The organism is Corallococcus caeni (assembly GCF_036245865.1).
GTDB lineage: Bacteria > Myxococcota > Myxococcia > Myxococcales > Myxococcaceae > Corallococcus > Corallococcus caeni.
Window position 1 is genome coordinate 114316 of sequence record NZ_BTTW01000003.1, and the last position, 461373, is coordinate 575688.

General features: G+C 70.9%; 353 protein-coding genes, 1 pseudogene and 1 riboswitch (2 of these 355 cut by a window edge). Of the genes and pseudogenes, 215 read left to right on the plus strand and 139 right to left on the minus strand.

The window, feature by feature from the left end; translation table 11 throughout:
* The 3 genes in view from AABA78_RS14745 to AABA78_RS14755 are tightly spaced (at most 47 nt apart) and all read left to right on the plus strand, a layout consistent with a single transcriptional unit that may run on beyond the window.
* On the plus strand, window positions 1-194 hold the 3' portion of the coding sequence (locus tag AABA78_RS14745; protein ID WP_171421875.1) for a hypothetical protein. The gene continues 322 nt to the left of window position 1, outside the view; the window shows 194 of its 516 coding nt (coding positions 323-516); its start codon lies beyond the left edge, outside the window; its stop codon occupies window positions 192-194.
* 47 nt (window positions 195-241) lie between these two features.
* Window positions 242-2266 (plus strand): glucans biosynthesis glucosyltransferase MdoH, encoded by a 2025-nt coding sequence (mdoH, locus tag AABA78_RS14750; protein ID WP_338263719.1) that lies wholly within the window; start codon window positions 242-244, stop codon window positions 2264-2266.
* 42 nt (window positions 2267-2308) lie between these two features.
* A complete protein-coding gene (locus tag AABA78_RS14755) occupies window positions 2309-3970 on the plus strand; it encodes a M28 family metallopeptidase (protein WP_338263720.1) in 1662 nt (553 codons plus the stop codon).
* 12 nt (window positions 3971-3982) lie between these two features.
* Here AABA78_RS14755 and AABA78_RS14760 read toward each other — a convergent pair whose 3' ends face one another.
* Window positions 3983-7132 (minus strand): ATP-binding protein, encoded by a 3150-nt coding sequence (locus AABA78_RS14760; protein WP_338263722.1) that lies wholly within the window; start codon window positions 7130-7132, stop codon window positions 3983-3985.
* A 376-nt stretch (window positions 7133-7508) separates the two neighbouring features.
* Here AABA78_RS14760 and AABA78_RS14765 point away from each other — a divergent pair, with 376 nt between their 5' ends.
* Genes AABA78_RS14765 through AABA78_RS14780 form a run of 4 tightly spaced genes read left to right on the plus strand, consistent with a single transcriptional unit; the run spans window position 7509 to window position 13777 of the window.
* Window positions 7509-8321: a hypothetical protein gene (locus tag AABA78_RS14765; RefSeq protein ID WP_338263724.1), complete on the plus strand. Its 813-nt coding sequence runs from the start codon at window positions 7509-7511 to the stop codon at window positions 8319-8321.
* A gap of 4 nt (window positions 8322-8325) precedes the next feature.
* Complete coding sequence (locus AABA78_RS14770) at window positions 8326-9138, plus strand: TIGR02452 family protein (protein ID WP_338263725.1); 813 nt, start codon at window positions 8326-8328, stop codon at window positions 9136-9138.
* Window positions 9139-9180: 42 nt separating this feature from the next.
* Window positions 9181-11445, plus strand: coding sequence for an MSCRAMM family protein (locus tag AABA78_RS14775; protein ID WP_338263727.1), 2265 nt, complete (start codon window positions 9181-9183; stop codon window positions 11443-11445).
* Window positions 11446-11500: 55 nt separating this feature from the next.
* Window positions 11501-13777, plus strand: coding sequence for a carboxypeptidase regulatory-like domain-containing protein (locus tag AABA78_RS14780; RefSeq protein ID WP_338263728.1), 2277 nt, complete (start codon window positions 11501-11503; stop codon window positions 13775-13777).
* Between the two features lie 53 nt (window positions 13778-13830).
* On the opposite strand, the gene AABA78_RS14785 is transcribed toward AABA78_RS14780, so the two are convergent.
* The 4 genes from AABA78_RS14785 to AABA78_RS14800 form a co-directional block, all read right to left on the minus strand.
* The gene (locus tag AABA78_RS14785) at window positions 13831-15426 is read right to left on the minus strand and encodes a sensor histidine kinase (protein WP_338263729.1); all 1596 of its coding nucleotides are present in this window, start codon (window positions 15424-15426) and stop codon (window positions 13831-13833) included.
* Window positions 15427-15494: 68 nt separating this feature from the next.
* A complete protein-coding gene (locus AABA78_RS14790; RefSeq protein WP_338263730.1) occupies window positions 15495-16760 on the minus strand; it encodes a hypothetical protein in 1266 nt (421 codons plus the stop codon).
* 125 nt (window positions 16761-16885) lie between these two features.
* Window positions 16886-19234, minus strand: coding sequence for a hypothetical protein (locus AABA78_RS14795; protein ID WP_338263731.1), 2349 nt, complete (start codon window positions 19232-19234; stop codon window positions 16886-16888).
* A gap of 120 nt (window positions 19235-19354) precedes the next feature.
* The gene (locus AABA78_RS14800) at window positions 19355-20158 is read right to left on the minus strand and encodes a GNAT family N-acetyltransferase (protein WP_338263732.1); all 804 of its coding nucleotides are present in this window, start codon (window positions 20156-20158) and stop codon (window positions 19355-19357) included.
* Window positions 20159-20283: 125 nt separating this feature from the next.
* Between AABA78_RS14800 and AABA78_RS14805 the strand changes: the two genes are divergently transcribed.
* Complete coding sequence (locus AABA78_RS14805) at window positions 20284-20712, plus strand: hypothetical protein (protein ID WP_338263733.1); 429 nt, start codon at window positions 20284-20286, stop codon at window positions 20710-20712.
* A gap of 40 nt (window positions 20713-20752) precedes the next feature.
* On the opposite strand, the gene AABA78_RS14810 is transcribed toward AABA78_RS14805, so the two are convergent.
* A complete protein-coding gene (locus AABA78_RS14810) occupies window positions 20753-22093 on the minus strand; it encodes a ferritin-like domain-containing protein (RefSeq protein WP_338263734.1) in 1341 nt (446 codons plus the stop codon).
* A 164-nt stretch (window positions 22094-22257) separates the two neighbouring features.
* On the minus strand, window positions 22258-23043 hold the full coding sequence (locus AABA78_RS14815; protein ID WP_338263735.1) for an SDR family NAD(P)-dependent oxidoreductase: 786 nt from the start codon (window positions 23041-23043) through the stop codon (window positions 22258-22260).
* A 112-nt stretch (window positions 23044-23155) separates the two neighbouring features.
* Between AABA78_RS14815 and AABA78_RS14820 the strand changes: the two genes are divergently transcribed.
* The 3 genes from AABA78_RS14820 (at window position 23156) to udk (ending at window position 25996) form a co-directional block, all read left to right on the plus strand.
* On the plus strand, window positions 23156-23608 hold the full coding sequence (locus AABA78_RS14820) for a winged helix-turn-helix transcriptional regulator (RefSeq protein ID WP_171413889.1): 453 nt from the start codon (window positions 23156-23158) through the stop codon (window positions 23606-23608).
* A gap of 34 nt (window positions 23609-23642) precedes the next feature.
* Window positions 23643-25289 (plus strand): MbnB/TglH/ChrH family RiPP precursor modification enzyme, encoded by a 1647-nt coding sequence (locus AABA78_RS14825; protein WP_338263736.1) that lies wholly within the window; start codon window positions 23643-23645, stop codon window positions 25287-25289.
* Window positions 25290-25357: 68 nt separating this feature from the next.
* On the plus strand, window positions 25358-25996 hold the full coding sequence (udk, locus tag AABA78_RS14830; RefSeq protein ID WP_338263737.1) for a uridine kinase: 639 nt from the start codon (window positions 25358-25360) through the stop codon (window positions 25994-25996).
* Here the strand turns inward: udk and AABA78_RS14835 are convergent, their stop codons facing one another.
* A complete protein-coding gene (locus tag AABA78_RS14835) occupies window positions 25997-27049 on the minus strand; it encodes an alpha/beta fold hydrolase (protein ID WP_338263738.1) in 1053 nt (350 codons plus the stop codon).
* A 35-nt stretch (window positions 27050-27084) separates the two neighbouring features.
* Here AABA78_RS14835 and AABA78_RS14840 point away from each other — a divergent pair, with 35 nt between their 5' ends.
* Complete coding sequence (locus tag AABA78_RS14840) at window positions 27085-28014, plus strand: hypothetical protein (RefSeq protein WP_338263740.1); 930 nt, start codon at window positions 27085-27087, stop codon at window positions 28012-28014.
* Between the two features lie 11 nt (window positions 28015-28025).
* Here the strand turns inward: AABA78_RS14840 and AABA78_RS14845 are convergent, their stop codons facing one another.
* Window positions 28026-30221: an outer membrane protein assembly factor BamB family protein gene (locus AABA78_RS14845; RefSeq protein ID WP_338263742.1), complete on the minus strand. Its 2196-nt coding sequence runs from the start codon at window positions 30219-30221 to the stop codon at window positions 28026-28028.
* A gap of 97 nt (window positions 30222-30318) precedes the next feature.
* Here AABA78_RS14845 and AABA78_RS14850 point away from each other — a divergent pair, with 97 nt between their 5' ends.
* The 6 genes from AABA78_RS14850 to AABA78_RS14875 are packed head-to-tail and all read left to right on the plus strand — an operon-like array spanning window position 30319 to window position 37095.
* A complete protein-coding gene (locus AABA78_RS14850) occupies window positions 30319-32550 on the plus strand; it encodes an HTH domain-containing protein (RefSeq protein WP_338263743.1) in 2232 nt (743 codons plus the stop codon).
* Window positions 32551-32604: 54 nt separating this feature from the next.
* Complete coding sequence (locus AABA78_RS14855) at window positions 32605-33522, plus strand: HEAT repeat domain-containing protein (RefSeq protein ID WP_171413883.1); 918 nt, start codon at window positions 32605-32607, stop codon at window positions 33520-33522.
* 3 nt (window positions 33523-33525) lie between these two features.
* Window positions 33526-34161 (plus strand): hypothetical protein, encoded by a 636-nt coding sequence (locus AABA78_RS14860; protein WP_338263745.1) that lies wholly within the window; start codon window positions 33526-33528, stop codon window positions 34159-34161.
* 13 nt (window positions 34162-34174) lie between these two features.
* Complete coding sequence (locus AABA78_RS14865) at window positions 34175-35173, plus strand: biotin--[acetyl-CoA-carboxylase] ligase (protein WP_370469462.1); 999 nt, start codon at window positions 34175-34177, stop codon at window positions 35171-35173.
* 12 nt (window positions 35174-35185) lie between these two features.
* A complete protein-coding gene (locus AABA78_RS14870; RefSeq protein WP_171413880.1) occupies window positions 35186-35956 on the plus strand; it encodes a type III pantothenate kinase in 771 nt (256 codons plus the stop codon).
* Window positions 35953-37095, plus strand: a complete 1143-nt coding sequence (locus tag AABA78_RS14875) for a hypothetical protein (RefSeq protein WP_338263748.1) — start codon at window positions 35953-35955, stop codon at window positions 37093-37095. The genes AABA78_RS14870 and AABA78_RS14875 overlap by 4 nt, the downstream gene beginning before the upstream one ends.
* 72 nt (window positions 37096-37167) lie before the next feature.
* Here the strand turns inward: AABA78_RS14875 and AABA78_RS14880 are convergent, their stop codons facing one another.
* The 4 genes from AABA78_RS14880 to ald all read right to left on the minus strand — a co-directional run bounded on the left by AABA78_RS14880 (window position 37168) and on the right by ald (window position 42063).
* Complete coding sequence (locus AABA78_RS14880) at window positions 37168-38940, minus strand: response regulator (RefSeq protein WP_338263749.1); 1773 nt, start codon at window positions 38938-38940, stop codon at window positions 37168-37170.
* 189 nt (window positions 38941-39129) lie between these two features.
* Window positions 39130-39981 (minus strand): anti-sigma factor family protein, encoded by an 852-nt coding sequence (locus tag AABA78_RS14885; RefSeq protein ID WP_120529959.1) that lies wholly within the window; start codon window positions 39979-39981, stop codon window positions 39130-39132.
* A gap of 53 nt (window positions 39982-40034) precedes the next feature.
* Entirely contained in the window at window positions 40035-40676 is a 642-nt protein-coding gene (locus AABA78_RS14890; RefSeq protein ID WP_120529960.1) for a sigma-70 family RNA polymerase sigma factor, read from the minus strand.
* Window positions 40677-40935: 259 nt separating this feature from the next.
* Window positions 40936-42063: an alanine dehydrogenase gene (gene ald / locus AABA78_RS14895; protein ID WP_338263750.1), complete on the minus strand. Its 1128-nt coding sequence runs from the start codon at window positions 42061-42063 to the stop codon at window positions 40936-40938.
* 181 nt (window positions 42064-42244) lie between these two features.
* Here ald and AABA78_RS14900 point away from each other — a divergent pair, with 181 nt between their 5' ends.
* Window positions 42245-43555, plus strand: coding sequence for a radical SAM family protein (locus AABA78_RS14900; protein WP_338263752.1), 1311 nt, complete (start codon window positions 42245-42247; stop codon window positions 43553-43555).
* A gap of 32 nt (window positions 43556-43587) precedes the next feature.
* Window positions 43588-44289, plus strand: coding sequence for a hypothetical protein (locus AABA78_RS14905; RefSeq protein ID WP_338263754.1), 702 nt, complete (start codon window positions 43588-43590; stop codon window positions 44287-44289).
* Window positions 44290-44304: 15 nt separating this feature from the next.
* Here AABA78_RS14905 and AABA78_RS14910 read toward each other — a convergent pair whose 3' ends face one another.
* A complete protein-coding gene (locus AABA78_RS14910; RefSeq protein WP_338263755.1) occupies window positions 44305-45180 on the minus strand; it encodes a response regulator in 876 nt (291 codons plus the stop codon).
* A 179-nt stretch (window positions 45181-45359) separates the two neighbouring features.
* Between AABA78_RS14910 and AABA78_RS14915 the strand changes: the two genes are divergently transcribed.
* The 6 genes from AABA78_RS14915 to AABA78_RS14940 all read left to right on the plus strand — a co-directional run bounded on the left by AABA78_RS14915 (window position 45360) and on the right by AABA78_RS14940 (window position 52673).
* Window positions 45360-45842 (plus strand): chemotaxis protein CheW, encoded by a 483-nt coding sequence (locus AABA78_RS14915; protein ID WP_171413952.1) that lies wholly within the window; start codon window positions 45360-45362, stop codon window positions 45840-45842.
* Window positions 45839-46255 carry a Frizzy aggregation protein FrzB gene (locus AABA78_RS14920; protein ID WP_338263756.1) on the plus strand — a complete coding sequence of 139 codons (417 nt, stop codon included), beginning with the start codon at window positions 45839-45841 and terminating at the stop codon, window positions 46253-46255. Before AABA78_RS14915 ends, AABA78_RS14920 begins: the two co-directional genes overlap by 4 nt.
* 5 nt (window positions 46256-46260) lie before the next feature.
* Window positions 46261-47520, plus strand: a complete 1260-nt coding sequence (locus tag AABA78_RS14925) for a methyl-accepting chemotaxis protein (protein ID WP_338263757.1) — start codon at window positions 46261-46263, stop codon at window positions 47518-47520.
* A gap of 62 nt (window positions 47521-47582) precedes the next feature.
* Window positions 47583-49904: a hybrid sensor histidine kinase/response regulator gene (locus AABA78_RS14930; RefSeq protein ID WP_338263758.1), complete on the plus strand. Its 2322-nt coding sequence runs from the start codon at window positions 47583-47585 to the stop codon at window positions 49902-49904.
* A gap of 37 nt (window positions 49905-49941) precedes the next feature.
* A complete protein-coding gene (locus AABA78_RS14935; protein WP_338264292.1) occupies window positions 49942-50943 on the plus strand; it encodes a chemotaxis protein CheB in 1002 nt (333 codons plus the stop codon).
* Complete coding sequence (locus AABA78_RS14940) at window positions 50937-52673, plus strand: CheR family methyltransferase (protein ID WP_338263759.1); 1737 nt, start codon at window positions 50937-50939, stop codon at window positions 52671-52673. Before AABA78_RS14935 ends, AABA78_RS14940 begins: the two co-directional genes overlap by 7 nt.
* 29 nt (window positions 52674-52702) lie before the next feature.
* Here the strand turns inward: AABA78_RS14940 and AABA78_RS14945 are convergent, their stop codons facing one another.
* Entirely contained in the window at window positions 52703-53026 is a 324-nt protein-coding gene (locus AABA78_RS14945; protein WP_120528923.1) for a polyhydroxyalkanoic acid system family protein, read from the minus strand.
* A gap of 100 nt (window positions 53027-53126) precedes the next feature.
* On the minus strand, window positions 53127-54599 hold the full coding sequence (locus tag AABA78_RS14950) for a deoxyribodipyrimidine photo-lyase (protein WP_338263761.1): 1473 nt from the start codon (window positions 54597-54599) through the stop codon (window positions 53127-53129).
* 95 nt (window positions 54600-54694) lie between these two features.
* Here AABA78_RS14950 and AABA78_RS14955 point away from each other — a divergent pair, with 95 nt between their 5' ends.
* The 4 genes from AABA78_RS14955 (at window position 54695) to AABA78_RS14970 (ending at window position 59074) form a co-directional block, all read left to right on the plus strand.
* Window positions 54695-55984 (plus strand): hypothetical protein, encoded by a 1290-nt coding sequence (locus AABA78_RS14955; RefSeq protein ID WP_338263762.1) that lies wholly within the window; start codon window positions 54695-54697, stop codon window positions 55982-55984.
* A 67-nt stretch (window positions 55985-56051) separates the two neighbouring features.
* Complete coding sequence (locus tag AABA78_RS14960) at window positions 56052-57197, plus strand: DUF1015 family protein (protein ID WP_338263764.1); 1146 nt, start codon at window positions 56052-56054, stop codon at window positions 57195-57197.
* An 8-nt stretch (window positions 57198-57205) separates the two neighbouring features.
* The gene (locus tag AABA78_RS14965) at window positions 57206-58000 is read left to right on the plus strand and encodes a tRNA1(Val) (adenine(37)-N6)-methyltransferase (RefSeq protein WP_338263765.1); all 795 of its coding nucleotides are present in this window, start codon (window positions 57206-57208) and stop codon (window positions 57998-58000) included.
* A gap of 105 nt (window positions 58001-58105) precedes the next feature.
* Window positions 58106-59074 (plus strand): DUF6268 family outer membrane beta-barrel protein, encoded by a 969-nt coding sequence (locus tag AABA78_RS14970; protein WP_338263766.1) that lies wholly within the window; start codon window positions 58106-58108, stop codon window positions 59072-59074.
* 13 nt (window positions 59075-59087) lie between these two features.
* Here the strand turns inward: AABA78_RS14970 and AABA78_RS14975 are convergent, their stop codons facing one another.
* The 4 genes from AABA78_RS14975 to AABA78_RS14990 all read right to left on the minus strand — a co-directional run bounded on the left by AABA78_RS14975 (window position 59088) and on the right by AABA78_RS14990 (window position 65221).
* Window positions 59088-62273 (minus strand): fused MFS/spermidine synthase, encoded by a 3186-nt coding sequence (locus AABA78_RS14975; protein WP_338263767.1) that lies wholly within the window; start codon window positions 62271-62273, stop codon window positions 59088-59090.
* 138 nt (window positions 62274-62411) lie between these two features.
* Entirely contained in the window at window positions 62412-63533 is a 1122-nt protein-coding gene (locus tag AABA78_RS14980; RefSeq protein WP_338263768.1) for a hypothetical protein, read from the minus strand.
* 3 nt (window positions 63534-63536) lie between these two features.
* Entirely contained in the window at window positions 63537-64376 is an 840-nt protein-coding gene (locus AABA78_RS14985) for an ABC-2 transporter permease (RefSeq protein WP_338263770.1), read from the minus strand.
* Complete coding sequence (locus tag AABA78_RS14990; protein WP_338263771.1) at window positions 64373-65221, minus strand: ABC transporter ATP-binding protein; 849 nt, start codon at window positions 65219-65221, stop codon at window positions 64373-64375. The genes AABA78_RS14985 and AABA78_RS14990 overlap by 4 nt, the downstream gene beginning before the upstream one ends.
* A gap of 384 nt (window positions 65222-65605) precedes the next feature.
* Between AABA78_RS14990 and AABA78_RS14995 the strand changes: the two genes are divergently transcribed.
* From AABA78_RS14995 to AABA78_RS15015, 5 genes are all read left to right on the plus strand, one after another.
* Complete coding sequence (locus tag AABA78_RS14995) at window positions 65606-65815, plus strand: hypothetical protein (protein ID WP_338263772.1); 210 nt, start codon at window positions 65606-65608, stop codon at window positions 65813-65815.
* Between the two features lie 63 nt (window positions 65816-65878).
* On the plus strand, window positions 65879-66847 hold the full coding sequence (hemB, locus tag AABA78_RS15000; RefSeq protein ID WP_171413938.1) for a porphobilinogen synthase: 969 nt from the start codon (window positions 65879-65881) through the stop codon (window positions 66845-66847).
* Between the two features lie 235 nt (window positions 66848-67082).
* On the plus strand, window positions 67083-67472 hold the full coding sequence (gene sglS / locus AABA78_RS15005) for a type IV pili motility protein SglS (RefSeq protein WP_338263773.1): 390 nt from the start codon (window positions 67083-67085) through the stop codon (window positions 67470-67472).
* Window positions 67473-67495: 23 nt separating this feature from the next.
* Entirely contained in the window at window positions 67496-68113 is a 618-nt protein-coding gene (locus AABA78_RS15010) for an RDD family protein (protein ID WP_171413954.1), read from the plus strand.
* Window positions 68098-70281 carry a D-alanine--D-alanine ligase family protein gene (locus AABA78_RS15015; RefSeq protein ID WP_171413937.1) on the plus strand — a complete coding sequence of 728 codons (2184 nt, stop codon included), beginning with the start codon at window positions 68098-68100 and terminating at the stop codon, window positions 70279-70281. The genes AABA78_RS15010 and AABA78_RS15015 overlap by 16 nt, the downstream gene beginning before the upstream one ends.
* Window positions 70282-70346: 65 nt before the next feature.
* Here AABA78_RS15015 and AABA78_RS15020 read toward each other — a convergent pair whose 3' ends face one another.
* Window positions 70347-71630 carry a phospholipase D-like domain-containing protein gene (locus tag AABA78_RS15020; RefSeq protein WP_338263775.1) on the minus strand — a complete coding sequence of 428 codons (1284 nt, stop codon included), beginning with the start codon at window positions 71628-71630 and terminating at the stop codon, window positions 70347-70349.
* Window positions 71631-71705: 75 nt separating this feature from the next.
* On the minus strand, window positions 71706-73136 hold the full coding sequence (locus AABA78_RS15025; protein WP_338263777.1) for a carotenoid oxygenase family protein: 1431 nt from the start codon (window positions 73134-73136) through the stop codon (window positions 71706-71708).
* 176 nt (window positions 73137-73312) lie between these two features.
* Between AABA78_RS15025 and AABA78_RS15030 the strand changes: the two genes are divergently transcribed.
* From AABA78_RS15030 to AABA78_RS15040, 3 genes are all read left to right on the plus strand, one after another.
* The gene (locus AABA78_RS15030; RefSeq protein WP_338263779.1) at window positions 73313-73978 is read left to right on the plus strand and encodes a TetR/AcrR family transcriptional regulator; all 666 of its coding nucleotides are present in this window, start codon (window positions 73313-73315) and stop codon (window positions 73976-73978) included.
* 65 nt (window positions 73979-74043) lie between these two features.
* Entirely contained in the window at window positions 74044-75426 is a 1383-nt protein-coding gene (locus AABA78_RS15035) for a DmpA family aminopeptidase (RefSeq protein ID WP_338263780.1), read from the plus strand.
* Between the two features lie 55 nt (window positions 75427-75481).
* Window positions 75482-75604, plus strand: a complete 123-nt coding sequence (locus AABA78_RS15040) for a hypothetical protein (RefSeq protein ID WP_014396669.1) — start codon at window positions 75482-75484, stop codon at window positions 75602-75604.
* 35 nt (window positions 75605-75639) lie between these two features.
* Here the strand turns inward: AABA78_RS15040 and AABA78_RS15045 are convergent, their stop codons facing one another.
* Window positions 75640-76152, minus strand: coding sequence for a hypothetical protein (locus AABA78_RS15045; protein WP_338263782.1), 513 nt, complete (start codon window positions 76150-76152; stop codon window positions 75640-75642).
* Window positions 76153-76244: 92 nt separating this feature from the next.
* Here AABA78_RS15045 and AABA78_RS15050 point away from each other — a divergent pair, with 92 nt between their 5' ends.
* From AABA78_RS15050 to AABA78_RS15060, 3 genes are all read left to right on the plus strand, one after another.
* Window positions 76245-77396, plus strand: a complete 1152-nt coding sequence (locus tag AABA78_RS15050) for an AI-2E family transporter (protein WP_338263784.1) — start codon at window positions 76245-76247, stop codon at window positions 77394-77396.
* A gap of 48 nt (window positions 77397-77444) precedes the next feature.
* Complete coding sequence (locus AABA78_RS15055) at window positions 77445-78488, plus strand: hypothetical protein (protein WP_338263785.1); 1044 nt, start codon at window positions 77445-77447, stop codon at window positions 78486-78488.
* A gap of 131 nt (window positions 78489-78619) precedes the next feature.
* Complete coding sequence (locus tag AABA78_RS15060; RefSeq protein ID WP_338263786.1) at window positions 78620-80407, plus strand: CotH kinase family protein; 1788 nt, start codon at window positions 78620-78622, stop codon at window positions 80405-80407.
* 45 nt (window positions 80408-80452) lie between these two features.
* Here the strand turns inward: AABA78_RS15060 and AABA78_RS15065 are convergent, their stop codons facing one another.
* Window positions 80453-81220: a polysaccharide lyase family 20 protein gene (locus AABA78_RS15065; RefSeq protein WP_338263788.1), complete on the minus strand. Its 768-nt coding sequence runs from the start codon at window positions 81218-81220 to the stop codon at window positions 80453-80455.
* Window positions 81221-81354: 134 nt separating this feature from the next.
* Window positions 81355-81424, plus strand: a riboswitch (guanidine-III (ykkC-III) riboswitch).
* A gap of 17 nt (window positions 81425-81441) precedes the next feature.
* Here AABA78_RS15065 and sugE point away from each other — a divergent pair.
* Together sugE and AABA78_RS15075 are read left to right on the plus strand one after the other, a co-directional pair.
* Window positions 81442-81771, plus strand: a complete 330-nt coding sequence (sugE, locus tag AABA78_RS15070) for a quaternary ammonium compound efflux SMR transporter SugE (protein ID WP_338263790.1) — start codon at window positions 81442-81444, stop codon at window positions 81769-81771.
* A 14-nt stretch (window positions 81772-81785) separates the two neighbouring features.
* Window positions 81786-82523 (plus strand): glutathione S-transferase, encoded by a 738-nt coding sequence (locus tag AABA78_RS15075; RefSeq protein WP_338263791.1) that lies wholly within the window; start codon window positions 81786-81788, stop codon window positions 82521-82523.
* On the opposite strand, the gene AABA78_RS15080 is transcribed toward AABA78_RS15075, so the two are convergent.
* From AABA78_RS15080 to AABA78_RS15090, 3 genes are read right to left on the minus strand one after another with little or no spacing between them, the layout of a single operon-like run.
* Window positions 82487-82783: a Carotenogenesis protein CarS gene (locus AABA78_RS15080; protein ID WP_171421274.1), complete on the minus strand. Its 297-nt coding sequence runs from the start codon at window positions 82781-82783 to the stop codon at window positions 82487-82489. The genes AABA78_RS15075 and AABA78_RS15080 overlap by 37 nt on opposite strands.
* On the minus strand, window positions 82780-83439 hold the full coding sequence (locus tag AABA78_RS15085) for an NrsF family protein (RefSeq protein WP_338263792.1): 660 nt from the start codon (window positions 83437-83439) through the stop codon (window positions 82780-82782). The genes AABA78_RS15080 and AABA78_RS15085 overlap by 4 nt, the downstream gene beginning before the upstream one ends.
* Window positions 83436-83978: an RNA polymerase sigma factor gene (locus AABA78_RS15090; RefSeq protein ID WP_171413234.1), complete on the minus strand. Its 543-nt coding sequence runs from the start codon at window positions 83976-83978 to the stop codon at window positions 83436-83438. The genes AABA78_RS15085 and AABA78_RS15090 overlap by 4 nt, the downstream gene beginning before the upstream one ends.
* A gap of 188 nt (window positions 83979-84166) precedes the next feature.
* Between AABA78_RS15090 and AABA78_RS15095 the strand changes: the two genes are divergently transcribed.
* Window positions 84167-84703, plus strand: a complete 537-nt coding sequence (locus AABA78_RS15095) for a DUF2378 family protein (RefSeq protein ID WP_338263793.1) — start codon at window positions 84167-84169, stop codon at window positions 84701-84703.
* A gap of 75 nt (window positions 84704-84778) precedes the next feature.
* Complete coding sequence (locus AABA78_RS15100) at window positions 84779-85267, plus strand: FKBP-type peptidyl-prolyl cis-trans isomerase (protein WP_338263794.1); 489 nt, start codon at window positions 84779-84781, stop codon at window positions 85265-85267.
* On the opposite strand, the gene AABA78_RS15105 is transcribed toward AABA78_RS15100, so the two are convergent.
* The 6 genes from AABA78_RS15105 to AABA78_RS15130 all read right to left on the minus strand — a co-directional run bounded on the left by AABA78_RS15105 (window position 85261) and on the right by AABA78_RS15130 (window position 91256).
* Window positions 85261-86535 (minus strand): DEAD/DEAH box helicase, encoded by a 1275-nt coding sequence (locus AABA78_RS15105; protein ID WP_338263795.1) that lies wholly within the window; start codon window positions 86533-86535, stop codon window positions 85261-85263. The two genes, AABA78_RS15100 and AABA78_RS15105, sit on opposite strands and share 7 nt — an antisense overlap.
* A 95-nt stretch (window positions 86536-86630) precedes the next feature.
* Window positions 86631-87485, minus strand: coding sequence for an S-formylglutathione hydrolase (gene fghA, locus AABA78_RS15110; protein WP_338263796.1), 855 nt, complete (start codon window positions 87483-87485; stop codon window positions 86631-86633).
* A complete protein-coding gene (locus AABA78_RS15115) occupies window positions 87482-88594 on the minus strand; it encodes an S-(hydroxymethyl)glutathione dehydrogenase/class III alcohol dehydrogenase (protein ID WP_338263797.1) in 1113 nt (370 codons plus the stop codon). Before AABA78_RS15115 ends, fghA begins: the two co-directional genes overlap by 4 nt.
* Before the next feature lie 100 nt (window positions 88595-88694).
* Entirely contained in the window at window positions 88695-89438 is a 744-nt protein-coding gene (locus tag AABA78_RS15120; RefSeq protein ID WP_338263798.1) for a response regulator, read from the minus strand.
* A gap of 21 nt (window positions 89439-89459) precedes the next feature.
* On the minus strand, window positions 89460-90743 hold the full coding sequence (locus tag AABA78_RS15125; RefSeq protein WP_171413215.1) for a sensor histidine kinase: 1284 nt from the start codon (window positions 90741-90743) through the stop codon (window positions 89460-89462).
* Window positions 90744-90833: 90 nt separating this feature from the next.
* Complete coding sequence (locus tag AABA78_RS15130; protein ID WP_338263799.1) at window positions 90834-91256, minus strand: hypothetical protein; 423 nt, start codon at window positions 91254-91256, stop codon at window positions 90834-90836.
* A gap of 151 nt (window positions 91257-91407) precedes the next feature.
* Here AABA78_RS15130 and AABA78_RS15135 point away from each other — a divergent pair, with 151 nt between their 5' ends.
* The 9 genes from AABA78_RS15135 to AABA78_RS15175 all read left to right on the plus strand — a co-directional run bounded on the left by AABA78_RS15135 (window position 91408) and on the right by AABA78_RS15175 (window position 96463).
* Window positions 91408-92184: a HesA/MoeB/ThiF family protein gene (locus tag AABA78_RS15135; protein WP_338263800.1), complete on the plus strand. Its 777-nt coding sequence runs from the start codon at window positions 91408-91410 to the stop codon at window positions 92182-92184.
* The gene (locus tag AABA78_RS15140) at window positions 92172-92411 is read left to right on the plus strand and encodes a sulfurtransferase TusA family protein (RefSeq protein WP_014396694.1); all 240 of its coding nucleotides are present in this window, start codon (window positions 92172-92174) and stop codon (window positions 92409-92411) included. Before AABA78_RS15135 ends, AABA78_RS15140 begins: the two co-directional genes overlap by 13 nt.
* 4 nt (window positions 92412-92415) lie before the next feature.
* On the plus strand, window positions 92416-92688 hold the full coding sequence (locus AABA78_RS15145; protein ID WP_171413218.1) for a MoaD/ThiS family protein: 273 nt from the start codon (window positions 92416-92418) through the stop codon (window positions 92686-92688).
* 9 nt (window positions 92689-92697) lie between these two features.
* Window positions 92698-93330, plus strand: a complete 633-nt coding sequence (locus AABA78_RS15150; protein ID WP_338263801.1) for a ThiF family adenylyltransferase — start codon at window positions 92698-92700, stop codon at window positions 93328-93330.
* Window positions 93331-93350: 20 nt separating this feature from the next.
* Window positions 93351-93782, plus strand: a complete 432-nt coding sequence (locus tag AABA78_RS15155; RefSeq protein ID WP_338264293.1) for a M67 family metallopeptidase — start codon at window positions 93351-93353, stop codon at window positions 93780-93782.
* A gap of 157 nt (window positions 93783-93939) precedes the next feature.
* Complete coding sequence (gene cysC / locus AABA78_RS15160; RefSeq protein WP_338263802.1) at window positions 93940-94710, plus strand: adenylyl-sulfate kinase; 771 nt, start codon at window positions 93940-93942, stop codon at window positions 94708-94710.
* A gap of 92 nt (window positions 94711-94802) precedes the next feature.
* A complete protein-coding gene (gene larE, locus AABA78_RS15165; protein WP_338263803.1) occupies window positions 94803-95705 on the plus strand; it encodes an ATP-dependent sacrificial sulfur transferase LarE in 903 nt (300 codons plus the stop codon).
* Entirely contained in the window at window positions 95702-96235 is a 534-nt protein-coding gene (locus AABA78_RS15170) for a hypothetical protein (protein ID WP_338263804.1), read from the plus strand. Before larE ends, AABA78_RS15170 begins: the two co-directional genes overlap by 4 nt.
* A gap of 63 nt (window positions 96236-96298) precedes the next feature.
* Complete coding sequence (locus tag AABA78_RS15175; protein ID WP_014396701.1) at window positions 96299-96463, plus strand: ribbon-helix-helix domain-containing protein; 165 nt, start codon at window positions 96299-96301, stop codon at window positions 96461-96463.
* Between the two features lie 9 nt (window positions 96464-96472).
* Here AABA78_RS15175 and AABA78_RS15180 read toward each other — a convergent pair whose 3' ends face one another.
* Complete coding sequence (locus AABA78_RS15180) at window positions 96473-97333, minus strand: tRNA pseudouridine synthase A (protein WP_338263805.1); 861 nt, start codon at window positions 97331-97333, stop codon at window positions 96473-96475.
* A gap of 43 nt (window positions 97334-97376) precedes the next feature.
* Here AABA78_RS15180 and AABA78_RS15185 point away from each other — a divergent pair, with 43 nt between their 5' ends.
* The 3 genes from AABA78_RS15185 (at window position 97377) to clpX (ending at window position 100470) form a co-directional block, all read left to right on the plus strand.
* Complete coding sequence (locus AABA78_RS15185) at window positions 97377-98288, plus strand: AgmX/PglI C-terminal domain-containing protein (RefSeq protein WP_338263806.1); 912 nt, start codon at window positions 97377-97379, stop codon at window positions 98286-98288.
* Between the two features lie 27 nt (window positions 98289-98315).
* The gene (locus AABA78_RS15190; RefSeq protein WP_171413226.1) at window positions 98316-98969 is read left to right on the plus strand and encodes a hypothetical protein; all 654 of its coding nucleotides are present in this window, start codon (window positions 98316-98318) and stop codon (window positions 98967-98969) included.
* Between the two features lie 223 nt (window positions 98970-99192).
* On the plus strand, window positions 99193-100470 hold the full coding sequence (gene clpX, locus AABA78_RS15195; protein ID WP_223761637.1) for an ATP-dependent Clp protease ATP-binding subunit ClpX: 1278 nt from the start codon (window positions 99193-99195) through the stop codon (window positions 100468-100470).
* A 92-nt stretch (window positions 100471-100562) separates the two neighbouring features.
* Here the strand turns inward: clpX and AABA78_RS15200 are convergent, their stop codons facing one another.
* Window positions 100563-102083, minus strand: coding sequence for an Hsp70 family protein (locus AABA78_RS15200; RefSeq protein ID WP_338263807.1), 1521 nt, complete (start codon window positions 102081-102083; stop codon window positions 100563-100565).
* 342 nt (window positions 102084-102425) lie between these two features.
* Here AABA78_RS15200 and AABA78_RS15205 point away from each other — a divergent pair, with 342 nt between their 5' ends.
* From AABA78_RS15205 to AABA78_RS15230, 6 genes are all read left to right on the plus strand, one after another.
* A complete protein-coding gene (locus tag AABA78_RS15205) occupies window positions 102426-104681 on the plus strand; it encodes a PrkA family serine protein kinase (RefSeq protein ID WP_338263808.1) in 2256 nt (751 codons plus the stop codon).
* A gap of 149 nt (window positions 104682-104830) precedes the next feature.
* On the plus strand, window positions 104831-105721 hold the full coding sequence (locus AABA78_RS15210; protein WP_338263809.1) for a S1C family serine protease: 891 nt from the start codon (window positions 104831-104833) through the stop codon (window positions 105719-105721).
* A gap of 84 nt (window positions 105722-105805) precedes the next feature.
* Window positions 105806-106264, plus strand: a complete 459-nt coding sequence (locus AABA78_RS15215) for a deoxycytidylate deaminase (RefSeq protein ID WP_171413230.1) — start codon at window positions 105806-105808, stop codon at window positions 106262-106264.
* A gap of 297 nt (window positions 106265-106561) precedes the next feature.
* A complete protein-coding gene (locus tag AABA78_RS15220) occupies window positions 106562-107182 on the plus strand; it encodes a histidine kinase dimerization/phospho-acceptor domain-containing protein (RefSeq protein ID WP_338263810.1) in 621 nt (206 codons plus the stop codon).
* Between the two features lie 72 nt (window positions 107183-107254).
* Entirely contained in the window at window positions 107255-108694 is a 1440-nt protein-coding gene (gene nla6 / locus AABA78_RS15225) for an enhancer binding protein Nla6 (RefSeq protein ID WP_120527285.1), read from the plus strand.
* Between the two features lie 336 nt (window positions 108695-109030).
* Window positions 109031-111007, plus strand: a complete 1977-nt coding sequence (locus AABA78_RS15230) for an ArsA family ATPase (protein WP_171420698.1) — start codon at window positions 109031-109033, stop codon at window positions 111005-111007.
* Window positions 111008-111026: 19 nt separating this feature from the next.
* Here the strand turns inward: AABA78_RS15230 and AABA78_RS15235 are convergent, their stop codons facing one another.
* Both AABA78_RS15235 and AABA78_RS15240 read right to left on the minus strand, forming a co-directional pair.
* Window positions 111027-111494, minus strand: a complete 468-nt coding sequence (locus tag AABA78_RS15235) for a hypothetical protein (RefSeq protein ID WP_338263811.1) — start codon at window positions 111492-111494, stop codon at window positions 111027-111029.
* A 104-nt stretch (window positions 111495-111598) separates the two neighbouring features.
* Window positions 111599-112288, minus strand: coding sequence for a tetratricopeptide repeat protein (locus tag AABA78_RS15240; RefSeq protein WP_338263812.1), 690 nt, complete (start codon window positions 112286-112288; stop codon window positions 111599-111601).
* Window positions 112289-112380: 92 nt separating this feature from the next.
* Here AABA78_RS15240 and AABA78_RS15245 point away from each other — a divergent pair, with 92 nt between their 5' ends.
* The 3 genes from AABA78_RS15245 to cmk are packed head-to-tail and all read left to right on the plus strand — an operon-like array spanning window position 112381 to window position 115146.
* Complete coding sequence (locus tag AABA78_RS15245) at window positions 112381-113349, plus strand: acetyl-CoA carboxylase carboxyltransferase subunit alpha (RefSeq protein ID WP_338263813.1); 969 nt, start codon at window positions 112381-112383, stop codon at window positions 113347-113349.
* A 13-nt stretch (window positions 113350-113362) separates the two neighbouring features.
* Window positions 113363-114454, plus strand: a complete 1092-nt coding sequence (gene hisC, locus AABA78_RS15250) for a histidinol-phosphate transaminase (protein WP_171420694.1) — start codon at window positions 113363-113365, stop codon at window positions 114452-114454.
* A complete protein-coding gene (gene cmk, locus AABA78_RS15255) occupies window positions 114451-115146 on the plus strand; it encodes a (d)CMP kinase (RefSeq protein WP_338263814.1) in 696 nt (231 codons plus the stop codon). The genes hisC and cmk overlap by 4 nt, the downstream gene beginning before the upstream one ends.
* Before the next feature lie 15 nt (window positions 115147-115161).
* On the opposite strand, the gene AABA78_RS15260 is transcribed toward cmk, so the two are convergent.
* On the minus strand, window positions 115162-117297 hold the full coding sequence (locus AABA78_RS15260) for a lytic transglycosylase domain-containing protein (protein ID WP_338263815.1): 2136 nt from the start codon (window positions 117295-117297) through the stop codon (window positions 115162-115164).
* A 295-nt stretch (window positions 117298-117592) separates the two neighbouring features.
* Here AABA78_RS15260 and AABA78_RS15265 point away from each other — a divergent pair, with 295 nt between their 5' ends.
* Window positions 117593-117826, plus strand: coding sequence for a hypothetical protein (locus AABA78_RS15265; protein ID WP_014396719.1), 234 nt, complete (start codon window positions 117593-117595; stop codon window positions 117824-117826).
* A gap of 114 nt (window positions 117827-117940) precedes the next feature.
* Here the strand turns inward: AABA78_RS15265 and AABA78_RS15270 are convergent, their stop codons facing one another.
* Window positions 117941-119557 (minus strand): CAP domain-containing protein, encoded by a 1617-nt coding sequence (locus tag AABA78_RS15270; RefSeq protein ID WP_338263816.1) that lies wholly within the window; start codon window positions 119555-119557, stop codon window positions 117941-117943.
* Window positions 119554-119853, minus strand: coding sequence for a DciA family protein (locus tag AABA78_RS15275; RefSeq protein ID WP_338263817.1), 300 nt, complete (start codon window positions 119851-119853; stop codon window positions 119554-119556). The genes AABA78_RS15270 and AABA78_RS15275 overlap by 4 nt, the downstream gene beginning before the upstream one ends.
* A gap of 184 nt (window positions 119854-120037) precedes the next feature.
* On the opposite strand from AABA78_RS15275, the gene AABA78_RS15280 reads away from it, so the two are divergent.
* Complete coding sequence (locus tag AABA78_RS15280; protein ID WP_338263818.1) at window positions 120038-122629, plus strand: carboxypeptidase-like regulatory domain-containing protein; 2592 nt, start codon at window positions 120038-120040, stop codon at window positions 122627-122629.
* Window positions 122630-122726: 97 nt separating this feature from the next.
* On the plus strand, window positions 122727-123605 hold the full coding sequence (locus AABA78_RS15285; protein WP_171413618.1) for a GGDEF domain-containing protein: 879 nt from the start codon (window positions 122727-122729) through the stop codon (window positions 123603-123605).
* 45 nt (window positions 123606-123650) lie between these two features.
* Here the strand turns inward: AABA78_RS15285 and AABA78_RS15290 are convergent, their stop codons facing one another.
* Window positions 123651-125765, minus strand: a complete 2115-nt coding sequence (locus AABA78_RS15290; RefSeq protein ID WP_338263819.1) for a 1-acyl-sn-glycerol-3-phosphate acyltransferase — start codon at window positions 125763-125765, stop codon at window positions 123651-123653.
* Window positions 125762-126733, minus strand: coding sequence for an SDR family oxidoreductase (locus AABA78_RS15295; RefSeq protein WP_171413616.1), 972 nt, complete (start codon window positions 126731-126733; stop codon window positions 125762-125764). The genes AABA78_RS15290 and AABA78_RS15295 overlap by 4 nt, the downstream gene beginning before the upstream one ends.
* A 102-nt stretch (window positions 126734-126835) precedes the next feature.
* Here AABA78_RS15295 and mutL point away from each other — a divergent pair, with 102 nt between their 5' ends.
* Window positions 126836-128722 (plus strand): DNA mismatch repair endonuclease MutL, encoded by a 1887-nt coding sequence (mutL, locus tag AABA78_RS15300; RefSeq protein WP_338263820.1) that lies wholly within the window; start codon window positions 126836-126838, stop codon window positions 128720-128722.
* A 4-nt stretch (window positions 128723-128726) separates the two neighbouring features.
* Here mutL and AABA78_RS15305 read toward each other — a convergent pair whose 3' ends face one another.
* Window positions 128727-129152, minus strand: coding sequence for a YciI family protein (locus AABA78_RS15305; protein WP_338263821.1), 426 nt, complete (start codon window positions 129150-129152; stop codon window positions 128727-128729).
* A gap of 191 nt (window positions 129153-129343) precedes the next feature.
* Here AABA78_RS15305 and AABA78_RS15310 point away from each other — a divergent pair, with 191 nt between their 5' ends.
* The 3 genes from AABA78_RS15310 to AABA78_RS15320 all read left to right on the plus strand — a co-directional run bounded on the left by AABA78_RS15310 (window position 129344) and on the right by AABA78_RS15320 (window position 131838).
* Entirely contained in the window at window positions 129344-130069 is a 726-nt protein-coding gene (locus tag AABA78_RS15310) for a hypothetical protein (RefSeq protein ID WP_171413613.1), read from the plus strand.
* A 176-nt stretch (window positions 130070-130245) separates the two neighbouring features.
* Window positions 130246-131229 carry a tetratricopeptide repeat protein gene (locus AABA78_RS15315; RefSeq protein ID WP_338263822.1) on the plus strand — a complete coding sequence of 328 codons (984 nt, stop codon included), beginning with the start codon at window positions 130246-130248 and terminating at the stop codon, window positions 131227-131229.
* A 99-nt stretch (window positions 131230-131328) separates the two neighbouring features.
* Window positions 131329-131838, plus strand: a complete 510-nt coding sequence (locus AABA78_RS15320) for a hypothetical protein (RefSeq protein ID WP_171413611.1) — start codon at window positions 131329-131331, stop codon at window positions 131836-131838.
* An 11-nt stretch (window positions 131839-131849) separates the two neighbouring features.
* On the opposite strand, the gene AABA78_RS15325 is transcribed toward AABA78_RS15320, so the two are convergent.
* The 7 genes from AABA78_RS15325 to AABA78_RS15355 all read right to left on the minus strand — a co-directional run bounded on the left by AABA78_RS15325 (window position 131850) and on the right by AABA78_RS15355 (window position 140847).
* Entirely contained in the window at window positions 131850-133487 is a 1638-nt protein-coding gene (locus tag AABA78_RS15325) for a collagen binding domain-containing protein (protein WP_338263823.1), read from the minus strand.
* Window positions 133484-134068, minus strand: a complete 585-nt coding sequence (locus AABA78_RS15330) for a hypothetical protein (RefSeq protein ID WP_120524407.1) — start codon at window positions 134066-134068, stop codon at window positions 133484-133486. Before AABA78_RS15330 ends, AABA78_RS15325 begins: the two co-directional genes overlap by 4 nt.
* A 20-nt stretch (window positions 134069-134088) precedes the next feature.
* Window positions 134089-135987 carry a sigma 54-interacting transcriptional regulator gene (locus AABA78_RS15335; protein WP_338263824.1) on the minus strand — a complete coding sequence of 633 codons (1899 nt, stop codon included), beginning with the start codon at window positions 135985-135987 and terminating at the stop codon, window positions 134089-134091.
* A gap of 23 nt (window positions 135988-136010) precedes the next feature.
* Complete coding sequence (locus tag AABA78_RS15340) at window positions 136011-137006, minus strand: tetratricopeptide repeat protein (RefSeq protein ID WP_338263825.1); 996 nt, start codon at window positions 137004-137006, stop codon at window positions 136011-136013.
* Complete coding sequence (locus AABA78_RS15345) at window positions 137003-139093, minus strand: serine/threonine-protein kinase (protein ID WP_338263826.1); 2091 nt, start codon at window positions 139091-139093, stop codon at window positions 137003-137005. The genes AABA78_RS15340 and AABA78_RS15345 overlap by 4 nt, the downstream gene beginning before the upstream one ends.
* Before the next feature lie 22 nt (window positions 139094-139115).
* Window positions 139116-140213, minus strand: coding sequence for a 6-phosphofructokinase (locus AABA78_RS15350; RefSeq protein WP_338263827.1), 1098 nt, complete (start codon window positions 140211-140213; stop codon window positions 139116-139118).
* Window positions 140214-140367: 154 nt separating this feature from the next.
* The gene (locus AABA78_RS15355) at window positions 140368-140847 is read right to left on the minus strand and encodes a hypothetical protein (RefSeq protein ID WP_171413605.1); all 480 of its coding nucleotides are present in this window, start codon (window positions 140845-140847) and stop codon (window positions 140368-140370) included.
* Window positions 140848-140917: 70 nt separating this feature from the next.
* Between AABA78_RS15355 and AABA78_RS15360 the strand changes: the two genes are divergently transcribed.
* From AABA78_RS15360 to AABA78_RS15370, 3 genes are all read left to right on the plus strand, one after another.
* Window positions 140918-141646: a hypothetical protein gene (locus AABA78_RS15360; protein ID WP_338263828.1), complete on the plus strand. Its 729-nt coding sequence runs from the start codon at window positions 140918-140920 to the stop codon at window positions 141644-141646.
* A 66-nt stretch (window positions 141647-141712) separates the two neighbouring features.
* On the plus strand, window positions 141713-143071 hold the full coding sequence (locus AABA78_RS15365; protein WP_338263829.1) for a S1 family peptidase: 1359 nt from the start codon (window positions 141713-141715) through the stop codon (window positions 143069-143071).
* Window positions 143059-144027, plus strand: a complete 969-nt coding sequence (locus tag AABA78_RS15370; protein ID WP_338263830.1) for an FHA domain-containing protein — start codon at window positions 143059-143061, stop codon at window positions 144025-144027. Before AABA78_RS15365 ends, AABA78_RS15370 begins: the two co-directional genes overlap by 13 nt.
* Window positions 144028-144050: 23 nt before the next feature.
* Here the strand turns inward: AABA78_RS15370 and AABA78_RS15375 are convergent, their stop codons facing one another.
* Both AABA78_RS15375 and lon read right to left on the minus strand, forming a co-directional pair.
* Complete coding sequence (locus AABA78_RS15375; RefSeq protein WP_171413602.1) at window positions 144051-145031, minus strand: aldo/keto reductase; 981 nt, start codon at window positions 145029-145031, stop codon at window positions 144051-144053.
* Between the two features lie 170 nt (window positions 145032-145201).
* Window positions 145202-147658: an endopeptidase La gene (gene lon / locus AABA78_RS15380; RefSeq protein ID WP_171413601.1), complete on the minus strand. Its 2457-nt coding sequence runs from the start codon at window positions 147656-147658 to the stop codon at window positions 145202-145204.
* Between the two features lie 269 nt (window positions 147659-147927).
* Here lon and AABA78_RS15385 point away from each other — a divergent pair, with 269 nt between their 5' ends.
* From AABA78_RS15385 to AABA78_RS15405, 5 genes are all read left to right on the plus strand, one after another.
* The gene (locus tag AABA78_RS15385; RefSeq protein ID WP_338263831.1) at window positions 147928-149145 is read left to right on the plus strand and encodes a vWA domain-containing protein; all 1218 of its coding nucleotides are present in this window, start codon (window positions 147928-147930) and stop codon (window positions 149143-149145) included.
* 258 nt (window positions 149146-149403) lie between these two features.
* Window positions 149404-150264 (plus strand): ImuA family protein, encoded by an 861-nt coding sequence (locus AABA78_RS15390; RefSeq protein WP_338263832.1) that lies wholly within the window; start codon window positions 149404-149406, stop codon window positions 150262-150264.
* 12 nt (window positions 150265-150276) lie between these two features.
* The gene (locus AABA78_RS15395) at window positions 150277-151830 is read left to right on the plus strand and encodes a Y-family DNA polymerase (RefSeq protein WP_338263833.1); all 1554 of its coding nucleotides are present in this window, start codon (window positions 150277-150279) and stop codon (window positions 151828-151830) included.
* A 57-nt stretch (window positions 151831-151887) separates the two neighbouring features.
* Window positions 151888-152421, plus strand: a complete 534-nt coding sequence (locus AABA78_RS15400) for a hypothetical protein (protein WP_338263834.1) — start codon at window positions 151888-151890, stop codon at window positions 152419-152421.
* 34 nt (window positions 152422-152455) lie between these two features.
* Window positions 152456-153430, plus strand: a complete 975-nt coding sequence (locus AABA78_RS15405; RefSeq protein ID WP_338263835.1) for an NAD-dependent epimerase/dehydratase family protein — start codon at window positions 152456-152458, stop codon at window positions 153428-153430.
* 89 nt (window positions 153431-153519) lie between these two features.
* Here the strand turns inward: AABA78_RS15405 and AABA78_RS15410 are convergent, their stop codons facing one another.
* The 6 genes from AABA78_RS15410 to AABA78_RS15435 all read right to left on the minus strand — a co-directional run bounded on the left by AABA78_RS15410 (window position 153520) and on the right by AABA78_RS15435 (window position 168252).
* On the minus strand, window positions 153520-157677 hold the full coding sequence (locus tag AABA78_RS15410) for a CARDB domain-containing protein (RefSeq protein WP_338263836.1): 4158 nt from the start codon (window positions 157675-157677) through the stop codon (window positions 153520-153522).
* Between the two features lie 216 nt (window positions 157678-157893).
* Window positions 157894-161613, minus strand: a complete 3720-nt coding sequence (locus AABA78_RS15415; protein WP_338263837.1) for a CARDB domain-containing protein — start codon at window positions 161611-161613, stop codon at window positions 157894-157896.
* A 226-nt stretch (window positions 161614-161839) separates the two neighbouring features.
* Window positions 161840-164728: a CARDB domain-containing protein gene (locus AABA78_RS15420; protein WP_338263838.1), complete on the minus strand. Its 2889-nt coding sequence runs from the start codon at window positions 164726-164728 to the stop codon at window positions 161840-161842.
* 163 nt (window positions 164729-164891) lie between these two features.
* Complete coding sequence (locus AABA78_RS15425) at window positions 164892-166400, minus strand: ATP-binding cassette domain-containing protein (protein WP_338263839.1); 1509 nt, start codon at window positions 166398-166400, stop codon at window positions 164892-164894.
* 272 nt (window positions 166401-166672) lie between these two features.
* Window positions 166673-167764 (minus strand): SPFH domain-containing protein, encoded by a 1092-nt coding sequence (locus tag AABA78_RS15430; RefSeq protein WP_338263840.1) that lies wholly within the window; start codon window positions 167762-167764, stop codon window positions 166673-166675.
* Window positions 167755-168252 carry an NfeD family protein gene (locus tag AABA78_RS15435; protein WP_338263841.1) on the minus strand — a complete coding sequence of 166 codons (498 nt, stop codon included), beginning with the start codon at window positions 168250-168252 and terminating at the stop codon, window positions 167755-167757. Before AABA78_RS15435 ends, AABA78_RS15430 begins: the two co-directional genes overlap by 10 nt.
* A gap of 126 nt (window positions 168253-168378) precedes the next feature.
* Between AABA78_RS15435 and AABA78_RS15440 the strand changes: the two genes are divergently transcribed.
* The gene (locus AABA78_RS15440; RefSeq protein ID WP_171421723.1) at window positions 168379-169221 is read left to right on the plus strand and encodes an alpha/beta fold hydrolase; all 843 of its coding nucleotides are present in this window, start codon (window positions 168379-168381) and stop codon (window positions 169219-169221) included.
* On the opposite strand, the gene AABA78_RS15445 is transcribed toward AABA78_RS15440, so the two are convergent.
* Entirely contained in the window at window positions 169218-169505 is a 288-nt protein-coding gene (locus AABA78_RS15445; protein ID WP_171421722.1) for a hypothetical protein, read from the minus strand. The two genes, AABA78_RS15440 and AABA78_RS15445, sit on opposite strands and share 4 nt — an antisense overlap.
* A 317-nt stretch (window positions 169506-169822) precedes the next feature.
* Between AABA78_RS15445 and AABA78_RS15450 the strand changes: the two genes are divergently transcribed.
* Window positions 169823-172837, plus strand: coding sequence for an error-prone DNA polymerase (locus AABA78_RS15450; RefSeq protein ID WP_338263842.1), 3015 nt, complete (start codon window positions 169823-169825; stop codon window positions 172835-172837).
* Window positions 172838-172995: 158 nt separating this feature from the next.
* Entirely contained in the window at window positions 172996-173733 is a 738-nt protein-coding gene (locus AABA78_RS15455; protein ID WP_338263843.1) for a hypothetical protein, read from the plus strand.
* 70 nt (window positions 173734-173803) lie between these two features.
* Here AABA78_RS15455 and AABA78_RS15460 read toward each other — a convergent pair whose 3' ends face one another.
* Together AABA78_RS15460 and AABA78_RS15465 are read right to left on the minus strand one after the other, a co-directional pair.
* Window positions 173804-174547: a phytanoyl-CoA dioxygenase family protein gene (locus AABA78_RS15460; RefSeq protein WP_338263844.1), complete on the minus strand. Its 744-nt coding sequence runs from the start codon at window positions 174545-174547 to the stop codon at window positions 173804-173806.
* A gap of 53 nt (window positions 174548-174600) precedes the next feature.
* A complete protein-coding gene (locus AABA78_RS15465) occupies window positions 174601-176262 on the minus strand; it encodes an acyl-CoA dehydrogenase family protein (protein ID WP_338263845.1) in 1662 nt (553 codons plus the stop codon).
* 66 nt (window positions 176263-176328) lie between these two features.
* Between AABA78_RS15465 and AABA78_RS15470 the strand changes: the two genes are divergently transcribed.
* Entirely contained in the window at window positions 176329-178206 is a 1878-nt protein-coding gene (locus AABA78_RS15470) for a DUF8689 domain-containing protein (RefSeq protein ID WP_338263846.1), read from the plus strand.
* On the opposite strand, the gene AABA78_RS15475 is transcribed toward AABA78_RS15470, so the two are convergent.
* Window positions 178146-178994, minus strand: a complete 849-nt coding sequence (locus AABA78_RS15475) for a WbqC family protein (protein ID WP_338263847.1) — start codon at window positions 178992-178994, stop codon at window positions 178146-178148. The genes AABA78_RS15470 and AABA78_RS15475 overlap by 61 nt on opposite strands.
* Before the next feature lie 20 nt (window positions 178995-179014).
* Window positions 179015-179812 carry a phytanoyl-CoA dioxygenase family protein gene (locus tag AABA78_RS15480; RefSeq protein ID WP_338263848.1) on the minus strand — a complete coding sequence of 266 codons (798 nt, stop codon included), beginning with the start codon at window positions 179810-179812 and terminating at the stop codon, window positions 179015-179017.
* A 126-nt stretch (window positions 179813-179938) separates the two neighbouring features.
* Between AABA78_RS15480 and AABA78_RS15485 the strand changes: the two genes are divergently transcribed.
* From AABA78_RS15485 to AABA78_RS15570, 18 genes are all read left to right on the plus strand, one after another.
* Entirely contained in the window at window positions 179939-180901 is a 963-nt protein-coding gene (locus AABA78_RS15485) for an alpha/beta fold hydrolase (RefSeq protein WP_338263849.1), read from the plus strand.
* Window positions 180902-181061: 160 nt separating this feature from the next.
* A complete protein-coding gene (locus AABA78_RS15490; protein WP_338263850.1) occupies window positions 181062-182984 on the plus strand; it encodes a lamin tail domain-containing protein in 1923 nt (640 codons plus the stop codon).
* A gap of 86 nt (window positions 182985-183070) precedes the next feature.
* A complete protein-coding gene (locus AABA78_RS15495) occupies window positions 183071-183856 on the plus strand; it encodes an exodeoxyribonuclease III (protein WP_171416555.1) in 786 nt (261 codons plus the stop codon).
* A 28-nt stretch (window positions 183857-183884) separates the two neighbouring features.
* On the plus strand, window positions 183885-184664 hold the full coding sequence (locus tag AABA78_RS15500; RefSeq protein WP_338263851.1) for a lysophospholipid acyltransferase family protein: 780 nt from the start codon (window positions 183885-183887) through the stop codon (window positions 184662-184664).
* Window positions 184665-184810: 146 nt separating this feature from the next.
* Complete coding sequence (locus AABA78_RS15505; RefSeq protein ID WP_338263852.1) at window positions 184811-186379, plus strand: ATPase domain-containing protein; 1569 nt, start codon at window positions 184811-184813, stop codon at window positions 186377-186379.
* A 2-nt stretch (window positions 186380-186381) separates the two neighbouring features.
* Complete coding sequence (locus AABA78_RS15510) at window positions 186382-186750, plus strand: response regulator (RefSeq protein ID WP_338263853.1); 369 nt, start codon at window positions 186382-186384, stop codon at window positions 186748-186750.
* 417 nt (window positions 186751-187167) lie between these two features.
* A complete protein-coding gene (locus tag AABA78_RS15515; protein ID WP_338263854.1) occupies window positions 187168-187953 on the plus strand; it encodes a hypothetical protein in 786 nt (261 codons plus the stop codon).
* A 50-nt stretch (window positions 187954-188003) separates the two neighbouring features.
* Complete coding sequence (locus tag AABA78_RS15520; protein WP_171416539.1) at window positions 188004-189230, plus strand: ROK family protein; 1227 nt, start codon at window positions 188004-188006, stop codon at window positions 189228-189230.
* The gene (locus AABA78_RS15525) at window positions 189227-190090 is read left to right on the plus strand and encodes a glycoside hydrolase family 16 protein (protein WP_338263855.1); all 864 of its coding nucleotides are present in this window, start codon (window positions 189227-189229) and stop codon (window positions 190088-190090) included. The genes AABA78_RS15520 and AABA78_RS15525 overlap by 4 nt, the downstream gene beginning before the upstream one ends.
* A complete protein-coding gene (locus tag AABA78_RS15530; RefSeq protein WP_338263856.1) occupies window positions 190087-191730 on the plus strand; it encodes an ABC transporter substrate-binding protein in 1644 nt (547 codons plus the stop codon). The genes AABA78_RS15525 and AABA78_RS15530 overlap by 4 nt, the downstream gene beginning before the upstream one ends.
* A 2-nt stretch (window positions 191731-191732) precedes the next feature.
* The gene (locus AABA78_RS15535; protein WP_338263857.1) at window positions 191733-192716 is read left to right on the plus strand and encodes an ABC transporter permease; all 984 of its coding nucleotides are present in this window, start codon (window positions 191733-191735) and stop codon (window positions 192714-192716) included.
* Window positions 192709-194472: a dipeptide/oligopeptide/nickel ABC transporter permease/ATP-binding protein gene (locus AABA78_RS15540; RefSeq protein WP_338263858.1), complete on the plus strand. Its 1764-nt coding sequence runs from the start codon at window positions 192709-192711 to the stop codon at window positions 194470-194472. Before AABA78_RS15535 ends, AABA78_RS15540 begins: the two co-directional genes overlap by 8 nt.
* Window positions 194469-195464 (plus strand): ABC transporter ATP-binding protein, encoded by a 996-nt coding sequence (locus tag AABA78_RS15545; RefSeq protein WP_338263859.1) that lies wholly within the window; start codon window positions 194469-194471, stop codon window positions 195462-195464. The genes AABA78_RS15540 and AABA78_RS15545 overlap by 4 nt, the downstream gene beginning before the upstream one ends.
* Window positions 195445-196815, plus strand: a complete 1371-nt coding sequence (locus AABA78_RS15550; RefSeq protein ID WP_338263860.1) for a GH1 family beta-glucosidase — start codon at window positions 195445-195447, stop codon at window positions 196813-196815. Before AABA78_RS15545 ends, AABA78_RS15550 begins: the two co-directional genes overlap by 20 nt.
* Complete coding sequence (locus tag AABA78_RS15555) at window positions 196812-200108, plus strand: glycoside hydrolase family 2 TIM barrel-domain containing protein (RefSeq protein WP_338263861.1); 3297 nt, start codon at window positions 196812-196814, stop codon at window positions 200106-200108. Before AABA78_RS15550 ends, AABA78_RS15555 begins: the two co-directional genes overlap by 4 nt.
* 13 nt (window positions 200109-200121) lie before the next feature.
* On the plus strand, window positions 200122-200676 hold the full coding sequence (locus tag AABA78_RS15560; RefSeq protein ID WP_171415638.1) for a hypothetical protein: 555 nt from the start codon (window positions 200122-200124) through the stop codon (window positions 200674-200676).
* Window positions 200673-201341, plus strand: coding sequence for a putative glycoside hydrolase (locus AABA78_RS15565; RefSeq protein WP_338263862.1), 669 nt, complete (start codon window positions 200673-200675; stop codon window positions 201339-201341). The genes AABA78_RS15560 and AABA78_RS15565 overlap by 4 nt, the downstream gene beginning before the upstream one ends.
* Window positions 201342-201660: 319 nt before the next feature.
* Window positions 201661-206064, plus strand: a complete 4404-nt coding sequence (locus AABA78_RS15570; protein ID WP_338263863.1) for a discoidin domain-containing protein — start codon at window positions 201661-201663, stop codon at window positions 206062-206064.
* Window positions 206065-206258: 194 nt separating this feature from the next.
* Here the strand turns inward: AABA78_RS15570 and AABA78_RS15575 are convergent, their stop codons facing one another.
* Window positions 206259-206924: an SRPBCC family protein gene (locus tag AABA78_RS15575; protein WP_338263864.1), complete on the minus strand. Its 666-nt coding sequence runs from the start codon at window positions 206922-206924 to the stop codon at window positions 206259-206261.
* Between the two features lie 191 nt (window positions 206925-207115).
* Between AABA78_RS15575 and AABA78_RS15580 the strand changes: the two genes are divergently transcribed.
* Window positions 207116-208102, plus strand: coding sequence for a WD40 repeat domain-containing protein (locus tag AABA78_RS15580; RefSeq protein ID WP_338263865.1), 987 nt, complete (start codon window positions 207116-207118; stop codon window positions 208100-208102).
* Between the two features lie 43 nt (window positions 208103-208145).
* Window positions 208146-210140 carry a PQQ-dependent sugar dehydrogenase gene (locus tag AABA78_RS15585; RefSeq protein WP_338263866.1) on the plus strand — a complete coding sequence of 665 codons (1995 nt, stop codon included), beginning with the start codon at window positions 208146-208148 and terminating at the stop codon, window positions 210138-210140.
* Between the two features lie 27 nt (window positions 210141-210167).
* Here AABA78_RS15585 and AABA78_RS15590 read toward each other — a convergent pair whose 3' ends face one another.
* Complete coding sequence (locus AABA78_RS15590; protein WP_216623453.1) at window positions 210168-210614, minus strand: phosphate-starvation-inducible PsiE family protein; 447 nt, start codon at window positions 210612-210614, stop codon at window positions 210168-210170.
* Window positions 210615-210820: 206 nt separating this feature from the next.
* Between AABA78_RS15590 and AABA78_RS15595 the strand changes: the two genes are divergently transcribed.
* The gene (locus AABA78_RS15595; protein ID WP_338263867.1) at window positions 210821-211468 is read left to right on the plus strand and encodes a cysteine hydrolase family protein; all 648 of its coding nucleotides are present in this window, start codon (window positions 210821-210823) and stop codon (window positions 211466-211468) included.
* Window positions 211469-211498: 30 nt separating this feature from the next.
* On the opposite strand, the gene AABA78_RS15600 is transcribed toward AABA78_RS15595, so the two are convergent.
* The 4 genes from AABA78_RS15600 to AABA78_RS15615 all read right to left on the minus strand — a co-directional run bounded on the left by AABA78_RS15600 (window position 211499) and on the right by AABA78_RS15615 (window position 215069).
* On the minus strand, window positions 211499-212086 hold the full coding sequence (locus tag AABA78_RS15600) for a hypothetical protein (protein WP_338263868.1): 588 nt from the start codon (window positions 212084-212086) through the stop codon (window positions 211499-211501).
* 48 nt (window positions 212087-212134) lie between these two features.
* Window positions 212135-214192 (minus strand): monovalent cation:proton antiporter family protein, encoded by a 2058-nt coding sequence (locus AABA78_RS15605; RefSeq protein WP_338263869.1) that lies wholly within the window; start codon window positions 214190-214192, stop codon window positions 212135-212137.
* Window positions 214193-214281: 89 nt separating this feature from the next.
* Complete coding sequence (locus AABA78_RS15610) at window positions 214282-214443, minus strand: hypothetical protein (protein WP_338263870.1); 162 nt, start codon at window positions 214441-214443, stop codon at window positions 214282-214284.
* Between the two features lie 146 nt (window positions 214444-214589).
* Window positions 214590-215069, minus strand: coding sequence for a hypothetical protein (locus AABA78_RS15615; RefSeq protein ID WP_338263871.1), 480 nt, complete (start codon window positions 215067-215069; stop codon window positions 214590-214592).
* Window positions 215070-215289: 220 nt separating this feature from the next.
* Here AABA78_RS15615 and AABA78_RS15620 point away from each other — a divergent pair, with 220 nt between their 5' ends.
* The 4 genes from AABA78_RS15620 to AABA78_RS15635 all read left to right on the plus strand — a co-directional run bounded on the left by AABA78_RS15620 (window position 215290) and on the right by AABA78_RS15635 (window position 220857).
* Window positions 215290-216165: a TonB family protein gene (locus AABA78_RS15620; RefSeq protein WP_338263872.1), complete on the plus strand. Its 876-nt coding sequence runs from the start codon at window positions 215290-215292 to the stop codon at window positions 216163-216165.
* Between the two features lie 27 nt (window positions 216166-216192).
* Window positions 216193-217545: a PepSY-associated TM helix domain-containing protein gene (locus AABA78_RS15625; protein ID WP_338263873.1), complete on the plus strand. Its 1353-nt coding sequence runs from the start codon at window positions 216193-216195 to the stop codon at window positions 217543-217545.
* A 294-nt stretch (window positions 217546-217839) separates the two neighbouring features.
* The gene (locus tag AABA78_RS15630) at window positions 217840-220137 is read left to right on the plus strand and encodes a TonB-dependent receptor (protein ID WP_338263874.1); all 2298 of its coding nucleotides are present in this window, start codon (window positions 217840-217842) and stop codon (window positions 220135-220137) included.
* A gap of 39 nt (window positions 220138-220176) precedes the next feature.
* Window positions 220177-220857: a Fe2+-dependent dioxygenase gene (locus AABA78_RS15635; RefSeq protein WP_338263875.1), complete on the plus strand. Its 681-nt coding sequence runs from the start codon at window positions 220177-220179 to the stop codon at window positions 220855-220857.
* Window positions 220858-220884: 27 nt separating this feature from the next.
* Here AABA78_RS15635 and AABA78_RS15640 read toward each other — a convergent pair whose 3' ends face one another.
* Window positions 220885-221346 carry a universal stress protein gene (locus AABA78_RS15640; protein WP_171420493.1) on the minus strand — a complete coding sequence of 154 codons (462 nt, stop codon included), beginning with the start codon at window positions 221344-221346 and terminating at the stop codon, window positions 220885-220887.
* 147 nt (window positions 221347-221493) lie between these two features.
* Here AABA78_RS15640 and AABA78_RS15645 point away from each other — a divergent pair, with 147 nt between their 5' ends.
* Complete coding sequence (locus tag AABA78_RS15645; protein ID WP_338263876.1) at window positions 221494-222366, plus strand: SDR family NAD(P)-dependent oxidoreductase; 873 nt, start codon at window positions 221494-221496, stop codon at window positions 222364-222366.
* Window positions 222367-222375: 9 nt separating this feature from the next.
* On the opposite strand, the gene AABA78_RS15650 is transcribed toward AABA78_RS15645, so the two are convergent.
* From AABA78_RS15650 to truD, 7 genes are all read right to left on the minus strand, one after another.
* A complete protein-coding gene (locus AABA78_RS15650) occupies window positions 222376-223173 on the minus strand; it encodes a trypsin-like serine peptidase (RefSeq protein WP_171420491.1) in 798 nt (265 codons plus the stop codon).
* Window positions 223174-223451: 278 nt separating this feature from the next.
* A complete protein-coding gene (locus AABA78_RS15655; protein ID WP_338263877.1) occupies window positions 223452-224942 on the minus strand; it encodes an FAD-dependent oxidoreductase in 1491 nt (496 codons plus the stop codon).
* The gene (locus AABA78_RS15660) at window positions 224939-226285 is read right to left on the minus strand and encodes a 2Fe-2S iron-sulfur cluster-binding protein (RefSeq protein ID WP_338263878.1); all 1347 of its coding nucleotides are present in this window, start codon (window positions 226283-226285) and stop codon (window positions 224939-224941) included. Before AABA78_RS15660 ends, AABA78_RS15655 begins: the two co-directional genes overlap by 4 nt.
* Window positions 226286-226495: 210 nt before the next feature.
* Window positions 226496-228040, minus strand: coding sequence for a DUF8173 domain-containing protein (locus AABA78_RS15665; protein ID WP_338263879.1), 1545 nt, complete (start codon window positions 228038-228040; stop codon window positions 226496-226498).
* Between the two features lie 8 nt (window positions 228041-228048).
* Window positions 228049-228555 carry a hypothetical protein gene (locus tag AABA78_RS15670; RefSeq protein ID WP_171422243.1) on the minus strand — a complete coding sequence of 169 codons (507 nt, stop codon included), beginning with the start codon at window positions 228553-228555 and terminating at the stop codon, window positions 228049-228051.
* Window positions 228552-229124, minus strand: a complete 573-nt coding sequence (locus tag AABA78_RS15675) for an RNA polymerase sigma factor (RefSeq protein ID WP_244982301.1) — start codon at window positions 229122-229124, stop codon at window positions 228552-228554. Before AABA78_RS15675 ends, AABA78_RS15670 begins: the two co-directional genes overlap by 4 nt.
* 96 nt (window positions 229125-229220) lie before the next feature.
* Window positions 229221-230843 (minus strand): tRNA pseudouridine(13) synthase TruD, encoded by a 1623-nt coding sequence (truD, locus tag AABA78_RS15680; protein ID WP_338263880.1) that lies wholly within the window; start codon window positions 230841-230843, stop codon window positions 229221-229223.
* Window positions 230844-230915: 72 nt separating this feature from the next.
* Between truD and AABA78_RS15685 the strand changes: the two genes are divergently transcribed.
* The 4 genes from AABA78_RS15685 to AABA78_RS15700 all read left to right on the plus strand — a co-directional run bounded on the left by AABA78_RS15685 (window position 230916) and on the right by AABA78_RS15700 (window position 237026).
* Entirely contained in the window at window positions 230916-231851 is a 936-nt protein-coding gene (locus AABA78_RS15685) for a hypothetical protein (protein ID WP_171422149.1), read from the plus strand.
* 127 nt (window positions 231852-231978) lie between these two features.
* Window positions 231979-233649, plus strand: coding sequence for an adenylate/guanylate cyclase domain-containing protein (locus AABA78_RS15690; protein WP_338263881.1), 1671 nt, complete (start codon window positions 231979-231981; stop codon window positions 233647-233649).
* A gap of 17 nt (window positions 233650-233666) precedes the next feature.
* Window positions 233667-236009, plus strand: a complete 2343-nt coding sequence (locus tag AABA78_RS15695; protein ID WP_338263882.1) for a serine/threonine-protein kinase — start codon at window positions 233667-233669, stop codon at window positions 236007-236009.
* Window positions 236010-236123: 114 nt separating this feature from the next.
* On the plus strand, window positions 236124-237026 hold the full coding sequence (locus AABA78_RS15700) for a hypothetical protein (RefSeq protein WP_338263883.1): 903 nt from the start codon (window positions 236124-236126) through the stop codon (window positions 237024-237026).
* 48 nt (window positions 237027-237074) lie between these two features.
* Here AABA78_RS15700 and AABA78_RS15705 read toward each other — a convergent pair whose 3' ends face one another.
* The 4 genes from AABA78_RS15705 to AABA78_RS15720 all read right to left on the minus strand — a co-directional run bounded on the left by AABA78_RS15705 (window position 237075) and on the right by AABA78_RS15720 (window position 243037).
* Window positions 237075-238877: a DUF4215 domain-containing protein gene (locus tag AABA78_RS15705; RefSeq protein ID WP_338263884.1), complete on the minus strand. Its 1803-nt coding sequence runs from the start codon at window positions 238875-238877 to the stop codon at window positions 237075-237077.
* Between the two features lie 131 nt (window positions 238878-239008).
* Window positions 239009-240430, minus strand: a complete 1422-nt coding sequence (locus AABA78_RS15710; RefSeq protein WP_338263885.1) for a sugar porter family MFS transporter — start codon at window positions 240428-240430, stop codon at window positions 239009-239011.
* Window positions 240431-240599: 169 nt separating this feature from the next.
* Complete coding sequence (locus AABA78_RS15715) at window positions 240600-242126, minus strand: sigma-54-dependent Fis family transcriptional regulator (protein ID WP_338263886.1); 1527 nt, start codon at window positions 242124-242126, stop codon at window positions 240600-240602.
* Between the two features lie 74 nt (window positions 242127-242200).
* Window positions 242201-243037 (minus strand): MBL fold metallo-hydrolase, encoded by an 837-nt coding sequence (locus AABA78_RS15720; protein ID WP_338263887.1) that lies wholly within the window; start codon window positions 243035-243037, stop codon window positions 242201-242203.
* A 212-nt stretch (window positions 243038-243249) separates the two neighbouring features.
* Here AABA78_RS15720 and AABA78_RS15725 point away from each other — a divergent pair, with 212 nt between their 5' ends.
* Window positions 243250-244011, plus strand: a complete 762-nt coding sequence (locus tag AABA78_RS15725) for a ParA family protein (protein ID WP_338263888.1) — start codon at window positions 243250-243252, stop codon at window positions 244009-244011.
* A gap of 9 nt (window positions 244012-244020) precedes the next feature.
* On the opposite strand, the gene AABA78_RS15730 is transcribed toward AABA78_RS15725, so the two are convergent.
* From AABA78_RS15730 to AABA78_RS15745, 4 genes are all read right to left on the minus strand, one after another.
* Window positions 244021-244446 (minus strand): hypothetical protein, encoded by a 426-nt coding sequence (locus AABA78_RS15730; protein ID WP_338263889.1) that lies wholly within the window; start codon window positions 244444-244446, stop codon window positions 244021-244023.
* Window positions 244443-245075, minus strand: coding sequence for a hypothetical protein (locus tag AABA78_RS15735; RefSeq protein ID WP_338263890.1), 633 nt, complete (start codon window positions 245073-245075; stop codon window positions 244443-244445). Before AABA78_RS15735 ends, AABA78_RS15730 begins: the two co-directional genes overlap by 4 nt.
* A gap of 159 nt (window positions 245076-245234) precedes the next feature.
* Window positions 245235-245852 (minus strand): dihydrofolate reductase family protein, encoded by a 618-nt coding sequence (locus AABA78_RS15740; RefSeq protein WP_338263891.1) that lies wholly within the window; start codon window positions 245850-245852, stop codon window positions 245235-245237.
* Window positions 245853-245972: 120 nt separating this feature from the next.
* Entirely contained in the window at window positions 245973-247367 is a 1395-nt protein-coding gene (locus tag AABA78_RS15745; RefSeq protein WP_338263892.1) for an alpha/beta hydrolase family protein, read from the minus strand.
* A gap of 70 nt (window positions 247368-247437) precedes the next feature.
* Between AABA78_RS15745 and AABA78_RS15750 the strand changes: the two genes are divergently transcribed.
* Complete coding sequence (locus AABA78_RS15750; RefSeq protein ID WP_338263893.1) at window positions 247438-248349, plus strand: glutaminase; 912 nt, start codon at window positions 247438-247440, stop codon at window positions 248347-248349.
* Window positions 248350-248364: 15 nt separating this feature from the next.
* Here AABA78_RS15750 and AABA78_RS15755 read toward each other — a convergent pair whose 3' ends face one another.
* The 4 genes from AABA78_RS15755 to AABA78_RS15770 form a co-directional block, all read right to left on the minus strand.
* On the minus strand, window positions 248365-248841 hold the full coding sequence (locus tag AABA78_RS15755; RefSeq protein WP_338264294.1) for an SMI1/KNR4 family protein: 477 nt from the start codon (window positions 248839-248841) through the stop codon (window positions 248365-248367).
* 13 nt (window positions 248842-248854) lie between these two features.
* Window positions 248855-249226, minus strand: a complete 372-nt coding sequence (locus AABA78_RS15760; RefSeq protein WP_338263894.1) for a hypothetical protein — start codon at window positions 249224-249226, stop codon at window positions 248855-248857.
* Between the two features lie 66 nt (window positions 249227-249292).
* Complete coding sequence (locus tag AABA78_RS15765) at window positions 249293-250219, minus strand: alpha/beta fold hydrolase (protein ID WP_338263895.1); 927 nt, start codon at window positions 250217-250219, stop codon at window positions 249293-249295.
* Complete coding sequence (locus AABA78_RS15770) at window positions 250206-250571, minus strand: MerR family transcriptional regulator (protein WP_338263896.1); 366 nt, start codon at window positions 250569-250571, stop codon at window positions 250206-250208. Before AABA78_RS15770 ends, AABA78_RS15765 begins: the two co-directional genes overlap by 14 nt.
* Before the next feature lie 108 nt (window positions 250572-250679).
* Here AABA78_RS15770 and AABA78_RS15775 point away from each other — a divergent pair, with 108 nt between their 5' ends.
* A complete protein-coding gene (locus AABA78_RS15775; RefSeq protein WP_338263897.1) occupies window positions 250680-251879 on the plus strand; it encodes an MFS transporter in 1200 nt (399 codons plus the stop codon).
* Window positions 251880-251882: 3 nt separating this feature from the next.
* Here the strand turns inward: AABA78_RS15775 and AABA78_RS15780 are convergent, their stop codons facing one another.
* Both AABA78_RS15780 and AABA78_RS15785 read right to left on the minus strand, forming a co-directional pair.
* Entirely contained in the window at window positions 251883-253256 is a 1374-nt protein-coding gene (locus tag AABA78_RS15780; protein WP_338263898.1) for a metallophosphoesterase, read from the minus strand.
* A 15-nt stretch (window positions 253257-253271) separates the two neighbouring features.
* Window positions 253272-254741, minus strand: a complete 1470-nt coding sequence (locus AABA78_RS15785; protein WP_338263899.1) for a C25 family cysteine peptidase — start codon at window positions 254739-254741, stop codon at window positions 253272-253274.
* A 379-nt stretch (window positions 254742-255120) separates the two neighbouring features.
* Between AABA78_RS15785 and AABA78_RS15790 the strand changes: the two genes are divergently transcribed.
* Both AABA78_RS15790 and AABA78_RS15795 read left to right on the plus strand, forming a co-directional pair.
* The gene (locus AABA78_RS15790) at window positions 255121-255318 is read left to right on the plus strand and encodes a DUF6229 family protein (RefSeq protein WP_338263900.1); all 198 of its coding nucleotides are present in this window, start codon (window positions 255121-255123) and stop codon (window positions 255316-255318) included.
* 131 nt (window positions 255319-255449) lie between these two features.
* Window positions 255450-258293 (plus strand): type 2 lanthipeptide synthetase LanM family protein, encoded by a 2844-nt coding sequence (locus AABA78_RS15795; RefSeq protein WP_338263901.1) that lies wholly within the window; start codon window positions 255450-255452, stop codon window positions 258291-258293.
* A gap of 55 nt (window positions 258294-258348) precedes the next feature.
* Here the strand turns inward: AABA78_RS15795 and AABA78_RS15800 are convergent, their stop codons facing one another.
* Together AABA78_RS15800 and AABA78_RS15805 are read right to left on the minus strand one after the other, a co-directional pair.
* Window positions 258349-260121: a DEAD/DEAH box helicase gene (locus tag AABA78_RS15800; RefSeq protein WP_171415754.1), complete on the minus strand. Its 1773-nt coding sequence runs from the start codon at window positions 260119-260121 to the stop codon at window positions 258349-258351.
* Between the two features lie 90 nt (window positions 260122-260211).
* A complete protein-coding gene (locus AABA78_RS15805; RefSeq protein ID WP_338263902.1) occupies window positions 260212-260982 on the minus strand; it encodes a sporulation protein in 771 nt (256 codons plus the stop codon).
* Window positions 260983-261136: 154 nt separating this feature from the next.
* On the opposite strand from AABA78_RS15805, the gene AABA78_RS15810 reads away from it, so the two are divergent.
* The 4 genes from AABA78_RS15810 to AABA78_RS15825 all read left to right on the plus strand — a co-directional run bounded on the left by AABA78_RS15810 (window position 261137) and on the right by AABA78_RS15825 (window position 264426).
* A complete protein-coding gene (locus AABA78_RS15810) occupies window positions 261137-262252 on the plus strand; it encodes a Gfo/Idh/MocA family protein (protein ID WP_338263903.1) in 1116 nt (371 codons plus the stop codon).
* Between the two features lie 71 nt (window positions 262253-262323).
* Complete coding sequence (gene sitA5 / locus AABA78_RS15815) at window positions 262324-263652, plus strand: SitA5 family polymorphic toxin (RefSeq protein WP_338263904.1); 1329 nt, start codon at window positions 262324-262326, stop codon at window positions 263650-263652.
* The gene (locus tag AABA78_RS15820) at window positions 263649-264017 is read left to right on the plus strand and encodes a DUF2019 domain-containing protein (RefSeq protein WP_338263905.1); all 369 of its coding nucleotides are present in this window, start codon (window positions 263649-263651) and stop codon (window positions 264015-264017) included. The genes sitA5 (AABA78_RS15815) and AABA78_RS15820 overlap by 4 nt, the downstream gene beginning before the upstream one ends.
* Before the next feature lies 1 nt (window position 264018).
* Window positions 264019-264426, plus strand: a complete 408-nt coding sequence (locus AABA78_RS15825; protein ID WP_338263906.1) for a PaaI family thioesterase — start codon at window positions 264019-264021, stop codon at window positions 264424-264426.
* A gap of 17 nt (window positions 264427-264443) precedes the next feature.
* Here the strand turns inward: AABA78_RS15825 and AABA78_RS15830 are convergent, their stop codons facing one another.
* A complete protein-coding gene (locus AABA78_RS15830) occupies window positions 264444-265259 on the minus strand; it encodes a nucleic acid/nucleotide deaminase domain-containing protein (RefSeq protein WP_338263907.1) in 816 nt (271 codons plus the stop codon).
* Between the two features lie 96 nt (window positions 265260-265355).
* Entirely contained in the window at window positions 265356-265865 is a 510-nt protein-coding gene (locus tag AABA78_RS15835) for a DUF2267 domain-containing protein (RefSeq protein WP_338263908.1), read from the minus strand.
* Between the two features lie 216 nt (window positions 265866-266081).
* Between AABA78_RS15835 and AABA78_RS15840 the strand changes: the two genes are divergently transcribed.
* Both AABA78_RS15840 and AABA78_RS15845 read left to right on the plus strand, forming a co-directional pair.
* On the plus strand, window positions 266082-266282 hold the full coding sequence (locus AABA78_RS15840; RefSeq protein ID WP_338263909.1) for a hypothetical protein: 201 nt from the start codon (window positions 266082-266084) through the stop codon (window positions 266280-266282).
* 29 nt (window positions 266283-266311) lie between these two features.
* Window positions 266312-266821 (plus strand): hypothetical protein, encoded by a 510-nt coding sequence (locus AABA78_RS15845; protein ID WP_338263910.1) that lies wholly within the window; start codon window positions 266312-266314, stop codon window positions 266819-266821.
* A gap of 80 nt (window positions 266822-266901) precedes the next feature.
* Here the strand turns inward: AABA78_RS15845 and AABA78_RS15850 are convergent, their stop codons facing one another.
* The 3 genes from AABA78_RS15850 to AABA78_RS15860 form a co-directional block, all read right to left on the minus strand.
* Window positions 266902-267474, minus strand: a complete 573-nt coding sequence (locus AABA78_RS15850; protein ID WP_338263911.1) for a deoxynucleotide monophosphate kinase family protein — start codon at window positions 267472-267474, stop codon at window positions 266902-266904.
* Window positions 267471-268379 carry a viperin family antiviral radical SAM protein gene (locus AABA78_RS15855; RefSeq protein ID WP_338263912.1) on the minus strand — a complete coding sequence of 303 codons (909 nt, stop codon included), beginning with the start codon at window positions 268377-268379 and terminating at the stop codon, window positions 267471-267473. Before AABA78_RS15855 ends, AABA78_RS15850 begins: the two co-directional genes overlap by 4 nt.
* An 82-nt stretch (window positions 268380-268461) precedes the next feature.
* Window positions 268462-269763: an RNA polymerase sigma factor gene (locus AABA78_RS15860; RefSeq protein WP_338263913.1), complete on the minus strand. Its 1302-nt coding sequence runs from the start codon at window positions 269761-269763 to the stop codon at window positions 268462-268464.
* Between the two features lie 271 nt (window positions 269764-270034).
* On the opposite strand from AABA78_RS15860, the gene AABA78_RS15865 reads away from it, so the two are divergent.
* Entirely contained in the window at window positions 270035-271495 is a 1461-nt protein-coding gene (locus AABA78_RS15865; RefSeq protein ID WP_338263914.1) for a hypothetical protein, read from the plus strand.
* Between the two features lie 9 nt (window positions 271496-271504).
* On the opposite strand, the gene AABA78_RS15870 is transcribed toward AABA78_RS15865, so the two are convergent.
* From AABA78_RS15870 to AABA78_RS15895, 6 genes are read right to left on the minus strand one after another with little or no spacing between them, the layout of a single operon-like run.
* Window positions 271505-272515 (minus strand): MlaD family protein, encoded by a 1011-nt coding sequence (locus tag AABA78_RS15870; protein ID WP_338263915.1) that lies wholly within the window; start codon window positions 272513-272515, stop codon window positions 271505-271507.
* A complete protein-coding gene (locus AABA78_RS15875) occupies window positions 272508-273251 on the minus strand; it encodes an ATP-binding cassette domain-containing protein (protein WP_338263916.1) in 744 nt (247 codons plus the stop codon). The genes AABA78_RS15870 and AABA78_RS15875 overlap by 8 nt, the downstream gene beginning before the upstream one ends.
* On the minus strand, window positions 273248-273994 hold the full coding sequence (locus tag AABA78_RS15880; RefSeq protein WP_338263917.1) for an MlaE family ABC transporter permease: 747 nt from the start codon (window positions 273992-273994) through the stop codon (window positions 273248-273250). The genes AABA78_RS15875 and AABA78_RS15880 overlap by 4 nt, the downstream gene beginning before the upstream one ends.
* Window positions 273991-274782, minus strand: a complete 792-nt coding sequence (locus AABA78_RS15885) for an MlaE family ABC transporter permease (protein ID WP_338263918.1) — start codon at window positions 274780-274782, stop codon at window positions 273991-273993. The genes AABA78_RS15880 and AABA78_RS15885 overlap by 4 nt, the downstream gene beginning before the upstream one ends.
* Window positions 274783-274789: 7 nt before the next feature.
* Entirely contained in the window at window positions 274790-275488 is a 699-nt protein-coding gene (locus AABA78_RS15890; RefSeq protein WP_338263919.1) for an ABC transporter ATP-binding protein, read from the minus strand.
* A gap of 2 nt (window positions 275489-275490) precedes the next feature.
* Entirely contained in the window at window positions 275491-277338 is a 1848-nt protein-coding gene (locus AABA78_RS15895) for a MopE-related protein (RefSeq protein ID WP_338263920.1), read from the minus strand.
* Window positions 277339-277546: 208 nt separating this feature from the next.
* Between AABA78_RS15895 and AABA78_RS15900 the strand changes: the two genes are divergently transcribed.
* The 4 genes from AABA78_RS15900 (at window position 277547) to AABA78_RS15915 (ending at window position 283832) form a co-directional block, all read left to right on the plus strand.
* Complete coding sequence (locus AABA78_RS15900; protein WP_338263921.1) at window positions 277547-278950, plus strand: TolC family protein; 1404 nt, start codon at window positions 277547-277549, stop codon at window positions 278948-278950.
* 5 nt (window positions 278951-278955) lie between these two features.
* Entirely contained in the window at window positions 278956-280131 is a 1176-nt protein-coding gene (locus tag AABA78_RS15905; RefSeq protein WP_338263922.1) for an efflux RND transporter periplasmic adaptor subunit, read from the plus strand.
* Complete coding sequence (locus AABA78_RS15910; protein ID WP_338263923.1) at window positions 280128-283247, plus strand: efflux RND transporter permease subunit; 3120 nt, start codon at window positions 280128-280130, stop codon at window positions 283245-283247. The genes AABA78_RS15905 and AABA78_RS15910 overlap by 4 nt, the downstream gene beginning before the upstream one ends.
* Window positions 283248-283373: 126 nt before the next feature.
* Window positions 283374-283832: a DUF2267 domain-containing protein gene (locus tag AABA78_RS15915; protein ID WP_338263924.1), complete on the plus strand. Its 459-nt coding sequence runs from the start codon at window positions 283374-283376 to the stop codon at window positions 283830-283832.
* Window positions 283833-283972: 140 nt separating this feature from the next.
* Here the strand turns inward: AABA78_RS15915 and AABA78_RS15920 are convergent, their stop codons facing one another.
* The gene (locus AABA78_RS15920) at window positions 283973-285523 is read right to left on the minus strand and encodes a flavin-containing monooxygenase (RefSeq protein ID WP_338263925.1); all 1551 of its coding nucleotides are present in this window, start codon (window positions 285521-285523) and stop codon (window positions 283973-283975) included.
* A gap of 99 nt (window positions 285524-285622) precedes the next feature.
* On the opposite strand from AABA78_RS15920, the gene AABA78_RS15925 reads away from it, so the two are divergent.
* Both AABA78_RS15925 and AABA78_RS15930 read left to right on the plus strand, forming a co-directional pair.
* The gene (locus AABA78_RS15925; protein WP_338263926.1) at window positions 285623-286219 is read left to right on the plus strand and encodes a TetR/AcrR family transcriptional regulator; all 597 of its coding nucleotides are present in this window, start codon (window positions 285623-285625) and stop codon (window positions 286217-286219) included.
* Between the two features lie 146 nt (window positions 286220-286365).
* On the plus strand, window positions 286366-287235 hold the full coding sequence (locus AABA78_RS15930) for an alpha/beta hydrolase family protein (RefSeq protein WP_338263927.1): 870 nt from the start codon (window positions 286366-286368) through the stop codon (window positions 287233-287235).
* 61 nt (window positions 287236-287296) lie between these two features.
* Here AABA78_RS15930 and AABA78_RS15935 read toward each other — a convergent pair whose 3' ends face one another.
* The 4 genes from AABA78_RS15935 to nhaA form a co-directional block, all read right to left on the minus strand.
* Complete coding sequence (locus AABA78_RS15935; RefSeq protein WP_338263928.1) at window positions 287297-288805, minus strand: hypothetical protein; 1509 nt, start codon at window positions 288803-288805, stop codon at window positions 287297-287299.
* On the minus strand, window positions 288805-289290 hold the full coding sequence (locus tag AABA78_RS15940; RefSeq protein WP_171417848.1) for a hypothetical protein: 486 nt from the start codon (window positions 289288-289290) through the stop codon (window positions 288805-288807). The genes AABA78_RS15935 and AABA78_RS15940 overlap by 1 nt, the downstream gene beginning before the upstream one ends.
* Window positions 289291-289414: 124 nt before the next feature.
* Window positions 289415-291100, minus strand: coding sequence for an ABC1 kinase family protein (locus AABA78_RS15945; protein ID WP_338263929.1), 1686 nt, complete (start codon window positions 291098-291100; stop codon window positions 289415-289417).
* Window positions 291097-292449: a Na+/H+ antiporter NhaA gene (gene nhaA, locus AABA78_RS15950; RefSeq protein ID WP_338263930.1), complete on the minus strand. Its 1353-nt coding sequence runs from the start codon at window positions 292447-292449 to the stop codon at window positions 291097-291099. Before nhaA ends, AABA78_RS15945 begins: the two co-directional genes overlap by 4 nt.
* 151 nt (window positions 292450-292600) lie before the next feature.
* Between nhaA and mutS the strand changes: the two genes are divergently transcribed.
* Complete coding sequence (mutS, locus tag AABA78_RS15955) at window positions 292601-295375, plus strand: DNA mismatch repair protein MutS (RefSeq protein WP_338263931.1); 2775 nt, start codon at window positions 292601-292603, stop codon at window positions 295373-295375.
* 120 nt (window positions 295376-295495) lie between these two features.
* A complete protein-coding gene (locus AABA78_RS15960) occupies window positions 295496-297772 on the plus strand; it encodes a hypothetical protein (RefSeq protein ID WP_338263932.1) in 2277 nt (758 codons plus the stop codon).
* 49 nt (window positions 297773-297821) lie between these two features.
* On the opposite strand, the gene AABA78_RS15965 is transcribed toward AABA78_RS15960, so the two are convergent.
* The gene (locus AABA78_RS15965; RefSeq protein WP_338263933.1) at window positions 297822-298181 is read right to left on the minus strand and encodes a helix-turn-helix transcriptional regulator; all 360 of its coding nucleotides are present in this window, start codon (window positions 298179-298181) and stop codon (window positions 297822-297824) included.
* 154 nt (window positions 298182-298335) lie between these two features.
* Here AABA78_RS15965 and AABA78_RS15970 point away from each other — a divergent pair, with 154 nt between their 5' ends.
* From AABA78_RS15970 to AABA78_RS15980, 3 genes are read left to right on the plus strand one after another with little or no spacing between them, the layout of a single operon-like run.
* Entirely contained in the window at window positions 298336-300156 is a 1821-nt protein-coding gene (locus AABA78_RS15970) for a protein kinase domain-containing protein (RefSeq protein ID WP_338263934.1), read from the plus strand.
* 24 nt (window positions 300157-300180) lie between these two features.
* Window positions 300181-301098, plus strand: coding sequence for a DUF2381 family protein (locus AABA78_RS15975; RefSeq protein WP_338263935.1), 918 nt, complete (start codon window positions 300181-300183; stop codon window positions 301096-301098).
* 41 nt (window positions 301099-301139) lie between these two features.
* Window positions 301140-302237 (plus strand): pectin acetylesterase-family hydrolase, encoded by a 1098-nt coding sequence (locus tag AABA78_RS15980; protein ID WP_338263936.1) that lies wholly within the window; start codon window positions 301140-301142, stop codon window positions 302235-302237.
* A 266-nt stretch (window positions 302238-302503) separates the two neighbouring features.
* On the opposite strand, the gene AABA78_RS15985 is transcribed toward AABA78_RS15980, so the two are convergent.
* The gene (locus AABA78_RS15985; RefSeq protein WP_338263937.1) at window positions 302504-302659 is read right to left on the minus strand and encodes a hypothetical protein; all 156 of its coding nucleotides are present in this window, start codon (window positions 302657-302659) and stop codon (window positions 302504-302506) included.
* Between the two features lie 316 nt (window positions 302660-302975).
* Window positions 302976-303731, minus strand: coding sequence for a hypothetical protein (locus AABA78_RS15990; protein ID WP_338263938.1), 756 nt, complete (start codon window positions 303729-303731; stop codon window positions 302976-302978).
* Between the two features lie 195 nt (window positions 303732-303926).
* Here AABA78_RS15990 and AABA78_RS15995 point away from each other — a divergent pair, with 195 nt between their 5' ends.
* The 3 genes from AABA78_RS15995 (at window position 303927) to AABA78_RS16005 (ending at window position 310150) form a co-directional block, all read left to right on the plus strand.
* Window positions 303927-304694, plus strand: a complete 768-nt coding sequence (locus tag AABA78_RS15995; RefSeq protein WP_338264295.1) for a DUF3592 domain-containing protein — start codon at window positions 303927-303929, stop codon at window positions 304692-304694.
* An 84-nt stretch (window positions 304695-304778) separates the two neighbouring features.
* Window positions 304779-306557, plus strand: coding sequence for an N-acetylmuramoyl-L-alanine amidase (locus tag AABA78_RS16000; protein WP_338263939.1), 1779 nt, complete (start codon window positions 304779-304781; stop codon window positions 306555-306557).
* Window positions 306558-306577: 20 nt separating this feature from the next.
* Window positions 306578-310150 carry a DEAD/DEAH box helicase gene (locus AABA78_RS16005; RefSeq protein ID WP_338263940.1) on the plus strand — a complete coding sequence of 1191 codons (3573 nt, stop codon included), beginning with the start codon at window positions 306578-306580 and terminating at the stop codon, window positions 310148-310150.
* Between the two features lie 348 nt (window positions 310151-310498).
* Here the strand turns inward: AABA78_RS16005 and thiD are convergent, their stop codons facing one another.
* From thiD to AABA78_RS16020, 3 genes are all read right to left on the minus strand, one after another.
* Window positions 310499-311308, minus strand: coding sequence for a bifunctional hydroxymethylpyrimidine kinase/phosphomethylpyrimidine kinase (gene thiD / locus AABA78_RS16010; RefSeq protein ID WP_338263941.1), 810 nt, complete (start codon window positions 311306-311308; stop codon window positions 310499-310501).
* A 44-nt stretch (window positions 311309-311352) separates the two neighbouring features.
* A complete protein-coding gene (locus tag AABA78_RS16015) occupies window positions 311353-312369 on the minus strand; it encodes an alpha/beta fold hydrolase (RefSeq protein WP_338263942.1) in 1017 nt (338 codons plus the stop codon).
* Between the two features lie 86 nt (window positions 312370-312455).
* The gene (locus AABA78_RS16020) at window positions 312456-313106 is read right to left on the minus strand and encodes an NADPH-dependent F420 reductase (protein ID WP_338263943.1); all 651 of its coding nucleotides are present in this window, start codon (window positions 313104-313106) and stop codon (window positions 312456-312458) included.
* 103 nt (window positions 313107-313209) lie between these two features.
* Here AABA78_RS16020 and AABA78_RS16025 point away from each other — a divergent pair, with 103 nt between their 5' ends.
* Window positions 313210-314112, plus strand: coding sequence for a LysR family transcriptional regulator (locus AABA78_RS16025; protein WP_338263944.1), 903 nt, complete (start codon window positions 313210-313212; stop codon window positions 314110-314112).
* Here AABA78_RS16025 and AABA78_RS16030 read toward each other — a convergent pair.
* A complete protein-coding gene (locus AABA78_RS16030) occupies window positions 314099-314839 on the minus strand; it encodes a TVP38/TMEM64 family protein (protein ID WP_338263945.1) in 741 nt (246 codons plus the stop codon). The genes AABA78_RS16025 and AABA78_RS16030 overlap by 14 nt on opposite strands.
* A gap of 317 nt (window positions 314840-315156) precedes the next feature.
* Here AABA78_RS16030 and AABA78_RS16035 point away from each other — a divergent pair, with 317 nt between their 5' ends.
* From AABA78_RS16035 to AABA78_RS16075, 9 genes are all read left to right on the plus strand, one after another.
* Window positions 315157-315603 carry a general stress protein gene (locus tag AABA78_RS16035; RefSeq protein WP_171418432.1) on the plus strand — a complete coding sequence of 149 codons (447 nt, stop codon included), beginning with the start codon at window positions 315157-315159 and terminating at the stop codon, window positions 315601-315603.
* Window positions 315604-315642: 39 nt separating this feature from the next.
* Window positions 315643-315978, plus strand: coding sequence for a hypothetical protein (locus AABA78_RS16040; RefSeq protein ID WP_120524190.1), 336 nt, complete (start codon window positions 315643-315645; stop codon window positions 315976-315978).
* A gap of 35 nt (window positions 315979-316013) precedes the next feature.
* Window positions 316014-317249 (plus strand): sodium:proton exchanger, encoded by a 1236-nt coding sequence (locus AABA78_RS16045; protein ID WP_338263946.1) that lies wholly within the window; start codon window positions 316014-316016, stop codon window positions 317247-317249.
* A 29-nt stretch (window positions 317250-317278) separates the two neighbouring features.
* Complete coding sequence (locus tag AABA78_RS16050) at window positions 317279-318544, plus strand: cation:proton antiporter (protein WP_370469468.1); 1266 nt, start codon at window positions 317279-317281, stop codon at window positions 318542-318544.
* A gap of 48 nt (window positions 318545-318592) precedes the next feature.
* A complete protein-coding gene (locus AABA78_RS16055) occupies window positions 318593-319213 on the plus strand; it encodes an L-threonylcarbamoyladenylate synthase (RefSeq protein ID WP_338263948.1) in 621 nt (206 codons plus the stop codon).
* 23 nt (window positions 319214-319236) lie between these two features.
* A complete protein-coding gene (locus AABA78_RS16060; RefSeq protein WP_171417020.1) occupies window positions 319237-320220 on the plus strand; it encodes a hypothetical protein in 984 nt (327 codons plus the stop codon).
* A gap of 67 nt (window positions 320221-320287) precedes the next feature.
* Window positions 320288-321226 (plus strand): site-specific tyrosine recombinase XerD, encoded by a 939-nt coding sequence (gene xerD / locus AABA78_RS16065; RefSeq protein WP_338263949.1) that lies wholly within the window; start codon window positions 320288-320290, stop codon window positions 321224-321226.
* 217 nt (window positions 321227-321443) lie between these two features.
* Entirely contained in the window at window positions 321444-322973 is a 1530-nt protein-coding gene (locus AABA78_RS16070; protein ID WP_338263950.1) for a hypothetical protein, read from the plus strand.
* Between the two features lie 101 nt (window positions 322974-323074).
* On the plus strand, window positions 323075-323818 hold the full coding sequence (locus AABA78_RS16075) for a glutathione S-transferase family protein (RefSeq protein WP_338263951.1): 744 nt from the start codon (window positions 323075-323077) through the stop codon (window positions 323816-323818).
* Window positions 323819-323830: 12 nt separating this feature from the next.
* On the opposite strand, the gene AABA78_RS16080 is transcribed toward AABA78_RS16075, so the two are convergent.
* Window positions 323831-324061, minus strand: coding sequence for a hypothetical protein (locus AABA78_RS16080; RefSeq protein WP_338263952.1), 231 nt, complete (start codon window positions 324059-324061; stop codon window positions 323831-323833).
* A gap of 631 nt (window positions 324062-324692) precedes the next feature.
* Between AABA78_RS16080 and AABA78_RS16085 the strand changes: the two genes are divergently transcribed.
* Complete coding sequence (locus AABA78_RS16085; protein ID WP_338263953.1) at window positions 324693-325076, plus strand: PAS domain-containing protein; 384 nt, start codon at window positions 324693-324695, stop codon at window positions 325074-325076.
* Window positions 325077-325083: 7 nt separating this feature from the next.
* Here the strand turns inward: AABA78_RS16085 and AABA78_RS16090 are convergent, their stop codons facing one another.
* Window positions 325084-325467: a hypothetical protein gene (locus tag AABA78_RS16090; protein WP_338263954.1), complete on the minus strand. Its 384-nt coding sequence runs from the start codon at window positions 325465-325467 to the stop codon at window positions 325084-325086.
* Window positions 325468-325495: 28 nt separating this feature from the next.
* Window positions 325496-326470 carry an RNA ligase family protein gene (locus AABA78_RS16095; protein WP_338263955.1) on the minus strand — a complete coding sequence of 325 codons (975 nt, stop codon included), beginning with the start codon at window positions 326468-326470 and terminating at the stop codon, window positions 325496-325498.
* An 81-nt stretch (window positions 326471-326551) separates the two neighbouring features.
* Between AABA78_RS16095 and sitA5 (AABA78_RS16100) the strand changes: the two genes are divergently transcribed.
* The gene (gene sitA5 / locus AABA78_RS16100; protein ID WP_440588505.1) at window positions 326552-327826 is read left to right on the plus strand and encodes a SitA5 family polymorphic toxin; all 1275 of its coding nucleotides are present in this window, start codon (window positions 326552-326554) and stop codon (window positions 327824-327826) included.
* 356 nt (window positions 327827-328182) lie between these two features.
* Here the strand turns inward: sitA5 (AABA78_RS16100) and AABA78_RS16105 are convergent.
* Window positions 328183-328551: pseudogene (locus AABA78_RS16105) on the minus strand (DUF4388 domain-containing protein); the annotation flags it as partial.
* Between the two features lie 138 nt (window positions 328552-328689).
* On the opposite strand from AABA78_RS16105, the gene sitA5 (AABA78_RS16110) reads away from it, so the two are divergent.
* On the plus strand, window positions 328690-329964 hold the full coding sequence (sitA5, locus tag AABA78_RS16110; RefSeq protein ID WP_338263957.1) for a SitA5 family polymorphic toxin: 1275 nt from the start codon (window positions 328690-328692) through the stop codon (window positions 329962-329964).
* Complete coding sequence (locus AABA78_RS16115) at window positions 329961-330323, plus strand: DUF2019 domain-containing protein (RefSeq protein WP_338263958.1); 363 nt, start codon at window positions 329961-329963, stop codon at window positions 330321-330323. The genes sitA5 (AABA78_RS16110) and AABA78_RS16115 overlap by 4 nt, the downstream gene beginning before the upstream one ends.
* Before the next feature lie 15 nt (window positions 330324-330338).
* On the opposite strand, the gene AABA78_RS16120 is transcribed toward AABA78_RS16115, so the two are convergent.
* Window positions 330339-331526 (minus strand): DUF4388 domain-containing protein, encoded by a 1188-nt coding sequence (locus AABA78_RS16120; protein WP_338263959.1) that lies wholly within the window; start codon window positions 331524-331526, stop codon window positions 330339-330341.
* A 243-nt stretch (window positions 331527-331769) separates the two neighbouring features.
* Between AABA78_RS16120 and trpS the strand changes: the two genes are divergently transcribed.
* From trpS to AABA78_RS16235, 23 genes are all read left to right on the plus strand, one after another.
* Window positions 331770-332783, plus strand: coding sequence for a tryptophan--tRNA ligase (gene trpS / locus AABA78_RS16125; RefSeq protein ID WP_338263960.1), 1014 nt, complete (start codon window positions 331770-331772; stop codon window positions 332781-332783).
* Window positions 332784-332985: 202 nt separating this feature from the next.
* Entirely contained in the window at window positions 332986-333798 is an 813-nt protein-coding gene (locus tag AABA78_RS16130) for a segregation and condensation protein A (protein WP_216623066.1), read from the plus strand.
* Entirely contained in the window at window positions 333785-334786 is a 1002-nt protein-coding gene (gene scpB / locus AABA78_RS16135; protein ID WP_338263961.1) for an SMC-Scp complex subunit ScpB, read from the plus strand. Before AABA78_RS16130 ends, scpB begins: the two co-directional genes overlap by 14 nt.
* A 30-nt stretch (window positions 334787-334816) precedes the next feature.
* Window positions 334817-337417: a pseudouridine synthase gene (locus tag AABA78_RS16140; protein WP_338263962.1), complete on the plus strand. Its 2601-nt coding sequence runs from the start codon at window positions 334817-334819 to the stop codon at window positions 337415-337417.
* 97 nt (window positions 337418-337514) lie between these two features.
* The gene (locus AABA78_RS16145; RefSeq protein WP_338263963.1) at window positions 337515-339632 is read left to right on the plus strand and encodes a HEAT repeat domain-containing protein; all 2118 of its coding nucleotides are present in this window, start codon (window positions 337515-337517) and stop codon (window positions 339630-339632) included.
* Window positions 339633-341681: a cyclic nucleotide-binding domain-containing protein gene (locus AABA78_RS16150; protein ID WP_338263964.1), complete on the plus strand. Its 2049-nt coding sequence runs from the start codon at window positions 339633-339635 to the stop codon at window positions 341679-341681. It begins immediately after the preceding gene.
* 160 nt (window positions 341682-341841) lie between these two features.
* On the plus strand, window positions 341842-342780 hold the full coding sequence (locus AABA78_RS16155; protein WP_338263965.1) for a hypothetical protein: 939 nt from the start codon (window positions 341842-341844) through the stop codon (window positions 342778-342780).
* A gap of 6 nt (window positions 342781-342786) precedes the next feature.
* Window positions 342787-344502: an acyl-CoA synthetase family protein gene (locus AABA78_RS16160; RefSeq protein ID WP_338263966.1), complete on the plus strand. Its 1716-nt coding sequence runs from the start codon at window positions 342787-342789 to the stop codon at window positions 344500-344502.
* A 13-nt stretch (window positions 344503-344515) separates the two neighbouring features.
* Window positions 344516-344902, plus strand: coding sequence for a DUF4280 domain-containing protein (locus tag AABA78_RS16165; RefSeq protein ID WP_171436489.1), 387 nt, complete (start codon window positions 344516-344518; stop codon window positions 344900-344902).
* Entirely contained in the window at window positions 344895-345998 is a 1104-nt protein-coding gene (locus AABA78_RS16170; RefSeq protein WP_338263967.1) for a type VI secretion system protein IglI family protein, read from the plus strand. Before AABA78_RS16165 ends, AABA78_RS16170 begins: the two co-directional genes overlap by 8 nt.
* 5 nt (window positions 345999-346003) lie before the next feature.
* Window positions 346004-346900 carry a type VI secretion system baseplate subunit TssG gene (locus AABA78_RS16175; RefSeq protein WP_338263968.1) on the plus strand — a complete coding sequence of 299 codons (897 nt, stop codon included), beginning with the start codon at window positions 346004-346006 and terminating at the stop codon, window positions 346898-346900.
* Between the two features lie 135 nt (window positions 346901-347035).
* Window positions 347036-347674, plus strand: coding sequence for a type VI secretion system contractile sheath small subunit (gene tssB, locus AABA78_RS16180; RefSeq protein ID WP_338263969.1), 639 nt, complete (start codon window positions 347036-347038; stop codon window positions 347672-347674).
* 43 nt (window positions 347675-347717) lie between these two features.
* Complete coding sequence (tssC, locus tag AABA78_RS16185; RefSeq protein WP_171416721.1) at window positions 347718-349205, plus strand: type VI secretion system contractile sheath large subunit; 1488 nt, start codon at window positions 347718-347720, stop codon at window positions 349203-349205.
* A 56-nt stretch (window positions 349206-349261) separates the two neighbouring features.
* Window positions 349262-349846 (plus strand): hypothetical protein, encoded by a 585-nt coding sequence (locus AABA78_RS16190; RefSeq protein ID WP_171416722.1) that lies wholly within the window; start codon window positions 349262-349264, stop codon window positions 349844-349846.
* An 86-nt stretch (window positions 349847-349932) separates the two neighbouring features.
* A complete protein-coding gene (gene tssK, locus AABA78_RS16195) occupies window positions 349933-351183 on the plus strand; it encodes a type VI secretion system baseplate subunit TssK (protein WP_338263970.1) in 1251 nt (416 codons plus the stop codon).
* Window positions 351184-351188: 5 nt separating this feature from the next.
* A complete protein-coding gene (locus AABA78_RS16200; RefSeq protein WP_171416733.1) occupies window positions 351189-351578 on the plus strand; it encodes a GPW/gp25 family protein in 390 nt (129 codons plus the stop codon).
* Window positions 351578-353251 (plus strand): hypothetical protein, encoded by a 1674-nt coding sequence (locus tag AABA78_RS16205; RefSeq protein WP_338263971.1) that lies wholly within the window; start codon window positions 351578-351580, stop codon window positions 353249-353251. The genes AABA78_RS16200 and AABA78_RS16205 overlap by 1 nt, the downstream gene beginning before the upstream one ends.
* A gap of 15 nt (window positions 353252-353266) precedes the next feature.
* Window positions 353267-353869 (plus strand): hypothetical protein, encoded by a 603-nt coding sequence (locus AABA78_RS16210; RefSeq protein WP_338263972.1) that lies wholly within the window; start codon window positions 353267-353269, stop codon window positions 353867-353869.
* A 43-nt stretch (window positions 353870-353912) separates the two neighbouring features.
* Entirely contained in the window at window positions 353913-355559 is a 1647-nt protein-coding gene (locus tag AABA78_RS16215) for a type VI secretion system baseplate subunit TssF (RefSeq protein ID WP_171416747.1), read from the plus strand.
* A 12-nt stretch (window positions 355560-355571) separates the two neighbouring features.
* Entirely contained in the window at window positions 355572-356213 is a 642-nt protein-coding gene (locus tag AABA78_RS16220) for a DotU family type IV/VI secretion system protein (RefSeq protein ID WP_338263973.1), read from the plus strand.
* Window positions 356210-356527: a hypothetical protein gene (locus tag AABA78_RS16225; protein ID WP_338263974.1), complete on the plus strand. Its 318-nt coding sequence runs from the start codon at window positions 356210-356212 to the stop codon at window positions 356525-356527. Before AABA78_RS16220 ends, AABA78_RS16225 begins: the two co-directional genes overlap by 4 nt.
* Window positions 356528-356529: 2 nt before the next feature.
* Window positions 356530-360351, plus strand: a complete 3822-nt coding sequence (locus AABA78_RS16230; protein ID WP_338263975.1) for a type VI secretion IcmF C-terminal domain-containing protein — start codon at window positions 356530-356532, stop codon at window positions 360349-360351.
* Window positions 360348-360854 (plus strand): hypothetical protein, encoded by a 507-nt coding sequence (locus tag AABA78_RS16235; RefSeq protein WP_338263976.1) that lies wholly within the window; start codon window positions 360348-360350, stop codon window positions 360852-360854. Before AABA78_RS16230 ends, AABA78_RS16235 begins: the two co-directional genes overlap by 4 nt.
* 1 nt (window position 360855) lies before the next feature.
* Here AABA78_RS16235 and AABA78_RS16240 read toward each other — a convergent pair whose 3' ends face one another.
* Genes AABA78_RS16240 through AABA78_RS16250 form a run of 3 tightly spaced genes read right to left on the minus strand, consistent with a single transcriptional unit; the run spans window position 360856 to window position 365664 of the window.
* Window positions 360856-362979 carry a hypothetical protein gene (locus AABA78_RS16240; RefSeq protein WP_338263977.1) on the minus strand — a complete coding sequence of 708 codons (2124 nt, stop codon included), beginning with the start codon at window positions 362977-362979 and terminating at the stop codon, window positions 360856-360858.
* A complete protein-coding gene (locus tag AABA78_RS16245) occupies window positions 362976-364901 on the minus strand; it encodes a hypothetical protein (RefSeq protein WP_338263978.1) in 1926 nt (641 codons plus the stop codon). The genes AABA78_RS16240 and AABA78_RS16245 overlap by 4 nt, the downstream gene beginning before the upstream one ends.
* Window positions 364902-364908: 7 nt before the next feature.
* Window positions 364909-365664, minus strand: a complete 756-nt coding sequence (locus AABA78_RS16250) for a GspE/PulE/PilB domain-containing protein (RefSeq protein ID WP_338263979.1) — start codon at window positions 365662-365664, stop codon at window positions 364909-364911.
* A 91-nt stretch (window positions 365665-365755) separates the two neighbouring features.
* On the opposite strand from AABA78_RS16250, the gene AABA78_RS16255 reads away from it, so the two are divergent.
* Window positions 365756-366595: a hypothetical protein gene (locus AABA78_RS16255; protein ID WP_338263980.1), complete on the plus strand. Its 840-nt coding sequence runs from the start codon at window positions 365756-365758 to the stop codon at window positions 366593-366595.
* Window positions 366596-366607: 12 nt separating this feature from the next.
* On the opposite strand, the gene AABA78_RS16260 is transcribed toward AABA78_RS16255, so the two are convergent.
* Complete coding sequence (locus AABA78_RS16260; RefSeq protein WP_338263981.1) at window positions 366608-367855, minus strand: ArsB/NhaD family transporter; 1248 nt, start codon at window positions 367853-367855, stop codon at window positions 366608-366610.
* Between the two features lie 70 nt (window positions 367856-367925).
* The gene (locus AABA78_RS16265) at window positions 367926-368390 is read right to left on the minus strand and encodes a hypothetical protein (RefSeq protein ID WP_338263982.1); all 465 of its coding nucleotides are present in this window, start codon (window positions 368388-368390) and stop codon (window positions 367926-367928) included.
* 296 nt (window positions 368391-368686) lie between these two features.
* Here AABA78_RS16265 and AABA78_RS16270 point away from each other — a divergent pair, with 296 nt between their 5' ends.
* A complete protein-coding gene (locus AABA78_RS16270) occupies window positions 368687-371107 on the plus strand; it encodes a DEAD/DEAH box helicase (protein ID WP_338263983.1) in 2421 nt (806 codons plus the stop codon).
* Between the two features lie 16 nt (window positions 371108-371123).
* A complete protein-coding gene (locus tag AABA78_RS16275; protein WP_338263984.1) occupies window positions 371124-372728 on the plus strand; it encodes a ribonuclease H-like domain-containing protein in 1605 nt (534 codons plus the stop codon).
* On the opposite strand, the gene AABA78_RS16280 is transcribed toward AABA78_RS16275, so the two are convergent.
* Entirely contained in the window at window positions 372729-373133 is a 405-nt protein-coding gene (locus AABA78_RS16280; protein ID WP_338263985.1) for a hypothetical protein, read from the minus strand.
* Complete coding sequence (locus AABA78_RS16285; RefSeq protein ID WP_338263986.1) at window positions 373130-374122, minus strand: hypothetical protein; 993 nt, start codon at window positions 374120-374122, stop codon at window positions 373130-373132. The genes AABA78_RS16280 and AABA78_RS16285 overlap by 4 nt, the downstream gene beginning before the upstream one ends.
* 220 nt (window positions 374123-374342) lie before the next feature.
* On the opposite strand from AABA78_RS16285, the gene AABA78_RS16290 reads away from it, so the two are divergent.
* Window positions 374343-374819 (plus strand): hypothetical protein, encoded by a 477-nt coding sequence (locus AABA78_RS16290; RefSeq protein WP_338263987.1) that lies wholly within the window; start codon window positions 374343-374345, stop codon window positions 374817-374819.
* A 17-nt stretch (window positions 374820-374836) separates the two neighbouring features.
* Here AABA78_RS16290 and AABA78_RS16295 read toward each other — a convergent pair whose 3' ends face one another.
* The gene (locus AABA78_RS16295; protein ID WP_338263988.1) at window positions 374837-375496 is read right to left on the minus strand and encodes a biotin/lipoyl-containing protein; all 660 of its coding nucleotides are present in this window, start codon (window positions 375494-375496) and stop codon (window positions 374837-374839) included.
* Between the two features lie 272 nt (window positions 375497-375768).
* Here AABA78_RS16295 and AABA78_RS16300 point away from each other — a divergent pair, with 272 nt between their 5' ends.
* The 3 genes from AABA78_RS16300 to AABA78_RS16310 all read left to right on the plus strand — a co-directional run bounded on the left by AABA78_RS16300 (window position 375769) and on the right by AABA78_RS16310 (window position 379683).
* Window positions 375769-377097, plus strand: a complete 1329-nt coding sequence (locus AABA78_RS16300; RefSeq protein ID WP_338263989.1) for an OmpA family protein — start codon at window positions 375769-375771, stop codon at window positions 377095-377097.
* Between the two features lie 75 nt (window positions 377098-377172).
* On the plus strand, window positions 377173-378528 hold the full coding sequence (locus AABA78_RS16305) for a WGR domain-containing protein (protein WP_338263990.1): 1356 nt from the start codon (window positions 377173-377175) through the stop codon (window positions 378526-378528).
* Between the two features lie 9 nt (window positions 378529-378537).
* A complete protein-coding gene (locus tag AABA78_RS16310) occupies window positions 378538-379683 on the plus strand; it encodes an STM4014 family protein (RefSeq protein WP_338263991.1) in 1146 nt (381 codons plus the stop codon).
* Here AABA78_RS16310 and AABA78_RS16315 read toward each other — a convergent pair.
* From AABA78_RS16315 to AABA78_RS16330, 4 genes are all read right to left on the minus strand, one after another.
* Complete coding sequence (locus tag AABA78_RS16315) at window positions 379650-380549, minus strand: STM4011 family radical SAM protein (RefSeq protein ID WP_338263992.1); 900 nt, start codon at window positions 380547-380549, stop codon at window positions 379650-379652. The genes AABA78_RS16310 and AABA78_RS16315 overlap by 34 nt on opposite strands.
* The gene (locus tag AABA78_RS16320; protein WP_338263993.1) at window positions 380546-381859 is read right to left on the minus strand and encodes an STM4012 family radical SAM protein; all 1314 of its coding nucleotides are present in this window, start codon (window positions 381857-381859) and stop codon (window positions 380546-380548) included. The genes AABA78_RS16315 and AABA78_RS16320 overlap by 4 nt, the downstream gene beginning before the upstream one ends.
* Window positions 381856-382668 carry an STM4013/SEN3800 family hydrolase gene (locus AABA78_RS16325; protein ID WP_338263994.1) on the minus strand — a complete coding sequence of 271 codons (813 nt, stop codon included), beginning with the start codon at window positions 382666-382668 and terminating at the stop codon, window positions 381856-381858. The genes AABA78_RS16320 and AABA78_RS16325 overlap by 4 nt, the downstream gene beginning before the upstream one ends.
* A 69-nt stretch (window positions 382669-382737) precedes the next feature.
* Window positions 382738-384126: a hypothetical protein gene (locus AABA78_RS16330; protein WP_338263995.1), complete on the minus strand. Its 1389-nt coding sequence runs from the start codon at window positions 384124-384126 to the stop codon at window positions 382738-382740.
* A gap of 235 nt (window positions 384127-384361) precedes the next feature.
* On the opposite strand from AABA78_RS16330, the gene AABA78_RS16335 reads away from it, so the two are divergent.
* Entirely contained in the window at window positions 384362-386662 is a 2301-nt protein-coding gene (locus tag AABA78_RS16335; RefSeq protein ID WP_338263996.1) for a DUF8729 domain-containing protein, read from the plus strand.
* 62 nt (window positions 386663-386724) lie between these two features.
* On the opposite strand, the gene AABA78_RS16340 is transcribed toward AABA78_RS16335, so the two are convergent.
* The gene (locus AABA78_RS16340; RefSeq protein WP_338263997.1) at window positions 386725-388194 is read right to left on the minus strand and encodes a TraB/GumN family protein; all 1470 of its coding nucleotides are present in this window, start codon (window positions 388192-388194) and stop codon (window positions 386725-386727) included.
* Between the two features lie 1160 nt (window positions 388195-389354).
* Here AABA78_RS16340 and AABA78_RS16345 point away from each other — a divergent pair.
* Window positions 389355-390422 (plus strand): CBS domain-containing anti-phage protein, encoded by a 1068-nt coding sequence (locus tag AABA78_RS16345; RefSeq protein ID WP_338263998.1) that lies wholly within the window; start codon window positions 389355-389357, stop codon window positions 390420-390422.
* Between the two features lie 122 nt (window positions 390423-390544).
* On the opposite strand, the gene AABA78_RS16350 is transcribed toward AABA78_RS16345, so the two are convergent.
* Both AABA78_RS16350 and AABA78_RS16355 read right to left on the minus strand, forming a co-directional pair.
* On the minus strand, window positions 390545-392020 hold the full coding sequence (locus AABA78_RS16350) for a TraB/GumN family protein (RefSeq protein ID WP_338263999.1): 1476 nt from the start codon (window positions 392018-392020) through the stop codon (window positions 390545-390547).
* A gap of 123 nt (window positions 392021-392143) precedes the next feature.
* Window positions 392144-392638 (minus strand): peroxiredoxin, encoded by a 495-nt coding sequence (locus AABA78_RS16355; RefSeq protein ID WP_120529432.1) that lies wholly within the window; start codon window positions 392636-392638, stop codon window positions 392144-392146.
* Between the two features lie 110 nt (window positions 392639-392748).
* Between AABA78_RS16355 and AABA78_RS16360 the strand changes: the two genes are divergently transcribed.
* Window positions 392749-394551 carry a sigma 54-interacting transcriptional regulator gene (locus AABA78_RS16360; protein WP_338264000.1) on the plus strand — a complete coding sequence of 601 codons (1803 nt, stop codon included), beginning with the start codon at window positions 392749-392751 and terminating at the stop codon, window positions 394549-394551.
* Window positions 394548-397199, plus strand: a complete 2652-nt coding sequence (locus AABA78_RS16370) for a bifunctional serine/threonine-protein kinase/formylglycine-generating enzyme family protein (protein ID WP_370469463.1) — start codon at window positions 394548-394550, stop codon at window positions 397197-397199. Before AABA78_RS16360 ends, AABA78_RS16370 begins: the two co-directional genes overlap by 4 nt.
* A 9-nt stretch (window positions 397200-397208) precedes the next feature.
* On the opposite strand, the gene AABA78_RS16375 is transcribed toward AABA78_RS16370, so the two are convergent.
* Window positions 397209-398795, minus strand: a complete 1587-nt coding sequence (locus tag AABA78_RS16375) for an ADYC domain-containing protein (protein ID WP_338264001.1) — start codon at window positions 398793-398795, stop codon at window positions 397209-397211.
* A gap of 300 nt (window positions 398796-399095) precedes the next feature.
* On the opposite strand from AABA78_RS16375, the gene AABA78_RS16380 reads away from it, so the two are divergent.
* Window positions 399096-401030: a CocE/NonD family hydrolase gene (locus AABA78_RS16380; protein ID WP_338264002.1), complete on the plus strand. Its 1935-nt coding sequence runs from the start codon at window positions 399096-399098 to the stop codon at window positions 401028-401030.
* Between the two features lie 104 nt (window positions 401031-401134).
* On the plus strand, window positions 401135-402211 hold the full coding sequence (gene rtcA / locus AABA78_RS16385) for an RNA 3'-terminal phosphate cyclase (RefSeq protein WP_338264003.1): 1077 nt from the start codon (window positions 401135-401137) through the stop codon (window positions 402209-402211).
* Between the two features lie 22 nt (window positions 402212-402233).
* On the opposite strand, the gene AABA78_RS16390 is transcribed toward rtcA, so the two are convergent.
* Window positions 402234-402587 (minus strand): hypothetical protein, encoded by a 354-nt coding sequence (locus AABA78_RS16390; protein ID WP_171417057.1) that lies wholly within the window; start codon window positions 402585-402587, stop codon window positions 402234-402236.
* Between the two features lie 79 nt (window positions 402588-402666).
* On the opposite strand from AABA78_RS16390, the gene sppA reads away from it, so the two are divergent.
* From sppA to AABA78_RS16510, 24 genes are all read left to right on the plus strand, one after another.
* Entirely contained in the window at window positions 402667-404355 is a 1689-nt protein-coding gene (gene sppA, locus AABA78_RS16395; RefSeq protein WP_338264004.1) for a signal peptide peptidase SppA, read from the plus strand.
* Window positions 404356-404402: 47 nt separating this feature from the next.
* Complete coding sequence (locus AABA78_RS16400; RefSeq protein ID WP_338264005.1) at window positions 404403-405146, plus strand: TFIIB-type zinc ribbon-containing protein; 744 nt, start codon at window positions 404403-404405, stop codon at window positions 405144-405146.
* A gap of 89 nt (window positions 405147-405235) precedes the next feature.
* The gene (locus AABA78_RS16405; RefSeq protein WP_338264006.1) at window positions 405236-405838 is read left to right on the plus strand and encodes a hypothetical protein; all 603 of its coding nucleotides are present in this window, start codon (window positions 405236-405238) and stop codon (window positions 405836-405838) included.
* Between the two features lie 154 nt (window positions 405839-405992).
* Window positions 405993-407081, plus strand: a complete 1089-nt coding sequence (apbC, locus tag AABA78_RS16410; RefSeq protein WP_338264007.1) for an iron-sulfur cluster carrier protein ApbC — start codon at window positions 405993-405995, stop codon at window positions 407079-407081.
* A 28-nt stretch (window positions 407082-407109) separates the two neighbouring features.
* Window positions 407110-407619: a hypothetical protein gene (locus tag AABA78_RS16415; protein ID WP_338264008.1), complete on the plus strand. Its 510-nt coding sequence runs from the start codon at window positions 407110-407112 to the stop codon at window positions 407617-407619.
* A gap of 4 nt (window positions 407620-407623) precedes the next feature.
* On the plus strand, window positions 407624-408073 hold the full coding sequence (locus AABA78_RS16420) for a hypothetical protein (RefSeq protein ID WP_338264009.1): 450 nt from the start codon (window positions 407624-407626) through the stop codon (window positions 408071-408073).
* 59 nt (window positions 408074-408132) lie between these two features.
* Window positions 408133-408981 carry a 3-hydroxyacyl-CoA dehydrogenase family protein gene (locus AABA78_RS16425; RefSeq protein ID WP_171412886.1) on the plus strand — a complete coding sequence of 283 codons (849 nt, stop codon included), beginning with the start codon at window positions 408133-408135 and terminating at the stop codon, window positions 408979-408981.
* A gap of 23 nt (window positions 408982-409004) precedes the next feature.
* Window positions 409005-409781 carry an enoyl-CoA hydratase-related protein gene (locus AABA78_RS16430; protein WP_338264010.1) on the plus strand — a complete coding sequence of 259 codons (777 nt, stop codon included), beginning with the start codon at window positions 409005-409007 and terminating at the stop codon, window positions 409779-409781.
* 1 nt (window position 409782) lies between these two features.
* Window positions 409783-410406, plus strand: coding sequence for a hypothetical protein (locus AABA78_RS16435; protein WP_338264011.1), 624 nt, complete (start codon window positions 409783-409785; stop codon window positions 410404-410406).
* Between the two features lie 35 nt (window positions 410407-410441).
* The gene (locus AABA78_RS16440) at window positions 410442-411584 is read left to right on the plus strand and encodes an acyl-CoA dehydrogenase (RefSeq protein ID WP_120530068.1); all 1143 of its coding nucleotides are present in this window, start codon (window positions 410442-410444) and stop codon (window positions 411582-411584) included.
* A gap of 9 nt (window positions 411585-411593) precedes the next feature.
* The gene (locus AABA78_RS16445) at window positions 411594-412070 is read left to right on the plus strand and encodes an AgmX/PglI C-terminal domain-containing protein (RefSeq protein ID WP_338264012.1); all 477 of its coding nucleotides are present in this window, start codon (window positions 411594-411596) and stop codon (window positions 412068-412070) included.
* Between the two features lie 31 nt (window positions 412071-412101).
* Window positions 412102-413247, plus strand: a complete 1146-nt coding sequence (locus AABA78_RS16450) for an acyl-CoA dehydrogenase family protein (protein WP_171412882.1) — start codon at window positions 412102-412104, stop codon at window positions 413245-413247.
* Window positions 413248-413527: 280 nt separating this feature from the next.
* On the plus strand, window positions 413528-415234 hold the full coding sequence (locus AABA78_RS16455) for a 30S ribosomal protein S1 (RefSeq protein ID WP_120563302.1): 1707 nt from the start codon (window positions 413528-413530) through the stop codon (window positions 415232-415234).
* A gap of 145 nt (window positions 415235-415379) precedes the next feature.
* A complete protein-coding gene (locus AABA78_RS16460; protein ID WP_338264013.1) occupies window positions 415380-416561 on the plus strand; it encodes a thiolase family protein in 1182 nt (393 codons plus the stop codon).
* Between the two features lie 12 nt (window positions 416562-416573).
* The gene (locus tag AABA78_RS16465) at window positions 416574-417275 is read left to right on the plus strand and encodes a CoA transferase subunit A (protein ID WP_014397004.1); all 702 of its coding nucleotides are present in this window, start codon (window positions 416574-416576) and stop codon (window positions 417273-417275) included.
* Window positions 417276-417279: 4 nt separating this feature from the next.
* A complete protein-coding gene (locus AABA78_RS16470) occupies window positions 417280-417942 on the plus strand; it encodes a CoA transferase subunit B (protein ID WP_338264014.1) in 663 nt (220 codons plus the stop codon).
* A gap of 75 nt (window positions 417943-418017) precedes the next feature.
* Window positions 418018-418410: a PilZ domain-containing protein gene (locus AABA78_RS16475; RefSeq protein ID WP_171412879.1), complete on the plus strand. Its 393-nt coding sequence runs from the start codon at window positions 418018-418020 to the stop codon at window positions 418408-418410.
* Between the two features lie 39 nt (window positions 418411-418449).
* Window positions 418450-419745 (plus strand): class I SAM-dependent RNA methyltransferase, encoded by a 1296-nt coding sequence (locus tag AABA78_RS16480; protein WP_338264015.1) that lies wholly within the window; start codon window positions 418450-418452, stop codon window positions 419743-419745.
* A gap of 4 nt (window positions 419746-419749) precedes the next feature.
* Window positions 419750-421147, plus strand: a complete 1398-nt coding sequence (locus AABA78_RS16485) for a VWA domain-containing protein (RefSeq protein ID WP_338264016.1) — start codon at window positions 419750-419752, stop codon at window positions 421145-421147.
* A 36-nt stretch (window positions 421148-421183) separates the two neighbouring features.
* Window positions 421184-421699: a hypothetical protein gene (locus AABA78_RS16490; protein ID WP_338264017.1), complete on the plus strand. Its 516-nt coding sequence runs from the start codon at window positions 421184-421186 to the stop codon at window positions 421697-421699.
* A gap of 73 nt (window positions 421700-421772) precedes the next feature.
* Complete coding sequence (gene miaB / locus AABA78_RS16495; RefSeq protein ID WP_171412875.1) at window positions 421773-423158, plus strand: tRNA (N6-isopentenyl adenosine(37)-C2)-methylthiotransferase MiaB; 1386 nt, start codon at window positions 421773-421775, stop codon at window positions 423156-423158.
* A gap of 36 nt (window positions 423159-423194) precedes the next feature.
* Window positions 423195-423710: a gamma carbonic anhydrase family protein gene (locus AABA78_RS16500; protein ID WP_171412874.1), complete on the plus strand. Its 516-nt coding sequence runs from the start codon at window positions 423195-423197 to the stop codon at window positions 423708-423710.
* 32 nt (window positions 423711-423742) lie between these two features.
* Window positions 423743-424213 (plus strand): cyclic nucleotide-binding domain-containing protein, encoded by a 471-nt coding sequence (locus tag AABA78_RS16505; protein ID WP_171412873.1) that lies wholly within the window; start codon window positions 423743-423745, stop codon window positions 424211-424213.
* Window positions 424214-424518: 305 nt separating this feature from the next.
* Complete coding sequence (locus tag AABA78_RS16510) at window positions 424519-425313, plus strand: DedA family protein (RefSeq protein WP_338264018.1); 795 nt, start codon at window positions 424519-424521, stop codon at window positions 425311-425313.
* 134 nt (window positions 425314-425447) lie between these two features.
* Here the strand turns inward: AABA78_RS16510 and AABA78_RS16515 are convergent, their stop codons facing one another.
* Window positions 425448-461373: the 3' portion of a non-ribosomal peptide synthase/polyketide synthase gene (locus tag AABA78_RS16515; protein WP_338264019.1), read on the minus strand. 1214 nt of this gene lie beyond the right edge of the window; only the last 35926 of its 37140 coding nucleotides appear in the window; its start codon lies beyond the right edge, outside the window; it ends in the stop codon at window positions 425448-425450.

Sequence of the window (461373 nt, forward strand, 5' to 3'; positions counted from 1 at the left end):
TGCTGATGCGCGCCCCGGCGTCGCTGCCGGAGGCGTGGCGCCGCGCGGTGTGTGAAGCAGTGCCCATGTCCGCCCCGGCGGAGGTGCCCTGCCAGATGCGCGAGCAGGTGCTCGTGCTCAATCCCTTCATGGACATGCTGCGCCGCTGGCTGCGCCCCGCCGCCAGCCAGGCCGGTGTGTCGCCGTCGCGCTAGGCGCGCGGTACCCCACACATGAAGCCGCACGGGAGCCCGGAGTCCGCATGAACGCCCAACCCTACACTCCGGCCCTGGCGCGGCCCCGCCGCGTGATGGTGCTGGGGCTGGCGGCCCTGTCCACCGGGTTCGCCTCCGTGGAGATGCACCGGCTGCTCGCGGCCCACGGCACCACGGTGCCGGAGTTTTTCGTGCTGGGGCTGTTCGCGCTGTGCTTCGCGTGGATCGCCCTGTCGTTCTGGAGCGGCGTCGCGGGCTTCCTCCAGCTGGTGTCGAACCAGCGCGTGCCGGGCCTGCGCTGGCCCACGGAAGAGGAAGCTGGAAAGCCGCTCACGCGCCGCACCGCGGTGGTGATGCCCGTCTACAACGAGGACCCGGCCGCGGTGTTCGCGCACGTGCAGGCCACTTACGAGTCCATCGCCGCGACGGGGCAGCTGGACGCGTTCGACTTCTACGTGCTCAGCGACTCCACGCGGGCGGAGTCGTGGGTGGCGGAGGAGCTGGCGTGGTCGGAGCTGTGCCGCCGGGTGGGCGGCCAGGGCCGCATCTTCTACCGCCGCCGCTCCGACAACACGGCCAAGAAGGCGGGCAACCTCGCGGAGTTCTGCGAGCGCTGGGGCCGCCGCTACGACTTCCTGCTGGTGCTGGACGCCGACAGCCTGATGGCGGGCGACAGCGTGGTGGAGATGGCCCGGCTGATGGAGCTCAACCCGGGCGCGGGCATCCTCCAGGTGCCGCCGCAGAACGTGGGGCGCTCCACGCTGTTCGCGCGGCTGCAGCAGTTCGCCGGGCGCGTCTACGGCCCCATCGTGGCAGCGGGCGCGGCGGCGTGGCAGCTGGGGGACTCCAACTACTGGGGCCACAACGCCATCCTGCGCATGGCGCCCTTCATCGAGCACTGCGGCCTGCCGGTGCTGCCGGGCCAGCAGCCCTTCGGTGGCCACATCCTCAGCCACGACTTCGTGGAGGCCGCGCTGATGCGCCGCGCGGGCTACACGGTGTGGCTGGTGCCGGAATTGGGCGGCAGCTACGAGCAGCCGCCGCCGGACCTGCTGGCGTACGCGCAGCGCGACCGCCGCTGGTGCCAGGGCAACCTCCAGCACCTGGGCCTGGTGATGGCGGGCGGCCTGCACCCGATGAGCCGGATGCACTTCCTGATGGGCGTGATGTCCTACGTGGCGTCGCCCCTGTGGCTCATCTTCCTGGTGGCGGGCCTGTTCGCCGCGCTGCACGAGTGGTTCTTCGCGCCCGCGACGCTGCTGGAGTTCCAGGCCACGCTGCCGGGTGGGGACGCGTTCGACACGGTGGGCGCGCTGCGGCTGATGGTGCTGTCGCTGGCGCTCTTGTGGATCCCCCGGCTGATGGGCATGGGCCTGATCCTCGCGAACCGCGAGGAGGCGGCGCGGCTGGGCGGCCGGTTCAAGCTGGTGCTGAGCGTGGCGCTGGAGGGCGTGGTGTCCACGCTGATGGCGCCGGTGATGATGCTCTTCCAGTCGCACTTCGTGTTCGGGACGCTGCTTGGCTACAAGGTGAACTGGTCCAGCCAGCAGCGCGAGGACACGGACCTGCCGTGGTCGGAGGCGCTGCGCCGGCACAAGTGGCACATGGCGATTGGCGCCGTGCTCGCGGCGCTGACGGTCGCGGTGGCGCCGGGCATGCTGGCGTGGCTGTCGCCGGTCATCCTGGGGCTGTGGCTGTCCCCGGCCATCTCCGTCTTCACCGCCCGCGCGTCGCTGGGCCTGTGGGCGCAGCGGCGCGGCCTGTTCCTCATCCCTGAGGAGGTCCAGCCGCCCACGGTGCTGGTGCGCGCGCAGGAGCTGGCGGAGGAGGGGATGGAGCCGGTGGATGACGCCCTGGACCACGTGCTGACCGACCCTCGCGCGCACGCGCTGCACCTGGCGCTGCTGGAGGCCCACCCGACGGGGAGCGTCCCCGTGGCGCTGGCCTCCGCGCGGCGCAAGCTGCTGGCGGGCGGGGTGGAGCCCCTGTCCCCGCAGGAGAAGTCCGCGGTGCTGCTGGACGCGCGCACGCTGTCGGAGCTGCGCGGTCGGCGGCTGGGCGTGCAGGCCTGATCGCGGTTGCATGACCCGGCTCCGCCCTGGATGCTCCGGGGCATGAATCGGGTCTCGTCCGTCGCCGCGCTCGCGCTGTTCGTCTCCTCCGGGGCCTTCGCCGCGGAGCCTCCTGCCTCCAAGCCCGCCGCGGAGGACCGCTGGTGGAAGCACGTGGAGGTGCTGGCCAGTGACGCGATGGAGGGACGCGACACGGGCAGCAAGGGCTACGCGACCGCCGCCGGCTACGTGTCCAAGGAGCTGGCCGCGCTGGGCGTGAAGCCGCTGCTGAAGACGGGCTTCCTGCAGCCCATGGCCTTGCAGTCGCGCCGCCTCATCGAGGCGAAGTCCAGCGTCGCGCTGGTGAAGGACGGCCAGACGCTGCCGCTGGTGCAGGGCGAGGACGTGGTGCTGTCCTCGCGGCAGGGGGACAACGGCACCGTGGACGCGCCGCTGGTGTTCGTGGGCTACGGCCTGTCCATCCCGGAGCTGGGCCACGACGACTTCGCGGGCCTGGACCTGAAGGGCAAGGTGGTGGTGCTGCTCCAGGGCGGGCCGGCGGACATCCCGGGCCCGGTGAAGTCGCACTTCTCCTCGTGGACGGAGCGGCTGAAGGTGCTCAAGGCCGGAGGGGCCGTGGGGTACGTGTACCTCCAGAACCCGAAGATGCTGGAGCTGCCGTGGGAGCGCATCGTGGGCTCCAGCAAGAACCCGACGGTGGTGTTCGCGGATCCATCGCTCAACGACTCGCGCGGGCTGAAGGTCGCGGTCGTCGCGAACGTGGCTCAGTCGCAGAAGTGGCTGGAGGGCGCGCCGCACACGTACGAGGAGCTGCTGGCGCTGGCCGACGCGGACAAGCCGCTGCCGAAGTTCGACATCCCGCTGCGCATGAAGGCGAAGCTGGCCTTCGACGTGAAGCCGCTGAAGTCCATGAACGTGGTGGGCGTCATGCCGGGCGCGGATCCGGTGCTCGCGAAGGAGTACGTGGTGCTCAGCGCGCACCTGGACCACGTGGGCATTGGCGAGCCGGTGAAGGGGGACCGCATCTACAACGGCGCCATGGACAACGCGTCCGGCGTGGCGGCGCTGCTGGAGGTCGCGCGGCGGCTGCATGACCAGGCGGAGAAGCCGAAGCGCTCCGTGCTGTTCGCGCTGGTGACGGGCGAGGAGAAGGGGCTGCTCGGGTCGAAGTACTTCGCGTCGCGGCCGCCGGTGCCCATCACCTCCATCGTGGCGGACTTCAACCTGGACATGTTCATGCCCCACTGGCCGTTCACCTCCGTGGTGGCGCACGGCAAGGACGAGTCCTCGCTCGCGGTGCCGCTGGCGGAGGTGGCGGCGAAGCAGGACATCCAGGTGCTGGAGGATCCGGAGCCGGACCGCAACCTGTTCGTGCGCAGCGATCAGTACTCGTTCATCCGCGAGGGCGTGCCCGCGCTGTTCTTCAAGTTCGGCTACACGCCGGGCTCGGAGGAGCAGAAGGTGTTCAAGCAGTGGCTGGCCGAGCGCTACCACGCGCCGTCGGATGACCTGGCGCAGCAGCCCGTGGACCACGAGGGCGCCGCGCGCTTCATCACCTTCCTGACCGCCCTGACGAACGCGGTGGCGGACGCCCCCCGGCGCCCGTACTGGAACGACGACAGCTTCTTCCGCCGCTTCGCGAAGCCGGCGCCCGCGGAGGCTCCGGCCGAAGCTCCGGCCGAAGCTCCGGCCAAGGGCAGGTGATGGGCCGCGGCTTCACGCGGCCGGGTGTGAGTCGGTGACGCCGGGGCGGGCCGCCAGGAAGCGGAGCGCGCCCCGGATGTCGGACGACGCGGTCTCGCGCGGGGCGTTCCGGGCCGCTGCGATGCGGCGGCGGGCGACGGCCCTGGCTTCGTGGGCCTGCGCGCTCCCGGCTGGCGCGGCGTCGGCCTCGGCCAGGTCGAGCGCCGCGCGGAGCAGATCCACGAGCTGGAAGAGGGCAGGGTCCTCGCGCAGCTCGGGGGCGCCCTCCAGCGCGGCGAACCCGTCGCGGGCGGCCCGCAGCTCTCCGCACGCGGCGTCCAGCGCCGCCCGGTACGCGATGAACCGCAGCGCCTGCCAGCGGGACGCGCGGCCCAGGATGGTGATCGCCTCCGCCAGCGCCGCGCGGGCCTGCGCCCAGTCCTCCCGGACGAGCGAGGCCCGGCCCAGCTCTCCCAGCGCGGTGCCTTCCAGCAGCCGCTGGCCCAGCAGCCGCGACAGGCGCACCGCGGACTCCAGGTGCTCGCAGGCCTCCGCGACGCCGCCCGCGTCCATCAGGTAGCAGCCCAGGTTGAGCCGCGCGAGTGCCTGCCCCGCGCGGTCCTCCACGCTCAGCGCCCGGCCCAGCGCCTCGCCCAGGAGCATCACCGCCTCGCCGCCGTCGCCCGCCTCGCCGATGGCGACCGCGCAGTTGGTGAGGAAGCCCACCTCGAACGTCACGTCACCTACCTCGCGGAACAGCGCCAGCGACGCGCGCAGGTGCGGGATGGCCGCCTCCGGCCCGCGACGCACCTGTTCGACGAGGCCCAGGTTGCCCACCGCGTAGGCCTCCAGCCAGCGGTCGCTCCCGGAGGGCAGCGCCTGCGCGTCGCGCATCAGCGTCCACGCGGCGGCCCCGTCCCCGGCGTGACGGGCGACGATGGACAGGTCCACGAGCACGCGCTTCTCCTGCGCCGTCTCGCCCAGCGTGTGGAAGACGGCGCGCGACTCCTCCAGGGCCTGGCGTGCGTACTCCGCCTGCCCCGCGTCCAGGTACGCGCGGCCCAGCACCGCCAGTGCCTCCGCGCGCTTCAGCGGCGCCACTGGTACGTGCGACGACGCCTCCAGCGCGCGCTCCAGCCGCTCCACCAGCAGCCCCACCGGCCCGCGCGTACGCGCATCCGGCTCCAGCGCCACCAGCGTCTCCAGCGCGCGGCCCAGGGACTCGGCGGTCGCGGGGCGCACCGCCATCGCGTTGTCGCACGCGGCCAGCAGGTTCTCGCGCTCCAGCGCCAGCCGCCGCAGCGCCGTCGCGCCCCCCGTCTTCTGCACGCGCTCGCGCAGCCGGCCCGCGACCTGGAGGTACGTGTCCGCGTGCCGGGCCTCGCAGGCCGCCTCGTCTCCCAGCTCTCGCAGCCGCAGCGCCGCGTACTCGCGGATGCTCTCGTACAGCCCCAGGCGCAGGAAGCCGCCGGGCGCCCCCACCTCGCGCGCGCACAGCAGCGACTGCGCGCGCAGCGAGTGCACCACCTCCAGCACGTCGGGCGACCCCTCCGGCAGCACCAGCACGGCCTCCGCGGCCTCCAGCGTGAAGCCGCCCCGGAACACGGAGCACTGAGCCAGCGCGGCGCGCTCGGCCGGCTCCAGCAGGTTCCAGGACCAGTCGATGGCACCTCGCAGCGTCGCCTGCCGCGCGGGCGCGTCCCGCCGGCCCACGCGCAGCAGGTCGAAGCGCTTCGACAGCCGCTCGCGCAGCTGCTCCACGCCCAGCACGCTCACGCGCGCGGCCGCCAGCTCGATGGCCAGCGCGATGCCATCCAGCTGCCGCACGATGTCCGCGACGCGGGGCGCCTCCGCGTCGCTCAGGATGAAGTCGCCGCGCGTCTCCCGCGCGCGCTGCACGAACAGGCGCACCGCGTCCGAGCGCAGGATGACGTCCCAGCGCGTCTCGTCGGGATCCGGCAGGCCCAGCGGGGCCAGGTCCAGTACGCGCTCTCCGGGCAGCCGCAGGGCCTCGCGCGTGGTGACGAGGAAGCGGGCGCGCGGCGCCAGCACCCGCCAGCGCCCCAGCGTCGCGGGCACGTGCCGCACCACCTGCTCCACGTTGTCCAGGATGACCAGCACGTCGCCGCACCCCGCGAGCGCCCGTCCCAGCCGCTCCGCCGGCGTGCTGCCGTCGCCGTCCGCCGCCAGCGGCACGCCCAGGGCCCGGCCCACCGCGTGGCAGAGGTCGTCCTCCGTCAGCGCCTCCTCCAGGTCGCACCGCCAGACGCCGCCCTCCCACGTGCCCGCGTCGGACTCCAGCGCGCCGAAGTGCGTGGCCAGCCGCGTCTTCCCCATGCCGCCCGGGCCCAGGATGCTGATCAGCCGCGCGCCCTCCGCCATCCACTGCCGGAGGGTGTCCAGCTCCTCGGCGCGCCCCACCAGGTCCTGCCGCAGCGTGGGCACGTTGCCGGGCCGCTCGCGCGGGGCGCGCAGGGGGCCGAAGCGGCGGTGCGCCAGGGACGCGGGCAGCAGCTCCACCAGCGCCACGCTGTCGCTCACGCCGCGCAGGCGGAAGGACCCCAGCGCGCGCGCGACGGGCATCCCCAGCGACGCCAGCTCCGGCTGGATGCGCGCCCAGGCCGCGCCGCTCAGCAGCACCTGTCCGCCATGGCCCGCGTCCGCGACCCGCGCCGCGATGTTCACCGGAGGCCCCAGGTAGTCCAGCCGGTGGGTGGAGGGATCCAGGCGGCAGTCGGGCTCGCCCACGTGCACACCCATGCGCACGCGCAGCCCCCGGTGCGACAGCCCCTCCGGCGCGTGCTCCTCCGCGGCGTCCGGCTCCTCCAGGAGCGACTCCGGCCAGCTCGCGTGCAGCAGCGCTTCCTGCGCGCGCAGGCACCAGTGCGCCGCCTCCACCGGGGACGCGAACGCGACCATGAAGGCGTCGCCCTGCGACTTCACCTCGTAGCCGCCGGTGCCCAGCAGGAGCGCGCGCAGCACGCCGTCATGCAGCTCCAGCGCGTCGCGCATGGCCTGGCCACAGCGCTCCCACAACCGCGTGGACCCCTGGATGTCGGTGAAGACGAGCGCCACCGAACCGGTGGGCGGCAGGCTCCGGGCAGGCGGCGGCGAAGCACGAGCGGAGGGCGCCTCGTCGGCCGGGGGCTCGACGACCGTGAGTCTTCGGAAGGCCTCTCCCATCTCCCGCTCTCCCCGATGCCAGGAACCCCCACCCGCTCCCACCCCTCCTGCTGCCCGTGAGGGTGACGCCCGTGCCGCTGGCGCTTCATATGGAAAGCAGTACGGGCCGGAACGGCAACGCGCACCTGCCGGGCGGGGTCGTGCGCTTCCAGTGAGCACTTGTGATCGCGCCGCGCGCGCATCCATCACTGGACGACACGCGCATGACCCCATGGGGCCTGTCACCCACGCATGCCATCTGCCTGCCCGCCTGCCCGGGCCGCCGGGGTCTGGCGGGCCCCATTCCAAGGAGGACGGGGGGCCGTGTTAGGACGGAGACACGTCCCGTCCCCGCGGCAGGAGCGCGAGGGCGCGACGCCTCTTCCTGGAAGGACTCATGCGTTCGACTTCGGCACTGGCGTTGATGATGGCTTCCCTCGCGGTGGGCGCGCTGTCGGCTTGCGGCGATGACAAGACGGACAACACGCCGGACTCGGGCACCGGGACGGACGCCGGCACGAGCACGGGCAACGGTCAGTGCCCGGCCTCCGCCATCTTCTGCGAGAACTTCGACAAGGGTGAGAACGGCTGGAAGCAGCCGGATGAGAACCACCACGCCACCATCACCATCGACGGCACGCGCACCCGCTCCGGCAGCGGCGCGGTGCACGTGAAGACGGACCCCGGCTACAACGAGGACACGGGCCAGGGGGACCAGCAGGCCATCGCGCACCTGCGCAAGGACATGCCCACGTTCGGCACGAAGCTCTACACGCGCGCGTACGTGTACCTGGGCCGGGCCTCGCCGGAGGGCGTGATGGGGACGTACTTCATCCTCTTCTCCCCGAAGGACAACGACTTCGGCGGCATCGAGCTCCAGGGGATGCACAACGGCGCCTTCGCGCTGGATGACTGGAGCGGCATCAAGGGCACGGGCTGGAACTACCAGGACGACCTGAAGGTGACGGTGTCGCCCAACCAGTGGACGTGCATCGAGTGGGGCGTGGAGCGCGAGAGCACCTCGGCCACCACGGGCCACGCGCTGGTGTGGGTGAACGGGCAGCAGGCCTTCGACTTCCCGAACGTGGGCATGCGGCCGTTCACCAACTTCGGGGTGGGCTACGGCTTCGTGCACCCGAAGGGCGACTCCGCGGCGGAGGCGTGGATCGACGACCTCGCGGTGGCGCCCGAGCGCATCGGCTGCGAGTGACGCCATGCCGCTGAACCGCGTCGCGGACGAGACCCTTCGCATCCTGGACGAGGGCCGCTACACGCCGCTCTCCGGGAGGGAGGTGTCCCTTCGCGACGCGGTGGCGCACGCGGTCCAGGGCACCGTGCTGGTGCGCCCCGGTGACTTCGAGCACCTGACGCGCCCCGCGCCAGTGCGGGGCTTCACCATCGAGGTGACGCCGGAGAAGACGGGCGACGCCGCGCGCCGGCTGGTGGAGCAGGAGGGGGAGCGGCGGGTGCTGGCGCTCAACTTCGCGTCAGCGGTGAACCCGGGGGGCGGCTTCCTCACGGGCGCGAAGGCGCAGGAGGAGGACCTGGCGCGGTGCTCGGCGCTGTACCCGTGCCTGCTGAAGTGGCCGGAGTACTACGACGTGAACCGCAAGCTGCGCTCGCCGCTGTACACGGATCACTTCATCTATTCGCCGGACGTGCCGTTCTTCCGCAACGAGCACTACGATCTCTTGGAGCGGCCCTTCCTCGTGTCGCTGCTCACGGCGCCCGCGCCCAACGCGAGGCAGCTGCCGGCGGGGGACCCGGAGGTCGCGCAGCAGCTGAGGGACGTGCTGTTCGCGCGGGCGCTCAAGGTGTTGCAGGTGGCGGCGCACCACGGGCACCGCACGCTCATCCTCGGGGCCTGGGGCTGCGGCGCGTTCCGCAACAACCCGCACGACGCGGCGGAGGCCTTCGCGCGAGGGCTGTCCACGATGGCGGGCGCGTTCAGCCGCGTGGTGTTCGCGGTGTACGAGCGCGATGGAAAGGGGCCCAACCTGAGCACCTTCCGCGAGCGCTTCGGCTGAGGGGCTGTCGTGTGTGCTCGCGCGCTTGCTAGCGTCGGGCGCATGCGATGGAGCTGGGTGGGGCTCGTGGCGGTGGTGCTCGCGTGCGCGGGCACGTCGAAGCAGGGACCGGTGTCCGAGCTGGCGCGCACCGAGGCCGCGACGGCGGTGCTCACGGTGCTGGCGAAGGACGCGGAGGACAGGCCGCTTCCTGGCATCCCGTTCCGGATCCGGCAGGCCATGGCGGATCCTCCCGAGGTGTACTGGGGCACGACGGACGCCCAGGGGCAGGCCCGGTTGACCGTGCCTCCTGGTTGGTACGTCTTCACCGCCGAGGCTTCGGGCTATCAGACCTTCGTGGATCCGGACGTGCGGATCTCGCGCGAACATCCCGCGTCGGTCACGATGACGCTGAGGCCGTCCGCCTCGGTTGCCGGGCGCGTGGTGGACGGCGCGGGTCAGCCCCTGCGGGCCGTGTCGCTCTCGTGGATCCCCGCGGACACGACGGCGCCTCGTCTGGACCTCGTGGGGAACCCGGACGGAAGCTTCCGGTTCGAAGGCATGGGGCCCGGCCCGGGCGTGTTGCTGGCGCGACGCAAGGGCTACAGCGACGAGCGCCAGGTGTTCGACGCCCGGCCCGTGGAGCTGGCGCTCGTGATGCGCGAGCAGGGGGCGCTGCGGGTGACGGCCTTCAGTCCGGGGGGCGGCCTCGCGCACCCGCCGGAGGTGAAGATCAAGGCGCTCGATCCCGTGTCGAAGGAGGGGGCCTGGATCGACGAGAAGGTGAAGGACGCCCGGGTGTACCGGGGCCTGGAGCCGGGGCGCTACCGGGTGACGGTCACGTGTCCGGTGGGGATTGGCGCGGCGTGGAGCGCGTCCTCGGACGTCGAGGTCGTGGCGGGAGGGACCCGCGAGCTGACGCTCCGCTTCGACAACGTGCCGGAGCGCGCACCGCTTCGGGGCCGGGTGGTTGGCGCGGACGGACAGCCCGTGGCGGGCGTGGAGCTGAGGGCCTCTTCGGGTGACCCGAAGAAGGATGCCTTCGTGAGCGAGTCCTCGGGCACGACCGACCTGGAGGGACGCTTCGCGGTGCATCAGCTGCTGGCGGGGCCTGTGCGCGTGGTGGTTCACAAGGGGAACACGAGGGTCGAGCTCGGCCCGGACGCGGGAGACGTCTCCGTGGAGGTCCGTTCCCATCCCATCGTGCAGGGACGTGTGCTGGGGCCGGATGGGACGCCCCTGACGTCCTTCCAGGTGAACTCGACGAAGCACGAGAGAACCGCGGGGCGCTACCTGTACACGCTGGAAGGTCCCTGGCCCGAGAGGCTGACCTTCTCGGCGGAGGGACTCGCGAGCACGCGCAGGAGGGTGGAGCCTCGGGAGGAACGGACCGTGCTGGCCGACGTGATCCTGAAGGCCGGGCGCGACGTGCGCGTCCGGCTCCTGCGGAAGGATGGGCAGCCGGCCCTGTCGAAGGGATGGGTGGACCTGAGCCCGCTGCCAGGGCACGAGTCGACGTTCGCCTGGGACCAGGCGTTCCTGAGGGTGGAGGCGGACGGGCGGTTCTTGCTGGAGAACGTGCCGCGTGAGCCGCTCATCCTCGAGGCAGAGACGGAAGAGGACGGAACGGCCTCCATGCCATTGAGTGCGGACGTGACGGACGTGACCGTGCCGCTCGTTCCGCCTGCCCACCTGGAGGGGACGGTGACGGATGAATCAGGACGTCCATTGCCGGGCACCTGCTTGATGATCGGGTGCGAAGTCTATCCCGACGAATTGCCAGTCACTGACGCGGAGGGACGGTTCTGGCGGGATGTCGTTTCCGGGCGCGAGTGCGTATTGAGCGTCTATGACACGGGCGGTCCATCCGGTTGGCCCTCGCCGCCGCTGCGCGTCTTCTGGCCCCGGCACTTCACCAGCGGCGGTTCGGGAGAAACGGTGCGGGTGGACCTGCGTCCGCGCACGGGGCCCGCATCCGTGCAGGTCCTGTTTCCAGGCAGGGGAGAGTGGCACCGGGTCCTGCTCGTTCCTGGAGACGTCCCGATGCCGTCGACGATCGACGCCATGCGGGCGTTGATGAAATCCGCGGGCGAGCCGGATCCAGGTCCCGCCGAACCACGGCCGGAGCGTAAGGACGCGAACTGGAGCGACCGCTCGTGGCATGAGCCCCGATTCAGCCACCTGCCCCTGGGGCGTTACACGGTGTTCGTGCTCGAAAGCAGTGCGGAGATCTTCGCGCTCCGCTACCCCGTGAACCTCACGGAGCCCGGCGTCCACCGCTTCGAGACGCCGCTCCCTGAAAAAGGCGGCGTGCACTTCGTCGACTGACAGGGACAGGGCTTCGTCGTGCGCTGCTAACCTGCGGGGCATGCGATGGAGCTGGGTGGGGCTCGTTGTCATGGTGCTCGCGTGCGCGGAGGCGCCGCGCCCGGTGCGGACGAAGACCCGGTGGCCCGTCGAAGAGGCGGCGTTCACCGTCCGGGTCGTGGATCCGGCGGGACAGCCCGTGCCCGGCGTGATGCTGGTGGCTCGCCGCGCGGACCATGGGAGCCTGGTCTCCCGGTCGGGCACTTCGGACGCGACCGGGACGGTGCGGCTGCACGTGATGCCGGGCTGGTACGTCGTCCAGGCCGAAGCGCCTGGCTTCGTGAACCTGCTCCATCCGGACGCACGGATCGCTCCCGGGGCGGAGACCCGGCTCGAGCTGACGCTGATGCGCGCGGTGCCGTTCGCGGGGCGCGTGGTGGACCTGGAAGGACGGCCCGTCGCGGATGCCCGGCTCCGGCTCACTCCGTCCGGAGATGGGGATTCATCGCTGCGTTCCAAGAGCGATACCGAGGGACGCTTCCACTTCGACAACGTTCCCGCGGGCGCCGTGAAGCTTCGCGCGGAGAAGGGCGGATGGAGCCCCACGCGGCTGGAGCTTCCAACGCCGCAGCCCGAGTTGACGGTGGTGATGGGTGGACTCGGCTCGCTGCGGGTCCGGGTGCTGGGGCCCGATGGCCTGCCATCGCCTGAAGGGTCCGCCTCGATCTCCTTGATGGATGAAGCGCCCCCCCTGCAGCTGTCCCCAGAGCGGACGCCCGAAGCGACCCTCTTCCAGGAGCTTCCCGCCGGGCGCTATCGCGTCACGGGCCGGTACGCACCCGCGCAGGACTGCTGGTGGGATCGTTCCGTCGAAGTCCAGGTCGCGCCGGGCGCACAGGCGGAGGCGACGGTGAGCTTCGAAGGGAGCCAGGGTCCGGGCACCTGGCGGGCGCGTGCCGTGGATGCCATGGGGCAGGGCCTTGGTGGCGCCAAGGGAATGCTGTGGACGTGGAATGCATCGCGCTCCGAACTGGAGCTGCACGGCGGATGCCACTTCCAAACGGGAAGGGATGGGGCGTTCGTCATCCAGGGCCTGTTGGAGGCCCCCTCCACCATGTCGCTGACGGTTGCCAACATGCGCTTCGATTGGAAGTCGCAAGGGCCACCGCCCCCGGGGACGGGCGAAGCGCTGGTGTTCCGCAATGCCTTCGGAGGTCTGGAAGGCCGTGTCATGCGTCCGGATGGGCTGCCCGTGGGGTACTTCGAAATCGACGGACTCTCCCAGCCCGATCGGGAAGGCAGGTACCTGCATTCCGTGTCGATGACCCACGTCTACCAATGGGTCATCGACGTGCTGGGCTTCGCCCCCGCCCTCGTGCGCACGGAAGGGCGGGATGGGGAGCTGCTCAAGGTCCCGGACGTCATCCTTGATGTGGGCCGCACCGTCCACGGGCGTGTCGTCGCCGAAGATGGTTCGACGGGCATCCCGATGCAGGACGTTGAACTCGTGGAGGTCTTCGACCTGGAGGGCCACGGTGGGCGTCACCCCTGGACGGCGCGGACCGACGCGGATGGGTACTTCCGGTTCGAGCACGTGGCGGGCCGGCGCCAGTTCCTGCGCGTGGACGCGAAGGCGCGGGGGACCGTCCTCCGTGAACTCGGACCTGATGAGGAATCAGTGAAGCTGCGGCTCGTGCCCGGTGTGGAGCTCGAAGGCTCCGTGACGGATGGTGCGCGCGTCCCGCTGGTCAGGGTGAACCTGAAGGTCCGCTGCGAGGGTGGGTTCAGGGTGAGCGCCGAGAGCGACATCGCGGGCAACTACGCGGCGCACATCCCGGGGAACCGTTCGTGCTTCGTGCACGCCGAAGGCAGTCCCCTGAACGTGCCGGTGCCCCGACCGCCTCCGATGTCCTTCTCGCCGAAACTGATCCGCCTGGCCCCGGCCACGCATCACCGGTTGGACCTCGTGCCCAGGCAGGGGCCCGCCCTGCTGCGCGTGAGCGTCAACGCCTCCCGCGAGTTCGTCACGGCGTTCGTCCTGCCGGGAGATGTTCAGTGGCCGCGCTCACCACGGGCCCTGGATGCCGCCATCCGGGCGGGTTTCGGACCGGAGCCGATGCCGGACGCATGGACGTCAGAGGACGGGGAGTACCTCATCGCCCCGAACTTCCTGGTCGGGGCGGACTTCGACTTCGGGCACCTGCCCCTGGGGCACTACACGCTCTTCATCCGCGAGGAGATGAACGGAGCCGACGGCCTCCTGCGCATCCCCGTGGACCTGTCCCGGGCCGGTGTGCATGTCGTCAACTCGGAGCGGCCCGCTCAAGGAGGCGGAAGGCCTTACACGCGCTGACGCGAACCCCTCGTCCCAGAGTGGGGGAACGCCGCTCGTGCCCTGAAACCCGCCTACGCCCCCTCCACCGGCAGCGTCACCACGAACGCCGCGCCGCCGCCGGGCGCTTCCTCCACCCAGACGCGGCCGCCGTGCGCTTCCAATATCTGCCGCACGATGTAGAGCCCCAGCCCCAGGCCTCCCGTGCGCGCGGAGCCCTGCACCTGGGCGAAGCGCTGGAAGATGCGCTCGCGCTCGGCGACGGGGACTCCCGGTCCTCCGTCCCTCACTGTCAGCCGCCACTGCCCGTCCTGCTGGCGCAGCGCCACGTGCACCGGCGAGCCTTGTCCGTAGCGCAGCGCATTGGCGATGAGGTTGCTCACCACCTGCTCCATCCGCAGCTTGTCGAACCGGCACGGCGCCGGCCCCTCCACGCGCATGTCCAGCTCCACCCCGGCCTGCTTCGCCTCGTCCGCGAAGCGTCCCACCAGGTCCTGCACCAGCGGCGCCAGGTCTCCGCTCGCCAGCTCGAAGTCCAGCTTGCCCGTGCGGATGCGGCTGACGTCCAGCAGGTTGTCCAGGAGCGCCGCCAGCCGCTTGAGCTGCCGGTCCGCCGCGTCCAGCCGCGTGGTGACCTTCTCGGAGCCCACGGGCTCGTCGCCCCTGGCCTCGGACATGCGGCGCAAGAGGTCCACCTGCAGGCGCAAGGACGTGAGCGGCGTGCGCAACTCGTGGCTCGCCACGGACAGGAAGTCGTCGCGCGTGCGCACCGCCTCCTGCAACGCCTCCTCCGTCTCCTTCAGCGCCGTGATGTCCAGGATGGCCCCGCGCACCACCATCACCTTGCCGTTCGCGTCGCGGATGACGCGCGAGCGGCTGATGAGCCAGTGCCACGAGCCGTCCGGCCAGTGCGTGCGGAAGGTGGATGAGTACGACAGCACGTCGTTGTGGAAGATGGCCGTCACCTGCGCTTCCACCTCCGGCCGGTCGTCCGGGTGCAGCGACGCCAGGAACTGCTCGTGCGTCCACTCCTCCAGGGGCTGCGGGTAGCCGTAGAGCCGGTCATGCCCCTCGGAGCGGAACACCTGCCCGGTGACGAGGTTCGTCTCCCAGACCGCCATCTGCGCGGACTCCAGCGCCACCTGGAACCGCTCGCCCAGCTGGCGGAAGCGCTCCTCGGTGCGCGCGACCTCGTTCTCCGCGCGCTGACGGCGGGTGATGTCCGTGGCCAGCACCCACGTCTCACCGCCCACCGGCCGCACGGACAGCTCCAGCCATACGCCCGACGGCAGCTCCGACAGGAACCGGGCGGGCTCGCGCGTGGCGAGCGCGTCCAAGAGCCGCTCGTGCAGCGTCGTGCCGGCCAGCATCGGCTGCGCCGCCCACGGCGTCATGCCCTCGCAGGCGCCAAATGGCAGGCCCAGCAGGGACGCGGCGCGGTGGTTGAGCTCATGGATGGTTCCCTGCGCGTCGAGCGCCAGGAACGCCTCGGCCATCATCTCCCGCAGGACCTGCAGGCGGGTCTGCGCGGACATGCTGGCCTCGTCGGCCGGAAGCGGGGGCAGGTGGGTGTCCTTCGGTGTGCGCGCGGAGGCCGCGTCCTTCGAGGACGGGTCGTCCTTGGCGGCGTGGCGGACAGCTTCGAACGGACCACCGGGCAGGGGACTCATCGGGTCTGCACGCTCCCGCACGCCCCCCGCGCCCGTCAAGCGAGCGCGGGGACCGTCCAGGCCGTCTGTCAGCCCAGCGGATCCGTGAGGGGTTCAGGCATGACCCACAGCTCCGTGGGGCGCGCGTAGGCCTGGTTGAACGCGAAGAGGATGCCGTTCCAGCGATCCCAGAAATCCGCCCAGCTGTACTCGCACGGCGGGGCGGTGAGCGGGTTGCCGTCGCGGTCCGGCTGGGCGTACGCGTAGTCCGCGTAGGTCCAGCGCACCGTGCCGAAGTCCGTCATCAGGAACGGCGTCAGCGCCTGGAGCACGCCCGCGCGGGACACCTCGTCGGTGGGCGAGCCCGCGGGCGTGAAGACGGGCTGGGCCTGGTCGCGCTGCTCACGCCAGGCGACGAAGTTGGTGCCCATGGCGATGAGGGCGTCGCGGCGCGCGGGCGTGGGGGCCAGCCGGGCGTCCTCGTAGAGGGCGAACGCGGCGATGAGCAGGCTCTTCCAGTGCATGCCGGGGAAGAGCAGGTCCATGCGGGTGGGGCGCGGCGAGTCCTCCGCGTGCGCGACGGCCCAGGCATACGCCTGCTGCGCCTCCGCGTTGACGGCGTCCGTCAGCGTGAACTCGGAGAGCACGCGCGCGGGCGTGATGGGCCCGGTGGCGGCCGCGCGCCAGTCCAGGTACAGGCGCGCCGAGCCGCCGATGTCGTTGAAGATGGCGAGGTTGCCCTCGTGGAGCGTGCGCTCCAGCGTGATGACGACGGCCTCCACCTTGTCGAGCGGCGCCACGCCCGGGGCGCTCCAGTACAGCGAGCCCATGCGCGACGCGGTGGCCAGCAGGGTGCGCGTGTCCGCGAGCACGGCGACGTTGAGCGAGCTCGTCATGACGCTGAGGGCCGCGGCCGCGTCCACGGTCAGGCCCTGCGCGATGAGCTGGAGGGACAGGTCCTGCAGCCGCAGCCGCACCACGCCGCCCAGCCCCAGCCGGTCCAGCGCGTTCGTCAGCGACAGCGAGGGCTGGAGCCGCGCGGCGGCGATGAAGTGCCGCGCGAGCGCCGCGCTGTACATGCCCTTGCCGCCGGCCTGGGACGCGTGCGGCGCGAAGGTGAACCAGTTGGGGCGCGCGCTGCTGGTGCCACCGGGTTGCAGCGTGGGGTCGATGATGCCGCCCAGCTCATACGCGATGCCGATGTAGCCCAGCGTGATGGTGCGGTTGTCCTCCAGCGGCGTGGGCGCGGACTGCGCTCGGGCGGAGGCGGAGGTCAGGACGAGCAGCGCGCCCAGGAGCGCGCCAGGGAACGTGAAGGTGGAACGGCGCACGTCGGTGCGAAGAGGAGTCGCCACGGTGGAGGTCCGGGGTGGTGGGGGGGCTCAAGCTAGGCAGCGCGGACGCCGGTCCAAACCCCGGGGCCCGGGGTTGGATGCATGCAGCGTTGAATGGACAACCCTTCGGGAGCAGCCGCGCGGGGTCAGCCCCCAACTCCCGTGAGCGCACCGGTCTTCCGGGGAAATCGGCGGCGGCGCAGGACCTCGGCCCCCGCGAGTCCCAGGCAGGTCACGGCGAAGAGGCAGACGCCCGGCAGCACGCCCGGCGCGCGGTAGCGCAGCTCGACGCGGTGCGAGCCCCGAGGGGTGGGCACGGCGCGCACCGCCACGTTGGCGGGGAGCAGGCGCGTGGGGGCGCCATCGAGGAGCGCCGTCCAGCCGGGCTGCCACGCGTCGTTGAGCACCAGCACCGCGTCCTCTGAGGCGTCCACGTCCACGACGAGGTGTTCGGGTGCGTCCAGTTCGACGCGGACGTGGCCTTCCAGGGGCGCGTCGCTGGCTGGGGAGAGCGCGGGGTCGCCGCACTCCACCGCGGCCTGCGTACTGGCGCGGAAGGCCGCGTCGCGCAGCAGGTCGAGCGCCGCCGCCGCATCCGCGACGCACCGGGGCTTCGCCAGGGACAGGCGTGGCCGCGCGTCCGGGTGTTCCACCAGCAGCAGCTCGAAGGCAGGATCCTTCGCCACGATGACGCCGGGCTTGTGTCTCAGGGCGTCGTGGTCCGCCGGGGTGTAGGCGCTGAAGCGCACGCCGTAGATGGGCAACAGTTCGGTGAAGAGGCCGGGGGTGGCGTCCTGGAGGTGCAGCACGCGCGGGCTCGCGGCGGGGAGGTAGGCCTCCGCGGTGCCGACGCCCCACAGCGCGGGACTGTCCGGGACCAGCATGGCGCGCGACATGAGCGCGACGCTGTCCTGGTACTCGAAGCCTTCGAAGCGCGGCAGGCGGAAGCGCTGGATGCGCGACGCCACCCGGGGGACGGAAGTGCCGGTGCGGTCCGCCCAGGCCTTCACGGTCTCGATGAATGGCGGCGGGCTGTCGAGCAGCTCCTCGGTGCCGAGGATGCAGAGCGGCTCATTCGCCGTGAAGGCCGCGCCCAGTTGGAGCGCCATCAGCACGGCCATGCGCGGGCGGGACTCCGCGAGCCCTGGCAGGACGAGCGCGCAGCCCACCGCGAGGCCCGCCGCGATGAAGCTCGCGGTGCTGAACGCATGGGAGAGCGTGTCCAGCGTCGGCGCGGGGACCTGGGGCCAGCGCGCGAGCACGAACGCATGCGACCACGCGCCCGCCGTGCGTTCGGCGATCGCCACGAGGGCCAGGAGCCCGGCGAGGACCCCGGCCGCGCGAGCCGTCCACCGCATGCGCTCCGGCGAGGCCACGACGGCCTTCCAGCCGAACCCCGCGAGCAGCGCGAGGCCCAGGGACAGGTGCACGACCAGCTTCTCCGGATACCGGAACGGCCGCCACAGCGGCAGCACGCGGTAGAGCAGCGCGTAGAAGGGCAGGGCGGAGCCCAGGGCCAGCGCGAGCAACGCGCTCCACGCCGCGACGAACGGGGCCTGGCGGCGCAAGGGGATGAAGCGCAGCCCCGCCATGGCGAGCACGAACACCGGCACGCCGATGAACAGCGACTCCGACCACAGCGTGGAGAAGCCGCCGGTGTGCAGGAGCGGTTTGACGATCTCCTCCGGCACGGCGCGCTCCACGGCGGTGTTCGCCAGGAACGGCCCCAGCAGCGACTCCGGCAAGCGCAGCGGATCCACCGACCAGCGCAGCGCGTCCTCGACGGAGCTGGCGCCCGGAGCACCGCCCGCGAACACCGCCACGCCCGCGAACAACTGCGGCGCGGCCACTCCCGCGCCCAGGGCCACCAGCACCAACCCCCGCCGCACGAGGACCGCGCGACGCCCGTCTTCCGTCAGCGCGAGGAGCAGCACGAACGCGTTCGCGAACGCATAGGCCCACGTGTCTCCCGCCAGGAGCACGCCGCCCACGCCCAGCGCGGCGACAGTGGCGCGAGCGGGCGTGGCCTCCCGGAGGAACCGGACCGCGGCCCAGAGCGCGAAGGGCAGGGTGGCACCCGCCATCAGGTACGCGAGGCTGCTGGTGAGGCTCACCATGTAGCCGCTGAACGCGAACGCGAGCCCCGCGAAGAACGCACCGGCCCGTGGCACCGCGTACAGGCGCAGCAGCGCATACGTGCCCAGCAATGCGAGCGGCGGGCACAGCAGCACGGTGAGCTTCATCGCCGCGCCGGTGGACAGCACGAGCCCCAGCCACTGCGAGGGATGGAACGCGGCGGACAGCATCGTCCCCGGGAAGGACTGGCCCAGGCCGTCGAAGGGATACCAGCCCGGGAAGTCGCCGTGGGACACGCGCTCCGCCCAGTAGCGGCGCAGCGGCGCGTAGACGAGCAGCATGTCCCGCCCGGTGAAGACCTGCGCGCTGAAGACGGCCCGGTGGAAGAACAGGCACGTCAGCCCGAGCGCGCCTCCCACGACGGCCCACGCCGCGCGCGGACCGGGGACTCGTGGCTCGGCGCGCTCAGGGGAGGCGGGGGGCTCCATCGGGACGCGGATTGTTTCCGGTCCCAGGTGCTGCGTCCAGCGAGCGATGCCTCACGCTTCCTTCGGCGGCGCGAAGTACGAGCAGAACGTCGTCACGTCGCGGTAGCCCATGCGGCGGTAGACGGGGGCGCCGGCGGCCGTGGCGTGCAGCACCGTGCGCTCCAGACCCCACGCGCGCTTCGCTTCCTCCAGCGTGCGCCGGAGGACCGTCTCCGCGGCGCCCTGGCGGCGGTGCTCCGCGAGCGTCGCCACGAGCGCGATATAGACGACGCCATCCACGCGCAGCGCCGCCGTGGTCGTCGCGGGAGCGCCGTCGTGACAGCCGACGAAGGCGCGGCACTCGGGGCCGTAGATGCCCGGCGCGGCCAGGGCCTCCCGCCCCAGCGCCCGCGGCACGTCGTAGCTGGCGGAGTTCACGTCCGCGATCGCGTTGCGGCCCCACTCATCCCGCACCTGCCGGAGGTCGAGCGGCGCCAGGGGCCGCACCGGTTCCCGCAGCCGGTCCGCCACCATGCCTGTCGTGAGCATCCCCGGCTTGAGCCCCCGCGCGGCGAGCAGTGTGTCCGCCCGCTCACGCAGCGCCGGGGAGAGCCAGTCCGGCGTCAGCGTGAAGGCCCAGCCGTTGGGGCCCTGCGCGAAGTAGCTCGCGGCCGAGTCCACCGCGCGCTCCAGCTCCGCCTCCGTCTCCACCGGCCGCGTCAGGAACGCCATGTTCATCAGGGACCACGCCACGCCGCCCGCCGTGATGAACACGTCCGTCCGCTCCACGACCTCCCCACCGGGCAGCCCCAGCGCGAACAGTCTCCAGGCTCCACGGAACTGCGCGTGCGATTCGTCGATTTCGGCTCGGGACATGGGCCTGCCTCCAACTGGCTCAAGGGCGTTGGATTCTCCGCATTCCTGGAGGCCCGCGTCTACGTGCGCCGGGGGAGGGGGCCTGCTAAACGACGGCGCGACCCGAGCGCGAGGAGCCCGCCGCGATGAACCCCATGGAAGGACAGCCCTGGCAGACGACGTGCCGGGTGTGCGGCAGGCAGACCTGTCCGAAGCCGGAGGCGGTGGCCTCCTGGATGCGGACGATGCTGGACCGCGTGCACGGGACGCAGATGCGCGGCGCGGGCCAGCGGGGGCTGCGCGAGGCCCTGGCCATGGAGGGCGTGCTCATCACCACGCACCTGGAGGTGTGGTCGCGGGCGCTCGAAGGCGTGTGCCCGGACTGCATCGCGGAGGTGGCTCCGGAGACGGACGCGCGGCTCCAGGATCCGGAGGCGATGCACGAAGCGTCGCTGGAGCGCTGGCGCACCTCCGCGCCGGAGCTGGTCAGCGACGCGGTGGAGTCCGCCGTGGACGACGTGCTCGAAGCCGCGCGCGAGGCCGCCAGGCGCAACAAGCCGACGAACGGCGCATGAACGCGAGGGGCCGCGCCAACAATCGCGGCCCCAGGCCCGTTCAGGCCCACAGCTCCTGCTCCAGCGTGTCGAGCAGCGCCAGCGCGACCTCGGGCGTGGGCAGCCCCGCTTCGGTGACGAGCGCGGCATCGACCGGCACCGCGACCTCCGCGCGCAGCAGGGCCACCGCGCGCTTCCGTGCCTCGCGCAGCGCCTCCTGCTCCGGAGCGGACAGCCGCGAGCGCACCCACCGGTCGATGTCCCACGACAGGCCCGCGTGCCGCGTCTCGTCCTCGGCGATGCGGACCATGGCCTCGCGCACCTCGGCGTCGCGCGCGTGGAGGGCCTGGTGGTGGGCCACCAGCGCGCCGTACGTCTCGCGCACGCACCCCTCCACGGCGTTGTCCAACGCGACTTCGTCCAGCGGCCGCGGCGGCACGGCCGCGACGGAAGGCGGCGGAGGTGTGGCCCCGAAGCGGCGCGCGAGTCGTCCCGTCATCTCCGTGTGCAGGACCTCGTCCACCGCGCTCGCGAGCGCCGCGTCCTGGAGAGCCGCCTCCGCGCCGTGCAGGGCCAGCTCCTCCCGCAGCCGCAGGAAGGCATGGATGGACGCGGCCTCCAGGTGCGCCGTCTGGGCGAAGTAGTGCCCCAGCGCGTCCTCGCAGCCGCCAGCGACGGTGCCCTGGAGCCCCACGGGCCGGCGGCCCACGGCGCAGTTGCCGTTGCCCTTCTCCAGCACGTGATCCTCGAGCTCATCCACCTTGCCATTGGTGGATACGCGGACCACGTACTGGATCAGGTCGGAGCCCTCACCGCACGCGAAGCCCTTCGTGCCGACGACGTTGAAGCTGCCATCCTTGTTCCGCTTCACCGCTCCCCGCTCCAGCGTGTCGCAGCTCAGGCTGTAGCCCGCGGCGAAGGCCAGGAGCGCCGCGTCCTGCGAGGTGTCGACGGTGCCGATCAACTGCTGGAGCGACTCCAGCGTCGACCACGCCTTCACCTCGTCGCCGCGCGTCGTCGCCAGGAAGTAGTTCGAGCAGACCTGGATGCATGCGCCATGAAAACCGTCCGTGGACCGCGCGTTCTCCAGCGCGGTCTGACAGGCCGGAGCGTCGGCCGCAGTCGCGCAGGCCTCACCCGTCGTGGCCTGCGTCTCGTACGTGGGCCCCGGCGGGTCGGCCACCGGATCGAAGTTGTACGAAATGGCACGGAGCGCGACGTAGTCCTGCGCCGGCTGGATGCTCAGGTCGTCGATGGCGGGCGCACCCTGCGGCGTGCACTCGACGTTCGAGTACCCCGACAGGTTCGTGCTGCCAGTGCCACAGCCCGCCAGCACCAGCGGCGTCGCGAGCGAGGCCCGCAGCGCACGAGAGAACAGCTGCCGCAACCGGTTCGTGTTCATGGACGACTCCCGTAGGACGAGGTGTCCCGCGAGCAGAGCAATGGCGATGCCATCGCCGTGCTCCCTCTGCGAGACGCCTCCCCACGGGCGTATCCGCGTGCTCGGAAAACCGAGGCGCCTTCAGAAAGCTGAGGCCAGCTCCGGGGACAAGGGGACGGTCCGTATCAAACCGGCTGGGGCGTGCGGAACAAGGGGGCACCCAATGCCGCCCCGTTGACGCCGCCGTCGACGAACAGATCCTGGCCGCTCACGTAGGACGCCTCGTCGGACGCGAGGAAGAGCACGGTCCTGGCGATCTCCTCCGGCTTGCCCATGCGCCCCATGGGAATGGTGGCGGACATGCCGCGCTCCATCTTCGCGAAGGCCTCCGGCGTGGGCGCGTTCTTCTCCCAGATGGGGGTGAGCGTCGCGCCCGGTGACACGACGTTGACCCGCACGCCCCTGGACGCGAACTCCGCGGCCAGCACGCTCGCCATCGCCTTCAGCGCGCCCTTGCTCGCCGCATAGGCCGAGTACCCCGGCATGCCCAGCTCGCTGTGCACCGAGCTGGTGAGGATGACCGACGCGCCGGCCTTCAGGTGCGGCGCCGCGGCCTGCACCGTGAAGAACACGCCCGTGACGTTGGTCTGGAGGACGGACGCGAACGCCTCGTGCGTCGTCTTCCCCACGTACGTCTGCGCCGCGACGCCCGCGTTCGCGAACACCACGTCCAGCCCGCCGAACCGCTCCACCGTCGCGGCCACCGCGCGCTCCAGGGCCGCCGGATCCGTGGCGTCCGCCTGGACCGCCAGCACGTCCCCGCCCAGTTCCTTCACCGCCGCGTCCAGCGTCTCCCGGTTGCGCCCGGTGATGGCCACCCGAGCCCCCTCCGCCACGAACAGCCGCGCCGTCGCCAGCCCGATGCCGCTGTTGCCGCCCGTGATCAGCGCCGTCTTCCCCTTGAGCCGCATCTGAGTGCCTCCGGATTGAGTGGTTTCATGATGAAACCAATTGCCGGATGAATAAAAGCCCTGGTTTCGTTATGCAACCAGTTGTGGAACGGCCCTCTGGACGGAGGCGGTGATGAAGCGGACGAGCATGGAAGGCGTGGCGTGCCCGGTGGCCCGGTCCCTGGACGTCATCGGGGACTGGTGGTCGCTGCTCATCGTGCGTGACGCGCAATACGGCCTGCGCCGCTTCGGTGAGTTCCAGAAGAGCCTGGGTGTGGCGAAGAACATCCTGACCCAGCGCCTGAAGCACTTGGTGGAGCACGGCATCCTGGACACCCAGCCGGCCTCCGACGGCAGCGCGTGGCAGGAATACGTGCTGACGGAGAAGGGGCGGAGCCTGTTTCCCATCCTGGTCGCGCTGGGCCAGTGGGGTCAGGAGCACTGCTTCCAGGCAGGAGAGCCGCGCACGCGGGTGCTCGACAAGGCGCACGGGAAGCCGGTGAAGCCGCTGGAGGTGCGCGCCGCGGACGGCCGGGTGCTGACGGTCCAGGACGTGCGCCTGGAGCGGCCGCCCACACAAGGTTAGCGCCACCCGGGGCCCGGGTGGTTAGGGTGTGCCCATGACGCGCCCTGCATCGGATTCGTGGTCACTGCCCTGGATGGGGCTGGGGCTGAGCAGCAACCTGAGCGCCTCGGACGTGCCGCATCCGTACCGGTTGCTCGACGCCTCGCCCGGTCTCTTCGACTTCGTGGAGTACAGCGCGCCCATCGCGTTGGAGGAGGCGAAGGCGCAGGCCACGCTCTTTCCGGAGATGTGGCGCCGGCGTCAGGAGGTGCCGGTCCTCTTCCACCCCGTGCACCTGAACCTGTGGGGCCCGGAGCTGGAGCCCGCGTCCGCGCTGGCGCAGCTGGACGCGCACGCGCGCGCGGTGGGCAGCCCGTGGGTGGGCAACGACGTGGGCTGGTGGCACGCGGGCGGCCAGCCCTTCCCGGGCTACCTCTACGTCACGCCGCCGTTCAACGACGCGGGCGTGCGGGACAGCGCGGCGCACGCGCTCCACATCCAGGCGGGCTTGAGCGTGCCGCTGGTGATTGAAAACCCCGCCGTCCTCGCCACGCGCGGCGGCCTGCACGCGCTGGACTTCATGGCGAAGCTGCACGCGCGCACGGGCCTGCCGCTGCTCCTGGATCTGGGCCACCTCTTCAGCCACCAGCTCTCCGCGGGGCTGCCACTGCGCACGGGCCTGGACGGCTTCCCGTTGGAGCAGGTGGTGGAGATCCACATCGCGGGCGGCGTGGTGACGCGCAGGGGAGGGCGGGCCTTCTACGTGGATGATCACACGCAGCCCGTGCGCGAGGAGCTATTCGAGCTGCTGGCGGAAGTGCTCCCGCGCTGTCCGCGCCTGCGCGCCGTCACCTTCGAGGGCGACGGTCATCCGCCGGAGGTGGCGCTCGCGTCGCTGCGGCGGCTGCGCGCGCTCGTGCCGAAGGAGTCCCGTCCTCCCATCGCCTTCCCCGCGTCGCGCGAGCCCGTGCCCGCGCTCACCGGGGAGAGCCGCCCGTGGGCGCTGTTCGACGCGGGCCACGGCGTCACGCCGGCCACGGAGGACGCCGACCCCGAGGGCACGCGCGCGGACCGGGACTTCCGGCTGGCGGTGGTGGCCGAGCAGCTGGACAAGGACTGGCCCCTGACGCGCCTGCTGCTCGCGGCGACGCCGGAGGGGCTGGAGTCCTTCACCCGCTCGCGCGAGTACCGGGGCCTCTTCGACGGGCTGGGCAAATCGCTGTCCCACGCCTTCGCGTCCTGGGCGCGCAAGCGCGTGATGGCCGCGCCGTCGGACGGGGTGGCCGCCGCGCTGTCGCTGGAGATGATGCTGCCGCACGCCTTCCTCCAGGAGCCCCCGGCCCCCGCCCCGGGCCAGGTGGCGCTGGCCGAGGACGTCCGCCTGGGCGCCTTCCCCGCGGACCTCACGGAGCTGGTCTTCGCCTCACGGGCGTTGCGGCGTCACCTCACCGGCCGTGCGTGGGCCTGCGGGGCCCTGGAGGTGTCCGGCCTGGAGGCCCTGGCGCAGGTGGCGGCCCGGCCGGGCCCGGGCCCGTGGCGCTTCGCCATCCGCCGCAAGGGGACGGGCTTCGAGGTCCTGACCCTACCGCCGGAGGTGGCCGCGGGGCTCCAGGGGCTCGCGGACGGCCCGCGTCCGGTGGAAGACCTGCCCGCGTGGCTGCTCGCGGAAGGGCAGGCGCGCGGGCTCTTGCGGCGGGCATAAGCCCCGCGCGGTGTCGGGGAGTCAACGGACCCTTGCGCCCACCTGTCTGGTGGGGTACTGCCCGCCGCATGTCGTCACCCCTCGTCGTTGGTATCGCGGGCGGCACCGCGTCCGGCAAGACCACGGTGGCCCGCAAGGTGCGTGAAGCCCTCGCCGACTGCCGGGTCGCCTTCATTGATCAGGACTCGTACTACCGGGACCTCAAGGACATGCCCCTGGTGGACCGGCGGGAGGTGAACTTCGACCATCCCGACGCGTTCGACACGGAGTTGCTGGTCAGCCACCTGCGCGCGCTCAAGCAGGGCCACGCCATCCAGAAGCCCGTCTACGACTTCGTCACGTCCAGCCGCCAGACGCACACGCACCGCGTGGACCCCGGGGACATCATCCTCATCGAGGGCATCCTCGTGCTGCACATGAAGGAAGTGCGCGACGAGATGGACGTGAAGATCTACGTCGACGCGGACGACGACCTGCGCATCCTTCGCCGCCTCACCCGCGACATCAAGGACCGCGGCCGCGACTTCGACCACGTGGTGGGCCAGTACCTGCGCCACGTGCGCCCCATGCACATGGGCTTCGTGGAGCCGTCCAAGCACCACGCGGACATCATCATCCCGCACGGCGGCAACAACGACATCGCCATCGGGATGCTGGTGGGCGCGCTCCGGGCGCGGCTCGCCAGCCAGCACCAGTCGCAGCGCTAGCTAGCCGCGCAGCCAGCGCAGGAAGTCCTGCACCGGCCCCTTGAGCCGGTGCGCGTCCGCGAGCAGGGTGCCGTGGTCCCCCGGCCCCTGCAGCTCCACGAACCGCGCCTGCACGCCCGCCGCCGTCAGCTGGTGGTACGTGTCCCGCACGCGGCCCGCGGGCGCCAGCGCGTCCGTCGCGCCCGCGAGCAGCAGCACCCGCGCGCGGATCCGCGAGAACGTCTCCGTCAGGTCGCAGCCCGCGTACGCGGAGCAGAGCAGCGACCACGCCACCGGGTCGAACGTGTCCGCGAACGACGCGGCCTCCGCCTCCAGCGCCGCCTGCGCCGCCGCGCTGTCCGCATACGTCGTGCCCAGGTAGTCACGCCCGTAGAGCAGCTTGAGGTAGTCCAGCCGCAGCCGCGCCAGCGTCCGGTTCGGCGCGCGCTCGCGCAGGGGCGGGGTGTCCTCGTTGTCGGGCGCCATGCGCAGCACCTGCGACGTGAGGCCCAGCTTCTCGCGCAGCCCCTCCGGCAGCGCCCGCGCCGCGCCCAGCACCACCACGCCGTCCGCCAGCTCCGGGAACAGCGCCGCGAGCCGCAGCGCGACGAGCCCGCCCAGGCCCACGCCCACCAGCGCCCGCACGTGCGTGAGCCCCAGGGCCCGCAGCAGCGCGGACACGCCCCGCGCCATGTCCAGCACGGTGATGGGCGGCATGGACGCGCCCCACGGCGCCCCGGTGTGCGGATCCAGCGTCACCGGCGACGTGGATCCGAACGGGCTGCCCAGCAGGTTGGGCACGATGACCGGCGTCACGTCCGGATCCAGCGCCTTGCCCGGGCCGATGAGCTCGCGCCCCCAGCCCGAAGGTTGGAACGCACCGTTCACTTCCGTGCTCAAGGCCTGGTGGGAGTGGGCCAGGTCGTGCAGCACCACCACCGCTTTGCCATCAGACGGTTTCCCGAAGGCCTGCCAGGCAATCTGGGGGCTTCCCAGCAGCTCTCCTTCCTCCAGCGGAAGGGGCACGGTGAACAGGTGGATTCCCTCGGCCTGGGGCACGATGATGCGGCTCATATCATTGCCTGCCCGAACGCACAGGAGCCTGTCGCTTGAAGCGCTACTTCGGAATCATCGTTGTCATCGCCCTGGTGATCGTCGCCGCGGTGGCGAGTCACCGCACTGCCTCCGCCCGGGCACTCGAGGCGGAGCGGGACGCGGACTTCCGCCGCATCCAGGCCGTCTACCTGGAGCGCGTGGGCTGGATGCGCACCAACCCGGATGAGGCGTCCTACCGGGACGAGCTGAAGTCCTTCTTCAAGGCGTACTTCGACGACGTCGACGCGCACATCGAGCGCTTCCACGGCAACCCGAAGTTCGACAGCTACCTGGCGGAGCTGGACAAGCGCGCGGAGTCGGGCGGGGAGAAGAAGGACAACCGCGCCACGGACCGCAAGGCCTTCTACGAGTACGCGCGCAAGCAGTTCGACGCCCTGCACGAGGGCCGCTACCGCCCGGTGTGGACCGCCACGGACAAGGGCATGCGCCTGGACGTGGTGTCCAACGACGTGGTGATGGTGATGGGCAAGCCGCAGATCCGCCTGCAGCTGGCGCTCTGGGGCGCGCAGCGCGTGGAGAAGGACGAGGGCAAGCTGAAGAAGATGGTCACCAGCGCCGCGTTCGACACGGTGTGGAAGCTCACCGACGCGAAGGGCAAGCTGCTGGGCGAGATGCGCGGCGCGGATCCGTCGATGAAGATCGACTACCCGGAGCGCCTCATCGCGGAGTTCCCCCCGCAGATGGTGCTGGGCCACTACGACCTGGACCTGCTGCCCGCGGACGTGTCGAAGCTGGAGATGACCATCAACGTCGCCTCGCACGCGCCGTCCGGCGGCAACGCCAACGCCACCTACGTGTGGAAGCTGGACGTGCCGTCCGAGTGGAAGCTGGGCGCCAACGAGACGTGGGAAGGCGCCACGCAGGAGGAGCGGCCGGAGGAGGAGATCGACCCGGCCAAGGCCTCCGCCAAGAAGGGCGAGTAGCCCTTCGGTTTCTACTTCACGACGGCGAAGTGAGACCCCAGCCGGTACGCGGACAGCGTGCCGGCGTCGTCCAGGAAGTACAGGTTGAGGCGCACGTCGGCCTGGAGCGCGACGAGCCCCACCCCCGCGCGCACCTCCGCGAGCACCTGTCCGCCGCGGGGATCCACCGCGCGCACCACCTCTCCCGCGATGAGCGTCACGTCGCGGGCGGTGCGCGCCGGCAGCGCGGTGATCAGCGGCTCGCCCGCGGCCCCCACGCGCCAGTCCACCTGTCCGGACAGGGCCACGCGGGCGGCGGCCCCGGACGCGCTCGTCACCACCACCGCGCGCGGCAGCGGCGCCAGCGCGTAGGGCCCGGGCCCCAGGTGCAGCGCGCGCTCCCAGACCTTGCGCCCGCGCGCGTCCAGGCACACGAGGAACCCGTCCTGGTCGCGCATCCCGGCCAGCAGCACCCGCTGGCCCACCGGAAGTGGCGTGGAGGGCAGGGTGAGGTCCGGCTCGAAGGTCCACTGCGCCTCGCCGGTGTGCGCGTCCGCCAGCAGCAGCGCGTGGTGCGAGCCGCGCCCCAGGAGCGCCAGGAAGCGCCGGCCCCACGCCACCGGAGGCCCGTGGAAGGGCAGCGGTGAGCGCAGCCGGTAGCGCACCTGACCGTCCTCCAGGTCCAGGCCGTACAGGTAGCCCGAGTCCGTGGACAGGAGCGCCCGGTGTCCCTGCGTGGCCAGCCACCCGCGCTGCGTGCGCGGCGGGGCCAGGCGCCACACCTCACGGCCCGTGGCCTCCGCGAAGGCCACCGCCGTGCGGTCCTCCGACAGCGTCAGGAGCAGCCCGTCCTGGCGCAGGAGCAGCGGTCCCAGGGGGATGCCGTCATGGTCGTGCAGCCACCGCGCGCCCGCGCCCCGGCCGGTGAAGCCGTACACGCGTGTCCCGTCCGCCGCCACCGCGTGGCCATCCGCGGACGCCGCCACGCCCAGCGACGCGGCCCGCCGCCACAGCAGCGCCCCGTCCTTGCGAGAGAACGCACCCGCCAGCCCCGGCGCGCAGTACACCGGCCCGTGCCGGCCCAGCAGCAGCCGCGCCTCCTCCGGCTCCTCCAGCCCGCGCTGCTCCCACAGCTTCTCGAAGCGCAGGCGCCGCAGCTTCCCGGGCACCTTCAGCGGACGGGACTCGCCGCGCGCCGGAGGACTCTTGCGCTCGCGCGCCTCGCCCTCGGCCTCGGGCGGCTTGTGGGCCCCCCGCAGGTGCGACAGCCCCTCGCGGCAGCGCTCCGCCAGCTCCACGAGGTACGGGTTGGAGACCTGGACCCGGTGCGCCTCCGCGAACGCCAGCCCCAGCGCCTCGCCCAGCTGGAAGAGGGCGGACAGCAGCTCCGAGGGCTCCAGCGCGAACCACGAGCCGGTGGGCCCCAGCTTCGCCCGCCGTCCGGGGAGGTCCAGCGTCAGCAGGGGGCGCACGCCCGCGGGCTCGAACTCGAAGCGGGCCTCGCCCAGCTCCACGGCCCGCGCCAGCTCCACCGCCTGCCGGGACAGCTCCAGCACCGTGAGGAACGGCGGCCCCTGCGCGCGCCACGCCTGCGGCCGTCCCGGCAGCGCCAGCCACACCTCGCCCGCGCCCAGGAGCGGCGCCAGCGCCCCGGACGTGCCCTTCGACGGCGCCTCGCGCGAGGCGGGGGAGATGTCCTTCAGCTCGAAGCCGAACCCCGGCACGGAGACGGGCTCAATCCGAAGCGGGGTGGGGGGAACGGGCGGACCTTCCGCGTGCGGGGCGGCCTTGCCCAGGCCCTTGAGCGCCTCTCCCAGCTTCCGGGCGGCCGCGGCGGACAGGGCCCGGGGCGCGAGCTTCGTCACGTCCTGGAGGAAGCGCTGGCCGCTCTGGCGCGTGGCCTTCGTCAGCTCCTCGGCGTCCACGCGGATGGGCGGGCGCAAGAGGTGGGCGGGCCGGGCGAGGCTGGCCACCGACAGCTCGATGTCCGGGCCGACGCGCCGCAACACGAGCTCCAGGTGCGCCTCCGTCAGCGACACCTGCGCCAGCCGCCGCCTCCCCGCGTGCAGGGCCGCCACCGCCTCCACCAGAGCGGGGACGACCTCCGCCAGGGGCTCCTCCACCGCCCCGGACAGCAGGTTCACGCCATCCAGTTCCAGCGCGATGGAATCGAGCGGGGAAGCCGACGGTTCGCGCTTCCAATGGTGTCCGATGCGGAGACGGGTCATTGACGTTCGTTGACAAGCCAGTTTAGCGGTGGCTAGCATCCGCCGCCCATACGGACCTACATTTTTGTAACCGTTCGGAATTCTTGGGGAATACTCGATGACATTTTACGAGGCCGCGCTCAGGGTACTGGAGAGCGAAGGTCGCCCCCTGCATTTCCTTGAAATCACGGAGAAGTCCATCCAGCTGAGCCTGCTGTCCCACATTGGCAAGACGCCCGAAGTGACGATGCTGTCGCGGCTGGCTGCCATGGCGCGGAGGACGCGGGATCGCAAGGTGATCGTCACGGCGAAGGATACCTTCGCGCTGACGGACTGGTCGCTCTCCGAGGACGTCGAGGCACTTGCACAGACGGGCGTGATGGAGCCGCATCCGGAGGAGGAGCTTCCTCCGCTGCGGCCGGTGGAGCGCCACCCGGAGCCTCGCACGGACAACGTCCGCGCGTCGGGCCGGGGCACGGAGCGCAAGCGCCGCCGTGACGAGGGCGACGAGGAGCGGGGTGGGCGCCGCAAGCGCTTCCCGCCGCTGCCGGAGGTCGTGTTCGAGATCCTCAGCGAGGCCGACGCGGGCCTGCGCACGGATCAGCTCATCGAGCGCGCCAAGGCGAAGGAGCTGTGCGCCGAGGAGACCACGGTGGAGGCGGTGCTCACCGCCCTGCTGGAGGACAACCAGCGCCGCATCGACGCGGGCCGCCGGCCCCAGTACGCCTTCAACCAGGAGTCCGGGGAGGTGTCCCTGGAGCGCGCGGGCGCGCCGAGCGAGGCGCCGCCCCTGGAGCTCCAGGCCGCCTTCGCGCAGGCCCTGGGCATCCCGCTGGAGGGGGGCCGCCCGGTGCTGGGCAAGCCCGCCGCCGCCGGGGAGCCGCTGGTGGACGAGGCCCTCATCACCACCGCGCGCACGGCCCTCAAGGACGCGCGCCGCGCGGTCGCTCGCGGGCTGCGCAAGCGCCTGGGCGACGCGGACGTGGGCACCTTCGAGAAGTCCGTCGTGAAGATGATGCACGGCCTGGGCTTCCGCGAGCTGAAGGTCGCCAAGCGCTCCAAGGAAGGCCCCCTGCTCACGGCGCGCAAGCGCGAGGGCAGCGTGGAGCTGCGCTACGCGGTGCGCATGCTCAAGGGCATGCCGGGCGTCGATCGCAAGACGGTGCAGGAGCTGCGGCGCGACCTGGGCCACTACTCGGCGCAGGTGGGTCTGCTGGTCAGCGCGGGCGAGGTGCGCGGCGACGCGCGCTCCGAGGCGCAGGCCACGGGCTCGCTGGTGATGCTGTGGTGCGGTGACGCCCTGGGCGAGAAGTTCCTGGAGGCGAAGACCGCCGTCACCGTCACCCAGGTGGAGCTGTACGACATCGACGAGCGCTTCTTCGAGGCCGCGAAGCTGGACGCCGAGGAGGCCCAGCGCCGCCGCGAGGAGCGCAAGAGCGAGAAGCAGGCCCGCGAGGAGGGCGGCGGAGAGGTGGAGGTGTCCGCCGCGGCCGAAAAGCCGGAGCGCGCCGAGCGTCCCGAGCGCGGCGACCGTCAGGAGCGCTCCGAGCGCCGCCGCGACCGTCAGCGCGAACGGGCCGAGGCCCGCGACGCCGCCCAGTCCGGCACCGAGGGCTCCGAGGCCAAGGCCTCTCCGGTGGCCCCCGCGCCGCCGGCCGCCGCCGGGTTCACGCCCGCGTCGGAGGAGGACGAGTCCGAGGAGGGCGACGACGAGGGTGAGGACGAGGACCTGGAGGCCGCCAGCGCCTTCGTGGGCGGAGCCAAGGAGGGCGCCGAAGCCGGCACCGCCGACGCCAACGCCTCCGAGCGCAAGCGCCGCCGCCGCCGTCGCCGGGGCCGCCGCGGCCGTGGCACGCGCGGAGCGGACGGCACGCCCACGGGTGAAGCGGGTGCGCCCACGGGCGAGGTCAGCGCCATCGCGGATCAGGCCGGTGCCACTCCGGCGGTCCCCGCGGGTGAAGGCTCCTCGGGGGCCATCGCCGCGCCGTCGCCGGGTGGGAGCGTCACCGGTGAGCAGGTCGCGCTCGCCGGTGAGGCCCTGCCGCTGAGCCCGGACGCGTCCGCCAGCCCCGCGCACGGGGAGGCCGCCGCCACGCCGCCCGCCGTGGGCAACGTCTGGCAGGCGGGCGAAGCGGTGCAGGCCACGCCGGAGTCCGACGAAGCCGCGCGGGCCCGTGCGGACGCCGCCCACGCCGCGTCCGATGCGGTGACTCCGGTCGCGGCGCAGGCGCTGCCTCCGGAAGAAGCCACCGCCGAGGCGTCCTCGCAGCCCGCGGAGGCCCGCGAGGTGCACGAGGCGCCGGTGGCCCCCGGGACGGACGGCTCGTCCGAGGGCAACAAGGAGGGCTGAACCGCCGCACGGAATCGGGTGCGGTGGACGCGGGAGTGTTAGCCTGGGGGGGCCATGAAGCCGGCCCTGCTGCTTACCTCCTGCGTGCTGTTCCTCGGGGCCTGCCGCTCGCAGGCCCCGCGCTATCCGGTGGCGCCGGTGGAGCTGGCCGGGGACACCCTGCGGGACAACGCCCTCCTCGGCTTCGGTCCGGAGGGCGTGCGGGAACTGTTCGACGACGCGCTGGAGTCCTCCGGCCGCTTCGAGCGGGTGGGCGACGAGGTCCCCAAGAAGGCCCGTCCCTGGCGCCTGTCGCTGGAGGTACCCTTCACCCGCGAGGTGCTGAAGGACGGCAACCCGCACAGCTTCGCGGAGGTCGGCGCCAACCTGTCCCTGGAGCGCTTCGGCGGCAACACGCCGCAGCGCTACGAGGTCGTGGGCCTGGGCGAGGCGGCCGTGGAGGAGGACTCGGCGGAGGGGCGGCGGACGGCCATGCGCGGCGCGCTGGAGAGCGTGCTGCGGCAGGTGACGGAGTCCGCGGTGCTGCAGCTCGCCGCGCTGGAGCGCGCGGACGAGGCGCTGGTGGCGGACCTCCAGGCCACCGACTCGCGCGTCCGCGAGTTCGCCCTCCGGACGCTGGCCGAGCGCAAGCACCCGGCCGCCGCGCCGCTCCTGATTGAACGGCTCAAGGACACCAGCGACGCGGAGCAGGTGCGCCGCACCATCGGCGCGCTGGCGGAGATGAAGGCCAAGAGCGCGGTGCCGGCGCTCATCGACCTGGCGCGCGGCCGCGACTCGGGCTTCCTGCAGGAGATCGTCTTCGCGGTGGGCGAGATTGGCGGCCCGGAGGCGGAGGCGTACCTCTACACGGTGGCCCAGGGCCACGACACGCCGTCCGTGCAGGCCGCCGCGCAGCAGGCGCTGGACACGCTCTACGCATCACGCAACCACGCAACCGCGGAGGCGCGTGGCCAGAGCCACGCGGACCCCTAGCGCATGAAGCAGTCGTCCCTGAAGCAATCGCTGTCGATGGTGGGGGGCCTGGCCCTCCTGGCCTCCACGCTGGTGGGCTCCGGGTGCGCGAAGCGCGTCGAAGCGGACGCGCGCCCCTCGCCCGAGTCCATCGGCCAGTACTACCCGCTGGCCGTGGGCAATGCGTGGACGTACCGGATTGACGGACGCGACGACAAGCCCGTCACGGTGGAGATCGTCAAGGAGCAGGACGGGTACTTCGTGGACAACCAGGGCGGCCAGCTCACGGTGGACGCCTACGGCCTGCGCGACCCCAAGCGCTACCTCTTGCGCGGCCCGCTGGAGGCCGGACGCGGCTGGAACAACGTCGTGTCCGTGTCGTCCACGGAGCGCTACCAGCTGGTGCAGGTGGGCTTCGCCTGCAAGGTGCCCGCGGGCTCCTTCCCCAACTGCGTGAGCGTGGAGGGCCGCAACAAGGTGGACGCGCAGACGACGCTCGTGAACACCATGACCTTCGCCGCCGGCGTGGGCCTGGTCCGCGTGGACGTGGCCACGGAGCACGAGGGCAAGCGCGTGCCGCAGACGGAGCTGGAACTCCTCTCCTACAAGGCGGATGGCGCTGGCGCCGCGAAGACGCCCGCCGCGCCCGCGCGGGACTGAAGCGGCCCGCCTCGTGGAGACACCTGAGCTCACGCAGGACGCGCGCATCCTGAACTTCCTCGCCGAGGGCGGGGAGGGCTTCATCTCCGGCGAGGCGCTGTCCACCCGGCTGGGCCTGTCGCGCACGGCGGTGTGGAAGCACGTGGAGTCGCTGCGCCTGAAGGGCTACCGCATCGAAGCGGTGCCCGCGAAGGGCTACCGGCTGGTGGGCCGGCCGGACCGGCTCTCCGCGCTGGAGGTCCACCCGCTGCTCGCCACGCGCGCGGTGGGCCGCGTGCTGCACCACCACGACACCATCGGCTCCACCAACGCGGCGGCCTTCCGGCTGGCCCAGGACGGCGCCGTGCACGGCACGGTCGTCGTCGCCGAGCAGCAGACGGCGGGGAAGGGGCGCCGGGGCCGCGCCTGGGTGTCGCCGCCGAACCTCAACCTGTACTTCTCCGCCATCCTGCGCCCGGAGCTGCCCCCGCAGCGCGCGCCGGAGCTGACCCTGGTGGCCGCCGTGGCCCTGGCGGAGACGCTGCGCGAGGCGGGCGCCGACGCCGCCATCAAGTGGCCCAACGACGTGCAGATCTCCGGACGGAAGGTGGCCGGCATCCTCACGGAGCTGTCCGCCGAACCCGAGCGCGTGCACTTCGTCATCGTGGGCGTGGGCGTGAACCTCAACTCCGGGGAGGAGCACTTCCCGGAGGAGCTGCGCGCCACGGCCACGTCGCTCGCCCTGGCGCTGGGGCGGCCCGTGGCCCGCGCGCCCTTCGCCGCGGCCCTGTGGACGCGGCTGGAGACCTGGCTGGACACGTACCTGGCCACCGGCTTCGACGCGGTGCGCACCCGGTGGAAGGCGCTCTCCAGCACCCTGGGGGTGCCCGTCCGGGTGCGGACGGACCGGGGGGACTGGGAGGGGTTCGCGGAGGACATCGACCCCACGGGCGCCCTCATGGTGCGCATGGCGGACGGCCGCGTGGAGCGCGTGCTCGCGGGGGACGTGGAGCAGCTGCGCCCCCAGCGCTAGAGTGCGCAAGCGATGCTCCTGGCCATCGACGTCGGCAACACCAACACCGTCCTGGGCGTGTACGAGGGCCGGCGGCTCCTGGACCACTGGCGCCTGGAGACGAGCGCCCGCAGGAGCGCGGACGAGTACGGCATCGTCGTGCGCCAGCTCTTCTCGTGGAGCGGCATCGACGCGAACCAGGTGAAGGCCGTGGCCGTGTCCAGCGTGGTGCCGCCGCTCCAGTACATCCTGGAGAAGATGAGCGAGCGCTACTTCAAGACGCGCCCCATGTTCGTGGGCCCGGGTGTGAAGACGGGCATGCCCATCCTCTACGACAACCCCCGGGAAGTGGGCGCGGACCGCATCGTCAACGCGGTGGCCGCCTACGAGAAGCACCACCGCGGCCTCATCGTCGTGGACTTCGGCACCGCGACGACGCTGGACGCGGTGACGCCCAAGGGCGAGTACCTGGGCGGCGCCATCTGCCCCGGCATCAACATCTCCATGGAGGCCCTGTTCCAGAACGCCTCCAAGCTCCCCCGCGTCGAGTTCGCCCGGCCGCCGCACGTGGTGGGCCGCAACACCGTGCACTCCATGCAGTCCGGGCTGGTCCACGGCTATGTGAGCATGGTGGACGGCATGTGCGCGCGCATGGAGGCGGAGATGGGCTTCTCCGCGAAAGTGGTGGCCACCGGGGGCCTGGCCCCGCTGGTGGCCAGTGAATCGAAGGCCATCCAGGAGGTGGATGAGTTCCTCACCCTGGAGGGGCTGCGCATCATCTACGGAAGGAATCACGCGTCATGAGCACCGCCGCTGACCCCAGCATTCCGGCCCCGCCCCCGGGCTGCCCCTTCAACGCTGAATTCCTGCCGCCCAACCTGCGCAAGCACGTGGACCCCAACGCCCCCGTGCCCCTGCGGATGATGGCGGCCAAGTCGCTGGTGCCGCTCAACCCGTCGGACATGCTGGGCGCGCTCTACATGCTCACGTTCGACCCGGACGCGAACGTGCGCGAGACGGCCGCCAAGACGGCCGCGGCCCTGCCGGAGCGCATCCTCGGCTCCGCGCTGCGCGACGAGGGCGTGCAGCCGCCCGTGCTGGGCTACTTCCTGGGCCTGCTCAAGGACAAGGAAGCCTACGCGGAGATGCTCGTCCTCAACTCGGAGACGCCGGACGACGCCGTCTCCGCGGTGGCGTCCTCGTGCAGCCCGAAGGTGGCGGAGATCATCTCCCAGAACCAGCTGCGCCTGCTGCGCAACGAGGACATCATCCGCAACCTGTGCGCCAACCCCGGCGTGCCGGTGTCGCTGGTGGACAGCATCTGCGACTTCGCGGTGCGCAGCGGCCTGGTGCTGGCGGACGTGCCCGCGATGCAGGCCGCGCGCGTACGCATCTACGGCCCGCAGGCCGCCGCCGCGCCGCCGGATCCGGGCCCCACCGCGGAGGAAGTGCTCCAGGAACTGGGCACGGAGGCGCAGGCCGAGGACGCCGCCCCCATGGAGGAGGGCAAGCGCCTGACGCTCGCCCAGCGCATCATGAAGATGTCCATCGCGGAGAAGATCAAGCTGGGCACGCTGGGCAACAAGGAGGCCCGCTCCGCCCTCATCCGCGACACCAACAAGCTCGTCTGCGTGGCCGTCATCCGCAGCCCCCGCATCACCGACGGCGAGGTGCTCGCGTGCGCCGCCAACCGCGCCATCAACGAGGACGTGCTGCGCGTCATCTACAACAACCGCGAGTGGACGAAGATGCAGAAGGTGAAGCTCGCGCTGGTGAAGAACCCCAAGGTGCCGCTCACCGTCACCATGAAGTTCCTCAACACGCTGCGCGACGCGGAGCTCAAGGACCTGTCCCGCGACAAGAACGTGCCCGCCGCCGTGCAGTCCTTCGCCAAGAAGCTGCATGAAAAGAAAACGGCCCCCAAGAAGGAGGCCGGGAAGTAATCCGGGACTGGAGCGGGGGAGGGCGGGTGTCCCGCTCCGTCCCCCGAGCCCGTCAGCCAGTACGGCGCTGCCTCAGGCCGCGGCTTCCTCGTCGGCATCGTCGCCCACGGCGGTGCCCGGCTCGTCCAGCAGCTGCTGCGCGATGGCGAGCGCCTTCTTCGTCTTCTCGCGCAGCTTCTCGTCGCCCTTGATGCGCGCGTAGAGCTTCGTCACGCGCTCCTCGTTGCGCACCGCCGCCTGCTCCAGCTCGGTGATGCGCGCGCGCAGCCCGTCCGCTTCCGTGGCGGCCTGGGCGCTCTGGTTGGACAGGTCCGCCTGGGCCTGCTCCAGCTGGCCGCGCAGCCCCTCCAGCTCGCCCTGCGCCGACTCCACCTGCGCGCGCAGCCCTTCGGCCTCGTCGCGCGCCGCCTGGAGGTCCGCGTCCTGCTGGGCCACCTGGGCGCGCAGGCTGTCCAGCTCGCCCTGGAGCGACTGGGCCTGGGCCTGCTGCTCATCCAGCTCCGCCTGGAGCGTGCCCAGCTTCGCGGTGGCGCCGCGCGCCTCCTCCTTCGCGGTGGCCAGCTGCTGATCCACGCGCTTGCGCTCCGTGGTGAGCTGCTCGGTGCGCGAGGTGAGGGTCTTGATCTGCGCGTCGCGGCGGTTCAGCTCCTCCTCGGAGGTGGAGGCCTTCTGCTCCAGCTCCAGGTGCTGATCCTTCAGCTCGATGATCTCCTGGTCCTTCTGGTTCAGCTCCGACTTGAGGCGCAGGATCTCCTTGTCGCGCTTGTTGACGGTGTCACGCAGCGCGAAGGTGTCCTTGTCGCTCTTGCCGGCGGTGGAGCGGGAAGCCTCCAGCTCCGTCGCCTTCGCCTGGAGCTCGGACTCCAGCGACTGCACGCGCTCCTCGGCCTGCGTCGCCTGACCGCGCGAGTCCTCCAGCGCGCTCTGCAGCTCCGCCACCTTCGCGCGCAGGTTGCGCAGCTCCGCCAGGTCCGCGGCGGACGGGCCGGAGGCCGCGGGCGTCACCGGAGCGGCGACGGCGGCGGGGCGGGCCGCGGCGGGCGGGGGCACCGCGCGCAGGGGTGTGGCGGCGGCGCGCGCGGGCGGCGGGGTGGGGGCGGCGACGGGCTCCGGATCCACCGGCGGCATGAAGCCGACGACGGTCTTCTCCTCCGGCTCGTCGTCCAGGCCGGCCAGCACGTCCAGCGAGTCGTCGTTGTCGGGGCCCAGCGAGTCGAGCGCGGAGATCTCCTCCAGGCCGGACGGCGTCTCCGCCTCCTCCGGAGGCGCCACCACGGGCTCCTCCTCGGGCGTGCCCGTGACGGGCTCGGACAGGTCGCTGAACGCGTCGTCGAGCATGTCCAGGTCTTCCCCGGGCACCGCGGGCTCCTCGCCCGTGTCGACGGCGATCTCCTCGCCGAAGTCCGCCGCGGGCTCTTCACCCAGCGAGTCCAGCGTGAGGCTCTCGTCCACCACCTCGTTGCTGACGGGCGGCTCCGGGAAGCCGATGACGCCGCCCACGCGCTCGATGAGGACGTTGGCGTCCACGGGCTTCGCCACGTATTCATCCGCGCGCGCCTTCAGCTTGCTGTGCGCCGCGAAGCCGTCCGGGCTGCCGATGATGACGATGGGCACCGTCTTCAGCTCGTCGTCCTTCTTCAGCTTGCCGCAGATGAGGTAGCCGTTCTGTCCCGCGGACAGGTCCACCGCCAACACCACGAGGTCCGGACGCTCACGGCGGATCAGCTCCACGCTGCCCTTGCCGTCGCCCGTCGTCTGCGCGGAGAAGCCCCGCGCCTCCAGGGCCTGCTGCAGGGAGGTGGCGAGGGTGGCGTCGCTTTCGACGATCAGGATTCGCTTGGACATGAAGGGACGGCCGTCCTGGGGGTGCGGCGCGCGGTGAGACGCCAAGAGCAACAGCAGCGGCGGCGCGCGAGAGTGAAGACGCCGTCGAGGCTATCGGCCATGCCTGGGACCGTCAATCTTCACACCGGGCGCAACGCCCGGTATTCAGTTGAGCAGGCGACCACGCAAGCCCTCGCCGGGGCGAGGACTTCAGGGCTGTAGCGACACGGGCTGCACGCTCACCGCGGGCTTCACCTGCGCGGGGCGCACGAGGCCGTTCGAGCGGTGCTCCTGATCCCGCAGCATCTGCAGGATGGCCGCGTCGTCCAGGTCCGTCACCAGCTCATAGGTGACGTCCTGATCACGCCACGTCACGACGTTGTACGCCTGGCTGGAGTCCACGGCGACGTTCTCCACCGTGGGGCCCTCGTCCTTGATCACCCGCTGGCCCGTCGCCGGATACACGAACACGCCGATGTTGCGCTTGGGCTCGTTGGTGACGCGAGGCTGGGTCTCGTAGCTGACGTAGACGACTTCCTGGCCGTTGAGCGTGGAGAAGCGCGCTCCCACGGGCCGGGCCTGCTGCAGGCGGGGCAGGGTGATGCGGTGCTCCACCTTGTCGTTGAACCACGCTTCGATCTGCTCCGGCGTGCCCGCGACGAACTCCAGGGGACGCTGGCGCGTGTGGCGCTGCACGGCCTCCAGGATGGTGGCCTTCTGCGCCTGACCGGACTGGTACATCATCCAGCCGCCGCTCACCGTCACCACCACCAGGGCCATGGCCCCGGCGCGCAGCCACTGGCTCACCTGCGCGCGGCGGTGCTCGCGGTGCAGCCCGGACTGGATGCCCGCGCGCAGCGACGCCGGTGCACGCGTGCCCTGCGCGGAGATGGAGTGCTTCGCCGCCCGGCGCAGCGTCTGGCGGAGCTGCATCTCCTCGTCCACGCGCGCGACACACGCCTCGCAGCCTTCGAGATGCGACTCCACGTCATGGCGTTCCTCGGGCTGGAATTCGCCGTCGAGGTACGGATACAGCAACCGCTCGAGTTCCTGGCAGGTCATGGGCGCTCGATGAGGTGGGCGGAGGGAGAAGACGACGCCCCTCCAACCTCTTTCTAGCCTGCCTTCTTCCGGCGCCGGAACTCTTCCAGGTCCGCCGGAGCCTGCACCGGGTCTCCGTCATGACGGAAGACACCCTGACCTTCCGCGTACTCGCGCAGCGTCTTCTGCAGGAGCTTGCGGCCGCGGAACAGGCGGCTCATCACGGTGCCCACGGGGCACTCGAGGATCTCCGCGATCTCCTTGTAGGAGAACTCCTGGAGGTCCGCGAGGATGACCACCAGCCGGAAGTCGATGGGCAGCGAGTCGATGGCGCGCAGCACGTCGTCCGACAGGAGCCGGTCGAAGAAGTACTGCTCCGGGTTGGCCGCGAAGTCCGTCGCGTCCCGGCTCACGAAGCGCTCATGCACCGCCTCGCGCTCCACGCCCTCCACCACCGTGCGCTCCTTCACCTTGCGGCGATAGCGGTTGATGAAGGTGTTCGTGAGGATCTTGAAGAGCCAGGCCTTGATGTTGGTCCCGCGCTCGAACTTGTCGAAGAAGCGGTAGGCCCGCATGCAGGTGTCCTGCACCAGGTCCTCGGCGTCGCGCTCGTTCTTGGTCAACCGGAGCGCCGCTGAATACAGCGGGTCCAGGTGCGCGAGCGCCAGCTCTTCGAATTCCTGCTTCGTCCGGTTGGGTTGCCTGAAGTCCAGCATCATGCTCCCGCCTTCCAGGGGCCCGAAATGATTGGGGAATGCGTCGCCTGCCTAACGGTCAATCTATGCACCGGAACAGACGGGTCAACAACGCTTTCCCCTGCCGCGCCGCCCGCATGCCCGCTTCTGGAGTGCGGAGACGCTCGGCGGGATCATTTATTCCTCAGGCTGGGAACCGGATGGGCCACCCGTACAAAGGTTCCACCCAGGCAACCGGCCAGCACAGGGCTGGCCGGCTGTGGGGCAGGCAACCGCTACATCACTTCTTGCCGCTGAGCGCGTCCATCAGGGGCACGTAGTCGTACCCCATGTCCTTGGCGACGGCCTCGTAGGTGATGTGGCCGTTGTAGGTGTTGATGGCACGCTGGAGGGCGCGGTCGGACTTCACGGCCTCCACCAGGCCCAGGTCCGCGATCTTCCGCGAGTACGGGCGGGTGGTGTTGGTGAGCGCGAACGTGGACGTCTGCGGCACCGCGCCGGGCATGTTGGCCACGCAGTAGTGGACGACGTCGCTCACGGTGAACGTGGGGTTGTCGTGGGTGGTGGGCTTGCAGGTCTCGATGCAGCCGCCCTGGTCCACCGCGACGTCGACGACGACGGAGCCGGGCTCCATCTCGCCAATCAGCTCACGCGACACCAGCTTCGGCGCCTTGCCGCCGGGGATGAGCACGCCGCCGATGACGAGGTCCGACTCGCGCACGGTGCGCGCGATGGACTCCGTGTCCGACGCCAGCGTCTGCGCGCGGCCGAGGAACACGTCGTCCAGGTACGTGAGGCGCTCCAGGTTCACGTCCAGGATGGTTACTTCCGCGCCCATGCCGACGGCGACCTTGGCGGCGCACAGGCCCACCACGCCACCGCCGATGACGGCCACGCGGCCGCGGCGCACGCCGGGCACGCCGCCCAGCAGGATGCCCTTGCCGCCGTGGGCCTTCTCCAGGCACGCGGCGCCCACCTGGATGGCCATCTTGCCGGCCACTTCGGACATGGGCTTGAGCAGCGGGAGGCTGCCGTCGTCCAGCTGCAGCGTCTCGTAGGCGACCGCGGTGACCTTCTTCTTCAGGAGCGTCTTGGTGAGCTCCGGGTCCACGCCGGCCAGGTGGAAGTACGTGTAGACGATCTGCCCGGGCTGCATGCGCTCGTACTCGGGCGCGATGGGCTCCTTCACCTTGCACACCATCTCCGCGCGCTTCCACACCTCATCCGCGCTGGAGATGATCTGCGCGCCGACGCGCTGGTACTCCGAATCCGGGATGCCGGAGCCGACGCCAGCGTTCGTCTCGACCAGCACCGTGTGCCCCGCGCTGGTGAGCGCGCGCACGCCCGCAGGCACCATGCCGACACGGTACTCGCGGGTTTTGATCTCCTTGGGGACTCCGACGATCACGACTGCCTCCGACGAATGGGGGACTGCCTGGAAAACGTGGCGGACCCATAGACCAGGGCATGGGCGCTTTCAAGGCGCGCACGGGCGAGCCCGGGGACCCGCCGTGATGGGCCTCATTCATCCATCCACATGACGCGAGGCGTTGGACGCATGCCGCCCGGCCCGTGGTAGTTAACAGCGCATGACGCACGCGCCGAAACTGCTCTTCGCGGACCCCAAGGGTCGGGTCATGGAGCATCCCTATCTCATCGCCACGCTGCGCAGCGGCGAGGAGCTCGTGCCCCCGCAGGACAAGCCCATCGCCCTGCCGGCGGCCGGGCGCCTGGTGCACCTGCCCGGCCGGCTGCCCGTGGGGCTCAACCCGGACTCCGGTGAGCTGGAGCTCGTTCGCGAGATGAAGGTGGGGGGCAAGACCTTCGTGCCCAACGCCGTCGGCGCGCTCTTGCCCCCGGGCTACACGCGCACGTTCCTGCCCGGCGAGGTGAAGGGCAGCGGCCCCATCCTGCCGCAGTGGGCGTACACGGCGGCGGCGTGGGGGGAGAAGGGCCCGCTCGCGTGGGCCATCCACACCGACCGGCGCTCGCACTGGGAGCCGGAGTCGTACTCCACGCCGGAGCTGAAGGGGCTGGTGACGGCGCACATGGAGCGCTTCCCGGACAGCCGCGTGCTCAAGCAGCTGAAGACGTGCGCGCTGCTGTACCGGTGCTTCACGTCCCAGAACATCTTCTACGCGCGCGACGAGGGCGCCATCCCCGCGTCGGTGATGTGCAACGCGCGCTGCGTGGGGTGCATCTCGGATCAGCCCGAGGACGGCCCCCCGGCGTCGCACGAGCGCATGGACGACGGCCCCTCCGCGGAGGAGATGGCGGCCATCGGCCTGTACCACCTGGAGCACGCGCCGGGCCGCACCATGGTGAGCTTCGGCCAGGGCTGCGAGGGCGAGCCGCTCACGCGCTGGAAGTTCATCGCGGAGTCCATCCGGATGATGCGCGCGAAGACGGACCGGGGCTCCATCAACATCAACACCAACGCCAGTCTCACGCACGGGCTGAAGGCCCTGCTGGACGCGGGGCTGGACGCCGTGCGCGTGTCGCTCAACGCCGCGTCCAAGGGGCTCTACGAGGCCTACTACAAGCCGGTGAAGTACGGCTGGGAGGACGTGGAGGCGTCCATCGCGCTGGCGCGCGAGCGGGGCGCGTACCTGGCGCTCAACCTGCTGCTGTTCCCCGGCGTCACCGACCGCGAGGGCGAGGTGCGGGCGCTGGAGGACCTGGTGCGCAAGTACCGCGTGGATCAGGTGCAGACGCGCTCCTTGTGCATCGACCCGCTCCAGTACCTGGAGGTCGCGCGGGGCGTGGGCGCGGGCGGCGAGCCGGTGGGCATCCGCACGCTCTTGAACCGGCTGAAGGCGGCGCGGCCGGGGCTCATCATCGGCAACTTCGCGCGCGGCCTGGACGAGCGCGAGAACGCCGCGGGCGCGCCGGAGGTTTGACCGTCCGGGAGGGAAGGGTTACGCAGGACGGCATGTCCGCTTCCTCCTTCCGTTCCGCGTTGCGCCTCGCCGTCTTCTGTCTCTCCTCCGGTGCCGTCCTCGGTGCGTGCAGCAAGGCGCCCGAGGAGCCGGAGTTCGACCACGGCCTGAAGAAGCCGCTCGTGCGCAAGCTGCGCGAGGAGCTGGCGGAGACGCCGTGCGACAAGGCGAAGGCGCAGCAGCTGGCGCAGCTGCTGCTGGACACCGGCGACATGAAGGGCCTCACCCGCGTGACGGACACGTTCGGTGAGAAGTGCGGCCCCAACATCGTCCTGCTCCAGCTGGCGTACACGGCCAACGCGCGCGCCGGGGAGAAGGAGCTGGCGCTCAAGGCCGCCACCGCGCTGGTGGCCGCGCAGCCGGACAACGCGAGCTATCACGTGTGGCGCGGCCTCTCCCTGGAGGCACTGGGGCGTACCGAAGAGACCGCGGCGGAGCTGCAGAAGGCATTCGACCTGCAGCCCGGCCAGCGCCCCATCCTCAACTCACTGGTGAAGACCTACGACGCGCTGGGCAAGTCCTGCGAGGCGCTGGCCGCGTACCAGCGCTTCGTGGAGAGCGCGAAGCCCTCCGAGGCGAAGTCCGCGGAGGTCCAGGAGCAACTGCAGGAGCGGGCCGCCAAGACGAGCTGCCCGGCCCAGGAGACCGCGACGCCCGACGCGTCCGTGACGCCCGAGGCGGCGGCGAAGCCCTGAGAGGCGCGCGGGCGACTACTCGGCGCCAGGGGGCATCAGCTCCTTGGCGACGAGGCTGCCCATCACGGCGTCCTTGGGGATGTAGCCGTCGGCGCCGGCCTCGCGGCAGATGCGCTGGAGCTCCTCCACGTTCTCACCGGAGCACAGCAGCACCTTGATGCCCTTGAAGAGGCTGTTGCTCTTGATGAAGCGGCAGAACTGTTCGCCGTTCACGTTGGGCATGCGCACGTCCAGCAGCACCAGGTCCGGGCGCGTCTGCTTCTTCAGGATGATCTTCGTGGCCTTGTCGGCGGTGTCCGCGACGTGGACCTCGAAGCCCTTGGACACGAGGTCCGCTTCGATGATCCGCGCGGTCATCTCACTGTCGTCCACGATGAGGATGCGCGGCTTGCGACCCCCGGCGGCCATGGGGGCCTTGGGCAGTCCACCGGAGCCGGCGGCGGGAGCGGCCGGGGCGGCCGGCGTCGCGGCGGGAGCAGGCGTGGCGGCCGGGGCGGGGGAGGGGACCGCGGCGGGGATGTTCAGCGCCGGGGCGCCGATGAGGCCCATGACGCCCCCCAGCACGCCCTCCAGGCCTCCGCTCTTGAGGATGTAGGCGTCCGCGCCGGAGTTCTTCGTCTTCGCGTCCAGCTCCTGCTCCGAGATGTCGGAGTAGAGGACGAGCTTGGCGGTGACGCCCTTCTGGGTGCGGAGGTACTCGACGACGTCGTCGCCGAACATCTCCGGCATGTTCACGTCCATGAGGATGAGCGCGAACGGGCCCTCGGTGAGCTTCTGGTTGAGCGTGGCCAGGTCCTGCGCGCCACTGGCCTCGTAGCCGGCGGCCGTCAGGGCCCGGACCGTGAGCTCCAGAAGCATGGGGCTGTCGTCAATGACCAGTACGCGGGACATCGTCCTCCTCAGGGGCTCCCAGCGCACAACCCTACACCTTTGGGTCACGTTGGACCATCGAAACGGAGAGCAGGCGGCCGGTCCGGTCCGGACGATGGACCCTTGACCCCCTTTCTCCCGGTCCTGGATACTTCACCGCCTTGACCCCGAACTCCTCCCCCCTGCAACGCGCCTTGCGCATGGCGCCAGACCGTACGGTTGCCGCCCAGGCCCGGCCGGAGCTGGAATTCTTCTGCTTCCGCGTGGGCGAGCTGCGCTTCGGCGTCCCCAGCGAGAACGTGCTGGAGGTGCTGCGCGCCGGGCTGCTCACGCCGCTGCCGCGCACGCCGTCCTTCATCCTGGGCGTCACCGGCCACCGCGGCCAGGTGCTGCCGGTGGTGGACCTGCTGCGCTTCCTCAGCAAGGGCGAGGCGCGCATCGGTCCGCGCACCCGCATCTTCGTGGGCGTCAGCGGCAACTACGTGTCCGGCGTGGTGGCGGACACCGTGCTCGGCCTGCGCCGCATCCCCGTCTCCGAAATCCTGCCGCCGCCCCTGGGCGGTGATCAGGCCGCGGAGCACCTCTTGGGCGTGGTGCAGGGCTCGGGGCCAGCGGACGGCCTCAACCTGCTCAACTTCTCCAAGCTCCTGCAGACGGCCCGTCAGCGCGCGGTGGTGCGATGAGCGGCAACATCCTGCGCGAGGAGCCGGCCTCCGGGCTGGACGGGGAGGCGGAGCGCGCCGTGGGAGAGGTGGATGTCCTCTTCTTCCAGATCGGTGATTCAGAGTACGGCACGGACGCGTCGTCCGTGCTGCGCATCGACCGCGCGCTCCCGGATGATCTGACCGTGCGCGACCTGGGCCTGCCCCACAAGGGGCACCGGGCCATCGTGTTCGACACCCCCGAGGGCGAGGGCCACCTGAAGGTGGACGCCGTCAACGGGGTGCGCACCATCCCGCTCGCCGGGCTGCGCCGCATGCCGGCGGCGGCCGCGGCGGCTTCGTATGCGGTGGGCGTCTGCCTGGATGAAGAGGCGGGACGTCCCGTGTTGCTCATTGATTTGGCGGAAACCTTGAAGACGCAAGGAAGGCACTGACACACATGTCCCTGGAGAGCCCCAACGAGAAGCCCGCGAAGTCCCGCGGCGCGAGGAAGTCCCCGGGCGTGAAGGCCGGCGCGGAGTCCGTCATCGCCAACACGGTGGCGGATCCGTTCAAGCCCTTCACCGACACGCTGATGTCGGTGCTGTCCGGCAACCTGAACGCGCGCGTTCCCCAGGACCGCGTGCAGGCCGACGCCACCGGCTTCGGCCACCTGCTCAACCAGGTGCTGGAGCAGTTCTCCTCCGCTGAGCACCGCAAGCAGGTGGCGGCCCAGGAGATTGATCAGGCGCTCGACTCGCTCATCATCCTGGTGCGCGAGGGCGACCTGTCGCGCTGGAACACGTCCACCGAAGACCCCCAGCTCGGGCCCCTGCTGGAGGGCTTCGGCAAGGTCATCGAGACGCTGCGCATCTTCGTGCGGGAGATCAACGAGGCCGCGCTGCGGCTGTCGTCCTCCGCCAACCAGGTGCTGGCGGCGTCCACGCAGCACGAGACGTCCTCCACCGAGCAGGCCGCGGCCATCCACGAGACGACCGCGACCATGGAGGAGCTGAAGCACGCCTCCGCGCAGATCGCGGAGAACGCGGGCAGCGTGGCGCGCGTGGCGGAGGAGACGCTGGGCGCGGCCCGCGCGGGCCGTGGCGCCATTGGCGAGTTCATCCAGGCCATGCAGCAGATCCGCAGCGACGGCGTCGCGGTGGCGGACTCCATCTCCAAGCTGTCCAAGCGCGTGGAGCGCATTGGCACGGTGGTGGAGGTCATCGACGAGATCGCGGACCGCTCCGACCTGCTGGCGCTCAACGCGGCGCTGGAAGGCAGCCGCGCGGGTGAGGCGGGCAAGGGCTTCTCCATCGTCGCGGCGGAGATGCGCCGGCTGGCGGAGAACGTCCTGGAGTCCACCAAGGAGATCAAGAACCTCATCACGGAGATCCGCGAGGCCACGCAGGCCGCGGCGGGCGCGGCGGACGCGTCCAAGCACGCCACGGAGTCCGGTGAGAAGCTGGGCGCGGTGGCGGCGCAGGCCGTGGAGGGCATCCTCGCCGGCGTGCAGGAGACGAGCGACGCGGCCCGGGTCATCAACCTGGCGACCCAGCAGCAGCGCACGGCCACCGAGCAGGTGGTGGCGTCCATGGCGGAGATCGAGGACGTGACGCGCCAGACGACGCAGGCGTCGAAGCAGGCCACCGGGGCGGCCGCGGAGCTCACCCAGCTCGCGAGCCGGCTCGCCGAGCTCATCAAGCGGTTCAAGGCCGACTAGGCGTTCTCCTGAGGGGAGAAATGGGTCGAGGGGCGCACATCGCGCCCTGACGCCCGCGACCCATGGACACCGAGGCCCTCAAGAAATCCCTCCTGAAGAAGTTCCAGGAGGTCACGGCCGACCGACTCCAGAAGATCCAGCTGGGAGTCATCGACCTGGAGAAGGAGACCGCGGAGCAGGCCGCGGACGACGTCGCGCGCGAACTGCACACGATGAAGGGCGAGGCCCGCATGCTGGGCCTGGCCGCCATCGGTCAGCTCGCGCACGCCGCCGAGGACGTCCTGCGCGCCGAGCGCGAAGGCAAGACGGCCACCGAGACCGCCACCGACGTCATGCTCCGCGCATGCGACGTGCTGTCGGATCTCCTGGAGGACCTGGACGCGGCCCACACCGGCACGTCCGCCACCGAGGAGATGGTCAAGGCCCTGTCGGAGGTGTCCGGCCACCCGGTGCCCGCCCTGGGCCCGGTGCGCAAGCCCGCCGCTTCCACCGCGCCGCCCAAGCCCGCGGTGCAGGCTCCCTCGGCTCCGGCCGCCGCCCCGCCCGTACCGCAGGCCCCCGTGGCCCAGGCTTCGGTGTCCGCGCAGGCCACGCCCCGTGCGGCGGAGCCGGTGGCCGCCGCGCCGCACCCGCTTCCGGCCGCGAAGGAGGAGGAGGCGCCCAGCGCCGCGAAGGCCAGCTCCATCGCGGACCGCAGCATCCGCGTGAACGTGGAGGTGCTGGACTCGCTGGGCCTGCTCGCCGGCGACCTGCTGGTGGAGAGCGCGCGCGGCCGGCTTCGCAGCGGGGAGACGGCGCAGCTCTTCGAGCGCTTCAGCCGCCTGGGCGACCGCTTCCTGCGCATCTCCGAGGAGGTGGACGTCCCGGACGCCATCCGCAATGAGCTGGAGCGCGCGGAGGCGGACCTGCACATGCTGCGCGACGACGCGTTCCGCTTCGTGCGCCGCAACGGGGACGGCATCAACACGCTGCACGGCAACCTGGCCCAGCTGGCGGACCACGTGGCCGAGGCGCGCCTGGTGCCGCTGTCCACCGTGTTCGACGCGTTCCCGCGCGCGGTGCGCGACATCGCGAAGACGCAGAACAAGGAAGTGGACCTGGTCATCGAGAACGCCGACATCGGCGTGGACCGGTCCATGCTGGCCGACGTGCGCGACGCGCTGGTGCACCTCTTGCGCAACGCGGTGGACCACGGCCTGGAGTCCCCGGACTTCCGCCAGCAGATGGGCAAGCCCGACACGGGCCGCATCCGCATCCGCGTGCGCGTGGACGGCGACATGCTCCACATCGAGGTGGAGGACGACGGCCGCGGCATGGACACCGAGCGGCTCAAGCAGGTGGCCATCAACAAGCGCCTGCTGTCGCCGGTGCAGGCCGCCGCGCTGTCGGAGCGCGAGGCCATCGAGCTCATCTTCCGCCCTGGCTTCTCCACGCGCGAACAGGTCAGTGAGTTGTCCGGCCGCGGCGTGGGCATGGACGTGGTGAAGCGCAAGGTGGAGACGCTGGGCGGCTCCGTGGGCGTCCAGAGCCGCCAGGGCCGAGGCACCACCATCACGCTGCGCCTGCCGCAGTCGCTGGCCCTCATGAAGGTGCTGCTGGTGCGCCTGGGCGACGACGTCTACGGCATGCCCGCCGCGGACGTGGTGGCCGTCATGCGCATCAAGCCGGATGACCGCATGGAGGTCTTCGGGACGCTGGCGGTGCGGCACCGGGGCAAGCCCACGGCGCTCGTGGCGCTGGGGCCGCTCCTGGGCCTCAACGGCGGCAATCGCTTCGACAAGCCTCCCGCGGTGGTGGTGCGCCACGGCGACGACTACGCCGCGCTGGTGGTGGACGGCTTCGTGGACGAGCGCGAGGTGGCGGTGAAGCCCTGTGGAGGCGAGTTCCTCAAGGGCGCGCCGTTCATCGCGGGCACGGCGGCGCTGGAGGACGGGCGCATCGCGGTGCTGCTGCACGTGCCGGACATCATGACGGAGGTGCGCCGCATGGCCCGCCCCGTCACGCAGGCGCCCGCCAGCCGCCGGCTGCGCGTGCTGCTGGTGGACGACTCGCCCATCGCGCGCGCGACGGAAGGGGCGCTCGTCAAGGCGCTGGGCCACTCCGTGGAGGAGGCGCAGGACGGCGAGGAGGCGTACGCGAAGGTGCAGACGAACACGTACGACCTCATCCTCACGGACGTGCAGATGCCGAAGCTGGACGGCTTCTCCCTCACGCGGCGGCTGAAGGGCACGCCCGCCGTGGCGCGCATCCCGGTCATCATCCTGTCGTCGCTCGCGTCGCCGGAGGACAAGCGGCGCGGCCTGGATGCGGGCGCGGATGCGTACCTGGTGAAGGGCGAGCTGGGGGTGGAGATCCTGGCGCAGTCCATCGATCGGCTGACCTGAGGAGCCTCTCGTGGGCGGCGGCACGGCGGTGACGGGACTGGCGTTCCGGGTACTCCTGGTGGGGCGGGGCCTGCGCGGGCTGGTGCGCGGGCTCTTCGACGGCGAGTCGCTGGTGGCCGTGGGCCCTCCGGAGGCGGACTTCGTGGGCGCGGAAGGGGTGGTGCGCAGGCACTTCCCGGACGTGCTCCTGGTGGACCTCATCTCCTCGGAGGCGCTGGGCGCCATCGAGCGCATCATGGCCATGCGCCCCACGCCCATCCTCGCGCTGCACCCGGGCGTGCTCACCGGGCAGCAGGCGTTCCAGGCGCTGGCCCTGGGGGCGCTGGATGTGATGGACCGGCCGATGACGCCGGGGCCGGACTTCTGGCACGCCGTCAACCGCAAGCTGGTGATGCTGTCGCAGGTGAAGGGCGTGCGCTCGCCGCCTTCCTCGCCCAGGGCGTCGCGGCCGACGCAGGAGGGGCCCACCGCGCCGTTCCCCCTGGTGGCGCTGGCCGCCTCGCTGGGCGGGCCGAAGGCCGTGGCGCAGGTGCTGCGGATGATTCCGCGCGGCTTCCCCGCGCCCATCGCCTACTGTCAACACATCAGCCAGGGCTTCACGGAAGGCCTGGCGCACTGGCTGTCCACGGAGACGGCGCTGCGCGTCGTCGAGGCGACGCACGACGCGTGGATGGAGCCGGGCACGGTGTACATCGCCCCCTCGGGAGGACATCTGCTGGTGAAGCCGGACGGCCGTCTGGAACTGGATACAGGCCCTGCCCTGCGGGGCTTCCGGCCCTCGTGTGACATGCTGCTCACTTCGGCCGGGGAGGCTTTCGGCAAGCGGTGCATCGGCGTCATCCTGACGGGCATGGGCCGCGACGGCGCCAGGGGGCTGAAGGAGATTCGCGAGCGGGGAGGGCGCACCATCGCGCAGGACGAGGCCACGTGCGTCGTCTACGGCATGCCGCGCGAGGCGGTGCTCCTGGGCGCGGCGCAGCAGGTGCTGCCGCTGGACGTCATCGCACCGACGCTCGTGCAGTGGGTGGACGCGTGCTGAACGTGGGCAACAAGGTGCTCCAGCAGCTGTCCGCGCTCCTGCTGGAGCGCGCGGGGCTGAAGATCACCCTGGATGGCTACCACAGCCTGCGGCTCGCCCTGTCCACGCGCATGCCCGCGCTGGGCCTGAGCGACCCGGACAAGTACCTGCAGAAGCTGATGAGCGCGAGCGGCGAGGAGGAGCTGCGCTCGCTCCTGCCGCTGGTGACGGTGGGGCACACGGAGTTCTTCCGCGACGCGAAGCAGTTCCGCGCGCTGGAGCAGAGCGTGCTGCCGGACCTGCTCGCGAAGGCGCGGCGCGAGATGCGCAAGGTGTCCATCTGGTCCGCGGGCTGCGCCACGGGCGAGGAGCCCTACAGCCTGGCGCTGGTGATGGCGGAGCTGGGCGCGCTCGCGGTGGAGGTGGACCTGTGGGCCACCGATCTGAACCTGGCCGCGGTGGAGGCCGCGCGGCAGGGGAGATTCTCCACGCGCCGCGCGATGGCCATCGGGCCGGAGCGCCTGAAGCGCTTCTTCCGGCAGGTGGAGGACGGCTACGAGGCGTCGCCCATCCTGCGCGAGTACATCCGCTTCGATGGCCAGAACCTGGCCGCGCCGGTGTTCGACAAGGTGGCGCCCGCGTCGCTGGATCTCATCCTCTGCCGCAACGTCATCATCTACTTCGACCTGCCCACCATCCGCGGGCTGATGGACCGCTTCCTCGCGGCGCTGCGCCCCGGTGGGTTGTTGTTCCTGGGGTACTCGGAGAGCTTGTTCAAGGTCTACGACCGCTTCGAGATGATCGAAGTGGATGGCGCGTTCGTGTACCGGCGCCCGCTGGGGGACCGTCCCCGTCCGCCGCCGCCGCTGGCGCCCATGGCGACGGAGCCGCGCCCGGGCAGCCCGGAGTCCTTCGCCCTGGAGCTGCGCCAGCGGCTGCAGGCCAACGCGGAGGCCGCCGCGAAGCTGCGCACGACGGGCGCTTCGTCCGGTGCCTCCGACGCGCCCGTGCGCCGGCCCACCACGGAGATGCCCGCGGTGGGCCCGCTGGCGGGGCGCCGCACCGGGGAGTTCCCCGCCATCAAGCTGGATTCGCCCCGTCCTGCCGAGCCGCCGCGCAGGCCCGCGGACCGGCCCACCGGCACCTTCGCGGCGGTGCGCGTGGAGCCGCCGGCGTCGCGGCCCCTGGCGGAGGCGGCGCCCACGCGCCCCAGCGGTTCGTGGCCGCAGCTGCTGCCGCCCGCGGAGCGCCTCAACATGGCGGTGCGCAAGATGGGGGAGGGTGACTTCCCTGGCGCCATCGACGGCGTGAAGCGCCTGCTGGTGGACGAGCCCTCCGACCTGGACGCGCTCCTGACGCTGGGCAACCTGTACTCGCTCACCGGCCGCATCAACGAGGCGCGCGACACGTTCGGGCAGGCGCTCCAGCGCGAGCCGCTGTGCGTGGAGGCGCGCATCTTCGGCGGCGTGGCGGCGATGCAGGCGGGGAACCTGACCGAGGCGCGCTCCGAGCTGGCCAAGGCCCTGTTCCTGGAGCCCACGCTGGCCATCGGGCACTACCTGCTGGCCCAGGTGCAGGAGCGCACGCAGGACTTCGATTCGGCCCGGCGCAGCTACCGCAACGCCGTCGCGCAGCTGAAGCATCCGCAGCGCCCGCTGGCGGGGCACTACCCGGAGATGCTCGACTCCGCGGAGGCCATCTCCCGCGCGGCCCGCTATGCGCTGGCCGCGCTGGAGGAGCAGCCGGGCTGAAGGCAGGCCCGGCGCACGGTGGCCCTGAGTCAGTCCAGGTTGCCCTTCACCTGATCCAGGCTCTTGGACGGGTCCAGCACCGCGCTGAACTTCTTCTGCAGGTACGTCTTCGCCTGGCTGCGCAGGAGCATGCCCGGGTCGGTGCCCTCGCCGGACACGGCCTTGTCGGTGATGACGAAGCTGGCGTCCAGGTTGATGCCCATGACCTTGCCGGCGAGCTTCGCGCCCTCGTCGCCCTGCCAGTCGGACTTCACGCCGTACTTGCTGCCCCAGTACTGCAGGAGCTGCTCGACGCGCTTCTTGACCTCGTCCTTGGGAAGGTTGTGGGGGACCTCGAACTTCAACATGCCCATGGCGTGACTCCTGTTTCCGCGAAAAGGGTGCGTCCGCCCGGTTTAGTGACACCGGGCCGGAAAGGGAACCGCCGTCTTCGGGGGGATGTCCACCGGCGGCCTACCGGGCGGCCTTGCGGCGGGGCTTCGCCGCCTTCGCCGGGGCGGGTCCGGGTGTCCCGGGCGGGGTGCCCCAGCGCTCCAGGTACGGCTCCAGGTCGAACTTCTCCGCGGTCCGCAGGGAGCTCATGGGCCGCACCTTTCCAATCACCGGTCGCTCCTGGAAGGGCCGGTCGTGCAGCCCCAGGACCCACATGAAGTTGGAGACGCTCGCGGGGTCGCGCCCGTCCACCGCGTAGGTGTCGTTGAGTTTCGTGATGCGGACCAGCGCCTCCTCCGGCGTGGGGCTCCACTCCAAAATCTTCTTCCCCCAGAGCATGCGCAGGTAGTTGTGGATCCGCCCGCGCTCCCGCAGCTCGCGCTGGGACGCGTTCCAGAGCGCGTCCTGCGTGCGGCCCTGCTCCAGGTCCTCGAAGGAGTAGAGGTGCGGGCGCGGATCCTCGCGGTGGCGCGACAGCGTCTCGCGCGCCCAGGGGGGCAGGGAGTCCACGCTCAGCTGCTTCGGGCCGGGCGTGTGGAAGCAGTAGTTGAAGCCCAGCTCGCGACGCACGAGCAGCTCCTCCACGAAGGCCTGCACCGCCGGGTGGTCCTTGCCCTTCGCCGCGATGGCCGCGCGCGCCGCCTCGCCCGGGAAGAGGTTGCCCCAGTGGAAGTACGGCGACAGGTTGGACTGCTGGCCCAGGCCCGGATCATTCCGGCCGGTGTCGTAGCCCTCCAGCCGCTCGTGGAGGAACGCGTCCAGGGCCTTCAGGCCCGCCTTGCGGCCGCCGCGCTCGGCCAGGGGCTTCACGGAATGATCCAGCGCGAACGTGTCCAGCGAGGCCCGCGCCTTCACCGCGTCGGACAGCTCGAAGTCCGGCTGGAGCTTCGCGCCGGACACGCGCGGCTTGCGAACGGGCAGCGTGCGCTCCAGGTACTCCGGCCACAGCTTGCGCAGCTTGGGGCGCAGCGCGTACGCGCCCACCTGGGCCGCGGGGATGCGCTGCATGGGCACCACGCAGGACGCGTCCACGGCGATGAGCGGCACGCGCAGCGCCTTCGCAGCGCCGCGCAGGTGGCCCGGGATGATGTACGTGGGGAACAGGTCCGACACGACGGCCGCCGCGCGCTTGCCCAGGCTCGCGAGCCGGGGCTTGTGCTCCTTCTTCGTGCGCGGCAGCTCCAGCCAGTACGGCAGGCCGCGCGCGGCGCAGCCCTTCGCCATGTCCGCCATGCCCTCCAGCGCCCACGCGTGGAGCCGCTCCGACGCGTAGGGGTAGTCCGGGCGGAGGGCCTGGTAGACGACGACGGGCAGGCCCAGGTGGTTGCCCAGCGCGATGGCGGCGTCCAGCGCGTGGTTCTCCTCCCAGCGATGGTTCACCATGCACCAGTAGAGGACGAAGTCGCGCTGTCCCTGGGGGAAGGGCGCGTCGTTCACCGCCTGGATGCGCGCGGAGTCGACGTCGAGTTCTGACCACGAGAGGCCTTCGGGCATGGGCCCGCGAGAATCTTCGACGCGCGGCGGAAAACCAACACGCCCGCACGGGTTGTGGTTTTCTGCCGGACGGCCGGACCCAAGGAGCCCTACGCGTGTCACACCGTCGAACCTGGAACCTCCCTGTCGCCGTCCTCGCCGTCGCGCTGATGCTGCCGGGCCTCGCGCTGGCGCAGGCGGGTGGCACGGGCGTGTACCCGGCGCCGCAGCCGCCGCCTCCGCCAGCGCCGGGCATGTACCCGGCGCCGTCCTCGCAGGCCGAGCCGCAAGCCGCTCCGCGAGAGGAGCCGCGGCCCGTGGCGCCCTCCAACGACGCCTACGGACAGCCGCCGCCCGCGCAGCCGTCGAACACGGACGCGTATCCGCCCACGCAGGCCAGCCCGGATGACACGCGGGCGCCCCCGGGCGACGCGCCCCTGGCGCCGCCGGATCCGGACCGCCTGCGCACCGAGCCGCAGGCCCCGCTGACGGAGGGCCCGCAGGGCGTGCGCCAGCAGTCCACGCGGGACGAGACCGCCACCGCGGCCTCGCGCCTGCGCCCGCCGCCGGAGGACAACGGCGTGTTCCTGGACGGCCAGCGCCGCCGGGGGCCGTTCCTGTCCGGTCCCGGCAGCATGCGCTTCGTGCTGCACCACACGGCCCTGGGCGCGCTGGGCGGCTTCTTCACGCAGGCGTTCTCCAAGGACTACAACTTCGACCGCAGCTCGCGCGAGGCGATGCTCGCGGGCACGCTCATTGGCGCGGGCCTGGGCTTCGGCGCCTCCGCGTGGTGGCAGTTCAACAACTGGGTGGACACGCCCATGGCGAACTTCACCATCCTCAACTCGGGGATCGGCGGCATGTTCCTCGCGGGCTTCATGGACCTCCTCACGCAGGACGCGGGCGTGCTCACCTGGTCCGCGTTCCTGGGCGCGGAGCTGGGCGCGTGGCTGACGGCGGGCATCGGCGGCGGGCAACTGCCGCTGTCGGACGGCCTGCTGGTGGCCTCCGGCGCGGGCTGGGCGGCGGCGTACAGCGCGCTGTTCCTCGCCATCGTGCACTTCTCCGGCACGGCCATCTCCGGCAAGACGTGGAAGGACCTGCTGCTCATCTCCCCGGGCGTGGGCGCGGGCGTGCTGGCCCTGGCGACCATGCGCTACAACCCGACGGCGTCGCAGATCCTCCGCGCGGACCTCTTCGGTGGAGGCGTGGGCGCGGCGGTGCTGCTCATCTCCGGCCTGGTGCTGGGCGGCTTCAACCAGTCCACCCCGTACGTGCTGTCCTTCCTGGGCTCCGCGGGCGCCATCACCACCGTGAGCCTGCTGTGGGAGGAGAGCGTGGACCGGTCCGCCGTGCGCAGCTCGCACGGCGCCAAGGACCGGCCCTACAAGAACGTCTGGTGGTAGACGGCCTGGAGGACGGGCGGGCAGGCGTCATGGCACGCGGGGGAGGGCGGCATCACCTTTCCCCGGTATGGCGCGCGTCCTCCCGTTCTCGGCCCTCCTGACCTCGCTGGGCTCCTCGCTGGAGCCCGGGGATGGTCCTCCTCGCGGAAACGCGGCCCCGCTGCCCATGCACGTGCGGCCCCTGCTGGAGGCCGCCAACCCGAGCGCGGAGCTGCGCCGGATGCGGGACTCGGGCGGGCTGTTGAAGGACGCGCGTCCCGCCCTCTACGTCGTGGAGCTGCACGGCCCCGCGGGCCGGTTCTCCGGCCCGCCGGTGCGCTACCTCCTGTGCGCGCTGACGCCGGACGCGGTGCCGTCCCTGGAGCAGGACCCGTACCGGCCCCGCGCGTGGGAGGTGGAGCCCGCCGTCACCCTGGTGGCGGATGACCACGGCGCGCTCCGGGCCCTGCTGGCGGAGGCCGCCGAGCGCGGCATCTCCGTCTGGAAGGGGAACTACGACGGCAACCCGGTGTCGCTCTTGCGCATCGAACCGTCCCCGGTGTCCAAGCGCCTGCAGGCGGTGCTGGACGAGGCCCCCATGCGGCCCCTGGCGGCCCTGAGCGAGCAGGGCCGGTCGCTGGCGGCGGTGGTGCCCCTGTCCGAGCCGGGCCTGGAGCTGTGCCCCATCCACCGTGCCCTCAAGGGCGTGGAGACCTTCCAGGAGGAGACGTTCCTCACGCTGGTGGCCGCCTACGCGCGCGTGACGGAGCTGGACGCGCCCCTCACCACGCCGCAGGGGCTGGCGGCGGCGCGCGAGCGGCTGGCCACGCTGGTGCCCGGCCAGCACGCGGTGCTGCTGGTGCTGCCCGGAGGCCGGGGCCGCATCCTGCGCTTCCGGCAGGGCCTGGACCTGGCGCACCTGAAGGGCGCCCCGCGAAACCCCACGCTGCGCAGCCTGGACCTGGCGCTGCTCAACACGCTGGTGCTGCGCACGGTGCTGGGCATCCAGGAGCCGGAGGCGTCCGGACATCCCCAGGTCTTCCCGGTGCACGGGCTGGACGCGCTGGTGGCGGGCGTGGAGGCCGGCACGTTCCAGGCGGGCTTCGCGCTCAACCCGCCGCCGGTGTGGGAGGTGCGGGCGGTGATGGAGGCCCAGGCCACGCTGCCGCCGCGCACCCTGCGCGTGGAGCCGCGCGTGCCCGCGGGCCTGCTCTTCCTGGATCCCGAAGTCTGACGGCCCGCGTGCGTGCGCTGACCGGCACCGCGCAGGACTGGCCCCACCGGGTGCGGCTGCGGTTGGAGCCGGGACCGGGGGAGACGCTCGACGCCATCTGCGGCGGCGAGGTGCAGGTGCTCCAGCGGCGGCTGGGCTACCGCTTCACGCTGGACCCCGTGCTGCTGGCGCACTTCGCGGTGTTCGAGGCGGGCGCTCACCGCGGAAGGCTGCTCGACCTGGGCACCGGGTGCGGCATCATCCCGCTGGTGCTGGCCCGCCGGCTGGGGCGCACGGACATCACCGCGCTGGAGCTGCAGCCCGGCCTGTTCTCCCTGGCCGAGCGCAACGTGTACCTGAACCGCTGCGAGGGCGAGGTGACGCTGGTGCAGGGCGACCTGCGGCACGTGGCGGAGACGTTCCCCGCGCGCGGCTTCGGCCACGTGCTGTGCAACCCGCCCTACCGCGCGCGCACCGCCGGCCAGAGCAACCTGTCCCTGGAGAAGGCGCTGGCGCGGCATGAGATTGCCTGCGAGCTGCCGGACGTGGTGCGCGCGGCGGCCTACCTGCTGGTGCCCCGGGGCGGGCTGTGCATGGTGTATCCAGCGTCGCGCTTCAGCGAGCTGGTGTCGGTGCTGCGCACGCAGCAACTGGAGCCGCGCACCGTGCGCATGGTGCACCCGCGAACGGACCGGCCCGCGAAGCTGGTGCTGCTGCACGCGGTGAAGGGCGGCCGGGCGGACCTCACCGTGCTGCCGCCGCTCGTCGTCCACGCGGACGAGGATCAGGCCTTCACGGACGAGGTGAACGCCATGGTGGGCTGACGCACTCCGCGCGCTTTCGCTTCACCCGGAGTGGGGCGGGGCAGGGTAGGCTCTCCGGCCCGAGGGGCCGGGACCGGCGGCCCCGTCTTGCGAAGGCAGGGTGTGATGCGCGTGGACTTCCGCCGTGCCGAGCGGTGGCGACTCCGGGCCCTGGGCTGCTGGGTGGTGGCGGCGTTGCTGTTGGGCTCCAGCGCGCAGGCGCAGACGCAGGCGGACCGGCTCTACCTGGGCATCGGCGTCTCCGGCGGAGGCTCGCTGGAGGCCGGGGACGTCCACGTCAAGGAGCGGCGGAGCCTGGAGCTGCGCGTGCCGCTGCCGCCGCTCGTGCTGGGGCGCACGTACCTGTTGCCCTCGGTGGGATACGAGACGCGGTGGGTGGGCGCGGACGTGCCCGTGGCGGGGGAGGACGCGGTGGAGCGGCGCTTCCACCGCATCCAGCTGGGGCTGACGCTGGTCCGTCCCGTGGTGCCGCGCTGGATGCTGGTCGCTGGCGTGACGGGCAGCACCCGCACGGACTTCCGGTCCTCCTTCGACCTGGCGCTGGACACGTCGTGGGTGGCGTTCGCGCTGGCCAGCCACCAGCTGGGGGACACGCCCGGCTTCGCGGTGACGTTCGGCGTGGTCGCGCTGTGGCCCTTCGACAGGCTGCCGGTGATCCCCATCCTGAACCTCACCTACAACCGGGGACCGTACGTCGTGGAGGTGGGCCTGCCCCGGCTCACGCTGCTGCGCAAGCTGGGCGACACCGTGGAGGTGGGGCTGGTGGGGGCGCTCGACATGCAGGTGCTCCGCACCCGCTTCGAACCGGAGCTGCGGGCCGTGGGCGCCAGCTACCTGCGCGAGACGCAGGTTCGCGTGGGGCCCACGGTGAACGTCCACCTGGGCCGCGACCTGTGGCTGAGCTCCTCCGTGGGCCTGTCGTTGATCAACGACTACGCGCTGCTGGATCGCCAGCGCGACAGCCTGGACATCCCGGGGCTGGACATGGGGCCGGCGCCGTATGGTCGCGTGGTGCTCGGCTGGCGTCCCGGGCGCCCGCGGGCGAAGGCGCAAGGCTCGCGCCCCGCGCCCTGACGCTCGCGGACCGCTACGGCTCTACCGGGGCATCCGCGGCCCGCGGCTCCCCGTGGTCCGGTCTCCCGTTCGCGGGCGCCTCTTCCGCCTCGATGCCCTCCAGGAAGGGCGTGGGGGCCTGGGACAGGTAGCGCTCCAGCTCCTCTCGCGCCACTTGCGCGCGCGGGTCACCCCGCTGGGCGTAGCACTCGGCGCGGGCCAGCAGCATGGCGCGGTTCCAGGGGACGTGCGGCTCCAGGGGCGCGAGCCCCTCCACGCACATCGCGGCGCCTCCGGCCGCGACCGCGAGCCTGGCGCGGATCAGCTTCCGCTGCTGGCTGCCAAGGCTGGCCGCGAAGGGCCGTTCGAGCAGCGCGTAGAGCCTCCGGGCCAGCTCGGGCGAGCGCTGCCCCACCCGGAACGCCGCCTCCAGGGCCGCGTCCGTCAGGGCGCGGTCCGGCCACGGGTCCTCGCGCAGGGCCGTGAACGCGCGCTCCAGCAGCGCGGCCGCCTGGGCATCCTGCCGCTGGGACTCCAGCCACAGGGCCTCCAGCAGGTCCGCTTCGACGGGGAGGCGCTCCCGCAGGGCACCCACCGCCGCGAGCGCGTCGGGGTGCAGGGTGAACACCCGGGCGCGCGCAAGCACGTACTGTTCGCGCGGGCCCCGGGGCTCCCGCTTCAGGCGCTGCCACAGGGGCACCACCGCGGCGTTCCGGCCCGCCAGCGCGGCGTCGACGAAGTCCTTGTAGGCGCGGGCCTGTTCGGACAGCGGACCGGGCACGGCGTAGCCCAGCCACAGCCGCAGCTCCTCCACGCGGCTCCAGTCCGGCGCTCCCCCCGCGAACGCCAGCCGGTCCAGCCCGAGCCGCCGCGCCGCGCGGCGCAGGTCCGTGGTGGAGAAGAAGTTGGACCGGCCCAGGCTGCGCGCGAAGGCGAACTCCATGGAGGACAGGTCATCCGTGTTGATCATCTCCGCGCCTTGCGCGGCCGCCACCTTCGCCAGCCCCGCGTTGCCGATGAAGTGCGCGAGCACGCCCTCCAGCTCGTCCGTGCGCCACACCGACTTCAGCGCGGCGCGGTAGGGCTCCTGGGTGATGCGGGCGCGCAGTTGCTCCAGGTCGTGTGACAGCGGCCGCGTGGAGGCGACGAGCAGCAGGTCCCCACTCAGCGTCTGCCAGGTGTCCACCGACGCGAACTCCGAGGACAGCGTGGCGTAGGCGCTCTGGACGGTGAGGGCGTCCACCTCGTAGGCCTGGAGCCACTGCAGGAACAGGCCCCCGTCGGACAGCCGCTCCTTCGCCGCCTGGTAGAACTCGCGCGTGAAGAGGCTGGAGATGCCGGCGCGGTACGGGTTGGAGGGCTCGGAGAAGATGATGTCGTAGCGCTGGCGCGTGGTGAGCAGCACCTCGCGCGCGTCACCGAAGGAGGTGTGCACCTTCGGGTTGTCCAGCACGTCCGCGTTCACCGCGTGGCAGCGGCGCGCCACCTCCAGGATGGCGGGCTCGATCTCCACCACGTCCACCCGCTCCATGCCCGGCACCCGGCCCAGCCAGCCCGCGGTGCTGCCCGTGCCCAGGCCAATGACGAGCGACGCGCGCGGCGCGGGGTGCAGCATCGCGCCGACGAGCCCCGCCATGACCTGGGTGGGCGCGTCGCCAATGGCGTTGCCGTCCACCTTGCCGTTGACGATGAAGCTGAGGCCGTCGTCATCCGCGAGCGCGACGCTGCTCTCCACGCCCTCGTGCTCCCAGGTGATGCCGGCGCGCATGGCGGACAGGAACCGGTCGATCTCCTGGCTGTCGGGCTCCCGCAACCCGGAGCGGCCCGCGCCCACGCCCGAGTGGCGCCACGCGGCGGTGGGGCCCTGCGCGGTGAGCAGCAGCACGGCGAGCCCGGTGGCCAGCGCCGGCGCCACCAGCGCGACCCGCTGGCGCTCCCGCAGGAAGGAGAGGACCGCGGCGCCCAGGCCCAGCGCGGCGAGGAGGCCCGCCACGGCCTGCCATGTCACCGGCGCGGTGAGCAGCGGAATCACCCCGAAGCCGCCCGCGAGCGACCCCACGATGGAGCCCCCCGTGTTCCACGCGTACACCTGCCCCACCTGCCGGCCCGCGTCCTGGCGGCCCCGCCCGATGAGCGCGAGCAGCAGCGGGAACTGCACGCCGGACACGAACGCGGCGGGCAGCACCACGAGGGAGGTGATGAACGTCCAGCCCAGCGCCATGCCGCCCAGGCCCAGGCCGCCCAGGGGACGCAGCAGCGCGGCGAGGATGGCCAGCCGGTCGCCCAGCGCGAAGGGCACCGCCATCAGCACGGCCTCCGCGGCGCAGGTGAGCGCGAAGCCCTGGAGCGTGGCGGGCCGGTGGCGGAAGAAGACGCTGTAGGCGGTGCCGCCCACCCCGATGCCCAGGAGCGCCAGCGCGAGGATGAGCCCGAACGTGAACGTGGTGCCGCCCAGGATGGGGCCCAGCATCCGGTACCAGACCAGCTCCATCAGCAGGAACGCGAAGCCCACCACCGCGGCGGCCACGAGCACGAAGCCCCGGGGCGGCAGCGCGCCCGCGTCGGCCCCGGGGGCCGGCGTCGGGGGCGGCTCGGCGGCGGGCGTGGCCGGGGCGTCGGACTCCATGGAGCGGCTCACGGAGCGCGCGGTGATGGCCACCAGCGCGTTGAGCAGGCACGCGGCCCAGAGCGTGGAGCGGTTGCCCAGCACCTCCAGCAGCAGGAACGTGGAGGCCACCGCGCCCGTCACGGCGCCCAGGGTGTTGACGCCGTAGAGCAGGGCGAGGTCGCGGCGCCGCGGGTCGTCGTCGGAGAGCACCGCGCGCGCGGCGGCCGGGAGCGTGCCGCCCATGAGCACCGTGGGCACCGCGAGCACCAGCAGCGACAGCACCAGCCGCACGACGGTGCCCAGGCCCAGGCCCATCACCGGCGTGCCGCCCAGGGCGATGTAGACGGCGCGCACGGCCTCCACGAGGAAGGGGCTCAGCGCGGCGCTCGCGGCGATGAGCAACTCCAGGTTCGCGTAGAACGCCAGCGGCCGCGCCTGCCGGTCCGCCCGCGCGCCCAGCAGCGCGCTGCCCAGCCCCAGCCCCGCCATGAAGATGGCCAGCACCGCGGCCGACGCGGCGGTCGAGGCCCCGAAGATGAGGCGGAACTCCCGCAGCCACACCGTCTGGTAGACCAGCGCGCAAAGCCCCGAACCGAAAAGGAGGGGTGCCACCCTCCCGACGCGTGCGTTCATCAGACCCTCGAGGAGGAAGCGCCCATCCAGTCCCTGGCGGGTCGCGTCTCCCTGTCGGGCCGGAGTATCCCGTGGAGGGCGTCCCGGCGAAAACCCCGAAGCGGGGCCTGCCTGCCTTTACGGCGCCGGCTTCGCGTGCTCGGCGGCCTGACGCTCCGTCCGGCACCAGGCCAGCTGCTCCTGGATGGTGGCCAGGGGCACCGCCAGCTCCAGCTTGAAGGACGTGCCGTCCGGCCGCACCTTCGCGAAGTCCAGCAGCTGCGCCAGGTCGTCCTTGCCGTCCGCCTGCGCCTTCATGCGCGCCATGGACAGCGCGCCGCCCAGGGACTTGCCCAGGTCCGTCATCTTCTGCGCGTCCAGGCCCGTCACGTTGGCCACCATGGCTACGTCGCCGCTGGTGTCCAGGTGCAGCTCCACGTTCTGGGCCACGTCCTTCAGCCGCTGCGCCAGCTCCGCCTGATCCGGCCCCAGCATCCGCGCCAGCTGCTCCACCGCGAGCACGCCGTACATCTCCCCGTAGGTGCTGTTCTCATCCAGCAGCGGCGGCCCGTCCTCCACGCCGCGCCCCTCCATGCGGTCCAGCACCGTCTTCACGGAGTCCGGCGACTTGCCGAACACCAGCATCTGGTCGTTCCAGGTGCCCACCGAGGTGTCCATCCGGCCGCGCTGCGTGCCGCCGTCCGGCAGGGCGAAGGTCGTGTCCCCGGGTTCGTACACGCGCGCGCCCGGGCCGTGATCCGACGCCACGCGCTCGCCCAGGAGCTCCTGGTACTTCGCCTTGCTGAAGTCGCCGGAGAGGATGACGCCCTCGTCGGTGATGACCAGCCGGTCCAGGTCCTGGAGCGGATCCACGCCGCTCATCGCCTTGAACTGCTCCAGGTTCTTGCCGCCGTCGCGCAGCAGGCAGTCCATCAGCAGCTCGCCCACGGGCGAGTAGCGAAGCGCGTTCGCCTCGATGACCACCGCCGTGCGGCCCGGGCCCCGGGGCAGCGCCGCGAGCAGCGGGTCGCGCGGCTTCGCGGGCGCGGCCACTCCCGCGTCCACCACCGCGGGCATCACCCAGGTGCGCCGCTTCTCCGCGCGCGCCAAGTCCTCCCCCTGCATGCGCCTGGGGAAGGCCACGTCCTTCTCCTCGGTCGGCGGCGTGTCGCCCTGGCCCGTGAACATCAGGACCGCGCCCGCGGCGAACAACAGCAGCGCTCCCAACAGCCACACCCTCCTGCGCCCGCGCGATTCCATGACTCAGCAGTCCTTTCCCTCGAAGTGCCAGAAGCCCACGGAGAGCGCTCCCAGCCCGAACACCAGCACGCCGCCCAGCAGCATCCCCAGCGAGCCCTTCTCCAGCGGCGTGGAGCTGGCCAGGTCCGCCGCGCGCGACGCCAGCGCGGACAGCCGGGGCAGCACCAGCGTCACCGCGTCGAACGCCGTGCGGCCGAAGCCCGCCTCCAGGTAGCGCGACACGTCCGCGCGGAAGCCCGCGAGGATGCCGCCCACCAGCAGCACGAAGCCCGCCGCGGAGCACAGCGCCGCGCTCCTCACCAGCGTCGCCGTGGTGAGCATCACCGCGTACACCGCCGCGAACCCCACGCACGCCAGCCCCCCGGCGATGATGGGCCCCAACGTCCAGTACCCGGCCTTCACCCCGAAGATGAGCGTCAGCCCGCCCGCGGCGTACACCGTGCCGCCCAGGGCCAGCGTCATCACGCCCAGGAACGTGCCGGCCAGCAGGTGCCAGCGCTGGAGGGGCAGGGCGAGCAGGTGCTCGATGCGGCCGGGAGACAAGAGCCCCGGCGCGAAGTCCGAGCACGCCACGATGCCGAAGAGGATGCCGCCGTAGAACACGAGGTACGCCGCCGCGCGGTAGACGGGCCGCAGCGCCACGTCCACGGACATGATGTTGGAGCGCATCACCTCGCCGAACAGGCGCGTCGCCGCGAGCGCCCCGTCCACCACCTCCAGCTTGAGGCTGAGCGCCACGGTGGCCAGCACCAGCGTGAGCCCCACCAAGAAGGCCAGGATGAACTTGCGCGACGCCGCTTCCCGCAGCACGTACCCCGCGATGACGAAGACCGGGCTCCTCATGCCGCCACCCCCGGCCCGCCGACAGCGCCCACGAGCACCGCCTCCAGGTCCGCGCCCTCGCGCTTGAGCTCCGTCAACAGCGCGCCCCGCGACCGCGCCCTGTCCAACGCCGCGTTGAGCACCGTCACGTCCGCCGCGTCCACCGTGTACACGCCTTCCTCCCGGGCACTCCCGGTCGGCAAGAAGCCCTCGCACGCCAGCGCCGCCGCGTCCGCGCCGGGGGCGAAGCGCACGCGCCAGCGCGCCCCCGCCTTCGCCAGCTCGTCCAGCCGTCCCTCGCGCAGCACGCGCCCGTCCGCGAGGATGGCCACGCGATCACACACGCGCTCGGTCTCCGCCAGCAGGTGCGAGTTGAGGAACAGCGTCACGCCCCTCTGGACCTCCTCCTGGAGGATGCGGCGCACCTCCAGCCGGCCCATGGGGTCGATGCCGTCCGTGGGCTCGTCCAGCACGAGCAGCGCGGGCTCACCCAGGAGCGCCGCCGCCAGCCCCAGCCGCTGCCGCATGCCCTTGGAGTACCCGCCGATGCGCCGGTCCACCGCGTCCGAAAGCCCCACGCGCTCCAGCAGCTTCGCGTGCGCGCCCGCGTCGACCTTCAGCCCCTTGAGCCGGGCCACGGTGGCCAGGAACGCGGGCGACTTCCACGTGCCGGGCAGGTGCAGCCGCTCCGGCAGGTAGCCGATGCGCGCGCGGATGGCCGGATCCTCCGGAGAGCCGCCCAGCACGCGCACCGTGCCCGCGCTGGGCCGCACGATGCCGAGCACGCTCTTGATGAAGGTCGTCTTGCCCGCGCCGTTGGGGCCAATCAGCCCGAACGCGCTGCCCGCCGGGACGTGGAGGTCCATGCCCTTGAGGGCCTCATGGCCGCCGCGTCCGAACGCTCGGCGATACGTTTTTCGCAGGCCCTGCACTTCGAGGGCGGGAGGTGGGGTCGTCACGGTCATGACTGTAGACGACCCGGCGGGGCGACGATTGCACCCGCCTGCCCTCCGGGGAGGGACGGGCGGCCCTGCATGCGGGTTTCCCAATGCGTTCCCCTGTTCGCGCCGCTGGGAAACGCCTTGCGCACCCGGAGCGCGCGTGGCGCGACGCGACACCCCGTCATTCCATGGCGTTGCACTCCTGGGGGTTCCAACGGTGCCCCTGGTCCAGGCCCTGCAATGCCTGCTGAGCGACCCGCGGGACCTGGACGCCACCCCCCGCGGCCACACCACACAGGAGACATGGGCATGACGTGGGCAAACGGGACCGAGCAGCAGCTTCAGGACGCGCGCCGTGAGCTGGAGGCCGCCGAGCGGGAGCTGGACAGCGGGACCGAGGCGGCGCGCGTGCGCTACGCGCGGGCGCTGTACGAGGCGGACCTCGCCGGGCGGCGGGCCGACCGCATGGCGCGCGATTCGCGCCGCCATCAGATGACCTGGCGCCCCGTCGCCGGCTGAGCAGGCGGTTTGGGGACGCGGAAGGGGTGAAGCGCGGGGCCGGGCGGTTTATACCGGCGACCCATGGCCCACCCCGTCCACCGTCCCCGCAGGCTGCGCCGCTCCGCGGCCCTCCGTGACATGGTGAGAGAGACGCGCCTCTCACCCACGGACTTCATCTACCCGCTGTTCGTCGTGGAGGGCCGGGACGTGCGCCGTCCCATCTCCTCCATGCCGGGCATCTTCAACCTCTCGTTGGAGCACGCGGTGAAGGAGGCGAAGCACGCGAAGTCGCTGGGCGTGCCCTCCGTCATCCTCTTCGGCATCCCGGACCACAAGGACGCGCGCGGCACCCAGGCGTACGCGACGGACGGCATCGTCCAGCGCGCCATCCGGGAGATCAAGGCTGCGGAGCCGGACCTCCAGGTCATCGCGGACGTGTGCCTGTGCGAGTACACCGACCACGGCCACTGCGGCGTGCTGGACGGCAACCACGTGGCCAACGACGCCACGCTGCCCCTGCTGGCCCAGATGGCCGTGACGTGCGCGCAGGCGGGCGCGGACATCATCGCGCCGTCGGACATGATGGACGGCCGCATCGGCGCCATCCGCAAGGCCCTGGATGAAGTGAAGCACCAGGACACGCCCATCATGGCGTACTCGGCGAAGTACGCCTCCGGCTTCTACGGACCGTTCCGGGAGGCCGCGCAGAGCACGCCGCAGTTCGGCGACCGCCGCGGCTACCAGATGGACCCCGGCAACGTGCGCGAGGCCATCCGCGAGACGGCGCTGGACGTGGACGAGGGCGCGGACTTCATCATGGTGAAGCCGGCGCTGTCGTACCTGGACGTCATCCGCGCGCTGCGCGAGAACTTCGACCTGCCCCTGGCCGCGTACAACGTCTCCGGTGAGTACGCGATGCTCAAGGCCGCCGGGCAGAACGGGTGGGTGGACTACGAGCGCGTGATGATGGAGGTCCTCACCTCCATCAAGCGGGCCGGGGCCGACCTGATCATCACCTACCACGCCCTGGAAGCGGCCAAGCTCCTCTAGGCGACACCCCGGGCGCCTGCTTGCGGCGGAAGGCTTGATCGCGTCCGCCGCTTGCGCCCAAATGGTCCCCACCACGATGCCCACCCAGAAGAAGCGGCCCGGACGCAGAACCGAGAAGCCTCCGCCACGACGTGGCGCCGCGCCTCCCCAAGCACGGGCGGCCGGGAAGGCCCGCAAGCGTCAGGTCCAGCGCCCCGGGAAGGGCCGCGCTCCGGTCCTCCGTGAGCCCGGGCCGTTGCAGTACAAAGTGGTGGAGCTGTCCACGGTGGACGAGGGCGCGCTGGAGCGCACCCTGAACGAGTGGACGGCCAAGGGCTGGAACCTGGACGGCGTGCAGTTCGCGATGCGCGAGTCCTCCAAGCGCCCGGCCATGGCCTTCATCTTCTTCACCCGCGAAGGCGAGGCCGCGCGGCACGACGAGGACGACGCCCGGCAGAAGCTGTTGCGCATGTCGGAAGGCGGCAGCCCCACGGCGCGGCTCGCGGCGGAGCACGCCGGCGAGCACGCGCAGACGGTGGTGCCCTTCGTCCACCCGCTGTCCGCGCACGAGCGGCTGGCGAAGCTGGCCGGGCTGGACGAGCCGGAGCCCACCGAAGAGGGCCTCACGCTGGAGCCCGAGGAGTGAGCGCCGCCCCCGAACGCAGCCTCATGGCGACGGAGCGCGGCGCTCCCCGCGTGCTGCGGCTGGTGCAGGAGGACGCGGAGCCGGATTCGCCCTACCCGAAGGCGTCGCTGCTCCTGCGGCTGGGCGCGCGCGTGGTGGACTGCGCGGTGGCCTGGGGCCTGTACGTGGTGTGCGGCGCGGCGGGCGCGGTGGTGGCGCTGCTGTTCCTCCTGCTCGCGGACGGAATGCTCCAGGGGCAGAGCGTGGGCAAGCGCATCTTCGGCGTGAAGGTGATGCACCTGCCCACGCGCTCGGCCGCGCGGCACCGCGACAGCACGCTGCGCAACGCGCCGCTCGCGCTGGTGGTGCTGCTGGGGATGATGCCCGCGCCGCAAGGCGTGGTGGCCGCCCTGGCGGGCTTCGTGGTGATTGGCGGCGTGGAGGCCTGGCGCGTGCTGAGCGATCCGCTGGGCCTGCGGCTGGGGGACACCTGGGCGCAGACGCAGGTGGTGGACGGGAAGGTTGTCGCGGGCGCGACGGTTGCAGCCCGCACGCCGGTGGGCGCCACGCGCGCTCCCGGACGGTTGATGTCCGCGGCGAAGGTGCGCCGCGGCAAGGCGTTCAGGAAAGGGAGACGGGGTAAGCCATGCGCATCGCGCTGACCTACAACCTGCGGCTTTCGGACTCGGAAGAAGAGGCGGAGTTCGACACGCAGGAGACGGTGAACACGTTGGCGGGAGCCATCGAGCGGCTGGGCCACCGCCTGGAGCGCTTCGAGGTGAGCGGCCCCGCGTCGCGCACCGTCGCCCGCCTGGAGGCCTACAGCCCGGACCTCATCTTCAACACGGCGGAGGGCCGGCGCGGCCGCTTCCGTGAGGCCTTCTACCCGGCGCTCTTCGACGAGCTGGGCTTCGCGTACACGGGCTCGGACGCGTACGCGCTGGCGCTCACGCTAGACAAGCAGCTCACCAAGCTCATCCTCTCCAAGCACGGCATCCGCACGCCGGGCTGGCAGTACGTGGAGAAGCTCAGCGAGCTGACGGCGGAGAACCTGCGCTTCCCCGTCATCGTGAAGCCCAACTTCGAGGGCTCCTCCAAGGGCATCACCCAGGACTCCGTCGCGGAGACGCTGGAGCAGGTGCGCGAGAAGGTGGCGAAGGCGCTGGAGAAGTACCCGGCGGGCGTGCTGGTGGAGGAGTACATCAGCGGGCGCGACCTCACGGTGCCGTTCCTGGCCGCGGTGGACAACGACTTCGACGGCGTGCTCGCGCCGGTGGAGTACGTCATCGACCCGGAGGCGTCGCAGGGCCGCAAGTACGCCATCTACGACTACGAGCTGAAGACGCGCCGGGAGAAGGCCGTGTCCGTGCGCGCCCCCGCGAACATCCCGGCGAAGATGTCCGAGGACGTCCGCAAGATGGCGCAGAAGATCCTCCAGGTGCTGGACTGCCGCGACCTGGGCCGGCTGGACTTCCGCGTGTCCGACGCGGGCGTGCCGTACTTCCTGGAGATCAACGCGCTGCCCAGCCTGGAGCCGGGCGCGGGCATCTACGCCGCGGCGGAGCTGGAGGGGCTGCACCTGGACGGGGTCATCAACTCCATCATCCAGAGTGCCGGCAAGCGCCACAAGATCCGCGACAACAAGAGCCGCCAGGGCAGGCCCGCGCGCAAGTCAGGCCCCTTGCGCGTGGGCTTCAGCTTCAACGTGAAGCGCGTGAAGCCCAGCGCCACGGCGGAGACGGTGCAGGAGGACAGCGAGGCCGAGTACGACTCGCCCAACACCCTCCAGGCCATCCGCGAGGCGATTGCGTCGTGGGGCCACGAGGTCATCGACCTGGAGGCCACGGCGGAGCTGCCCACGGTGCTCTCCAGCACGCCGCTGGACGTGGTCTTCAACATCGCGGAGGGCTTCAAGGGACGTAACCGTGAGAGCCAGGTGCCCGCGATGCTGGAGCTCCTGGACATCCCGTACACGGGCTCTGATCCGGCGACGTTGTCGCTCGCGCTGGACAAGGCGCTGGCGAAGAAGATCGTCCGTCAGGCGGGCATCCTCACGCCCAACTTCCAGCTGATGGTCACGGGCAAGGAGCGCCTCAACAAGGAGTTCACCACCTTCCCGCTCATCGTGAAGCCGGTGGCGGAGGGCAGCTCCAAGGGCGTCGTCACCAAGAGCGTCTGCTACTCCGAAGCGGAGCTGCGCGACGTGGTGAAGGAGATCGCCGGCAAGTACCAGCAGCCCGCGCTGATTGAAGAGTACATCGGCGGCCGTGAGTTCACGGTGGGCCTCCTGGGCGAGCGGCGCCCGCGCGTGCTGCCGCCCATGGAGATCGTCTTCCTGGACAAGGCGGAGAAGAACCCGGTCTACAGCTTCCAGCACAAGCTGGATTGGACGGACCGCATCCGCTACGACGCGCCCGCGAAGATTGAACCGGCGCTGCTGGAGAAGCTGCGCACGGCGGCGCGCAACTCGTTCATGGCGCTGGGGTGCCGCGACGTGGCGCGCATCGACTTCCGCATGGACGACAAGGGGCGCATCTACTTCATCGAGTGCAACCCGCTGCCCGGCCTCACGCCCGGCTGGAGCGACCTGGTGCTGATTGCCCAGGGCGCCGGCATGGACTACCGGACGCTGATTGGGGAGATCATGGCCCCCGCGATCCGCCGCTACAAGGAGCGCGAGGCGCGCCGGGCCCAGACGGAGCATCCGTCCGGCACCGCCACGCCGCCGCTCAACAAGGTCGTGCAGCGGATTGAAGAGCAGACCGCGCAGGCCAACGCCGCGGCCCCCGCGGAGAACACGCCCGCGCCGCGTCCGGAGCTCAAGTCCTGAGCCACCGCTGAGGCTCGAGCAGGGAAGGGGACGGTGCCCGGAAACGGCGCCGTCCCCGTTTCATTTCAGCCGTCGTTGAGCGCCTGCGCCCAGCCCTTCTCGAAGTTGTCGTGGTACGCCTGCCACAGCGTGTCCGAGTAGTACTTCACCAGGTTCTCGTCGTTGTAGCGCAGCGAGTTCTTGGACAGGTTGTGCGAGCCCGTCAGCACCATCTTGCGCACCGTCCCGTTGAAGTTCCCCGAGTAGACGAAGTGCTTGCTGTGCGTGAGGACCTCGCGCGGCGTGCCGTCGCCCTGCTTCACGTTGTTGGCGGAGACGTCGTAGAGCTGGCGGAGCGAGATGTTCGTCGCGCCGGTGAGCTTCGTTTTGATGCCCGCGTCCATGTCCGTGTAGAGCACGCGCACCCGGCACCCCAGCTTGCCAATGCGCACCAGCTCCGTGGCCACGATGACGCGGCTGTCGTTGAAGTGGTTCTGGTTCACGTCCAGCGTGCAGCCCGACACGTACGTCTTGATGTAGTCCGTGAAGTTGTTCGTCACGGTGTCGCTGGACAGCTCGTTGTCGTTGCCCTCGCGCGGGAAGAAGTACGCGGTCCACGGCGCGTTGGGGGAGCTGTAGTAACCCTGGCCCGTGGTGGGGTTGTAGTAGTCCGTCGTCTTCGTGCCGGCGCGCAGGTCGTTGTGGTAGCCGACCCAGTAGTCGTACCAGTCCCAGTCCTCGTAGCTGACGACCATGTCGTTCCAGTAGTTGTTCTGGGAGTAGGTGTTGTTCCAGGAGCCCTGCACCACCACGCGCTGGATGCGGTTGCCCTGCGGATCCGTGGTGGTGGAGAAGGTGAAGATCTTGTCGTGCATGATGGTGCCCTCGCGGTCGAAGCCCGCGATGCACGCGCTGCCCGCGCCCGTGCCGTTGCACCGCGTGAGCTCCAGCCTCAAGCCGTCCGGGCACGTCGCCGCCGGGGGCACGTAGCTGCTGATGTCGTGGATGACGCCGCCGGAGGCGAACTCCGACGCGGCGCCGCCGTTCTGCTCGTCCACCACCAGCCGCACGATGACGCCCCGGCACAGCGCCGCCTTGATGGCCGCGTTCAGGTGGTCCGTCGTCCACAGGAACATCGCGATGCGGATGTACGAACCCTTGGGGCTGTTCTCGATGAGCCGGACGACCTCATCCTTGATGCGGTAGTCGCGCGTGCCCGTGTTGTCCGGCTGGTTGAAGACGACGTAGAGCCCCGGCACGTTCGTCGCGCCCTGGGCCTGCGCCGCCAGGTTCGGATCCGCCTGCGCCTCCGGCTGACACCCCGTGAGCGCCGCCACCACCAGTCCTGCCACCGCCAGCAACCGCTTCATGACCTGCCTCCGCTTCTCCGTTTCCAACCATTTAAGCCGAAATGGTATGAAAAGCGGAGAAAGCGGGAGTCAGTGTCACTTTGAGGGCGCGAAGCCGCCGTGGAAGGTGGGGGGCAGGGCGTGGTCGAAGTGGCAGCGCGCCACGGGGCCGTCCTCCAGCCGGCGCGCGTCCAGCACGGCGACGTGGGACGCGTCCGCCTTCACGTCGTAGACCTGGGTGAGCACCCAGCCGTCGTCCTCGGCGGTGGCGCCGGGGCGGGGGACGAAGATGGGCTCGGAGGGGTAGGTGCCCTCGCCCAGGTCCGCCGTCGTCATCCGGCCTGTGTCCATGTCCACGCGCACCACGCCGTCGAACAGGCCGCGCCGGGCCTCGTCGCTCCGGTGCACGCCCATGTAGAGCGTCTGGTGCGCGCGGCCCACGACGCCGGGGGCCACGCGGGGAAACTCGCAGCTGATGTCCGCTCGCTGCTCGGTGCGGAAGGTGCCCGCCTTCACGTCCACCACCGCCCGGTGCAGCATGCCCTGCGCGTCGGAGGACGTCGTGCCGCGCACCAGCTCACCCAGCCACTGGTTCGTCGTGAAGTCGGGGTAGCGCACGTAGTCCACCACCACCGTGTCGCCCTCCTCGTACGCGTTGCCGAAGTGCCACAGGTAGAACGCGTCGGTGGAGATGCGCACCGGGTGCTCCACGTCGTCGATGGGCACCACCAGCACGTCCGTGCCCGCCTCCGGCCGCCACCGCAGGTTCTCCGAGTACGAACCCACGCGCAGCAGCGCGCGGAAGAGGTTCAGGCGCAGCGGTGACAGGAAGAAGACGAGGTAGCGATCCGTGGCGATGAAGTCGTGCACCATCGTCGCGCCGGGCAGCTTCACCGTGCCCAACCGCCAGGCCTTGCCGCCGTCCGGCAGGACGTAGAGGTCCGCCAGCGTGTCCCGGCCGTAGCGGACGCCGAAGTTGTAGGACGCCTTGCGCGACGGCACGCGGTGCGGGTGCGCGGAGAACGTCTCCACCACCGTGCCGTCGAAGTCCGTCTCGCCCAGCGTGGACAGGTCCTCCGGGGACACCTCCACCGGCACGCTGCCCTCGAAGAGCGCGTACAGCTTGCCGTTCCACGCCATCACGGACGTGTTCGCGGAGTTCTTGCGCACGTTGCGCAGCTTGTGGAGCAGCGGCGTGGGCGTGCCGTAGCCGCCGTAGCGCTGCGAGGACGCCTCGCGCTCCGCCACCATGGTGGGCGAGTCCAGCAGCCTCGACGCGCCCTTCACCCCGTCCGCGCCGAAGCGCACGCCCAGCATCCCCCCGTCTCCGTCGAACCAGTGCTGGTACGGCCGGCCGTGCACGTCGAACGTCCACGGCCCCACCCGGTAGAGCGAGCCCCGCAGCCCTTCGGGCACCTGGCCCTCCACCCGCAGCGGCTCGAACCCGTGCTGGCGGGGAAGCGTGCGGAACGCCCGCAGCCAGCCCGGCGCGGAGGAGGACATCGTCTGCTTCGTCGCGGTCGTCATGACGGCTCCCTTTCCAGTGCAACGTCCGGGCGCGAAAGGACCTCGCGCCGCCCATCGTGTAGACACTGTAAACATCGCATGTTGTCGCCGTCAACATGGATGTTGACGCTGGCAACTTTGGCCCGTGGATGGTCAAGTCACGCAGGCGACAGTCGGGGCATGAGGAGGCACGGACGGTGGCGACGAAGGGCAGGCGCAAGCAGGCGGCGGAGGCACCCGCGGAGAAGGACAAGGGCCGCTATCACCACGGGGACCTACGACAGGCGCTGGTGGACGCGGCGGTGGCGCTCATCGCCGAGGAGGGCTTCGGCGCGCTGACGCTGCGAGAGGTGGCCCGGCGGGCGGGCGTCACGCACGCGGCGCCCTACCGGCACTTCGCGGACAAGGAGGCGCTCCTGGAGGCGGTGGCGCACGAGGGCTTCCGCGCCATGGCGCGCGAGATGCGCGAGCGCATGGCCCCGATGACAGGGCCCCTGGAGCGGCTGTACGCGGCGGGCGAGGCCTACGTGCTGTTCGCCGTGCGCCACCCGCCGCACTTCCGGGTGATGTTCGGCCCGCACTTCACCCGGCCCATGTCACCGCCTCCCGAGCCGGAAGGAGAGCAGGGCGCCTTCACGCTGCTGGTGAGCACCATTGAGGAGGGACAGGCGGCGGGCCTGCTGCGCGCGGGGGAGCCGCGGCCCCTCACGCTCACCGCGTGGTCGCTCGTGCACGGGCTCGCCTCGCTGTTCGTGGACCGGCAGCTGGGCGAATCCCCCCAGGGCGTGGAGGGCGCGGAGGCGCTCGCCCGCGTGCAGACGCGGCTGCTCGTCGAGGGGCTCAGGCCGCCCGCGCGCGGCTGAAGATGCGCGACAGTCGGTAGGGAAGCGGGGTTGACCGTCAGGGATTGTCGGGTACGGTCGGCGCCATGGTGCGCATTCCGGAAGAGACGGGGCCGAGGGTCAGGGCGCGGGAGCTGGGGCTGCCGTTGGGACGCTTCAAGCCGGGGAAGTACAACGCCATCACCGACGTGGAGGGCGTGCTGGTGGGGCACACCACGCTCATCGAAGGCTCGGGCCCGTTGCGGCCCGGCTTCGGGCCGGTGCGCACGGGCGTCACGGCCATCCTGCCCAACCTGGGCAACATCTTCATGGAACGCATGAGCGGGGGCGGCTTCGTGCTCAACGGCGCGGGCGAGGTCTCCGGCATGACGCAGCTCATGGAGTGGGGCCTCATCGAAACGCCCATCCTCCTCACCAACACCATGGCCGTGGGCGCCGTGTCCGACGGCGTGGCCAACTACCTCGTGCAGCGCTACCCGGGCATCGGCGACGAGCACGACGTCATCATCCCCGTGGTGGGCGAGTGCGACGACTCGTGGCTCAACGACATCTCCGGGCGCCACGTGCGCCAGGAGCACGTCGTCGCCGCCATCGACGCCGCGAAGTCCGGCCCGGTGCAGGAGGGCAACGTCGGCGGCGGCACCGGCATGGTGACGTGCGACTTCAAGGGCGGCATCGGCACGTCGTCGCGAAAGCTGCCGGAGGTGCTGGGCGGCTACACGCTGGGCGTGCTCGTCATGTCCAACTTCGGGAAGATGCACAACCTGCGCGTGGGCGGCCTGCCGGTGGGCGAGGTGCTGGTGGAGAAGTTCAAGAACACCCCCCACCGCGGCAAGTCCTACGGCTCCATCATCGCCGTGGTCGCCACGGACGCGCCGCTCCTGAGCCATCAGATCAACCGCCTCTGCAAGCGCGTGGGCCTGGGCATCGGGCGGGTGGGCAGCTACGCGGCGCACGGCTCCGGAGAGATCGTCGTGGGCTTCTCCACCGCGAACATCATCCCCAGGCGCACCCAGAAGATGGTCTACAAGATGAAGATCCTCCTGGATCAGCGCCTGGACCCCCTCTACGAGGCCGTGATGGAGGCCACGGAGGAGGCCATCCTCAACGCCATGTGCATGGCGGAGCCCATGACGGGGGTGAACGACAACTACTCCCCCGCGCTGCCCCTGGACGAGGTCCGCCGCTTCGTGGACGCCTGCCGTCCCATCTTCGCCTCGGTGAAGAAGCGCCCCCACCAGACGAGCGTGCCCGCCTCCAGGGAGCGCCCCAGCGACGAGGACCGGGAGGGGGAGGTGACGCTGGGCAGCGCCCTGCCCACCCAGGTGCGCGGCGCGGAGGGCATTCCCTTCCCGACCCGGCCGGCCCCCAACGAGCCCCCCACGGACGGGGCGCCCAGGTCCGCGCCGGAGGCCGGCGCGGCCCTTACCCCAGAGGACCCCGAGGGTTCCTCTTCCGGGAGCCCGTAGGCTTCTGATAGGTAAGCCCCCCTTTGCTCCATTCCGGAGACCAGGAGCCACCCACATGGCCAACAGCAAGAGCAAGCACCGCCGCGTGCAGATGAAGATCCGTCAGCACTGGAAGAAGCGGATCAAGAAGCAGAAGGAAGCCGCCAAGGCCGCCGCCGCCGAAGGCAAGAAGAAGTAGTTCTCGCCCTGGCGCCGCTCCCGGCGGCCCTGGCGTTACTGCCGGGTCGCCGTGAAGGGGCGCGTCACGGTGCATCTGAGGGCGCTGGTCCCCTGGATGCGTGAGTATTGGCCGGTGAAGGTCCCGGACAGGGCGCCACCGCCGCCGTCCTCGGGGCCCCCGGTGAAGGTCGCGGTGAGGCTGAGGAAGGTGCTCACCCCACCGTCGCTGCTGGGGGGCGGCGTTCCGGTCAGGATCAGCCCGCCCGACGCATACACCTGGCCCGTCAGCGCCACCTTCGTCAGCGACCCCGTCAGGATGCCGCCGTCGGCGCGCTGGATGACCAGCGGCTCGCCGTCCGCCACGGCCTGGACGTTCAGGTTCACGCACTCGGAGGGCAGGCCCGCGTCATCCCGGAACGTCAGCGGATAGGTGCCCTCCACCGGGGCGCAGGCGTCGCCGCACTCCGCGCTTCCTCCCTCCTTGCAGGACGGCGCGAGCAGCAGGAAGGCGCCGGACACGACGGTGGTGGCGACTGCCGCCACGGGGGCGAAACGTCCAGAAGTCATGGGTGGCCTCTTGGGGAAGGAGGGACGGGCTTCCTGGTGGGAATAACCGTTCCTACGTTGCGTGCAGCAGGTCTGGGGGACGGGGTGGGGCGGTGACGGCGGGCGATTCCAAGCGGTGGTCGAACTTCATCTTCGCGGGGCTCTTCGCCCTGGCGCTGATTCTCTTTTCACGCATCTTGCTGCCGTTCCTGATGCCGGTGCTGCTGGGCGGCTTCCTGGTCGTCCTGTTCATGCCCATCCAGGACTCCTTGGACCGGCGGCTCCAGGGCCGCAAGTCCCTGGCGGCGGGACTGTCCACCCTCGCGGTGTTCCTGCTCATCCTGGCGCCGCTGGCGCTGGTGGGCTGGATGGTGGCCCGCGAGGTGCTCCAGTTCGTGGGCCAGGCGCAGGACCTGTTGGATCAGGTGGACCTGCGTCACCACCTCCTCAACAGCCTGCCCCGGGGCGTCACCCGCTACGTGCACTTCGACCCGGAGAGCTCGGAGACGGAGCGCCTGCTGATGACGGCGGTGTCGGGCGGCGCGGGGCTGCTCGCGGACCTCGTCGGCGCCGGCACGGAGCTCGTCGTCAACATGTTCCTGATGACGGTCGCCATGTACTACTTCTTCCTGGACGGCCGTCGGCTGGTGAACGAGGTGGCCCGGCTGATTCCCCTGGAGCGCCGCTACTTCGACGCCTTCTCCCACGAGTTCACGGACGTCGCGTACGCCATCATCTACGGCAACACCGTCACCGCGCTGGTGCAGGGCGCGGTGGGCTTCGTGGGCCTGCTCATCGCGGGCGTGCCGCACGCCGGGGTGTGGGGCGCGGCCATGGTGCTGGTGGCGCTGGTGCCGGTGGGCGGCACCGCGCTCGTGTGGGGGCCCATCGGCGTCATCCTCATCGCGGCCAACCGGGTGAGCGAGGGCGTCTTCCTCCTCGCGTGGGGCACGTTCCTGGTGGGCAGCATCGACAACGTCATCCGCCCGCGGCTGTGCGGCTCGCGCATGGCGCTGCACCCGCTGCTCGTCTTCCTGTCCATGTTCGGCGGACTGGCGGTGTTCGGGATGATGGGCCTCTTGGTGGGTCCGCTCATCGCGTCCATCTTCATGGCCATGGTGCGCATCTACCGGCGCGACTTCCTCGGGCGTACGCAGGAAGCGCAGCCTGCACCCGTGGTGTCCGAGGATTCCTCGCCTTCGCACGTCTCGCAGCCCGCGCCAGTGCCCTCGGCGGCGAGCGTGGGTCACGTGATGAACGCCTGAGCCCGGAGCCTGGACTTCGCCCCGGCGCTGGGTGAACCTGCCCGGAGCATGACGACCACCCGAAGCGCGAGGGTCCCCTCCGGACTGCTGTGGACCCTGGTCCTCGCTGGAGCCCTGGCGGCTCCGGCCGCGGCGGCCTCTGACGCCCTGACGCCGCCGGCCTTCCACGGCCCCCGGGAGTCCCCCGCGTGGCTGTCGCTGCGGCTGGGCAGCGCGGCCGCGGGCAGCGGGACGTCGCGGTCGAAAACGGAGCCGGAGGTGGGCGCGCCCACCTGGGTGCGGCTCAACCTGGGCCTCACCGCGACGTGGCGGCGCTACTGCGCGCGGCCCGGCGTGGACAGCTGTGGCGAGTACGACCGGCTGCCGGAGGAGGATCAGCTGGGGGACACGTCCGACTTCTCCTCGTCGCACCCGTACCTGGGGCTGGCGCTGGAGGCGGAGGTGCTGCCGCTGGCGCGCCATGAGTCCTCGGTGTTGCGGGGCCTGGGGCTGTTGCTGGGGGCGCAGCGCGGCTTCTCCAGCTCCGACGTGACGCTCACCGGGGACGGCGGCCAGACGCCGGTGCGCGAGGTGTCCGCCACCGACACGGCCTTCACCGCGCAGGCGCTTTACCGCTTCTATTTCCGCTTCGGCACGACGCGGCCGCAGCAGGGCTACGTGGGCGCGCGCGCCGGCATCCAGACGCGCGCGTTCGACGTGGAGGCGTCCGCGGACAACCCGCTGTCCGGCACGCACCGCGTGTTCCCGTCCGTGGCGTTGGACCTGTCCGTGCCGCTGTTCGGCTCGGTGCGGCTGGACGCGTCGGGTGGACTCCTGCTGTCGCCCAGGCCGGGGCACTCACCGGACGCGGACGGAGGACGGCGGGCGCTGGAGGTCCGCGACTTCGGCACGTCCGTGTCCAGCTTCGGCTGGAGCGCGGAGCTGGGCGTGACGGGGGACATCTGGGGGCCGTTCGGCTACGACGTGGCCTGGCGGCTGGCGCACTTCAAGGACCGCTTCTCCGGGGCCGGCACACTCACCGGCTGGGATGATGGCGGAGCGACCGAGGAGACGTACTCCAGCCTGCACGTCGGCTTGATCGCGACGTACTGACGCGGGATCTGACACCGGGCCTGTCCGGCGCGCGACATCGCCCGGAAGCGCGGGTGTCTGGACCCAGGCGGGATGCCTACCCCTTGCCCCCACGGCCTGATCCGGGCCGCGGCCAAGGGGGAAGATTCTCGGTGCGAGCACGGCGATGGTGGAGGCGGGGACTGGCGGGGCTGGCATGCCTTGCCCTGGTGGCGTGCGGCGGAGGTGACACCCAGGCGCCCACGCCCGGCACTCCTTCCGGCACGGCCAACGACGACGCGGGCACGGGTGCTCCGTCCGGCGCGGGCACGGTGGATGGGGGCACGCAGCCGTCCTCCGACGCGGGCACGGGCTCGTCGTCCGATGCGGGCACCGGGTCGCCGGATGCCGGAGCCGGCGGCGGCACGGACGCGGGCACCGCGCCGCTGACCTGCGCGCCCACGGCGGGCGACACGCGCTGGGTGCTGGAGGGCGAGGCCTTCACCGCGCAAGTGACGTGCGCGACGGGCTACACGGCGGCGGGGCTGCGCTTCGGGGTGAAGAACCTGCCCGCGGGCGCGACGTTCGACGAGTCCACCGCCACGCTGCGCTGGACGCCCGCGCTCAACCAGGGCGCGGTGTGGATGCTCACGCTGGAGGAGCGCACCACCGGCGAGACTGGCACGCTCAAGGTGGGCGTGGCCAACAACGACAACGCGCCGGGCAAGGTCGACATCGTCGACCCCGTGGCCTACACGGAGGAGTACGGGCTGCCCGTGGTGCACCTGTTCTTCGACCCGGACGTGGGCCTGACGGCCGGCGGCTACCGGCCCGCGGAGGTGGTGTACCGGGGCCACCGCTACACCATCGAGGCGAAGTACCGCGGGGCCACCTCCAGCGTGTTCCCCAAGCGCAGCCTGACGTTCAAGTTCGCGGAGGACGACCTGTTCTCCGAGCCCGTCTTCGGCGACGGCTTCAAGGACCGCAAGCGCGTGGTGCTCATCACCACGTTCAATGACAACTCGTACCTGCGCTCGCGGCTGGCGTTCGACCTCTGGCACCGGCTGTCCCCCAACGCCGTGCGCATCCGCACCTTCAGCGTCGTGGTGTACGCGAACAAGAAGTTCCGCGGGCTCTACACGGCGGCGGACCACGTGGACAAGCGGCTGATGGAGTGGAACGGCATCGACGACGACTCGGACCTCTTCAAGGGCGTGGACGCGGACGCCAACTTCTCCCGCCTCAAGCGCAACGGGCAGCCGAAGGAGCACCTCCACGTCGGCTTCGAGAAGTCCGAGGGCACGCCCGAGCAGAACCAGCCGCACGCCTTCGACCCGCTGGACGCCTTCGTCGCGTGGGTGGCGGACTCCAGCGCGGACGGCTTCCGCCAGGAGTTCGGCACGAAGCTGAAGGCGCGCGACTACGAGGACTGGTGGATCTTCAATACGCTCATCCAGGGCAATGACTCGCAGGGGAAGAACGCCTACCACGCGTATGACCCGAAGGCGGGCGGCCCGTGGCGCTTCATCCCGTGGGACCTGGACGCGAGCTTCGGGCAGAACTTCGACACCACGCGCACCAGCGCCACGGCGCGGCCCACCTACGCGTCCGACAACCTGCTCTTCAAGCGGATGCTGGCGGAGCCCTCCATCGCGGGCCCCATGCGCGAGCGCTACCGCCAGGCCCTGAAGAACGAGGTGAGCGAGGCCACGGTGCAGGCGCTGATCGACGGCTACGTGCAGGAGCTGGGGCCCAACGCGCAGCGCGACGAGGCGCGGTGGGGCGAGGAGTACCGCAACTTCGCGAAGCCGAGCACGGGGCCCGACGTGAACGAGGGGGGCTACGGCAACTTCCCGGACTGGCACCTGCGCCAGGACTTCAAGACCCACGCGGAGGAGGTGGACTACATCCGGCAGTGGGTGCACACGCGCTGGTCCGCGTTCCAGACGCAGCTGCCGTGAGGTTGGCGGCGCGGCGGGGGGAGGACCTCGCCGCGCCCACCGGGACTACCACTGCGCAGGGTCTGCGTCGGCGAACGTCGTGCCGGCGGCAATCTCGTCGAACCAGATGCTGCGGTTGGGCTGGCTGCCCTGCATGTAGCCGTTGTCATGCCAGCCGTTGGCGTAGAGGCCCACGCGGAACTGGAAGTAGCGGTCGTCCGCCACGGTGGTGGCCAGGTTGTATTGCTCCAGGACCTTCACGCCGTCGAACCACAGCTTGATGTAGCCGGTGGTGTCGCTGGCCCACTTCACCTGCATGATGACCTTGTGCCATTCCCCGGCGCTGACCGTGGCCAGGCTGGGGAAGGTGACGGTCTTCTGGTTGCAGACCGTGCCTTGCTTGACGCGCGTGTAGAGCTGATTGCCGGACAGCCACACCATGGTGGACGGCATGTAGTCGTCGCAGCCGGTGTTGGAGAAGTCCGCGATGAACTGCGCGATGTTGTAGGACTGGGGTTGGAACTGCCAGTCCTGCTGCAGGCGGAACGTGAAGCCGTAGAAGCCCGTGTCGCCCCGGCGGTACACGTTGTTCTTCACGACCTCCGAGTGGTACCGGCCCGTGTAGTTCGGGTCGTAGATCTGCGTGACCTTGATGGCGGTGGGGCCTTCATAGGTGACGTTGGTCACCTCGTTCACGGACCCGTTGTGCTCCCGGTTGATGGAGTTCCAGCCGGTGAGCGTTCCGGTGTTGCGGAAGATCTCCGCTGCCTCCGCGACCAGCCCGAAGGCGAACAGCGACACGCCAGCGGCCACGGCGAGATGCTTGGGCTGCATTGAATGAAGCCTCCTGGAAACTTACGGCTTTGTTGTTATTTCTTGGTATTCAAGTTTAGCAGGTTGATGCCTGGGCTGTCTCGGAAAAGGGGATGCCGTGGCACGGCGTGGCGGTTATGGTGTGCGCGCGTGCGGAAGCCCCGGGGTGGGGCCTCCGAGCCCGGACGAGGTGCGCCGTACCCGGTCACGACAAGACGACGCCTGAACGGGAGTCGTGCGTCATGACGTCGTCGTGGATCCTCCTCATCCTCGCGGGCCTGCTGGAAGTGGCCTGGACCATCGGGCTCAAGTACACGCAGGGCTTCACCCGGCCCATTCCCAGCGTCCTCACCGCGGCGGCCATCGTCGCGAGCATGGGCCTGCTGGCCATCGCGGTGAAGCAGTTGCCCATCGGCACGGCCTACGCGGTCTGGGTGGGCATCGGCGCGGCCGGCGCGGCGGTCGCGGGCATGTTGCTCTTCCATGAACCCGCCACGCCCGCCCGCCTGTTCTTCCTGGCGTTGATGATCGTCGCCATCGTGGGCCTGAAGTTCACCAGCGGGACGCACTAGGCGAGGTCACGACGATGGGCGACGCGAAGTTCGAGCTGTACTACTGGCCCGGCATTCCCGGCCGCGGCGAGTTCGTGCGGCTGGTGCTGGAAGAGGCGGGCGCGGACTGGGTGGACGTGGGCCTGCGCGCCGGCGGCGGGAAGGCCGTCGCGGACATGCTGGGCCAGGGCCCCGTGCCCGCGTACGCACCGCCCGTGCTCAAGGTGGGGGAACTCGTCTTCTCCCAGGCGGCCAACATCTGCTCGTACCTGGGGGAGCGCTTCGGCCTCGTGCCTTCGGACGAGGCGGCGCGGCTGCACGCCCGTCAATTCCAGCTCACCGTCGCGGACGTGGTGGCGGAGGCGCATGACACGCACCATCCCGTCGCCGTGATGAAGTACTACGACGAGCAGAAGGACGCCGCGAAGCAGCGCGCCGAGGACTTCCGCACCCAGCGCATCCCGAAGTTCCTGGGCTACTTCGAACGCGTGCTGAAGGCGAACCCGGAGGGCGGCGGGAAGTACCTCCTGGGCAGCGACTTCACCTACCCGGAGCTGGCGCTGTTCCAACTGGTGGACGGCCTGCGGTACGCCTTCCCCAACGCCATGCGCCGCATCGCCCCGCAAGTGCCCGGCGTGATGGCGCTGCATCAGCGCATCCGCGAGCGCCCCCGCATCGCCGCGTACAAGCAGTCCCCGCGCGCCCAGCCCTTCAACGAACAGGGCATCTTCCGCCACTACCCGGAGCTGGACGACCCGAACGCGACGAAGTGACCCTCGGGAACCTCCACGAGCTCCCGGGCGAAGAACAGGTCCTCGCCCACGCCGGCCACGCGGACCTGGATGAGCGGATCCGCCGGGTACTGCGTGGCCGGGTCGTCGAACACCAGCGCCACGACGACGCCCACGCGGCCCAGGAAGCGCTCCGAGAGGACGTCCTCCGGCTCGGTGCGGACCACCATCACCGTCGCGCCAATGCGCACCGGCGCGCCGTCCACGTCTTGCGTCAAGATGAGCGAGGGGTCGTGCTTCATGGTGCGTAGGTCCGGGGTTTGAGTCGTTTCGACAGCGCCCAGGTCATGAGCGTCAACAGCGCCCACGCCCCCAGGTGATAGGTGGCCACGTGTCCGGGGCCCTGCTCACACGCCAGCTCGCCCACGAACGCACCCACCGTCCCCACCGCCAGCCCCGCCACCACCGCGCGCAGCGGGTCGAACGCCGCCGACCGCAGCGCCACCACCGCCACCACCAGGGGCGCCAGCGCCAGCGCCACATGGCTCACCGTGCACACCCACTCGGGGAGGTTGGAAGGGCCCCGCGGGGCTGCCCGCGTCAGCACCAGCAGCGCGGAGCTCACGAGCGCCATGCCCACACCCAGCCAGCGCAGCCGGCGCCCGCGCGGGGACAGCGCCCCCCACGAGCACAGCGCCCCCGTGGACAGGAGCATCGCCAGCATCGGCGCGCGGCCCGTCAGCATCGCGCCCGTGGTGCGACCCAGCGCCAGCAGCACGCCCATCACCGCGAGCGCCAGGCCCGCGGACGCCGCGAACAGCCCCACCGCCTGCGAACGCCAGCGACGCACCGGCCGCTTCAGCGCCAGCTCCGCGCGCGACGCCGCCAACGCGCGCTCCATCGCCCTCGGGTCCAGGCGGGGAGGGGCGGACCGCCACGGGTCCGGAGGCGGGCTCATGATACGTCCTCCAGTCCGCCGAGCAGCTCGCGCAGCTTCTCGTAGCCCCGGTGCGCCCGCAGCCGGGCCGCGCCCGCGCGGATGCCTCGCATCTCCGCGATCTCCTCGAAGGACCAGCCCTCCAGCTTGCTCAGCACCACGGCTTCGCGCTGCTCCACGGGCAACTGCTGGAGCGCGTCCTCGATGCGTCGGCGCATCGCCGGGTCGCCGTCCGGCGCGGGCACCGCGGTGGGGCCTTCCGGCGGGGCGTGCGCGTGCGCGTCCACGTGCTGCTGGTGCCGCAGCGCGTCCCGGGCCGCGTTCGCCGCGATGGTGAGCAGCCAGGGGGTGAAGCGCGTGCCCCGCTCGTAGCGGCCCCGGGCGCGGATGACGGACAGGAAGGTCGTCTGCATGAGGTCCTCCGCCAGCGGTCCGTCCCTCACCATGCGGGCGAGGAAGCCGTGCACACGCCCGGCGTGCCGGGCGAACAGCGCCTCGAACGCCGGCTCGTTTCCCTGACAGAACTGGTCCATGAGCGCTTCGTCCGTGACGCCTTCCATCGTCTGGCTCACGAACGGCCCTGCTCGGAAATCGTTTCCGGGGACGGACGATTGCCCCCCTGGACGCGCCAAGGCCTTGAAACGACAAGCGCTGGACGTGACATCGCGAGGAGGCTCGCTTCCATGACCCGAAAGGGTAGTGTCGCGCGCCTTACCGGTTTCAACGCGTTTCCCCACTTCGAGCGCACATGTCCCCCGCCGAGGTCGTCATCCAGTCCACGCTGTTCGAATCGCTCCTGCGCTGCGTGCGATTGGACACGTCCCTGCGCGAGCGCATGGCGGCGGCGGGCTATGACCCGGACCGCCCCCGGGCCAGCTATCCGGCGTCGGTGTTCCTGCGCTGCCAGAACCTGGTGCTGCAGGCCGCGTACTCGGGCCGGCCGCAGCAGGAGGCGCTGCGGCAGATGGGCCGGGACCTGGTGCGCGGCTACTTCGAGACGCTGGTGGGCAAGGTGGTGAACGTGGCCCTGAAGATCGCGGGCCCGGAGCGCGCCATGAAGCGGGTGGCGCTGAGCTTCCGCTCGGTGATGGAGCCGGTGGAGATCACCTCCCTGGAGTTGGGGCCCAGGGACTGGCGCGTGACATTCCAGGGCTACCCGTTCCCGGCGGAGGCCGCCGCGGGGTGCTGCGAGGAGGCCCTGCGGCAGGCCGGGGCCGCGAACCCCAGCGCGGTGCTGGAGACCGACGACGGGCACGGCCGCTTCGAGCTGCGCATGCGTTGGTAGGACGTCCGTGTGCACGCGGTAACGGTGGGCATCATCCTTCCACCTCGACATGACTGAATGCGCTATGAGGGCCCCATGAAAATCGGCAAGGACAGTGTTGTCGCCATTGATTACAAGCTGCACCTCGGCGACGGGAAGGTCGTGGACGAGAGCGAGGCAGGCGATCCGCTCGTCTACCTGCACGGCTACGAGGAGATCGTCCCCGGCCTGGAGAAGGCGCTGGAGGGCAAGTCCGCGGGCGAGTCGCTGAAGACGGTCGTCTCCGCGGCGGACGGCTACGGCGACTACGACCCGGAAGGCGTCGAAGAGGTCCCCCGGACGGAGTTCCCCGAGGACCTGGAGATCAAGGCCGGCGGCATCCTGAGCGCCACGGACCCGGAAGGTGACGAGGTCGACTTCCTGGTCAAGGAAGTGCGCAAGGACACGGTGCTGGTGGACTTCAACCACCCGTTCGCCGGCAAGGAGCTGCACTTCGAGGTCACCATCAAGGAAGTGCGCGCCGCCACGCCCGAGGAACTCGAGCACGGCCACGCGCACGGCCCCGACGACGACCACGATCACTGACCGCTGGGGCCCTTCGGCCGGCCCTTGCCGTGCGTCCGGGCATGCCGCCCGGGCGCCGCGCCTTCGGGCCGCTTGGAGCTTCCATGGTCGGCCTGGCGAGGCCCCGGGTCGCGCTGCTTCGCCAGCCATGCCTCCATCTCCTGCTTGAAGAGGGGGTCCTTGCGCGGCACCTCCGTGCGGGGGAGCTCCTGGCGGATGATGCGCTCGATGTCCTGGAGCGTGCGCCGCTCGACCTCCAGCGCGAAGAGTGACGCCCGTCCACTGGCCGCCGCGCGAGCGGTGCGGCCGATGCGGTGCACGTAGTCCTCCGGCCCGTGCGGCACGTCCATGCTGATGACGTGGCCGATGTCATCCACGTCCAGTCCGCGCGCCGCGAGGTCGGTGGCCACGAGGCAGCGGTACTGCCCGCGGCGGAAGCCCTCCAACGCCTGACGCCGCTGGGCCTGCGTGCGGCCCGCGTGCAGGGCGGCGGACTTGTGGCCCGCGGCGGCGAGCAGCTCCTTCATCTTGTCCGCGCGCTGCTGGGTGCGCACGAACACGAGCGCGCTGGCCTGGTCCTGCGCGAGCAGCGTGAGCAGCAGGGGCCACTTCTCCTCGGGCTTCACGATGTAGAGGTGCTGTTCGGCGCGGGGCGCGGGCGTCCCGCTGGGCGTGACCTCCACGCGCACGGGCTTGTGCAGCGCGCGCTGGCCGAACCGCGCCACGTCCGCGCCCAGGGTGGCGGAGAACAGCAGCGTCTGGCGGTCGCGGGGCAGCGCGTGGAGGATCTGGTTGATCTGCGGCAGGAAGCCCATGTCGAGCATCCGGTCCGCCTCGTCCAGCACCAGGGTGCGGATGCGCGACAGGTTCACGGCCTTGACGCCCAGCAGGTCCACGAGCCGGCCCGGCGTGGCGACGATGAGGGTGGGGCGCTCTTTAAGCGCGTCCACCTGCGCGTTCATGTCCTCGCCGCCGACGATGAGCGTGGGCAGGACGCGCAGGGACTCGCCGAAGAAGCGGGCCTGCTCCGTCACCTGCTGCGCCAGCTCACGCGTGGGGGTGAGGATGAGGCCCAGCGTGCCGCGCTCGCCCACGAAGCGTTCAATCATGGGGAGCAGGTAGGCGGCCGTCTTGCCGGTGCCGGTGGCCGCGCAGCCGATGACGTCGCGGCCGGACAGCGCGGGCGGGATGGCCTGCGCCTGGATGGGCGTGGGAGCACCGAAGCGGGCACGCTTCACGGCGCCCAGCGTTTCGGGGGACAGGCCCAGGGACTTGAAGGAAGCACTCATGCCCCACGCCTCCCACGTTTTAGGCCAGGGAGGGAAGGGGATTGAGGGGCAGGGGGCGCCCCGGGCCGTGGAAGCCCGGGGCGCGGGGGCTGCCTTCAGCCCGCGTTCAGCGCCGCGCCGTGGTGGCGCAGGTGGTCTTCCATGAACGTGGAGACGAAGTAGTAGCCGTGGTCGTAGCCCTCCTGCATGCGCAGGGTGAGGGGCTGGCCCGCCGCCTCGCAGGCCTCCTTGAGGAGGTGCGGGTGGAGCTGATCCGGCAGGAACTTGTCCTTCGTCCCCTGGTCCACCAGCAGCGCCGGCACGCGCCGGCCCGCCTTCAGGAGCTCCGTGGCGTCGTACTCACGCCACGTCTGCTCATCCGGGCCCAGGTAGCCGCCAAAGGCCTTCTTGCCCCAGGGGCTGCGGATGGGAGCCCCGATGGGCGCGAACGCGGACACGGACCTGTACCGGCCCGGGTCGCGCAGCGCCGTGACGAGCGCGCCGTGTCCACCCATCGAGTGTCCGAAGATGCCCTCGCGGTCCATGCGCGCGGGGAAGTGCGCGCCGAGGATGCCGGGCAGCTCCTTCGTCACATACGTCCCCATGCGGTAGCGCGCCTTCCACGGCTCCTGCGTGGCGTCCAGGTAGAAGCCCGCGCCGGTGCCGAAGTCCCAGTCCGCGTCCTCGCCCGGGATGCCCGCGCCGCGAGGACTGGTGTCCGGCGCCACGAGCATCAGCCCCAGCTCCGCCGCCACGCGCTGCGCGCCGCCCTTGGTGGGGAAGGTCTCCTCCGTGCAGGTGAGGCCGGCCAGGTAGTACAGCACCGGCACCTTGCCGTGCTTCGCCTGGGGCGGCGTGTAGACGCTGAAGCGCATCTCACCGCCGCAGGCCTCGGACGGGTGCTTCCAGAAGGACTGCGTCCCCCCGAAGCACGCGTGCTCGCTGACGAGCGTCGGAGTCACCGCGCTCATGCGTACTTCACCACGCTGCGGATGGACTTGCCCTCGTGCATCAGGTCGAAGCCGTGGTTGATCTCCTCCAGCTTCAGCGTGTGCGTGATGAGCGGGTCCACCTGGATCTTCCCGTCCATGTACCAGTCGACGATCTTCGGGACGTCCGTGCGGCCGCGAGCCCCGCCGAACGCGCTGCCCTTCCACACGCGGCCGGTGACGAGCTGGAACGGCCGGGTGCTGATCTCCTGCCCCGCGCCCGCCACGCCGATGATGATGCTCTCGCCCCAGCCGCGGTGGCAGCACTCCAGCGCCTGGCGCATCGTCTTCACGTTGCCGATGCACTCGAAGCTGTAGTCCGCGCCGCCGCCGGTGAGGTTCACGAGGTAGGGGACGAGGTCGCCCTCCACTTCCTTCGGGTTCACGAAGTGCGTCATCCCGAACTTCTCCGCGATCTCCTTGCGAGCGGGGTTCAGGTCCACGCCGACGATCATGTCCGCGCCCACCATGCGCGCGGCCTGCACGACGTTCAGGCCGATGCCGCCCAGGCCGAAGACGACGACCTTCGCGCCGGCCTCCACCTTCGCGGTGTAGACGACGGCGCCCACGCCGGTGGTGACGCCGCAGCCGATGTAGCAGACCTTGTCGAAGGGGGCGTCCTCGCGGATCTTCGCCACGGCGATCTCCGGCAGCACCGTGTAGTTCGCGAACGTGGAGCAGCCCATGTAGTGGTGGATCAGCTGCTTGCCCAGGCGGAAGCGGCTGGTGCCATCCGGCATCAGGCCCTTGCCCTGCGTGGCGCGGATGGCCGTGCACAGGTTCGTCTTCTGGGACAGGCACGACTTACAGCCGCGGCACTCCGGCGTGTAGAGCGGGATGACGTGGTCGCCCTTCTTCACGCTGGTGACGCCCGCGCCCACGTCCACGACGATGCCCGCGCCCTCGTGGCCGAAGATGGCGGGGAACAGGCCCTCCGGGTCCGCGCCGGAGCGGGTGAACTCGTCGGTGTGGCACAGGCCGGTGGCCTTCAGCTCGATCAGCACCTCGCCCGCCTTGGGGCCCTCCAGGTGCACGGTTTCGATGCTCAGGGGCTTGCCGGCCTCGAAGGCGACGGCGGCGCGGACGTCCATGGTGGGTCTCCAGTCAGAGGGGAACGAAGACCCCCCACTGTAGAAGCCACGCACCACGTCGTCCGTGAAAAGAAACGGCCCGACCCATCAGGGCCCGGAACTAGACGGAGATGAGGCCCTTGCGGATGCCCTCGGTGACGGCCTCCACGCGGTTCGTCACTTCGAGCTTCCGGTAGATGTGCTCCAGGTGCGTGCGGATGGTCGCCTTGGAGAGCGACAGCAGCCGGGCGGCCTCGCTGTTGGACACGCCCTTGGCGATGAGCTGGAGGATCTCCCGCTCCCGGTCCGACAGCGGCTTGAGCAGCGGCTCATGCGCGGACGCATCCGGGGCCGTGGCCTCCGCGGCGGACGGCGCCACGGGCAGCGGCTCGGTGGGCACGGGCGCGGTGTCCGGCTCCACGCGGAAGTGGCGCAGCAGGCGCCGCGCGAGGTTCGGCTGGATGACCGTGCCGCCCGCGCGCACCTCCTTGATGGCCTCGACGATCTTGTCCACCGTGGCGCCCTTGAGCAGGTAGCCGGACGCGCCCGCCTTCACTGCCTCCAGGACCTTGTCCTCCTCGTCGAAGATGGTGAAGATCAGGATCTCCATCCTCGGGAAGCGCGCCTTCACCTCGCGGGTGACGTCGATGCCGCTCATGCGCGGCAGGCCCAGATCCAGGAGCAGCACGTCCGGGTTCGCGCGCTCGACCTCCTCCATCGCGGCTTCGCCCGACAGCGCGGTGCCCACGATGTCGATGTCCGGGTGGCCCTCGAAGAGGCGCAGCTGGTTCTTGAGGATCTTGGTCTGGTCCTCCACGACGAACACGCGGATGGGGAGGGGGGCGGCGCTGGAAGTCGGGTCCACGGGGCGGATCTCCGGTGCGTGTCAGGCGGAAAGACAGGGAAGGGAGAAGGCCACCTGGGCTCCGGCGCCGGGCGCCGAGTCCACCACGATGGAACCCCCCAGCTTCATGGCCCGCTCACGCATGTTGAGCAGGCCGTAGTGGCCGCGCGGCGTGCGGCCCGGGTCGAAGCCCTTGCCGTTGTCGCGGACCACCAGGTGCACGCCCTCCGCGCTGAAGTCCAGGCGCACCTGGACCTCCTTCGCCTCGGCGTGCTTCGCGGCGTTGGACAGGCACTCCTGGAGGATGCGGAACAGTGCCAGCTGCGCGTCCGGGGGCAGCTTGCGCGTCAGGCCCGTGCGCTCGAAGCGGATGTCCTGCCCGGTGCGGTCGCGGAACGTCTTGACGTAGTCCTCCAGGCCCTGCGCCAGCTCGAAGTCGTCGCGCATCATCCGCAGGTTGCGGCGCAGCTCCTCAATCGACTCCTCCGCGGTGGCCTTCATCTCGCGGATCTCCGTGCGCAGCCCGTCCTCGCGCGCGAGGTTCAGGATGTACTCCGCCTGGATGATCATCGAGGACAGGGACGCGCCCAGGCCGTCGTGGATTTCGCGCGCCAGCCGGTTGCGCTCCTCCACCACCGCCAGCTCCTTCAGGTCGCCCTGCAGGGACACCACCTCGCGGTGCGCGGTGGCCTCGCGCTCGTTCAGGTACACGAGCACGTAGACGATGATGAAGTTGAGCCCCAGGTACCAGAGCAGCGTGAGCAGCTCCACCGCCGTCACGGAGCGGTTGAGCAGCAGATCCAACCGCGTGGTGATGGGCAGCGCCAGCAGCGGCGGCAGGATGGCCAGCGGCTTGGGGAAGAGGATGGCGAAGAGCGTGGTGAACAACAGCTGCGTCGCCAGCAGCGGACTCTGCAGACCGCCGCCCACCTGCGGCCGCGCGATGAGCACCACGGTGATGAGCAGGTCGAAGCAGAGCGACAGGTACGTCACCCACCGGCCCGCCTTCGGGTGGTCGATGACGAGCAGGTTCGCGACGCTGTAGATGAGCATCGCGAAGTAGCCCAGGAAGGAGATGGGCCCGTTGAAGCCGAAGTAGCCGCTCCACGCGGGCACCGCGAGGATGAGAAGGCCCAACGTGAGGAACATCATCCGCGCGTAGAACAGCGCGCGGGCCCGGGCGACGAAGCGGTCCTGCTCCCAGGAGGCCGCCGCCTGCTCCGCGGACACGTTGTCCGTGAGGTTGCGGCGCTCCAGCACGGCGCGGACGCGGGCCTTCAAGTCGTGGGCCGGGTGGTCGTCGCCGGGTCGGGGGTCACTGTCCATGCGAGCGGCAGCTTACGGGACCTTCTCCGGGAGCGGAATTCCCGGCAAGCCGCCAGGTCGGCATCCTGGCGGGTGCCGCCAGACGGCGCGCTACTTGGGGGCGCCTGGGTCCACGCACGCCTTCTTCGCCTCGGGCTGGCGCTCGAGGACGAAGTCCAGGCGGTCCTTCGTCTCGCCGGTGCGCTCGTCGAACAGGGGCGTGCCGCCCGCGTACATGGTGCCCTTCTGGCTGCCGTACCGGTCCAGGTTGTGGGACTTGAGCCAGCCGTCCACGCAGGCCTCCAGGGCCAGGCGGTCGCTGGCGCCCGAGTCGTAGGTCACGGCGCTCGCGTCCTTCGTGCCGGCCTCGGCGGTGGCCGTCGGGGCGGGGGCTGCGTCGCGGTCCGACTGGAGCTCCTCCTTGACGGTGCCGGTCTGAGTGGCCGCGTCGGGGCTCTCGCCGGTGTTCTTGTGGCAGCCGACAGCCAGGGACAGCAGGGTGGAAAACACGAGCGCGCCGGTCAGGTTTTTCATATGTCCTGGCAGGTGAGGGCCGCTTGTGACGGCGGCGGTGGCGACAACGGGGAGAAAGGCTTCGGGGACGTCCTGAAGCTCTGAGACTCTGAAGACCAGACGTCCAGTCGCCGCACCATATTCGTTTCGTTCCTCGCGGAGCACCAGTCCCATGCACGGTTCGCCGGATACCGACCACCACGCGCGCATTCCCCACGCCACCCGCATCGAACGCGCGCGCGTGCTGGTGGTGGGGGCAGGCGGCCTGGGCTGTCCGGCGTCGCTCGCCCTGGCGCAGGGTGGGGTGGGCCACCTGACGCTGGTGGATCCGGACCGGGTGGACGTGACGAACCTGCCCCGGCAGCTCTGGCACCGCACCCAGGATGTGGGCCGCCTCAAGGCGGAGTCCGCCGCCGCCGGCCTGCTGCGCGCGTTCCCGGGCCTGAGCGTGGAGGCCCTGCCGGAGCGGCTGGACGCGGGCAACGCGGAGGCCCTCTTCCGCGAGCACGACCTGGTGGTGGACGCCACGGATGGCGTGGCCACCAAGTTCTTCCTGTCGGACGTGGCGGTGCTCACCGGCGTGCCGCTGGTGTACGGCGGCGTGCTGCGCATGCACGGACAGGCCCTGCGCATCGACCCGGGCGGCCCGTGCCTGCGCTGCCTCTACGAGGACGTGCCGCCCCCGGACGCGGTGCCCACGTGCGCGCAGGCGGGCGTGTTGGGCGCGATGGCGGGGCTCATCGGCGCGGTGCAGGCGCTGCTCGCGCTGGAGCTTCTGGCGGGCGCGGCGACGGGGCCGCGGGGCCAGGCCATGCTGCACGTGCTCGACGGCGAGACGCTGGAGGGGCGCACGGTGAAGGTGACGCGCGCGCCCGGCTGCCCGGGGTGCGCCATCCAGTCGCTGCCCCCGTTCCCCTCGTCCCAGGAGGACACCGCATGCCCGACGTGACGGCGACGTTGGACATCACCCGCGAGGTGTGTCCGATGACCTACGTGCGCACCAAGCTGAAGCTGGAGTCGCTGCCCCCGGACACGCTGCTGGAGGTGCTGCTCAAGGGCGACGAGCCCCTGAAGAACGTGCCTCGCAGCGCGAAGGACGAGGGCCACGACGTGGTGTCCCTGGATCCGCGCGGGGACGGCACGCACCGGTTGATCATCCGCAAGCGGGGGAAATGAGCCTATGGCCACGATTCGCATTCCGACGCCCATGAGGACGCTCACGCGCAACCAGGCCGAGGTCCAGGCCACCGGCGCCACCGTGGGCGAAGTGCTGCGCGACCTGGAAGCGCGCTTCCCCGGCATGGGCGCGCGCCTCTTCGACGACAAGGGCGCCGTGCGCCGGTACGTGAACATCTTCCTCAACGAGGAGGACGTGCGCGCGCTCAAGGCCCTGGACACGCCGGTGAAGGACGCGGACCGCATCACCCTCATCCCGGCCATGGCGGGGGGCTGAAGGAGCATCATGGCGCTGCGCGAGGATCAGATTCTCCGCTACTCCCGGCAGATCCTCCTGCGGGACGTGGGCGGGCGCGGGCAGGAGGCCCTGCTGTCGGGCGGCGCGCGCGTGGACGGGCTGGGCGCGTCCGGCCTCACCGCCACGGCGTACCTGGCCGGCGGCGGCACCCCGGTGACGGGCGTGGGCTCGCTGACCATGGGGCCCTGGTCGCCGGGGTTCCTTGCGTCAGCGGGAGACGTGGGCCAGCCCGTGGCGGAGGTGCTGGCGCGCGTGGTGCCGGAGGTGAACCCGGACGCGGTGGGCACGCCGGGCGGCGGACTGCTCGCGGAGCTGCCGGCGGCCTGGAGCGGCGAGGCCCCCTGGGTCGCGCTGGGCGGTGACGGCGCGCGCGGCGCGGTGGTGTTCCGGGGCAGGGACGGCTGCGTCTGGTGCTTCGGAGAGACGGTGCGCCACCTGGGCACGCCGCCGGACGGGGCGATGGGCGTGGCCCTGGGAGCCCTGGGCGCCCTGGTGTTCCAGCGGCTGCGGCTGGGGATGGGCCCGTCGCTGGGCGGCAGGTGGTTGAGCGCGCCGGGCGCGATGACGGACCTGGAGCCGCGCCGGTGCTCGCGCTGCGCGGCGGCGGAAGCGAAGCCCTGATCCACCCCCTCCCACCCGAAGTGCTCACCCGGATGATCCGCCACCTGGAGGCCGCCTGGCCCCAGGAAGGCTGCGGCGTGATCCTCCGGAGCGGGGAAGGCGAGGTTGGATCATGGCGGGTCGTCCCCCTGCCCAACGCCTCCCCCACGCCGCGCGTCGCCTACGCCTTCGCACCAGAGCCCTGGCTCCAGGTCTGCCTGGACGCGGACGCACGCGAGGAGGAGGTGGCTTGTGTCTTCCACTCGCACGTGGACGCGCCCGCGGTGTTCTCCAGTGAAGACCGGCGCCAGGCCGCTCCAGCGGGAATCGCGCTCCTGCCCCAGGTGTCATATATCGTAGTCGCCATACGCGGAGGCCGGGCAGCCTCCGCCTCCCAGTCGGTTTGGAGCACGGGGGGTTTTCAGACTGTTCCGCTTCCATTGGCGGATTTCAGGTTTGAAAAACCCGTGTAAGGGCGGGAACTTGCCCGGCGACCAACCCCACCTGCGGAAAGGTGGGTCCGAATTGTCAAGTGACCGGGTTATCGTCTATAAAGCGGCGGTCAATTGGATCTGCCGCGTCCCACGCCGCGTGCAAGAAGCGCTCCGGACGCAGGGAGTTTGAACCCTTATGGCCCCCAACACTGGTTTCACCCTCTGGCTGACCGGCATGTCCGGGACCGGGAAGAGCACGACGGCCGCCTACATCGCGGCGCGCCTCCGGCAGGTCGGACGCAACGTGGAGGTCCTCGATGAGGGCGAACTCCAGAACGACCTGTGGGCCGGCATCGGCGACACCAAGGACGAGCGCAACATGGTCGTGCGCCGCCTGGGCTTCGTCGCCGGCCTGCTCGCGCGCAACGGCACGGCCGTGCTCGTCCCCTGCGTGAGCCCCTACAAGTCGAGCCGTGAGGAAGTGCGCCGCTCGGTGGGCAAGTACGTGGAGGTCTACGTCGACTGCCCCACGGAGAAGCTCATCGAGCGCGACACCACCGGCAAGTACAAGAAGGCGCTCAACGGCGAGATCCCGAACTTCATCGGCATCACGGAGCCCTACGAGCCGCCCACCTCCCCGGAGGTGACCATCTACTCCGACACGGAGTCGGTGGAGGACGGCGGCACGAAGATCTTCCAGGCCCTGCTGGACCTGGGCCTGATGACGACGGACGAGCTGAAGATCATCACCGGCAAGAAGATGAAGGCCAACCCGCTGCCGGCGAAGAAGGCCCGCCGCGACGAGGAGGAGGCCCCCGCCCGGGTCGCCGCCGTGAAGGCCGCGAAGACGCCCAAGGCGGACAAGGGCTCCAAGGGCGCCAAGGCGCGTCCGGCCACCCGCGCCGCCCGCGTGGGCAAGCCGGCCCCCGCCGCGAAGAAGAAGACCGCGAAGGGCAAGGGCCGCTAGGGCCCCGCCGTCGTCCCCTGACTGTCGAAGGGCTCCAGGTTGCCCGCGCGATGCGCGTGCAATCCGGGGCCCTTCCGTTTTAGGAGTCCCCCATGCTGAGCCCCGAGCGGATTGAAGCCCTCTGTGAAGCGTCCCGCCCCAAGCTGGAGGCGATGCGCGAAGCCCTGCGCGCCCACGGCAGCGCGCTGGTGGCGTTCTCCGGAGGCGTGGACTCCACCTTCGTCCTCCAGGTCGCGGTGGAGGTGCTGGGCGAGCGCGCCCTGGCGCTCACCGCGCTGTCCGCCTCCGTCGCCCCGGAGGAGGAGCGCGAGGCGCGCGAGCTGGCGGCCCGCCTGGGCGCCCGGCACGTCGTCGTCTCCAGCAACGAGCTGGCGAACCCCAACTACGCCGCCAACCCCACCAACCGCTGCTACTTCTGCAAGACGGAGCTGTACGACCTCTGCGAGGCGAAGCGCGCGGAGCTGGGCCTCTCCGTGGTGCTGGACGGCTTCAACGCGGACGACTTCAAGGATCACCGCCCCGGCCACAAGGCCGCGAAGGAGCACCAGGTGTCGTCCCCCCTGGCGCAGGCGGGGCTCACCAAGGATGAGATCCGCGCGTGGAGCCGCAAGCTGGGGCTGCCCACCTGGGACAAGCCGCAGATGGCGTGCCTGGCGTCGCGCATCCCCTACGGCACGTCCGTGACGCGCGACCGGCTCCTGCAGATCGCCGCCGCGGAGTCGGAGCTGCGCGCCCTGGACTTCAAGCAGTTCCGCGTGCGCTACCACCAGGACGTGGCGCGCATCGAGCTGGCCAGCGAGGAGTACCCGCGCTTCTTCGAGGCCGGCATCCGCGAGCGGATCAACGGCGCCTTCAAGTCCCTGGGCTTCAAGTTCGTGGCCCTGGACCTGGAGCCCTTCCGCTCCGGCCGCCTCAACGAGGCCGCCGGCATCACCCCCGCGGCCGGGGCAGGGCAGGGGCACTCCGAGGGCTTCAAGCTCCCGGTGGTGGGGTGAAGGGCCTCCCCTCCGTCCTGATCCTCTTGAGTCTGGCCGCTGGCCCCGCCGCCGCCGCGGAGTTCGTGGACGACGGGCCCTACGCGCGGCAGCGCTCGCTGATCCTCACGGTGGGGCCCGGCGTCACGTACACCGAACGGATCAGCGGCACCTCCGCCGTGACCGGGCTCGCCGGGCACCTGGACCTGGGGGTGGGCCTCACCGTCGGCTACGAGGGGGACGAGGTGTTCCTCCTCGCGCGCGGCAGCACCGGCCGCCCTGGGGAGGCGCTGGCGCTGATCACCGGCTACCGCAGCGTCTTCGGATCCGAGTCCTGGCGGACCTTCTTTGATCTCGGCGTTTCCGTGCGTCCGATTTCTGGGCCGTGGCTGGGGCCTCGCATAGGGTTCGGCGCCAGACACACCCTCTCGGATCATTTCGCGCTGTACGGCGGGCTCGGCTTCACGTTCGGGTTCGGCTCCGGACTGCGCGCGGACACCGAGCTCTTCACCGGGTTGCAGTGGATCATCCCGGTGGGTTCGGCCTCGTAGGTTGTTTTCTTGAGGTTGTCCGACATTGTGAGAGGGTGTGTGCATCTGTCGGAGGCCACGCACTTGGACATGAATCCCCGCCTCACCTCGGTCGTGTTTCGTCTCAATCGCGAGAAGCTGGACGCCCTGAAGGAGCTGTCGCGCACCACGCGCATCCGTCAGAGCGAGTACCTCCGGGAGGCCATCTCGGATCTGCTGGCGAAGTACGAAGCGCGCTTCGTGGACTGAAAGCGCGAGTCAGCCCGGCGGCGCTCCCGTGAAGGGTGGCGCGTCGGGCAGACCGGGCGGGTGGAGGCGCTCGCCGGGCCCGAAGGGGTCCACCGCGGAAGGATAGCGGACCTCCCACAGCACCAGCCCATGCGCCGGGGCCTTGAAGCCGGGCAGGGCCGTCCCCGCATCCAGTGCCGCGTGCCACTGCTCCTCGGACAGGAGCCCCGCGGCCACCTTCAGCGCGCTGCCCACCAGGTACCGCACCTGGTAGCGCGCGAAGCCGTCTCCCGTCAGTCGCGCCTCGAAGAGCCCTCCGCCCAGCTCCCGCAGGGTGGCGGACGCGAGGGTGCGCGGCTTCTGGGGACTGGAGCGCTCGTGGAACGCGGTGAAGTCCCGCGTGCCCACGGCGCGCTCGAGCAGCGCCTCCAGCCTCTCCGGCGTCACCCGGCGCCCGGACTGGAGCGTCTCCTCCGCCGCCACGTCCAGCGCGAATGGCCGCCATGCTTCAGAGGGCGGAGCACCCAGCGTCAGGTGGTAGCGGTACTCCTTGCCGCTCGCGCTCCACTGGGCGTGGAACGCGCCCGGCGGCCGCTTCGCGATGCACAGCCCCACGTCCGGGGACAGGTGCGGGGCCAGCCGCGCGGGCAGCGAGTCCAGGGGCACGTCTTCATTGAGGCGCAGGCTGATGACCTGCATCCGCGCGTGCACGCCCCGGTCGGTGCGCCCGGACGGCATCACCGTCGCCGGTGAGCCTGCCTGCTCCAGGGCGTCCTCGAGCGCGTCCTGGACCGTGGGGCCCTCCACCTGGCGCTGGAAGCCGCGGAAGTTTCCACCGCGATACCAAGTCCACAGTACGGCGGGAATTCGTTTGAGCGAGGGCCTGGCCACGGCGTTGCGATGTCGGCGGGAGAAACACGATACTCCCGCGCGAATGCTGGCCGGACAAGAACTCGCGGTGGACAGTGATGGGCAGTGGCTTTTCCGACAGGGAGACCTGGTGCTGGGGCCCATCACCGCGTCCCAGGTGGTGGAGAAGCTCTACACGGGGGAGCTGACCCCGGACAGCCCGGTGGCGCCGGCCGGTGAGCGGGAGTTCCGGACGCTCCGGGACACCGCCGCCTTCCAGGTGCACATCGCGCGCTACGAGGCGCAGGGCCGCGTCGCCCAGACGATGCTCGTGGAGCAGGCCCGCAACCAGAAGCGAGTGAAGCTGCTGGCCGGCGTCGCCGCGGGCGTGGCGCTCCTCCTGGGCGTCACCGGCTGGTACCTGGCGCGCAACGCCGCCGTGTACGGCCTGTTCGGCGCGACGGAGGAGGGCGACGGCATCACCATGGACCCGCCCACCATCCGCCTGGCCCAGGCCCGAGTGGACGACGAGGACCTCTTCGCCTACCCGTCCAACGACCCGCGCCGCCCGGATCGCCCCGCGGGGCAGGGCAGTGCCACCCCCAAGACAGGGGGCTCTAGCGCGGTGGCCAGCGCCGCCGCCGCCAACCGGCCGCCCCGGACGGGCAGCGTCTCCACGGATCCCGACGGCCTGGAGATGGCCCAGCAGTTCGACCAGGGCGCCATCAACCGCGTCGTCGCCGGCAACCAGTCCAAGCTCTTCCGCTGCTTCAAGGAAGAGGCCGAGCGCACGCCGGGCCTGGCCGCGAAGATTCCCATGGAGTTCGTCATCGGGAACGACGGCCGCGTGGCGAAGCTGTGGGTGGACAACCCCCAGTTCAAGCAGGGCCCGCTCTTCGAGTGCCTCTTCGCGGAGCTGAAGAAGTGGCCCTTCAAGGCCTACGACGGCGAGCGCGCCACCGTGGGGCTTTCGTTCAATATCGGCAAGCGGGGGTAGGGCGACTTTCTTGCCCACCCCGCGGACGTGCCCGATACAACAGGCATGTCCGCCTCTGTCGCCGAAGTCGAAATCGCCAAGAAGGCCATGAGCGTCCCCCCGGGGACGTTCCGCCACACCGTCCTGCTCGCCGCCAAGCGCTTCAAGTCCACCTGGGCGGAGCTGGGCAAGCTGCTCGTCCAGGTCCGGGACGAAGCCAAGTACGAGGAGTGGGGCCACGCCTCCTTCGAGGCCTACTGCCTCAAGGAGCTGCACATCAAGAAGCAGACCGCGCTGAAGCTCACGCGCTCGTTCAGCTTCCTGGCCAAGCACGAAGCCCCGGAAGAGCTCCAGCAGCAGGAGTTCCCGGAGAAGGCCCCCGCCTTCGAGGTCGTGGAAGTCCTGGCCGACGCCGAGGAGCGCGGCCAGCTGTCCCCCACGGAATACAAGTCCCTGCGCGACAGCATCTGGAGCCCGGAGAAGTCCCCCACGGAGCTCAAGAAGGAGTTCACCGAGCGCTTCCCCCGGCCCCCGCCGGAGCCGCCCCCGGAGAGCCTCCAGGTGCGGAAACTGGCGCAGATGGCGCGCAAGCTCGCCTCCGAGCTGGCGGGAAGCCGTCGAGTCCCCAACGCTGTCGCCGAGCGGGCGGCCGCCCTCGCGGACGATGTCGAAGAGATCGCGTCGAGCGTGACGGACGCCTGAGTCGCTGTTATCCAAGACCGACCCGTTGACCTGGGCTGAACGCTCCTGGGAAAGGGCACTCCTGACGGGCTTCCTGCCCGGAGGGGAGGGCCCTATAGTGGGTTCAGGGCCTGTAGCAGGTGGGCCTGGAGCCGTCGAAAGACGTGGGCGGCTTCGCGGGTGGTGGAGTGCGGTGGTCGGCGGAGAAGGTCCCGAACCGGGACCGGCGAACTCGGAGGCGGCAGTGAAGAAGGAGCACCACGTCAACCTGTCCTGCTCGTTCTGCGGCAAATCGCAGCGCGAGGTTCGGAAGCTCATCGCCGGACCCACGGTCTACATCTGCGACGAGTGCATCAAGCTGTGTAACGACATCATCGCGGACGAGAACGAACGCGAGGAGGGCAAGCCGCAGGTCAGCCTGCCCACGCCGCTGGAGATCAAGGCGTTCCTCGACGACTACGTCATCGGCCAGGACCAGGCGAAGAAGGTCCTCTCGGTCGCGGTGTACAACCACTACAAGCGCATCTACCAGAAGAAGCCGGCCTCCCGGCCGCGCCCCGGTGTGAAGAGCCCCGGCGGCGAGGACGTGGAGCTGCAGAAGAGCAACATCCTGCTCATCGGCCCCACGGGTTCTGGCAAGACGCTGCTCGCGCAGTCCCTGGCGCGCTTCCTCAACGTCCCCTTCACCATCGCGGACGCCACCAGCCTCACCGAGGCCGGCTACGTGGGTGAGGACGTCGAGAACATCATCCAGAACCTCCTCCACAACGCCGACTACGACGTGGAGAAGGCCGCGCGCGGCATCGTCTACATCGACGAGATCGACAAGATCGCGCGCAAGGGCGACATGCCCAGCGCCACCCGCGACGTGGGCGGCGAGGGCGTGCAGCAGGCCCTGCTGAAGATCATCGAAGGCACCCGCGCCAACGTCACCCCGCGCGGCGGCAAGAAGTACAACCAGCAGGAGTACGTCCAGGTCGACACGACCAACATCCTCTTCATCTGCGGCGGTGCCTTCCACGGCATCGACGGCGTGATCAAACGCCGCGTGGGTGAGAAGGGCCTGGGCTTCGGCGCGAAGATCACCCACAAGGAAGAGCGCAGCGTGGGTGAGCTGCTGGCCATGACGGAGCCGGAAGACCTGATGAAGTTCGGGATGATCCCGGAGTTCATCGGCCGTCTGCCGATGATCGCGACGCTCAACGACCTGAAGGAGGATGACCTCGTCACCATCCTCACGATCCCGAAGAACGCCCTGGTGAAGCAGTACCAGAAGATGTTCGAGATCGAGAAGGTGAAGCTCACCTTCACCAAGGAAGCGCTGCGCGCCATCGCCCGCGAGGCGATGCGCCGTCACTCCGGAGCGCGCGGCCTGCGCGCCATCATGGAGGACGCGATGCTGGAGATCATGTACGACGTGCCGTTCCGCGAGGGCGTCAAGGAGTGCAAGATCACCGAACAGGTGATCACCAAGCACGAGCCCCCGCAGATCGTCATGGAGAAGGAAAAGAAGACCGCCTGAGGTTTCCCTCGGCGGTCCGTTGCTTCCCATCCGGCGCCCCTCGCCTCACAGCAGGCAGGGGCGCCGTGGTGTTTCTGGCGCCGGGTACCGCGTCAGCTCTGCGTGACGCGCACCGTGGTCTTCATCTCGCGGCCGGTGGCGGGGTCCTTCGCGCGCATGGTGAGGATGCCCTCCACGCTCACGTCGAAGATGATCTCCACGTTCACCGTGCCGGCCTTGGCGGGCATGATGCCGGAGAAGGTGAACTCACCCAGCAGGTCGTTGCGCGCCACCGTGTCGTGGTCGCCCTGGTAGATGCGCATGGCGAGCTCGGTCTGGTTGTCGATGCTCGTCGTGGCCAGCAGCTGCTTCGCGTTGGGGATGGACGCGTTGCGCGGGAAGACGACGTGGAAGCCGCCGTCGCCGCGCTCCAGGCCAATGGCCATGGGAATGACGTCCAACAGCTGGATGCGCAGGTTGGTGTCGTCCTGGAGCGAGTGCGCGTAGAGCGCGGCGCCAATGGCCACGGCTTCGTCCGGGTGGACGCCCTTGCTGGGCGGCTTGCCGAAGAACTTGGTGAGCCGGTCCTGCACGACGGGCATGCGCGTCTGGCCGCCCACCAGCATCACTTCGTCGATGTCCTTGGTGGACAGGCCGGAGTCCACCAGCACGCGCGCCACCATCTGCAGGGTGCGGTCGACGAGCTGGTTCGTCAGCTGCTCCAGCATCTTGCGCGTGAACTTCATCTCGATGTTCAGCGGCTGGCCCTGCGCCGTCATCGTGATGAAGGGGATGTTGAAGGGCACCTCCTCGCGCGCGGACAGGTCGATCTTCGTCCGCTCCGCCAGGTCCTTGATGCGCTGCATGGCCACCGGGTCCGTGGCCAGGTCGATGCCCGTCTTGGCCGCGAAGTCCTTGAGGACGTGGTGGATGATGGCGTTGTCGAAGTCGATGCCGCCCAGGAACACGTCACCGCCGGTGGACTTCACCTCGAAGACGCGGTCGCGGATTTCGATGATGGAGACGTCGAAGGTGCCGCCGCCCAGGTCGTAGATGACGACCTTCTCCGACAGCCCCTTGCCCACGCCGTAGGCGAGCGCCGCCGCGGTGGGCTCGTTGATGATGCGCACCACCTCCAGGTCGATGAGCTTGCCGGCGTCCTTCACCGACTGGCGCTGCCGGTCGTTGAAGTACGCGGGCACCGTCACCACCGCGCGCTTGATGGGCGTCTTCAGGTAGTTGGAGGCGACCTCGCGGATCTTCCCGAGGATCTTCGCGCTGATCTCCTGGAGGGTGAACTCCTTCTTGCCCACGTCCAGGGTGACGTCGTTCTTCGCTCCGGGGCGCATGTTGTACGCCACGGACTTCTTCATCGTGCCAACGACGTCGCTGCTGAAGTTCAGTCCCACGAGGCGCTTGGCGCCGTAGACGGTGTTGCGTGGGTTGAGCTGCCACTGGCGCTTCGCCTCGAAGCCGATGAGCTCGTTGCCCTTGTCGTCGATGGCGAAGATGGAGGGGATGGTGTACTCGCCGCCCTTGTAGGGGATGAGCTTGACGTTCCCGCTGTCCTCGACGATCGCCGCGCACGAGTTCGTCGTGCCGAGGTCGATGCCGATGATGGGCTCCTTGTGCATCGCGTGTGGGCTCCGGGTGAGGCGTTGCGGCTCTGTGGGGTGTGGCAGTCCGGGACCGTATCTCACCCGTCCCGGGTGCGCGAATCACCAACCATCCGTCATCCGACGGACGCCCTCAAACTTCCAGCGCGCCTTCAACCTCCCACCCGGGCCGCCCGCCTGGCCGGGTGGGACACGGCTGGCGTCCAAGCGCGCGGCCCCGAACAGACGGGCCGCCGGGGAGGGGGCGCTCGCTTTACATCCCCAGGGCCGGGAACGAAGGTCATTCCCCGGGGTTCACATGCGACGGCGCAGCGCCGTGGCTACATCCGAGAGACTACCCACCCACAGAGGGGAGCCGCCGTGGAAGCGAAGGGCTATCTGCAGGAGGTGGGCGCACAGGTCAGCGCCGACTTCGTCAAGAACCGGTCCATCCTGTCCTTCGAGGAGTACCTGTCGCTCTTCTTCACGGACCCGAAGGGGCAGTCACGCAACGCGGCGCAGTACCTGCGCGACGTGATGGACCACTACGGAACGGAAGCCGTGCCGCACCCCACCGGCACCATCCGGCGCTTCAAGGTCTTCGACGTCCCGTCCGCCGACCATGACGGCCGCGTCGCCGGGCAGGAGGAGGTGCAGAACGCCCTCTACCGCATCCTGGGCAACTTCGTGCGCGCCGGCCGCATCAACAAGCTCATCATGCTGCACGGCCCCAACGGCAGCGCGAAGTCCAGCCTGGTCAACGCGCTGAAGCAGGGGATGGAGGACTACTCCCGCCAGCCGCAGGGCGCGCTGTACCGCATCGCGTGGGTGTTCCCGTCGGAGAAGCTCATCAAGGGCTCCATCGGCTTCGGCGAGCGCCCGGGCGTGAAGTCCGCCGAGGGCGAGCTCACCACGTACGCCCACCTGGACGCGGAGGCGCTGGACCTGCGCATGCCCTGCGAGCTGCGCGACCACCCGCTGTTCGCGGTGCCCCCCACGGAGCGCAAGAACCTCCTGGAGGGCGCGCTCAAGAAGAAGGGGCTGGGCAACGGCGACGGGGCGACGGGGGACTTCATCCTGTCCGACTACGTGCGCGACGGCGAGCTGTGCGCCAAGTGCCGCCGCATCTACACGGCCCTGCTCAACTCCTACGGCGGGGACTACCTCAAGGTCCTGCGCCACGTGCAGGTGGAGCGCTTCTACGTGTCGCGCCGCTACCAGGTGGGCACGGTGACGGTGGAGCCGCAGATGAGCGTGGACGCCGCCGCGCAGCAGATCTCCGCGGACCGCACCCAGCTCAACCTGCCCGCCGCGCTGCACAGCACGGTGCTCTTCGAACCGCACGGCCCGCTGGTGCACGCCAACCGCGGCCTGATCGAGTACGCGGACCTGCTCAAGCGCCCGCTGGAGGCCTTCAAGTACCTGCTGGGCTTCAGCGAGACGAGCGAGGTGCCCCTGGAGCCCTTCGTCCTCCAGCTGGACGAGGTGCTCATCGCGTCCTCCAACGAGAAGCACCTGGCGGCCTTCAAGGAGCTGCCGGACTTCGCGTCGTTCAAGGGCCGCATCGAGCTGGTGCGCGTGCCGTACCTGCGCCGCTACAAGGTCGAGCAGGAGATCTACGACGCGCAGATCACCGCCACGTCCGTGGGCAAGCACGTCGCGCCGCACGCCACGGAGGTGGCCGCGATGTGGGCGGTGCTCACGCGCCTGAAGAAGCCCATCCCGGACCGCTACCCGGCCAACGTGAAGCCGCTGGTGGATCAGGTGGCCCCCGCGGAGAAGATGCACCTGTACCAGGAGGGTGGGGTGCCCGCGCGGCTGTCCTCCTCGAACACCAAGGAGCTGCTCAAGCTGCGCGAGGAGATGTACGAGGAGTCCGACGCGTACCCCAACTACGAGGGCCGCTCCGGCGCGAGCGCGCGCGAGATCAAGACGGCGCTCTTCAACGCCGCACAGAACCCCGACTACAAGTGCCTCCATGCGCTGGCGGTGCTGGAGGAACTGCACGCGCTCTGCAAGGACAAGAGCGTCTACGAGTTCCTCCTCCAGGAGGTGATGGACGGCTACCACGACCACGAGACCTTCGTGCGCGTGGTGGAGGGCGAGTACCTGGACCGCGTGGACTCCGAGGTGCGCGACTCCATGGGCCTGGTGTCCGAAGGCCAGTACCGCGAGCTGGTGGAGCGCTACATCCAGAGCGTCAGCCACTGGGTGCGCGGGGAGAAGATGCGCAACCGCGTGACGGGCGAGTCGGAGAAGCCGGACGAGGCGCGCATGGCGGAGGTGGAGGCCATCGTGATGCCGCAGGGCGAGGCGCCCGCGGACTTCCGCCGGGGCCTCATCGCGAGCATCGGCGCGCACCGGCTGGACAACCCGGACGGCGCCATGGACTACCCGCGCATCTTCCCGGACATGTTCAAGCGCCTGCGCGACCACTACTTCGAGGAGCGCAAGCGCGTGCTGCGCAAGAACAAGGAGAACGTCCTCAAGTACCTCTCCGAGGACCGCAACCAGCTCTCCGCGCGCGAGCAGTCCCAGGTGCAGGACACGCTCAAGACGATGGCGGACCGCTACGGCTACTGCGAGTTCTGCGCGAAGGACGCCATCCTGTTCCTGATGCGGCAGCGCTACACCTGACCCGCGAGCGGCGGGCAGGCATCCGAAAGCCGATGCCTGCTCGCCTGCTTTCCAATCCGGGCCGGGGCTCGGGATGATGGGACCTCACACCGAGTTCGCACGTGTGTCGTCGTCTTTCGTCCCTCCTCTTCCTTGCGCCTGGAGTGTTGATGAACCGGTTGCTGTTGGGCACCCCCCTCCTGTGGGCCCTCGTGTCGTGCGCCAGTGCCCCGTCGCAGTCCCCGTCGGACACCCCGGTCGCGACGCACACGCAGGCCCCGCTCCGGGTGGAGCGGGTGCTGTCCAGGCCCGAGCCCACGCCGCAGCCCACGCGCAAGGCGATGGTGCGGCGCATCCTCCCGCTCAACGTGCGGCTGGTGACGACGGAGGGCGGCAAGGTGCGCCGCTCGGCGTCGGGCGTCGTCATTGGAACGGAAGTGGGCGAGGCCGGGCCCGTCAGCTACGTGGTCACCAACGCGCACGCGGTGGAGCAGGGTGACCTCACGGACCCCGTGCTCAAGGTCGTGTTGGACAGGCGCGCGGAGACGCACGAGTACGCCGCGGAGGTGGTGGCCACGGGCGAGGTGCCGGACCTGGACCTGGCGCTCCTGCGCGTGACGGGCGTGACGTGGCCCGTGGCGGAGCTGGCGGCGGACGACGAGCCGGAGCCCGGCGAGGACGTGGTGGTGGCGGCGTCCCCGTACGGCCGCGCGCTGTCCATCTCCGGCGGCATGGTGTCCCAGGTGGAGTGGGACAAGCAGACGAAGCACCCGCGCATGCTCAAGACGGACGCGCCCATCGGCTACGGGGCCTCCGGCGGCGGCATCTTCAGCATGGAGACGGGGCGGCTGCTGGCCATCGTGGAGGGCTACCGCACCGCGAAGGTGGACTTCGAGGTCGCCGCCCAGAACTTCAGCTTCGACGTGCCCATGCCCGGGGAGACGTTCGCCGCGCCCAGCGCCAAGGTGCGCGGCTTCCTGCAGGCGAAGGGCTTCGGCCGGCTGCTGGAGCGCGCCGCGGACGCGGACGGGGCGGGGCCACAGAAGACCGCGAGTCGCTGATCCGACAGCGCCCCGGCCTGGAAGTTGGTGCGGGCCTGATCCAGCGTTAGAGCTGCGGGCTCATCCGCTGGAGGGTTCACGCGCATGTCCGCTCGGGGCAATTGGGATCAGTACTTCATGGACATCGCCCAGCAGGTGGCCACCCGCGCCACCTGCGACCGCAAGCACGTGGGCGCGGTGCTGGTGCGGGACAAGACCATCCTGTCCACCGGCTACAACGGCGCCATCCGCGGCCTGCCTCACTGTGACGAGGTGGGCCACATGATGGAGAACGGCCACTGCGTGGCCACCGTCCACGCGGAGGCCAACGCCATCATCCAGGCGGCGAAGAACGGCGTCGGCATCGACGGGGCGACCATCTACACGACCGCCAGCCCCTGCTGGCCGTGCTTCAAGCTGATCGCCAACAGTGGCTGCACCCGCATCGTGTTCGGCGAGTTCTACCGCGACCCCCGCATCTTCGAGTACGCGGCCCGCCTGGGCCTCCAGCTCGTCGGCCTGGGTGCCGCCGCGCAGCCTCCGGCGTCCGCAACCGGGACCTGAAGGCGACGCCCTGTCCGGGGGTGGACAACCCCTGGACGCGCTGATCGCCCGGTGCAGGGTTCCCGTTCGTTGAATGACACTTGTGAGAGGGTCTAAGTGGTTGTTCCGACACGGGAATTTTAGAATTCCGGCAAGAATTACCGACCCAGGGTTGACGATCCCCGGGGTGCTCCCTAAATCCTGGCTCCGGTAGGGCGGCGGCGGGGGTGGGGAGACGGAAATTCCTAGGAGTTCCAGGTGGTTAGCTCAACAGCAATTGCCAGCAGTGTGCCTTCTGTCCAGGATGTGTCGGATCCCGTGGTGGGCGCTGCCCGCTATGACGCGGTTCCGCCGTTGATGGACAGCCTGTTGCACGACGTGCGCAACCCGCTCAACGCGCTGGCCATCCATCTCGAGGTGCTCTCCGAGAAGCTCAAGGGCGAGTCCGGCCAGGTGCCGGCCACGCAGGAGAAGAACCTCAAGGCCATGCGCGAGCAGATCGCCCGCGTGGACGGCCTGCTCAAGCTCTTCTCGGACTTCATCGTGTTTCGCGGGGCGGGCCCCTCCGGGGACGCGCCGCTGTCGGACGCCACCGGCAAGGCCCTGGACGTGCTGGGCCATGAGAGCCGCCGGCGCCGCCTCCAGGTCACGCGCGCCATCGAGCCGGACGTGCAGGCCCGCCTGGAGGACACCACCGAGCTGGGGTTCTTCCTGGTGCAGGTGCTGATGCGCGCCTTCCAGCGCGCGGAGTCCGGCGGCACCGTGGTCGTCGCCGTCCGCGCCGAGGGCCCTCGAGCGGTGCTGGAGGTCGTGGACGGCTCCTCGGCGCCCGAGCGGGCGACGGACACCGTGGCCGCGCTGACGCTCCGCGCGGCGCAGCTGGGCATCGAGTTCGCTATTCAGGCGGGGACGTGCCGCCTCGTGTTCCCGCGCGCCTGAGGTTCCCCCCTTCAGGCGCTGACGGTCTTCCATCCGGTTTCATCACGCTTCATCGCAGTGGAGGTTTTCACCTTGGGCAGCGCACGAATCCTGGCCGTGGATGACGAACGTGAGACCTGCGAGGCCCTGGCGGAGATGCTGTCCGCCTGGGGTCACAAGGTCGAGACCGCGTTCGACGGGCATGACGCCCTCCGCAAGGCCGGCGAGTTCCGGCCCGACGTCGTCCTTTCGGACCTCGCCATGCCGGAGACGGACGGCCTGTGGCTCCTGCGCAACCTGCGCGAGGAGCTGCCGGACTGCCCGGTGGTGTTCCTCACCGGCCGCGGCACCATCGACACCGCGGTGGAGTCCATCCGCGAGGGCGCCTACGACTTCATCGTGAAGCCGCTGGACACCGCGCGGCTCAAGGTCTGCATCGACCGCGCGCTGGAGAAGAAGGAGACCATGCGCGAGGTGCAGACGCTCCGGCGCCGCCTCAAGCAGCTGGGCTCCACGGACCTCATCGCCGGCTCCACCGGGATGCGCAAGGTCATCGAGATGATCGAGAAGGTGGCCCCCTCCAAGGCCTCTGTCTCCATCAGCGGCGAGTCCGGTACGGGCAAGGAAGTGGTGGCCCGCACGGTGCACAACCTGTCCCTGCGCCGCGACAAGCCCTTCATCGCCATCAACTGCGCGTCCATCCCCGCGACGCTGATTGAGTCTGAGCTCTTCGGCCACGAGCGCGGCGCCTTCACCGGCGCGGATCAGCGGCGCCCGGGCGTGTTCGAGATGGCCCACGGCGGCACGCTGTTCCTGGACGAGTTGGGTGAAATCCCCATCGACCTGCAGGCCAAGCTGCTGCGCGTGCTGGAAGAGGGCCGCCTGCGCCGGCTGGGCGGCAAGGTGGAGATCGAAGTGGACGTGCGCGTGCTGTCCGCCACGAACCGCGACCTGAAGCAGGAGATCAAGAACCAGCGCTTCCGCGAGGACCTCTACTTCCGCCTCAACGTGTTCCAGCTGCACCTGCCGCCCCTGCGCGAGCGCCGGGACGACGTGCCCATCCTGGTCCAGCACTTCGTGGACAAGTTCCGCGGGGACTCTGCCAAGCGCGTCTCCGGCGTGCACCCGGACGCGATGGAGGTGCTCAAGAACTACGACTGGCCGGGCAACATCCGCGAGCTGCGCAACGCCGTGGAGCGCGCCGTCATCCTCTGCGACGGGGAGCTCATCACCCGCGAGCACCTGCCGCCCGACATGGCCGGCAAGAGCCCGGAGCGCCACACGTTCAAGCTGCCGTTCGGCCTGAGCCTGGACGCCGTGGAGCGCGAGTACATCCTGGGCAGCCTGCAGCGCAACGGGAACAACAAGGCGCGCACGGCGGAGGTGCTGGGGGTGAGCGAGAAGACGCTCTACAACAAGCTCAACCGCTACGCGGCGGAGAACCGGGCGCAGGGCACTCCGGGTGGGGGCAGCCCCCTGGGTGGGCAGGGCAACGACGGCCCCATGGGCGCCAGCAGCTTCCTGACCCGCTGATCCACCGGGTCCCCCGGCGGAGGGGACCGGCGGCTGCCTGCCGCTGACCTGATGGGTAGGCGGATGGGCCCGGATTCCGGGCCCTTGGCAGGGCTCCTGGAGGGCACGCGCGGGGCCTCCCCAAGCCGGTTTAAATGGGCGGGGGAGGTCTCGAAAACCCCTGTCAATTCTTGACTTTTCCCCCCTGGACGGGGGATCCTCCGGGCCTCTCCCACCCGTTGGTGAGGGCCCGGCCGGGACGTTTCATTTCGGGCCACGTCCGCCCCCCATGGTGCGGTCGTCCGACGTGAGTCATCTGGGGTGCCGCCGGGGGGGCACAAGGAAGGCCACAACGCAATGAGCGACGCGAGAGCACTTCACTTCTTCGGCGGCAAGGGCGGGGTTGGCAAGACCACGCTCGCGGCAGCGTACGCGGTGAGGCTCTCGGAAGAAGCGCCCAAGCACCGGGTGCTGGTCGTCTCGTTGGATCCGGTCCAGTCCCTGTCGGACCTGGTGAAGAAGAAGCTGCCGGCGAAGCCCACCAAGCTGCAGGCGGGCAAGGGCGAGGGCGGCCTGTTCGGCGCGGAGCTGAACCCCGCCGCGCTGCTCAAGCCGTTCCTGGCGGAGTACCTGCCGGCGCTGGCGAAGGCGGCGGTGAAGGGCACGCACCTGTCGGACGAGGAGATGGGCAAGCTCTACCAGCAGGCGGTGCCCGGGCTGGAGGAGCTGGTGGCCCTCTTCCACGTGGTGGACCTGCTGGAGTCGGGCGAGTACGACCGCATCGTGGTGGACACGGCGCCCACCAGCCACACGCTGCGCCTGTTCGACATGCCGGCGCAGCTGCGCAAGTTCCTGGGCTTCGTGAAGGCGGGCCAGGACCGCGCCGCCCCGGCCCCCAGCGGCAAGGGCAAGAAGGCGGCCGCGGCGGCGGAGGCGGCTCCCGCGGGCTTCCTTGAGCAGGTGGGCCAGAAGGCGGAGAAGCTGCTGGCGCTGCTGAAGGACCCCGCGCGCACGGCCTTCCACCTGGTGGCGCTGGCGGAGCCGGTGCCCGAGGCGCAGACGCGCATGTACTTCACCCAGCTGCGCGAGCGCGGGCTGCCGGTGACGGAGGTGGTGGTCAACCAGGTGGAGGACCACGAGGGTTGCCCCGCGTGCCAGGGCCGCCGCGGCCTGCAGGCGCCGCACGTGCGCAAGTACCAGGCGCTGGACAAGACCGTGCCCGTGAACCTGCTGGGCCGCCGCGAGGTGGCGCCCCGGGGGCTGGACGGGCTGAAGGAGTTCGCCAAGGAGTGGGCGGCGGGCAAGGAGACCAAGGCGCTGGAGTTCAGCGCGGCGGAAGGGCCTCCGGCGCTGGTGCGCGCCCCGTCCATGCCTCCCATCGCGGCGCCCCCGCTGCCGCCCACGCGGCTCATCTTCTTCGTGGGCCAGGGCGGGGTGGGCAAGTCCTCCTGCGCGGCCGCCGCGGCGGTGACGCTGACGGAGAAGGAGGGGCCGGTGCTCCTCATCTCCACGGACCCCGCGCACTCGCTGTCGGACGTGCTCCAGAGCCGCCTGACGGACACCGAGACGCAGGTCAAGGGCACCAAGGGCCTGTACGCGCGCGAGCTGGACATGGCGGGCTGGTTCAACGCCCTGCGCAAGCGGCTGAAGGAGAAGGCGGAGAAGGCCTTCGAGGGCGCGCCCAAGGCGGGCAACGACGTGCCGGCGGACCTGCTCTACCTGCGCAACCTGCTGGAGTGCGCGCCCCCGGGCATCGACGAGCTGGCGGCCATGTCCGTGCTGACGGACGCGCTGGTGCAGGAGCGCTTCAAGCGCATCGTGGTGGACTCGTCGCCGCAGGTGACGAACGTGCGCGTGGTGGAGCTGGCGGACATCGCGAAGACGTGGCTGGGTGCGCTGCACGGCATCCTCAACAAGCACCGCGCCAAGGGCCTGGGCGAGCTGGCGGATGACCTGGCGGCGATGCTCAAGCACGTGAAGCGCTTCGAGGACGCGCTGGCGTCCCCCAGCGAGTCGCGCTTCGTCGTCGTGACGCGCGGCGAGGACCTGGCCGCGTCCCGCACGGAGCGGCTGGTGGAGTACCTCAAGGAGAAGAAGCTCCAGGTGGAGCGGGTGCTCGTCAACCGCGTGGGCCCCAAGTCCACCTGCGAGAAGTGCGAGAACCGCCGCAAGCTGGAGCTCAACGCGGCCAAGGCCATGGAGAAGAAGATTGGCCTGCCCGTGACGATGGCGCCCGCGCTGGGTCGTCACCCCGCGGGGCTGCGCGAGCTCAAGGCGTTCCGCACCGCGTGGTACGCGCTGTCCGCGCCGCCGGCGAAGATCAAGGCGGCCTGAGGTTGGAGACGCCGGGCGCCTAGTGGGGGCCCGGCAGGAGCAGGGACAGGGGCAGCCGGTGGGGATACGCCCGGCGCGCCTGCCCCAGCAGGTCCACGGCGCCCGCCTTGAGCGAGCGCACCGTCGGGGCCGCCGGCACCTCCAGGTGCTGCTGGAGGACCCAGCCCGGCCCCACGAGCATCAGCGCCACCGCCGGCACGATGCACAGGGTCACCACCGCGCTGGCGCCGCCCACCGTGCCCAGCAGGCGCAGCACCGGGGACGCCTGGATGCGCGGGCGCTGCAGGGCCGCGAGGATGCGCGCGAAGAGGGCGCCGCCCACCAGCCCCAGCACCGTGGCCAGCCCCCAGCTCAGCCCGCCCACCGGGGTGCCGAGCACCGGCTCCAGGAGCTGGGGGGCCGCGGCGCCCAGCACGAAGGCGAGGACGAAGGGCGCCGCCGCGACGATGGCGACCAGGCCCCAGTGTCTTGCGTTGAGTCGGTGCACGGCTTCCCCCTCGGCTACAGGGCGAAGGTGGGCACCGGCAGGCAGGCGCGCCAGGGTGGCGGTCCCCGGAGGCGTGTAGGCGTGAACGGGTCGTCACTTCCCGGTCAGGCCTCGCATTCGGACGGACTGTCGGTGAAGCCACCCAGGGGCTCCGGGAAGGTGAGGGCGCCCGCCGCGTCGAGGCTCCCGGTGACGGGCGCGGCCTTCGGCAGCGTCACCGTCACGGCGCGGCCCTTCACCGTGTACGTGCCCTGGATGCGCGACTCCTTCGGTGTGCCGGAGTCGTCGATGTCCTTCTTCCACAGCTCCACGCGCCCGCCGTCCTTGAACTTGAGGGCGCGCGTGGTGCCGTAGACGCCCACGCCGGGGCCGTACCAGGACACGTTCCGGAGGAGGGTGGGGACGCTGGCCTCCTGCTCCGGGGTGAGGCCCAGCAGCTTCTGCCAGCCCAGTGTGTCCCGGATGACGTCCAGGTCCTTGTCCTCCTTCGCCCGCTGGAGGCGGCGCGGGTCCAGGCGCACGGCGGTGGCCAGCTTCTCCACGATGACGTCGCGGTGGGCGCTGTACTCGCACACCTTGCCCTGCTTGCGCAGCAGGCCCAGGGTGGCGGCGGCGTTGTAGTGCGCCAGGGCATAGTCCGGGGTGGCCTGGGCGGCCGCCTGGAACTTCTCCAGCGCCTCTGGATAACGGCCGGACTGGTAGAGGCGGAAGCCCTGGGTGTTGAGGGCCTTGCCCGACGGGGGCGTGGACGGGGCGGCGGACAGCGCCAGGGCCAGGGAGAGGGCGAGGACCATGTGGCTCCAGACGGGCGGCCCCCCGGGACATTCCAGGGGTGCGTAACCGCTTGCGCGTTGAAAGGCCTGAACCCTGGTGCTAGTTCGGCGCCATGGCAACCGGCATTGGCTACGCGCTCGACTTCGAGCGCCCGCTCATCGAGCTGGAAAAGAAGATCGAGGAGCTGAAGGTCCTCTCCACCAGCGGCACCGTGGATTTCTCCTCGGAGATCTCCAAGCTGGAGAAGAAGGCGAAGAAGCTCCAGACGGAGATCTTCAGCGACCTGACCCGCTGGCAGGTGGTGCAGCTTTCGCGTCACAGCTCGCGGCCGTACTTCCTGGACTACGTCCAGTACCTGTTCACGGACTTCTTCGAGATGTGCGGCGACCGGCACTTCGGCGAGGACCCGTCCATCGTCGGCGGCTTCGCGCGCTTCGATGGCAAGACGGTGATGCTCATCGGCCACCAGAAGGGGCGCAACACCAAGGAGAACATGGCGCGCAACTTCGGCATGCCGCGCCCGGAGGGCTACCGCAAGGCGCGCCGGCTGATGGAGCTGGCCGAGCGGATGGAGAAGCCCATCCTCACCTTCGTGGACACGCCGGGCGCGTACCCGGGCATCGGCGCGGAGGAGCGCGGCCAGGCGGAGGCCATCGCCGTGAACCTGGAGGTCATGAGCCGGCTGCGCGTGCCCATCATCTCCACCGTGGTGGGCGAGGGCGGCTCCGGCGGCGCGCTGGCCATTGGCGTGGGCAACCGCGTGCTCATGTTCCAGAACAGCGTCTACTCCGTCATCTCTCCGGAGGGCTGCGCCTCCATCCTCTTCCGCGACGCGACGAAGGCGGACAAGGCCGCGGACGCGATGCGCCCCACGGCGCAGGACCTGCTGGAGATGAAGATCATCGACGAGGTGATTCCGGAGCCTCCCGGCGGCGCGCACCGCGACGCGGCCAAGGCGGCCGACGCGCTGGGCAAGACGCTGCGCAAGCACCTGGGCCAGCTGGCGGAGCTGTCGCCGGACGCGCTGGTGCGCGACCGCTACGACAAGTTCCGCGCGCTCGGCATGTTCTCCGGCAAGTAAGGGTTCCCATCTCATGCGACCGCTCGTTCCTCCCTACGTCGAGACGCTCAAGGCCTACGTCCCCGGCAAGCCCATCGAGGAGACCGAGCGGGAGTACGGCCTCACCGGCGTCATCAAGCTGGCCTCCAACGAGAACCCGCTGGGCCCGTCGCCCCGCGCGGTGGAGGCCATGCGCAACGCCGCGGGCCAGGTGAACCTGTACCCGGACGCCACCAGCTTCCACCTGGTGCGCAGGCTGGCCGCGCACCTGGGCGTGAAGCCCGAGGAAGTGGTGCTGGGCAGCGGCTCCAACGAGCTGATTGAACTGCTCATCCGCACGTTCACCACGCCGGAGGAGGAGATCCTCCTCTGCAAGGGCTCGTTCCCCGCGTACCGCATCTCCGCGCAGGCGCACGGCCGTGCGTTCGTGGAGGTGCCCATGCGCGAGGGCTTCCGTTACGACCTGGAGGCCATGGCCCGCGCCGTCACGCCGCGCACGCGCATGGTGTTCCTGGCCAACCCGGACAACCCCACGGGCACCACCTTCGGGCGCAAGGACCTGGAGACGTTCCTCCAGGCGGTGCCCAAGGACGTGCTCGTCGTCCACGACGAGGCCTACGCTGAGTTCGTGGACTGGCCCGACTACGCGAGCGCGGTGGAGCTGTTCCACACGTATCCGAACCTCGTGGGGCTGCGCACGTTCAGCAAGATCCACGGGCTGGCCGGCATCCGGCTGGGCTCGGCGGTGATGGACGCGAAGCTGGCGGGCTACGTGCACCGCACGCGCATGCCGTTCAACCTGACGACGGTGGCGCAGGCGGCGGGCATGGCGGCGCTGGAGGACACGGAGCACGTGGAGCGCACGCGTGAGAACAACCGCGTGGGGCTGCGCTACTTCGGGGAGGAGCTTCCGAAGCTGGGGCTCACGCTGACGGAGAGCCACGCGAACTTCGTCTTCGTGGACTGCCACCGTCCGGGGGCCGAGGTCTACGAGCAGCTCCTGCGCCGGGGCGTCATCGTGCGGCCCATGGCGGGCAACGGCCACCCGAACTGCCTGCGCATCTCCGTGGGCACGCCGCAGGAGAACGCCCGGTGCGTGGCCGCGCTGAAGGAGGTCCTGTCTTGAGCGCGCGGCCGTTCATCGTCGCCATCGACGGGCCGGCCGGGGCGGGCAAGTCCTCCGTGTCCAAGCTGCTGGCGCGGCGGCTGAACTTCGCGCTGGTGGACACGGGCGCCATCTACCGCTGCGTGGCGCTGATGGCCACGCGCGAGGGCATCGCGTTCGACGACGACGCGAAGCTGGGCGAGCTGCTCGGGCGCGTGCGCATCCACTTCCAGGTGGTGGGCGAGGAGAACCACGTCTTCCTGGGCGGCGAGGACGTGTCGTCGGAGATCCGCACGCCGCCCATCTCCATGGGGGCGTCGCAGGTGTCCGGGCGGCCGGTGGTGCGCGCGGGGCTGCTGGCGCTCCAGCGGCGGCTGGCGCTGGAGGCGCCGTCGGGCGCCATCCTGGAGGGCCGGGACATTGGCACGGTGGTGTTCCCGGACGCGGACGTGAAGTTCTTCCTCGCGGCGGACCCGGAGGTGCGGGCGCGCCGCCGCTTCGAGGAGCTGTTCCAGAAGGGCGTGGACAGCAGCCTGGAGGCCGTCCTCACGGACCAGACGCGCCGCGACGCCGCGGACTCCGGGCGCGAAGTGGCGCCCCTGAAGCCCGCCGAGGACGCGGTGCACGTGGACTCCAGCAGCATGCCGCTGTCGGAGGTGGTCCAGTCGCTGGAGCACGAAATCGAGCGCCGCCGGGCCGCGCGCGGCGCCTGAGCCGTCAGCGCCCCGTCAGAAGGTGACGCCGTCCGTGGAGGGGGCGGGCACCGTCATGGCCAGCCGGGCCTGGGTGCCGTCCTTCTCGTAGAAGCGGTGGTAGAGGTACAGGTCCGCCACCACCTGCTTCACGTAGCCGCGCGTCTCCCGGTACGGGATGGACTCCACGAACAGGTCCAGCGGCAGCGTGCCGCGCTCCTGCGTCCAGCGCACCGCCGCCTTGGGGCCCGCGTTGTAGGCCGCCGCCGCGAGCGCCGGGTGCGCGAAGCGCTTCATCAGCTGTGCCAGGTACCACGCGCCGTAGCGGATGTTGCGCTCCGGGGCGAAGAGGTCCGCCGGGGCGGGCGCGGGCTCCGCCATCTTCTGGGCGATCTCCGTCGCCGTGGGCGGGATGATCTGCATGAGCCCGCGCGCGTCCGCCGCGCTCATCACCTCCGGGCGGAAGGCGCTCTCCCGCCGCATGATGGCCCACACGAGGAACGGATCCAGCGCCTGCCGCGTGGCCTCCGTCTCCACCGCCTGCGCGAAGGCCCGCGGGTAGAACGCGGCCAGCGCGTCCGGCGCCTTGGCCCCGAAGGCCCGGCCCCACAGGTAGCGCGCCGCCACCACGTGCGCGTGGCCGAACTCGCCCAGTTGCAGGAGCGCGTGCGCGAACGGCAACGCCTGGTCCGCGGTGCGCAGGTCCGACACGCGCGACCGCACCTCGTCCGCCGCGTCGCGGAAGAGGCCCGCGCGCGTGAGCGCCACCGCCAGCTCCAGCTCCGGCGGGCGGGGGAGGGTGAGCTGCTTCGGAGGCTGCGGGAAGGCCGCGGGCGGCGTGCGCCCCAGCTCGCGCAGCCGCTCCGTCGCGAGCAGCGCGTAGAACGACGCGGGCGCCGCGGTGATGACGGCCTCGTAGCCCGGCCCCACCGCCGCCGGCTTGCCGCCGCCCAGCTCCTCCGTGCGCGCCTGCCAGTAGCGGGCCTGCGGCGCCAGGCTCGTCTTCGGGTAGGCCGTCACCAGGTCGTCCAGCGCCTGGCGCGCCTTGGCGTACTGCTCCAGCCGGATGTGCGAGAGGGCGCGGAACCACATGGCCTCGTCGCGGCGGCGCGAGCCCTTGTAGCGCTTCTCGTAGTCCGCGAAGGACTTCGCGGCGTCCTCGAAGCGGCCACCCTGCAAATCCAACCACGCGGCGAAGAACGCGCCTTCCTCACCGGCGGACTGGGACGGATAGGCCTTGTCCAGCGCGGCCATCAGCTTGCGCGCCTTCTCGTTGTCGTCCGAGCGCAGCGCCCGGCGCGCCACCACCAGCGCGGCCTCCGCGGCGATGGCCGGCGGCCCCTTGCGCGCCACCGCGAGCGCCTTCTCCGCCTCCTCCCGCTTGCCGCGCGCGAAGAGCACCTGCGCCCGCAGGAGCGCCACCTGCGCCTGCGCGGGCGCGCCCTTCACCAGCGACCGCTTCTCCGCCGTCGCCAGCTCCTCCTCGGCCCGCTCCGGCGCGCCGTCGGAGAGGAACTCCCGGACGCGCTGGAGGTACTCGGGCAGGGTGAGCTTCACCGAGGGCTTCAGCTCCGCCAGCCGCTCCAGCGCCTCGTCCGCGTAGGGGTGGGTGGGGAAGCGCAGCGCCACGGTCTTCAGGTCCGCCCTCAGCCCAGCCGCGTTGCCGGTGGCCGCGCGGGCCTGGGCGCGCTGGAACAGCAGCTCCGGGGTGGGCTGCGCCGCCGCCGCCGACTCCAGCACCGGGGCCGCGTCCCTGGGCCGGTGTGCGTCCAGCAGCGACTCCCCCAGCCGGGCGCGCGCGCGCACGGCCAGGGCCGGGGAGGCCTTCTCCAGGGCCCGCTCGAAATCCTTCGCCGCGCCGTCGGGGTCGCCCGCGTAGAAGCGCGCCTGGCCCAGGTAGAAGGCGTGGAAGGCCTCCAGGGGCGCCGGGGGCGCGTGGCGGGTGAGCAGGTCCCGGGCCTGGGCCGCGTCCCCGTCGGAGAGCACGAGCGTCCCGGCGAGCAGGCCCAGGCGGCCCGCATCCGGGCATTTCGCCTTTTCGCAGGCCGTGAGCTCCGCCCGCGCGAGCGCCGCGGCGTCGGACCGGTGCAGGCGGACGGCCTCCAGCGTCGCCGGGGACTGCCCCAGCGCCGCCGTCGTCACCCAGCCCGCCACCCAACCGGTCCAACTCATGGGATTCTTCCTTTCACTTCGCGGCCTTGCGGCTTCGGAACGAGAGGTTTGCAGTCGACATTCCCCACCAGGTGGGCGGGGGTCGGTTTGACAGTCGGCCCGACAAGTCCTAGATCCCGCGCCCACGGGCTGGTCCCGCGGGGTTGTCGGCCCGTTGCGCTATCCGGAGGGAATCCTTACGTTGCGCCGCCGTTGAGCGCTACTCCGGACCGCCGTCGTGTCAGGAAGACCTGTCGTCGGTAGCACTGCTCGTTCACAGACCTCGGGGGGGGAAACAGCTCATAGGGGAGGCTCCATGAAGCCGTGTCCATCCGATCTGCCGCAGACCATCAATCCCGAAGCCGGCCCGAAGCGGGCAGGCGTCGAGACGCATCGAAACCTGAACTGCAACCACTACGACAACTGCCTCGATGAGGCCGTGCGTCGCGGCTGGCAGTCGTTCACGTGCATGAAGTGCCCGATGTACGCCAACCTCGCTCCTCCGCAGATGGGGCTGGAGGCGTACGCCACGCAGCGCCGTCCTGTCTAACAAGGGCGTCTGACATGGGCCCAATCCACCGGGCCCGCGCGAGCTTGTACCGGCCACGCCCGAAGTGCGGACGTGGCCGGAGTCCGCGTGGAAGCTCCCACCGAAGCCGCTGCTTCAGGGGACCGCGGCGTAGATGACGGCCACCCAGTACTGACCCTGGCCGAAGCGCTTGGAGTTGCCCCGCACCAGTCCCACGCCTACGCGGGTGTTGGTGGCGGTGGCCAGGCTGCGTGACTCCGGCACGGCGCCTGGGTCTCCCACGACGAAGAAGTCCACCGACGCGGTGCCCGCATCCGGCAGCGCGGTGAACACGCGCTCGTGCAGGGGGGACGGGTCGCCGTCTCCCGCGGTCGGTTCGTCCTGCGCCAGCGCGCGGCGGGCGTGTTCGTGTGCCAGCCGCTCCAGCGCCTCGCTGCGCACCAGGGGCGGCAGCTTGAGCGTGGCGCGGTGCCGGGAGAGGGCCTCGTAAACGTCCGACACCGGGTCCGCCGGCAGCGTCGCGCCGGGCGAGGCCGCGGTGAAGACCTCCGTGATGATGGCCTGGTCGCGGCCGTCCACCTTCTGGAACGCCACGCCCACGCCCATGAAGCGGAACGCGGGGTCCATCAGGTTCTTGCGGTGGCCAGGGCTGTGCTCGATGCCGAAGTGCGCCGCGAGCGGACCGGCCGCCAGCCCCAGGTTCTCTCCGGCGCGCACGTAGCGCGTGCCCTCCGGGAGCCGGCGCGTGAGCGTGGAGCCGTCCGGTGCGATGTGGGCGAAGAAGCCCTCCGTGGCCATGCGCGTGCTGTAGCGCAGCGACACGTCCTCCAGCACCGGATCCGGAGTGAGCTCCGGCAACTGGTGCGCGCGGCGCAGGGTGTTGATTCGCTCGTAGAGGGCGGTGCGGGCCTCGGCCAGCGTGGTGGGTTCGCGCTGCGCTTCCTGTCCACCGCGCCCGGTCCGGGCGCCCACCTGCACCAGGAACAGCGACGCCACCTCCGGCCCCGCGTTCCCCTGGCCCACAAACTCCACGGTGTAGGCGCCGGGCGTCTCGAAGGTCACCAGGGCGCAGAACCCGTTGGTGCCGGAGGGCGCACGGCTCAGGGCCACGGCGTCCACCTCGCCATCCGGCCGGGTGACGAAGACCTGCGGGCTTCGCAGCGGCGGCACCAGCCGGCCGCACACGCGCCTCTCCGTCCCGGCCTTGGCGAGCGTCCGGGGGAAGGGGAGCACCTCCGCCTTGCGGTCCGCGGTGAGCAGCACCAGCGCGGCGCGCTCGCCCAGGAAGGCGATGCCCACGCCGTAGTGGCTCACGCGCTCGTCGTTGAAGTCCGTGCGGGCGAGGAACGTCTCGATGGCGTGCGCGTGCACCCAGGCGCGGATGACCAGCACCTTGGGGGATGGATCCGCGGCGCCCGAGTCGCTGACCGCCTCCGTCAGCGTGAGCAGGTCCGGGGCGCCGGTGGAGAACTCCGTCAGGGCCTCGCGCGCGAGCCTCCGGGCCGCGGCCTCCAGCGCCTTGTCGCTCGTGGGCGCGCGCCGGCCCACGCGCTCGAACTCGCGCTGGACGTGCAGCCGGGCCCGGGCCTCCTGGGCCTGGGGCGTCTCCTCCGCGACGGGGGGCGGGAGGTCCTGGCCCGCGGGGGCCGGGGCGGCGACGGAGGCCACCGCAGGGGAGGGCGTCGCGGCGGACGCGGGGACTGGAGGGACGGACACCCCTGCGAGCAGCAGGCCCAGGAGCACGCCCCTCATCGCGACTCCAGTTGGAACGTGAGCGCCTTCACGGTGCCGGGGCCGAGCCTCTCGTTGAGCCGCTCGCAGAGGGAGTCCGCCTGCCGGGTGAGGACCTGGGCCCACTCGGCGCTCTCCACGGAGATGACCAGTGTGGTGCCGTCAAGCTGGTGCGGACGGCTGTGCCTCGCGATGTTCTCTCCCGCCGCCGCGACCCAGAGCGGCATCAGCGAGGAGGCGCGGCCCGACTCTCCCGCCAGACGCGCCAGCACTCGGGGCAGCAGGCTCTCCAGGGTCTTCGGTTCGCTGCGCGCCATCGTCGGACGATTCTGGAACCCCTGGCGCCGGATGCCAACCCACACTTTTCCTGCCCGCCCGGCCGATTGCGTCCAGCGCCCCGGTTTCCGGCGTTCAATGAACGTGGGCCCGGCGCCATCCCGGTCGCGTCACGGCCCTTCCCCCTGTAAGGTCGGGGCAAGGCCGGTCCCCCTCGGAGTTCCCATGCGTCACATCCCCCTTCCGGTCCGGTCCCCCGGCCTCGTGCTCGCATGCCTGCTGGCGTGCGCCATGGGCTGCGGGATGTCCGACCTGGACGCGCCGTTCATCCAAGGCGGATGGGCGGACGATGCCTGCACGGTGGATCAGGACTGCGCGGATCCGGCGCTGTTCTTCTGCAACACGGCCCTGTCGCGCTGTGAGCCCGCGTGCCGCACGGACCTCGACTGCTCCGTGACGCGCCGGGGGGAGCTGAACGCCATCGCCGCGTGTGAGACGCAGGCGCTGGGCTGCCGCTGTGACGCCAGCCGCTGCGTCCCGGCCCTGTGCACCGGAGATGACGGCTGCGACGGCCTGGACGTGTGCCGCGACGGCGCCTGTCGTCCGCCCCCGCCGCCGTCCGCCGCCGTGGCGTGCCGTGTGGTCCCCGAGCGCGTCGTCGCGCCCGTGGGCACCGCCCTGCGCTTCGAGGCCTGGGTGACGGATGCTCGGGGCGAGCCGGTCGTCCCGCGCGACGGCCTCACCTGGTCCGCCGTGTCGGCGCTGGTGAAGGGCGGCGGCTCCGGTTCCGGGGCCACGTTCACGCTGGACTCGGCGGGCCTGGAGGTGGAGGCGGTGGAGGCCCGGGTGGGCACGGCCTCGTGCCGCGCGAGCGTCACCGTGCTGCCGCCGCACACGGCCGAGGGGCAGGTGCGGGTGGTGGTGACGGACGCGCTCACGGGCCACCCCGTCGAGGCGGCCTCGGTGGTGGTGGCGGACGCGCTGGGCAGCGCGACGGCGCGCGCGACGACGGACGCGCGGGGCGTGGCGGTGCTCGCGGGGCGGAGCGATTCGACGCTGTCCGTCTTCCACCCGGACTTCGGCTACCTCACGGTGGCGAACTACGACATGGGCGGCTCGCGCGACCTGCGGCTGCCCCTGCGCCGCAACCCGGTGGACCGCGTGGGCGGGGTGCGCGCCCGGTTCACCAACCTGGCGCCCGCGGTGACGAACGGGGCGCTGTCCCTGGGGATGGCGGGGCTGTCCGTGCCGGGGCTCCTGTCGCAGGCGGCCCCCGCGCAGGTGCAGGGCTCCGACCGGGCCGTGGACCTCACGCTGGGCGGAGCGATGCGCCAGTTCCAGGTGCCCGCCAACGTCTGGGTGAACGGGCTGGGGGCCCTCGCGCCCGAGTCCGTGGACGTGCCGGGCATCGCGGGCGTGTGCGACGCGGCGCTCGCGGACGTGGCGGATCCGGGCGCGGCCACGCGCGCGGGGGGCTGCGGCACGCGCACGCTCTGGGCCCTCACCGCGCAGGTGCTGGCCCGGGAGCTGCCGGCGGGGATGATGGAGCCGGGCACGGATCCGCTGCTGCTCCTGGCGCGCGCGCTGCCGCCGTCGGGGCGGTTCTCGTCCGCCGTGTCGCGCGACGTGCAGTTCGCCCTGCGTTCCCCCGACGCTGGGGAGCCGGCGGTCCAGGCGCCGCTCCTGCCGCTGGACTTCCGGCAGGTGCCGCTGGCCTTCCCGTTCGTGACCCGCGTCCCGCCGCTTCCGCGCTTCCGCGACGGCTACCTGGGGCGCGTCCTGGTGTTGGGCTCGGTGGCCGCTCCCGGACGCGGCACCGTGCCGCTGGGCCTGGGCGCCGCCGTCAACCTCAACCCGGTGGATCCGTACACGGACACGCAGCCGGGGCTCGCCGCGCCGGGCTTCGTGCGCGTGCGCATGGCGCCGGCCCATCACGGCCTGGAGGGCCAGGCGTACCGGCTGATCGCGCTCGCGTCGTCGGGGACGCTGGGCGGCGAGGAGCCCATGGGCCAGGCCACCAGCGCGGTGATGGCGCCCCTGGATGCGCCCCACTTCGATCCGGAGGGCACGGAGCCGGTGACCCTCGCGGACGCGTTCCTCGGCATCCCCGAGCGCGCCCGCTACAACCCCGACACGCTGCCGTGGCACGGCCTGCTGCCGCGCGAGTGGCGCATGGACACCACGGTGCCCGGGGCGACGCTCGTGCGCGCGACGTTCACCAACGCGGCGGGACGGCGCTGGACGGTGTGGGTGGATGGCCGCCGCTCCGTTACCGGCGTGCGCCTGCCCGTGCCGCCCTCGGGCCTGGAGGACCGCACGTTCCAGGGCGACACCGAGGGCTCGCGCGCGTCGCTGTCGGTGGAGGCGCTGGCCGTGGCCACGCCCGAGGGCAGGTCGCTGAACCTCTCCGCGCTGGCGGAGTCCGGGGGCCTGGCGCCCGAGCCGCTCGCCGCGGCGGTGCGCGCCGCGTCCACGCTGAACTACGGACGTCCCCAGGTGACGTGGCTGGAGCCCGCGGAGGACGCGTCGCTCGCGCGCGGCGCCACCGTGCGCGTGCGGGTGGACGGCTTCCGGGTGGGGAAGGAGAGCGCCAACGGCGACGAGGGGGCCGTGCTGCTCACCGTGCGTGGCGGCGGTCCGGACTGCGATGGCGCGCGGGTGCGCGGCGACACGGTCACACGGTCGGGCGAGGTGGCGCTCAGCCTGCCCGCCGCCTGCTCCGGGCCGGAGGTGACGCTGGTGGCGTCGCTGGTGGATCTGCTGGACCTGCCGCTGCGGCCCGCCGTCAGCGCCGCGCGCACGGTGCGGGTGCCCTGACGGGCCGGGGGGGCAGGGGGGCGCGACCTGGAGGGGCAACCCGGTCCGGCCGTGAATTCGCTTTCGCGAATTGCGCGGTGATACGTTTGCCTCCGTCATGGGCCAGAATGAGACGGTCGTCACCGTCATCTCGAAGATCTCCGAGCGCCCCGTCAACCTGGACGCGGCGCTGGTGGTCATCTACGGCCTGGATCTGGGACGCAAGTACGACCTGGCGCGTGAGGAGACGCTGATCGGCCGGTCGTCCAAGGCGGACATCCAGATTGATCAGGAAGCGGTGAGCCGCAACCACGCGCGCATCACCAACACCACCAAGGGCGTGCGCATCGAGGACCTGGGGTCCACCAACGGCACGTTCGTGAACGACGACGTCGCGGCGTCGGCGCGGTCGCTGCAGAACGGCGACCTGGTGAAGATTGGCCGCACCATCTTCAAGTTCATCGCGGGCGGCAACATCGAGGCGGCGTACCACGACGAGATCTACCGGCTGACCACGATGGACGGCCTGACGCAGATCTACAACCGCCGCTACTTCGACGAGCAGCTGGACCGGGAGATCTCCCGCAGCCGCCGCTACGAGCGCGTGCTGTCGCTGGTGATGTTCGACCTGGATCGCTTCAAGGAAGTGAACGACACCTACGGGCACCTCGCCGGGGACTCGGTGCTCAAGCAGCTGGCGTCCACCGTGCGCACGCGCATCCGGCGCGAGGACGTCTTCGCCCGCTACGGCGGCGAGGAGTTCGCGCTGCTCCTGCCGGAGATCCAGCTGACCGGCGCCCGTCAGCTCGCGGAGAAGGTGCGCAAGCTGGTGGAGCGGCAGCGCTTCGAGTTCGACAAGCAGGTCATCCCCGTCACGCTGTCGGTGGGCGTGGCCACGCTGGAGCCGCACCACCGCGAGCCCGCGGAGCTGGTGCGCGCCGCGGACGAGCACCTCTTCGAGGCGAAGAACCAGGGGCGCAACCGCGTCTGCGGCTGACGCCCCCGGCGTTTCTCCCGGGTGACCCGGAGGACCGCGGGGCCCTCAGCCCGCGAAGACGGAGCGGCGCTCGCGCAGCAGGGCCTGGAGCATGCGCTGGATGGACTCGCGGGTCAGCTCCGTGAGCCGCTGCACCTCGCCCAGGTCGTCCGCGGCCTCCGGGGGCAGGCCCTCCATGGACAGCGGCTCGCCGAAGCGGATGGTCCACTTGGCGGGCAGCGGGCCGGGCGCGGTGAGCGGCAGCGACGGGAACCCGAGGAAGCCTCCCGGGAGGCGGCCCAGCAGCGGGGACGTCTCCTCCGCGCCGACGATGGCCACCGGGACGATGGGCGCGCCCGTGCGCAGGGCCAGCTTCACGAAGCCGCCGCGGCCGAAGCGCTTGAGGCGGTAGCGCTCCGCGAACGGCTTGCTCGCGCCCTGGTAGCCCTCCGGGAAGACGACGAGCGGCCGGCGTTCGTCGAGCAGCCGCAGCGCGTTCTCCGGCGAGGCGCGCACGGCGCCCAGGCGGTTGAAGAGCGTGCCGAGCATGGGCGCGTGGAAGACCTGATCCTCCACGAGCCAGCGGGCCTCGAGCAGGTCCGGGCGCTCCCGCGCGAGCGCCTGCGCCATCACGAGCCCGTCGTAGGGCAGGGCGCCGGAGTGGTTGGCGACGAGGATGGCGGCGCCGCGCGGCACCTGATCCACGCCCTCCACGGAGACGCGCCAGTACTGCTCGTAGAGGAAGTCCAGGACGGGCTGGAGGTTCTCCACCAGCCCCGCGTCCTTGCCGTAGTCATCCAGCCGGCTGCCTCCGCCGGTGCCCAGGCTGGTGCGCACGGCCTCCATCAGGCCATGCATGGCCCCGACGGCGCGGCCCAGGCCATCGCTCGCGAGCGCCTGACCGGCGATCTCCTTCGCCAGGGAGAACATGCCCGCCGCGCGGCCCGCGAAGCCCGCGGCCGGCGCGGGTTCCTCCGGACGGTCGACGGCGGGCTGTTCCTGTTCCGGGGCCTCCTGGAAGGGCTCTTCCCCAGGGTCGCTCACGAGCGACAGCGGCCGGCGGCTGGGGGGCAGCTCGTCGTGGGACTCGTCGGGCAGCTCCACCTCCGGCTCCACGTCCGTCGGGGCCGCGCCCTCGATGATGGAGACGGAGATGTGCACGCCGTTCTCCTCGACGCGCTCCACGCCGCTGACGAAGTCATCCTCCTCGTCGGGGTCGGTCGGAGCGGCCATGCCTTCCGGGTCGCGGCTCCACGCGTCCGCGGTCCAGACCTCCTCGGTGATCTCCGGAGGGGGCACGTCCTTCGGGTCGCGCTGCCAGGCGTCGGCGGTCCAGACCTCGTCGGTCCCTTCGTCCTCGTCGAGGTCCCGGGCATCGCGGTCCTCTGCGGTGGACAGGGCGCGCTCCTCGGGGCCGGTGGCGTGGCGGTCCAGCACCTCGTCCACGGCGACGCCCGCGGTGGCCTCGGCCACCTGGGTCGCGACGGCGGCGGCGAGTTCCCGCTCGGGGGCGCTGCCGTTGTCGTCGTCCAGGACCTGCCGCACGGCGGACTCGGCCACCTCGGCGACGAGCTCCGTCGCGAGCACGCGCTCGATGTCGCGGTCCGGCCCCCGGCGTCCTTCGAAGACCTCGTCCACGGCCGTCTTCGCGGCGGCCTCCGCCGCGTCCGAGGCGATGGCCTCCGTCAGGGCGCGGTCCACCGTGCGCTCCCGCGGACGCGAGCCGTGCACCTCGTCCGCGAGGACCTGGGGCCGCGACGGCCCCAGCTCGGGAGAGGGCCCCGGCGTGGCGGGCTCGCGCAGCGAAGAGCGCTCCTCGCCGGAGGGATGCTGTCCCGCCGCGTGCTCGGCCTCGCGCGCGTCCTGCTCCTGCTTCACGCTGCCGTGCCCGTTCGTGCGCGCCTCGAACTTGTGGACCTTGGCGGCGGGCGTCTTCGGCGTCGCGGTGGCCTGCTTCGCCGCCGCGCCCTTGCCACCCTTGGGCGCCTTCGCCTGCGCGCCGGACTTCGTCGCTCCGCCCCGGGCGTTCTTCGCCTTGCCCGCTGGCTTCGCGCCCTTCGCGGACTTCGATGCCGCGGACTTCTTCGCGGCCTTCGAATCGGCCGCGTCGTCCTTCACCTCGCCCGTGCGAGGCGCGGCGCCCCGCTGGAAGGGATCATTCCCGAGGACACCCTTGGTCATGACTGGCTCCTTCTGAGCGCCGAGGCGGCGTCCCTGACGTGGTGGAGGGGCACGAACCCCAGCGCGGACTCAGCGCGCTCCCCGTCCGCGACCCAGGAGTAATGCATGTAGTCGAGCAGGGCCACCGGCAACGTGCCCGCTCCCACGACCCCGAGCGCGCGAAGTGCTCCACGAAACAACGGCCCGGGCAGGGGGAGCGGTCGCGCGCCCGCCTGGCGGATGAGCCCCGACAGGGGCAACACCCCGCGCCCCACGATGTTGAACTCCCCGGCCGCCTCCGCCCGGAGCGCCAGGTGCAGCGCCCGGCCCGCGTCCTCCTCGTGGAGGGCCTGCCACAGCGGGTCGAATCCCAGAAGCGTGGGCACCACGGCGTGCGACAGCAACCGCGTCACTGGATTGTCCAGGCTCCGGCCGAGCAGGGGGGCGAACCGCAACACCAGCGTGCGCGTGTCCGGGTGCCGCTCGCGGAAGGCCCGCACCTGGCCTTCGACCTCCACCTTGTCGTTCACGAACCGGCTGTGCGGACAGCCGAACAGCGGGGAGCCCTCGCGCAGGAGCGCCGGGTTGTTGCCCCGAGCGCCGTACGTCACCGTGAGCGACGGCACCACCAGCCGTGGCAGCCGGGCACGGCCCACCGCCGTCAGCACGTTCATCGTGCCGATGACCTCCAGCTCGTGCGCCAGCGGGCCGTTGAGGATGGGCCCGAAGAGGAACGCCAGGTGGAAGAGGGCGTCCACGGGGCGCTCGGTGAGCGCGTCCGTCAGCTCTGCTTCCGCGTCGTAGCGGGTGAGGTCCACGCGGTGGAACTCCACCTTGCTCGTCCCCTGGGGCTCCTTCGTGTCCAGCACGAGGATGCTCTCCACGTCGGGGTCCGCTTCCAGCCTCGGCAGGAGCAGCTTGCCGTAGTCGCCATTGGCGCCTGTCACCGCGATGCGCATCGGGCCCTTGCCTGCTCGGATCACTTCCATTCGCAGGGGCGGGTGTTAGCCCAGCCGTCCGGGAATGTCAGCCGAGCGCGCCAGTGATGTTCTGGACAACGTCCTCCAGTTCGCGGAGGGTGGCTGATCGCCATGTCCCGAATCGCGCGCCTGAGCGACGTGCTCATCAACAAGATCGCCGCCGGCGAGGTGGTGGAACGCCCCGCCTCCGTGGTGAAGGAGCTGTGCGAGAACTCGCTCGACGCGGGCGCGCGCACCGTGCGCGTGGAGCTGGAGGGCGGCGGCGTGGGCCGCATCACCATCTCCGACGACGGCCACGGCATGAGCCGCGAGGACGCCACGCTCTGCCTGGAGCGCCACGCCACCAGCAAGCTGCGCGAGCTGGACGACCTCTTCCACATCGACTCCATGGGGTTCCGGGGGGAGGCCATCCCCGCCATCGCGTCGGTGTCCCGCTTCACGCTGCACACCGCGGAGCCGGACGCGCACGAGGGCACGAAGGTCATGGTGGAGGGCGGCGGCCCGCCCACGGTGGAGGACGCGCCGCCCCGCGTGGGCACCGTCATCACCGTGGAGGACCTCTTCTTCAACGTGCCCGCGCGCCGCAAGTTCATGCGCCAGGGCGCCACCGAGCTCAAGCACTGCGAGGAGGCCGTGGTGCGCCTGGCGCTCGCGTACCCGGAGGTCGGCTTCTTCGCCTCGCACGAGGGCAACGAGCTGTTCTCGAGCCCGGTCAGCGAACATGATCCGCGCGAGCGGATCGCCGCGGCCCTGGGCCCCGCGTCCTTCCCGCACCTGTTCCCGGTGGAGGAGCGCCGGCTGGGCGTCGTCGTCACGGGCTACCTCGCGTCGCCGGAGTACACGCTGCCCAACGCGCGCGGGCTCTACACCTTCGTCAACCGCCGCTACATCCGCGACCGCGGCCTCATCAGCACCGTGCAGCGCGCGTTCCAGGACTTCCTGCCCGCGGGCCGCCAGCCGGTGGTGGTGCTGCACATCGACGTGGAGCCCCGCGCGGTGGACGTCAACGTGCACCCCCAGAAGATGGAGGTGCGCTTCGCGGACGCCCGGGGCGTGCAGGACGCCATCAGCGCCGCCCTCTCTCGCGTGCTGCGCGCGGCCCCCTGGCTGGGCACGCCCGAGCAGCAGGCCGCGAACCCCCAGCCCCGCGACGCCGCGCACTACGCGCACGCCGTGGAGCGCTTCCTCACCCGCGCGCAGGAGGCCACCTGGGGCGCGCCGCTGCCCACCGCGATGGACGCACCGGGAGGCCCGGGCGGTTCCATGCCCGCGCGCCCGCTGACGCCGTCCTACTTCTCGCCGAATGGCGGCGCGCAGGGCAGTGCGTTCCCCGGTCCGTTCCAGGGCCCGCAGGTGCCGGGCCGCTCGCCCGCGTTCGGCGAGGCCCAGCCGCAGCTCAACGAGGCGCCGCCCCCGGGTTACTTCGCGGCGCTGCGCCCCATGGGCCTCCTGGGCAGCCGCTTCCACGTCTGCGAGGGCCCTGGCGGCACGCTGGTGGTGCTGGATCCGCACGCCGCGCTGGAGCGTGCGCGCCTCACCGCGTACCTGCGCCGGCTGGACGACGACACGAAGGCGCCGCCGCCGTCGCTGTTCGGCACCACGGTGGACCTGTCACTCGCCGCGGTGAAGGCGCTGGTGGACGGCCGCGAGGCGCTGCTCAAGCTGGGCGTGGACGTGGAGCCCTTCGGCGGCACCGCGCTCGCGCTCAAGTCGGTGCCCCCGGGCCTGGAGGGCGTGGACCCTCGCGCGCTCCTGGAGGCCCTGTCGCGCGCGCTGCCTCCGCGCAGCGCTCCGCTGGACGTCACGAGCCTCGCGGAGGCCGTGCGCGTGATGGCCTGTCACGCCGCTCGCCGCGCGTCCTCGTCGCCGCTCACCGACGCGCAGCTGCGCGCGCTGCTGGGGGAGCTGGACCGCGCGGACTTCACGCCACCGTGCACGCACGGCACGGTGGTGGTGCTGGAGATGCCGCTCCTGGAGCTGGAGCGGCGCGCGCGCTGACGGCTCAGGCCCTGGCCTTCGCCTCGACCTGCGCGCGCAGTTCCTCCTCCTTCGCGCGCAGCTCGCCCGTGGGGTCGCTGGGCGCGAAGTCCTCCGCGGAGGCCACCTGGCGCACCTCCACCTGGCCGTCCTTGAAGGGGATGCGGCGGGCCCAGGCGATGGCCTCCTCGCGCGACTTCACCTCGATGATCCAGAAGCCGGAGACCAGCTCCTTCGTCTCCGTGAAGGGGCCGTCCGTCACCGTGGCGCCCTTGGCGGAGAACGTCACGCGGGCGCCCCTGGTGCTGGGGTGGAGCCCTTCGCCCGCGAGCAGGATGCCGGCCTTCACCAGCTCCTCGTTGTACTTGCCCATCGTGGTCAGCTCCTCCGTCGTGGGAAGCCGGCCGGTCTCGCTTTCGGGGGTCGCCTTGACGAGCATCATGAAGCGCATGGGGGTCTCCTGGAACGTCGGGTTCAACGTCGGTTTCAAAAGGGCGACGAATGGTAGGCCGCCAAATCGACACGGCGGGGAACGAACCGGAAAGTTGACGCGGCAGGGCCCCCGGCTACGGTGTGCGACACGCCTGTAGCACCGGGCCGTGTGCGCCCGTGCCGGCAGAAAGCCCCGGGTTCCGCGCCTTGATGCTCCGCCGTCTGCCGCTCCTCCTCGCCCTCGCCGCAGCGCCCGTCCTCGCCCAGGACGAGGACCTGGGCGGGGAGCGCGCCCCCACCGACCTGGACGGCGTGGGCCGCATCACCGTGCTCGCCGGCTACCGGCTCACGTCCAACGGCACGCTGAACGACGCCTGGTATGGCGCCAAGGGGCCAGGCAACGGCCTGGAGCGCGCGTCGGACTCCACGGGGGCGCCCTTCGGCGTGGCCACGTTCGCGTACGCGATGTCGGACCTGGTGGAGGTGGGCATCGACCTCTTCGGCAGCGCCCAGAATCTGCGCCTGAGCGAGCCTGTCGACGGGGGCGCCGTGTCCCGCAAGGTCAGCACCACCAGCTACGGCGCGCTCATCGGGCTGCGCTTCCAGGGCGTGCTGGACATCGGGCCGCAGGGGCTGGTGCCCTTCGCGGGCCTGCTCACGGGGCCCACGGTCATCTCCTCGAAGCGCGAGGGCTCGGCGCTCCAGGAGAAGGTCACCCAGGCCTGGGTGGGCTCGCTTGGCGCCACGCTCCGCCTGTCCGCGAAGTGGGGCCTTACCGCCGAATACCGCTTCACGTTCCTGCGCGGCCCCGTGGAGTCCCCGGACGCGGCGAAGTGGGCGGGGCCCTTCAGCTTCAGCCACGGCGGCAGCGGGTTCGCGCTCGGTGTGACCTATGCGTTCCCTCCGGATCCGTCCCGGCCGGTGAGCCACTTCTAGCGTCGTGGAAAGTTCCAACGCGAGAGCAGGCGAGCGGTAACGAAGCGGGGAGTCCGGGGAATGGTGTGCACGGCGGGCTCTGTTGGGGAGCGACAAAAGAACCCGCCCCTCATCCCGGAGAGTCCCCTAGCATGCGTGAGTCGGCCGAAGTCATTTCCGGTCCCAGGAAGATGTCCATGCCCCCCTCTGAACAGCCGAAGACTGACGTCGAGAAGGAACTCTCCGAGCTCCGCCGCGAGGTCATCGAGTCGCGCAACCTCGTCATCAAGACGGACAACCTGCTGAAGAACCTCCACGCGGAGGTGAAGGCGGTTGGCAAGCGTCACGAGGACTTCCAGAAGCGGCAGTGGCTCTCCTCGGCGGTGGCCTACGCGCTCTTCGCGGTGCTGGCGGTCGGTGGCGCGGTCCTGGTGAACGGCGCGCGCAGCTCCAGCAACACCAACGAGCGCGAGCGGCTGGAGAAGCAGGTGGCGGACCTCTCCGGGCAGCTGGAGAAGCAGCGCGCGGACACCACCGCGCACCTGACGTCCCAGCGCGCCGCGGGTGAGGTCTACAAGATGATGACCACGCTGCCGGGTGACGAGCGCCTCAAGGGCATCGACGCGCTGGTGAAGCTGGACACGTCGAAGCTGTCCTCGCTGGAGCGCCAGGCCCTCAACGACCGCGCCGCCATCCTGCGCCGCGAGACGGGCGACGCCGCCCTGGAGCGCGGGAAGATCGCCTTCCGCAAGAACGAGATGCCCGCCGTGGTGGAGAACCTGTCGCGCTTCCTGGCCATGAACCCGCAGGAGGCCGACGCGCTGGACGCGTCCTTCTTCCTGGGCACCGCCTACAACCAGCTGCGTCAGCACGACAAGGCCGTGCCGCTGCTGGCCCGCTTCGTGGAAGGCGACAAGAAGTCCAAGACGCGCGACTACGCCATGCTGCTGCTCGCCCAGTCGTACCAGGAGACGGGCGCGTTCGATAAGGCGGCGGACACGGTGCGCGACGCGCTGGCCACGTACCCGGCCACCCAGTACCTGTCGCAGTTCCGCGGCCGCCTGAGCTCCGCGAAGCGCGCCGCCTCCGGTGGCACCGACGCCGCCGCGCTGCCCGCCGCCGCGCCGGCTGGCGCGCCGCAGGCCACCCCGGCCGTGCAGACGGCCCCCGCGGGCCAGTAGTCCCCGGAAGCCCGCCGCCGTCCGGTGCCTTTGCGCTTCCGGACGGTGTGCAAGGGAAGGATTGCCACCCGGGGTCCAGGGTCGTAAGACCTGGGCCCCGTGTCCGCTCCCGACCCTCGGAAAGACCCCCGCTTCCGCACCTACCGTGGCGCCGCGTACGGGGTCCACATCACGCTGGCCACGCTGTTCTCGCTGTGGATGATCTGGAACGTGGGGCACTCCGTCGCGGCGATGACGCCCGAGCGGCCCCCGGCCGTGACTCCGCCCCTCACCGTGCGCGAGTGCCTGGACGCCGCGGACGCGCACTGGAAGGACCTGGAGGCCGAGCGCGAGAAGCTCGTGCACGTCCTCCCCGCCCGCAAGGTCGACCAGGAGTGGATGCGCTTCCGCACCGACTGGCTGACGCGCGTGCGCAAGTCCGAGTCTGAGTGCGCCCTGGAGTCGAGGGACCCGACGCGCGTGGAGCTGCGCAAGGTGTACCGCCACCTCACGCGGGTGCAGGACCTCTACACCATCCACGCGGTGCAGTACGCGGGCGAGGTGGGCGGCGCGGTGGACGCGCTGCACGCCGCCTTCGACACCGCGCGCCGCATGGACAGCGGCCGCTAGGCCGCCCGCGTTCAGCGCGTGGGCAGCACGGTGGAGTAGCGCCCCGTGCTGTCGGACACCGTCTGCGCCAGCAGGATGGAGTCCGGCCGTCCCGCCACCGTCACCACGCGGAAGAAGCGCACGGACGCGTTCGCCGCGACGCCGTCCGGCGCCACCGCTGGGTCCGGGGGCAGGGTGATGCGGCCGCTCAACGAACGGCCCCGCGACAGGGTGAACGCCGCCAGCTCCAGCGGCGCCGTGTCGTCGGCGCCCGCCGGCACGGTGACGAAGCGGCTGACGCGCGGCAGGTTCTCCCCGGGCAGGAAGTCCAGCCGGTACTCGCCCGGGTCCAGGGCCAGCTCGAAGCGGCCCTCGCTGTTGGTGGTGAGGGGGGACTCGAAGCCCACGGGCGGCTGCGGCCAGCCGGTGAGGGCGCCCACCGGCTCCACCACGATGCGCACGCCCGACGCGGGGCCCGTGCCCTCCGGGTTCTTCACGCTGCCGACGACGCCCCTGCGCGCCGGGCACGTCACGTCCGGCAGCGCCGTGTCCACCTGCGCCACCGCCACCGGCTGGAGCGTCAGGCGCGAGGGCGAGCCCGGCGGGGGGACCACGACGAGCGTGAGCGTGGAGTCCTCGGCGGCGGGCAGCGACAGGAGCTGATAGCGCCCCTGGGCGTCCGTCAGCACCGGCTGGCCCTGGAACGTGCCGCCGCCGGCCACGCGGCCCTGGAGCGCCACGCGCGCGCCGGCCATGGGGGTCTGTCCGTCCGTCTCCAGTACGCGGCCCTCCACGCGCACGGCCGCTCCGGGGTCCCCCAGCTCCAGCGGGGAGGAGGGGATGCGGGACGGCTCCACCACGAAGGTCTTCCAGGGCATCAGGTCCCCGGCGCTCACGGGGGTCGCGCGCAGGAGCACCGTGTCGCGCGAGGCGTCCTCCACGCTGAGCGCCAGCTGGAACGCGCCCGTGTCGCGGGCCACGCGGGCGCGCTGGGACAGCGGGCGCAGCAACTCATCCAGCGCCTGCACCTCCATGTCCGCGGCCACCTTCCGCGAGCCCTGGAGCACCAGCGTCCCCGCGAGCGTCACGACGCGCGAGGCGGTGGGCAGGTCGAACGTCACCGTGCCGCCCGTGGCGGGGTCCACGGAGGCGGTGCGCGACAGCGGCGGCAGCGCGGTGTCCAGCGGCGTGAGCGTCACCGTGTAGTCGCCGCTGCCCACGGGCAGCGCCCATGCGCCGTCGTCCGGGGTGAGTGTCGTCTCGTAGCGCCGCGCGACGCCCGGGATGAGGCGGCTCTCCCCCGTGGCGAGCAGGTGGACGGGGGCGCGGTAGGGGACGGGGGCCGTGCCGCCATCCGCCGTGGCGGCGGCGCCTCGCGACACCTCGCCGCGCAGGCGCACGGGGCTGAACAGCTCCAGGTTCTGCTCCGGCCGCAGCCGGTCCACCGGGAAGTCCTGCGCGAGCAGGCCCGCCTTGGGCAGGGGCTGCACCTCCACGACGATGTCGCCGCCGGGGTTGCCGCAGCCGTCCACGAAGCACACCTGGCCCGCGGCGCACTCCGCGTCGGAGCGGCACACCAGCTGGGGCGGTGGCGGTTCGTCCTCCAGGAACGCGCACCCGGCCCCGGTCAGCCCGAGCGCCAGCGCCAGGGCCCCGAGCGCGCGCCTCACTGGCAGTCCCCCGCCACCGTGTTCACCACCCACGAGTAGGAGGTGACGAAGCCCGGGTTCTTCACCACGCCGCCGTCCGCGAGGAAGACCTCCTCCGGTGGATCCGGCTGGCGGTTGGTGAGGTGCCGGTCCGTCACGAGCGCCTCCACCAGGTGGATGCCCGGCGGGGCCAGCGGGTTGTTGGCCGAGCGCAGGTCCATGCGCAGGGTGCCGCGGTCGTCGCGCCGGGGCTGGCCGGTGTTGGCGAGGACGATCTGCCGGTAGAAGCCCGTGGGGTTGGACGGGTTGTAGTCCACGTACCACTCCACGGTGATGCGGTCGTCGACGTCCAGGTCCTCCACCACCACGTTGAAGTCCTGCGTGCAGCTGCCCACGCCGAAGGCGCGGAGGATGCGCTCGGAGGGCTCCACCTGCTCCTCCAGGACGCGCGGCGGCCGGTTGCGGAACTGGGGCACGCTCTCCAGCAGCGCCTCGTCCTGGGGGATGAGGCAGCCGGAACCCGCCGCGAGGGCCGCCAGTCCCAGCGCCGCCACGAGCGGCTGGAGGATGCCCCGGGACTGTCGCGGCGCGTGGCGGTGCATGGCGTGGCTTTGAGGGAACCCTATAGCAGTTCCTCGGTCTCGTCCGGGGGAAGGGGGCCGCCCGTCTTCTCCGCCTCCAGCTTCTCCAGGTGGCGGAAGATGGTGCGCGGGTCGACGCCCAGGTCCTTGGCCGTCTTGGTGCGGTTGCCGTTGTTCCGGGCGAGCACCTCGTTGATGTAGCGCTTCTGGAACTCCTCCTTCGCCTGGAGCAACGGCATGATGGGCTCCAGGTTCTCCGGCTTGAGGTCCAGGTCGTCCGCGCCGAGCAGCGGCTTGTCCGCCAGCACCACCGCCTTCTTCAGGCGGTTCTCCAGCTCGCGGATGTTGCCCGGCCAGCCGTACTTCTTCATGGACACGGCGGCCGCGGGCGTGAAGCCGCGCGCCTTGGAGTTGAACTCGCGCGCGTACTTCTGGAGGAAGAAGCGGCCCAGGACGATGACGTCCTCGCCGCGCTCGCGCAGGGGCGGCAGCTTCACGGTGACGACGTTGAGGCGGTAGTAGAGGTCCTCGCGGAAGGTGTTCCGCTTCACCTCCTCTTCCAGGATCTTGTTCGTCGCGGCCACCACGCGGATGTCCACCGGCTCGCCGCGGTTCTCGCCGACCTTGTAGACGACCTTGTCCTGGAGTGCGCGCAGGAGCTTCACTTGGAGCTGGAGCGGCATCTCGCCGATCTCGTCCAGGAACAGCGTGCCGCCGATGGCCGCCTGGAACTTGCCGGGCCGCGTGGCCACCGCGCCGGTGAAGGCGCCCTTGGCGTGGCCGAACAGCTCGCTCTCCAGCAGGTTCTCCGGGATGGCGCCGCAGTTCACCGTGATGAACGGGCCCTTGGTGCGCGGCGAGCGGCGGTGGATCTCCCGGGCAATCAGCTCCTTGCCCGTGCCCGTCTCACCCGTGATCAGCACGGAGATGTCCGTGGGGGCGATCTTGTCCAGGCGCTTGTACACGTCCCGCATGCCCTGGCACGAGCCCACGATGTCGCCGTAGCGCTGGTCCTCCAGCTTGCGGCGCAGCTCCGTGTTGTCCAGCTTGAGGTCGTTCACCAGCAGCGCGTTCTGCAAGAGCAGGGACGCCTGCGCCGCGAACACGGTGAGCATGTCCAGGCTCTTGGGCTCGAAGCGGTTCACCAGCCGGTCGTTGCCCACGTAGAGCACGCCGAACAGGTCGCCCTTGTGCATGACGGGCACGCACATGACGGAGTGGACCTTGAGGTTCACCACGGACTCGCTGGCCTTGAACTCCGGCGCGTCCAGCGCGTCCGCGACGATGATGGCCTTCTGGTCCTTCACCACCTTGGAGATGATGGAGTCGGACAGCTTCTCCACCGCGTCCTCGATGTTCTCCCGGGCCACGTTGCGCGCGGCCTTCACGCGCGGCTCGCCGCTCTCCATCAGGATGAGGAAGCCCTTGTCGGCGCGAGTCACCTCGATGGCCTCGTCCAGCAGGCTCTCCAGGATGCGGTCCACGTCGTAGCTGCCGAAGAGCCGCTCGCTGAACGCGGTGAGCCGCTTGAGCAGCACCAGCTCCCGGCCCACCACGCCGGGCAGCTCCGCGGTGTGCGAATCCGACGAGGCCGTGGCGGCGGAGGGGAGCGTCACCTCGCGCTCCGGCACCTCGCGGCGGATGGGTTCGCGGGGGGCGTCCTCGCGGGAGAAGGTCAGCTCGGTGCCGCCGACCTTGACCACGTCGCCGGTGGACAGCGCGTGGTTGTCGCGGCGCTTGCCGTTGACGTGGAAGGTGGCGCCCAGGCTGCCCACTTCGTAGCGGGTGCCGTCGAAGGTGACGTGCAGGGCGCTGGCGGGAACGCCGGCGTCCTCCAGGGGCACGTCGTTGTCGGATCCCCGCCCCAGGCTGGTGATGCGCTTGAGCAGGGAGACCGTGCGGACCTTTCCATCGGGGGTGCGGACGGTGAGGCTGGCCATGGGCGGACTTTGGGTTTCTGGGGCTAGAACGTGAGGGAGAAGCCGGCGCCCAGCCCACCATGGGTGGAGTACAGCCGCACGCGCGGCGGCGCGGCCTGGGAGACGGTGGGAGAGGGCTTCGGTTCGGGGCGGGACTCCACGGTGGTGCTCGTCACCACCTGGTCCTCGTGGTGGTAGACGGCGTCCACCACGCCCAGGGTGTAGACGGTGTAGAAGCCGGTGGCGGAGGCGAGCTTGAGCAGCTGCCAGGTGTCCGCCTGCCGCGCGCGGTCCGTGGGGATGTAGCGCACCGGGATGGACGCGCGGCCGTCCTCGTCCAGCACGTTGTCGATGTTCACGAACCGCTCCTCGAAGAGCGAGTCGTACGCGAAGAACGCGATGATGCTGGTGATGGCCAGGGCGCCTTCGGTGGCGGCGAAGACGATGCCCATGCTGTTGCGGCCCTGCTGGAACTGGCCGGCGCCGAAGGGGACGAAGTTGACCAGGAAGTTGCGCTTCTCCACGGTGCGCACGGTGACCTGGCGGGCCAGCTCCTCCGCGCGGCGGCGCTGCGTCTCCAGGGCGACGCGCTCCTGTTCACGGCGCTCCTGTTCGGCCTTCTCTCGCTCCAGGCGCAGGCGCTGTTCCTGGCGGAGGAACTCGCGCTCGCCGGCCATCTGGTTCTTCAGGTCCTCGAAGTAGGCGACGGCCGGGGGCGGGACGACGAAGGGGTCCAGGCTGAAGTCGGGGTCCAGCCGGAGCACGGCGCGCAGGTGGCGCTCGGCCTCGTCGGTCTTGTTGAGGTTGAAGGCGGACAGGCCCGCGAGCTTGTGCAGCTCCACCAGGTCCTCTTCGGGCAGGTCGCCGCGGTCGATGCGCTGGCCGGCGCGCTCCAGCACCTCGGCGTACTTGCCGTATTCGAAGGACGAGCGCAGGGCCGCGACCTCCGGATCCGCGCCGTTGGGCACCTGGGCGCGCGCGGACGCGGGGCCGAGCAGGGCCAGGAGGAGGGTGACGAGAAGCAGCGGGCCGCGGCTCATTCGGGCGCCAGGCTCCCGCGCAGGGTGGTGGGCTTGCCGGGCTCCAGCAGGACGACGCGCTTCTCCGTCTTGTAGCCGGGGGAGGAGATCTCCACCTCCACGCGGTGCTGGAAGCTGGCGGGGCCCCGGGGGGAGCGGATGTCGAAGGGGCGCTGGAGGCTGTCGTGCGCGGTGCGCTCGGTATCGCCCACGCGCACGGTGGCGTCCGGCGGCTGGTAGTCGAGGGCGAGCTGCGAGGACTTGAGCAGGGCGCGCAGGCGGAAGACGTTCTCTCCGTCGGGCTTCACGTCGATGGTCTCCGTGGCGTCCTCGCAGTAGCCGCAGGAGACGGTGATGGTGTGCGGGCCCGGCGTCAGGTGCACGTCGTGCTGCGCCAGCTGCTGCGTGCCCGCGGGGCCGTCGTCCACGCGGATGGAGCCGTAGGGGCGCACGAGGATGGACACGGGGAGCCGGCCGCCGCGCGCGGGCTTCGGGTCCTCCCGCGGGTCGAGGCTCGCGACCATCGTGGGGCGCGACGTGCGATCCGTGGAGGAGGGGAGGCGCGGGTTGGTGTCGGGGGGCGCGATGGCGTCGCGGCCGGGAGTGCCCGTGCCACCCGTGCCCTGTGCGCCGGTGGGGCGTGAGCCGGTGGGCGTGGCCGGGGCATCGCCCGTGCCCTGCGTGCCGTTGGGAGCGCCCGCGATCTGCGCGCCGTTGGGGCTGCCCGTACCTTGCGCGCCGCTGCCCTGCGTTCCGTTGGTGCCGTCCGTGCCGTTGAGAGCGCCCGTGACTTGCGCATCGTTGGGCGCGCCCGTCGTTCCGCCCGTGCCCTGTGTGCCGGCGGCTCCAGCGGTGCCAGCCGGAAGCCGCGGACCCGTGGCCGTGCCGTCGGCGGCCTTCGTGCCCTCGGCTCGCGGACCCACGGTCTCCACCTTCGGCGTTTCGGTCTCGGCCGCGTTCATCCGGTACAGCTGCCAGCCGCCCAGCCCCAGTGCGAGCGCCACGCCCGCTCCGATGCCCGCGCGGATGCCGCGCCTGCGCCACGTGCGCCGCCGCTGCTGACGCTGGAGGCCCTTCAGCAACCCCAGCGCCCGCTCGTTCGTCGCGTCCAGCGCGAGCACGTGGTTGAGGCACGCCAACGCGCGCGGCGTCCGCTTCTCCGCCAGTTGCCGCTCGCCGCGCTCCAGCAGCGCCGCGACGATGCGCTGGCGCGCGAGCCGCTGGTACGACGGTGGATCCGCGAAGAAGGAGATCAGCTCCTCGCCCACGCGCGGGAACCCCAGCCCCGCGAGCGCATCCGCCAGCGCGTCGCGCAGCTTCCCCGCGTTGGGGTAGCGCCGCGCCGGGTCGCGCTGGAGGCACGTCGCGCAGATCTCCGCCAGCTCGTCCGACAGCGCCGGCACGCGGCGGCGCGGGTCCTCATAGGCCCCGTCCAGGATGCGCTTCAGCGTCGCCGTGGTGTTCGACGCGGTGAAGGGCAGCCGGCCCGTCATCAGCGCGTAGAACATGATCCCCAGGCTGAAGACGTCCGCCTCCGGTCCGGCCTCCAGGCCCTCGATGATCTCCGGCGACATGTGCGCGGGCGAACCCACCAGCGCGCCCGTCACCGTCATCCGGTCCTCGATGTCGAGCAGCCGCGCGATGCCGAAGTCCATGAGCTTGAGGACCCCGTCCTCGCGCACCATGACGTTCTCCGGCTTCAGATCGCGGTGGATGACGCCCGCCTCGTGCGCGTGCGCCAGCGCCGCCGCCAGCTCGTGGATGATCATCGCCGCCAGCTCCGGCGGCTCCAGCGGGCCTTCATCCAGGTACGTCTTGAGCGTCCGGCCGCGGATGTACTCGGTGACGATGAAGGCGTCGTGCGCCTCCGCCGAGGAGAAGTCGAACACCTCCAGGATGTTGGGGTGGTGCAGCTTCGCCACCGCGCGGGCCTCGCGCGCGAGCCGCCGCCGCGACTCGTCCTTGCCGGCCAGGTGCGGGTGCAGCACCTTCACCGCGACCTCGCGGTCCAGGGCCGTGTCCAGGCCCTTGTACACGACGCTCATGCCCCCGGAGCCCAGCTCCTCCAGGATGCGATAGCGACCGATATGGCGGCCGACGAGCGTCATGGTGTGGGCGCGCGCGCTCCCCTCAGTCCCCGAACCCGATGCCCATGCTCCGCGCGAACCGCACCAGCTCCCCTTGCGGATCCACCCGTCGCTCCTTGCGAGACTCGCTCAGCGGCACGCTGACGATCTCATTGCTCCTGAGCGCCACCATGTGGCCCCAGTCTCCATCCCGCACCAGGTCCAGCACCTTGCAGCCGTAGCGCGTGGCCAGCAGGCGGTCCGCGGCGCTCGGGCTGCCGCCGCGCTGCAGGTGCCCCAGCACGGTGACGCGGATCTCCGCCTCGATGTGGCTCGCGAGCAGATCCGCGCACACCTTGCCGGAGCCCCCCAGCCGCACCACGCCCCGGCCCGGGATGTCCGTGGCCTCCGCGAGCACGGACAGCGCGCCGCCCTCCGGATACGCGCCTTCGGAGATGGCGATGATGGAGAAGCTGCGCCGCCGCGTGGCCCGCCGCTTCAGCGTGTCCAGCAGGGACGTCACCCGGTACGGGATCTCCGGGATGAGGATGAGGTCCGCGCCGCCCGCGATGCCGCTGTCCAGCGTGAGGAAGCCCGCGTGCCGGCCCATGATCTCCACCACCATCACGCGGTCGTGCGACTCCGCCGTGGAGTGCAGCCGGTCCAGCGCCTCCGTGACGATGAGCCGGGCGGTGTCGAAGCCAAACGTCTGGTCCGTGCCGGACAGGTCGTTGTCGATGGTCTTCGGACACCCGACGACCTTCAACCCCTTGGCCGCCAGCTGGGACGCGATGCTCAGCGTGCCGTCCCCGCCAATGGCCACCAGCCCGTCCAGCCGCAACTCCTGGCAGCGGCGCAGGACCTGATCCGACACGTCCCGCTCCACCCAGCCCGTGCCCTCACGCACCGGGTAGGAGAACGGGTTCGCCTTGTTGGACGTGCCCAGGATGGTGCCGCCCTTGGGCAGGATGCCGCGCGTGTCCTCCACCCCGAGCGGGCGGACGAGCTCCGGCTCCACCAGCCCCATGTAGCCGTTCTCGATGCCCACGAACGAATGGCCGAACTCGTACACGCCCCGGCGGACGAGGCCACGGATGAGCGCGTTGAGCCCCGGGCAATCACCACCACCGGTGAGGACGCCGAGTCGTAGAGGTCGAGCCATAGGGACGAGGAAAGTCGGACGCGGGTGTCAGTAGGAGCGGGCGACACTATGACAGCAACGTCGGTGCGGATTGTAGGTGCCGCCCCAGGGGGGTGCAACGCATCAATCAGCTGTCACGTCGGATCCGCGCTCGCAAGGACGCGGGGGCGACCCCTCAGTCGCGCTTGAGGCGACGCCGGGAGGCCAGCCGGTCCAGGAGGGCCTGGAGCCGGTCCTCCTTCTGCGCGGGAAGGGCCCGGTCCGTGGGGGACTGCACGGGCATCTCGCGGGCCATCCGGTACAGCTCCGCCAGCCGCTCCTGTACCAGCTCGTTGCCGGGGCGCTCCTGCAGCGCCCGGCGGTACGCGGCGGCGGCGCCCACGTAGTCACCCAGCGTGAAGAGGCGCTCGCCCTCCTGCATGGGCGAGGGCGGGCCCAGCGGCAGTCGCTGGGGCTCGCGGACGCGATTCTTCAGGTGCTGCAGCTCCTCCGGCTGGAGGCTGTCGCGCAGGTGGGCCAGCTTGGTGGCCAGCGCCTCCTCGCGCGGGAAGGCGGCGAGCAGGTGCTCGAAGAGCTCGAACGCCTCCGCGAGTTCGCCCCGGCGCAGGGCGCGGTCGGCACGTGCTTCCATGTCGGCCCGGACGGCAGGGGTCATCTCGCGCGGGAGAGTAACTGTTGCCCGCCCGGGATGTCACACGCGGAAACAGGAGCGCTCGGCGGGCCGCATGCCCCGGGGCCACGAAGGGGTCCGGGACTTCCCGTGCTTCGCGCTATCCTTCCGTCCCGTGCTCCTGCCCGTGCTCACCGGTGTGTGGCTGTCGCTGTCCGGCGCGCTGGGCACGGAGCTGCGGCGGGACGGCTACAGCTTCCGGCCGCCGGACACGTTCCGCATGTCGCGCTGGGAGCGCTACGCGGGCTCGCAGGCGGGCGCGGTGTCGGAGGATGGCGTGCGCACGCGCGCCCTGTCCGCGGCGCTGGCGGACGGGGAGGGGCCGGAGGCGGCCACGTTCCTCATCGCCGTGGTGGAGGGGGGCTTCTCCGCCAGCCCCTCGGAGCGCGACGCGTTCGCCACCGCCGTGATGCAGCACTTCCAGCGCGAGCTGGGCGTGGCGCTGACGCCGGAGCGGGTGGACCGCGTGGGCGGGCCGGTGCCCCGGGTGGAGGTGCTGGGCACGCTGCGCGAGGCGGGGCAGGTGCGCACCGTGCTGGTGGCGGGCCTGGCCTCCGAGGGACGCCACGCCGTGGTGACGGTCAGCGCGCCGGCCGACCGCTGGGACGCCATGGCCCCGCGGGTGCGCGCCTCGCTGGAGACCTTCCGCATGGAGGCCCCGGTGGCGGGCGTCGTGTCCCGGCGGCTCGCGGGAGCGCTGGCGGGCACCCTGGCCGGGGCCCTGCTGGTGTCGTACGCGGCCTGGCGCCGCCGCCGGCAGGGGGAGGGGCCAGCCGCTTCGTAGCGGGGCCCGACAGCAGGGCGACGGCGTCCCCGGTGGGGCTCGCGCTGGGATACGGTGCCGCCGCCCATGTTCTCCTTCCTCCTTGTCGCCGTGCTCGCGCAGGGTCCCGTGGCACCTCCGGAGCCTCTGGCGGCGCCTTCGGCGTCCCCGGCCCCGCCGGTCCTCCCGGCGCCAGACGCTGGCGTCGCGGACGCGGTGGTGCCGCCCCTGCCGGTGGCCTCGCTGCCCCCGGCCACGCACGAGCTGTTCCGCCGCATCCAGGGGCGCGTCGCGCAGGTGCGCATCATCGAGCGCCGCTCCGGCACGAAGTCCTCCATCGGCTCCGCGTTCTTCGTGAGCGCGAAGGGCCACGCCCTCACGAACTACCACGTCGTCTCCGACCTGGTGCTCCACCCGGAGGACTACACCGCGGAGCTGGACCGGGGCGACGCGACGGTGCCGGTGCGCCTGCTCGCGGTGGACGTGGTCAGCGACCTGGCCGTCATCCAGGTGGACGCCCCCGTCAGCGACTACTTCAAGCTGGAGGAGCACGAACCGCCGCAGGGCACGCGCCTGTTCGCCATGGGCAACCCGCGCGACCTGGGCACCACCATCGTGGAGGGCACCTACAACGGCCTCGTGCGCGACGCCCTCTACGAGCGCGTGCACTTCACCGGCGCCATCAACCCCGGCATGAGCGGCGGGCCCACGCTCAGCGGCGAGGGCGGTGTCGTGGGCGTCAACGTGGCCACCATGGGCAACCAGGTGGGCTTCCTCGTGCCGGTGGCGCGTGCGCGGACGCTGCTGGACCGGGCGCTGGCGCAGGAGGCTCCCCCGGACTCCGCCGCGCTGATGACGTCCGTGCAGGAGCAGCTGCTGGCCAACCAGCAGCGCATCACCGACCGGCTGATGGCCACGGACCTGCCGAAGCAGGCGCTGGGCGGCTACCGCGTCCCGGGCCGCTGGAGCCCGTTCCTCAAGTGCTGGGGCGACACGCCGCATGATCCGGAGACGCCCTACACGGTGACGAGCTACCAGTGCTCCTCCGAGGAGGACATCTTCCTGTCCTCCAGCCACCGCACGGGCGTGGTGGCCTACCTGCACCAGCACGTGGAGAGCCAGAAGCTGGGCGCGATGCGCTTCTCCGCGCTCTACAGCACGCTCTTCTCCCAGGACCCGGACGCGGTGGAGGCCACGCGCGAGGACGTCACCAACTTCCGCTGCAAGTCGGAGTTCGTGGACGTGAACGGCCTCACGGTGCGCGCCGCGCTCTGCCTGCGCGCCTACCGCCGCTTCCCGGGCCTCTACGACCTGGTGCTGCGCGCGGCCACGCTGAACGCGGCCACGCACGGCGTGGACACCAGCCTCACGCTGGGCGGCTTCTCCGCGGAGAACGCTCGCAAGCTGGCGCGCCGCTACCTGGAGGGCCTGTCGTGGACGAAGTGATCTTCCTGGAGGTGCTGGAAGGGGACGCCGTCCAGTCCCGCCACCGGCTGGACAGGCTGCCGGTGACGGTGGGGCGCGGCTACGCCAACGACGTCATCCTGGACGACCCGAAGGTCTCCGCGCAGCACCTGCGCCTGGAGCGGCGCGAGGACGGCGCGGTGGTGCTGCATGACGTGGGCAGCGTCAACGGCACCTTCAGCGTGGAGCCGTGGGTGGCGCTCAAGGAGCTGGTGCTCACCCCGGACGCGCGCGTGTCCGTGGGGGACACGGTGCTGCGCTTCCGTCACCGCAACTTCGTGGTGGAGGACACCGTCGTCAACGAAGCGCCCGCCGCGCCGCGCGAGCGCCTCCTGGAGCGCCCCCGCGCCTTCGCCTTCTCGCTGCAGGCGCTGGTCGTGACGTCCTTCATCTCCGAGCGGGTGACCCAGTTCCGCAAGACGGACTGGGGCGACCTGCTGATGTCCGCCGTGGTGCCCCTGGGGCTCGCGCTCCTGTGGGCCGGCGGCTGGTCGCTGGCGAGCCGCATCGCGCGCAAGCGCTTCCACTTCCGCGTGCACGCCACCATTGGCGCCCTGGTGCTGCTGGGCTTCGCGCTGTCACCGCCGCTGTTCGCGCTCGTGAGCTTCAGCTTCTCGCTGGGGACGTGGCTGGGCGTCGTGCGCACGCTGACCCTGCTGGGGCTGATGGGGTGGGGGCTCTACTGGCACCTGCGCTACGTCACGCGCTGGAGCGGGAGGCGCGTGGTGCGCGGGCTCGTCATCGCGTCGGTGGGCGTGCTGGCGCTCACGAGCGTGTCGGAGCTGCTGGGCAACGAGGACTTCAGCGAGGCGCTGGAGTTCCCCCGCTCGCTCCTGCCGCCGGTGCTGCGCGTGGCCCCGGCGCACTCCATGGACTCGTTCTTCGAGGACGTGAAGCCGCTGGAGAAGAAGGTGGACGCGCTCGTGAAGGAGCGCTGAGGCGCGTCCACCGCTTCAGGGGCCTACAGGCCGCGCACCTCGTGCGGCTTGTAGGGGGCCTCCAGGGCCTTCACCTCCTCGGGCGTCAGCTTGAGGCTCACCGCCTTCACCGCGTCCTCCAGGTGCTGCGGCTTCGTCGCGCCGATGATGGGCGCGGTGACCACGGGCTTGGACAGCAGCCACGCCAGGGCCACCTGCGCGGGCGGGGCCTTGCGCGCGTCCGCCACCTGCTTCACCGCCTCCACCACGTCCCAGTCCCCGGGCTGGTTGTAGAGCATGGGCGACAGCGTGTCGGTGCCCGCGCGCGTCGTGGCCTCCTTGTCGTCCAGCGACTTGCGCGAACCCGCGAGCAGCCCCCGCGCCAGCGGAGACCAGGGGATGACGCCCACGCCCTCCGCCTCGCAGAGGGGCAGCATCTCCCGCTCCTCCTCGCGGTAGACGAGGTTGTAGTGGTTCTGCATGGACACGAAGCGCGCCCAGCCGTTGCGCTCGGACACGCTGAGCGCGCGCATGAACTGCCACGCGTACGCGGAAGATGCGCCCAGGTAGCGCACCTTGCCCTGGCGCACGAGCTGATCCAGCGCGGACAGCGTCTCCTCGATGGGCGTGTTCGGGTCCATCCGGTGGATTTGATAGAGGTCGATGGTGTCCACGCCCAGCCGCTTGAGGCTCGCCTCGCACGCCTGCGTGATGGCCTTGCGCGACAGGCCGCGCTCGTTCTGCCCGCTGCCGGTGGGGAAGTAGACCTTCGTCGCCAGCACCACCTCGTCCAGCTTCGCGTACTTGCGCAGCGCGCGGCCCGTCACCTCCTCGCTGACGCCGTCCGAGTACATGTTCGCGGTGTCGAAGAAGGTGATGCCCAGCTCCACCGCGCGGCGGAAGAAGGGCTGCGCGGCTTCTTCATCCAGCACCCACGGGCGCCACTTCGGGGTGCCGTAGCTCATGCAGCCCAGGCAGATGCGGGAGACCCGCAGGCCGGTGTGTCCCAGGTTGGCGTACTTCATGGGTCCGCTCCTTGGCGTGAGTGCCAGTTCCGTTCGCTGCTTGCGTATTGCCCGGCATGCGCGCGCGCTTCAACCTCCTGTCTCCGGAAGTGAAGGCCCGCCCGCAAAGACGACGGGCAGGTTCCCGTGAAGGAACCTGCCCGCGTCACTTCAGGTGCTGAAGTCGAGCGTTACGCCCGGACTTCCGCCGGAGGCGTGTCCGTGGTGGTGGCCGGGACCACGCCCTCCTTGAAGGGAGAGGTCTCCATCGCCGCCTTGAGCACGTCGTCCATGTGCGTGGCGAAGATGAACTCCAGCTCGTTCTTCGCCTGATCCGGCACGTCGATGAGGTCCTTGCGGCAACGCTCCGGCAGGATGACGCGCTTGATGCCCGCGCGGTGCGCCGCCAGGACCTTCTCCTTGATGCCGCCCACCGGCAGCACCAGGCCGCGCAGCGTGGCCTCGCCCGTCATCGCCGTGTCGTGCCGCACCCGGATGCCCGTCAGCAGGCTGGTGAGCGCGGTCAGGATGGTGACGCCGGCCGAAGGACCATCCTTGGGGATGGAGCCCGCGGGGAAGTGCAGGTGGATGTCCGTCTTCTCGAGGAAGTTCGGGTTGATGCCGAGCGACTCCGCCTTGCTGCGCAGGTAGCTCAGCGCCGCGGTGGCCGACTCCTTCATCACGTCGCCCAGCTGGCCGGTGAGCGTCATGCCGCCCTTGCCCGCCATCTTGGTCGCTTCGATGAAGAGCAGGTCGCCGCCCGCCGCGGTCCACGCGAGGCCCGTCGCCACACCGGGAACCTCCGTGCGCTCCGCGACCTCCGAGTAGAACGTCTCGGGCCCGAGGATCTCCTTCACGCGCTCCGCGCCGATGGTCTGCTTCTCCAGCTTGCCGCCGGCCACCTCCACCGCCACCGCGCGGCAGATGTCCGCGATGCGGCGCTCCAGGTTACGCACGCCGGCCTCACGCGTGTACGACGTCGTGAGGATGAGCAGCGCCTCGTCCTGGATCTCGATGTGGTCCCCGTTGAGGCCGTGCTCCTTGAGCTGCTTGGGCACGAGGTGGATGCGGGCGATGGCCTGCTTCTCCTCGAACGTGTAGCCCGTCAGCTCGATGATCTCCATGCGGTCACGGAGCGGCCCGGGGATGGGATCCAGCTGGTTCGCCGTGGCGACGAACATGACCTTCGACAGGTCGAACGCCACGTCCAGGTAGTGGTCGCTGAACGTGCTGTTCTGCTCCGGGTCCAGCACCTCCAGCAGCGCCGCGCTCGGGTCGCCGCGGAAGTCCGCGCCCAGCTTGTCGATTTCGTCCAGCATCATGACCGGGTTCTTCGTCCCGGCCTTCTTCATGCTCTGGATGAAGCGGCCCGGCAGCGCGCCCACGTACGTGCGGCGGTGGCCACGGATTTCGGCCTCGTCACGCACGCCGCCCAGGGACAGGCGCACGAACTTGCGGCCGGTGGCCTTGGCCACGCTCTGGCCCAGCGACGTCTTGCCGACGCCCGGGGGACCGACGAGGCACAGGATGGGCCCGCGCATGTCGTTCTTCAGCTTGCGGACGGCCAGGTACTCCAGGATGCGCTTCTTCACCTTCTTGATGCCGAAGTGATCCTTGTCCAGCTGCTGGCGCGCGTTCTCGATGTCGAGGTTGTCCTCGCTGATCTTCGACCACGGCAGGTCCGCGATCCAATCCAGGTACGTGCGCGCGACGGTGTACTCGCTGGAGGCCGCCGGGATCGTCTTCAGGCGGTTGAGCTCCTTCTGGGCGACCTTCTCCACCTCAGGGGGCAGGGCGGCCTTCTTCAGGCGCTCCTGGAGCTCGTCCAGCTCTTCCTCTTCCTCGCCCATCTCGCCGAGCTCTTCCTTGATCGCCTTGAGCTGCTGGCGCAGGTAGTACTCGCGCTGGGTCTTCGACATCTCGCCCTTCACGGCGGAGTCGATCTTGTTGGAGAGCTTGAGGATCTCGCGCTTGCGGTTGAGCAGCTCCAGGACGAGCTTCATGCGCGCCTTGAGGTCGACCGTCTCCAGCACGGCCTGCTTCTCCTCGATGGGCACGTCCACGTTGGCGGCGATGAGGTCCGCCAGGTGGCCCGGGTGCGTGATGCTCTCCACCAGCTCCGTGGCGGCGGCCGGCAGCTCGGGCATCAGCTCGATGACCTCGCGCGCCAGCTTCTTCAGGTTGATGCCCAGGGCCTCCACCTCGACGTTCTCGCTGGAGGTCTTGTCCTCCACGGCGTCGACGCGGGCCTTCAGGTAGGGGGCTTCCTGCACCAGCTCCATCACGCGGAAGCGCGCGAGGCCCTGGACCACGAGCGAGTAGTTGTCCTCGCCCATCTTCAGGAGTTTCACGATGCGGGCGACGGTGCCCATCGTGTACAGGTCGGACGCGCCCGGATCCTCTTCCTCGGCGCGGCGCTGCGTCACGACGCCGATGACCTGGTCGTCACGGACGGCGTCCTTGATCAGCGCGATGGTCTTCTGGCGGCCGACGGCCAGGGGCAGCACACCGCCGGGGAAGAAGACACTGTTGCGCAGCGGCAGGATGGGCAGCACCTGCGGGATGTCTTCCTTGTTGATGAGCCCCGGAGGAGCCATCGCGGTGGGCATGGCGCTGGCCGCGGTGCCCTTCTTCTTCTCGTCAGACATGGGAGTTCGGCCTCTTCCTTGCTTGAACCCGGTCAGCAAGCGGCCGGGCCGGTGAACCATCCGGTTGTTTTCTGCGACGGATGAACCAACGTAACAACCAAACCGGACATGGCAAACGCGATGTGCGTTATTTCCGTGCCTCGTCGGCTGTTCGACGCTCCTCTCTTAACGGCCTAGAAGTCTCGCGTCCGGCGAAGGGGTGGGGCATGCTCGCCCCCTCTCACGCTTGATGCGGTGCGCGAGCGCGCGCCCCCGCACTGGAGGCCGATGTGAAGCTCCACACCTGCGCCCACCTGCTGTCGCTGTCCGCGCTCCTGGCGCTCGGATGCCACTCTCCCGTGGACGACGCGGGATCCACGGTGCCCGACGCCTGCGAGGCCACGCCGCCGGTGCTGGCGCCCCAGAAGACGGACATCCTCTTCGTCATCGACAACTCCGGCTCCATGCAGGAGGAGCAGCAGGGCATCGCGACGGAGCTGCCCGCCTTCCTGGCCGCGCTCAAGGAGGGCAGCGGGGTGACGCAGGACTTCCGCGTGGGGGTCATCACCACCTCCGTGTACCAGCGCCTGCTCCTGGCGAACGGCTCGGACACCATCCGCTCCTTCCCGGATCAGGAAGGCCGCCTGCAGCCGGTGAAGGACGAAGCGGGCGTGCCCACCGCCGAGCGCTTCATCGAGGGCACGGATCCGCTGCTCCTGGACAAGTTCCAGCGCCTGGTGAACCAGGGCACGTCCGGCAGCGGGCAGGAGACGCCCTTCGAGGCGGTGCGGCTGGCGGTCGCCTCGCCCCTGGCCACCCGGCCGATGTCGGAGGGCGGCAACGCGGGCTTCCTCCGGGACGGCGCCCGCCTGCTGGTGGTGGTGGTGTCCGACGAGGAGGACTGCAGCTCCACGCAGCGGCCGCCGCCGGTGACGCTGGGGCAGGACACCTCCGTGGACTCCTGCACCGTGCAGGGGGACAAGCTGACCCCGGTGGCGGAGTACTACCAGGCCTTCCAGGGGCTGCATGACGGCACGGGCGCGTCGCGCGAGGTGCTGTGGGCCACCATCGGGCCGGTGGCGCTGACGGACAAGCGCGCGGAGCTGACGACGGAGCTGGTGGGGAGCACGACCTACGTGCGCAACGTCGACTGCCCGACGTCCTACGGGCCCGGCTACCGGCAGAGCGCCATGGCGAAGGCGTTCGACGCGACCCGGGCGAACCTGGATTCCATCTGCAAGCCGAGCTACCAGCAGACGCTGCTGGACATCGCGGCCCTGGCCACGGTGGCGCAGAGCGTGGACGTGGTGAACCTGCCGGATCCGCGGCTCGCGGTGGTGTACGTCACGCGCGCGGACGGCTCCGTGCAGACGTGCACGGCGGCCAACGGCGACTTCCGCTACGAGCCCTCCGGCGAAGACCGCTCCGCGCGCCTCTTCTTCCTGGGCCCGTGCCTGCGGCGCGTGGGCGACACGAAGGTGGAGGTGAAGGTGCTGTGCGCCGGGTAGCCCGGAGCTGATCCGCGCGCCGCACCCGGAGGGCCCCGCGAAGCACGCGGGGCCCTTCTTCTTTGGCGTGGCGCATGACCTGTCATGTCCGGTGCCGGGTGAAGTGACGCGCGCGGATCCGACTCCTCCCGTCGAGCGGAGCACCCGACGCGACAGGTCCCACGCGCTCGGAATGCCGCCTGCTTGGGTGTCAGACGGCTTCGGATACTGGCCTCATGCGCGCACCGGTGGCGGGTGCGCGGGCGATGAGGAGGCGGCATGAGCGCGGCGGTGGAGCGGTCGGGGTTGGGGGTGGTGGAGGAGCTGCGTGAACGGATCCGCCAGTTGCAGGCGGCGCCCCGGCGCGCGCTGTCGGTGCTGCGCACGGGCGTGGACGCGGTGGACGCGCTCTTGCCGCAGGGCGGCCTGCCGCTGGGGACCTCCGTGGAGCTGTGCGGCGAGGCCGCGTCGGGGCGCACCAGCCTGGCGCTGCGCGCGGTGGCGTCCGCGCACCGGGAGCTGCGCCTGTGCGCGTGGGTGGATGGTCCGAAGGAACTCTATCCCCCCGCCGCGGCGGCGCTGGGCGTGGACCTGGAGCGGCTGCTCGTCGTGCGGCCCCGGGCCTTCGCGCAGCGGGTGTGGTCCACCGTGCAGCTCGCGCGCAGCGGCGCCTTCACGGCGGTGGTGTTGGATCTCACGCACGGCGTGGGCGCCCCGGGGCGTCCGGAGCGACTGGCGCTGACGGAGGCGCGCAAGCTGGTGGACGCGGCGGCGCGGGGCGGGACGCTGGTGCTGCTGCTGACGTCGCCGGAGGCGCCCGCGGACGGGCTCGCGCGGCTGCGGCTGGAGGCCCGGGGCGTCCAGGGCTGGTCCGTGGAACTGGAGCGCAGCCGGGGCGGGGGCGTGGGGACGCGCGTCGTGCGCCCCTGGCGGGAGCTCTACCCGGAGGTGGGGCTGGAGGCCGGGGCGAGGATGCTGGACGCGGACGTGGCGCAGGCCGGGGACGCGGGGCCGGGCTTCTACCGCGACCCGGGCGACCGCGTGCGCAACGGCCTGGGCATCCTGGGCCAGCGGCCCGGCCGCGACGCGCCCATGCCCTCGCTGGGTGACGCGCTTCCCGGGCCGTCGTCGGGCTGCTGAGGACGGTGGGCCATGCGGAGGGGCTACCTGCACGTCATGCGCTTCCCGGTGCAGCGCAAGGTCATCGAATCGCCCGCGCTCGCGGGCCAGCCGCTGGTGCTGGTGGAGGAGGTGCGCGGCCAGCGCCGGGTGGCCTTCGCCTCCACGCGCGCGCTGAAGGCCGGCGTGCGGCCGGGGATGACGCTGACGGCGGCCACGGCGCTGGAGCCGGGGCTGCGGCACTTCCCGTACCGGCCGAAGGACGAGGCCCAGGCGCTGGCCGCGCTGGGGGAGTCGTTGCTCGGCCTGTGCCCGGGCTTCCAGCGCGACGCGCCGGACGGGCTGTGGTTCGACGCGAGCGCGGCGCCCCTGGTGGGAGGGGAACCGGAGCTGGGCGCGCGCGTGCTGGAGGTCTGCGCGGAGCAGGGCTACCGGGCGCACGTGACGGTGGCGTCGGAGGCGGTCACCTCGCGGGTGCTGGCGCGGCATGGCTCCCGGCGGGTGGAGGTGGTGCCAGAGGGGCAGGGCGCCCGGGCGCTGGCGCCGCTGCCGCTGGGCGCGCTGGAGGACGCCGCGGCCAGGGCCTTCTCCGTGCTGGGGCTGTCCACGCTGGGGGAGGTGGCGGCGCTGCCCGCCGGGGCGGTGACGGCGCGCGGAGGCGCGGGCGCGGCCCGGGTCCACGCGCGGTGCCGGGGCGTGGACGACACGCCCTTCACGCCGGAGCCACTGGAGGAGGCGCTGGAGGACCGGGTGGTGCTGGACGCGCCCGCGGACACCTTCGAGCCCGTGCAGTTCGCGCTCAAGACGCTGTTGGACCGGCTGGGCGCGCGGCTCTCCGGGCGGCAGCGGGCGGCGGTGCGGCTCACCTTCGTGCTGCGCCTGGACCCCACCGGCGAGGCCCAGGTGCCGCTCTTGCTGGCGCGGCCCACGGCGCGCGCGAAGCTGCTGCTGGACCTGGCGCGGCACCGGCTGGGGGAGCTGCGGCTGGAGCGGCCGGTGGCGGAGGTCGCCGTGCGGGTGGACGCGCACGACGAGGACCTGGGTCAGCAGCTCGCGCTGGGGGACGCGCCGGAGGGGGACGCGGCCCTGGAGGCCGTGCTGTCGCGGCTGGCGACGACGCTGGGCGAGGAGGCGCTGTTCGCCGCGTCCCTGGAGCCGGTGCACCGCCCGGAGTCCGCGCACACGGCCCGGGCCTTCCACCCTCCGGAGACGCGGCGCGGCCTGCTGTCCTCCCCGGCTTCCCAGGCTCTTTCGACTCCTTCGTCCCTGGCGCCGGAGCCCACGGCCCCCATCACCGTCTGGCGTGAGACGGGGGCGGCCCGGGAGCGGCCGTCGCGGCTCCTGGCCCAGCCAGCCCGGCTGGACGCGGAGGTGGCGGCGTCCGGGGAGATGCTGGCGGCGCGGCTCGGGGGACGGCGGCACCGGGTGACGGCGATGGCGGGGCCGGAGCGCCTGGGTGGTGAGTGGTGGACGGACACCCCGTACCAGCGGGACTACTACCGGGTACACTTCGAGGGGCTGGGGCCCGCCTGGGTGTACCGGGACGGGCGGGACGGGGGCTTCTACCTGCAGGGGTTGTTCGATTGACGGGCGGGCGGTGCGGTCGGGGTGGAGGCCCCGCCGCTTGTGGCCTAGCGTGACGGCATGCGCCCCGCACGACTCCTCCCGCTCCTCCTCGTGTCCCTCGTCCTCCCGGCCTGCGCCGCCCGGCAGGTGCGCCCGCAGGGAGCCATCCGCAAGGTGGTGGTGGTGGCGGGCTCGCGCGTGGACGTGCTGCCGACAGGCACGTTCCGCCAGGACATCATCGGTGAGAGCAACCCGCGCACGGTGCTGGCCCGCCAGACGGAGGCGGAGCTCCTCACGCGCGGCTTCGAGGTCGTGGCCACGCGCCAGTCCCAGGCCCCGGTGCCGCTCACGGACGAGGTGTCGTCCTTCGTCCAGCAGAACAAGGCCGAGGCCGCGGTGGTGGTCATCCTGGACTGGCTGGACGTGTCCGGCGCTTCGGTGCTGGGCCGCGTGGACGTGGTGCTGCGGCTGGGCATGGTGGACCCCAACGGCCAGGTGCTCTGGACGGACACGTTCCGCTCGCAGCCCATCGTGAGCGCCTACCAGTCCGCGACGGACTGGAACTCGTTCCTGCGCCGGGCCGTCATCGACGCGGTGCAGGTGGTGCCGTGACGGCCGGCCTGCTTTCGCGCGGCAAGAGGGGGGCATGCGGGTCCTGGTGACGGGCGCGGCGGGCTTCATCGGCGCCCATGTCTGCGAGCGGCTCCTCGCCCGGGGTGACACGGTGGTGGGCCTGGACGCGCTGGACGCGGCCCCCGGGGACGTGGCGCTGCGGCGCTCGCGCCTCCAGCGGCTGGCTGGCGCGCGCGGCTTCACCTTCCTGGCCGGGGACATCACCGACGCGGCCCGGCTGGGCAAAGCGTTCACGGCCGCGCGTCCGGAGGGCGTGGTGCACCTGGCCGCGCGCGTGGGCGTGCGGGCTCCGGACGCGGAGGCCCCGGCGTACGCGGACACCAACGTGACGGGCTTCGTGCGGGTGCTGGAGGCCTGCCGCGAGGCGCGCGTCCAGCACCTGGTCTACGCGTCCTCCAGCTCCGTGTACGGCGCGGCCACGCCCGCCCCGTTCCGCGAGGACGCGCCCGTGGATCAGCCGCTCAATCTCTACGGCGCCACCAAGCGCGCCAACGAGCTGATGGCGCACGCGTACAGCCACCTGCACCGGCTGCCCGCCAGCGGCCTGCGCTTCTTCACGGTGTACGGGCCGTGGGGCCGTCCGGACATGGCGCCGCTCCTGTTCCTGCGCGCGCTGGCGAAGGGCGAACCCCTGCGGCTGCACGGCGACGGGCGCATGCGGCGCGACTTCACCTTCGTGGACGACGTGGCGGAGGCCGTGCTGCGCGTGCTGGACCGGCCGCCAGCGGGGAGCCCGCCGCACCGGCTGCTCAACGTGGGGCACGGCGAGCCGGTGGCGCTGGGGGACTTCGTGGGCCTGCTGGAGCGGCACTGGGGCGCGAAGGCCCGCGTGACGTCCGTGCCCTCGCAACCCGCGGAGATGGGCTCCACCTGGGCGGACACCTCGCGGCTGGAGGCGGAGACGGGCTTCCGCCCGCGCGTGTCCGTGGACGCGGGCGTGGCCCGGCTGGTGGCGTGGTACCGCGAGTGGCTGGGCACCGCCCGCTGAAGCCGTGCGTGAAAAAGGCGGCGGGCGCCGCCCGGGGCTCGTGAAGACCCCGGCCGACGCCCGCGTGTCCTACGTGCCGGATGGAGGGGCTACGGCAGCACCGCGAGGAACCCCTCGACGAAGGCGTTGTTGTCCTCGCGCAGCTCCATCACGGACTGCTGCGAGTCCACCAGCGCGCCCAGGTAGAACAGCCCGGAGGACTGGTAGCCGGGCAGCGTGGATGTGGAGGTGAAGAGCTGGCGCGTCGTGCATTGCTGCGCGTCCAGCTCGCCCACGTCCAGCTCGCCCAGGGTCACCTGGGTGGAGGAGGAGCCCGGCATCCCGCCCTGGAACGCCAGGGTGGGCTGGGTGGAGAGGATGAGCTCCAGCCGGCCTCCGTTCCACCCCGTGGGGGCGGTGCCCTGGTTGCAGACCGTCACGGTGGTGGCGAACAGCTCGCCGCTGCGCACGGCGAACGGCGCGGTGACCTCCGTGACGACCAGGTCCGGCGCGAACCCCACGCCGATGCGGCCCCGCACGAAGGCGTTGTTGTCCGTGCGCAGCTCGGCGGTGGCGTCCCAGGCGCGCACGAAGGCCCCCAGGTAGAGGGGCACTTCCGGCTGCGCCGTGGGCGGCGGAGTGGCGTGGAGGGTGCCTTCCCGCGTGGCGCATGCGTTCTCCGGCAGGGGGGGAATCTCCACCGTGCCCGCCAGCGACACCCCGGAGGCCGGGTCCATGGACCCACCGGGGAAGGTCAGCTCCAGCGGGGTGGCCGTCGTGGAGAGGAAGAACTCCACCATCTGGGAGGAGGACGACTGCGTGCCCTGGTTGCAGACGGTGACGGGGACCTGCGCCTGTGCCCCGGGCTCGAGGTTCGCCGGCCCGCCGATGGCGGTGACGACGAGGTCCGGCGCGGACCCCACGCCGACGCGCGGCCCGACGAAGGTGTTGTTGTCCTTGCGCACCTCCAGGATGCCCCAGTTCCGGTCCACCATGGCCCCCACGTAGTACGTCCGCGGCTCCGACCCGCCGGTGGGCCCGTAGTAGTTCCCGCTCACCGAGGTGGAGCTGCAGGCGTGCGCTCCCAGTCGCGGGACGTAGACCTCGCCCAGCAGCTCTCCGGGCGCCGCAGGAAGCGCGCCCATCGCCGGCAGGGACAGCGCGGGGTGGGTCAACAGGTGCAGCGTCACCTGCACCCCGGCCGGTGTGGGCTGGGAGCCCTGGTTGCAGACGGTGACGGTGGTGGTGAAGGACCGGCCCTCCTGGATGCTGGCGGGCGGCGTCACCCCGGTGATGACCAGGTCGGGATCATTGCCCACGCCCAGGCGTCCCCGCGCGAAGATGTTGTTGTCCTCGCGCAGCTCCATCCGGTTCTGGAACGGATCCACGGCGGCGCTCAGGTACACGGGCTGCTCGGGCAGGGACCCCGGAGGCATGGTGGCGGACATCATCCCCATGGAACTCACGCACTGACCGGCCTGGAGCGGCGCGACGTTGAGGTACCCCGCCACGAACTGGCTGGGGGTGGGGAACGGCGCGGGCGAGCCCGGCGGGGCCAGGGTCCAGGTCTCCTCGGTCGACACGACGAGCGCCACTTCGGTGGAGCTCGCGTCGTCGGTTCCCACGTTGCAGACGCGCACGCTGGCGGCGAACGGCTCCCACGGCGCGACGGTGGCGGGGGCCTCCAGCGAGGTGACCACCAGGTCCGCCCCGTTGCCCACGCTCAGGGGGCCCGCCACGCGGGTGTTGTTGTCCCAGCGCAGCTCCTGCGTCATCGCATCCGGGTTGACGACGGCTCCCAGGTACAGCGGACGGAACGGAAGCGCGTCGGGCGGAGTGCCCGCCTGTCCGGCGACCTGCTGCGTGTGGCAGGCGCCCGCGTTCAGCGTCGGCAGGGTCACGTCGTTCACGGTCAACCGGCCGCCCATCGGCATGGGCATGGGCTGGGAGGGCAGGGGGCTCGGAGCGGTGAGGGTGTCATCCACGCTCAGGTAGACCGCCACGCGCGAGCCGCCCGGCGTCGGCTCCGTGCCCACGTTGCAGACCTTCACGGTGCTGGTGAAGGACTCCCAGGGCCGCACGCTGGCGGGCCCCGAGAGCTCGGCGACGACGAGGTCCGGCCCACTGCCCAGTCCCACGGTGCCCGCGGCGAAGCCGTTGTTGTCCACGCGCGGCTCGGGCCCCTGCAGGTCCACGACCGCGCTCAGGTTCAGGGGCAGCTCGAACGGCGAGGGCGCCGCGTCAAGGGGAGCCCGGGCCATGAACGTGGAGCGCTGGGTCGTGCACTGCCCGGGCCCCAGCGGCATGGACGGCTCGGCCCGGCCCAGGAAGGCGTAGGCCCGCGGCAGCTCCGAGAACACAGGCGGGGCCGGCGGCGGCCGCGACACGGGCGGCGCCAGCTCCGTGGAGAGGAACAGCGAGACCCCGTAGGCGTAGGAGGACGCGGGGGAGAACCCCTGGTTGCAGACCGTGTAGGTCGCGGTGAAGGACTGGCCGTCGCGGAGGTTCGCGGGGGCCTGCACGCCGGTCACCACGAGGTCCGCTTCCGGGCCCGTGCCCACCCACCCCTGGGTGAAGGTGTTGTTGTCCTCGTTCAGCTCCGGGACGTACGCGAACGGGTCGATGGCCGCGCCCAGGTACAGGGGCTGACCCGGCTGCGCATTGATGGGCAGCTGGGAATAGCCATTCACCAGCACCGTCTGGCATTGGCCGGCGGCCAGGGAGAACACCGCCGCCCCGCCCGCCGGGGCCTGGGTCCACTCGGAGTAGGGCCCGTTCGGGGACGGAGGCGCCAACGTGTCTTCCGTGGAGAGGAACAGCTCCAGGTGGGCGGCGCCCTGCAGGTCGCCGGTGCCCACGTTGCAGACCCGTGCCTCGGCGGAGAACGGCGAGGACGGCGCGAGGTTGGCGGGCGCCTTCAGCGAGCGCACCACCAGGTCGGGGCCATGGCCCACGCCCACGATGCCCCTCGTGAAGGTGTTGTTGTCGTCACGCAGCTCCGGGACGGACAGCATGCTGTCCACGCGCGCGCCCAGGTACAGCGTGTCGCCCGGCTGGGAGGCCTGAGGCGGGGACGCGGCGCCGAACACCGGCAGCGTGACGCACCGTCCGGCATCGAGCCCCGGCGCCTGCGTCTGGCCGACGAAGGACTCCGTCTGGGAGCCGGGCTGCTGCGAGGCGGACAGCGACGCCTCCGTGGACAGCAGCACGTCCGCGCGCACCTCCTGGGCGCGCTCCGTGCCCACGTTGCACACCGTCACGGAGGCGGAGACCGGCATCCCCCATTCGATGTTCGTGGGGCCTGTCACGGAGGTGATCACCAGATCGGCCTGGTCCCCCAGGCTCAGCCGGCCCGCGACGCGCGTGTTGTTGTCCTCGCGCAGCTCGGGGCGCGTCTGGTCCGGGTCGATGATGGCCCCCAGGTACAGCGGCTGCCCGGGCTGGGAGGCCGCGGGGGGAAGCTGCGCGAACGTCTGTGTCCGGAGCGTGCGGCACTGGCCCGCCTCCAGCGACGGCACGGGGACCGAGCCCACCAGCAGCTGGGTCGGCGTCGGCGAGCCGGGCATGGGCAGGCTCAGCGTGTCCACCGTGGAGGTGTAGAGCTCCGCGTGGGTGCTCGAAGAGGGCTCCGTGCCCACGTTGCAGACGCGGACGTCGCTGAGGAAGCCCGCTCCGGGCCGGACGCTCGGGGGCGCATGCACCTCGGAGACCACGAGGTCCGGGCCAATGCCCACGCCCATCAGGCCGCGGACGAAGCCGTTGTTCGTCTCATCCAGTTCCTGCACCTTCCCCTGGGTGTCGACGCTGGCACCCAGGTAGTAGGCGGTGCCGGACTGCCCCGGAGGCGGGAACGCGGTCGCGGGCACGGTGAGCGTGACGCACTGGCGGGCCGCGATGGGGCTCATGTTCACCTCGCCCACCGTGACCTGTTCGGGCGAAATGGGCGGATCGTCGGGGCCGGGCACCACCTGGGTGGGGGTCGTGGACAGGTACACCTGCAGGCGCGTTCCACCGCCGCCCAGGGGATACGCTGTCGCGGGGCCCTGGTTGCAAACCTTCACGGTGGCGGTGAAGGCAGACCCGTCGCGAGCGCTGTCGGGGGCGCGCAGCTCGGTGATGATCAGGTCCGCTTCGTAGTCCAGTGAATGGCTTTGACCGCGGTCGGGGGTCGCCTTGGACGACGCGCCTTCACTTCCGCAGCCGCTGATGACGAGGGTGCCAGCGATGAGCAGACACGCCTGTCTCCATGACGGCAAGAGCCGTTGCATGTGTTCTCCTTTGGGGGATGTGCAATCCACGAGACGCCGGCCGCGCGGGCCGGTCTGACATTGCGAGGAATAAAAGGGGACCGACAAAGGCGAAAAGCCAGGCGCATCAAAAAAACGCGCCGGCGGCGTGGCCTGGAAATGGCAAGCGCCGGCCGGGCTGCGTGGACAGCCCGGCCGGCGGATTCCGGATGAAAGGAATTGCGATTCTTCGCCAGGCTACGGCGTGGCGCTCACGATGAGGGTGCCGCGCACGAAGCCGTTGTTGTCCTTGCGCAGCTCGGACTCGTACAGCCTCGCGGAGGCCCCCAGGTAGAGGGTCGCGCCCGACTGAGCCGCCGGCGGCAGGATGGCGGTGGCGGAGCCCTCCACCAGGACGCACTGGCCCGGAGTCAGGGGCGGGATCTGCACCGAGCCCAGCCGCGACAGGGTGGGCGACTCGACGGGTTCACCCTGGACGGCGGACGCCGGCAGCGTGGCCACCGTGGAGAGCAGCAGGTCCACCACGTGGGACTGCGCGGGCGTCGTGCCCTGGTTGCAGACGGTGACGGGCACCTGCATCGGCGCCCACGGCTGGACCCGGGCCGGCCCGCCCATGGCGGTGATGACGACGTCCGGGGCGAACCCCAAGCCGATGCGCGGACCAACGAACGTGTTGTTGTCCTCGCGCACCTCCGGCACCGCCTGGAAGCGGTCCACGCTGGCGCCCAGGAAGAACGTCTGCGTGCCCGGCATCCCGACGCCCGTCCCGGAGACGAACGCGCTCACCGTCTGCGTGACGCACGCGCGCGCCGCCACGGACGGAAGGGTGGTCTCGCTCAGCAGCTCCTCGGTCGGGACGGGCATGTTCGGGGACGGCATCGGCAGCGAGGGCTTCGTCAGCAGGTGCAGGGTCACCTGGGGACCGGACACGGCCTGGGCGCCCAGGTTGCAGACGGTGACGCCCAGGTTGACCGGCCCGGGCATCGTGCTGACGGGCCCCGTCACCGACGTGATGATCAGGTCCGGCCCGGTGCCCACGCCCAGCCGCCGCCCCGGGGACACGTTGTTGTCCCGGCGCAGCTCCGCCTGGCCCTGGTACGGATCCACGACGGCGCTCAGGTACAGCGGCGCGTCCGGCGCCACGCTCCAGGGGCGGTCCGCGCGCAGCGTCACCGGCAGGTCCTGGCACTGGCCGGCCAGAAGCGGCGGCGCGTCCAACTGGCCCGCCAGGTACTGGCTCGGCGAGGGGAACGGCACCGGCGTGCCCTGCTGCGGCAGCGTCCACTCCGCCTCCGGGGACACGATGAACAGCACCGGGGTCATGTACGAGCTCTCCGTGCCCGTGTTGCAGAGGCGCGCGGTGGCGGTGAACGGCGTCATCGGCGCGACGGTGTCCGGGAACGTCAGGGAGGTGACCGCCAGGTCCGGGCCAATGCCCACGCCCATCCGGCCCGCGACGAACGTGTTGTTGTCCTCGCGCAGCTCCGGCAGGGTCGCCATCGGGTCGACGACGGCGCCCAGGAACAGCGGCTGCTGCGGCGTGGCCAGCGCGGGCGGTGTCGCCGGGCCGGTGAGGCCCTGCGTGACGCAGGCGCCTTCACCCAGCGCCGGCACGCTCACGGTTCCCACGAGCGACAGCGTGCCATCGGACGACGGCGCGCCACCCTGCGCGGTGGGCGCCGGCAGGGTGTTGCCCGTGGCCAGGTAGACGGCCACCTGCGAGGACGTGCCGCTCGGCTGCGTGCCCATGTTGCAGACGCGCACGCTGCTGGTGAACTGCGCTCCGGGCCGCACGCTGGGGGGACCCTGGAGCTCGGTGATGACGAGGTCCGGCCCGTTGCCCAGGCCCACGGGGCCCGCGGCGAAGCCGTTGTTGTCCAGGCGCAGGTCCGACGTGTTTTCGACCACCGCGCTCAGGTTGAGCGTGGAGGACAGGGGCAGGGGCCCCAGCTCCATCGGGCGCAGGGCGTTGAACGTCGCGCTCTGCGTGGAGCACTGGCCCTGCGTGAGCGTCGTGTTCGTGAAGGCCCGGCCCAGGAACGCGTACCCGGGAATGGGGCCGCCGGGCTGCGCGGGGTTCAGCTGGGGCGGCGCCGCGTCCACGGAGAGGTACAGCGACACGCCGTAGGAGGACACGGGGCTGAGGCCCACGTTGCAGGCCGTGTAGCTCGCGGTGAAGACCTGGCCGTCGCGCAGGTTCGCGGGCGCCTTCACGTCGGTGATGACGAGGTCCGCGTCGAAGCCCAGGCCCACCAGACCCTGGGTGAGGACGTTGTTGTCCTCGCGCAGCTCCGGCACGCCCCGGTTCGAGTCGATGACCGCGCCCAGGGACAGGGCCTGGTTCGGCCGTGCATCCGGGGGCTGGAAGGCGATGGCGTCCACCGTCAGCGTCTTGCACTGGCCGGCGGTCAGGAACGGCACGTCCGCGCTCCCCACGGGGACCTGCGTCCGCGAGCCGAATGGCTCGGGGGGCCGCGGGAAGATCACCTCGCCCTGCGTGGAGAGGCCCAACTGGAGCCGGGCGGAGGTGCCCAGGTCGGCCGTGCCCACGTTGCAGACCGTCGCCTCGACGGGGAAGTGCGTCCCCGGCGCGACGTCGGCCTGCGCCTTCAGCGACCGGACCACCAGGTCCGGGCCGTTGCCCAGCCCCACCAGCCCCTGCACGAAGGTGTTGTTGTCCGCCCGCAGCTCCGTGACGAACCGCGGCTTCAACACGCGCGCGCCCAAATACAGCGGCGTGTTCGGCTGCCAGGAGGTGGGCGAGATCGCGCTCCCCTGCGTGGACAGCGTGACGCACCGTCCAGCGTCGAGCCCCGGTCCATCGAAGTGGGCAAGGGGCGTCGCGGTCGCCGGGTCCGGCGTCTGCGCCGGCGGCGGCAACGTGGCCACGGTGGACAGGAGCACGTCCCCACGCACCTCCGGCGCCTGGGTGAAGCCCACGTTGCACACCGTCATGGACACGGGCCCCACGGAGCCCTGCGGGAGGGTGGCGGGGGCCGTCACGCCGGTGATGACCAGGTCGGGGCCGTCACCCACCCCCAGCCGCCCCTCGCCGCGCGTGTTGTTGTCCTCGCGCAGCTCCGGGATGGAGACGGCAGGGTCCACGATGGCGCCCACGTACAGCGCCTGTCCAGGCGTGGCGTTGGGCGGCAGCTGCGCGGAGGCCTGCGTGCGGGTCAGGACGCAGCGCCCCGCCTCCAGCGCCGGCACCAGTGCCTCGCCCACCCGCGCCTGCGAGGCCGGGACGGACCCGGCGACCGGCGCCTTGAGGTTGGCCTGCGTGGAGATGACGACCGCCGCCTGCGTCGGAGGCGAGGAGGCCGTCCCCGTGTTGCAGACGCGCACGTCCGCGATGAAGGCCGCGCCCGGCCGCACGTCCGGCGGCGTCTTCACCTCGGTGACCACGAGGTCGGGCGCCTGGCCCAGGCCCAGCAGGCCGCGGACGAAGCCGTTGTTCGTCTCGTTCAGCTCCGTCACCGCCTGCCGGGTGTCGATGCTGGCGCCCAGGTAGAAGGCGCCGGGGAGCGTCCCGCTGGGAGGTGGCATCGGGTACGCGGTGAAGGTGCGCGTGACGCACTGCTGGGGGTTCACCGGCCCCACGTCCAGCTCACCCACGGTCACCTGCTGCGCCAGCGGAGGCGCGCCGGGCGCGGGCACCTGCTGCGTGGCGGTGGTGGACAGGTACACCTGCAGGAGGTTGGTCCCCTGCTGGGGGTACACGGGCTGCGAGCCCGTGTTGCAGACCGTCGCGGTGACGGAGAACGACTCCCCGGGGCGGGCGGCGTCGGGTGCGCGCAGCTCGGTGATGATCAGATCCGCGCCCTGCTCCAACGCGTGACCCTGACTTCGGACGACGGCCGCGTCGGATGACGCGCCTTCACTTCCGCAGCCGGTGACGACGAGCGTGCCCGTGATGAGCAGACACGCGTGCCTCCATGTCGGCATGAGCCGTGACATGTGCTTCTCCTGATGAAGGTGAGGATTGAACATCCCCACTCGCGCTGGCCGCCTGGCCCGGTTCAACGTCGCGGGGACCTCCAGGGGAATCCCTCAACGGCGCGAAGCCGGTGAAATTCAAACCCGCCGCGACGAATCTCCAGCCAGAAAAGGCAATCGCCGGCCGGGGCTGCTCCCCGGCCGGCGACTCCACCTCGAGCGATAGGAATTCCCGCGGGGGGAGGCCTTACTGCGCCTGGCCGATGGACGTGGCCATCGTCAGCGCGTTGTTGTCCTCACGCACCTCCAGCAGCGCGTTCGGCGCGTCGACGAGGGCGCCCAGGTAGAGGGGCTGTCCGGACATGGCCGCGGGGGGCCGGACCAGGGAGCCCTGCACCGGCAGCGTGGTGCACTGGCCCACGGCCAGCGAGGACACCATGACGCCGCCCACGGGCATCTGGACCTGGGTGTACGGAGGCTGGCCCTGCCCGGGCGTGTAGAGGGTCGTCTCCGTGGAGATGACCAGGTCCAGCGGCACGGAGCCGTACAGGGACATGTTGCCCTCGTTGCACACCTGCACCTGCGCGGTGAAGGCGCTGTACTGCGGCAGGCCCGTGGGCGCCGTCACCGAGCGGACCACCAGGTCCGGGCCGTTGGCCACGACGATGCGCGACGTCACGCGGGTGTTGTTGTCCTCGCGCAGCTCCACCACCTGGTTGGAGGTGTCCACGCGAGCCCCCAGGAGGCGGGGCGTGTTGGGGTCCGCGCTGGGCGCCGTGGACGCGGAGCCGCTCACGGGCGTGGACACGCACTGGCCCACGGCGAGCGGAGGCAGGGAGGCCACGCCGACGGGGGACTCCGAATACGGCGGAGGCGGGAACTGCGTGGACAGCGTCTCCTCCTGGCTCAGGACGCCCATCACCTGCGAGGGCCCCGCCGCATCGGTGCCCACGTTGCAGACCGTCACGGTGAGGGTGAGGGAACCGCCGGGGATGGCGCTGGCGGGGCCGGTGACGTCCGTCACCACGAGGTCCGGGCCATTGCCCACGGTGATGGGGCCGGCGACGCGCGGGTTGTTGTCCTCGCGCAGCTCCACCTGCTGCTGGTTCACGTCCGCATGGGCCACCAGGTACAGCGGCTGCGTCGGCGCGGCCTCCGGCGGGAGGGCGGCGTACACCGTCTTCGCGTACAGCGCGCAGGCGCCCGGCGACAGCGACGACACGTCCACCGTGCCCACCTGCATCTGGGACGGCGGCGGCGGGCCCTGCGGGGGCAGCGTCACGGTGGGTGTGGTGGACAGGAAGAGGCCCACCGTCGAGGCCGGTGCGAATCCGTTGCCCTCGTTGCAGACCTTCACGTCCGTCCAGAACGAGGTGCTGGACTTGATGCTCGAGGGCGCCGTCAGCGTGCGCACGACGAGGTCCGGGCCGGAGCCCAGCCCGAAGCGGGACAGCGCGGACACGTTGTTGTCCTCGCGCAGCTCGAGGATGGCCGCGCGCGGGTCCACGATGGCGCCCACGTAGAGGGTCGGGTTCGGCATGGGCGTCCCGACGGGCACGCCCGCGGTGCCGTTCACCAGCCGGGTGACGCACTCGCGCGGCTCCAGCGCCGGGACGGTGGCCATGCCCATCGGCATGACGGACATGGGGGGCGGCCCGGACATGAGGGCCAGCGAGGGCTCATTCGTGACGTACAGCTCCACCGGCACGTCGGTGGACCGCGTCGTGCCCACGTTGCAGACCTTCGCGGACACCGTGAACGGCCCCGAGGACGGCGCGTTGGTGGGGACGTCCAGCGCGACGACGGTGAGGTCGGGCCGCGAGCCCACGCCCACGAGCGTGTCCGCGCGCGTGTTGTTGTCCTCGCGCAGCTCCACCACCTGGTTGGACAGGTCCACGACGGCGCCCAGGTACAGGGGCTGCTCGGGAGGACTCATGGGCGGAGGGGTGGCGGAGCCCTGCACCGTGCCGGTGGTGCACTGGCCGGTCGCCAGCGAGGGCACGCTGAAGTTCCCCACCGGCGCCTCCGTGACGGGGCGGGGACCCGGCCCTGGGGCCGCCAGCGACGGCACCGTGGACAGGAGCACCATCACGTTGCTCTGGGTGGACGCCGTGGTGCCCGTGTTGCACACCGTCACCTTCGCCTGGAGGGGGTCGCCCTGGCGCACGCTCGCGGGGCCCGTCACGGCGCGGACGGTGAGGTCCGGTCCGTAGCCCACGCCCACGCGGCCCTGCACGAACGCGTTGTTGTCCTCGCGCAGCTCCACCACCTGGGTCGCCCCGTCCACGATGGCGCCCAGGTACAGCGGCGCGCCGGGCGTCGCGGCGGGAGGCGGCTGGGCGTAGGCGGTGAACGGGACCGTGCGGCACTGGCCCGCGGCCAGGCTGCTCAAGGGCGCGCCGCCAAGCATGGACTGCGAGGTGGGGGGCGGGCCGGACGGCGACGGCATCGTCAGCCCGTTCACCGTGGACAGGTACAGGTCCACGAAGCCGCCGGAGCTGGCGTCCGTGCCCACGTTGCACACCGTCGCGGTGGCGCTGAAGCCCTGGTTCGGCACCAGGCTGGGCGGCGCGTCCACCCGGGTGACCACCAGGTCCGGCCGGAGGCCCACGCCCATGGGACCCTTCACGAAGCCGTTGTTGGTCTCATCCGACTCCGGCACCACGTTCTGGGTGTCGATGCTGGCCCCCAGGTAGAGGGGGCCGCTGCCGGTGAAGCTGGTGGGCGGGTTGATCTGGATGTTCAGGGGCTGGGTGACGCACTGGCCCGCGTACGCGGAGCCCAGGGTCACCTGGCCCACGGTGCTCTGGCTGGTGGGGGGCGGCGGCGAACCCGGCCCGGGCACCTGCTGCGTGGGTGTGGTGGACAGGTACACCTGGAGGGTGATGCCGGTGTACACGCTCTGGTCCCCGGTGTTGCAGACCTTCACCGTGACGGGGACGCTCTGCCCGACCTTCGCGCTGTCCGGGGCCTGAATCTCCGTGACGCGCAGGTCCGGTCCGGGGGTGAGCACCGCGGCCTGCTGCTGGAGCGCGGGCGCTTCCTCTTGCACGGAACCGTCCGTGCAACCGGTGAGCGCGAGCGCGCCCGTGATGAAGAGACACGAATGCCGCCATGGCGGCGTACGCCGAGACATACGGACTCCTGGTGTGGGGGGATGCGAAGGAGACGATACAAGCCCGGTGTGACATCCACCGGGCCTGCACCTCTCTTCTAGGAGTGTAACCCCAGCAGGGAAAACATGTTTCAGTCTTTCCCTGACAGACTCTGTCTTGAGTCCGCCCCGGCGGCCCGGTGTCTCATTCGACTTCCACGCGTCCGTTCGCGACGAGCCACCGCGTGGTGGTGCACGCGCGGGCGAAGGGCGCGTCATGGGTGACGAGCAGCAGCGCGCCCGGGTAGTCGCGCAGCGCCGCCTCCAGCCGCTCGATGGACGGCAGGTCCAGGTGGTTGGTGGGTTCGTCCAGCACCAGGGCCCAGGCGTGCTGGCCCAGGCCGCGCGCGATGGCCAGCTTGCGCGCCTCGCCGGGCGACGGCTGTCCGGACGCGAGCAGCCGGTGCGGGTCCACGCCCAGCGCCGCCACCAGGGACATCACCCGGCCGCGCTCCTCCGGGGGCAGCTCCCGCACCGCCTCCAGCATGGCGCCCGTCTCCTCCTCGCCCAGGTCCTGCGGCAGGTACAGGAGCTTCTCGCGGGGCACGCGCGACTGCTCCAGCAGGGCCTTGAGGAGCGTCGTCTTGCCGGCGCCGTTGGGTCCCTCGATGCGGATGCGCGCCTCGCGGTCCACGTCCAGGCGGGTGGGGCCCAGCACCTCCACGTCGCCGGCCTTCAGCCCCGGCGTGTCGAACGTGAAGAGGAACGGGTTGGGCGAGCGCACGTAGTCCACGAACACGGAGCGGCCCACCGTCTTGTCCACGGTGAAGGTGCCCACGGAGGCCTCGGCGCGCTCCAGCTCCCGGCGCTTCACGGTGACCTGGTGGCCCAGCCGGGACTCGGCCCAGCTCGCGAGCGTGGAGGGGCCCAGGCCGCGCGCGTCGCTGTCGTACTTGTTGCGCATCCGCCGGCCGGTGCTGCGCGACAGGGTGGCGCCCTGGTGTTCGCGCCGGGCCTTGTCCAACAGCTGCGCGGCCCGGTCCCGCTCCGCCTTGGACTGCTGGTGGGCGGCGACCTCGGACTCGCGCTCCGCCTCCCAGTGGCCCTTCGCGGCGGAGTAGGCCCCCGGGTACAGGTGCGCCTCGCCGCCGTGCACGCGCAGCGTGGCCTGGGTGAGCGTCTCCAGCAGCTCACGGTCGTGGGACACGACGACGCCCACGCCTCGGAAGCGGCGCAGCGCGGCCACCAGCCACGCTCTTGCCTCCGCGTCCAGGTGGTTGGTGGGCTCATCCAGCAGGAGCACGTCCGGCTCGCGGGCGAGCGCCGCGCCCACCTGCCAGCGCTTGCGCTCTCCCGGGGACAGCGTGGGCCAGCGCTCCAGCGCGGTGACGTCCAGGCCCAGCTGGCCCTGGAGCCTGCGCGCCAGCGCGTCCCAGGCGTCCGCGAACGCGGTGATGTCGGGCGTGAGCACCTCCACGCCCTGCGGACACAGGCACACGAGCGGCGACTCCGGCTCGAACTGGAGCTGCCCCGACGTGGGCGTCAGCTCCCCGGACAGGAGGCGCAGCAGGGTGGACTTGCCCGCGCCGTTGGGGCCGACGAGGCCCGTCCAGCCCGCGGGGAGGTGGAACTCCACGTCGGTGAGGACGGGGACGGCATCAGTGAAGGAAAAGCAGACGCGGTGCGCGCGCACGGAGGACGAGGACGAGGGCATGTTGAAGCGACTCCTGAAACCGGAAGCCAGCGCACACGCCCGTCAGGGCCGTGTGGCGGCGGGGTACAGCCAGGGACCGGGGTTTCAGGCGTACAGCTTCAAGGGACAGCGAACCTCGTTCAGGGGAAGACCTCTGACATCTCCCCGCGTGGACAGCCGGTGCTTCAGGTGGAGCATGCGGCGCGGCCCGGGCGGATGGCAAGTCCGGGCGCGACGCGGGCACCGACGGGAAAACGCCGGTGCCCTGACAACGATTCCCCGAAGGGGGCGGGCTACTCGTCCGACGGCGGCGGCTGCACCCGGCGGGTGGCCGGGAGGGTGGCGTTCGCGGCCGCGTTGCGGGCCAGGGCCTGGGCGCTCAGCGCGGCGGCGGACGGCGGGCGGGGGGCGGGGAGCCGGGGCGCCTCCGGCGCGGTGGCCGGGGCCTCGTTGGCGAAAACCTCCTTCAGCATGGCGATGGAGCCCAGCGCGGTGGTGGCCTCGTAGGGGACGAACATCTTGTTGTCGCCCTTGCCCAGCTCCTGGAGGGTCTCCAGGTAGCGCAGCGCGAGCACCTCCGGCGTGGCCCGGCCGGTATGGATGGCCTCGAAGGTGAGGCGGGTGGCCTCGGCCTTGCCCTCGGCCTCCAGCATGACGGCGCGCTTGTGGCCCTCCGCGCGGGCGATCTCCGCGTCGCGCTCGGCCTCCGCGCGCAGGATGCGGGAGATCTTCTCGCCTTCGGCCTGGAGGATGGCGGCGGCCTTGTCGCCCTCCGCCTTGGTGACCTCCGCGCGGCGCTCGCGCTCGGCGGTCATCTGCTTGGCCATGGCGGACTTGATGGCCTGGGGCGGTTCAATCTCGCGCAGCTCCACGCGCGTCACCTTCACGCCCCACTTCTCCGTGGCCTCGTCCAGCACCATGCGCAGCTTGGTGTTGACCGTCTCGCGGCTGGTGAGCGTCTGATCCAGCGTGAGGCCGCCCATGACGTTGCGCAGGTTCGTCATGGTGAGCTGCTCGATGGCGAGCGCCAGGTTCTCCACCTGGTAGAGCGCCCGGCCCGGGTCGACGATCTGGTAGTAGATGACCGAGCCGACCTCCATGTTGACGTTGTCATGGGTGATGACCTGGACGGTCTCGAAGCCCATGACCTGCTCGCGCAGGTCCACCAGCGTGTTGCGCGTGAAGCGGTTGCCGGCGCGCATCTCCATGGCGCGCGGGCTGTCCATGAAGGGGATGAGGATGTTGAGGCCGCTGGAGGCCACGCGGTGGAACTTCCCCAGCCGCTCCACCACCATCACCTTGGCCTGGGGGACGATGCGCACGCCCGTGACCATCGCGAACACGACGGCGGCGGCCAGGAACAGCAGAACAACGGTCAGTCCCATGATGCGTTCTCCTTCTTCTGCCGCACTGGTTGCAGCGCGACTTCGTGGGACGCCGACGGGCGTCGCACCCACAACTTGAGGCCTTCAATCTGCTCCACGGTGACGCGCTCGCCCTCGGGCAGGGGCCCGGACAGGGAGCGGGCCATCCACAGCTCGCCGTTGATTCGCACGGTGCCCCCGTGTCCCTCCGCCAGCGCCTCCGTCACCACGGCCTCCTGGCCCAGCATCGCCTCCGCGCCCGTCTTCAAGTGCACGGCGTCCCGCATGAAAACGTTCTTGAAGAGGGTGCGGGACGCGCCGAACAGGGCGGCGGACACCAGGGTGAAGACGACGAGCTGGCTGTTGAAGCCCAGGCCCGCCCCGGCCATCAGCGAGGCCATCAGCGCGCCCACGGCGAACCAGAGCGTCACGAAGCCGGAGAGCTTGATCTCCATCACCCCCAGGACGATCGCGGCGATCAACCAGAGCTGCCAGGCGGTGGGGTCCATGGGGTCCTTGTTTGACAGCCGCTTCGGTCGCCTGTCAAACCGGGCGGCCGGGCATCAGGAATCAATCCGGGAGGAGGGTGGGTTCCGGGCAAGGCCTTAAGAGGGCCAGAGCCTGGGGAAAAGCCGATGCCATACCTGTCCATCCGTGGCGCTCGACTGTACTACGAGGACACCGGGGGGAGTGGAGAGCCGGTCCTCTTCAGCCACGGGCTGCTCTGGGACTCCCGCTTGTTCCACAGGCAGGTGGAGGCCCTCCGGGGCCACTACCGCTGCATCGTGTACGACCACCGGGGCCAGGGACTGAGCGAGCCCCCGCCTGGTGACTCGGTCATCGACCTGCGCACGGTGTACGAGGACGCGGTGGCGGTCATCCAGGCGCTCGGCCTGGCGCCGTGTCACTTCGTGGGCCAGTCCATGGGGGGCTTCGTGGGCCTGAGGGTGGCCGCGCGGCACCCGGAGCTCCTGCGCTCGCTGTCGCTGCTGGACTCCTCCGCCGCGGCGGAGCTGCCGCTGACGCTGGCGCGCTACCGGCTGTTGACGACGCTCACGCACTGGCTGGGCTTGCGGCCGGTGGTGGACCGGATCATGTCGCTCTACTTCGGGCGCACGTTCATGCGGGATCCGGAGCGGGCCGCGGAGCGGGCGTTGCTGCGCCAGCAGCTCGTGGAGAACCCGCGCGCGGTGTGGCGCGCGATGCAGGGGGTCATCCACCGCCGCAGCGTGGAGGGGGAACTGCACCGCATCGTGACGCCCACGCTGGTGCTGGTGGGGGACGAGGACGCGGTGACGGTGCCGGCGGTGGCGGAGCGGCTGCACCAGCGCATCTGGGGCGCGCGGCTCAAGCGGCTGCCCTGCGGCGGGCACATGTGCATCCTGGAACAGCCCCAGGCGGTCAACGTCGCGCTGGGAGACTTCCTGGAGGAGGTGGAGCGCACCTCGCTCCAGGAAGAGGTGCTGGCGGTGGGTTAGCCCCGGGCCTCGGGCTCGCGGCAGACGGCCTCCGACGCATCGTCGTCGTTCTGCGCGGGAGCGGACTGCACGGAGGCCTGCGGTTCGGAGGGCGCGGCGGGGAGCACGCCCGCGCAGACGCCGTACTCACCGCAGGTGGTCCTGACGCTGCCGTCGGTGCAGAGCCAGCTGCAGGAGCCGGTAGGCCGACACGCGACGTCACAGGGGTTGGGCGCGGCCCCCGCGGTGATCGGAGCGAGGAAGAGCGCGGCGGCGACGGCGAAGAGGGACTTGGAGCGCTTCATGGGGGTGACTCCCGTGGATGTGAGGGAACCGCGGTGCTGCGTTCATCCTACGGACTCAATCCCTCTCACTGGTAGCGAGTTTGCCAAAAAATCGGATTTCCATGCTTGTACGTGAAAGCCGTGGGTGAAGACAGACACCCGCTGTGCCTTGCCGTTTGCGGCGGGAAGGAAATGACAGTTCAAACCCATGGGAGAGGGATTGGGCAATGGAAGACGCTCCACCCGCCCCGCACCCTGGAACAACCCATGAAGTCGCCCTCTCGCTGAACGTCGATCCAATCTAGCGCCTGAACGCCCGCTCAGTATCCTGATCCGGTGTGAGCTACGCCGAGCTGGTGTGCCGGTCCCACTTCTCCTTCCTGCACGGCGCCTCCCACCCGGAGGAGCTGGTGGCCACCGCGGCGCGGCTGGGCCTGTCCGCGCTGGCGCTGACGGACCGGGACGGGCTCTACGGGGTCGTGAAGGCGCACCTCGCGGCGAAGGAGCACGGCGTGAAGCTGCTCCTGGGCGCGGAGCTGACGCTGGAGGACGGCCCGCCAGTGGTCGTGTACGCGAAGGACGCGGGTGGGTACTCGAACCTGTGCCGGCTGGTGTCCCACGGCCGGATGACGCACCCCAAGGGCGAGGCGGGCCTGCCCTGGCGCAAGGTGGCGGAGCACGCGTCGGGGCTGCTCGCGCTGTTGCCGGGCCCCGCGCCGCTGGCGGCGGTGGCGCCGCTGGCGGAGGCGTTCCCCGGGAGCTTCCACGTGGGCCTGAGCCGCTCCCTGTCCGCGGGGGACGCGGCCCGGGAGGCGCGAGCGGAAGCCCTGGCCCGCGCGCTGGGCGTGCCCTTGGTGGTGCACAACGACGTGCACACGCACCACCGCGACCGGCAGCCCTTGCAGGACGTGCTCACGTCCATCCGCCACGGGGTGACGGTGGATCAGGCGGGCACGCGGCTGTTCCCGAACGCGGAGCGGACGCTGAAGTCCCCCACGGACATGGCGCGGCTGTTCGCGGACCGGCCGGAGGCGCTGGCGCGCACGGTGGAGCTGGCGTCGCGCTGCGAGGCCACCCTGGACGCGCTGCACTACCGCTTCCCGGAGGAAGACCTGCCGCAAGGGCGCACGGCGGATGAACACCTGCGGGTGCTCACGGAGGCGGGCCTGCGCACGCGCTATCCGGAGGGGGTGCCGCCGGCGGTGACGAAGCAGATCGACCACGAGCTGCGGCTCATCGCGGCGCTGGACTTCGCGGGGTACTTCCTGTCGCTGTGGGACATCGTGATGTTCGCGCGGGGGCGGGGCATCCTGTGTCAGGGGCGGGGCAGCGCGGCGAACTCGGCGGTCTGCTACGCGCTGGGCATCACCGCCATTGATCCGGTGCGCATGGGGCTGTTGTTCGAGCGCTTCCTCAGCATGGAGCGCAAGGAGCCGCCGGACATCGACGTGGACTTCGAGCACGAGCGGCGCGAGGAGGTGCTCCAGTACGTCTACGAGAAGCACGGCCGGCGCCACGCGGGCATGGTGTGCGAAGTCATCTGCTACCGGGGGCGGCTCGCGCTGCGCGAGGCGGGCAAGGCGCTGGGGCTGTCGTTGGATCAGGTGGACCGGCTGTCGCGCGTTGCCTCGTCTCACGGCTTCCAGGTGACGCCGGACGTGCTCCAGGAAGCGGGGCTGTCCCCGACGGATGGGCGCGTCTTGCGGACGCTGTCGGTGGCGAAGGAGCTGGAGGGCGTGCCCCGGCACCTGTCCATCCACGTGGGCGGCTTCGTGATGACGCGCGAGCCGCTGGTGGACCTGGTGCCGGTGGAGAACGCGGCGATGCCCGGGCGCACGGTCATCCAGTGGGAGAAGGACGACATCAACGCGGTGGGGCTGCTGAAGGTGGACCTGCTGGCGCTGGGCATGTTGACGGCGCTGTCGCGCTGCTTCGCCCTGATCCACAAGCACTACGGCCGCGAGCTGTCCCTGGCCACGGTGCCGCCGGAGGACCCGAAGGTCTACGACATGCTGTGCGAGGCGGACACGGTGGGCGTGTTCCAGATTGAAAGCCGCGCGCAGATGAACATGCTGCCCCGGCTGCGGCCCCGGGAGTTCTACGACCTGGTGGTGCAGATCGCCCTCATCCGGCCGGGGCCCATCGTGGGCAACATGGTGCACCCCTACCTGCGTCGCCGGCACGGCCAGGAGCCGGCGACGTACCCGAGCGAGGAGGTGCGCGGCATCCTCCAGAAGACGCTGGGCGTGCCGCTCTTCCAGGAGCAGGCGATGCGGCTCGCGATGGTGGCGGCGGGCTTCAGCGCGGGGGAGGCGGACGGCCTGCGGCGGGCGCTGAGCCACAAGCAGGCGGAGGCGCGCATCCTCCCGTACCGGGGCCGCTTCGTGGAGGGCTGCGAGGCGAAGGGCTACACGCGCAAGCAGGCGGAGGAGTGGTTCGACCACTTCCGGGGCTTCGCGCACTACGGGTTCCCGGAGAGCCACTCCGCGAGCTTCGCGTTGATCGCCTATGCGTCCAGCTGGCTGAAGTGCCACTACCCGGCGGCCTTCACCGCGGCGCTGCTCAACTCGCAGCCCATGGGCTTCTACGCGCCGCACACGCTGGTGGCGGACGTGCAGCGGCACGGCGTGGAGGTGCGGCCGGTGGACGTGCGCCGTTCAGGCTGGGACTGCACCCTGGAGGACGGAGCGATTCGGCTGGGCCTGAGGATGGTGCGGGGGCTGTCCGAGTCCGCGGGCCGGGCGGTGGAGACCGCGAGGCGCGGGGACTACGCGAGCGTGGGAGACCTGGCGCGACGGGCGCGCATTCCCCGGCACGAGCTGACGCGGCTGGCGCTGTCCGGCGCGTTGGCGTCGCTGTGTGGGGCGCGGAGGCAGGCGCTGTGGGAGATCCAGGCGCTGGGGCCGCTGGACGCGGACGACCTGTTCTTCGGCATGCCCATGGACGGCACGGCGGTGGAGTTGCCGCCCATGGGCGTCCAGGAGCGGGTGGTGGCGGACTACGACACGGTGGGGCTGTCGCTGGAGAAGCACCCGCTGGAACTGCTGCGGCCCATGTTGAAGCGGATGGGGGCGGTGACGGCGGAGGGGTTGAAGCGGGTGTCGGCGGGGCGGCGGGTGAAGGTAGGGGGGATGATGATCTGCCGGCAGATGCCGCCGACGGCGAAGGGGATCTGCTTCATCTCGTTGGAGGACGAGACGGGGATCGCGAACCTGGTGGTGCCCTCGGAGGTGTACGCGCGGTGCAGGCAGGAGATCCACGGCGCGCTGTTCCTCGTGGGGGAGGGGATGCTGGAGCGCTCGGGGAAGGTGACGAACGTGAAGACGCGCAGCGTGGTGTCCGTGCGGCAGTGAGGCATTGGGGAGCGCCACATCTGCACGTCTGTTCCCGGGATCCGCCGCTACAGGGACGTAGTGACCCGGGGGGGCATGGAACAACCCGTATTACTGGCGATATAGGTTGCGTCCGTCCGGAGTGTAGTAGCGTGGATCAGAACGGGAGGGTTCTCCAAGTGCGCAACAGTCTTCGGTGGTTGGGGTCGCTGCTCGATCGCGTGGGCCTGACAGAAGTGGTGGAGGAGGCGAGCGATTGGGTGCGGTACTACGCGCAGGGCAAGCCGCCCGTGAGCGAACCGCAGCAGACCCGCGTCTCCCGCCCGGTGCACTCCGAGCCTCCGCGCGCGTCCGCGCACGAGGTGATCGAGTCCCTGCGCAACGCGATGCCGGAGCGTCAGGTGGACGCGACGGTGGTGGAGATCCCCTTCGAGGGACGCATGGAGCTGGCGCAGGCGGCCCGCCGCAAGACGGCGCCGAAGGCGAAGAAGGCCGCGGGCAAGAAGAGCGCGGCGAAGAAGGCCCCGGCCGCGAAGAAGAAGAGCGCGGCGAAGAAGGCCCCTGTCGCGAAGAAGGCGGCCACGTCCGGCGCCGCGAGCGAGGACGCGGTGTCGGTGCTGGAGACCGCGCTGCGCGGCCACGCGCGCCAGAAGGACCTGGTCTCCGCCGGCAAGGAGAAGGACCAGCTCCTGCGTTCGCTGATCCCGCTCTACCTGGCGAAGGCGCTGGACGTGGAGGTGACGTCCGGAACGACGTCGCGCTTCTGGAGCGGGCTGGGCGTGACGTACGCCGCCCCGAACGCGGCCAAGGCCCTGCGCCTGCATGCCGGCTACGCCCAGGACACCAAGAAGGGCAAGGCCATCACCGCCAAGGGCATCCGCTACGTGGAAGACGCCCTGGCGCAGGCCGGGAAGTAAAGCCTGCCGGGCCAGATGCCGCGGCTTCGCTGTCTGCTCAAGCGCGGCATGGTCCCACTTGAATCAGCCCTCAATCCCTCGCGGAACGTGAGCCCGGGACGGGCAGGTTGTCCGTCCTCCGGTACGTAGCCACCACGGAGTACTTCGTGTCCTTCGTGTGGTTCCGGCTCGCCGCGTGGAACAGCCGCGCGTGGAAGAGCAGCACGTCCCCGGGGGACAGCCTCACGTACCGCGCGCTCTCAATGAGCGCCGCGTTCTCCGGCAGCTCCGGCCGCAGGAACAGCTTCGCGTCGTAGCGCTCCGGCGCGAACTGCATGCGGTGCGTGCCGGGCAATACCTTGAGGCCGCCGTTCTCCGGCGTCTCCGTGCCCAATGCCAGCCACGTGGAGATCAGCTCCGGCCGCGTGAAGGCCCAATACCTCACGTCCTGGTGCCAGCCCGTGTCCGACGAGAAGCGCGGCTGTTTCGTCATCACGCAGTTGTGATGCGCCCGCGCCTGCACCACCGGCCCGTCCAGCAGTTGCCCCAGCGCCTCCACCATCCGCGCGTCGTCGAACCACGCCGCGAACAGGGCCGAGCGCCCATGGGCCTTCAACAACCGCCGCACCGTCCGGCCACCTTCGACCTCCAGGCTCGCGGGCGAACCCGGATAGGCCACGTCGGCCTCGTACTCCACCGGGCCGTCACCGGACTTGAGCTGCTCCAGGATGACGGCCCGCATCCGCTCGCACGTCCCGCTGTCCACGAAGGACGGCAGGACGAGATACCCATCGGCGGCGAAGCGTTGGCACTGCTCGGGACTCAGGACGGACATGGCGCCCGCTTCTTAATGGGGGCGCCCGCCGCGTGCAGCACCTGTCGCGAGGCTCAACCCAGGAGCCGCGAATCATCCAGGTCGATCTCGTCCTGGATGAGGTCCACGCCGTTCTGCCGGAACCGCCGCGCCGCGGCCCGGCTGCGCGGCCCGTGCCCGTGCTCCAGGCACCACTGCGCGTGCTCGCTCAGGAGCGCCAGCTCCAGCGTGCGCCCCAGCGTCAGGGAGAAGCGCCGCGCCCCGGCCTCCATCGTGGTGGGGTTCGCCATCGCGCCGGACACCCAGGCCCGCGCGTGCTCCAGCGCGCCGTGCGCCGTCTGCACGCACGGCCGCAGGCCCGCGTCCGTCACCTTCGACAGCCGGCCCTCCACCTCGTGGAAGAACGCCTCCAGCGTGCCTTCCTTCGCCAGCGCGCGCAGCGAATCCAGCGACAGCACGTTCGTCGTGCCCTCCCAGATGGACAGCACCTGCGCGTCCGCCTGGATGCGCGGCAGGCCCGTGTCCTCCACGTAGCCCGCACCGCCGAAGGACTCCGTCGCCTCCGACGTGACGTGCACCACCTGCCGGCCCGTGGTCAGCTTCGCCAGCGGCGTCACCAGCCGCTGCAGCAGCTGCTCCTGCTCCGTCGCCGTGCGCGTCTCCAGCTTGCCCAGGAGCTCCACCCCGCGGAACGCCAGCAGGAAGCCCGCCTGGAACTCCGCCTCCAGCCCCGCCAGCGTGTCCACGTGCAGCGGCTTCTCCGACAGCGGCGCGCCGAACTGCACCCGGCGCTTCGCATAGTCGTGCGCCAGCGCCATCGCGCGGCGCATGGCCCACGTGGCGCCCATCGCGTTCCAGGTGCGCGTCACGTTCAGCATCATCGCCATGTTGCGGATGCCGTCCGTCAGCCCCGCCACTGGCACCGCCAGCGTCCCGTCCAGCGTCAGCTCCGCCGTGGGCACCTTGCGCGTCCCGAACTTGTCCTTCAGCCGGTTGATCTGGATGTTGTTGAGCCGGCCCTGCGCGTCCCGCGTCTCCACGAAGAAGAGCGCCAGGCCCTTGCCGCCGGGGCCGTTGCCCGTGGGCCGCGCCAGCGTCAGCGCCATCTGCGCCGTCGTCGCGGACGTGAACCACTTCGTGCCGTGCAGCCGCCAGCCCTCCGGGGACTGCCGCGCCTCCGTCAGCGTGAGCCCCACGTCCGAGCCGCCCGTGCGCTCCGTCATCCACTGGCCCGACGTCCAGAACGTCGCCGGATCGCGCGACGTCAGGTGGGGCAGGGCGTGGTCGATGAGGGCTTTGTTGCCCAGCGACAGGAGCGACCGTGCCGCGCCGTCCGTCATCGCCAGCGGACACGAATAGACGTCCAGCGACGGCTGCACCAGGTAGTTCAACGCGAACTGGTGCACGCGGCTGAGCGCGCCGCTCTTCTGCTCGTAGGCCACCGCGACCAGGCCCTTCCTCGCGGTCAGCGCCTCCGCCTCCTTCCACAGCGGCGTCACCTCGATGTGGTCGATGCGCTTCCCCCACGGGTCCCACTGCGTGAGGACGGGCTCGTTCAGCCGGTCGCGCTGCTGGAACTCGTAGAAGTACTTGCCCCCCAGCTCCCCCAGCTCCCGGAAGTCGTCCTGGAGCGAGCGGAGCAGGTCCTCCGGAAGGGTGCGGGCAAGGTAGCCCTGCAGGAACGCGTCGTCGTCGTACTGATTGCCAAGAACGGGGGGCGCCTGGAAGAAGCTCATGACCCGAAGTTAACACCCCGGCACGGACGGTGGGGTAGAGTGACCTCCCCCTCCGCCGGAGCCGTGATGACCGACTTCTCCCGCAGGCCCCCACCTGGCCCGGGTCCGTCTTCCCTCGACGCCGAGCAAGACCCCAATCGCAGCATCACCCCCCTGGAGACGCCCGCCGCCGCGGCGAGCCCCGTCCTGGCGACGCCTCCCCGTCCGCGCTCGCCCACCATGGCCGGGGTGCCCCTGGGCGGAGACAGGCCTCCAGAGCCCACCCGCTCCAGGCCCGCGCAGTCCGCGCCGCTGCCGTCCGTCATCTTCGATCCGATGCCGCGCCCCCGCGTGCCGCCCGCGCAGGCCGCGGGAGCGCCGCCGCCCTTCACCGAGGAGATGCTGGACGTGCAGACCGAGCGGCGCACCGCGCCCCCCGGTCCTCCTCCAGCGCCGCAGGACCCCGACCGCCGCGCGGGCCCCGGCCCGGAGCGCCGCGGTCCGGACGCGGAGCGCAGGGGTCCCCCTCCGGAGGCGGACCGCCGCGGCCCGAGCAGCCCCGCCAGCTCCGACCGTCGCACCTCGGCCACGGCGCCGCCGCAGGGCTACGTGGGCCCGGAGCGGCGCGGCTTCCGGCGCGGTGAAGCGTCGGATGCGCCGATGACGAACCGCTTCTGGCCCGCGCAGCCCAAGACGCTCCAGGAGGCCGGCCTCAACGCGACCTTCGTGGAGGAGCTGGTCCTCAAGGCCATCTTCTTCGCGGGCGAGATGCGCGGCATGGACGTGGCCACGCGCCTGCAACTGCCCAGCGCGCTGGTGGACGAGATCATCGAGGGCCTGCGCCGGCAGAAGTACATCGACATCCGAGGCGGTGGCGGATCCGGCGTGGGCCGCTCCACGATGATCTACCAGCTCACGACCTTCGTGACGGACGTGCTGCGGCAGATCCTGGACCGCAACCGCTACAACGGCCCGGCGCCCGTGCCGTTCCACGAATGGGTCGCCGCCGTGAAGCAGCAGACCGTGCGCGGCAACCGCATCACCCGCCAGCGCATGGAGGACAAGTTCGGCGACCTGATCATCCGCGACTACATCTTCGACGGCATCGGCCCGGCGATGAACTCCGGGCGCGCCATCTTCTTCTACGGCCCCCCGGGCAACGGCAAGACGGCCATCTGCCAGGGCATGGTCAACTGCTACGACGGGGACATCTTCGTCCCGCACGCGCTGCTCATCGACGACTTCGTGGTGAAGATGTTCGACGCGAACATCCACCGCGCCGTGGAGGACGAGCCCGGCATGCCCTCGTACGACCGCCGCTGGGTGCGCTGCCGCCGGCCGCTGGTGGTGGTGGGCGGTGAGCTCACGCTGGAGATGCTCGACCTCGTCTACACCCCGGAGGTGAAGTACTACGAGGCGCCGTTCCAGATGAAGGCGTCCAACGGGATGCTCCTCATCGACGACTTCGGCCGGCAGAAGGTGTCCCCCAAGGACCTGCTCAACCGGTGGATCGTCCCGCTGGAGAGCGACGTGGACATGCTCACGCTCCACACCGGCAAGAAGATCCAGGTGCCCTTCGACGTGTTCGCTGCCTTCTCCACCAACCTGGATCCCAGCGACCTCGTGGACGACGCCTTCCTGCGCCGCGTCCGCTACAAGCTGGAGGTGCAGCGCCCGGACGAGGAGCAGTTCCACGAGATCTTCCAGATGATGTGCAAGAAGCGCGGCGTGCCCTACGACGCGCGCGCCGTGGACTACCTCATCGACGAGCACTACCGCCCGCTGCACCGGCCCTTCGCCGCGTGCCAGCCTCGCGACCTGTTGGATCAGGTCATCGACATGGCGAACTACCAGGGCGTGACGCCGCGCCTGGACCCCACGCTGCTGGACGCCGCCGTGCGCAGCTACTTCGTGCGCTTCGACAAGCCGGAGGGGCCCTCGTCCACCTCCGCGTCCGCCCGCTGAAGCGGCTGGGGGCCGTCCCCCGCGAACGGCCCCCACGGCGACGGCTGGAGCCACGTGCGCACCGTCTCCACGTGCACGTTGGCCAGCACGTCCACGATGGACAGCCCCGTCACGAAGCGCCCCTCGCGCCCCTGCGCGTAGTCCGGGTGGCGGAAGCGCTGCCACAAGAGGCGCACGTCCACGGCGCGGAAGCGCTCGGGCTTCAGGTACACCGTGGAGCCCGTCCCCGAGTAGTACGTGTGCGCGCCCGTCTGGAGGCAGTACTCCACCAGCCGCTGCGTCTTGTCCTCGCCCCGGCGCTCCAGCGTGGAGGAACACACCTGGTTCGGCTCCAGGCCCAGCGGCCTGTAGAACAGCGCCATGCTGGACAGCAGCACGCGCAACAGCGACCCCGGTCCGGACTCGCGCGCGGCGGCGTCGTAGAAGGGCTCCAGCAGCGGCAGCACCTGCGCGCGGAAGTGGGGCCGGCCTCCGTAGAGCGTCACCAGCGCGTTGAGGTGCTTGCGCGCCCAGGGCTGGCTCGAGTCCACCGCCAGGTCGCGGATGCGCGTGTCGCGGTGCGGATCCTCCAGCGGGATGGACAGCCACTGGAAGCCGGGTTCGGACGGAGGCGGCGTGGGCACGCCGTGGGGCAGGGCGACGCGCGTGCGGCGCTGCCAGCCGCGCCGCAGCCACTGCACGTCGTCCAGCACCACCAGCGTGCCGGCGCGCGCCACCTGCTCGTAGAAGTCCACCCACGGCAGGTAGTGGGGCTGTTCGGCGACGAGGACTCCAGGGTGTCCGGACACGCCCCGGATGATAGGGCCTTTCAGCCGCCGCGCACCGGGTGGCGGAACACCGGCGGGAACACGCGCGGGGCCTTCTTCTTGCGCACGCAGGTGGTGTCCGCGCTCATGTAGCAGGCGGAGAACGCGCGCCGCCGCTGTCCGGGCCGGCCACGCCCGGAGCGGTGCCAGACGTGGTTGTGCACGAGCAGCGCCTCCCCGGCCCGCACCGGCAGAGGCACCACGTGTCCTTCCGCGTCCGCCGCCTCCACGCGGTCCGGCGGGATCACGCCGCCCAGCGCCGTCACCAGCCCCGCGCGGTGGCTGCCGGGGATGACCTCCAGGCAGCCGCCGCCCTCCGGCGCGTCGTCCAGCGCGGTCCAGATTTGAAGGTCCGGCTCACGCGTGAGGCCCCACAGCTTTCCGCCGTCCTGGTGGAAGGGCAGGTTGCTGCCGCCCGCGGGGCCCTTGTGGAAGAGGATGGCGCGGTACAGGACGATGTCGCCGGGGATGCGCGCGCGGGCGATGCGCTCGAACAGCGGGTTCTCCAGCCACGCGAGGAAGCGCGGATCCTTCTCCAGCTTCTCCAGCTTGCGGTACTCCAGGGACGGGCCCTGCCAGCCCAGCCCCAGCGGCGCGTCTTCGTAGCGGCCGGTGGTGGCGTCCGGCTGGAAGAACATCCCCGGGTACACCACGCGGCCGAGCATCAGGTCGTCCGCCCGCTCGCGCAGGGCCTCCACGCCCGCGTCGTCCAGCACGCGGCCCAGGCGCGCGAAGCCGTGCGCCTCGTAGTGGGCGAGCACGTCCGCCACGTCCAATCCTTCCGCCTCCACGCTGACCATCCACTGCACCATTGCCGCAAGGCCCGTGCGCGTCCAGCGCGGTCGTGCGAGCAGGGGAGGGCGCCCTCGTGGGACGGGGCTTCCGCCCTTGCACCCGCGCCTGCCCGGCCGCATGGTGGGCCTGGCATGCCCTACCGTCGCGCCACGCACCACGTCTCCGCCCCGGATGGCACCCGGGTGGCGGTCCACACCCACAGCTCGGGCGCGCCGGAGGAGGGCCGCGACGCCGCGCTCGCGGACCGCCCCACGGTGCTGCTGACCAACGGCATCGGCACGTCGGAGAACTTCTGGCGTCACCTCGTCGCCGACCTGGAGCAGGACCACCGCGTGGTGCACTGGGACTACCGCGGCCACGGCATGAGCGAGGAGTCGCGCGACGGGGACTACCGCGTGCAGGTGCACGTGGACGACCTGGAGCGCGTCACCGAGGCCGCCATGGCGCGCGGCGACGGCCGGCCGCCGCACCACATCGCCTTCTCCATGGGCGTGCGCATCCTGCTGGAGCTGTACCGCCGGCGCCCGGACCTGGTGCCGTCCATGACGCTCATCGCGGGGACACCGGGCGTGCCGGGCTCGGCCAACCCGAGCCGGGCATCCCGCTTCGGGTTGAGCGCCGTCAGGGGCGCCCTGGCCGCCAGCACACCGTGGGTGCCGGTGGTGGCGCCCGCGGTGAAGGCCTTCATCGCCAGCCCGCTGGCGGATCCGTTCGCCCGCGCCGTGGGCGCGCTGCGGCCCCGCGCCCCGCGAGAGGACATCGCCGAGTTCCTGGACGCGCTCTACCACATGAGCGCGCAGGCCTATTGGCGCACGCTGCGCGGCCTCACGGAGGGCCACGCCTGGGACGTCCTCCCGTCCATCCGGGTGCCCGTGCTGATCATCGCCGCGAGCGACGACGTCCTCGTGCCCCTGTCGGAGGTGCAGCGGCTGCACCGCGCGCTGCCCCAGGCCGGCTGGCTCCAGGTGGATGACGCCGGCCACGCGGGCCTCCTGGAGGCCGGGACGGAGATCGCCCAGGCGGTCCGGGGCTTCCTGGATGCGCATGGATTGGAGGCTTCAGCCTCCACGCAAACCCCCGTCACTCCAGGCTGAAGCCACGGCGGTTCCCGTGACCCATCAGGGCTGCCGGGTTTTGAGAATCCGATGACCTCAAAGGTCACGAAGACGCGAGCCAGAAGTCACCGGGCGTGGTTTGCGTCGGCCTGTAATTTTGTGGTTTGCAGGGAGGCTCAGTACTCAACACGGAGTCTCCATGTCCTGGTCTTCCCGGCACCTGCTGGTCCCATTGTCAGCGGTGCTGTTGGTGTTGTCGGCGTGCGGTGGTGATGACGGCAACAAGAACCCTGTCTGCGGCAACGGCATCATCGAGAGCGGCGAAGCGTGCGACGACGGCAACCGCACGGAAGGCGACCGCTGCAACAACAGCTGTCAGGTCACCACGCCCGTCATTGACGCGGGCACCAATGACGCGGGCTCTGACACGGACGCGGGGATCGACGCGGGCACGGAGACGGACGCGGGCACCGACGACGCAGGTACGGTGACGGACGCGGGTACGGGCACCGACGCGGGCACGGGCACTGACGCGGGTACGGGCACTGACGCGGGCACGGGCACCGACGCGGGTACGGGCACCGACGCGGGTACGGGCACTGACGCGGGTACGGGCACCGACGCGGGCACGGGCACTGACGCCGGCACGGGCACCGACGCGGGTACGGGCACTGACGCGGGCACGGGCACCGATGCGGGCACGGGCACTGACGCCGGCACGGGGACGGACGCGGGCACGGTCGATGCGGGCACGGACGCCGGTACGGAGACCGACGCGGGCACGGTCGACGCGGGCACGGACGCCGGTACGGAGACCGACGCGGGCACGGATGGCGGCGCCATCGACGCCGGCCCGGCTCCGGACGCGGGCACCGACGCCGGCACGGAGACGGATGCGGGCACGGGGACCGACGCGGGCACCACGGCGACGCTGAGCGCGCTGGAGCCGGCCGCGGTCTTCGCTCGCTCGGGCACCACAGGTCAGACCATTCCGGAGTCTCTCGAGGTCACGCTGAGCGCCGAGGCCGCCACGGATGTCGTGGTCCAGGTCTCCTCGTCCAGCCCCTCGGTGGTCGTGGCCAACAACGGCCAGGTGACGGTGCCCGCGGGTTCGCGGTCCGCGGCGGTCATCGTGACGGCGGATGAGGCGGCGGGCTCGGCCAAGGCGACGCTGACGGCCACGCTGGGTGGGGACTCGCGCACCGCCACGGTGCGCGTGCTCGGCGCGACCGAGCAGGCCTCGCTGGCGTACCTGTCGCCGGAGACGGTGTCCCTGGCCTCCGGTGAGACGGCCAACGTCACCGTGACGCTCGACATCCCGGCCGCGGCGGCCACGTCCATCGCGCTGTCCACGACGGGCAACGTGGGCTCCGTGCCGGCCACCGTGACGGTGCCGGCCAACGAGATCTCCGCGAAGTTCATCTTCACCGCCGGCGCGTCCGGTTCGACGGGCACCATCGTGGCCACACTCAACAACCAGTCCGTGTCCGCTCAGGCGAAGGTCACCGCCGCCCCGACGACGAACCACATCGTCATCAGCGAGTTCGCCACCCTTGGCTCCGGTGGCGCGAACGACGAGTTCATCGAGCTCTACAACCCGACGAACGCGGCCGTGTCCCTGGCCGGCTGGAAGCTCCAGTACAAGGGCCCGACCGCCGGCACCTACAACACCACCGCCTTTACGTTCCCCACGGGCGCGACCATCGCCGCGCATGGCTTCTACCTGGTGACGAGCAGCTCGTACTCCGGTGGCGGCACGGTCGCAGGTGACGCCTCCTCCGCGGCCCTCATCCCGCTGGGTGCCTCGGCGGGCCACATCCGCCTGGGCAAGCCCGGCATCTCCACCGGGAAGGTGGACGCCCTCGCGGTGGACACGGTGGGCTACGGCTCCACCGCGGACGCTGCGGAAGGCAACAGCCCCATCTCCGTCAGCGGCACCCCGGCCGCCGCCAGCAGCTTCGAGCGCAAGGCTAACGCCGCCTCGTCGGCCGCGACCATGGAGGGCAGCGGCGTGGACGCGAAGAAGGGCAACAGCCAGGACACGGACGTGAACAACGCGGACTTCGTCATCCGCACGCAGCGGGGTCCGCAGAACAAGGCGAGCGGCACGGAAGTGCCGTGACGCACTGAGCAGTGACCGGCCCCCACCGTCCCTCCAGGAACGGTGGGGGCTGGAAATACCCGCGCGCTTTCGCCATAAGCGGGGGCGTGCGAGTCGTCTCCTGGAACGTCAACGGTCTGCGCTCCATCCACCGCAAGGGCTTCCTCCCGTGGCTGTCCAGGGCCCGGGCGGACATCGTGGGGCTGCAGGAGGTGCGCGCCCGCGTTGAGCAGCTCCCCGCGGAGGTGCGCGCCCCCCGCCGCTGGAAGACCCACTTCGTGGCCGCGGAGCGCCCCGGCTACAGCGGCGTGGGCCTCTTCAGCCGCCATGAGCCGGAAGAGCTCACCACCACCCTGGACGCCCCGGAGATGGACGCGGAGGGCCGCCTCCAGTTCGCCCGCTTCGGCAAGCTCACCGTCGTCAACGGCTACTTCCCCAACGGCAACGGGAAGGACCGGGACCTCTCCCGCATCCCCTTCAAGCTGGACTTCTACCGCCGCCTCTTCGCGCGCCTGGAGAAGCCGCTGCGCGACAACCAGCGCGTGCTGGTGATGGGCGACTTCAACACCGCCCACCAGGACATCGACCTGGCGCGCCCGCGCGAGAACCGGGAGACCAGCGGCTTCCGCCCGGAGGAGCGCGAGGAGTTCGACCGGTGGATCCGCTCAGGCTGGGTGGACACCTTCCGCCACTTCAACCCCCAGGGCGGCCACTACTCCTGGTGGAGCCAGCGCGCGGGCGTGCGCGAGAAGAACATCGGCTGGCGCATCGACTACGTGCTGGCCACGCCGGCGGCGCTTGGTTACGTGAAGAAGGCCGCCGTGCATCCGGATGTCCACGGGTCGGATCACTGCCCCGTGAGCGTGGACCTGGACCCCTCGGTCCTCACCTGAACCCCCTCATGCCCAAGGCACCTCTCTCATGAACGCACTGCTCTCCATCTGGACCTGGGTCGAGGTGGGCCTCGTGGCCCTGGTGGGCTTCTTCGTCCAGCTCTTCCTGCTCATCGTCACGTTCCTGTTCGACAAGCGCCGCTACGTGGTGGGCCGCTGCTTCCGCCTGGTGGGCGTCACCGCCGCGAAGCTCACGCCCTTCTGGCGCTTCGGCGTGCATGGCCCGGTGCCGGACCGCGTGGCGCCCAACACCGTGGTGGTGAGCAACCACGAGTCCAACGCGGACTGCTTCCTCATCTCCTTCCTGCCGTGGGAGATGAAGTGGCTGGGCAAGCGGAGCCTCTTCAAGGTGCCCGTGGTGGGCTGGATGATGGGCATCGCCGGCGACGTCCCGGTGGAGCGCGGCGACCGCGACTCGGCCACCGGCGCCATGGCGCGCTGCAAGGCGTGGATGCAGAAGGGGATGCCGGTGATGATCTTCCCGGAGGGCACGCGCTCCAAGACGGATGAACTCCTGCCGTTCAAGGACGGCGCCTTCCGGCTCGCCATCGAGATGCAGGCGGACGTGCTGCCGCTGGCGGTGAGCGGCACGCGGCTCGCGCTGCCCAAGCACTCCTGGCGCTTCGCCACGTCGCGCGGGCTGGTGACCGTGGGCACGCCCATCTCCACGAAGGGGATGACGCTGGATGACGTGGAGACGCTCAAGACCCGGGCGCGCGCCCAGATTGAAGCCCTGCGCGCGACGCTCAAGCCGCTGACCGGGGGCGCGGCTCCCGTCCCGGCGACGGACACTCCCGCCGCCCCCTGAGCGGTCGGCGGACCGGGGGCGCGGATCGTTCAGAACCGCACGCGCCCCAGATTGTTGAACCCTCCAGGAGGGTCTGGACTAAGGAGTCCCCAGGTCCGTCCTCCACGGTCCGGCTCGGCGCGTGGCGCCCAGGAAGGAAGCGTGTGATGACCGCGGGCGGTCCTCGTGAAGAGCAGCGCGTGTCCACGGGCATCCCCGGCCTGGACACCGTGCTGTGCGGCGGCCTGCGCAAGGGCCGCATGTACATGGTCCTGGGCCTCCCGGGAGCGGGGAAGACCATCCTCGCCAACCAGATCTGCTTCCACCAGGCGGCCCAGGGACACCGGGTCCTCTACCTCACGCTCCTGGCTGAATCGCACACGGAGCTGGTGAGCAACCTGCAGACGCTGTCGTTCTTCGACCCGGCCTGCGTGCCGGGGAAGATCAGCTACCTGAGCGCCTTCACCATCCTGGAGCAGGGCGGCCTGGAAGCGCTCGCCGACCTGGTGCGCAAGGAGATCAAGGCGCACAAGGCGTCGCTGCTCGTGCTGGATGGGCTGCTGGCGGCGGAGGAGCTGGCCCCGTCGCGGCAGGCGCTCAAGAAGTTCATCCACGGCCTCCAGGTCGTGACGGGCCTCATCGGCTGCACCACGGTCGTGCTCACCACCGGCGGCACCAAGGGCCTGCGCGCGGAGCACACCATGGTGGACGGCCTGCTGGTGCTGCAGCAGCGCACCTTCGGCGTGCGCACCCTGCGCGAGCTGAGCGTGCGCAAGTTCCGGGGCAGCGCGTACAAGCTGGGGCAGCACGGCTTCGAGATCACCGGCGACGGGCTCACCGTCTACCCGCGCCTGGAGTCGATGGTGGACGGCAACCTGGTGCCCGGGGCGGGGAAGCGCGAGCGCGACGCCTTCGGCGTGCAGGGCCTGGACGCCATGCTCAAGGGCGGCGTGCCCGCGGGCTCCACCACCATCCTCCTGGGACCTCCGGGCAGCGGCAAGACGCTCTTGGGGCTGGCCTTCCTCGCGGAGGGCGCCCGCCAGGGCGAGCGCGGCCACTACTTCGCCTTCTACGACGCGCCGGAGCGGATGCTCGCCCAGGCGGCCGGCGTGGGCATGCACATGCAGCCCCTGATGGAGCGCGGGGACCTGGAGGTGAGCTTCCGGCCCCCCACGGAGAACATCCTCGACAAGATGGGGATGGAGCTGCTGACCACCATCCGCAGCGGCCGGGTGCGCCGCATCTTCCTGGACGGCTACGAAGCGCTCCTGCGCTCCTCGACGCGCCAGTCGCGGGTGGCCCGCTTCCTGGCGGCGCTCGTCAACGAGTGCCGGGTGCGCGAGGTGACGCTCATCTACACCGTCGAGGCCTCCTCCGCCTTCGGGCCGGAGGTGAAGTTCCCGCTCAAGGGCATCTCCATGGTGGCGGAGAACATCCTGTTCCTGCGCATGGTGGAGCTGCACTCCGGGCTGCGCCGCTTCATCGCGGCGCTCAAGGTGCGCAACAGCGCCTATGACCCCGCGCTGCGCGAGCTGGAGATCACCGGCGAGGGGCTCGCGGTCGGAGAGCCCTTCGCGGAAGGGCAGATGTTGATGACGGGGCTCGCGCGCACGCGGACTCCGGAGCCGACCCCGCTGCCGAAACCGCGCCGCAAGCCGCGCGCGAACACCTCGTCCTCCGCCAGGGCCACGCCGGCGAAGCCGCGCCGGAACGTCCGCAAGCGCCGAGGCAGCTGACCATGGGGCCCGTCCTCATCGTCGACGACGAGTTCGGCATCGTGGAGGCCGTGCGGGACCTCTTGTCGGACGAAGGCTACCGCACCGTCACCGCGCTCAATGGCCGCGAGGCCCTGGAGCGGATGGCGCAGGAGCGTCCGGCGATGGTGCTGCTCGACTACATGATGCCGGTGCTCAACGGGCCGGGCGTGCTGGAGTCCATGCAGAAGGACCCGGTCCTGCGCGACGTCCCGGTGGTGATGATGAGCGCAAGCCCGCCGGAGTTCTGGCAGCACCTGCCGTGCGCGGGCTTCCTGCCCAAGCCCTTCGACATCGATCAGCTCCTCGCCATGGTCCACCGCATCATCGGCTCGCCGCCCCTGCCGCACTGAAGTCCGTCGTCCGGCCAGGGGGCCTCGCGCCTCCAGGCCCCGGAACGTTGAAGCCAGGCCGTCCGCGCACAGCGGGCCGCCGCTCCGTTCCCATTCACCCCACCCACCCCGTCCCAGGCGCCACGGCGCACTGCATTACCCGATTTGCGGCGTCCGCCGTGTTCCCGGCTGCTTGCAAATGGGTAAAGGGGGCTGGTATTTCTTCGCCAATCGAACGAACTCGCATGTTCGCGGTGGGCGGGGACGCGGGACGGCTCCAGGTGGCAGGAGCCCGGGCGGCGGGAAAGCGCAGATTCCCCTCTGGCGTATGGCGGCGTGGGTGACGCGGCGCGACATGCGGGCGGCGGCTTCCAGCAGCTTCTGATTTCTTCGCCGTAAGAACGAAGTCATCCCAGCAAGACAACCCGGAGGGGATTCATGCTTCGCAACACGCGTTTCAAGTGGACGTTGGCGGCCGTCGGAGTTTTCGCGGTCGCGGGGCTCATTGGCGCCTGTGACCCCGAGGACGAGCCCACCCCCAGCACCCAGAACGACGCCGGGACCAAGACCGACGCGGGGACGAACACCGACGCGGGCTCCATCACGGACGCCGGGACCAAGACCGACGCGGGGACGAACACCGACGCGGGCACCACCACCGACGCGGGCACCACCACCGACGCGGGCACCACGACGGACGCCGGCACCACGACGGACGCCGGCACGCAGACTTCGCTGCCCCTGGCGGTGGACGGCACCTGGGCGGCCAGCGGCTACATGGGCGCGGGCGGGCAGGGCGGCCTGGTGGACGAGCCCATCTGCCACACGCCCCGTCCCGGCGCGGGCCTGGGCAACTGCCACAAGTTCACCGCCACCCAGAAGCAGCCAGACACCGCGTGGGCCGGCGTCTTCTGGCAGTTCCCGGAAGGCGCCTGGGCGGATGACCCGCGCCCGGGCTTCCAGGTGCCGGACGGCGCGAACGCCGTGAGCTTCTACGCCTGGAGCGAGTCCGGCGGCGAGGCCGTCGACTTCTTCGTCGGCTATGAAGGCAAGGACGGGTTCACGAAGAAGATCAACGTCACGCTGACCAACGAGCCCACGAAGTACACGCTCGACATCAGCAAGATCCGCTACGGCACGGTCGGCGGAGGCTTCGGCTGGTCGGCGGGCGGGCTGGACGTCAAGCCGCTTGTGCTCTTCATTGACGACATCCAGTGGCACTGACCACCACAACCTGAGCGCCAGGCGCGCCAACAACGGAACGTGAGCGGACGATGAGAGCGGGAACGGCGGTGTTGACGGTCGATGCGGCGGGCATGCGCGCGCAGAACAGCGGCCTGCTGCTGAACATGATCTGGCGCGAGCGTCAGATCTCCCGGGCGGAGATCGCCCGGCGCACGGAGCTCAGCCCGTCGACCGTCTCCGCCATCGTCGCGGACCTGGAGCAGGCGGGCCTGGTGCGCAGCATCGGCGCCGGGGTCTCCCGCGGGGGCCGCCGTCCCACCCTCATCGGCTTCTGTGACGAGGCCTTCAGCCTGGTGGGCGTCGAGCTGGGCGCCTCCCACGTCACCGTCGTCCTCACGGACCTCCGCGGCCGCGTGCGCACGCAGAGCAAGGCGAGCCACGCGGTGCGCGGCGATCCGGAAGGGTCGCTGCAGAAGGCGAAGGAGCTGGTCCACGAGTGCCTGGACGCCGAGCGCGTCCCGCGCCGCTCCGTGGTCGGCATGGGGGTGGCCGTGCCCAGCCCCGTGCACCCGGCCTCGCCCGGGAAGATGTCCCCCCTCATCCTGCCCGCGTGGAAGCACGTGGACGTGAAGGAGTGGTTCGAGACCACCTTCGACATGCCCGTGTTCGTGGACAACGACGCGAACCTCGGCGCGCTGTCGGAGTGCTTCTGGGGCGCGGGCTCCGGAGGCGAGGACCTGACGTACATCAAGCTGGCCACCGGTATTGGCGCCGGCCACATCATCCACGGCGACGTGTACCGGGGCGCTGGCGGAACGGCCGGTGAGATCGGCCACATCCCGGTGGACTCCAACGGGCCGCTCTGCGTGTGCGGCCTGAGGGGATGCCTCGTCACGCTCATCGGCTCCACGGCGCTCACCGAACGCGCGCGCGAGCTGATGGGCACCCGCGGCCGCAAGGGCCCCACCGTGCGCGACCTGGTGGAGGGCGCTCGCGCGGGCGACACCGCCGCGAAGCAGATCATCGACGGCATGGGCGCCTACCTGGGCATCGCCGTGGGCGGCCTGCTCAACCTGCTCAACCCCGCCATCGTCGTGCTGGGCGGGGAGATCTCCTCCGTGGGCGAGATGCTGCTCGACCCCTTGCGCGCGTCCGTGCGGCAGCGCGCCCTGTCCGTCTCCATGGCGGAGACGCGCATCGTCACGTCGACGCTGGGTGAGCGCGCCATCGCCGTGGGCGCGGCCACCCTCGTGCTCCAGGCGGCGCTGCGCGACCGCTCCCTCTTTCCCACGCAGAACGTCGGGAGAACCGCATGACATCGCGCCGTGTCGTCCTCGCCCTGGCCCTCTCGGGCCTGGGGATGGCTTCGTGTGATCCGGCAGCAGGTCTGGATAATAAGAAAAACGAGCAACCCGGGCCCGTGACGGAGCAGCCGGGGGCGGGGTGGGAGATCGTCTGGCAGGACGAGTTCGACGGTCCCTCCGGCACGCTGCCGTCGAAGGAGCGCTGGGGCGCGGAGGTGGGCGGGGACGGGTGGGGCAACGGCCAGTACGAATTCAACACCGCGCGGGCGGAGAACGGGGCGCTGGACGGCGAGGGCCACCTGGCCATCACCGCGCGCAGGGAGCGCTACGGCAACAACGACTACACGTCCGCGCGCCTGTCGACGAAGAACCGCTACAGCAAGGCCTACGGCCGCATCGAGGCGCGCATCCAGCTGCCCACCGGCCGCGGCATCTGGCCGGCGTTCTGGATGCTGGGCGCGGACGTGGACTCCGTCGGCTGGCCGGGCTGCGGCGAGATCGACATCATGGAGCACCGGGGGCAGATCCCCTCCGTCATCCGCAGCTCGCTGCACGGGCCGGGCTACTCCGGCGGCGCGAACGTCGGCCGCGAGCACGCGGTCTCCGGGGCGCCGCTCGCCGCGGACTTCCACGTCTACGCGGTGGAGTGGGAGCCGGAGCGCCTGCGCTTCATCCTGGATGACACCGTCTACTTCGAAGCCACGCCGAAGAACCTGCCCGCCGGCAAGAAGTGGGTCTACGACCATCCGCACTTCATCATCCTGAACGTCGCGGTGGGCGGCTCGTTCGTGGGGCCGCCGGACTCCAACACGGTGTTCCCGCAGACGATGAAGGTGGACTACGTGCGCGTCTACGAAAGGGCCGCGCAGTGAGGTTCGCCCGCGCGCTCCTGCCGCTGGCCTTGCTGGTGGCGTGCTCGTCGGAGCCGCGCCCCCGGCCACCGGGCGTGCTGTTCGTCTCCGTGGAGCAGCAGAGCGCGTGGGTGCGCAATTTCAACCCGCTGTTCGCGGGCGCCGGTGCGCGCTGGCCCACCCGGGCGGGCGTGTACGAGTGCATGGAGATCTTCAGCTCCGCGCAGGGCAAGTGGGTGCCGTGGCTCGCCACCGGCCACGCGTGGTCGGAGGACCAGCGCACGCTGCGCTTCACCTTGCGCGACGGCGTCCTCTGGTCCGACGGCAAGCCCTTCAGCGCGGACGACGTCGTCTTCACCTTCGGCCTGCTCAAGCAGCACCCGGCGCTGGACGCGGGCGGCGTGTGGCGCTTCCTCACGGACGTGAAGGCGGAAGGGCAGGGCACCGTCGCCTTCACCTTCTCGCGCGTGTACCTGCCGGGCTTCAGCGACCTGGCGCACCAGATCATCGTGCCCCGGCACGTCTGGAAGGACGTCGCGGATCCGGTGACGTTCACCAACCCGGAGCCGGTGGCCACCGGGCCCTTCACCCAGGTGACGCTGTTCCGCAACCAGGTCTACGAGCTGGGCCGGAACCCGCACTACTGGCAGCCCGGCAAGCCCGCGGTGTCCGCGCTGCGCTTCCTCGCGTTCCCCACCAACGACCAGGCCAACATGGCGCTCGTGGAGGGGGAGGTGGACTGGGCGGGCAACTTCGTGCCGGCGGTGGACCGCACCTTCGTGTCGCGCGACCCCGCGCACCACGCGCGTTGGTTCCCGCTCTACGGCAGCACCGTCTTCCTCTACCCCAACACCACGCGCCCGCCGCTGGATGACGTCCGCGTGCGCAAGGCGCTGAGCATGGCGCTGGACCGCGACCGGCTGGTGGAGGTGGCCATGTACGGCTACACCCGCCCCGCGGACGCCACCGCGCTCAACGACGCGTACACCGGCTGGAAGGACCCGCAGGTCGCGAAGGACGCGTGGACGCACCACGACCTGGACGCGGCGAACAAGCTCCTGGACGAGGCGGGCCTCACGCGCGGCGCGGACGGGATGCGGCGCCTGAAGGACGGGCAGCCCTTCGCGCTGGACCTGGAGGTGGTGAGCGGGTGGTCGGACTGGGTGCGGGCGGGGCAGGTGGTGGGCCGCGACCTGCGCAAGCTGGGCATCGGCGTGACGCTCAAGACGTACGAGTTCGGCACCTGGTTCACGCGCCTGCAGAGGGGCGAGTTCCAGCTGGCCATCTCGTGGTCGCTGGACGGCCCCACGCCGTACAACTTCTACAAGTGGCTCTTGTCGCCGCGCACGGTGCGGCCGGTGGGCGAGGTGGCCGCGGCCAACTGGCACCGCATGGGCGACGCGCAGGCGGATGAGCTGCTCGTGCGCTTCGAGCGCGCCGGCACGCTGGAGGAGCAGCACGCGCTGATGTCCCAGGTGCAGCAGCGCTTCTCCGCCACCGCGCCCGCGATTCCCCTGTTCCCGAACCCGTCCTGGGGCGAGTCCAACTCCCTGCGCTTCACGGGCTTCCCCACCGAGCAGAACCCCTACGCGCGGCTCGCGCCGCACGCGGAGCCTGACAGCCTGCTGGTGCTGACGGAGCTGACTCCGAGGGAGCGCTGACCATGGGCCGCTACATCCTCCGGCGACTGGGCTTCTACCTCATCGCCGCGTGGGCCTCGCTCACGCTCAACTTCATCATCCCGCGGCTGGCCCCCGGCGACCCGGCGGCGGCCATGTTCGCGCGCTTCGAGGGCAAGGTGGCCCCGGAGGCGATGGGCGCGCTGAAGGCCGCGTTCGGCTTCACGGACGCGCCGCTCTACGCCCAGTACTTCACCTACCTGAAGCACCTGGTGCAGGGCGACCTGGGCATGTCCTACGCGTACTTCCCCGCGCGGGTGACGGAGGTGATTGGCACCGGCCTGATGTGGACGGTGGGGCTGGCGGGCGTGGCGGTCATCATCAGCTTCGTGGTGGGGTCGTTCCTGGGCGTGCTCGCCGCGTGGAACCGGGGTGGGTGGCTGGACTCGGGGCTGGCGCCCGCGCTCGCGTTCCTGGGGGCCTTCCCGTACTTCTGGCTGGCGATGCTGGCGCTCTACCTCTTCGGCTTCGTGCTGGGGTGGTTCCCGCTGCGCCACGCGTACGGGCACGACATGGAGCCGGGGCTGTCGTTCGCGTTCGCCGCGGACGTGGCCCGCCACGCGGTGCTGCCCGCGTCCTCCATCGTGGTGGCCACGCTGGGCGGGTGGATGCTGGGCATGCGCAACACGATGGTGGCCACGCTGGGCACGGACTCCATCCGCTTGGCGCACGCGCGCGGCCTGCCGCCCCGTCAGGTGATGCTGCGCTACGCGGCCCGCAACGCGCTGTTGCCCAACGTCACCAGCTTCGGCATGGCGGTGGGCTTCGTGCTGTCCGGTTCGCTGCTCACGGAGATCGTCTTCTCCTATCCGGGCACGGGCTACCTGCTCATCCTCGCCGTGCGCAACCAGGACTACCCGCTGATGCAGGGGCTGTTCCTGGTCATCACCCTGGCGGTGCTCGCGGCGAACTTCGCCGTGGACCTCCTCTGCCTCTGGTTGGACCCGAGGACCCGCGCCCATGCGTGACTTCCTGCGAAGGCTCTCCCGCCACCGGAAGGCGGCGGTGGGCGGCAGCCTGCTCGTGTTCTTCCTGCTGCTGGCGGTGGTGGGGCCCTTCTTCGTGATGGACCCCACGGACCTGGTCGGCCGGCCGCATCAGCCGCCCAACGCGGCGCACTGGTTCGGCACCACGGGGCAGGGGCAGGACGTGCTCGCGCAGACGGTGGTGGGCGCACGCGAGACGCTGGCGGTGGGCTTCGCGGTGGGCGCGCTCGTCACGCTGGTGGGCGCGCTGGTGGGCGTCACCGCGGGCTACCTGGGCCGCCGCGTGGACGACGTGCTGTCGCTCACCACCAACGTGTTCCTGGTGATCCCCGGCATGCCGCTGGCCATCGTGCTGGGCGCGTACCTGCCGTCCGGCCCGCTGCGCATGGTGGCGGTGCTGACCGTCGCGGGCTGGGCCTGGAACGCGCGCGTGTTCCGCGCGGAGTCGCTGGCCCTGCGCGGGCGCGACTTCGTGTCCGCGGCGGTGGTGACGGGGGAGAGCCACGCGCGCATCGTGTCGCGGGAGCTGTTGCCCAACATGGCGTCGCTGCTGGGCTCGTCGTTCATCGGGAACACGCTCTACGCGGTGGGTGCGCAGGTGGGCCTGGAGTTCCTGGGCCTGGGCGACGTCAGCACGGTGACGTGGGGCACCAACCTGTACTGGGCCGGCAACGACGCGGCGCTGCTCACGCGCTCCTGGTGGATCTTCGTCCCCACTGGCGTGTGCATCGCGCTGGTGGGCTTCGCGCTCACGCTGCTGAGCTCCGCCATCGACGAGATGACCAACCCCGCGCTGCGCGTGCACAAGGCCGCGCCGCTGCCCGGAGGCCCCGTCACCCGTGCGCACCTGGAGCGGCCGGTGCCGGGCGTGCTCCTGCGCGTGGAGGACCTGTGCATCGACTACGCGACGGAGAAGGGCGCCTCGCGCGTGGTGGACTCGGTGTCGTTCGACGTGGCGCCCGGCGAGGTGTTCGGCCTGGCGGGCGAGTCCGGCAGCGGCAAGTCCACCATCGGCTCCGCGCTCCTGGGCCTGCTGCCTGCCTCCGCGCGCGTCACGCAGGGACGCATCCTCTTCAACGGCATGGACGTCACCGCGCTGGAGGGCGCGGCCCTGCGCGCGTTCCGCTGGCGTCAGGTGTCCATGGTGTTCCAGAGCGCCATGAGCGCGCTCAACCCGGTGCTCACGCTGGGCGAGCAGTTCCACGACACGCTCGCGGCGCACGGCCGCGTGTCGCGCGGCACGTCCTACGCCCGCGCGCGGGAGCTGCTGGGCATGGTGGGCCTGTCGCCGGACCTGGTGACGGCGTGGCCGCACCAGCTCTCCGGCGGCATGCGTCAGCGCGTGGGCATCGCGCTGGCGCTGGCCCTGGAGCCCCGGCTGATCATCATGGACGAGCCCACCACGGCGCTGGACGTCGTGGTGCAGAAGGAGCTGCTCCAGCGCATGGTAGAGCTCAAGCAGCGGCTGGGCTTCGCCATGCTCTTCATCACGCATGACCTGCCGCTCCTGCTCGCGCTGTCGGACCGCGTGGGCGTGCTCCAGGGCGGCAAGCTGGTGGAGGTGGACACGTCCGCCAACCTGCGCGCCGGGGCCCGTCACCCGTACACGCAGCTGCTGTTGTCCTCGTTCCCGCACCTGTCCGCGAAGGACGCCGCGCCGCGGCCGGTGCAGGCACCGGAGCTGTCCGTGTCCCGGCCGTCCACGCGCATCGCCGCCATCCCCGGAGGTCACCGATGAGCGCCCCCCTCCTGGAGGCGGAAGGGCTCACCCGCAGCTACCTGGGCGGCGGCTTCTTCTCCCGCGAGCGCAAGCCCATCTTGAAGGGCGTGTCCTTCTCCCTCCAGCCGGGGGAGATCGTCGCGCTGGTGGGCGAGTCCGGCAGCGGCAAGTCCACGCTGGCGCGGCTCCTGGCCCGGCTGGACATGCCGGACGCGGGCCAGCTGCGGCTCGCCGGACGCGACGTGCTGGCGGACGGCAGTGCGCAGGCGTCGCTCGACTACCGGGGCCGCGTGCAGATGGTGTTCCAGGATCCGTTCGCGTCCCTCAACCCCGTGCATACGGTGGCGTATCACCTGGAGCGGCCGCTCGTGCGCCACGGCCGGGTGCCCAGGTCCGGCTTGCGCACGAAGGTGCTGTCGCTGCTGGAGTCCGTGGGCCTGACGCCCGCGGAGGCCTTCGCGAAGCGCTACCCGCATGAGCTGTCCGGCGGCCAGCGCCAGCGCGTGGCGGTGGCGCGCGCCCTGGCGGTGGAGCCGCAGGTCATCATCGCGGACGAGCCCACGTCGATGCTGGACGTGTCCACGCGCAAGGGCGTGCTCCAGCTCTTGCGCGGCCTCACGCAGGAGCGCGGCATCGGCATCCTGTTCATCACCCACGACCTGGCGAGCGCGCGTCACCTGGCCGACCGCATCCTCGTGCTCTACGCGGGCACGGTGGTGGAGGCGGGCAGGGCGGACGAGGTGCTGCGCCAGCCGCGCCACCCGTACACGAAGCTGCTGCTGTCCGCGGTGCCGGACGGGGACGACTTCCTCCAGGCCGCGCTGCCGGTGCGCCCCACCACGCAGGCGCCGCCGCTCGTGGGCTGTCCCTTCTCCCCGCGCTGCCCGGTGTCCGAGCCGCGCTGCTCCACCCTCACTCCTCCCGACGTCCTCCCGGCCGCGAATCACCTCGTCCGCTGCCACCTTGAAGTTCCGAAAGGAGTCTCCGCCGATGCGTCAGTTTCCTCCTGACTTCCTCTGGGGCGTGGCCACCTCCGCGTATCAGATTGAAGGCGCCACCCGCGTGGACGGCCGGGGCGAGTCCATCTGGGACCGCTTCGCCGCCACCCCGGGGAAGATCCAAGACAAGTCCGACGGCTCGGTGGCCTGTGAGCACTACCGCCGCTGGCCGGAGGACATCGAGCTGATGCGCTGGATGGGGCTGAAGTCCTACCGCTTCTCCATCGCGTGGCCGCGCATCCTCCCGGAGGGCCGCGGCCGGGTGAACACCGTGGGCGTGGACTTCTACTCGCGCCTCGTGGACTCGCTGCTGGGCGCGGGAATCGAGCCCTTCGTCACGCTCTACCACTGGGACCTGCCGCAGGTGCTGGAGGACCAGGGCGGCTGGCCCGCGCGCGCCACCGGTGACGCGTTCGTGGAGTACGCGGACGTCATCAGCCGCGCGCTGGGTGACCGCGTGAAGCGGTGGATCACCCACAACGAGCCCTGGTGCATCAGCTACCTGGGCTACGGCAACGGCGAGCACGCCCCGGGCCACAAGGACTGGTCCAAGATGCTGGCCGCGGCGCACACGCTGCTGGTGTCGCACGGCAACGCGGTGAAGGTGCTGCGCTCCAACGTGCAGCGCGCGGAGGTGGGCATCACCCTCAACCTCACGCCGGGCGAGCCCGCGTCGCCCAGCCCGGAGGACGCGGACGCGACCCGCGACTTCGACGGCGGCTTCAACCGCTGGTTCCTGGAGCCGCTCTACGGCCGGGGCTACCCGCAGGACACCCTCGAGGACCACGTGAAGGCGGGCCGCATCCCGTCCTCGCACCTGGACTTCATCCAGCCCGGCGACCTGGAGACCATCGCCACGCCCACCGACTTCCTGGGCGTGAACTTCTACTCGCGCGCGGTCCTGCGCAGCAACCGCATCCCGGAGGCGCAGAACGCGCCGCGCACGGTGTTCGTGCGCCCGGACAAGACGGACATGGACTGGGAGGTGTGCCCGGCCTCCCTCACGCGCCTGCTGGTGCACCTGGAGAAGGAGTACCAGCCCGGCCCCATCTACATCACGGAGAACGGCTGCGCGTACTCCACGGCTCCCAGCGCGGATGGCCGCGTGCACGACGTGCAGCGCGTGGAGTACCTGCGCGGGCACCTGGAGGCGTGCAGTGACGCCATCGCGCAGGGCGTGAACCTGGCGGGTTACTTCGCGTGGTCGCTGCTGGACAACTTCGAGTGGGCCTACGGGTACACCAAGCGCTTCGGCCTGGTGTGGGTGGACTACGCCACCCAGCAGCGCATCCCGAAGGACAGCGCCCATCTCTATCGCGACGTCGTGGCCCAGAACGGCCTGGACGTGGAGCAGGCCGCTTGAAAAGGCTCTTCCTGACGACGTGTCTGGCGCTGTGCGGCGGCACCCAGGCTTTCGCCCAGGTGTCCGGTGCGGGCGCTCCCGTGCAGTCACCGCCCGCGGCGCAGCCGCCCTCGGCCGGCCCCGTGGACGCCGCCGCGCCCGCGCCCGCGACGCCCGAGCAGCAGGCTCCGGCTCCGGTGACGCCCACTGTGCCCGCGCCCCAGGCCTCCGCGCCTTCGGACGCGAAGCGCACGACGGTGACGCGGGTCATCCACGACGAGCGCGGCTTCAAGCTCCAGGTGGACGGCAAGGACTTCCCCATCCACGGCGTGAACTGGGGCTACACGCCCATCGGTGAGAACTACCGGTACTCGCTCTGGACGCAGCCGGAGGACTTCATCAAGCAGGTGCTGGCGAAGGAGATGGGGATGCTCCGCGACGCGGGCATCAACGCCATCCGCCAGTTCGACGACATCCCGCCCGTCTGGGTCGAGTACATCTACCGGAACTACGGCATCTACACGATGCTCAACCCGCTGATGGGACGCTATGGCCACCCGGTGAACGGGGTCATGGTCGTCAACATCGACTACTCGAACCCGGAGCACCGCAAGGCCATCCTCGGCGCGCTCGCCGAGAAGGTGGAGGTCTACCGGGACGTGCCCGGCGTCCTCATGTGGCTGCTGGGCAACGAGAACAACTACGGCCTGCACTGGACGTCGTTCGAAATCGAAGCCCTGCCGGGCCACGAGGACGCCGCGCGCGCGGAGTCGCTCTATTCGCTCTACGGCGAGGCGGCCCGCACGGTGAAGAAGCGGGACACGAGCCACCCCGTGTCCATCGCCAACGGCGACCTCCAGTACATCGACCTCATCGCCAGGCACTGCCAGGACCTGGACGTGCTGGGCACGAACGTCTACCGCGGCCCCACCGCGCGCGACCTGTTCGCGGAGGTGAAGGCCAAGCTCAACAAGCCGGTGTTCTTCTCCGAGTTCGGCGCGGACGCCTACGACGCCCGCGCGGGCCGCGAGGACCACGTGGCGCAGGCGGAGTACCTGCGCACGCAGTGGGAGCAGATCTACCTGGAGGGCTACGGCCAGGGGCTGTCCGGCACCGCGCTGGGCGGCTTCGTGTTCCAGTGGGTGGACGGCTGGTGGAAGCATGGCCAGGAAGCCAACCTGTCCATCCACGACACCACCGCGACGTGGCCCAACGGCGGCTACGCGGCCGACTTCGTCCCCGGTCAGAACAACATGAACGAGGAGTGGTTCGGCATCGCGGCCCTGGGCCCGCCGGACGCCAACGGCATCAGCGGCATCCAGCCGCGCACGGCCTACTACGTCCTCCAGGCCGCGTTCCGGCTGGACCCGTACGCGCCCACCACGACGCCGGACGTCATCCGCGACTTCTTCGCCAACATCCGTCCGTCCGCGCTCACCAGCGGCTACACGTCGTCGGTGGCGCTGGCGCGCACGGACGAACTGAGCGCGGTGCGGGTGTCCAACCTGCGGCTGCTGCTGGACAGCTCGCTGTCGCGCGGCAGCATCGCGACGGTGCGGCCCAACCAGGGTTCGGCGGACCACACCGAGTCCATCTTCTTCGACCTGGCGTTGCAGCCCACCAGCGGCGTCTACGGCCGCGCGTCGTTCAACGTCGTGGGCAACGTGGCGCAGAACCGGCTCAACAACCTGTTCTACGAGAACCGCGGCACGCCCTCCACGCCCACCGCGGGCCAGGTCCCCGTGGGCCCCGGCGCCCCGGCGCGCGAGCAGTCCCCGCTGGATCGCTTCGCCCTGTACCAGGCGGAGTTCAAGGTGGACCGCTCGGACTTCGCGCTGGAGGGCTACTACCGCACCGGCCACTACCACTGGGGCGAGGAGGGTGACTTCTTCAACCTCTACCGCGAGGCCAACTACGGGCCGAACCTGGACATCTACCACGGCAACGCGCCCTTCGGCGTGGTGTTCAGCGGCAAGAAGGCCATCGACGGCCTGAAGATCGCCGTCGGGCCGGAGCTGTACTGGGGCGCCAACCCCTCCGTGGTGGCGAAGTACCGCAACACCGTGGGCCCGGTGAACGTGACGCTGGTGCACCAGGAGGACCTGGCGCAGGGCGCGTCGTCCGCCACGGCCTCCGTGGTGCGCGAGCGCATCGCGCGCAGGACGGCGCTCAACTTCCAGTACGCCACCGGCAAGCTGGTGCTGGACGTGGGCGGCCTGCTCTCCGCGCCCCAGCGCATCGGCGAGACGTTCACGTACACGCGCAGTGTCGACCCGGGCGCCCCCAGCTACCGCAACAGCGGCTACGACGTGCTCCAGGACAAGGTGCAGTTCCTGGACACGCTGGGCGCGAAGGCGCGGCTCACCTACGACATGGGGGCGGTGCGCTGGCTGGTGCAGTCCTCCATCCGCGGGCTCGTCGCGGACAGCGGGCCGGAGCAGGGCAACATCATCACCGGCTGGAGCCTGCGCGAGAGCGGCCGCGGCAACCACTACGCGGGCCAGCTGGGCGCGGCGCTGCAGTTCGGCGTCATCCAGGTGTCGCCGAACCTCCTGTACCAGAAGCCGCTCGTGGGGCCGAACCCCACCATCCCGGACGCGTACGACCCGGCCTCCGGCCAGTACTACGCGGGCGTGCGGCCGCGCAGCGTGCTGTCGGACGCGTTCAGCGTGCTGGACAACCGGGAGACGCTGGGCGGCGAGCTGCTCATCACCTTCGACCCGACGCCGGGCACCTGGTTCTGGTCGTGGGACCGCGACATGCGCGAGGACGCGCCGTTCGCGGCGGGCCTGGACATCGTCTACCGCCACCAGCCCACGTCGCGTGATGCGGGCATCGCCATCCTCGCGGACGGCAGCACCATCGCCTTCGGCAGCGCGCCGGTGGCCCGCGACGAGTGGGAGACGTCCCTGCGCCTGGTGGGCAACCCCAGCCAGCGCCTGCGCCTGTACGGCACGGCCTTCGTGGGCAGCAACCAGTCCTCCGGCGAGGACAGCCGGCAGATCCACCGCTTCGGCCTGGACGGGTCGGTGCTCTACGACACGCTGCTGCTGGCGGCCCAGCTGCACTTCAACGACTGGGGTCCGTACGACTACCACCGCGTCTTCAACCTCACCTACCCGGTGCAGCTGGGCGGGGACCTGTCCTACGGGTTGAAGAAGCCGGTGCTGGGCGCGGTGTCCACGCGCTTCGGTCTGCGCGGGCTGGTTCGCATGCTGGATGAGTACTCGGAGGGCCTCAACGACCGGGGCATTACCGAGGGCCTGAAGGGTCGCGAGTACGAGGTGGGCGCGTATGCCATCCTTTCTCTCTGAGGGAACACGCAACATGAGGACTGGTTTCCTGCTGGCCACCGTGGCCGTGCTGTCCGGCTGCTACGACGACCCGACCATCATCTACGGCCGGTCGCTGGACGGGATGACCCTCACGGTCACCGACCCGGACATGGGCATCTACCCGAACACCTCCGTGCTGGACGACCCGAACAACCCCTTCGCGATGTCGGGGGTGGGCACGGAGACGAAGTGGCAGATCCAGTCCGGCGCGGACCCCGTGGCGGCCTACTACGCATGGGCCACGGTGCTGGCGAACGGGCCTTACGGCGAGGCGCAGTACTACGTGGCCCTCAACCTGGCCGCCATCTACCAGCGCGGCCAGGCGGATCAGGCCAGCCTGCCGCTGGCGCGGGAGATGGCGGTGAAGGCCTACCAGTCAGTGCTCGACAACTTCCCGGACGCGGTGACGTACGACGCGTCCGGCACCATCGCCTATGAGCTGGTGACGCCCGCGTACAAGGGCGTCGTGGAGCTGGGCGGCACCGTGGCGGGCGGCTGGGTGATGGTGAAGACCTCCAGTGGTGCGGACCGGGCGGTGAAGCCATGAAGAAGCCAGTGTGGGGCCTGTTGCTGCTGCTCGCCGCCTGCCGCCCGGATCCGGGCCCGGCGGACTACACCGGCCAGGAACTGCCGGACAACCTGGACCCCGACGGCGGGACGCAGCCGTCGGACCTGCTTCCAGGACCGTTCCCGTACGAGGCCGGCCAGCGCCGCCTGATGGTGGGCATCTTCTACGAGGCGGGCCGCTCCGAGGAGATCCTCCTCGATAACGTCGACTCGAACTTCTACCTCTACGAGAACACCGTCTACGTGGAGTCCGACCCGGAGCACATCGAGGGCAAGTCCGCGGACCGCATCGTCCAGAACGGCAAGCCTTGGATGGGCTTCGGGGTGCACTGGAAGCAGACGCACAACTTCGACGCCTGGAAGACGCTCCACGTCAGCATGAAGTCGTCCGACGCGGCCTTCGTCAACGTGAAGGTCGGCATGTCCAGCGGCACGGGCACCAGCGAGAAGGGCTATCAGCTCGCCCTCACGAGTTACGGCTGGGCGAATGATGGCGAGTGGCACCACCTGGCCATCCCTGTCGCGGACTACGTCGCGGCGGGCCTGAAGCTCAACGACGTCTCCTCACCGTTCACCTTCGCGGCCGAAGGTGGCACGGCCGGTCAGTCACTCCTGCTCGACAACCTGTACTTCACCGCGAACTAGGCAGGAACGCAGTGCCAGGGAGGGCGGGCCGGCTGTCGCCGTGTGACAGCCGGAACGCCCGAGCCTTGTCTTGACGTCCCCGTCACGCCCCCGCGTGCGGTGCCGGAAGGGCAGGGCGGCAGTCACTCCACCCGGGCAGTCCCCTTGCGTCCGCCGCGCGTCCTGGCGGTGCGTGCGAACGCGCGCGTCACGGTGTCCCTACTCAAGGAGTCCTCCCCCAATGTCTGAATCCTTGCCTCGACTGTCAAGCAGGGGCGCGAGCCCATGTCGGCGTGAAGCACCGCGTGTCTGGTTGTTACAGGCCTTCGCGGCGGTGCTCATGGTGGTGTCCCTCCTGGGCGCATCCGACGCCCGCGCGCAGACCAACGTCGCGCTGAACAAGACCACCTATACCTCCACCGCCGAGGGGCCCTTCCTGGGCCAGTACGCGGTGGACGGCGATGGTGGCACCCGCTGGGCCAGCGGCTTCTCCGCGAATGAGTGGATCACCGTGGACCTGGGCCAGACGCGCACGATCTCGCGCGTGGTGCTCACCTGGGAGGCGGCGTACGCCACGGCGTACAAGCTCCAGGTCTCCACCAACAACACGACCTTCACCGACGCGCTGGTGGTTAACAACGGCGACGGCGCGGTGGACGACCTGTCCCTGCCGGCCGGGACGACGGGCCGCTACGTCCGCATGCAGGGCGTCACGCGCGCGCTGCCCGCGTATGGCTATTCCCTGTGGGAGTTCGCCGTCTACGAGACGGGCGGCACGACGCCGCCGCCCACGAACACGGACCTGGCGAAGAACAAGCCCGCCACCGCGTCCAGCGTGGAGGCGGACGCGGCCGGGCTGCAGCCGGGCTTCGCGTTCGACGGCGACGTCAACACGCGCTGGGCCTCCGCGCAGGGCGTGGACCCGCAGTGGATCCGCGTGGACCTGGGCACGTCGCAGGTCGTGGGCAAGGTGGTGCTGGACTGGGAGGGCGCGTACGGCAAGACGTACACGATTGACGGCTCCAACGACGACGCCACGTGGACGACGCTCAACACGGTGACCAACGGCGCCATCGGCCGGCGGGAGATTCCCGTCTCCGGCACGTACCGCTACCTCCGCATGCGCGGCACGGAGCGAGGCACGGGCTACGGCTACTCGCTGTGGTCCTTCGAGGTCTACCAATCCGGGGGCACCACGCCGCCGCCCACGCAGACCACCAACCAGACCCTCAAGCTGAACTTCCCGGAGCTGGCGTACGCGAAGATCAACGTGTCGCCCGCGCCGCTGTCCGTGACGCCGGTGCCGGAGGAGGGCGACACCACGCCGTCCGTGCGCAACCCGCCCGGGCCCTTCACCTACCAGCTCACGTTCCCGCCCAACACGGTGGTGACGTTGTCGAAGAACCAGTTCTCTCCCACGCAGCCCAACACGGACATCCGCCTGGCGGTGGTGGACTACAACGGCGTGCAGCAGCGCGGGCAGTCCGTCACGGCGCTGGCGGTGCAGGGCGCGGACTGGAACGTCGAAATCTATTCCACGGGCAATGGCCCCACGGATCCGCGCGACCCCACCATCATCCCGGACCCGTACGTGGCGCCCGCGCCGCTGCCGGTGGCCGGGGCCTTCCGCCTGGCCGCGCCGGCCAACAACACGATGGTCACCGCGACCCGCCGCCCCACGCTGTCGTGGGCCCCGGTGACGGGCGCGACGAACTACAAGCTCTACGTCAACCTCACCCGCAACGACTACGACTGGATGGCGGCGGGCAACCTGCTGGACCGCTACACGCAGGTGGCGTCGCAGACGGGCACGTCCTTCACCTTCACTGAGGACCTGCCGGACCGCTGGACGTACAAGTGGTACGTCGTGGCCACGCTGTCGGGCGGGAGCACGTCGCGCTCGGACATCGGGAACTTCAGCGTGTACCTGCCGGTGGTGGAGACGCAGCCGGACGGCGTGAACGTCATCAACGGTTCGCGCGACCTGAACAAGAACGGGACGATTGAACCGTACGAGGACTGGCACAACCCCGTCTCCGTGCGCGTCAACGACCTCTTGGGCCGCATGACGCTGCGCGAGAAGGCGCTGCAGATGTTCTACGACGCGAAGGTGTACCCGGAGGCGGGCTTCCAGATGGGGCCCCTGTCGCCCACGGACATCCCGCTGTTCCAGAAGGCGTCCGCGGCCACGCGGCTGGGCATCCCGCACATCGACGCGGGGGACACCATCCACGGCTACAAGACGAGCTGGCCCACGCAGCCGGCGCTGGCCGCGTCGCGCGACCTGGACACCATCTTCGAGATGGGTGACATCCAGCGCCGCGAGCAGCTGGCCATTGGCAGCCGAGGCACGCTGTCGCCGCTGGCGGAGGTGAACACCAAGGTCCTCTATCCGCGCATCCAGGAGGGCAACGGCGAGGACGCGGACCTGGCGGCGGGCATCACCCGCGCGCTCATCGCGGGCCTCCAGGGCGGTCCGGAGGTGAACCCGTCCTCCATCTGGGTCACGACGAAACACTGGCCGGGCCAGGGCGCGGGTGGCGAGGCGGGCATCACCTACGACGGCACCACCATCCACTACCACATGCGTCCGTGGCACGCGGCCATCGAGGCGGGCACCAGCGGCATCATGCCGGGCTACGCGGGCAGCTGGCTCTTAGGGCCGGAGGGCTACGGCGCGGGTGACAACCCGGGCATCCTCAACTACCTGCGCAACCAGCTGAAGTACGACGGCGTCATCTGCTCGGACTGGCTGCCGTCGGGCTCGTGGGTGCGCTCCGCCACGGCGGGCTCGGACGTGATGGGCGGCGCGACGCCGTCCGCGATGGCCAACTTCGAGAACGAGGTGCCGCTCGCGCGCATCAACGACTCCGTGCGCCGCATCCTGGACCTGAAGTTCCGCCTGGGCATCTTCGAGGACCCGTACAAGCAGGGCCCGGCGGGCACGTCCCAGTGGCACACCGCGGACAGCAAGGCGGCGGTGCGACGCGCCTCCCAGGAGGCGATGACGCTCTTGAAGAACGACGGCGCGCTGCCCATCCGCCTGCCGGCGGGCGGCAAGCTGGTCATCGCGGGCCCCCGCGCGGACGACATGTCCTGCATGGTGACCTGGCGTTCGGACTTCCACGGCAACGAGTTCGGCGACCCGACCATCTACGCGGCGGTGAAGGCGCGCGCGGAGGCCGCGGGGCTCACCGTCTACAAGGACAACGCCCCCGCAGGCGTGACGCCGGACGCGGCCCTGGTCGTGGTGGGCGAGAGCTACTTCACGCACGGCACGGAGTGGGACAAGGAGAAGCCGTACCTGCCGGGCGACCCGATTGGCCCGGCGCACGACGCGAAGTGGGGCGATCAGTTCGGCGTCATCAACAGCTTCAAGTCGCGGGGCATCCCCACGACGGTGGTGGTCATCAGCCCCCGGCCCTACGTGCTGACGAACGTGGTCCCCATCTCCAACGCGCTGATGCTGGCCTACCGCCCCGGCGACATGGGCGGCTACGCGGTGGCGGACGTGCTGTTTGGTGACGTGCTGCCGCGCGGCAAGACGCCGTGGCAGCTGCCGCGAAGCATGAGCCAGATTGGCACGGACGTGGAGAGCGGCCAGTTGGAGAAGTGGGACCTGCCGTTCGACCTGGGCGCGACGGACGCGGAGCGCGCGGCCATCCGCCAGAAGATCGCGGCGGGCCAGCCGGTGCCTCCCACGTACGGCAACCCGCTGTACCAGTACGGCTCCGGCATCCAGGGCTTTGGCCTGACGGACGCGACGGCGCCGGTGGCGTTCAACCTGCTGACGCCGTCGAACAACCTGGTGATCACGGGCACGCGTCCGGCGTTCACCTGGTCGGCGAGCAGCGATCCTCAGACGGGCATCCAGCGCTACGAGGTGTATCTGGATGGCGGCGCGATGCCGGTGGCCATCACCCGGACGCCGTCGGCGGCGCTGGACGGGCTGAAGCTGGCGAACGGGACGCACACCTGGTTCGTGAAGGCGTTCAACTGGGCGAACGGCGTGACGCAGTCCGCGACGTTCACCTTCACGCTGAACGACACGACGCCGCCGTCGGCCTTCGCGGCGCTGTCGCCGTCGGCGGGCCAGGCGGTGCCGGGCACGTCCACGCGCTTCATCTGGGAGCAGACGACGGACGTGGGCGCGGGCGTGGCGGAGTACGTCCTCATCGTGGACGGCACGGACCGCACGCCCTCCATCCTGCGCAGCACGCCGGTGGCGGCGGGCACGAACCTGGCGCGGGGCAAGAACGCCTACGCTTCGTCCGTGGAGTTCGGAAGCGCGAACGACGCGGTGGACGGCAGCCTGACCACGCGCTGGTCCAGCGTGGGCACGGCGACGACGGGGGACACCGACTCCATCACGGTCGACCTGGGGGCCATCTACTCCCTCAAGCGCATCGTGCTGAACTGGGAGGCCGCGTACGGCCGCCGCTACGTCCTGGAGGCGTCGCTGGACGGCTCCACCAATTGGACGGCGCTGAAGACGGTGGATACCGGCGACGGCGGCATCGACGACTGGACGGTGGCCGGCGTGGGCCGCTACGTGCGCATGCGCGGCGTGCAGCGCGCGACGGCGTACGGCTACTCGCTGTGGGAGTTCGAGGTGTACGGCGTGGGCACGGAGCAGACCACGCTGAACGGGCTGGCCACGGGGACGCACACGTGGCGCGTCCGCGCGGTGGACGGCGCGAACAACACCACGCTGTCGTCGGGACCCATCACCTTCACGAAGTAGGCGTGAGGGCTTGAGGTGAGGGGAGGGGCGGCCGGAGCCATGGCCGCCCCTCATTCTTTCCGGGACGACCCGACGCGCTGACGCGGATCAACCGCGGGAGCCCGCGCCCCACGCCTGGAGGTTGTGAGAACGACAAGGCCCCTCGAGCCTGGGAGGCGCGAGGGGCCGGGAGTCACGAGGCGGGCGCCGTGGGACTACGGCGTGGGTACGGCGACGGCGGGCGTGCCTTCCGCAGGGGCGGCGGCAGCAGCGGCGGCGGCGGCAGCGGCCTCCTCGGCGGCCTTGGCCTCGGCGACCTTGCGAGCGGCTTCCGCCTCCGCGCGCTTCGTGGCCTCGGCCTGGGCGGCGGTCTTCATGCTGGCGAGGCCCTTCTCGAAGTCCTTGCCCACTATCTTGTCCATGTCCATGACGAGGCACATCGCCTTGCTCATGAAGTTGTGGTCGCCGGTCATGGTCCAGGTGACGGTGGTGCCGTCCTGAGCGGGCTTGAACGTGAAGGTGGTGATGCTGCTGGAGGCGAAGGGCTTGATGAACTCCAGCTTCACGCGGACGGACTCGTTGGCGGCGACCTCCTGGATGGTCATGCGGCCCTCGCCCACGTCGTCGTTGCCCGTCCACCCATAGGTGGCGCCAACGCCCGCCTCCGCGCCGCCAAACGTCCGCTTCATGTTCGGGTCGAGGGCCTCCCAGGGAGACCACTGGTTCCACTGGTGGAAGTCATTGACCAGCCCGAACGCGATGTCGGGCGTGCCCGGCACGGAAGCGGTGCGCGTGACGGTGAAGGTATCAGGGCGGGTGGCGATGACGCCGACGAGCAGCAGGAGCGCTGCGGCGAAGCCAATGGCAATCTTCTTGAACATGGAGGTCCTCGGAACGGCAGCCCCGGACGGGGAGGCAGCGTCTTAGGTCGCCGGTTCGCCCCGACTCAAGCCCCCCTCCGAGCGGCCCACCATGACGCAGCGTGCGGAGCGAGTCATCGCGGCCCCTCCCGTTCCGAAACCGCTTCAAGCCCCGCGTCTGAGCAGCTAAGCGCCATCTCCGGATCCGCACCATGCTCACGCCCTCCCTCCCGCTGACCCCCGACACCGCGAGACACCTGTCCCTGCTCCGGACGCTGGGGGAGGCGGAGCTGTCGCCGTACTCGCGCTGGCAGTGGCTGGGGTGGGATGCGTCGTCGCGATACCTGCTGTCCGTCCAGAAGCAGGGCGGGATGTCGCTGCGTTGGTGGGACCTGCATGCGGAATCGCATCAGCCGCTCGCCGCGCACTTCGTCCCCGGCTGTGTGGCCGCGTGGTTCCTGCCCGGCTCCCAGACGCTGCTGTCCGTGACGGTGCGCGGCACCCTCCAGACGTGGTCGGTCACCGACGGACAGCGGCTGTCCTCCGTGGAGACGGGCGGCTCCGTCTCCCATGCCTGCCTGTCCGCGGACGGGACGCGCCTGCTCCTCGTGGCGAGCGTGGGCCGCGTGATGCTCTGGGACCTGGAGCGGCGCTGGCTCGTCTGGCGGAAGGAGGACCCCGGGCAGCTCCACGGCTGCGCTCTCTCTCCCGATGGCGCGTTCGCCGCCGTGGGGGCCGCCGAGGACCAGCAGGACGCCGACACCCGTGCCGCCCTGATCCTCTGGGACGCACGGACTGGCAGGCGCATCGCGACCCGGGCCTTTGATGCGCGGCGGATCTGGGCCGTGGCCTTCACGCCTTCAGGCGAGCACCTGGTCGCAGCGAACTCCTCCGGGGATTTGCTGTTCCTGACGCTGCCCACGCTGGAGACGGCGCGAACCCTGAAGGCCCCCGCGTCCATGGCCCTCCATCTGGAGTTCAACCCCGAGGGCTCCCTGCTGGCGGCAAGCCCTGACACAAGCGCGTTCGCAGTCATCGACGTCCGCGACGGGCAGCGCGTCTTTGCCTATTCAGACCTGGACGACCAGCAGGGGAGCACCGCGAACTTCTCTCCCGATGGCCGTCTCTTGGCCTGGGGCATGGATGACGGCAAGGTGGGCATCTGGGGCGTGAAGCCAAATCAATGGCGCGAGGATTGAAAAGACTGACGGACAGACGGGAACACACGCTAGCCTGTTCCTCATGCGCTCGATTGCCTTCTGGCTTGCCCTGCTGTTGCTGACAGCCTTTCCCGCTCAATCTCAACCTACCGAGACCGCTCGCGACCTCGAGGTCGAGGACTGGCTGTACATCGATTCAGTCCCAGACGCGACCCGGATGGCGTGGGTTCCGGACGGCTCGGGCCGACTGTTTGTCTCGACGATGTCTGGAAAAGTCCTCGTCGTGATGAACGGGGCGGTGCAACCGACCCCCTTTATTACCGAGTCATTCACCCAGGGCCACAACCAGGAAGGCCTTTTGGGCATGGCCTTCGATCCGGACTTCGCGAACAACCATTACGTCTATTTCTTCGCGGCGATGCCGGGCTACACGTTGCAGATCTTCCGGTATACCGACGTCGGCGGCGTGGGCGTGAACCGCACGGTCATCGTGGACGGCATCCCAGGGGGATCGCTCGACTACGACGGCGGAGGGCTCACCTTCGGTCCGGATGGAATGCTGTACTTCGGGGTAGGGAGTCTCCATCGCTACCGTGAAGAAGACGACCTGACGAAGCCTTCGGGCAAGATCCACCGCGTGCGTCCGGATGGCTCCGTGCCCACCGACAACCCGTTCTACGATGGGACGGGCCCCAACGTGGACAGTGTCTGGGCGCGGGGATTCTGCAATCTCTATGGGCTGGCCTTCCAGCCGGGAACCGGCCGCCTTTGGGCCAATGCCTCCAGCCCGGCGGCCCTCCAGATCTTCAGCGTCAGCCCGGGCGATCATGGAGGCTGGCCCCACTACGATAATACCCAGCCCGCAGGCTATCTCGCGCCGGTGTATTCATACCTGCCGGGTGTCTTTGACGAGTATCCCTTCACGCCGACGGGCGCGGTGCGGCAGAACGGCGTCGCGACCTTCACGATGATGGGCGACTACCTGGAGTCCTATTCGTACCGCAAGGGAACGCGGCTCATGATCTCCGACGTGGAGGACCCCAGCTTCAACGGCGAATTCTACGTCACGGGGCATCCCTCCTCGCGGTCGTTCACCGTGGACCAACCGGAGCCGGATGCGGTGAGCGGAGGTGGTCAGCTCAAGCGGTGGCCTCAGGGCGAGTTCGTCATGGGAGGCATGTTCTATGGAGGGACGCGCTTTCCCGCGAGCTACTCGGGCAACTACCTGTACACGGACTTCCGCGGGATGCTTCATCGCATCCGGTTCGCGGCGGATGGCTCCGTGGCCACGGAGGACATCATCGTCAATCGTGAGGCAGGGGGTGGCTTCGTTGACGTGAATGAGGGACCAGACGGAGCCTTGTATATCCTGAGTTACTACCAGGCGATTCTGCGGGTCACCCCGGTGCCAGGAGGTCAGGCCGTGATCGTGTCGTCCTCGGATCTTGTCATCCCGGAGGGCGAAACCAAGACCGTCATGGTGTCCCTGGCAATGCCGCCCATGGTGGACGTCTGGGTCAAGGTGGAGGCACAAGGGGGCGGGGATGACCTGTCCGTGGTGGAGGGTGGCTCGCTTCGCTTCACGCGTGAGAACTGGAGCGTTCCGCAATTCGTGACGCTGGGCGCGGCGCAGGACGCGGATGCGGACGTCGAGCACGCGGCCTTCACGTTCACGCCGTCGCAGGACTTCCCCGTGGTCACCGTCCAGGCCCGCACGGAGGAGGACGAGGTCCCGGAGGAACCTGGCAGTGACGGCGGCGTCGACGGCGGTGCGGGAATGGACGCGGGGACCCTTGAAGATGCGGGGACCGCGGAGGACGCGGGCAGCCTCGAAGATGCGGGGACCTCGGAGGACGCGGGGACCCAGGTAGACGCAGGGACCGTGGAGGACGCGGGCACCCTCGTGGACGCGGGCACCCTTGTGGACGCGGGCACCGGCCACGACGGCGGCTCGGGCTCGGAAGGCGCGGAGGACGAGTCCGGCGGTTGCGGCTGTGGCGCCACGGCGCTCCCAGGCGTCCTGGGCTGGTGGCTGCTCGCGGGGCTCGTGTGGAAGCCCCGCCGCGCCCGGCGGTGACGCGTCCCTGGCAGGGGGGCCCTTCTCTCAACGGTGGAGTTGGCTCCGCGCCGCCCTGAGGAAGAGCGCCCCTGCGAGCGCGACGATGAGTCCGGCGATGGCGAGCACGCTGACGCCATCGTATTTCGACAGGTCGAGCACGATGACCTTCCGGGCGATGGCGATGAGGGCGACCTCCAGGACGATCTCAACGTGAACGACGTTGTCGCGCAGGTACGCCTTGATGGTCTCCAGCAACTCCACGCCAATGAGGATCAGGAGAACGAAGCCGAAGATCTCCAGCAGCTCATCCACTTCCAGCAGGAGGATGGGCGGCGTGATGATGTCCTTGACGATGATCCACCCCAGCTCCAGCGTGGAGAGGGCGAGGACCACCATCATCATGACGATGATCGAGACGACGACGGCCCGCTCGAACTTCTTGATGAACAGGCTCAGTCTCCCCCCTGGAGAGGGAGTGCTTTCGGTGCTCACGGGCCGTCCTCCTTCTCCTGTGGAGCCCGGACGCCGGGTGACGAGCGCGCGCTCCGTCAGGTCTCCGCTCCGCTGCTCCCTTCCCGGTACACACGGGGCTTCTCCCCGGAGCGAAGTTGGGCGTCGTGAACCGGGCTGGCAATTCTCCAGAGGGGGCTCCGCCGCCTGCCTGGGGATGATTAGCGTTGCCGCAACGGGAGGTGGACGTGGCGAAGCCTCGCCAGGCGGTCCGGAAGCAGACGCGCACGCCGCATGAGCGGCGGCATGACACCGCGCTGCTCATCATCGACGTCATCAACGACCTGGAGTTCCCCGGCGGGGAGAACGTCCTGCCCTGGGCGCTGCGCATGGTGGAGCGCCTGGGCCCCTTCGCCAAACGCATGCGCAAGGCGGGCGTCCCGGTCATCTACGTCAACGACAACTTCGACCTGTGGCGCAGCAGCTTCACGGACGTCTACAAACACTGCACCCGGAAGGCCAGCCGCGGCCAGCGGGTCGCCCGCGCGCTCAAGCCCCAGCCGGACGACTACTTCATCCTCAAGCCCAAGCACTCGGCCTTCTTCGCCACGTCGCTGGTGCCGCTCCTGGAGCACCTGGGCACGAAGAAGCTGCTGCTCGCTGGCATCGCCACCAACCTGTGCGTCTTCTTCAGCGCCCACGACGCGCACATGCACGAGTACAAGATCACCGTGCTCAGCGACTGCTGCTGCGCGGAGAGCGACAAGGACCACGACCTGGCCCTGGATCAGCTCCAGCGCTTCCTGAGGGTGCGCGTCCGCCGGGGCGACGAGGTGCACCTGGAGCCCCGCTCGCGCCGCCGGGCCACGCGCAAGCCCCCGCCGGAATTCAAATGACGGGGGCCGTCTGACACGACGGAGGACGGCTCAGACGTCCTTGTCGTCGTCCTCATCGTCATCGTCGTCATCGAGGATGTGGCACTTCCCGGCATCCTCGTCGAGCGCCTTGCCGATGAACTCCTTCACCAGGTCGTCGCCGTTGAAGACCAGGGAGAAGTCGACCGTCTCGCCGCCGACGTCCTCCTTCTTGTCCAGGCGGAGCTTGCCGCCCAGCGCCGTCGCGTTCCCGTCGACGCGCGCGCCCGCGGGCACCCGCACCTCGCCGCCAATGGACACCACGTCGCCCTTCACCTTCGCGCCGGGCTCCAGGATGACGCGGCCCCGGATGGCGGCCACGTCGTTGTCCACCACCGCGCCCTTCTTCACGATGACGTCGCCGTCCACCGCGACCGCGTCCTTGATCTTCTCCCCGGGCTCGATGACCAGGTTCGTGCCCTGGACCGCCTTGCTCCCGGCCTTGACGTTGACGCAGATGGTCTTGGATGGCGTCTTGGCTGGCTTCTTGGCCGGTTCCGCCGCCAGCGCGGGCACGGCCAGCGAGCAGGCAAGGACGAGGGCAGGCAGGAGCGGACGGCGCATGGCGGAGACCTCCAGGACGCGGAAGGGGAGCGGCATGCCCTTCCTACGGCCGGCCGCACCCCCCATTGCATCCGGTGCCCCGCTTCAGCCGAGCACGCCCTTCGCCGCGTCGATGGCCTCGTGCGTCCCCGCGAGCGCCAGGATGTCGCCCGCGCGCAGCACCTCCTGCGCGGTGGGCACGAGCACGCCCGCCTCCCCCCGGCGGATGGCCAGCACCGTGGCCCCCGTCATGCCGCGCAGGTTGAGCTCCGCCAGGGTGCGGCCCACCGCCGCGCTGGCCTCGCCGAGCGCCACCGACTCCGGCTCGCCAATCCCAGGCAGCAGCTGACGCACGCCTTGCAGCAGGTCTTTCGGCGGCTCCTCGTCGTCGCCCTTCGCGTGGGACTGCGCCGCGAGCGCCTCCACGATGACCTGCGCGCCCGCGCGCATGTGGCCCTGCAGGTGCGTGGCGCTCTTCCAGAAGGCGAAGCCCATCACCCCCAGGGACACCAGCAGCAGCACCGCGCCGGGCACGCCGGGCAGGAACGGCTGGGTGATGGCCACCACCGGCACGCTCACCATGAAGACGCTGGCCAGCTGGAGCGCCACCACCAGCATCCGGCGCGGCGCCGCCGCCAGGTCCACCTTGCCGTTCGCGGCCGCCGGGAGCGCGCCCTCGGCCAGGATGACGCCCAGCCGGCGCCCCATCCGGACGATGCCCACGCAGAAGGGCAGGGCCAGCGCCACGGCCAGGCCAATGACGACCCAGGGTGTCAGCGTCTTGCCCCAGCCCATGCGCTCGTCGATGAACACCGTGATCCGGGGCAGCAGCACCGACGTGCCGATGACGATGACGGTGACGAACGCCGCGTCCAGCAACATCAAGAGCGCCATGCGCCGCACGCGCGCGCCCACCGTCTTCTGGCGCGGCGACGTGCGCAGGTTCTCCACCCAGCTGCCGTACAGCGACGCGAACGTCTGCAGCGGCGCGGGCAGCTTGCGGTCCACCCAGTTGGCGATGGGGCCGGACGCGCGGATGAGCCACGGCGTCGTCAACGTGGTGATGGCCGACACGGCCACCGCCACCGGGTAGAGGAACAGGCCGGTGGCCTTCAAGGACAGGCCCAGCCCCGCGATGATGAAGGAGAACTCACCAATCTGGGACAGGCTCAGGCCCGCCTGCACGGACGTGCGCGTGCCGTTGCCGGTGAAGAAGGCGCCCAGCGACACGCTGAGGATCTTCCCCACGATGACCACGCCGGTGAGCACCGCGATGGCCGCCCAGTGCTCGCGGATGAGCGCCGGGTCGATGAGCATGCCCACCGACACGAAGAACACCGCGCCGAACAGGTCGCGCACCGGCTGCACCAGGTGTTCAATCTCCTTGCCCTCGCCGGACTCCGCCACCAGCGAGCCCGCCAGGAACGCGCCCAGCGCCACCGAGTAGCCGAACGCCTGCGCCAGGAGCGCGATGGCGAAGCAGATGCCGATGCTGGTGACGAGCGTCGTCTCCGGCCGCTGGAGCTTCGTGATGGCGCGCATGACTCGCGGCACCACGAGCAGGCCAATGGCCACCAGCCCCACGAGGAACGCCGCCAGCTTGCCCACGGTCAGTGCCAGGTCCCACGCGGACAGGCCGGAGCCGGTGGACACCGCGGTGAGCATGGCCATCAGCAGGATGCCGATGAGGTCCTCCACGATGAGGATGCCCACCACGATGCCGCGCAGCGCGCCCCGGATGTTCTGCTCGTCGAACGCCTTGGCGATGATGGTGGTGCTGGAGATGGCGATGCAGCAGCCGGTGAACAGGCTCTCCAGCATCGTCCAGCCGAAGGCGCGGCCGGTGATGAAGCCCAGCCACACCATCACGCTGCACTGGATGACGGCGGTGAGCCCCGCCGTGGGCCCCACCTGGAACAGCTTCCGCAGGCTGAACTCCAGCCCCAGGGAGAACATCAGCAGGATGACGCCCAGCTCCGACAGCGTCTGCACGATGCCTGGGTCCGCCACCAGTGGGACGGGGACGTGCGGCCCGATGATGAAGCCCGCGAGGATGTAGCCCAGCACCACCGGTTGGCGCAGGCGCTGGAAGAGGACCGTGGTGACCGCCGCGACACAGAGGACGGTGGCGAGGGCTTGGAGGAACGCGTGGGCGTCGTGCATGGGAGGGCGCCTCTGGAGGTGATGGGGCTCGCGATGCCCGGCCCCGCCCGCGGTGCGCGGGGCCGGATCCACAGGAAGTTAGGGCGGGCTCAGGCGCATCGCTCGAGCGCGATGGCTCCGCCGATGATGACCAGGCACATCAGGCCGCTCCACAAGAGGCGCGCGCCCTGCCACTGGTCGTGGGTGGCGCCGCCCTGCTGGGGCTCTGGCGAAGGGGTGGGGGTGGGCTCGGGGGAAGGGGACGAAGACATGGAAGAAGGCCTCGCGCGGTCGCCATGGGCGCACCGCGTGCTGGAAGGGTTGCGTTGGGAGGAGGGCCTGCCCGCCTGGCACCCGGAGTTCACACCGGGGCGTCAGGGCGCGGGGCCCTCGAACGAAGACGAGGAAGACGAACCGCTCAGCCCTGGGCGGGGGGACCCTGGGCCGGGCAGTTCACCGTCCGGGGACGGTCCGCCAGCGGCGTGAGCCGGGAGGGCAGCGCGCGGGCAAGCAGGCCCTGGGCGTACGCCAGCACCTGGGCGTCGTAGCGCGCGAGCAGCGCGCGCAGGGTGTCCCACCGGGGAGCGACGGGCGTCGGAGGACGGAGGCTGTCGCCACCCCGGTCCACCTGTTCACGAGGGCCCGGCCGCGGCGCGCCCACGTGGGACCCGTGCAGGAGCCCCGCTTCCTCCCACTCCAACTTCGGACTGGAGGCCTTGCACGACGCCGCGGCGGGTCGGGACGCGGCGACGTCCGCGTGGGTCCCCTCGGGGAGCCCGGACCGCGGCTCCGCCAGCCCCAGGAACGCGGCCACCACCGCCGCGCACACCACCGCCGCCACGGCGAACCGGGTCTCGCGGAGGGCTTCACGCCCGGTATGGGGAAGGGCCGGTGTCATGGGTGGGGCGCCAGGCGTGTCGCACCGGATACGACAGTCGGTGGACAACACAAAATTGCGTCAGCGGAACGCCTTTATACGCACCCGGTGGATCGAGCACCTCGGAAAATCGCGCCCTTGGCGTGGAAATGGTCACGCGGCGACGCACCGGGATGATTTCAGCGGCCCTCGACATTGACGTTGCCACCCCTCAGGGGATATCCCCTTTCGGCAACAGAAAATGAGAACCATTCTCAACTTCGACGACGGATTGGGTGCTGCCCCGACGCTGCCTCAAGCTGTGACCGCCCGTGTGGATGCGGTGCGGGCTCCGGTGGGGCTCTTCCAGTCCTCGACCGCGTCGGTGGAGGGTGGGTGGGGCCGCTGGAGCGGGGCCCTGCTGGCCGCGACCGCGGCGCACGTGCTGGCGCTGGCGGTGGGGTTGACCATGGCCAACCGGCCGGCACCCGCGGTGGTGAAGTCGGAGCCGGAGCTGGTGCTGATGGCGTACGCGCCCCCTCCGCCGCCGCTGGGCGGTGGCGCGCTGAAGCAGGCGTCCGTGGAGCCCGTGAAGCCGGTGGCGCACAAGCCCCGCCCGAAGCGGCAGGAGCTGGTGGTGCCCGCGAAGGTGCCGGAGCCGGTGAAGGAGACGCCGGAGCCGGTGGAGCAGGTCGCGGAGACTCCGGCCGTCACGGAGGTGGCCACGGCCGCGGCGCAGGCGCCCGCGGGCCCGGGCGTGCCGGAGGGCGCGGTAGGCGGCGTCGTCGGGGGCGTGGTGGGCGGGCTGGTGGGCGGCAAGGTCGGTGGGCAGGGCAAGGCGCCGCCCATCTATTCGCCGCGAGAGGTGATGAAGCTGCCGGTGCTGCTGTCCGGCAAGCCCGAGTACCCGCGCCGCGCGCGCGAGGACGGCATCACCGGCGTGGTGATGGTGATGGTGGTCATCGGCACGGACGGCTCGGTGGAGCCCGGCTCGCCCCGCATCCAGCGCTCGGTGCCCGGGCTGGACGAGGCCGCGCTCGAGTCCGTGGCGGGCTGGCGGTTCTCGCCGGCCCTGGGACACGACGGCGCACCGGTGCGCGTGAAGGTCGTGATCCCCGTGAAGTTCGCTCTCAGGTAGTCCCTTCGCAGTCGCGCAGACGCCTTCATGAATCCCAAGCTCCGCTCGGTTCTCTTCTGGATCCACCTGGTGTGCGGCCTCGTCGTGGGGCTCGTCGTCGCGGTGATGTCGTTCACCGGCGCGGCGATCGCGTTCGAGTCGCAGATCGTCGACTGGGCGGACCGTGACGCGCGCCACGCGGCGCCTGCCGCGCAGGGGACTCCTCGCCTGACGCTGGAGGAGATGATCGCGAAGGCGAAGGAGGCGAAGCCGGCCGCGCAGCCTTCTGGCGTGACGGTGTCCCCGGAGGCGGACAGCATGGTGACGGTGGCCCTGGGCCGCGGCGCCGCGGTCTACGTCCATCCCTACACCGGCGAGGTGCGCGAGCAGGGCGCGCAGGGCTGGCGCGCGTTCTTCCACACGATGGAGGAACTGCACCGGTGGCTGGCGGCCTCTGGCGACAACCGCGCCGTGGGCAAGGCCGTCACGGGCGTGAGCAACCTGGCGTTCCTGTTCCTGGGCATCTCGGGCCTGTTCCTGTGGTGGCCGCGCAAGTGGACGCTGCGCTCCATGCGGCCCACGCTGTGGTTCCGCCGGGGCCTCAAGGGCAAGGCGCGCGACTTCAACTGGCACAACGTCATCGGCTTCTGGTCGCTGCCCGTGCTGGTGGTGCTGACGGCCTCCGGCGCGGTGATTTCGTACCGCTGGGCGTCGAACCTCATCTTCACCCTCACCGGCAATGAGCCGCCGGCGGCGCAGGGGCCCATGGCCGCGGCGCCCGTGCCCGTGCCCACGCCCGCGCCGGGGACGAAGCCCCAGCCGCTGGATGCGCAGTTCGCGGCGGTGATGAAGCAGGCCAACGCCTGGGAGAGCATCACCCTGCGGCTGGCCACGCCTCCCGCCGCCGGTGGCCAGGGTGGCCGTGGCGAGGGTGGCGCCCGTGCTGAGGGTGCTCCGCGCGGTGAAGGTGGCGCCCGCGCTGAAGGTGCTCCGCGCGGTGAAGGTGGCGCCAGGGGTGAAGGGCGCGGGGGGCCGGGCGGCGCGAAGGGCCCGCAGGCCAGCGCCTTCACCGTCCGCGAGCAGGAGCGCTGGCCGCTCTTCGCCACCAACACGGTGTCGGTGGATCCCTTCACGGCGCAGACCCTGAAGACGGAGACCTACGCGGACTTCAACAGCGGCCGGAAGCTGCGCACGTGGCTGCGCTTCCTCCACACCGGCGAGGCCTTGGGGTGGTTGGGCCAGCTCATCGCGGCGCTCGCGTCCTTTGGCGCCGTGTTCCTCGTCTACACGGGCTACGCGCTCTCCTGGCGGCGGTTCGTCCCGCGCCGTCGGGTCCAGGCCCCGGCGGCCTCCACGGTCGCGGCGCCTCCGGCCGTGGAGTCGGAAACGCACGCAGCCTGAGACACGGCTCAGCAGCAGCAGCCCCAGGGCCCGGACCGCGAGAGCGGATCCGGGCCTTCGCTTTTCCACCCACCGACGTGTGGCATTCGCCTGGCTGATGCGAAGCAGTGCCGCGACACCTGCCTGTCGCGAAGGTTCCGTCCGCACCCGGGAAGAAATTTCTTGTAACGCCAGGTCTAGTCCTGCATATGAGAATCATTCTCAATTAGGCAGCACTCCTTCCCGAGGGGACCCGTGTCCACAGCCAAGCCCGGTCGTTCTGGAATCCGCTCATCGAATGGCAACCCTGGAGGCGTGCGCGGCGCGCTCTGGCCCTGGGGGCCGGCGGCCGTGGGGCTCGCCTCCGCGCTGGCGGCGGGTGGGGCGGTGGCGCAGGAGACGCCGGTGACGGGTGAGACGGCCACGCCGGTGCAGGAGTCCCGGCCGGTGGAGACGCCCCCCGTGGGCCAGGACGCCCCGTCCCCGGAGCGCACGCCGGAGTCCGCGCCCACCACGGGTGCCCCGGCGACGATGGAGGCGCAGGCCGGCAAGCAGGATGACGCCGACGCCTACGTGTTGCCGGAGGTGTCCGTCGAGGGTGAGACGGCCAGGTACAACGTCACCGAGCCCAGCCTGTCCCGGGTGCCCCGGCCGCTGCTGGACACGCCGCAGACCATCACGGTGGTGCCGGAGCGCGTGATGGAGGAGCAGCAGGCGACGACGCTGCGCGATGCCCTGCGCAACGTGTCCGGCATCACGGTGACGGCGGGCGAGGGTGGCCGCCAGGGTGACTCCTTCTCGCTGCGCGGCTTCTCCGCCCAGACGGACACGCTGCGCGACGGCGTGCGCGACCTGGGCTGGTTCACGCGCGACACGTTCAACCTGGAGGGCGTGGAGGTCTACTTCGGCCCGTCGTCGGTGCTGTTCGGCCGCGGCTCCACGGGCGGCGCCATCAACCTGGTGACGAAGAAGGCGCGCAAGGGCTCCTTCCAGGACCTGCGCCTGTCGGGCGGCACGGCGCCGTCCGGCCGCATCGAGGCGGACATCAACGAGGAGTTCTCCGACAGCATCCAGTTCCGCGTGAGCGCCGCGGGACAGCTGGCGGGCGTCGCCGGCCGTGATGTCGTCACGAAGAACCGGGCGGGCATCGCGCCGTCCGCGCGCTTCCAGCTGGCGCCGAAGGTCGCCCTGGAGGTGGACTACTTCTACCAGCACGAGGACAGCGTGCCGGACTACGGCCAGCCGTACTTCAACGGCTACCCCGTCTCCGTCACCCTGGACGTTCCCCGCGAGAACTTCTACGGCGTGAAGGACAGCGACAAGGAGCTGGTGAACGCGCACATCGGCACGGCGCGCCTGCTGGCGGACCTGGGCGACACGTTCCGCCTGACGAACACGCTGCGCTACGGCGGCGTGAACCGCTTCGCCCGGCCCACCGCGCCGCGCGGCCTGACGCCCGTCGCGGCGCCCACCACCATCGGCCGCCAGCGCTTCGAGACGACCGCGGACAACACCTACTTCGCGGAGCAGCTGGACGTGCGCGGTGCGTTCACCACGGGCTTCCTCAAGCACACCACCAACGTGGGCCTGGACATCTCCCGCGAGCAGCGCGAGCTGGGCCGCTTCAACCTCACCGTGGGCGGCGTCAACATGCCGGCGGACCTGTTCGATCCGGACAACAGCCCGGACCTGTCCGGCGTGGCGCGCGTCCCGGGCGCCACCAACTACAGCCGCCAGTGGAACCTGGGCGCGTACGCGTCGGATCAGATCCAGGTGGGCAAGTACGTGGAGGTGCTGGGCACCCTGCGCCTGGACAACCTGCACAGCGACTACGAGACCAAGGCCGCCAACGGTGACATCGCCGCCTTCGAACAGGAGAACAGCCTGTTCAACTGGCGCGTGGGCCTGGTGCTCCACCCCGCGGAGAACACCAGCGTCTACGGCATGTACGGCACGTCCACGAACCCCAGCGCGGAGCTGGCCACGCTGTCCAACGACACCGTCACGCTGGATCCGGAGAAGAACGAGACCTTCGAGATCGGCGCCAAGTCCGACCTCATCACGGAGCGCCTGAGCGTCAACGCCGCCGTCTTCCGCACCAACAAGAAGAACGCGCGCGTGCCCAACTCCGTGCCGGACGGCCCGCCCGTCGTGCTGGAGGGCAAGCAGCGCGTGCAGGGCTACGCCGTCGGCGTCGCCGGTTCGCCGGTGCGCGGCTGGAACGTCTTCGCCAACTACACGTTCCTGGACGCGAGCATCCAGGAGCACACCAACGACTTCCTGGAGGGCCAGCGCCTGGTGAACACGCCCAAGCGCAGCCTGTCGCTGTGGACCACGTACGCCATCCTGGACTCGCTGTCCGTGGGCGGCGGCGCCACCTACCAGGACGTGGCCACGGTGAACAACCCGGCCAACGCGACGGTGGTGCTCTCCAAGGTCCCCAACTACTGGCGCTTCGACGCGTTCGCGGCCTACACCGTCCTCAAGAAGGTGGACCTGCAGCTCAACGTCTACAACCTGACCGACAAGCTCTACTACGACGCGTACTACGGCGGTCAGGCCGTGCCGGCGGAGGGCGTTTCCGCCCTGCTGTCCGCGCACGTGCGGTTCTAGTCGCGCGCTTCACCTGCCGGGCGTAGGAGGACGTTCATCATGATGGTGCACATCCCGCATGTCCTCACGCCCGAGCAGGTGGCCCACTGCCGCGCCGTCTTCCAGAAGGCGGCGTGGGAGGACGGTCGCACCACCGCCGGCAAGCAGTCCGCGCAGGTGAAGAAGAACCTCCAGCTGCCCGAAGGCAGCCCCGCCGCGCGGGAGCTGGGGGACCTGGTGCTGGCCGGCCTGGAGAAGAGCCCGCTGTTCATCTCCGCCGTGCTGCCCCAGCGCGTCTTCCCGCCGCTGTTCAACCGCTACGAGCCGGGCATGGACTTCGGCTCGCACGTGGACAACGCCATCCGGCCCCTCTTGGGCACGAACCAGCGCATCCGCACGGACGTGTCCGCCACGCTCTTCTTGAGCGACCCGGACAGCTACGACGGCGGTGAGCTGGTGGTGGAGGACACCTACGGCAACCACTCGGCGAAGCTGCCCGCGGGGGACCTCATCGTCTACCCGTCCACCAGCCTGCACCACGTCACGCCGGTGACGCGCGGCGTGCGGCTGGCGTCGTTCTTCTGGGTGCAGAGCATGATCCGCGACGCGGGGCAGCGCTCGCTGCTCTTCGACATGGACACGTCCATCATGCAGCTCACCCGCGAGGTGCCCAAGAGCCCCGCGCTGGTGATGCTCACGGGCGTCTACCACAACCTCCTGCGCCAGTGGGCGGAGCCCTAGCCGGCGCCAGAGCCCGGGGCGGCGCGGTCAGTCCGTGGTCACGTGCAGCGTGAGCACCGGGCACGCCGCGTGGCCCACCACCTTCTGCGCCACGCTGCCCAGCAGCATGCGCGTGAGCCCCTTGCGCTGGTGCGTACCCATCACGATGAGGTCGTACTTCCCGCGCTCGGCCTCCTCCAGCACCACGTTGCCCGCTTCGCCAATCACCACGCGGTGGGACAGCGCCACCGGCGCGCTGCCGTCCACGGAGCGAAGCAGCTTCTCCAGATCCTTGCCTGCCGTGTCGCGCGCCATGGCCTCCAGGGAGGTGGCGTCCCACCCGGGCGAGGCCACCAGGAGATCCGGCGCCACGTACTGCGGCGGCTCCCAGGCGTGGATGACGTCCACCGTCGCGCCGAAGGGGCGGGCGAGTTGCAGCGCGTAGTCCACGACGGAGCGGGACCCGTCCTTCAGGTCCACCGGCACGAGGATGCGTGAAGGGCCAGCCATGGGAGTCCTCCTCCAGGGGGAACAAGGAACGCATAACGCCCACTCGCAGTGGGGGCAAGCAGGCGTTCAGGGAGGGCCGAGCAGCGGGGCGGGCGCGCAGGGCCACCCGCGCGTGGACACTTTCTGGTGCGAGGTCCTGCCCCCCATATGCGCCCTCCCATCGACAACGGTACCGTGCTCATCATTGGCGCCGCCGGCGGCATCGGCCGCGAGCTTGCCCGGCTGCTCTCTCCCCGGGTCAGGACCCTGGTGCTCGTCGCGCGCGACGTGGACGACCTGGGGGCCCTGCGGGAGGAGCTGCTCGCCCGGAATCCAACGCTGGGGGTGATGATCCGCGCCTGCCGGCTGGATGATCCGCGCGCCGTGGACGCGCTCTTCGAACACCTGGAGCGCCACTACGTCCGCGTGGACGTGCTCATCAACAACGCGGACCACGCCTCCAGCGGGCTGTACGCGGAAGAGCGCTGGAAGCGCATCGAGGAGCTGGTGCAGGCGAACGTGCTGGCTCCGGCCATGATCACCCACCGCCTGCTGGGGCCCATGCTGGAGCGCGGGCGGGGCGGCGTCCTCATGGTGGGCTCGGGCGCGGCGCGGCTGTTCCTGCCGGGCGCGGTGACGTTCGCCGCCACGCAGCGCTTCCTGGACGGCTTCAGCGAATCCCTGCGCCTGGAGCTGAAGGACGCGGGCATCCCCGTCACCTTCGTGGCCGCGGGGCCGCTGGCGCTGGAGCCGCACCTAGAAGGGGAGGTGACGCCCTTCTTCGAGCTGTCCCTGCGCCAGTGCGCCCGCGAGGCCCTGGAGGGCTTCGAGCGGGGCGAGGCGCTGGTGTACCCGGGCCTGGGGCACCGGTGGGTGATGCGGCTGTTGCGCCTCCTGCCGCGCTCCTTCAAGCGGGGCCTGGGGCGGCTGGCGCTGGGCGGGCTCAAGCGGACGCTGCTCTTGAACCCGTCCGGGCCCGGACCGAACGCTCCCCCCCGGCCGGTGCTGCTGGCCGGAGGGGAGCCCTCTTCCGCGACGTGACGTGACGGCCTACAGGCCGATCTCCGCGAGGCGGGCCTTCACGCGCGTGGCCTTCACGCCGGTGTTGGCCGTGCCGCGGCCCTGCGAGTTGCCGCCGATGCCGATGTGGTGCAGCGCCACCACCTGGTTCGTGGACGTGGAGATGACGGGCGAGCCGGACGAGCCGCCCAGCGTGTCCGCGTCGTAGGAGATGTCCGTGGTGCTGTAGTTGCCGTTGAGCACCGCGCCCGGCGAGGACTTCTTCGTCGGGGTGCAGGACGGCGTCGTGTAGTAGTCGCAGTTCTGGTTCACGACGTACACGGCGGAGCCCGTCGCCGCGTTGGTGCTGGAGACGGTGAGGAAGCCGTACACCTGGCCGGGCAGCTGGCCGTTGACGGCCGAGCAGCGCAGCGCCGTCATGTCGTCACTGCTCCACGTCTTGATGAACGTGGCGCACGAGTACCAGACGCGCGACGCGGACGCGACGCCGTCCTCGTAGTTGAACGACACGCGCGCGCCCACCGCGTCCGCGCTGCTGCCGACGCAGTGGTTGTTGGTGATGATGACGTCGTTGGACACCAGCCACGCCGTGCAGCGGCTGCCCACCGCGGGGATGGAGAGGTAGCCCACTGCCAGGGACCGGGTGCGCTGCGTGCCCGTCAGGGACGTGGCGCTCACCCAGTTCAGCGTGCCCACGATGACGTGGGACTCCTGCGACGCCAGCGCCTCATTGGTGGGCTCCGCGTCCGGCACGTCCATGGGCTCCACGGAACCACACGCCGTCAGGCCCATCACCAGCATCGCACCCACGAGCTTCTTCGCGGCCATCACTGACTCTCCCCCCGCGCGGCATTGCGCGGCGCGGGAGGCCAAGGCACGCGGCGTGCCACGGCGGCCCCCAGAGGAGGACCGCCGTCACCCACCCGCACGGGTGGTGCGCGGATGCTCCGTGCAATCCGGTTGCGTTTGTAAAGAAACGTCACGTTCCCCGGCGATTCCCCAGCCATCCCGGGAGCTTGCGTGAATTTCCGGGAGTGCCGTTTTTACGGACATGCGGGGGCCGTCCCTGTCCCAGGCGGAGACAGGGGCGGGGCGGGCGGAATTCTTCAGCCGATGATCATGTCCTCGCGCTCGAGGGTGCCTTCCTCGAAGCGGCGGAGGTTGAAGCGGGTGAAGAGCTCGTCGGAGGCGCCGGAGGTCATCCACTGAGCCATCCGCTCCGCGACGGCGGGGGCCATCATGAAGCCGTGGCCCACGAAGCCGGACATCTGGAGCAGGTTGTCCAGGCCCGGGGTGCGCCCGAGGATGGGGTTGTTGTCCGGGGTGACGTCGTAGAGGCCGCCCCACTGGCGCAGCACCTTCACCTGGCCCACGTGCGGCAGCTGCTCCGTGAGGGCGCGGGCGAAGCGCGACACGAAGCGCAGGGTGCTGCCCATGTTGGGGCCGGCGGGCTCCTTCGGGTCGCCCATGCCGCCCACGATTTCGCCGCGCATGGACTGGCTGAAGTACAGGCCCGTGTCGAGCACCGACACCAGCGGCGACAGGAAGGGCTTGAGCGGTTCGGTGCTGAGGATCTCGTGGCGGTGCGGTTCGTTGGGCAGCGACACGTCCGCCAGCTTCGCGACCGCCGGGCTCCACGCGCCGGAGGCGATGACGACGGTGTCGCAGGCGATGTCGCCCCGGTCCGTCTTCACCTTTCGCACCTGGCCGTTGCTCGTCTCGAAGCCGGTGACGTTGGTGTACGTCTCCACCTTCACGCCGCGCTTCACGCAGCCCTGCGCGTAGCCCCACAGGAAGGCCCAGGGGAAGATGACGCCGTCCTCCGGATTGTAGGCCGCCGTCACGCAGTCCTTCATCGTGAGGTCCGGGACGATCTGTCGCGCCTCGTCCGCGGTGATGATGCGCGTGGGCACGCCGTACTTGTTGTGCAGGGCGGCGTTGCGGTCCAGGCGGTACGCGGTGTCCTTGCGCTTGGCCAGGAAGAGGTAGCCCCCCTGGCGCAGCCACACGTTGACGCCCAGCTCACGCGCGAAGCCCTTCATCAAATCGATGGAGCGCTTGGCCAGCTCAATCAGCGCCGGGGTGCCCCACTGCATGCGCACGCCGCCGCCGTTGCGGCCGGACGCGCCCGCGCACAGGTAGCCGCGCTCCAGCACGACGACGTCCGTCTCCCCGCGCAGCGCCAGGTTGTACGCCAGCGACAGGCCCATGATGCCGCCGCCGATGATGACCACCTTCGCCTTCCGCGGCACCGGCCCTTCCGGGCGCAGCGCGGACGGGAAGTGCTCCAGCTCCTGGGGCACGCCGCCCACGGGCGGGACGGCCTCGTCCACGGGCGCGCTGGCCAAGAGGCGCAGCTCCGTGGGGTACAGCGGCGGGCGGGGCGTGAAGGGCACCACGCCGTCCGGCTTGAGCGCCGGGGCCTTCTGCTTGAGCAGCGCCGCCACCGCGGCGTGGCAGCTCTTGCCCTGGCAGATGCCGGTGCCGAAGCCCGTGTAGCGCTTCACCGACTCCACGTCGTGGTAGCCGCGCTCGATGGCGTGCTCCACGTCCGTGACCGTGACGTCCTCGCAGGTGCAGACGAGCGCCTTGCTCATGACAGCCCTCCCAGCAGCGCCTGCGCCGCGCGTGCGCCCATGGCCGCGGCGTCCTTCGCCGTGCCGACCTTCGCCACGTCGCCCGCGACGAACACGTCCGCCGCCTGCGTGCGGCCGTCCGCGTCCGCCTCGACCCGGAAGTGGCCCGCGTCCACGTCGAACTCCACCTTCGCGCCGCCCTGGCGCGCCAGCTCGAAGCCCGGCGCCACCGGCACCGACACGACGACGGCGTCGCACGACACCTTCTGCTTGCGGCCGCCCCGGGGCGTGAAGCTCAGGCCCGTCACGCCGCGCAGGCCGTGCGCCTTGAGCCCGTCACCGACGACGGCCTTGGGGTGCGCGTTCGCGGGCAGCGGGCCCTTCAGGTCCACCACCGCCGCCACCTCCACGCCGCGCTGGGTGAACAGGTGCGCCAGCGCGTGCAGCTCCGCGCCGTGGCCCACCAGCGTCGCCACCTGGGGCGCCACGTCGTGCTTGCGCAAGAGCAGGCTGGCCGCGCGGCCCGCGATGACGCCGGGCAGGTCGTTGTTCTCGAAGGGGAGGGTGGGGGGATGGCCGCCAACCGTGAGCAGGAAGCGCTTCGCGTAGACCTTGAGCAGCCGCAGGTTCGCGGCCTCCTGGGACGCGACCGCCAGGTAGCGGCCGTGCTCGTCGTCGTACAGGCCGATGACGGTGGCCTTGCGCACCACGCTGCCCTGCGGGAACGCGGTGGCCTCCGGCACGAAGGGCGCGCCGTCCTCCGGGGCGCCGTGGGCCAGCCGTCCGCCCAGGCTCGCGTCGCGCTCGAAGAGCAGGAAGGGCACGCCCTGGCCGGCCAGTACCCGCGCCGCCTCCAGGCCCGCCGCGCCGCCGCCCACCACCGCGACGGGGGTGTGCAGGGTGCGCGGGGGCAGGGGCTCCGGGCCCGCTTCCTTGGGCAACAGGCCCAGGCCGGCCAGCTGCCGGGCCACGCGCGCCATCACGTCCTCCGCCACCGGCACGCCCGCGAACATCTCGTGGTGGTCCAGGCGCTTGGGGAAGAACCAGTCGATGGTCTCGAAGATGTCCACCTTCGCGGACGGGTACGCGTTCTGCCGCTCCAGCCGCATGCCCTCCTTCGCGGGGGTGCGGCAGGTGTAGACGTTGGGCAACCCGTCCACGCGCATGAGGCAGTGCGAGCAGGCCGCGGCGAAGCAGTACGGCCCGCGCGGGCGGTGGTACTTCACGGAGCGGGAGAGGACGTTCTCGCCCGCGGCGATGAGGGAGCACGCCACCGGCTCGCCTTCGATGGCGGGGATGCTCTCGCCCTCGAGGTCCACGGTGATGGCCCTGCCGCGCGGGGTTGCGTCTGGGAGGCGTCGCATGGGTGCCGCGCAAAATGGCGCACCCGACGGGGGCGGTCAAAGCCTGTCAACGGCCGCACGCCCACCGTCAACACCCGCTCCCGACAGTCCAGGTGATGGCGCGCGAGCGTGGGGCTTGTTGGAGAAGGAAAAGCCCCACTCCCGGTACGCTCGGGAGCGGGGCTTCATGATGCGGTGTGGCAATCCCGGGCGGCCGTGAGGCCGGGTGCGTCAAACCGGGTGCTCGCTCCGGGGGAAGATGGGCTCCGGCATTCCCCGGCCGCCCCGGTAGCCGAAGCGGGTGCGGATGACCGAGCCGAAGGCCAGCGGGATGAGGAAGAGGTTGAGCAGGAAGCCCAGCACCGGGATGTGGCTGACCAGGAGGATGAGGCCCAGGCCCAGCGCGAGCACCACCGCCTGCGTCTTGCGTCCGCGCAGCACCGGCAACCGCGTGCCCAGCTCGCTGGCGATGGCCGCGTAGCCCAGCGCCGTGCCCAGCATGGAGGCGACCAGGAGGGCGAAGGCCACCGGGATGCCCACGAGCGTGACGCACAGCACGACGGTCAGCGGGATGAGGGCCAGCGCGCCGACGAAGCCCACGAAGGCGTTGCGGCGGGGGTTGGCGCGGATCTCATCACCCAGCTCCTTCATGCGCGCCGGGAAGAACATCTGCCCCAGGAAGCCCAGGCCGAAGAGGAGCGCGAACTGGAGGATGAACGACGCCAGGCCGCCGCCGCTGTCGTGGTCGTCATCGCCGTCCGAGTCCTCCGCCGGCCCGTTGTGGTTCTGCACGTCCTGCATGCCGCGCTTGATTTCACCCGCCACCATGCGGCCCAGGCCCGCGCCGCCGAAGGACTCCAGGCTGCCCTCCACCCTGGCGCCGTCCGCCTTCTGCACCTGGCCGCCGAAGGCGGACACGTCGCCTTCCACCTGCGCGTCGGGCCCCAGGATGACGTTGCCGCCGAAGGCGTGCGCGTCCCCCTCCACGTGGCCATGGATCTCCAGGTTGCCGCCGAAGGCGACCGCGTCGTCCTCCACGGTGCCCTTCACGATGAGGTTGCCGCCATAGACGACGGCGCTCTCCACGGCCTCGCCCTCCTTCACCTCCAGGTTCTGTCCGCGGGCCACCACGTCCCGGGCGCCCCGCTTGCCCTTCTTGTGCTTGAAGCTGTCGCGGAAGTTGCGCAGCTCCTCGCGGACGCGCTCCTTGGCGGCCTCGGCCTCTTCCTTCGCGGCCTGCATGGCCTCCTCGCGGGCCTGCCGGGCCTCCTCGCGGGCGTCCTCGCGAGCCTGCCGGGCCTCTTCACGGGCCTGGGCAAGCTCCTCCGGCGTCGCGTTCGGGTCCTCGGCGGGTGCCGGGGGCGCGGGCGGGGTCGCGGCGATGACCGGGGCAACGGGCGGCGTGGGCAGGGTGGCCGTGGGGCCGGCGCCGGACTCCTTCTCCTTCGCCGTGAGCGGGCGCAGGGTGAAGATGGAGCCGTCCTGCTCCAGGTGGAGCGAGTAGGCGCGGGCCACGGTGCGCAGGGCCTGCTCGGCGCTGATGCCGCGCAGCCGCACTTCGGAAGGGACGTCCAGGTCGCCGGTGACGACCAGGTTCAGGCCGCCCTTCTCCGCGATGGTCTTGAGCGCGTCGCGCAGGGAGCCGCGGAAGCTCACGTCGATGGTGCGGACCGGCGCGGCGGCGGCCGGGGCGGAGGGGGCCGGGGCGCCTTCCGCGAGCGCCATGGGAGCGCCGAGGAGGAGGGTCGGAAGCAGCAGGCGGGGAAGGATCTTCATGGGCACGCTCAGGCTTCGGAGAGGGACGGGGGAGGGGAGCCGACCAGGCGCTTCAGGCCGAACAGCGACGAGAACACGACGACGGCGACGAAGCAGGCCACCGCCAGCCCCGCGGTGCTCCACAGGGCGTGCGCGCCGCTGAACAGGCCCTCCACGAACGCGCGGGAGCCCGTCACGCTGGACGCGAACGCGGTGCCCATGCGGCCGAGCGCCCTGTCATTGGTGAACAGGAAGCCCAGCCCCACGCCCAGCGACGTCAGCAGGATGCAGAGGCCCGTCCACACCTCGCGGCGCTGGGGCACGGGGCTCTCCGCGACGCGGGCCATCACGTTCACGACCAGCGACGGAGGGGGCAGCGGATCCGCCAGCCGGAACAGGTCCTGCTCCAGCAGGCGGTGGTCCTCCATCAGGGCGGCGCACGCCTCGCACTCCGCGGCGTGATCCAGCGCGGGGCCCTCACCGGCCTCCAGCTCCGCGAAGAGGACTTCCAGGTCGGGGCAGGGGGTGGGGCTCATCGCGTCTCCTCCTCGGCGGGCGTCATCTTCTTGCGAAGCTTCTCACGGGCCCGGAACAGGCGCGCCATGATGGTCCCGGGCGCGCAGCCCATGATCTGCGCGATCTCCTTCGTGGTGCGCTTCTGGACGTAATAGAGGGCCAGCACCTCACGGTCGTCCACGGAGAGCGTCTCCATGGCGGCCTCCAGCGACTGCCGCTCCTCCCGCGCGATGGCCCCGTCCAGCTGGGACACGTCGGCGCTGGGGAGCACCTCCTTCATGGGCTCCAGCTCCTCGGTGCGCACCTTGGTGCGGCGGCGGAGCAGGTCCAGGCAGAGGTTGCGCGTGATGGCGAGCACCCAGAGATCGAACGGGCGCGCGTCGTCGTAGCGGTGCAGGTTCTGGTACGCGCGGAGGAGGGCCTCCTGCGCGACCTCCGCGGCCTCCGCCTCGCTCTGCAACAGGCGCAGCGCCAGGCCGTACACCGGGCGCTGCACGCTGCGAACGAGCGCTTCGAAGGCGGACGGGTCCCCCTTGCGGGCGGCCTGCACGTCCGCCTTCCAGGGGAGCGGGGCGGCGTCCTCAGCCATCAGCATTCCGATGGCCATGGGGAACGAGTCGAGGGCAAGAGCGGTCACGCCCTGGATTACGAGCAGGGCAAAAGACCATTGCGCTGCCCCCGAGCATCACTTCCGCTTCTGTTTTTTCGCGGACTTGGCGGCAGCCAGGCGCTGCTTTTCAGCCTTTTCCGCCCGGCTCTCGGCCTTCACCTGCTTGCGCTGCTTCTGCTTCGCCCGGAAGCCCAGCGGAATCTCCGGCTCCGGCGGGGCAGGGGCCGTGAGGGTGCCCACGGGCGCGGGCCGGGCAGCCGGGCGCTCGGCGCGGTCGCTCCGGACCCCCTTCTTCACGGGTTCGGGCGTGGTCTCGCGGGAGGCGCGGGCCGGACGGCCGATGCGGCTGGGGGCGCGCGGCTCGCGGGCCGGGGGGGCGGGGCGCTTGTCGGCCAGGTCGCGGTGGCGCGACGGGCCTTCGGAGGCGCGGGCGGCGCTGCGGGCCGCGTCCACGCGGGCCTCCTCGTGCTCGGTGGTGACGAGCCGGGGACGCTGCGAGGTGCGGATGTCCTCCTTCGTGTCCTCCGTGTACTCGAAGTGGAACAGGCGCTTGATGACCAGCGTGGCGTACGCGCCCGGGGGCAGCGTGAAGGCCACGTTGACCTTGATCTCGCCGCGGTTCACGTCGTCGTTCTGCGTGCGGCCCACGACGAGCTTGTGCGGGAACATCACCAGCGGGCGCTGCTCCTCCTTGAAGTAGAGCATCCGCTCCGCGCCCTTGATGCGCAGGTCCGGGAGCTTGAGCTTCTCCTTGCCCAGCACCCACGCCATGGCCTCCGCCACCTTCGGATCCTCGAAGGTGGTGTCCGGCCCCACGAGCGGGAAGGTCTTCTCGCGCAGCGTGTGCAGCACGTCCGGGGTCGCGTCCCGGTAGTGCAGCAGCGTGCCGGCCTGGTAGCGCATGGGGAACATGGCCTCGCGCGGCAGCATCAGCTGGAGGTAGCGGCGGACGCCCTCGTTCCAGAGGAAGCTCTGGTACTCGAAGAGGATCATCGCCCGGTAGTCCGAGTCGATCTGCAGGAACGCGCGGAGCCAGTCGCCCGGGTGGTCACGCAGGCTGCGCAGGATGCGGTGGTACTTCTTCGCGCCCTCGAAGGGCACGCGCGCGTCCCAGCGGCCCCAGTTGTCGCGCCAGAAGCCCTTCACCTTGGCGTCCTCGGTGCGGTCCAGGTCCGAGGGGCGGGCGAAGTAGTTGTGCAGCGCGGCCTCGAAGTCGCCCCGGATGAGGTCCTTGGCGATGAAGCCCTGGCCGTGCTTGAGCGCGCCGAAGCGCTGGCTGTCGAAGTAGTTCACCACGCCCAGCCGGTTCACCTCCGCGGCGGCCAGGTTGAGCGGCGCCAGCGAGTCGTGCGTCAGGGCGCGCACGGTGACGGAGAAGCGGTTGGAGGTGATGTTGCGCGCGGACAGCGGCTTGTCCGTCCGGCCCAGGAACTTCAGGCGCAGGTCGGGCTCCTGCATGTCCACGTCGGCGCCGTCCACGGCGATGATCTGCTCGGTCCGGCCCTGCTTGTCCTTGAGGCCGCAGTAGCTGATGGCGCCGGGCTTCAGACCGAACGCGTCACGGATGCGGTTGACCGCGTCGAACGTGGACAGCTTCTGCTTGTCCATGAGGTAGACGCGATGGCGGCCGCTCTCGACTTCGTCGAAGCGGTAGGACTCCTTCACGGAGAAGTCCTCGGGTTTTTGCTTGATTCGCACGACAGCCCCCTTACCAGCGTGGACGCGCGGATAGAAGCGTTCGCGCCCGAAATGGGCATAACCTGTATCCCCATGAGAAACCTTCCCGTCCTGCTCCTGCTGGGGCTCGCTGGCCTCGCCGTGGGGTGCGCGACCCCGCTGTCCACCATGCAGACGGCGAAGACGCTCTCGCCCGGGCAGGTCCAGGTGACGGGCAGCATGGGCGTGTTCGTCCCGGTGGGCACGCTAGGGTCCGTGGTGGACGTGGGCATCGACCAGGGGCGGGCGGCGAAGCGGGCCATCGACAACGACGAGCCCTACACCCTCACGGAGGAGGACCAGCAGCGCCTGGTCACGGCGGGCCTGGCGCTGGCCGTGGCCCCGCCGGGGGTCAACCCGGAGCTGATGGTGCGGGTGGGGCTGTTGGACGGGTTCGACGTGGGCGGGCGCTACAACGGCAACGCGCTGCGCTTCGACGGCAAGGTGCGGCTCGCCCACGGCGGTCCGGGCCCGCGCCGCTCCTATGACCTGGCGGTGGGGCTGGGGGTGTCCAAGCACCTGTTCTCCGGGGCGGTGATGGACGTATTGGAGGTGGTCCAGCTGGGGGACTTCAGCCGGACCGACGTGGAGGTGCCGCTGTACCTGAGCGCGGAGTACGGGGACGTGTTCAAGCTCTACGGCGCCCCCAAGTACGTCTTCAGCCACACGAGCCTGGACGCCCGGCTGGTGGACTTCTCCCAGCAGGGCAAGCCGGTGACGGGCTTCGACGTGAGCCTGCCCTCCAGCGTGAACAGCCACTTCGTGGGCTCCACGGTGGGCTTCGCCCTGGGCTACAAGTACGTGCACTTCTACGCGGAGCTCACCGGGGGCTACGTCTTCTGCAACCCCGTCGTCTTCGGTCAGAAGCGGGACGTGGGCGGGATGACCTTCCTGCCGTCCATTGGCCTGGGCTTCCGGGCCCCGGAGCGGCGTCCGCCCGCGTCAGTGGCTCCCGCGGCGCCGGGGACGGTGGCCCCGCCGTCCACATGAGCGGCCGGGTGGGAGCGGGGACTGACCGGCCGTGCAGGGCGGCGGCGGGCCGGCCGTGGGGCAGCGTCGCGAGCGTTCCTTTGGGGCGGAAGGCTCTGGTAGTGTCCGGGCCGGTGAGGATTCGCGCGTGAACCAGGCACCCGCCCCATTCCCGCCCAGGTCCGGGTCGCACCCGCGCGGGCCGCACCTGACGGGGCGGTTCGCGGACGGGACGCTGGGGGAGTTTCCCCTGGGCGCCACCACGTCGCTCGGCCGCCACCCGTCCAACACGCTGCGGCTGGTGGACCGGGAGGTCTCCAAGGAGCACGCCACCATCGAGAAGGTGGGGCGCGACTTCGTCCTGCGCGACCTGAACTCGTCCAACGGCACCTTCGTCAACGGGCGCCGGGTGACGGGGGAGATGCGCCTCAAGGACGGGGACGAGATCGCCCTGGGCTCCTCCCGGCTCGTCTTCCACAGCGGGGAGGCGCTCCCCGGCGGGGCCAACCCGCCCACGCTGCCGGGCGTGACGGTGGTGGCCAACGCCGTCTCCATGCCGGCCTTCCTGGCGCAGATGGACCAGGTGCCGCAGAACTTCCGCCCCGCGGAGCAGGTGACGGACACCGCCGCGCTGCGCCGGGACTACGAGAAGCTGCGCATCGCCCATGAGTTCCACCGGCAGGTGAGCCTCAAGGGCAACCAGGCCGACCTGTTCGAACAGATCCTGAAGGTGGCCTTCGAGCTGCTGGCGGCCGACCACGGCGTCATCCTGAAGGTGGGCCCGGAGGGGGAGTTCATCCCGGCCGCGGTGCACCACCGGCAGGGCAAGCAGGTGAACGTCATGCTGTCGGACACCGTGCTCAAGCGCGTGGTGGAGACGGGCAAGGCGGTGCTCACGGCGGACGCCATCATCGACGAGCGCTTCTCCGCCGCGGAGAGCATCGTGGCGCAGGGCATCCGCTCCGCCATGGCGGTGCCGCTGCTGGTGAACGGCGACATCATGGCGGTGCTGTTCCTGGACAGCCGCCAGCAGATCAACGCCTTCTCGGAGAAGGACCTGACCATCCTCTCCGGCATCGCCGCGCAGGCGGGCATCGCGCTGGAGAACGCGGCGCTGGCGGAGCAGATCCGCAACGAGGCGGTGACGCGCGCGGAATTGTCGCGCTTTTTGTCCAAGGCGGTGGCGGACGCGGTGATCAACGGCGGCACGGAGGACCTGCGCCAGAGCCGGCTCGCGGAGGTGAGCTGCCTGTTCGCGGACATCCGCGGCTTCACCACCCTGGCGGAGAGCGACTCGCCGCAGGAGGTGGTGTCCATGCTCAACAGCTTCTTCACCGCCATGGCGGACGTGGTGTTCCGCTACGAGGGCAACCTGGACAAGTTCATCGGGGACTGCGTGATGGCGGTGTGGGGTCCGCCGTCGTCGCACCCGGATGATCCGGCCCGGGCCTTGAGGGCCGCGCTGGAGATGCAGGACGCCGTCACGGAGCTCAACCGGCAGCGCGTGCTGGACGGCAAGAAGCCCATCGAGGTGGGCATCGGCGTCAACACCGGGCAGGCCGTCGTGGGCTACATGGGCAGCGCGGAGCGGCACGAGTTCACCGCCATCGGCGACACCGTGAACACCGCGTCGCGGCTGTGCGGCATCGCCAAGAGCGGAGAGGTGCTCGCGTCGGAGGCCACGGTGCGCAAGTCCGGGCCGGGCTTCGACGTGGAGGAGCTGCCGGTGCTCCAGGTGAAGGGCAAGGAGAAGGGCGTGCAGACCTTCCGCGTGCACGGCGCGGAGCTGACCACCTCCACCTCCCGCAAGGTGCGCTGACGGTGCGCCCCTCGTCCATGACGACCACCCAGTCGTGCCCCAACTGCGGCACGGTGCACGACACCCGGGTGTACGTGAGCGGCCAGAAGGTCACGTGCCGTTGCGGCATCCGGTTCGAGGTGCGGCGCGCGGACGTGTCCGGCATCCACCGCCCGAATACGGGCGAGCCGTCAGGCGTCCGTCCGGCCGCGAAGGCCGACGGGGAAGCAGGCGTCGCGGTGACGTTCGTGCCGCGCGCGGCGGAGAATCCGCGAGAATCAGCGTCACCTTCTGTCGCTCCGGGTGTTGGAGCGGACAGCGAGGACGCGGTGGGACAGGAGATGAGGGCCGGCTCCGTCCCAGGGGGCAGTGAAATGAACAGCCCGCGACCGGATGGCGTGGGGAAGACGGACGAGGGCGAGGTTCCCGCGGGGGTGGTTCCGCCCGTCGCGGAGGGCCGCAACACCCACACGTCCGGAGTGGCGGTGCCCATGGCGGACGGGGCCCCGGGTGCGCAGGCGCTGGCCCCGGAGCTGGACGGGGCCACGCTGGTGCGCGCGGGGACGCCGGGGGTGAAGGTGCCGCGGGTGGTGGACACGGGCATCCGCGTCATCGAGAACGCGGAGACGGTGCTGACGGGCGCGAAGCCCCAGCTGCCGGGCCTGGAGCTCCTGGAGGTGCTGGGGCGCGGCGGCATGGGCGAGGTGTGGCTCGCGCGCCAGCAGTCCCTGGGCCGCACGGTGGCGGTGAAGGTGCTGCCGCCCCGGCTGGCGAAGGACGAGGAGTTCGTGTCGCGCTTCGACAAGGAGGCGACCGCGCTCGCGGCCCTGAGCCACCCGAACATCGTGCAGATCATCGACCGGGGCGTGCAGGGCGAGCACTACTACTTCGTCATGGAGTACGTGGAGGGCCAGTCGCTGCGCCACGCGCTGAGCGGCCGGGATCCGCTCCCGCCCGCGCAGTCGCTCAAGGTGCTGCTCCAGGTGGCGCGCGCCGTGGAGTGCGCGCACGCCAAGAACATCATCCACCGCGACCTGAAGCCGGAGAACATCCTGCTGGACGGGCGGCTGCACGCGAAGGTGGCGGACTTCGGCCTGGCGGGCATCCGCGAGCCGGATTCGGAGAAGCACCTCACCGCGACGGCGGTGGCCATGGGCACGCTCAACTACATGGCCCCGGAGCAGCGCCGGGACGCGAAGAACGTGGACGGCAGGGCGGACCTCTTCTCCCTGGGCGTGATGATGTACGAGGCGCTCACGGGCGAGCTGCCCGTGGGCCGCTTCAAGCTGCCGTCCGAGCGCGTGCGCGGCCTGGACCCCCGCCTGGATCCGGTGGTGGAGAAGCTGCTGGAGACGGACCGCGAGGCCCGCTACGCCACCGCGACGGAGGTGTGCGAGGCGCTGGAGGCGCTGGTGTCGGCCTCGTCGTCGCCGCACGTGGCGCCCGCATCGGCGCTGGCGCGCGCGCAGCCGTCGCACGTGGCACAGATGAAGTCCATCACCGCCCCGGAGGCCGCCGTGCTGGAGGCGCTCCACGCGGGCTGGGGCCGGGTGCGCACCGGCCTGTCCGTGGTGGGCGGCCTGGCCGTGCTGGGCTTCGCGGCGCGCGCCTTCGTGGGCTTCGGGGGCCTGACCGTGACGCCGCCGCCCCCTCCGCCCCCGGTGCACTTCCCGGCCAACACGGAAGGGGAGGTGTTCTCCGGCCTGAAGCTCACGCCCCCCGTGGCCGGCTCCGACGACACCACCCTGGAGATGGGCTTCGAGCCTGGCGAGGAGGAGCTCAACGTCCACAGCGGCACCTGGACCATGGACCAGGGCGAGCTGCGCGCCGTGCAGGCCGGCCGCGAGGCCGACGGCAAGCTGGTGCCGCGCGCGTACCTGGCGCACCGCTACTTCACGAGCGACGACTTCACGGCCGAGGTGCTGATGGACGTGAAGCCGCTGGGCAAGCAGTGGTCCGTCGAGGAGGACGGGCAGCACTTCAGCGAGCTGGCGTTCCGCATCCGCGACGTGCAGGTGTCCGTCTTCGCCATCCCCGACGCGGGCATGCGCCTGTCGTGGCGCTACTTCTCCCCGGACGACGGGCACGAAGTGGTGGGCAACAGCGCGGAGGACACCAAGAACCTCGTCCAGGACGAGATGCCGGTGCCCAAGCAGGGCCCGTTCCTGGTGAGGCTCCAGCTCAAGCGGCAGAAGAGCGGCGTGCGGGTGGACGCGTTCCTCAACAAGAAGCTCTTCGCCTCCAAGGTGCTGCCGGGCTTCGAGGGCCGCGTGGGCAAGCTGGCCCTGGGCTGCCGCAACCTCCAGTGCACCTTCGATGACCTGAAGGTCGTGGGGCCGCTGCAGGAGCGCCCCGTGCGCCGCGTCGCCACCGGCGAGTAGTCCGCCGCGGCTCCAGGGCCCATGGGGCTTGCCGCCCCGTCGGCCCGTTCCCACCTTGCTCCCGCCGGGCTCCGTGCGTCGCGGGGCCGTCCGGCACGCGGGCGGGGGTGGGGCATGGCCGTGGACCTGGACCTGGGGCGCGTGCTCCTGCTGCCGCTCTGCGGCGTGGGGCTGGCCCTGCTGCTCTGGGCGACCTTCACCCTGGGCCGGACGCCCACGGGCACCCGGCCCCGCTGGATGTTGGCGGGCTTCGGGGCGCTGGCCATGGGGCTGGTGCTCTTCGTCCCGTGGATGCGCGGGACGGCCCTGGTACCGGTGTCGCCGGACGTGCTGGTGAAGGCGCTGGGCGGCGTGCTGCTGGTGCTGGCCGCGGGCGTGTCGGCCCGGGGCGCCCGGGTGCGCCTGCGGGCGGATGCGCTGCGCGGCGCCGCGCCCATGCCCCTGGACGAAGCGGTGGCGGCCCTGCGCGAGGGGCGGCCTCCGGGCTTTGGCGTGTACCAGGGCCAGCTGGAGTCCCTGGAGACGCTGACGTCACCGGGCGGCGTGCCGTGCGCCTTCTACGACGCGGCCGTGCACGCGGTGGGGGCCCATGGCCGCAAGGGGCCGCTGCTGTCGCGGGAGCGCGCGTACTCGCCGGTGCTGCTCCTGAAGGGCGAGCGCACGCGGGCGGCGGTGGGCTTCGCCCCGTCCGCGCTGCTGGCCCCGGTGGAGGTGCGCCGGTGCGAGTCGCCGCCCGCGCTCACCCGGGCGGAGCTGCTGGGCGCGCCCGCGCAGGCGCTGTCCTGGGAGCGCGTGGGCGTCCCGGGGGAGGCGTGCCTGGTGGTGGGGGAGTTGATGCGCGATTCCCGCGACGGCACCTACGCGCTGCGCGGGCGCGGCGGGCGTCCGGCGCTGGTGGTGCTGGGGGAGGAGGCCGCGGGCACCGGCGGGGTGTTGTCCCGCCAGGCCTGGAAACACTTCGCGGCGGCCGGGGCGCTGTCCCTGGCCGCCGCGTTCATGCTCGCCCGGACCTTGTGAGGTCCGGACGAAGGGCCCCGGCCCGCGAGGGCGCCGGGGCGGACGTCCTCAGCCGACCTCGGTGCGGCAGACGGGGCTGCAGCCGTCGCGGGCGTTGGTGTTGCCGTCGTCGCAGTCCTCGCCGTCCGCCTCCTGGATGATGCCGTCGCCGCAGCGCGCGTTCCAGATGCAGGTCAGGCTGCACTTGCCGTAGCCCGGGCCATTGTCGTTGCCCTTGTCGCACTGCTCGCCCGGGTCGAGGGTGCCATTGCCGCAGGTGGACTTGCACTCGGTGCGCTGCGTTTCGAAGTTGTTCAGGGTCAGCTTGTACGAGGACTGCGACGTGTGGCGCTCCGCCTGGAACACGACGACCTCGTAGATCTTGCCCTTCACCAGGCCCAGCTTGCCGGTGATCGTGGTGTCCGCCAGCGACACCGTGCCGGACGTCGCGCCGTGCACGCCGCCCAGGTCCAGCGCGAGCTTGCCGTTGATGAACACCCAGACGTCGTCGTCACCCAGGAACGTCAGGACCTCGGTGCCCTTGAACTCGAACCAGTAGCGCGTCTCGCTGGTGAAGCTGAAGTTGCGCTTGATGCTGTTGTTGTCGTTGAGCTGGTTCTCCTTGCCCAGGCCCACCCAGCCGCTGGTGTCGAGCGGGAAGAAGGTCTGGTCGTCGAAGACGTAGGAGCCGTTGGCCTGCTTGTTGAGCTTCAGCGTGCCGACCTCGGTGACGTTGACGTTGGGCGTGTCGCGGTACCACTGGTCGAAGGCGGTCTTGCCGTGGGTGGTGCCGGAGGCCACGCCATCCTTCGCGTACGTGGGCTTCCCGTTCGTGAGCGTGGCGGTATAGGTCGGGCCGACGATGCCCTGCTCGGGGCCGTTCGCGTCATTGAAGTCCGGGTGCGTGGCCACGGGGGCCTTGCAGCCCGAGTTCACACCGCAGAAGTCGCGGTACACGACGGGGATCTCCACCGTGCTCGGCGGGGACTCGGTGATGCGGACGCAGGCGAAGCCCGCCTCCAGCTTGCACGTGGACGAGCAGCCGTCGTTGGAGCGCACGTTGCCGTCGTCGCACTCCTCGGTGGTGTCACCCGGGAGGATGACGCCGTCGCCGCAGCGGGCCTCGCAGGTGCCGTTCACGCACTTGGGCTCCAGCACGCACAGCGGCGAGCAGCCGTCGCCCATGTCGTGGTTGCCGTCGTCGCACTGCTCGGTGCCTTCCTTCTTGCCGTCGCCGCACGTCGTCCGGGTGCACGCCTGGCCCACGACGTCGCACTTGTAGCCCTGCTCCAGGCGGCAGGTGTCGCTGCAGCCGTCGCCCTTGGCGGCGTTGCCGTCCTCGCACTCCTCTTCACCGGCGATGACCTTGTCGCCGCACGCGGCCGCCTTGCAGCGCTGGCCCTGCAGGGGGCACGTCCAGCCCGACTCCACGACCTTGCAGTCCGCGGAGCAGCCGTCGTTGGACTCCGTGTTGCGGTCGTCGCAAACCTCGTTCTGCTCCAGCAGGCCGTTGCCGCACGACGCGGCCTTCACGCACGCTTCGCCCGGGTACGGGCAGACGTAGCCGGACTCCACTTCCATGCAGTTGGCGCGACAGCCGTCGCCGGACGCGTTGTTGCCATCGTCACAGGCCTCGCCCCGCTGCTGCTTGCCGTCGCCACAGACCTGGGGGCCCGGATCATACGAGCCGCCGTCGGGCAGCGTGTCGCCGCCGTCGGTGTTGCCGCCGTCGGTGCTTCCACCGTCGGTGACGGGAGTGCCTCCGTCGTCATCAGGGCCCTCGTCGCCGGGGCAGGCTGTCAGTGCGAGGAGGAAGGAAGCGAGCACGAGGCTCGCGAGTCGAGTCCGAGCGGGGGGGGAATGTTTCAGCATGAAGGGGATGCTGGAAGGGCCTGACCCCACGTGTCAAATGGATCAGGTGTTATTCCACCCAGCCGGTGCGTAAAAATGGAGAAAGCCCGTACGGGTGTACGGGCTTCCATGCATCCCCCTGCCTTACGGGGCTACATCTGTTCCAGCTCCTGACCCTTCGTCTCGCGGATGTATCTGGCGGCGAAGAAGACGGAGAAGACGGCGGCCGCGGCATACAGGCCGTAAGCCCAGCCCAGCCCGGCGGCCTGCAGCGCGGGGAACGTGGCGGACACCAGGAAGTTGGCCAGCCACTGCGCCATGGCCGCGATGGACAGCGCGAGCGCGCGGATGCGGTTGGGGAACATCTCGCCCAACAGCACCCAGACGACGGGGCCCCACGAGAAGCCGAAGCAGACGACGTAGAGGTTGGCGGCGATGAGCGCCGTGGTGCCGGCCGCGCCCTGCAGCACGGGCTTGCCCGCGGCGTCCAGCGGCGCGGTGCCGAAGAGGTACGCCATCAGGCCCAGCGTCAGCGCCATGCCCACGGAGCCGACGAGGAGCAGGGGCTTTCTGCCCACCTTGTCCACGAACGCGATGGCCACGAGCGTGGTGAGGATGTTGGTGACGCTGGTGATGACGGTGATGGCCAGCGAGTTGTGCTCGGAGAAGCCCACCGCCTGCCAGAGCACGCTGGAGTAGTAGAAGATGACGTTGATGCCCACGAACTGCTGGAGCATCGCGAGCACGATGCCGACCCACACGATGGGCAGGAACCCGAAGCGGCCGCCCTTCAGGTCCGCCAGCCGCGGCGTGTAGTTCGTGCGCACCGAGCGGCGGATCTCCACGACCTTGGACGGCGCGGAGTCCCCCTCGATGTCGCGCAGCACGCTCAGCGCCTCCTCTTCACGCCCCCGGGCCACGAGGAAGCGCGGGGACTCCGAGATGAAAATGGCGCCGATGCCGTAGAAGAGCGCGGGCGGAAGGCCGCTGAAGAACATCCACCGCCACGCGGTGAGGCCCAGCCAGGTGGGGTTGGAGGCGGAGCCCGCGTAGAGCGCGATGGCGAAGTCCCCCAGCAGGGCCACGAAGATGCCGGTCACGATGGCCAGCTGCTGCAGGGACGCCAGGCGGCCGCGCAGGTACGCGGGGGCGATCTCCGCGATGTACGTGGGCGCCACGACGCTGGCGAAGCCCACCCCCAGGCCGCCCACCAGCCGCCAGATGCTCAGGTCCCACAGGGAGAACGCGAACCCCGACCCGATGGCGCTGATGATGAACAGGGCCGCCGCGAGCATCATCGTGCGCCGGCGGCCGTAGCGGTCCGCGAAGGGCCCCGCGGCGAAGGCGCCCGCCGCGGAGCCGACGAGCGCGGAGGACACCGTCAGCCCCAGGCCCAGGCTGCTCGCGGCGAACTCGGCCTTCAGGGCCGCGACGGTGCCGTTGATGACGGCGGTGTCGAAGCCGAAGAGGAACCCGCCCAGGGCGGCCACCACGGAGATGCCAATGATCCTGCCGGTCCGTGTCTCCCGATGCGCCGGGGGCCCCCTCGTCGGGACATCGAGGACATCCGCCATGACGCGCTCCCTCCTCTTCGGACGGGCACGGATCCGGCCCTCGCGGGACGCACACCGGCCCTGGGAGAGAGGTGCCCCCGGTGGCCACCAAAAGGCACCCCCGGGCAGGCGGCCGCTCGCGGGGCCGCTCGTTGAGGGCGGGGCCGCGAAGCCGGAGGCGGGCCGGGGCTCAGCCCTCGTCCGCCAGGCCGTACTCCTTGAGCTTGCGGGCGAGCGTGTTGCGGCCGATCTCCAGCGTCCGCGCCGCCGCGGTGCGGTTGCCCTTCACGGCCTCCAGCACGCGCAGGATGTGGCGGCGCTCCACCTCCGCCAGCGGCAGGAGCAGCGGCGCGTCCGGCGCGGCGGCGGGCACGCGCGGCGTGGCGGAGGGGTCGGTCGCCGGGAGCGCCCGGTCCAGGGAGGGCAGGGGCAGGTGCTCCTCCAATATCTCCCCTTCGGACAGCACCACGGCGCTCTCGATGCAGTTCTCCAGCTCGCGCACGTTGCCGGGCCAGCGGTAGCGCTTGAGCCTCGCGAGCGCCGTGGCGCCCAGGCGGGGCACGGGCAGGCGGTGGCGCTTCGCGGCGGTGGCGACGAAGTGGCGGGCCAGCCGCTCGATGTCCTCCGCGCCGCGCTCGCGCAGCGGGGGCAGGAGCAGCTCCACGACCTTGATGCGGTAGTAGAGGTCCTCGCGGAACTTCCCTTCCTCCACCATGCGCGGCAGGTCGCGGTGGGTGGCCGCGACGATGCGCACGTCCACCTTGACGGCCTGCGTGCCGCCCACGCGCTCGAACTCGCGGTCCTGCAACACGCGCAGCAGCTTGCCCTGCACGGCCTGGGGCAGCTCGCCCAGCTCGTCGATGAAGACGGTGCCGCCGTCGGCCGCCTCGAACTTGCCGGGCACGCGGTGGTCGGCGCCGGTGAAGGCGCCCTTCTCGTGGCCGAAGAGCTCGTTCTCGATGAGGGCGGCGGGCAGGGCCGCGCAGTCCACCTTCACGAAGGGCTTGTCGCGCCGGGGGCCGTTGACGTGGATGGCGCGCGCGAACAGCTCCTTGCCGCAGCCGCTCTCCCCGCGCAGCAGCACCGTGGCGTCCGTGGGCGCGGCCTTCTGCACCAGGCGGTAGAGGGCCTTGAGCGGCGGGGCCTCTCCGATGATGCGGTTGAAGAAGTAGCCCACGGGGGCCTGTGGCTGATCCTTCGCGCGCTGCAGCTCCTGGTAGAGGCTGGTGGTCTGGAGCGCGGTGCTCACCTGGGCCGCGATGTCGGTGAGCTTCTGGGTGTCCTCCTCCGTGAAGGCGCCTCCGCCCAGGCGGTTGAGCACCTGGAGCACGCCGTACACGCTGCCGGCCGAGTCGCGCAGCGGCACCGCGGCCAGGCTGATGGTGCGGTAGCCCGTCATCCGGTCGATGTCCGCGAAGAAGCGGCGCTCACCGCGCGGATCCGGCACGTGCACGGGCTCGCCGGCCTCCGCGACGTAGCCCGCCACGCCCTGGCCCAGCTTCACGCGGATCTGCGCGACCTCCGGCAGGTGCGCCGCGCGGCTGAACAGCTCCCGGCGCACCGGATCCAACAGCCACAGCGTGCCCCGGTCCGCCTGCAACGTGATGGCGATGCGGTCCACGAGCGTCTGGAGGAAGGCGTCCAGGTCCACCTCGCGCCCGACGAGGCCACCAAGGGGGAGCAGGACCTGGGACACATCCGGCGGGGACGAGGGCATGGCGGCGGGCAGCGGCGGAAGTGAGAAGGGCGCTGGGGGCACTGTAGCAGCGCAGGGCTCCGGGCTCGCGGCGCTCATGCGCCCGCCGCGCGGCCCAGCAGCATGCGCTGCCCCTCACGCGCGGGCTCGGTGAAGGGGAACAGGCCGCGCGCCTCCTGCGCCATGTCCTCCAGCAGCTCGTCCGCGTGGGACGGGTCGTGGTGGAAGAGGAAGAGGCGCCCGGCGTGCAGGTCCTTGGCCACCTTGGCCGCGTCCATCATCGTCGAGTGGCCCCAGCCCTTCTTGGACATGCCCTTCCTGCCCTCGTACTCGTCGGGCGTGTACTGCGCGTCCAGGCACAGCGCGTCCGCGCCCTCGAAGTGGCGGGCCACGTCCGACGTGAGGCGCTCCGGCAGCTCCACGTCCGTCGCGTACACGAAGGAGTGGCCGTCCGCCTCCACGCGGTACGCCATGCACCCGTCCGGGTGCGGCACGTCGATGGGGGTCACCTTGAAGGGGCCGACCTCGACGGTGCGGCCGTGCAGCGCGGCGCCGAAGGCCATCTTCGAGCGCATGGTGGACAGCGGCACCGGGAACTGCGGCGGGCGCATCTGCTGCGACAGCGTGGACTCCAGCGCCTGGGCGCCGTTCGCGCCGGGGCCGTACATCGTCAGCGACGTGGTGGGCAGGTACGCGGGCGTGAAGAAGGGGAAGCCCTGCACGTGGTCCCAGTGCAGGTGGGAGAAGAACATCGTCGCCTTCTGGGGGGCGCCCTCGCGCATCATCACCTCGCCCAGCGTGCGGATGCCCGTGCCCGCGTCGAGGATCAGCCGCTCGCCCTGGCTCGTCACCTCCACGCACGCGGTGTTGCCACCGATGCGCGAGCCCGACACCGCGATGCTGCCCCGAACGCCAAAGAAGCGGATTTCCATGATGGGTCTCCTGGTGCTCCGACACCCGCTGGGGGCGCCCTGACGGGAGGGGGACGGAGCACGTCCGGTGCCAGCGCCAAGGGGCTGGAATCATTGGGGTCACAGGAGTGGGGCAGGGCGGGCCGCTCCATTCTGGAGCGCCCTGGATGGGGCGGGCGGTCCAATCCGGCGCGGCCCCGCGACGCGGCGGATTCCTGGTACATCCGGGGCCCATGCCGGTCATCGCGTTCTGCACCATCAAGGGAGGCGTCGGGAAGACGACGCTGTGTTCGCACGTGGCGGCGGCGCTGGCGGACACAGGGCGCCGGGTGCTGCTGTTGGACCTGGATCCGCAGGCGCATGCGTCGCTGGTGTTGGGCCTGGAGACGCGCGAGGGCCCGTGCGTGGCGGACGCCTTCGGGCCGCGGCCGAAGCACCGGCTGGATGAAATCGTGGTGGCGTCACCGAAGCGGCCGGGGTTGTTCATCGCGCCAGGGGCCCCTCGCATGGCGGCGCTGGAGCGCGAGCTGTTCGGGTGGGGCCACCGGCTCCAGGCGATTCCGCGCGCGTTGAAGACGCTGTCGTGGACGCCGGACGTCATCGTCGTGGACACGCCGCCGAGCATCGGCGCGTTCACGGAGGCCGTGCTGGCCTACGCGGACGTGGTGGTGGCGCCGGTGCCCACGGGCGCGTTTGCGTTGCAGGGGCTGGGGGAGATTGAGACCGCGTGGCGCGACGTGCGCGAGGAGGGCGGCCAGCTGGTGGCCGCCGTGAACCTGTGGGACCGGCGCACGCCCGCGACCAACGAGGCGATGGAGGCGGCGCTGAAGGACGTGACGGTGCCGGTGCTGAAGGCCCGCATCCCGCGCTCGGAGTCCATCAACCAGGCGGGCCTGGGCTACGAGGTGGTGTTCGACGTGAGCCCGAACGCGGCGGGCGCGGAGGAGCTGCGCGCCATGGCCCGCGAGCTGGCGAAGCTCGCGGGGCTGCGCTGAGGCGAGACCCTATCGCTGCTGAGCGACGATGAGGCCGCGTCGCACATCGATGGCGTAGAGCCCGCCGGCACCCGTGGCGGTGTCGTTCGGGTCGCAGATTTCGGTGTGTGCGTAGATGCCGACCAGGATGATTCCATCCGGCAGTTGCTCCACCGACACTTGATAGATGTCGCGACGGAAGAGGCACAGTTCAACCGGCGTTGCGTCCTTGGGCGGCTTGCGGTCCAAGGGGAGAAAATCATCCATCGCGAGCTGGACGGCGGTCGCGAGGTCCCCACTGAGGAGTGTCGTCCTGCCCTCCTGAAAGAGCAGGGGCGGGAAGACGAACTTCTGGGCCTCCTCGGGAGGCGCATGCGGTGGGCGCATCGAACGCTGGAACAGGGAGCACCCGCTCAACGCAACGAGCGACAGAACAAGCAGCGACGCGCGTGTCATCGGGAGCCCTCCGGCACAGGCTGGATGATGCCGCTCGCCTTGTCCACGACGCGTCCGATGAGCACCCAGCGACGTCCCTGTCGCGCGTAGACCTCCCCGGGGCGCCCCTGCTCAAGGTACGGGATATACATCTGCACGGCGCACGTAGCGTCCATCTGCACGCGGAAGGAGTACCGCTGGCGCGATTTCCAGCGGTCTTGGATGGATAGCGGCGAGTAGCGCCACGGGTGGGTGTGGTAGTCCGCGAGGATTGCTGTCCGCCCCCGCTCATCCACTACTTTCTTGGGCACGCGGCAGTCCTTGAAGTCCCTGTTCTCGGCGCTGAGGCGTCGCGTCTCCAGCGCGGCGGGCCAGGATGCATAGTAGCGGCCTTCATGGGAGTAGATGACCCCGCAGTACTCCTGGCCGTAGTCGCCGCGAGGTGGCGCGGCGGCAGGCAACTCCATGAGCGGGGCGCACAGTTGGTCGATGATGGCATCCGCTTCGACGGAAGAGGCGATGACAGGCCACGGCCCACGAACCCATGGAGTCTCGCGGCCGTCGCGGACCTCAACCCCGAAGTACGTCCCGTTACCATCCCGGAGATACGAGTAGCCGCCGCACGCCACGAACAGCGTGAGCGCTGCCATCCAAACCAAAGGCACCATGCCTTCCCTGATGCCCCTTGAGACGCGGGGAGCGGGAAGGCTGGCATCACGTAAGAGAGGGCGGGAGTCCGGCATGGCACAACGTACCATGACCGGAAAACGTGAAATTCACGCTATGCAGACGCGTGAGCGCGGAGCGCCTCAGTCCGGCTGTCCGATGGTGCCGGTCCGCAGGGGCCCGGCGCGCCGGTAGGTGAGCAGCACCACCCCGTTGGGCGTGATTCGCGACGCGGCGAGCTGCAGCGTGCGGGGCTGCGTTCCCGTCCCGAAGAGGCGCCGGCCGCTGCCCAGCGTCACGGGGAAGACGTGCAGGTGCAGCACGTCCACCAGGTCGTGCTCCAGCAGGGTCTGCAGCAGGCCGCCACTGCCATGCACCTGCAGCTCGCGGCCGGGCAGGGCCTTGAGCCGGCGCACTGCCTCCACCGTGTCTCCGTCCAACAGCTTCGAGTTCGCCCAATCCACGCTGCGCAGGGTGGTGGACGCCACGTACTTGGGCAGCGAGTTGAGCGGCCCGGCGATGGGGTCGCCCGGCTCCGTCACCTTCGGCCAGTAGCCCGCGAAGATGTCATACGTCCTGCGCCCGAGCAGGAACGCGTCCGCCCGGCTGAAGATGTCGACGACGTGCGCGCCGAACTCCGGGCTGGAATGCGGCTGTACCCAGCCGCCGTGGGTGAAGCCGCCGCCCGGGTCTTCCTCCGGGGCTCCCGGTGACTGCACCACTCCGTCCAGCGTCACGAACTCCGTCACCGTCAGTTCCATGGTCGCATCCGTCCCTTCCGGGCAGTCCATCCGCCCGTCCAAATTGGCGACGAATGGGCCGCGCGCGGATCGACACGGTGGCGTTTTCGGGGTGTGGGAGTCGAGCGGGCGTGCGTTGACTCAGGGCGTCGGGACGCCAGTAGCTAGCGCTGAGCGCACGTTGGCTTCCGTGAAGGTCGTGCCCCAGACGGCGTTGAGCTCCTGGGCGACGAAGGCGGCGCCCGGCTGAAGCGTGCCCTGCGAGGCCTCCAGCATCTGCACGCGCGGGTCGGTGAGCTCCAGCAGGCGGGGCGCCACGTCGCTCACGTCGCGACCCTGCTGCTGGGCGGCGCGCACGCCCTGGAGCCACGCGCGCACGGTGCCCTGCGCGTGGGGGATGAACAGGAGCTGCTCCGCCGCGCCCAGCTTCACGATGAGGTGTCCCACGCCCAGGGTGATGACGACGCTGCCGTGCGTGGCGAGCAGCGGCCCATGATCAGGGGACAGGGTGTTCCAGTCCACGGCCGCGAGGTTCTGGAAGTACATCGGCGTGAAGCGTTGCGGAGCCTGGGAGACGAGCGCGCGCGTGTGCTCCACGGGGATGAGGGTGTCCCAGTCATCGTGGAGGATGAGGAACGGTGTCTGCACCGTGCTGGCCAGGTGGGCGGCGGTCCAGCGCGTGTAGTCCGTGCCGGGGGTGATGGGGTCGCCGCCGGTGGTGGCGTAGATGCGGCGGAAGTAGGGCTCGAAGAACTGCTGGTAGCGCGAGCGCATCGTCGGGTCGCTCACGCGCGACGGCACGACGCGGCTCACGTAGTCCACCTCCTGCGCGAAGTCCGACAGCGGGGACAGCGCGACGCCCACCTTGGGCACCACCGTGGCGGGAGCATCCGCAGCCGCGTAGAGCGCCTCGTAGCCGCCCCACGAACCGCCGAAGATACCGATGCGCGTGGTGTCCACGTTGTCGGCCTGGGCCAGGAAGCGCAGGCCCGCGTTCATGTCGTCGCGGTCGTTCTGGAGGTCGCCGCCCGCGTAGAAGCGGCCGAAGACGGCGAGCACGCCGAAGTCATGGAAGAGGTAGACGAATGCCTCGCCCGAGATGGTCTCCGGCGTGGTGGGCGTGAACGCGATGGGCGACGAGCCCGGCCCGTGGTGCGGCTCGCTGTCGTCGGGGTGGATGCCGGCGCCGCGAGCGGCCCACTTCGCGTCCACGGCCTCGCCCGTCCACGCGATGCCGTCATAGGGCTTGGTCATCATCACCACGGGGGACACGCCGGGCTTCCGGGGCGGGAACCACTGCGCATAGGTGGCGGCACGGCCGGGCACCTCCAGCTTGAGCAACTGGTAGGGCCACGTCTGGCCCACAGCCTTCAACTCACCGGAGCCCAGCTGCGTCACCTGGACGGAGCCGGGGTCCGTCGGCGTCTCGTCCGGGGTCTGGCAGGAGTTCGTGGACGGACTGGGGTTGCTGCAGCACGCGGTGGGGAGGGTGCCCAGGAGGGAGAGGGCCAGGAGCGTGGTCGAAAACAAGCGCATGCCCCAGCAGACACCGCGGCGCGGATTTTCTGAAAGCCACCCCGCGCGTTCCGGACGAGGATGGCGGCACATGGACTACCAGGCGGTGTTGTCGGAGGTCTGGGACGCGGTGCGGCCGGTGCTGGGGCAGGGCCGCGTGGCGACGTACATCCCGGCGCTGGCGGCGGTGGATCCCCACCGCTTCGGCATGGCGCTCGCGACGGTGGAGGGGGACGTTTACGGCGTGGGGGACTGGCGCGAGCCGTTCTCCATCCAGAGCATCTCCAAGGTCTTCACCCTGGCGCTCGCGCTGTCGCGGGACGGGGACGCGCTGTGGCGGCGCGTGGGCAAGGAGCCGTCGGGCAATCCGTTCAACTCACTGGTGCAGCTGGAGTACGAGCAGGGCATCCCGCGCAACCCGTTCATCAACGCGGGCGCGCTGGTCATCACGGATCGCCTCCAGCGCCTCACCGGGGATGCGCGCGGCACGCTGCGGGACTTCCTCCGCGCGGAGAGCGGCAACCCGCTGGTGGACTTCGATCCGGTCATCGCCGCGTCGGAGGCGGAGCACGGCCACCGCAACAGCGCGCTGGCCCACTTCATGGCGAGCTACGGCAACATGGAGAGCGCTGTCCCGGAGGTGCTGGAGCACTACTTCTGGCAGTGCTCGCTGGCGATGAGCTGCGCGGATCTGGCGCGGGCGTGCGGCTTCCTCGCGCGTCACGGGCAACGTGCGGATGGTGTGCGGCTGCTCACGCGCAGCCAGGCCAAGCAGGTCAACGCGGTGATGCTCACCTGCGGCACGTACGACGCGGCGGGAGAGTTCGCCTACCGCGTGGGGCTGCCCGGCAAGAGCGGCGTGGGCGGAGGCATCATCGCCGTCATCCCCAACCGCTGCGCCCTGTGCGTGTGGAGCCCCGGGCTGGATGCACGGGGCAACTCGGTGGCGGGCGTGGAGGCGCTGGATCGGTTCACGACGCTGACCGGCCTGTCCATCTTCTGACGGCCGGGCCTGGGTTCACTGGCCTTGTTCTTCGAGGGCCTTCAGCCAATAGGACCGCCCACCGGACGCCAATGCGCCCGCCAGGAACTCCGCGAACGAGCTGGCGATGACCGGGCAGTAGTAGGGGTCCGGAAATCCCTCGCGGTAGCCGTCGCGGAGTGGATAGCGCCCATGCGTCTGTTGCCCCACATCCAGGAGCGCATAGTTGCTGTCCTGGAGCTGGCACACCGTGTACCAATCCGAAGGACCCGCCGCGTCAGTGTCGGATTGGGACATGACGACCCGGGCACGCCGCACCTCCGCGAGCGGCAGGATGTAGTACGGCGCGTTGGAACCGCGGAACAGCCTCGCTCCATCAAAGCGCGTGTAGAAAGCGCGCAGGTCCGGATCCAGGCGCCATCCCATTCGACGTTCGAACGCATCGACCGCTGCCTCCGTCGCGGGCGGATGCGGAAAGTGCTGGGCTGCCACTGCGTCGAGAAGTTCGGTCATCGTCGGCATGTGGCTACTCTCCGTAGGGATGGCTGACCCCGACGCTCGTCCACGGGGGTTGTCCTGCGTAGCACTGGTTGTAGAGCTGATTCAGGCCGGAATGGAGGTCGGCGGGAAAGGGGATGATGTTGTCCCAGTCGGTCGGGTTGCCACCGTGCTTGAGGTCGCGGATGTGGTGGGCTGGGTAGTTGTTCCCACTGGCGTCAGTCGGCCACTGGCCGAACTTCTCCGCCCATCGCTCGCGGAACCCATCCCGGATGGACTCCCATCGGCTCCGTGCCGTTGCGTTCTGGCTGACGCTCAGCGCTGGGTAGTTACAGCAGCAGTTGGCGATGCCGAACCGGCTCCCCGCTCGGAACATGTTGCCGTCGAAGTCCATCTTCACGTCCGCGAGCCAGACGCAGCCTTTGTCATGCTGGGCACGGTACCGGCCGGCACCGACACACCCGCTTCAGCGCAGGCCGTTCAGTAGCGCGGCCAGCTTCTGGGGCTGGGACGCGAAGGGCGAGTGTGACGAGTCCAGCGTGTCCACGGTGAAGGCGTTGCCGGGCGTGAAGGCGTCCGCCTCGCGGATCATCAGGTCCTGGAGCGCGGGGGCCAGGGCGCGGTCCTGGGCGCAGCGAAGGTAGCTGCGCGGGATGCGGCCCCAGCGCTCCTTCGTGGCGCCGACCTTGCCCGTCCACAGCGACAGGGGGATGTCGGGCGTGAGCGTGAGCGCGAAGGGCAGGAAGGCTGCTTCATCCACGTCGTGGTAGAAGCCCGCGCGCAGGGCCTCCCGGTAGGCCGCGTCGCCACGCGGGTTGATCCGCACCGCGCCCACCTTCGCGGCGTCGCCGATGAAGAGGGCTTCGCTGTAGGGCGTGTGGGCCTCGGGCAGGGCGCCGTAGCCGCTGGCGCTCTGGAGTCGCAGCGGGACGTAGGCGCTCAGGTACACCAGCCGCCCGATGAGGTGCGGGGCCTTCTCCGCCGCTCGGGTGATGACGGTGCCTCCCGCGCTGTGGCCCACGAGCACGGGCTTGCTGGGACCACCCTGGAGCTTCTCCAATGCGGCGACCACCGCGTCCGCGCAGTCGTCCAGCGTGAGGTCCGCCTGGGGCGAGCGCTCCTCCTTGAAGCGCGCCGTGTCGCCCGTGAGATAGGACGCGGGGAAGCGCGCGTTGAGGCCGTGGCCGGGCAGGTCGATGGCCACCACCTGGTGCCCCTTCGCGGAGAGGGCCTCCGAGACGCGCGTCCAGTGCAGGGCGTTGTGCCACGCGCCGTGGATCAGGAGGAACGTCCTGGCCTTGCGCGGAGCCTTCACGGGCGTGACCGCGAGCCCGACTCCTGGCAGCAGGCCCGCGCCCAGCAGGGCGGTCTTCATCACGTCACGACGGTTCATGGGGGACTCCTTCGTTGGGGGGAAGCACGGCAAGGAGGCGCTCGCGCAGACGCGCGAGGTCGAAGAGCTGCCGCTCCACTTCCGCCAGACGCTCCCGGTGGGCCGCGAGCGCGTCCGGGCAGATGGCGTCCGTGACCTGCTGGAGCATGCAGCGCGGGAAGGTGGCGATCTCCTCCAGGGAAAAGCCCAGGCGGATCATCCGGGCCACCTGCATCACCTGGGGCACGGCGGCTTCGTCGAAGTCGCGGTAGCCGTTGTCGCGGCGGTGGGAGGCGAGCAGCCCGGCCTTGTCGTAGTGGCGGATGGAGCGTGCGCTGCTGCCCGTGCGCCGGGCGAGTTCTCCGATGTTCATCCTGCTCTCCTGAAGCCGGACGCTAGGGCCTGACACTGGTGTCAAGGTCAAGACCGGGCGGGCGAATGTGACCGACGAGATGCGTGACCGCGTTCTAGGGTGCGCCGCGTGAGCCTGTCCCCGCCCGTGCCCCGTCCGCGTCCCGCGCTTCTCACGCTTGCCTACCTGGCGTTCGTCAGCCTGGGGTTGCCGGACGCGGTGCTGGGGGTCGCGTGGCCGTCGCTGCGGAGCACGTTCGGGCTGTCGCAGGCGATGATGGGCTCCATCCTCGGGACGGCGGCCGTCACGTACTTCATCTCCGGGTTGCTCGCGGGCCGGCTGATGCGGGCGATGAACCTGGGGCTGCTGTTGGCGCTGAGCACCGGCTCGGTGGTGCTCGGGCTCACGGGCTACGCGACGGTGCCCCTGTTCGTGCTGTTCCTGGCCGCCGCCTGCTTCATCGGCTTCGGCTCGGGCGCCATCGACTCCGCGCTCAACAACTACGCGGCCCAGAACTTCGGTCCCAGGCACATGAGCTGGCTGCACGCGGCCTACAGCGTCGGTGCCGCGCTGGGTCCGGTGTTGATGACCGCGCTGCTCGCGCGGGGGGCCAGCTGGCGGACGGGCTATGCGGTCATCGCGGGAGTGCTGGGCGCGCTGGCCCTGACGTTCCTGGTGATGCGCCGGATGTGGAGCGCGCCGGAGGCGACGCCGGGAGAGGCGCCACGAGCGGATGTGCCTGCCGCGTCCGCGATGGAGGCCGTGCGCCGTCCCCGCGTGTGGCTCCAGATCCTGACGTTCTTCTTCTACACGGGCCTGGAGGTGACGGCGGGCCAGTGGAGCTTCACGGTGCTGACCGAAGGCCGGGGCCTGCACACCGCCGCGGCGGGCACCTTCGTGAGCCTCTACTGGGGCAGCCTGCTGGCGGGGCGCATCCTCTCCGGCTTCGTCGTCGAGCACATCGGACCCGTGCGGATGCTGCGCGGGAGCACGGTGCTGGCGGTGGTGGGCGCGCTCCTGTTCGCGATTCCGTCGCTACCGCCCGCGCTCGGGCTGGTGTTGTTGGGGCTCGCGCTGGCGCCCATCTTCCCGGTCCTGATGTCGGAGACGCCGCGCCGCGTGGGGCTGGACGTCTCCCATCACGCAGTGGGCTTCCAGGTCAGCGCGGCGACCACGGGCGTGGCGGCCCTGCCGAGCCTCGCGGGCATCATCGCGGAGCGCTGGGGGCTCCAGTTCATCGCCCCCTACATGCTCGCGGTGGCCGTGCTGCTGACCGTGGTGCACGGCGTGCTGTCCGCCGTGGCGGACCGTCCCCAGCTCTCCCGCTGAGCTTCAGCTCGCGGACGGAAGCTCCGCGCTGCGAAGGGTCTTCGGGCCCTGCGCGGTCCACTGTGACAGCCGCAGGGTCGCGCCCTTCGCGGAGGCGTGGGGCTCCACCTCCACGAAGGTGAAGCGCTGCTCCAGCTTCGCGTGCTTCTGCTTCGCCGGGTCCAGCGATGGATTGCCCTGGAGCTCCGCGAGGTATTCGCCCCACTCCTCGTCGGAGGCCTCCGGGGCGGGGAGCTGGAGCAGCGAGATCCACGTGCCGGTGTTGGCGTAGAGCGGCCCGTCGCCCTCGTGCCAGCGGGCCGCGTGCGTGTGGCCCATCACCACCGCCTGGGGGTTGTACTTCTTGCCCAGCCGCGCGGTCTCCGCGAGCTCGTCCTTCCCAGGCTCCAGCGCGAAGTAGTCCGTACCGCTCCTGCCGGCGACCGCGCGGTGCAGGCGCGCGTAGAGCGCGAAGCCCGCCTTGGCCAGCTTCAGCCGCGCGCGGCCCAGGGCCTCCGGGTTGTCGAAGGCGTTGAGCTTCTCCGGGTCGATCACCGACAGCAACGCCTCCACCTCGTCGTCCTTCAGGTCCACCCGCGCCAGACCGCGCGCCAGGTGCGCGTCCGCGTCCGACGCGCCCACCGCGTCCATCGGCTCGAGCGCGAAGGCCGGCGCGAGGCTCCGGTTCTCCAGCAGGCGCCGGATGAGCGTGAGCGTCCCGGCGTTGAACAGGACCTTGAGCGCGTCCGGCTTCACGCCGAGCGCCACCATCACCGCGCCCTGGAAGTCCGGCTTGAGCAGGTCCATGTACCGCATGCGGTGCTGGTGCTTGAGCGGGTTGAGCAGCGTCTTCACCAGCACCGAGCCCGGCGGATACCGGAAGCGGTTCGCCCGCTCCGGCGACAGGAGCGAGTCGTAGTCGATGCGGTTCGCCACGTCGGTGTGCTCGCCGTGCGTGACGAGCACGTGCGACCCGCCGACCTCCAGTCGCAGGGGCGCGGTGCCGTCCCGGAACTCCAACCGCGAAGCCACGTCCGGCGGCTGCCCGAGCGCCGAGCGGATCACCCCCTGGACGTCCGGCAGCGCCAGCTCCAGGTCATGGTTGCCCACCACCATCGTCGCCTGGCCTCCCGCGGCCAGCACCCGCCCGAGCGCCTTCAGCGCGGGCGCGGTCGCCGCGGACGTCACCAGCGCCCGGGCCTGCTCCAGCGTCCGCCGCGGATCCACCGCCAGCGGGTCGTCGTTGAGCAGGAAGTCGAAGCTGTCCCCGTTGAGGACGACATGGGTGGGCGTGCCCGTGAAGGAGTCGAAGAGGGCGGGCAGCTCGGCGGCGCCCGCGAAGATGTCGTAGGGGCCTCCGTTGCCGAGGTGAAGGTCGCTGAGGATGAGCGTTCGCATCGGTCCATGCTCCTTTCAGGGAAGCGCCTGCAGGTCGTTGTGCCGGATGCTCACGGCGGGATCGCCGAGCACCACGTAGTTGCGAGCGTCGTTGCGTTCAATCCACCGGTGCAGCAGTTCGCGCGGCTGAAGCTTGCCGTTGGACGTGTTGGCGTCCAGGTGCGTCAGCAGGATGTTGTTGGCGGCGGAGAAGCGGTCGCGGAAGTCGCGCAGCGCGTGGCCCACCGGCATGCCCGCCATGATCTTCCAGAGCGTGTTGCGGAACGGGTGGAGGGTCGTCTGCGTCATCTGCAGGGGCCGGATGGAGAAGCCCCAGGCCCGCTCCACGTGGCCAATCACTGCCAGCGCGCCGCCGTTGGGATGGGCCAGCAGCCGCCGGGGTAGGGCCGCGACGAAGGGCGCGCTCGCGAGCGCCTCGCCGCTCCGGGTGGCGTTCATCGGAAACTCGTCATGCGCGGGCGTACCCATGCCGAAGCAGGCGAAGAAGAACGCCACCAGGCCATGGAGCCGGGCGTCGTCCTGGATGTCCGACGCCGCCACGTAGTGCGCGGGCGCCATCGCGCCAAAGCCGCTCCAGTCCTGGCTCAGCAGGGCGCCCTGCTTCGTGAGCTGGAGCGGATCATTCGCCTTGAAGCCCACGCCATGGGACGCGGTGAAGAGCACCGCCGGGCGCACCTCCTGGCCGTGGAGCGCGGAGAGCAGCCACTCGCGGGTCGCGTCGTCCTCGATGGCGTCACGGCTGGCGTAGCGGAGCTTCGCGGCGACCGTCTTCGCCGGCTGCGGTGCCTGATCCGCGGTGGCGCCCCGGGCCAGCGCGGTGACGAGGCTGTCCGCGCTGAGCTCCGTGGAGCGGTCCCCGGGGTGCTTGGGTCCCCACCAGCTCACCTGCCGGTGGTTGGGCGCGGAGTCGCCCGTCTCATACGCCACCACGCTGTCCGCATAGCGCGCGTACTCCGCGGGCGTGTCGAAGGAGAGCCGGCCCACGGCGTAGGAGAGGGAGAGCGAGTGCTGCACGTCGAACGGGATGACGTCCGGCCCGCCCACGAGCAGCAGGTAGTAGGGCACGGCGGTCGGCTCCACGTCGCCGATGGGCGCCCCGTACCGCTCCAGGAACTGATGCGCCGTCTCGCCGGCCTGGTAGGTGAGGACGTGGAGCCGGTCCGTCTCCGCGCGCGCGCGCCGGTGGGCGATGAGGGGCTCCAGGCTCTTGCGCAGCTCGTCGGAGGCGGAGGCAGCGAACACCACGCCCCAGCCGGCCTGGGTGTAGTCCTCCGGCGGCGCGTCCGGCGGCAGGCCGAAGGAGACGCGCATGGGGAGGAACTCGAGCCACTTCTTCCACGCCTCGAAGTACGCGGCCTCGCCCCGGGGCTCCGCCACCTCCGCGGCCGCCGGCAGCTCGATGGGCGGCACCAGGTACTGCCCGGTGACGCCGTCGATGCCGTTGAGGATCAGCGGATCTTCCGGGCTGGGGATGGGGCGCTCCACGTTCACCTCCTCGCCTCCATCCTAGGCCTCCCCGCCGACCTGGAAAGAGCCGACAGGGGCTCGGCTGTCCGGCCCTCGGCGTTCGTGAGCAGGTGGTGTCGCGTGGCGGGCTCGCATTCCGACCCCAGGGCTGACGTGTCCTCTGGTCCACAGCCCCCTCGTCCTCTCGGGCAGGGACCGGCCGCGGCGTCGTGGCAATCCCTTACGTCTCATTCGAGCCGGACTGGACTTGTGGCGTGCGGACGCATGCCTCTGTGTTGTGTCTGACTTTGACTTGTCGCGTCTGGCATTGCAGGGCGTGTCTGTGTTCACGTTCGCTCCGCGTCCGGCACGTCTGGCACCCCTCGCCATGCGGGTCCGGCCGCAAGGGAGAGCACTCATGACGAAGAAGGCCTCGGTCCAGGATGTGGTGCAGGGCTGGCTGTCCGGTGATGAGGAGTCCCATGGCATGACGAACCCGGCGGGCCCGGTGTTCGTGGGAGGTGCGCGCACGGAACAGGCGCTCACGGAGTCCAACCTGGTGGCGGACACGGGCTGCAGCAGCTGCACCGCCTCCACCACCGCGTTCTGCTGTTGATCCATCGCGGACCCCCGTCCGCATGAATCCCCCCTCCGGTCTCCGTGCGCGGTGCCGGAGGGTTTCCCGCCGTCCCCATCTCCGGTCCCCACCCCCAGGGAGCCCCCCTCATGGTCCACGAGGAAGCGTCGATGGCTGCCGAGGTCCCTCCCGAGGGATGGCTCGCGCGCCCCGTGAAAGTCCTGCTGGCGCCGCATCTGGACTCGCTCGCGGAGCGGCTGGCGCGGATGGAGGGCCTCTCCCCGGCGGAGCGCGGCGTGGTGGAGGCCGCCGTCCGGGAGGCGCTGGGCTTCAGCGCCCAGCTCAAACTCAACCGCGTGCTCCTGCTGGAGCTGCACGCCGCGTCGCTGGAGGGACGGCTCGACGCCGCGGACCCGCCGGGACGGTGGGCCCAGTTCCTGGAGCAGGCCTGCACCTCCGACTTCCACACGCACCTGCGCGGACGCTACCCGCCGCTCCTGGACAGGCTGGCGACGCTGGGCCGGCTCCAGACCCAGGCGGTGCTGCGGCTGGCGGAACGGTTCGTCGCGGACCGCGAATCACTGACGGAGCTGCCCGGCCGTCCTCGCGGCGCGCTGAAGCGCCTGCGGCTGGGGGAGGGGGATGCACACCGGGGCGGTCAGACGGTGGCGCTGCTGGAGCTGGAAGCGGGCACGGTGCTCTACAAGCCCCGCTGCATGCGCGTGGATCGCGCGCTGGACGGGCTGCTCGCGCGCGTGCTGGCGCCGGACGAGGAAGCCTCGCGGATCCGCGTGCCGTCCGTGCTGGTGCGCGCGGGCTACGGCTGGGCGGAGTTCGTGGAGCACCGCTTCTGCGCGAACGACGCCGAGCTCGCGCGCTTCTACCGGAACCTGGGCCACTGGCTCGCGGTGATGCGCCTCTTGGGCGGCACGGACCTGCACTCGGAGAACCTCATCGCGCACGGGCCGGTGCCCGTGGTGGTGGACGTGGAGAGCCTCTTCACCCCGGATCCGCCCGTGCCTCCGGCGGAGCGCGGGCTGGCGGTGGACCTGGCCGCGAAGGCCATCCGCGGCACCGTCCTGCGCACGGGCCTGCTCCCCGTGCGCAGCGGCGGCCCGGGCCTGGGCGGTCTGGACATCTCCGCGGCGGGTTCGCTTCCGGGCCAGCAGCCGCGCATCCCGGCGCCCCTCATCGTCGGCGGTGGCACGGACGGGGCCCACCTGGGCATGGCGCTGATGGAGCGCCCGCACGCGAAGAACCACCCCAGCCCGGACCCCGTGCTCGCGCGGCACTGGGACCAGGTCGTGGAGGGCTTTCATGAGCTGACCGCGCGGATGAAGGCGCTGGACGCGGACGGAGGGCTGCGCCCGCTGCTGGAGCCGTTCACGGGCGCGATGGTCCGGCGCATCCTGCGGCCCACGCAGACGTACGCGGAGCTGCTGCGCATGCTCTGGCACCCGGCCTCGTTGTACGACGCGCCCAGGGCCCACGCGCGGGCGCGGGACGTGATGCGCAAGAACGCCGACGTGTCCCCCGGCGCGCCCTCCGCCACGCCCGTCATCGACGAGGAGCTGGCGGACCTGTGCGTGGGGGACATCCCCGTGTTCACCCAGCCCGTGACCCGGAGCGTGCTCGACGCCGCGCTGGAGGCTTGGCGTTCGGTGGACGAGTCGCTGGAGGAGATGACCATCCAGAGCACGCTGATCAGCGCCTACCTCAACGAGAAGACCGTGCCGCCTCGCGTCCTCGCGCCGGCCACGCCCGCGCGCCGCGAGCACCTGGATGCGCGGCGCCGGGCCCAGCTGTCCAAACTGGTCCGCCGCGTGCGTGACGCGGCCGTGCGGGGCCCGGACGGGACGGCGACGTGGATCAGCCCGGTGCTCGCCGAGCACGGCTGGGCGGTGCGCCCGCTCTCCGCCGAGCACTACAGCGGGCAGGGCGGCGTCGCGGTGGTGCTGGCCCAGTACCTGCGCGAGGTCGACCACGGCCGCGCGGATGCGGTGGACGGCCTGCCGGAGCTGCTGGACGGTGCGCTCGCGGTGCTGCGCGCCACGGAGGACCGGGTGCCGGTGAAGAATCCGGGCGGCTTCTCCGGGCTGGCGTCGCAGGTGTGGATCTGGTCCACGCTGCACGACCTGGGCACGGTCCCCGGCGCGCTGGACCGGGCCCGTGAGCGCGCGGCGGCGCTGACGCCCCAGGTGCTGGACGCGGACGGCCTGCTGGAGGTGCTGGGCGGCGTGGCGGGCGTCATCGTCCCGCTGCTCAACCTGGTGGACCAGACCGGCGAGCCGAAGTGGCTGGACGTCGCGGCGCACGCGGGCCGGCGGCTGGAGGACACGGCGCGCAGCGTGGCGGGCGACGCGCGCTGGTCCACGTCGATGTTCCCGGAGCCCATCGGCGGCTTCGCGCACGGCACGGCGGGCATCGCCTGGGCGCTGGCGCGGCTGGGCCTGAGCGCGGCGGGGACGGCGGCGGACCGGCGGCGGTGGCGCAGCCTGTCCGAGCGCGCCTTCGACTTCGTGGACGGCCTCTACCGGCCGGACCTGGGCAACTGGACGGACCTCCGCCGCCCGGAGGCCACGGATCAGCTCACGACCTGGTGCCACGGGAGCACGGGCATCGGCCTGGCGGCGGCGGACCTCTTCGCCCGCACCGGGGCCGCGCGCTACGGGGACCTGTTCCAGCGGGCCCGCGCCGCGGCCGTGCGTGAGGGCTTCGGCTGGACCCACACCCTGTGCCACGGCGACCTGGGGCTGTGGGAGCTGCTGGAGACGGCGCGGCGGCTGTCCTCGGCGCCGCTGGGGCCGGACCGGGAGGTGCTGGACGCGGAGCTCATCTCCGGCCTGGAGGCGCGCGGTCCGGTGGCGGGGCTCGCGCGCGACGCCTTCTCCCCCGGGCTGATGGCGGGGCTGGGCGGCGTCATCCACACGCTCCTGCGCATGCACCCGGAGAGCCGGCTCGTGTCGCCGCTGTTGCTGGGACGCGCGCCGGACATGGACCCGGACGCGCCCTGAGGCGTGCGTGCGTCACCGGCCCGCTCCTGGCGGGGCCGGTGACACACAGGGGGCATCAGTCGCGGGTGTCGCGGCGCACGGTCACCTTGCGGCCGCGCAGCGTGGAGCCCTTCAGCGCGGAGATGATGCGCGCGGCATCCGGCTCCGGCACCTCCACGATGGAGTACATGTCCGCGATGTGGATCGCGCCGATGCGCGAGGACTCGAGCCCCGCCTCGCCCGCGATGGCGCCCACGAGGTCCGCCGGCCGCATGCCCGCGGTGCGGCCCGCGCCGATGAACAGGCGCGTGACGTTCCACTCCGGCGCGCGCTGCGGCCGCGCGGGGGCTGCCCGGTCGCCGCCGCGCTCTTCCCGGTCCTGGCGGGGGGCGCGCGCCGGGCGCTCGGAGCGCTCACCGCCGCGGCCCGGAGGCCCGGAGCGCTCCGGACGCGGGAACTTCCGCTCCGTCGGCGCGGACACCTGGGGGATGTCCTGCTCGGTGGACTCCTTGCCCTCGTCCTCCTTCTCCTGGAGGAGCTTGATGGCGGCGGCGGCCACGTCCATGACGCTGAACTCGCTGGACAGGTCCTCCGCGATGCCGCGGAACCCATCCAATTCGCCGCCCACCAGCGTCTCGCGCAGCGACGAGCGGATCATCTCCAGCCTGCGCGCGCGCAGGTCGGACACGGTGGGGACCGCGGTGACCTCGATGCGCTGGCCGGTGAGCCGCTCGATGTTGCGCAGGAGCCGGTGCTCACGGGGCTCCAGCAGGGTGATGGCCACGCCCTCGCGGCCCGCGCGGCCCGTGCGGCCGATGCGGTGCACGTAGGCCTCCGGCGCGTTGGGCACGTCGAAGTTCACCACGTGCGTCAGCCGGGGGATGTCCAGGCCTCGCGCCGCCACGTCGGTGGCGATGAGCAGGTCCGCCGCCTGCGACTTGAACTGCTTGATGACGCGGTCGCGCTGCTCCTGGCTCATGCCGCCGTGCAACGCGTGCGCGCGCCAGCCCCGGCCGTTGAGGGACGTGGTGAGCTCATCCACCTCCGTGCGCGTGCGGCAGAACACGATGGCGGCGGTGGGGGACTCCAGGTCCAGCACGCGCCCCAGCGTGGCGATCTTGAACGCGCGCGGCACGATGTAGGCCGTCTGCCGGACGCGGGGCATCTCCCCGGCCTCCAGCTTCTCCTTCTCGATGCGCACGCGCACCGGCTCGTGCAGGTGGCGCTCCGCGATGCTGGCGATGCGCGGGGGCAGGGTGGCGGAGAACAGCGCCGTCTGCCGCTCCTCGGGCGTCTCGGAGAGGATGGCCTCCAGGTCGTCCGCGAAGCCCATGTCGAGCATCTCGTCCGCTTCGTCCAGGACCACCGTGCGCACCTGGTTCAGCTTCATCGTCTTGCGGCGCAGGTGATCCAGCGCGCGGCCCGGCGTGGCGACGATGACGTCCACGCCGCGCTTGAGCACGCGCAGCTGCCGGCCAATCTCCTGGCCGCCGTAGAGCGGGAGCACGCTGACGCCCAGCTTCTGGCCGTAGCGGTGGATGGCCTCGGAGACCTGCATGGCCAGTTCACGCGTGGGCACCAGCACCAGCGCGGAGGTGCTGTGCGGCCCGGCGGCGCCCGGCTTCAGGTGCTGGAGCAGCGGCAGCGAGAACGCGGCCGTCTTGCCGGTGCCCGTGGCGGCGATGCCCAGCAGGTCCTTCTGGGCGAGCAGCGGCGGGAGCGCGGCGGCCTGGATGGGGGTCGGCTCTTCGTAGCCGAGCGACGTCAGCGCCTCGACGAGCTCGGGCTTGAGTCCGAGGGAGTCGAAGGTGGGGGTTTCGGGGGCAGCAGGAGGCGGGGGAGCTTTCACACGGCGGCTTGTACCACTTCCGCGCCGGGCGGAGGACTTGGGAAGTCACGTGCGTCCAGGCCTGTACGAAGACCCGGGCCTTTCGGGCTTTCAGGCCCCGCCGCGCAGGTGCGACGCCAGCCGCGCCGCGACGGCCCCTGTCCCCGCGGACAGGTCCGTGGAGGACAGGACCAGTCGCTGGCGTCGGCCCCCCTCCAGCGCCGTGCCCTCCAGGAGGGACGTGAGGCCCCGGGGGCCCCGGTCCAGGTCGAGGATCAGCTCCAGCCCGTCCTCCTGGGGGAACGGCAGGAGGCAGAGCGTGCGCGGCGGGCCCTGCCATGCCGGGCCGGAGTGGAACTCCAGTTCCTGGACGAAGGGCTCGTCGCGTCCCAGCGGGGAGCCGGCTTCGCAGTAGGCGTTGCGCCACTGGAAGCCCAGGTGCAGCACGGCGTCGAGCACGGTCTGGAGGGACGGGTGGGGCAGGACGTGGATGCGGTCGCTGTCCTCGGGGTTGAGGGCGTTGTCGATGTCGAGCGCCGTCTTGATCCACACGGGCGTGCCGCGCTCGGTGATGGGCGTGTGGGCGGGGAGGCGCAGGGAGAAGGGGAGCTCGCGCTCCTCGCGGGGCTGGAGGGTGAAGGGGTTGGAGATGCGCCAGGTGCGCACGACGGCGTTGAGCGCGCTGCGGCGGTCGTTGTCGCGCTGGAGGTACTGCGCCATCAGGTGCAGGTCGATGCGGTCGATCCGCTGGGGCGTGTGGCCGCCCTGCACGTGGACGAGCCCGCGCAGGTCGCCGCCCGCGCGCGCGGTGTCGTGCTCCAGGCGGGTGTCCACGCGCGCGCTGCCAATCCCGAGGCGGGCGAGCATCTTCATGAAGGGCATGGCGTCACGGCATAGGCCGGATGGAGGCTTCGCGAAAGCCCGTGTGCCCGGCTGCCTGCCCTTCATGCGGCCCCTGTACCGGAGGGACGGGCGCGGCTTGCGGGGTGGCCCGGCGCGTCACCAGCGTAGAGCCTCACCACGGGAGAGGTGCGCGATGGCCCAGGGGACGTCCAGGCGGGTGCGGTACGCGGTGGTGGGGGCGGGCAACCTCACGCAGGTGGCCATCCTCCCGGCGTTCCAGCACGCGGAGGAGAACTCGGAGCTGGTGGCCCTCATCTCCTCCGACGCGGAGAAGCGGGACGTGCTCCAGAAGAAGTACGGCGTGGAGCACGTGGGCAGCTACGACCAGTTCGAACAGGTGCTGCGCGAGTCGAAGGCGGACGCGGTCTACATCGTGTTGCCCAACACGCTGCACCGGGCCTTCACGGAGCGTGCGGCGCGCATCGGGGTGCACGTCCTCTGCGAGAAGCCGATGGCGACGTCGGTGGAGGACTGCGAGGCGATGATCCGCGTCACGAACGAGAACGACGTGAAGCTGATGGTCGCGTACCGGTTGCACTTCGAGGAGGCGAACCTCCGCGCCATCGAGCTGGTGCGCTCCGGGCGGCTGGGGGATCCGCTGGTGTTCACGGGGACGCTCACGCAGCAGGTGCGCGGAGGGGACATCCGGACGCGCGAGGACGTGGGGGGCGGGGCGCTGCTGGACGAGGGGCCGTATCCCATCAACGCCGCGCGCTACCTGTTCCGCGACGAGCCGCGCGAGGTGTTCGCGTTCACGGCCGGTGGACGGGACGGGCGGTTCCACGGGGTGGACGCGTCGGCGTTCGCGTTGCTGCGCTTCCCGAACGGGCGGGTGGCGCAGTTCGCCATCAGCCACGAGGCCTCCGCGGTGTCGAGCTACCGGCTGGTGGGCACGGAAGGCGACCTCCAGGTGAAGCACGGCTTCGGCTACGGCACGGACCTCGAGCACGTGCTCACGGTGGGCGGGGAGACGGAGACGCGGACGTTCAAGAACAGCGACCAGTTCGCGCCGGAGCTCGTCTACTTCTCCCAGTGCATCCTGGAGGACCGGGAGCCGGAGCCCAACGGCATCGAAGGTCTGGCGGACGTGCGCGTCATCGTCGCGCTCCAGGAGTCCGCGCGCACGAACAAGCCCGTGAAGCTGGCTCCGTTCGAGAAGCCGAAGCGGCCCACGCTGGATCAGCTCATCGTCAAGCCAGCGGTGGAGCCGCCAGAGCCCGTGAACGCACCGGCTCCGGCGGAGGGGTAGGGTAGGCGGGTTTATCCGCGATTCCTTGATGTCAGGTCTTCCTGGATGCGTTCGCTCCAGGAGGACTTCGCATGCGGTCACGCTGGCTGATTCCGCTGCTGCTCACCCTCTTGTCCGGATGCGGAAGCGCCACGCGAACGGTCCGCCTGGATTTGGGGACTGGTGCTTCCAGCGTGTTCACTCCTCGCTCCAGCACGCAGCCGGTCGCCCTGGATGCGGCTGACTTCAAGGAAGGCGTCAAGGCGCTGGCTCGCGTCGCACGTCCGTCCGCTCGCCCCCAGGAAGCCGCACGTCGGCTGTTCGAGGTCGGACCGCGTAGCGGCTCGTACCTGTACGACCCGCGCACGCGTCGCGTCACCGCACTGGGGCCGGGCGAGCACCTGGAGGGAGAAGGGCCACAGGCGGACGTTGAGCTGACGCGTGCATACCTGCGTTGGTGCGAGCGGACCTCCAGGGACGGCGACTGCCTGCGCCTGTTGGTCGACGGTCCCACTGTCACAGGCGATGGCCGTTACGCCCTGGCCATGGCCCTCGCGCAAGGAGTCGTGCGGGACGAGATGATGGATGCGTTCAAGGGCATGGCCAATCCGGAGTCCCTGCTGGCGGCCGTCCTGTGGACGTGGACCACGTACATGATCTTGCTGGCGGTGCCTGAGCCGGTCTCGAAGGGGATCGCCGCCGTGATGACCGCCACGCTCATTGCGTACGTAGGCGTCGACACCTTCTGGAGCCTCATCGTCGGGTTCAAACAATTGGTGGAAGCCGCGGACCGGGCCACCACGTTCGACGAGCTGCGCGTGGAAGGGGAGCGGTATGGCAAGGTCATGGGCCGCAATGCGGCACGTGCTTTCGCCTTGCTGGCCACCGCTGCGATTGGCGGCACGGCGCCAGGGCTGGCGGCGAGGCTCCCCCAGTTCCCAGGGGCTGCCCTTGCCGCCGTACAGGCCGAGTCTCAACTGGGAGTCCGGCTCGCGGCGATCGGGGGCGTGGAGACGGTCGCGGTGAGCGCGGAGTCCATCACCATCGCGATGGCGCCTGGAGCGGTGGCCATGGCGGCCAATGGAGGACGCGCGGGTGGCACCAGGGCCTGGGCTTCGTTCAGCGGGTTCAAGAAGGCCATGGGCCCGGCCGGCCCGGGCCAGGAGTGGCACCACATCGTCGAGCAGACGCCGGGTAACGTGAAACGCTTCGGGCCTCAGGCGGTTCACAACCCCGGCAATGTCATTCCGTTGGAAAAGGCCCTTCACTCTCGTATCAGCTCGTTCTACTCGACGATCCGGCGCGAACTGACGGGCTCGTCCTTGACTGTGCGACAGTGGCTGAGCACGCAGTCGTACGAGGCGCAGCGCGAATTCGGGTTGCAGGCCATCGAGAAGTTCAGCAAGGGAATCTGGCGATGAAGCTGGAGGCGCTGGTCGAACAGTTCGCGCTGAACGTGGCCGCTCAGACCGAGGCCACCTGGCGAAGCGATGCCAGGAGCGCGAACAAGCACGCCAGGAAGTACGGGGCTGCGGTCGACAAGCTGTTGGCTCATGGAGATGCAGGACGGGATGCACTCCTCGTCCTGCTCCAGCATGAGCGGATGGACGTTCGGGTCATGGCCGCCGCGCACCTGCTCCGATACCGCACGGCCGAAGCCAAGGCGATCCTGGAGGAGGCGGCGAAGGGCGAGGGGATGATTCCGTTCTGTGCCCAGCAGGCCTTGAAGCGGTGGGAAGACGGCACCTGGGCGCTCGACAGGCCCGACTTACGTCAGGAGAAATGAAGTGGATGACCTTCAGGAGTTCGCGCGTCAGGTGTTCGCGTCGCAGCCCTTCAGCCAGTTCCTCGGGGCACAGCTCGCCAGTTCCGGGCCTGGGACCGCGGAGCTGCGGCTGCCCATCGTGGACCAGCTGAAGCAGCAGCACGGCTTCGTCCACGGGGGCGTGCTCAGCTACCTCGCGGACAACTCCATCACGTTCGCCGGAGGGCTGGCGCTGGGCGGCAACGCGCTGACCTCCGAGTACAAGATCAACTACCTGAAGCCCGCCGTGGGGACGTTGCTCATCGCCCGGGCCCAGGCGAAGGCCGCCGGCAAGCGGCAGGCCGTCTGTCAATGCGAGGTGTTCGCCGTGAAGGATGGCGTGGAGACGCTGTGTGCCATTGCGCAGGGCACGGTGGTCTCCGCGGCCTGACGGGGGCGCGAACGGGCCTACATGTTGGCGTTCTTGAGCGTCCGCCAGTACGGAATGGTCTGGGTGAGATTCTTCAGGGCGGCGGGGATCTTCCACTGGCCGAAGATGCCGGTGAGGCTTCCCTGGCGCGCGACCGTCACCACGCCCAGGCCCCAGGCGTTGTACGCGGCCATGATGGACTCGCACTTCACGCAGCAGGGCTTGCTGATGGCGATGTAGACATCCGCCCTGGCATTGCCCGCGTTCGCCTGGTGCAGGTACTCCAGGATGCGCATCTCCGCGTGGACCGTGTTCCGGGTGTCACAGTTGAAGGCCGGGGCCCAGCCCACCACGGGCTGAAGCGTCGCGTTCGGGCCCCACTGGTATTGCACCGGGGCGGCCTGGCTCAGGAAGACGAATGAAGTGGGCGCGGTGATCAGGTCCTGGCTGCCCGACACGGCACTGGCGATCTTGACGAGCTTCTCCATCCGCATTCCGGCGTTGAAGGTGCTGTCGTCGTTGGTGGCCATGATGAGCTCCGTGCCAAAGGCACAGAAGGCCACGCACGTCCCGAACTCGTTCGCCTCCGCGACCTTGTCGAACCCCGGGCCGTACCAGAAGTCATCGTATTGATTCGTGCTGGCTTGAAGGGGCGCGCCGGTGCCTTGCAGCTTCTGCGCAAGCAACTGGCCCGCCTCGTTCTGTTTGTTGCCCAGCCGGGAGAAGCGCTGGTTGGCGGGCAGGGCCTGCTGCCGGGGCTTGACGTACTCCTCGACGTAATGCGTGACGCACAGCTTGATGTCCGCCGAGATGGTGTCGTTCTTCTTGCCAGTGCACTTCGGACACTTGGCCATGGGCCCCCTCCTGCCTGTCTGGACAGAAGCTAGCACACGCCCAAGCTCATGAGCCGCCGCCCACAAGACGCGCCCATGCGGACGAGCACCCTGGCGTCAGCTGGGGTGGGTCCACAGGTCGCGGAGGTCTGGCGGCAGTTCTCCGGAGATGTCGTCGCTCTCCCCGGTGGAGATCTGTGCCTGGACGGCGCTGAAGACCGCGCGGACGATGGCTTCAGCGTCCTCGGGCTCCACGTCCAGGTCCGTGGAGACCATCGCCAGCATCTCATCCCGGCCGAACTTGTGGGGCGGCGGCCCGGCCTCGTGGCGATCACACCGCACCAACAGCTCGCGGAGCTTGTGCGGCAGCTGCGCCTCCAGGTCGTTGTCCTCCTCGCCGAAGAGGCGTTGCTCGAGCACGCACAGCACGGAGACGGCGGCTTCCTGGGCGGCCTGCTCGTCCGGGAACGAGCCCACGTCGCACAGGTATTTGAGGAAGGCCTTGTAGGTCTGCGACGTGCGGGACTCGTGGCGCATGCGGCGGCGCTCGTCGAGCGGGACGGCCGTCCCGCGATGCGTGTGGCTCTCTACCTGCTGCCCCGCTCTGGGGATGTTTGGGTCTGCCATGTCCGTCTCCTCGATGCTCGAAGTGGGATCCAACCCCGAAGCTGAAGTGCTCGCGAGGTCAGGGGAAGGCACACGCCGCCCTGCGAGCCGCCCGCTTCCCGCCGGCGGGGGATGACGGGAAGCGCCTGCTCCCTCTTCCGTTTTCTCGGCACGAGTGAATCCGAACAGTTGAGAGAGGCCGCATGGCGCGGTCGCGCTCTCAAGTGAGGCTCCGTCATGCGTGAAAGTCTTCGACCCAGGGGAGAGGCGCTGCGCAGCGCGGCCCGCAGGATCGCGGTGCGGAGGGCCGAGGAGCCGGACACGCCCCTGGTCCAGATCATCACGGAGGCTGCCCGCCACTTCGACCTCTCCCCGAGTGAGGAGCAGATGCTCCTGTCGGACTTGCTATCCGAGAGCACGGAAGCGCCTCTGCACTGAGGCCTGAAAGGCATGCTAGATGGGCGCCCATGAACCTCACTCGACTGTCGGTCGTGGGCCTTGGCGTGGCGTTCCTGGTGGCGGGCTGCGGTGGGCGCCGGAGCAACTCCAAGGTGGACTTCTCCCAGATGGGGCCGTCCATCAATTCCAAGCGCTACGCGAACCTGGAGAGGATCGCCGCCAGGGATCTCAAGTGCGACGTGGAGCTGACGCCGCAGTACCTGGGTGAGAACCGGTATCAGATGATCGGCTGCAACACCGAGGGCATCTACGAGCTGCGCTGCATCATGGGTCAGTGCGCCTGGATTCCGGACGTGAGGCTCCGAGCGGAGTTCGACCTGGGCTGTGCGAAGTCGGAGCTCCAGACGTCCAGGCTGGATCGCGTCACGGAAGGAGTCGCGGGCTGCGGAAAGCGCGCGACGTACCGGCTGCTCGGGGCGAGGTACGGGTACTCGTGGGTCCTGAACTCGCCGGTTGCCCAGGACGAGGTTCCTGCTCTGGCGCCTGCGGAGGAAGTGCCGGTCCCGACGACACTTTGAGCAGAGGCGTCAATCGCACCGGGTGACGGCCCATCGCATGCGTCGATGGGCCGTTCTTCCAGGGCGATCTATGACTTCGTTCAAGTGACCTGTGCGTCGGCAGACCCTTCGAGCATTCGCTTCACGGTGAGATACAGGGCCTCGGGTGAGCTGTCGTTCCTCAGGACGGCGTCGAAGGAACTCCGTTCGAGCCCGAGGAGCTCCATCTCCGTAGCGTGTCGTGCCAATGCACCCGGTGCGCCCGCGCCCGGTCGTTCAATCAACCAGATGGCGGCGCCCATTTCCCGCGCCGCCCGCCACTCCGCCTGAGTGCGCAAGTCGGTGCAGACGACGCGTCCTCCCGCGCGCCGGATGGCGTCGACCCGGAGCCGGAAGGGCCGCAGCCAGACTTCGGGATCCAGCTCCAGGCAAGCCTGTCCGAAGCGCTGATAGAGCTCTCGGGGCGCCCGGCCGAAGCGTGGGTCCACTTCATTGCGCCGCTCGCCCCAGAGCTGCGCCGGGTCGAGCTGGAGCAGGCCCATCAATGCCGCCTTGATCGGATCCGCGAGTGCAACCCGCTCGAAGCCATACTGCTTCGCCAGGAAGCCACCCAACGTGTCCTTCCCCGCCCCGGAAACGCCCGCGAGGCAGACCAGGCTGGTGGACGCGCTCACGACTCACCTCCGAACGGGTAGATGCCGCCACGATCGATGAAGCGAGTGAGGGAGAACTGGACCTGTGACCAAGCGGTGTCCAAGCCCCGCTGGAGGATGGGGTCGCTGTAGCGATGGCCTCCCTCCGCGTTGTCGAAGAAGCGGCCCGCGGGGTCGACCATCGCGTAGCTGCCGCGCATGTCCTCATTGTCTTCAGGCACCAGGACGATGCCTTCGCGCTCCAGGAGACGATGGCGGGCGACGAACGCTTCGAAGTCCTCCCGGGGGCAGTACAGCGCTTCCACCTTGCCGGTGTTCTGACCTTCGACGTCGAGGACGCGCAACAGCTTCCAGCGTTCAGGCCGCAGCTCGCGGATGAATGCCGTCTGGTCCTCGCCCGCGTTCAGGTTCGTGACGACCGTGTTGACCTTGAGGCGCATTCCCGCCCCGCGGATCTGCTCGGCGATGGACAGGTAGTGCTCGGGCGGCAGGGCTTTGCCATGAACGGCCCGCCCCAGTGCGGCATGCGTCTGGGGTGACACACTGTCGATGCTGAGGGTCACCCAATCCACCACGCCGCGCAGGCGCGCGAGGGTGTCCGCATCCAGCCTGCTGCCATTGGTCACCAGCATCGTGGTGGTCCCCCGCGCCTTGGCGGCTGCCGCCAGCTCCGGTAACCACGGGCAGAGCAGGGGCTCTCCTCCCGCGAAGGTGATCTTCTGGAAGCGGAGTGACAACAGCTCCACCAGCCTCAGCGCCTCCTTCGCCGGAAGATGCCCCTTGGGGAGCACGTCCCTGCGGACGTCCTGGAAGGTGGCGAAGCAGAACCGGCAACGCATGTTGCACGGCTCCCACAGGTGGAAGTTGACCGACGGCGGCATCACCTGGGCGGTGGCCGAGAAGGGGGTGGCAGACAGCGGGTCCATGAAGCCTCCAGAAAACCGCCCGAGTCAGGCGGTCTGGTGCTCCACTCTCTTCAGCGAATTAAGTGTGACCCGAAATCGTAAGCTACTGACATCGTTGGAGAAAAATGGTCCGTAATTGATCCCGGGCCCGCTGGACCCGCTTGCGCGCGGTCGCGGGGTCGATGCCGAGCCGAACGCCGATCTCGGTGTCGGGCAGCTCGTCGAAGTAGTGCATTTCGAGGACTTCTCGCTGCTTGTCGGGAAGGGCGCAGAGCGCGGCATGGAGCGCCGCGTGGGATTCCTGTTCCACGTACTGTTCGTCTGGCCTGAGAAGGCACGGAGGGTCAGGAGCCTCATCCAGCGAGCAGGTCCGGGCCATGCGCCTGAACTGGTTCTGGGCGCCGTACTCCACGGAGCGGAGGAAATACCGTTCGAACTCAGCGGGAGGCTTCTTCCTGAGGCAGATGTTCAGGAGGATGGCGTGGACCAGGTCGTCGGCGTCCACCTCGCTATTGACGAGGTTCTGGGCAATCCGGCGTGCCTTGGACATCAAATCCCGCTGCAGGAACTGCCGTTCCATGCAGGATCGGGTGTTGAGCTCGACGCCGGATTCCGCGGAGGCGTTGAAGGACGCCGCGCTGACATCCGCGAAGCCGTCATCCGTTGCCGCAAGGACGGGCGAGGGGTGTGAGGGCTGCGCCGCGAGAAGCGCTTGCCTTGAGCACTCCCACGACAGGGCATCGCAGCGTGATGGCCGTGCGGACACCACGGTCTGGGCGCGAGTCTGGAGTGCCTCCGCAAGGGAGCCCACGACGAGCGTCAGGCCCGTGGCCGCGAGTGCCGCCAGGGTCAACATCCCGGCCCCGAAAGGCGAGGCCTGTGCGATGCGCCAGGAGAGCCGGATCATCCCGACGCTCGTCCGGACCAGGAGCGCGCTGACGGCGACAATCGTCCAGACGGAGAAGGCGATGACGAGCGCGCCGGGCAGCACGGGCAATGCACTGCGCAGATTTCGTTCCGGAAGGGCCAGCTGGCACGCCACGAACAGCAGCAGTCCCAGCAGGGCCCAGGGCCAGCGCAGCAGGAGGGGAGGGGGACCAGCCCTGCCAGCCAGCCGCCGGAAGCCATTCCACCCGGTAATGGCCACGAACGCGATCAGCGCCATGCCCAGGAAGACGATGGAGAGTTGGGCCGCGCCCTCGAAGATGCCGGACGTGAGTGCGCCGATGCGCTCCAGGATGACCGCCGCGCCCGCGAACCCCAGGAGTCCCGTGGCGCCGATGCCCACGAAAACGCCGGGGATGACGACGTTGACCGAGAAGATGGCGAGTGCCAACGCCACCAGCACCAACTGCCAGCCCGCGGTCCGCCGGGGTGGCGGTCCAGACTCCCCCTGCTGCGTCATGCGGCCTTCCTTCTGGGAACGACGGCCTCATCGTACAGGCTTGTCAGGCGGAATGGGGCTGCCCACGGGCTCGATGGAAGCCACCCGAGCAGCCCAGGCAAAGAGTCAGGATTGACTGCCATGCCTGCCGAATGACTCAGGTGGGACAAAGGCAGGCCATCTGGACAAGATTTGAAAGAGTCGATTAGCTGACTGGCGGGGGAAATCGATTCCCCATTTTCAGGGGGTGTTCATGAGAGGCTTTGTACGCCGTGCCACGCCGGTGTCTGCCTTGATCGTCGCTGCCGCCTTGCCGCTGCTCTCCGCCTCAGCCGCCGACACGCCATCGCAGCCCGCCTTCAGGGGCAGGCCCTTGCCAGCGCTGGAGAAGCTGATGGCGGCGACACCCTTCCAGGACAACAACGGAGCGCTTCCACCGTCGGGCGTGTATTCCGGCCCCCTGTTCAAGCTCAACCATGACTGGCCCCGGCAGCAGCCGCCGCTGGTCAACCCGCCCTGGCGGGTAGCGATTGGTAACGGCACGATCAACACGAAGAACGCCAGCCTTTATGCGAAGGCGCTGAAGGATGCGGTGGCGACCAACGCGCGCAACCTCATCATGAACTACGACACCTGGGACGCCGCCAAGGCCGGTTGGTACAACGAGCCATGGCTCGGCAGCTTGCGTGAGGCGATCCACGGCACGTATCCAGCCGGTCTGTTCGGCCCGGGCATCTTCCCAAACACGGGGCTCAAGGTGCCGTTCCAGACCCACGTGCTCACCTATTACGACGCGCGCGCGGCATGGACCGTCCAGAAGTTCTGGGGCGAAACCGCGATGAAGCCCACGCTCACCACGCAGGCCTCGCAGTTCGACGAGGGCGCCATCATCGTCAAGGCTGCGGTGTTCAGTTCCACCGACGCGAAAGTGCAACGCGACTGGTGGGACGCGATGCGCGGCGCCCAGGAGTGGCCGCTCTACGTGGCGGTGGATCCCAACAATGAGAGCGCACAGCCGCAGATGTGGTCGGGGTACGTGGCCCAGTTCGACATCATCGTGAAGGACACGAAGTCATCGCCGAAGACGGGCTGGGTGTTCATGACGCTCGTCTATGACGCCAGCCTGCAGGGCGACGTCTGGGACAAGATGGTGCCGCTGGGCGTGCAGTGGGGCAATGACCCGCAGGCGGTCCGCGAGGGGATGCCACTGGTGGAGAACTGGAACAACCCGGCCGCGCCGCTGTACTCCACGCAGACGCTGGGCTGGGGTGGCCGCTTGTCTGGTCCGAACGACGGTGCGCGCAACGACATCGCCGTGAACGGAAAGGTCATGCGCAACGCCCCTGATTCGAGCTGCATGAGCTGCCACAGCACGGCGCAGTGGAACGTCGCGCAGCACCGGATGACGTCGTTCCTGCTGCCGTCCTTCTCGACAAACAGCGGGCCCGGCTTCCAGACGTGCGGCGATGATGGAAAGCCCAATCCGGACGGAAAGCTCATCTGCTCGCCGGCTCCTGGCTCCAAGGAATGGATGAAGTGGTTCCAGAATCGTCGCGGCACGCAGGCGATGGACCCCGGGTCGTTCGCCACGGACTTCGACGAGGTGTTCTCGTACAAGGCACTGAAGCTGTGGTGGACGGCGACCAATCCGGCCAAGGAGGCGGCACCGCAGCTGGAGCTGGTCCGGCAGCCGCAAGGTGCAATGAAATACAACCAGTACACCGGTGCACCGCTGCCAAAGCCCAACAACTGACGCCGGACCTCAGTCTTTCCAGAGCATCTTCCACGGATGCTTGCGCAGGTCCGTGACCAGGGTCTTCAGCTCGTCATAGAGGGCTGGATCCTTGAGCAGCGCGCCGCCGGTGCCTTCTCCGGCGTCGAGCTGTCCGAGGATCCGGTCCGCCTTGGTGGCGATCTGCTCCAGCTGACCCGCCGCCGCGGTGAAGCGCTGGAGGGCCAGCTTCACCTGCTGGCCGTCCTCGGGCGTGAGCGGTCCTGTCACCGCCGCCAGGCCGTCCAGGGTCGTTCCTGCGGACTTCGTCAGGCCGGGGAGGTCCTTCCGCATCACCGCCGCCACGGCGGAGGCGTCATCCAGGAGTCGGGCTCCCTTGCCTCCGGGCTGCATGGATTCCTTCGCCAGCTGCGCCAGCTGCCGCAGGTCCTTGGACGCCGCCGCCAGCTCCGAGGCCAGGACCTTCACGTCGCCTTTGTTCTCCGTCAGGACCTCGTCCAGCGTCCTCGCCAGTCGCGACACGTTGGCGGCCAGGCCCGTCACGGCCTCCGGATCCTTCTCCAACATGTCCGACAGCAACGTCACGAACTTGGAGAGCTGTTCCGACAGCAGGTCCAGGCGCGGCGCGTCCACGCCTCTCAGCGCCTCGGTCTCCGGCAGCGGCGCTTCCGCGTTGCCCGGGTTCAACTCCAGATAGGGCTCCCCCAGCAGGCCCACTGTCCCCACCGTCACCCTCGCGTCCTTGCGCAGGGCGCCCCTCGCCGCAGGCTCCACGGACAGGTCCATGCGGACGGGGAGGGGGAGGCCCTTCGCGTCCCTTCGGTCCGCGAGCAGGTGGATGGTGTCCACCTTGCCCACCTGGACGCCTCCCAGCTTCACCGGGGCTCCCTGCACCACGTTGCCCGTATGCGCGAAGTCCACCTCCAGCCTGGCGCCCCGGCCCAGCGTCAGCTCTCCCATCAACCAGAGCAACACCAGCACTCCCACCAGCGTCGCGAGCACCAGCGCCCCGACCTTCAACTCCAGCCGTTGCTCATCCATCCGTCGCGCCCTCCATGAACGGCGCCGTCAGCGTCCGCAGCTCCGGGGCAGGGGACTCCAGGAAGCCCTCCGGGCTCCCCAGGTACGCGCTGCGCCCCTTCGCCACCACCAGCACCCGGTCCGCAATCCCTCTCAACTGCCGGTAGTCGTGGGACACCACCAGCGCACCCAGGCCCTGCTCCTTCAACGACGCCAACACCGCCTCCACCTGCATCGCCGCCCTCCGGTCCAGCCCCGTCGTCGGCTCGTCCAGCAGCAGGTAGCGCGGCTTGAGCACCAGCGCCCTCGCGATGGCCGCCCGCTTCTTCGCCCCGGGCCCCAGCTCCGGCGGCAGCCGGTCCGCCCACTCCTTCAGGCCCACCTTCTCCAGCGCCGTCTCCACCGCTTCCTCCGGGGCGCTCGGATCCGCGAGGCGCACGTTCTCCCGCAGCGTCCTCCAGTCCAGCAGCGCGGGGCCCTGCACCAGGTAGGGCGCCCGGCGGCGGAGGTTCACCAGCGTCCGCTCCGCCTGCGTGTCCACGCGCTCCCCGAACAACGTCACCTTGCCCGCCTCGGGCCTCAGCAGGCCCACCGCCAGCCGGCACAGCACGCTCTTTCCGGAGCCGCTCGCTCCCGCGATGAACGTCAGCTCCCGCGTGGAGACCTGCGCGCTCAGGCCGTCCAGCACGCGGCGGCCCTGCTCGAAGGCAATGGCCACGTCCTCGAAGACCAGCGTGTCCGGACCGGTGTCATTCACAGGCGCACGAACTGGAACGCAAGCGACACCGTCAGGTCAATCAACAGACACCCCAGACTGGCCGCCACCACGCCTTCCGTCGTCGCCTCGCCCACCGCCTCCGCGCCGCCCCTGGCATTCAAGCCCGCCACTGCCGCCGCGAGCGGGATGTATAGCCCGCAGCCCAGCACCTTCAGACCTCCCACCAGCAGGTCCCAGCCATCCACATACCTTGCGTCCATGAACGCCCGGCCGTCGATGTCCAACGCCACGCTCGCCACCAGCACCGCCGACGCCGTCGCCGCCACCGTCCCCAGCACGCTCAGGAGCGGCACGCCCACCACGCCCGCCACCAACCGGGGCGCCACGAGGTCCGCGTACGGATCCCCCGCCGACATCTCCAGCGCCTCCACCTGCTCGTTCACGCTCATCGTGGCCAGCTCCGCGGAGTGGCTGGCCCCGGCTCGTGACGCCGTCAGCAGCGCCGACACCGCCGGCCCCAGCTCGCGCACCAGCATCTCGAAGTAGGCCGGGCCCAGCACCGCCACGTTGCCAATCAGCTTCTTCGCCTGCGCGTTGGCGATCATCACCAGCACCGCGCCGAAGAAGGCCATGCCCGACATCACCAGCCATACGCTGCGCCCGCCCAGCTCGTGCACCTGCGCCAGCGTCTCCCTCCAGGGGATTCCCTCCCTGGCGCCCGCGCGGACCGTGCGCGCCAGCATCACTCCCGGCGCCCCGAAGAAGGTCAGCACCCGCTTCATGCGAGCACCCTCGACAGCAGCGTCGTCAGCAGGAAGTCCAACAGGAAGATGGCCGCGCAGCCCAGCACCACCGCGCTCGCTGCGGCCTCTCCCACGGCGCGGGCTCCTCCCTTCGCCCTCAGGCCCACCGCCGTGGACACCAGCGAGATGGCCAGCCCGAACGCCCCCGTCTTCACCACGCCTCCCAGCAGGTCGGACGGGCTCAGCATCTGCGCGAACGTCCCGAAGAACACCCGCACCGGCAGGTCCAACGTGAGCTTCGCCGCCACCGCCTCGCAGAGGATGGACACCAGGAACGTGAACGTGCTCAGCGCCAGCATGCTCACCTCCATCGCCACCACCCGGGGCGCCACCAGCAGCGCGAACGGATCCAGGCCAATGCCTCTCAGGCCTTCAATCTGTCCGCCCACCTTCAGCGTGGCCAGCTCCGCCGCGTTCCTCGCGCCGATGCGCGCGGACATGATCAGCCCCAGCAAGAGCGGACCGAACTCCCACAGCACGCCGTAGCCCGCGGCCCAGCCCAGGAACGCCCGCGCCCCGAAGCGCTGGATGTAGAGCGCCGCCTGCACCACCACGATGACGCCCGCCAGCGCCGCCGTCGCCAACGCCAGCGGCAACGAGCCGTAGCCGAACTGCACCAGCCCCCGCGTCAGCTCGCGGCGCTCCAGCCTGCGCAGGCCCCAGGCCGTGCGGCCCGCGACCAGGGCCAGCGCGCCCACGCCGCCCACCGCCCGCATCGCCGAGCGTCCCAGCCAGGCCAGGGCGGTGGTGCTCACGGGTGATGACACGGCAGGGTCATGCGAGGGCCTCGTCCGGCGCGCGCTCCAGTTCCGGCGCCGGGGCCCCATCGTGCACCAGTCGGCCGCCTCGCAGGTACAGCCAGCGGGGCAGGGGGAGGTCCACCGGCGCTTCCGGCGCCGCCACCAGCAGCGTCCCCTTGCCGGCGACCTCCAGCAGCACCCTCGCCACCTGCCGCGCCGTGCCCGGATCCAGGCCCGCGAACGGATCATCCGCCAGCAGCACCGCGGGCCTCGCCGCGATGGCCCTCGCGAGCCCCGCGCGCTTCTTCATGCCTCCGGACAGGCGCTCCGGCAGCGTGTCCGCCGCGTCCGCCAGGCCCACCGAGCGCAGCACCGCGTCCGTGCGCTCGCGGGCCTCCGCTTCCGGCACGCGCCGGCGCAGCAGCGGCTGCATCACGTTCTGCCGCACCGTCAGCGAGTCGAAGAGCGCGTCCGTCTGGAACACGAAGCCGAACGATGCCTGCTGCCTGCGCCGCTCTGGCGCCGAGAGCCGGGCGACGTCCTGCCCGTCCCATGTCACCCGACCGGAGGAGGGGAGCAGCAGCCCCGCGAAGGCCTTGAGCAGCGTCGTCTTGCCCGAGCCTGAACGCCCCAGCACCAGCGCCTGCGTGCCGGGCGGGACGTGGCAGTCCGTGGGCTCCAGCACGGTCCGTGCGCCGTAGCGGATGCCCAGGGCTTCGGCGCGCAGGTCCATGGCTAGCGGTTGAAGAACTGGTTCGCGCCCAGGTCGCCCGACGCTCCCAACGTCGTGGGCAAGGGTCCGTCGAGGGCACGCATGGCTTTCGGGTTCGAGTAGACCGGGTCCCAGGTCTTTCCGTTGAAGAACTGCACGGTGCCCGTTCCTGTCGTCACGTAGAGCCCATTCTGACTGAAAGCCAGCACGTCGGTGAGGTCCGGCTCCGATGCCGGGGACGGCAGTGTGCGCCACACCCCGTGGTTCCGCTCCAGGATCACGCCCTTGTGCCCCACGACATAGACGTAGTTGGCGTTCACCGCGCTCACTCCCGTCAGGTAGACGGCGGGGACGGCTGGGGGAAGGGGTTCAGCCACCCAGTTCCCAGTCTCGGTGTTGATACTGATGACCTGGGGTTGGGGTGCCGGGAGCATGTAGTCCCGAGCGCCCACCGCGATCAGCGGCGCGCCGGCGGTGGTTCCCGTCACCGCCATCAGGTTGATGCCCGTGACCGCGAGCTCGACCGGGGCCGCGGGGAACGCCCACTTGAAGACGCGGCCACCGCCCGACACGGCGTAGAGCGTGGGCTTGGCGCCACCCGTCGAGTTGAAGCCCACGATGCCCGAGAGGTCCACGGAGGGGCCCGGCGTGGCGGCGGCGGTACAGCCGGCTTCCCCAGGCATCTTGCTCGCCAGCTTTCCGTCTTTCCCCGCGAGGAACAGCTGCCCCTCGGAGCTGATCCAGGCGGCGTTCCAGTCTCCAACACAGGAGGAGAGTGTCCGGGCGGTGGCCTCGATCTTCACCACGTTGTTCACCGTGCCTGGCCCGGCGAGCCAGGCCAGGTCCTTTCCGACGGCGATGGCACGCCACGACGTGGTGCCGGCGGCCTCCGGCACGCTCTGCCAGGCGAGGTTGCACGAGGAGCCTTCATCCACCCGCCCATCGCAGTTGTTGTCCAGCCGGTCGCAGACCTCCGTCAGATTCGACGAGACATGAATGGAACTCTCGTCGCAGTCCCGGGCCTGCGTCGGCGTGCCCTCCGGTTGGGGAGCGCAGGTCACACCCCCATCCGCTCCCGCCATCCCATCTCCGTCCTCGTCCCGGAAGTAGGCCGTGGGCGTGAGGGTGCTGTTACATGCGACGCCGCCATCCGTCCCCGTACAGACCTTCGCGCCCGCGCATTGGAAGTCGTTGAGGCAGGTCCCGCCCAGGTCGAACGACTCGTCCTTCACGTCATCGCAGTTGTCGTCCTGGCCATCGCAGCGGAACTCCGCCTGCCCCGGGTGGACGCTCGGGTCCCGGTCGTTGCAGTCACCGGTCCGTGACGCGGTCAGCGCGGGCCCCTCGCATGCCTTCACCATCGCGGGCAGCTGGCTGTTGCCGTACCCGTCATTGTCGTCATCCGGGTACCACGACATGGGACCGCCCTGGTTCGCATCCCGGTCGTTGCAGTCCGTGCCCTGGTCCTCCGTGCGCACGAACCCGTCCCCATCGGAGTCCGTGGCGCTCAGGGACAGGTCCACCGGCGTGATGCCGTCCTTCGCGAGGCTCGCGTCGGTCTGCGCCGTGGCCACCTGCGCTCCGTCACAGGACTGTTCCTTCGCCGCGGCCAGGAGCTTCAGGTCGTTGCTCCAGCCCGTCTGGCGGAACACCGCCACGGACAGGGTGCCGGGTGGGGGACCCTCGGGCACGCTCACGGTCGTCGTGGCCTGCCGGGAAGGGTCCGCCAGATCCGTGACCGTCAGCGTGACGCACCCCGGCCGAAATCCTTCGTAATGAAGCTGGACCTTCAGAGCGGCGGACTTGAGGTCATCCCCCTTGGAGCAGCCCGCGAGGACACCGGCGAGCACGGCGAGCAGGAATAAACGCATGGGACACGCATTCTGGGGCGCGTCCCACACCCGGAGTGGGACGGTCGGCGCCACCGTCGGCATTTCAACCCGAGAGTCTTCTTCCCGACCCTTAGTCCTCCTCGCGAGGCATCGTCCAGCCACGCCCCGCTCATCACCCCCGCGATGACGGCTTCCGTGTATAGGGGCCGCTGACCTTTCAACACTGGCCCGCTCCACCGCCCGCCTTATGCCCACCGTCCGCCGTGCACTCCTCGCCGCGCCCCTGGGTGCCTGCCTCTGCGCGCTGGCCCCGGACGCGCTCGCCCAGACGACGCCTCCGGCCGCGTCCCCGGCGCCCTCCGCCGCGTCCCCCGCCAGCGACTTCCCCAAGCCTCCGGAGCAGGACTCCGGCGCCGCTCCGCTGACGCTGGAACGCGCCGTGGAGCTCGCCTCACAGAAGAACGAGGCCGTGCTCGCCGCGGGACAGACGGCCGAGGCCGCCCAGGCCCGCGTCGCCCGCGCCCGCGCCTTCTTCCTGCCCACCGTCGCGGCCACCGGCACCTACACGCGCCGCCTGCGCGAGTCCACGCGCGAGGTCGGCGGACAGACCGTCGTGCTCCAGAAGTACAACGCGCTGGGCGCCGTCTTCGCCGGCCGGCTCACGCTCTTCGACGCGCGCGGCTTCCCGCTCTACAAGGCCGCGAAGCTGGAGAGCGAGGCCTCCAAGCTGGACGCCCTGGAGACGCGCCGCCAGGTGGCCTTCAGCGCCGCCAACGCCTTCCTCGTCACGCTGGCCAACCAGCAGGTGTACCAGGCCGCCGAGCAGCGGCTGGCCTACGCGAAGCAGAGCCTGACGGACGCCCAGGCCCGCGCCAACGCGGGGCTCGCCAGCACCAACGACGTCACTCGCGCGGAGCTGGAGTTGGCCACCGCCGAGTCCAACCTCGCCGCGGCCCTGGGCAACGCGGAGACGAGCCGCCTGGAGCTGGGCTACCTCCTCGTGGAGCGGGTGCAGGGAGAGCTCGCGCCGCCGGAGCCGCTGCTCGCGGACGCCGTGCGTCCCGCGCCGGCCCTGGAGCTGCTCACGCAAGGGGCCCCGGACCGCCGTCCGGACATCCTCTCCGCGCGCCTGCGCGTGCGCTCGCTGCGGGAGAGCGCGAAGGAGCCCCTGGCGCGCCTGCTGCCGTCCCTGGGAGCGAGCGCCCAGTACCGCCTCACCAACGAGGCGGGCCTCAACGGCAACGTCGGCGACGGTTTCCTCGCGGTGGACCTCACCTGGACCCTCTTCGACGGCGGTGCCCGCTACGCGGATCGCGACGAGCGCGTGGCCATCGCCAACGCCGCGGAGCTGAACACGCAGGCCGCCACGCGCCGCGTGCCGGTGGACATCGAGCAGGCGCGGGTCAACCTGGAGACGGCCCGGGCCGCGCTCGCGCAGAGCGAGCAGGCGGCGAAGGCGGCGCGCAAGAACGCCGTGGAGACAGGCATCCTCTACCGCCAGGGCCTGTCCACCGCGCTCACCCTGGCGGACGCGTCGCTCAGCCTCTTCGAGGCGGAGGTCGCGCTGGCGCAGAACCGCTATGGACTGGGCGTGGCCCTGCTGGGGCTGCGGGCCGCGGTCGGACTCAATCCCCTGGGGAAGGAACCGTGAAGGCAATGCAACGCACTGGAGTGCTGGCCCTGTCGCTGGCCATGCTGTCCCTGGCCCCTGGCTGCAAGAAGGACGCGCCCGCGCAGGGCGGCAAGGGCGCGGGCCGGGGTCCCACCCAGTTCCCCGTGGAGGTCGCGACCGTGGAGGCGCGCGACGTGGAGTACGCGGTCAGCGCCGTGGGCGCGGTGGAGGCCTTCGAGAGCGTGCAGATCACCGCGCGCGTGCCGGGCGCCCTGGAGCGCGTGACCTTCTCCGAGGGTCAGGTGGTGAAGAAGGGCGACACGCTCGCGGAGATCGAACCCGCGCGCTACGCCATCGCCGTGCGCGCCGCGGAGGCCGCGCTGCAGAAGGCCCAGGCCGCGCTGGTGGAGGCGAAGGCCGGTGCCCAGCGCCGCGCGGAGGTCAACGCGCAGAGCCCGGGCCTCCTGCCCGCCGAACAGCTGGAGACGTACCAGGCCCGCGCCGCCACCGCCCAGGCGGACGTGGCGGCCGCGAAGGCGGCGCTGGATCAGGCGCAGCTCAACCAGCGCGACGCGTACGTGCGCGCCCCCATGGACGGCGTCCTCCAGACGCGCACGGTGCAGACGGGCCAGTACGTGCAGCCGGGCGTGGTGCTGGCCACGCTGCTGCGCCGGGAGCCGCTGCTGTTGCGCTTCAACGTGCCCGCGGCGGACGTGGCGCGCATCACCCCGGGGATGCCCGCGCGCTTCACGGTGCGCTCGGAAGGGGGCACGTACGAGGCGAAGATCACCTACGTGTCCGCGAGCGCGGACGCGCAGAGCCGCATGGTGGCGGTGACCGCGGAGGTGACGGGCGAGGACGCGCGCAAGCTGCGCCCGGGCGCCTTCGCCACGGTGAGCGTGCCGGTGGAGTCGCGCGGGGGCAGCCCGGTGATTCCGCAGACGGCCATCCGCCCCAGCGAGCGCGGGTTCCTGGCGTTCGTGGTGGCGGACAACAAGGCGCGCGAGCGCATCCTGGAGCTGGGGCTGCGCACGTCGGATGGGAAGGTGGAGGTGAAGGAGGGGCTCAAGGCCGGTGAGACGCTGGTGGTGCGCGGCGCGGAGGCCCTGCGCGACGGCGTGGCGGTGCGCGTGGAAGAGGATCGCCCCAAGCCGAAGGTGGGGGGCGAGCAGCCTCCGACCGAGGGCCGAGGCGGCGCGGGCTCGGAGGGCCGCCCATGAGCATCACCGACGTCTGCATCAAGAAGCCGGTGTTCGCCTGGATGATCATGGCGGCGACCATCATCTTCGGACTGGTGGCGGCCCAGCGCATCGGCATCAGCCAGTTCCCGGACGTGGACTTCCCCACCATCAACATCTCCGTGTCGTGGGAAGGCGCCAACCCGGAGGCGGTGGAGTCGGACGTCGTCGAGTTCATCGAAGAGGCCGTGACGCAGGTGGAGGGCGTCAAGAGCATCACGTCCTCCGCGCGCCAGGGCAGCGCCAACATCACGGTGGAGCTGGACCTGTCGCGCAACGTGGACCTGGCGCTGCAGGACGTGCAGACCAAGGTGAGCCAGGCCCAGCGCCGGCTGCCGCTGGACATCGACCCGCCCGTCGTCTCCAAGTCCAACCCGGAGGATCAGCCCATCATGTGGCTGGGCGTGTCCGGGCCCTTCTCCCAGCAGGTGGTGAGCGACTTCGCGCGCTACCGCGTGAAGGAGCGCCTGCAGACGGTGCCCGGCGTGGGCGAGGTCATCCTGGGCGGCCTGCTGGAGCGCAACGTGCGCATCTGGGTGGACGCGCGGAAGCTGGACGCGCACGCGCTCACGGTCAACGACCTCATCACCGCGCTCCAGCGCGAGCACGTGGAGCTGCCCGCCGGCCGCATCGAGACGCAGGGGCGCGAGGTGAACGTGCGCTTCATGGGCGAGGCGCTGGACCTGGAGACGCTGGCGAACGTGGTGGTGCGCGAGGAGGGCGGCCGCCCGGTGTACCTGCACGACGTGGCCATCGTGGAGGACGGCTTCGAGGACGAGCGGCGCCTGGCCCGGGTGAACGGCGAGCCCGCGCAGGCCATGGGCATCAAGAAGCAGCGCGGCGCGAACGCGGTGGCGGTGGCCCAGGAGGTGCGCGCCCAGCTCGCCCAGCTCCAGAAGGAGCTGCCGGAGGGCATGAGCGCGACCATCAACTTCGACTCGACGCAGTTCATCGAGGAGAGCGTGCACGAGATTGAATTCGAGCTCTTGCTCGCGTGCATCCTCACCGCGTTCGTGTGCTGGGTGTTCCTGGGGTCGCTCTCCAGCACGCTCAACGTCGTGCTCGCCATCCCCATGTCGCTGCTGGGCACGGTGGCGGTCATCTACTTCCTGGGCTTCACCCTCAACACGTTCACGTTGCTGGGCCTGGCGCTGGCCGTGGGCATCGTGGTGGACGACGCCATCATGGTGCTGGAGAACATCTTCCGGCACGCGGAGGAGGGGAAGGACCGGGTGCGCGCCGCGCGCGAGGGCACCGCGGAGATCACCTTCGCGGCCCTGGCGGCGACGCTGGCGGTGGTGGCCATCTTCCTGCCCGTCGTCTTCATGAAGGGCATCATCGGCCGGTTCTTCCTCCAGTTCGGCGTCACGCTGTGCGTGGCGGTGCTCCTGTCCTACGTGGAGGCCATCACCCTGGCGCCCGCCAGATGCGCGCAGTTGCTCAAGACGTCGCGCGAGCACCGCAGCCGGGTGGGCGTGGTGGTGGACAGGGCCTTCTCCAAGCTGGAGGCGCTGTACGCGCGGGCGCTGGGCTGGGGGCTGGTGCGGCCCTGGCGCGTGCTGCTGGTCGCGGTGGCCATGCTCATCCTGAGCGCGTTCGCGTTCAAGGCGCTGCCGGGCGAGTTCGTCCCGTCGCAGGACCAGGGCCGCATGTCCGTGCGCCTGCAGACGGCGGTGGGCAGCAGCCTGGAGGAGACCAACCGCCTCTTCAAGCGCGCGGAGGCGTTCGTCGCCAGCCGTCCGGAGGTGACGCGCGTGTTCGTGGTGGTGGGCGGAGGCGGCGGCGGTTCCTCCGTCAACGCGGGCAACATGAACCTGACGCTGGTGCCGGCGGATCAGCGCATGACGCAGGCGGAGTTCGCGCAGGTGTTGCGCAAGGAGCTGAACAGCTACCCGGGCCTGCGCGCGGTGGTGCAGGACCTGTCGCAGGCGGGCTTCACCGCGCAGCGCGGCTTCCCGGTGGAGTTCAGCGTGCGCGGGTCGGACTGGGACAAGCTGGTGGAGGCGAGCCAGACCCTGCGAGAGCAGCTCCAGGCGTCCGGCAAGGTGGTGGACCTGGACACGGACTACCAGCTGGGCCAGCCGGAGCTGCGCATCACGCCGGACCGGGCGCGCGCCGCGGACCTGGGCGTGCCCATCCAGTCGGTGGCGTCCACGGTGAACGCGCTGGTGGGCGGTGTGCGCGTGGGCAAGTACAGCAGCGGCGGGCGGCGCATCGACGTGCGCATGCGGCTGCTCGCGAGTCAGCGCTCGCGACCGGAGGACCTGTCGCTGCTCAAGGTCCGCACGGCGAACAACGCGCTGGTGCCCCTGTCGTCGCTGGTGACGCAGGAGGAGCTGCCCGCGCTCCAGGCCATCACCCGGCGCGACCGTGAGCGCGCCATCAGCCTCTTCGCCAACGTGGCGCCGGGGTCCAACCAGGAGGAGGCGCTGGCCACGGTGGAGTCGCTGGGCAAGGACCTGCCCGGCGGCATCCGCGTGGTGGCGGGCGGCGCGAGCGTCGCGTTCCGCGACTCGATGAGCAGCCTCCTCTTCGCGCTCTTCCTGGGCATCGCCGTCGCGTACATGGTGCTGGGCGCGCAGTTCAATTCGTTCCTGCACCCGGTGACGGTGCTGACGATCCTTCCCCTGTCGGTGGCGGGCGCGTCGTTCGCGCTGCTCGTCACGGGGAACACGCTGAACATCTTCAGCATGATTGGCCTGCTGCTCTTGATGGGCATCGTGAAGAAGAACTCCATCATCCTGGTGGACTACGCGCTCCAGCAGCGCGAGCAGGGCGCGGACGCGATGCAGGCCATGCTGCGCGCGGGGCCGGTGCGCCTGCGGCCCATCCTGATGACGTCCACCGCGACGATGATGTCCGCGGTGCCGGCCGCGCTGGCCCTGGGCGCGGGCAGCGAGACGCGCGCGCCCATGTCCATCGCGGTGCTGGGTGGCCTGTCGGTGTCCACCGTGCTCAGCCTGCTCGTGGTGCCCGCGTTCTACGTCGTCGCGGACCGCCTCAAGACGCGTCTGGGCAACCGGCTGCGCAGGGGGAAGGGCGGAGACGACGACTCGAACGTTCTCCCCGACGAGCCCCGGCCGGTGCCGCACGGGTAGGCGCGGCGGTGGCCTGATTGCCCGTGCGCCCCCGGCGCCCCTGGACGATGCAGGCGCATGGGCACATGCGCAGCGTCTTCGGAACCACGGCCCAGACCTGGGCCCTGAACCTTCGGAGACGCTGCCATGGCCTCGACTGTTCCTCCCGACACCCACGCCGTGCCCGTCAAGGAGCGCGACGAGTCACTCGACCTGCAGCCGTTCCTGGACGAAATCCAGGGCGACGCGGTCATGCACACCCAGGGCCTGGAGGCCCGGGAGGCCGCCAGCGCGGTGTTCTGCTCGCTTGCCCGGCGGCTGTCGGATGGCGAGGACGTGAAGCTCTTCCGTGCGCTGAAGGGCGGCATCGGCGCCATCCTGGGCGCCTGCTCGGTGCACCGGGGGCCCTCGCGCGCGAAGCGCATTGGCCGCGATGAGTTCATCACCGACGTGGCCGACCACCTGAACATCAAGCCGGACCAGGCCTTCCGCGTCGTCACCGCGGTGTTCACCGCCGTGCGCGACCGCATCCCCGAGGACGAGGTCCACGCCGTGGCGTCACAGCTGCCCGCGGACCTGGGCGACCTGTTCCGCAGGCCTGTCTGAGGGTCGTACGGCTTCACGCACGCAGGCGCGAGGCGAGCCGCTTCTGGTACGACTCGGGGCGGCGGCGGGCGAGCAGCCCGCGGCCGATGCCGCTCGCCGCGCCGATGACGACCGCCGTCCTGCGCTGAAGCCGCCTTCGCTCAGCCGCGCGCCACTTCCGGGCCAGCACCGGCGCTGCCCTCCGGAAGCAAGGCCTGCGGCGCGGCGGCGTCTCCGGACCGCCGGAACTCCATGGCGTCGTCGTCCACCCGGCCGTAGCGCATCAGCAGCAGGTCCCGCACGTAGTTCTGGTACAGGCGCCACGGGGCGCGCGTGCCCTGGCGCGGCAGCGAGTCGAGCGCGCGCTGCACGTACCCGGAGCTGAAGTCGAGCACGGGCTCCGGCGTCATGCCCGGGCCGCGCACGCGGGGCACGCATTGCGTGTAGCCGTGCTGCTTCATGTGGTTGAGCAGGCGGCAGGAGTACTCCGCCACCAGGTCGCATTTCAGCGTCCACGACGCGTTGGTGTACCCGAAGGCCGCGACGAGGTTGGGGACGTCGCTGAACATCATCCCCTTGTACGCCAGGGTCCGCGACAGCTGGACGGGCTCGCCGTCCACGGTCAGCGCGATGCCGCTCAGGATCTTCACGTTCAGCCCCGTCGCGGTGACCACCAGGTCCGCGTCCAGGTGCTTCCCCGAGCGCAGCTGGAGGCCCGTCTCCGTGAAGGACTCGATGTGGTCCGTCACCACGGAGGCGTGTCCCTCACGGATGGCGCGGAAGAGGTCTCCATCCGGCGCGACGCACAGCCGCTCGTCCCAGGGGTTGTAGCGGGGCGCGAAGTGCGTATCGACGTCGAACGTCTTGCCGAGCGCGCGGCGCACCCCCAGGCGCAGGAGCCACTTCATGAGGCCCGGCCGGCCGCGCGCGAGGTTGTAGAAGAACATGCCGCGCAGCACGTTCTTCCAGCGCGCGACCGCGTACGCCGCGCCCCGGGGGAGGACGCGTCCCAGCGCCCGGGCGACGCTGTCCTCGGCCGGCTGATCCGCGATGTACGTGGGCGAGCGCTGCAGCATCGTGACGTGCGCGGCGCGGCCGGCCATCGCGGGGACCAGCGTCACCGCCGTCGCGCCACTGCCAATGACGACCACGCGCTTGCCGCTGTAGTCCAGGTCCTCGGGCCAGTGCTGCGGGTGCACGACGCGGCCCCTGAAGCGCTCCGTGCCGGGCCACGTGGGCGTGTAGCCGCTCGCGTAGTCGTAGTAGCCGGTGCAGGTGTAGAGGAAGCCGCACGTCATGCGGACCGGCACGCGCTCCGGTCCCACCTCGGCGTCCACCGTCCAGCGCGCGTGCTCGGAGGACCACTCGGCCCGCGTCACCCGGTGGTGGTAGCGGATCCGCTGGTCGATGCCGTACTCCGCCGCGGTCTCCTCGATGTACGCCTTGATGGACGGCCCATCCGCGATGGCCTTGCCGCCATGCCACGGCCGGAACCGGTACCCGAGCGTGTACATGTCCGAGTCCGAGCGGACGCCCGGATAACGGAACAGGTCCCACGTCCCCCCCATGGCCGCGCGCCCCTCCAGGATGGCGTAGCTCAGGGTGGGGCAACGCGTCTGCAGGTGGTACGCGGCGCCGATGCCCGACAGCCCCGCACCGATGATCAACACATCCACATGCGAGGGCTGCGCGTCGGAGGACAGGGGCATCATGGGACTCCTCGTGGTACAGGAAGGTACCCAGCCTATGAGACTGTTGATGAGAGGTAGCAGTGAGGTCTGGTACCGTCAAGTACCAGCGCCAGGAGCCTCATGACCTCCCCATCCGACCAGGCGAGCGAAGGCCCCCGGGAACGGCTCGTCGCGGGCCTGGCGCAGGCCATCATCGAGGTGGGCTACGCCCGGGTGACGCTCGCGGACATCGTGCGGCACGCGCGCGTGTCGAAGCGCACGTTCTACGAGCACTTCGAGGACAAGGACGCGTGCCTGCTGGCGCTCTACGCGGCGCAGAGCGCCCGGCTCCTGGCGGAGATCCAGGCGGCCATCCAGCACGCGCCTCCCGGAGAGATGCGGGCCAGCATCGGCGCGGCCGTGTACCTCGCGAGCCTCCAGCGCCAGCCGGGGCTGGCGCGGACGCTGCTCGTGGAGATATTGCACGTGGGCCCGAAGGGCTTCGAGCTGCGCCGCCAGGTGATGCGCGGCTTCGCGGAGCTGATGCGGCGGGAGTTCGAGGCGGCGGGCACCGGGGACACGCTGTCGCCCGCGCTGGCCATGGCGCTCGTCGGCGGCATCAACGAGCTCATCCTGGAGGCCGTGGAAGAGGACCGCGTGGACCGGCTCTCGGAGCTGGCCGGTCCGGTCGCGGCGTTCGTGCGGGGCCTGCTGGAGGCGCGGGCTCTGGCGAAGTGAACGCGGCTCAGTCCATGTGCTCCAGCGGGATGCCCCGGGGCACGGACTCGAAGCTGCGCGTGTCCACCGCGGGCCTGCGCGCCCTTGCCCGGCCTGGAGCCACATGCTAGCCGATAGGTTTTCAAGCGAAGCACCGCCTGAGGGCCATGGCACGCACGACTCCACACGTCATCCCCTGCGCGGATGGCTTCGAGCTGCATTCCACGCTGCACACCTCCGAGGGCCCGGTCCGGGGCGTGGTGCTGATGCATCCCGCCACCGCCATGTCCGCGAGCATGTACTTCGCGTTCGCCGCGCGGCTGACGGACGACGGTTTCGCCGTGGTGACCTACAACTACCGGGGCGTGCACCCGTCGGGCGTGGCGAAGCGGACACGTGCCGGATTCCTCACCTGGGCCGACCAGGACGTGGACGCGGTGACCCGCTGGGCGGCGGAGCGATACCCGGGGCTGCCACTGCTCGCCGTGGGGCACAGCTTCGGGGGCCACGCCATCGCGTTGAGCGCGAGCAGCGAGCGCCTCACCGGGGCGGTGATGGTGGCGACCCAGGCCGGGAGCCTGCGGTTCATCCGCTCGTGGCGGGAGCGGATGCTGGTCGCGCTGTACTTGAAGATCCTCGGGCCGCTGTGCGCGCGGTTCCTGGGCTACATGCCCTATGCGCGGCTGGGGCTTGGCGAGGACGTGCCCGCCCAGGCGGCGCTGGAGTGGAGCCGCTGGGCGTCGCTGCCCCGCTTCTACTTCGACGACCTGCGGGTGGACGCCGCGGCCCGCTTGCGCCGGCCCCACATGCCGGTGCTGTCCATCGGCCTGGATGACGACCCCTGGGCGCCGCCCGAGGCCATCGACCTGGTCTGCGAGCACCTCACCGGCTGCGCCGTGGAGCGCCGGCAGCTCTCCCCCGCGGACACCGCGGGCCAGGGCATCTGCCACCTGGGCTTCTTCCGCGAGCACCACGCCGCCACGCTCTGGCCCACGGTGATTGACTGGCTGCGACGCCACGCCCCGGAGCGCGGCTGAGGGCCCGGGCGTCCCGCCGGTCCGTCACGCGACACGGACCGGCGGAGCCTTCAGCGGCGGCTCAGTAGCGGAAGCCCACCTGGAGCGACAGGCCGGGGTACTGGTCCACCGCGCCACCCGCGACGTAGGGGTCGCCCGGCTCCGGGTTGAACTTGAAGAAGTAGCGGCGCAGGTCCGCCTTCAAGCGCACGTCCAGGATGCGGTTGAGCCGGTACGCCAGCGTCGCGCTGCCCGTGACGGCGCCCGCGGACATGCGCGGGAACCACGCGTCCGAGGACAGCTCTCCGGAGTCCAGCGGGTGCTGGTAGCCAAGCCGGAAGTTGAAGTCGAACTTCTCCGACAGCGCCGCCCGCAGGCCCAGCCCCAGGCCCGCCGTCTTGTACTCCACGTTGGGCAGGTCCAACGGCCGCTCGCCGTCCACCGCGTCGATGCGGAACGTGCTCATCCCGTACGTGCCGGTGACCTCGAAGCCGTAGCGCTGCGCCTGGCCGAAGGGCATCACGTAGCGCAGGCCCGCCTGCCACTCGCGCGCCGTGGTGGGGTAGGAGACCGCCCCCGTGGAGCCGGTGGACTTCAGGCCGAAGGACTGATCAATCGAACCCGTGAGGCCCAGCCGCGCCAGCGCGCCCTTCTGGAAGGGCGCCAGCGGATACACCGTCACGTCGCCCGCGAACTGGGGCGCGCCCGGCAGCGCGACGCCGGCCACGTCCTTGCCCAGCGTGTACGGCCGCAGCACCCCGAACACGTCGTCCTTGTAGCGCAGCGACCGGCCGAGGAGCTTCAGGCCCAGCGCGCCCTCCACGAGCGGCGCGGAGCGCGACTCCTGCTGCGTGGAGACCGCGTCGTCCTGCTTCTCCGGCGCCTTGTCCTCCTTCCTGGGGGCGGCGGCCACCGGCTTGCGGATGGGCTCCGGGTCGGGCGTCTTGGGCTCCGGAGCCTTGGCCGGCGGCGGCGTCTCCGCGATGGGCGTCGCGGGCTTCACCGGCTCCGGCTCCACGGGGGTGGGCGGGGTGGGCGCCACCGGGGCGGCCTCCGGCGCGCGGGACTTCTGCAGGCCGCGCTCCAGCGCCGTCCACTGGCGCTTCACCGCGGGAGGCACCAGCTTCGCCGTGGCGGGCTTCGCGGCGGCGGGGGAGGCCAGCGCCTTGCCGTCCCGGCCGTTGCGCACGGTGATGCGCACCTGCTGCTTCTTGCCCACGGTGGCCGTGTCCGCCACCAGCACCGCGCTCAGGCCCAGCTCGCTCGCGACGGCGGCGGCGCCCGCGGGCTGCGTGGGATCCACCCCCCGGCGCGAGGCGGCGGCGCGCACCGCGGACTCCGGGACGACTTCGTAGCGGGCCGGACGGCGGTTGAGCTCCGCCTCCAGCACGTCGCGCGCGGCGTCCGCGTGCGGACCGGAGGCGAGCACCGCCACGCGGCGCGCCTCCGTCACCTTCGCGGCCTTGGACTTCTTCGTCGCGGACTGCGCCGTCTTCGCGGACGCCTTCCTGGGCGCGGCGTCCGCGGCGGGAACGAGCAGGAGGGCCGCGCCCAGCAGGGCGGCGGCGGTGACATGACGGGTGCGGGTCATCACGGGTTGGGCTTTCCGGCGACGAGCCACTCGGTGAGGCACGCGGTGTCCGCGGCGTTCAGCGCTCCGCCCTGCGGCATCCGCGCGCCGCAGCCCGGCGACGCCGTCAGCTTCTTCAGGAAGAAGGACTGGGACGGGTTGGCGCTGTCCGCCATCGGCTGGCTGTTGCACGCGGCGTTGGTGGTGTAGAGCCGCCCGGGCAGGCCGGCCGCCTGCAGGTCCAGGTTCGCGCCCGTGGCCTTGGTCTCCGTGGAGTGGCACGCGAAGCACTGCGCCTGGAGGATGCTCGAGGCGGTGGTGCCGGGGGCGCAGGAGCTGGCCCCGGTGAAGCGCTCGGGTTCATCGAGCCCGCCAGCACAGCCGGCGGTGGTGGCGAGGAGCGCGGCCGCGAACAGCGTGGCCAGCGGGGCGCGGGACGGACGACGGGCGGCGGCAAATGGGTTCGCGGACAAGTCGAGCACGGGGGCAAGAGGGGGGAACGACAAGCCCCGCAGACTACCCGGCCCGCGCGTGACTGTGCACCCCTCAACGGATCCGTTCGCGCTCGCGTGACACGCGCTCCCTTCGGCCGCCTGCCCATACCCCGGGTGGGCCGGTGTCATACCCCGGCTACCGGCGCTTCTTGAGGAAGCGGGTCACGCTGACCTTCCCGAAGCGGCCGCCGAACAGGTACCAGGTGAGCACCGCGCCGAAGAGGGCCGCCGCCAGCGCGATGCCGACGATGCCCAGCACCGGCGTGTTCCCGTACATGGGCGGCCGGGGCGCGAACGCGATGAAGGCGCCCACGATGAAGCCGCACGCGCACAGGCCCAGGAAGGCGATGACGGCCACGCTGCGCAGGTTCTCGTTGAGCTTGTCGAACTGCTCCGCGCGCACCGTGACGCTGAACTTGCCCGTCTCCAGGTCCAGGAGGATTTGCGACAGCTGCGTGGGCAGGTCCTGCGCCATGGACTGGAAGCGCAAGAGCGTGCGCATCAGGCCGCCCTGGAGCTGCGTCGGATCATACCGGCCCGCCATCAGCTCCTTGGCGTAAGGCAGCGCGACCTCCAGGATGTTCAGCTCCGGGTAGAGCCCGCGCAGCATCCCCTCCGTGGAGATGGAGGCGCGCGACAGCAGCGCGTACTCCTTGGGGATGCGGATGCGGTACTTCACCGCCAGGTCCAGCAGGTCGCGCAGGAGCGTGCGCGCGTCCACCTGGCCCAGCGTGGTGGGCAGGTGCTGGCCCAGGATGGACTCGATGTCGTTGCGGAAGCCCATCAGGTTGGCTCTCGCGTCCGGCACGCCCACCCGGTAGAGGATGCGCGCCACGGAGTCGCTGTCCTTGAGCGCCACCGCCAGGCACAGCATCACCAGCGTCTCCTGCATGGGGCGGGTGAGCCGGCCCACCACGCCGAAGTCCAGCAGCGCCAGCCGGTTGCCCTCCATCAGCAGCACGTTGCCGGGGTGGGGGTCGCCGTGGAAGAGGCCGTCGTCGAAGAGCTGGCGGAAGCTGGCCTCCAGGATGTGCTGGGCGATCTGCTTGCGGTCCGGCTCCGCCAGCGCGGCGGGGTTGATCTTCTCCCCGCGGATGAACTCCATGGTGAGCACGGTGCGGCTGGAGAGCGCCGCGTGCACGCGCGGAATCTTGAGGTACGGGCGGTCCTTGTGGTTCTCCAGGAACGCGCGGATGTTGGTGGCCTCGTTGATGAAGTCCAGCTCCTCGTGGATGGCCCGGTCGAACTCGTCCACGATGCCGGAGGGCGTGTAGATGCCCGTCTCCTCCACCACGGCCTCCAGCAGGCGCGCCAGCGAGCGCAGCACGCCCAGGTCCGCGTCGATGCGCTGGGCGATGCCGGGGCGCTGCACCTTGATGACGACCTCCTCGCCCTCCAGCGTCACCGCGCGGTGCACCTGGGCGATGGACGCGGCGGCGAGCGGCTCCGGATCCACCTGGGCGAACAGCTCCTGCACCTCCTTGCCCAGCGCGTCGCGGATCTGCGCGTGGACGGCCTCCAGCGGGATGGCCTCCACGTCGTCCTGGAGCGTGGCCAGCTCGTCCACGAACTCCGCGGGCAGGAGGTCCGCGCGGGTGGAGAGCACCTGACCCAGCTTGATGAACGTGGGACCCAGCTCCGCCAGGAAGAGGCGGAAGCGGCGCGCGGTGGACTCGCGGCGGGCCTCGTCGGAGACCTCCACCTTCTCCTTGCGCCCCCCGAGCAGGCGCCAGACCCCGGCGCGCTCGGTGACCTCGCCGAAGCCGTGACGGGCGGCGATGAGGGCGATCTGCCGGATGCGGTTGAGGTCCTGGAGGTTCATGACGGGGTCTGGAGGACAGCCTGGGCCGGGCGGGCCACGTAGCGCAAGAGGACGTAGCCCACGACGGCGGAGACGAGCGAGCCCGTCAGGATGCCCAGCTTGGCCTCCGCCAGCAGGGCCGGCTGTCCGGCGAAGGCCAGCCCGCCCACGAAGAGGGCCACGGTGAAGCCGATGCCCGCCACCACCGCCACCCCATGCAGCTGCGCGAGGCTGCCGCCCGCGGGCAGCGGGGACACGCCCGCCTTCACCGCCGCCCAGGTGAACAGGAAGATGCCCAGCTGCTTGCCCACGAACAGGCCCACGATGATGCCCAGGGGCAGGGGCTTGAGCAGGTCCGAAGGCGACATGCCGGACACGTCCACGCCGGAGTTGGCCAGCGCGAACAGGGGCACGATGCCGTAGGCCACGTACCCGTGCCACAGGTGCACGAAGCGGTTGAGCGGCGGCTCGATGTCCTCCAGCGCCTCCTCGATGTGCAGCAGCTGCGCGCCCCGCGCGCTCTCGTCGTCCGGCTGGGACACGAGCCCCTGGACGTACGCCGCCAGCTCCTCCAGCACCTCGCGCCCCGGACGGCTGGGGAGCGCGGGGATGGCCAGCCCCAGCACCACGCCGGACAGCGTCGCGTGGATGCCGCCGTGGTGCATGGCGTACCAGAGCGCCACGCCCACGACGGCATAGAACAGGCCGTTGCGCACGTAGAAGCGGTTGAGCCCCCAGAGCACCGCGACCAGGGCCGCGGCGACGGCCAGCCACTCCACGTGCAGGCCCGTGCCGTAGAAGAGCGCGATGACGAGGATGCCGCCGATGTCGTCGAAGATGGCGAGCGCGGTGAGGAACACGACCAGGCCGTGGCCCACGCGCGCCTTCACCAGCGTGAGACAGCCGATGGCGAACGCGATGTCCGTGGCCATGGGGATGGCCCAGCCGCCCTGCGCGGGCGTGCCGTGGGTGAAGGCGAAGTAGAGCCCCGCGGGCACCACCATGCCGCCCAGCGCGGCGATGAGCGGCAACAGGGCGCGGGAGAAGGTGCGCAGCTCACCCGCGGACAGCTCGCGCTTGATCTCCATCCCCACGAGGAAGAAGAAGAGCGTCATCAGCCCGTCGTTGATGAGCTCGCGGAAGGTGAAGTGGCCGCCGTGGCCCACGACCTCCAGGCGCAGGGGCGCGTCGAACACGGCGGCGTAGCTGGCGCTCCACGGGGAGTTGGCCCACGCGAGCGCGGCCACCGCGCAGAGCGCCAGGAGGATGCCGCTGCTGGCCTCCAGCCGGAAGAAGGCCTGCACGGGCGCGAGCGCTACCTTGAACAGGGCGGGGACGGGAGGACGGTTCGTTGTAGGAGAGGTCGCCATGTCTGCGGGCAGCCTGCCGGGGGGCAGGGGGCCTGGAAACCGTTTTCGGAAAAGGGCCCGCCGAAATGTCGGACGGCGGTGGTAGGCATACGCGGCAGGTAGGGACGCCGGTTCGTTGATCCGGGGGTAAGGTCGTGAGAGAAGGCCGGGGATGGCGTTGACGCAGCAGACCAAGACAGGCAAGGCGGCGGCCGTGGCGCCGCCCGACGAGGACACGACCCCGGACGTCGGAACGGGTGAGGCGCCCGCGGGAGCGCGGGAGATCGCCTCCCTGACGCCGATGATGCGCCAGTACCTGGAGGTGAAGGCGCTCCATCCGGACACGGTGCTCTTCTTCCGGCTGGGTGACTTCTACGAGATGTTCTTCGAGGACGCGGTGAAGGCCTCGGAGCTCCTGCAGATCACCCTCACGGCCCGGGCCAAGGGCGCGGACAAGATCCCGATGTGCGGGGTGCCGTACCACTCCTCGCGCCGGTACATCGCGAAGCTGGTGGAGCACGGCCTCAAGGTCGCCATCTGCGAGCAGGTGACGGAGCCGGGCGCGGGGCCGGGCATCGTGCAGCGCGAGGTGACGCGGGTCATCACCCCCGGCATGGTGCTGGACGACGAGGTGCTGGAGCCACAGGCCAGCAACTTCCTCGCGGCCGTGTGCTGGGGCGAGGCGGGCTTCGGCGCGGCGCTGCTGGAGGCGTCCACCGGCGAGTTCTACACCTTCGAGGCGCAGGGGCTGTCGGAGCTGGTGGAGGGCCTGTCGCGCGTGGAGCCGCGCGAATTGCTGGTGCCCGCGGGCATGCGCGACGCGCCGGAGGTGGCGCAGGTGTGCCAGCGGCTGTCGCGCGCGCCGGCCGTGGCGGAGGGCGAGGGCGCGGCCTTCGAGCCCACCCGGGCCTCCGCGTTCCTGCGCTCGCACTTCAACGTGCAGTCGCTGTCCGCGTTCGGGCTGGACGGCTCGCCGCTGGCCACCGGGGCGGCCGGGGCGGCGCTGCGCTACCTCAAGGACACGCAGAAGACGCCCGCGGCGCACGTGGACCGGCTGTCGCGCCAGGAGCGCGCGGGCTGCCTGGTGATGGACGAGTCCTCGCGGGGCAACCTGGAGGTGCTCAAGAGCCTGCGCGACGGCGGGCGCAAGGGGTCGCTGCTGGGCGTGCTGGACCGCACGGCCACGGGCCTGGGCGCGCGGAAGCTGGCGCGCTGGCTGTCCGCGCCGCTGTGCTCGCTGCCGGAGATCGAAGCGCGGCTGGACGCGGTGGAGGAGCTGTCCGGCAAGAGCGTGTGGCGCGAGGAGCTGGTGGCCACGCTCAAGGAGGTGGGCGACCTGGAGCGGCTGTGCGGCCGGCTGTCGCTGGGCGCGGGCAACGCGAGGGATTTGCGCGCGCTGGGGCTGTCGCTGTCGCAGCTGCCCAGGCTGGGCGCGGCGCTGTCGCGGTGTGACTCGGCGCTCCTGAAGTCGCTTTCCGGGCCGCTGGGCGCGCTGCCGGAGCTGGCGGACCTGCTGATGCGCGCGGTGCTGGACGAGCCGCCGGTGGTCATCCGCGAGGGCGGCTTCATCCGGCCGGGCTTCCACGCGGAGCTGGACGACCTGGTGGCGCTGTCGACCACGGGCAAGGACTACCTGCTCAAGCTGGAGCAGCGGGAGAAGGACCGCACGGGCATCTCCTCGCTGAAGATCCGCTACAACAAGGTCTTCGGCTACTACCTGGAGGTGACGAAGGCGAACCTCCACGCGGTGCCCAAGGACTACATCCGCAAGCAGACCACGGTGGGCGCGGAGCGCTTCGTCACCGAGGAGCTGAAGGAGTACGAGGAGAAGGTCCTCACCGCGGAGGAGCGCCGCGTGGTGCTGGAGCTCCAGCTGTTCGAGGAGCTGCGCACGAAGGTCATCGCCGCGGCGCCGGGCATCCGCTCCGCGGCGGAGGCCGTGGCCACGGCGGACGCGCTGGTGTCCTTCGCGCGGTGCGCGGCGGAGTACGGCTACACGCGGCCGCAGGTGGACGCGGGGCAGGGGCTGACCATCACCGGCGGCCGGCACCCGGTGGTGGAGCGGATGCTGGGCTCGGGTGAGTCCTTCGTCCCCAACGACGTGCGGTTGGATCCAGAGGACGCGCAGCTGTTGGTCATCACCGGCCCGAACATGGCGGGCAAGAGCACGGTGATGCGGCAGGTGGCGCTGACGGCGCTGATGGCGCAGGCGGGCTCGTTCGTGCCGGCGAAGGCGGCGCGCATCGGCCTGTGCGACCGCATCTTCACGCGCGTGGGCGCGGCGGACAACCTGGCGCGCGGGCAGTCCACGTTCATGGTGGAGATGACGGAGACCAGCCACATCCTCCACCACGCCACGAACAAGAGCCTGGTCATCCTGGATGAGATTGGCCGTGGCACGTCCACGTTCGACGGCCTCTCCATCGCGTGGGCGGTGGCGGAACACATCCACGACAAGGTGGGCGCGCGGGCGCTCTTCGCCACGCACTACCACGAGCTGGTGGACCTGGCGCGCGAGCGGCCCCGGGTGAAGAACCTGTGCATCGCGGTGAAGGAGCAGGGCGGCAAGGTCATCTTCCTGCGCAAGCTGGTGCCCGGCGGGGCCAGCCGCTCCTACGGCATCGAGGTCGCGAAGCTCGCGGGCCTGCCGCCGGAGGTGGTGTCGCGCGCCCGCGAGCTGCTGCAGAACCTGGAGTCCGGCGAGCTGGACGACGCGGGCCGTCCCCGCGTGGCGGTGCGCTCCACGAAGCGCGCGGCGGTCGCGAACGCGGGGCAGCTGGGGCTGTTCGGGGCCGCGCCACCGCCGGCCGCCGTGGCCGCGCCGCCCGTGCCGCCCGCGCACGCGGAGGTGCTGGAGCTGCTCCGCACCGCGAGCATCGACAGGATGACCCCGCTGGACGCGCTCAACCTGCTGGCGAAGCTGAAGCAGGAGCTCGGTTCGTCCTGAGGGGCAGGGCGGTCGCACGCAATTGTTTCCGCCCTGGTTCGATAATGGGAACAGGACGGAAGCAAGGGGGCTGCTTCCACAACGGTGCTTCCGTCCGCTTGCCCTGGGGGAGGGCTGCGCATGAGCACCATTTCGAGTGCGGGTTCGTCGTCTGGCGTGTCACAGGTGAACACGACGTGGGAGCCGGAGCCGTATGTTCCGCCCCCGCCGCCGCCACCCCCGCCCGAGCCAAGGGATGCCTTCGTCGTGGCCGCTCCGCGCAGGGGGCCGGACCTCCTGGGCCATGGCTTCACGCCTCCGGCTTCTCCACAGGCAGCGGAGGTGTCGGCCACGCAGACAACGCAGGCCGTGGCGGACAGCGCGCCCACGGTGAACGTGGCGGAGGCGTGGACCCTGCTGACGCAGGGGTATTCGCAGGCGCGCAGCCTCACCGGCGCGGCGAACGCGGCGCTGCAGAAGGCTGCGGGCAACCCGGCGCTCCAGGCGAAGCTCATTGATTTGTTGCAGGCGACGCCCTCGCGCACGCTTGAGGACGCGCTGTCGAAGGACTTCGCCCACGGCGTGAAGGAGGCGGTGCCCAACCCGCCGCCCCGTCCCCCGGGCATCACCTCCGTGGGCACGCAGCGCGTGGCGGACTGCGCGCTGGAGGCGGTGGCGAGGCAGGGGAGCCCTTCGACGCTGAAGCCCGCGCTGGAGGCGGCGGCGAAGCAGGGCCACCTGCTGCCCGCGGACCGCGACGTGCTGGTGTCCTGCGTGGGCAGCCCGGCCGTGGACGCGAAGCTGGACTCGGCGGTGGCCGAGGTGCACGCCGCGGAGCTGGCGTACACGGCGGCCCTGGCCGAGCGTGACGCGCTGGAGCAGCGGCTGGCGGGCGACATCGCGTCCTTCGGGCCGTTCCTCACCGACAACCAGCAGCGCGCGTACATCGAGGAGTTCCGCAAGCTGCACGGGGGCGACTATGCCCGCTTCGACACGAAGGCGAAGACGCTGGAGACCGCGCTCGCGAAGAACGCACCCCAGCTGGAGCAGGCCCTGCGGGGGCCGGACGGCTCCGCGCACGCCCGGTCCATCCAGGCCGCGTACACCGCGCTGGCCCAGTCGAAGAGCGCGGGCGAGGCGCTCAAGTGGGCCGCGAAGATGGAGGCGCCCGGCTCCGCGTTCGCGCCCTTCATGGCGTCACTGCCGCTGGACACCGTGCGCGAGAAGGCCGTCTCCGGCGCGCTGGTGAGCTTCTACGAGAAGTTCCCGAAGGCCACGCCCACGCAGGCGGTGGACCACATCCAGCAGCTGCTGGTCGACGGGTACCTGTTGCAGCAGATGGGGGGCGCGAAGGCGGACGTCCAGGTCAACAACCTGCCGCAGGCGATGCGCACGGGGCTCGCGGGCCTGCGGGACCTGGCCGCGGGGAGGACCCAGGCGGGGTTGAACACGCTGAAGGGGCTGGAGTCCGGCTCGTCGCGGTGGGGCGCACCGTTCGCGGCGGCGGGGATCGTGCTGGGCATCCTCCAGTCGAATCAGTCCGCGAAGGCTCAGGATGCGCTGGGCACGCTGTGGGCGAAGACCTTCACGGCCCAGCAGGTCGCCAGCCTCACGAGCACCGCGCTGACCGCGGTGAACAAGTCCGGCGGCGCGCTGGTGGCCACGAGGGTCGCGGGAGGCCTGGGCGCCTTCGGCGCCGCGCTGGACCTGGTGGTGCAGGGGAAGGAGATCGCGGCGGGGCAGGGCAACGCGGGCACCGGCCTGTCCATCGCGGGGGACGTGATGGGCATCGTCGGCGGGGCCCTGGTCGCGGTGGGCTCCACGGGCGTGGGAGCCCCGCTGGCGGCGGTGGGCGCGGCGGTCTACATCATGGGCGAGCTGGTCAGCATGAGCATCCTGTCCCGGCAGGAGTACGAGGCCGCGGAGCAGCTGCGCTCGGAGCAGCGCACGTTGCTGAGCCGGGCCGGGGCGGACGCGGAGCAGGTCACCAACCTGGAGAAGTACTCGTCACCCGAGCAGGTGGAGTCACTGGTGAAGTCCACCGGGTGGACGCGGGACCAGGTGCTCGGCCTGGGCAAGACGTTCCCGGACTTCTTCGCCGGCGCGGCGTCGACGCTGCCCCAGCTGGACAAGGTGGCCAATGACTTCGGCCTCACGCCGGATCAGCGCTTTCGGATGCTCCTTGAGATTGGCTCGACCGGCGTCGCGAAGGCCAAGGGCAGCGCGGACGCGCTGAACAAGTTCGCGGAGGCCGTGCGCAACTACCCGAAGAACACCGTGGGCATCACGATGCCGCAGGGCCTGTCGAAGAAGGAGCAATGGATCCACTTCCTGCGGGAGATGGGCAACCGCACGGGCTCCTACGACGGCCTGGGTCCCCGCAACGCGGCCATCTTCCTGGAGCGGCTGAAGCGCTGACGCGGGCGCTCGCCGCCGCCCAGGTGCCGGCGCGGTTGCGCGGTGGCCGTCAGCGGGTCAGCGCCGTGGCGACGTGGAGGAGGGCTTCGAGCTTCTCCGCGTCCAGCTTGCGCGCGAGGTAGAGCAGGCGGCGCAACGCGGGGGCCTCGTCCTCACGCGCGCGTGGGCGCTGGCCCTTGCGGCCTCGCACCAGGGCGGTGAGGCCCAGCATGTCCTCCGGGGACACCCTCAGCTCCGTGCAGAGGCGGTAGAGCGTCGGGACGCTGGGCAGCATCTTCCCGCGCTCCAGGCGGCTGTAGACGGCGGAGAGGAGGCCGACGCGAGGGCCCACCTCCGCCTGGGTCAGGCCCTGCTCCTCGCGGGCGGCGCGGGCCGCCCTGCCGATGGTGATGGCCAGGTCTTCGTTCATGGACCCTATGTACTTCGCAGGGCCAGAACAGTGAACCCATCGCGGCGAGCGCACGAGGATGGATTCCCGGGCTTCTGGTGCTTCTGGTAGCTTGCGCGTCCCCGCTGGGAGGACGTCGCATGCGAGTGGCCCGAAGTCCCCGAGGGAGGACGCCATGAGGCCACCGCCCGCCATCCTGACGCCCGGGGCCGAGGTGCTGGGCTACACGGTGGAGCGCCAGCTGGGGCAGGGGGGCTTCGGCACGGTGTACCTCGCGCGCAACGCGGGGCAGTCCTTCGCCTTGAAGCTGCTGCACCTGCCGCGCGTGGGCGAGCGGGTGGAGCGCGAAGTCTCCATCCTCTTGAAGCTTCGCCACGCCAACGTCGTGGGCCTCCAGGGCTACGGCCTGTGGCCGCCGGGGGCGCCGCAATTCGCGGTCATCGTCATGGAGTACGTGGACGGACGCCGGCTGGACGTCTGGGCGGACGAGGAGAACCCCACGGCGCGGCAGGTGGCTCGCGTGGCGGTGGACGTGGCCCGGGCGCTGGCGGCTTCGCACGCGGCGGAGGTGCTTCACCGGGACGTGAAGGAGGCCAACGTCATGGTGCGGGCCTCGGACGGCCTGGCCAAGCTGGTGGACTTCGGCATCGGCGACTACGAGGGCGCGCGGGGGCTGACGCCGGACATCCTCCCGCCGGGGACACCGGAGTACCGCGCCCCGGAGGCGTGGCGGTTCTTCCGGCGGCACGCGCACTCGCCCGGAGCTCAGTACAGCGCGGGCCCCTCGGATGATTTGTGGGCGCTGGGCCTGGTCCTCTACGCGCTGCTGACGGCGCGCAAGCCTTTCGATGGGGCCGACGACGCCAGCTTCATCGAGGACGTCATGGCCCGCGAGCCAACGCCGCCCCACGAGGAGAATGCACGGGCGCCTCGAGCGCTGAGCGACGTGTGCATGCGACTCCTGGCGAAGACACCGGAGACGCGTACGTTGAGCGCCCTGGCCGCCGTGACGGAGCTGGAGCGGGCGCTGGCGGGTGCGGACACGGCGTGGGACGTGCCGCTCTGTGATGCCTTTGGCGAGGACACCGCGACGACGCAAGGGGGCCGGGACAGCATGGACCAGTGGCTGCGTGCGCTGATGCACCGTCCTCGTCGGGGCAAGCGGGCACCGCCGCCCGCTGCCGAAGCGGAGACGACGGCACCCGGGACCACCGTGAAGGCGGCGCCGCAACCGCGTCAACGCGCGCGGACCTGGGCGATGGTGGCGCTGGCCCTGGTGCTGATCGCGGCGCCGGCCACGCTGAGGCTTTGGACGTCGCGAGGCGCTGGAGTGGATCCCGCCCGTCAGGAAGTAGCGGCCTCTGGCAAGGCGCCTCAAGCTGACCACGCCGCGGCTCCCATCAGGCCGGAGGCCACCGCCGCGGCCGTCGCGCTCCCCGCGACGATCCAGGAGGACTCAGCCACCGTGACGACGCCGCCGAAAGACACGCAGCCCCTTCAGCTCCCCTCGAAGCCCGTGAAGACGGGCATGGGCGTCATGGCCCGTGCGGTGAGTACGGCGGCGGCCTGCACCGCGCTCGCGTGCCCGGGTCCGCAGGTGCGCCCGGCTCCGCCGCCAGAGCCGTGTCCGGTGGGCGCGGTGAAGGCCATGGAGAAGCGGGGGGTGGACATCGGAGACAAGCAGCCGGCGCTCTTCGCGAAGGGAAACGCTCGGATCATTTCCATTGGAGAGGGCCCGGTGGAAGTCCACCTCTTGGGTAGCTGGAAAGATCTGCCGGGCGGCTCCGTTTTGTCAGGGCGGACCATCGTGCGTGACCGTGTCTTTGCTCGCCTCACCTGGGCGACAACGGCAGAGGGAGACAGCTTCCCTGTTTGTTTTGATGTCCATGCCGAAGAGGGGCCGCGAGGGATGGCGCGAGAAGCAGGCGATGACTCCCCCTCCCGAGCGCGTATCTGGACGACTGCCTATGTGAAGGCGGTCACTGAGTTCGAGTAACGACTCCTACGGAAAGACTGTCGAGTGCCTTCTTCATCGCTTGTCGTTCTGCTGGGACTGCTTCTCGTTGGGAGTTCGGCGACTGCACAGCTGGAGATGTCGTCTTCAGTGCCAGGGGCAAGGCGCATCGAATTGAGCCCGGAGGAAGCTGGGAGCGCCAGTGAAGTGGTGGTCAGCCCGGGCCTTTCGACGGTGCTCCTCTTCGACTCAGAGCTGCAGCGCGAGAGCGTTGAACTGGAGAACCGCCACCGCTTTTCCCTGGTGGATGTGGGGCAGGCCACCCTCAAGCTCGTGCCTTCAGTGAGCGCCACGCCGGGCGAACGGTTCAAGCTGGTGGTGCGCTTTCGGGACGGTGCGGCGCCATCGAGCGCGGTGTTCCTGCTGAAGGTGCATCCGGCGAAGGCGGAGGCCACCATCGAAGTCTATCGGGCACAGCGGACGATCGAGACGTATCAGCAAGAAGCCCGGGATGCGCGCGCGGAGACCTTCCGTTGCCAGGAGGAGCTGGCGCGCCTGATATCCGAGCACAAGGCACCTGGTGGATTGACGGGCATCCTTTTCAATGGCGGATTGGATCCGAGCGGTGTGGCGGGGCAAATCCTGACCAAGGCTGTCGCGATAACGGCGGCCAACGGGCTCGGGGCATCCATCATCACCAGCTATCACTCCAGAAAGCTGGTGGCCGTGGATGTCTGGATTGATGTGAAGACTGGAACGCGACCGTGGACGGCGGAGGGTGCGACGCTCAAAGGCAGGCCAGGCGAGGAGTTGAAGATCCTGCGTGTGTGGCAATTAACGCCAATACCGCCAAACGGCCCAGGCGCGCGCGTGATTGTCGAGGCCGAGGCTCCGGCGGCTGCTGTCCAGGGTCCCTTCTCGCTCAAGCTCTGGGAGGCAGAAGGGCCCCGGAGCATCACGCTCGGCAACGTGACGTTCCCTTGAGCGCTCGCGGAAACAAACGGCATGTGTGTTATTGGAAATACATGAAGACACGCCTCGTAACACTCCTGGGCATCCTGGTCCTTTCCTCCTGCGCGAATCCTCCTGGAGCCAGCGGTGGCGCTCCGGACGCGGGAACGGGCGACTACGATCTCCCGTCCATCCCCTACACGGTGGACGCGGGTACCCCCATCGACGCGCTCCGTGAATCCTGGACGTTCGTGCCCGTTCCCGACGCCCACTGCGCGAACGGGACGTCCACGGGCATGGCCGTCAACCTCACGGACCGCTCCAAGCGGGTCGTCGTCTTCCTCGCGGGGGGTGGCGCGTGCTGGGAGGCCGCCGCTTGCGCGTTGGGCACGGCCACCCACATCACCGACACGATGGGCGCGGATCCGGTGCTGGCCGAGGCCCGCGCGCCGGAGCTCGCGGTGCTCTTCGACCGCGATGACGTCCGCAATCCCTTCCGCGACGCGAGCTTCGTCTACATCCCCTACTGCACCGGCGACCTCCACGCGGGTACCCGCGTCCAGACGTATGACTGGTTCGGCCCCAAGAAGGTCGAGCACGTTGGCGCCCGGAACATGGATGCGTACCTGCGCCGGCTCCAGCCGACCTTCCCCCAGGCCGACCGCGTCTGGCTCACCGGCATCAGCGCGGGCGGCTACGGGGCGACGTTCCATGCGTGGCGCGTGCAGAAGGCCCTGCCCTGGGCGCGGGTGGACGTGCTGAACGATTCGGGGCTCATCATCGACACAAAGGGGGATGGCCGCTACGGCACGATGCGCGCGAACTGGGGCATGGAGTTCCCTCCTGGCTGCACCGGGTGCGACACGGGCCTGTCGGCGGTGCTGGGCGCATCCGCGCGGCTGCTCACCACGCCCCGGCGCTACGGGATGCTCGGGTACCTCCAGGACGGCACCATCTCCCTCTACTTCGGACTGGAGGGCGCGCAGGTGCAGTCCGGCCTGGAGGCGGCCCGCGCTTCCGCGGCGCCGAACGTGAAGACCTTCTACCTGCCGGGCAACGCTCACGTGCTCCTGGCCCAACCGGACGCCGCGAACGGCGCGGGACTCACCGTGCGAGGGTGGATCCAAGAGTTCGCGGCGGAGGAGCCAGCCTGGGACCACGCCGGCCCCTGAGTTCACGGGCATGTCGCGGCCGGTCGACCTTCCACGCCACGTCCCAGGACACGACGACCTCGCCGGCCCCAACTCGCGCGTCGCCCCGGAGGCGCTCGTCCAGGCCGAGCAGTTCCCCGTCGGAGGCTCGCAGCATCACGCGCAGGGCCTGGAGGGTCGGCCTCGGGTGCAGGGTGCTGGGGATCGCCGGGGGCGTGGTGCGCCGGACCGAGAGACCGAATCCCGGGGACCGCCGCTGAACCCGGCGGCCCCCGGTAGAGAAATCCTTACCGCGCCGCCGGGCTGGGGCAGGTGCTGTAGCAGTCCTCACGCTCCGGCGCGCACTGGTCCGGCGTCGGGGAGTTGCGCAGGCAATAGGTGTAGGCGAGGTCGCACGCGTACTCGCACGGCGGCGGGCGCATGGCCTGCACCGGGCTGGCCACCCAGGGTTGGCACTTTTCGTAGCAGACGTTGCTCTCCGCCGCGCAGACGGCGTCCTGCTCGGGCGACGTCGACTGATTGAAGCAATCTTCATACTGTATGAGGCAGGTCCGCTCACACGGCGTCAGCGTCTGGGATTGAGATTCGATGCCGTGTGAGTGACAGGATTTGAACATCCCTCCCACACCTGAAGGCCTGATTCCTCGAAGCCTTCGTCCTCGGACCCACCCGGCACGCCGCCCGGGAAGTCGGAGCCCTCGCGCCGGCATCGGGCGGGCGACACCGGATCGGGCTCATGGCGTACGGTCTTTCTCAGGGCTACCCTGGCAAAAGGGACAGCTGGAACTTCTTCTGGCTGACGACCTCGATCTCCGGGGCTCGGGACTTGAGCTGTTCGAGCAGCTCCGTGTGCAGCTTCTTCCTGACGCTCTGGGGCTTGAGGAAGAGCCTTCTCGGGCTCAGGAACCGGATGAAGTCCACCAGCGGAGTCGCCTGTTCTTTCGGAACATCGGCATCCAGGATCAGCATCTCCAGCCTGGGGACAGCTGACGTGGTGTAGTCGGCATTGCAGGCGGAGCCGTTCGCGACAAGAAGGTTCTTCTCCCCGACCGTGATCAGGACGCCCGACTTCTGCGCGGGGAAGAGCGGTTGCTGGGTGAACTCAAGCAGGCGGAGGGTGACGCCTTCTCTGACAATCATGTGCTGCGGGTGGAGCCAATGAATCTTGCCCGCCAGGCTCGAATAGAACTCCTTCTGGCCCGGAAACCGGCATCGCCCCGCCCTGGCATCGTCGATGCGTTGCTCGAGATGTTGCTTGAATGATCGGGAGCACCAGATCTCCGCGGACGGTTTTTGAAGAAGCTTGATCCCGTTTTCCAGCTCATATGCCTCTCCGCTCAGCTGTGCCGGATCATGCTTTTGCGTCAGCGCACCACCCTCGAGAATGAAGATGGTGTCCGCCTCGGCCTCCTCTCGCACTTCTTCTTCTGTCATCGGGTTGAAGCAGTAGACCTGGCCGTCAATCTCCAGCCGCAAGTTGTTGTCAGGAATCACCTTGATGGAGGCTGTCGGCATGGCTGCGTCCCTGGGCAAGTCACCGCGGCGTCTCGTCCGGGAGGCCACCCGGGCATGGACGACGGGGATGATGTCCCAACTCCCACCAGCACATCACCGGATCAGAGTCGCTGACCCGGAAGGCAGCGACGGATGCGCTACGGCGAGCGCGAATGGAGCGTGAGCCATGGTCGTGAAGTAGGCTTCGCGCCCGCCATGCAGCTCGCCATCCCCCATGCTCCCCGCGCTGTCCGACTCGCCCAGGTGCCCGGGGCGGTGGCGCGGCTGGTGCGTGGGGTGGTGCTGGGCGTGGCGGTCATCGCCGTGCTGGGCCTGGGCGCTGGCTACCTGGGGCGCTACTTCGTGGAGGAGCAGCGCTTCACGTCCCGCGCGGAGCTCGTGGACGCTCGGGTGGGCGCGAGCCACGCGCCACCCCTGAACCAGCGCGAGGACGCGGAGGGCACGCTGGACGTCCTCTACACGTTCGCGGGCGAGGAGCACTCCGTGTCGGGGGTGCGCACGGACGCGGACCTCGCGGCGGGCCTGGGCCACGGCGCCCGGGTGCAGCTGCTGGTGGATCCCTCCCAGCCGGGACGCCCTCGCGAGGCGACCCATGCTCGGGCCCGGGCGGCCCGGGTGGGCCTCTTGCCCTGGGGCCTGGGGCTGGGCGCGCTGGTGGCGCTCACCGGCTTCGCGTGGGAGGTGCGGCGGCTGTGGCGCCGGGAGGTGGTGCCCCTGCGCCTGGGCGCGCTGGTGTGGCTCACCCCGGACGACGGCTATCTGCCGGAAGGGAAGGGCGAGGCGGTGTTCCCCGCGCACTTCTTCCGCCAGGACGTGAAACACTCCGTGCGTGCGCGCTGCCGTCCCCAGCGGGCCCCGGTGCGCAACGGCGGCAAGGTGCTGGCGGCCGTGGTGCCTGGCGAGCCGGGCTGGTGCCGCGTCATCGACGAGGAGCTGGCGCGGACGCTGGGCTGGGTGCGCTGACGGACGGGCAGGTGGGGTTGAAAAGTTGCTGGCCCCCAGAGGCCGTGTGACACACGCCTGTAGCTGCAACGTCCGGAGGCTTCCATGCGCGTACGCTTCTCCCACTTCGTGCTGCCCGTGCTGCTCTTCACGGCCCCGAGCGCCGTCGGAGCCAGCAAGCGCAACGAAGCCGAGGAGGCGTACCAGCAGGCCCGCCGCTCCTACTACGCGCTGAAGGACGACGCGTCCCGCCGCAAGCTGCGCCACCACTGGCTCAACGTGGTGCACCGCTTCGAGGCCGTGGCCACGCGCTTCCCCAAGAGCGACCGCGCCCCCGACGCCCTCTTCACCGCGGGCGACCTGCTCCAGGAGCTGAGCCGCATCTCCTTCGTGGAGGAGGACCTGCAGTCGGCCATCGCGGACTACTCGAAGCTGGTGGAGGCGCACCCGAAGCACCGGCTCGCGGACGACGCGGCGCTGGCGCTGGCGCGCATCCACGTCAACCGCCTGGACAAGCCGGAGGCGGCCCGGAAGATCCTCAACGAGTCGCTGGCCACCAACCCCAAGGGCGACCAGGGCAAGGAGCTCAAGGCGCTCCTGGCCTCGCTGCCCCCGCCCAGCCGGACGCCCCCCGCGAAGCCCACGGTGAAGCCGCTGCCCCCCGTGGTGAAGTCCACGCCGGACACCGCCGTCGCCGCCGCGAACCCCAGCTCGCCGCTGGTGGATGCGATCAGCAAGCTCGCCCGCGAGCCGTCCCCCGTGCTGCCCCGCCTGGATCCGAACGCCACTGCCTCCGGCACGGACAGCGCGAAGGACGCGGCGGCGAACATCGTGGACGCGCCCACCGTGGCCGATCGGGCCTCGGACGTGAAGGACGCCGCGAAGGCCGACACGAAGGCTCCGGAGGCGGTGGCGTCCTCGCACGGGACGCCGCAGCCCGAGAAGCCGGAGGCCCGCGTGGAGGTCCCGGCCGTGGCGTCGAAGGCGCCCGCGCTGGTGGAGACGGCCGCGAAGCCGACGCAGCCCGAGGTCGTGGCGTCGAAGCCGCCTCGCTCGGTGCCGCAGGTGTCGCCCGTGCCGGAGGCTCCGCGCCCGGTGACGGCGCCGGTGGATGCCCAGGTGGCGCAGGCGCGGCTCAAGGCCGTGGCGAAGCAGTCGCGCCACGCGGAGCTGACGCTGGCGGAGCAGTTGGGCCTGAAGGTGCGGCGCGTGGTCATCGACCCGGGCCACGGTGGCCACGACTCCGGCGCGGTGGGCAAGGCGGGGACGAAGGAGAAGGAGGTGGCGCTGGCCATCTCCAAGAAGGTCGCGGACGGCCTGCGGGAGAAGGGCCTGGAGGTGGTGCTCACCCGCGACGACGATACCTTCATCCGCCTGGAGGACCGCGCGAAGCTGGCCAACGAGGCGCACGGCGACCTGTTCATCTCGGTGCACTGCAACTCGGCGGCGACGCACAAGCTGCGCGGCATCGAGACGTACACGCTCAACACCTCCGCGGACCGCTACTCCATCCGCCTGGCCGCGCGTGAGAACGCGTCGTCCGAGAAGGGCATCAGCGACCTGCAGTTCATCCTGGCGGACCTGGCCACCAAGGCGAACACGGAGGAGTCGTCGCGGCTGGCGAACGCCGTGCAGCACAACCTGGTGACGGGCCTGTCCACCCGGTACGACGGCATCAAGGACCTGGGCCACAAGGAGGCGCTGTTCTACGTGCTCCTGGGCGCGAAGATGCCCGCCATCCTGGTGGAGACGTCCTTCCTGTCGCACGCGGAGGACGAGAAGCGCCTGGCGTCCGAGCGCTACCAGGACGAGGTGGCGAAGAACATCGTGCTGGGAGTGGAAGAGTTCCTCGGTGATCGCCGCCGCGTGGCCAAGGTAGACTGACGCTTTCGTCGTCAGTCCCCATGGCCGAGCAGTCCCCCCCGTCCAGTCCCAAGCCCGCGCAGGACCCCCACGCGCCCCCGTTCCAGACGGAGGCGGACCTGCGCGCGTGGCTGAGGGCCGAGGGGCTGGAGCACCTGACCCGCCTGAGCCTGGCGCTGCTCACCCCGCGCGTGGAGGCCGCGTACCTGCCGCAGGTGCGCGCCGTGATTTCACGCCGCCGGCTGGTGGAGGTGCTGGCACAGGACACGCTCGACCGCTGGACGGCGGAGGTGCTGCCCACGCCGCGCATGCGGGACCTGCTGCCGAAGCTCGCCTGGCGCTACGTGGAGGACGAGCGGCAGGGCGCCATCGAGGCGCGGGCCTCCGTCGCGCAGCGGCTCGCGCCCCCGCCCGACAAGCGCACGCACACGGTCCACGGGATGCTGCTCGCGTGGCGTGCCCGCGTGCCGCCGGGCATCGCGCCCCGTCCGGAGCGGGCGCTGTCGCTGGAGGCGCTGGTGGAGGAGCCGGACCTGCCGGGCTTCCGCCTCAAGGAGACGCGCATCTCCGAGGCGCCAGTGTCCCCGCCGGGCTCGGGCTTCATCCTGCCGGACGCGCGGCTGACGTTCAGTCCGTCGGGCGTGACGGTGGACTGCTCCTGCGGCGCGACGTTCTGCGTGCACCAGCTGGCGGCGGTGGACACCACGCTCCTGTGGCTCCGGCAGCGCTGGACGGAAGGCTTCGGCGAGACGCTGGAGGAGCTGGTGCGGCCCGCGTGGGCGCGGACGCTGCGCGCGCTGGAGCGGGCGGTGGAGGAGAGCCCGGGCGGGGGCGGGGGCGTGGAGATCTCCTGGCGCCTGGACGTCATCGAAGGCTACGGCGTGGAGGTCGCGCCGTACGTGCACCGGCGCACGAAGAAGGGCCAGCGCACGACGGGCGCGAAGGTCGGCCGGCGCAAGCTGCTCCAGGAGTACGGCTCGCAGCTGAGCCCCGCGGACTCGCGCATCGCCGCGCTGCTCACGGACAGCGCCGCGCCCGCGTCGCGCGCGCTGCTGTTCGAGCTGATCGACCATCCGCGTCTGTCATTGGAGGGCACGCAGGACATCCCCGTGCGCATCGAGCGCGAGAAGGTGGGCCTGGTCGCCGAGGACCGGGGCGGCACCGTGCTGGTGAACGCGGGCGTGGACGGCACCGTGCTGCCCGCGCCGCTCCTGGAGCGCGTGCGCAAGGCGAAGCCGGAGGACGCGGTGTTCCTCTGGGACGAGGGCGCGCACGTGCTCACCGTGCTGGACGTGAGCCCGGAGGTGCGCGCGCTGGCCACGGTGCTCCAGCGGCACGGCAACGCGTTTCCGCCGGAGAGCCACGGGGCATTGCTGGAGCAGCTGTCGAAGTTCTCCGTGCGCCTGCCGGTGGCCATGCCCCGCAGCGTGATGGGCGAGTCCATCGCGCCGCAGCAGCTCCCGGTGCTCCGGTTGGAGGGGCAGCCCGGGGGCGCGGTGCGGCTGGAGCTGCGGCTGCGCGCGATGCCGGACAGCGCCGCGTTCCTGCCGGGCGAGGGCCCTCGCGACGTGTACGTGCGGCGGGAGACGCGCTCCTTCCACGCGGTGCGCGACTTTGGCCGCGAGCTGACTGCGGCCGCGGCGCTCCAGGCCCGGCTGCCCTTGCAGACGGCGGAGCCGCAGGAGCTGCCGTTCTGCTTCCTCTTCCACAGCGCGCAGGGCGGGCTGGCGGTGCTGGCCGCGTGCGCGGAGATGGAGCCCCGGCCGGAGCTGGAGTGGGTGGGCACGTCCATGCGGCTCGTGCCGAAGCGGGGCGCGGGGGACCTGAAGGTCGTCCTGGAGCGCAAGCGCGAGTGGTTCGGCGTGCTGGGCAGCCTGTCCGTGGAGGGCGAGCGGGTGGAGCTGGCGCGCCTCCTGGACGCGGCCCGGCGCAAGGAGCGCTTCGTCCAGGTGGACGCGCGCACCTGGGTGGAGATCGAAGCGGCGCTGCGCGAGCAGTTGGAGAAGCTGGCGGATCACGCCTACCTGTCGCGCCACGGGCTGGAGGTGGGCCCGTCCGCGGCGGAGGCCCTGGCGGGGCTGGGCACCGCGGGCGCCATCATCGACGCGGACGCGTCCTGGAAGGCGCTGGTCGAGCGCATCTTCGCGGCGAAGGAGCTGAAGCCCCGGGTGCCCGCGACGCTCAAGACGGAGCTGCGCGACTACCAGCTCGAGGGCTTCCGCTGGCTCACGCGGCTGGCGTCGTGGAACGCGGGTGGGGTGCTGGCGGACGACATGGGCCTGGGCAAGACGGTGCAGGCCCTGGCCGTGCTGCTGGATCGCGCGAAGCAGGGGCCCGCGCTGGTGCTGGCGCCCACGTCCGTGGCCTTCAACTGGCGGGATGAAGCAAAGCGCTTCGCGCCGTCGCTCAAGGTGACGATCTTCTCCGACGCGGAGGACCGGGGCGGCACGCTGGAGCGGCTGGGGCCTCGCGACGTGCTGGTGCTCAGCTACGGCCTGCTGGTGCGGGACATCGAGCGGCTGGCCGCGCTGCGCTTCTCCACCATCGTCTTCGACGAGGCCCAGCAGCTGAAGAACGCGGCCACGCAGCGCTTCCGCGCGGCGAGGGCGCTCCAGGGCGACTTCAAGTTCGCGCTGTCCGGCACGCCGCTGGAGAACCACCTGGGCGAGCTATGGGCCCTCTTCGCCGTCGTCTTCCCGGGGCTGCTGGGCAGCCTGGAGGCGTTCCGCAACCGCTTCGCCGCGCCAATTGAGAAGCAGGTGGACCCCACGGCCGCGCCCGCGCTGGCCCGGGTGCTCCAGCCCTTCCTCCTGCGCCGCACCAAGTCCCAGGTGGAGGCGCAGCTGCCGCCGCGCACGGACGTGCACGTGCCCGTCGTGCTGTCGCCGCCGGAGTGGACGCTCTACGAGGACGCGCGCCTGGCGGCCCTGTCCGACCTGGAGACGCGCAGGTCGAAGATGAAGGACCAGGAGCGCCGCATCGAGGTGCTGGCGGCGCTGACGCGGCTGCGGCTGCTCGCGTCGCACCCGCGGCTGTACGACGAGGCGTCCAAGCTGGAGTCCTCCAAGCTGGAGCGCTTCCTGGAGCTCATCCAGGAACTGCGCGAGGAGGGCCACCGTGCACTGGTGTTCAGCCAGTTCACGTCCCACCTGGCGCTGGTGCGCGAGGTGCTGGACGCGCAGGGCATTGCCTACGAGTACCTGGATGGGCAGACACCCGCCGCGGCGCGTGCCGACCGCGTGCGAGCCTTCCAGGAGGGCGACGCGCCCCTGTTCTTGATTTCACTCAAGGCGGGTGGCTTCGGGCTCAACCTGACGGCCGCCACCAGCGTCATCCACCTGGACCCCTGGTGGAACCCGGCCGTGGAGGATCAGGCCTCCGATCGCGCGCACCGTATCGGCCAGCAGCGCCCGGTCACGGTCTACCGGCTGGTGTCGCGCGGGACGATCGAGGAGCAGATGCTCTCGCTCCATGAGCAGAAGCGGGCCCTGGTGGCCGGCGTGCTGGAGGGCAAGGACGCCGCCGCGCGCCTGTCCACCCAGGAGCTGCTGGGCCTGCTCGCGCGGCGGCTGCCGGACGTCGACGGACTGGATTCCGACGCTCCGAAGCACTGAACGCTCTTTCCGTGGTTTTTGACCGCGCCTTTCGTGCGCCTGAACAGGCACTGAACAGACTTTTAGCCAGTTCATTCATGACCCGGACTGAACAGTCGAGCAGTCCTGAGTTCCTGATCCGCCGTGCCTACATGAAACCCTGATCAGGTGAGCAGGGGGCGCCGTTTGTCGCCGAACATCCCGCGTCGGCGCCTGCGATCACCCACCGATCAGAATCGCCATGCCCACATGCTCATGATTTCAGTGGGTCGGCGACCACCCAAATGAAACATGTATCAATTAAATACATGTTTCATTTGCGATATTGCATGTAATCAAATGCAATCAATTGCATTTTGTGCATGTGTTTTAGTCATGAATCAGTGGAAAGAAGTGCCCGATCGGGCCGTTTCCGTGGCCCACGGCGAGCGGGTAGCGCAGGGCGGAGGTGACGTACTCCTTCGCCAGCCGAACGGCCTCCAGCGGTGGGGTGCCCAGCGCCAGCCGCGCGGCGATCGCGGCGGAGAGCGTGCAGCCGGTGCCGTGCGTGTTCGGCGTGTCCACGGGCGCGACGGACAGCGTCTCCATCCGCGTCCCGTCGAACCACACGTCCGTGCCGCGCAGCGCGCCCGGCATGCCGCCGCCCTTCACGAGCACCACGCGCGAGCCCAGGGCATGGATGCGCCGGGCCGCCTCGCGCATGTCCTCCAGCGTCTGGATGTCCATGCCCGCGAGCAGCTTCGCCTCGTGGCGGTTGGGCGTGAGGATCGCGGCCAGGGGCAGCATGCGCGCGCGCAGCGCACCCACCGCCTCATCGTCGATGAGCTGCGAGCCCGCGCGGGACACCATGACCGGGTCCACCACGATGGGGCCCAGCGACACGCGGGCGAGCTGATCCGCCACGGCCTCGATGAGCTCTCGCTGGGCGAGCATCCCCACCTTCACCGCGTCCACGCGCATGTCCGACGCCACGGCGTCCACCTGCGCGGTGACGGACTCAGGGGGCAGCAGGTCCACGCGCGTCACCCCGCGCGTGTTCTGCGCGGTGATGGCCGTCACGGCGCTGGTGCCGTGGACGCGGTGGAAGGAGAAGGTGCGGAGGTCGGCCTGGATGCCGGCGCCACCGCCGCTGTCCGAGCCGGCGATGGTGAGGGCGGTTGCGACAGGGAAGGGCTTCATGGGCGCGGCATCCTAGCCGCGGCCCGTCGCCACGGGCCCTGGAACTAGAACTGGTTCTGCCGGGCCTGGTCGAAGTCCACGCGGTGCTTCAGGTAGAGCGTGTCCAGCATGTGGTTGCTGATGGGGTTCAGGTTGCCGTCGGTGAAGCGGTGCACCACCGCGCCCTTGCCCGCGTCCTTGAGGAAGGCCAGCGGATCCACGTCGCCGCCCAGGCCCGTGAGCGTGGGCACCGGGTCCGCGTTGTTGACGTAGTGCACGTACTGGGGGCCGTTCGGGTACTTCGTGGACGCGGCGCCGAAGGTCTCCACCTCCAGGTGGCTCATCTTCGCCTCCACCTGCGCGGGGGACAGCCCGTCCTCCACACGCAGCCGCTTCGCCACGTCGTTCAGCGCGCGCGCCGTGATGAGCCCGCCCTGGCTGTAGCCCACGAGGTGCACGTCGCGGCCGGCCTTCAGCTCCGAGTAGAGCGTGTCCGCCAGCGTGTCCACGGCGGGGTTCTTGCCCTTGGCCAGCTTGTCCGTCACGCACTGGGCCAGGTCCTTCACCAGGCCCTCGGTCGCGTTGTGGATGCCCACCACCTTCGCGCCGGAGCTGTCCGCCAGCGCCTGCATCTCATGCAGCTGGCCGTCCGTCGGCGTCATGATGCCGTTGACGTAGAGGATCGTCTTGTCCGGGTTCGGGTTGTTCTTCGGCGTGACGCCCGGAACGTCGCCCAGCTTCGTCGTCGCCGGGAGCACCTTGCCGCCCGCGCCCACGAACATGCCGTCCTGCGCGCGGTCCGGCTTCGCGCCGCCGAAGAGGCTGGTGATCTCCCTCACCGTCGTGGCGTTGAAGACGTTCGCGCCCATCTCCACGAAGCGGGGGATGTCCTTGATGCCGCCCACCGCCGCGTCGATGAGACCGCCCAGCAGCGTGTTCTTCTGCGCCGGCGCGGCCTGCTCGAAGGAGGACTTCTGGAACGCGGGCTGGTGCGGCGCGGGCTTCTTCGCGAGCGGCTCCGCGGCCGTCTTCGCGGTGGAGGAGGGCACGGCGAGGGAACGGGTGCGGTCGATCGTGCTCATGAGAACCTCCAACCACCGGGGGAAGTGGGTCTGGGTAGGTTATCTGAAGCTGGCGGTGGAAGTTGCGTCCCCCCGCGTCATGGCTCTCAGCGCTTCACAACGTGGATGTTGAAGTCGCCGGTGCGCAGGGTGCCCCACAGGCGCAGCCACAGCGGGAGGAAGGCCTCGGTGCCACGCGCGGTGGTGATGTCCCCCAGGTCGATGACGTGCTTCCAGCCGAAGCCCTCCGTCAGGAGCTGCTTCACGCGGGCCTTCGCGTCCACGTCGTTGCCGGACACGAAGACGTCGTGGTCTCCGGGCACGCGCGAGGGCTCCACCATCACCTCGCAGTTCATCGTGTTGAGCGTCTTCACCACCTTCAGCGACGGGAAGGCGCGCTGGAGCTGCTCGCCCAGCGAGTCATCCGGGGGCGTGGAGAGCACCGGCGGCATCCCCTTGGTGAAGTCGAGCGGGTTGGACACGTCCACCAGCACCTTGCCGCGCAGGGCGTCCTCGCCCGCGGACTTCAGGACCTCCAGCGACGCATTGCCCAGCGTGCAGTTGAAGAGCAGCTCCGCGAACAGGGCGGCGTCCCGGAACGTGCCCTGCGACGCCTTTCCCCCGGCCTTCTTCACCCAGGCGGCCGCCTTCGCGTTGTCCGGCGTGCGCGAGCCCATGCGCACCTCATGGCCCAGCGCCACCAGCTTGCTGCCCAGCGTCTCACCCACCATGCCCGTGCCCAGGATCGCGATCTTCATGAGGACTCCCTTTCGTGTGGGGTGAACCCTAATCGTCAACCGGAGCGCCAGGCAGCACGTCCAGGTTGAACCATCGTCAACCCTGGGTTGACAATCCCGCCCCATGGACCTGTTCACGGGCGTGTTGCCGTTCCTCCACGTGGCGGAGGAGCGGAGCTTCCGGAAGGCGGCGGAGCGGCTGGGCGTCACCGTGGCGGCGGTGAGCAAGGCGGTGCGCAAGCTGGAGGAGGAGCTGGGCGCGAGGCTGCTGGAGCGCACCAGCCGGCAGGTGGCCCTCACGTCCGAGGGCACCGCCTTCCTGGAGCGGGCGCGCGAGGCCGTGGCGCAGATCCGCGCCGCGCGCGAGACGGTGGCCCAGGCGCACCGCGCCCCCAGTGGACCGCTCACGGTGTCCCTGCCGTTCATCCTGGGCCCCGTGCTGCTGCCCCGGCTGGCGCGGCTCCAGGCCCGGCACCCGCAACTCACGCTGCACGTGCGCATGAGCGACCGGCTGAGCAAGCTGGTGGAGGAGCAGGTGGACGTGGCCATCCGGCTGGGCGGGCTGGAGGACTCCAGCCTCGTGGCGCGGCGGCTGTTCTCCACGCGCTGGATGACGCTCGCGTCGCCGGCGTACCTGGCCCGGCACGGGACGCCGGACCATCCGTCGCGTTTGGAACGCCACGCGTGCCTGAAGTTCGTGGACCCGCGCGGCCTCACCCGCGAGTGGCACTTCCGGGAATCACCCGGCGGCGAGCCCGCGGTGGTGCGCACGCGCGCGGCCATCGACGTGGATCACGGCCCCGCGCTGCTGGACCTGGCCGCCGCGGGGGCCGGGCTCTGCCAGGTGCTGGACTTCATGAGCGACGCCCGGCTGCGCGAGGGCGCCCTGGTGGAGGTGCTGGCGGAGTACGCGGCGGAGGGGCCGCCGGTCCACGCGCTGTGCCTGCCGAGGCGCCAGTCCGTGCCCCGCGTCCGCGCGCTCCTCCAGCACCTGGTGGAGGAGCCGCGCGCCGTCACGGCGTGGTGAGCGGCACCTTCGCGTCGGGGAGGGCGCGCGCGCCTTCCGCTTCGGGCACGGAGACCTCCACTGGCGCCTCGTTGACCTCTTTGTAGAACCGCCGGCCGAAGATGACGCCCAGCACCAGCGACACCACCATGCCCACCGCGGAGACAGCCGTCATCACGGTGCGGCCCTGCGCGAGCCCGCTGCCGAACTGCGCGGTCAGGAAGGTGCCCGGGATGGTGCCCAGCACGACGCCCAGGACGGACGGCCAGAAGCGCGCGCCGCTGGCCGCGCCGGCGATCAGCATGATGTCCGTGGGGCACAGCGGGTTGAGGCACGCCAGGAACGTGAACTGGAAGTCGTGCCGCCGCGCCGCCTTCGCTATCGCCGGGTACTTGCTGCCACACAGCCGCTGCATGGGCCGCGTGCCCAGCTTGCGAGCAACGAAGTAGAGCAGGGTGGCGGACAGGAAGCTGCCCGTTAGTGAATAGAGGGTCGCGGCGAGGGTCCCGAACATCATCCCGCCGACCGCGGTGAGGACCTGCCCCGGCAGGAGCGTCAGCGGCCTCACGGCCAGGAAGGCCACGTAGGCCAGGGGGGCGTAGTCGCCCAGGGGGAGCAACAGCTCCCGGATGGTGCGCTGGTCGATGAAGTCCGGCCCCAACAGCCGGAGCATCACCAGCCCACCGATGGACACGACCATGGGCGCCAGGATGCGCAACCAGGTCTTCAGACCGCTGCTGCTCGCCAAGGAAACCTCCCCCATCGCCCACCAGACCCATGTGTCAGGCGCTGCGCACAAGGTGGGAACCGAGCAGGGAATCGGCAACGTGACGTGAATTGTTGTGAACAACGAGAGCGTCCTGCCGGGCAATCACCCGTCCCGTCCGGATGCCTAGCGACCCTGACAAGCGCGCGAAATCCTTGGGGATTATGCATGCAATGTCAGGAGAGAACGGCTGGCGGTGTACGGAGCTTGCTTGCATCGGGGCGCTTCCGTCCCAAGGTTTCAGGCAAGGGACACCAAGGCGCGGACGGGGTTGGGCAGTCACGAGAGGAGACACGGACATGTCGGACAAGGACAACAAGGGCAGCATGACGGTGGCTGAAGCGGGGCGTAAGGGCGGCGAGACTGTCCGCAACGAGCGCGGCCGCGAGTTCTACGAGACCATCGGCCGCAAGGGCGGCGCCACGGTGAAGGCCGAGCGCGGTCGCTCCTTCTACGAGGAGATCGGCCGCAAGGGCGGCGAGACCGTGAAGGCCGAGCGCGGCGCCAAGTTCTACGAGGAGATCGGCAAGAAGGGTGGCGATCGCGTCAAGGCCACCCGCGGTCCGAACTTCTACGAGGAGATTGGCCGCAAGGGCGGGCAGAAGGTCAAGAAGCTGATTGAGGAGGGCAAGCGCGCTGCTCGCGCCGCCATGGATGCCCAGGCCGGGGCCGCGCCCGCGGCCGAGGGCACCTCCGCTCCGGCCGCCACGCCGGAAGAGCCCGCTCAGCCGGGTGGCAACGAGTAACGGGGGACAGGATGCGCGGTCTTCCGGTATGACGGCCGCGTGTACCTGGTCATCACGTTCCTCGAGCAGGTGGAGACGACCGAGCGGGCGATCCGCCGGCTCCGGGAGTTCGGCATCCCGGAACCGCTGGTCATCCGGGCGCGCAGCGCCGCCGCGGCCTTGTCCGCGGAGGTGCCGGTGTTCGCCGGCCTGCGCAGCCTCGCGTTGGGCGCGGACGAGGACCGCGTCGTGCTCGTGAGCGTGCTGCCGGCCCTCCCGCAGGAGGAGATGGACCGCATGCTCCAGCGCGTGCAGCTGGAGATGGACGCGGACGACCCGCCCATGGGCCGCCTGGTGGCCCTGCCTGTCATGGCGGCGCCCACGCACCGGCGTTGATGACGCGCGGGGGCGCGCGGGTGTAAGCACGCTGCGTGCAAGCGCTGCTCGTCTTCCTCATCGTCGCGGCGTTGTCGCTGCTCGCGTCCAGCCGGTCGCTCCTGGATCCGGGCCGGTTCCCGGCGCTGGCGCAGCTGGCGGCCAGCGGCTTGCTGTTCCTCATCTTCGGAGCCCTGCTGGGCCCGTCCGTGCTGGGGGTGCTCAGCCCGCGCAACCTGGACTCGCTCCGCCCGTTGATGGCGCTGGGGCTGGGGACGGGGGGCGTGCTGTTGGGCCTCAACCTGGAGCCGCGCCTGCTGCGGCTGTTGCCCCGGCCCGTCTACGCGGCGGCGCTCGCGCACGCGGGCACGGCGTTCCTCTTCGTCGCGCTGCCGCTGTCCGTCCCGCTGCTCCTGTCCATGGGCCTGCGGCCCCTGGTGGCGGTGGGCGCGGCGGCGCTCCTGGGCGCGGCGGCGAGCCTGTCCTCCGGCCACTTCGCGGTGCTGGGCTACCGCAACGGGCGGCTGGAGCGCGCGCGCGGCCTGGGCGTGGCGCTGCTCACGATGATGGACGACGCGGTGGGCCTGGGCGTGCTCGCGCTGGGGCTGGTGCTGGGCGTCACCGGCAACGCGGCGGAAGGGCTGGGCCTCCTGGCGCTGGCGCTGCTGCTGGGCGTGGCGTGCGGCGCGCTCCTGGCGTTCCTCACGTATTCGCTGAAGGACCTGGCGGAGCAGACCACGGTGACGCTGGGCATGGTGGCGCTGGTGGGCGGCGCGGCGGCGTACCTGCGGCTGTCGTCGCTCCTGGCCGGCGTGGCGTGCGGCGCGACGCTGGCGCTCATGGGCGGGCGCACGGCGGAGCGGGTGTCGCGGGCGCTCTCGCGGGTCGAGCGGCCCACGTACCTGGTGCTGGTGTTCCTGGTGGGCAGTCAGATCCACGCGCGCGACCTGTCCGCGTGGGCGCTGTTGCCCGCGTTCGTGGGGCTGCGCTTCCTGGGCAAGGTGCTGGGCGGCACGTTCGCGCAGCGGCTCACGCAGGGCGTTTTGGACCTGCCGCCGCGCTTTGGCTACGCGCTCATCTCCCAGGGAGGCCTGGCGCTGTGCCTGGTGGCGGAGTACGTGATGCTGGTGCCGGGCTCGCTGTCGCAGCGGGTGCTGGACGTGGTGGCGGTGGGCGCGGTCGTCAACGAGATGCTCGCGCACGGGGCCTTCCGGCACGTGCTGGCCGCGGAGCCCCGGGCCACGCCCATGCGGGACACGCCCCCCACCGGTGACGCGGGGGTGGCCGCGTGAAGGGGTCCATCTTCCGGCTGCTGCTGCTCATGGTGCTGCTCGCGGCCATCACCCAGGCGCAGGCGGTGCGCGTGGACGCGGGCACACCCGTGCTGCTGGCGGCGGGCGCGCTGCTCTTGTGCGGCCTGTTCGCGGGCAAGGTGGCCAAGGGCCTGGGCCTGCCGCGGCTCACCGGCTACCTGCTGGTGGGCGTGGCGGTGGGGCCGTACGCGCTGGGCTTCATCCCGAACGCGGGCGTGAAGGGGCTGGAGCTGGTGAAGGGGCTGGCGGTGAGCCTCATCGCGCTCGTCGCGGGGACGGAGCTGCACCTGGGGCTCATCCGCCGGGTCGGCGCGCGCGTGGCGCTGCTCTGCGCGGCGGTGTGCGGGGTGACGTTCGCGGTGTGCTTCGGGGCCACGTTCGCGCTCAAGCCCGTGCTGCCGTTCCTGTCCCCCATGACGGTGCCGCAGGCGCTGGCGGTGAGCGCGCTCTTGTCCACGGTGGTGGTGTCGTTCTCTCCCACGGTGACCATCGCCATCGTGCAGGAGACGGCCGCGCGCGGCCCGTTCACGGAGTTCCTGATGGCGCTGGTCATCATCGGGGACCTGTTCGTGATGGTGGCCTTCGGCCTGGCGGCGGGCGTCACCCGCGCGACGTTCGGCAACGGCCTGGACCTGCCCGCGCTGGTGGGCGGGGTGGGGTGGGAGCTGTTCGGCTCCGTGGCGGTGGGGTGCCTGCTGGCGGTGGCGATGCTCCTGTACATGCGGGGCGTCAACCGCGAGCTGCCGCTGTTCCTCGTCGGCCTGTCGTTCGCGGCGGCGGAGGGCGGGGCGCGGCTGCACCTGTCGCCGCTGCTGGTGTCGCTGGCGGCCGGGGCGCTCATCGCCAACCTGGACGAGCGCGAGGGCCGGCGCATCCACCACGCCATCAACCAGGCGGGCCTGCCGGTGTTCGCGCTCTTCTTCGCCGCGGCGGGGGCGGGGCTGAAGCTGGACGCGCTGGTGACGGTGGGGCCGGCGGCGCTGCTGCTCGTGGCGCTGCGCGGCCTGGCCATCTGGGGCGCGTGCCGCAGGTTCGCGCCCGCGGAGGACCCGCGCTTGAAGCGCTACCTGTGGATGGGGCTCATCTCCCAGGCGGGCGTGACGTTCGGCCTGGCGGCGCTGGTGTCGCGCACCTTCCCGTCCTTCGGGCCGCAGGTGGAGGTGCTCATCGTCGCGATGATCACCGCGCACGAACTGGTGGGGCCGGTGCTCACGCGGCGCGCCCTGCTGGGCAGTGGCGAAATCCGTGCGGAAGAGGCGGGCGGCGGCGCATAGTGGGGGCAACACCCCTCATCGGGTGGCCTCTGCCCAGGAGCTCCCCCCATGCCCGCCGCCGCCGCTCCCATCCTCGAGGTGGACGTGGATCATCCCTCGCCCCGCCAGGTCGCACGGGCGGTGGAGGTGCTGGAGAAGGGCGGCGTCATCGCCTATCCCACGGACACGTACTACGGGCTCGGCTGTGATTTGAATTCCAAGAAAGCAATTGAGCGGCTGTACCAGCTCAAGGGCCGCGACCGGAAGAAGCCGCTGTCGCTCTTGTGCCCGGACCTGTCGGACGTGGCCCGCTACGCGCACGTGAGCAACTTCGCCTACCGCGCCATGAAGGGCCTCACCCCCGGCGCCTTCACCTTCATCCTGGAGGCCACGCGCCTGGTGCCGGAGGTGATGATGACCAAGCAGAAGCAGGTGGGCCTGCGCGTGCCGGACGCCGCCCTGCCCAGGGAGCTGGCGAAGGCGCTCGGCCGCCCGCTCATCACCACCTCCGCGACCCACACGGACGGTACGGTCCTCTCGGACGCGCGGGACATCAAGACGGCGCTGGGCCATGGCCTGGACCTGATTCTTGACGGTGGCGTGACATTGAACGAGCCGTCCACGGTGGTTTCACTCATAGGCGATACGCTTGAAGTCCTGAGGCAGGGCAAGGGTAGTCTGGAGGCCTGAAATCCTTTCCAGAGGGGGAAGTCTTGGCCGAGGGCGACCCGTCCGCGAAGCCTGTCGTCGACTCACCGGAGCGTGTGCCGGGGGCGCTCGCGCTGCTCGGCCTCCTGGTGTTCCGTCCCATTGATCTGCATTACCGGCTGCGCGAGGCAGGCATCCGTTCGCCGGCGGGCCGCATCGGGCAGCTGTGGCGGGAGCAGGCCGAAGGGGGCCGCGCCGCGGGGGCCTTCGTGGCGCGGATGCTGCTGCTGCTCGTGGTGCTGTCACCGGGCCTCACGGTGCTCGCGGGGCTGGGGCTGCGGCTGGCGGGCGTGCCGATGCGCGGCGTGTACCTGGTCTCCGCGGCGCTGTGCAGCGCGGTGGGGCTGGTGGTGGCGCTGGTGTCGGGGCTCGCGTCGGGGGTGTTGCTGGGCTCGCTGGCGAGCGTGTCGATGCTGGCGGGGCTGCACGCCACGGCGGGCGGTGCCTTCGGTCCGGAGTCCGGGGGCGCGGCGGCGGTGACGGTGGGGCTGTGCCTGGGCATCGTGTCCGGCCTGTCCGCGGGGAGCATTGGCGGCCTGGCGAGCGGGCGCGGTCCGTCCGTGCGCAACGTACAGGTGGCGGCCATCGCGACGAGCCTGGTCCCCATGCTGGTGTGGAGCAGCGCCTCGTCGGTGTCCTTCGCGGGCGCGGTGGCGGCGAGCGCGCTGGTGGCCTTCCTGACGTGCGCGTTCCGGCTGCCGTTCTACGCGCTGGAGGTGCTGGCGCAGGCGGTGGCGTACGCGGTGGAGCGCTTCACCGGGAAGCCCACGCTGCGCTGGGTGCCGGTGCGGCACCACAACCTGAGCTACCTGCCGCACCCGTTCCTGGGCCGGCACCTGGCGCTGGCGGTGCGCTCGCGGCCGGCGGAGGTGCTGGCGGTGGCGGACGCGTGCCTGCGCTCGCCGGGCAACATCCTGGTGGGCTGGCCCTGGGTGGTGGAGGCGCTGGAGCGCGCGCACGCGCAGGATGCCGCCGGCCCCCACGCCTGAGGCCACGCGGCGGGGGGCACGTCAGGGAGTTGCCCCCGGGGGCGCGTCCGGTACCCTCCAAAAGACCATGGAAGGACTGCTCGACGCGTTCATCGCCTTCATCCGCGCGGAGCGGGGCCTGTCCGGCAAGACGGTGGACGCCTACGCGGCGGACCTCACCGTGTACTTCGAGGACCTGCGCTCGCGCGGCCGCGAGGACGTGGCCCGGGTCACCCAGGAGGACGTGCTCGCGCACCTGGTGACGCTGGGCAAGCAGGGCCTGGGACGCCGCAGCCAGGCGCGGCACCTGGCCGCCATCCGCGTCTTCCATCGCTTCCTCGTCGCGGAGCGGCTGGCGGACAAGGACCCCACGGAGGACGTGGACACGCCGAAGTCGCCCCGCAAGCTGCCCGTGTTCCTCACGCTGGAGGAGGTGGAGCAGCTGCTCGCCGCGCCCGACGAGCGCACCGTCACGGGCCTGCGCGACAAGGCCATGCTGGAGGTGCTCTACGCCACCGGCCTGCGCGTGACGGAGCTGTGCACGCTGGAGCTCAACAACGTGCAGCTGACGTCCGGCTACCTCGTCACCCGGGGCAAGGGCGCCAAGGAGCGCATCGTCCCGCTGGGGCGCGTGGCCATTGAAAAGGTCCAGGCGTACCTGTCCCTGTCGCGGCCGGAGATGCTGGGCAAGCGCGAGGCGAAGGCGCTGTTCGTCACGCCGCGCGGCGAGGGCTTCACGCGGCAGGGCTTCTGGAAGCTGCTCAAGCGCTACGCGCTGAAGGCCGGCATCCTGAAGCCGCTGTCGCCGCACAAGCTGCGGCACTCGTTCGCCACGCACCTGGTGGAGCGCGGCGCGGACCTGCGCGCGGTGCAGCAGATGCTGGGCCACGCGGACCTGGCGACGACGCAGATCTACACGCACGTCAACAGCGCGCGGCTGCGCAAGGTGTACGACGAGTTCCACCCGCGCAGCGACGCCTTCAAGCCGAAGCCCGCCGCGCGAAAGCGCCCGCCCACGCCGGGGTAAGGGGGACCCTGGCCCTGGGGGAGGGGCCGGGGGTGCGTGCGTCGCGCGCGAACGCAATCGCTTGCGGTGAAGACGCGCCGAGGGCCTCGCGCTCGCGACGCCGCGAGCCATTCCCAGAGCAAGCGAGGCATTCCGGGCAGTTGGATCGCCGTGTGCAGTACCGCCGCGCGTTCCACCCCACTCGGGCGCGGTGTGGCCCACGAAGGACTGCTCGTCCATGAAGCGTTCCCGCCAATCCCTGATGTCTGGCGTCCTGGGCCTCACCGGCTGCCTGGCGCTGTCCCTCTCCGGCTGCAAGGTGCCGGAGGCCGACGCGGCCGAAGCGAAGCCGCCGCCCAGGAAGGCCCCCGCCTCCAACGTGGTGCCGGCCTCCGCCACCGCGCCCTCGGACGCCAAGGTCCGGACGCCGTTCGCCGCGGCCCGCGAGGCGTTCGAGCGCAACTCCGTGAACGCGAACCCCTTCGCGGACAACAACGGCAACATCCCGCCGTCCTCGCAGTACCAGGGCCCGCTGTTCAGCCTGAGCCATGACTATCCGCAGTCGCCCGTCGCGCCGCCGGCCAACCCGCCGTGGATCGCCGCGCTCAAGGGGCAGCCCATCTCGAAGGCCAACGCGCTCGCGTACGTCAACGCGCTGAAGGCGTACATCGCGCCGTCCATGCAGACGCTGCTCTACAACTATCCCCAGTGGGATGCGGCGAAGGCGGGCTGGTACAACGAGCCGTGGCTCGCCTCCATCCGGGAGAGCATCCACGGCACGTACGTGGGCTCCGAGTTCCCCGCGGCCACCTTCGCCGCGTCCGGCCTCAAGGTCGACATGACGACGTACGTGCTGACCTACTACGACAAGGTGGCGGCGTACGCGCTGGGGCAGGTGTGGGGCAAGACGGCCATGAACCCCACGCTCACCAACACGTCCGCGCAGTTCCCGGAAGGGTCCATCGTCATCAAGGTGGCGCTGACCAGCGCGCTGGCCAAGGACTGGCCGGTGATGCAGGGCGCGACCCTGTGGCCCGTCTACGTTCCGCCGCCCAACGGCCCCTCGAACGCGCCGCCGCAGGTGATGAACGCGTCGGTGATGCAGTTCGACATCATCGTCAAGGACACCAAGACGGCGCCCAAGACAGGCTGGGTGTTCTCCACGCTCGTCTACGACATGCGCGTGCCCGGCAGCGCGTGGGACAAGATGATCCCCCTGGGCGCGATGTGGGGGGATGACCCGAACGTCAACTCCACGCAGAACCCGGGCGCGCCGCTGCAGGAGACGGTGATCAACCCCGCGGCGCCCGAGTACTCCACGGCGACGCTGGGGTGGGGCGGCCGCCTGTCCGGCCCGAACGACGGCGCGGTGGTGGATCCCGCGATCGTCAACGGCAAGCTCGTGCGCAACGTGCAGGCCTCGTCGTGCATGAGCTGCCACAGCGTGGCCGAGTGGCCCATGAAGACGTTCCTCCTGCCCACCACCACGATGCCGCCGACGGTGGGGGGCCCGGACAAGAACGCCCTCGTCTTGGAGCAGCCGGGCTCGCAGGCCTGGATGAAGTGGTTCCAGGACAACCCGGGCAACGTGCCGCTGGATCCCGGGACGGTGCCCATGGACTTCGACATGGTGTTCGCCTTCAAGTCGCTGCCCGCGTGGCAGGCGGCGACGCAGGGCAACAGCGGCATGAAGGCCTTCGAGGCCCTCGACGCCGTCCGCGGCCAGTCGCCCGTCAACCCGCGCGACCTCAAGTACAACGGCCAGTAGGCCGGTGACACCCGGGAGCGCGGGGGAGGGCGGTGAATCGCCCCCCTCGCGCTCCACTATCCTGACAGAAGGCTGTCACAGGCCGGGCGCATCGTCGCGTCATGAACCTGAACGCCTCGCGTCCCCTGACCCTGCTGGAGCTCGTCGACCCGGGCCTCCCCGGCTTCGAGAGCTACTCTCCCTTCTGCCTCAAGGCCCACCGCGCGCTGAAGTACGCGGGGCTGTCCTACGCGTGCGTCCGCGCGGACAACCCCGCGGCGCACCGTCCCCACAGCCCCACGGGTCAGGTGCCGGTGTTGCTGGTGGGGGCGGAGGCAGTGCCGGACTCCACGGACATCCTCGCGCGCATCGAGCAGCTGGCCCCCGGCCGCATCGCCCGGTCTCCGGAGGCGCTGCTCTGGGAGGAGCTCGCGGACACCTCCGTCAACGGCTTCCTCGTCGCGGCCCGGTGGGCGGATGACCGCAACTGGCCCGCGACCCGCACCGCCTTCTTCCACGCCATGCCGGCGCCGGTGCGCGCCGTCGTGCCCGCGCTGCTGCGGCGCAAGCAGGTGGGGAAGCTGGTGGCGCGCGACGTCTGGCGCGCGGGCCCGGAGGCGTGCTGGCGCCGGTTCGGGGCGCTGTTGGATCAGCTGGATGCGCGGGCCCCGGAGCATGGCTTCTGGCTGTCCGGTCCGCTCAGCGTGGCGGACCTCGCCCTGTTCTCGCAGCTGCACAGCCTGCGGACGCCGCTCACGCCCTGGCAGGGCGCGGAGGTGGACCGGCGCCCGCGGCTGAGCGCGTGGCTGGGGCGGGTGGACGCGGCGACCCGCACCGTCAGCGTCCCCCTGCGGGCCGCGAGCTGAGGCGGTGGTCTGTCAGAACTGGCCCGCCAGACCGCTCACGACGCCTCCCTCCCGGGACATCCCGAGGACCGGTACCACCCGCGCCCCCGGAAGGAACAGCTTCGTGGGAGGCCGTGCGGCAGTGGAGCGATGGGAGAGCCCGTAGCCCAGGAACCCGCCCACGATGGGCGTCACGAGGAAGCAGACGCCGCCAATCACGTCGGCATTCCCCACTGCCTCGTAGGCGAACAGCGCGGAGGGCATGGCCCCCAACGCGGCGCCCAGCAGGGTGTAGCCGAAGCTGCCCTGGCCATCGAACAGGAAGCCGGTCAGGTAGATGGGCAGGGCGGCTCCGAGCGTGCCGCCTACGCCCGCGAGGAGGGAGATCTTGAGGCGGTCCCGGCACGTGAAGTTCGAGCACTCGGGCCCCAGCGCGTTGGCGGTGGTCTTACCCAGCTTCCCCCGCTCAGGGTCCCCAGCAGCCCCAGCGACGCGCCGAGGGCGAGGTGCGCGCCGAGGGTGTAGTCCCGCGTCAGCTCCGGCGCGGCAGCAGGGCTTTCCGGAGGCAGGGAGATTTCCTGTCCCCGGGCAACGAAGGGCAGCGACATCAGCGCCGACAGCAGGAGGGGAACACACCAGGTGCGGATGACCGTGGACGTCCAGACACAGGAAGGGGCAGGGCGGTCCGGAAGGGCGTTGCCGCACGAACACCGTGCACGCACTTCCGTCGGATAGCGAAGGGTTGTGCGCGCGTTGAAGCACACCAACTAACGATCAAACATTGGACAGCGTCATCTGACGGGCATGTCGGTGCGGACCTCGTTACGGTGCGCGCATGAACCCGCTCCCCCACACGCCCCCCACTGGTGAACCTGTTCCGCTTCAATCGGCCTCGATGGAGTCGCTCGACGCGCTCATCCAGCGGGTCGACAACATGTCGGAAGTGGAGCTGGATCACCTCCCCCTGGGGATGATCCAACTGGACTCCCAGGGCCGGATCCTCAAGTTCAACCGGACCGAGGCTTCGCTGGCGCGCATCCAGGCTCGCGAGCAGATCGGCAAGAACTTCTTCTACGACGTGGCGCCGTGCACCCGCGTGCGGCAGTTCTTCGGCCTGTTCCAGGAGGGCGTCCGGGCGAAGAAGCTCTACCAGACGTTCGGCTTCGTCTTCCGCTTCGCGCACGGCGCGCGCCACGTGGCCATCACGCTGTTCTACAGCGACAAGACGGACTCGGTCTGGGTGCTGGTGTCCGACAAGGTGATGCCCGGCGAGCGCTGATCCGCCTTCAGCGCACGAAGCCCGCCACGGGGCTTTCGAAGACCTTGCTCACGACGTTCATCGTCCGGAGCCAGGCCTGCGCCTCCTCGCCCAGCCGCCCGTAGACGCGCACGTCCACGGGCCTCGCGACGCCGAGGAGCGCCTTGAACTCCGGCCAGCCGGAGATCCTCCGGATGTGCTCCATGACCTGGCGCGAGTCCGCGAACGTGATGACCGCGCCAACCTCCGGATCCTCCGGCCGGGCGTGGAACTGGATGCTGAGCAGGCTGCTCACGCCCTCTGTTTCCAGCCGCCGCACCGCGGCCTGAAGGGTCGCGGTGAAGACGTCGAAGGGCGCCGTCCGTTCGAGCACCTCCACCAGGGTGATCCGCTCACGGGCTGCTGGGTCCATTCGCGCGCTCAAGTTCCCTTGATCAGGCTCAGCTCCCGGCTACATCCAACGCCTGTCGGATGAGAGGCCGGGCAAGGTCGCGAACGTGCGAAGACAGCCGCTCCTCGCTCGCCGGATCCAGGGACTGACACGCGGTTGGGAACGCCAACTCCAGATCCACCCGGACATCCAGCTCCACCTCGCTCACCACGGCCTCCGCGTCGTCGCGCCCGCACTTCGAGAGGGCGCTGGCGATCCGCGCGGGATTCACCAGCCGTGAGGACCAGTCCCGGAGCTCGGCGAACGACAGCCGCTGGTGGGCATCCCAGGCCGTGCTTTCGTCGAAGCGGGCCTCGTTGAACTCCTCGATCTTCCGCTTGAAAGCCACGCGCTGCCCGGGTGCCATGGGTTGCTCACTCTTGATGACGAGCCCCTCCGCCCAGTTGTCGGCCAGTGGGGGCAGGCCGAGCACCTCGGGGAGCCGTGTCGGCGCCCGCGTGGGAGCGGCTTCCATCTGCGCCCGGGTTCCTCGCGCCACGACGGGAGGCGTCAGCACCCCGGCGGCCTTCGCGGCCGTCTCCACGTCGCGATGCGAGAGCATCACGCCCTCGTCCTCGTCCGACCGGGCCACGAGGACATCGAACAACACCCAATGCAGGTCCGGCGCGTACCAGATGCCCGTCTGGACCGGCATCATCCCCGGCACAACGGGCACCTCCGGATGTGGATAGCGGCCCCCCAGCAGCTCTCCGTAGAGGTAGACGCGCGCGTCGGTGAGCCCCAGAGCCCGAACGGCGCCCCGTGCTGCGTTGCTCAAGGACACGCGCAACAGCTGCCATCCAAAGAAAGAATCCCCCTCCTCGAGCCAGGCCTTGCGCTTACCGAAGTGGACCGCCTCGTCCTGTACGCCCAGGACGAGCTGCGCGCCATGGAGCTTCTCCAGCGCCACCCAGCTCCCTGAAGGACTGGCCTGCCCCCGCGCATCACCCGCGGAGGATATCTTCAGAAAGGGTCGGAAGCGCATGGCCTCAGTTTCCACCCAAGTTCGCCCGATTCAAACCGCAGGAATCCAGCGTCGTCCGCCCAGCGTCGCACAAAGAGCCTCATGACCTTTCGAGTTCACCTCGCAGTCCTGATTCTGTTCCTGCTGGGTGCGTGCGCCACCCCACGGGGCAGGGTGCGGCTGGATACGGGGGAAGGGCCACCCATCGAGTACAGCCCGCCTTCTCCCGTCCAGGCCGTGGCGGTAGGGGCGGGGGCCTTCGAGAAGGCGCTGACCGAGCTGATTCTGAATGCGCCCATGCGCCTCCGGACTTCGCGGCCGGGCAACTGGGTGCGCGCGTCCTATCCCACGAGCGATGCCGACTCCCGATGGCAGCGGGTGACGGACCGTGGCTTTGGCGGCTTCTGCGAACCGGGGCCTCGGCGGGGTGACTGCATCTCGCTGCTCGAAGACGTGATGGGGCTGAGTGACTGGGAAAAGCTGGGCGTGGCGCTCGCCCTGTCCCTCGAGCCCCTCAAGGCGAGCATCTCCAGGGCCGTGGAGGACACCCTGGCGCCCCAGCTTTTCTACTCGGTCATCGCCACGGGCCTCGTGACCTGGGCGGCGCTGGCCGCCAATCCCGAGCCCGCCTTCACCAAGGCCGCGGCGATCATCTCGGCCCTGCTCCTAATCTACCTGGGTGCGGAGACGTTCCTGGAGTTGGTGGAGGCGAGTCAGGACCTGAAGCTCGCGACGGACCAGGCCACCACCTGGAAGGAGCTGGATCAGTCCGGTCAACGCTTCGCCGCACGGATAGGTCCGCCCATCGCGCGGGTTCTCGTCCTAGCGGTCACGGTCGCCGTGAGCCACAGCATGACCGGTGGCGCGTCGCTGCTCGCGGCCCGGCTGTCGACACTGCCGAACTTCCCGGGAGGCGCGGCGGGGGCCTCACGCATTGGCGTCCATATCGCGAGCCTTGAGCAGGTGCGGGCGGTGTCCGTTTCGGGCGGAGTCATCACGCTCTCCCTTCCGTCCACGGCCGTCGCCATGGTGGCCAAGGGGAGTGGGACACCTCCGGCCAGCGGTGTGCGCTCCTGGAACTCCTTCAGCGCCCTCAAACGGGCACGAGGCCCCGCGGGGCCAGGGAAGCAGTGGCACCACATCGTCGAGCAGACGGATGGAAACGTGCAGCGCTTCGGCCCCCAGGCCCTGCACAACACCGAGAACGTGATCGCCATCGACGAAGCCATCCACCAGCGGATCAGTGCGTTCTACTCGTCCAAGGACGTCCGCTTCTCAGCAACGCAGACCGTGCGACAATGGCTGAGCGGCCAATCCTTCCAGGCCCAACGCGACTTCGGCATGACCGTCCTCGGGTGGTTTGGAGCGCTTCCGTGAGCACTCGCAAGTTTCAGAAGGCCAGCATCGAGGAACTCGTCCAGTGGTACGAGGAGGGCGCCATCGCACACGGGCAAGCCTTGGATGCCGCGGACTCACGTTCCGCCAATCGCGCCGCCGACAAAATCTCGGGGGCCTACCGGGAGCTTCGGAGTCGAGGCGCGACTTCCCAGCTCCTTCCTTTACTTCAGAGCAAGGACGAAACCGTACGTTCCCACGTCGCGGCCCATGCCCTGGAATTCGCTCCGGACCTTGGCGAGCCTGTATTGCTCTGGCTCGCGAAGCGTCCCGGGTTCGTCGGGATTGGTGCTCACTACGCACTCAAGGCCTGGCGCGAGGGCACGCTCAAGTTCCCCTGAGCGCACCCTCCGGGGTCGTCCGCCTCGTTGTGGGCTCCACCGCTCCACGGACCGGGACGGCGCCAGCTCTCCCATCGCCGCTGTGCGCAGCGCCTGACGGATGCTCTGGCTGCCGCTGAGCTTGGAATACAGATACAAGTCATCCGCCGTCAGGTCCGGCGGGGCAGGGCGGGGGATCGGCTCGAACACCGGCCTTCCATCCAACGCGAACAGCGGGGCCTCTCGCGTGCTTGCCAGCAGCTCGCCCAGCGTCGCGCCGCCCGCCGCTAGGTCCAGGAGCACGTCCTCCTCCTCGGAGAAGGTCTCCACCGAGAACTCGCGGAACGTCGTGTCCAGGCGCGGAAATGTCTCCCGGAACAGCGTCCACGCCCCCTCATCGGGAGTTCCCTTCTGGATACCCATGGCCTGCGGTTTAGGAAACCGTCGCTCCATCCGATGGGCCTGTCGCTCAGCTCCCGCCCCGTCTTCCCCTTGCCTCAAGCCCCGCGCTAGGGAGAGGGACTCATGGCCTTTCGAGTCCAGCTCGCCGTCCTGCTCCTTGCCTTGCTCAGTGCGTGTGCCACGCCGAGGGGGAGGGTTCGGCTGGATACGGGGGAGGGACCGCCCATCGAGTACAGCCCTCCTTCTCCCGTCCGGGCCGTGGCCGTCGGGGCGGGGGCCTTCGAGAAGGCGCTGACCGAGCTGGTTCTGGCCGCGCCCCTGCGCCTCCAGGCGCCGCAGCCGGGCAACTGGGTGCGCGCCTCCTATCCCACGAGCGAGGCTGAGTCCCGATGGCAGCGGGTGACGAATCGTGGGTTCGGCGGCTTCTGCGAACCGGGGCCTCGGCGGGGTGACTGCATCTCGTTGCTCGAAGACGTGATGGGGCTGAGTGACTGGGACAAGCTGGGCGTGGCGCTCGCCCTGTCCCTCGAGCCCCTCAAGGCGAGCATCTCCAGGGCCGTGGAGGACACCCTGGCGCCCCAGCTCTTCTACTCGCTGATTGCCACGAGCCTCGTGACCTGGGCGGCGCTGGCCGCCAATCCCGAGCCTGCCTTCACCAAGGGTGCTGCGCTCATCTCGGCCCTGCTCCTGCTCTACCTGGGGGCGGAGACGTTCCTGGAGTTGGTGGAGGCGAGTCAGGACCTGAAGCTCGCGACGGACCAGGCCACCACCTGGGAGGAGCTGGATGCGTCCGGACAGCGCTTCGCGGCCCGGGTAGGCCCGTCCATCGCGCGAGTCCTGGTCCTCGCTGTCACGGTCGCCGTGAGCCATGGCATGACCGGTGGCGCCTCGTTGCTGGCGGCCCGGCTGTCGACACTGCCGAACTTCCCGGGAGGCGCGGCGGGGGCCTCACGCATTGGCGTCCATATCGCGAGCCTTGAGCAGGTGCGGGCGGTGTCCGTTTCGGGCGGAGTCATCACGCTCTCCCTTCCGTCCACGGCCGTCGCCATGGTGGCCAAGGGGAGTGGGACACCTCCGGCCAGCGGTGTGCGCTCCTGGAACTCCTTCAGCGCCCTCAAACGGGCACGAGGCCCCGCGGGGCCAGGGAAGCAGTGGCACCACATCGTCGAGCAGACGGATGGAAACGTGCAGCGCTTCGGCCCCCAGGCCCTGCACAACACCGAGAACGTGATCGCCATCGACGAAGCCATCCACCAGCGGATCAGTGCGTACTACTCATCGAAAGAAGTCGCCCTCACGGGAGCAAAGACCGTGCGGCAATGGCTGAGCAGCCAGTCCTTCCAGGCCCAACGTGACTTCGGCATGACGACCCTCATTCGCTTTGGAGCTGTCCCTTGAGCACCCGAAGGTTCCAGAAGGCCAGCATCGAAGAGCTCGTCCAGTGGTACGCGGAGAGTTCCATCGCATACGGACAGGCCCTGGAAGCCGCTGACTCACGGTCCGCCAATCGCGCCGCCGACAAGATCTCGGGAGCATACCGGGAGCTTCGGAGCCGTGACGCGACGTCACAGCTCCTTCCCCTTCTCCAGCACGAGAACGAAACCCTCCGAACCAACGTCGCCGCCCATGCCCTGGAGTTCGCTCCCGAGTTCGGTGAACCGGTATTGCTCTGGATCGAGAAGCGTCCGGGACGCAATGGGCTCGCCGCGCACTACGCGCTCAAGGCCTGGCGAGAGGGCACGCTCAAGTTCCCCTGAGCGCCCCTCCGACCTTCAGCTCCCGCCCAGGTCCGCCAGGTTCAACCCGTACGGATCCGTGGTCGTCCGCCTCGTTGCGGGCTCCACCGCTCCCGGTGCCAGCGGCGCCACGCGGATCAACCCCGCGGCCCTCAGTCGCTCCACGGACCGGGACGCTGCCAGCTCTCCCATGGCCGCCGTGCGAAGCGCCTGACGGATGCTCCGGCTGCCCCTGAGCTTCGAATACAGATACAGGTCGTCCGCCGTCAGGTCCGGCGGGGCAGGGCGGGGGATGGGCTCGAACACCAGCCTCCCGTCCAGCGCGAACAGCGCGTCACTCAACGCCAGCGTCAGCCCCACCTCCGCCTCGCGGTACAGCGCGTGCGCCTCCGGCACCGGCCCGCGCTCCAGCACCTGCGCCGCCAGCGCCACCGCCAGGTCGTACTTGCGCGACGACAGGAACGCTCTCACCAGCGCCAACAGCTCCGTGAACTCCGTGGACTCGCCCACCGTCAGCCCCGTGGCCCGGTGCGGCGCCAGTGCTCCCCGCCGATACAGGTGCAGCACCCAGCGCGCCGCGAACAGCGGGGCCTCCCGCGCGCTCGCCAGCAACTCTCCCAGCGTCGCGCCGCCCGCCGCCAGGTCCAGGAGCACGTCCTCCTCCTCGGAGAACGTCTCCACCGCGAACTCGCGGAACACGCGGAACGTCGTGTCCAGGCGCGGGAAGATGTCCCGGAACTGCGCCCACTCCTGCACCCGCGCCACCGCGTCCCGGTGCAACGTGCTCAACGGCAGCCGCAACCCCACCGCGCGCCCCGACAACGGCAGCCCCGGCGTGAACTCCACCTCGCCCGACTCCCACGCGTAGCAGTCGAACAGCGCCTCGCGCGCCTTGTGCTCCATCGCCTCCGTCAGCTGCGACAGCTCCACGAAGCAGCGCTGCACCAGGAACGTGCCGTAGGGCAGGTTCGCCCCTTCCGCCGACTCGAACGCCGCCGCCGCCCGGGGTGCGTCCAGGATGCGTAGGTTCACCAGCACCTGCGCCAGGTGCTCCCTCGGATCCGTGGAGGCCACCCCCACCAGGTGCCCGTCCCGCAGGTAGAACTCCCGCCGCACCGCGCCCCGCTCCACCCGCAGCGTCCCCTCCAGCCCGGGCGTCGTGAACAGCGGAGGCAACACCAGCTGGAGCCGATAGCTGGCCAGGTTTCCCGTGAACGCTTCCATCCGTTGGCGCCCTCCAAGGCGGGCCACGTGCTACGCCGGCCGCCAGGGTAGCGGCAGACCCGAGCCCCCTCAACCCCTCGAAACTGCTGGGCTTTTCCTGCCAGGGCGAAATGTTCCAGGAGGGCAGGGCACGCGAATGTCAGGCGTTGAAAGGGCCCACCTGTCCCAACGGAAGGTTGCAGCATGACGGCGGGTGTGCGAACGAGCCGTGTCCTCCACCCGTCATTCGGAGCGCGAATCGCGATGCGGATTCTCTCAGGCGTCCAGTCGTCCGGAAGGCTGCACATCGGCAACTATTACGGGGCGATGCGGCAGTTCGTGCAGCTCCAGGATCAGGGCGAGGCCTACTACTTCATCGCCAACTACCACGCGCTCACCACCGTTCGGGATCCGAAGCTGGCCCTGGACCTGACGCGCGACGCGGCGCTCACGTACCTGTCGCTGGGATTGGATCCGAAGAAGGCCGTCCTCTTTCGCCAGAGCGACGTGAAGGAGGTCCTGGAGCTCAACTGGATCCTCGGCACCGTGGTGCCCCAGGCCCACCTGGAGCGCGCCCACAGCTACAAGGACAAGATCGCCAACAACATCAGCCCGGACTTCGGCCTGTTCGCCTACCCGGTGCTCATGGCGGCGGACATCCTGCTCTACAGCGCGGATCAGGTCCCCGTGGGCAAGGACCAGATTCAGCACATCGAGTTCGCGCGCGACTGGGCCGTGAAGTTCAACACCCAGTACGTCCCCGGCTACGACCCGGCGGATCCGGAAGGCAAGGAGCGGGGCCACGCCCCCGGCATCCTCAAGCTCCCCTCCGCGTTCGTGCAGGAGCACTCCGCCACGGTGCCCGGCATCGACGGGCGCAAGATGTCCAAGTCCTACGGCAACACGCTGGAGCTGTTCGGCGAGGAGAAGGACATCAAGAAGCGCATCATGTCCATCAAGACGGACTCCACAGCGGTGGACGCCCCCAAGCCCACCACGGACGCGCCGCTCTATGACCTGCTCAAGCTGATGCTCCCGGCCGGCGAGTTCTCCGACGTGGACGCGTCCTGGAAGGCCGGCGGCAAGGGCTACGGCGACTACAAGAAGAAGCTGCTGGAGGCCTTCCACGCCACCTTCGGCCCCGCCCGCCAGCGCCGGCAGGAGCTGCTCAACGACCCCGGTGAGTTGGAGCGCATCCTCCAGGACGGCGCCCAGCGCGCCCGGGCGGAAGCCACCCGCCTGATGGACCAGGTGAGACGGGCCGTGGGAATCCCCTGAACGCCCGTTCCTGTTCAAATGTTTGACCCACCTGGGAGGCATTGCTAAGGAGGTCTGTCCCCCCGGCGCTCGCTAAAGGCCGGAAATTCGGACCCTTTCGCATGACGAAGTTCCCATCCCCCCAGAAGGACGCCGGCCGGTGAGCGAAGGTCGCAAGCCCCCACCGCCCGACGACCTCCCGCCGGACCCCGACGGGGAGGGATTGCCGCGCACGCCCGGAGACGCCTTCCGGGTGGCGCTGCCCAACTTCGAGGGTCCCCTGGACCTGCTGCTCCATCTCATCAAGGAGCACCGGGTCGACATCTTCGACATCCCGCTGGCACTCATCACCGCCAAGTACCTCGAGTACCTGGAGCGGATGCGGGAGCTGAACCTGGACATCGCCGGCGAGTTCCTGGTGATGGCCTCCACGCTCGCCCACCTGAAGAGCCGCATGCTCCTGCCCCGGCAGGACGCGGCCCAGGTGCCGGAAGGGGCGGACGCGCTCGCGGCGGTGGAGGAGGCGCAGGACCCTCGCGCGGAGCTGGTGCGAAGGCTCCTGGAGTACCAGAAGTACAAGGACGCCGCGGAGCACCTGGCCAAGCAGGACATCCTGGACCGGGACGTGTTCGCCCGGAAGGTGCCCGTGGAGGCCGTCCCCATCCCCGAGGACGAGGTCGGCCTTCAGGAGATTTCCGTCCTCAAGCTCGTGGAGGCGCTCGACCGGGTGCTCGAGCGGCTGACGCCCAAGGTGCAGCACGAGGTGGTGCTGGAGCGCGTGAGCCTGTCGGAGGCCATCCTCCGGATGGCGGAGCGCGTGCGCAAGGACGGGCAGGTGGTGTTCGAGGCGCTGTTCACGGAGGCGGCCACGCGCCAGGAGGTGGTCATCACCTTCATCGCCATGCTGGAGATGGTGAAGCGCCGCCTCATCAAGGTCTTCCAGGAGGAGCCCCTGGGCCCCATCCAGGTGACGCCCAACGGGGACGCGCTGGAGAAGCTGCTCCCCACGGAGGTCGACGAGAGTGACTACCGGTAACGGTCCCGACGACGGTGACGAGACGCCCGCCCCCGGCACGCCCGGCGGCCCCGGACAGTTCTCCGAGGAGGAGATCGCCTCCGTCACGGGCCCTGGCCCCGACGACGCGGAGCTGGACGGGGTGGAGGCGGCCGCCATCGAGGAGGGCTCGGACGACGACGAGAACGTCCCGGACCTCCAGTCCTCCTTCGAGAAGCTGCTCGCCAAGAGCCGCAACCTCTCCCCGGACCGCATCCGCACGGTGCTGGAGAGCGTGCTCTTCGTCGCCGAGCGCCCCCTGTCCGTGGACGAGCTGTACCAGGCCACCGGCATCCCGAGGGAGCCCATCCTCCAGGCGCTGGATCAGCTCTCCGGCATCCACCGCGAGGGCATCAGCGGCGTGGTGCTCTACGAGGTGGCGGGCGGGTGGCAGTTCCGCACGGACCCCCACTCCGCGGAGTACGTCCGGCGCTACCTGCGGGTGAAGCCGCAGCGGCTCACCCGCGCGGCGGTGGAGACGCTGGCCATCATCGCGTACCGCCAGCCCGTCACCCGGCCGGAGCTGGAGGACATCCGCGGCGTGGACTGCGGCGCGGTGCTCAAGGCGCTGATGGACCGCAAGCTGGTGAAAATCCTGGGCAAGCGGGAAGAAGTCGGCCGCCCCATTCTTTATGGAACCACGCGCGAGTTCCTGGAGTTCTTCGCGCTGAAGGACCTGTCCGCGCTGCCCACGCTCCGGGAATTCCATGAATTGACCCAGGAGCACCGGGACATCGTGGAGAAGGAAGCGGCGCCGCCTCCTCCGAAGGCGGAGGGGACGGTGGCGGCGCTGTCGGACCCGAACTTCACGAAGCGGATGGAGAAGAACGAGGCGGCCAGTGAGGCTGCTTTGGAGGAGCTGGAGGAGGCCATGGCCGCCGCGGAGCGGAGCCAGAAGGTCAGTGCCAGCATCCTGGAAAGCCCCCCTTCGCCCGAGAAGGGTGATAGCGAGGGGCCCAAGCCCGAGTGACGGGCGGCAACAACTGGAAGAAGGCAAGGCATGGCGGCGGAACGTTTGCAGAAGTACCTGGCTCGCGCGGGAGTGGCTTCGCGCCGGCACGCGGAAGAACTCATCACCTCCGGTCGCGTCGGAGTGAACAACGAGACGGTGACGGAGCTGGGCAGCCGGGTGGAGCCCGGCACGGACCTGGTGACCGTCGATGGGAAGCTCGTCACGCCGCCGGAAGAATCGTCGTACTACCTGCTCTACAAGCCCGTGGGCGTCGTGACGACGCTGTCGGATCCGCAGGGCCGGCCCACGGTGGCCAGCTATGTGGAAGAGACGGGCCGCCGCCTGTTCCCCGTGGGCCGTCTGGATTACGACGCCGAAGGCGCGCTGCTCTTCACGGATGACGGCGCGTTGGCGCACAAGCTCACGCACCCCAGCTTCCAGGTGCCGCGCTCGTACCTGGCGAAGGTGAAGGGCGTGCCGGACATGCCCACGCTGGAGAAGCTGCGCGGAGGCGTCCGCCTGGAAGACGGCATGGCCACGCCGGTGTCGGTGGACATCTTCGAGAAGGCCGAGCGCAACACCTGGCTGAAGATCGTCGTGGCGGAAGGCCGTCCGCACCTCATCAAGCGCCTGTGCGCGGCGGTGGGGCACCCGGTGGTGCGCCTGTTCCGCCCGAACTACGCGGGCGTGGGCGTGGAGGGGCTGCGCCCCGGCGAGCTGCGGCCGCTGAAGGTCTCCGAGGTCCACCAGCTCACGGAGGTGGCGGAGGGCCGCGCGCAGCCGAGCGCCTCGGAGCTGAAGCTGCCGCCGCGCCGTCACGGCCGTTCCGCGCCGGGCTTCAACGGGCCGGACGACGACGATGTCGAGCTGTCCATGGACGACGACGCGCCGGTGGCGCCGCGCAAGACGGAGCGCGCGGCCGCCAAGAAGGCCGCGACGGGGCCGAAGACCCGCGAGGCGCGTCCGGAGCGCAAGGAGTGGAAGGGCGTGCAGGACGGTGGCACGCGTCCGCCGAAGTTCGCGAAGCGCGGAGCGACGCTGGACGCGGACGATGACGCGGCCGCGGACGTGGATCTGGAGGGCGTGCCGTCGTTCGATGACGACGGTGAGGAAGTGACGGAGTCCGACGCCGCGGAAGGCGCCACCTACGGCAAGGCCGCGCGGGGCGCGGGCCGTACCGGTAAGCCCGACGGTGAGCGTGCGCCTCGCGGCGCCGCGAAGTTCGGCAAGCCGGCCCGTGCGGGCGCCGAGGGCGGGGGTCGTTTCGGCAAGCCGGCGGGCGGTGACGATGCGCCGCGCGGACGTTTCGGCAAGCCGGCGGGCCGTGGTGGCGACGAGGGTGGTGCGCCGCGCGCGGCTGGCCGTTTCGGCAAGCCGGCGGGCCGCTTCGGCGATGAGGGCGGTGCTCCTCGCGGCCGTAGCTTCGGCAAGCCGGCCGGTGCCGGTCGTGGCGGTGACGAACGCGCCCCTCGGGGTCGCTCCTTCGGAGACGAAGGCGGCGCTCCTCGCGGCCGCAGCTTCGGCAAGCCCGCCGGTGGCAGCCGCTTCGGTGGCGAAGAGGGCGGTGCCCCTCGCGGCCGCAGCTTCGGCAAGCCGGCCGGTCGCTTCGGCGATGAGGGTGGTGCTCCGCGCGGCCGCAGCTTCGGCAAGCCGGCCGGTGCAGGCCGTTCCGAGGGCGGTGCTTCGCGCGGTGGCAGCCGGTTCGGTGGCGAAGAGGGCGGTGCTCCTCGCGGCCGCAGCTTCGGCAAGCCCGCCGGTCGCTTCGGTGATGAGGGTGGTGCTCCTCGCGGCCGTAGCTTCGGCAAGCCGGCCGGTGCGGGCCGTGGCGGTGACGAAGCTCCGCGCGGTCGCAGCTTCGGCAAGCCCGCGAGCCGCTTCGGTGATGAGGGTGGTGCTCCTCGCGGTCGCAGCTTTGGCAAGCCCGCGGGCCGCTTCGGTGATGAGGGCGGCGCGCCTCGCGGCCGCAGCTTCGGCAAGCCCGCGGGCCGCTTCGGCGATGAAGGCGGTGCTCCTCGCGGCCGTAGCTTCGGCAAGCCCGCCGGTGGCAGCCGTTTCGGTGGCGAAGAGGGCGGTGCTCCTCGCGGTCGTAGCTTCGGCAAGCCCGCGGGCCGCTTCGGTGATGAGGGTGGTGCGCCTCGCGGCCGCAGCTTCGGCAAGCCGGCCGGTGCGGGCCGTGGCGGTGACGAACGCGCCCCTCGGGGTCGCTCCTTCGGTGCGGAGGGCGGTGCCCCTCGCGGCCGTAGCTTTGGCAAGCCCGCCGGTCGCTTCGGTGCGGAGGGCGGTGCCCCTCGTGGCGGCGCCCGCTTCGGCAAGCCGGCCGGCCGCTTCGGTTCCGAGGGTGGCGCGCCTCGTGGTGGCAGCCGCTTCGGCAAGCCCGCCGGTGCGGGCGGCGCCCCTCGTGGCGACCGTCCGGAGCGCCGTGAATGGAAGCCGCGCGGCGAGTCCGCGGGCCGTCCCGAGCGCCGGGATTTCAAGCCCCGCGGCGAGGACTCCGGCAGCCGGTCTCGCGGCGGCGGTGAGTCCGCGTCCAGCAGCTCCGGCGAGCGCATCGTCCGCGCTGGCGTGAGGAAGGGCCCCCCGGGTGAGGGCAGCAAGGCGCCTCGGGGAGGGGCAGGCCGTCCGCCCCCTCGCGGTGGCCGCTCCCGCTGAAGCATCCGTCCTCCTGGGTCGCTCCGTCGGTGGGCGGCCCGGGGGGGCGTTGATATAACCGCCGCCTACCTCCACCGTCCGCCGCTCCGGGAGAACGATGCGAATCCGCGTGCGACCCCTCTTCCTCGCCCTGACCCTGCTCGTCGGGTGCAATGGCAACCGGGATCAGCTCCTCGCGGAGATCCAGGACCCCCGTCCTGAAACCCGCGCCGCCGCCGTGAAGAAGCTGGCCGCGCAGAACAACCCGGACGACCTGGTCCTCTTCACCCGCGCCGCCAAGGACCTCTCCGCCTTCGTCCGGGGCGAGGCCGCGGGCGCGCTCGGGGAGAGCCAGGATCCGCGCGTCGTGGATCTGCTCGGAGAGCTCCTGGAGGATCCGGACGAGGCCGTGCAGGGGCAGGCCGCCCTGGCGCTCGCCAAGGTGAAGAACGACAAGGCCAAGGCGTACCTCACGCTCCAGTACGGACGGCGAGGCCGCGCCACGCGCCAGGTCATCGTCCAGGCCCTCAAGAGCGCGAACGTCCCCGGCGCCATGGCCACCGTCGTCGCCGCGGAATCCAAGGGCCTCTGGGACCGCAACCTCCTGGCCCTCACCGAGGGCGCGCTCCCCGAACGCGTGGGCGCCGCCGAGGAGCTGGGCAAGAGCGGCCGCGCGGAGGCCGTGAACCGGCTGCTGCCCATGGTGCGCGACAGCCAGGTCATCCTCGCCGCCGCCGCCGTGCGCGGGCTGGGGGACGCGGGCGACACCCGCGCGGTGGCCCCCATCGCGCTGCTCCTCGACGAGAGCTTCCCGGAGCTGCGCGAGTCCGCCATCGGCGCGCTGATGAAGCTGCAGGACCCGACGGCCGCGACGAAGCTCCAGGCGGTGGCGGTGGAGAAGAGCGCGGTGAGCCCCCTGGCCACCGAAGCCATCCTGACCTTCCCGCGCACGCCCACGACGGACGCCGCGCTGTGCGCCATCGCGCTCGACGGCGCCCGGGACGAGGCCCTGGACGCCGGCCGCGCCATGCGCTCGCGAGGCGGCTGCCCGGCGGAGCCCATCGCCGAGCGGCTCTCGCGCCCGGCCTCCGCGGCGTCGGGGCTCCAGGCGGTGACGGGCCTGGGCCCCTCGGCGCAGGCGCTGCTGCCCAAGGTGACGCCGTGGCTCAACCAGCCGGACGTGACGCTGCGCACGCTCGCGGTCGAGGCGGTGACCCACGTGCGCGACCCCTCCGTGGTGCCCGTCATCCAGAAGCTCTACGAGCAGGAGGTCGCCGGGCTCACGGCGCTGCGCGCGGACTGGATCACGCAGGCGCTGCCACAGAAATACAGCGCGGATCTGGATCCGTCGGCCCCCCGTCCGGAGGCGGGGCGGATGAAGGACGACAACCGCTCCAGCAAGCACGCGCAGCTCTTCGAGCGGCTCCAGGCGCTGAACGCGGCCCGCGCCCGGGAGGCCGGGCGCGTGGTGGTCCAGCCGCGAGTCCCCTCGGAGCTGAGCGACGACGTGGAGCCCGCGAAGCTGCAGCCGCTGGCCACGCTGCTGACCGCGCTGGGCACGCTCAAGGCGCCCGGGGCGCTGGAGGTGCTCAAGGGCTACACGGAGGACGCGAGCCCGCTGCTGCGCGCGGCGGCGCTGGTGGGGCTCACGTCCGTGGGGCCCGAAGGCATCGAGGTGGCCAGCGCGGCCCTGCTGGAGCCCGACCGCGAGCTGCAGAAGACGCTGGCGCTGGCGCTGGCGGAGCAGGGTGAAGCCGGACAGCTGGCGCTGGTGGCGTCGCTGCCGAAGATGGGCAGCGAGAAGCTGGTGGTGCTGGACGCGCTGAAGCGCGTGGGAGCGCCGCCCGCGTCCGCGTCGGCGGCGTTGCAGGGCGTGGTGAAGGAGGGCGGGGCGGAGGCGGCGCTCGCGGCGCAGCTGTTGGGGCGGATGGGCGCGAAGGACGCGGTGCCCACGCTGCTCAAGGCGCTGGACGACTCCAACAGCGTGGCCCGGCGCGACGTGCTGCTGGCGCTGGGCGCCATTGGCGACGTGAAGTCCGCGGAGGTGGTGGGGCGGGACCTGTACCACGACCTGCCGGAGATCCGCGCCGCGGCGGCCACGGCGCTGCGCAAGATGAACACGGGGCCGGAGGCCGAGCCGCTGGACGCGCTGAAGGGCGACTACTTCCGGGAGGTCCGCGTCGCGGCGGGAGCCTCGCCGACGAAGGAAGGCACGGCGTCCGGCGGGGCGCAGTGAATGGAGCCGCGCGCGCTCAAGGACAAGGCGACGGAGGCCTTCAGCAAGGGGCGCTTCGCCAAGGCCGCGGAGCTGTACGAGGACTACTGCCAGGCGGATCCGAAGGACCACCAGAGCCGGCTGCGCATGGGGGACGCGTGGGCCAAGGCCGGACAGCGTGACCGCGCCGTCTCCGCGTACCAGTCCGCGGCGGAGGGCTTCGCGAAGGAGGGCTTCCTGCCGCGAGCCATCGCCGCGAGCAAGCTGATCCTCGAGCTGGATCCAGCCCACCAGGGCGTGCAGCAGATGCTCGCGGATCTGTACGCGCGAAGGGGCACGCCGGCCACGTCCAGGGTGAAGCCGAAGGAGGCCGCGTCCCAGAACCCCCCCGCGGGCCTCATCACGCAGCGCGAAGCCCCGCCCACTCCGGCCCCCGCCGCGCCCCCCGCCCCCCTGGAGGCGGAGGGAGTGCCGGTGGACCTGTCGGATTCGCTCCCGCCAGAGCTGGCCCTGACCCACGCGCCCGCGAGCGCCCCCAGGCCCGTGGCGGACGACACCGAAGTGGTCATCTCCGTCGAGGTGCAGGTCGAGCCCACGCAAGAAGAACCCGCCTGGGACCTGACGCCCGAAGCGTCTGATCCGCCAGAAGCCGTCGCTGTGGCGGCGGAGGCTCCGGCGCCAGTCCCCGCCAAGGACTCCACGCCTTCCGCCGCGAGCAACGCGCTCCCGGCACCCACGCCTCCTCCTCCACCTTCCGCCTCGCAGGCCGAAGCCGCTCCGCCGGGCCCGTCCGTCCGCGTAGCGCCGCCTCGCCCCCCGCCGTCCCCATCCTCCATGCCCGAGCTTCCCCAGACCCGGACCCCCAGCGGACGCTGGCAGGCCCTCGCGCCGCCCATCACGGGTCCCGACGCCGCCCCGGCCCCCACCGAGCCGAAGGCCCCCGTCCAGGCCGCGCCCCCGGGCATGCGCCCGCGCCGAGCCGACGCGCCCTCCCGGCCCACGGTCACGCCCGCCGCCGGAGCCTCCGTGGTGCCCACCGCCGCTGGAGCGCCGGAGCCCTGGCGCGCGGCCCTGCGCGTCTCCAGCTTCACGGAGCTGGAGATCGAAGCGGACTCACTGCTGCACGCGGTGGAGCTCGCGGCCCAGCGGGGGCTGTCCGAACACGCGACGGAAGAGGAGCCCGTCTACGAGCTGACCGAGGAGGCCGGGCCCGCCTCCGGCAACCTGGACGCGCTGCCGGCCATCCCGCTCTTCTCCGACCTGCCGCGCGACGCGTTCATCCAGCTCTTTGAACGCTGCCCGCTGCGCCGCTTCGGCCCCGGTGAGCGCATCCTCGCGCAGGGCACGCACGGCGACGCCTTCTACGTCATCTGCGAGGGCAGCGTGCGCGTCTTCCGCGAGGAGGACGGCCGCCGTCAGGACCTGGCCACGCTGGAGGGCGGAGCCTTCTTCGGCGAGATGGCGCTCTTGTCCGGGGCCCCGCGCGCCGCCTCCGTGGAGTCCCTCTCCGACGACACGCAGGTGCTCGAAATCTCCGCCTCCGTGCTCGCCGCGCTGTCGCGCAGCCACCCGCCCGTGGCGAAGGCCATCAAGAAGTTCTGCCGTGAGCGCCTGCTCGCGAACGTGATGAACAGCTCCGCGCTGTTCCGCCCGTTCAATCGCAAGGACCGGCGCGGACTCGTGGAGCGCTTCCGGGCCCGCGACGTGGAGCGCGGCGACGTCATCATCCGCGAAGGCGACGCCACCGACGGCCTCTACGTCGTCCTCTCCGGCGAGGTGGAGGTCCACAAGAACGGGCAGCCGCTGTCGCGCCTGAAGGAAGGGGACCTCTTCGGGGAGATCTCCCTCCTGCAGAAGACCCCGGCCACCGCCACCGTGGAGGCCTCCCGCCACACCACGCTGCTGCGCCTGCCGCGCGAGGACTTCGACTCGCTCATCTCCAGCCATCCGCAGGTGCTGATGCTCGTCTCGGACCTGAGCGACGAACGCCTGCGCCGCACGCAGCACGTGCTGGGCACCGGAGCGGACGCCGCTCTGGACACCGATGAGGACGACCTCATCCTCGTCTGAGGCCTGCGCCCTCTCAGGTCCCACGGCCCGCGTCCCACCCGCCAGGTCACCTGACGCATCCGGCCGGCGCGCCGCGCATCCCCGCCGGTCGGCCTCACCCCGGACGACCCGGCAGGCCCCCGGGAAGGCAGGGCAGGGCGCCAGGTTGTGACGCCCGGAGGTGCCCGCTATCCTGCCCGGCATGGCTGGAGGCCAGCACGCGACAGCGGGATTGGGGCCCGACGACATCGCCGAGCTGGAAGCCCTTGGCTCCGAGCCCGGCTACGACGTGTTCCTGGCCCCCGCGCGAGCCCTCGAAGGCGCCGTGGAGGAGTGCCGCTCCAACATCGCGCTCGCCTTCCACAACACGAAGCGCGGCGTGGACAGCGTGCTGGCCCGCGAGGCGGAGGTCGCCACGCTCCCCGGCGTGAACGTGGCCGAACTGCGCGACCTGCCGCTCCTCGCCCAGGGCCTGGCCTTCGCCGCGCTGCGCGTCCAGCGCGACATGCGGGCCAGCTCCTTCGGAACCCTCTTCGAGCGTGCCCAGCAGCTGCGCCGCAAGCTGTTGAAGACGGCGGAGGCGCTCGCGGAGGCTTCCTTCCTCGCCGCTGGCGACGTGACGGCCGCCCACGCGGACGGCCACCGCGACGTGGTGGGGGACTGCCTGGGGCTCGTCGCGCTGTTCCGCCAGCACGAGGCGAAGCTCGCCGGCCGCTCGCCCGTCACGCCCGAGGACGTGAACGAGGTGGAGCGCGTCGCGCAGCAACTGCGCGCCCTGCTCGCGGCCCCGGGCGAGGGCCGCGACACCGGGAACTCGCCGCTGCTCTTCGAGGCGACGGAGACGCGCGACCGCTTCTGGACGCTGCTCACCCGGCGCCACGACGTCCTCTGGCGCTGCGGCGCGTGGCTCTTCGGCCGCGACGTGGACATGCACGTGCCGCCGCTCCAGGCCCGCCACCCGCTGGTGCGCGCCGTCGTGCCCACGTCCATCGAACGCGGGAAGCCCCAGCAGACGCCAGCGAAGCGCGGAGCGACCCCCATCGACTACGCCCCGGACAGCAACGTGCGCTCCAAGGTCCGCTTCATGGTGAAGGTCGGCTTCGACTTTCCCTCGCGCTAGACACCCATGCCTTTCGACGTGAAGGACATCCTCCGGCAGTTGGAAGCCGGCTTCGCCCCGGAGTCCGGGGCCCCGAAGTGGTGGCAGGAGAGCTGGGAGGATCCGGACGGGTTCGCCGCCGCGCTCGCGGAGGCCCACGCGGGCCGGGGCGTCCCGCCGCCCAAGAGCCGCCCGGGCCAGCAGTACGACTTCTTCCACGACCTCATCGTGCGCCACGTCGCGCTGGAGCGCCCCGCGTTCCGCACGCACGCGCGCATCCAGGGCTGGCAGGCCGTGGGCTACCGCACGCTGCACGACCTGGCCTCGCGCCGCGCCAGCGAGTGGGCGGATCAGGGCGTCGAGCCGGGCGCGAAGGTGTGTCTGGTGCACGGCGTGGGGCAGGAGCTGCTCGTGTCGCTCCTGGCCACGCTGAAGCTGGGAGGCTGCTTCACGCTGCTGCCGCCCATGGGCCCGCGCGCCATGGCCACGCGGCTGGACGCCCTGACGCCGGACTTCATCGCCGCCGAACCCCACCAGCTCCCGCTCCTCAAGGGCCACGAACAGCTCCTGCTCAAGAGCCAGGGGAGGGGAGCACCGGGCTTCACGTCCCACACGTACAAGCCCACGGACGTGGTGGGGCTGCTCTTCTCGCCGCTGGTGGATCCGCCGCACACGCCCGTGCCCCTCACCGCGGAGAACGCGTGGAGGGGCGCCATCGGCGACGGGATGCTCACCTTCGGCCTTGCGCCGGGGGACCTCTTCGCGGCGCCGGACTTCCCGGTGCTCCAGCACCTGCCGGCGCTCCTCTTCGCCACGCTGCTGCGCGGCGCCACCTACCTGCACCTGGAGATGGCGGACCTGGCGCTCAACCCGGCCCCGCTCCTGGAGCAGCCGCTGCGCGCCCTGGGCGTCACACCGAAGCTGCGCGACCTGCTCCTGCGTCACCGGGCTTCCCTGCGCAACGTGCAGCACTGGTTCCGCAACCCGGAGGAGCCCTACGACGCCCAGGCCTGGCGCACGTGGGTGAAGCAGTGCGGCCTCCAGGCCGTGCCGTCCTCCAACATCCTCATCGACGCTTCAGCCGGCGGCGCGGTGCTGGTGTCGTCGCGCGGCGTGACGGAGCCGACCACGGACGTGCACACGGACGTCTTCCCCGTCCCGGGCCGCGCGTGGACGCTGAAGGATCCGAACGAGAGCGGGCAGGGGGCTCCCACGGACGTGGGCGTCTTCACGCTCCTGCCGGACAAGGACCGCCCGCCGGGCCACGTCCTGCTCGCGCGGATCCGCCAGCGCTACCACTACGGGGGCACGCAGGGCTTCCGGCACGACGGGCGCACCTATTCCGCGAAGGAGGTCACCGCCGCGCTGGAGGACGTGCCGTTCCTCGCCGGCACCAGCGTGGTGCCGGTGTCCACCGGCGGCCTCGCCAGCCATGCCCGCTTCATCCTCCTGGCCTTCACCGGGGCCACGCCTGCTCCTCCGTCCGGCGAGCAGGAGCTCAACCGACGCATCGAGATGCTCCTGGGCGGGGATTTCCTGCCCGACCGCATCGAGTTCTTTCCGCTCTTTCCCCACCGGGTGAAGGGCGCGGTCGACGACGCGTGGTGCGCTTCGCAGTTCTTCACCGGCGCGCTGCACCGCAAGGCGAAGGACCCGATGTTCCAGGCCCTCACCGCCCTCAGGGGACGACTGCTGGAAAGCGCGGCCGCTTCGGGCGAGGATGTCCCGTCGCCAGCGCGGTGAAAAGGAGCGGCACATGGGTGTCCAGGTCGTGATGGGAGCAATGCTCCAGTGCAGCTTCGGGGTGGCGCCCTCGTCGCTGATGGTCCTCCCCGCCAACCGGGTGATGGCCACGACGCCCGCGGCGAACATCATGGACAACAAGCCGCTCTTGAACATCCTGCCCTTCGGCATGTGCAACTCGCTGGCGAACCCCATGGTGGCGGCGGCCACCGCGGCGGCCCTCGGCGTCCTGACCCCCATGCCCTGCATCCCCGCCACCGCGGCCCCCTGGGTGCCCGGGTGCCCCAAGGTGCTCATCGGCAACATGCCGGCGCTGGAGAGCAACTCCAAGTGCATGTGCAGCTACGGCGGCGTCATCCAGGTCGTCTCCCCCGGACAGATGGTGGCCATCGATGGGTAGCCCGGCGCTGGTGGTGGAACCCGTAGACTTCACGCTGCTCGACGCGGAGTTCACCAGCGCCCCCGTGCCGCTGGACGAATCGGAAGGGCCGGATCCGCGCCTGGAGGCCATCACCGGCCTGGTCGCCAAGAGCGAGTACGCGGACGCCGCGCGCGCCGCCGCGGTGCTCCTGCGCGAGGGCGTGCGCGACGTGCGCCTCGTGGGGCCGTACCTCTTCGGCCACTTCTTCGCGGACGGCATGAAGGCGCTGCCCGTCCTGTTCCGCTCCCTCAAGCGGACGCTGACGGAGAACTGGGACTTCTTCGGCCCGATGGAGAAGAAGCTCGTCTTCGCGGACACCGGCCTGCGCTGGCTGCTCAAGATGATGGGCAAGCACCTGGAGCACCACACGCGCCTCAAGGACGCGCAGTGGCAGGCCTGGTGCGCGCCCGGCAGCCGCGAGCCCATGGAAGAGGCCCTGGCCCTGGGCGATCCCCTCATCGCCGCGCTCGCCATCCTCCAGAAGCCCGCGTGCATGGACGCCATGCGCACGCTGCTCGGCGCGCTGCGCTCCCACGCCCAGGGCGTGCCCTTCCTGCCCCCGCCGGAGGAGCCCAAGCCGGCCGCGCTCGCCGCCGCCGCCGCTCCGGAGGAAGAGGACGACGACGAGGAGGAAGAGGACGACGACGGGGAGGAGGAAGAGGAGGCCCGCCCCGCGCGCGCGAAGAAGGCCGCCCGCGCCAGGGCCCAGGACGCCGCCCAGGACGCCGGCCCCAGCGTGCCCATGTCGCCCGCGCTCGCGCAGCTGGTGCGCAAGCTGTCTGCGTTTGAAGCGCTGGTGGAGCGCGAGGACTACACCAAGGCGAGCGTCATCGCCGTGGACGTGCTCGCCACCGTGGAGCGGTTCGACCCGCGCGTGTACCTGCCGCAGCTCTTCTCCGGCTTCTTCAACGGCCTCGCGCAGCACGCGGAGGCCATCGAGCCCATGCTGCACAACACGGAGACGCTGTCCTTCCGCGCCATGGATCAGCTCTACCGCGTGGACCTGGACGCGTTCCTCGTCGCCCAGCAGCGCCAGGGCCAGGGCCGCGGCGGCGGCTCCGAGTACGACGAATAGCCCCCATGGCACTGGAGCGAGAACAGCCGGGCCGCAAGCTCACCGTCGAGGAGCGCATCACCGAGCGCATCCGCGGCTTCGACGTGCCGGCCCTCCTGGACCTGCTCGCCAAGGAGGGCTACGGCGAGGCGGAGGTGGAGTTCCGCAGCCACCGCAGCACCGTGCACCAGCCGCACCTGGTGCACGCCATCGAGTTCACCCGCCAGCCGCGCAAGCGCGTGGTCATCACCGTCAACCTGGGCCTGCTCAGCGTCCAGACGCCGCTGCCGTCCTTCCTCTTCCAGGCCATGGATCGCCTGGAGCAGGACACGATGGCGGACTTCCTGGGTTACTTCGACCACCTGCTGCTGCGGACGCGCTTCGCGGGGCAGTTCCCGGATCGCGACGAATCCCTGCTGCCCGGCTGGGAGCACAACACCTCCCACCGGCTGCGCCTGTTGCGCCTCGCGTGCCCCAGCAGCCTGCACTGGCTCTTCGCGAAGGTCTTTCCGGAGGCGGAGGTGCTGGTGCGCCGTGAGACGCGCCGCCAGCGCATCGAGGCCAAGGGCATCCGCCTGGGCGCCGCCGCGCTCGGGGACGGCAGCGCGGTGGGCGGCTTCGCCACCGTCCCCACGGGCGGGGTGGAGGTGCGGCTGTTCCTCAACGAGCCGCACTCCGGCACCGGCATCCCCTGGGCCGTGGAGGCCCGCCGTCGCCTCAACACCCGCATCCTCCCGAGCCTCGCGGAGACGCCGCTCGCGCTCACCGTCGTCCTGTGCCTGAGGGATCAGAGCAGCTTCGCCCGCCTCCAGGACGGCAGCCATCTGGGTTACGAGCCCCTGGTAGGAGGCCCGGAACAGACCCAGGAGGTCCTCCTGTTTTCGGGGGACACCGCACAATTGCGATCATCGGAAGCCCGCTAGACCTGTCATGTCGGCTGGTTGACGGGAATTCCTGATCGCGCCTAGGCTGTAAATGTTCACTCGGCAGGGCGTACTCCCGGGGCGGCTCCAGTAGTACGGGGGGAAGAAGCGCACTGCGATTGTCAGGGAGTCACCGTGGCCATTCAGGACCAGTTGCCCAAATCCCGCATCACCCTCACGTACCGCACCACCATCAACGGCGAGCAGGAGACGGTGAACCTGCCGCTGCGCCTGCTGGTGATGGGCGACTACTCGCTGGGCACCTCCGAGGACCGCAAGACGGACCTGGAGACGCGCAAGCTGCGCTCCGTGGATGGCCGCAACCTGGACGAGTTGATGAAGGACATGAAGATGTCCGCCAACTTCCAGGTCGCCAACCGCATCAACCCGGACGTGGAGTCGGAGCTGAACGTCACGCTCCCCATCGACCGGATGAAGTCCTTCCACCCGGATGAGATCGTCAAGCACGTGCCGAAGCTCAAGGCGCTGCTGCTCCTGAAGACGCTCCTCGTGGAGATGCAGTCGAACATCGACAACCGCAAGGACCTGCGCCGCGAGCTCTACGAGCTGTTCTCCAAGCCGGACGCGCTCAAGGAGCTGCTCAACGAGCTGAAGGGCTACGAGACCATGCGTCTGCCCTCCGGTGAGACCGCGAAGACGGACGCGCCCGCCGCTGGCGCCGCCGCCGCCAAGCCCGCCACGGGTGCCGCCGCCGCCACGGCCGCGGTCGCCGCCACCGTCGCCGCCGGGGCCAAGCCGCCCGCCGCGTCCTGATCCGCCTTCCTTCCTCCCTTTCCGAACTTAAAAGGACTCCGCCATGGCTGAGACCACCTACCTGAAGCGCCTGTTCAGCAGCGTCCGGCTCGATCCGCCCCAGGAATCGGCGCCGATGATCACCACCAACTTCGCGCCCGCCGCCGACGAGCAGCAGGTCACCCTGGAGAGCCGCTTCCTCTCCAGCGTCGCCGCGCTGCTGCAGAACGTGGCCCCCGTGGAGGGCCCGGACAACACCGCCCGCTTCGACAAGGGCCAGGTGCTGGACGTCATCAGCCGCATCGATCGCATGATCGACGCGCAGATGAACGAGATCCTCCACAACGAGACCTTCCAGAAGCTGGAGTCCACGTGGCGCGGCCTGGACGACCTGGTCAGCCACACCAACTTCAAGGCCAACATCGCCATCGACATCCTGGACGTCGCCAAGGATGAGCTGGCGGAGGACTTCGAGAACAACTCCAGCAACATCTTCGCCGGAGCGCTGTTCGACAAGGTCTACATCCAGGAGTACGACCAGTACGGCGGCCGTCCTTTCGGCGCCATCGTCGGCCTGTACGACTTCTCCTCCACGCCCGCGGACCTCACCTGGCTGCAGCGCATGGCCAAGGTGTCCAACGCCGCGCACGCGCCGTTCATCTCCGCCGTGAACCACAAGTTCTTCGGCTGCGAGACCATCGAGGAGATGGAGGCCATCAAGAACCTGGAGGGCGTGCTGGCCCACCCGCGGTTCGGCCGCTGGAACGCGTTCCGCGACACGGAGGAGGCCGCGTACGTGGGCCTGACCTTCCCGCGCTACGTGCTGCGCCTGCCCTGGCACCCGGACAAGAACCCCTGCGACGTCCTCAACTTCACCGAGACGGCGCGCGGCGACTCCGACAAGTACCTGTGGGGCAACTCCGCCATCCTGCTCGCGCGCAACATGGTGAAGGCGTTCGAGATCTCCGGCTGGTGCCAGTCCATCCGCGGCCCCAAGGGCGGCGGCCTCATCACCGGCCTGCCCGTGGACACCTTCTCCCTGCGCGGCCAGGAGGAGATCAAGGCCCCGGTGGAGATCGCCATCCCGGACTACCGCGAGTACGAGTTCGCGCGCAGCGGCTTCATCCCGCTCGTGTACCGCAAGGGTTCCAGCGACGCGACGTTCTTCAGCACCCAGTCCGCCAAGGTCGCCAAGACGTTCAAGGACCCCAAGGACTCGGAGAACTCGCAGCTCGTCACCAACCTGGCCTACACGTTCTCCATCACGCGGCTGGCGCACTACGTGAAGTGCATCATGCGCGACAACATCGGCAACACGGCGGACGCGCCCTACATCCAGCGCCAGCTGGACTCGTGGCTGTCCAACTACGTGACGACCGTGGCCAACCCGGACGACCTCACCGTGCGCCGCTTCCCGTTCAAGGCCAGCAGCGTGACCGTCTTCCCGCGCCCCGGTGAGATCGGCTGGTACGACTGCAAGCTGGCCGTGCTCCCGCACATCCAGTTCGAAGGCCTCAACGTGGAGCTGATGCTCGAGTCGCGGCTCGGTTAGGCCGCATCCCCACTTGGGGCAGGTGAGAGCCTGCCCCGCTTACCCTGGAGTGACAGATGCCCCAGTTTTCGCGGAACCTGGACGTGTATCAGGGCTTCAACTTCAAGAAGGACAAGCAGAGCCCCGTCGGATACATCACCGCCATCACCATCGGCGGCGAGGCGCTGAGCGCGGATCAGGAGACCATCAAGGATCCTGAGAACCCGGACGCGGCCATCGCGGACAAGGTCGTCGCCGTGCTCAACCACTACCTGTGGGACACGGGCGTGACGGACGCCATGTACTTCTCCGGCCAGGTGTCGGTGGCGAACAAGCAGAAGATCGCGGAGATGCTGCTGGGCAACTTCAGCAACATTGAAGTGAACTTCAAGTACGTCATCTACGAGTACGACCCCATCGGGAAGAAGTACTTCAAGTCCAACTTCCTGGACGCGGAGATGAAAGGCCTGCTGGAGAAGAACGGCGACGACCTGAACATGTCCATCGCGGACAACGAGTCGCGTGAGGTCCAGTCGCCCAAGAACTTCACGTTCCAGATCGGCATCAAGCCGCAGGCGTCCGAGCAGTCGCTGAACCTGGCGACCTCGTCGACGAAGAAGATCGCCAAGAAGTGGGGCATCACCGAAGCGGCCGCCAAGTAGCGTCGGCCGCGGTCTGCGTCTAAACCGGGCTGGGAGCAGGACTCGCTCCCGGCCTGGGTCAGGCGGGTGGAAGGAAAGAACGGCGCATGCAGCGGTACAAGCTCGCACGGGTCCGCTGGCACGTAGGCCAGACGCTTCTTCCGGAGCATTTCGTCGCGCAGGAGGACGCGCTGGACGCGGAGATCCGCCTCCACTCCACGCTGTCCGGCCTGCCGTCCTACGGCGTCGCGAACATGGCCTGGAACGAGTCGCTCCTGCAGAGCGGCAGCCTGTCCATCTCCGCGCTCACCGTCGTCACCAAGTCCGGGGACCTGCTGGACGTCCCGGGCAACGCCGTCATCGCGCCCATGTCGCTGGAGGCCGTGGGCAAGACGGAGTTCATCGTCTACCTGCACGTGATGAAGGAGACCGTCAGCGCGGAGGGCATCCGCCTGTACGCGGATGATCCGCCGGTGCTCCAGCGCGTGCTGCACAAGCTGCAACTCTCCACGGAGCCGGTGCTGGACGGCACCGTCGCGTCGCTGGGGCTGGCCGCCGTGTCCCAGGACGAGGACGGCGCCTGGCACACGTCCACGGACTGGGTGCCCGCGCTGCTGCTCGTGGGGCCCAACCCCTTCCTGGAGAAGCTGCTCACCACGCTGGACGACCTGCTGGATCAGGTGCGCCAGCAGCTGCTCACGAACATCTCCGACACGTACCTGCGCACGGACCGGCTCACCAACGCGCGCCGGGCCCTCTTCGAGGTGCAGCGCCTCATCGCGCTGCGCCGGGACATGTTCCGGCAGGTGTACGTGCACCCGTACCACCTGTTCGACGCCTTGCGCCGGCTGTACTTCGAGGCGTGCTGCTACCTGGAGATGCTCCCGGACGACCAGATGCCGGTCTACCAGCACGAGGGGCTGAACGAGTCCCTGGGCGGGTGGATCCGCCTGCTCCAGCGCAGCTTCCAGCCGGAGGCCACGCGCTCCACGCACAAGGCCTTCCAGGCGAAGGAGGGGCAGTTCCAGCTCACGCCGCTGCCGCCGGAGATCCGCTCCGCCAGCGAGGCGTACCTGCTGGTGCAGCGCACCCAGCCCGGGGAGCGCACGCCGCTGGACGGCGTGAAGCTGGCCAGCCCCTCGCGGCTGCCGCTGGTGCGCCGGCAGGCCCTGAAGGGTGTGCCCTTCAAGCACGTGCCGTATCCGTCGTTCCCGCACGCGCTGGGGCCGGAGATTGACTGGTACCTGCTGAGCAACGGCGAGGAGTGGCAGCACGCGCTGCGCGAGGACGGCCTGGCCTTCTACGTGACGCCCGCGCTCCGGGGCGCCCAGACGTCGCTGTTCTGGCGGAGGAGCTAGACGCCATGGCGCGCGCACCGTTCCTGGACAAGTTCGCGGCCCGCAGGCAGCACGCCAACGTGCGCGACAGCCTGGAGCACGTGATGCGCAACATCGAAGCCGTGCTCAACACGAAGAAGGGCTACGGCTTCTTCATGCACGACTTCGGGCTGGGCGGGTACACGGAGAAGCTGGGCACGCGCGAGCTGGTGGAGGCGCTCACCGCGGAGATCCAGCAGGAGATCACCCAGCACGAGCCCCGGCTGGCGGAGCCGGAGGTGAAGCTGCGCGGCCGCGACAGCGCGCTGTGGCTGTACTTCGACTGCAAGGGCACGTTCGACGAACAGCCGTGCCACCTGACGTTGATGTTCCACTCCACCACCGGCCGGGTGCGCGTGCAGGCGGAGGACACCTGATGGCCTTCGCCGACCGCCTGGACCTGGGCCTCACGCTCACCATCGGCGGGACGGCGCACGCCATCCCCTCGTCGGACGTGCTCGCGTTCGAGCTGGACCTGCACGGCTGGGGGCACGAGGGGCGGGTGGAGTTCCGCGTCCTCGACGAGACGGCGCACGGCGGCCAGAAGCAGGACAAGCTGCTGGCGGACTTCCTCAAGCCGGACCTGGTGGAGGTGGCGCTGGAGCTCAAGGCCGTGCACTCCGACACGGCGACGAAGCCCACCTTCACGTCGCTCAAGGTGAAGGGGCTGGGGCTGGACAAGGCCCTCACTGAGGAGGGCGTCGCCCAGGTGAAGGGCGCGGGCATCACCTACCGGCACTACACCGTGCGCTTCGTGGACCCCGCGCGGCTGCTCTGGTCGCAGCACCACCCGTGCGTGCTCTACACGCAGAAGACGCTGCAGGACGTGCTGGACGCGCACAAGGGCGACAAGATCTCCCTGGCCAACGACTGGGCCGCGCAGCTGGACGCCACGCTGCCGCTCATCTTCCTGGGCCTGACGCCGGAGGCCGGCGCCAGCTTCTACGACTTCGTCGTCTGGTTCGTGCACACGCGTGACGGCGTGCTGGCGTACGACTACACGGCGCAGGGCTACCAGCTGCGCGCGACGAAGGACGCCACCGGCACGCCGCTCACGCTGAGCGCGGCGGACGTGGACCGCGTGGCGGTGGTGTTCCCGGAGGTGGCGCGCCACGACGTGGCCATCCTCAACGCCGCCGCGGAGAGCCCCAAGAACCAGGCCATCACCAACGCCCAGGCCGTCACCGGCATCCGCCAGGACGTGCTGCTGCGCACGGACATCGCCGACGACGTGCAGGCCCGCGTGACGCTGGAGACCGCGCGCCTCAAGGTGCGCGGCCTGGAGGTGGAGCTGGACTGGAACCGCTTCCCGCCGGTGGCCTTCGCCCCGGGCGCGCTGGTGAAGCTGCCGGACACGGCCGGGTGGAAGGCGGCGGGCGTGCCGTCCACGGAAACCTTCCGGGTGCGCCGGATGAGCCTGCGCGCGGAGCCGCTGCCCGTGGACGGCGACGACGCGGGCCCGGACGGGGAAGGGGAGGAGGGCGCGCGGCGGCCCAAGCCGGAGAGCCGCTACCTCGTCTCCTTCACCACGCGGCTGGAGAAGAAGGACGAGAAGCACGTGGACCTGCCGCCCTTCACCGCGCCGGTGTACCCGCGCTTCGTGGAGGGGCTCATCGTCAGCGAGGTGGGCGAGCAGAAGGACGAGACCTGGCAGGCGTACACGGACGAGGCCACCTCGCTGGACAGCTACAAGGTCAAGCTGCCGCTCTTCGCGAACCAGATCATCCAGGTGCCCTTCAACGCGAACCTCCAGCCGGGGCACTTCTACTTCCCGGCCTACAAGGGCGCCCGGGTGCTGGTGGCGCTGGACTTCCTGCGCGCGTGGCTCAAGCGCCACCTGGACTGGCGGGCGGGCGCGCGGCTGCCCTCGGACGGGCAGGGCGTGCACCTGCTCGTCGGCAAGACCACGACGAGCGGCACGTCCATGAGGCACTTCTACGAGGACAACAAGCCGCTGTGGCGCCTCATGCGCACCAACGAGAGCGACACGGAGAAGATCGAGCTCAAGGAAGGCAACCTGCTCATCCTGGTGAAGGAAGAGTCCGCGTAAGGCGGGAGGGACCCGATGGGCACGCTGGTTTGCAAGATCGAGCTGGACAAGGTGAAGGGCATCACCGTCCAGGTCGACAACGCGGATGATCAAATCACCCAGACCGTCGTGATGGACGGCACCAGCATCACCATCACGGTGAAGGGCCAGCAGGAGACGAGCACCATCGTGCAGAAGCAGGACAGCATCGTCGTGACGGTGAAGGACCTCACCTTCGACACCGACACCATCACGATGAAGTCCAAGGGCGTCTCCAAGTGGACCAGCCAGGACACGTTCACGGTGGAGAGCACCAAGGACATGACGCTCAAGACGAGCGCCAAGCTCACCCAGACGGCCACCAGCGACGCGAAGCTGTCCTCCAGCGCCAACGTGAACATCGAGGCCACGTCCAAGCTGGCCATGAAGGGCAACATGGGCGCGGAGATGGTGACCTCCGGCGGCGAGGCGAAGGTGGACGGCGTGACGCTGAAGCTCGCCGGCAAGTCCCAGGCGGAGATGTCCAGCGCGATGACCAAGGTGTCCGGCACCGGCAAGCTGGACCTGGAGAGCTCCGGCATGGCGAACCTGAAGGGCTCCATCACCAGCGTGGGCGGCACGCTGGTGAAGCTGGGCTGACGCAACACATGGCACCAATCGACGTACGGCGGGAGAGCGGGCGGTGAAGGACTTCTCGGAGAAGATCTACCTGGACTTCCTGTCGGAGCTGGACGGGCTGGAGCGCTTCCGTCAGCGCTTCCAGGAGCGACACCCGGCGGCTCCGTTGGACCGCGAGGACCCGGACGTGCGCCGCCTCATCGAGGCGATGGCGTTCTTCTCCGTGCAGACGCGGCACGCCACGCTGCACAACCTGCGCTCCACCTGGCGCCGGCTGTTCGCGGGCTTCTTCGACTTCCTGCTGGAGCCCGTGCCCGCCGCCGCCATGGCGCAGGCCGTGCCCACGGAGAAGATGGTGGAGCCGGTGCTCCTCACCCGGGGCACGGAACTGCGCCTGACGCCCGCGGAGGGCGTCGCGGGCTCCTTCCGTCTCCAGCGCGACCTGCGCGTGCTGCCCATCTTCCTCAAGGGCACGGACGTGGTGCCGCAGGTGCGGAGCGGCCACCGGCTCATCCTGCGCTTCGAGTCCCGCTTCGCGCGCAAGGACGCCATCGACGTGCTCAGCCTGCACGTGCGGCACCTGGACGAGTACCGCTCGTCGCTGGCGGTGTTCCACGCGCTGCGCAAGCACCTGAAGCAGGTGAGCGTCGTCTACGACGAACAGGCGGACGAGCACTCCGTGGGCAGCCCCTGCGAGGTGTCCTTCAACCGGGACCCGCCCGCGCCGGACGACAGCGGCCTCTACGCGCACCCGTTCCAGCGCCTGCGCGCGTTCTTCCAGTTCCCGGAGCAGCAGCTCTTCGTGCACGTGAAGGTGCCGCCGCCGCGCGGCAACTCCTGGATGCGCTTCTGCCTCTGCCTGGACCTGGACAAGGACTGGACGGTGGGCCGTTCGCTGCACCCGGACTTCTTCCAGCTCTTCACCGTGCCGGTCGTGAACCTCAAGGCGGAGCCCGCGCAGGTGGTGGTGGCGGACGGCACGCGCGCGGAGCACCCCATCCTCAGCATGAGCGCGGGGCGCGAGTTCAGCCTGCACTCGGTGACGGGCGTCTTCGAGATGACCAAGGCGGGCCTGTCCCCGCTGCGGCCCGCGTTCCTGCCCGGCAAGGGGCCCAGCTACGAGGTGGACGAGACCTTCGACGAGAAGCTCACGTCCCGGCAGAGCCTCATCGTGCGCATGCCGGAGGCGTTCACCGCCCCGCGCAAGATCGTCCTGGAGGCGCTGTGGCACCAGCCGCAGTTCTCCGCGCAGGCGGCGGGCAGGGTGGAGGTGTCCGTGCCGGGCCGCCACATCGAGGGCCTGAAGTTCCAGACCGTGGGCAGCCTCCAGCCCCACCGCGACAGCGTGCTACGGGATGACGTGGAGGCGTTGACGCAATTCCTCGCATGGAAGGCGAAGCCCACGCTGGGGCGGGACGAGGTGGTCGCCCTGCTGGGTCACCTGGGGACCCCGGCGGAGAGCCCGTTCCGCCGCGTCCTTCCGTGGCTCAAGGAGTTGAAGTTCAGTGTCGTGCCCGACAGCGCGCTCAAGGGGTCGGGGCTCCGGCACGCCTACGAGGCCGTGATGGAGCCCTTCGACCAGAGCTTCGAGCCTGTCGTCATCTGCTTTCTTGAGCAGTTGAGGGACCTGCTTGATGCTTGGAACAACGAGGCGACCGTCGAGCTCAAGGCCTCGGTGGCGGGGTTGGGGCCGCTACAGCTTCCAACATAGACAAACACACGCATGAAACTGGAGCATTGGAACACTCTCCTGGCCACGCAGCGTCGCGTGCGCCAGCTCCTCGACCGGGCCCTGCCCGCCGAGCCCGCCCCGGGTGCGCGCCGGCCGCAGGGCAGGGTGGGGCAGGAGGCCCTGGGCCACCTGGAGCAGGCGCTCATGGTGGAGCTGGAGCGCCTGCGCGCCGTGTTCGGCGCGGACATGAGCCCGGACGAGGTGGAGGATCTGATCCGCCCCTTCGTCTTCTTCCTGGATGAGTGGGTGCTGCGGCGGCTGTCGGACGCGGAGCAACATCTCTGGCCGCTCCTGCAGCAGAACCTGTTCCAGGTCGACTCCGGCGGAGACCTCTTCTACGACTTCGTGGAAGAGAAGTTGCGCCGCAACGACACCCCCTCCATCGTCTTCGAAATGATCCGCTTCTGCCTGGCCGCGGGCTTCACCGGCCGCCTCGTGGGGCAGCCGGAGCGCATCCGCGACCTGAAGGACCGCATCTCTGAGCGCATCCCGCAGCCGGCCGCCATGGCGCCGCCCGCGCCGGTGGTGCAGGCCTCGGTGCCCACCGTCTACGACTTCCCGGTGCACTACTACGCCGTGACGGCCGCCATCGTCCTGGGCCTGCCGGTCTTCCTGTGGTGGGTCTCCAATTGAGGCCCTTCCCGACACGCGACGGCCGTCCTGCCGCGCCGGCCCCCAAGGCTCCGCCCAAGACGCTCGCGCTGCTGGACGCGCTGGAGCAGCAGGTGGGCGCCCAGTTGGGATCCTTGCGCGAGGGCGTGCAGCCCCTGCTGGACTCCGTGCGTGAGGGGCTGGTGGCGCTGGATCCGCCCGGGGACGGGATGCTGCCGTCGCCCCTGGAGCAGGAGAAGCTGCGCGCGAAGCTCACCGCGACGCTGGAGGAGGCGGAGGACGTGCTGGAAGCACTCCAGCTCGCCGTGACGCCGGCCGGAAGGAGCGGCGGCTGACCGTGGGCGCGCTCCAGTCCATCCTGGCCGCACTGAAGGCCCACTGGGTGCTCGTGTTGGGCATCGTGGTGGTGCTCGCGGCCATTGGCGTGGGCGTGACGCTCTGGTGGCGCAAGCGGCAGCGCGGGCCGTCCCTCGCGGGCGAGCAGAAGCCGCTGGCGTCGGGACAGCTGCTGGCCATCCGCAAGCAGTTCCTGTCGAAGCTGCCGTGGCGCTTCCGCGCGTCCGTGCGGGACTTCCCCACGCTGGTGGTGCTGGGCCCCGCGGGCAGCGGCAAGTCGGACCTGATTGAAGCGGAGGTGGACTGGGAGCGGCAGAAGCGCCAGTTCATGCCCAGCTACACGGACGACCCGCTCCTCAAGATCTTCCTGGGGCCGGAGGTCGTGGTGCAGGAGCTGGCCGCGCCCGTGCTGGAGGACGACTCGCACCACGCGCGGCGCGCGCTGCGCCGGCTGTGGAGGGCCACCTTCGGGCGCAAGCACGTGGGCCGGGTCGTCATCGTCCTGAAGGTGAACTGGCTGCTGGAGACCTCTCCGGACGAGGTGAAGCGCGTCACCCAGCTCCTGCGCGGCAAGATCAACCTCCTGTCGGAGGTGTGTCAGGCGCCCGTGGAGACGCGGCTGGTCCTCACGCACATGGACAGGCTGGACGGCTACGCGGACTTCGCGCAGCTGTTGCGCGCGAACGGCGTGCCGCTGCAGCTGGCGGTGCCGCCGGCCGGCAGGGAAGGGGAGCTGGCGAACGCGCTCCAGCCCATGGAGAAGTACCTGGCGCTGGGGCTCACCTCCCTGGCGCCGGACGCGTTCGAGCGGCTGGCGTCCTTCTACGCGCTCGGCGGCGAGGCCTTCGCGGTGCTGGGGCGCTTCGTGTCCACGCTGGTGGAGGGCGGCTCGCTGGCGTACCCGCTGAACCTCCAGCGCGTCTACCTGGCGTCGAAGGGCAAGGACGTCCCGCCGACCGGGGCGCTGGCGGTGCAGGCGGATCAACCGGTGGAGCAGCTGGTCCGGGACTACCGCTGGACGCACCTGCGCCGGTGCGCGGCCATCATCGCGGTGGGCTGCCTGCCGGTGCTGCTGGCCTACGCGCACTTCTACCGGCTGCTCTTGCGCGCGCAGGACAAGCTGGACGCGTTCCAGGTGACGGTGCAGCGGCTGGAGGAGCGCAACCAGAGCGTGTCCGGCTCCGTGGTGGAGTCCCAGACGAACGACGCGGTCCGGGCGATGGAGGACCTCTGGGGCGCCACGCGCTACTGGCCGCCCCTGGCCCACAGCTTCACCGACGAGTGGGAGGAGCTGCGGGCCCGGCTCGCGCGCAGCATCCGGATGTCCTACCTGAAGCCGATGCTGGAGAAGTGCCAGGACCAGTGCCGGCGCTGCGCGAGCGAGATTCCCGGCTGCCAGCCCGCGCCCGCGTTCGCCAGCCGGAGCACGCGCGCCACGCCGCTGACCCCGGCGTCCCGCGTGGATGACGGCTGCCACCAGGAGACGCTCTGCCGGCCGGAGCAGGTGCTCTACACGCTGGGCGTGCTCTACGCCTCGCGCAACGAGGACCTGGGCCAGTTCGTGCTGCGCAGCGTGCACGGCGCGCACAAGAAGCAGCTGGGGTGGACGGCGGAGGCCTTCGGGCTGAGCCTGGCGGGGGCTACGGACCAGGAGCCCAACTGGCTGGATGCGATGGGCTTGGCGGAGCCGATGATCGCCAACTACGTCATCGCCAGCGACAAGCCCTTCGACGAGAACGTCCCCTGGACGCGCTGGCCCTTCTCCTACCTGACGATGGACGGCCTGCTGGGCCCGTGGCGCGACCACTTCACGCAGCTGCAGGACGCGCTGGCCGCGAAGGAGCTGGACCTGGCCCGGTGGCGCGCGCTCGGCGACGATCGCGAGCGGCTGCGCGCCTCGCTGGTGGAGACGGCGCCGTACAGCTCCGCCCGCAAGGTGATGGACCTCATCAACGCGTCGGACGCGGAGCCGGACGCCAGCCAGCTCAAGGGCGTGGGCAGCCTGCTGGACTCGCTCGACTGGCTGCGCCAGAACCGCCAGACGCTGGAGGCCATCCTGCGCATGGAGGACGAAGCGGACGCCGCCCTGCGCGCCGCCGCCCGCATGACGCCCGCGGAGCTGCTCACCCGCGCGGACGGCCTCTTCGCCCCCAGCGACGGCGACGCGCGCTACTCGGTGGAGGTGCTCCGGCGCGACTACGAGTTCCGCCCGATGGACGTGTCGCGGCAGCTGCTGGACAAGGTGCTGCGCACGCTGAAGGAGACGGGCCGCACGCCGTTCGACGGCAACGCGCTCAACCCGCGCACGGGTGAGACGACGTCCGAGGTCGCCTCCGAGGGAGTGGGGGACGACGACACGGAGTTCACCAGCGGGCAGGCCCCGGTGGTGGGCCGCGTGCTGGGCAAGGCCGCCTTCGACGCGCAGCTGAGCCCCCTGGTGGACGAGTTCACGGAGCGGCTGGCCAAGTCGAGCCTGTCGCGCGAGGAGGCCGTGGAGCGCGCCACCTTCGTGCAGGGCAAGGTGCAGACGTTCGCGAAGCGCTACGGCCAGGACCTCTACGCGACCTACCGGGGCTACCGCTTCCGCACCACGCCGCGCGGCTCGCTGGCCAGCGACCTGTCCGTGCTGCTGCAGCCGTCCTCCCCGCTGGAGGCGATGCTGCGCGACGTGGCGGTCCGGGCGGGCGTGGGGCCGCTGGAGAGCGAGTACTACGCGCCGATGCGCGAGGCGGTGGCGCCCTTCAAGCCGGTGGTGCAGTTGATGACGCCGGACAAGGCCGGCGCGCTCACGGAGCTGGCGGCCTACACCACGCTGGTGTCGCAGCTTCAGCAGGAGCTGTCCGGGGTAAAGCCCGCGCCGGTGAAGCCCGCCGCGCCCAAGGACCCCGCGGCTCCGGCTGGCGCGACGGCGTCCTCGGCGGGCTCGCAGCTGGCGGAGATGCTGTCGCCGGTGGGGCGGGTGGCGCTGAGCATGCTGCTGGAGGAGGAGGACTCGTACCTGCGCCGGGTGGACGCGTGGCTGGATCAGCACGGCCTGGTGGGCGAGTTCCGGCTGCCGTTCCGCCAGCCCTTCATCGTCGTGCGCAACCGGGGCCGCGCGGAGCTGGAGCGCGTCATCGCGGAGCAGTGGACGTACCAGGCCCGCCGCACGCTGGATCCGCTGGTGAAGCGCTATCCGTTCAACCCCAGCGCGTCGCAGGAAGTGGATCCGGTGGAGCTGGAGGTGCTGCGCCGCAAGGACGGGGCCTTCTGGCAGTTCGTCACCCAGGTGCTGTCGCCGGTGGTGGAGGAGCGCGGGTCGGACTGGTCGATCCGCTATCCGCTGAAGTCGCGGCTGCTCCTGCCGCCGCGCATGCTCTCCGCGCTGGGCCAGCTGGGCCGCCTGTCAAAGCTCCTGTGGGACGACGAGGGCAAGCCGCGGCCCCTCGCGATGCAGGTGCGTCCGCTGCCGCTGCCGACGGCGCCCACGCCGGACAGCTTCGTGACGCTGTCGTACCTGAAGTGCGGCGGGGCGGCGTCGTTCGGCTTCAACCAGCGGCCGGCCTGGGGTGAGTTCCCCCTGAGCTGGTGGAGCCCGCAGCCGTCGTCCATCGGCGTGGAGCTGCGCTCGCCGTCGCGGGACGGGAAGCGCTACCGCTCCATGGAGATGTCCGAGTCGTCCTGGAACTGCTTCCGCCTGCTGGAGTCCGCGACGCTGACGGACCAGTCGAACGTGGTGTGGGTGCTGCCGGGGCGCGGGCTGGCGGCGAACGAGAAGGTGCTGGAGATCAGTTTCGGGCTGCGCGGCGAGCCTTGGGCGCCATTCCGTGGGGTGGTGCCATGAAGGGCGTGAGGCTGGCGGCGGGGCTGGTGACGGCGGTGGTGGTGGGCAGCTGCGCGGCGCCCAGCCTGACGGTGAACGTCAAGGCGCCGGCGGGCACCAACCAGGGCCGGCCGCTGTACATGCTCGTGCGCACGGTGTCGAAGACGACGATGACGGAGGGCTACGCGGACGTCGCGGCCAAGGTCATCAGCCCGGACGAGTCCGTGCTCCAGACGGTGGTCATCTACCCGAGCCGCACGAAGCAGGTGAAGATCCCCCTGCCGCCGGAGCAGGCGGTGGCGGTGAGCTTCCTCTTCACCACGCCCAACGGCGCCTGGCAGGCGCTGCTGGACGTGCCGGTGCCCAAGACGGTGGACATCGAGCTGCAGGAGAGCCGCATCCGCACGGACCTGCCCAAGAGCGTCCCGGCGCAGGACTCCACCACGCCGCCCCCGCCCGAAGCCCCCAAGGCCCCGGCCGCGCCCAAGGCCGAGCCGCCGATGTCCCTGGCCTCCCCCAAGTAGGCTACGACGCGAGCGCGTCCAGCTTCGGGCCCAGCGCGTTCAGCGCGGACGTCACCCGGCCGTTCGCCGCCGTCACCGGCTTCGCGAAGGCACCGCCCTGGAGCTGGGCGCCAATCGCATCGAGCGGGGAGAGGAGCTGCGGCTTCTGCGTCGTGGCCTGGGTGGAGACGGAGTCCACCTGCGTCTGGGCGCCCGACTTCAGGCCCTCCGCGCGCTGCTTGAAGGCCGCGAGCGCCTGATCCGCCTGGGAGGCGAGCGACGTCTCCGCGCCCGCGCGGGCCTGCTCCAGCGACGTCAGCCCGCCCGTCACGGACGTGTTCGTCGTGCCCAGGTGCGAGTCCAGCCGGCCCTTCGCGGACGTCACCTGGCCCTCCGCCGAGTCCCGCGCCGTCCGCATGCCCTGCACGGCCGCGTCGATGCCGGAGCCCACCTGCGCGTCCAGGGCCTCCAGGCGCTGGGGCACCTGCGTGTCCAGGGGCGTCACGCGGGCGGCCACCTGCTGCTTCATGGCTTCAATCTGCTGCACGCCCTGGTCCTTCACGGTGCCGATCTGCGTGACGGCCGCGGCGATGATCTGCCCCACCTGCGCGGTGGCCTGCTCGATGCCCTGGAGGATGGAGTCGGTGAGCGTGCCCATCTGCGTCACGGCCTGGGTCGTGGCCGTGTCGATCTGCGTCTGCGCCTGGGTCTGCACCGTCTCCACCTGGGAGACGATGGTCTGCTGCACCGACTGGAGCTGCGTGCCCACCTGGGAGGAGAGCGTCCCCAGCTGCGTGGTGATCTGCGTCACCACCTGCGTGATGCCCTGCACCGCGGGGCTCACCAGCGGCTTGGGCAGGTCCGCGGCCGGGATGGCGTCCAGCAGGCCCATGGCGCGCTCCAGCAGCGCCTCCAGTGAACCGACGATCTGCTGGAAGAGGGTCTGGAGCTGCTCCAGCTTCTGGGGCAGCACCTCGAACAGCGCCATCACCTGCTGCTTGAGGGCGCTGACCGTCGCGACCAGGGTGTCCAGCGTGGTGAACGCCGCGTCCAGCGTCGCCTTCAGCGGCGCCTTGACGGTCTCCACCGCCGTGAGCGCGCCCTGCACCAGGCCGTCGATGGTGCCGCTCACCGTGGTGATGGCGGCCTCCACCTGCTGCTGCACCTGGTCGATGAGCTTCTCCACCGCCGTGAGCTGCGCCGTGACGCTGGCCACCTGCCCGGCGATCGTCTTGCCCAGCGTGTCCAGCGCCCCGTCCGCCTGCGTCTTGCCCGCCGTCAGCGACGGGGCCACCTGGGTGTCCAGCGGGTCCACGATGGCGGCCGCCGCCGTGGCAGCGGCCATCAGCTGATCCACCAGCGACTTGCGCTGTGCCTCCAGCGTGGACTGCTGCTGCTGGTGGGCGTCCTTCGTCGTCTTGCCCGCGTTGGCGATCTCCCGGTGCAGCGCCGCCAGCGCGCTCACGGGGTCCTTCACCACGCCGTCCAGGGTGGAGGTGAGCTGCGTGCTCCGGCCCGTCGCCGCGTCGCGGGAGGTGGCCAGCCGCACCAGCACCGCCGCCAGCGCCGCCGCGATCGTCGACCCCACGCCCGTGAGGTCCTGCGTGAGCTGCGAGCGGGTCTGCTCGATCAGCGCGTAGCCCTGCGCGCGGCGGGCCTCCGTCTCCTCCCTGGGGCCATTGCGCTTCGCGAGCTTCGCGTCGAAGGACTTCTTGTCCGCGTCGCACTTCTGGGCCACCTGCTGCTGGAGCGCGGTGAGCTGTCCTTGCGAGGACTCGGCGGAGGACTTCGCCTGCGCCTCCATCCCCTGGCTCTTCGCCGTCGCCTCCTGGCCCAGCGCCTCCGCCTGCGTGCGCGCCGTCGTGCTGGAGGCGGTCAGCGCCTGCTGGTGGCCCTGCACCTCCGTGGCCAGCGCGTCGAAGCGGGGGGAGGGGTCCGCCAGCGTCACGTTCGCCGCGTTCACCTGCGCGAGCAGTCCGCCCAGCGCCCCGGAGATGGACGGGCGCAGCGCGGCGACCTGCTCCACGACGCCCTGGACCAGGGTCTCCACCTCGCCCTTCGCGGTGGACAGGCGCGGCGTGATGCCGGAGCCGAAGCCCTCCACGGTCGACTTGTGCTTCGCCACCGTCGCGCGCAGCTCGTTCATTTCAGCCCCGCGAGCGCGGCCTTGGCATCCGCGGCGGCGCCGGAGAGGGCGCCCGTCTGCCCATCCACGCCATTGAGCGCGCCGGTCAGCTTGGCGCGGGACTCGGCGGCCTTGCCCTTCACCTGGGCCTCCGCGGCGGCGAGGGCCGCGCCCGTCTCCTCCGTCGCCGCGTTCAGCTTCGCGTTCACCGCCGCCATGGACTCCTTGTAGGCCGCCGTCGCGCCGCTCACCGCGCCGTCCACGCCCGCGGTGAGGTCGCCCTTCGCCGTCTCCACCTGCGGCGTCACGTCATACGTGGGCGTGGTGGTGGCGCCGCCGGGGTTCTCCTTCGTCTGGATGAGGAGGTGGCCTTCCGACAGGCGGATGATCTCCGTGTCGTTGGCGTTCACCCGCCCCAGGTTCCACACCGGCTTGTTGTCCTGGAAGTCGTGCGTCAGCGCCGTCTGGTTCGCGCCGTTCTTGCCGAAGAGGATCTGATCGCCCTGGCTGTCCTGGGGCATGCGCACGCCTTCGCCCCAGTCCAGGAAGCGGTGCAGCTCCGCGCGGTCGAAGTGCAGCCCGATGAGCGCCCGCTCGTTCTTGTACGGAGGGAAGTAGAACGTCCCCGGGAACTGGTTGGGCTCCGCCGGCACGCTCACCGTCTTGTTCCACAGCGGGATCGCCACCCGGTAGTTCGTCACGGACGTCTTCTGATCATCCACCTGGAGGTAGATGCGGTCCGTGGCCTCGCCGCCGGGGCTGTGCACCTTGCCCTCGACGTAGATGGGGTAGCGGGGCGGCCGGTACGCGGGCAGCTCCGGCACCGGATCTGACTTCTGCTCCAGCAGCACGGACAGGGTGACCTGGTAGCCCTCCATCTCGTCCTGCTGGCCGTCGTGCGGGCCGGCCTGGAGCCCCGCGCCGTCGAAGGACAGCTCCGCCACGCGCAGGTCTTCCCCCAGGCCCGTGAGGCCCGGGCTCCACCGCCCGCCGTCCAGCTTGAGCAACGCGCCCGGGTGCAGCGCGATGGGCGGCACGTCGAGGAACGTCAGCCGCAGGCGCCGCTTGCGCACGCGCAGGCGCTCCTTCTCCAGCGACTGGCGCTGCTCAGCCTCCGCCGCGATGGGTGTGCGCACCAGCACGTCGTGCTGGATGCCCGCCACCGCCTGGGACTGCTCCAGCGCCACCGTGGTCGCGCCGGCCCCGAAGCCATTCAGAACCCGCGCGCTGTGGCGGATGACCGGCGGCAGCTCCACGTCCACGCGCGCCACGTGCTTGCGGCTGAGCCCGGTGACGGCGCCCACCGCCGGTTTCTTCGCGGAGAAGGTGTACGTGTCGCTGAGGCTGTCGTACGTGAGCACGCCGCCGCGCGTGTCCACGAACCAGAGGACGAAGTCGTAGAAGCTGGCAGCCGGGTGGTCATCACCGATGCCCAGGCACACCATCGCGTGCTTCTCTTCCAGCGCGTCCCAGTCGTAGGTGAGCAGCAGGCCGCCGGGCTTGTGCGCGTCCAGCAGTTCCGACAGCTTCTTCGCCGTGTGCAGCTCCACCGGGCGGTGCTGCTTCCAGAGCACCCGCGCGGGGTCCTCGAAGGTCACCGTGTACTGGCGGAAGGCCACCGCCACGCTGTCCTTGTCGCCGTGCGCGGTGCCGCTGACGCGCTTCTCCGTGACGATGCCCTGCACCACCAGCGGGGCGGGCGGCGGGTCGTACACGCCGGACAGCGCCAGCCGCACCCGCACCAGGTCCGGCTTGCTGAACGCGGTGAACAGCGCCGCGTCCGCCTTCTCCAGCGCCGTCCAGAAGGTCAGCGTGCAGCGGAAGCCCGTGGGCGTCATCCGCAGCGAGAAGTCCTTCACCTGTCCGCCGGGGATGGCGTACGGCTGCTCGCCCGCGGTGACGGTCAGCTCCAGCTTCAGCTTTTCGGAGAAGGGGAGCGCCATGCCGTGCCTACCGGGCCTTCGCCTGGACCTCCTCGCGGGTCAACGCGCCCCGGGCCTCCAGCGCGTCCATCATCGCGCGCATCACGCGGGCCTGCTGCGCCACCATGCGCTCCAGGTCCGCCACCTGCTGCGTGAGCGCCTCCACCTTCGACGTCAGCTCCGCGTCGCGCACCACGGGCGGCGGCGTGGGGGTGCGCGGGGGCGGGGCGCTCTCGGGCTGCGGCGGGGCCAGTTCGAAGGTGGCCTCGTCCATGCCGAAGCTCAGCGGCGTGGCGGCCGTGGAGGTGACCTCCCCGTGGTAGTGGTGCCGGATGGCGCGCTCGATGGAGGACGCCGTCGCCACCACCACCTGGAGCTTCTGGCCCGAGTGGAAGGCCAGCTCCTGGAGGGACTCCACGTTGGTGGGATCCGACGTGGCCACGGTGAGCGTCTTGGTGCCGGGCTCGTAGGCGATGGGGAAGACGGTGTAGCGCTCGGCGATGTCCACGCGCAGCGCCTGGAGGGCGGACGGGACGGGGAGGTGCTTGTCCAGGTCCACCGTGGGGATGGCCAGCTGCCGCGACAGGGCGTGCACCATGGAGCTTTCGTCCACGACGCCCATCTGCACCAGCGTGAGGCCCAGCCGGCCGCCCCACTTGCGCTGCTCGGCGAGCGCGCTGCGCAGCTGGGTTTCGGTGAGCAGGCCGGCGTCCATCAGGATCTCCCCCAGCCGCCGCTTGCGGTTGGGGCCCGGGCCGGGAGGAACAGAGGGGGGAGCAGTCACGGCCGGGCAGCATAGCAGCGCTGGGCCGCCCCCAGGCTTTCGGTGGGTCACAAACAGGCCAGGGGGCCGGGGATGGGATAGCCTTGGGCCCATGGTGCGAAGCCGAAGCCTCCTTTTCGCGGCAGTCCTCGTCGCCTTCACCGCCGGTTGCGCCTCGCAGCGCCTGTCCGGCGCGGACCTGGACCGGGTCCAGCGGCCCGCCTTCATCTCCCGCATCGAGGATGGCGCGGGGCCCAAGAGCCGGGTGTTCCAGGAGGACGACGCCTATTCGGGCAAGCTCAAGAAGCTGGAGCCCAAGGAGGCGGACCGCCGGCTCACCGTGAAGCTGCAGCAGGCCGTGACGCGCTTCGAGCTCTCCGAACGCCTGCGCGTCACCACCCTGTCGCGCCTGCCGGAGGAGGCCCCGTGGACGGACACGGTGGACCCGGCCCGCGTGGCCTCCGCGCTGGAGAGCTTCCTCGTGGAGGAGGTGCCCGCCAACGCGCCGGACTACGACCTGATGGCCCCGCTGGGCGCGGACACCGTCGTGGAGTTCGTCATCCAGGACTTCGGCATGCGCAGCGAGGACGGCCACGCGGGGGCCTACCTCAAGGGTTATGGGCGCATGTTCCGGCTGGACGGGCGCTCGGAGCTGTGGCGCCGGCCGTTCGACCTGGACGCGGTGGAGCAGAAGGCGCCGCACCTGGATCCGTTCAAGGTGGGCAAGGAGCCGGAGCTGTTCCGCCTGGCCATGACGGAGCTGCTGGACAAGGTCGCGGACATGTTCGTGAAGGACCTGACGCCCCAGAACCGCAAGGGCGCGGCCCCCACGGGCAACACCGCGCCGGACACCGTGCCCTCCGCCGTCACCCCGGCGCCCGCGCCTGCTGCCGCGCCCACCCCGCCCGAGCGCCAGCTGCCCCCGGGCGAGCTGCCGGATCCGGACGCCTGAGCGGCCTGAAGCCTAGAAGAGGGCGTGCTCGGCCAGGAGCACGCCCAGTCCCACGACGAAGCTGATCAGCGTCACGGGCACGCCCACGCGCAGGTAGTCCATGAAGCCCATGCGGACCTTGCCGCGCGCGGCCTCGAAGACGATGAGGTTCGCCACGCTGCCCACCAGCGTGAGGTTGCCCGCCAGCGTGGAGCCCAGCGCGAGCACGTGCCACGCCAGCTCCGGCTCCTGCATGGCCGGCACCCACGCTCGCGCGAGCATCACGAAGGGCACGTTGCTGAAGAGGTTGGAGGCCACGAGCGTGAGGCCCGCGAAGCCCAGCGTCTCGCGCCACGGCGGCCCGGCCATCAGCGGGGAGAACAGCTGGCGGATCTGCTCCGCCCAGCCCGCCTTGTTCACCCCGTGCACGACGACGAAGAGGCTGGCGAAGAAGAGCAGCAGCACCCAGTCCACGCGCTCCAGCGCGTCGCGCGATTCGTGCCCGGACAGCGACATCACCAGCACGCCGCCCGCGAGCGCGCTCCAGCTCATGGGCAGGCCCACGAAGAACGCCACCACCACGCCCAGCAGGCTCCCCAGCCCCAGCGCGAGCAGCCGGCGATCCACCTCCAGCGGGGGCGGGTGCGTGTCGAAGCGCGCGGTCGGCAGCTCCTTGCGGAAGAGGTACAGCAGCGCCACGGCGACGATGGCGGTGGAGATCACCGCGGGCAGGGCCATGTACGCGGCGAACCGCGCGTAGCCCAGGCCGGACGCGCCCTGAATCAGCATGTTCTGCGGGTTGCCGGTGAAGGTGGCCACGGAGCCGCTGTTGCTGCCCATGCACACCGCCAGCAGGTACGGCACGGGCGGCAGGCGCGCGTCCTCCACCACCACCAGCACCAGCGGCGTGAGGAACAGGCACACGGTGTCGTTCACGAGGAACGCGGACAGGAACGCGCTCACGAACGTCACCGCCACCAGCAGCAGCCGGGGCGTGTGCGCGACCTTGAGGGCCTTCGCTCCGGCGGCGCGGAAGAAGTTCGCCTGCGCCAGGTACACGGCCAGCAGCATCATCCCCAGCAAGAGGACGAGCGTGTCCATGTCGATGGCCTGCCGGCCCCGGTCCGCGCTGTGGCCGAAGACCTCCGCGGGCGTGACGACCCCGGCGACGACCATCAGCGTGGCGCCCAGCAGCGCGCCTCCGGGACGGTCCAGCTTGACGAAGGGCAGCCTCGCCCCGGCGATGAAGATGTACGTGAAGAGGAAGATCGCGAGCGCCACGGGCGCGGGACACTATCACGGTGAGCACGGCCGTCCTGCCGGTCCGGAGCGTGTCACTCGAAGGGCTGTGTCATTCCGGCACGGCCTGACAGCGAACCTTCTCGTGCAAGCCTCGTGCGACCAGGAGTGCATAGGGCCAGCCCCGGCTCGTCGTGTGATTGCCGGGGGCCTTCACCCGCCGGTAGTTGACGATCAGATCCGGACCGTCCTTCTCCGGTTTCGGGATGTACTGGACGGAGTCGATGATGAGGTCGGTGCCATCCTCCTCGCTCGTGGGCGACACGCAGAGCACCCAGGTGATGAACTTGAAGTTGTTCTTGGGCCGAGCGACCTGGTGGATCAGCCGAACGTAGGGCCCCTCCAGGTGTCCTTCGGCCGGAAGGTCATCCCGGTCATAGGCACTGGCGGAGACCATCTGTTCGAAGCCCTGTTCCCGGTAATCGGTCTTGAAGCTCGCGCGGATGTCGGGATCCGCCGCCCCCGCGCTCGCTCCAAACAACAGACAGGTGAGTCCCAGCCCCCATTGAAATCGCATCGGTGCGCCTCCTTCATGGGGGCTCTGCAAGCAGTGCACCATGGAGCGACGCTCACGGAGGCCCCCTGAGAGCACATGGCGTGTGACAGTTTGACCCTGGACCGCGCTGCCCGGCGGGACGGAGTGTCCTTGCCCATGCCGTGCGTCGAGGCTCGTGGTGCCGTCGGTCCAGGTAGGAGTCCACCCCTCTGCTACCGCCCGGCTGGAACGTGGGTGGTCGGTCCCTGGGGGACCGGCGCGACAGGTCCTGACGCGCGTTGTCCTTCCGGGTACACGTCTGTACAGTGCCCGGCCCTATGAAGCCCGAGAAGGAAACCGAGGCCTTCTCCGGCCCGCGCCGCACGCCGTGGTCGGGGGCTCGCGGGCTGGACGCCGTCCTCCAGGGTTGGCGCACGGACCGACAGGTGTGGCCGAACATCGTCCACGACGCCGTGACGCCGGCCCGCGCTGGCGTGTTCGCGCCGCTGCCGGAGGACCTGTCCCCCCAGGTCCGGGACGCGCTCAAGCGCCGAGGCGTGGAGCAGCTGTTCTCCCACCAGGCGGAGGCCTTCGAGCGGGCCCGCGACGGGGAGAGCCTGGTCATCGCCACGCCGACCGCGTCCGGCAAGAGCCTCTGCTACAACCTGCCGCTGCTGGACCGCTTCGCGCGTGAGCCGGATGCGCGCGCGCTCTACCTGTTCCCCACGAAGGCGCTGTCGCGCGACCAGGAAGAGTCGCTGCGTGCCTTCATGCGCGAGGCGGGCCTGGGCCACGGCGCCATCACCTTCGACGGCGACACGCCGGGGGACGCGCGCCGGGCGGCCCGGGAGCGCGCGGGCGTGGTGCTCACCAACCCGGACATGCTGCACACGGGCATCCTGCCGCACCACGCGAACTGGGCGCGGCTGTTCGCGAACCTGCGCTACGTCGTCATCGACGAGCTGCACACGTACCGGGGCGTCTTCGGTTCGCACCTGGCGAACGTGCTGCGCCGGTTGCAGCGGGTGGCGCGGTTCCACGGCGCGTCGCCCACGTTCATCCTGGCGTCGGCGACCATCGGCAACCCGAAGGCGCACGCGGAGCGGATGCTGGGGCGCGAGGTGGCGCTCGTGTCGGAGAGCGGGGCGCCCTCCGGTGAGCGCCGGGTGATGGTCTACAACCCGCCCGTGGTGAACGCGGAGCTGGGCATCCGCGCCAGCTACCTCAAGAGCGCGGTGCGGCTCACCTCGGACCTGGTGCGGGCGGGGGTGTCCACGCTGCTGTTCGGTCAGTCGCGCAACAACGTGGAGGTGATGCTCAAGTACCTCCGCGACCGGTTCGTGGAGGAGAAGCTGGATCCGTCGCTCATCCAGGGCTACCGCGGCGGCTACCTGCCGGGCACCCGGCGCGCGACGGAGGCCGCGATGCGCGCGGGCGAGGTGCGCTGCGTGGTGGCCACCAACGCGCTGGAGCTGGGCATCGACATCGGGTCGCTGGATGCCGTCGTGTGCGCGGGCTACCCGGGCTCCGTGGCGGCGCTGGCGCAGCGCTTCGGCCGAGCGGGCCGGCGCGGCATGGGGAGCCTGGCGCTGCTGGTGACGTCCAGCGCGCCGCTGGATCAGTACTTCGCGGCGGATCCTCGCGCGCTCACGGGCGCTCCGGTGGAGCACGCGCGCATTGATCCGGACAACGTGGAGATATTGGTCCAGCACCTGAAGTGCGCGGCGTTCGAGCTGCCCTTCGAGGAAGGGGACTCGTTCGGCGACGTGCCGGTGGAGAACACCACGGAGGCGCTGGACTTCCTCACGCAGCACCAGGTGGTGCACCCGTCGCAGGCGCCGGAGGGCGGGCGGCGGATGTTCCACTGGTCGTCGGACGCGTACCCGGCGCACCACGTGTCGCTGCGCAGCGTGGGCTGGGACAACGTGGTGGTCATCGAGCGCGGCACGGACAAGACGCTGGCGGAGATGGACTTCCGCTCCGCGCACACGCAGCTGCACGAGCAGGCCATCTACCAGCACGACTCCGAGCAGTACCAGGTGGAGCAGCTGGACCTGGAGAACCACAAGGCCTTCGTGCGCAAGGTGGCGCCGGACTACTTCACGGACGCGATGACGAACGTGCGCGTGAGCGTCATCCAGGAGGACCAGGGCGCGCCGCTGGGGCCGTCGCTGCACGCGGGGCTGGGCGAGGTGTCCGTCATCGAGAAGGTGGTGGGCTACAAGAAGATCAAGTTCCACACGCACGAGAACGTGGGCTACGGCGACGTGCGTCTGCCGGAGATGCAGATGCACACGTCGGCGCTGTGGCTGACGGTGCCGGAGGCGGTGGTGCGCGCGATGGACGCCCCGAGGCCCGCGGTCATCGACGCGCTGCGGGGCCTGGGCTCCGCGCTGCGCACGGTGGCGTGCGTGGGGTTGATGAGCGACCCGCGCGACCTGGGCCGGACGCTGGGCAGCAAGGACGAACCGGACGGTCCGCCGCGCAAGGAAGGGGGCGTGGGCTTCGATCCGACGCTGTTCCTCTACGACAACGTGCCCGGCGGCGTGGGGCTGGCGGCGCGGCTGTACGATCAACGCGAGGAGCTGCTGCTGCGAGGGCGCAAGTTGCTGGAGTCCTGCCCGTGCGAGGACGGGTGTCCGGCGTGCATCGGACCGGCGGCGGGTGGCCAGCCGGGGAGCGCGCCGTCGGGAGCGCATCCGCGCAAGCGGTTGGCATTGGACCTGCTGGCGGCGCTCGGCGTCGCCGGGGTGCAGTGAGGAGCACGGGCGCGGCATGGACCTGAAGCGCAAGCTGTCCCGACTCAGCAGCGCGGGCCCCGGCAGTCAGGCCCGGGCGCCCGTGAACACCGTGGCTCCGGTGGTGGAGACACCTGCGGTGGAGGCGCTCGCGCGGGATGAGGTGGGGGCTCGGGTTCCTCCGGTGGAAGAGGCGGGCACGACCACCGTCGCGGAGGTGCTGGTGCAGGCGCTGCGCAAGCGCCTGTCGATGGACGGGGAGGGTGCGCCTTCTCTCGACGTGGAGGTCGGGGCAGGGGCTCCGCAGGATGCGCGGGCGCGCGAGTCCGGCCTCGCGGACGAAGGGGCACGGACCCGCGCGGACGGGCTCGTGGATCTGCGCGAGGAGGCGCGGCGGCGGTTCGCGGCGAAGCGGAGCGGCGCGGCGGACGGTGTTGCGGATCCACGAGTCGAAGCGCTGCGCCAGATGCTGGCGTTCTGGGCGGAGCGCCAGGGCACGGCGTCCGCGCGGAAGGCGGTGGAGCCGCTCCCTGAACCCCGGGCGTTGCCGGTGGAGGCGCGGTCGACGCCGCACGGCACGGTGCACGTGGCCGAGCAGCTGTACCCGCCGGATCATCGGCACGGCACGGCTCCAGTCGCGGCGGCGCTCGATGTGGAGTCGCGGCTGGTGGCGGGGCTGGCGCTGCATCCGGATCTGGAGTCGGTGGACTTCACGCGGATGCTGCTGCTGGACACGGAGACGACGGGGCTCGCGGGCGGCACGGGCACGGTGCCGTTCCTGGTGGGCCTCGGCTGGTTCGAGGACCGCTCGCTGCGCGTGCAGCAGCTCTTCCTGCGGCGCATGGGCGAAGAGGCGCCCATGCTGCGCCTGCTGGCCGAGCGCATGGCGTCGTCGTCCTGCCTCGTCACGTACAACGGCAAGAGCTTCGACTGGCCGTTGTTGCGCACGCGCTTCGTGCTCAACCGGGTGCCGGTGCCGAAGGAGCTGCCGCACCTGGACCTGCTGCACTGCGCGCGGCGCGTGTTCAAGCACCGGGGTGAAGGCGCGCGGCTCGTGCACCTGGAGTCGAAGGTGCTGGGGCATCACCGGGTGGGGGACGTGGACGGTTCACTGATCCCGGAGCTGTACTTCCGCTTCCTACGAGGGACGGACGGCTCGGAGCTGGTGCCGGTGCTGGAGCACAACCAGAAGGACCTGTTGCTCCTGGCGGCGCTGCTGGGCGACCTGGTGCGCCGCTTCCAGTCGGAAGGCACGGAGCGGCAGGACCCGAGGGACCTGCTCGGCTTTGCGCAGGTGGCGGAGCGGGCAGGGGACGCGGAGCGCGCGCTGACCTTCGCCAATGCCGCAGCGGAGAGCGGAGGCCCGGTGGGAATCGAAGCGCTGGTGCTGGCCTCGCGCCTCTGCCGCCGCTCGGGTGACTGCGAGGCGGCGGTGGCGCACCTGCAACGGGCGCTCACGTTCGCGAAGCCCGGCCAGGGCGCGGTGCTGCACCTGTCGCTGACGAAGCTCTACGAGCACTCCCTCAAGGACCTGCCCCGGGCCCTGTACCACGCCAGGTTGGCCGCCCCCGTGGAGCTGCCCGCCGACCACCAGCTCCGGCTGGAACGGCTTGAGCGCCGGCTGTCGCGTCAGGGGGCGTGACTAGAACTGCCACTCCTTGCCCTTCTGCCCGAGGGCGGCCCGCGTTGCCGCCACATCCCTCAGGGCTTTGAAGGGCGAGGCATCCGCGAGCTTCACCACGGAGTCCAGGACAGCCGAAGCCATCTGCACGTTGTTGCCCTGGATGGCACCGTCGAGCCTCTCGAAGAGCTGCCGGAAGTTCTCCTTGCGCTCATCGAAGCTGCGGTCGAGGTAGTCCATGAGCACCTCGCGCATGGCGTGGATCTGCTCAACCTCCACCCGGGCGCTCTCTCTCAGCCGGGTCTGCTCGGTGTGCTCCTTTTCGATGTCGCGCACGCACTCGGCGATGGTCCGGATGCCCTGCAGGACGTTGCTGACTCCCTCGATCGACACCTTCGCCGGAAGGGAGACCTTTTTCGAGGTCATGACGCCTCCGGAAGCGCGAGGCGGCGTCCCTGCTCGAGCAACGCGTCGACCTGGGTGTTGATGTCGCCGCCTTCGGTGAACAGCGGTACACGCATCAATTCGCTCTCTGCCTTGGCCAACTGCATGGCAATCGCGAAACGTGACAGGTGCTCTTCATTGCCGGTGTCGAAGCCTCCCGACAACGCCCAGAGCGCGTCGATAGCGGCCTTGGCCCGCTGGTCAAGCTGCTCGAGGACGCCGCTCAGCTCGCCAACGCGAAGCTCCGCTCGGCCCAGCAGTGCAATGGCGGCTTTGATCTTGGCCACCTGCCGCCTCACCTTCCTGGAGTAGGCCTCCGCCTTCGTCTTCGCCTTTTCTCCCTCCCGGGCGATGACGAAGCCCGCGACCGCCACGGCGGGCGCTACCGCGATGCCGCCCAGGACCACCGCGCCACCTGCCATGCCGAAGCCTCCTGCGGCGAGGGAGCCTCCCCCCAGCCAGGCGAGAAGCGCGCTGTTCGCCGCAGCGCCTGAAAGGCCCGACATGGCCACGCCAGTGCCCGCAGTGGCGAAGCTGGTGACGAGCCCTGTCGTCATGGCGCTTGCTCCGGCTCCCGTCATCGCCGCTGCGACGGCGCCGGAGACAGTGCCTCCTGCTTCGACATACTGCACGGTGAACTGGCGCACCTCCTCGCGATTCACCCCCAACGTGCCCAGGCTCTCCAGGGCCGCGAGGCGGGCCTGCTGCTCCATCTGCTCAAGAAAATCGAAGAGGCGCCGGAAGGTGGTGGACACCACCTGGGACCGCTGCGCGTCCAGAGCGGCGAGCTGTCCCTGAAGACCGCTCCGTGCTTCGTCGAGCTTGCCAATCCACTTCCGATGCTTCGCCTCCGCGGCCTCGCCCAACGCCTCGGCGTCACGCATGGCATCGACACCGTCGTAGCCCTTCTTCGCTCCGTATCCGAGGAGGGTGACGAGTCCGATCGCGACAGGAATGAGTGGAAGCGGCATCGACGCTCCTTGCGGTGGGGGCTCACTTGCGAGTTCAGGCCATGCTGCGGCGTCCGGAACAGCACTCGCAATCCCTCGTCCGGGTGAGGGCCCACCTACCCAGGGCCGCAGCCCACACGGCAGCGCATCGCGCAGGTCCGGGAACCACGTCCGGAGCGGGAGCTGACGCGTCAGGAATCCCAGCGTCCCGGGAGGAGTCCAGGAAGGGCAGGGGGCGCGGGTGTTCCGGGTCGAAGGAGGGCGAGACTCCAGGAGCGGCCTTCTCCAGGACACCGCCATCCGCGGATGGGATGTACGGCTCCATCCCATCCGGGACACGCCGAAGGATGCGGCCATCGCGGCGGATGGCGTACCGGACCCCAGAATCGAGTCCCGGCCGTGTTCCGCCGCAAGCCGCAGGGTCCATATCGATGCGGATGAAGAGGATGTCTTCGCGCTGGATGATCCTGAAGGCATGAGAGGCGCGTCGCTCAGTGCACGGCGTGTCAGGTCGCTCCGGAGGCAGGAAGTCATCGGCCGCCAGGGTCAGGCCCCTGAGCACGGCTCCATCCAGCACGACGGGCTGTGCAGCGATGCCGACCTGGATCGGTGCCTGTTCGAAGAACTGGGGGAAGACAATCGAACGTTCATCTTCCACTGGGGCAGCGCCCGCCACGAACGCGCGAGCACACCCGACGGCGGTGAGCCCCAGCAGTGACACTGCCCAGCCCCGTCTCACGGCAGCGCATCACGCAGGCCCGGGAACCACGCGACGATCAGCCGCTGCGTTCCCAGCTTCACCCGGGCCCGGCCCTTCATGCCGTCCTTGTAGATGCGCTGCTTGCCGTCCCGTTTGTAGTTGCGGGACGGCACATGCGCCTGGACCAGCACCGCCCCTTGCCCGAACGCGTCGCTGCCCGGCAGCTGCGCCTTCGCGTACTGGAGCGACGCCTCCGGGCCCTCCACCTTCTCGATGACCGCCTCGAAGGGGACCGGCATCCCCGCCAGTTGGTACTCCAGCGTCATCCCCGGGGCCAGCTCCGGCCGGTACTCCCCCGGAAACACGACATGGAGCGACGGCAGCGCGTCCGGGTCCACCAGCGCCGCCACCGGCTGCCCCGCCTCCACCCGCGCCCCCTTCGTCACCGTCACCCGGCCCACCATCGCCGACAGCGGCGCCACCACCTCCGAGCTCCCCGCCGCCGTCTCCAGCCGCGCCACCACCTGCCCGGCCTGGACCGTCTCGCTCAGCCCCACGTCCACCGACACCACTCGCCCCGCGGCCGGCGCCGGGACGTCCACCCACTCGCCCTGTTCGAGCAGCACCGACCCTCGCGCCGAGCGCTCCACCCGCACCATCCCCGCCAGCATCCCCAGCGTCACCACCGCTCCCACCGCGCTCCAGGCCCATGCCCGCCGTGAAAAGCGGGAGGCCACCTTGGGAGCGGGGGGGACAGGCGTCGGAGGGGAGGCAGGCCGCGGATCCATGCGCCAGCGAGGATGATCCATCCCCGCCTCCCCGCGCCAGGACTGGTTGGAACGGGGGATTCACCGCGAAGCCTTCAACCTGCCCCGCGGTACAGGCCCGTCGCGCCCGCCTGCTCCCTCTACAGGACTGTATCCCTGCATCGTCCCGGGGCGCCTTGTGCCATGCTGCGTGGCGCCTCGTGGATTCCTCCTTCCTCAAGATCGGGTCACTGGTCCTCGCCGGACTCCTTGCCCCGGGTGCGCTCGCGGCCGAAACGACGCGCGAGGACCAGGCGCGCGCGGAGCTGGAGCGCCAGCTGCGCGACCTGGTCCCCGAGTCCCCCTCGGAAGTGCAGGTGCTCTTCGCGGGCTTCAAGCCCGAGGACGGCTATCGGCTCGTGGAGACCGACTTCCTCCTCGATGGCGAACCGCTCGCCGTCCCGTCGCTGGAGGAGCTCAACGCGCCCGGCGTGCACCGGCTCGCGAACCTGAAGGTCGAACCCGGCGAGCACACCCTCGTCTCGCGCGTCACGTACACCAACGGCTCCTGGAGCCTGTTCAGCGAGACCAACGGCTTCCTCTGGAAGATCACCGCGTCCGTCGGCTTCCAGACCCAGCGCGGCCTGCGCGTCGTGGTGAAGGCGTCCCCGGCCGTCGTCCCCAACGCGCCGGATCCGCGCCTCAAGCTCAAGCTCACCCACGCCGTCACCGCGGAGATGATCCAGCCGCTGAAGGACGAGCCCACCGTCGCCACCGCGCCTCCGCCCGTGAAGCCGGCCCCGGTGGACGCAGGCGTCCCAGTGAAGGTCGCCCAGCCCACCACGGCGCCGGACGCGGGCGTGAAGCCCACGACGACCGTCGTCTCCGTGACGCCGCCCGTGGAGCGCACGCCCGTGGCCCCCAGCCGCCTTCGCCTGGAGGTGACGTCCAAGAAGCCCACCAAGGCCACCGCCTTCGTGCGCGGCAACGGCGAGCCCCTGAAGCTCACGCTCGCCACGGCCAAGGGCCGCAAGCCGCAGGACGTGCCGCTGTCCGCGGGCGCGTACACGGTGGACCTCATCGCAGACGGGTTCCTCGCGCAGACGCGCCAGGTGGAGCTGAGCGCGGGCGCCGAAGCGTCGCTGGCCTTCGCGCTGGTGCCCGCGCCCAAGGCCGCCAAGGCCGCCACGGTGAAGGAGGGCCGCATCGAGCTGCCCGAGCCCCTGAGCTTCGACGAGAAGAAGCCCGTGCCCACCAACAAGGCCGCGCTCGCGGGCCTGGACCTGCTGGTGGACCTGCTCGTACGAGACCCGAAGGCCCGCCTGCGCATCGAGGGCCACACCGACTCGAAGGAAGTCCCCGAGCCGGCCCGTCAGAGCCTCTCCGACGCCCGCGCCCGCGCCGTGGCGGACATGCTGGTCCGCGCCGGCGTGGCCCCGTCCCGCGTGGAGGCCGTGGGCCTGGGCGACCGCAGCCCCAAGGCCCCGAACCTCATCCCCCGCGGCCGTGAGCTCAACCGCCGCGTGGAGCTGGTGCTGCTGCGCCCCTGAGCCGTCCCCGCGCGGCTTGAGCTTGCCGGGGGGCTCCTCTAGCGTCCCGGGCGTTCTTCGCCAAAGGGCCGCGCGATGCCTCGCTACGAGTTCACGGAAGGCAGCTCCAGCAAGTTCTGGGAGATCACCCTGGAGGGCACCACGCTGACCAAGCGCTGGGGCCGCATCGGCACCGACGGCCAGGAGAAGGTCGAGGAGTTCGACTCCAAGGCCGAGGCCAAAAAGGAATACGAAGCGCAGGTCCGCGAGAAGGAGCGCAAGGGCTACACGCTCGCCGGGAGCGCGGACGGCGACGGGGGCGAGGCCACCGCCGAGTCCGCCGTCAACCCGGACCTGGAGGCCGCCATCCTCACGAAGCCCGACGACGTGAAGGGCTACCTCGCGTACGCCGAGTGGCTCAAGGGCGAGGGCGATCCGCGCGCGGAGCTCATCCTGCTCCAGCACTCCGCGATGGATGTCCCCGCGGCGACGGCGACGGCCGTGGGCAAGAAGGCGGCGAAGTTCATCGAAGCGCATGCGCAAGAGCTCCTGGGCGAGTCACTGGCGGAGGCCGTCTCCGACGAGACCCTCAAGCTGGAATGGCACCTGGGCTTCATCCGCGAGGCCCGCCTGGGTCAGGTGGACTACGACTCCACGGCGGACATCCCGGACCTGCTGGCCGAGCTGCTGGCCCATCCGTCCGCGCGGTTCCTGAGCCGTCTGACCCTCGGCATGGCCAGCTTCGACGGCGAGAACGATTACGACGACACGCTGGCGGTGCTCGCGAAGGCGAAGCCCGCGCCGCCGCTGCGCTCGCTGTTCATCGGCGACTTCGAGTTCCCGGACGAGACGGAGATCTCCTGGACGCAGGTGGGCGACCTCAAGCCGCTCTACAAGGTCTACCCCCAGCTCCAGGAGCTGCGCGTGCGAGGCGGCGAGATCGGGCTGGGGAAGATCGACCTGCCGGAGCTGCGCTCGTTCACCGTGGAGACGGGCGGTCTCCACCAGGGCTCGGTGAAGGACATCGTGAAGGCGAAGTGGCCGAAGCTGGAGTCGCTGGAGGTCTGGTTCGGCCAGGAGAACTACGGCGCGAGCGGCGGGGTGAAGGACCTCAAGCCGCTGCTCGACGCGGAGGGCGTGCCGGCGTTGCGCAAGCTGGGGCTGCGCAACGCAGAGTTCACGGACGAGCTGTGCGCGGCGCTGCCCAAGTCGAAGATCCTGGCCCAGCTCGAGGAGCTGGACCTGTCCATGGGCACGATGTCCGACGCGGGCGCGCAGACGCTGGCTGAAAACGCCAAGGCCTTCGCGCATCTCAAGGCCCTGGACGTCACCCAGAACTTCCTCACGAAGGAAGGGCAGAAGGCCGTGGCGAAGGTCGCCCAGGCCGTGGCGAGCGGCAACCAGCGCACGCCGTACGACGAGGAGTCGCGCTACGCCGCCGTGGGGGAGTAGCCCGTCCCCATGCCGTCCGCCGCGCCGCCGTTCCTGATCATCGGCAACCCCGGGAACCGGCGCATCACGCTCTTCCAGGAGGCCCTGGTCCGCGCGGGCCTTCCCGCCGCGCACGTGGTGGCGTGGGAGCAGGTGGCCCGCGCCCCGGACGTCCTCCTGGAGCTGCCCGACACGGAGCGCCTCGTCCGCATCGACGCGGCGGGGGAGGACGCGGCCGTGGAGCGGGCCTTCCTCCAGCGCGGTTACTCGGATGCGCTCGGCACCGGCTGCGACACCGTGACGCCCGAGGCGCTGGACGCGCTGCCGGATGAACATGGCCGCGTGCTGTGCCCCCGGCAGCACCACCTGGGCTTCCTGCGCGTGCTGGAGGACCTGTCCGCCCGGTTCGCCCTGCGTCCCCGCTGGCGCGTGCTGTCCGCACCGGGCGCCATCGCGGACCTGTTCGACAAGCGGACCACGTCGCGCCGGTACGCGGGCCTGGGCATCCCCGTGCCGCCGTTCCTGGACGTGGCCCCGGGCACCACGCCGGAGGCCCTGCGCCACGCCCTGCGCGAAGCCGGCTTCCGCGAGGCCTTCGTGAAGCTGTCCTGCGGCTCCTCCGCGTCCTGCCTCGCGGTGTACCGCCCGGGCCGGACGGAGGGCGCCGGGGGCTCGCTGCTCACCAGCCTGCACCGGGGCGCCACCGGCTGGTTCAACTCCCTCAAGGTGCGCCGCGTGACGGACGCGCGCGAGGTGGACGCGGTGCTGGCCTTCCTCCTGCGGGAGGGCTCGCAGGTGGAGGAGTCCCGGCCCAAGGCGCGGCTGGGAGGGGACGTGTTCGACTGCCGCGTCCTCACCGTGCGCGGCGAGCCCGCCTTCACCGTCGTGCGCCAGAGCCGCCTGCCCATCACCAACCTGCACCTGGGCGGCTACCGGGGAGACCTGGACGCGTTCCACGCGGCGGTGCCACCGCGCGAGCTGGAGGCCGCGATGGAGAGTTGCCGCGCCGTGGCCCGCGCGCACGACTGCCTCCACGTGGGCATCGACCTGATGTTCGAGGACTTCTTCCACGGCCACCGCGTGTTGGAGGCGAACGCCTTCGGGGACCTGCTCCCCGGCCTCACGCGCGACGGCCTGTCCGTCTACGACTGGGAGCTCCGCGAAGCGCTGCGCTGAGCTCCGCCGGTCCACAGCCGCGTCGCCGGCACGCGCTCCAGCAGCCCGGAGCCGAACACGCGATCCAGCTCCAGGTACTCCAGGTGCACGTAGCCGATGTGGCAGCCGCACGTGTCCTTCGAGCACGGGCGCGGCTTGAGCGCCGCGTCGAAGTCCGGCGCGTAGAGGTTGCCCAGCGGCTCCTTGATGAAGTGGCACCGGTACGCGGTGCCGTCACCGTCCACGGACAGCACGGACTCGCCGCCACGGCAGGCGCGGCCCCGGCTGGGATGGCGGGTGTTGTTCACCGGGAACAGCGGGTCGATGCGCGTGAAGCGCTCCACGTCCTCGGGCGTGTACGCGTCCAGGCCGTCCTTCACCGCGTTGATCCACAGGTACGTGTCCTCGGGGAGCTCGCGGCGCAGGGCCTCCGCCTCGTCCGCGAAGCGCCGGAAGCCCACCATGCCCGCGCTGTGGCGCACGCCGTGCTCCGACAGCCGCTCGCACTGCGCCAGGAAGCGCGAGCGCTTCATCCACTCCGGATGGTACGTGGCCCAGATGCCCAGCTTCTCCGTGCGGCAGTCGGTGAGCCAGTCCAGCCGGCAGGAGAGGTTCGTCTGCACCGCCGCGCGCTCCACGTGGGGCAGGTGCGTCAGCCGCGCCAGGGCCTGCTGGTACCAGGGCCAGATGAGCGCCTCGCCCCACGGCGTGAAGAACACGGACACGGTGTCCTGGGTGCGCGACTCCACCCACTGGAGGAACCGCTCCAGGTCCGCGCGGTCCTTCGTGAGCTCCTCCTCGCTCTGCTTCCACTTGCCGAAGGGGCAGTACTCGCAGCCGTAGTTGCAGCCGGACAGCGGGCCCCGGTAGAGCACGGTGAGCTTCATCGCCAGGCGTACTCCGCCATGCGCGCGCGCACGGCCTCGGAGTCCAGCCACGGGCCGATCAGGTCCGAGCGCTCCACGCCCGCCGCCGTGAGCTGGAACACGCCGTCCACGTCGCGCGCCAGCCCGTGCGCCTCCAGCTCCGCGAGCATCGGGAAGTCCGCCTTCGCCTCCGTGCCGAAGCGCTGGCGGTACACGCCCGGGTCCACGCCCTCGGCGAGCAGCGACAGCACCAGGTGCCGGTGCCGCTGCTCGGCCGCGTCCAGCACGAAGCCGTAGCGCACCTCGCCGAACGAGGCCGCGTCCCGTTCGACGTAGGCCTGGATGATGCCGCGCACCTCGCGCGAGGCCACGGCGTACTCGGACGAGTAGTGCACCGCGCCCGCGTAGGAGCGCGCCCCCACGCCCAGGCCCACCATGCCGTCCTCCTGGCAGCGGTACACCGCGCCGCGAGCGGCCGGGGCGTGCGCCGCGCGGAACATCCGCATGGACACCTGCGTGTAGCCGCGCGACAGGAGGAAGTCCCGGCCGGTCCGGTAGAGCGACAGCCGCAGGTCGTCCCACGCGCGCGACTTCTTGCCCAGGAAGGTGAGGGGCCGCACGTAGAGCGGGTAGAGGTACAGCTCCTCCGGCGCGTACCGCAGCGCGGCCTCCAGCGAGTGCTGGAACGTCTCCACCGTCTGGCCCTCGATGCCGTAGATGAGGTCCAGGTTGAGCGTGGGGAAGCCCGCGCTCCGCAGCAGGTCCAGCGTGGCCTCCACCTGCGCCGTCTTCTGCGGCCGCTTCACCGCGGCGACCTCCGCCTCCAGGAAGCTCTGCACGCCCATGCTCACCCGGTCCACGCCCCGGGCCTTCAAGAGCGCGACCTTGGCCGCGTCCACCGTCTCCGGCGACACCTCCACGGACATGGGCACGTCGCGCGGGTCCACGCCCAGCTCCGCCGCCAGGTCGAACACCGTCTCCAGCCCCGCGACGTCCAGCAGGGTGGGGGTGCCGCCACCGATGGCGGCGCGCGCGAACGTGGACGGCCCCAGCGCGTCCTTCACCCTGCGGGCCTCCCGCTTCAGCGCGGCGAGCCACGCTGCGACGACGTCCTCCCTGGGGCCCGCGGCGGTGAAGAGGTTGCAGAACCCGCAGCGCATCTCGCAGAAGGGCACGTGCAGGTAGAGGAACAGCGCGTCCCGCCGCTCCTTCGCCCAGACGTCCTCCAGCGGCAGCGCGGGCGTGAGCGGGCGGTAGGCCGTCTTGTGCGGGTAGCCGTAGAGGTACGCCACGTACGGCGTCCCTTCGAGCATCGACTCCAGGCGCGTCATGGCGCGGAGTCTACCGGCAGCACGAACTGGCCATAGGGCACCGTCCACACCACCGGGTGCCCCAGCCGGTGCCCCGTGTAGCCGTCCTCGCCGTACGCCGTCCCATGGTCCGAGCACACGATGCAGAAGGCCGGACCGCGCCGGCGCAGCGCCTGGAACAGGGGCCCCAGCTGGCCGTCCACGTACGCCAGGGCCGCCGCCTGCGTCGCCTTCGAGTCCTCCGTCGCCCCGGGCACGTAGTGCCGGTTGGGCTGGTGCAGCGCGGAGACGTTGATGAACAGGAACACCCGCTGCTCCCGGGGCAGCGCGCCCAGGATTTTCACTGCCAGTGATGCCTGATTTTCCGTGGATTGGGGGTCGGTGACGCCCAGCTCCGGGGCCCAGTGCGCCTCGGAGAAGAGGCCCGGGAGCACGCGGCCCAGGGGGTTTCTCTGGTTGAAGAAGCCCGTCCCGCCAATGCACACCGTGTGATAGCCGCGCCCGGCCAGCCCGGTGACGAGGTCCGGCGCGTCCAGCACGCAGGTGCCGGGGCCGGTCGTCTCGCTGCCCTCGAAGCGCAGGGCGAAGGGGCGCGGATGGCGGCCCGGGGTGACGGGGGTGGGGAGGAAGCCCGCGAAGAAGGCCTGATGCGCGGCGTAGGTGAAGCTCGCCGGGCTGTGGCGCTCCTCCCACCGGCCGCCGGGCAGCAGCGCGGCCAGGGTGGGGGTGCGGCCCGCCTCCAGCGCTTCGCGGGCCACGTCGTAGCGGAGCGTGTCCAGCGTGAGGAAGAGCAGGTCGTGCGTGCCGACCAACGCGTTCAGGTCATGCATGCGGACCGGCGGGGCGGGGAGGGGACCTCATCGACGGGAGGTCCCCATACCCCGTCCGGGACGGCGGGACTACGACATCGGCGCGGTCTCCGCCGGGGGGCGGGGCTGCGCCGGGGCCTCGGCCGGCGAGGACTCGAGCGCGCGGCGCGGGGCGTTGGGGTTCCGGGTGTCCACGGTCGAGTTGTAGAGCGTCGTGGCGAAGGTCTGCTGCCCGCCCGTGGACAACGTGCGGAAGGCGCGGTCCAGCGCCTGCTGTCCGCCCTGCAGGCCCTGGCCCATGGTGCGCTCCACCAGCGCGCGCGCCTGCTGCTCGTTGAGGCGCACGGAGAACGGGGCGGTGTTGGACGCCGCCGCGTCGTCATTGGAGAAGGCGCCGCGCGCGATGGCCGCCGCGTTGGGGTCCGTGAAGGTCAGCTCGTAGCTCGTCTCGGCGGGCTGGCCGGGACGCGTGGTGGTGGTCGCCACCACGGAGTCGTTGATGGCCGTGCGCGCCCGGCCGTTGCCGTCCGCGCCCACCTGCATCTCCGTGGACTGGGTGCTGCCCGCCACGTTGCGGTCCGTCTGGCGCACGGTCTGCTCACCCGCGCCGTCCGCGCCGAGCGTCGTGTGCCGCTCGGAGGTGGCCACGCGCTGACCCAGCACGCGCCCCTCGCGGTTCTGATCCAGCGAGTCCGTGCGCTGCACGTTGCTCACGCCCGGGCCGTTCTCACGGGGCAGCTGGCCGGTGCGCATGAACGCGTCGTAGGCCGCGCGGCCCTCCTGCGTGCGGATGTTGAAGTCCGCGGACTGGGTGTTCCCCAGACGCTGATCCTGCCGGCCCTCCAGGCCGCGGATGTTGGTGGCGTCCTGCTGGCGGCCCTGGCTGGTCACCGTGGCGCGCACCGTGTCCTCCGACGTGCGCTGCACCTCGTAGCGCTGCGTCTGGGTGCGGTCGTACGACGTGCTCAGCCCCAGCCGCTCGCCCAGCCTGCCCGGGCCCGCGCGCAGGCCGACGTTGAAGCCCGCCTGGCCCTGGACCTCCGCCCGGGCGCGGGTGCCCACCGGCCACGTCTCCGGGGCGGCGGGGTTGGGCAGCTCACCGTTGCGGATGGCGTCCGTGGCGGCCTGGCGCGGCACCTCCACGCGCAGGCTGCCCTGCAGCCCGAACGAACCGCCCGCGCTCACCGGCCCCAGCCGCGTGGGCACGCCGCCCCGGGGCGTCGAGCCGCGGTTGCCCACCTGGCCCTGGGCCTCCAGGACGAAGTTGTCCCCCTGCGTCGTCACCCGGGCCCGGCCCGTGGGGCGCAGCGCGGCGCCGGGCGAGAAGGTGTCGCGGTTGCGCTCCGTGGCGGCCTGCGAGGCGGGGGCCTGCGTCGGCGGCACCTGCGTCTGCGGCGCGCTCGCCGGGCGGCTGGCGGGAACCGTCGAGGTCGTCGGCTGGAACGTCGGGGTGGGACGGTTCGGATTGATGGAAGTCATGGGTACTGGGGTTATCGGCCATGCCGGTGGTTTGTTTCCACTCGGGGTGTGGCACTCGCATTCCTGAAACCTGAGCGTTTCCGGCCACTTCCACACAGCTCAAACCACCTGAGCCCACCCATAAAGGACACCCACGCCGCAAAAAGCACGCCCTGTTGCAACTGAGTGGCAAGGACTTGAAATACTGCCTTAATACGTATTACAGGTTATTCTCACTTTGAAGGGAGTGCCCGAAATGCAGAACATGCGGAAGCGGTTCTCGACGTCTCGTGGTGGCTGGCGGCCGGTGACGGCGCTGGTGCTGGGCTGCACCCTGGCGGTTCCGGCCGGAGCGCTCGCTGCGGAGCGCACCCCTTCAGTGGCCACGCGGGCTCCGGCGGCGCCGGGCGCGGCGGTGGCGAAGGCGCTCCAGGCGGGGGGCACCACGCTGGCGACGCCGGCGGGGCTGGTGTTCCACCAGACGGCGCGGCCGGTCAGCGCCCTGCGTACGCTGGACGTGGTGCAGGGTAGCGGCGTGCAGCTGCACGTCTGGCGTGAGCGCCAGGCGGACGGCACGGAGCGCGCCTTCTCCGCGTACACGCGCGGCGGCACGGAGCAGCTGGGCCGCGTGCAGCAGGAGGAGTACCTCATCCGGCTGGCGGAGGCGTCGTTCGACCCGCTGGCGCGCACCGCGCCGCTGCTGGGCAACGCGCTGGTGGCGGACCGGGACAACACGCTGTCGCTGGTGCAGTTCCACGCCACGCCGCTGCCGGAGTACCAGGAGACCATCGAGAACGCGGGCGGCAAGGTGCTGCGCTTCCTGTCGGACCACACGTACCTGGTGGAGATGCCGGCGGAGGTTCGCGCGCGCGTGGCCCAGCTCCCCGCCGTGCGCTGGGTGGGGGACTACCACCCGGAATGGCGCCTGGAGCCGGTGCTGCGCGACGCGCTGCTCGGACGCTCGGCGGCGCTCGCGCCCCAGCGCTACTCCATCATGCTGGGCGAGCGCGGCGCGGCGCGGCAGGCCCGCGTGACGGCGCTGGTGGAGCGGCTGGGCGGCAAGGTGGACCTGGTGGAGCCGGGCGGCCTGCGCGTGGAGGCGACGCTCGACCAAGCGCAGCTGGCGCAGCTGGTGCGCGCCAACGAGGTGCAGTTCATCGACCGCTGGGGTGGCCCCGGCGAGGTGGACATGGACATCGTGCGCGCGACGGGCGGCGCCAACTACATCGAGACGCTCAGGGGCTGGAACGGGCAGGGCGTGCGCGGTGAGGTCTTCGACACCGAGCTGCGCACCACCCACCGCGAGTGGCCCACCGCGCCCATCATCCACAGCGTGGGCACGTCCTCCGGTTCGCTGCACGGCACGAGCTGCTACAGCCACAACTTCGCCAGTGGCGTGGATCCGCTGGCCAGGGGCCTGCTGCCGGGCGGGCAGGGCATCTTCTTCCTCTACTCGGAGTCCACGCAGTTCGGCGGCACCAAGTCCCGCTACACGGCGAACCAGGAGCTGATCAACCCGAGCGGCCCCTACCGCGCGGTGTTCCAGACCTCCAGCGTGGGCAGCACGCTGACGACGTCGTACACGACCATCTCCGCGGAGGTGGACGACTACCTCTTCAAGGCGCCGCTCCTGAGCACGCAGTCGCAGAGCAACAGCGGCACGCGCAACTCGCGTCCGCAGGCGTGGGCGAAGAACATCGTCTCCGTGGGCGGCATCCGGCACTACAACACGCAGACCCGCACGGATGACAGCTGGTCCTCGGGCGCGAGCATCGGCCCGGCGGCGGACGGCCGCATCAAGCCGGACCTGGCCTTCTACTACGACAGCATCCGGGGCGCGTCCGGCTCCTCCGACAGCAGCTACACGGAGTTCAGCGGCACCAGCTCCGCGACGCCCCAGACGTCCGGCCACTTCGGCCTCTTGCACCAGATGTGGCACCAGGGGGTGTGGGCCGGCCACGGCGGCAAGGCGGACGTCTTCACCAGCCGCCCGCAGATGGCCACCGCCAAGGCGCTGATGATCAACGGCGCGGCCAGGTACAACTGGCTGGCGGGCGGCGCCAACGCGGACATCGACCGCAACAAGCAGGGCTGGGGAACGTCCGACCTGAAGCGCCTGTACGACCGCGCCGCGAAGACGTTCGTCGTCGACGAGACGGACGTCCTCACGCCGCTCGCCACCAAGACGTACACCTTCACCGTGGCCAGCGGTGAGCCGGAGCTCAACGTCACGATGGCCTACACGGACCCCATGGGCACTGTGGGCGCGGCCCGGGCGCGCATCAACGACCTGTCCCTGCGCGTGACGGCGCCCAACGGCACCGTGTACTGGGGCAACAACGGGCTGACGGCGGGCAACGTGTCCACGGCCGGAGGCGTGTCCAACAAGGTCGACACCGTGGAGAACGTCTTCCTCGCGAACCCCGCCGCGGGCACGTGGAAGGTGGAGGTCCTGGCGGACGAGCTGGTCCAGGACGCTCGCACGGAGACCACGGCGGTGGACGCCGACTACGCCCTGGTGGTGAGCGGCGTGCAGCTCACCGCGAAGGTGCCGTAGGCGTTTTTCCCTCCTGCGCACCCCGCGCGGGCTCCGGGAGGTCCGGGGCCCGCGCCGTACTCTCAGGGAGTAGGGGCCGCGGGCTTCGCGGCGCCCTCCTGCTGGGCCACGGGCTTCGCGGCGCGCTGGAGGACGGGCAGGGACGGGCTCAACGTGCCCAGGTAGAGCCGGCCGTGGAAGCCCGTCTCACCCGGCGCGGCGAAGAGCGCCACCTTGCGCGGCGTGCCCGGCTCCTGGCGCGCGTCCGCCGCCGGGTTGATGCCGTGCACGTCGCAGTCCACCTGCTGCCAGACGTTGAATCGGCAGGCAAAGTGGGCCCCGCGCGCGAAGCCCACGTCCAGCGCCCGCACGGGCGAGGAGGGCAGGGCGGCCGCCAGCCGGTGGCCCATGGGTTCGAACTTCGAATCCCAGCCCACGCCGCCAGTTCGCACGTGCACGTCGCCCGCGAGCACCAGCATCCACGCGTCCGGATGTTCCTGCCGGAAGGCCAGCAGGTTCTCCGCCATCTCCGCCTCGCGCGCGTTGCCCGCGGCCCCCTTCGAGTCGAACGCCACCACGGACACGGCGTGGCCCTGGGCCCGCAGGCGCCGCGCGGCCTCCAGCAGGTGGATGACGCCCGCGCTGCTGCGGCCGTCCTGATCCACGCGGCGGAAGAAGTCGCTCAGCACCAGCAGCCGCTCCAGGTCCGCGTCCGTGCCTGCGCTCGACACGTACTCGTCCAGCGCGGCCTGATCCACCGACGGCACGGACAGGGCCAGCGCCACCGGCAGCTTCTTCGCCGTGGCGTCGCAGAGCATCCGCGCGGCGGCGTCCGGCAGCTCGCGCGTGCCCATGGGGTCCGCGACCAGCACCGTGCCGCCCGAGGCGAGCAGCGGGTCCACGCCCTCCACGGGGTCACCGCAGCGAGGCGCCGCGTCCGGTGTCTCGGCGGTCCAGCCCGCGACCTTCACGTCGCGCACGGGGATGGACGCCTTGCCGCCCACCAGCTCCAGCGACGGCACCATCTCCAGGCGCATGAGCAGCTTGCGCTCCTGGGGCATGTCGCGGAAGCCGCGGCGCAGCTTGAAGCCCTCCATCTGCGGGATGCCCTCGAAGGTCTCGTGGGCGAACACCTCGCGGAAGTGGTTGTAGGTGTGGTCGTTCGTCCTCATGCTGCCCGGCTCGGGCACCTGCTCCTCGACCGCGTCATCCGCCTCGCGGTACTGGAGCCGGAAGATGCGCACGATGGACTGGCGCGGGCCCACGGCTTCGGGGCGCACCAGGTAGCGTTCGAAGGTGCGGTTGCCGCGCACGTTCACGCCGATCTCCCAGGACTGGGAGTACAGCTCGTGCGTGGTGTTGTTCTCGAAGATGTCCAGGCGCTGCTCCTCCAGCAGGCGGCGCGCGACGAACATCGCCTCGTCCAGTGGCACCAGGTACACGCGCTCCACGGTGGGGATGGGCTCCGTGTCCAGCTTGTCCCCGTCCAGCCCGCGCGAGAGGCTCGCGCAGCCCGTCATGCACAGAAGCCCCAGCGTCCAGTGCCACCGCATGGTCCTGCCCCTTTCGTGGCCGGGGACGGTCCAGTCAGGCGCCATCCCCGGACGTCTGAGCCTAACACTCCGGGTGAAGCGATTGCGTCCGCCCACCGTGAAAGGAACACTCCACGCTCCGGATATTTGCTCGGGTGACGGGGGGCCGCGTGCCGCGACATGAATGTCTGCGACTGGGACTCGCAATACTTGGCGTCTTACAGCTATCAACAGCCCATGCGGAGCCACCCCTCACAAGGGCCCCGGGATGCGCCAAGCGTGGCTGGCCCGCGACCGTCACCTGCGGAAGCACCCCGTGCTTCGTCTCGAGCTGTGGCGAAGGAAAGTGTCCCTACTGCTTCATCACGAGCCTGGAGAACCTCGTCTTCACAGGCTGGGCGGTCCACACGTGCACGACCGGAGATGCCGTGACGGACAGGGCGCTGCTGTTCAACACGGCGCCCTTCAACGCGCGCCTGGGGCCCTTCTGTGGCTGAGGACTCGTGGGCACGGGACGCCGCCCGGGTGGCCGAGGCACTCAACCTCCTGACCGTCCTGGCCGTACCTCGTCTCTTCGAACGGTGGTGCACCCAGGCCCCGGCCGAGGAACTGCGCACCGTGCTCCAGTCCCGCATGGCGGCGCTCTCGGCCTTCTGTGAAAAGGCGTGGGGGAGCCCGGATGCGGAGCGCTTCCGGTCCGCGGCCCCCCGGGTGCGGATGCTCGCGGAGTCCCTGGCAGCTGCTCCCTCCGGTAGCCTCATGGACTCCGGCTGGAACGCCCAGGCCCGCGAGTGCTTGGACGCGCTAGGAGTTCCGGTGCCTCCCGGCGGCTGGGAGGGCTTCCAGGGGGTGTCTGCCGACGGAGAATGAAAGGTGAACCGCCCTTTTGCGTGGATGACGTCAAGACTCCAAGTACCCCTCGCCTCTGAGCACGCGAGTGGTCAGGAAACAGGAGGGGTAGGGGGTAACGTCGCGGTGAAGTGGGAGCGGAAAGGTTCGCCGTCCCCAACATGACAGGGGCTGACCGCTCATGATCCTCTCAATAGCTACCGCAGAAGACAGACCGTGGAAAAGATCGCGGTCGCTTCAAAGTGCGCTCATCGACATGCGTGCTCATGTATCTTGGCGCCATGGACTTCCCGGTACCTCCAGCGACTGATGCACCTTCGGAGGAGTCGCCCGTGTCTCCCATCTCCCAGAGGCTCGATATTTGGAACGCGATGCTCTCGCGTGGCGAGGTGCCATCGACTACCGGACGTGAATTATTAACGCTGTTCGGAGCTAAGCGTCGTGGCTGGCGGGTTGTCGCCTGGATTCGTGACGAACTCTTCGCGCGAAGCTTGGTGACAGAGCCGGATTTTGACGAGGTGTGGGTCGATGTCCCGCTGCTAGTCAAACGGGCGCAGAGTACGACGGCAGTCTCATCTCCCTCTGGGTCGACGCAGGGTGCTGGGCCAGTCACCGTCGGGCCGGGCGCAACTGGGTCCGCACCTGTAGCTCAGACGCTACCGAAGCAGAAAGCGACTGATCCAATCCGTCGGATCAGTCTGTTGCGCGCCGCGAACAAAACGGTCGTTTCCGTTCCGCCGAACACGTCACTCAAGGCGGCGACGACAATCATGATGCTCAACGACTTCTCCCAGCTGCCGGTAATTCAGAACGAGCGCGATTGTAAGGGAGCTGTGACGTGGCAGAGCATCGCTACGGCGACAGCAATGGGCAAGGAATGTAGAACGGTGAATGACTGCATGGTGCCTTGCGAAGAGGTCGCTTCGAATGCGTCCCTGTTGGAGGCTATTCAGAAAGTCGCCGCGAAGGAGTTCGCGCTCGTTCGAGGACTGGACAGGCGCTTTCAAGGGATTGTGACGGTCGTGGACCTAAGCCTCCAGTTCCGTGCGCTCAGCGAGCCATTCCTCCTGCTTGAGCAGATCGAGAACCTCCTCCGCTCCCTGATCCGCGAATGCTTCACAGTCGAGGAGATGCGTAAGGCGAAACATGAGGCCGACACATCCCGTAAGGTTGACGATGTTTCCGATTTGACCTTCGGCGAGTACGTGAATCTCCTAGAGCACCGCGAGGCGTGGCCAAAACTGAAGGTGTCCTTTGAGAGGGACTCCTTCATCGCGAAGATGAAAGAAGTACGTGACCTCCGGAACGACATCATGCACTTCGACCCGGACCCGCTTGAGGACGACGACATCACGTTGCTGCGGAACTTCGCGGGATTTCTCGAGAGGGTAGCCAGGTAAATACCGCTCAGGACACGGTAGTTACCCGTAGCTAGTCATTGCTGATTTTGCCCTGGGAACTCGCGCAGGATGCTCTCAGGGATAGCCCCTCGCCCTCCGGCAAGGGGCTTACCCTCCCGGTGTCAGTGCCCGGCGTCCGCGGGCTTCGCGGCGCCTTGCTGCTGCTGGGCCACGGGCGGGACGGCGCGCTGGATGACCGGCGGGGAGGCGTTGAGCGTCCCCACCCAGAGCCGGCCGTGGAAGCCCTTGTCGCTGGGTGCGTCGAACATCGCCACCTTGCGCGGCGTGCCCGGCTCCTGGCGCAGCTCCGGCGTGGGGCTCAGCGCGAACACGTTGCAGTCCACCTGCTCCCAGACGTTGAAGCGGCAGGAGAACTGCGAGCCTCGCGCGAAGCCCACCTCCAGCGCCTTCACCGGCGAGGAGGGCAGGGCCTTCGTCAGCCGCGAGCCCAGCGGCTCGAAGTCCTTGTTCCAGCTCACCGGCTTCGTGCGCACGTGCACGTCGCCCGCGAGTGCCAGCAGCCACGTGTCCGGGTTCGCCTGACGCCAGGCGATGAGGTTCTTCGCCATCTCCTCCTCGCGCGCGTTGCCGGAGGCGTTGTTGGAGTCGAACGCCAGCACCGTGACGGAGTTGCCCTGCGCTCGCAGCCGGCGCGCCTGTTCGATGAGGCGCAGGAGGGCGCCGCTGCTGCGGCCGTCCTGGTACACGCGGCGCCAGAAGGAGCTGACCACCAGGAGCCGCTCCAGGTCCGGGCCGTGGCCCTCGCTGGCCAGGTAGTCATCCAGCGCGCCCTGGTCCTCCGACGGCATCGACAGCGCCAGCGCCACCGGCAGCTTCTTCTCCACCGCGTCGCAGAGCATCCGCGTGGCCACCTCCGGCAGCTCGCGCGTGCCCAGCGGATCTCCCACCAGCACCGTGTGCCCGGCGGCGAGCAGCGGCTCCACGCCCTCCAGCGGCTCGCCGCACTTCACTGGCGGCGGCTGGGCCGTGTCGTCGTCCCAGCCCTCCACCTGCACGGAGCGCACGGGCGCGGTCGTCCTGCCGCCCACCAACTCCAGCGACGGCACCATCTCCAGCTTCGTCAGCAGCTTGCGCTCCAGCGGCAGGTCGCGCGTGCCGCGCACCATCTTGAAGCCCTCCATGTCCGGCACGCCGTCGAAGGTGAAGCGCTCGAACGTCTTCCGGGAGAGGTACTTCTCCTCGTCCTGGATGCGCTCGTTGAGCCACTTGGGCTTCACCTCGATGTTGGTGTCCTGCTCGCGGTAGCGCAGGCGGAAGACGCGGATGATGGACTGGCGCGGGCCCACCGCAGCGCCCTTCACGAAGTAGCGCTCGAAGGTGCGGTTGCCGGGGAGGTTCATCCCGGGCTCGTGCGCGGAGGTGTAGAGCTCGTGGTGGTCCGCGCGCTCGAAGACGTCGTAGCGCTGCTCCTCGAAGACGCGCCGCATGGTGAAGAGCGCCTCGTCCAGCGGCACCAGGTACACCGTCTCCTCCGTGGGCACCTCTTCGTCCCCCGGGCCCTCGTCATGGAGGTCCTTCGTCAGGCTCGCGCAGCCGCCGACGCACAACGACAGTCCCAGCAACCAGTGAAACCGCATGACGTGATCTCCGGCCCACCCGATGTGTCCCAATGTTGCTCGTGACGGGGGTGCGACGTCCTGGCTCCCACCGCCGGGACGTCGTGAATCAGTCTAACGGGAAACGCGGGGCAAACGCGTGTGTCAGGCAGGACGGGTGGGAGCGGCTCCCTGGCCCGTGAGCGACCGGACGACATCCAACGCCAGTTCGGCGTGCTTCTTCACCTGGATCTGCGAGTCGAACGCGTAGCGGATGGTGCCGCCCTTGTCGGCGACGAACGTCACCCGCCCGGGCAGGAGCCCCAGGAAGTTGGTGCCCACCCCGAAGGCCTTGCGCGCCGCGCCATCCGGGTCGCTGAGGAGGCGGAAGGGGAGCCGGTGCTTGGCGACGAACTTCTCGTGGGACTCGGCGGAGTCGCTGCTGATGCCCACCACGTCCGCGCCCGCGTCGGTGAAGTCCTGGTACTGATCCCTCAGGGTGCAGGCCTGGACCGTACATCCCGGGGAGTCGTCCCGAGGGTAGAAGTAGATGACCATCGCCTTGTCACCCAGCAGGTCGCGCAGGCGCACCGGCACGTCGCCCGGCCCCCGCAGTGTGACGTCCGGAACCGAATCCCCTTCTTTCAGCATCTTGGCCATGAAAGTCCCTCTCCTCCCGGGGGGAGCATGGACCGCGCATGGCCTGACCCGCAAATCAATCGGGCTTCCGGGTTGCCCGGAATTCATGGGCCTGGGCATTCTGTCAGGGAATGGCGTCACGCGACCTTGTGGACACCGAGGACTCCCGCAAGGGGGCCTCCCGCGCCGCCCCGGCGGACCGGCTGTACCTGCTGCTGTTGCTGGGCAACACCTCCACGCTGGTGCCGCTGCCCCGGGAGGGGTCGGTGGTGATTGGCCGCGCGGCGGGGGCGGACCTCCTGGTGGACGACGCGTCGGTAAGCCGCCAGCACGCGCGGGTGGGGGTGGCGCAGGGCGAGGCCTTCATCGCGGACCTGGGCAGCCACAACGGCGTGCGCGTCAACGGCGAGCGGGTCCAGGGCACCCGGCCGCTGGACGGCGGCGACGTGGTGACGCTGGGCAACGTGACGCTGGTGTTCCACCAGGGCGAGCGGCCCCTGCCGGAGCGGCGGGCGCTGGAGGCGGAAGGGCTGCGCGCGCGGCTCTCCGAGGAGCTGGACCGGGTGCGCGGCTCGGGCCTGGCGGTGAGCGTGCTCGCGCTGGAGGTGGAGTCGGCCCGGGTGCCGCAGGTGGAGCTGGTGCGGGCGCTGTACGGCGCGCTGCGGTTGATGGACGCGGTGGGACAGGTGGGGGGCACGCTGGTGGGGGTGCTGCCGGACCTGTCTGGCGAGGAGGCGGAGGCCGCCGCGGCGCACCTGGTGTCGGTGCTCACGCCGCTGGCCGGGCGGGTGCGGGCGGGGCTGGCTTCGGCGCCGGGGGACGGGATGCAGGGGGACGCGCTGCTGGGCGCCGCGAGGGCCGCGGCGCTGGCGGCGGCGCCGGGAGAGACGCGGGTCAGCGGGCCGGCCATGTACCGGCTGGCGCTGGGCGAGCGGTCGGTGGTGGTGGCGGACGCGGCGCTGATGCGGCTGTTCGAATTGCTGCGCAGGCTGGCGGTGAGCCCGCTGCCGGTGCTCATCCACGGCGAGACGGGGGCGGGGAAGGAGAACGCGGCGTGGGCGGTGCATCACTGGTCGTCGCGCTCGGCGCAGCCGTTCGTGCCGCTCAACTGCGCGGCGCTGCCGGAGAGCCTGGTGGAAGCGGAGCTGTTCGGCCACGAGCGGGGCGCGTTCTCCGGCGCGGACCGGGCTCGGGCGGGCCTGCTGGAGCGGGCGAGCGGCGGGACGCTGTTCCTGGATGAGGTGGCGGAGCTGTCGCTGCCCATCCAGGCCAAGCTGCTGCGCGCGTTGGATCAACAGGTCATCACCCGGCTGGGGGATTCGCGCGAGCGGCCCGTGGACCTGCGCGTGGTGGCGGCCACGCACCGGGTGCTGGCGGACGAGGTGAAGGCGGGACGGTTCCGGCAGGACCTGTTCTTCCGCCTGTCCGCGGCGGTGGTGGTGTTGCCGCCGTTGCGAGACAGGCCCCGGGAGCTGCCGCTGCTGGCGCGAGCGTTCATGGACGACGCGTGCGCGAGGGCAGGTCGTCCGCCGCTGCACCTGTCCGCCGCGACCATGGAGGTGCTGGGAGCGCACCCGTGGCCGGGGAACGTGCGCGAGCTGAAGAACGCGGTGGAGTACGCGGTGGCCACGTCGCCGGGGCCGGTGGTGGAGCCTTCACACCTGCCGGAGTCGTTGCGCTCAAACGTGGACGCGCCTCCGGAGCCGGAGGCGGCGCGGACAGCGGGCGGCGCGGAGACACCGAAGGTGTTCCAGAATCTGGCGGAGGAACTGCGGACGCTGGAGCGGCAGCGGATGCAGGAAGCGCTGGAGGCGACGGGCGGGGTGCAGACGCGGGCGGCGCAGCTCATCGGGATGCCGCTGCGCACCTTCGCGTTCAAGCTGAAGCAGCACCGAATCGCGCCCTCGCGAGGCCGGGGCGCGGCGGGTGAATGAGGAGCGAGCCGCTTCCAGTGTGGCAGCCGCCCGCGACGTTCGGGGAGTACCGCCTGTTGCAGCCGCTGGGACGCGGCGCGATGGGGGAGGTGTACCTCGCGCACGACACGGTGCTGGACCGGCTGGTGGCGGTGAAGTTCATCGCGGGCGTCGCACCGGATGAGGTGCAGCGTGAGCGCTTCCGCACGGAGGCGCGAGCGATTGCCCGGGTGCAGCACCCGAACGTGGTGGGCATCCACCGCGTCGGAGAGGTGAAGGACCGGCCCTATCTCGTCTCCGAGTTCCTGCGAGGCGACAGCCTGGACCGGTTGTCCCGGCCGGTGCCGTGGACGCGCGTGCTGGAGATTGGAGTCGGACTGGCGAGGGGGCTCGCGGCGGCGCACCGGCAGGGGGTGTTGCACCGGGACCTCAAGCCGGCGAACGCGCTGCTGACCGAGGACGGGCAGGTGAAGCTGCTCGACTTCGGGGTGGCGAAGCTGCTCGACGTGGCGATGGCGTCCGTCGAACCCGTGCGCTTGCAGGAGGAACCCCGAGCCGTGCCCGTGGAGGGTGATGCCACGGTGGATGTGCCGGGCACGGTGGAGGATTCGCGCCGCACCGCGACCGTGGGCGTCAACCACGGTGCCAGCCCGGAGGCCTCGCCACCCCTGCTCGTGAGCTCCGACACTGGAGACTCACAGCGTCCCGCGGAGGTGGCGCAACGGACCGCGACGTCGACTCCGCTTCCGCCGGAGCGGCTCCTCGGTCCCGCGGACCTGCTGTCCACGGGCCGCATCGGGACGCCGCTCTACATGGCGCCCGAGGTCTGGCGCGGTGAACCCGCCACGGTCCGCAGCGATCTCTTCTCGCTGGGCGTGCTCCTCTACGAGCTGTGCGGAGGTCCGACACCCGGACCGCTCGCGGAAGCCCCGCACCGTCCACGGACCTTCGAGCCACTGGACGCCGCGGTGCCCGGCGTCGATGCCACGTTCGCCGCCATCCTCGCGCGCTGCCTCGCGCATGATCCGTTCGCGCGCTTCGAATCCGCGGATGCCCTGCGCGAAGCGCTGGAGTCCATCGCCTCGCGCCGTGGCTCACCGACCCTCGCGACACCGCGTCCACGGTGGCTGCGCATCACCCGCGTGCTCGCGCTCCCGGGGATCGCGGTGGCCATCCTCCTCGGCGGCAACTGGTGGGGCGAACGTTCCCGGCGCATGGACGCGGAGCAGGCCATGGCCTCCGCCGCCGCCATCCTCGACGAAGTCCGCGCCCTGGACACCCGCATCGACACCCTGCGCACGGAGGCCTTCACCGCGTTCGACACGGACCGCTCCGCGGAGGCGGAACCCCTCTGGGCCCAGGCCCTGGAGCTGGGCGCGAAGCAGGCCCGCCGCTCCCAGGACGCCAGCACCGTCCTCGAAGCCGCGCAGACGCGCGTGGGCCGGGGCTCGAACCCCACCCTGGACCAACGCGTCGCCGACGTCCTGCTTCAGCGCATCCTCCTCGCGGAACGGGACCGCGACCTTGACGTCCAGACCGCCCTCACGCAGCACCTGGCTGAGTTGGACCCGAACGCCGCCACGAGCCGGAAGCTGACCGCCCCCGTCCGGATGGAGCTGGACAGCAATCCCCCCGGCGCCGTCATCCAGGTCGAAACCTTCGAGTCCCGCCCCGGTGGCCCGCCGCGCTGGTCCGAGCCCAGGACCTTCGACAAGACGCCCATGACCGCCGGCCTCACGCTGGATCCCGGCTCGCACCGACTGACCTTCACGCTCCCGGACCGGCCGCCCGTACAATACCCGGTGATGCTCACGCGGGGAGAGACCTTCCGCGCGAAGGTCTCCCTCCCCGAACACGTCCCGGACGGCTACGTCTACGTGCCCCCCGGCCGCTTCCTCTACGGCAGCGGCGACGCGGAGACCATCCGCCGCACCGTCATCCGCACGCGCCCGATGCACCGGCTCACCACCGGCGCCTTCTTCATCGCCCGCCACGAAGTCACGTACGCGGACTGGCTCGCGTGGCTGCGAGCGCTGCCCACCTCCGAGCGCGCCGCGCGCAGGCCCCGAGGCACCAACTACTTCGGCACCATCGAGCTGCTTCCGGGCAGGGACGGCCTCTGGACCTTCCACCTGGAACACGAAGGCATCACGTACCTGGCGAGGGAAGGGGAGCCGCTGCGCTACCAGGACCGCACCCAGCGCGCCGAACAGGACTGGCGCCGCTTCCCCGTGTCCGGCATCTCCTGGGAGGACGCCCGCGCGTACGTCGCCTGGCTGGATGCCACCGGTCGCCTGCCCCGCGCGCGCCTGTGCACCGAACGCGAATGGGAGCGCGCGGCCCGGGGCGCGGACGGCCGCGACTATCCGCACGGCCCGACGCTCGCGCCAGATGACGCCAACTTCGACGCCACCTACGGGCGCAAGCCGCGCGCCTTCGGGCCCGACGTGGTGGGAACGCATCCCGCGTCGGACAGCCCCTTCGGCGTGGCGGACCTGTCCGGCAACGTGTGGGAGTGGCTGGTGACGGACACGAACGGCGCGGCCGCGTATGGCGGCGGCTCGTTCTACCAGGACGCGCTCACCGCCCGCTCCCTCAACCACGGCGACGGCGAACCGCGCACACGCTTCCCCTTCATCGGGATGCGCGTGTGCGCGTCCGTTCCGTGACTCCATGAATCAGAGGTCGCGCCCCGGCAGCTGTCCCACCGCCGGCAGGTAGCCCAGGTCCCGGACGAAGAGGAACCCCGGCGGAGCCTGCGTGGACGTGACATAGACAACCGGCGTACGCAACGACCGCCACAGCTTCAGCGGCCGGCGCTGGCCCGTGCTGGTGACGCTCACGGAGCTGTACACGAAGCCCTCGATGCCCTGGTCCCCGTTGAGGGCCTTGAGGACGTAGCTGGGAAGGCGCTCACACTGCGAATCGTCCGTGAGCAGGGAGTCCCCGCTGGTGCTCTCGCACCGGTACAGCGGCTTGATGAAGCTGCCCATGCGCGTCCGGATGTCGACGGGCAGCTTCGGGGAGAGGATGGGCCCCTCCTTGCGCTGCGCGGTGAACGGCGTCACGTCCGCCACCCCGTTCGCATCCAGGTCCAGGTGGACGCCGGTCACGCTGGAGCCGCCTTCGACGGTCAGCGGCTCCACCGTCACCGCGGTGGTCGTCACGTAGCGGTTGGTGGCGGCGTCCATGAACGTCACCAGCGACCGGTCGATGAAGAGCGAATAGGACACGAGCAGCGTCTCGGTGGCATGGAACGACAGGTCCATCGATTCACAGGGCCGCGTCGGACGCGGAGCCAGGACGAGCTTGCGGTTCACGCACGTGGCCTCCAGGGGCAGCGTGTCCCAGCGCTTCTTGCCCAGGCACAGCGGCCGCACGCCGCCGCAGTCATCCACCTTCCACACGGCCTCCAGGGAGTAGCCATCCAGCGTGGCCGGCAGGTCCCCCGTGATCAGCTGGTTGGCCTCCTGCGTGTTCATGAACTTCAGCGGCGTCCCGTCCAGCGTGTTGCTCCGGCCCTCGCCGCAGTAGTCCGCCATGGCCATGCGCGTGCACAGCTGGTGGTAGTCCAGCGCGACGGCCTGCGGGAACGTCGTGGCCCAGGGCGCATAGCCCCAGTCGATGCACTTGGCGATGACGCCGCCGCCCACGAAGAACGGCTGGCTCGCGGTGCCCTCGTTCTTCGCCGCGCAGGCGAAGGTGAAGTACTCGGGGTTCGGGAGCAGCTCGCCGCCGGTGGACCAGGCGTGGGGCGACGCGAGCGCGAAGCCGCTGCCCGTGGGGCACAGCGGCTGGGACGGGCTGTCCTCCGTCGCCGCCGTCACGCGGTACTCCCAGAACGCCTTGCCGTCCGTCAGGTTCTGCGCGGTACACGCAACGGCGGGCCCCGTGATGTCGACGTGGCAGCGGACCTCCTCGATGGTGAGCTTCACCGAACGTCCCTCGAAGGGCGCGCGGAAGGACGTGCCCACGAGGTCGGCCCCCTCCAGGAACCACACCGGCGGGTTGGCGCCCGAGCAGGACTGGCTGCCCACAAGCCGCCCGCCCATCATCAGCGCGGACTTCGTGCACGCAATCCCCAAGGGCGAAGCGGCGGGCTCGAAGGACTCCAGCGGGATGTTCACCGTCTCGAAGCGCTCCGTGCCGTGCAGCCGCGAGCCCTGCGCGCCGTTCACCGGCGGCGGATCCGCCTCCGCGCCCAGGGCCGTCAGCATCCCCATCACCAGGCACCACCGCGTCCACGTCCTGTCATTCAACTTCATGTGTCCGTCTCCCACAGGCCTTCGACTCCGTGGGGGCGCACCAGCGCGTCCCCGATACAGAAGGAACGCGCCGCGCGGATGACGATGCCGACGAAAGTCTGTTCTTGTGCCGTTCGTGCAAACCTTGCCGTGGATGCAATCGTTGCAGGGCCACGCACGCGAGGAGGCTGTGCAAACCTTGCACGCCCCGCGCGCGGCGCGATGCGGCGGGCGTTCCAGCTTCCTTGCCCCGGCGGCTTCCCCCAAGATGCATTTCCCCCGCATTTCCCCCCGCATTTCTTCCGCAAAGAGGAGGGGAGCATGACCTTCCACCGCCGTGGCCTCGTGGCCGCGCTCGCGCTGTTCACCCTGGCCGGTCCCGCCCTCGCGCAGGCCCAGGCCACCCCGCCCAAGCCTCCCGCGGATCCGGACGCGGAACGCGCCGCGTACGTCCGGGCGCACTACACGAAGTACGAGGTGCGCATCCCCATGCGCGACGGCGTGAAGCTCTTCACGTCCTTCTACGTCCCCAACGACGCGAGCCCCCAGAAGCGCTACCCCGTGCTGCTCACGCGCACGCCGTACTCGGTGGGCCCGTACGGCGTCGGCCGCTACCCCCGCACCCTGGCCAACCAGGCCTTCGAGAAGGACGGCTTCATCTTCGCCTTCCAGGACGTGCGCGGGCGCTACCTGTCGGAAGGCGAGTTCGTCAACGTGCGCCCCCACCGCGACGGCAAGCGCGGCAAGGACGTGGACGAGAGCAGCGACACGTACGACACCATCGACTGGCTGGTGAAGCGCGTGCCGAACAACAACGGCAAGGTGGGCATCTGGGGCATCTCCTATCCGGGCTTCTACTCGTCCGCGGGCGCCATCGATTCGCACCCCGCGCTCAAGGCGGTGTCACCGCAGGCGCCCATCGCGGACTGGTTCTGGGACGACATGCACCGGCATGGCGCCCTCAACCTGCAGCTGACCTTCAGCTTCTTCGCCAGCTTCGGCAGGCCGCGCCCCACGCCCACCGACGACACGGAGTGGAAGCCCTATGACTTCGGCACCCCGGACGCCTACCAGTTCTTCCTGGACCTGGGCCCGGTGGCCAACGTGGAGCCCCAGCACTTCAAGGGCGACGTCGCGTTCTGGAAGGACATCGTCGCGCACCCCAACTACGACGCCTTCTGGCAAGCGCGGAACCTGCTGCCGCACCTGAAGAACATCAAGGCGGCGGTGCTGGTGGTGGGCGGCTGGTACGACACGGAGGACCTCTACGGGCCGCTGCGCACGTACGCCGCCATCGAGAAGCAGAACCCCGGCATCTCCAACACGCTGGTGATGGGCCCCTGGCCCCACGGCGGCTGGATGCGCGGGGAGGGCTCGTCGCTGGGGGACGCGGAGTTCGGCTTCCCCACCAGCACCACGTACCAGGACCTGGTGCTGGCCTTCTTCAAGCAGCACCTGAAGGGCGGCCCGGACGCGGCCGTGCCGGAGGCGCTCGTCTTCGAGGGCGGCGCCAACCGCTGGCGCAAGCTGGACGCGTGGCCGCCCAAGGGCACGAAGGAGACGCGCCTGTACTTCCAGCCCCAGGGCGCGCTGACGTTCCAGGCGCCCACGGCGGCGCAGGCTTCCTTCGACGAATACGTGAGCGACCCGGCCAAGCCCGTGCCGTACACGCAGGACCTGAGCCCCGGCTGGTCCAAGACGTACATGACGGAGGATCAGCGCTTCGCCTCGCGCCGGCCGGACGTGCTCACCTACCAGACGGCGCCGCTGACCCAGGACCTCACGCTCGCGGGCCCGCTGGAGGCGGAGCTGTGGGTGTCCACCACCGGCAGCGACGCGGACTGGGTGGTGAAGGTGGTGGACGTGAACCCCGGGAAGCTGCCCGGCTGGACCAAGGAGCAGGAGCAGTCCGGCGAGCGCAACCGGGGCGCGCAGCAGACGCTGGTGCGCGGGGAGCCGTTCCGCGGCCGCTTCCGCGACAGCTATTCCCAGCCCAAGCCCTTCACGCCCAACGAGGTGACGAAGGTGAAGTTCGTCATCAACGACGTGTTCCACACCTTCCAGCGCGGCCACCGGCTGATGGTGCAGGTGCAGTCCAGCTGGTTCCCGTTCATCGACCGCAACCCGCAGACCTTCGTGCCCAGCATCTACGAGGCGAAGCCGGCGGACTTCGTGCGCGCGATGCACCGGCTGCACCACACGGCGGCCTGGCCCAGTGCGCTGAAGGTGAACGTCCTGCCTGGACTGGACGAGTAGTTCCCCGGTCCCCCCGCGCGCGGTCTGCTAGGCTGCGCGCCCGCCACCAAAGCGCGCGGCCCCTTGCCGGGCCGCGCGCGTCGCCACGCCATGACGGGAGGGACATGACCGGTCACGACCGGCCCGACGCCGGGCGGGTGCTGCTCGACGGAAGCCTGGGGGAGGGGGGCGGCCACGTCCTCCGCTCGGCGCTGTCCCTGTCGCTCATCACCGGCCGTCCCTTCCAGCTCACCGGGCTGCGCGAGCACCGCGAGCCGGCGGGCCTGCGTCCCCAGCACCTGGCCTACGTGCGCGGCGCGGAGGCGCTGTGTGGCGGCACCAGCGAGGGCGCCGTCGTGGGCGCCACCGAGCTGCGCTTCACCCCGGGGCCCGTGCGCGCGGGGGACTACCTGCTGGAGGCCGGCGCTTCCGGCAGCACGCCCCGGCTCTTCCAGTGCCTGGTGTATCCGCTGGCGCTCGCGGGCGGCGGACGGCTCACGCTGCGCGGGGGCACGCACCTGCCGGGCGGGCCCAGCTTCCACGCGCTCGTCGGGGCGTGGCTGCCGGTGGCGCGCGCGTATGGGTTTCCCGTGCAGCTGTCGCTCACCCACGCGGGCTTCCACCCGGAGGGCGCGGGCGAGTTCACCGCGGAGGTGGGCGCCCCGGTGGAGCCCCCCGTGCGCGTGGACCTGCCCGCGCGGGGCGTGCTGCGCGAGGTGCGCGTGATGTCCTTCGTGGGCGGGCTGCCCTTCGCGGTGGCGGAGCGTCAGTCCCGCGCCGCGGTGGCCGCGCTGCGCGAGCGGGGCATCCTGGCGGAGGCGGACAACCGGCCGCTGGCGGTGACGCGCTCACAGGGGTCCGCGACGTTCGTGCTGGCGCAGTTCGAACACACCGTGGCGGCCTTCACGTCGCTGGGCGAGCGCGGCCTGGACGCGGAAGGGGTGGGGCGCGAGGCGGCGGAGGCCCTGACGCGCTTCATGGAGACGGGCGGCGCGCTCGACGAACACCTGGCGGAGCAGCTGCTCTTGCCGGCGGCGCTCCTGGCGTCAGGGAGGCTGGGGGCGGTGACGCCGGGCACCACGCGCTTCACCGCCGCTCGCGTCACCGGCGAGCTGATGGTCCAGGCGGAGGTGCTGCGGCGCTTCCTGCCGGTGCACATCCAGGTGGAGCCGGGCGGGAGCGTGGAGGTCCGCCCGGCGTGAGGCGTGAGACGGGGCTTCTTGCTTAAGCCTCGTCCTCGGCCGCGTTGCCGCGGGCGCCGAAGGTGTTGGTGTCCGCCATCTCCTTCACGGTGCCGCGGTAGGCGCGGATGGCGAAGGGCGTGGCGACGAGGAAGACGATGCCCACGAGGCCGATGGCCATCCAGGGAATGGGCGTCTCCTTGATCTGCACGTCCTTGCCGTAGCCGTTGAGGTTGTTGCCCATGGCGCGCGCCTTGGCGGCGTCCTTCTCTGCCTGGGTCAACTCCTTGCGGTTCTGGAACTCCTGGGGCTGCCGGCGCTGGGGCTGCGCCAGGACAGCGCCGCCCCAGACGAGGGCGAGGACGAGGACAAGCCGGGGGAGCGAGGGGGAGGGCATGGGCCTTGAGCCTAACAGAGCCTCCCGGGGCGGGTGAACAGGGGTTGCTTCGCCCGGCGCGGGGCGTTAGGCGCGCGGGATGCTCCGCCTTCCCTTGCTCCTGCTGGCGAACCTCCTCCTGGGGCTGCGGCTGCTCCTGGGCCTGCCCTTTCGTCTGATGGCGGCGCGCAAGCGGCCCACGTGGGTCCGCTTCCGGCTCGCGGGCAGCCTGCCGTACCGCCCGCGCCCCGTGCCCCGCTTCCGCCTGGGCGGCACCCCGGTGGAGCCCGCCACGGTGACGTCCCTGGAGACGCTGGGCCGGGCGCTGAAGGTGCTGGCCGCGGATCCGAAGGTGGAGGGCATCCTCCTGGAGGTTGAAGGCCTGGGCATCCCGGACTCCCGGCGGGAGGCCCTGCGCGGCCTGCTGTCGGACTTCCAGGCGGCCGGCAAGCGGGTGGTGTCCTGGGCGGTGATGGTGGACACGGACGCGTACCCCGTGCTGGGCGCGGCGGACGAGGTGCTGCTCGCCCCCATGGGCCGGGTGGAGCTGGTGGGCTACGCCGCCCAGGCCACGGTGCTGGGCGAGGCCTTCGGCCGGGTGGGCATCCACGCGCACTTCGCCCGGCGCGGCGACTACAAGACGGCGCCGGAGCTCTTCACGGACGGAAAGGTGTCCGACATCCAGCGACAGACGCTGGAGTCCTTCCTGGACGAACGCTACGCCGTCCTGGTGGAGGCCCTCTCCAGCGACCGGGGCAAGACGCCGGAGGAGGCGCGGGCGCTCATCGACGCGGGCCCCTACAGCGCGAAGCGGGCGCTGGACGCGGGGCTGGTGGACGGGCTGGTCCACGAGGCGGACCTGGGCGCGCACCTGGGCCTGGAGGCGAAGAAGGACGAGGAGCCGCCGGTGCCCACGTATGACGCGTACCTGGCGACGCTCGCGTTCCCGCCGGTGAAGTGGCGCCGGCTGCGCCGCAAGCCCCGGCTGGCGGTGGTGGACGTGGCGGGCATCATCATCCCGGGCAGCGGCGGCGCGGGCCGGTTCGCGGCGGCGGACACGGTGGTGAAGGCGCTGCGGCGGGCGGGCAGGGACAAGCGCGCGAAGGCGGTGGTGCTGGCGGTGGCGAGCCCTGGCGGATCCGCGCTCGCGTCCGAGCAGATCTTGGAGGCGGTGAAGCGCGTGGCGAAGCAGAAGCCCGTCATCGCGTACGTGGATCAGGTCTGCGCGAGCGGCGGCTACATGGCGGCCATCGGCGCGAAGGAGATCTGGTCCGCGCCCCATGCCGTCGTGGGCTCCATCGGCGTGTTCGTGGGCAAGTTCGAGTACGGCGAGCTGCTGGAGAAGCTGGGCATCCACCGCACCACGCTGGCGCGGGGCGAGAACGCGGCCTTCTTCTCCTCGTCCCGAGGCTTCACGCCGCACGAGCGCGCCGCGCTGGAGCGCGAGGTGGAGGAGAGCTACCAGTCCTTCCTGGAGCTGGTGGCCCAGGCGCGCGGCCGGACGAAGGAGGAGATCCACCAGCGCGCGGAGGGGCGCGTCTACTCAGGGCTGCGCGCGAAGGAGGCGGGGCTGGTGGACCGCATCGGCGGCTTCGAGGAGGTCTGCCGCCACGCGCTGGAGGAGGCGCGCGTCCCGTCGGACGACTTCGACATCGTGCGCTACGGCGGCGCCCAGGCGAAGCTGTCGCTGCTCAAGCTGCTGATGGGCGCGGCGCACCCGGCCACGTATGCCTTCTGCACCGCGGCCTGGAGCCTTCAGGGCTCCGGTTCGTCCAGGCACATCGAATAGGCGTCGCCCCTTTTCGCCAGACGGAGCGGCCCCTTAGCATGCGCCGCATGGCCCGCTCCTGCCCGGTCTGCCCCAGCCAGACGTTGAACGTCGTCCAGGCCTCCGACGTGGAGGTGGACGTCTGTCCGCGCTGCAACGGTCTGTACTTCGACCGCGGGGAGCTGGAGCGCTTCCCGGACCGGCCGTCGCTCAAGCCGCTCTTGAACGCGGCGAGGCAGGCCGCGTCCCGGTGCCGCAAGGGTGGGCACCTGATTCCGCGCGCCATGGCCGTCTGTGCCACCTGCGACGGCGAGCCCGTGGGCTGTCCCGGCTGCGGCGCGCGGCTGGCGCTGGTCAACGCGCGCGTCTGCAACGTGGACCTGTGCACACACTGCGGCGGCACCTGGCTGGACGCGGGCAAGTTCGAGGCCCTGGAGCATGCCGACGTGACGCCCCAGAAGGCCCCGCCCGTGTCCAAGGGCTGGGAGGTCGCCCCCGCGACGGATGGCGGCGCGGATCCATGGAAGGCCCCGGGCGCCACGGCCCCGCTGCCGCCGTCGGACTCCCCCACGGGCGGCCTGGGCGTGCGCTCCCCCCTGGCCTGCGTCCAGTGCGGCCTCCAGGTCTCCGTCCCCCAGGCGTTCGCGTTCAACGGCGATATCTACTGCCGCGAGCACCGTCCGAAGGGCGCCGTGTCGGGCGAAAGCCTGCCCAAGAGCCGGGACGCGAGCACCATGCCGTCCATGGACATGGAGGACACCTTCGACCTGGCGGACATCGTGATCGAGCTGTTCCGGCTGTTCCGCCGCTGACCCCGCGCGCGCCGCCCGCCCGGCTGGAGCCCGAGCGCCGACGGGAGATTGCCCACCCGGGGGCCGGGGTCTACCCTGCCGCGCCAGTGATGACCCGCCTCGCTCCCCTGAGCCTCCTGTTGTTGGGCACCGCCTGTGCCACCGCCTCGCGCGAACCGGCCTCGGTGGCGGAGGCGTACGCGAAGGCGCTGGAGGAGAACCGGCTGTCGGACGCCTACCGCCTGACGACTGGCGGCCCGGAGGGCGAGGGTGCCTTCCTGGAGGAGTACTCCGACGCCGCCGCCCGCCAGGAGCGCGCCGCCGCCGTCCGCACGGGTGCGGGCGTGCTGGAGGCCCGGGCCCCGTCCGTCACGCTGGCCCGCCAGGGCGAGGACTGGCGCGTGGTGGAGTCCCGCCCCGCGGACGTCCCCCGGGCGGCGCTGAAGAAGTTCCTGGACGAGGTGGAGTCCCGCGACTGGAAGGGCGCGTGGGGCCTGCTCGCCTCGCCGCTGAGGGCCCGCTACACGCCGGAGCGCCTGCGCGACGACTTCGAACGGGAGCCCCTGGCGAAGGAGCGCCTGCGCCGCGCCCGGCTGGCCCTCAACACCCATGTGCGCGTGGCGGCGGGCGAGGCCCTGTTCCCCCTGGGCGGCGAGCGCGCGGTGCGCCTGGTGCTGGAGGACGGCGAGTACCGCGTGGCGGCCATCGAATGACGGCCAGAAGCCGCGCGCGCTCCAAGCAGGGTGGAAGGCCGGGCAGCCTCCGGAGATGTGCGTTAAACGACGTTGACAGCCCCCGGAGTGCTGGCAATCTCCGCCCCCCTTCAAGCGTGCAAACGCCTGTTTTCAAAAGGTTTCAGGTGTCCCGATGAGCGTGTCCCAGGCCGATGTGATGACGGCCATGTCGAAGGTGATCGACCCCGAACTGCACGTCGACCTGGTGAAGGCCGGGATGGTGAAGGACGTGCGCGTCACCGGTGACACGGTGAAGCTGAAGATCGAGCTGACCACGCCCGCCTGTCCCATGAAGGGGAAGATCCAGGCGGACGCGGAGGCCGCGCTCAAGGCGGTGCCGGGCCTGAAGTCCTTCGACATCGAGTGGGGCGCCCAGGTACGCGGCGTCGCCGGCGGCTCCGGTGGCGGCGGGGCGCTCCTGCCGGGCGTGAAGAACATCCTGCTCGTGGGCGCCGGCAAGGGCGGCGTGGGCAAGAGCACGGTGGCGGTGAACCTGGCCACGTCGCTCGCGCAGCACGGCGCCAAGGTGGGCCTGCTGGACGCGGACTTCTACGGCCCCTCCGTGCCGCTGATGACGGGCACCGCGGACAAGCGCCCGGTGAGCCCCAACGGCAAGACGCTGGATCCGCTGGTCGCCCACGGCCTGAAGATCATGTCCATCGGCTTCCTGGTGGAGGCGGATCAGGCGCTCATCTGGCGCGGCCCCATGCTCCACGGCGCCCTCATGCAGCTGGTGCGCGACGTGAACTGGGGGGAGCTGGACTACCTCATCCTGGACCTGCCCCCGGGCACGGGCGACGTGGCGCTGACCCTGTCGCAGTCCGTGCGGGCCGCGGGCGCGGTGCTGGTGACGACGCCGCAGGACGTGGCGCTGGCGGACGTGGTGCGCGCCAAGCAGATGTTCGACAAGGTCCACATCCCCGTGCTGGGCATCGTGGAGAACATGAGCCAGTTCATCTGCCCGCACTGCAACAAGAGCACGCCCATCTTCAACCACGGCGGCGGACGCAAGGCCGCGGAGATGTTCGGCATCCCATTCCTGGGGGAGATCCCGCTCGACCTCAAGGTGCGCGAGGCGGGAGACTCCGGCGTGCCGGTGGTGGTGGGGCACAAGGACAGCCCGGAGGCGAAGGCCTTCCAGGACGTCGCCCGTGCCGTGGCGGGGCGCGTGTCCGCGCAGTCCATGAAGAGCGTGCCCCTGCCGGTGATGCAGGCCCGGTAGGGCTCAACTGACGTGAAGGAGACCCCGCATGGCCCCGGCCGGCAACGACGACCTCCCGCCTGATCCGCTGTTCGACGACGACTCGGAGCAGCAGCCCGGGCGGGAGAGCCGCTCGGGCGGCTTCGTGCCGGACTTCGTGCGGCGCATGGCGGTGGCCGGCATGGGCGCGGTCTTCATGGGCGAGGAGGGCATCCGTGCCCTCGCCGGCCAGCTGAAGCTCCCCAAGGAGGCGCTGGGCTTCATCCTCTCCCAGGCGGAGAAGACCAAGGACGACATCAGCCGCGTCGTCACGGAGGAGCTGCGCCGCTTCATGCAGTCGGAGAAGCTGCGCGACGAGTTCCTCAAGCTGCTCTCCGGCATGACGGTGGAGGTCAAGGCGCAGATCCGCCTGGTGCCGTCGGAGAAGTCCGAGGAGGCGCCCGCGCCGGAGCCGCACGCCAAGTCCTCCAAGAAGGCCGCGGAGGCGCCCACCGCGCGCGTGGTCATCACCGACGTGAACGCGCGCCGGCCGGCCTCCAAGCGCTCGAAGCGGGAGTAGGGACGTGGCGGAGGAGGTCCCCACGTCGCCCGCGCCGGAGCTTCCGGCACCGCCCCCCAAGCCGCGGCCTGGCTGGCGCACGCACCCGTTGCCCAAGCGGCTGGCGCTCATCGCCATCGTGGCGGTGGGGCTGTGGCTGTGGAAGGCCACGGACCTGCCGGAGCGGCAGATCATCTTCCAGCTCACCGGAGACGGCTGGAGCAGCGCGCGAGCCCTGGATCTCCAGGTGCTGGACGACGAGGAGCACATCCTCAAGCGCGAGGAGCGTTTCTTCGCGAACGGTCCGCCCCCGGAGGTGACGTTCAAGATGCGCCTGCCGGAGGGCACCTTCCGCGCGCTCCTGTTCGTGAAGGTGGAGGGGCGCGAACAGCGCGTGCGCGTGGAGGAACGGCTCACGGTGGGCGAGGGTGAGGCCATCGTCCGCCAGCCGAGGCTGCCCGCCATCAGCCGTTGACCGTCGTTGACCCTCCTGGGGGCGTGCGTTATGGCCGCCGGCACAGGAGAGAAGACGCCATGGCAACGGAACACATCGTCGTCGTCGGTGCAGGGCAGATGGGCGCGGGCATCGCGCAGGTGGCGCTCCAGGCGGGCCTCCGCGTGTCGCTGGTGGACGTCAACAAGGACGGGCTCGCCAAGGGCGCGGACCGCATCAAGGCCGGCCTGAAGAAGCTGGTGGAGAAGGGCAAGCTGGACGCGGCGAAGCAGCAGGCCGCCGAAGCGAACCTCGCCACCTTCACGAGCGCTCGCGACGCGAAGGACGTGGACGTCGCCATCGAGGCCGTCACGGAGAACGAGGACCTCAAGCGCCGCATCTTCCTGGAGCTGGACGAGGTCGTCCGCCCCGGCGGCATCCTCGCCACCAACACGTCCTCCATCCCCATCACCCGCATCGCCGCGGCCACGAAGCGCCCGGAAGCCGTCATCGGGATGCACTTCATGAACCCGGTGCCGGTGATGCAGCTCGTGGAGCTGATCCGCGGCGCGGCCACCAGCGATGAGACCTACGCCACCATCCGCGCGATGGCCGAGCGCATGGGCAAGACGACGGTGGTCTCCAAGGACTACCCGGGATTCATCGTCAACCGCATCCTCATCCCCATGCTCAACGAGGCCTGCTTCGCGCTGATGGAGGGCCTGGGCACCGCGGAGGACATCGACACCGCGATGAAGCTGGGCACCAACCAGCCCATGGGCCCGCTGCAGCTGGCGGACTTCATCGGCCTGGACACGGTGCTCTACATCGCCGAGGTGCTCCACAAGGGCCTGGGTGACTCCAAGTACCGCCCGTGCCCGCTGCTGCGTCAGTACGTGGACGCCGGCTGGTACGGCAAGAAGAGCGGCCGCGGCTTCTACAAGTACTAGGCCTTTCCGGAGACACCACGCACATGGACTACCAGAACATCAAGTTCGAGAAGGACGGCGCCATCGCCATCCTCACCGTGGACCGCCCCAAGGCGCTCAACGCGCTCAACAGCGCCACGTTCCACGAGATGGACCACGCGCTGCGCTCGCTGAAGGAGGACACGCGCGCGCTCATCGTCACCGGCGGCGGGGACAAGTCCTTCGTCGCGGGCGCGGACATCGCGGAGATGTCCACCATCAGCGCCGCGCAGGCCCGCGAGTTCTCCGCGCTGGGACACCACGTCTTCGCGTCCCTGGAGAACCTGCCCATCCCCACCATCGCGGCCGTGAACGGCTTCGCGCTGGGCGGCGGCCTGGAGCTGGCCCTGGGGTGCGATCTCATCTACGCGTCGGAGAAGGCCAAGCTGGGCGTGCCGGAAGTCACCCTGGGCGTCATCCCGGGCTTCGGCGGCACGCAGCGCCTCACGCGCCTGCTGGGCCGCGCCCGCGCCAAGGAGCTGCTCTTCACCGCGGACCGCATCGACGCGGCGAAGGCGAAGGAGATCGGCCTGGTGCTGGAGGTGCTGCCTCCGGATCAGCTCATGGCCCACTGCAAGGCGGTGGCCGCCAAGATCCTGAAGAACGGCCCGCTCGCGGTGGCCCAGGCCAAGCGCGTGGTGGAGTACGGCGCGGACCAGGACCTGCGCGCCGCCAACGAGCTGGAGCGCCAGGGCTTCGCGGTCCTCTTCGGTTCGGAGGATCAGCGCGAGGGCATGGCCGCGTTCCTGGCCAAGCGTCCTGCCAACTTCCAGGGCAAGTGACGTGAAGCGCGCGGTCGCGGCCGGGAGCCTGCTGTGCTTCCTGGCCGCGCCGCCGGCCCGGGCCGATGCCGAGCCGGAGCGCCTGGAACGCGCTCCGGCCCTGGTCTCCTGGAAGCGCACGCTGTGTCTCTACACGCTGTGCTTCCTGGAGCCCGCCATCCCGGACCTGCGCCGCGAGTGGGGCGACGGCGCCCACTGGGTGCTCTCCTGGCCCATCCACCCGTGGGCCACGCCGCCCCTGGACGTACCCGGCGTGCTGGGGCCCACGCTCATCCTGTCGCCCTTCGTGGAGCCCCAGTTGCGGCTGCGGCCGTCCACCTTCCGGCTGCTCGCGGGGGCCCGCGCGTATGCGTTCCCGGACGCGTACCGCATCGGCGTGCTGGCCGAGGGGGCGGGCGTGTGGGGCGGGGACGGGAAGGGCGGGGTGGCCGGGGTGGGGCTCACCTATGACCTGATTGAACGGCACCGGGACACCCAACCCTGGACGGTGTCGGTGGTGGTGCGCAGGGCGTGGACGGACGCGGGGGCTCGGACGGACGTGTCCTTCGACGTGACGGTGCCGCTGGCGATGTTCTTTGGGACCCGGATTCCCGCCCCCGAGGACGGCGGGGCGTCTTCGGAGTAGCCCCCGGGCGGACCCCGTACTATGGGAGGTCCACCATGAACTTCGAGCTGACCGACATCCAGCGCGAGATCCAGCGGCTGTGCCGCGAGTTCGCCGCCAAGGAGCTCATCCCCAACGCCCGCAAGTGGGACGAACAGCACGCGTGGCCCACGGACGCGGTGAAGAAGCTGGCGGAGCTGTCGCTGCTGGGCATCGCCGTACCGGAGGAGTGGGGCGGCGCGGGCCTGGACAACGTCTGCTACGCCATCGCCATGGAGGAGATTTCGCGCGGCTGCGCCTCCACCGGCGTCATCATGAGCGTGAACAACTCGCTCTACTGCGACCCGGTGTCCAAGTTCGGCACCCCCGAGCAGAAGGAGCAGTTCCTCAAGCCCTTCGCCAGCGGCCAGAAGATCGGCTGCTTCGGCCTGACGGAGCCGGAGGCCGGCAGCGACGCCGCCGCCCAGAAGACCATCGCCGTGAAGCGCGGCGACGAGTACATCATCAACGGCTCCAAGAACTGGATCACCAACGGCCCCAAGGCCGACGCCATCGTCCTCATCACGATGACGAACAAGGAAGCGGGCAACAAGGGCATCACCGCCTTCCTCGTGCCCACCAACACCCCCGGCTTCACCCGCGCGGAGCCCGACAAGAAGATGGGCATCAGCGCCGCCTGGTCCTGCTCCATGTTCTTCGAGGACATGCGCGTGCCGGAGAAGTACCGCCTGGGCAAGGAGGGCGAGGGCTTCAAGGTCGCCATGTCCACCCTGGACGGCGGCCGCATCGGCATCGCGTCCCAGGCGCTGGGCATCGCGCGCGCGGCCTTCGAGGAGGCGGTGCGCTACTCCGGTGAGCGCAAGACCTTCGGCAAGCCCATCCGCGACCACCAGGCCATCCAGTTCATGATCGCCGACATGGCCATGGAGATCGACGCGGCCCGCCTGCTCGTGTGGCGCGCGGCGCTGATGAAGGACAAGGGCGTGCGCCACAGCCCGGAGAGCGCCATGGCCAAGCTCTACGCCAGCGAGATGGCCAGCCGCGTGGCCAACAAGGCCCTGCAGATCCACGGCGGCATGGGCTACAGCAAGGAGATGGACGCCGAGCGCCACGTGCGCGACGCGCGCATCACCGAAATCTACGAGGGGACGAGCGAGATCCAGCGCATCGTCATCTCCGCCAACCTGCTGAAGGAGTAGTCACCCGCCATGAAGCGCGCGCTCCTCCCCGTGCTGTTCCTGTCCCTGGGCCTTGGCGCCCCGCTGGCGCTCGCCCAGGGCACGTCGAAGAAGAAGGCCGCGGCCACGCCCGCCGCGACCCAGACGGCCCCTGCGACGACGCCCGCGCCCAAGAAGGACGACGGGCTGGACGTCAGCCGGCTGCCCTTCACCCCGGACTCCATCCGCCAGGTGATGGCCCACCACATGCCTCGGATCCAGGAGTGCTACGAGGACCACATGGTGGAGAAGGACAAGAAGGTGGAGGGCCTCTTGCGCACCACCTTCACCATCACCGCGGAAGGCACCGTGCGCAGCGCGAAGATCGACAAGCACGGCAGCACGCTGAAGGACGCGGGCCTCAACGACTGCGTGGTGGCGGTGCTGTCGTCCATGGACTTCCCCAAGCCCCCGGACGGCCGCGACCACCCCATCGAGTACCCGTTCAACCTCAAGGCCATCGAGTAGCGCTCCAGCCGCGCTCAGGACACCCGCGCCCGTGAACTTCGACCTCACCGAGACCCAGACGCTCATCCGCGACACCGCGCGCAAGTTCGCCCGCGAGCGCGTGGCCCCGCACGCCCGCGCCGCGGACCGCGAGGAGCGCTTCGACCCGGAAGTCTTCAAGGCCCTGGCCGAAGTGGGCCTGCTGGGCGTGAACCTGCCGGGGAAGTACGGCGGCGCGGAAGCGGGCGTCGTGTCCTACGCGCTGGCCATGATGGAGATGGCCGCCGCGGACGCCTCCGTGTCCGTGGCCATGGCCGTCACCAACATGTGCGGGGAGCTCATCCACGCGGCCGGCAACGACGCGCAGCGGGAGAAGTACGTCACGCGCATCACGTCCGGTGAGGCCATCGTCGGCGCGTTCGCCCTGAGCGAACCGCACGCGGGCTCCGACCCGGGCGCCATGCGCACCACCGCCACGAAGCGCGGCGACGTGTACGTGCTCAACGGCAGCAAGCAGTGGATCACCTCCGGCGCCTACGCGGGCGTCATCGTCGTCTGGGCCCGCACGGGCCAGGCCGGCAACAAGGGCCTGTCCTGCTTCATCGTGGAGGGCGGCGCCAAGGGCCTCCACGTGGGCAAGCACGAGGACAAGATGGGCCTGCGCGCGTCCAACACCGTGGGGCTCACCTTCGAGGACTGCGAAGTGCCCGCGGCCAACCTCCTGGGCAAGGAGGGCGACGGGTTCCGCCTGGCCATGATGGCGCTGGACGGCGGCCGCATCGGCATCGCGGCGCAGGCGTGCGGCACGGGCCGCGCGGCGCTGGAAGCGACCGTGTCCTACACCAAGGACCGCAAGGCCTTTGGCCAGGCCGTGGCGGACCTCCAGGCCCCGCGCTTCATGATGGCGGACATGCGCACACAGCTGGACGCGGCGGAGCTGCTCACCCTGCGCGCCGCCGCCCTCAAGGAGGCCGGCCAGCCGTTCACCCGCGAGGCCTCCATGGCGAAGCTGTTCGCCAGCGAGATGAGCAACAAGGTCGCGGACAAGGCCGTGCAACTGCACGGCGGCTACGGTTACATCGACGAGTTCCCGGTCGAGCGTTACTTCCGGGATGCCCGCGTGCAGACCATCTACGAGGGCACCAGCGAGGTGCAGCGGATGGTCATCGCCCGCGAGACGTTCCGGCGGGAAGGGTAGGGGTAGGTGCGCTTCGCCTGTCCCACACAGGGCGGGCGGGCAAGGGGGCCCCGGCAGGCGCCAGAGGTGCGGCGCCGCTCGGGTGTTCATAGAACACGGATCACCATATGGCGCGGCGCCCCACTTGACTCCCGGAAACCCAGGTGTCTAGGGTGCGCGGCTTCCAACCAGCCTTGCGTCCCTGTTCGAGGGACAATCGCGGTTTCCCGTCGCTCCCCGCAGGCGGCCGCGCACCCATCTCAACAGGGGGCAGTTGTACCGTTCCAAGGACTTCCACTTCATGCAGCAGAACGTGAACCAGCAGATCGACGGCGGTGACGAAGACTTCGCGGCGATGTTCGAGGCCTCGCTCAAGGAGCGTGGCGGCGACGGAATCCTGAAGGAAGGCGAGATCGTCAAGGGCACGGTCGTGCAGGTGACGAAGGATTTCGCGATCGTGGACATCGGCTACAAGTCCGAGGGTCAGGTCCCGATCTCCGAGTTCACCAATCCCCGCGGGGAAGTCACGGTCAAGGCCGGCGACCCCGTCGAGGTCCTCCTGGAGAGCCGCGAGAACGACACCGGCATGGTCGTCCTCTCCAAGGAGAAGGCCGACAAGATGCGCATCTGGGACGAGATCTCCGCCGCGTGCGAGCGTGATGAGATCGTCAAGGGCACCATCGTCGGACGCGTGAAGGGCGGCCTCTCCGTCGACATCGGCGTGAAGGCGTTCCTCCCCGGCTCCCAGGTCGACATCCGCCCTGTGCGCAACCTTGACCAGTACATCTCGAAGGAATTCGAGTTCAAGGTCATCAAGTTCAACAAGAAGCGCGGCAACATCGTCCTCTCTCGCCGCGTGCTGCTGGAGAAGCAGCGCGAGGAGATGAAGAAGGAGACCCTCAAGAACCTCAAGGAGGGTGCGGTCCTCAAGGGCGTGGTCAAGAACCTCACGGACTACGGCGCCTTCATCGACCTCGGCGGCATCGACGGCCTGCTCCACATCACCGACATGTCCTGGGGCCGCATCGGTCACCCCAGCGAGATGTTCAACGTCGGTGACGAAGTGCGCGTCGTCGTCCTCAAGTTCGACCCCGCGCAGGAGCGCGTCAGCCTGGGCCTCAAGCAGATCCAGGAGGACCCGTGGCACCGCGCCGACGAGAAGTACCCCGTCGGGACCCGCGTCGCCGGCAAGGTCGTGTCCATCACGGACTACGGCGCGTTCATCGAGATCGAGCAGGGCGTGGAGGGCCTGGTGCACGTGTCCGAGATGTCCTGGACCAAGCGCCTCAAGCACCCGTCCAAGATCCTGGAGGTCGGCCAGACGGTGGAGGCCGTCGTCCTCGACATCGATCCGAAGGCCAAGCGCATCGCGCTGGGCATGAAGCAGATCGAGCAGAACCCCTGGACGCTGCTCGAGGACAAGTACCCGATCGGCTCCGTCATCAAGGGCCAGATCCGCAACGTCACCGACTTCGGCGTGTTCGTCGGTGTCGAGGAGGGCGTGGACGGCCTGGTGCACGTGTCCGACATCTCCTGGACCCAGCGCATCAAGCACCCGGGCGAGATGTTCAAGAAGGGCGACGAGGTCGAGGCGGTGGTCCTCAACATCGACGTCGAGAACGAGCGCTTCAGCCTGGGCATCAAGCAGCTCCAGCCGGACCCCTGGGAGACCCTCTCCGAGCGCCTGCCCGTGGGCAGCCGCGTGAAGGGCAAGGTCACCAAGGTCACCGACTTCGGCGCGTTCGTGGAGATCGAGCCGGGCATCGAGGGCCTCGTCCACGTCTCCGAGCTGAAGGAAGAGCGCGTGGAGAACCCCCGCGACGTGGTGAGCGAGGGCCAGGATGTCGAGGTGAAGCTCATCGACATCAACACCCCGGACCGCAAGGTGGCGCTGTCCATCAAGGCGCTCATCGGCGAGGGCGAGGACTACCGCGAGTACCTGCGCAAGCAGGCCGAAGGGTCCAAGGCCCGCCTGGGCGACGTGATGGCCTCCAAGCTGAAGAAGTAATCAGCCCAACGTCATGACGTGAATAGCGGCCGGGTTCCCAATCGGGAGCCCGGCCGTTTCCATTTGATTCGCCCGAAACCGGCCGTGATAAGTCGCATCCAAACCTTCCTGGCAGCTCTCAGTTCCCTCTCAAGGAGACAGTTCCATGGCTCGTGAAGTCGTCATCGTGGGCGCGGCCCGTACCCCCATCGGCTCCTTCCAGGGAGCGCTGTCCAAGCTCACCGCCCCGCAGCTGGGCGCCATCGCCATCAAGGCGGCGCTGGAGCGCGCGGGCGTGAAGCCGGAGGCCGTGCAGGAGGTCATCATGGGCTGCGTCCTCCAGGCGGGCGTGGGCCAGGCGCCTGCCCGCCAGGCGGCCATCTTCGCGGGCCTCCCGGACTCCGTCCCGGCCGTCACCCTCAACAAGGTCTGTGGCTCCGGCCTGAAGACGGTCATCGCCGCGGCGCAGGCCATCGCGCTGGGTGACGCGGACGTCATCGTCGCGGGCGGCATGGAGTCCATGTCCAACGCGCCCTACCTGAGCCACACCATGCGCGGCGGTGCCCGCATGGGGAACGTGGAGTTCAAGGACGCGATGATCAACGACGGCCTCTGGGACGTATACGGCAACGTCCACATGGGCAACTGTGCCGAGGAGTGCGCCACCTCCCAGGGCATCAGCCGCGCGCAGCAGGACGAGTTCGCGCTGGAGTCCACCCGCCGCGCCATCCAGGCCCAGAAGGAAGGCCTGTTCGCCGCGGAGATCGTCCCCGTCCAGATTCCGGGCAAGAAGCCGGATGAGTTCACCACCGTCTCCGAGGACGAGGGCCCCAAGAACGCCAAGCCGGACAAGATCCCGGGCCTCAAGCCCGTGTTCAAGAAGGACGGCACCGTGACGGCCGCCAACGCGTCCTCCATCAACGACGGCGCCGCGGCGCTGGTGCTGATGAGCGAGGAGAAGGCGAAGGCCGAAGGCCGCACCATCCTGGGCCGCATCAAGGGCTACGCGCAGGCGGCCCGCAAGCCGGTGGAGTTCACCATCGCGCCGGCGGACGCCATCAACACGCTGCTCAAGAAGCAGAACATCACCGCCAAGGACGTGGACCTCTGGGAGATCAACGAGGCCTTCTCCGTGGTGTCCATCGCCAACAACCGCATCCTCGGCCTGGAGCCGTCCAAGGTGAACGTGCGCGGCGGCGCGGTGGTGCTCGGCCACCCGATTGGCGCCTCCGGTGCGCGCGTGCTCGTCACGCTGCTCCAGACGATGAAGGACCAGGACAAGAAGCGCGGCGTGGCGTCGCTCTGCATCGGCGGCGGCGAAGGCATCGCGCTGATGGTCGAGCGCTGAGGACCTGACCGCATGAACAAGGTCTACGCGAGCGCGGACGAGGCGGTCGCCGACATCCCGGACAACATCACCCTCATGAGTGGTGGGTTCGGGCTGTGCGGCAACCCCGAGAACCTCATCACGGCCCTGCACAAGAAGAACGTGAAGGGCCTCACCATCATCTCCAACAACTGCGGCACCACGGAGCTGGGGCTGGGCATCCTCCTGCAGAACAAGCAGGTGAAGAAGATGGTCGCCAGCTACGTGGGGGAGAACAAGGAGTTCGAGCGGCAGTTCCTCTCCGGCGAGCTGGAGGTGGAGCTGAACCCGCAGGGCACGCTCGCCGAGCGCATCCGCGCCGGGGGCTGCGGCATCGGCGGGTTCTTCACGCCGACGGGCGCGGGCACCCAGGTGGCCGAGGGCAAGGAGTCGCGCATGATCGACGGCCGGCTCCACGTCCTGGAGACGCCGCTGAAGGCCGACTTCGCCATCGTCCACGCCTGGAAGGCGGACACCTGGGGCAACCTGGTGTTCCACAAGACGGCGCGGAACTTCACGCCCATGATGTGCATGGCCGCCAAGGTCACCATCGTGGAGGCGGAGCACATCGTACAGCCGGGAGAGCTGGACCCGGACCAGGTGCACATCCCGAGCATCTTCGTGCACCGCATCGTGCAGGCGCAGAACCTCCAGAAGTGGATCGAGCGGCGGACCGTCCGCAAGAAGGCGTCCTGAAGCCATGCCCCTGACTCGTGAACAGATCGCGCAGCGCATCGCCCAGGAGCTGAAGGACGGCTTCTACGTGAACCTGGGCATCGGCATCCCCACGCTCGTCCCCAACTACATCCCGCACGGGGTGGAGGTGGTGCTCCAGTCGGAGAACGGCCTGCTCGGCATCGGGCCGTATCCGGAGGAGGGGACGGAGGACCCGGACCTCATCAACGCGGGCAAGGAGACGGTGACGGTGGTGAAGGGCTCCGCCTTCTTCGACTCCGCGCTGTCCTTCGGGATGATCCGCGGCGGCCACATCGACCTGGCCGTGCTGGGCGCCATGGAGGTCAGCGAAGAGGGTGACCTGGCCAACTGGATGATCCCCGGCAAGATGGTGAAGGGCATGGGCGGCGCCATGGACCTGGCCGTGGGTGCCAAGCGCATCTACGTGGCCATGGAGCACGCCAACAAGGACGGGCAGCCGAAGATTTTGAAGAAGTGCTCGCTGCCGCTGACGGGCCTCAAGTGCGTGCACCACATCGTCACGGACCACGCGTTCATCGACGTGACTCCGGAGGGGCTCGTGTTGCGGGAGCTGGCGCCCGGACTGACGGTGGAACGGGTGCAGCAGCTCACCGAGCCGAAGCTGAAGATCGCGCCCGACCTGCGCGAGATGAAGTTTCCCGCCTGACGTAGGGTGCTAGGGTGCGCTTCCGTCTCCTCGGGTGAGACGGAAGCCACCATCCCCCGAGGAGCGGAGCACCTCATGGCCGACACTTCGGAGAAGCCCGTCCCCGCGCCTCGCGCGCACCGCATCGACCATGAGCTGCCCGTGGCGTACCGCACGGTGGCGGGCTTCGTGACGGACTGGGCGGTGAACCTGTCGCGCGGCGGGCTCTACATCAACACGCAGCAGCCGCTGCCGGTGGGCACGGTGGTGCGCCTGCTGGTGTCGCTGCCGGGGGCCAGCTTCCCGGTGGACCTGTCGGGGAAGGTGACCCGGACCAACGCCCAGGGCACGACGGGCGGCGAGGTGCCGGGGATGGCGGTGGAGTTCCTGGACGTTGACGACGAGAAGCGGTCGCGCATCGAAGCGTTCGTGGAGCGCCTGCGGGAAGCCCTGCCGGCGGACGAGCGTGGCAGTGCGACCCGGAAGTAGGGCGGCCCCACCCAGGCGGCCCCCGCGAGTGCGCCTGCGATGACGACGCTGCCCGAAGCCCCCATTGAACTGACGATTGAACGGCTGGGCCAGCTGGGCGAAGGCGTGGCCCAATGGGAGGGGCGCACCGTCTTCGTCCCCGGCGCGTTCCCCGGCGACACCGTGCGCGTCCACCTGGAGGCCCAGGGGAAGGTGCTGCGCGGCCTCCTGGGCCAGGTGCTGACGGATGGGGCGGAGCGCGTGTCGTCGCGCTGTGTGTACTCCGACGCGTGTGGCGGCTGTGACTGGCTGGAGCTGGCGGTGACGGCGCAGCGGTCGGCGAAGCAGGAGATCGTCCTCTCCACCCTGGAGCATCTGGGGCGCCTGAAGCGCTCGGCGTTCACCGTGCGGCCGCTGATGGTCGCGCCCCGGGACTGGGGCTACCGGCGCCGCGCGGTGCTGCACGGGGCGGGGAAGGGGGCGCTCGGCTACTTCGGCCGGCGCACCCATGAGCGCATCCCGGTGGACGTCTGCCCCGCGCTCACGCCGGTGCTCACGGCGCTGCCCGGGAAGCTGGCCCCGCTGCTCAAGCCGCTGGCCAAGGACACCGAGGAGGTGCTGCTGCTGGCCGAAGGCGACAAGGCCGCGTTCGCGGTGAACCTGAGCGGCCCGGTGACGGCGCGGCACCTGGAGGCGGCGGAGGCCGCGGTGCGCGCGCTGCGGCTGGAGGGCGCGGTGCTGGTGCCGAAGGAGGGCTCGGCGCGGCTGATTGGCCGGCCGGTGCTGCGCTCGCTGTCCCCGCTGCGTCCGGAGGTGCCGGTGTACCTGCGGCCGGATGCGTTCGCCCAGGCGCACGCGGAGGCCAACGTGGGGCTCGTCACCGCGGCCCTGTACGAGCTGGGCGCGAAGGAGACGGACTCCGTGCTGGAGCTGTACTCCGGCAACGGCAACTTCACGTTCCCCCTGGCTGGGACGGCCGGGTCGGTGCTGGGCGTGGAGTCGTCCCCGGTGGGCGTGGAGCTGGCGCAGCGGAGTGCTCGCGAGGGTGGGGTGGCCAACGTGCGCTTCGTCCAGGGCGACGCTCGCAAGGTGTGCGACGGGCTGGTGGCGGAGGGCCGTTCGTTCGACCTGTGCCTCGCGGATCCGCCGCGCGCCGGTGCTCCGGGCCTGGCGAAGTGGATGCGCGCGTTGAACGTGCGCCGGGTCGTGTACGTGGCGTGCGACCCGGCTTCGCTGGCGCGTGACGCGGCGGGGTTGGTGGAGGCCGGTTACAAGCCCGTGGCGCTCCAGGTGGTGGACATGTTCCCGCAGACGCACCACGTGGAAGCGGTGATGTCCTTCGAACGGGAGGCCTGACGCCATGGACGCCCGCATCGTCGAGTTCGCCGAAGTGCTCCGCCAGAACGGCGTCCGCGTCAGCACGTCCGAGGTGCAGGACGCCCTGCGCGCCACGGCGGAAGTGGGCGTGCAGGACCGGGCGCTGTTCCGCTCCGTGCTGCGCACCACGCTGGTGAAGCGCGAGCTGGACGTGGAGACCTTCCGCCGCGCGTTCGACTTCTTCTTCTCCGGCGCGGCCCGCACGTTCGAGGCCATCGACAAGTCACTGGCGAAGCAGTTGGAGGAAGAGGGCTATCTGGAGGGCGACCTCCTGAAGATGGTCATCTACCAGATGAACCTGCTGGCCCCGGAGATGTCGCCGCTGGCGCAGGCCATCCTCGCGGGCGACCGCGCGCGGCTGGCGCAGATCTTCCGGCAGGCGTCGCTCCAGCTGGACCTGGGACAGCTGGAGAGCCCGCTTCAGACGGGGTTCTTCACGCGGCGGATGCTCGCGGGCGCGGGCATGGAGCGGGCGAGGTCCGACCTCAAGTCTCTGGAGGACGAACTGAAGGCGCGCGGGCTCCATGCGGAGGGCGTGGAGATCGTCTCGCGCCACGTGGCCGCGGCGATGCGCAAGATTGAAGACGCCGCTCGCGCGGAGGTGAAGCGCCAGTCCGAGGCGCGCATCCGCCGCCGCACGGACGCCGTCACGGAGAAGCCGCTGCACCTGCTCACGCAGGCGGAGGTGGACCAGATGGAGGCCGCCGTCCGCACGCTGGCGGAGAAGCTCAAGAGCCGGATGATCCGCAAGCAGCGCTCGCACCGGAGAGGCTCGCTCAACGTGCAGCGCACGCTGCGCCGGAACATGCCGTGGGACGGCGTACCCATGGTGCCCATGTTCCGCACCCGCCGGCCGGAGCGCCCTGAGCTGGTGGTGCTCTGCGACGTGTCCGACTCCGTTCGCAACGCGTCCCGCATGATGCTGCTCTTCATGCACACGCTGCAGTCGCTGTTCGTGCGCGTGCGCTCGTTCGTCTTCGTGTCCGACGTGGGGGAGGTCACCCAGTTCTTCAAGGACCTGGACGTGAGCGAGGCCATCGACGCGGCGACCGCCGGGCGCACCGTGTCCATGAGCGCGAACTCCAACTACGGCCGTGCGCTGGCGGACTTCACGCGCGACCACCTGGGCAGCATCACGCGCCGCACCACCGTGATGATCATTGGCGACGGCCGCAACAACTACAACGCGAGCAACGCCTGGGCCCTGAAGGACCTGAAGCGCAAGGCCAAGCGCGTGCTGTGGATCTGCCCCGAGGACCGGGGCAACTGGGGCATCGGCGACAGCGAGATGCTCACCTACGAGAAGCACTGCACCCAGGCCGTGGTCGTCACCTCCGTGTCGGACCTGGCCCGCATCGCGGAACAGCTCGTCCCCGTCTGAAACCCCCTTCGCTTCACCGCTTCACAGGAGAGCCCCATGGCCCCGTCCTTCTTCGACGACTACCAGGACGTCCCCAACGTGGAGACCGGCCCGGACTTCGACGCCGCCGACGACCGCACGCTGCGCATGGCGTCCCGCCCGGTGGACAAGGCGCTGCTCGACGCGCTGGTCCGCTACCAGGAGACCTTCCTGGCGCACATGGAGGCGGAGGCCAGCCCGGAGGCCATGGCCCGCGCGGCGACGGCGGCGCTGGAGGCCAGCGGCCTGGACGTGAAGGCGGCGGAGTGGGGGAGCGCCGTGCTGCGGGCCTTCGGCGGGCGGCGGTGGACGCTGCAGCGGCTGCGCTCGAAGCTGACGGAGCTGGAGTCCCGCTCCGGGCCGGAGGTGGATGAGGTGAAGAAGCGCGTCCGGGACGAGCTGGTGAAGCAGGAGCGGGAGACGGACGCCCTGGGCCGGCGGTACGGCGCGGAGACGGTGGCCCTGCTCCGGGAGCGCGAGCCGGAGCTCCTGGCCCTGCACACCCGGCTCACGAAGGTCCTCAGCCGGGGATGACCCGGAGTGCCCGCCCGGTTGCATTCCGCGTCCGGGCGTCGCATAACGGCCCGTTTTCCTTCAAGGCCCACCCATGAAGCGCTACTTCATCCACACCTTCGGCTGCCAGATGAACGTCAACGACTCGCTCCGGATGAGCGAGGCGTTGTCGAAGATGTCCTACGTCCCCACGCCGGAGCCGGACAACGCGGACCTCATCATCCTCAACACCTGCTCCATCCGGGAGAAGGCCGAGGACAAGATGCTCTCCGCGCTGGGACGCTACCGCGCCGTGAAGGCCAGCCGGGGCGCCATCCTGGGCGTGGGCGGCTGCGTGGCCCAGCAGGAGAAGGACAAGCTGCTGAAGAAGGTCCCGTACCTGGACTTCGTCTTCGGCCCGGACAACATCGCGAAGCTGCCGGAAGTCATCGCCCGCGTGCAGGACGCCCGCGAGCGCGTGGTGGAGACGGCCTTCGTGGACTCCGAGGAGTACGTCTTCCCGCGCGCCGACGCGGAGACGTCCCGAGGCAAGGTGACCGAGTTCGTCACCGTGATGAAGGGCTGCGACAACGTCTGCTCGTTCTGCATCGTCCCGCACACCCGTGGGCGCGAGGTGAGCCGCAACTTCCCGGACGTGCTCACCGAGGTCGCGGACCTGGCGGGCGTGGGCCTGCGCGAAGTCACCCTCATCGGGCAGAACGTCAACTCGTACCAGGGCGGCATCAGCTTCGCGCAGCTGCTCCTGCGCACCGCGGAGGTGCCGGGCATCGAGCGCGTGCGCTTCACGACGAGCCACCCGCATGACCTGTCGGATGAGCTCATCGAAGCCTTCCGCGTGCAGCCGAAGATCGCCCCGCACTTCCATCTTCCCGTGCAGTGCGGCAGCGACCGCATCCTGAAGATGATGCGCCGCGACTACACCGTCGAGCAGTACATGGAGCGGCTGGAGAAGCTGCGCGCCGCGCGGCCCGGCATCGCCATCACCACGGACATCATCGTGGGCTTCCCCGGAGAGACCGAGGAAGAGTTCGAGATGACGATGCAGCTCACGGAGCGGGTGAAGTACGACAACCAGTTCTCCTTCGTGTACAGCCCGCGCCCCAAGACGGGCGCCGCGCTGCGCGAGAAGGACTGGGGCCCCATCCCGCACGAGGTGAAGGTGGCCCGGCTGGAGCGGCTGCAGAAGCTGCAGCGGCGCATCAGCGGCGAGTACACCCAGGCGCAGGTGGGACTGGACGTGGAGGTGCTCGTCGAGGGCCGCTCGCGCTACGACGCCACCAAGCGCTTCGGCCGCACGCCGGAGAACCGCACCGTGAACTTCGAGGGCGACGCTCCGGCGGGCTCCATCGTGACGGTGCACGTGGAGCGCGCCACGCCCAACCAGCTCGCGGGCAAGCAGGTGGCGATGCTCCAGGCCCCCACCGTGGCGCCGCCGCCGGTGGAGCTGCCCGTGCCGCTGCATGTCCCGGCGGAGGCCTGACGCTTCCGCCGCTGTCCCGACGTCGGAGGTACTCCCATGCCGTTGAAGCCGTTTCGCGGGGTGTCCCCCCGCGTCCACCCGAGCTGCTTCATCGAGGACTCCGCCCAGGTGGTGGGCGACGTGGAGCTGGGCGAGGACTCGTCCATCTGGTTCAACTCCGTGCTGCGCGGGGACGTGAACTCCATCCGCATCGGCAAGCGCACCAACATCCAGGACCTCACCATGGTGCACGTCACCAGCCAGGGTGACTCCACGACGGTGGGCGACGACTGCACGGTGGGCCACCGGGTCATCCTCCACGGGTGCGTCGTGGGCAACCGGGTGCTGGTGGGCATGGGCGCCATCCTCATGGACGGCGTGGAGGTGGGGGACGACTGCATCATCGGCGCCGGCACGCTCCTGACGCCCGGGACGAAGATTCCCCCGGGGTCACTGGTGGTGGGCTCGCCCGGCAAGGTGAAGCGCCCCCTCCACGACGGCGAGCGCGAGTTCCTGGTGCAGTCCGCCCTCCACTACGTGCACACCGCCGCCGAACACCGCGCCAGCCGCTGACGCGGCCGCGTTGTGCGTGTTAGGAACACCCCATGGCTCTCGTGCCCGAGACGACCCTGAAGGCCTGTCCGCTCTTCAAGGGCTTCACCGACACCGGCATCTCCATCTTCGCGGCGGCGGCCGTGTCGCGCGCCTTCCCCAAGGGGACGGCGCTGTTCAGCGAGGGCAAGCCGGGGGACTCGCTCCTCATCGTGGGCGAGGGCACCGTGCGGTTGAGCGCCCGGAGCCCTTCCGGTGAGGACGTGCCCCTGGGCGAGGTGACTGTCGGCGAGCCCCTGGGGGAGCTGGCGCTGGTGCAGAAGGGTGAGCGGCTGTGCTCCGCTACCGCGCAGACGGACGTGATGGCGCTGGAGATCCGCGCGGCGGACTTCCAGAAGCTGCTCGCCGCGAAGCCGCAGGCCTGCATCAAGCTCCTGATGGGCATCGTCAGCCACTTCGGCGCGAAGGCGCGGGACAACCGGGACATGCTGCGCACGCTGGTGGCGCGGGCTCCGGGGAGCTGACCGGCTGTCGGACAGGTGGCTCCGGGCTCCTGCCAGGAGGCCGGACGCACGAGAGACCCTGCCACCCGCACCGGAGGTGGTTACTGTGCCTGCCTGGAGTCCCTCCGGGCTTCCGGGATGTCGCACACCGTGGGTGTGAGTAGACAGAAAGCCGAGGGCTTTCGTGGTGGGGCCCGGGCGCTTGAGGTGGGAAGCTGGGCGGCCGGAGTTTTCAACTGTCGCACCCGGTTGATGGCTGGGTGGTGGACGGGCTGGCCCGGGTGGTTGCCGAGCGGCCCTTCAGAAGTGATTGGACGGAACGACGCGTGGAAGAACTGCTCACCAGCCTGCTCGGTAACTCCCAGGGCCTCTTCGCCTACCTGACCGTGTTCGCCATCCTGGTGGCGTGCGGCCTGGGCGTGCCGCTGCCGGAGGACATCTCGCTCATCCTGGGTGGGTTCCTGGCGCACAAGGGCGCGGCCCACCTGCCGGTGATGATGGCGGTGGGGTTCTTCGGCATCCTGGTGGGTGACAGCCTCATCTACCTGGCGGGGCGCCGGCTGGGCACGCGGCTGGGGCGCGACCCGGGGGCGAAGGGTGGAGGGTTCTTCACCAAGATCGTCACGCCGGAGAAGCGGGCGAAGGTGGAGTCGCTCTTCGTCACGCACGGCCAGAAGATCGTGATGATCGCCCGCTTCATGCCGGGCGTGCGCGCGGTGACGTACTTCACCGCGGGCTCCGTCCACATGCCCTACTGGCGCTTCATCCTGTGGGACGGGCTGGCGGCGCTCCTGTCCGCGCCGGTGTTCGTGTGGCTCGGGTTCCACTTCGGTGGCGAGCTGGACATGGTCATCCGCAAGCTGAAGGACGGCCAAGTGGTGGTGATGGGCTCGCTGGCGGTGCTGGCGGTGGGCTACTTCGTGTACCGCCGCCGCAAGAACGCGAAGCTCGCGGCCGAGGCCGCCGCCAAGGCGCAGGCGACGCAGGTGGCGCTGCCGCCCGTGCCGGAGACGCTGGAGAACAGCGTGTCCCAGACGCGCGCGCCCAGCCCCAGCGCCTTCTTCGACGTGCCCGCCGACAAGGCGCCCGCGTCCGAGCCGGACCTGAACGCGCACAAGTAGCGCCGCGCTCCGGTGTGACGCGGTTCACGGACCCCGCCCCCTCGAAGGAGGGAGCGGGGTTCTTCGTTGCGGGGTGGGCCCTTCCACGGCCTGGCGCCTTCCGTTCACGAAGGCGCAGCACCGCGGCGCTCACCTCACTCCTGGCCCGAGCCGCGGAGGGCCTTCGCCAGCAGCTCCGCCACGGCCTGCACTCCCGGTTCGCGCAGCAGCGTGTAGTGGGTGCCCGGCAGGCGGTGCGACTCCAGCCGGTCTCCTACGAGCGCCGTCCAGCCGCCGTCACCCGTGCCCGTGTCGTCGACGAGCTCCTCCGCCTGGACGCGCAGCACGCGCTGCTCCATCGCGGGCGGGTGGTAGCGCCGGGCCGCTTCGAGGTTGGCCTCGAAGACCTGGAACAGCCCCGTGGCGCTCGCGGCGTCCACGCCGGGCGGCAGGGCGCCGGCCTGGGCCGCGGCCTCCAGCACCTTCGCAAGCGCCGCTTCGGGCTCCAGGGTCGCCAGCTCCGCCGTGTCCACGGCCAGGTCCGCCAGGGACACGCCCATCAGGTCCTGCGCGAACAGGCCCACCGCCAGCGTGCGGTCCAGGTTCGGCTCCGAGTCCGGCACCGTCTCCGGCACGTACGAGTCGATGAGCGCCACCAGCTCCACCGCCTCACCCGCTTCGCGGAGCTGGTACGCCATCTCGTAGGCGATGACGCCGCCCAGGGACCAGCCGCCCAGGTGGTACGGCCCCCGCGGTTGGACCTCTCGCAGCGCGCGCACGTAGCTGGCGGCCAGGGCCTCCACGGTGTCCAGCGGTTCGCTCGCGCCATCCAGACCCCGGGCCTGGAGGCCGTAGAAGGGCTGATCCGGTCCCAGCCTCCTGGCGAGCTCCGCGTAGGCCAGCACGTTGCCGCCCACCGGGTGCACGCAGAAGAACGGCGGCGCGGTGCCCGGGCCGTCCTTCGTGAAGGGCACCAGCGGCGTGAAGGGCCTCGGCTCCGCCGCCGCGCTCTCGCCCAGCAGCACCGCGAACCGCTCCACGCTGGGGGCCTGGAAGAGGGCCGACAGCGGGAGCTTGTAGCCCGTCTCCCGGTGCACCGCCGACATCAGGCGCACCGCGAGGAGCGAGTGGCCGCCCAGCTCGAAGAAGCTGGTGCGCACGTCCACCGCGGCCACGCCCAGGGCCTCGGCCCAGAGGCGAGCGAGCATCGCTTCCCGCTCGTCCCTGGGGCCCACGCGCGCCTCGGGGTTCGCGGCCTCGTCCACCGGCGCCGGGAGCGCCGCGCGGTCCACCTTGCCGTTGGGCGTCAGCGGGAGCACCGGCAGCGCGACGTAGGCGGCCGGCACCATGTAGTCCGGCAGCGAGCGCTGGAGGTGGCTTCGGAGCGGAGCGGTGTCCACCTCCGGCGCCACGTACGCCACCAGCCGCTGCACGCCGGGCACGTCCTCGCGCACCAGGACCATCGCGTCCCGGATGCCCGGGTGCGTGCGCAGCGCGGCCTCGATTTCACCGGGCTCGATGCGGTAGCCGCGCAGCTTCACCTGGAAGTCCACGCGCCCCATGAAGTCGAGCGTGCCGTCCTGCTTCCAGCGGACCCGGTCGCCCGTGCGGTACATGCGGGCCCCGGGCTCCGTGCTGAACGGGTGGGGGATGAAGCGCTCCGCCGTGAGGTCCGCCCGGTTGCGGTAGCCGCGCGCCAGGCCTTCGCCCGCGATGAACAGCTCGCCGGGGACGCCCACGGACACGGGGTTCAGGTTCGCGTCCAGGACGTACACGCCCACGTTGAGCATGGGCCGGCCGATGACGGGCGTGGGCTGCATGGTGCCCTGGATGCGCTCCGTGGTGGACGCCACGGTGCCCTCGGTGGGGCCGTAGGCGTTGTAGGCCCGCGTACGGCCCGTCGCCGCGAGCACGCGCCACGTCACCTCGTCCATCGCCTCGCCGCCGATGAAGCAGATGGACGGCACGTGGGCCTGCTCCAGGAAGCCCGCGTCCAGCAGCAGCTTGAACAGCGACGGCGTGCAGTCCAGCGCGTCGATGCGCCGCTGCTCCAGCCACGTGAGCATCGCCTCCGGATCCTGCCGTGCCGCCTCCGGGACGATGCACAGGCAGTGGCCGTCCGCCATCAACGACAGCTGCGTCACGGACGCGTCGAAGTAGAGCGGCCCGTTGAGGCTCACGCGCATCCCCGGAGGTGCCGGGGTGTAGCAGGCGGCCTTCAGCGAGCGCTGCAGGTGCGCCAGCGAGCGGTGCTGGATCATCACGCCCTTGGGCGTGCCCGTGGAGCCCGACGTGTAGATGACGTACGCCAGGTGCTCCGGCCGCACGCCCGAGCGCGGGTTGCCCGGCGAGGAGGACTCGATGCGCCGCGCCTCCACGTCCAGCCGCACCACGTGCCGCACCGCCGGCTGCCACGCCTCTACGTGCGCCTGCGTGGTCAGCAGCACGGCCGCGCCGCTGTTCTCCAGGATGAAGGCCCTGCGCGCCTCGGGGGCCGCGGGGTCCAGCGGCACGTACGCGCCGCCCGCCTTGAGGATGCCCAGGATGGCGACGATGGCCTCCGGTGAGCGCTCCATGCAGAACGCCACCGGCACGTCCGGGCCCACGCCCAGCGAACGCAGGTAGTGCGCCAGCTGGTTCGCCCGCACGTTGAGCTGGTGGAACGACACGGACGTGTCGCCCATCACCACGGCCGGGGCCTTGGGCGTGCGCGTCACCTGCTGCTCGAAGCGCGTGTGGAAGGGCAGGTCGCTCTCGAAGTCAGCGGTCTCTCCGCTCCACTCCTCCAGCACCCACTGGCGCTCCTCCGCCGTCAGCAGGGGCAGGGCGTCCACCGCGGCGTCCGGCTTCGCGACGGCGCCCTCCAGCAGCTGGATGAGGTGCTCCGTCAGCCGGCGCGCGGTGGCGGGCTCGAAGAGGTCCGTGGCGTAGGAGAGAGCACCCTCGAAGCCGCGCTCCGTGCGGCCGAGCGTCAGGTCCAGGTCGAACTTCGTCGTGGGCAGGTCCACCTCCACCGGACGCAGCGTCAGCTCCGGCAGACGCACCTCCGAGTCCGGCACGTTCTGGAGCGCGAAGAGGGCCTGGATGAGCGGCGTGCGCGACAGGTCTCGCGTGGGCTGCACGGCCTCCACCAACCGCTCGAAGGGGATGTCCTGGTGCTCGTACGCGCCCAGCGTGGTGGTGCGCACCTGCGCGAGCAGCTTGCGGAACGACGGGCGGCCGTCGAACCGCGCGCGCAGCACCAGCGTGTTGACGAAGAAGCCGATGAGGCCCTCCGTCTCCGTATGGCGCCGGCCCGCGATGGACGTGCCCACCAGCAGGTCCTCCTGACCGGAGTACCGGTGCAGGAGCGTCTGGAAGCCCGCGAGCAGCACCATGAAGGGCGTGGCCCCCTCACGCTGCGCCAGCGCCTCCACCCCTTCACTCAACGCCTGCGACAGGCGCACCGGGAAGGTGGCGCCCCTCGCTGAGCGCTGCGGCGGACGCGGCTTGTCCGTGGGCAGCGCCAGCGCCTGCGGGGCTCCGGCCAGCTGCTGCGTCCACCAGGCGAGCTGCGCGTCCAGCACTTCACCCTGGAGCCAGCCGCGCTGCCAGACGGCGAAGTCCGGGTACTGCACCGGCAGCGGGGCCAGCGGCGAGGGCTGGCCCTGCCGGAAGGCCTCGTAGAGCGCGGTGACTTCGCGCACCAGGATGCTCATGGACCAGCCGTCACCGATGGCGTGGTGCAGGCACAGGAGCAGCACGTGTTCCTGTTCGCCCAGCGTCAGGAGCGTGAGGCGCGCCAGCGGACCCACGGCGAGGTCGAAGGGCGTCAGCGCGTCCTCGCTCGCGAGCCGCAGGACTTCCGCCTCACGCGCGTCGTCGGGGAGCTCCGTCAGGTCCACCACCGACAGGACTCCGGTGGGGGCGGGGTGCACGTGCTGACGGGGTTCGCCGTCGTGGGACTCGAACGTGGTGCGCAGCGCTTCGTGGCGCTGGACCAGGGCGTCGAAGGCCTGCTGGAGCGCGGGCACGTCCACCGCGCCGGAGAGGCGCAGCGCGGTGGGCATGTTGTAGAGCGCGCTGCCCGGGTCGAGCTGATCGATGAACCACAGCCGCTGCTGCGCGAACGACAGCGGATGCGGCCCGGGGGTCGCCGCGGGCCGCAGCGGCGGCAGGGCGCTGGCCTCCGGTGCGTCCGGCAGACGCTGGGCGAGCGCCGCCACGGTGGGGGACTCGAACAGCGCCCGGACGCCCACGTCCACGCCGAAGCGGGCGCGGATGCGGGAGACCAGCTGCGTGGCCAGGAGCGAGTGACCGCCCAGCTCGAAGAAGTGGTCGTTGCGCCCCACGACGGGGACGTTCAACAGCTCCTCCCACAGCGAGGCCAGGGCCACCTCCGCGGGCGTCGCCGGGGCTTCGTACGAGCGCGCGGCGCGCAGCTGCGCCTCCGGTGAGGGCAGGGCCTTGCGGTCCACCTTGCCGTTGGGCGTCAGCGGCAGGGAGGGCAGGGTGACGAGCGCCGACGGCACCATGTACTCCGGCAGGTGCCGGCGCAGGTGCTCGCGCAGCGATTCTATTTCGGCGTCCGTCACCACGTAGCCCACGAGCCGCGCGTCGCCCGGGACGTCCTCGCGCACCAGCGCCACCGCGTCGCGGACGCCGATGTGCGTGCGCAACGTGGCTTCGATTTCGCCCAGCTCGATGCGGTAGCCGCGCAGCTTCACCTGGAAGTCCAGGCGGCCCATGAACTCCAGCGTGCCGTCCGGCCGCCAGCGGGCCTTGTCACCCGTGCGGTAGAGGCGCGCGCCCGGATCCGCGCTGAACGGATCCGGCAGGAAGCGCTCGGCCGTGAGGTCCGGCCGGCCCAGGTAGCCGCGCGTGATGCCTTCGCCGGAGAAGCACAGCTCGCCCGGCGTGCCGAAGGGCACCAGGCGCTGCCGCGCGTCGAGCACGTACGCGTTCAGGTTCGCCAGCGGCCTGCCGATGACGGGCTCCGTCCTCGGACTGCCCTGGATGGGCGCGGCCGTCGTGCCGACGGTGCACTCCGTGGGGCCGTACGCGTTGAAGGCGCGCGTGCGGTCCGTCGCGGCCAGCTTCCGCCACGACTCCGAATCCAGCGCGTCGCCGCCCAGCACGATGAGGGGCGGCACCCAGGCGCGCTCCAGCAGCCCGGCCGCCAGCAGCGGCTTGAGCTGCGCGGGCGTGCAGTCCAGCGAGTCGATGCGGTGCTGCTCCAGCCACGCGAGCATCGCCTCCGGCTCCAGGCGCAGCGCGTCCGGGACGACGTACAGGCAGTGGCCGTCGATGAGCTGCACCACGCGCTCCATCACCGCGTCGAAGTACAACGGCGCGTTGACGGTGACGCGCTGGCCCCGGGGCTGGCCCGCGTAGAGCGCGCGGCCCATGGCCCGGTGCAGGTTGAGCACGGAGCGGTGCTGCGCCATCACGCCCTTGGGCGTGCCCGTGGAGCCGGACGTGTACAGGACGTACGCCAGGTGCTCCGGGCCCGTCAGCGCGGGCAGGGGCTCGTGTGAGAGGGCCCCCAGGCCGGCCTGCTCCACGTCCAGCCACAGCTCCTGGGCGCCATACGGGCTCCAGTCGCCGCACGCGGCCTCCGTCGTGACGAGCACGGCCGCGCCGCTGTCGCGCAGCACGAAGTCCTTGCGCGCGGAGGGGGCTCCCGGATCCAACGGCACGAAGGCGCCGCCGGCCTTGAGCACCGCGAGCAGCGCGATGATGGCCTCCACCGAACGCTCCAGGCACAGGGCGACCCGCACCTCCGGGCCCACCCCCATGGAGCGCAGCCGCCACGCGAGCTGGTTCGCCCGCGTGTCCAGCTGCCGGTACGTCAGCGCCGTGTCTCCGAACACGACGGCCGGAGCGTCCGGGGTGCGCGCCACCTGCCGCTCGATGAGGCCGTGCAGCGTGGCGTCGCGCTCGAAGTCCACCAGCTCACCGCTGCCCGTGCGCACCAGCCGCACCAGCTCCTCCGGCGAGACGAGCGACACGTCCGCCAGCGGCAGGTCCGGGGCGTCGCACACGGCCTCCAGCAGCCGGCGCAGGTGGGCCACGAACCGCTCGAGGGTGTTCGCGTCGAACAGGTCCGCGGCGTAGCGGAAGGCGCCCTCGTAGCCGTCGCCGGTCCGGTGCAGGTCCAGCGCCAGCTCGAACTGGGACAGCGTCTCGCCCTCGAAGTGGGCCGGGGTCACGGACAGGCCGGGCACCGCCAGCTCCGACACCGGGGCGTTCTGGAGCGCGAACATCGCCTGGAACAGCGGCGTGCGGCCCAGGTCGCGCTCGGGCTGGAGCGCTTCCACCAGGTGCTCGAAGGGGATGTCCTGGTGCTCGTACGCGCCCAGCGTGGTGGCGCGCACCTGGGCCAGCAGCTCACGGAACGTCGTCCGTGCGCCGATGCGGCCACGCAGCACCAGCATGTTCACGAAGAAGCCGATGAGGCCCTCCGTCTCCGCGTGCCGGCGGTTCGCGATGGGCGAGCCCACCAGCACATCGTCCTGTCCGGACACGCGCGACAGCACGGCCTGGAACGCAGCCAGGAGCGCCATGAACGGCGTGGCGCCTTCCGCTTGCGCCAGCGCGTCCACGCGCTCGCTCAGGGCGCGCGGCAGCGTCACGCGAATCAGTCCGCCTCGCTGCGAAGCGGTGGCGGTCCTCGGCCTGTCGGTGGGCACGTCCAGGACGAAGGACGCACCGGACAGCTGGTGCTTCCACCACTCCACCTGCGCTTGCAGCACGCCGCCCTGGAGCCAGCCGCGCTGCCAGACGGCGAAGTCCGCGTACTGCACCGGCAGCTCCGGCAGGGCGGGGGGCCGCCCCGCGCGCCGGGCCTCGTAGAGCGCGGTGACCTCCCGCACGAGGATGCCCAGCGACCAGCCGTCGGACACGATGTGGTGCAGGTGCAGCACGAGCAGGTGCTCGCGCGCGTCCAGCTTCAGCAGCAGGGCGCGAATCACCGGCCCGCGCGTCAGGTCGAACGGGCGCAGCGTCTCCGCGTAGCCCAGGCGCTGGGCTTCGGCCTGCTTCGCGGCGCGGCCGCCCAGGCCCGTCAGGTCCACGATCTCCAGGGGGACCTGCCCCTCGGCGTGGATGTGCTGCACCGGCTTGCCCGCTTCCATGCGGAACGTCGTGCGCAGGGACTCATGCCGCGCCATCAGCGCGTCCAGGCTGGCGCGCAGCGCGTCCACGTCCAAGTCGCCGGTGAGGCTCAGCGCCAGCGGCATGTTGTAAAGCGGGCTGCCCGGCTCCAACTGGTCGATGAACCACAGCCGCTGCTGCGCGAACGACAGCGGCGGCGGGGCCGTCCGCTCGGCACGGACCAGCGGCGGCGCCTGGGTGCGGCGCGCGTCCACCAGCCGCTCCGCCAGCGACGCCACCGTGGGCGCGCGGAACAGCTCGCCCAGCGGCAGCTCCACGCCCAGCGACGCGCGGATGCGCGACACCACCTGCGTGGCCAGCAGCGAGTGCCCACCCAGCTCGAAGAAGTCGCCGTGGATGTCCACGGTCTCCAGGTGCAGCACCTCCGCCCAGATGTCCGCGAGCGCCTTCTCCAGGTCGCTCCGGGGCGTGGCGGAAGCCGCTGGATCCGCGGTGCGGGCCTGCGGCGCGGGCAGGGCCTTGCGGTCCACCTTCCCGTTGGGGCTCAGCGGCAGCTTCGGCAGGACGACGATGGCCGACGGCACCATGTAGTCCGGCAGCTGCTTCTGCACGGAGGCCCGCAGCGCGTTCGTGTCGACGCCGTCGTCCTCGCTGGACACGACGTAGGCCACGAGGCGCCGGTCGCCCGGCACGTCCTCGCGCACCACGACCACCGCCTCGTCGACCTCCGGCGCCTGGCGCAGCACGGCTTCGATTTCACCCGGCTCCACGCGGAAGCCGCGCAGCTTCACCTGGAAGTCGGTGCGGCCCAGGAACTCCAGCGTCCCGTCGCGCCGCCAGCGCACGCGGTCGCCGGTGTCGTAGAGGCGCGCTCCGGGCTCGGTGGCGAAGGGGTGGGGGATGAAGCGTTCGGCGGTCAGGTCCGGGCGCTGGAGGTAGCCCCAGGCCAGGCCGTCTCCGCCGACGTGGAGCGTGCCCGGCACGCCCGGCGGCACGGGCTGGAGCGCCGCGTCCAGCACCCACGCCGTGGAGTTCGTCAGCGGCCGGCCGATGGGCACCGAGCGGCCCACTGCATCACCGGCGCGCAGCGTGTGCGTGGCGGAGAAGGTGGTGTTCTCCGTGGGGCCGTAGCCGTTGACGAGCACCGCGCCCGGGGGCAGCCGCTTCAGGTGTTCACGCACACGCTCCACGGGCAGCACGTCGCCGCCCGCGAGCACCTGCTTCACGCGGGCCAGCGCGTCGCCCTGGTGGAGCACCATCTGCTCGAAGAGGGCGGCGGTGAGCCACAGCGTGGTGATGCCCTCGCGCCGCAGCAGCGCGCCCGTCTCCTCCAGCGACAGCGCCTTGGGCGGCGCCAGCACCAGCGTCGCGCCGTTGAGGAGCGCGCCCCAGAGCTCCAGCGTGGACGCGTCGAACGCGACGGGCGCCAGTTGGAGGAAGACCTCGTCGGGGCCGAAGTGGATGAAGTCCGCGCCGCGCACCAGGCGGGTGATGCCCCGGTGCGGCACGCTGACGCCCTTGGGCCGGCCGGTGCTGCCCGACGTGAACATCACGTAGGCCAGCGCGTCGGCGGGCACCGTGAGGTCCAGCGCCGTCTCCGGCTGCCGTGCAATCTGGGCAGCGTCACCGTCCAGCAGGACCTGGAGGTCCGTCACCTGGGGCAGCTCGTCCGCCAGGGCCTCCTGCGTGACGAGCACGCTGACGCTGGCCGCCTGGAGCATCCAGGTGATGCGCTCCGCGGGGGCCTTCACGTCCACCGGCACGTACGCCGCGCCGGCCTTGAGGATGCCCAAGAGGCCAGTGACGAGGTCGAACGAACGCTCCAGGCACACGCCAACCCGGTGGCCGGGCCGCACGCCCTGGCGCCGCAGGTGGTGCGCGAGCTGGTTCGATGCCCGGTCCAGCGCCGCGTACGTGAGCGTCTCCGCGCCGGCCTTCAGCGCGACGGCGTCGGGCGTGCGCGCGGCCTGCTCCGCGAAGAGGGCGGCGACGGACGCGTCGCGCGGGTAGTCCCGGGCGGTGTCGTTCCACCCGGTGAGCAGCCGCTGACGCTCCGCCTCCGTGAGCCACGGCAGCTGCGACAGCCGCATGTCCGGCGCGCGGACGGCGGCCTCCAGCAACACGCGCAGGTGCTCTGCCATGCCAGCCACCGTGGCCGGCTCGAACAGGTCCTGGTTGAAGACGAGCGCGCCGTCGAAGCCTTCCGGCGTGCGCATCAGGATGCACTGGAGGTCGAAGAGGATGGCCTCCGGGTTGGCCTCCCTGGGGCGCAGCGTCAGGCCGGGCAGGGACAGCTCCGGCATGGGCGAGTTCTGGAGCGTGAAGGTCACCTGGAACAGCGGCGTGCGGCCCAGGTCGCGCTCCGGGTGGAGCACCTCCACCAGCTTCTCGAACGGCAGGTCCTGGTGCTCGTACGCGCCCAGCGTGGTGGCGCGCACTGCGTCCAGCAGCTCGCGGAAGCGGAGCGTGTCGCGGACCCGCGTGCGCAGCACCACCGTGTTGGCGAAGTAGCCGATGAGGTCCTCGGCCTCCGCGTGACGGCGGCCCGCGATGGGCGAGCCCACGAGCACGTCCTCCTGGCCCGCGTACCGGTGCAGCAGCAGCTGGAAGGCCGCCAGCAGCACCATGAAGGGCGTGGAGGCCGTCTGCTTCGCCATGGCCTCCAGCGCGTCACTCAGCTCGCGCGGCAGCGTCAGGGGCTGCACGCCCGCGCGGAAGGACTGGCGTGTCGGACGCGGGTGGTCCGTGGGCAGCTCCAGGTACGGCGCGGCGCCTTCCAGTTGCCCGCGCCAGTACGCCACCTGCGACTCCAGCACGTCACCCTGGAGCCAGCCGCGCTGCCAGAGGGCGTGGTCGGCGGCCTGCACCGGCAGCTCCGGCAACGGCGAGGGCTGCTCCGCCGCGAACGCCGCGTAGAGCGCGCCCATCTCCCGCACCAGCACGCCCGTGGACCAGCCGTCGGAGATGATGTGGTGCGTGTTGAGCAGCAGCAGGTGCTTCGTGGGCGCCAGCTTGATGAGGAGCCCGCGGAACAGCGGGCCCTGCTCCAGGTCGAACGGGGTGCGCGTCTCCTCCAGCGCCAGCCGCGACGCCTCCGCCTCGCGCTCCTCCGCGGTCGGCAGCGCGGACAGGTCCACGTTGCGCAGCGGCATGGGGAAGGGCGGGTGGATGACCTGCGACGGCGTGCCCTCGTGCGAGCGGAACGTGGTGCGCAGCGCTTCGTGGCGGCGCACCAGCTCGTCGAACGCGGCCAGCATCACGATGATGTCCAGCGTGCCGTCCAGCTCCAGCAGGCTCGGGAGGCTGTAGGCGTTGCCCGCCGTGCCCAGCTGCTCGATGAACCACAGCCGGTGCTGCGCGAACGACAGGGGCAGTACGTCCGGCCGCTCCGCGCGGACCAGCGCGGGCAGGGCGGACGCGGCGGCTTCGGGGACCTGCGGCTGGGACTGCCGGAGCGCGTCGATGCGCTCGGCCAGCGCCGCGACGGTGGGGCCCTCCAGCAGGGCGCGCAGGGGCAGCTCCACGCCGAAGTGCGTGCGCAGGCGCGACACCAGCTGCGTGGCCAGCAGCGAGTGGCCTCCCAATTCGAAGAAGCCGTCATGGCGCCCCACGGCGGGGACGCGCAGCACCTCGGCCCACAACGGGACCAGTGCAGCCTCGGTGGGCGTCGCGGGCGGTTCAATGACGCGCTCGGTGACCGGCGCGGCGTCCGGCGTGGGCAGCGCCTTGCGGTCCACCTTGCCGTTGGGCGTCAGGGGCAGGGCGTCCAGCGCGATGAACGCGGCGGGCACCATGTACTCCGGCAGGTGACGGCGCAGGTGCTCGCCCAGGGGCGACGTGTCCACCTGGGGCGCGACCCAAGCGATGAGCCGGTCGCCGTGGACCTGCGCCACCGCGTCCCGGATGCCGGGATGCGCGCGCAGCGTGGCCTCGATTTCGCCCAGCTCGATGCGGTAGCCGCGCAGCTTCACCTGGAAGTCCAGGCGGCCCATGAACTCCAGCGTGCCGTCCTCACGCCAGCGGGCCTTGTCGCCCGTGCGATAGAGGCGCGCGCCGGGCGCGTCGCTGAACGGATCCGGCAGGAAGCGCTCGGCCGTGAGGGCGGGCTGGCCCAGGTAGCCGCGCGTGACGCCTTCGCCGGAGAAGCACAGCTCACCCGGCGTGCCGATGGGCGCCAGGTCCAGCCGCGCGTCGAGCACGTAGGCGCGCAGGTTGTCCACGGGCCGCCCGATGACGGGCTCCGGCTGCGGGGCGTCCTGGATGGCCCAGGTCGTCGCGTCCACGGTCACTTCCGTGGGGCCGTAGCCGTTGAAGGCGCGCGTGCGCTTCGTCGCGGCCAGCTGCCGCCACGTGACTTCATCCACGGCCTCGCCGCCCACGGAGAGCAGGGCGGGGACGTGGGCGCGCTCCAGCATCCCGGCGGACAGCAGGAGCTTGAGCTGCGACGGCGTGCAGTCCAGCGCGTCGATGCGCCGCTGCTCCAGCCACGCGAGCATGGCCTCCGGCTCCAGGCGCACGTCCTCCGGGACGATGCACAGGCAGTGGCCGTCCAGCAGTTGGAGCACCTGTTCGATGGACGCGTCGAAGTACAGCGGCGCGTTCACCGTGATGCGCTGGCCGCGCGGCAGGCCCGCGTAGATGCTCCGCGTCAGCGCACGGTGCAGGTTGAGCACGGAGCGGTGCTGCACCATCACGCCCTTGGGCGAGCCGGTGGAGCCAGAGGTGTAGATGACGTAGGCGAGGTTGCCCGCCCCAGCCGACGCCGGGGGACCCATCAACTGGTCCGACTGTCGGACCACTTCATCATCCACCCGCACCACGTGGGCCACGTCCGGGCGCCATGCCTCTTCCAGGGCCTGCGTCGTCAAGAGCACGGACGCGCCGCAGTCCTTGAGCAGGAACGACTTGCGCGCGGAGGGCGCGGACGGGTCCAGCGGCACGAAGGCGCCACCGGCCTTGAGCACCGCCAGCAGCGCGACGATGGCCTCCGCCGAGCGCTCCAGGCACAGGCCCACCGTGACCTCAGGGCCCACGCCCAGCGAGCGCAGGTGCCACGCGAGCTGGTTGGCCCGCGCGTCGAGCTGCCGGTAGCTGAGCGTCGTCTCGCCAGACACCACCGCGTCCGCGTCCGGCGTCGCGGCGGCCTGCCGCTCGAAGCGCGCGTGCACGGTGGCCTCGCGCTCGAAGTCCACGGCGTCACCGAGGCCGGTGCGCAAGAGCCACGCGCGGTCCTCGGCCGGGAGGAGGGACACGTCGGCCAGCCGGACCTCGGGCTGGATGAGGGCCTCCATCGCCTGCCGCCACTGGCCCAGCACGCGCTGCACGGCCTCCGCGGCGAAGCGGTTCTCGTCGTAGGCCAGGTGCATCTGGAGCTCGCGGCCCGGGAGCACCGTGGCCGCCAGCGGGTAGTTGATGCTCTCGCCCATCTGCAGGTCGCGCAGGTCCAGCGCGGTGGAGCGGCGCAGCAGCGATTCGTCGAAGGGGAAGTTCTCGAAGACGAGCAGCGACTGGAAGAGGGGCACGCCCCGGGGGATGTCGCTCCACCCGTGCGCGGTGACGAGCGGCGTGTGCTGGTGCTGCTGGATGCCCAGCAGCTTCGCCTGGATGGACTGGAGCCAGGGCAACACGGGCGCGGTGTCGTCCGGCAGCGCGATGCGCACCGGAAGCGTGGTGATGAGCAGGCCCAGCATGGCCTCCGACCCCGCGAGCTCCGGCGGACGTCCCGCCAGCGTGGTGCCGAAGAGGACGTCGCGCGTGTCGGCGTGGCGCGCCAGCACCAGCGCCCAGGCCGCCTGCGCCAGGGTGTTGAGCGTGAGCTGGTGCCGCCGGGCGAAGGCCTCCAGCGCCGCGGTGCGCGCCTCCGGAAGCGTCACCTCGAGGATGGGCTGGTTCACCGTGCCCGACGCGACAGCGGCCACGGGACGCATGGCGGGCACGGGCGTGGGCACCGACAGGCCCGCGAGCTGGTTGCGCCAGAAGCGCTCGTCCTCGATGAGGTCGCGCTGTCCCAGCCACGCGATGTAGTCGCGGTACGGCGGCCGGCCCGTGGGGGGCAGCGGCGTCCCGGCGCGCAGGGCGTCGTAGATGGCGAAGACCTCCTGGAAGAACAGGCCCAGGCTCCAGCCGTCGAACAGCAGGTGGTGGTGGCTCCAGATGAAGCGCCACTGCGCGTCCGCCAGCCGCACCGCGGTCATCCGGCTCAGCGGCGCGCGCGACACGTCGAAGCCGCGCGCGCGGTCCACGACGATGAGCCGCTCCAGTCCGGCTTGTCGCGCGTCCTCCGGCAGGTGACGCCAGTCATGGACCTCGAAGGGCAGCGCCACTTGCGAGTGCACCGCCTGCAGCGGCGACTCCAGGTCCCTGGACACGAAGGCGGTGCGCAGGATGGGGTTGCGGTCCACCGCCGTCTGCCACGTCCGCTGGAACAGCGAGATGTCCACGTCCGAGTGGATGGACCACGCGGTGTGCTCGAAGTAGTAGCCCGCGTGCGGATCCTGGAGGGCGTGGAAGAGCATGCCCTCCTGCACCGCGGAGAGCGGGAAGAGGTCCTCCACCGTGGGCCCCTGCGCCGCCAGCACCGCGTCCAGCGAGGCCTGGGAGAGGCGTGCCAGGGGGAAGTCGCTTGGCGTCCGCCGGCGCGAGTCCTCCGAGTGGCGCAGGGTGATGAGCTCACGCAGCGCGGACAGGAAGCGCTGGGACACCGCCCGCACGGTCTCCTCGTGGTGCAGCAGGTGGCTGTAGCCGAAGGCCAGGCGCAGCCGTCCACCGGACACCGCGCCCTCCACCGCCAGCGCATGCGGGTGCACCGCCTGGGGCGCCACGTTCGGCCCCACGGGCTCTTCGCTCAGGGAGAAGAGGGTGCTGGCGCCGGTCGCGCCGTCCAGCTGCCCCAGGTAGTTGAAAGACACCTGCGCCCGAGGCAGCGCGGCCAGCGCGGCCCGTGCCTCCGGCGGCCCCAGGTGGCGCAAGAGCCCGAAGCCGATGCCCTTGTTCGGCCACGCGCTCAGCGTGTCGCGCACGACGCGCAGCCGGTCACCCAGCGTGCCTTGCGCCGGCAGCCGCAGCAGGGCCGGCGTGAGGGACGTGAACCAGCCCACGGTGCGGGACATGTCCGCGTCCGCGAACAGCTCCTCGCGGCCGTGGCCCTCCAGGTCGATGAGGACGTCCGGCTTCCCCGTCCACTCGCTGAGCGCCAGCGCGAGCGCCGTCACCAGCACGTCGTCGATGCGCGCCCGCCACGCGATGGGCGTCTCCTGGAGCAGGAGCCGCGTCTCCTCCGCGTCCAGCTCCGCGACCACCGCGCGGTGCGAGGCGTAGGTGTGCGGGCCCGGACCGTCCGTGGGCAGCGGCGCCACGTCGCCGCGCACCGACTCGCTCCAGAAGGCCAGCTCGGCCCCCAGCACGTCCGTCAGGGCGTGCGTCTCCAGGCGGCGGGCCCAGGACAGGAAGGACGTCGTCTTCGCCGGCAGCGTGGGGACCTGGCCGGACTGGACCTGGCGGTAGACCGTCTCCAGGTCCTCGATGAGGATCCGCCACGACACGGTGTCCACCACCAGGTGGTGGATGACGAGCAGCAGGCGCTGCTCCTGGCCCGCCCCGAAGTGGAAGAGCACGGGGCGCACGAGCGGCGGTGAGGCCAGGTCGAAGGTCTCCTGGACGCGCGTGGCCTCCTGCTCCATCGCGGTCAGACGCTCCTCGGGCGGCAGCGCGGAGAGGTCCACCTGGCGGAGCGTGAGCGGGGCCTCATTGGGGTTCGCGTCGCGCTGGCGCCACACGCCGTCCGTGCCCCGGACGTACTTCAGGCGCAGGGCGTCGTGGTGGACGGCGAGCGCCTGGAGGGCCTGCTCCAGGTGCGCCGGGACCAACGTCTGGCGCGCCCGCAGGAGCAAGGCGTGGTTGAAGTGGTGCGCGTGCGTCGGCTCGCGCTCCAGGAAGTCCACCTGGATGGCGGTGAGCGGCACGTCACCCACCACCGGCCCCTGCTCCGCGAGGCTGGTCGCGCTCTCGCGGGCCACGGCCGCCAGCGCGCCCAGGGTGGGGTGCTGGAAGAGGTCCTTCACCATCAGCTGCACGCCGGCCTGCCGCGCCTTCGCGACGACCTGGAGGCTGATGATGGAGTCGCCGCCCAGCTCGAAGAAGTTGTCGTCCAGGCCCACGCGCTCCACGCGCAGCACCTGGGCCAGCACCTCCGCCAGCGTCCGCTCCAGCCGCGTGCGCGGCGCGGCGTACTCCTTGCGGGACGCGCGCTGTCCTCCGGGGGCGGGCAGGGCCTTGCGGTCCACCTTCGCGTTCGACGTCAGCGGCATCGCCGCCAGCGCGACGAACGCGGAGGGCAGCATGTACTCCGGCAGCCGCTGGCGCAGGAAGTCGCGCAGCGCGCCCGGGCCGGGCTCGGCGCCGTGCGGGACGACGTAGGCGACCAGCCGCTTGTCGCCGGGCGCGTCCTCGCGCACCACGACCACGGCCTCGCGCACGTCCGGGTGGGCGCGCAGCGCGGCCTCCACCTCCGGCAGCTCGATGCGGAAGCCGCGCACCTTCACCTGGTTGTCGGCGCGGCCCAGGAAGTCCATCACGCCATCGCGCCGCCACCGCGCGAGGTCGCCCGTGCGGTACAGGCGCTCACCGGGCCGGGAGGCGAAGGGGTGCGGGACGAAGCGCTCCGCGGTGAGCTCCGGCCGGGAGATGTAGCCGCGGGCGAGGCCGTCACCGCCGATGTACAGCTCGCCGGGGATGCCCGTGGGAACCGGCTGCCCGTGCCGGTCCAGCACGTAGAGCTGCGTCTGGGCGATGGGCCTGCCAATGGGCATCGTGCCCCCCACCGACGCCGCGTCCGGCACGGGGTAGGTGGAGGCGAAGAGGGTGGACTCCGTCGGGCCGTAGCAGGCGACGACCGCGGTGCCCAGGTCCGACTCCAGCACCCGGCGCACGTGCGCGGGCGACACGACGTCGCCGCCCACGAGCACCCGCCGCACGCCGCGCAGGGCCTCCAGCTTCACGTCCACCACCTGCGTGAAGAGGCCCGATGTGAGCAGCAGCGTGGTGACGCCGTGGCGCTGGATGACCTGGGCCAGCAGGTCCACGTCCGACGGCGACGTGGGCGGGAACACGGCCAGTTTTCCGCCGTGCGCCAGCGGGCCCCAGATCTCCAGCGTGGTCGGGTCGAAGGAGATGGGCGCGACCAGGAGGAAGGTCTCCTCTGGCCCCAGGTGCCCGAACCTCGGGTGATGCAGGAGGCGCATCACGGAGCGGTGCTCCACCGCGACGCCCTTGGGCCGCCCGGTGCTGCCGGACGTGAAGTCCACGTAGGCAAGGTGGCGCGAGTGCGTCCCCGCGACGACGGGCGTCATGGGCAGGCCCGCCACGGGCGCCTCCTCCACGAAGAGGGACGGCAGCTCCTCCGGCAGGGGCAGCGACTCGCGCGTCTTGCGCGTGGTGAGCAGCAGCTTCGCGGGCGCGTCCTCCAGCATCGCGGTCAGGCGCGACGCCGGGTACGACGCATCCAGCGGCAGGTACGCACCGCCCGCCTTGAGGATGCCCAGCAGGCAGACGATGAGCTCCACGGAGCGGTCCAGGCAGACCGCCACCAGCACGTCCGGGCCCACGCCGTGCTCGCGCAGCAGGTGCGCCCACTGGCTCGAGCGCGCGTCCAGCTGCGCGTACGTCAGGCGCTCCTCGCCGAACTCCAGGGCCACCGCGTCCGGGCGCAGCGCGACCTGACGGGCGAAGAGGTCCTGGATGCAGGCGTCGTGCGGGTAGTCGCGGAACGTGTCGTTCCAGGCGCCCAGGACCTGCTCGCGCTCGGCTTCACCCAGCAGCGGCAGCAGTGCGACGGGCGTCTGGGGGCTGGCGACGATGGCGCGCGCCAGGCCCACCAGGTGCCCCGCCAGGCGCTCCATCGTGGCCGCGTCGAACAGGGCGGTGGAGTACTCCAGGCGGCAGGTGAAGCCGTCGCGGCCCTCCAGCACCTCCAGGCCCAGGTCGAACTTGGACGTGTCGGACGGCACGTCCACGCCGCTCAGCTCCAGCCCGGCGGGGCGCGCCTTGGCCTCCGGCGTGTTGACCACGTTGATGCTCACCTGGAACAGCGGCGTGCGGCTCAGGTCGCGCGGCAGCTGGAGCACGTCCAGCACGCGCTCGAACGGGGCGTCCTGGCGCGCGTAGGCCTCCAGGGCCTGGGCGCGCACGCGGCCCAGCAGCTCCACGAAGGACGGCAGGCCGGACAGCTTCGAGCGGAAGGGCAGGGTGTTGATGAAGCAGCCCATCAGCCACTCGACCTCCGGACGCGTGCGGCCCGCGATGGGCGTGCCCACGACGAAGTCCTCCTGGCCGGAGTAGCGCGACAGCACCGTCTGGAAGAGCGCCATCATCACCATGAACGTCGTGGCGCCGTTCTTGCGGCCCAGCGCGAGCAGCGGCGTGACGACCTCCGGCGGCAGCGTGAAGCGGTGCCGCGCGCCCGCGAAGGAGATGACGGCGGGACGCGGCCGGTCCGTGGGCAGCTCCAGGTTGGGCGCCCCGGCAAGCTGCTGCTTCCACCAGGCGAGCTGCGCCTCCAGCTCGCCGCCGTCCAGCCAGTCGCGCTGCCACACGGCGTAGTCCGCGTACTGCACGGGCAGCTCCGGCAGGGGCGACGGCTGGCCCGAGAGGAACGCCGCGTAGTTCGCGGTCAGGTCGTGCGCGATGACCATGTTGCACCACGCGTCGGATACCGCGTGGTGGAACACGAGCGCCAGCACGTGCACCTGGGGCTCCAGGCGCAGCAGCGTCGCGCGCAGCACGCCCTGCTCCAGGTCGAAGGGCAGGAGCGCGTACGCCTTGCAGAAGCGCTGCATCTCCGCCTCGCGGGCCTCGGGTGTCTCGCCCGCGACGTCGCGGCGCTGGAGGGCCATGCCTCGCGGCGGGTGGATGACCTGCACCGCGCGATCGCCGTCCAGGGTGTACGTGCTGCGCAGCACCTCATGCCGGGCCACCAGCGCGTCCAGCGCGGCCTGGAGCGCGTCCGCGTCCAGATCGCCTACGAGGCGGAAGAGGGTCGGGTTGTTGTACGTGCCGCTGCCGGGCTCCAGCTGCTGGAGGTACCAGAGGCGCTGCTGCGCGAAGGACAGGGGCAGCGGCCGGTCGCGGCCCACGCGCGGGATGGGCGGCGGGCCCTCGTTCACGACCGGGGCGGCGGGACGCGCGGCGACGGGCGCCACGGGACGCGGCGCCTCCACGACGGCGGGACGCGCCACGGGCGGAGGGGGGAGGCGGGACGGCGTGGCCACGGGCTCCACGCGGCCATCCGCGCGCAGCCGGGCATGGCGGCCGGTGCGGTACAGCCGGGCCGCGGCCTCGCGGGGGTGCGGCACCAGGCGGCGGTGCTCTTCATCACCCGCGCGCCACAGCGCGGTGGGGAGCCCCGCGCCCGCGAGGGCCAGCTCGCCCACCACGCCCGCGGGGACGGGCTGACCGGCAGCGTCCAGCACCCACGTCTGGAGGTTCGCGGGGATGCGCTCGCGCGGCGTGCGCGGCAGGAGCGCGCCCTCCTGGGCGTCACCGGACAGCCACACCTCCACGCCCGCGGCCCGGTGCAGCGCCGCGCCCAGCTCCACGGACGCGCCCTCCACCACCAGGGCGCCCACGTGGGCCAGGGACTCGCGCGCTCCGGACAGCTCGCTCAGCGTGCGCGCCAGGCGGGCCGACGTGTGCACCAGCACCGCGCCGGACGCGCGCGCCAGCTCCAGCAGGCCCTCCACGCCCGCCTCGGCCTCCACCAGCACCTGCTCCTGGCGGACGGCGGCCTCCGCGTCCATGCGCTCGCGCACCACGGCCAGCCGGCGCAGGCCTTCCAACACCACCGGCGTCTCAAGGCCGAAGTCGATGAGGGCCGCCACCTCGTCCACGTCCGCCGCGCGCACGTCGCGCAGCCGCTTCACGGCGCCGTCCACCGTGCCCACGAGGCCCGTCGTCTTGGCGTGGTTCTCGAACGTGTGCTCCAGCAGCGCGTCGATGTCCTCCGCGGACAGCTTCTTGATTTCGCCCTGGTAGCCCTGGGTGAGCAGCAGCGACGTGACGATGTCCACCGAGCTGCGGAAGTACGCGAGCAGCGGCTGGCGCACGAGGCGCAGCACCTCCTGGTCGTCGTCGCCCAGGTACGTGTGCAGCATGCAGGTGATGTGGCCGCGCCCCGGGTGGCCGTTGCGGCGCCACGCCTCGCGGTACAGGGCGATCTTCGGCTTCATCTCCTCCAGCGAGTGCGACAGCAGGCCGGTGAGCACGCCCGCGCCCAGCTCGCCCGCCATGCGGAAGGTCTCCGGGTTGGACGTGGCGGTGAGCCACACCGGCAGCTCCTTCTGCACGGGCTTGGGCCGCAGCACCGCCTCCATGGTGGTGCCCGCGCCGCCGGGACGCTTGAACCTCTCTCCGCGCCACAGCGCGCGCAGCGTGGCCAGCTTCTCCACGAGGATCTCACGGCGCTTCTCGAAGTTGGCCGGCGCGAAGGTGAAGTCCTGCGTGTGCCAGCCCGTGGCCACGGACAGGCCCACGCGGCCCTGGGAGAGGTTGTCCACCACGGACCACTGCTCCGCGATGAGCAGCGGATCGTGCAGCGGCAGCACCACGCTGCCGGAGCGCAGGTGCAGGTGCTTGGTGATGGTGGCCAGGCCCGCCGACACCACGGCCGGCTGCGGGTACAGACCGCCGAAGGAGTGGAAGTGCCGCTCCGGCGTCCACACCGCGGAGAAGCCGTTCGCGTCCGCGAACTTCGCGCCCTCCAGCAGCAGCTCGTACTTCGGCCCCTGGAGCGTGTCCTCGTCGTTGGCGAAGTAGATGAGGCTCAGGTCCATCGCCTTCGCGCGAGGCCCGCCGCCCCCCAGGCTCACCAGCCCCGCGGTGATGCGCTCCGGCGGGTACACCACGCGCAGCCCGCGCGTGAGCGCCCACAGGGCTTCGAGCTCCGGCCGGTCCGCGGACGCCTCGCTCGCGGACAGCCACGCGCCGCCATCCGGCGGGGACAGCCGCGCGTCCAGGCCGGTGAAGAACTCCGACAGCTCGCGGTGGCCCAATGCCCAGGCAGGCTGGCCGGAGCCCGTGGACAGCAGCCACGCCAGCGCATCCGCGTCCACGGATGCGCTGAAGGACGCACCCGACGCGTCCACGTCCTCCACGTACACGACGCGCGAAGCCTCCACGCGCACGGAGGCCACCAGCGCGCGCGTGGTGACGAGCACCGGCACGCGGGCGCCTTCCGGCGCGTAGACGGGCAGCTGCCCCAGGTCCGCGGGGCCCAGCGCGATGCCCGCGCCACCGGCGGCTAGCACGCCCCACAGCGCGGCCAGCTTCTCCGGCGACGAGCGCAGGCACACGGCCACCGGCGTCCCGGCCGTCACGCCCAGCGACTTCAACTGCGAGGCCAGCGCATCCGCGCGGGCCCCCAGCTCCGCCCAGGTCCAGTGCGTGTCCCCGCGCGAGACGGCGGTGGCGTCCGCGTGGCGCGCGCGCCGCTCCGCGAGGAGGGCGGGCACGGAGGTGAAGCCCGGCGTGGCCCGGGGCGCGGGCCAGGCGCGGCGCTCGGCCTCCGTGGCCAGGGGCAGGTGGGAGACGGGCGTCTCCGGCCGGGCGAGCGCGGCGGCCAGCAGCACCTCGAAGTGCTCCACGAGCCGCGCCACGGTGGGGGCGTCGAACAGCTCCGTCGCGTACTCCAGCGCGCCGTGGACGCGGCCGGGGGCCTCGGAGAGCACGAGCGTGAGGTCCGCCAGGGTGGCGCCCCACTGCACGGGCGTGCCCGGCACCTCCACCAGCGAACCGCGCATGCCGGTGAGCTCCAGCGTCGCGGCGCCCGCGCCCGCGCCCGTGTGGTAGACGAACACGGAGTCCGTCATCCGGCCGCGGCCGATGTCCTTGCCCGGGATGAGCGCTTCCACCAGGTACTCGAAGGGGACGTCGGGGCGCGTCTGCGCGTCAGCCACTTCGTCGCGCACCTGGGCGAGCAGGTCGCGGAAGGTGAGCCCGTCCGTGAAGCGCGTGCGGAACGCCGCCGAGTGCGCCACGTAGCCGATGAGCGGCAGCAGCTCCGGCCGCGTGCGGTTGGCGATGGGCGTGCCGACGATGACGTCCGTCTGGCCGCTGTAGCGGTGCAGCAGCGTCTGCCACGCGGCGAGCACGGTCATGTAGCCAGTGAAGCCCTCGCGGCGCGTGAAGGCCGTCAGCTCACGGGCGAGCGCGGGCGGGAAGTCCACCGTCATGCGCGCGGAGGTGAGCGGGCTCTCGGTGGGGCGCGGGCGATCGGTGGGCAGGTCCAGCTTGCGCGGCATGCCGGCCAGCCGCTGCCGCCAGCCCTGGTCCTGTTCGGGCAGGCGGTTGCCCGCGATGCTGTTGCGCTGCCACGCGCCGAAGTCCGCGTACTGCACGGGCAGCGGGGGCAGGGGAGACGGACGGCCCTGGAGGAAGGCGTTGTAGAGGTGGCCCAGCTCCTGGACGAACAGGGCGATGGAGAGCGTGTCGCTGACGATGTGGTGGATGCCGCCCAGCAACATGTGCAGTTGCGTGTCCAGGCGGACCAGCGTGGTTCGCACCACGGGGCCGTTGACCAGGTCGTACGGCTTCGCGGCGTCCTCGCGAGCGAGCCGCATGGCCTCGGGTTCGCGCGTCTCCATGGGCCCGCGCAGCTCCACGCGGGTGAGCGGGACGCGCATGTGCGCGTGGAAGCGCTGCACGGGGCGGCCGTCCACGACGTCGTAGGTGGTGCGCAGCGCTTCGTGGCGCTGGACGATCTCCTGGATGCCGCGCTCCAGCACGTCGGCGTTCACGTCGCCTTCGAGGCGCAGGACGAACGGGATGTTGTACGCGGACAGGCCGGGCAGGTGCTGCTCCAGGCGCCAGACGCGCTCCTGCACGAAGGACAGGGGCAGCACGCCGGTGCGCGGCAACGGCACCAGGGGAAGCTCCACGGAGACGGGGGCCCGCGGGGCCTGACGCAGCAGGGGCACCAGGCGCTCCGCGATGCCCGCGACGGTGGGGGCTTCGAAGAGGGCGGCGAGCGGCAGGTTCACGCCGAAGGCGTCACGCACCTGGTTGAGGAGCTGGGCGGCCGTCAGCGAGTTGCCGCCAATCTCCAGGAAGTCGTCGTTGCGTCCGACGAACTCCAGGCCCAGGCGCTCGCGCCACAGCGCGGCCACGCGCTCCTCCACCTCACCGCGAGGCGCGTCGTCACGGACGGGCTGCGAGGAGGCAGGGGCCGAGGTGACAGGCTCGTCGAAGTCTTCGGCGTCGGTGGGCATCTGGGACCTGTCGAGGGATGCGGCGGCGGTCTGCGGCTGGGACGGGGTGAGGGATGCGGCGTCAGCCTGCGGCTGTGACGGGGTGAAGGCGGCGGAGGTGGACGTCACTGACGGAGGCCCGTCGAAGGAAGCGGTCTCCGTCAGCGTCGCCACGCGACCCGTCCCGGCGAACGCGGTCGCCGTCTGGGTCGCGGGGTGGGTGTTCCCGAAGGACGCGGTCGCGGCATGGGTGGTCCCGAAGGACGAGGACGCAGCGCCGCTGTGCGAAGACGACGGCCCTGCGATGCGGTTATCGGTGGGCATTGCCTCCCGAGCAGCCCCGCTCAGGTGCGCGGTCCCCGACAGCCCATCGGTTCCTCCGAGGGAGGCCGCACCCGCGGAGACAGAGGCCCCCGCGGAATCCGGCCGCACGGCTTCAGCGCCGTTCACCTGCGCCGGAGACCGCGTCGCCGTGGTGATGCGGCCGGACGCCGGGCCTTGCGCCTTTGGCTCCACCCAGACCGTCTTCTCCTGGAAGACGTACGTGGGCAGGTGCATCCGCAGGCGCTGCTCGTGCGCGTAGAACGCGCTCCAGTCCACCGCGACGCCAGCGGTCCACAGCTCGCCCACGGCCTGGAGCCAGCCCATCTGCTCCGTCGTCGTCCCGCTCACGCGCAGCGAAGCCAGCGCCTGGACGCGGCGCCCGTTCTCCTCCCGCGTCAGGTTCGCGCGCACCAGCGGCGTCACGTCCTGACCGGGCCCCACCTCCAGCAGCACCGCGCAGCCCTCCTCCTGGAGCGTCTCCACCGCGCGGGTGAAGTGCACCGGCCTGCGCATCTGCTCCGTCCAGTAGCGCGGATCCGCGAGCTGCCCCGGCTGCGCCACCGTCCCCGTGAGGCTGGACACGTACCGCAGCGTCGGCTCGGACCGGCGCAGCGTCCCCACCACCCGCGCCAGCTCCGGCATCACCGGCTCCACGTCCACCGAGTGGAACGCGTGCGGCGCGGGCATCCGCACCGCCCCGGCCTTGCGGCCCTTCAGCTCCGCCTCCAGCCGCTCCACTTCCTCCACCGGACCGGACACCACGCAGCGGTCCGGCGCGTTCACCGCCGCCAGCTCCAGCCGGCCCGACAGCAGCGGCTGCACCTGCGCGACGGGCAGCGCCACCGCGAGCATCGCCCCCGGCGGCATGCGGTGCATCAGCTCCCCGCGCGCCACCGTGAGGCGCATCGCGTCCTCCAGGGACAGCACGCCCGCGACACACGCCGCCGCGTACTCCCCGAAGCTGTGCCCCATCACGGCGTATGGCGTCACCCCCAGGTCCTGCCACAGCCGCGCCAGGGACACCTGCACGCTGAACAACGCGGGCAGCGCCACGCGCGTATCCGCCAGGGCCGCAGTGGCCTCGGCTTCCGCGCCGGCCTCGGGCGACAGCAGCTTCGACACGCGCGCCCGCAGCGGCGCCTCCAGCAGCGCGAGGCACGCGTCCAGGTGCGCGCGGAAGCGGGGCGAGGCCTCCGCCAGCTCGCGCCCCATCGCGACCCGCTGCGCTCCCTGGCCGGAGAACACGAACGCCACGCGCGGCGCGCGCTTCTCGCCCTTCACCGCGACCACCGGCTTGCGCAGCTGCCGCGCCAGGTCCGCCGCGTCCTTCACCACGAAGGCCTTGCGGTACTCGAACGCCTTGCGGCCCACGGCGTGCGTGAACGCCAGGTCCGCCAGCGCCTGCGCGTCCACGCCCTCCGCCACGTGCGCGTCCAGTTGCCGCGCGGCCGCCTGCAAGGCCTCCTGCGAGCGCGCGGACAGCACGACGAGCTGGTGGGACCGCGTGGTGGAACCACTCTGCCGCATGGGGGCTTCCTCGAGGACCGCGTGGGCATTGGTGCCGCCAATGCCGAAGGAGCTGACCGCGGCGAAGCGGGGCGTCTCGCCCCGGGGCCACGACCGCAAGGTGGTGTTGACGAAGAACGGCCCCGCGTCGAAGTCGATCTGCGGGTTGGGCCGCTCGAAGTGGAGGCTGGGGGGAATCTCCCCGTGGTGCAGCGACAGCGCGGCCTTCATGAGCCCCGCGAGGCCCGCGACCGTGTCCAGGTGGCCCACGTTCGTCTTCAGCGACGCCAGCGCGATGCGCCCCCGGTGCTCGGCGCCCAGGCCGTAGGCGCGCGTGAGGGCCGCCACTTCGATGGGGTCGCCCAGCGGCGTCGCGGTGCCGTGGGCCTCCACGTAGCCCACGGCCTCCGGCGCCACGCCCGCGTTGGCCAGCGCCTGGGACACAACGGCGGCCTGGCCCTGCACGCTGGGCGCGGTGAAGCCGGACTTGTGCCGGCCGTCGTTGTTGAGCGCCGAGCCCCGGATGACGGCGTAGATGGCGTCCCCATCCCGCACCGCGTCCTCCAGGCGCTTGAGCACCACCGCGCCCACGCCGTTGCCGGACAGCGTGCCGCCCGCCTTCGCGTCGAACGCGCGGCAGTGGCCGTCCGGGGAGAAGATGAGCCCCTCCTGGTGCACGTAGCCCGTGCGCTGCGGCACGGACAGGCGCGTCGCGCCCGCGAGCGCCACGTCGGACTGGCCCGTGCGCAGGCTCTGGCAGGCCAGGTGCACCGCCACCAGGCCCGTGGAGCACGCGGTGTAGAGCAGCGTGCTCTCACCCGTGAGCCCCAGCTTGAAGGACGTCTTCGTCGCCAGGCTCTCGTGCGTGGCCGTGCCGTGCAGCTCCATGAACGACGCCGCGTCCAGCGGCATCGCCTGTCGCACGGCGTCTGTGTACCCGGAGCCCGTGGCGCCCGCGTACAGCGAGATGGCGCCAGGGAAGCGGTCCGGATCAATGCCCGCGTCCTCCAGCGCGGCCCACGCCGTCTGGAGGAAGAGGCGCTGCTGTGGATCCGTGAACCGCGCCTCGCGCAGGGACATGTCGAAGAACGTGTGGTCGAACTGATCCACGCCGCCGAGGACGCCCGCGGCCGGCACGAAGGCCGGGTGGTGCCAAAGCTCCAGCCCCTCCGGCAGGGCGGGCATGTGCTCCAGCTCCTCCGGCGAGAAGCGCGAGATGGACTCCACGCCCCCGCGCAGGTTGCGCCAGAACTCCGCCACCGTCATCGCGCCGGGGAAGCGGCCCGCCATGCCGATGATGGCGATGCCACCGGACGCTCCCGCCTTCGGGGCCTCGCGAGGACGATGCCCCGGAGCCGGGGCCACGGGCGGAGCGGCGCTCGGGCCCTGGGACTCACGCTCCAGGCGCTGGACGATCCCTTCGAGCGTGGGGTGCTCGAACAGCCAGACGACGGGCACCTCGCGCTGGAGCTCCTCGCGCAGGCGCGCGGCCAGCCGCACCACGGTCAGGGACGTGGCGCCCAGGTCCTCGAAGAGGTGGTCCTGCGCGCCCACCTTGTCCGTGCCCAGCTCGCGGGCGAAGACAGGCGCCAGCCGCTGCTCCAGCGGGTGCGAGGGCTCCACGAAGCGGCCCTGCCGTCCGGTGGACGCGGCGTCCGGCGCGGGCAGCGCCTTGCGGTCCACCTTGCCGCTGGGGTTGAGGGGCAGGGTGGTCAGCGTCACGAACACCGACGGGACCATGTACTCCGGCAACCGCTGCCGCAGCGCCGCGCGCATCGCCGAAGCCTCCAGCACGTGCCCCACGCGGGGCATCGCGTAGGCGACGAGCCGCTTGTCCCCGGGCACGTCCTCGCGCACCACCACCGCGGCCTCCTGCACCGCGGGCAGGTCGCGCAGGGCGGCCTCCACCTCCGCCAGTTCGATGCGGAAGCCGCGCACCTTCACCTGGTGGTCGGCGCGGCCCAGGAACTCCAGCGTCCCGTCCGGACGCCAGCGGACCAGGTCTCCGGTGCGGTACAGCCGCGCGCCCGGAGTCACGCCATGCGCGTCCGGAACGAAGCGCTCCGCCGTGAGGTCCGGCCGCGACACGTAGCCGCGCGCCACGCCGTCACCGCCGAGGAACAGCTCGCCCGGCACGCCCACCGGCACCGGGTGCAGCCGCGCGTCCAGCACGTACACCGACGTGTTGGCGAGCGGCGCGCCGATGGGCACCGACAGCGCCACCTGCTCCGGCCGCTCCACCGTGAAGGTGGTGGCGACCACGGAGCACTCGGTGGGGCCGTACGCGTTGGTGAAGGGAATGCCCAGCGACTCCACCGCCTTGCGCACGTGCGGCGCGGAGATGATGTCGCCGCCCGCGTGCAGCTCCCGCAACCGCCCGAGGATGTCCGGCCGGTGCTCCATCAACTGCGAGAAGAGGCCGGAGGGCAGGTGGACGAACGTGACGCCGTGGCGCTCCACCACGCGGGCCAGCGTGTCCATGTCCCCCGCGGGGACGTTGCCGGGGAACACGACCAGCCGGCCGCCGTGCAGCAGCGGCGTCCACAGCTCCAGCACGGAACCGTCGAAGGACACGGGCGCGAAGAGCAGCCCCGTATCGCGAGCCCCATAGCGCGTGTACGGCGCCGAGTGCATCAGGCGCAGCAGGCCGCGCTGCTCGATGCCCACGCCCTTGGGGCGTCCGCCGCTGCCGGAGGTGAAGATGACGTACGCCAGGTGGCGCGGCCCCACGCCGGTCTCCGGCGCGGTGACGGGCTGCTCCGCCAGCGACAGCTCCTCCAGGAACAGGCAGGGCAGGGACGCATCCGGCAGGTGCAGCCGTCCGCGCAGCTCGCGCGTGGTGACGAGCAGGTGCGGCCGGGCATCCTCCAGCATGAAGCTCAGCCGCTGCGCGGGATACGAAGCATCCAGCGGCACGTACGCGCCACCCGCCTTGAGGATGCCGAGCACCGTGACGACGAAGCCCACGGAGCGCTCCAGGCACAGCGCCACCGGCACGTCCGGCCCCACGCCACGAGCCCGCAGGACATGCGCCAGCTGGTTGGCCCGGGCATCGAGCTGCGAGTACGTCAGCCGTTCATCCCCGTCCTCCACCGCGACGGCGTCCGGCTGCCGCGCGGCCTGCATCGCGAAGCGCGCCGCCACGGTGCTGTCGGACGGATAGGGAAGGGCGGTGTCGTTCCACGCGACGAGCACCTGCTGGCGCTCCTCCGGCGTGAGCCACGGCAGCGCGGAGAGCGGCACGTCCGGTCCGGCGACGGCGGACTCCAGCAGCACGCGCAGGTGCCCGGCGAGCCGGGCCACGGTGTCGCGCTCGAAGAGGTCGGTGCTGTACTCGATGGAGCCGCGCAGCCCGTCCGGCGTCTCCGTGAGCAGCAGGCCCAGGTCGAAGTGCGCCGTGCCCGCGTCCACCTCCAGCAACTCCATCCTCAGGCCCGGCGCTTCGAGCACCCCGGCCGGAGCGTTCTGGAGCGCGAAGACGGCCTGCACCAGCGGCGTGCGGCCCAGGTCGCGCGGCACCTGGAGCTCCTCCACCAGCTTCTCGAACGGCAGGTCCTGGTGCTCATAGGCCGCGAGCGTCGTGTCCCGCACCTGTCCCAGCAGCGCGCGGTAGGACGCCTCCGGGCGGATGCGCGCCCGCAGCGCCAGCGTGTTGACGAAGAAGCCGACCAGCCCCTCCACGTCGCCGTGGGTACGGCCCGCGATGGGAGCACCGACGAGCAGGTCCTCCTGCCGGCTGTAGCGCGACAGCAGCGCCTGCCACACGGCGAGCAGCGCCATGAACGGCGTGGCGCCTTCGGAGCGGGCGAGCCCCGCCAGGCGGTCCGTCAGGTCGCGAGGCACGTGCACGGGCAGCAGCGCGCCGTGCGGAGAGCGCGTCGTGGGACGCGGCTTGTCGGTGGGCAGGTCCAGGACCCGCGGCGCACCGGCGAGCTGCTCCTTCCACCACGCCACCTCGTCCGCGAGCACGTCGCCCTGGAGCCAGCCGCGCTGCCACGCCGCGAAGTCGGCGTACTGGATGGGCAGGGCGGGCAGGGCCGGGGCCGCGCCGGAGGCGAAGGCCGCGTAGGCCGAGGCCACCTCCCGCACCATCACCCCCAGGGACCAGCCGTCGGAGACGACGTGGTGCATGCCCAGGAGCAGCACATGGTGGGACGGGGTCAGCCGCAGCAGCCGGGTGCGCAGCAGCGGGCCCGTGCCCAGGTCGAAGGGCCGGCCCGCCTCCTCCCGCGCCAGCCGCTGCACCGCCGCCTCGCGGTCCGAGGCCGGCACGTCGCCCAGGTCCGTCACGGGCAGCGTCCAGGCCGGTGTGGACTGGATGCGCTGAACGGGGTCGCGGCCCTTCAGCGTGAACGTGGTGCGGAGCGCTTCGTGCCGTTCGACGAGCACCTCCAGCGCGCGGCGCAGGGCCTCGGCGTCCAGCGCGCCCTCCAGCCGCACCGCGCCCAGCAGGATGTAGGGCGTGGCACCGGGCTGGAGCTGTTCCACCAGCCACAGCCGCTGCTGCGCGAAGGACAGGGGCAGCTCACCGTCGCGGGCCACCTTGCGGATCGCGGGCACGCGCGGCAGGTCGGTCTGCGTGAGGAGCTGGGCCTCCACCGCCTCGGTGACGTCCGCGACGGTGGCGCCCTCGAAGAGGCCGCGCAGGGGCAGCTCCACCTGGAACGTGGAGCGCACGCGGGACAGCAGCCGCGTGGCCAGCAGCGAGTGGCCACCCAGCGCGAAGAAGTCATCGTGCACGCCCACCTGCGGCACCCGCAGCACGTCGCGGAACAGGTCCGCGATCCGCTGCTGGAAGGGCGTCATCCGCACGGGCCTCTCGGGCGCCGCCGCGACCGAGCGCGCATCCGGAGCGGGCAGGGCCTTGCGGTCCACCTTGCCCACGGGCGTGAGCGGAAGGGCGTCCAGCGGCACGAACGCGGCGGGTACCAGCGGCGCGGGCAGCCGCTCGGAGACGAAGGCGCGCAGCTCCGCCGCGTCCAGCGGAGCCTTCGGCACGTACCACGCCACCAGGCGCGGATCGCCCTCGCCATCGTCGAGCACCCCGGCCGCCGAGGCCTTCACCGACGGGTGCTGGCGGACGATGGCCTCCACCTCGCCCAGCTCGATGCGGAAGCCGCGCAGCTTCACCTGCGTGTCCATGCGGCCCAGGAACTCCAGCGTGCCGTCCGCCATCCAGCGCACGCGGTCGCCCGTGCGGTACAGCCGCGCGCCAGGCACGTCACCGAAGGGCAGGGGAACGAACCGCTCCGCCGTCAGCGCGGGACGGCCCAGGTAGCCCCGGGCCACTCCGTCTCCGCCCAGGTACAGCTCGCCCGGGATGCCCACGGGCACGGGCTGCAGGTGCGCATCCAGCACGTACGTCCGGCAGCGCGTCATCGGCCGGCCGATGGGCACGATGGTGACGTGCTCCGGAAGGCCATTGAGGACCTGCGTGCTGGCGCCCACGGTGATCTCCGTGGGGCCATAGAAGTTCACCAGTTGCACCGGCGGTCCGGCGCGCAGCACGGCGCGGATCGCATCCGCGTTCGCGGCCTCTCCCGCGAAGTACACCGCCCGCATCGTGGCGAACGCGTCGGGGACTTCTCGCGCCACGGTGTGGAACAGGGCCGTGGGGAACATGGCCGTGGTGGCGCCCGTCTCGCGCAGCGCGCGAGCCAGCTGCGCCGGGGCCAGCGTCACGTCGCGCGGCAGGATGACCAGCCGCGCACCGTTGAGCAGCGCGCCCCAGACCTCGAAGGTCGCGATGTCGAACGACGGTGTCCCGGCCTGCACCATCCGGTCGTCCGGTGTGATCTGGACGTAGTTCGTGTCCCGCACCACGTGCACGATGGAGGCGTACGTGACGCCCACGCCCTTGGGCGTGCCCGTGGAGCCCGACGTGTAGAGGATGTAGACCAGCTGGTTGGGCAGCAGCCGCACGCCCGGAGAGGACGTGTCGTGGCGCGTGAGTTCCTCGCGGTCCGCCTCCAGGCTCACCGTGGGCCAGGCCCGGTCCTGGACGGCCTCCGGCAGCGAGCGCTCCGTCACCACCAGCGACAGCCCCGCGTCCTGGAACATGAACGTCAGCCGCGACGCCGGATAGAGCGGATCCAACGGCACGTAGGCGCCGCCCGCCTTGAGGATGCCGAGCATCCCCACGACGAGGTCCAGGCCGCGCTCCACGCAAAGGCCCACGCGGCCTTCGGGCTGGAGTCCCCGGGCCAGCAGGTGCCGCGCCAGCTGATTCGCGCGCGCATCCAGGGCCGCGTACGTGAGCGTGCGGCCCTCGTGCTCCACGGCGATGGCGTCGGGTGCGCGCCGGACCTGCGCGTCGAAGAGGTCCAGCAGGGGCGGCTCGCGCAGCGGCCGGACGTCCGGCGCGCTGAAGTCGTTGAGCACCTGCTCGCGCTCCGCCGCGTCCATCAGGGGCAGCAGGCGCACGGGCGTCGAGGCTTCGCGGGCCACGGCCTCCAGCAGCACCCGGAAGTGGTTGGCGAACCGCGCCGCGGCGTCCGCGGAGAAGAGGTCGCGGCTGTATTCGAGCGTGCCCTCCAGCCCCCCGTCCTGCGCGGTGAGCGACAGGATGAGGTCGAAGCGCGCGGTCTCCGTCGACGTGGGCAGCCGCTCCACGCGGACGCCAGGCAGGGCCGGCGCGGACAGCGGTGCGTTCTGCAGCACGAACATCACCTGGAACAGCGGGGTCCGGTCGCCGCCGCGCGCCTGCGCCACCGCCTCCACGAGCTGTTCGTAGGGCACGTCCTGGTGCGCGAACGCGGCCAGGGAGGACTCGCGCACGCGGTCCAGGAGCGCGGAGAAGCGGGGCGCTCCGTCCAGGCGCGCGCGCAGCACCAGCGTGTTGAGGAACACGCCGATGAGGGGCTCCAGCTCCGGCCGGGTGCGGTGGGCCACGGGCGTGCCCACGGCGAAGTCGTCCTGCCCGGAGTAGCGCGACAGCACGGCCTGGTAGCCGGCCATCAGCACCATGAACAGCGTGGCGTCATGCGCGCGGCCCACCTGCTCCAGCGAGCGCACCAGGGCCGCGGGCAGCGTGAAGACGTGCGTGTCCCCACGCGTCGACCGCGTCCCGGGCAGCCCCTGCGCGGCGGGGAGGGTGAGCACGGGCACGTCCTTCAGGGACTCGCGCAGCGCGCCCAGGTGGGCTCGCGAAGTCTCGGAGTCGCCCTGCTGGCGCTGCCATGCGGCGAAGTCCGCGGCCTGCACCTCCAGCGCCGGCAGCGGCGACGGCCGTCCCTCCGCGAGCGCCGAGTAGAGGCTGCCCACCTCGTGCACCAGCACGCCCATGGACCAGCCATCCGTGACGATGTGGTGCATGCACAGCAGCAGCACGTGTTCGTCCGGAGCCAGCCGGAGCAGCCGCGTGCGCAGCAGCGGGCCCGTGCCCAGGTCGAACGGCCACGTCGCGTCCTCGCGCATGCGCTGCCGCAGGGTGGCCTCGCGCGCGTCGCCTTCGGGAAGGGCCTCCACCGGGAGCGGCCACTCCGCGGGCGGAGCGTGGATGCGCTGGAGCGGCTGGCCATCGCGCTCCTCGAACGTGGTGCGCAGTGGTTCGTGCCGGCGGACGACCTCCGCGAAGGTGCGGCGCAGCACCTCTACGTCCAGGGGACCGGAGAGCCGCAGGGCCAGGGGGATGTTGTAGAGGGCCTGACCGGGCTCCAGCCGGTCCAGGAACCACATGCGCTGCTGCGCGAACGACAGCGGCAGCGCCCCGTCCCGGGACACGGTGGGGATGGGGTCGGCGGGATGCCGCGAGGGAAGCGCCTCGATGCGCTCCGCGAGCCGCGCCACGGTGGGGGCGTCGAAGAGCGCGCGCACGGGCAGGTCCACGCCGAAGCGGGCGCCCACGCGGGTGATGAGCTGGGTGGCCAGCAGTGAATGCCCCCCGAGCGCGAAGAAGTCATCGTGCGCGCCCACGCGCTCCACGTGCAGCACGTCCTGGAACAGCGCGGCCAGCTTCTCCTGAAGCGGCGTCAGGGGACCGGCATCCCCGGTGGTGGGAGCGGCCGTGGGGGCGGGCAGGGCGCGGCGATCCACCTTGCCGTTGGGCGTGAGGGGCAGGGCGCCCAGGCCGACGACGGCCGCAGGCACCATGTACCCGGGGAGGCGGGAGCGCAGGTGTTCGCGCAGCGCGTCCGCGTCCACGGAGGCGGGGACGACGTAGGCCACGAGGCGCTGTTCGCCGGGCACGTCCTCGCGCACGGCGACCACGGCCTCGCGGACCTCGGGGTGCGTGCGGAGCGCGGCCTCGATCTCGCCCGGTTCGATGCGGAAGCCGCGCAGCTTCACCTGGTGGTCGATGCGGCCCAGGAACTCCAGCGTCCCATCCGCGAGCCAGCGCGCCCGATCGCCCGTGCGGTACATCCGCGTGCCCGGCTCGTCACGGAACGCGTCCGGCACGAAACGCTCGGCCGTCAGGTCCGCGCGGCCCAGGTAGCCGCGCACCACGCCTTCACCGCCGATGAACAACTCACCCGGGACACCGACCGGCACCGGCTGAAGCCGGGCGTCCAAGATGTAGAGCCCGGTGTTCGCCAGCGGCCGTCCCAGCGACACCGTTCCTGTCGTGGCCGCCTCGACGCGATGCATGGACGACCACACCGTGGTCTCGGTGGGGCCGTACATGTTGAGCAGGGTCGGGACGTGAGCCCACAACAGCGTGGCAAGGCCACCCGGGAGCGCTTCGCCGCCCACGAGCAGCTGCCGCAGACCGCTCAGCGCGTGCAGCGCGCGAGGCTCCTCCACGAGGGCGCGCGCGTAGGACGGCGTGCACTGGAAGTGGGTGACGGCGTGATGCTCCAGTGTCTCCGCGAGCGCGGCGGGCTCCAGGCCCGTTGGCGCGAGCACCACCTGGAAGCCGCGCGTCCAGGACCAGAGCAACTCCAGCACGGAGATGTCGAAGGAGATGCTCGTCATCGCCAGCCACGTGCCCGGGCACGGCGCGACGTGCGCATCCATCGCGCGGAAGAAGTTCATCACCGTCCGGTGCGGCACGCCCACGCCCTTGGGCCGCCCCGTCGAACCGGATGTGTAGAGGACATAAGCGAGCGTCCGCGCGTCACTCGCGGACCGCACGAAGTCCCCGCCCACCGAAGGGTCCACGTCGTCGAGGAAGAGCCTGCGCTCGGTCGGCACCGCGACCACGTCCTCCAGGTGCCGGGGGCTCACGAGGACCTTCGCCCCGGAGTCCTCCCACATCGCGGCCAGCCGCTGCGCCGGGTACGCCGGATCCAACGGCAGGTAGGCCGCGCCCGCCTCCAGGATGCCGAGCAGCCCCACGGCCAGCTCCGCCGTGCGGTCCACACAGAGTCCCACGACGGACTCCGGCCCCACGCCCCGCTGTCTCAGCGTGTGCGCCAGGGCCCGGGCCCGCGCGCGCAGCTCCCGGTAGGTCAGCCGCGTCTCGCCAGCGACGAGCGCCACGGCATCAGGGGTGCGGGCCACCTGCGCCGCGAAGCGCGCGGAGACGGTGGCGTCCGACGGGTACTCGATGTCGGGTCCCCGTGACAGTGCGCGCAGGTGTTCCGCTTCCGAGGCGTCCAGCCAAGGCAGTGCGTCCACGGTGCGTGAAGGGTCCGCGACCGCGGCCTCCAGCAGCACGCGCAGGTGCCCGGCGAGGCGGGCCACGGTGTCCGCGTCGAAGAGGTCAGTGGCGTACTCCAGCCAGCCCTCGAAGCCCCGGGGGGACTCGGCGAGCGAGAGCGTCAGGTCGAACATCGCCGTGCCGGGGTGTACTTCCACCAGCCGCGACTGGAGGCCCGGCAGCACCGGGGCGCCCACCTGCGCGCCCTGGAGGATGAACATCACCTGGAAGAGGGGCGTGTGCCCGCGCTCGCGCGTGGGCTGGAGTGCTTCCACCAGCTTCTCGAAGGGCACGTCCTGGTGCGCATACGCGCCCATTGCCGTGGCGCGCACCCGGCCCAGCAGCTCCCGGAAGGTGGGCGCGCCGGACAGCCGCGTGCGCATCACCAGCGTGTTGACGAAGAAGCCCACCAGGCCCTGGAGTTCCGCGCGGCCCCGGCCCGCGATGGCCGTGCCCACGCTGACGTCGTCCTGCCCCGCGCGGCGAGCGAGCACCGCCTGGAAGCCCGCCAGCAGCACCATGAAGGGCGTGACGCCCTCGCGCACCGCCAGCTTTCGCACCGCTTCGGCCAGCCGCGAGTCCAGCACCACCGGCACCCGAGCGCCCTGCGTCCCACGCTCGGCGGGACGCGGCCGGTCCGTGGCCAGCTCCAGCAACCGGGGTGCACCTGAAAGCTGCTTGCGCCAGTAGTCCAGTTGCGACGTCAGCGCGGCGCCATCCAGCCACTCCCGCTGCCACTCCGCGTAGTCGGCGTATCCCAGCGGCAGCGCGGGCAGAGGAGAAGGCCGGCCCTCGCGCAGCGCCGCGTAGAGGGCGGACACCTCACGCACCAGCACCGCCATGGACGTGCCGTCCGACACGGCGTGGTGCATGACGAGCACCAGCACGTGCGTGCGCTCCTCCAGCGTCAGCAGCGTGGCGCGCACCAGCGGGCCGCGCGTCAGGTCGAACGGGCGTCGGGCCTCTTCATCGGCCAACCGGGAGGCTTCCGCCTCGCGGGCCTCCACCGGCAGGGCCATCAGCGACACTCGCGCCAGCGGCAGCACCGCGTCCTTCGAGATGAGCTGGAGGGGCCGTCCGTCCTGCTCCCCAAAGGAAGTCCTCAGCGCGTCATGGCGCGCCGCGAGCGCCGTGAGGCTGCCCTCCAGCGCGGCCACATCCAGCTCGCCTTCCAGCCGCACCGCCGCGGGCAGGTTGTACGCCACGTCCCCCGGCGCGTACTTGTCGAGGAACCACAGCCGCGCCTGAGCAAACGACACGGCCCGGGCACCCTCGACGTCCCGGCGACGCAGCGTGCTCGACGCCGGACCCGCCGACGAACGCAGCGAGAGCAGCTGCCGCGCCAGGGACGTGATGCTCGGCCCCTGGAGCAACCACTCCATCGGCACCGTCAGGCCCGTGCCCGTTCCCACCTCGTGCGCCAGCTCCACCGCGCCCAACGAGTCCAGTCCGTAGCGCGTGACCGGGGCCTCGACGTCGATCTCCTCACGGCGCATGCGCACGTGCCGGGCCACGACATCGCGCAGCCACGCAACCAAAGCCTCCGCGTCCGGATTCGCGGCCAGGGACACCACATCGCGCCTGGTCACCGCCTCGCGTGTTCCAGAGCCCGCACCGAGGGATGCGTGTGAACCCGAAACGCCCAACGCATCGCGCGTGCCGGAACCCGCGCCAGTTGCGGATGACCTGATGGCTCCAGGAAGGTCGACCCTCCCGGTGGAAGCCAGGGGCCCGGATGCACCGGAGTCCTCAGCGGCGGTCCCGTTGCCGGAAACCATGCTGGAACCCGAAGGGAGGGGAGCTTCGGACGACGACACCGCGCCACCCGGTAGCTCCTCCCGCCACGCCATCACCTCCTGCAACGTCGCGGTCAGGAAGGCCGCACGGCACGCGTGCCGCTGCACCTTGCCGCTGGACGTCTTGGGCAGGCTGCCCGGTTCAATGAGCACCACCGCGTGCGCCTGCACCTCATGCGACTCCGCCAGCCGCTGCCGGATGGCTCCCACCGCGACGTCCGCCACCTCCAGCTGCTTCCGCAGGTCCCCCAGCCGCCGGACGTCGATCTCCTGCACGACGACCGCGCGCTCCTCGCCCGCCACCTCCACCGCGAACACCGCGCCACCACCGGGCCGCAGCGCCGCGTGCGCCGCCTCCACCGTCGCCTCCAGGTCCTGGGGGTAGTGGTTGCGGCCACGCAGGATGATGAGGTCCTTGCGCCGCCCGGTGACGTACAGCTCGCCATCCGGCCGCAGGAAGCCCAGGTCGCCCGTGCGCAGATACGGCCCGCCGTCCTCCCGGGCGATGCGCGCCTGGAACGTCTCGCGCGTGGCGTCCTCACGG

What these genes read in the sequence shown, in the direction of transcription:
- AABA78_RS16150 (WP_338263964.1), top strand. Translation starts at nt 339,633, where the DNA reads ATGGAGCCGCGCGCGCTCAAGGACAAGGCGACGGAGGCCTTCAGCAAG.
- AABA78_RS15430 (WP_338263840.1), bottom strand. Translation starts at nt 167,764, where the DNA reads ATGGGACTGACCGTTGTTCTGCTGTTCCTGGCCGCCGCCGTCGTGTTC.
- AABA78_RS14925 (WP_338263757.1), top strand. Translation starts at nt 46,261, where the DNA reads ATGTCCCTGGAGAGCCCCAACGAGAAGCCCGCGAAGTCCCGCGGCGCG.
- AABA78_RS15740 (WP_338263891.1), bottom strand. Translation starts at nt 245,852, where the DNA reads ATGGAACTGACGGTGACGGAGTTCGTGACGCTGGACGGAGTGGTGCAG.
- sppA (WP_338264004.1), top strand. Translation starts at nt 402,667, where the DNA reads ATGCTCCGCCTTCCCTTGCTCCTGCTGGCGAACCTCCTCCTGGGGCTG.
- AABA78_RS16445 (WP_338264012.1), top strand. Translation starts at nt 411,594, where the DNA reads ATGAAGCGCGCGCTCCTCCCCGTGCTGTTCCTGTCCCTGGGCCTTGGC.
- AABA78_RS16000 (WP_338263939.1), top strand. Translation starts at nt 304,779, where the DNA reads ATGCGCGTACGCTTCTCCCACTTCGTGCTGCCCGTGCTGCTCTTCACG.
- AABA78_RS15725 (WP_338263888.1), top strand. Translation starts at nt 243,250, where the DNA reads ATGCCGGTCATCGCGTTCTGCACCATCAAGGGAGGCGTCGGGAAGACG.
- thiD (WP_338263941.1), bottom strand. Translation starts at nt 311,308, where the DNA reads ATGAAGCCCTTCCCTGTCGCAACCGCCCTCACCATCGCCGGCTCGGAC.
- AABA78_RS15080 (WP_171421274.1), bottom strand. Translation starts at nt 82,783, where the DNA reads ATGAAGCACGACCCCTCGCTCATCTTGACGCAAGACGTGGACGGCGCG.
- AABA78_RS15665 (WP_338263879.1), bottom strand. Translation starts at nt 228,040, where the DNA reads ATGAAGATCCTTCCCCGCCTGCTGCTTCCGACCCTCCTCCTCGGCGCT.
- AABA78_RS15460 (WP_338263844.1), bottom strand. Translation starts at nt 174,547, where the DNA reads ATGTCCGTCCTGAGTCCCGAGCAGTGCCAACGCTTCGCCGCCGATGGG.
- AABA78_RS16325 (WP_338263994.1), bottom strand. Translation starts at nt 382,668, where the DNA reads ATGCATGACCTGAACGCGTTGGTCGGCACGCACGACCTGCTCTTCCTC.
- AABA78_RS15350 (WP_338263827.1), bottom strand. Translation starts at nt 140,213, where the DNA reads ATGGCTCGACCTCTACGACTCGGCGTCCTCACCGGTGGTGGTGATTGC.
- AABA78_RS15245 (WP_338263813.1), top strand. Translation starts at nt 112,381, where the DNA reads ATGGCAACCGGCATTGGCTACGCGCTCGACTTCGAGCGCCCGCTCATC.
- AABA78_RS15610 (WP_338263870.1), bottom strand. Translation starts at nt 214,443, where the DNA reads ATGTCTTCGTCCCCTTCCCCCGAGCCCACCCCCACCCCTTCGCCAGAG.
- AABA78_RS16120 (WP_338263959.1), bottom strand. Translation starts at nt 331,526, where the DNA reads ATGGAAGCGTTCACGGGAAACCTGGCCAGCTATCGGCTCCAGCTGGTG.
- xerD (WP_338263949.1), top strand. Translation starts at nt 320,288, where the DNA reads ATGGAAGGACTGCTCGACGCGTTCATCGCCTTCATCCGCGCGGAGCGG.
- AABA78_RS15615 (WP_338263871.1), bottom strand. Translation starts at nt 215,069, where the DNA reads ATGACACCGGCCCTTCCCCATACCGGGCGTGAAGCCCTCCGCGAGACC.
- AABA78_RS16205 (WP_338263971.1), top strand. Translation starts at nt 351,578, where the DNA reads ATGGCCTTCGCCGACCGCCTGGACCTGGGCCTCACGCTCACCATCGGC.
- AABA78_RS15910 (WP_338263923.1), top strand. Translation starts at nt 280,128, where the DNA reads ATGAGCATCACCGACGTCTGCATCAAGAAGCCGGTGTTCGCCTGGATG.
- AABA78_RS15855 (WP_338263912.1), bottom strand. Translation starts at nt 268,379, where the DNA reads ATGGACCCGCTGTCTGCCACCCCCTTCTCGGCCACCGCCCAGGTGATG.
- AABA78_RS14875 (WP_338263748.1), top strand. Translation starts at nt 35,953, where the DNA reads ATGAGCACCGCCGCTGACCCCAGCATTCCGGCCCCGCCCCCGGGCTGC.
- AABA78_RS15805 (WP_338263902.1), bottom strand. Translation starts at nt 260,982, where the DNA reads ATGCCCTTCATGAAGATGCTCGCCCGCCTCGGGATTGGCAGCGCGCGC.
- AABA78_RS14770 (WP_338263725.1), top strand. Translation starts at nt 8,326, where the DNA reads ATGCCGCTGAACCGCGTCGCGGACGAGACCCTTCGCATCCTGGACGAG.
- AABA78_RS15365 (WP_338263829.1), top strand. Translation starts at nt 141,713, where the DNA reads ATGTTCTCCTTCCTCCTTGTCGCCGTGCTCGCGCAGGGTCCCGTGGCA.
- AABA78_RS15565 (WP_338263862.1), top strand. Translation starts at nt 200,673, where the DNA reads ATGAAGAAGCCAGTGTGGGGCCTGTTGCTGCTGCTCGCCGCCTGCCGC.
- AABA78_RS15035 (WP_338263780.1), top strand. Translation starts at nt 74,044, where the DNA reads ATGGTGCGCATTCCGGAAGAGACGGGGCCGAGGGTCAGGGCGCGGGAG.
- AABA78_RS15090 (WP_171413234.1), bottom strand. Translation starts at nt 83,978, where the DNA reads ATGGAAGGCGTCACGGACGAAGCGCTCATGGACCAGTTCTGTCAGGGA.
- AABA78_RS15705 (WP_338263884.1), bottom strand. Translation starts at nt 238,877, where the DNA reads ATGCTGAAACATTCCCCCCCCGCTCGGACTCGACTCGCGAGCCTCGTG.
- AABA78_RS15315 (WP_338263822.1), top strand. Translation starts at nt 130,246, where the DNA reads ATGCCCCCCTCTGAACAGCCGAAGACTGACGTCGAGAAGGAACTCTCC.
- AABA78_RS15420 (WP_338263838.1), bottom strand. Translation starts at nt 164,728, where the DNA reads ATGTCTCGGCGTACGCCGCCATGGCGGCATTCGTGTCTCTTCATCACG.
- AABA78_RS15930 (WP_338263927.1), top strand. Translation starts at nt 286,366, where the DNA reads ATGGCACGCACGACTCCACACGTCATCCCCTGCGCGGATGGCTTCGAG.
- AABA78_RS15310 (WP_171413613.1), top strand. Translation starts at nt 129,344, where the DNA reads ATGCTCCGCCGTCTGCCGCTCCTCCTCGCCCTCGCCGCAGCGCCCGTC.
- AABA78_RS15230 (WP_171420698.1), top strand. Translation starts at nt 109,031, where the DNA reads ATGAGCGACGCGAGAGCACTTCACTTCTTCGGCGGCAAGGGCGGGGTT.
- AABA78_RS16220 (WP_338263973.1), top strand. Translation starts at nt 355,572, where the DNA reads ATGAAACTGGAGCATTGGAACACTCTCCTGGCCACGCAGCGTCGCGTG.
- AABA78_RS14910 (WP_338263755.1), bottom strand. Translation starts at nt 45,180, where the DNA reads ATGTCCCGCGTACTGGTCATTGACGACAGCCCCATGCTTCTGGAGCTC.
- AABA78_RS16500 (WP_171412874.1), top strand. Translation starts at nt 423,195, where the DNA reads ATGCCGTTGAAGCCGTTTCGCGGGGTGTCCCCCCGCGTCCACCCGAGC.
- AABA78_RS15465 (WP_338263845.1), bottom strand. Translation starts at nt 176,262, where the DNA reads ATGAGCTTCTTCCAGGCGCCCCCCGTTCTTGGCAATCAGTACGACGAC.
- AABA78_RS14950 (WP_338263761.1), bottom strand. Translation starts at nt 54,599, where the DNA reads ATGCCCGAAGGCCTCTCGTGGTCAGAACTCGACGTCGACTCCGCGCGC.
- tssC (WP_171416721.1), top strand. Translation starts at nt 347,718, where the DNA reads ATGGCTGAGACCACCTACCTGAAGCGCCTGTTCAGCAGCGTCCGGCTC.
- AABA78_RS14855 (WP_171413883.1), top strand. Translation starts at nt 32,605, where the DNA reads ATGAAGCCGGCCCTGCTGCTTACCTCCTGCGTGCTGTTCCTCGGGGCC.
- AABA78_RS15635 (WP_338263875.1), top strand. Translation starts at nt 220,177, where the DNA reads ATGATGGTGCACATCCCGCATGTCCTCACGCCCGAGCAGGTGGCCCAC.
- AABA78_RS14880 (WP_338263749.1), bottom strand. Translation starts at nt 38,940, where the DNA reads ATGTCCAAGCGAATCCTGATCGTCGAAAGCGACGCCACCCTCGCCACC.
- mutS (WP_338263931.1), top strand. Translation starts at nt 292,601, where the DNA reads ATGGCGTTGACGCAGCAGACCAAGACAGGCAAGGCGGCGGCCGTGGCG.
- AABA78_RS16330 (WP_338263995.1), bottom strand. Translation starts at nt 384,126, where the DNA reads ATGACTTCCATCAATCCGAACCGTCCCACCCCGACGTTCCAGCCGACG.
- AABA78_RS14800 (WP_338263732.1), bottom strand. Translation starts at nt 20,158, where the DNA reads ATGTCCCGAGCCGAAATCGACGAATCGCACGCGCAGTTCCGTGGAGCC.
- AABA78_RS15020 (WP_338263775.1), bottom strand. Translation starts at nt 71,630, where the DNA reads ATGAAGCGGTTGCTGGCGGTGGCAGGACTGGTGGTGGCGGCGCTCACG.
- AABA78_RS15715 (WP_338263886.1), bottom strand. Translation starts at nt 242,126, where the DNA reads ATGCCCTCGTCCCCGCCGGATGTGTCCCAGGTCCTGCTCCCCCTTGGT.
- AABA78_RS16455 (WP_120563302.1), top strand. Translation starts at nt 413,528, where the DNA reads ATGCAGCAGAACGTGAACCAGCAGATCGACGGCGGTGACGAAGACTTC.
- AABA78_RS15620 (WP_338263872.1), top strand. Translation starts at nt 215,290, where the DNA reads ATGAGAACCATTCTCAACTTCGACGACGGATTGGGTGCTGCCCCGACG.
- AABA78_RS16275 (WP_338263984.1), top strand. Translation starts at nt 371,124, where the DNA reads ATGGACCTGAAGCGCAAGCTGTCCCGACTCAGCAGCGCGGGCCCCGGC.
- AABA78_RS15145 (WP_171413218.1), top strand. Translation starts at nt 92,416, where the DNA reads ATGGCCACGATTCGCATTCCGACGCCCATGAGGACGCTCACGCGCAAC.
- AABA78_RS15900 (WP_338263921.1), top strand. Translation starts at nt 277,547, where the DNA reads ATGCCCACCGTCCGCCGTGCACTCCTCGCCGCGCCCCTGGGTGCCTGC.
- AABA78_RS15535 (WP_338263857.1), top strand. Translation starts at nt 191,733, where the DNA reads ATGGGCCGCTACATCCTCCGGCGACTGGGCTTCTACCTCATCGCCGCG.
- AABA78_RS15580 (WP_338263865.1), top strand. Translation starts at nt 207,116, where the DNA reads ATGCTCACGCCCTCCCTCCCGCTGACCCCCGACACCGCGAGACACCTG.
- AABA78_RS15025 (WP_338263777.1), bottom strand. Translation starts at nt 73,136, where the DNA reads ATGACGACCGCGACGAAGCAGACGATGTCCTCCTCCGCGCCGGGCTGG.
- AABA78_RS16280 (WP_338263985.1), bottom strand. Translation starts at nt 373,133, where the DNA reads ATGACCTCGAAAAAGGTCTCCCTTCCGGCGAAGGTGTCGATCGAGGGA.
- AABA78_RS14755 (WP_338263720.1), top strand. Translation starts at nt 2,309, where the DNA reads ATGAATCGGGTCTCGTCCGTCGCCGCGCTCGCGCTGTTCGTCTCCTCC.
- AABA78_RS16485 (WP_338264016.1), top strand. Translation starts at nt 419,750, where the DNA reads ATGGACGCCCGCATCGTCGAGTTCGCCGAAGTGCTCCGCCAGAACGGC.
- AABA78_RS16405 (WP_338264006.1), top strand. Translation starts at nt 405,236, where the DNA reads ATGACCCGCCTCGCTCCCCTGAGCCTCCTGTTGTTGGGCACCGCCTGT.
- AABA78_RS14945 (WP_120528923.1), bottom strand. Translation starts at nt 53,026, where the DNA reads ATGGGCATGTTGAAGTTCGAGGTCCCCCACAACCTTCCCAAGGACGAG.
- AABA78_RS14885 (WP_120529959.1), bottom strand. Translation starts at nt 39,981, where the DNA reads ATGACCTGCCAGGAACTCGAGCGGTTGCTGTATCCGTACCTCGACGGC.
- AABA78_RS16360 (WP_338264000.1), top strand. Translation starts at nt 392,749, where the DNA reads ATGGCGTCACGCGACCTTGTGGACACCGAGGACTCCCGCAAGGGGGCC.
- AABA78_RS16190 (WP_171416722.1), top strand. Translation starts at nt 349,262, where the DNA reads ATGCCCCAGTTTTCGCGGAACCTGGACGTGTATCAGGGCTTCAACTTC.
- AABA78_RS15550 (WP_338263860.1), top strand. Translation starts at nt 195,445, where the DNA reads ATGCGTCAGTTTCCTCCTGACTTCCTCTGGGGCGTGGCCACCTCCGCG.
- AABA78_RS15410 (WP_338263836.1), bottom strand. Translation starts at nt 157,677, where the DNA reads ATGCAACGGCTCTTGCCGTCATGGAGACAGGCGTGTCTGCTCATCGCT.
- AABA78_RS14905 (WP_338263754.1), top strand. Translation starts at nt 43,588, where the DNA reads ATGTCCGCTTCCTCCTTCCGTTCCGCGTTGCGCCTCGCCGTCTTCTGT.
- AABA78_RS15075 (WP_338263791.1), top strand. Translation starts at nt 81,786, where the DNA reads ATGGGCGACGCGAAGTTCGAGCTGTACTACTGGCCCGGCATTCCCGGC.
- AABA78_RS15305 (WP_338263821.1), bottom strand. Translation starts at nt 129,152, where the DNA reads ATGCGCTTCATGATGCTCGTCAAGGCGACCCCCGAAAGCGAGACCGGC.
- AABA78_RS15660 (WP_338263878.1), bottom strand. Translation starts at nt 226,285, where the DNA reads ATGCGACGCCTCCCAGACGCAACCCCGCGCGGCAGGGCCATCACCGTG.
- AABA78_RS16055 (WP_338263948.1), top strand. Translation starts at nt 318,593, where the DNA reads ATGCCCGCCGCCGCCGCTCCCATCCTCGAGGTGGACGTGGATCATCCC.
- AABA78_RS16390 (WP_171417057.1), bottom strand. Translation starts at nt 402,587, where the DNA reads ATGCCCTCCCCCTCGCTCCCCCGGCTTGTCCTCGTCCTCGCCCTCGTC.
- AABA78_RS16240 (WP_338263977.1), bottom strand. Translation starts at nt 362,979, where the DNA reads ATGAACGAGCTGCGCGCGACGGTGGCGAAGCACAAGTCGACCGTGGAG.
- AABA78_RS16320 (WP_338263993.1), bottom strand. Translation starts at nt 381,859, where the DNA reads ATGACGCGCCTGGAGTCGATGCTCGAAGGGACGCCGTACGTGGCGTAC.
- AABA78_RS16470 (WP_338264014.1), top strand. Translation starts at nt 417,280, where the DNA reads ATGCCCCTGACTCGTGAACAGATCGCGCAGCGCATCGCCCAGGAGCTG.
- AABA78_RS15745 (WP_338263892.1), bottom strand. Translation starts at nt 247,367, where the DNA reads ATGCGCTTGTTTTCGACCACGCTCCTGGCCCTCTCCCTCCTGGGCACC.
- AABA78_RS14900 (WP_338263752.1), top strand. Translation starts at nt 42,245, where the DNA reads ATGACGCACGCGCCGAAACTGCTCTTCGCGGACCCCAAGGGTCGGGTC.
- AABA78_RS15700 (WP_338263883.1), top strand. Translation starts at nt 236,124, where the DNA reads ATGGCCGTGGACCTGGACCTGGGGCGCGTGCTCCTGCTGCCGCTCTGC.
- AABA78_RS15375 (WP_171413602.1), bottom strand. Translation starts at nt 145,031, where the DNA reads ATGAAGTACGCCAACCTGGGACACACCGGCCTGCGGGTCTCCCGCATC.
- AABA78_RS15780 (WP_338263898.1), bottom strand. Translation starts at nt 253,256, where the DNA reads ATGCGAACGCTCATCCTCAGCGACCTTCACCTCGGCAACGGAGGCCCC.
- AABA78_RS15625 (WP_338263873.1), top strand. Translation starts at nt 216,193, where the DNA reads ATGAATCCCAAGCTCCGCTCGGTTCTCTTCTGGATCCACCTGGTGTGC.
- AABA78_RS15015 (WP_171413937.1), top strand. Translation starts at nt 68,098, where the DNA reads ATGCGCATCGCGCTGACCTACAACCTGCGGCTTTCGGACTCGGAAGAA.
- AABA78_RS15095 (WP_338263793.1), top strand. Translation starts at nt 84,167, where the DNA reads ATGTCCCCCGCCGAGGTCGTCATCCAGTCCACGCTGTTCGAATCGCTC.
- AABA78_RS15440 (WP_171421723.1), top strand. Translation starts at nt 168,379, where the DNA reads ATGCCATACCTGTCCATCCGTGGCGCTCGACTGTACTACGAGGACACC.
- AABA78_RS16400 (WP_338264005.1), top strand. Translation starts at nt 404,403, where the DNA reads ATGGCCCGCTCCTGCCCGGTCTGCCCCAGCCAGACGTTGAACGTCGTC.
- AABA78_RS15650 (WP_171420491.1), bottom strand. Translation starts at nt 223,173, where the DNA reads ATGGCCGCGAAGAAGCTCGTGGGTGCGATGCTGGTGATGGGCCTGACG.
- AABA78_RS16415 (WP_338264008.1), top strand. Translation starts at nt 407,110, where the DNA reads ATGGCCCCGGCCGGCAACGACGACCTCCCGCCTGATCCGCTGTTCGAC.
- AABA78_RS14870 (WP_171413880.1), top strand. Translation starts at nt 35,186, where the DNA reads ATGCTCCTGGCCATCGACGTCGGCAACACCAACACCGTCCTGGGCGTG.
- AABA78_RS15980 (WP_338263936.1), top strand. Translation starts at nt 301,140, where the DNA reads ATGAAGACACGCCTCGTAACACTCCTGGGCATCCTGGTCCTTTCCTCC.
- AABA78_RS16305 (WP_338263990.1), top strand. Translation starts at nt 377,173, where the DNA reads ATGCCTCGCTACGAGTTCACGGAAGGCAGCTCCAGCAAGTTCTGGGAG.
- AABA78_RS14810 (WP_338263734.1), bottom strand. Translation starts at nt 22,093, where the DNA reads ATGAACACGAACCGGTTGCGGCAGCTGTTCTCTCGTGCGCTGCGGGCC.
- AABA78_RS15570 (WP_338263863.1), top strand. Translation starts at nt 201,661, where the DNA reads ATGGTGGTGTCCCTCCTGGGCGCATCCGACGCCCGCGCGCAGACCAAC.
- AABA78_RS14845 (WP_338263742.1), bottom strand. Translation starts at nt 30,221, where the DNA reads ATGACCCGTCTCCGCATCGGACACCATTGGAAGCGCGAACCGTCGGCT.
- AABA78_RS16490 (WP_338264017.1), top strand. Translation starts at nt 421,184, where the DNA reads ATGGCCCCGTCCTTCTTCGACGACTACCAGGACGTCCCCAACGTGGAG.
- AABA78_RS15140 (WP_014396694.1), top strand. Translation starts at nt 92,172, where the DNA reads ATGCCCGACGTGACGGCGACGTTGGACATCACCCGCGAGGTGTGTCCG.
- AABA78_RS16070 (WP_338263950.1), top strand. Translation starts at nt 321,444, where the DNA reads ATGAAGCGTTCCCGCCAATCCCTGATGTCTGGCGTCCTGGGCCTCACC.
- AABA78_RS16170 (WP_338263967.1), top strand. Translation starts at nt 344,895, where the DNA reads ATGGGTAGCCCGGCGCTGGTGGTGGAACCCGTAGACTTCACGCTGCTC.
- udk (WP_338263737.1), top strand. Translation starts at nt 25,358, where the DNA reads ATGTCGTCACCCCTCGTCGTTGGTATCGCGGGCGGCACCGCGTCCGGC.
- AABA78_RS16265 (WP_338263982.1), bottom strand. Translation starts at nt 368,390, where the DNA reads ATGCGATTTCAATGGGGGCTGGGACTCACCTGTCTGTTGTTTGGAGCG.
- AABA78_RS14970 (WP_338263766.1), top strand. Translation starts at nt 58,106, where the DNA reads ATGCGCGTGGACTTCCGCCGTGCCGAGCGGTGGCGACTCCGGGCCCTG.
- AABA78_RS15445 (WP_171421722.1), bottom strand. Translation starts at nt 169,505, where the DNA reads ATGAAGCGCTCCAAGTCCCTCTTCGCCGTCGCCGCCGCGCTCTTCCTC.
- AABA78_RS15275 (WP_338263817.1), bottom strand. Translation starts at nt 119,853, where the DNA reads ATGGCGCGCAGCGAACCGAAGACCCTGGAGAGCCTGCTGCCCCGAGTG.
- mutL (WP_338263820.1), top strand. Translation starts at nt 126,836, where the DNA reads ATGTCCCGAATCGCGCGCCTGAGCGACGTGCTCATCAACAAGATCGCC.
- AABA78_RS15605 (WP_338263869.1), bottom strand. Translation starts at nt 214,192, where the DNA reads ATGCACGACGCCCACGCGTTCCTCCAAGCCCTCGCCACCGTCCTCTGT.
- AABA78_RS14820 (WP_171413889.1), top strand. Translation starts at nt 23,156, where the DNA reads ATGAAGCGGACGAGCATGGAAGGCGTGGCGTGCCCGGTGGCCCGGTCC.
- AABA78_RS14805 (WP_338263733.1), top strand. Translation starts at nt 20,284, where the DNA reads ATGAACCCCATGGAAGGACAGCCCTGGCAGACGACGTGCCGGGTGTGC.
- AABA78_RS15335 (WP_338263824.1), bottom strand. Translation starts at nt 135,987, where the DNA reads ATGGCCAGCCTCACCGTCCGCACCCCCGATGGAAAGGTCCGCACGGTC.
- AABA78_RS15645 (WP_338263876.1), top strand. Translation starts at nt 221,494, where the DNA reads ATGCGCCCTCCCATCGACAACGGTACCGTGCTCATCATTGGCGCCGCC.
- AABA78_RS16475 (WP_171412879.1), top strand. Translation starts at nt 418,018, where the DNA reads ATGGCCGACACTTCGGAGAAGCCCGTCCCCGCGCCTCGCGCGCACCGC.
- AABA78_RS15710 (WP_338263885.1), bottom strand. Translation starts at nt 240,430, where the DNA reads ATGGCGGATGTCCTCGATGTCCCGACGAGGGGGCCCCCGGCGCATCGG.
- AABA78_RS15185 (WP_338263806.1), top strand. Translation starts at nt 97,377, where the DNA reads ATGCTGGCCGGACAAGAACTCGCGGTGGACAGTGATGGGCAGTGGCTT.
- AABA78_RS15065 (WP_338263788.1), bottom strand. Translation starts at nt 81,220, where the DNA reads ATGCAGCCCAAGCATCTCGCCGTGGCCGCTGGCGTGTCGCTGTTCGCC.
- AABA78_RS15965 (WP_338263933.1), bottom strand. Translation starts at nt 298,181, where the DNA reads ATGAACGAAGACCTGGCCATCACCATCGGCAGGGCGGCCCGCGCCGCC.
- AABA78_RS15360 (WP_338263828.1), top strand. Translation starts at nt 140,918, where the DNA reads ATGCCCCGGGGCCACGAAGGGGTCCGGGACTTCCCGTGCTTCGCGCTA.
- rtcA (WP_338264003.1), top strand. Translation starts at nt 401,135, where the DNA reads ATGACCGGTCACGACCGGCCCGACGCCGGGCGGGTGCTGCTCGACGGA.
- AABA78_RS16465 (WP_014397004.1), top strand. Translation starts at nt 416,574, where the DNA reads ATGAACAAGGTCTACGCGAGCGCGGACGAGGCGGTCGCCGACATCCCG.
- AABA78_RS15210 (WP_338263809.1), top strand. Translation starts at nt 104,831, where the DNA reads ATGAACCGGTTGCTGTTGGGCACCCCCCTCCTGTGGGCCCTCGTGTCG.
- AABA78_RS16020 (WP_338263943.1), bottom strand. Translation starts at nt 313,106, where the DNA reads ATGAAGATCGCGATCCTGGGCACGGGCATGGTGGGTGAGACGCTGGGC.
- AABA78_RS15405 (WP_338263835.1), top strand. Translation starts at nt 152,456, where the DNA reads ATGCGGGTCCTGGTGACGGGCGCGGCGGGCTTCATCGGCGCCCATGTC.
- AABA78_RS15820 (WP_338263905.1), top strand. Translation starts at nt 263,649, where the DNA reads ATGAAGCTGGAGGCGCTGGTCGAACAGTTCGCGCTGAACGTGGCCGCT.
- AABA78_RS14775 (WP_338263727.1), top strand. Translation starts at nt 9,181, where the DNA reads ATGCGATGGAGCTGGGTGGGGCTCGTGGCGGTGGTGCTCGCGTGCGCG.
- AABA78_RS16085 (WP_338263953.1), top strand. Translation starts at nt 324,693, where the DNA reads ATGGAGTCGCTCGACGCGCTCATCCAGCGGGTCGACAACATGTCGGAA.
- AABA78_RS15880 (WP_338263917.1), bottom strand. Translation starts at nt 273,994, where the DNA reads ATGAAGCGGGTGCTGACCTTCTTCGGGGCGCCGGGAGTGATGCTGGCG.
- AABA78_RS14815 (WP_338263735.1), bottom strand. Translation starts at nt 23,043, where the DNA reads ATGCGGCTCAAGGGGAAGACGGCGCTGATCACGGGCGGCAACAGCGGC.
- AABA78_RS15750 (WP_338263893.1), top strand. Translation starts at nt 247,438, where the DNA reads ATGGACTACCAGGCGGTGTTGTCGGAGGTCTGGGACGCGGTGCGGCCG.
- AABA78_RS15010 (WP_171413954.1), top strand. Translation starts at nt 67,496, where the DNA reads ATGGCGACGGAGCGCGGCGCTCCCCGCGTGCTGCGGCTGGTGCAGGAG.
- AABA78_RS15330 (WP_120524407.1), bottom strand. Translation starts at nt 134,068, where the DNA reads ATGCACCGCCACGCGCCGCGACAGTCCCGGGGCATCCTCCAGCCGCTC.
- sugE (WP_338263790.1), top strand. Translation starts at nt 81,442, where the DNA reads ATGACGTCGTCGTGGATCCTCCTCATCCTCGCGGGCCTGCTGGAAGTG.
- AABA78_RS15545 (WP_338263859.1), top strand. Translation starts at nt 194,469, where the DNA reads ATGAGCGCCCCCCTCCTGGAGGCGGAAGGGCTCACCCGCAGCTACCTG.
- AABA78_RS15895 (WP_338263920.1), bottom strand. Translation starts at nt 277,338, where the DNA reads ATGCGTTTATTCCTGCTCGCCGTGCTCGCCGGTGTCCTCGCGGGCTGC.
- hisC (WP_171420694.1), top strand. Translation starts at nt 113,363, where the DNA reads ATGCGACCGCTCGTTCCTCCCTACGTCGAGACGCTCAAGGCCTACGTC.
- AABA78_RS16370 (WP_370469463.1), top strand. Translation starts at nt 394,548, where the DNA reads ATGAGGAGCGAGCCGCTTCCAGTGTGGCAGCCGCCCGCGACGTTCGGG.
- AABA78_RS16160 (WP_338263966.1), top strand. Translation starts at nt 342,787, where the DNA reads ATGCCTTTCGACGTGAAGGACATCCTCCGGCAGTTGGAAGCCGGCTTC.
- AABA78_RS16035 (WP_171418432.1), top strand. Translation starts at nt 315,157, where the DNA reads ATGTCGGACAAGGACAACAAGGGCAGCATGACGGTGGCTGAAGCGGGG.
- tssK (WP_338263970.1), top strand. Translation starts at nt 349,933, where the DNA reads ATGCAGCGGTACAAGCTCGCACGGGTCCGCTGGCACGTAGGCCAGACG.
- AABA78_RS15810 (WP_338263903.1), top strand. Translation starts at nt 261,137, where the DNA reads ATGGCCCAGGGGACGTCCAGGCGGGTGCGGTACGCGGTGGTGGGGGCG.
- AABA78_RS15480 (WP_338263848.1), bottom strand. Translation starts at nt 179,812, where the DNA reads ATGGTCAGCGTGGAGGCGGAAGGATTGGACGTGGCGGACGTGCTCGCC.
- AABA78_RS15520 (WP_171416539.1), top strand. Translation starts at nt 188,004, where the DNA reads ATGAGAGCGGGAACGGCGGTGTTGACGGTCGATGCGGCGGGCATGCGC.
- AABA78_RS15505 (WP_338263852.1), top strand. Translation starts at nt 184,811, where the DNA reads ATGACCGCGGGCGGTCCTCGTGAAGAGCAGCGCGTGTCCACGGGCATC.
- AABA78_RS15390 (WP_338263832.1), top strand. Translation starts at nt 149,404, where the DNA reads ATGAGCGCGGCGGTGGAGCGGTCGGGGTTGGGGGTGGTGGAGGAGCTG.
- AABA78_RS15640 (WP_171420493.1), bottom strand. Translation starts at nt 221,346, where the DNA reads ATGGCTGGCCCTTCACGCATCCTCGTGCCGGTGGACCTGAAGGACGGG.
- AABA78_RS15890 (WP_338263919.1), bottom strand. Translation starts at nt 275,488, where the DNA reads ATGGACCTGCGCGCCGAAGCCCTGGGCATCCGCTACGGCGCACGGACC.
- AABA78_RS15490 (WP_338263850.1), top strand. Translation starts at nt 181,062, where the DNA reads ATGTCCTGGTCTTCCCGGCACCTGCTGGTCCCATTGTCAGCGGTGCTG.
- AABA78_RS16270 (WP_338263983.1), top strand. Translation starts at nt 368,687, where the DNA reads ATGAAGCCCGAGAAGGAAACCGAGGCCTTCTCCGGCCCGCGCCGCACG.
- AABA78_RS16165 (WP_171436489.1), top strand. Translation starts at nt 344,516, where the DNA reads ATGGGTGTCCAGGTCGTGATGGGAGCAATGCTCCAGTGCAGCTTCGGG.
- AABA78_RS16505 (WP_171412873.1), top strand. Translation starts at nt 423,743, where the DNA reads ATGGCTCTCGTGCCCGAGACGACCCTGAAGGCCTGTCCGCTCTTCAAG.
- AABA78_RS15970 (WP_338263934.1), top strand. Translation starts at nt 298,336, where the DNA reads ATGAGGCCACCGCCCGCCATCCTGACGCCCGGGGCCGAGGTGCTGGGC.
- AABA78_RS14930 (WP_338263758.1), top strand. Translation starts at nt 47,583, where the DNA reads ATGGACACCGAGGCCCTCAAGAAATCCCTCCTGAAGAAGTTCCAGGAG.
- AABA78_RS15720 (WP_338263887.1), bottom strand. Translation starts at nt 243,037, where the DNA reads ATGGAAATCCGCTTCTTTGGCGTTCGGGGCAGCATCGCGGTGTCGGGC.
- AABA78_RS16460 (WP_338264013.1), top strand. Translation starts at nt 415,380, where the DNA reads ATGGCTCGTGAAGTCGTCATCGTGGGCGCGGCCCGTACCCCCATCGGC.
- AABA78_RS15905 (WP_338263922.1), top strand. Translation starts at nt 278,956, where the DNA reads ATGCAACGCACTGGAGTGCTGGCCCTGTCGCTGGCCATGCTGTCCCTG.
- AABA78_RS15340 (WP_338263825.1), bottom strand. Translation starts at nt 137,006, where the DNA reads ATGAGCCGCGGCCCGCTGCTTCTCGTCACCCTCCTCCTGGCCCTGCTC.
- AABA78_RS15290 (WP_338263819.1), bottom strand. Translation starts at nt 125,765, where the DNA reads ATGACCAAGGGTGTCCTCGGGAATGATCCCTTCCAGCGGGGCGCCGCG.
- AABA78_RS15990 (WP_338263938.1), bottom strand. Translation starts at nt 303,731, where the DNA reads ATGCCGACAGCCTCCATCAAGGTGATTCCTGACAACAACTTGCGGCTG.
- AABA78_RS15945 (WP_338263929.1), bottom strand. Translation starts at nt 291,100, where the DNA reads ATGAACCTCCAGGACCTCAACCGCATCCGGCAGATCGCCCTCATCGCC.
- AABA78_RS15670 (WP_171422243.1), bottom strand. Translation starts at nt 228,555, where the DNA reads ATGAGCCCCACCCCCTGCCCCGACCTGGAAGTCCTCTTCGCGGAGCTG.
- AABA78_RS15685 (WP_171422149.1), top strand. Translation starts at nt 230,916, where the DNA reads ATGAGAAACCTTCCCGTCCTGCTCCTGCTGGGGCTCGCTGGCCTCGCC.
- AABA78_RS14785 (WP_338263729.1), bottom strand. Translation starts at nt 15,426, where the DNA reads ATGAGTCCCCTGCCCGGTGGTCCGTTCGAAGCTGTCCGCCACGCCGCC.
- AABA78_RS15200 (WP_338263807.1), bottom strand. Translation starts at nt 102,083, where the DNA reads ATGCACAAGGAGCCCATCATCGGCATCGACCTCGGCACGACGAACTCG.
- AABA78_RS15835 (WP_338263908.1), bottom strand. Translation starts at nt 265,865, where the DNA reads ATGGCAGACCCAAACATCCCCAGAGCGGGGCAGCAGGTAGAGAGCCAC.
- AABA78_RS15510 (WP_338263853.1), top strand. Translation starts at nt 186,382, where the DNA reads ATGGGGCCCGTCCTCATCGTCGACGACGAGTTCGGCATCGTGGAGGCC.
- AABA78_RS15040 (WP_014396669.1), top strand. Translation starts at nt 75,482, where the DNA reads ATGGCCAACAGCAAGAGCAAGCACCGCCGCGTGCAGATGAAGATCCGT.
- AABA78_RS15355 (WP_171413605.1), bottom strand. Translation starts at nt 140,847, where the DNA reads ATGACCCCTGCCGTCCGGGCCGACATGGAAGCACGTGCCGACCGCGCC.
- AABA78_RS15755 (WP_338264294.1), bottom strand. Translation starts at nt 248,841, where the DNA reads ATGACCGAACTTCTCGACGCAGTGGCAGCCCAGCACTTTCCGCATCCG.
- AABA78_RS15435 (WP_338263841.1), bottom strand. Translation starts at nt 168,252, where the DNA reads ATGGACCCCACCGCCTGGCAGCTCTGGTTGATCGCCGCGATCGTCCTG.
- AABA78_RS16380 (WP_338264002.1), top strand. Translation starts at nt 399,096, where the DNA reads ATGACCTTCCACCGCCGTGGCCTCGTGGCCGCGCTCGCGCTGTTCACC.
- AABA78_RS15295 (WP_171413616.1), bottom strand. Translation starts at nt 126,733, where the DNA reads ATGGAAGTGATCCGAGCAGGCAAGGGCCCGATGCGCATCGCGGTGACA.
- AABA78_RS15500 (WP_338263851.1), top strand. Translation starts at nt 183,885, where the DNA reads ATGAACGCACTGCTCTCCATCTGGACCTGGGTCGAGGTGGGCCTCGTG.
- AABA78_RS15395 (WP_338263833.1), top strand. Translation starts at nt 150,277, where the DNA reads ATGCGGAGGGGCTACCTGCACGTCATGCGCTTCCCGGTGCAGCGCAAG.
- AABA78_RS15840 (WP_338263909.1), top strand. Translation starts at nt 266,082, where the DNA reads ATGCGTGAAAGTCTTCGACCCAGGGGAGAGGCGCTGCGCAGCGCGGCC.
- AABA78_RS15280 (WP_338263818.1), top strand. Translation starts at nt 120,038, where the DNA reads ATGCGTCACATCCCCCTTCCGGTCCGGTCCCCCGGCCTCGTGCTCGCA.
- AABA78_RS16200 (WP_171416733.1), top strand. Translation starts at nt 351,189, where the DNA reads ATGGCGCGCGCACCGTTCCTGGACAAGTTCGCGGCCCGCAGGCAGCAC.
- AABA78_RS15735 (WP_338263890.1), bottom strand. Translation starts at nt 245,075, where the DNA reads ATGGCAGCGCTCACGCTGTTCGTGGCGTGCGGCGGCTACTCGTATCTC.
- AABA78_RS14850 (WP_338263743.1), top strand. Translation starts at nt 30,319, where the DNA reads ATGACATTTTACGAGGCCGCGCTCAGGGTACTGGAGAGCGAAGGTCGC.
- AABA78_RS15790 (WP_338263900.1), top strand. Translation starts at nt 255,121, where the DNA reads ATGACGAAGAAGGCCTCGGTCCAGGATGTGGTGCAGGGCTGGCTGTCC.
- AABA78_RS16335 (WP_338263996.1), top strand. Translation starts at nt 384,362, where the DNA reads ATGCAGAACATGCGGAAGCGGTTCTCGACGTCTCGTGGTGGCTGGCGG.
- AABA78_RS15920 (WP_338263925.1), bottom strand. Translation starts at nt 285,523, where the DNA reads ATGATGCCCCTGTCCTCCGACGCGCAGCCCTCGCATGTGGATGTGTTG.
- AABA78_RS16255 (WP_338263980.1), top strand. Translation starts at nt 365,756, where the DNA reads ATGGTGCGAAGCCGAAGCCTCCTTTTCGCGGCAGTCCTCGTCGCCTTC.
- AABA78_RS14915 (WP_171413952.1), top strand. Translation starts at nt 45,360, where the DNA reads ATGGCGCCAGACCGTACGGTTGCCGCCCAGGCCCGGCCGGAGCTGGAA.
- AABA78_RS16095 (WP_338263955.1), bottom strand. Translation starts at nt 326,470, where the DNA reads ATGCGCTTCCGACCCTTTCTGAAGATATCCTCCGCGGGTGATGCGCGG.
- nhaA (WP_338263930.1), bottom strand. Translation starts at nt 292,449, where the DNA reads ATGGCGACCTCTCCTACAACGAACCGTCCTCCCGTCCCCGCCCTGTTC.
- AABA78_RS15860 (WP_338263913.1), bottom strand. Translation starts at nt 269,763, where the DNA reads ATGACGCAGCAGGGGGAGTCTGGACCGCCACCCCGGCGGACCGCGGGC.
- AABA78_RS15830 (WP_338263907.1), bottom strand. Translation starts at nt 265,259, where the DNA reads ATGGCCAAGTGTCCGAAGTGCACTGGCAAGAAGAACGACACCATCTCG.
- AABA78_RS16090 (WP_338263954.1), bottom strand. Translation starts at nt 325,467, where the DNA reads ATGGACCCAGCAGCCCGTGAGCGGATCACCCTGGTGGAGGTGCTCGAA.
- AABA78_RS15135 (WP_338263800.1), top strand. Translation starts at nt 91,408, where the DNA reads ATGCACGGTTCGCCGGATACCGACCACCACGCGCGCATTCCCCACGCC.
- AABA78_RS16350 (WP_338263999.1), bottom strand. Translation starts at nt 392,020, where the DNA reads ATGCGGTTTCACTGGTTGCTGGGACTGTCGTTGTGCGTCGGCGGCTGC.
- trpS (WP_338263960.1), top strand. Translation starts at nt 331,770, where the DNA reads ATGCGGATTCTCTCAGGCGTCCAGTCGTCCGGAAGGCTGCACATCGGC.
- AABA78_RS15960 (WP_338263932.1), top strand. Translation starts at nt 295,496, where the DNA reads ATGAGCACCATTTCGAGTGCGGGTTCGTCGTCTGGCGTGTCACAGGTG.
- AABA78_RS15795 (WP_338263901.1), top strand. Translation starts at nt 255,450, where the DNA reads ATGGCTGCCGAGGTCCCTCCCGAGGGATGGCTCGCGCGCCCCGTGAAA.
- AABA78_RS15770 (WP_338263896.1), bottom strand. Translation starts at nt 250,571, where the DNA reads ATGAACATCGGAGAACTCGCCCGGCGCACGGGCAGCAGCGCACGCTCC.
- AABA78_RS16355 (WP_120529432.1), bottom strand. Translation starts at nt 392,638, where the DNA reads ATGGCCAAGATGCTGAAAGAAGGGGATTCGGTTCCGGACGTCACACTG.
- AABA78_RS14920 (WP_338263756.1), top strand. Translation starts at nt 45,839, where the DNA reads ATGAGCGGCAACATCCTGCGCGAGGAGCCGGCCTCCGGGCTGGACGGG.
- AABA78_RS15260 (WP_338263815.1), bottom strand. Translation starts at nt 117,297, where the DNA reads ATGAGTTGGACCGGTTGGGTGGCGGGCTGGGTGACGACGGCGGCGCTG.
- AABA78_RS15575 (WP_338263864.1), bottom strand. Translation starts at nt 206,924, where the DNA reads ATGTTCAAGAAGATTGCCATTGGCTTCGCCGCAGCGCTCCTGCTGCTC.
- AABA78_RS16315 (WP_338263992.1), bottom strand. Translation starts at nt 380,549, where the DNA reads ATGAAGCTCACCGTGCTCTACCGGGGCCCGCTGTCCGGCTGCAACTAC.
- AABA78_RS15845 (WP_338263910.1), top strand. Translation starts at nt 266,312, where the DNA reads ATGAACCTCACTCGACTGTCGGTCGTGGGCCTTGGCGTGGCGTTCCTG.
- AABA78_RS15240 (WP_338263812.1), bottom strand. Translation starts at nt 112,288, where the DNA reads ATGGTCCTCGCCCTCTCCCTGGCCCTGGCGCTGTCCGCCGCCCCGTCC.
- AABA78_RS15675 (WP_244982301.1), bottom strand. Translation starts at nt 229,124, where the DNA reads ATGGCTGAGGACGCCGCCCCGCTCCCCTGGAAGGCGGACGTGCAGGCC.
- AABA78_RS15585 (WP_338263866.1), top strand. Translation starts at nt 208,146, where the DNA reads ATGCGCTCGATTGCCTTCTGGCTTGCCCTGCTGTTGCTGACAGCCTTT.
- AABA78_RS15765 (WP_338263895.1), bottom strand. Translation starts at nt 250,219, where the DNA reads ATGAACCGTCGTGACGTGATGAAGACCGCCCTGCTGGGCGCGGGCCTG.
- AABA78_RS14760 (WP_338263722.1), bottom strand. Translation starts at nt 7,132, where the DNA reads ATGGGAGAGGCCTTCCGAAGACTCACGGTCGTCGAGCCCCCGGCCGAC.
- AABA78_RS16210 (WP_338263972.1), top strand. Translation starts at nt 353,267, where the DNA reads ATGGGCACGCTGGTTTGCAAGATCGAGCTGGACAAGGTGAAGGGCATC.
- AABA78_RS16005 (WP_338263940.1), top strand. Translation starts at nt 306,578, where the DNA reads ATGGCCGAGCAGTCCCCCCCGTCCAGTCCCAAGCCCGCGCAGGACCCC.
- AABA78_RS16015 (WP_338263942.1), bottom strand. Translation starts at nt 312,369, where the DNA reads ATGAGCACGATCGACCGCACCCGTTCCCTCGCCGTGCCCTCCTCCACC.
- AABA78_RS15215 (WP_171413230.1), top strand. Translation starts at nt 105,806, where the DNA reads ATGTCCGCTCGGGGCAATTGGGATCAGTACTTCATGGACATCGCCCAG.
- AABA78_RS16145 (WP_338263963.1), top strand. Translation starts at nt 337,515, where the DNA reads ATGCGAATCCGCGTGCGACCCCTCTTCCTCGCCCTGACCCTGCTCGTC.
- apbC (WP_338264007.1), top strand. Translation starts at nt 405,993, where the DNA reads ATGAGCGTGTCCCAGGCCGATGTGATGACGGCCATGTCGAAGGTGATC.
- AABA78_RS16440 (WP_120530068.1), top strand. Translation starts at nt 410,442, where the DNA reads ATGAACTTCGAGCTGACCGACATCCAGCGCGAGATCCAGCGGCTGTGC.
- fghA (WP_338263796.1), bottom strand. Translation starts at nt 87,485, where the DNA reads ATGAGCGCGGTGACTCCGACGCTCGTCAGCGAGCACGCGTGCTTCGGG.
- AABA78_RS14960 (WP_338263764.1), top strand. Translation starts at nt 56,052, where the DNA reads ATGGCGCGCGTCCTCCCGTTCTCGGCCCTCCTGACCTCGCTGGGCTCC.
- AABA78_RS15515 (WP_338263854.1), top strand. Translation starts at nt 187,168, where the DNA reads ATGCTTCGCAACACGCGTTTCAAGTGGACGTTGGCGGCCGTCGGAGTT.
- AABA78_RS15265 (WP_014396719.1), top strand. Translation starts at nt 117,593, where the DNA reads ATGAAGCCGTGTCCATCCGATCTGCCGCAGACCATCAATCCCGAAGCC.
- AABA78_RS15915 (WP_338263924.1), top strand. Translation starts at nt 283,374, where the DNA reads ATGGCCTCGACTGTTCCTCCCGACACCCACGCCGTGCCCGTCAAGGAG.
- AABA78_RS16025 (WP_338263944.1), top strand. Translation starts at nt 313,210, where the DNA reads ATGGACCTGTTCACGGGCGTGTTGCCGTTCCTCCACGTGGCGGAGGAG.
- AABA78_RS15125 (WP_171413215.1), bottom strand. Translation starts at nt 90,743, where the DNA reads ATGGACAGTGACCCCCGACCCGGCGACGACCACCCGGCCCACGACTTG.
- lon (WP_171413601.1), bottom strand. Translation starts at nt 147,658, where the DNA reads ATGTCTGACGAGAAGAAGAAGGGCACCGCGGCCAGCGCCATGCCCACC.
- AABA78_RS15525 (WP_338263855.1), top strand. Translation starts at nt 189,227, where the DNA reads ATGACATCGCGCCGTGTCGTCCTCGCCCTGGCCCTCTCGGGCCTGGGG.
- AABA78_RS16480 (WP_338264015.1), top strand. Translation starts at nt 418,450, where the DNA reads ATGACGACGCTGCCCGAAGCCCCCATTGAACTGACGATTGAACGGCTG.
- AABA78_RS15400 (WP_338263834.1), top strand. Translation starts at nt 151,888, where the DNA reads ATGCGCCCCGCACGACTCCTCCCGCTCCTCCTCGTGTCCCTCGTCCTC.
- AABA78_RS15870 (WP_338263915.1), bottom strand. Translation starts at nt 272,515, where the DNA reads ATGGATGAGCAACGGCTGGAGTTGAAGGTCGGGGCGCTGGTGCTCGCG.
- AABA78_RS15115 (WP_338263797.1), bottom strand. Translation starts at nt 88,594, where the DNA reads ATGGACGTCCGCGCCGCCGTCGCCTTCGAGGCCGGCAAGCCCCTGAGC.
- AABA78_RS14980 (WP_338263768.1), bottom strand. Translation starts at nt 63,533, where the DNA reads ATGGAATCGCGCGGGCGCAGGAGGGTGTGGCTGTTGGGAGCGCTGCTG.
- AABA78_RS16310 (WP_338263991.1), top strand. Translation starts at nt 378,538, where the DNA reads ATGCCGTCCGCCGCGCCGCCGTTCCTGATCATCGGCAACCCCGGGAAC.
- AABA78_RS15415 (WP_338263837.1), bottom strand. Translation starts at nt 161,613, where the DNA reads ATGTCACGGCTCATGCCGACATGGAGGCACGCGTGTCTGCTCATCACG.
- AABA78_RS15540 (WP_338263858.1), top strand. Translation starts at nt 192,709, where the DNA reads ATGCGTGACTTCCTGCGAAGGCTCTCCCGCCACCGGAAGGCGGCGGTG.
- AABA78_RS15130 (WP_338263799.1), bottom strand. Translation starts at nt 91,256, where the DNA reads ATGAAAAACCTGACCGGCGCGCTCGTGTTTTCCACCCTGCTGTCCCTG.
- AABA78_RS15045 (WP_338263782.1), bottom strand. Translation starts at nt 76,152, where the DNA reads ATGACTTCTGGACGTTTCGCCCCCGTGGCGGCAGTCGCCACCACCGTC.
- AABA78_RS15600 (WP_338263868.1), bottom strand. Translation starts at nt 212,086, where the DNA reads ATGCCGCTCCCCTTCCGCGTCCTGGAGGTCTCCGCCATGCGCCGTCCG.
- AABA78_RS14985 (WP_338263770.1), bottom strand. Translation starts at nt 64,376, where the DNA reads ATGAGGAGCCCGGTCTTCGTCATCGCGGGGTACGTGCTGCGGGAAGCG.
- AABA78_RS15730 (WP_338263889.1), bottom strand. Translation starts at nt 244,446, where the DNA reads ATGACACGCGCGTCGCTGCTTGTTCTGTCGCTCGTTGCGTTGAGCGGG.
- AABA78_RS15925 (WP_338263926.1), top strand. Translation starts at nt 285,623, where the DNA reads ATGACCTCCCCATCCGACCAGGCGAGCGAAGGCCCCCGGGAACGGCTC.
- AABA78_RS15655 (WP_338263877.1), bottom strand. Translation starts at nt 224,942, where the DNA reads ATGAGCAAGGCGCTCGTCTGCACCTGCGAGGACGTCACGGTCACGGAC.
- AABA78_RS16075 (WP_338263951.1), top strand. Translation starts at nt 323,075, where the DNA reads ATGAACCTGAACGCCTCGCGTCCCCTGACCCTGCTGGAGCTCGTCGAC.
- AABA78_RS15935 (WP_338263928.1), bottom strand. Translation starts at nt 288,805, where the DNA reads ATGACCCGCACCCGTCATGTCACCGCCGCCGCCCTGCTGGGCGCGGCC.
- AABA78_RS14995 (WP_338263772.1), top strand. Translation starts at nt 65,606, where the DNA reads ATGACGTGGGCAAACGGGACCGAGCAGCAGCTTCAGGACGCGCGCCGT.
- AABA78_RS16340 (WP_338263997.1), bottom strand. Translation starts at nt 388,194, where the DNA reads ATGCGGTGGCACTGGACGCTGGGGCTTCTGTGCATGACGGGCTGCGCG.
- AABA78_RS15100 (WP_338263794.1), top strand. Translation starts at nt 84,779, where the DNA reads ATGAAAATCGGCAAGGACAGTGTTGTCGCCATTGATTACAAGCTGCAC.
- AABA78_RS16080 (WP_338263952.1), bottom strand. Translation starts at nt 324,061, where the DNA reads ATGCCCTCCGCGCTGTTCGCCTACGAGGCAGTGGGGAATGCCGACGTG.
- cysC (WP_338263802.1), top strand. Translation starts at nt 93,940, where the DNA reads ATGGCCCCCAACACTGGTTTCACCCTCTGGCTGACCGGCATGTCCGGG.
- larE (WP_338263803.1), top strand. Translation starts at nt 94,803, where the DNA reads ATGCTGAGCCCCGAGCGGATTGAAGCCCTCTGTGAAGCGTCCCGCCCC.
- AABA78_RS15470 (WP_338263846.1), top strand. Translation starts at nt 176,329, where the DNA reads ATGACCGACTTCTCCCGCAGGCCCCCACCTGGCCCGGGTCCGTCTTCC.
- AABA78_RS15150 (WP_338263801.1), top strand. Translation starts at nt 92,698, where the DNA reads ATGGCGCTGCGCGAGGATCAGATTCTCCGCTACTCCCGGCAGATCCTC.
- AABA78_RS14765 (WP_338263724.1), top strand. Translation starts at nt 7,509, where the DNA reads ATGCGTTCGACTTCGGCACTGGCGTTGATGATGGCTTCCCTCGCGGTG.
- AABA78_RS16430 (WP_338264010.1), top strand. Translation starts at nt 409,005, where the DNA reads ATGGACTACCAGAACATCAAGTTCGAGAAGGACGGCGCCATCGCCATC.
- sitA5 (WP_338263957.1), top strand. Translation starts at nt 328,690, where the DNA reads ATGGCCTTTCGAGTCCAGCTCGCCGTCCTGCTCCTTGCCTTGCTCAGT.
- AABA78_RS16235 (WP_338263976.1), top strand. Translation starts at nt 360,348, where the DNA reads ATGAAGGGCGTGAGGCTGGCGGCGGGGCTGGTGACGGCGGTGGTGGTG.
- AABA78_RS16375 (WP_338264001.1), bottom strand. Translation starts at nt 398,795, where the DNA reads ATGAAGTTGAATGACAGGACGTGGACGCGGTGGTGCCTGGTGATGGGG.
- AABA78_RS15425 (WP_338263839.1), bottom strand. Translation starts at nt 166,400, where the DNA reads ATGCCCTCGTCCTCGTCCTCCGTGCGCGCGCACCGCGTCTGCTTTTCC.
- AABA78_RS16140 (WP_338263962.1), top strand. Translation starts at nt 334,817, where the DNA reads ATGGCGGCGGAACGTTTGCAGAAGTACCTGGCTCGCGCGGGAGTGGCT.
- AABA78_RS15055 (WP_338263785.1), top strand. Translation starts at nt 77,445, where the DNA reads ATGACGACCACCCGAAGCGCGAGGGTCCCCTCCGGACTGCTGTGGACC.
- AABA78_RS14825 (WP_338263736.1), top strand. Translation starts at nt 23,643, where the DNA reads ATGACGCGCCCTGCATCGGATTCGTGGTCACTGCCCTGGATGGGGCTG.
- AABA78_RS16050 (WP_370469468.1), top strand. Translation starts at nt 317,279, where the DNA reads ATGGTGCTGCTCGCGGCCATCACCCAGGCGCAGGCGGTGCGCGTGGAC.
- sitA5 (WP_338263904.1), top strand. Translation starts at nt 262,324, where the DNA reads ATGCGGTCACGCTGGCTGATTCCGCTGCTGCTCACCCTCTTGTCCGGA.
- AABA78_RS14860 (WP_338263745.1), top strand. Translation starts at nt 33,526, where the DNA reads ATGAAGCAGTCGTCCCTGAAGCAATCGCTGTCGATGGTGGGGGGCCTG.
- AABA78_RS16285 (WP_338263986.1), bottom strand. Translation starts at nt 374,122, where the DNA reads ATGCCGCTTCCACTCATTCCTGTCGCGATCGGACTCGTCACCCTCCTC.
- miaB (WP_171412875.1), top strand. Translation starts at nt 421,773, where the DNA reads ATGAAGCGCTACTTCATCCACACCTTCGGCTGCCAGATGAACGTCAAC.
- AABA78_RS16425 (WP_171412886.1), top strand. Translation starts at nt 408,133, where the DNA reads ATGGCAACGGAACACATCGTCGTCGTCGGTGCAGGGCAGATGGGCGCG.
- AABA78_RS15345 (WP_338263826.1), bottom strand. Translation starts at nt 139,093, where the DNA reads ATGACGCTCGTCGGCCGCCATATCGGTCGCTATCGCATCCTGGAGGAG.
- AABA78_RS15995 (WP_338264295.1), top strand. Translation starts at nt 303,927, where the DNA reads ATGCAGCTCGCCATCCCCCATGCTCCCCGCGCTGTCCGACTCGCCCAG.
- AABA78_RS15695 (WP_338263882.1), top strand. Translation starts at nt 233,667, where the DNA reads ATGACGACCACCCAGTCGTGCCCCAACTGCGGCACGGTGCACGACACC.
- AABA78_RS15485 (WP_338263849.1), top strand. Translation starts at nt 179,939, where the DNA reads ATGCCCTACCGTCGCGCCACGCACCACGTCTCCGCCCCGGATGGCACC.
- AABA78_RS15105 (WP_338263795.1), bottom strand. Translation starts at nt 86,535, where the DNA reads ATGAGTGCTTCCTTCAAGTCCCTGGGCCTGTCCCCCGAAACGCTGGGC.
- AABA78_RS14990 (WP_338263771.1), bottom strand. Translation starts at nt 65,221, where the DNA reads ATGGACCTCCACGTCCCGGCGGGCAGCGCGTTCGGGCTGATTGGCCCC.
- AABA78_RS14835 (WP_338263738.1), bottom strand. Translation starts at nt 27,049, where the DNA reads ATGAGCCGCATCATCGTGCCCCAGGCCGAGGGAATCCACCTGTTCACC.
- AABA78_RS15085 (WP_338263792.1), bottom strand. Translation starts at nt 83,439, where the DNA reads ATGAGCCCGCCTCCGGACCCGTGGCGGTCCGCCCCTCCCCGCCTGGAC.
- AABA78_RS15560 (WP_171415638.1), top strand. Translation starts at nt 200,122, where the DNA reads ATGAGGACTGGTTTCCTGCTGGCCACCGTGGCCGTGCTGTCCGGCTGC.
- AABA78_RS15270 (WP_338263816.1), bottom strand. Translation starts at nt 119,557, where the DNA reads ATGAGGGGCGTGCTCCTGGGCCTGCTGCTCGCAGGGGTGTCCGTCCCT.
- hemB (WP_171413938.1), top strand. Translation starts at nt 65,879, where the DNA reads ATGGCCCACCCCGTCCACCGTCCCCGCAGGCTGCGCCGCTCCGCGGCC.
- AABA78_RS14890 (WP_120529960.1), bottom strand. Translation starts at nt 40,676, where the DNA reads ATGCTGGACTTCAGGCAACCCAACCGGACGAAGCAGGAATTCGAAGAG.
- AABA78_RS15285 (WP_171413618.1), top strand. Translation starts at nt 122,727, where the DNA reads ATGGGCCAGAATGAGACGGTCGTCACCGTCATCTCGAAGATCTCCGAG.
- AABA78_RS16175 (WP_338263968.1), top strand. Translation starts at nt 346,004, where the DNA reads ATGGCACTGGAGCGAGAACAGCCGGGCCGCAAGCTCACCGTCGAGGAG.
- sitA5 (WP_440588505.1), top strand. Translation starts at nt 326,552, where the DNA reads ATGACCTTTCGAGTTCACCTCGCAGTCCTGATTCTGTTCCTGCTGGGT.
- AABA78_RS16245 (WP_338263978.1), bottom strand. Translation starts at nt 364,901, where the DNA reads ATGGCGCTCCCCTTCTCCGAAAAGCTGAAGCTGGAGCTGACCGTCACC.
- mdoH (WP_338263719.1), top strand. Translation starts at nt 242, where the DNA reads ATGAACGCCCAACCCTACACTCCGGCCCTGGCGCGGCCCCGCCGCGTG.